The organism is Streptomyces sp. NPDC017993 (assembly GCF_044328065.1).
GTDB lineage: Bacteria > Actinomycetota > Actinomycetes > Streptomycetales > Streptomycetaceae > Streptomyces.
The window spans coordinates 1-461373 of sequence record NZ_JBIRGO010000004.1 but is presented as its reverse complement, the minus strand read 5'-3'; the positions used below and the strand labels follow the sequence as shown (position 1 = coordinate 461373).

General features: G+C 72.2%; 380 protein-coding genes, 3 tRNA genes and 3 pseudogenes (1 of these 386 only partly in view). 209 read left to right on the top strand and 177 right to left on the bottom strand.

The annotated features are described in order from the left end of the window. Positions 1-112, bottom strand: the 5' portion of a protein-coding gene (locus ACH4FH_RS09375) for a glutathione S-transferase family protein (RefSeq protein WP_398555150.1). 926 nt of this gene lie to the left of the window's left edge; 112 of the gene's 1038 nt are visible here — the first part of the coding sequence; it begins with the start codon at positions 110-112; the stop codon falls past the left edge of the window. A 271-nt stretch (positions 113-383) separates the two neighbouring features. On the opposite strand from ACH4FH_RS09375, the gene ACH4FH_RS09370 reads away from it, so the two are divergent. After that, on the top strand, positions 384-1400 hold the full coding sequence (locus ACH4FH_RS09370) for a hypothetical protein (protein ID WP_398555149.1): 1017 nt from the start codon (positions 384-386) through the stop codon (positions 1398-1400). A gap of 84 nt (positions 1401-1484) precedes the next feature. On the opposite strand, the gene ligD is transcribed toward ACH4FH_RS09370, so the two are convergent. The 3 genes from ligD to ACH4FH_RS09355 form a co-directional block, all read right to left on the bottom strand. Further along, positions 1485-2456 carry a non-homologous end-joining DNA ligase gene (gene ligD / locus ACH4FH_RS09365; RefSeq protein ID WP_398555148.1) on the bottom strand — a complete coding sequence of 324 codons (972 nt, stop codon included), beginning with the start codon at positions 2454-2456 and terminating at the stop codon, positions 1485-1487. A gap of 90 nt (positions 2457-2546) precedes the next feature. Then, positions 2547-3482, bottom strand: a complete 936-nt coding sequence (locus ACH4FH_RS09360) for an aldo/keto reductase (protein ID WP_398555147.1) — start codon at positions 3480-3482, stop codon at positions 2547-2549. A 148-nt stretch (positions 3483-3630) separates the two neighbouring features. Further along, entirely contained in the window at positions 3631-5922 is a 2292-nt protein-coding gene (locus ACH4FH_RS09355; protein WP_398555146.1) for an MMPL family transporter, read from the bottom strand. Between the two features lie 391 nt (positions 5923-6313). Between ACH4FH_RS09355 and ACH4FH_RS09350 the strand changes: the two genes are divergently transcribed. After that, positions 6314-7051, top strand: coding sequence for an SDR family NAD(P)-dependent oxidoreductase (locus tag ACH4FH_RS09350; RefSeq protein ID WP_398555145.1), 738 nt, complete (start codon positions 6314-6316; stop codon positions 7049-7051). A gap of 336 nt (positions 7052-7387) precedes the next feature. Here the strand turns inward: ACH4FH_RS09350 and ACH4FH_RS09345 are convergent, their stop codons facing one another. After that, on the bottom strand, positions 7388-7705 hold the full coding sequence (locus ACH4FH_RS09345) for an STAS domain-containing protein (protein ID WP_398555144.1): 318 nt from the start codon (positions 7703-7705) through the stop codon (positions 7388-7390). 201 nt (positions 7706-7906) lie between these two features. After that, complete coding sequence (locus tag ACH4FH_RS09340) at positions 7907-8650, bottom strand: hypothetical protein (RefSeq protein ID WP_398555143.1); 744 nt, start codon at positions 8648-8650, stop codon at positions 7907-7909. 200 nt (positions 8651-8850) lie between these two features. Between ACH4FH_RS09340 and ggt the strand changes: the two genes are divergently transcribed. Beyond that, entirely contained in the window at positions 8851-10683 is a 1833-nt protein-coding gene (ggt, locus tag ACH4FH_RS09335; protein ID WP_398555142.1) for a gamma-glutamyltransferase, read from the top strand. Between the two features lie 147 nt (positions 10684-10830). Continuing rightward, complete coding sequence (locus tag ACH4FH_RS09330) at positions 10831-12309, top strand: amidase (RefSeq protein WP_398555141.1); 1479 nt, start codon at positions 10831-10833, stop codon at positions 12307-12309. Between the two features lie 45 nt (positions 12310-12354). On the opposite strand, the gene ACH4FH_RS09325 is transcribed toward ACH4FH_RS09330, so the two are convergent. Further along, positions 12355-12915 (bottom strand): isochorismatase family protein, encoded by a 561-nt coding sequence (locus ACH4FH_RS09325; protein ID WP_398555140.1) that lies wholly within the window; start codon positions 12913-12915, stop codon positions 12355-12357. Between the two features lie 103 nt (positions 12916-13018). Continuing rightward, positions 13019-13450, bottom strand: coding sequence for a MarR family winged helix-turn-helix transcriptional regulator (locus ACH4FH_RS09320; protein ID WP_398555139.1), 432 nt, complete (start codon positions 13448-13450; stop codon positions 13019-13021). Between the two features lie 159 nt (positions 13451-13609). On the opposite strand from ACH4FH_RS09320, the gene ACH4FH_RS09315 reads away from it, so the two are divergent. The 3 genes from ACH4FH_RS09315 (at position 13610) to ACH4FH_RS09305 (ending at position 17386) form a co-directional block, all read left to right on the top strand. Continuing rightward, a complete protein-coding gene (locus ACH4FH_RS09315; RefSeq protein ID WP_398555138.1) occupies positions 13610-15106 on the top strand; it encodes a hypothetical protein in 1497 nt (498 codons plus the stop codon). 127 nt (positions 15107-15233) lie between these two features. Beyond that, positions 15234-16076 (top strand): nitrilase-related carbon-nitrogen hydrolase, encoded by an 843-nt coding sequence (locus ACH4FH_RS09310; RefSeq protein ID WP_398555137.1) that lies wholly within the window; start codon positions 15234-15236, stop codon positions 16074-16076. Beyond that, complete coding sequence (locus tag ACH4FH_RS09305) at positions 16073-17386, top strand: aspartate aminotransferase family protein (protein ID WP_398555136.1); 1314 nt, start codon at positions 16073-16075, stop codon at positions 17384-17386. Before ACH4FH_RS09310 ends, ACH4FH_RS09305 begins: the two co-directional genes overlap by 4 nt. 158 nt (positions 17387-17544) lie before the next feature. On the opposite strand, the gene ACH4FH_RS09300 is transcribed toward ACH4FH_RS09305, so the two are convergent. Further along, entirely contained in the window at positions 17545-18429 is an 885-nt protein-coding gene (locus ACH4FH_RS09300) for an ABC transporter substrate-binding protein (RefSeq protein WP_398555135.1), read from the bottom strand. A gap of 474 nt (positions 18430-18903) precedes the next feature. Between ACH4FH_RS09300 and hydA the strand changes: the two genes are divergently transcribed. The 3 genes from hydA to ACH4FH_RS09285 all read left to right on the top strand — a co-directional run bounded on the left by hydA (position 18904) and on the right by ACH4FH_RS09285 (position 23051). Then, on the top strand, positions 18904-20340 hold the full coding sequence (gene hydA, locus ACH4FH_RS09295; protein WP_398555134.1) for a dihydropyrimidinase: 1437 nt from the start codon (positions 18904-18906) through the stop codon (positions 20338-20340). Between the two features lie 11 nt (positions 20341-20351). Next, positions 20352-21353 (top strand): TIGR03842 family LLM class F420-dependent oxidoreductase, encoded by a 1002-nt coding sequence (locus ACH4FH_RS09290; RefSeq protein ID WP_398555133.1) that lies wholly within the window; start codon positions 20352-20354, stop codon positions 21351-21353. A 123-nt stretch (positions 21354-21476) separates the two neighbouring features. Then, positions 21477-23051 (top strand): NCS1 family nucleobase:cation symporter-1, encoded by a 1575-nt coding sequence (locus tag ACH4FH_RS09285; RefSeq protein WP_398555132.1) that lies wholly within the window; start codon positions 21477-21479, stop codon positions 23049-23051. A 52-nt stretch (positions 23052-23103) separates the two neighbouring features. Here the strand turns inward: ACH4FH_RS09285 and ACH4FH_RS09280 are convergent, their stop codons facing one another. Next, positions 23104-23874, bottom strand: a complete 771-nt coding sequence (locus ACH4FH_RS09280) for an SIR2 family NAD-dependent protein deacylase (protein ID WP_398555131.1) — start codon at positions 23872-23874, stop codon at positions 23104-23106. A 216-nt stretch (positions 23875-24090) separates the two neighbouring features. On the opposite strand from ACH4FH_RS09280, the gene ACH4FH_RS09275 reads away from it, so the two are divergent. The 5 genes from ACH4FH_RS09275 (at position 24091) to ACH4FH_RS09255 (ending at position 29526) form a co-directional block, all read left to right on the top strand. Further along, a complete protein-coding gene (locus ACH4FH_RS09275; RefSeq protein ID WP_398555130.1) occupies positions 24091-25929 on the top strand; it encodes a gamma-glutamyltransferase family protein in 1839 nt (612 codons plus the stop codon). Between the two features lie 180 nt (positions 25930-26109). Next, on the top strand, positions 26110-27039 hold the full coding sequence (locus tag ACH4FH_RS09270; RefSeq protein WP_398555129.1) for an inositol monophosphatase family protein: 930 nt from the start codon (positions 26110-26112) through the stop codon (positions 27037-27039). 49 nt (positions 27040-27088) lie between these two features. Then, complete coding sequence (locus ACH4FH_RS09265; RefSeq protein WP_398555128.1) at positions 27089-28501, top strand: phytoene desaturase family protein; 1413 nt, start codon at positions 27089-27091, stop codon at positions 28499-28501. 125 nt (positions 28502-28626) lie between these two features. After that, positions 28627-29166 (top strand): O-acetyl-ADP-ribose deacetylase, encoded by a 540-nt coding sequence (locus ACH4FH_RS09260; protein WP_398555127.1) that lies wholly within the window; start codon positions 28627-28629, stop codon positions 29164-29166. 147 nt (positions 29167-29313) lie between these two features. Next, the gene (locus ACH4FH_RS09255; protein ID WP_398555126.1) at positions 29314-29526 is read left to right on the top strand and encodes a hypothetical protein; all 213 of its coding nucleotides are present in this window, start codon (positions 29314-29316) and stop codon (positions 29524-29526) included. 53 nt (positions 29527-29579) lie between these two features. Here the strand turns inward: ACH4FH_RS09255 and ACH4FH_RS09250 are convergent, their stop codons facing one another. The 5 genes from ACH4FH_RS09250 to ACH4FH_RS09230 all read right to left on the bottom strand — a co-directional run bounded on the left by ACH4FH_RS09250 (position 29580) and on the right by ACH4FH_RS09230 (position 35857). Beyond that, positions 29580-32333 carry a fumarate reductase/succinate dehydrogenase flavoprotein subunit gene (locus ACH4FH_RS09250; RefSeq protein ID WP_398555125.1) on the bottom strand — a complete coding sequence of 918 codons (2754 nt, stop codon included), beginning with the start codon at positions 32331-32333 and terminating at the stop codon, positions 29580-29582. A 173-nt stretch (positions 32334-32506) separates the two neighbouring features. Further along, on the bottom strand, positions 32507-33289 hold the full coding sequence (locus ACH4FH_RS09245) for an ABC transporter ATP-binding protein (protein WP_398555124.1): 783 nt from the start codon (positions 33287-33289) through the stop codon (positions 32507-32509). Beyond that, positions 33286-34215, bottom strand: a complete 930-nt coding sequence (locus tag ACH4FH_RS09240) for an ABC transporter permease (RefSeq protein WP_398555123.1) — start codon at positions 34213-34215, stop codon at positions 33286-33288. Before ACH4FH_RS09240 ends, ACH4FH_RS09245 begins: the two co-directional genes overlap by 4 nt. After that, entirely contained in the window at positions 34212-35615 is a 1404-nt protein-coding gene (locus tag ACH4FH_RS09235; protein ID WP_398555122.1) for an ABC transporter substrate-binding protein, read from the bottom strand. The genes ACH4FH_RS09240 and ACH4FH_RS09235 overlap by 4 nt, the downstream gene beginning before the upstream one ends. A 14-nt stretch (positions 35616-35629) precedes the next feature. Then, entirely contained in the window at positions 35630-35857 is a 228-nt protein-coding gene (locus ACH4FH_RS09230; RefSeq protein WP_393891784.1) for a ferredoxin family protein, read from the bottom strand. 689 nt (positions 35858-36546) lie between these two features. Between ACH4FH_RS09230 and pip the strand changes: the two genes are divergently transcribed. The 3 genes from pip (at position 36547) to ACH4FH_RS09215 (ending at position 39664) form a co-directional block, all read left to right on the top strand. Then, the gene (gene pip, locus ACH4FH_RS09225) at positions 36547-37506 is read left to right on the top strand and encodes a prolyl aminopeptidase (protein ID WP_398555121.1); all 960 of its coding nucleotides are present in this window, start codon (positions 36547-36549) and stop codon (positions 37504-37506) included. 110 nt (positions 37507-37616) lie between these two features. Then, complete coding sequence (locus ACH4FH_RS09220; protein WP_398555120.1) at positions 37617-39089, top strand: AlkA N-terminal domain-containing protein; 1473 nt, start codon at positions 37617-37619, stop codon at positions 39087-39089. Between the two features lie 11 nt (positions 39090-39100). Next, positions 39101-39664, top strand: a complete 564-nt coding sequence (locus ACH4FH_RS09215) for a methylated-DNA--[protein]-cysteine S-methyltransferase (protein WP_398555119.1) — start codon at positions 39101-39103, stop codon at positions 39662-39664. Between the two features lie 90 nt (positions 39665-39754). On the opposite strand, the gene ACH4FH_RS09210 is transcribed toward ACH4FH_RS09215, so the two are convergent. Beyond that, complete coding sequence (locus ACH4FH_RS09210) at positions 39755-40258, bottom strand: NUDIX domain-containing protein (RefSeq protein WP_398555225.1); 504 nt, start codon at positions 40256-40258, stop codon at positions 39755-39757. A 193-nt stretch (positions 40259-40451) separates the two neighbouring features. Here ACH4FH_RS09210 and ACH4FH_RS09205 point away from each other — a divergent pair, with 193 nt between their 5' ends. Beyond that, the gene (locus ACH4FH_RS09205) at positions 40452-41576 is read left to right on the top strand and encodes a glycerate kinase (protein ID WP_398555224.1); all 1125 of its coding nucleotides are present in this window, start codon (positions 40452-40454) and stop codon (positions 41574-41576) included. 264 nt (positions 41577-41840) lie between these two features. Here the strand turns inward: ACH4FH_RS09205 and pssA are convergent, their stop codons facing one another. The 9 genes from pssA to ACH4FH_RS09160 all read right to left on the bottom strand — a co-directional run bounded on the left by pssA (position 41841) and on the right by ACH4FH_RS09160 (position 53082). Beyond that, complete coding sequence (pssA, locus tag ACH4FH_RS09200) at positions 41841-42686, bottom strand: CDP-diacylglycerol--serine O-phosphatidyltransferase (RefSeq protein WP_398555118.1); 846 nt, start codon at positions 42684-42686, stop codon at positions 41841-41843. Next, positions 42673-43320 (bottom strand): phosphatidylserine decarboxylase, encoded by a 648-nt coding sequence (locus tag ACH4FH_RS09195; protein WP_042161276.1) that lies wholly within the window; start codon positions 43318-43320, stop codon positions 42673-42675. Before ACH4FH_RS09195 ends, pssA begins: the two co-directional genes overlap by 14 nt. A 170-nt stretch (positions 43321-43490) precedes the next feature. After that, entirely contained in the window at positions 43491-44696 is a 1206-nt protein-coding gene (locus ACH4FH_RS09190; protein ID WP_393891777.1) for an acyl-CoA dehydrogenase family protein, read from the bottom strand. A gap of 2 nt (positions 44697-44698) precedes the next feature. Beyond that, entirely contained in the window at positions 44699-45223 is a 525-nt protein-coding gene (locus ACH4FH_RS09185) for a MaoC family dehydratase (RefSeq protein ID WP_398555117.1), read from the bottom strand. 5 nt (positions 45224-45228) lie between these two features. Continuing rightward, on the bottom strand, positions 45229-46194 hold the full coding sequence (locus tag ACH4FH_RS09180) for an HpcH/HpaI aldolase/citrate lyase family protein (protein WP_398555116.1): 966 nt from the start codon (positions 46192-46194) through the stop codon (positions 45229-45231). Further along, complete coding sequence (locus ACH4FH_RS09175) at positions 46191-48203, bottom strand: protein meaA (protein WP_398555115.1); 2013 nt, start codon at positions 48201-48203, stop codon at positions 46191-46193. Before ACH4FH_RS09175 ends, ACH4FH_RS09180 begins: the two co-directional genes overlap by 4 nt. Before the next feature lie 37 nt (positions 48204-48240). Then, on the bottom strand, positions 48241-49578 hold the full coding sequence (gene ccrA / locus ACH4FH_RS09170) for a crotonyl-CoA carboxylase/reductase (RefSeq protein WP_398555114.1): 1338 nt from the start codon (positions 49576-49578) through the stop codon (positions 48241-48243). A gap of 740 nt (positions 49579-50318) precedes the next feature. After that, positions 50319-51122, bottom strand: a complete 804-nt coding sequence (locus ACH4FH_RS09165) for a TetR family transcriptional regulator (protein WP_398555113.1) — start codon at positions 51120-51122, stop codon at positions 50319-50321. Between the two features lie 139 nt (positions 51123-51261). Further along, positions 51262-53082: a 3-hydroxyacyl-CoA dehydrogenase family protein gene (locus ACH4FH_RS09160; RefSeq protein ID WP_398555112.1), complete on the bottom strand. Its 1821-nt coding sequence runs from the start codon at positions 53080-53082 to the stop codon at positions 51262-51264. A 387-nt stretch (positions 53083-53469) separates the two neighbouring features. Here ACH4FH_RS09160 and ACH4FH_RS09155 point away from each other — a divergent pair, with 387 nt between their 5' ends. Beyond that, entirely contained in the window at positions 53470-54219 is a 750-nt protein-coding gene (locus tag ACH4FH_RS09155) for a HEAT repeat domain-containing protein (protein WP_398555111.1), read from the top strand. On the opposite strand, the gene ACH4FH_RS09150 is transcribed toward ACH4FH_RS09155, so the two are convergent. Next, positions 54132-54725 (bottom strand): GNAT family N-acetyltransferase, encoded by a 594-nt coding sequence (locus tag ACH4FH_RS09150; protein ID WP_398555223.1) that lies wholly within the window; start codon positions 54723-54725, stop codon positions 54132-54134. The genes ACH4FH_RS09155 and ACH4FH_RS09150 overlap by 88 nt on opposite strands. A 164-nt stretch (positions 54726-54889) precedes the next feature. On the opposite strand from ACH4FH_RS09150, the gene ACH4FH_RS09145 reads away from it, so the two are divergent. Together ACH4FH_RS09145 and ACH4FH_RS09140 are read left to right on the top strand one after the other, a co-directional pair. Beyond that, positions 54890-55678 carry an SDR family NAD(P)-dependent oxidoreductase gene (locus ACH4FH_RS09145; protein WP_398555110.1) on the top strand — a complete coding sequence of 263 codons (789 nt, stop codon included), beginning with the start codon at positions 54890-54892 and terminating at the stop codon, positions 55676-55678. 97 nt (positions 55679-55775) lie between these two features. After that, complete coding sequence (locus tag ACH4FH_RS09140; RefSeq protein WP_398555109.1) at positions 55776-56135, top strand: MerR family transcriptional regulator; 360 nt, start codon at positions 55776-55778, stop codon at positions 56133-56135. A gap of 33 nt (positions 56136-56168) precedes the next feature. Here the strand turns inward: ACH4FH_RS09140 and ACH4FH_RS09135 are convergent, their stop codons facing one another. After that, positions 56169-57191: an Rv2578c family radical SAM protein gene (locus ACH4FH_RS09135; RefSeq protein WP_398555108.1), complete on the bottom strand. Its 1023-nt coding sequence runs from the start codon at positions 57189-57191 to the stop codon at positions 56169-56171. Positions 57192-57347: 156 nt separating this feature from the next. Here ACH4FH_RS09135 and ACH4FH_RS09130 point away from each other — a divergent pair, with 156 nt between their 5' ends. Both ACH4FH_RS09130 and ACH4FH_RS09125 read left to right on the top strand, forming a co-directional pair. Beyond that, positions 57348-57791, top strand: a complete 444-nt coding sequence (locus ACH4FH_RS09130; protein ID WP_398555107.1) for an SRPBCC family protein — start codon at positions 57348-57350, stop codon at positions 57789-57791. Positions 57792-58048: 257 nt separating this feature from the next. After that, positions 58049-60667 (top strand): MFS transporter, encoded by a 2619-nt coding sequence (locus ACH4FH_RS09125; RefSeq protein WP_398555106.1) that lies wholly within the window; start codon positions 58049-58051, stop codon positions 60665-60667. A 380-nt stretch (positions 60668-61047) separates the two neighbouring features. On the opposite strand, the gene ACH4FH_RS09120 is transcribed toward ACH4FH_RS09125, so the two are convergent. Then, positions 61048-62226: a cation diffusion facilitator family transporter gene (locus ACH4FH_RS09120; RefSeq protein WP_398555105.1), complete on the bottom strand. Its 1179-nt coding sequence runs from the start codon at positions 62224-62226 to the stop codon at positions 61048-61050. Between the two features lie 72 nt (positions 62227-62298). Between ACH4FH_RS09120 and ACH4FH_RS09115 the strand changes: the two genes are divergently transcribed. Both ACH4FH_RS09115 and ACH4FH_RS09110 read left to right on the top strand, forming a co-directional pair. Beyond that, positions 62299-62655: an ArsR/SmtB family transcription factor gene (locus tag ACH4FH_RS09115; protein ID WP_398555104.1), complete on the top strand. Its 357-nt coding sequence runs from the start codon at positions 62299-62301 to the stop codon at positions 62653-62655. 438 nt (positions 62656-63093) lie between these two features. Beyond that, positions 63094-63984, top strand: coding sequence for a serine hydrolase (locus tag ACH4FH_RS09110; protein ID WP_398555103.1), 891 nt, complete (start codon positions 63094-63096; stop codon positions 63982-63984). A gap of 46 nt (positions 63985-64030) precedes the next feature. Here the strand turns inward: ACH4FH_RS09110 and ACH4FH_RS09105 are convergent, their stop codons facing one another. Together ACH4FH_RS09105 and ACH4FH_RS09100 are read right to left on the bottom strand one after the other, a co-directional pair. After that, positions 64031-65197, bottom strand: a complete 1167-nt coding sequence (locus ACH4FH_RS09105) for an NAD(P)/FAD-dependent oxidoreductase (RefSeq protein WP_398555102.1) — start codon at positions 65195-65197, stop codon at positions 64031-64033. Then, positions 65194-65514 carry a bifunctional 3-phenylpropionate/cinnamic acid dioxygenase ferredoxin subunit gene (locus tag ACH4FH_RS09100; RefSeq protein ID WP_398555101.1) on the bottom strand — a complete coding sequence of 107 codons (321 nt, stop codon included), beginning with the start codon at positions 65512-65514 and terminating at the stop codon, positions 65194-65196. The genes ACH4FH_RS09105 and ACH4FH_RS09100 overlap by 4 nt, the downstream gene beginning before the upstream one ends. Positions 65515-65663: 149 nt before the next feature. Here ACH4FH_RS09100 and ACH4FH_RS09095 point away from each other — a divergent pair, with 149 nt between their 5' ends. From ACH4FH_RS09095 to ACH4FH_RS09055, 9 genes are all read left to right on the top strand, one after another. Then, on the top strand, positions 65664-66467 hold the full coding sequence (locus tag ACH4FH_RS09095) for an IclR family transcriptional regulator (protein ID WP_398555100.1): 804 nt from the start codon (positions 65664-65666) through the stop codon (positions 66465-66467). Between the two features lie 185 nt (positions 66468-66652). Next, complete coding sequence (locus ACH4FH_RS09090; protein WP_398555099.1) at positions 66653-67738, top strand: S-(hydroxymethyl)mycothiol dehydrogenase; 1086 nt, start codon at positions 66653-66655, stop codon at positions 67736-67738. Positions 67739-67749: 11 nt separating this feature from the next. After that, positions 67750-68343, top strand: a complete 594-nt coding sequence (locus ACH4FH_RS09085; RefSeq protein WP_398555098.1) for an MBL fold metallo-hydrolase — start codon at positions 67750-67752, stop codon at positions 68341-68343. 75 nt (positions 68344-68418) lie between these two features. Continuing rightward, positions 68419-70887, top strand: a complete 2469-nt coding sequence (locus tag ACH4FH_RS09080; RefSeq protein WP_398555097.1) for an FAD-dependent oxidoreductase — start codon at positions 68419-68421, stop codon at positions 70885-70887. Between the two features lie 69 nt (positions 70888-70956). Further along, positions 70957-72144 carry an N-methyl-L-tryptophan oxidase gene (solA, locus tag ACH4FH_RS09075; protein ID WP_398555096.1) on the top strand — a complete coding sequence of 396 codons (1188 nt, stop codon included), beginning with the start codon at positions 70957-70959 and terminating at the stop codon, positions 72142-72144. 11 nt (positions 72145-72155) lie between these two features. Next, positions 72156-73343: an aromatic ring-hydroxylating dioxygenase subunit alpha gene (locus ACH4FH_RS09070; protein WP_398555095.1), complete on the top strand. Its 1188-nt coding sequence runs from the start codon at positions 72156-72158 to the stop codon at positions 73341-73343. Next, positions 73336-74802, top strand: coding sequence for an aldehyde dehydrogenase family protein (locus tag ACH4FH_RS09065; protein ID WP_398555094.1), 1467 nt, complete (start codon positions 73336-73338; stop codon positions 74800-74802). Before ACH4FH_RS09070 ends, ACH4FH_RS09065 begins: the two co-directional genes overlap by 8 nt. 147 nt (positions 74803-74949) lie before the next feature. After that, positions 74950-76521: an APC family permease gene (locus ACH4FH_RS09060; RefSeq protein WP_398555093.1), complete on the top strand. Its 1572-nt coding sequence runs from the start codon at positions 74950-74952 to the stop codon at positions 76519-76521. 37 nt (positions 76522-76558) lie between these two features. After that, positions 76559-78118, top strand: coding sequence for a GMC family oxidoreductase (locus ACH4FH_RS09055; protein WP_398555092.1), 1560 nt, complete (start codon positions 76559-76561; stop codon positions 78116-78118). Between the two features lie 103 nt (positions 78119-78221). Here ACH4FH_RS09055 and ACH4FH_RS09050 read toward each other — a convergent pair whose 3' ends face one another. Beyond that, positions 78222-79658, bottom strand: a complete 1437-nt coding sequence (locus tag ACH4FH_RS09050; protein ID WP_398555091.1) for an MFS transporter — start codon at positions 79656-79658, stop codon at positions 78222-78224. Then, positions 79655-80602, bottom strand: a complete 948-nt coding sequence (locus ACH4FH_RS09045) for a nucleoside hydrolase (RefSeq protein WP_398555090.1) — start codon at positions 80600-80602, stop codon at positions 79655-79657. The genes ACH4FH_RS09050 and ACH4FH_RS09045 overlap by 4 nt, the downstream gene beginning before the upstream one ends. Before the next feature lie 514 nt (positions 80603-81116). Here ACH4FH_RS09045 and ACH4FH_RS09040 point away from each other — a divergent pair. Further along, on the top strand, positions 81117-82106 hold the full coding sequence (locus ACH4FH_RS09040; RefSeq protein ID WP_398555089.1) for a LacI family DNA-binding transcriptional regulator: 990 nt from the start codon (positions 81117-81119) through the stop codon (positions 82104-82106). A gap of 93 nt (positions 82107-82199) precedes the next feature. Here the strand turns inward: ACH4FH_RS09040 and ACH4FH_RS09035 are convergent, their stop codons facing one another. From ACH4FH_RS09035 to ACH4FH_RS09015, 5 genes are all read right to left on the bottom strand, one after another. Next, positions 82200-83063, bottom strand: coding sequence for an alpha/beta fold hydrolase (locus ACH4FH_RS09035; RefSeq protein ID WP_398555088.1), 864 nt, complete (start codon positions 83061-83063; stop codon positions 82200-82202). 220 nt (positions 83064-83283) lie between these two features. Further along, the gene (locus ACH4FH_RS09030; protein WP_393891752.1) at positions 83284-83439 is read right to left on the bottom strand and encodes a hypothetical protein; all 156 of its coding nucleotides are present in this window, start codon (positions 83437-83439) and stop codon (positions 83284-83286) included. Positions 83440-83532: 93 nt separating this feature from the next. Further along, entirely contained in the window at positions 83533-84393 is an 861-nt protein-coding gene (locus tag ACH4FH_RS09025) for an RNA polymerase sigma factor SigF (RefSeq protein ID WP_398555222.1), read from the bottom strand. A 265-nt stretch (positions 84394-84658) separates the two neighbouring features. Then, positions 84659-85012, bottom strand: coding sequence for a PRC-barrel domain containing protein (locus ACH4FH_RS09020; protein WP_398555087.1), 354 nt, complete (start codon positions 85010-85012; stop codon positions 84659-84661). A gap of 243 nt (positions 85013-85255) precedes the next feature. Further along, on the bottom strand, positions 85256-85429 hold the full coding sequence (locus tag ACH4FH_RS09015; RefSeq protein ID WP_398555086.1) for a CsbD family protein: 174 nt from the start codon (positions 85427-85429) through the stop codon (positions 85256-85258). Positions 85430-85645: 216 nt separating this feature from the next. On the opposite strand from ACH4FH_RS09015, the gene ACH4FH_RS09010 reads away from it, so the two are divergent. Both ACH4FH_RS09010 and ACH4FH_RS09005 read left to right on the top strand, forming a co-directional pair. After that, a complete protein-coding gene (locus ACH4FH_RS09010) occupies positions 85646-86077 on the top strand; it encodes an ATP-binding protein (protein ID WP_398555085.1) in 432 nt (143 codons plus the stop codon). Positions 86078-86339: 262 nt separating this feature from the next. Beyond that, positions 86340-87584, top strand: a complete 1245-nt coding sequence (locus ACH4FH_RS09005; RefSeq protein WP_398555084.1) for an NAD(P)/FAD-dependent oxidoreductase — start codon at positions 86340-86342, stop codon at positions 87582-87584. Between the two features lie 21 nt (positions 87585-87605). Here ACH4FH_RS09005 and ACH4FH_RS09000 read toward each other — a convergent pair whose 3' ends face one another. The 3 genes from ACH4FH_RS09000 to ACH4FH_RS08990 all read right to left on the bottom strand — a co-directional run bounded on the left by ACH4FH_RS09000 (position 87606) and on the right by ACH4FH_RS08990 (position 92103). Further along, positions 87606-89111, bottom strand: coding sequence for a cryptochrome/photolyase family protein (locus tag ACH4FH_RS09000; protein WP_398555083.1), 1506 nt, complete (start codon positions 89109-89111; stop codon positions 87606-87608). Positions 89112-89121: 10 nt separating this feature from the next. Beyond that, positions 89122-90495: a cryptochrome/photolyase family protein gene (locus ACH4FH_RS08995; RefSeq protein WP_398555082.1), complete on the bottom strand. Its 1374-nt coding sequence runs from the start codon at positions 90493-90495 to the stop codon at positions 89122-89124. Positions 90496-90573: 78 nt separating this feature from the next. Next, positions 90574-92103 (bottom strand): SDR family oxidoreductase, encoded by a 1530-nt coding sequence (locus tag ACH4FH_RS08990; RefSeq protein ID WP_398555081.1) that lies wholly within the window; start codon positions 92101-92103, stop codon positions 90574-90576. Positions 92104-92335: 232 nt separating this feature from the next. Here ACH4FH_RS08990 and ACH4FH_RS08985 point away from each other — a divergent pair, with 232 nt between their 5' ends. From ACH4FH_RS08985 to ACH4FH_RS08965, 5 genes are all read left to right on the top strand, one after another. After that, a complete protein-coding gene (locus ACH4FH_RS08985; protein WP_398555080.1) occupies positions 92336-93169 on the top strand; it encodes a M55 family metallopeptidase in 834 nt (277 codons plus the stop codon). Further along, on the top strand, positions 93162-94496 hold the full coding sequence (locus ACH4FH_RS08980; RefSeq protein ID WP_398555079.1) for a M20/M25/M40 family metallo-hydrolase: 1335 nt from the start codon (positions 93162-93164) through the stop codon (positions 94494-94496). The genes ACH4FH_RS08985 and ACH4FH_RS08980 overlap by 8 nt, the downstream gene beginning before the upstream one ends. A 43-nt stretch (positions 94497-94539) precedes the next feature. Continuing rightward, the gene (locus ACH4FH_RS08975) at positions 94540-96564 is read left to right on the top strand and encodes a prolyl oligopeptidase family serine peptidase (protein WP_398555078.1); all 2025 of its coding nucleotides are present in this window, start codon (positions 94540-94542) and stop codon (positions 96562-96564) included. Continuing rightward, the gene (locus tag ACH4FH_RS08970; protein ID WP_398555077.1) at positions 96561-97493 is read left to right on the top strand and encodes an LD-carboxypeptidase; all 933 of its coding nucleotides are present in this window, start codon (positions 96561-96563) and stop codon (positions 97491-97493) included. Before ACH4FH_RS08975 ends, ACH4FH_RS08970 begins: the two co-directional genes overlap by 4 nt. A 232-nt stretch (positions 97494-97725) precedes the next feature. After that, positions 97726-99540: a CocE/NonD family hydrolase gene (locus ACH4FH_RS08965; protein WP_398555221.1), complete on the top strand. Its 1815-nt coding sequence runs from the start codon at positions 97726-97728 to the stop codon at positions 99538-99540. 9 nt (positions 99541-99549) lie between these two features. Here ACH4FH_RS08965 and ACH4FH_RS08960 read toward each other — a convergent pair whose 3' ends face one another. Further along, positions 99550-99774, bottom strand: a complete 225-nt coding sequence (locus ACH4FH_RS08960; RefSeq protein WP_398555076.1) for a ferredoxin — start codon at positions 99772-99774, stop codon at positions 99550-99552. Positions 99775-99779: 5 nt separating this feature from the next. Continuing rightward, positions 99780-100967, bottom strand: coding sequence for a cytochrome P450 (locus ACH4FH_RS08955; protein WP_398555075.1), 1188 nt, complete (start codon positions 100965-100967; stop codon positions 99780-99782). Positions 100968-101104: 137 nt separating this feature from the next. Between ACH4FH_RS08955 and ACH4FH_RS08950 the strand changes: the two genes are divergently transcribed. The 5 genes from ACH4FH_RS08950 to ACH4FH_RS08930 all read left to right on the top strand — a co-directional run bounded on the left by ACH4FH_RS08950 (position 101105) and on the right by ACH4FH_RS08930 (position 105991). Further along, positions 101105-101695, top strand: a complete 591-nt coding sequence (locus ACH4FH_RS08950; protein WP_398555074.1) for a DUF2867 domain-containing protein — start codon at positions 101105-101107, stop codon at positions 101693-101695. A gap of 81 nt (positions 101696-101776) precedes the next feature. Further along, complete coding sequence (locus ACH4FH_RS08945; protein ID WP_398555073.1) at positions 101777-102346, top strand: GNAT family N-acetyltransferase; 570 nt, start codon at positions 101777-101779, stop codon at positions 102344-102346. 32 nt (positions 102347-102378) lie between these two features. After that, positions 102379-102762, top strand: coding sequence for a glyoxalase superfamily protein (locus tag ACH4FH_RS08940; RefSeq protein WP_398555072.1), 384 nt, complete (start codon positions 102379-102381; stop codon positions 102760-102762). Between the two features lie 181 nt (positions 102763-102943). Continuing rightward, complete coding sequence (locus tag ACH4FH_RS08935) at positions 102944-103849, top strand: arginase family protein (protein WP_398555071.1); 906 nt, start codon at positions 102944-102946, stop codon at positions 103847-103849. 108 nt (positions 103850-103957) lie between these two features. Further along, positions 103958-105991 carry a DUF5107 domain-containing protein gene (locus tag ACH4FH_RS08930; protein WP_398555070.1) on the top strand — a complete coding sequence of 678 codons (2034 nt, stop codon included), beginning with the start codon at positions 103958-103960 and terminating at the stop codon, positions 105989-105991. A 57-nt stretch (positions 105992-106048) separates the two neighbouring features. Here the strand turns inward: ACH4FH_RS08930 and ACH4FH_RS08925 are convergent, their stop codons facing one another. Continuing rightward, complete coding sequence (locus tag ACH4FH_RS08925; protein WP_398555069.1) at positions 106049-107377, bottom strand: aldehyde dehydrogenase family protein; 1329 nt, start codon at positions 107375-107377, stop codon at positions 106049-106051. 64 nt (positions 107378-107441) lie between these two features. On the opposite strand from ACH4FH_RS08925, the gene ACH4FH_RS08920 reads away from it, so the two are divergent. Both ACH4FH_RS08920 and ACH4FH_RS08915 read left to right on the top strand, forming a co-directional pair. Then, positions 107442-108107, top strand: coding sequence for a TetR/AcrR family transcriptional regulator (locus ACH4FH_RS08920; protein WP_398555068.1), 666 nt, complete (start codon positions 107442-107444; stop codon positions 108105-108107). Between the two features lie 102 nt (positions 108108-108209). Beyond that, a complete protein-coding gene (locus ACH4FH_RS08915) occupies positions 108210-109133 on the top strand; it encodes an NADP-dependent oxidoreductase (protein ID WP_398555067.1) in 924 nt (307 codons plus the stop codon). 136 nt (positions 109134-109269) lie between these two features. Here ACH4FH_RS08915 and ACH4FH_RS08910 read toward each other — a convergent pair whose 3' ends face one another. The 4 genes from ACH4FH_RS08910 to ACH4FH_RS08895 form a co-directional block, all read right to left on the bottom strand. Then, positions 109270-109623 carry a VOC family protein gene (locus ACH4FH_RS08910; protein WP_398555066.1) on the bottom strand — a complete coding sequence of 118 codons (354 nt, stop codon included), beginning with the start codon at positions 109621-109623 and terminating at the stop codon, positions 109270-109272. A 37-nt stretch (positions 109624-109660) separates the two neighbouring features. Continuing rightward, positions 109661-110836, bottom strand: a complete 1176-nt coding sequence (locus ACH4FH_RS08905; RefSeq protein WP_398555065.1) for a CapA family protein — start codon at positions 110834-110836, stop codon at positions 109661-109663. A gap of 119 nt (positions 110837-110955) precedes the next feature. Further along, positions 110956-111771 (bottom strand): class I SAM-dependent methyltransferase, encoded by an 816-nt coding sequence (locus ACH4FH_RS08900; protein ID WP_398555064.1) that lies wholly within the window; start codon positions 111769-111771, stop codon positions 110956-110958. Between the two features lie 151 nt (positions 111772-111922). Then, complete coding sequence (locus ACH4FH_RS08895) at positions 111923-113407, bottom strand: bifunctional phosphatase PAP2/diacylglycerol kinase family protein (RefSeq protein ID WP_398555063.1); 1485 nt, start codon at positions 113405-113407, stop codon at positions 111923-111925. A 138-nt stretch (positions 113408-113545) separates the two neighbouring features. Between ACH4FH_RS08895 and ACH4FH_RS08890 the strand changes: the two genes are divergently transcribed. From ACH4FH_RS08890 to ACH4FH_RS08880, 3 genes are all read left to right on the top strand, one after another. Beyond that, positions 113546-114004, top strand: coding sequence for a GNAT family N-acetyltransferase (locus tag ACH4FH_RS08890; RefSeq protein WP_398555062.1), 459 nt, complete (start codon positions 113546-113548; stop codon positions 114002-114004). Positions 114005-114238: 234 nt separating this feature from the next. After that, a complete protein-coding gene (locus ACH4FH_RS08885; protein WP_398555061.1) occupies positions 114239-115444 on the top strand; it encodes an aminotransferase class I/II-fold pyridoxal phosphate-dependent enzyme in 1206 nt (401 codons plus the stop codon). A gap of 457 nt (positions 115445-115901) precedes the next feature. Beyond that, positions 115902-116882, top strand: coding sequence for an MBL fold metallo-hydrolase (locus ACH4FH_RS08880; protein ID WP_398555220.1), 981 nt, complete (start codon positions 115902-115904; stop codon positions 116880-116882). 139 nt (positions 116883-117021) lie between these two features. Here the strand turns inward: ACH4FH_RS08880 and ACH4FH_RS08875 are convergent, their stop codons facing one another. After that, entirely contained in the window at positions 117022-117687 is a 666-nt protein-coding gene (locus tag ACH4FH_RS08875) for a DedA family protein (RefSeq protein WP_398555060.1), read from the bottom strand. Continuing rightward, on the bottom strand, positions 117684-118466 hold the full coding sequence (locus ACH4FH_RS08870; protein WP_398555059.1) for an MBL fold metallo-hydrolase: 783 nt from the start codon (positions 118464-118466) through the stop codon (positions 117684-117686). The genes ACH4FH_RS08875 and ACH4FH_RS08870 overlap by 4 nt, the downstream gene beginning before the upstream one ends. A 273-nt stretch (positions 118467-118739) precedes the next feature. On the opposite strand from ACH4FH_RS08870, the gene ACH4FH_RS08865 reads away from it, so the two are divergent. From ACH4FH_RS08865 to ACH4FH_RS08850, 4 genes are all read left to right on the top strand, one after another. Beyond that, complete coding sequence (locus ACH4FH_RS08865) at positions 118740-120953, top strand: phage holin family protein (protein WP_398555058.1); 2214 nt, start codon at positions 118740-118742, stop codon at positions 120951-120953. Between the two features lie 87 nt (positions 120954-121040). After that, the gene (locus tag ACH4FH_RS08860; protein WP_398555057.1) at positions 121041-122477 is read left to right on the top strand and encodes an amino acid permease; all 1437 of its coding nucleotides are present in this window, start codon (positions 121041-121043) and stop codon (positions 122475-122477) included. A gap of 351 nt (positions 122478-122828) precedes the next feature. After that, complete coding sequence (locus ACH4FH_RS08855; protein WP_398555056.1) at positions 122829-124259, top strand: DUF2252 domain-containing protein; 1431 nt, start codon at positions 122829-122831, stop codon at positions 124257-124259. A 218-nt stretch (positions 124260-124477) separates the two neighbouring features. Continuing rightward, a complete protein-coding gene (locus ACH4FH_RS08850; RefSeq protein ID WP_398555055.1) occupies positions 124478-124900 on the top strand; it encodes a nuclear transport factor 2 family protein in 423 nt (140 codons plus the stop codon). A 43-nt stretch (positions 124901-124943) separates the two neighbouring features. Here the strand turns inward: ACH4FH_RS08850 and ACH4FH_RS08845 are convergent, their stop codons facing one another. Next, complete coding sequence (locus ACH4FH_RS08845) at positions 124944-125756, bottom strand: helix-turn-helix domain-containing protein (RefSeq protein WP_398555054.1); 813 nt, start codon at positions 125754-125756, stop codon at positions 124944-124946. 196 nt (positions 125757-125952) lie between these two features. Between ACH4FH_RS08845 and ACH4FH_RS08840 the strand changes: the two genes are divergently transcribed. After that, a complete protein-coding gene (locus ACH4FH_RS08840; RefSeq protein ID WP_398555053.1) occupies positions 125953-126264 on the top strand; it encodes a 4a-hydroxytetrahydrobiopterin dehydratase in 312 nt (103 codons plus the stop codon). 13 nt (positions 126265-126277) lie between these two features. Here the strand turns inward: ACH4FH_RS08840 and ACH4FH_RS08835 are convergent, their stop codons facing one another. Together ACH4FH_RS08835 and ACH4FH_RS08830 are read right to left on the bottom strand one after the other, a co-directional pair. After that, positions 126278-127204: a YihY/virulence factor BrkB family protein gene (locus ACH4FH_RS08835; protein WP_398555052.1), complete on the bottom strand. Its 927-nt coding sequence runs from the start codon at positions 127202-127204 to the stop codon at positions 126278-126280. Positions 127205-127590: 386 nt separating this feature from the next. Next, the gene (locus ACH4FH_RS08830) at positions 127591-128124 is read right to left on the bottom strand and encodes a DUF6286 domain-containing protein (RefSeq protein WP_398555051.1); all 534 of its coding nucleotides are present in this window, start codon (positions 128122-128124) and stop codon (positions 127591-127593) included. 543 nt (positions 128125-128667) lie between these two features. Here ACH4FH_RS08830 and ACH4FH_RS08825 point away from each other — a divergent pair. From ACH4FH_RS08825 to ACH4FH_RS08810, 4 genes are all read left to right on the top strand, one after another. Beyond that, a complete protein-coding gene (locus ACH4FH_RS08825) occupies positions 128668-130002 on the top strand; it encodes an NAD(P)/FAD-dependent oxidoreductase (RefSeq protein WP_398555050.1) in 1335 nt (444 codons plus the stop codon). A gap of 86 nt (positions 130003-130088) precedes the next feature. Next, entirely contained in the window at positions 130089-130778 is a 690-nt protein-coding gene (locus ACH4FH_RS08820; RefSeq protein ID WP_398555049.1) for a DUF1365 domain-containing protein, read from the top strand. Beyond that, positions 130775-132073 carry a class I SAM-dependent methyltransferase gene (locus ACH4FH_RS08815; RefSeq protein ID WP_398555048.1) on the top strand — a complete coding sequence of 433 codons (1299 nt, stop codon included), beginning with the start codon at positions 130775-130777 and terminating at the stop codon, positions 132071-132073. Before ACH4FH_RS08820 ends, ACH4FH_RS08815 begins: the two co-directional genes overlap by 4 nt. Continuing rightward, complete coding sequence (locus ACH4FH_RS08810; protein ID WP_398555047.1) at positions 132070-132906, top strand: DUF1295 domain-containing protein; 837 nt, start codon at positions 132070-132072, stop codon at positions 132904-132906. Before ACH4FH_RS08815 ends, ACH4FH_RS08810 begins: the two co-directional genes overlap by 4 nt. A 255-nt stretch (positions 132907-133161) precedes the next feature. Here the strand turns inward: ACH4FH_RS08810 and ACH4FH_RS08805 are convergent, their stop codons facing one another. The 3 genes from ACH4FH_RS08805 to ACH4FH_RS08795 form a co-directional block, all read right to left on the bottom strand. After that, positions 133162-133920 (bottom strand): anti-sigma factor domain-containing protein, encoded by a 759-nt coding sequence (locus ACH4FH_RS08805; RefSeq protein WP_398555046.1) that lies wholly within the window; start codon positions 133918-133920, stop codon positions 133162-133164. Further along, positions 133917-134501, bottom strand: a complete 585-nt coding sequence (locus ACH4FH_RS08800) for a sigma-70 family RNA polymerase sigma factor (RefSeq protein WP_398555045.1) — start codon at positions 134499-134501, stop codon at positions 133917-133919. Before ACH4FH_RS08800 ends, ACH4FH_RS08805 begins: the two co-directional genes overlap by 4 nt. A gap of 222 nt (positions 134502-134723) precedes the next feature. Then, the gene (locus ACH4FH_RS08795; RefSeq protein ID WP_398555044.1) at positions 134724-135812 is read right to left on the bottom strand and encodes a DUF1266 domain-containing protein; all 1089 of its coding nucleotides are present in this window, start codon (positions 135810-135812) and stop codon (positions 134724-134726) included. 123 nt (positions 135813-135935) lie between these two features. Between ACH4FH_RS08795 and ACH4FH_RS08790 the strand changes: the two genes are divergently transcribed. After that, positions 135936-136889: a class I SAM-dependent methyltransferase gene (locus ACH4FH_RS08790; protein ID WP_398555043.1), complete on the top strand. Its 954-nt coding sequence runs from the start codon at positions 135936-135938 to the stop codon at positions 136887-136889. A gap of 75 nt (positions 136890-136964) precedes the next feature. On the opposite strand, the gene ACH4FH_RS08785 is transcribed toward ACH4FH_RS08790, so the two are convergent. From ACH4FH_RS08785 to ACH4FH_RS08775, 3 genes are all read right to left on the bottom strand, one after another. Further along, entirely contained in the window at positions 136965-137798 is an 834-nt protein-coding gene (locus tag ACH4FH_RS08785) for an aldo/keto reductase (RefSeq protein WP_398555042.1), read from the bottom strand. Positions 137799-137968: 170 nt separating this feature from the next. Further along, the gene (locus ACH4FH_RS08780) at positions 137969-139795 is read right to left on the bottom strand and encodes an AMP-dependent synthetase/ligase (RefSeq protein WP_398555041.1); all 1827 of its coding nucleotides are present in this window, start codon (positions 139793-139795) and stop codon (positions 137969-137971) included. A gap of 276 nt (positions 139796-140071) precedes the next feature. After that, positions 140072-140935 carry a LysR family transcriptional regulator gene (locus ACH4FH_RS08775; RefSeq protein ID WP_398555040.1) on the bottom strand — a complete coding sequence of 288 codons (864 nt, stop codon included), beginning with the start codon at positions 140933-140935 and terminating at the stop codon, positions 140072-140074. A 199-nt stretch (positions 140936-141134) separates the two neighbouring features. On the opposite strand from ACH4FH_RS08775, the gene ACH4FH_RS08770 reads away from it, so the two are divergent. After that, on the top strand, positions 141135-142217 hold the full coding sequence (locus ACH4FH_RS08770; RefSeq protein WP_398555039.1) for a bile acid:sodium symporter family protein: 1083 nt from the start codon (positions 141135-141137) through the stop codon (positions 142215-142217). 98 nt (positions 142218-142315) lie between these two features. Here the strand turns inward: ACH4FH_RS08770 and ACH4FH_RS08765 are convergent, their stop codons facing one another. From ACH4FH_RS08765 to ACH4FH_RS08750, 4 genes and pseudogenes are all read right to left on the bottom strand, one after another. Further along, complete coding sequence (locus tag ACH4FH_RS08765; protein WP_398555038.1) at positions 142316-144286, bottom strand: exo-alpha-sialidase; 1971 nt, start codon at positions 144284-144286, stop codon at positions 142316-142318. Between the two features lie 371 nt (positions 144287-144657). After that, positions 144658-145536, bottom strand: a complete 879-nt coding sequence (gene fdhD / locus ACH4FH_RS08760) for a formate dehydrogenase accessory sulfurtransferase FdhD (RefSeq protein ID WP_398555037.1) — start codon at positions 145534-145536, stop codon at positions 144658-144660. A gap of 53 nt (positions 145537-145589) precedes the next feature. Further along, positions 145590-145763, bottom strand: a pseudogene (locus tag ACH4FH_RS08755) (Fe-S-binding domain-containing protein); the annotation flags it as partial. A 47-nt stretch (positions 145764-145810) separates the two neighbouring features. Beyond that, on the bottom strand, positions 145811-147088 hold the full coding sequence (locus ACH4FH_RS08750; RefSeq protein WP_398555036.1) for an FAD-dependent monooxygenase: 1278 nt from the start codon (positions 147086-147088) through the stop codon (positions 145811-145813). Between the two features lie 730 nt (positions 147089-147818). On the opposite strand from ACH4FH_RS08750, the gene ACH4FH_RS08745 reads away from it, so the two are divergent. The 19 genes from ACH4FH_RS08745 to ACH4FH_RS08655 all read left to right on the top strand — a co-directional run bounded on the left by ACH4FH_RS08745 (position 147819) and on the right by ACH4FH_RS08655 (position 172408). Further along, positions 147819-149000, top strand: a complete 1182-nt coding sequence (locus ACH4FH_RS08745) for an ROK family transcriptional regulator (RefSeq protein ID WP_398555035.1) — start codon at positions 147819-147821, stop codon at positions 148998-149000. Between the two features lie 391 nt (positions 149001-149391). Further along, a complete protein-coding gene (locus tag ACH4FH_RS08740; protein WP_398555034.1) occupies positions 149392-150978 on the top strand; it encodes a sugar ABC transporter ATP-binding protein in 1587 nt (528 codons plus the stop codon). Positions 150979-151255: 277 nt separating this feature from the next. Next, entirely contained in the window at positions 151256-152281 is a 1026-nt protein-coding gene (locus ACH4FH_RS08735; protein WP_398555219.1) for an ABC transporter permease, read from the top strand. Next, positions 152278-153357, top strand: coding sequence for a substrate-binding domain-containing protein (locus tag ACH4FH_RS08730; RefSeq protein ID WP_398555033.1), 1080 nt, complete (start codon positions 152278-152280; stop codon positions 153355-153357). Before ACH4FH_RS08735 ends, ACH4FH_RS08730 begins: the two co-directional genes overlap by 4 nt. Positions 153358-153467: 110 nt before the next feature. Then, complete coding sequence (locus ACH4FH_RS08725) at positions 153468-154643, top strand: Gfo/Idh/MocA family protein (RefSeq protein WP_398555032.1); 1176 nt, start codon at positions 153468-153470, stop codon at positions 154641-154643. Between the two features lie 91 nt (positions 154644-154734). Then, entirely contained in the window at positions 154735-155739 is a 1005-nt protein-coding gene (locus ACH4FH_RS08720) for a sugar phosphate isomerase/epimerase family protein (RefSeq protein ID WP_393891697.1), read from the top strand. A gap of 366 nt (positions 155740-156105) precedes the next feature. After that, on the top strand, positions 156106-158580 hold the full coding sequence (locus ACH4FH_RS08715; protein WP_398555031.1) for a PQQ-dependent sugar dehydrogenase: 2475 nt from the start codon (positions 156106-156108) through the stop codon (positions 158578-158580). A 161-nt stretch (positions 158581-158741) separates the two neighbouring features. Continuing rightward, on the top strand, positions 158742-160103 hold the full coding sequence (locus ACH4FH_RS08710; RefSeq protein ID WP_398555030.1) for a ThuA domain-containing protein: 1362 nt from the start codon (positions 158742-158744) through the stop codon (positions 160101-160103). Beyond that, a complete protein-coding gene (locus ACH4FH_RS08705) occupies positions 160103-161371 on the top strand; it encodes an inositol-3-phosphate synthase (protein ID WP_398555029.1) in 1269 nt (422 codons plus the stop codon). Before ACH4FH_RS08710 ends, ACH4FH_RS08705 begins: the two co-directional genes overlap by 1 nt. Positions 161372-161664: 293 nt before the next feature. After that, positions 161665-162852, top strand: a complete 1188-nt coding sequence (locus tag ACH4FH_RS08700; protein WP_398555028.1) for an SCO3242 family prenyltransferase — start codon at positions 161665-161667, stop codon at positions 162850-162852. Next, on the top strand, positions 162849-163769 hold the full coding sequence (locus ACH4FH_RS08695; protein WP_398555027.1) for a sugar phosphate isomerase/epimerase family protein: 921 nt from the start codon (positions 162849-162851) through the stop codon (positions 163767-163769). Before ACH4FH_RS08700 ends, ACH4FH_RS08695 begins: the two co-directional genes overlap by 4 nt. Continuing rightward, complete coding sequence (locus ACH4FH_RS08690; protein ID WP_398555026.1) at positions 163763-164545, top strand: EboA domain-containing protein; 783 nt, start codon at positions 163763-163765, stop codon at positions 164543-164545. The genes ACH4FH_RS08695 and ACH4FH_RS08690 overlap by 7 nt, the downstream gene beginning before the upstream one ends. 23 nt (positions 164546-164568) lie before the next feature. Beyond that, positions 164569-165417 carry a TatD family hydrolase gene (locus ACH4FH_RS08685; RefSeq protein WP_398555025.1) on the top strand — a complete coding sequence of 283 codons (849 nt, stop codon included), beginning with the start codon at positions 164569-164571 and terminating at the stop codon, positions 165415-165417. Between the two features lie 13 nt (positions 165418-165430). Next, positions 165431-166672 carry a metabolite traffic protein EboE gene (eboE, locus tag ACH4FH_RS08680; RefSeq protein WP_398555024.1) on the top strand — a complete coding sequence of 414 codons (1242 nt, stop codon included), beginning with the start codon at positions 165431-165433 and terminating at the stop codon, positions 166670-166672. Beyond that, the gene (locus ACH4FH_RS08675; protein WP_398555023.1) at positions 166669-168072 is read left to right on the top strand and encodes a nucleotide pyrophosphatase/phosphodiesterase family protein; all 1404 of its coding nucleotides are present in this window, start codon (positions 166669-166671) and stop codon (positions 168070-168072) included. The genes eboE and ACH4FH_RS08675 overlap by 4 nt, the downstream gene beginning before the upstream one ends. 91 nt (positions 168073-168163) lie before the next feature. Continuing rightward, positions 168164-169213 (top strand): sugar phosphate isomerase/epimerase family protein, encoded by a 1050-nt coding sequence (locus ACH4FH_RS08670; RefSeq protein ID WP_398555022.1) that lies wholly within the window; start codon positions 168164-168166, stop codon positions 169211-169213. A gap of 230 nt (positions 169214-169443) precedes the next feature. Further along, positions 169444-169812: a chorismate mutase gene (locus ACH4FH_RS08665; protein WP_398555218.1), complete on the top strand. Its 369-nt coding sequence runs from the start codon at positions 169444-169446 to the stop codon at positions 169810-169812. A 689-nt stretch (positions 169813-170501) separates the two neighbouring features. Beyond that, the gene (locus tag ACH4FH_RS08660) at positions 170502-172091 is read left to right on the top strand and encodes an aldehyde dehydrogenase family protein (protein WP_398555021.1); all 1590 of its coding nucleotides are present in this window, start codon (positions 170502-170504) and stop codon (positions 172089-172091) included. Positions 172092-172320: 229 nt separating this feature from the next. Continuing rightward, positions 172321-172408 (top strand) — tRNA-Leu (locus ACH4FH_RS08655). An 84-nt stretch (positions 172409-172492) separates the two neighbouring features. Here the strand turns inward: ACH4FH_RS08655 and ACH4FH_RS08650 are convergent. The 4 genes from ACH4FH_RS08650 to ACH4FH_RS08635 form a co-directional block, all read right to left on the bottom strand. Continuing rightward, positions 172493-173206: a nucleotidyltransferase domain-containing protein gene (locus tag ACH4FH_RS08650; protein ID WP_398555020.1), complete on the bottom strand. Its 714-nt coding sequence runs from the start codon at positions 173204-173206 to the stop codon at positions 172493-172495. A gap of 80 nt (positions 173207-173286) precedes the next feature. After that, positions 173287-174861: a GMC family oxidoreductase gene (locus tag ACH4FH_RS08645; protein ID WP_398555019.1), complete on the bottom strand. Its 1575-nt coding sequence runs from the start codon at positions 174859-174861 to the stop codon at positions 173287-173289. 34 nt (positions 174862-174895) lie between these two features. Next, the gene (locus ACH4FH_RS08640) at positions 174896-176464 is read right to left on the bottom strand and encodes an APC family permease (protein WP_398555018.1); all 1569 of its coding nucleotides are present in this window, start codon (positions 176462-176464) and stop codon (positions 174896-174898) included. Further along, entirely contained in the window at positions 176461-177930 is a 1470-nt protein-coding gene (locus tag ACH4FH_RS08635; protein WP_398555017.1) for an aldehyde dehydrogenase family protein, read from the bottom strand. The genes ACH4FH_RS08640 and ACH4FH_RS08635 overlap by 4 nt, the downstream gene beginning before the upstream one ends. Before the next feature lie 260 nt (positions 177931-178190). On the opposite strand from ACH4FH_RS08635, the gene ACH4FH_RS08630 reads away from it, so the two are divergent. After that, positions 178191-178655 (top strand): DUF6314 family protein, encoded by a 465-nt coding sequence (locus tag ACH4FH_RS08630; protein ID WP_398555016.1) that lies wholly within the window; start codon positions 178191-178193, stop codon positions 178653-178655. A gap of 84 nt (positions 178656-178739) precedes the next feature. Here the strand turns inward: ACH4FH_RS08630 and ACH4FH_RS08625 are convergent, their stop codons facing one another. Together ACH4FH_RS08625 and ACH4FH_RS08620 are read right to left on the bottom strand one after the other, a co-directional pair. Then, the gene (locus ACH4FH_RS08625) at positions 178740-179549 is read right to left on the bottom strand and encodes a class I SAM-dependent methyltransferase (protein ID WP_398555217.1); all 810 of its coding nucleotides are present in this window, start codon (positions 179547-179549) and stop codon (positions 178740-178742) included. 245 nt (positions 179550-179794) lie between these two features. Further along, positions 179795-180433 (bottom strand): TetR/AcrR family transcriptional regulator, encoded by a 639-nt coding sequence (locus ACH4FH_RS08620; RefSeq protein ID WP_398555015.1) that lies wholly within the window; start codon positions 180431-180433, stop codon positions 179795-179797. Between the two features lie 85 nt (positions 180434-180518). On the opposite strand from ACH4FH_RS08620, the gene ACH4FH_RS08615 reads away from it, so the two are divergent. Next, positions 180519-180980: an SCP2 sterol-binding domain-containing protein gene (locus tag ACH4FH_RS08615; RefSeq protein WP_398555014.1), complete on the top strand. Its 462-nt coding sequence runs from the start codon at positions 180519-180521 to the stop codon at positions 180978-180980. Between the two features lie 62 nt (positions 180981-181042). Here ACH4FH_RS08615 and ACH4FH_RS08610 read toward each other — a convergent pair whose 3' ends face one another. The 5 genes from ACH4FH_RS08610 to ACH4FH_RS08590 all read right to left on the bottom strand — a co-directional run bounded on the left by ACH4FH_RS08610 (position 181043) and on the right by ACH4FH_RS08590 (position 187841). Next, entirely contained in the window at positions 181043-181270 is a 228-nt protein-coding gene (locus ACH4FH_RS08610; RefSeq protein WP_398555013.1) for a hypothetical protein, read from the bottom strand. 168 nt (positions 181271-181438) lie between these two features. Then, a complete protein-coding gene (locus ACH4FH_RS08605) occupies positions 181439-181687 on the bottom strand; it encodes an SCO4226 family nickel-binding protein (protein ID WP_393891677.1) in 249 nt (82 codons plus the stop codon). 452 nt (positions 181688-182139) lie between these two features. Next, complete coding sequence (locus ACH4FH_RS08600; RefSeq protein ID WP_398555012.1) at positions 182140-182823, bottom strand: ABC transporter ATP-binding protein; 684 nt, start codon at positions 182821-182823, stop codon at positions 182140-182142. A 285-nt stretch (positions 182824-183108) separates the two neighbouring features. After that, positions 183109-185334 (bottom strand): OmpL47-type beta-barrel domain-containing protein, encoded by a 2226-nt coding sequence (locus ACH4FH_RS08595; RefSeq protein ID WP_398555011.1) that lies wholly within the window; start codon positions 185332-185334, stop codon positions 183109-183111. Beyond that, positions 185334-187841: a ThuA domain-containing protein gene (locus ACH4FH_RS08590; protein WP_398555010.1), complete on the bottom strand. Its 2508-nt coding sequence runs from the start codon at positions 187839-187841 to the stop codon at positions 185334-185336. Before ACH4FH_RS08590 ends, ACH4FH_RS08595 begins: the two co-directional genes overlap by 1 nt. Positions 187842-188095: 254 nt before the next feature. On the opposite strand from ACH4FH_RS08590, the gene ACH4FH_RS08585 reads away from it, so the two are divergent. Continuing rightward, on the top strand, positions 188096-189067 hold the full coding sequence (locus ACH4FH_RS08585; RefSeq protein WP_398555216.1) for a multicopper oxidase domain-containing protein: 972 nt from the start codon (positions 188096-188098) through the stop codon (positions 189065-189067). A gap of 207 nt (positions 189068-189274) precedes the next feature. After that, positions 189275-190090: an SAM-dependent methyltransferase gene (locus ACH4FH_RS08580; RefSeq protein ID WP_398555009.1), complete on the top strand. Its 816-nt coding sequence runs from the start codon at positions 189275-189277 to the stop codon at positions 190088-190090. A gap of 137 nt (positions 190091-190227) precedes the next feature. On the opposite strand, the gene ACH4FH_RS08575 is transcribed toward ACH4FH_RS08580, so the two are convergent. Next, the gene (locus ACH4FH_RS08575; RefSeq protein ID WP_398555008.1) at positions 190228-191136 is read right to left on the bottom strand and encodes a helix-turn-helix domain-containing protein; all 909 of its coding nucleotides are present in this window, start codon (positions 191134-191136) and stop codon (positions 190228-190230) included. A 91-nt stretch (positions 191137-191227) separates the two neighbouring features. Then, the gene (locus ACH4FH_RS08570) at positions 191228-191470 is read right to left on the bottom strand and encodes a DUF397 domain-containing protein (RefSeq protein WP_398555007.1); all 243 of its coding nucleotides are present in this window, start codon (positions 191468-191470) and stop codon (positions 191228-191230) included. Between the two features lie 196 nt (positions 191471-191666). On the opposite strand from ACH4FH_RS08570, the gene ACH4FH_RS08565 reads away from it, so the two are divergent. Together ACH4FH_RS08565 and ACH4FH_RS08560 are read left to right on the top strand one after the other, a co-directional pair. Then, positions 191667-192155 (top strand): ATP-binding protein, encoded by a 489-nt coding sequence (locus ACH4FH_RS08565; RefSeq protein WP_398555006.1) that lies wholly within the window; start codon positions 191667-191669, stop codon positions 192153-192155. 209 nt (positions 192156-192364) lie between these two features. Next, positions 192365-192826 carry a DUF6333 family protein gene (locus tag ACH4FH_RS08560; RefSeq protein WP_398555005.1) on the top strand — a complete coding sequence of 154 codons (462 nt, stop codon included), beginning with the start codon at positions 192365-192367 and terminating at the stop codon, positions 192824-192826. Between the two features lie 88 nt (positions 192827-192914). On the opposite strand, the gene ACH4FH_RS08555 is transcribed toward ACH4FH_RS08560, so the two are convergent. From ACH4FH_RS08555 to ACH4FH_RS08535, 5 genes are all read right to left on the bottom strand, one after another. Then, positions 192915-193346 (bottom strand): VOC family protein, encoded by a 432-nt coding sequence (locus ACH4FH_RS08555; RefSeq protein WP_398555004.1) that lies wholly within the window; start codon positions 193344-193346, stop codon positions 192915-192917. Between the two features lie 314 nt (positions 193347-193660). Continuing rightward, positions 193661-194404 (bottom strand): SDR family oxidoreductase, encoded by a 744-nt coding sequence (locus ACH4FH_RS08550; protein WP_398555003.1) that lies wholly within the window; start codon positions 194402-194404, stop codon positions 193661-193663. A gap of 111 nt (positions 194405-194515) precedes the next feature. Next, a complete protein-coding gene (gene meaB / locus ACH4FH_RS08545; RefSeq protein ID WP_398555002.1) occupies positions 194516-195523 on the bottom strand; it encodes a methylmalonyl Co-A mutase-associated GTPase MeaB in 1008 nt (335 codons plus the stop codon). Between the two features lie 13 nt (positions 195524-195536). Beyond that, positions 195537-197780: a methylmalonyl-CoA mutase gene (scpA, locus tag ACH4FH_RS08540; protein ID WP_398555001.1), complete on the bottom strand. Its 2244-nt coding sequence runs from the start codon at positions 197778-197780 to the stop codon at positions 195537-195539. Continuing rightward, entirely contained in the window at positions 197780-199678 is a 1899-nt protein-coding gene (locus ACH4FH_RS08535) for a methylmalonyl-CoA mutase family protein (RefSeq protein WP_398555000.1), read from the bottom strand. The genes scpA and ACH4FH_RS08535 overlap by 1 nt, the downstream gene beginning before the upstream one ends. Positions 199679-200101: 423 nt before the next feature. Here ACH4FH_RS08535 and ACH4FH_RS08530 point away from each other — a divergent pair, with 423 nt between their 5' ends. Beyond that, positions 200102-201382 (top strand): DUF4185 domain-containing protein, encoded by a 1281-nt coding sequence (locus tag ACH4FH_RS08530; RefSeq protein ID WP_398554999.1) that lies wholly within the window; start codon positions 200102-200104, stop codon positions 201380-201382. Positions 201383-201457: 75 nt separating this feature from the next. On the opposite strand, the gene ACH4FH_RS08525 is transcribed toward ACH4FH_RS08530, so the two are convergent. The 7 genes from ACH4FH_RS08525 to ACH4FH_RS08495 form a co-directional block, all read right to left on the bottom strand. Beyond that, positions 201458-201871 (bottom strand): DUF1992 domain-containing protein, encoded by a 414-nt coding sequence (locus ACH4FH_RS08525; protein ID WP_398554998.1) that lies wholly within the window; start codon positions 201869-201871, stop codon positions 201458-201460. Between the two features lie 191 nt (positions 201872-202062). Next, positions 202063-202635, bottom strand: coding sequence for a hypothetical protein (locus tag ACH4FH_RS08520; RefSeq protein ID WP_398554997.1), 573 nt, complete (start codon positions 202633-202635; stop codon positions 202063-202065). After that, complete coding sequence (locus ACH4FH_RS08515) at positions 202632-204245, bottom strand: ATP-binding protein (RefSeq protein ID WP_398555215.1); 1614 nt, start codon at positions 204243-204245, stop codon at positions 202632-202634. Before ACH4FH_RS08515 ends, ACH4FH_RS08520 begins: the two co-directional genes overlap by 4 nt. A 35-nt stretch (positions 204246-204280) precedes the next feature. Beyond that, entirely contained in the window at positions 204281-204985 is a 705-nt protein-coding gene (locus ACH4FH_RS08510; protein WP_398554996.1) for a response regulator, read from the bottom strand. A 178-nt stretch (positions 204986-205163) separates the two neighbouring features. Next, positions 205164-205577: an SsgA family sporulation/cell division regulator gene (locus ACH4FH_RS08505; RefSeq protein WP_398554995.1), complete on the bottom strand. Its 414-nt coding sequence runs from the start codon at positions 205575-205577 to the stop codon at positions 205164-205166. Positions 205578-205778: 201 nt separating this feature from the next. After that, complete coding sequence (locus ACH4FH_RS08500; protein WP_398554994.1) at positions 205779-207320, bottom strand: PH domain-containing protein; 1542 nt, start codon at positions 207318-207320, stop codon at positions 205779-205781. Beyond that, entirely contained in the window at positions 207317-207835 is a 519-nt protein-coding gene (locus ACH4FH_RS08495; protein ID WP_398554993.1) for a PH domain-containing protein, read from the bottom strand. The genes ACH4FH_RS08500 and ACH4FH_RS08495 overlap by 4 nt, the downstream gene beginning before the upstream one ends. A 146-nt stretch (positions 207836-207981) precedes the next feature. Here ACH4FH_RS08495 and ACH4FH_RS08490 point away from each other — a divergent pair, with 146 nt between their 5' ends. The 3 genes from ACH4FH_RS08490 (at position 207982) to ACH4FH_RS08480 (ending at position 211883) form a co-directional block, all read left to right on the top strand. Continuing rightward, on the top strand, positions 207982-208584 hold the full coding sequence (locus ACH4FH_RS08490; protein ID WP_398554992.1) for a TetR/AcrR family transcriptional regulator: 603 nt from the start codon (positions 207982-207984) through the stop codon (positions 208582-208584). 312 nt (positions 208585-208896) lie between these two features. Further along, positions 208897-210513 (top strand): zf-HC2 domain-containing protein, encoded by a 1617-nt coding sequence (locus tag ACH4FH_RS08485; protein WP_398554991.1) that lies wholly within the window; start codon positions 208897-208899, stop codon positions 210511-210513. Between the two features lie 227 nt (positions 210514-210740). Then, a complete protein-coding gene (locus ACH4FH_RS08480) occupies positions 210741-211883 on the top strand; it encodes a WD40/YVTN/BNR-like repeat-containing protein (RefSeq protein ID WP_398554990.1) in 1143 nt (380 codons plus the stop codon). Positions 211884-212332: 449 nt separating this feature from the next. Here ACH4FH_RS08480 and ACH4FH_RS08475 read toward each other — a convergent pair whose 3' ends face one another. From ACH4FH_RS08475 to ACH4FH_RS08460, 4 genes are all read right to left on the bottom strand, one after another. Continuing rightward, on the bottom strand, positions 212333-212839 hold the full coding sequence (locus tag ACH4FH_RS08475; protein ID WP_398554989.1) for a MarR family winged helix-turn-helix transcriptional regulator: 507 nt from the start codon (positions 212837-212839) through the stop codon (positions 212333-212335). 72 nt (positions 212840-212911) lie between these two features. Further along, positions 212912-214777, bottom strand: a complete 1866-nt coding sequence (locus tag ACH4FH_RS08470) for an FUSC family protein (RefSeq protein WP_398554988.1) — start codon at positions 214775-214777, stop codon at positions 212912-212914. Positions 214778-214923: 146 nt separating this feature from the next. Beyond that, entirely contained in the window at positions 214924-215952 is a 1029-nt protein-coding gene (locus tag ACH4FH_RS08465) for an acyl-CoA dehydrogenase family protein (protein WP_398554987.1), read from the bottom strand. A 124-nt stretch (positions 215953-216076) separates the two neighbouring features. Beyond that, positions 216077-217246: an acyl-CoA dehydrogenase family protein gene (locus ACH4FH_RS08460; protein ID WP_398554986.1), complete on the bottom strand. Its 1170-nt coding sequence runs from the start codon at positions 217244-217246 to the stop codon at positions 216077-216079. Positions 217247-217352: 106 nt separating this feature from the next. Here ACH4FH_RS08460 and ACH4FH_RS08455 point away from each other — a divergent pair, with 106 nt between their 5' ends. From ACH4FH_RS08455 to ACH4FH_RS08445, 3 genes are all read left to right on the top strand, one after another. Continuing rightward, on the top strand, positions 217353-218183 hold the full coding sequence (locus ACH4FH_RS08455) for an SDR family oxidoreductase (RefSeq protein WP_398554985.1): 831 nt from the start codon (positions 217353-217355) through the stop codon (positions 218181-218183). 11 nt (positions 218184-218194) lie between these two features. Then, complete coding sequence (locus ACH4FH_RS08450; protein ID WP_398554984.1) at positions 218195-218833, top strand: TetR/AcrR family transcriptional regulator; 639 nt, start codon at positions 218195-218197, stop codon at positions 218831-218833. A 74-nt stretch (positions 218834-218907) separates the two neighbouring features. Continuing rightward, positions 218908-220083, top strand: coding sequence for an acetyl-CoA C-acetyltransferase (locus ACH4FH_RS08445; protein ID WP_398554983.1), 1176 nt, complete (start codon positions 218908-218910; stop codon positions 220081-220083). Between the two features lie 88 nt (positions 220084-220171). On the opposite strand, the gene ACH4FH_RS08440 is transcribed toward ACH4FH_RS08445, so the two are convergent. Further along, positions 220172-220483: a hypothetical protein gene (locus tag ACH4FH_RS08440; protein ID WP_398554982.1), complete on the bottom strand. Its 312-nt coding sequence runs from the start codon at positions 220481-220483 to the stop codon at positions 220172-220174. Between the two features lie 282 nt (positions 220484-220765). On the opposite strand from ACH4FH_RS08440, the gene ACH4FH_RS08435 reads away from it, so the two are divergent. After that, a complete protein-coding gene (locus ACH4FH_RS08435; protein ID WP_398554981.1) occupies positions 220766-221539 on the top strand; it encodes a MerR family transcriptional regulator in 774 nt (257 codons plus the stop codon). Between the two features lie 139 nt (positions 221540-221678). On the opposite strand, the gene ACH4FH_RS08430 is transcribed toward ACH4FH_RS08435, so the two are convergent. The 4 genes and pseudogenes from ACH4FH_RS08430 to ACH4FH_RS08415 form a co-directional block, all read right to left on the bottom strand. Beyond that, complete coding sequence (locus ACH4FH_RS08430; protein ID WP_398555214.1) at positions 221679-222764, bottom strand: NAD(P)H-dependent flavin oxidoreductase; 1086 nt, start codon at positions 222762-222764, stop codon at positions 221679-221681. Between the two features lie 116 nt (positions 222765-222880). Continuing rightward, positions 222881-223666 carry a CoA-transferase subunit beta gene (locus tag ACH4FH_RS08425; RefSeq protein WP_398554980.1) on the bottom strand — a complete coding sequence of 262 codons (786 nt, stop codon included), beginning with the start codon at positions 223664-223666 and terminating at the stop codon, positions 222881-222883. Beyond that, entirely contained in the window at positions 223663-224604 is a 942-nt protein-coding gene (locus tag ACH4FH_RS08420) for a CoA transferase subunit A (protein ID WP_398554979.1), read from the bottom strand. The genes ACH4FH_RS08425 and ACH4FH_RS08420 overlap by 4 nt, the downstream gene beginning before the upstream one ends. Positions 224605-224777: 173 nt before the next feature. Continuing rightward, positions 224778-225542 (bottom strand): annotated as a pseudogene (locus ACH4FH_RS08415) (enoyl-CoA hydratase family protein); the annotation flags it as partial. A gap of 89 nt (positions 225543-225631) precedes the next feature. Here ACH4FH_RS08415 and ACH4FH_RS08410 point away from each other — a divergent pair. Together ACH4FH_RS08410 and ACH4FH_RS08405 are read left to right on the top strand one after the other, a co-directional pair. Then, complete coding sequence (locus ACH4FH_RS08410; protein WP_398554978.1) at positions 225632-226432, top strand: SDR family oxidoreductase; 801 nt, start codon at positions 225632-225634, stop codon at positions 226430-226432. Between the two features lie 160 nt (positions 226433-226592). Beyond that, a complete protein-coding gene (locus ACH4FH_RS08405) occupies positions 226593-227534 on the top strand; it encodes an SDR family oxidoreductase (RefSeq protein WP_398554977.1) in 942 nt (313 codons plus the stop codon). 160 nt (positions 227535-227694) lie between these two features. Here the strand turns inward: ACH4FH_RS08405 and ACH4FH_RS08400 are convergent, their stop codons facing one another. The 3 genes from ACH4FH_RS08400 to ACH4FH_RS08390 form a co-directional block, all read right to left on the bottom strand. After that, a complete protein-coding gene (locus ACH4FH_RS08400) occupies positions 227695-228501 on the bottom strand; it encodes a DeoR/GlpR family DNA-binding transcription regulator (RefSeq protein ID WP_398554976.1) in 807 nt (268 codons plus the stop codon). Between the two features lie 548 nt (positions 228502-229049). Further along, entirely contained in the window at positions 229050-229931 is an 882-nt protein-coding gene (locus ACH4FH_RS08395) for a ketose-bisphosphate aldolase (RefSeq protein WP_398554975.1), read from the bottom strand. 54 nt (positions 229932-229985) lie between these two features. After that, positions 229986-230891, bottom strand: a complete 906-nt coding sequence (locus ACH4FH_RS08390; RefSeq protein WP_398554974.1) for an SIS domain-containing protein — start codon at positions 230889-230891, stop codon at positions 229986-229988. A gap of 318 nt (positions 230892-231209) precedes the next feature. On the opposite strand from ACH4FH_RS08390, the gene ACH4FH_RS08385 reads away from it, so the two are divergent. Beyond that, the gene (locus ACH4FH_RS08385) at positions 231210-232628 is read left to right on the top strand and encodes a sugar porter family MFS transporter (RefSeq protein ID WP_398554973.1); all 1419 of its coding nucleotides are present in this window, start codon (positions 231210-231212) and stop codon (positions 232626-232628) included. Between the two features lie 96 nt (positions 232629-232724). On the opposite strand, the gene ACH4FH_RS08380 is transcribed toward ACH4FH_RS08385, so the two are convergent. The 5 genes from ACH4FH_RS08380 to ACH4FH_RS08360 all read right to left on the bottom strand — a co-directional run bounded on the left by ACH4FH_RS08380 (position 232725) and on the right by ACH4FH_RS08360 (position 237818). Beyond that, positions 232725-233024 carry a YciI family protein gene (locus ACH4FH_RS08380; RefSeq protein ID WP_398554972.1) on the bottom strand — a complete coding sequence of 100 codons (300 nt, stop codon included), beginning with the start codon at positions 233022-233024 and terminating at the stop codon, positions 232725-232727. A 117-nt stretch (positions 233025-233141) separates the two neighbouring features. Further along, positions 233142-234614, bottom strand: coding sequence for a sodium:solute symporter (locus tag ACH4FH_RS08375; protein WP_398554971.1), 1473 nt, complete (start codon positions 234612-234614; stop codon positions 233142-233144). Next, positions 234611-234850 carry a hypothetical protein gene (locus ACH4FH_RS08370; protein WP_398554970.1) on the bottom strand — a complete coding sequence of 80 codons (240 nt, stop codon included), beginning with the start codon at positions 234848-234850 and terminating at the stop codon, positions 234611-234613. Before ACH4FH_RS08370 ends, ACH4FH_RS08375 begins: the two co-directional genes overlap by 4 nt. A 31-nt stretch (positions 234851-234881) precedes the next feature. Then, positions 234882-236303, bottom strand: a complete 1422-nt coding sequence (locus ACH4FH_RS08365; RefSeq protein ID WP_398554969.1) for an amidase — start codon at positions 236301-236303, stop codon at positions 234882-234884. A gap of 495 nt (positions 236304-236798) precedes the next feature. Beyond that, positions 236799-237818, bottom strand: coding sequence for an Lrp/AsnC family transcriptional regulator (locus ACH4FH_RS08360; RefSeq protein ID WP_398554968.1), 1020 nt, complete (start codon positions 237816-237818; stop codon positions 236799-236801). Positions 237819-237926: 108 nt separating this feature from the next. On the opposite strand from ACH4FH_RS08360, the gene ACH4FH_RS08355 reads away from it, so the two are divergent. Beyond that, entirely contained in the window at positions 237927-238655 is a 729-nt protein-coding gene (locus ACH4FH_RS08355) for an endonuclease V (RefSeq protein ID WP_398554967.1), read from the top strand. 19 nt (positions 238656-238674) lie between these two features. Here the strand turns inward: ACH4FH_RS08355 and ACH4FH_RS08350 are convergent, their stop codons facing one another. Then, positions 238675-239862: a saccharopine dehydrogenase family protein gene (locus ACH4FH_RS08350; protein WP_398554966.1), complete on the bottom strand. Its 1188-nt coding sequence runs from the start codon at positions 239860-239862 to the stop codon at positions 238675-238677. Positions 239863-240382: 520 nt separating this feature from the next. Between ACH4FH_RS08350 and ACH4FH_RS08345 the strand changes: the two genes are divergently transcribed. Further along, positions 240383-241906 (top strand): sialate:H+ symport family MFS transporter, encoded by a 1524-nt coding sequence (locus tag ACH4FH_RS08345; RefSeq protein ID WP_398554965.1) that lies wholly within the window; start codon positions 240383-240385, stop codon positions 241904-241906. A gap of 66 nt (positions 241907-241972) precedes the next feature. Here the strand turns inward: ACH4FH_RS08345 and ACH4FH_RS08340 are convergent, their stop codons facing one another. After that, a complete protein-coding gene (locus ACH4FH_RS08340; RefSeq protein WP_398554964.1) occupies positions 241973-242713 on the bottom strand; it encodes an MgtC/SapB family protein in 741 nt (246 codons plus the stop codon). A gap of 178 nt (positions 242714-242891) precedes the next feature. On the opposite strand from ACH4FH_RS08340, the gene ACH4FH_RS08335 reads away from it, so the two are divergent. The 6 genes from ACH4FH_RS08335 to ACH4FH_RS08310 all read left to right on the top strand — a co-directional run bounded on the left by ACH4FH_RS08335 (position 242892) and on the right by ACH4FH_RS08310 (position 250304). After that, a complete protein-coding gene (locus ACH4FH_RS08335) occupies positions 242892-243272 on the top strand; it encodes an MmcQ/YjbR family DNA-binding protein (RefSeq protein ID WP_398554963.1) in 381 nt (126 codons plus the stop codon). A 203-nt stretch (positions 243273-243475) separates the two neighbouring features. Further along, entirely contained in the window at positions 243476-244630 is a 1155-nt protein-coding gene (locus tag ACH4FH_RS08330; RefSeq protein WP_398554962.1) for a CaiB/BaiF CoA transferase family protein, read from the top strand. Further along, positions 244630-245655, top strand: coding sequence for an LLM class F420-dependent oxidoreductase (locus ACH4FH_RS08325; RefSeq protein WP_398554961.1), 1026 nt, complete (start codon positions 244630-244632; stop codon positions 245653-245655). Before ACH4FH_RS08330 ends, ACH4FH_RS08325 begins: the two co-directional genes overlap by 1 nt. Positions 245656-245670: 15 nt before the next feature. Beyond that, a complete protein-coding gene (locus tag ACH4FH_RS08320; protein ID WP_398554960.1) occupies positions 245671-246813 on the top strand; it encodes an acyl-CoA dehydrogenase family protein in 1143 nt (380 codons plus the stop codon). Positions 246814-246874: 61 nt separating this feature from the next. Then, on the top strand, positions 246875-248089 hold the full coding sequence (locus tag ACH4FH_RS08315; protein ID WP_398554959.1) for an acetyl-CoA C-acetyltransferase: 1215 nt from the start codon (positions 246875-246877) through the stop codon (positions 248087-248089). 34 nt (positions 248090-248123) lie between these two features. Then, the gene (locus ACH4FH_RS08310; RefSeq protein WP_398554958.1) at positions 248124-250304 is read left to right on the top strand and encodes a 3-hydroxyacyl-CoA dehydrogenase NAD-binding domain-containing protein; all 2181 of its coding nucleotides are present in this window, start codon (positions 248124-248126) and stop codon (positions 250302-250304) included. 37 nt (positions 250305-250341) lie between these two features. Here the strand turns inward: ACH4FH_RS08310 and ACH4FH_RS08305 are convergent, their stop codons facing one another. Then, entirely contained in the window at positions 250342-251070 is a 729-nt protein-coding gene (locus ACH4FH_RS08305) for a MerR family transcriptional regulator (protein WP_398554957.1), read from the bottom strand. A 372-nt stretch (positions 251071-251442) separates the two neighbouring features. Here ACH4FH_RS08305 and ACH4FH_RS08300 point away from each other — a divergent pair, with 372 nt between their 5' ends. Next, positions 251443-252903, top strand: coding sequence for an amino acid permease (locus ACH4FH_RS08300; RefSeq protein WP_398554956.1), 1461 nt, complete (start codon positions 251443-251445; stop codon positions 252901-252903). A 275-nt stretch (positions 252904-253178) separates the two neighbouring features. On the opposite strand, the gene sph is transcribed toward ACH4FH_RS08300, so the two are convergent. Then, on the bottom strand, positions 253179-254150 hold the full coding sequence (sph, locus tag ACH4FH_RS08295) for a sphingomyelin phosphodiesterase (RefSeq protein ID WP_398554955.1): 972 nt from the start codon (positions 254148-254150) through the stop codon (positions 253179-253181). A gap of 242 nt (positions 254151-254392) precedes the next feature. Between sph and ACH4FH_RS08290 the strand changes: the two genes are divergently transcribed. Beyond that, a complete protein-coding gene (locus ACH4FH_RS08290) occupies positions 254393-255217 on the top strand; it encodes an oxygenase MpaB family protein (RefSeq protein WP_398554954.1) in 825 nt (274 codons plus the stop codon). Between the two features lie 102 nt (positions 255218-255319). Here ACH4FH_RS08290 and ACH4FH_RS08285 read toward each other — a convergent pair whose 3' ends face one another. Beyond that, on the bottom strand, positions 255320-256822 hold the full coding sequence (locus tag ACH4FH_RS08285) for a M1 family metallopeptidase (protein ID WP_398554953.1): 1503 nt from the start codon (positions 256820-256822) through the stop codon (positions 255320-255322). A 216-nt stretch (positions 256823-257038) separates the two neighbouring features. Between ACH4FH_RS08285 and ACH4FH_RS08280 the strand changes: the two genes are divergently transcribed. From ACH4FH_RS08280 to ACH4FH_RS08255, 6 genes are all read left to right on the top strand, one after another. After that, positions 257039-259006, top strand: a complete 1968-nt coding sequence (locus ACH4FH_RS08280; protein WP_398554952.1) for a Xaa-Pro dipeptidyl-peptidase — start codon at positions 257039-257041, stop codon at positions 259004-259006. Positions 259007-259084: 78 nt separating this feature from the next. Beyond that, the gene (locus tag ACH4FH_RS08275; RefSeq protein ID WP_398555213.1) at positions 259085-260425 is read left to right on the top strand and encodes a M14 family metallocarboxypeptidase; all 1341 of its coding nucleotides are present in this window, start codon (positions 259085-259087) and stop codon (positions 260423-260425) included. A 78-nt stretch (positions 260426-260503) separates the two neighbouring features. After that, positions 260504-262222 (top strand): BCCT family transporter, encoded by a 1719-nt coding sequence (locus tag ACH4FH_RS08270; RefSeq protein WP_398555212.1) that lies wholly within the window; start codon positions 260504-260506, stop codon positions 262220-262222. 242 nt (positions 262223-262464) lie between these two features. Further along, a complete protein-coding gene (locus ACH4FH_RS08265; protein ID WP_398554951.1) occupies positions 262465-263565 on the top strand; it encodes an oxidoreductase in 1101 nt (366 codons plus the stop codon). A 322-nt stretch (positions 263566-263887) separates the two neighbouring features. Continuing rightward, entirely contained in the window at positions 263888-264301 is a 414-nt protein-coding gene (locus ACH4FH_RS08260) for a TrmH family RNA methyltransferase (RefSeq protein ID WP_398554950.1), read from the top strand. Between the two features lie 292 nt (positions 264302-264593). After that, positions 264594-266666, top strand: a complete 2073-nt coding sequence (locus ACH4FH_RS08255; RefSeq protein ID WP_398554949.1) for an FUSC family protein — start codon at positions 264594-264596, stop codon at positions 266664-266666. A gap of 193 nt (positions 266667-266859) precedes the next feature. Here ACH4FH_RS08255 and ACH4FH_RS08250 read toward each other — a convergent pair whose 3' ends face one another. Both ACH4FH_RS08250 and ACH4FH_RS08245 read right to left on the bottom strand, forming a co-directional pair. After that, positions 266860-269316 carry a Tex family protein gene (locus ACH4FH_RS08250; RefSeq protein ID WP_398554948.1) on the bottom strand — a complete coding sequence of 819 codons (2457 nt, stop codon included), beginning with the start codon at positions 269314-269316 and terminating at the stop codon, positions 266860-266862. A gap of 128 nt (positions 269317-269444) precedes the next feature. Continuing rightward, positions 269445-270317, bottom strand: coding sequence for a hypothetical protein (locus tag ACH4FH_RS08245; protein ID WP_398554947.1), 873 nt, complete (start codon positions 270315-270317; stop codon positions 269445-269447). A gap of 154 nt (positions 270318-270471) precedes the next feature. Here ACH4FH_RS08245 and ACH4FH_RS08240 point away from each other — a divergent pair, with 154 nt between their 5' ends. After that, positions 270472-271434: a GlxA family transcriptional regulator gene (locus ACH4FH_RS08240; protein ID WP_398554946.1), complete on the top strand. Its 963-nt coding sequence runs from the start codon at positions 270472-270474 to the stop codon at positions 271432-271434. Positions 271435-271499: 65 nt separating this feature from the next. Then, entirely contained in the window at positions 271500-272144 is a 645-nt protein-coding gene (locus ACH4FH_RS08235) for a DJ-1/PfpI family protein (RefSeq protein ID WP_398554945.1), read from the top strand. Between the two features lie 53 nt (positions 272145-272197). Here ACH4FH_RS08235 and ACH4FH_RS08230 read toward each other — a convergent pair whose 3' ends face one another. Further along, the gene (locus ACH4FH_RS08230) at positions 272198-272968 is read right to left on the bottom strand and encodes an enoyl-CoA hydratase/isomerase family protein (RefSeq protein WP_398554944.1); all 771 of its coding nucleotides are present in this window, start codon (positions 272966-272968) and stop codon (positions 272198-272200) included. Between the two features lie 55 nt (positions 272969-273023). Here ACH4FH_RS08230 and ACH4FH_RS08225 point away from each other — a divergent pair, with 55 nt between their 5' ends. The 3 genes from ACH4FH_RS08225 (at position 273024) to ACH4FH_RS08215 (ending at position 275599) form a co-directional block, all read left to right on the top strand. Beyond that, on the top strand, positions 273024-274667 hold the full coding sequence (locus ACH4FH_RS08225) for an ABC-F family ATP-binding cassette domain-containing protein (RefSeq protein WP_398554943.1): 1644 nt from the start codon (positions 273024-273026) through the stop codon (positions 274665-274667). Positions 274668-274778: 111 nt separating this feature from the next. After that, positions 274779-274852 (top strand) — tRNA-Met (locus tag ACH4FH_RS08220). A 255-nt stretch (positions 274853-275107) separates the two neighbouring features. Beyond that, complete coding sequence (locus tag ACH4FH_RS08215; protein WP_398554942.1) at positions 275108-275599, top strand: ATP-binding protein; 492 nt, start codon at positions 275108-275110, stop codon at positions 275597-275599. Here ACH4FH_RS08215 and idi read toward each other — a convergent pair. Then, complete coding sequence (idi, locus tag ACH4FH_RS08210) at positions 275574-276185, bottom strand: isopentenyl-diphosphate Delta-isomerase (RefSeq protein ID WP_398554941.1); 612 nt, start codon at positions 276183-276185, stop codon at positions 275574-275576. The two genes, ACH4FH_RS08215 and idi, sit on opposite strands and share 26 nt — an antisense overlap. A 660-nt stretch (positions 276186-276845) precedes the next feature. Between idi and ACH4FH_RS08205 the strand changes: the two genes are divergently transcribed. The 17 genes from ACH4FH_RS08205 to ACH4FH_RS08125 all read left to right on the top strand — a co-directional run bounded on the left by ACH4FH_RS08205 (position 276846) and on the right by ACH4FH_RS08125 (position 297382). Next, positions 276846-278666, top strand: a complete 1821-nt coding sequence (locus tag ACH4FH_RS08205; protein ID WP_398555211.1) for a DUF5941 domain-containing protein — start codon at positions 276846-276848, stop codon at positions 278664-278666. Continuing rightward, the gene (locus ACH4FH_RS08200; protein WP_398554940.1) at positions 278663-279400 is read left to right on the top strand and encodes a sugar phosphate nucleotidyltransferase; all 738 of its coding nucleotides are present in this window, start codon (positions 278663-278665) and stop codon (positions 279398-279400) included. Before ACH4FH_RS08205 ends, ACH4FH_RS08200 begins: the two co-directional genes overlap by 4 nt. Then, the gene (locus tag ACH4FH_RS08195) at positions 279388-280449 is read left to right on the top strand and encodes an iron-containing alcohol dehydrogenase family protein (protein ID WP_398554939.1); all 1062 of its coding nucleotides are present in this window, start codon (positions 279388-279390) and stop codon (positions 280447-280449) included. The genes ACH4FH_RS08200 and ACH4FH_RS08195 overlap by 13 nt, the downstream gene beginning before the upstream one ends. Beyond that, a complete protein-coding gene (locus tag ACH4FH_RS08190; protein WP_398554938.1) occupies positions 280427-281206 on the top strand; it encodes a CDP-alcohol phosphatidyltransferase family protein in 780 nt (259 codons plus the stop codon). Before ACH4FH_RS08195 ends, ACH4FH_RS08190 begins: the two co-directional genes overlap by 23 nt. Before the next feature lie 14 nt (positions 281207-281220). Beyond that, the gene (locus ACH4FH_RS08185; RefSeq protein WP_398554937.1) at positions 281221-282129 is read left to right on the top strand and encodes a glycosyltransferase family 2 protein; all 909 of its coding nucleotides are present in this window, start codon (positions 281221-281223) and stop codon (positions 282127-282129) included. 78 nt (positions 282130-282207) lie between these two features. Further along, complete coding sequence (locus ACH4FH_RS08180; protein WP_398554936.1) at positions 282208-283146, top strand: ABC transporter permease; 939 nt, start codon at positions 282208-282210, stop codon at positions 283144-283146. Further along, a complete protein-coding gene (locus ACH4FH_RS08175) occupies positions 283139-283942 on the top strand; it encodes an ABC transporter ATP-binding protein (protein ID WP_398554935.1) in 804 nt (267 codons plus the stop codon). Before ACH4FH_RS08180 ends, ACH4FH_RS08175 begins: the two co-directional genes overlap by 8 nt. Before the next feature lie 370 nt (positions 283943-284312). Then, entirely contained in the window at positions 284313-285260 is a 948-nt protein-coding gene (gene hpnC / locus ACH4FH_RS08170) for a squalene synthase HpnC (RefSeq protein ID WP_398554934.1), read from the top strand. After that, positions 285257-286210: a presqualene diphosphate synthase HpnD gene (gene hpnD / locus ACH4FH_RS08165; protein ID WP_398554933.1), complete on the top strand. Its 954-nt coding sequence runs from the start codon at positions 285257-285259 to the stop codon at positions 286208-286210. The genes hpnC and hpnD overlap by 4 nt, the downstream gene beginning before the upstream one ends. A gap of 100 nt (positions 286211-286310) precedes the next feature. Then, positions 286311-287795, top strand: coding sequence for a hydroxysqualene dehydroxylase HpnE (hpnE, locus tag ACH4FH_RS08160; RefSeq protein ID WP_398554932.1), 1485 nt, complete (start codon positions 286311-286313; stop codon positions 287793-287795). 53 nt (positions 287796-287848) lie between these two features. Further along, the gene (locus ACH4FH_RS08155) at positions 287849-288913 is read left to right on the top strand and encodes a polyprenyl synthetase family protein (protein WP_398554931.1); all 1065 of its coding nucleotides are present in this window, start codon (positions 287849-287851) and stop codon (positions 288911-288913) included. Positions 288914-289018: 105 nt separating this feature from the next. Then, on the top strand, positions 289019-291052 hold the full coding sequence (gene shc / locus ACH4FH_RS08150) for a squalene--hopene cyclase (protein ID WP_398554930.1): 2034 nt from the start codon (positions 289019-289021) through the stop codon (positions 291050-291052). Beyond that, positions 291052-291708 (top strand): 1-hydroxy-2-methyl-2-butenyl 4-diphosphate reductase, encoded by a 657-nt coding sequence (locus tag ACH4FH_RS08145; RefSeq protein WP_398554929.1) that lies wholly within the window; start codon positions 291052-291054, stop codon positions 291706-291708. The genes shc and ACH4FH_RS08145 overlap by 1 nt, the downstream gene beginning before the upstream one ends. A 5-nt stretch (positions 291709-291713) precedes the next feature. After that, the gene (hpnH, locus tag ACH4FH_RS08140; RefSeq protein ID WP_398554928.1) at positions 291714-292736 is read left to right on the top strand and encodes an adenosyl-hopene transferase HpnH; all 1023 of its coding nucleotides are present in this window, start codon (positions 291714-291716) and stop codon (positions 292734-292736) included. A 143-nt stretch (positions 292737-292879) separates the two neighbouring features. Next, positions 292880-294787: a 1-deoxy-D-xylulose-5-phosphate synthase gene (gene dxs, locus ACH4FH_RS08135; protein WP_398554927.1), complete on the top strand. Its 1908-nt coding sequence runs from the start codon at positions 292880-292882 to the stop codon at positions 294785-294787. Continuing rightward, positions 294784-296166 carry an aspartate aminotransferase family protein gene (locus tag ACH4FH_RS08130; RefSeq protein WP_398554926.1) on the top strand — a complete coding sequence of 461 codons (1383 nt, stop codon included), beginning with the start codon at positions 294784-294786 and terminating at the stop codon, positions 296164-296166. The genes dxs and ACH4FH_RS08130 overlap by 4 nt, the downstream gene beginning before the upstream one ends. A gap of 19 nt (positions 296167-296185) precedes the next feature. Beyond that, on the top strand, positions 296186-297382 hold the full coding sequence (locus ACH4FH_RS08125; RefSeq protein ID WP_398554925.1) for a serpin family protein: 1197 nt from the start codon (positions 296186-296188) through the stop codon (positions 297380-297382). 72 nt (positions 297383-297454) lie between these two features. Here the strand turns inward: ACH4FH_RS08125 and ACH4FH_RS08120 are convergent, their stop codons facing one another. Then, positions 297455-298264, bottom strand: coding sequence for a tyrosine-protein phosphatase (locus tag ACH4FH_RS08120; RefSeq protein ID WP_398554924.1), 810 nt, complete (start codon positions 298262-298264; stop codon positions 297455-297457). 273 nt (positions 298265-298537) lie between these two features. Between ACH4FH_RS08120 and ACH4FH_RS08115 the strand changes: the two genes are divergently transcribed. After that, positions 298538-299338 (top strand): SGNH/GDSL hydrolase family protein, encoded by an 801-nt coding sequence (locus tag ACH4FH_RS08115; protein ID WP_398554923.1) that lies wholly within the window; start codon positions 298538-298540, stop codon positions 299336-299338. A gap of 386 nt (positions 299339-299724) precedes the next feature. Here the strand turns inward: ACH4FH_RS08115 and ACH4FH_RS08110 are convergent, their stop codons facing one another. Further along, a complete protein-coding gene (locus tag ACH4FH_RS08110; protein WP_398554922.1) occupies positions 299725-300186 on the bottom strand; it encodes an ATP-binding protein in 462 nt (153 codons plus the stop codon). Positions 300187-300322: 136 nt separating this feature from the next. On the opposite strand from ACH4FH_RS08110, the gene ACH4FH_RS08105 reads away from it, so the two are divergent. From ACH4FH_RS08105 to ACH4FH_RS08095, 3 genes are all read left to right on the top strand, one after another. Next, the gene (locus tag ACH4FH_RS08105) at positions 300323-301189 is read left to right on the top strand and encodes a helix-turn-helix domain-containing protein (RefSeq protein ID WP_398554921.1); all 867 of its coding nucleotides are present in this window, start codon (positions 300323-300325) and stop codon (positions 301187-301189) included. A 3-nt stretch (positions 301190-301192) separates the two neighbouring features. Beyond that, positions 301193-301468: a DUF397 domain-containing protein gene (locus ACH4FH_RS08100; protein ID WP_393891583.1), complete on the top strand. Its 276-nt coding sequence runs from the start codon at positions 301193-301195 to the stop codon at positions 301466-301468. A 110-nt stretch (positions 301469-301578) separates the two neighbouring features. Then, on the top strand, positions 301579-302352 hold the full coding sequence (locus ACH4FH_RS08095; RefSeq protein ID WP_398555210.1) for an SAM-dependent methyltransferase: 774 nt from the start codon (positions 301579-301581) through the stop codon (positions 302350-302352). Between the two features lie 68 nt (positions 302353-302420). Here the strand turns inward: ACH4FH_RS08095 and ACH4FH_RS08090 are convergent, their stop codons facing one another. Beyond that, a complete protein-coding gene (locus tag ACH4FH_RS08090; protein WP_398555209.1) occupies positions 302421-303326 on the bottom strand; it encodes a MerR family transcriptional regulator in 906 nt (301 codons plus the stop codon). Between the two features lie 112 nt (positions 303327-303438). On the opposite strand from ACH4FH_RS08090, the gene ACH4FH_RS08085 reads away from it, so the two are divergent. Then, positions 303439-304947, top strand: a complete 1509-nt coding sequence (locus tag ACH4FH_RS08085) for an alpha/beta fold hydrolase (protein ID WP_398554920.1) — start codon at positions 303439-303441, stop codon at positions 304945-304947. A 61-nt stretch (positions 304948-305008) separates the two neighbouring features. On the opposite strand, the gene ACH4FH_RS08080 is transcribed toward ACH4FH_RS08085, so the two are convergent. Further along, complete coding sequence (locus ACH4FH_RS08080; protein ID WP_398554919.1) at positions 305009-305992, bottom strand: carbohydrate kinase family protein; 984 nt, start codon at positions 305990-305992, stop codon at positions 305009-305011. 306 nt (positions 305993-306298) lie between these two features. Between ACH4FH_RS08080 and ACH4FH_RS08075 the strand changes: the two genes are divergently transcribed. The 8 genes from ACH4FH_RS08075 (at position 306299) to ACH4FH_RS08040 (ending at position 314466) form a co-directional block, all read left to right on the top strand. Beyond that, the gene (locus ACH4FH_RS08075; RefSeq protein WP_398554918.1) at positions 306299-307705 is read left to right on the top strand and encodes an NAD(P)/FAD-dependent oxidoreductase; all 1407 of its coding nucleotides are present in this window, start codon (positions 306299-306301) and stop codon (positions 307703-307705) included. Between the two features lie 77 nt (positions 307706-307782). Beyond that, on the top strand, positions 307783-308640 hold the full coding sequence (locus ACH4FH_RS08070) for a GNAT family N-acetyltransferase (RefSeq protein WP_398554917.1): 858 nt from the start codon (positions 307783-307785) through the stop codon (positions 308638-308640). A 337-nt stretch (positions 308641-308977) separates the two neighbouring features. Continuing rightward, positions 308978-310165, top strand: a complete 1188-nt coding sequence (locus ACH4FH_RS08065) for an MBL fold metallo-hydrolase (RefSeq protein ID WP_398554916.1) — start codon at positions 308978-308980, stop codon at positions 310163-310165. 155 nt (positions 310166-310320) lie between these two features. After that, on the top strand, positions 310321-312417 hold the full coding sequence (locus ACH4FH_RS08060; protein ID WP_398554915.1) for a sensor histidine kinase: 2097 nt from the start codon (positions 310321-310323) through the stop codon (positions 312415-312417). Continuing rightward, on the top strand, positions 312407-312859 hold the full coding sequence (locus tag ACH4FH_RS08055; protein ID WP_398554914.1) for a roadblock/LC7 domain-containing protein: 453 nt from the start codon (positions 312407-312409) through the stop codon (positions 312857-312859). Before ACH4FH_RS08060 ends, ACH4FH_RS08055 begins: the two co-directional genes overlap by 11 nt. Before the next feature lie 2 nt (positions 312860-312861). After that, positions 312862-313266: a DUF742 domain-containing protein gene (locus ACH4FH_RS08050; RefSeq protein WP_398554913.1), complete on the top strand. Its 405-nt coding sequence runs from the start codon at positions 312862-312864 to the stop codon at positions 313264-313266. Continuing rightward, a complete protein-coding gene (locus ACH4FH_RS08045; RefSeq protein WP_398554912.1) occupies positions 313244-313864 on the top strand; it encodes a GTP-binding protein in 621 nt (206 codons plus the stop codon). The genes ACH4FH_RS08050 and ACH4FH_RS08045 overlap by 23 nt, the downstream gene beginning before the upstream one ends. Continuing rightward, positions 313861-314466, top strand: coding sequence for a GAF domain-containing protein (locus ACH4FH_RS08040; protein ID WP_398554911.1), 606 nt, complete (start codon positions 313861-313863; stop codon positions 314464-314466). The genes ACH4FH_RS08045 and ACH4FH_RS08040 overlap by 4 nt, the downstream gene beginning before the upstream one ends. 105 nt (positions 314467-314571) lie before the next feature. Here ACH4FH_RS08040 and ACH4FH_RS08035 read toward each other — a convergent pair whose 3' ends face one another. Together ACH4FH_RS08035 and ACH4FH_RS08030 are read right to left on the bottom strand one after the other, a co-directional pair. Next, positions 314572-315852: an acyl-CoA dehydrogenase family protein gene (locus tag ACH4FH_RS08035; protein WP_398554910.1), complete on the bottom strand. Its 1281-nt coding sequence runs from the start codon at positions 315850-315852 to the stop codon at positions 314572-314574. 297 nt (positions 315853-316149) lie between these two features. Continuing rightward, a complete protein-coding gene (locus tag ACH4FH_RS08030) occupies positions 316150-319425 on the bottom strand; it encodes an amidohydrolase family protein (RefSeq protein WP_398554909.1) in 3276 nt (1091 codons plus the stop codon). A gap of 191 nt (positions 319426-319616) precedes the next feature. Between ACH4FH_RS08030 and ACH4FH_RS08025 the strand changes: the two genes are divergently transcribed. After that, a complete protein-coding gene (locus tag ACH4FH_RS08025) occupies positions 319617-320540 on the top strand; it encodes an alpha/beta fold hydrolase (RefSeq protein WP_398554908.1) in 924 nt (307 codons plus the stop codon). 116 nt (positions 320541-320656) lie between these two features. On the opposite strand, the gene ACH4FH_RS08020 is transcribed toward ACH4FH_RS08025, so the two are convergent. Continuing rightward, on the bottom strand, positions 320657-320950 hold the full coding sequence (locus ACH4FH_RS08020; protein ID WP_398554907.1) for a YiaA/YiaB family inner membrane protein: 294 nt from the start codon (positions 320948-320950) through the stop codon (positions 320657-320659). A gap of 164 nt (positions 320951-321114) precedes the next feature. On the opposite strand from ACH4FH_RS08020, the gene ACH4FH_RS08015 reads away from it, so the two are divergent. The 7 genes from ACH4FH_RS08015 (at position 321115) to ACH4FH_RS07985 (ending at position 327881) form a co-directional block, all read left to right on the top strand. After that, a tRNA-Pro gene (locus ACH4FH_RS08015) sits at positions 321115-321188 on the top strand. Between the two features lie 280 nt (positions 321189-321468). Next, positions 321469-321918 carry a hypothetical protein gene (locus ACH4FH_RS08010; RefSeq protein ID WP_398554906.1) on the top strand — a complete coding sequence of 150 codons (450 nt, stop codon included), beginning with the start codon at positions 321469-321471 and terminating at the stop codon, positions 321916-321918. Positions 321919-322472: 554 nt separating this feature from the next. Next, the gene (locus ACH4FH_RS08005) at positions 322473-322961 is read left to right on the top strand and encodes a helix-turn-helix domain-containing protein (RefSeq protein WP_398554905.1); all 489 of its coding nucleotides are present in this window, start codon (positions 322473-322475) and stop codon (positions 322959-322961) included. Further along, positions 322951-323718 carry a hypothetical protein gene (locus ACH4FH_RS08000; protein WP_398554904.1) on the top strand — a complete coding sequence of 256 codons (768 nt, stop codon included), beginning with the start codon at positions 322951-322953 and terminating at the stop codon, positions 323716-323718. The genes ACH4FH_RS08005 and ACH4FH_RS08000 overlap by 11 nt, the downstream gene beginning before the upstream one ends. Continuing rightward, entirely contained in the window at positions 323711-324931 is a 1221-nt protein-coding gene (locus ACH4FH_RS07995) for an MAB_1171c family putative transporter (protein WP_398554903.1), read from the top strand. The genes ACH4FH_RS08000 and ACH4FH_RS07995 overlap by 8 nt, the downstream gene beginning before the upstream one ends. A gap of 315 nt (positions 324932-325246) precedes the next feature. Further along, positions 325247-326506: a cytochrome P450 gene (locus tag ACH4FH_RS07990; protein WP_398554902.1), complete on the top strand. Its 1260-nt coding sequence runs from the start codon at positions 325247-325249 to the stop codon at positions 326504-326506. A gap of 199 nt (positions 326507-326705) precedes the next feature. Then, entirely contained in the window at positions 326706-327881 is a 1176-nt protein-coding gene (locus ACH4FH_RS07985; RefSeq protein WP_398554901.1) for a D-alanyl-D-alanine carboxypeptidase family protein, read from the top strand. Between the two features lie 34 nt (positions 327882-327915). Here the strand turns inward: ACH4FH_RS07985 and ACH4FH_RS07980 are convergent, their stop codons facing one another. From ACH4FH_RS07980 to ACH4FH_RS07940, 9 genes are all read right to left on the bottom strand, one after another. Further along, a complete protein-coding gene (locus ACH4FH_RS07980) occupies positions 327916-328458 on the bottom strand; it encodes a DUF309 domain-containing protein (RefSeq protein WP_398555208.1) in 543 nt (180 codons plus the stop codon). A gap of 308 nt (positions 328459-328766) precedes the next feature. Then, positions 328767-329864, bottom strand: a complete 1098-nt coding sequence (locus ACH4FH_RS07975; protein ID WP_398554900.1) for a TolB family protein — start codon at positions 329862-329864, stop codon at positions 328767-328769. Continuing rightward, positions 329861-331114 carry an MFS transporter gene (locus ACH4FH_RS07970; RefSeq protein WP_398554899.1) on the bottom strand — a complete coding sequence of 418 codons (1254 nt, stop codon included), beginning with the start codon at positions 331112-331114 and terminating at the stop codon, positions 329861-329863. Before ACH4FH_RS07970 ends, ACH4FH_RS07975 begins: the two co-directional genes overlap by 4 nt. Positions 331115-331146: 32 nt before the next feature. Then, entirely contained in the window at positions 331147-332094 is a 948-nt protein-coding gene (locus ACH4FH_RS07965; protein WP_398554898.1) for a metallophosphoesterase family protein, read from the bottom strand. Between the two features lie 124 nt (positions 332095-332218). Continuing rightward, positions 332219-332551: a DUF427 domain-containing protein gene (locus ACH4FH_RS07960; RefSeq protein ID WP_398554897.1), complete on the bottom strand. Its 333-nt coding sequence runs from the start codon at positions 332549-332551 to the stop codon at positions 332219-332221. Positions 332552-332656: 105 nt separating this feature from the next. Beyond that, positions 332657-333115 (bottom strand): thioesterase family protein, encoded by a 459-nt coding sequence (locus tag ACH4FH_RS07955; protein ID WP_398554896.1) that lies wholly within the window; start codon positions 333113-333115, stop codon positions 332657-332659. Next, a complete protein-coding gene (locus ACH4FH_RS07950; RefSeq protein ID WP_398554895.1) occupies positions 333112-334095 on the bottom strand; it encodes a 3-hydroxyacyl-CoA dehydrogenase NAD-binding domain-containing protein in 984 nt (327 codons plus the stop codon). The genes ACH4FH_RS07955 and ACH4FH_RS07950 overlap by 4 nt, the downstream gene beginning before the upstream one ends. Before the next feature lie 47 nt (positions 334096-334142). Then, positions 334143-335030, bottom strand: a complete 888-nt coding sequence (locus ACH4FH_RS07945; RefSeq protein WP_398554894.1) for a 3-keto-5-aminohexanoate cleavage protein — start codon at positions 335028-335030, stop codon at positions 334143-334145. Positions 335031-335123: 93 nt separating this feature from the next. Next, positions 335124-335984 carry a TetR family transcriptional regulator C-terminal domain-containing protein gene (locus ACH4FH_RS07940; RefSeq protein WP_398554893.1) on the bottom strand — a complete coding sequence of 287 codons (861 nt, stop codon included), beginning with the start codon at positions 335982-335984 and terminating at the stop codon, positions 335124-335126. 194 nt (positions 335985-336178) lie between these two features. Between ACH4FH_RS07940 and ACH4FH_RS07935 the strand changes: the two genes are divergently transcribed. The 4 genes from ACH4FH_RS07935 to ACH4FH_RS07920 all read left to right on the top strand — a co-directional run bounded on the left by ACH4FH_RS07935 (position 336179) and on the right by ACH4FH_RS07920 (position 342217). Continuing rightward, the gene (locus tag ACH4FH_RS07935) at positions 336179-338242 is read left to right on the top strand and encodes a SpoIIE family protein phosphatase (protein ID WP_398554892.1); all 2064 of its coding nucleotides are present in this window, start codon (positions 336179-336181) and stop codon (positions 338240-338242) included. Positions 338243-338318: 76 nt separating this feature from the next. Then, on the top strand, positions 338319-339719 hold the full coding sequence (locus ACH4FH_RS07930; RefSeq protein WP_398554891.1) for a glutamine synthetase family protein: 1401 nt from the start codon (positions 338319-338321) through the stop codon (positions 339717-339719). Beyond that, positions 339719-340855, top strand: coding sequence for an amidohydrolase family protein (locus ACH4FH_RS07925; protein WP_398554890.1), 1137 nt, complete (start codon positions 339719-339721; stop codon positions 340853-340855). The genes ACH4FH_RS07930 and ACH4FH_RS07925 overlap by 1 nt, the downstream gene beginning before the upstream one ends. Positions 340856-340933: 78 nt before the next feature. Next, entirely contained in the window at positions 340934-342217 is a 1284-nt protein-coding gene (locus ACH4FH_RS07920) for an MFS transporter (RefSeq protein WP_398554889.1), read from the top strand. A 52-nt stretch (positions 342218-342269) separates the two neighbouring features. Here ACH4FH_RS07920 and ACH4FH_RS07915 read toward each other — a convergent pair whose 3' ends face one another. After that, on the bottom strand, positions 342270-343052 hold the full coding sequence (locus ACH4FH_RS07915) for a L,D-transpeptidase (protein WP_398554888.1): 783 nt from the start codon (positions 343050-343052) through the stop codon (positions 342270-342272). Positions 343053-343548: 496 nt separating this feature from the next. On the opposite strand from ACH4FH_RS07915, the gene ACH4FH_RS07910 reads away from it, so the two are divergent. Then, a complete protein-coding gene (locus ACH4FH_RS07910) occupies positions 343549-344946 on the top strand; it encodes an NADP-dependent succinic semialdehyde dehydrogenase (RefSeq protein WP_398554887.1) in 1398 nt (465 codons plus the stop codon). A gap of 302 nt (positions 344947-345248) precedes the next feature. Here ACH4FH_RS07910 and ACH4FH_RS07905 read toward each other — a convergent pair whose 3' ends face one another. After that, on the bottom strand, positions 345249-347390 hold the full coding sequence (locus ACH4FH_RS07905; protein WP_398554886.1) for a SpoIIE family protein phosphatase: 2142 nt from the start codon (positions 347388-347390) through the stop codon (positions 345249-345251). Between the two features lie 628 nt (positions 347391-348018). Here ACH4FH_RS07905 and ACH4FH_RS07900 point away from each other — a divergent pair. Next, a pseudogene (locus ACH4FH_RS07900) lies at positions 348019-349488 on the top strand (glycoside hydrolase family 30 beta sandwich domain-containing protein); the annotation flags it as partial. 146 nt (positions 349489-349634) lie between these two features. On the opposite strand, the gene ACH4FH_RS07895 reads toward ACH4FH_RS07900, so the two are convergent. From ACH4FH_RS07895 to ACH4FH_RS07885, 3 genes are all read right to left on the bottom strand, one after another. Next, complete coding sequence (locus ACH4FH_RS07895; protein WP_398554885.1) at positions 349635-350858, bottom strand: metallophosphoesterase; 1224 nt, start codon at positions 350856-350858, stop codon at positions 349635-349637. Positions 350859-351005: 147 nt separating this feature from the next. Further along, complete coding sequence (locus tag ACH4FH_RS07890) at positions 351006-351527, bottom strand: DUF1990 family protein (protein WP_398554884.1); 522 nt, start codon at positions 351525-351527, stop codon at positions 351006-351008. Then, positions 351524-352450 (bottom strand): YndJ family protein, encoded by a 927-nt coding sequence (locus ACH4FH_RS07885; protein WP_398554883.1) that lies wholly within the window; start codon positions 352448-352450, stop codon positions 351524-351526. Before ACH4FH_RS07885 ends, ACH4FH_RS07890 begins: the two co-directional genes overlap by 4 nt. A 252-nt stretch (positions 352451-352702) precedes the next feature. On the opposite strand from ACH4FH_RS07885, the gene ACH4FH_RS07880 reads away from it, so the two are divergent. Then, the gene (locus ACH4FH_RS07880) at positions 352703-353860 is read left to right on the top strand and encodes a substrate-binding domain-containing protein (protein WP_398554882.1); all 1158 of its coding nucleotides are present in this window, start codon (positions 352703-352705) and stop codon (positions 353858-353860) included. On the opposite strand, the gene ACH4FH_RS07875 is transcribed toward ACH4FH_RS07880, so the two are convergent. From ACH4FH_RS07875 to ACH4FH_RS07865, 3 genes are all read right to left on the bottom strand, one after another. Continuing rightward, positions 353841-356306 carry a polysaccharide lyase 8 family protein gene (locus tag ACH4FH_RS07875; RefSeq protein WP_398554881.1) on the bottom strand — a complete coding sequence of 822 codons (2466 nt, stop codon included), beginning with the start codon at positions 356304-356306 and terminating at the stop codon, positions 353841-353843. The genes ACH4FH_RS07880 and ACH4FH_RS07875 overlap by 20 nt on opposite strands. Before the next feature lie 215 nt (positions 356307-356521). Further along, a complete protein-coding gene (locus tag ACH4FH_RS07870) occupies positions 356522-357283 on the bottom strand; it encodes a crotonase/enoyl-CoA hydratase family protein (RefSeq protein ID WP_398554880.1) in 762 nt (253 codons plus the stop codon). Continuing rightward, a complete protein-coding gene (locus ACH4FH_RS07865) occupies positions 357283-358953 on the bottom strand; it encodes an acyl-CoA dehydrogenase family protein (protein WP_398554879.1) in 1671 nt (556 codons plus the stop codon). The genes ACH4FH_RS07870 and ACH4FH_RS07865 overlap by 1 nt, the downstream gene beginning before the upstream one ends. A gap of 79 nt (positions 358954-359032) precedes the next feature. Here ACH4FH_RS07865 and ACH4FH_RS07860 point away from each other — a divergent pair, with 79 nt between their 5' ends. Continuing rightward, positions 359033-359860, top strand: coding sequence for a PaaX family transcriptional regulator C-terminal domain-containing protein (locus tag ACH4FH_RS07860; RefSeq protein ID WP_398554878.1), 828 nt, complete (start codon positions 359033-359035; stop codon positions 359858-359860). A gap of 73 nt (positions 359861-359933) precedes the next feature. Here ACH4FH_RS07860 and ACH4FH_RS07855 read toward each other — a convergent pair whose 3' ends face one another. Continuing rightward, the gene (locus ACH4FH_RS07855) at positions 359934-361133 is read right to left on the bottom strand and encodes a lactonase family protein (RefSeq protein WP_398554877.1); all 1200 of its coding nucleotides are present in this window, start codon (positions 361131-361133) and stop codon (positions 359934-359936) included. Between the two features lie 529 nt (positions 361134-361662). Here ACH4FH_RS07855 and ACH4FH_RS07850 point away from each other — a divergent pair. Beyond that, positions 361663-362751: a tetratricopeptide repeat protein gene (locus ACH4FH_RS07850; RefSeq protein WP_398554876.1), complete on the top strand. Its 1089-nt coding sequence runs from the start codon at positions 361663-361665 to the stop codon at positions 362749-362751. Here ACH4FH_RS07850 and ACH4FH_RS07845 read toward each other — a convergent pair. Next, entirely contained in the window at positions 362645-364066 is a 1422-nt protein-coding gene (locus tag ACH4FH_RS07845) for a lipase maturation factor family protein (protein ID WP_398554875.1), read from the bottom strand. The genes ACH4FH_RS07850 and ACH4FH_RS07845 overlap by 107 nt on opposite strands. 574 nt (positions 364067-364640) lie before the next feature. Here ACH4FH_RS07845 and ACH4FH_RS07840 point away from each other — a divergent pair. Beyond that, positions 364641-364811, top strand: a complete 171-nt coding sequence (locus ACH4FH_RS07840) for a hypothetical protein (RefSeq protein ID WP_398554874.1) — start codon at positions 364641-364643, stop codon at positions 364809-364811. Between the two features lie 140 nt (positions 364812-364951). Here the strand turns inward: ACH4FH_RS07840 and ACH4FH_RS07835 are convergent, their stop codons facing one another. Then, the gene (locus tag ACH4FH_RS07835; RefSeq protein ID WP_398554873.1) at positions 364952-365527 is read right to left on the bottom strand and encodes a TIGR03086 family metal-binding protein; all 576 of its coding nucleotides are present in this window, start codon (positions 365525-365527) and stop codon (positions 364952-364954) included. A 261-nt stretch (positions 365528-365788) separates the two neighbouring features. Continuing rightward, on the bottom strand, positions 365789-367618 hold the full coding sequence (locus ACH4FH_RS07830) for an alpha-L-fucosidase (RefSeq protein WP_398554872.1): 1830 nt from the start codon (positions 367616-367618) through the stop codon (positions 365789-365791). Between the two features lie 315 nt (positions 367619-367933). On the opposite strand from ACH4FH_RS07830, the gene ACH4FH_RS07825 reads away from it, so the two are divergent. The 6 genes from ACH4FH_RS07825 (at position 367934) to ACH4FH_RS07800 (ending at position 374842) form a co-directional block, all read left to right on the top strand. Beyond that, entirely contained in the window at positions 367934-369562 is a 1629-nt protein-coding gene (locus ACH4FH_RS07825; RefSeq protein ID WP_398554871.1) for an AMP-binding protein, read from the top strand. A gap of 111 nt (positions 369563-369673) precedes the next feature. Further along, positions 369674-370900, top strand: coding sequence for an ROK family protein (locus tag ACH4FH_RS07820; protein ID WP_398554870.1), 1227 nt, complete (start codon positions 369674-369676; stop codon positions 370898-370900). A 154-nt stretch (positions 370901-371054) separates the two neighbouring features. After that, on the top strand, positions 371055-372209 hold the full coding sequence (locus ACH4FH_RS07815; protein ID WP_398554869.1) for a glycoside hydrolase family 88 protein: 1155 nt from the start codon (positions 371055-371057) through the stop codon (positions 372207-372209). A 286-nt stretch (positions 372210-372495) separates the two neighbouring features. After that, the gene (locus ACH4FH_RS07810; protein ID WP_398554868.1) at positions 372496-373599 is read left to right on the top strand and encodes an LLM class flavin-dependent oxidoreductase; all 1104 of its coding nucleotides are present in this window, start codon (positions 372496-372498) and stop codon (positions 373597-373599) included. A 32-nt stretch (positions 373600-373631) separates the two neighbouring features. Then, on the top strand, positions 373632-374222 hold the full coding sequence (locus ACH4FH_RS07805; protein WP_398554867.1) for a helix-turn-helix domain-containing protein: 591 nt from the start codon (positions 373632-373634) through the stop codon (positions 374220-374222). Positions 374223-374404: 182 nt separating this feature from the next. Continuing rightward, a complete protein-coding gene (locus tag ACH4FH_RS07800) occupies positions 374405-374842 on the top strand; it encodes an ester cyclase (protein WP_398554866.1) in 438 nt (145 codons plus the stop codon). Between the two features lie 22 nt (positions 374843-374864). Here the strand turns inward: ACH4FH_RS07800 and ACH4FH_RS07795 are convergent, their stop codons facing one another. Further along, entirely contained in the window at positions 374865-375650 is a 786-nt protein-coding gene (locus ACH4FH_RS07795) for an alpha/beta fold hydrolase (protein ID WP_398554865.1), read from the bottom strand. A gap of 60 nt (positions 375651-375710) precedes the next feature. Then, positions 375711-376655, bottom strand: a complete 945-nt coding sequence (locus ACH4FH_RS07790; RefSeq protein ID WP_398554864.1) for an aminoglycoside phosphotransferase family protein — start codon at positions 376653-376655, stop codon at positions 375711-375713. 212 nt (positions 376656-376867) lie between these two features. Here ACH4FH_RS07790 and ACH4FH_RS07785 point away from each other — a divergent pair, with 212 nt between their 5' ends. The 6 genes from ACH4FH_RS07785 (at position 376868) to ACH4FH_RS07760 (ending at position 383378) form a co-directional block, all read left to right on the top strand. Then, positions 376868-377488 carry a TetR/AcrR family transcriptional regulator gene (locus ACH4FH_RS07785; protein WP_398554863.1) on the top strand — a complete coding sequence of 207 codons (621 nt, stop codon included), beginning with the start codon at positions 376868-376870 and terminating at the stop codon, positions 377486-377488. Between the two features lie 317 nt (positions 377489-377805). Further along, positions 377806-379068 (top strand): cytochrome P450, encoded by a 1263-nt coding sequence (locus ACH4FH_RS07780; protein WP_398555207.1) that lies wholly within the window; start codon positions 377806-377808, stop codon positions 379066-379068. Positions 379069-379133: 65 nt separating this feature from the next. Then, positions 379134-379328 (top strand): ferredoxin, encoded by a 195-nt coding sequence (locus tag ACH4FH_RS07775; protein ID WP_393891526.1) that lies wholly within the window; start codon positions 379134-379136, stop codon positions 379326-379328. Then, positions 379325-380626: an NAD(P)/FAD-dependent oxidoreductase gene (locus tag ACH4FH_RS07770; protein ID WP_398554862.1), complete on the top strand. Its 1302-nt coding sequence runs from the start codon at positions 379325-379327 to the stop codon at positions 380624-380626. Before ACH4FH_RS07775 ends, ACH4FH_RS07770 begins: the two co-directional genes overlap by 4 nt. 20 nt (positions 380627-380646) lie before the next feature. Next, the gene (uvrA, locus tag ACH4FH_RS07765) at positions 380647-383106 is read left to right on the top strand and encodes an excinuclease ABC subunit UvrA (RefSeq protein ID WP_398554861.1); all 2460 of its coding nucleotides are present in this window, start codon (positions 380647-380649) and stop codon (positions 383104-383106) included. 59 nt (positions 383107-383165) lie between these two features. After that, positions 383166-383378, top strand: coding sequence for an EF-hand domain-containing protein (locus ACH4FH_RS07760; protein ID WP_398554860.1), 213 nt, complete (start codon positions 383166-383168; stop codon positions 383376-383378). Positions 383379-383441: 63 nt separating this feature from the next. Here the strand turns inward: ACH4FH_RS07760 and ACH4FH_RS07755 are convergent, their stop codons facing one another. Together ACH4FH_RS07755 and ACH4FH_RS07750 are read right to left on the bottom strand one after the other, a co-directional pair. After that, complete coding sequence (locus tag ACH4FH_RS07755) at positions 383442-385808, bottom strand: GH92 family glycosyl hydrolase (protein WP_398554859.1); 2367 nt, start codon at positions 385806-385808, stop codon at positions 383442-383444. A gap of 295 nt (positions 385809-386103) precedes the next feature. Then, positions 386104-388683 carry a PA14 domain-containing protein gene (locus tag ACH4FH_RS07750; RefSeq protein WP_398555206.1) on the bottom strand — a complete coding sequence of 860 codons (2580 nt, stop codon included), beginning with the start codon at positions 388681-388683 and terminating at the stop codon, positions 386104-386106. A 295-nt stretch (positions 388684-388978) separates the two neighbouring features. Between ACH4FH_RS07750 and ACH4FH_RS07745 the strand changes: the two genes are divergently transcribed. The 6 genes from ACH4FH_RS07745 (at position 388979) to ACH4FH_RS07720 (ending at position 395807) form a co-directional block, all read left to right on the top strand. Continuing rightward, positions 388979-389989 (top strand): LacI family DNA-binding transcriptional regulator, encoded by a 1011-nt coding sequence (locus ACH4FH_RS07745; protein ID WP_398554858.1) that lies wholly within the window; start codon positions 388979-388981, stop codon positions 389987-389989. 103 nt (positions 389990-390092) lie between these two features. Next, a complete protein-coding gene (locus ACH4FH_RS07740) occupies positions 390093-391178 on the top strand; it encodes an ABC transporter substrate-binding protein (protein WP_398554857.1) in 1086 nt (361 codons plus the stop codon). An 80-nt stretch (positions 391179-391258) separates the two neighbouring features. After that, positions 391259-392944, top strand: coding sequence for a sugar ABC transporter ATP-binding protein (locus ACH4FH_RS07735; protein ID WP_398554856.1), 1686 nt, complete (start codon positions 391259-391261; stop codon positions 392942-392944). Continuing rightward, complete coding sequence (locus tag ACH4FH_RS07730) at positions 392937-393899, top strand: ABC transporter permease (protein WP_398554855.1); 963 nt, start codon at positions 392937-392939, stop codon at positions 393897-393899. The genes ACH4FH_RS07735 and ACH4FH_RS07730 overlap by 8 nt, the downstream gene beginning before the upstream one ends. After that, positions 393896-394915, top strand: coding sequence for an ABC transporter permease (locus tag ACH4FH_RS07725; protein WP_398554854.1), 1020 nt, complete (start codon positions 393896-393898; stop codon positions 394913-394915). Before ACH4FH_RS07730 ends, ACH4FH_RS07725 begins: the two co-directional genes overlap by 4 nt. An 85-nt stretch (positions 394916-395000) precedes the next feature. Further along, entirely contained in the window at positions 395001-395807 is an 807-nt protein-coding gene (locus tag ACH4FH_RS07720; RefSeq protein ID WP_398554853.1) for a hypothetical protein, read from the top strand. A 118-nt stretch (positions 395808-395925) separates the two neighbouring features. Here ACH4FH_RS07720 and ACH4FH_RS07715 read toward each other — a convergent pair whose 3' ends face one another. From ACH4FH_RS07715 to ACH4FH_RS07700, 4 genes are all read right to left on the bottom strand, one after another. Then, positions 395926-397377, bottom strand: coding sequence for an amino acid permease (locus ACH4FH_RS07715; RefSeq protein WP_398554852.1), 1452 nt, complete (start codon positions 397375-397377; stop codon positions 395926-395928). A gap of 124 nt (positions 397378-397501) precedes the next feature. Continuing rightward, entirely contained in the window at positions 397502-397717 is a 216-nt protein-coding gene (locus ACH4FH_RS07710; RefSeq protein ID WP_398554851.1) for a dodecin, read from the bottom strand. Positions 397718-397820: 103 nt separating this feature from the next. Further along, on the bottom strand, positions 397821-398282 hold the full coding sequence (locus ACH4FH_RS07705; protein ID WP_398554850.1) for a universal stress protein: 462 nt from the start codon (positions 398280-398282) through the stop codon (positions 397821-397823). Next, complete coding sequence (locus ACH4FH_RS07700; protein ID WP_398554849.1) at positions 398228-399064, bottom strand: PAS domain-containing protein; 837 nt, start codon at positions 399062-399064, stop codon at positions 398228-398230. The genes ACH4FH_RS07705 and ACH4FH_RS07700 overlap by 55 nt, the downstream gene beginning before the upstream one ends. A gap of 104 nt (positions 399065-399168) precedes the next feature. On the opposite strand from ACH4FH_RS07700, the gene ACH4FH_RS07695 reads away from it, so the two are divergent. Then, on the top strand, positions 399169-402348 hold the full coding sequence (locus ACH4FH_RS07695) for a bifunctional cytochrome P450/NADPH--P450 reductase (protein WP_398554848.1): 3180 nt from the start codon (positions 399169-399171) through the stop codon (positions 402346-402348). A gap of 139 nt (positions 402349-402487) precedes the next feature. After that, positions 402488-403672, top strand: a complete 1185-nt coding sequence (locus ACH4FH_RS07690) for an FAD-dependent monooxygenase (RefSeq protein ID WP_398554847.1) — start codon at positions 402488-402490, stop codon at positions 403670-403672. A 27-nt stretch (positions 403673-403699) separates the two neighbouring features. Here ACH4FH_RS07690 and ACH4FH_RS07685 read toward each other — a convergent pair whose 3' ends face one another. Further along, positions 403700-404224 carry a DUF2165 domain-containing protein gene (locus ACH4FH_RS07685; RefSeq protein WP_398554846.1) on the bottom strand — a complete coding sequence of 175 codons (525 nt, stop codon included), beginning with the start codon at positions 404222-404224 and terminating at the stop codon, positions 403700-403702. A gap of 161 nt (positions 404225-404385) precedes the next feature. Between ACH4FH_RS07685 and ACH4FH_RS07680 the strand changes: the two genes are divergently transcribed. After that, complete coding sequence (locus ACH4FH_RS07680; protein ID WP_398554845.1) at positions 404386-405420, top strand: phosphatidylinositol-specific phospholipase C domain-containing protein; 1035 nt, start codon at positions 404386-404388, stop codon at positions 405418-405420. Here the strand turns inward: ACH4FH_RS07680 and ACH4FH_RS07675 are convergent. The 7 genes from ACH4FH_RS07675 to ACH4FH_RS07645 all read right to left on the bottom strand — a co-directional run bounded on the left by ACH4FH_RS07675 (position 405343) and on the right by ACH4FH_RS07645 (position 413926). Next, positions 405343-406470, bottom strand: coding sequence for a trypsin-like serine peptidase (locus ACH4FH_RS07675; RefSeq protein WP_398554844.1), 1128 nt, complete (start codon positions 406468-406470; stop codon positions 405343-405345). The two genes, ACH4FH_RS07680 and ACH4FH_RS07675, sit on opposite strands and share 78 nt — an antisense overlap. A gap of 266 nt (positions 406471-406736) precedes the next feature. After that, positions 406737-407639, bottom strand: a complete 903-nt coding sequence (locus ACH4FH_RS07670) for a phosphatidylinositol-specific phospholipase C domain-containing protein (protein WP_398554843.1) — start codon at positions 407637-407639, stop codon at positions 406737-406739. A 166-nt stretch (positions 407640-407805) separates the two neighbouring features. Further along, positions 407806-408768 (bottom strand): L-histidine N(alpha)-methyltransferase, encoded by a 963-nt coding sequence (gene egtD, locus ACH4FH_RS07665; RefSeq protein WP_398554842.1) that lies wholly within the window; start codon positions 408766-408768, stop codon positions 407806-407808. Then, entirely contained in the window at positions 408765-409520 is a 756-nt protein-coding gene (gene egtC, locus ACH4FH_RS07660) for an ergothioneine biosynthesis protein EgtC (protein WP_398554841.1), read from the bottom strand. Before egtC ends, egtD begins: the two co-directional genes overlap by 4 nt. 91 nt (positions 409521-409611) lie before the next feature. Next, on the bottom strand, positions 409612-410931 hold the full coding sequence (gene egtB / locus ACH4FH_RS07655) for an ergothioneine biosynthesis protein EgtB (RefSeq protein WP_398554840.1): 1320 nt from the start codon (positions 410929-410931) through the stop codon (positions 409612-409614). Beyond that, a complete protein-coding gene (egtA, locus tag ACH4FH_RS07650) occupies positions 410928-412304 on the bottom strand; it encodes an ergothioneine biosynthesis glutamate--cysteine ligase EgtA (RefSeq protein WP_398554839.1) in 1377 nt (458 codons plus the stop codon). Before egtA ends, egtB begins: the two co-directional genes overlap by 4 nt. Before the next feature lie 410 nt (positions 412305-412714). Next, positions 412715-413926 (bottom strand): pyridoxal phosphate-dependent aminotransferase, encoded by a 1212-nt coding sequence (locus ACH4FH_RS07645; RefSeq protein ID WP_398554838.1) that lies wholly within the window; start codon positions 413924-413926, stop codon positions 412715-412717. A gap of 114 nt (positions 413927-414040) precedes the next feature. Here ACH4FH_RS07645 and ACH4FH_RS07640 point away from each other — a divergent pair, with 114 nt between their 5' ends. The 6 genes from ACH4FH_RS07640 (at position 414041) to ACH4FH_RS07615 (ending at position 420276) form a co-directional block, all read left to right on the top strand. Further along, positions 414041-414700, top strand: a complete 660-nt coding sequence (locus ACH4FH_RS07640) for a winged helix-turn-helix transcriptional regulator (RefSeq protein WP_398554837.1) — start codon at positions 414041-414043, stop codon at positions 414698-414700. A 142-nt stretch (positions 414701-414842) separates the two neighbouring features. Continuing rightward, positions 414843-415325, top strand: a complete 483-nt coding sequence (locus ACH4FH_RS07635; protein WP_398554836.1) for a hypothetical protein — start codon at positions 414843-414845, stop codon at positions 415323-415325. Positions 415326-415524: 199 nt separating this feature from the next. Further along, positions 415525-416625, top strand: coding sequence for a glycosyl hydrolase family 18 protein (locus tag ACH4FH_RS07630; RefSeq protein ID WP_398554835.1), 1101 nt, complete (start codon positions 415525-415527; stop codon positions 416623-416625). A 317-nt stretch (positions 416626-416942) separates the two neighbouring features. Beyond that, a complete protein-coding gene (locus tag ACH4FH_RS07625; protein WP_398554834.1) occupies positions 416943-417941 on the top strand; it encodes an NADPH:quinone oxidoreductase family protein in 999 nt (332 codons plus the stop codon). Further along, entirely contained in the window at positions 417938-419119 is a 1182-nt protein-coding gene (locus ACH4FH_RS07620; protein ID WP_398554833.1) for an acyl-CoA dehydrogenase family protein, read from the top strand. The genes ACH4FH_RS07625 and ACH4FH_RS07620 overlap by 4 nt, the downstream gene beginning before the upstream one ends. Next, the gene (locus ACH4FH_RS07615; protein ID WP_398554832.1) at positions 419116-420276 is read left to right on the top strand and encodes an acyl-CoA dehydrogenase family protein; all 1161 of its coding nucleotides are present in this window, start codon (positions 419116-419118) and stop codon (positions 420274-420276) included. Before ACH4FH_RS07620 ends, ACH4FH_RS07615 begins: the two co-directional genes overlap by 4 nt. Before the next feature lie 120 nt (positions 420277-420396). On the opposite strand, the gene ACH4FH_RS07610 is transcribed toward ACH4FH_RS07615, so the two are convergent. Beyond that, positions 420397-420960 carry a hypothetical protein gene (locus ACH4FH_RS07610; protein ID WP_398554831.1) on the bottom strand — a complete coding sequence of 188 codons (564 nt, stop codon included), beginning with the start codon at positions 420958-420960 and terminating at the stop codon, positions 420397-420399. A 239-nt stretch (positions 420961-421199) separates the two neighbouring features. Here ACH4FH_RS07610 and ACH4FH_RS07605 point away from each other — a divergent pair, with 239 nt between their 5' ends. From ACH4FH_RS07605 to ACH4FH_RS07590, 4 genes are all read left to right on the top strand, one after another. Then, the gene (locus ACH4FH_RS07605) at positions 421200-422564 is read left to right on the top strand and encodes a hypothetical protein (RefSeq protein ID WP_398554830.1); all 1365 of its coding nucleotides are present in this window, start codon (positions 421200-421202) and stop codon (positions 422562-422564) included. Between the two features lie 551 nt (positions 422565-423115). Next, positions 423116-424345: a S1 family peptidase gene (locus ACH4FH_RS07600; protein ID WP_398554829.1), complete on the top strand. Its 1230-nt coding sequence runs from the start codon at positions 423116-423118 to the stop codon at positions 424343-424345. 162 nt (positions 424346-424507) lie between these two features. Continuing rightward, positions 424508-424969, top strand: coding sequence for an acyl-CoA thioesterase (locus ACH4FH_RS07595; RefSeq protein WP_398554828.1), 462 nt, complete (start codon positions 424508-424510; stop codon positions 424967-424969). Positions 424970-425060: 91 nt separating this feature from the next. Beyond that, on the top strand, positions 425061-425567 hold the full coding sequence (locus ACH4FH_RS07590; protein WP_398554827.1) for a hypothetical protein: 507 nt from the start codon (positions 425061-425063) through the stop codon (positions 425565-425567). A 41-nt stretch (positions 425568-425608) separates the two neighbouring features. On the opposite strand, the gene ACH4FH_RS07585 is transcribed toward ACH4FH_RS07590, so the two are convergent. Then, complete coding sequence (locus ACH4FH_RS07585; RefSeq protein WP_398554826.1) at positions 425609-426397, bottom strand: DeoR/GlpR family DNA-binding transcription regulator; 789 nt, start codon at positions 426395-426397, stop codon at positions 425609-425611. Positions 426398-426650: 253 nt separating this feature from the next. Between ACH4FH_RS07585 and ACH4FH_RS07580 the strand changes: the two genes are divergently transcribed. The 5 genes from ACH4FH_RS07580 to ACH4FH_RS07560 are packed head-to-tail and all read left to right on the top strand — an operon-like array spanning position 426651 to position 432845. Beyond that, positions 426651-427976 carry an MFS transporter gene (locus ACH4FH_RS07580; RefSeq protein ID WP_398554825.1) on the top strand — a complete coding sequence of 442 codons (1326 nt, stop codon included), beginning with the start codon at positions 426651-426653 and terminating at the stop codon, positions 427974-427976. 13 nt (positions 427977-427989) lie between these two features. Then, entirely contained in the window at positions 427990-429621 is a 1632-nt protein-coding gene (locus tag ACH4FH_RS07575) for an FGGY-family carbohydrate kinase (protein WP_398554824.1), read from the top strand. Continuing rightward, positions 429614-431128: an FGGY-family carbohydrate kinase gene (locus tag ACH4FH_RS07570; RefSeq protein WP_398554823.1), complete on the top strand. Its 1515-nt coding sequence runs from the start codon at positions 429614-429616 to the stop codon at positions 431126-431128. The genes ACH4FH_RS07575 and ACH4FH_RS07570 overlap by 8 nt, the downstream gene beginning before the upstream one ends. Beyond that, the gene (locus ACH4FH_RS07565; RefSeq protein ID WP_398554822.1) at positions 431125-431751 is read left to right on the top strand and encodes a histidine phosphatase family protein; all 627 of its coding nucleotides are present in this window, start codon (positions 431125-431127) and stop codon (positions 431749-431751) included. Before ACH4FH_RS07570 ends, ACH4FH_RS07565 begins: the two co-directional genes overlap by 4 nt. Before the next feature lie 35 nt (positions 431752-431786). Then, complete coding sequence (locus ACH4FH_RS07560) at positions 431787-432845, top strand: 2-hydroxyacid dehydrogenase (protein ID WP_398554821.1); 1059 nt, start codon at positions 431787-431789, stop codon at positions 432843-432845. A 125-nt stretch (positions 432846-432970) separates the two neighbouring features. Here ACH4FH_RS07560 and lysX read toward each other — a convergent pair whose 3' ends face one another. Then, complete coding sequence (lysX, locus tag ACH4FH_RS07555; protein WP_398554820.1) at positions 432971-436285, bottom strand: bifunctional lysylphosphatidylglycerol synthetase/lysine--tRNA ligase LysX; 3315 nt, start codon at positions 436283-436285, stop codon at positions 432971-432973. 277 nt (positions 436286-436562) lie between these two features. After that, the gene (locus tag ACH4FH_RS07550; protein WP_398554819.1) at positions 436563-437093 is read right to left on the bottom strand and encodes an Ig-like domain-containing protein; all 531 of its coding nucleotides are present in this window, start codon (positions 437091-437093) and stop codon (positions 436563-436565) included. 330 nt (positions 437094-437423) lie between these two features. Here ACH4FH_RS07550 and ACH4FH_RS07545 point away from each other — a divergent pair, with 330 nt between their 5' ends. Next, positions 437424-437618: a hypothetical protein gene (locus ACH4FH_RS07545; RefSeq protein ID WP_398554818.1), complete on the top strand. Its 195-nt coding sequence runs from the start codon at positions 437424-437426 to the stop codon at positions 437616-437618. 291 nt (positions 437619-437909) lie between these two features. Here the strand turns inward: ACH4FH_RS07545 and ACH4FH_RS07540 are convergent, their stop codons facing one another. After that, complete coding sequence (locus tag ACH4FH_RS07540) at positions 437910-439154, bottom strand: phosphodiester glycosidase family protein (protein ID WP_398554817.1); 1245 nt, start codon at positions 439152-439154, stop codon at positions 437910-437912. A 67-nt stretch (positions 439155-439221) separates the two neighbouring features. Here ACH4FH_RS07540 and ACH4FH_RS07535 point away from each other — a divergent pair, with 67 nt between their 5' ends. Then, complete coding sequence (locus tag ACH4FH_RS07535; RefSeq protein ID WP_398554816.1) at positions 439222-440079, top strand: phosphatidylinositol-specific phospholipase C/glycerophosphodiester phosphodiesterase family protein; 858 nt, start codon at positions 439222-439224, stop codon at positions 440077-440079. Positions 440080-440140: 61 nt separating this feature from the next. Here ACH4FH_RS07535 and ACH4FH_RS07530 read toward each other — a convergent pair whose 3' ends face one another. The 5 genes from ACH4FH_RS07530 to xylB all read right to left on the bottom strand — a co-directional run bounded on the left by ACH4FH_RS07530 (position 440141) and on the right by xylB (position 447134). Then, on the bottom strand, positions 440141-440752 hold the full coding sequence (locus tag ACH4FH_RS07530; protein ID WP_398554815.1) for an N-acetylmuramoyl-L-alanine amidase: 612 nt from the start codon (positions 440750-440752) through the stop codon (positions 440141-440143). A 240-nt stretch (positions 440753-440992) separates the two neighbouring features. Next, the gene (locus tag ACH4FH_RS07525; protein ID WP_398554814.1) at positions 440993-442408 is read right to left on the bottom strand and encodes a family 2B encapsulin nanocompartment shell protein; all 1416 of its coding nucleotides are present in this window, start codon (positions 442406-442408) and stop codon (positions 440993-440995) included. A 307-nt stretch (positions 442409-442715) separates the two neighbouring features. Continuing rightward, a complete protein-coding gene (locus ACH4FH_RS07520) occupies positions 442716-444125 on the bottom strand; it encodes a family 2B encapsulin nanocompartment shell protein (protein WP_398554813.1) in 1410 nt (469 codons plus the stop codon). A 159-nt stretch (positions 444126-444284) separates the two neighbouring features. Next, on the bottom strand, positions 444285-445604 hold the full coding sequence (locus ACH4FH_RS07515) for an ROK family protein (RefSeq protein WP_398554812.1): 1320 nt from the start codon (positions 445602-445604) through the stop codon (positions 444285-444287). A 99-nt stretch (positions 445605-445703) separates the two neighbouring features. Continuing rightward, positions 445704-447134, bottom strand: a complete 1431-nt coding sequence (gene xylB, locus ACH4FH_RS07510) for a xylulokinase (RefSeq protein WP_398554811.1) — start codon at positions 447132-447134, stop codon at positions 445704-445706. Positions 447135-447263: 129 nt separating this feature from the next. Here xylB and xylA point away from each other — a divergent pair, with 129 nt between their 5' ends. Then, a complete protein-coding gene (gene xylA / locus ACH4FH_RS07505) occupies positions 447264-448427 on the top strand; it encodes a xylose isomerase (RefSeq protein ID WP_398554810.1) in 1164 nt (387 codons plus the stop codon). A gap of 23 nt (positions 448428-448450) precedes the next feature. On the opposite strand, the gene ACH4FH_RS07500 is transcribed toward xylA, so the two are convergent. Next, complete coding sequence (locus tag ACH4FH_RS07500; RefSeq protein WP_398554809.1) at positions 448451-449416, bottom strand: acetylxylan esterase; 966 nt, start codon at positions 449414-449416, stop codon at positions 448451-448453. A gap of 135 nt (positions 449417-449551) precedes the next feature. On the opposite strand from ACH4FH_RS07500, the gene ACH4FH_RS07495 reads away from it, so the two are divergent. Next, positions 449552-450391, top strand: coding sequence for a hypothetical protein (locus tag ACH4FH_RS07495; protein WP_398554808.1), 840 nt, complete (start codon positions 449552-449554; stop codon positions 450389-450391). Positions 450392-450541: 150 nt separating this feature from the next. Here ACH4FH_RS07495 and ACH4FH_RS07490 read toward each other — a convergent pair whose 3' ends face one another. From ACH4FH_RS07490 to ssuE, 9 genes are all read right to left on the bottom strand, one after another. Further along, a complete protein-coding gene (locus ACH4FH_RS07490; RefSeq protein ID WP_398554807.1) occupies positions 450542-451015 on the bottom strand; it encodes a hypothetical protein in 474 nt (157 codons plus the stop codon). A gap of 293 nt (positions 451016-451308) precedes the next feature. After that, complete coding sequence (locus tag ACH4FH_RS07485) at positions 451309-452139, bottom strand: amino acid ABC transporter ATP-binding protein (protein WP_398554806.1); 831 nt, start codon at positions 452137-452139, stop codon at positions 451309-451311. Between the two features lie 5 nt (positions 452140-452144). Further along, positions 452145-452930, bottom strand: a complete 786-nt coding sequence (locus ACH4FH_RS07480) for an amino acid ABC transporter permease (RefSeq protein WP_398554805.1) — start codon at positions 452928-452930, stop codon at positions 452145-452147. A gap of 36 nt (positions 452931-452966) precedes the next feature. Beyond that, positions 452967-453761, bottom strand: a complete 795-nt coding sequence (locus ACH4FH_RS07475) for an ABC transporter substrate-binding protein (protein ID WP_398554804.1) — start codon at positions 453759-453761, stop codon at positions 452967-452969. Positions 453762-453922: 161 nt separating this feature from the next. Continuing rightward, the gene (gene mmuM, locus ACH4FH_RS07470) at positions 453923-454843 is read right to left on the bottom strand and encodes a homocysteine S-methyltransferase (RefSeq protein WP_398554803.1); all 921 of its coding nucleotides are present in this window, start codon (positions 454841-454843) and stop codon (positions 453923-453925) included. Positions 454844-454988: 145 nt separating this feature from the next. Next, entirely contained in the window at positions 454989-457985 is a 2997-nt protein-coding gene (locus ACH4FH_RS07465) for a glycoside hydrolase family 2 TIM barrel-domain containing protein (RefSeq protein WP_398555205.1), read from the bottom strand. Between the two features lie 203 nt (positions 457986-458188). Further along, entirely contained in the window at positions 458189-459346 is a 1158-nt protein-coding gene (locus ACH4FH_RS07460; RefSeq protein WP_398554802.1) for an LLM class flavin-dependent oxidoreductase, read from the bottom strand. 61 nt (positions 459347-459407) lie between these two features. Then, a complete protein-coding gene (locus tag ACH4FH_RS07455; RefSeq protein WP_398554801.1) occupies positions 459408-460613 on the bottom strand; it encodes an SfnB family sulfur acquisition oxidoreductase in 1206 nt (401 codons plus the stop codon). Positions 460614-460669: 56 nt separating this feature from the next. Further along, a complete protein-coding gene (ssuE, locus tag ACH4FH_RS07450) occupies positions 460670-461224 on the bottom strand; it encodes an NADPH-dependent FMN reductase (protein ID WP_398554800.1) in 555 nt (184 codons plus the stop codon). Positions 461225-461373 lie beyond the last annotated feature (149 nt).

Below are 461373 nucleotides of genomic sequence, written 5' to 3'. Positions count from 1 at the left end.
GGCCGTCAGCGGTGATGCGGTCCGCGAAGTGGCTCTTGGACCGCTTGAACGGCCTCCGGCCGTACTCCGTGTTGCCGTCCGTCCTGGTGTCGCTGTCGGTGGGCTGGGCCATCGCCCGCTCCTTCCCGTGCGCGGATGCTCGACGTGTGCTGCGCTACCTGTTTCCCTCTGAGGCTTCCCGTTCACTGTGAGCCTTCCCGGAGATGTGGGGGTATGCCACCTGGCCCGGTGGCAAGGTTCGGCTCCGCGGGGACGGGCAATTCGCCCGGAGCGCGGGATATGGTCGCGGCATTTCTCGGAGTCGTGCGTGCCGGACGCGATTCTTTACGAAGGTAATAATCGGCACCGGCCGGTAACCGGGCCGGCGGCCCTACAATCGATCGATGATCAAGAAAGTATTCGGTGCGGCCCTCGCCGGCGCCGCGCTCCTCATACCGGCCGTCAGCGATACGGCAACCGCCGGCCCCGCACCCTCCGGTATTCCGGCATCCGGAATTCCGTCAGCCGAAAGTCCGGGCCGATCGAAGGCGGCCTCGCGGGACGAGGAATGGCGGCGCGTGGGTGACGGGATCACCGCGGGAATCAGCGGCCTGGCGGCAGCCGGCAGGCACGGCGGCACCGCCGACGCCCTCGCCGTGCGCGACAACAAGAAGCCCGGCGAGAACCGGCTGGTGGCCGTCTGGTACAGCCCGGACGCGAAGCCGCGTGCGCACGAGGTGACCTGGCGCGGGGAGCAGCCGGTGGACCTGGAGGCGATCGACGCCGTGCCGGGCCGGGACGGCACGTATGTGGCCGTGTCCAGCAGCGGTACGGCATATCTCATCCAACGGGAAATCCAAGGAGAGGCGCAAGAGGAAACCCAAGGAGAAGGTGACACGGTGCGCGTGCTGCGCACCACCCGTCTGCCCGGCGTCTCCGCGGACGACAATTACGAGGGATTCGCCCTGATCGCCGTACAGGGCACCATTGCCGCGGTCTGGGCGGATCGCGGACAGGATGACCGCCCCGGTAAACTCACGGCGGCCGAATGGAATCCGCGTACCCACACATTCGGGCAGCGGGATTCCAAGGAATTCCGGGTGCCCTACCCCACCCGGGACGTGCGGCATATTTCCGATGTGAAGGTCGCCGCCTCGGGCGCGCTGACGGTCTCGTCGGCTTCCGACCCGGGCGACGACGGGCCGTACGACTCCGCGCTCTACGACGCCGGCCGGGTCCTGGTCGGCCGTGACGGGGACGTCCGCCTGTCGCTGCCCGCGAAGCCGCACCGGCTCGCCACCTTCCCCGGGCACAAGATCGAGGCGTTGCTCTGCCTGCCCCGGTCCCGTGAGGGGATTCTCGGCACGGACGACGAGAACGACGGCGGATCGCTCACCGCCGCGGCGCTCTGCCGCCCGTGAGCTGAGGCAGCCGAGGGGCAGCCGTCCCTGCCTCGCGGCTGCGGTGGGCGAGCCGCGGCCCGCCCGCGCACATGCCGGTCCGTATCAGCCGAGACGGGTCAGATCGGGGCGCAGCCGGTGCCAGACCGGGTGGCGCAGCCGGCCCGCCGAGGTCCAGCCCGACAGGGTGATCTCGGCGACGAGCCGGGGCTCGACCCAGTGCGCGTCCGGGAGGTCCACGGGGTTGGCGAAGGGGGAGCGGGGGCGTGCGAGCACGCCCAGATAGTCCGCGAGGTCCCGGCGTTCCCGGTCCGACAGCCCAGAACCGACGGACCCCACGAAGCGCAGCCCGGTCGGCTCCTCGACGCCGACCAGTACGGCGCCCGGCAGCCCGCCGAGGCCGCCGTGGCCTTCCACCCAGCCGCCGATGACCACATCGAGCGTCACCACATGCTTGGTCTTGCGCCACTCGGGTGAGCGGACCCCCGGCGTGTAGAGGGACGTCAGCCGTTTCGCCACCACGCCCTCGATGCCGCCCCGCAGCGACGCCTCCCAGGCATCCTGCCCATGCCCCACGACGTGGGCGGGCACCGACCAGTTCTTGCCGCGGAGGCCCAGACCGGACAGCACGGCGCGGCGCTCGTGGTACGGCGTGCCGAGCAGCGACTCGCCCAGGTACATGAGATCGAACAGCACCAGATGGACGGGGTGTTCCATCGCCAGCCGGGCGGTGCGGCGCGGGTTCACCACGCCCATCCGGCGCTGCAGCAGCCCGAAGTCCGGGCGGCCCCGGGCGTCCAGCACCACCACCTCGCCGTCGAGCACCGCGGGGCGCCCGCGCAGCTGTGCGCCGAGGGGCCCCAGTTCGGGATAGGTCGAGGTCGCGTCGTTGCCGGCCCGGGTGATCAGCCGCACGGAGCCGTCACCCGCGGTGTTGACGACGCAGCGGGCGCCGTCCCATTTGGCCTCGAACGCCCAGTCCGCCTCCTCGTACCCGGCCGGCAGCGGCGCGATGGTGGCCAGCATGGGCCGGATCACGGGGTAGGGGGCAAAACCACCCGCGGCGGTCGGATCCATATTTCCATGATCGGGTGCGGTGCGGGCATGCGCAGTTCGACGGGAGGGCGCCCGCCCGGGAGGCTCCCGGAGCCCTCCGGCGTGTCTCTCTCAGCTGTTCCCCTCAGCCGTCCACCCGGCGTGCGCAGGGCCGACGTCGAGCAGCGCCAGTTCCTCGCCGTCCAGGCGGAGGTCGGCGGCGGCGATGTTCTCCTCCAGATGGGACACGCGTGTCGTACCGGGGATGGGGGAGACCGCGACGCCCCAGACGTCCGCGCGGTGCTGCACCCACGCCAGCGCGACCTGGCCGGGGCGTACCCCACGGCGCCGCGCGAGCGCCCGCAGCCGGCCGGGCAACTCTTCGTAACCGGGGGCGGCTTCGGCGAGCCGCTTCCGCGCGGTGTCCGCGTCCCCGCTGAGCAGACCGGCGCCGTGCGGGCAGTACGGCACCACCCCCACCCCCAGCTCGGCGGCAACCGGCACCATCTCCTCGATCCGCCGGCCGCACAGCGACCACTCGGACTGCACCGCCGCGATCGGGTGGACCGCGTGGGCGGCCCGCAGCTCCTCGCCGGTCACATTCGACAGCCCGAGGTGGCGCACCTTGCCCGCCGTGACCAGCTCCGCCATGGCGCCGACGGACTCCTCGACCGGCACGGCGGGATCGGGCTGGTGCAGGTAGTAGAGATCGATGAAGTCGGTGCCCAGGCGGCGCAGGCTGGCCTCACAGGCGACCCGCACGTATGCGGCGTCGCCACGCAGCGACCATTCGTCCCCGGTGCCGCGGACGACTCCGAACTTGGTGCACAGCACGGCATCGTCGCGGCGGTGGCGCAGTGCCCGTCCGACGAGTTCCTCGTTGGCGCCCTTGCCGTACATGTCGGCGGTGTCCAGGAACGTGGCGCCGAGATCCAGTGCCCGGTGGATGACGGCCTCCGGGTCGCTTCTGCCCCCGGAGTCGTGCGCCGACCGCGCGGCCAGCCGCATACAGCCGAACCCCTGCACGGGTACGGTCAGCCCGGTCGTGCCCATCGGTACGGTGCGCATCGTTCCCCCTCGTGTCCCCGCCCAGCAGTCGTACGGTGTTCCGTCGCGCGGCCGGGGCGATGGCGAGCACGCTAGCGGCCCGGGCTCCACACGCGATCGCTTTCCGGAACACTCCGGGGCGGGCGGAGGGGCCGGAGAGCCCCGCGGCTCACCGCTCGCCGGAGTGCTTCTTGGCCTCCGGCGCCTTCTCCTCGTCGCCCTCGGTGTCGATGTGCGGCAGGATCCGGTCCAGCGGGCGGGGAGTCCACCACGCCGCCCGGCCGAGCAGCGTCATCACCGCGGGGACCAGCAGCAGCCGGACCACGGTGGCGTCGATCAGCACGCTCACGGCCAGGCCCAGGCCGAGCATCTTCACCACGATGTTGTCGCTGATGATGAAGGCCGCGAAGACGCTCACCATGATCAGGGCGGCACAGGTGATGACCCGCGCGGTGATCTCCAGGGCATGGGCCACGCTCGCCTTCGCGTCGGCGGTACGCAGCCACGCCTCGTGCACCCGCGACAGCAGGAAGATCTCGTAGTCCATGCTCAGCCCGAAGACGATCGCGAACATCATCATCGGGACGTAGCTCTCGATCGGCACGGTCCCGGAGACCCCGAGTTCGGGTCCGCCCCAGCCCCACTGGAAGACGGCCACGACCACCCCGTAGGAGGCGGCGATCGACAGGACGTTGAGCACCGCCGCCTTCAAGGCGACCAGCAGACCGCGGAAGACGATCAGGATGATGAGGAAGGCGAGGGCGACGACCACGGCGATGATCAGCGGGAGTCTGCTGGAGACGATGTCCAGGAAGTCCACCTGGGCCGCGGTCGTGCCGGTCACATAGCCGTGCGCGGCGGTGCCCCGCACGGCCTGCGGCAGTACGTCGTCGACCAGGTGGTTGGTCAGGCGCGTGGTCGTCTCGTCCTGCGGTGCCTGGGTGGAGTACGCGGTGCCGACGAGCGCGTCGCCGTCCGGGGTGGCCTTGAGCGGGGTGATGGTGGCCGCCCCGGGCACATTCGTGAGCGCCTTTCCGGCCTGCGCCGCCAGCGCGGCGCGGTCCGCCTGCGGAACCCCGGACTGGTCGATGACCAGTGTCAGCGGCCCGTTGGAGCCGGGACCGAACGCGGACGACATCAGGTCGAAGGCGCGGCGGTCGGTGAACGACTTCGGATCGGCGCCGTCGCCGATATGGCCAAGCTGGATGGAGAAGACCGGAATGGCCAGGACGGCCACGACGGCCACCCCGCCCGCCAGGAACCACCAGGGGCGCCGCTCCACCCGCTGCGCGTACCGGTGCCAGGTGCCGCTCTCGGGGGCGCCCGGCTCGGTCTCCGTCTCCGCGACGGGCCTGCGGACCCGGAGGCGGTCGAGGTGCCGGCCGATCAGCCCCAGGAACGCCGGCACCAGGGTGAGCGCGCCGAGCACCGCGGAGATCACGGTGACGGCCGCCGCCACACCCAGCTTGGAGATGAAGCTGACACCGGAGACTGAGAGACCGGCGAGCGCGACGATGACCGTGCAGCCGGAGACGAGGACGGCCCGGCCGCTGGTGGAGACGGCCCGTCCGGCGGCGCCGACCGGATCGGCGCCGTCGATGAGGTGCTGCCGGTGCCGGGTGATCAGGAACAGCGCGTAGTCGATGCCCACGCCGAGGCCGATCATGGTGGCCAGGGTCGGGGAGACGGTGGCGAAGGTGAACGCGGCGGCCAGCAGTCCCAGCGCCCCCAGCCCGCAGACGACGCTGAGCAGCGCGGTCACCAGTGGCACCGCGGCGGCGAGGACGCTGCCGAAGCCGATCAGCAGTACCAGGATCGCCACCGCGAAGCCGATCAGCTCGCTGATCCGGTCGTTGGCCTTCGGGCGGGCCAGTTCGCCCAGCGTTCCGCCGTACTCCACGTCGACACCGGCGGAGCGCAGCGGCTGCACGGCCTTGTCGACGCCGTCGAGGTAGCCGGAGCCCAGGGTGGAGGGCTGTTTGTCGAAGCGGATCGTGATGTAGCCGGTTCTGCCGTCCGAGGAGAGTGGGCCGACGTTCGGCGTGCCGGGCGGCGGCGCCTGCGGCTTGGAGCCGGGCGGGGGCAGTGGGCTCTGCGCCGACAGGACGTCCGGCAGTTTCCCCAAGGAGGCGACGGCGCCGGAGATCTGGCCGCTGAAGGCGGCGAGCGGCTGGGAGCTGTCGTGCAGCACCACCTGGCTGTTGTAGCCGCCGGCCTTGGGGTCGTGCGCCTGGAGTACGTCCAGGCCCTTCTCCGATTGGCTGCCGGGGAGGGTGAAGTTGTCGGAGTAGCCACCGCCGTAGGCGTGCTGGAGAACCTGTAGCCCGGCGAGGGCCGCCAGCCACAGCGCGATGACGACCACGCAGTGCCGCGCACACCACTCACCCAGGCGCCGCAGTCGGCCTTTGGAGCGCGCGCCGCCGGGCGGGGTGGGGCTGGTCGGAGTCTTCGGCAACGGCATGGGAGCTCCCGACGAGGACCGGCGCTCGACGGGCCGCCGCGGTCTGGTGGTGCTCGTGCGGGCGCTTCCCGGGAGGGAGCGTCCGGCGTGAGCGCATCGGACACTCTGCATTCAAAGCCCGTTCGACGACCGTGGCACGCCCACGCGGTGAGACGGGTGGTGGTGCGCCGACCGGGGGCGCGGCCCGGCTCCTCGCCGCCCCGTTTCCTTGCACCGGACCTCGGTAGCCGCGCCCTCCCGACGACTTCTTACGATCATGGAGGCCGCCTCGGGGCCGGAGCCATGCGGCTCGCCCGCGACATGAGGCGGTATCGGACGATCTGACGCGACGTGAGGCAGGCATATTCGTGAGGTATCAACACGCTTCGTACGGCGGGCCGGAGGCTGTCCTGTGAGCCGGGCGGTGCTGGTGACGGGTGCCTCGCGGGGCATCGGACGGGCCGTCGCGGAGAGGTTCGCCGCGCACGGCGACCGGGTCGCGCTGCACTACGCCTCCCGCCGGGAGGCGGCGGAGGAGGCCATCGCCGCGCTGGAGGGGAGCGGACACGTTCTGATCCAGGGCGATGTGGGCACCCCGGACGGCGCGGCGGCCGTCGTCGAGGCGGCCGTGACCGGTCTGGGCGGGGTGGACGTGCTGGTCAACAATGCCGCCACGAATGTGGCGCACCCCTTGGACGGGACGTCGTTCGAGGACTGGCACCACGCCTGGCGGCAGATCGTGGACGTCAACCTGCTGGGCGCGGCTCATGTGAGCTACGGGGCGGCCCGGAACATGATCGAGCGCGCGGTCGAGGGCCGGATCATCCACATCGGGTCGCGCGGTGCCTACCGTGGCGAGCCGGATCACCCGGCCTACGGTGCGACCAAGGCGGCGCTGCACGCCATGGGGCAGTCGCTGGCGGTCCATCTCGCGCCGCACGGCATCGCGGTCGCGTCGGTCGCCCCCGGGTTCGTCGCGACGGAGCGGGTGGCGGATCGCCTCACGGACGGGGTCCGGCAGCAGAGCCCGTTCGGGCGGGTCGCCTCCCCCGAGGACGTGGCAGCCGCCGTGCACTATCTCGCCTCGCCCGAGGCGGTCTGGTCCTCCGGGGCGGTCCTCGATGTCAACGGGGCGTCCCACCTGAGGTGACGGTGGCCTGGGCGCACGGCGCGCAGCGCGCGGGGGCGCAAGGGAAAGGGGAAGCCCCGGCCGAACGGGGGAATTCGGCCGGGGCGGCTCTGAGGGGTGCGGGTGCTGACGCGGGGGCCTCGCTGGAGGCCCGGCGGGCGGTCGTTCCGAGGAGGATACGGCGCGGCCCGTAGGTACCGGTGGAACGGCACCCGCTTCCAATTGAACGATAAACCATCGGGTCGCGTTCCGGCGAAGCGGGTGACCACCCTCACGCAGGGGCGGGTCGGCGGGAGAACCCGCGGGCCCCGCGGCGGCTGCGTCACCCCTCCCGGGGTGCCCGTCCCGCGCCCGCTGTCAGGCCTGGGCCGGTGAGCTGACCTGGCGGAAGAGGGTCTCGACGTGGGTCTGGGCCAGGAGGCTGCGCAGCCGCTGGTCGGTGACGACGAGGGTGACGCTGCCGCCGGTCGTCAGCAGCCTGCGGGCGGTCGTGACCAGCGGGTCAAGGCCGGTGGTGTCCATGAAGGTCACGTTGCGCAGGTCGACCAGGATCCGGTCCCGGGTGGCGGCGGCCGCGGTGAGCAGTGCCGAGACGCGCGGGGCGGTGAGGACGTCCTGCTCCCCCTCCAGCGTGACGATGGCCTGGCCGTCGTGGTTCACGGTGGTGGAGGTCAAGGGAGGTGTCCTTCCGTACTGATCCGGGCTCTGCGGGAAGTGGTGCCGTTGGATCGCCAGCCTAGAGCGGCTGAACGGACAGAAGGAAGTAAATCAGGCCAAAAGAGACATAGGTGACATTCGCGCTGGGGTGGGTGGGGTGGGGGAGCGCGCCCGGCCGGCCGACGCGTCGCCGGCTCCCCGACTCGCTGCCCGCGCGCCTCAGGCCCCCGCCCGGTGGCCCTTCGCCTCCACCGCCGTGATCGCGGCCTTGGTGACGTCCGCGACGAGCTCGACGACATCGGGCCCGTACGCCTGGGAGTTGACCACCTTCAGCAGCAGGCAGAACTGGCCGTCGGCACCGTGCTTGCGCGCCAGCCGGGCACGGTTGCGCACGAGGTGGCGGACCGCGGCCCGGTGGGTGACCGGGCGCTGTCCGGCCGCCAGGAACACCGGCCGGTCCCCCTCGCCCGCCCTCAGCCGCGCCAGCAGGACGTATTCGACCGCGCCGGGCTCCATCCGGTACGTCGTGCCGCCGATGGTGAAGGTGCCGCGTTCCGCGCCGGACTCCTCGCCCGGCTGCACCGCGACGCCCGGCAGCAGATTCGCGATATGGGCCGCCAGCCGGCGGTGCGCCGTCGGATCCCCGACGCAGAACTCGGTGCGCGCGCCGAAGCCCTGCAGCCCGGTGTCGTGCGGGGCGACCTCCGGGTGCGCACCGCAGTTCTCGATGACCGCGGCCAGGCCGAGCAGCGCCAGCGCGTCGTGCCGGGGGATGCTCCAGTGGGCCGAGGTGCTGTCCCGGTGGGTGACCAGCACGCACTCCGAGCCGGCCGGCAGTCCGAAGAAGCTCTGCTCGCGGGTCAGCTTCCGGCGGGCCGCCGCCGCTTGCGCGGCCCAGCCGGCCGCGAGGCCCACGATGAGGGCCACGCCGGCCGCGGTCAGGAGCAGCAGGGTGTCGTCCATGGCGGGGGAGCGTAGCGGCTGTACGGGTGTGTGTTCGAGGGTGGGGCGGTGCGCTGGGCTGCCTTGTCCCGATCCGTACAGGCATATCCGTACGCGCATACAGGACGGGTGGCGCCATGCCCTCTGTCGTCGCGCGGTTCCCGCGAGTAGGCTCCGGCCCCCTGCCGCCCCCGCGTGCGCTCCTTGGAGGACATTCCGGTATGTCGAAAGCCCGTCGTCTCACCGTCCTCGGAGCCGCCGCCGCGCTGGCGGGCTCCCTGGTGGCGGTCCCGGCCAGTGCCCGGTCCGTGTCCCCGCACCCGGGCCCCTCGGCCAAGGACCGCCCCACCACCGCCACACCGGCGAAGACCCCGGTCGCCGTCGGCCACGGCGGAGCGGTGTCCAGCGTCGACCCGGACGCCTCCGCCGCCGGCATCGAGGTGCTCAAGAAGGGCGGCAACGCCGTGGACGCGGCGGTCGCCACCGCGGCTGCCCTGGGCGTCACCGAGCCCTACTCCGCGGGCATCGGCGGCGGTGGCTACTTCGTCCACTACGACGCGAGATCGCGGAGCGTACGGACCCTCGACGGGCGGGAGACCGCGCCGCGCTCGGCGGGCAAGGACCTCTTCCTGGAGAACGGCAAGCCCATACCGTTCAACGACGCCGTCACCAGCGGTCTGGGCGTCGGCACGCCCGGCACCCCCGCCACCTGGGACACCGCCTTGGACAAGTGGGGCAGCCGCTCCCTCGGGCAGGTGCTGCGGCCCGCGCAGAAACTGGCCCGGCAGGGCTTCACGGTCGATGAGACCTTCCGCCGGCAGACCGCGGACAACGAGGACCGCTTCCGCGACTTCCCGGCCAGCGTCGGCCTCTTCCTCCCCGGCGGCAAGCTGCCGGTGGTCGGCTCGACCCTCAAGAATCCCGACCTTGCCCGCACCTACGGGCAGTTGGCGCACCAGGGCGTCGAAGCGCTCTACGACGGAGAACTCGGCAAGGACGTCGTACGGACCGTCCGGAAGCCTCCAGTGCGGGACGGCGCCGAGCGCACGGTACGGCCCGGCGACCTGACCGCGAACGACCTGCGGACCTACGAGGCACTCAGCCAGGCGCCGACCCGCACCGCCTACCGCGGCCTGGACGTATACGGCATCGCGCCGTCCTCCTCGGGCGGCACCAGCGTCGCCGAGGCGCTCAACATCCTGGAGAGGAGCGACGTTTCACGGCTGAGCGAGAAGCGGTACCTGCACCGGTACATCGAGGCCGGCCGGATCGCCTTCGCCGACCGCGGCCGCTGGGTCGGCGACCCGGCGCACGAGGACGTGCCGACCAAGGGCCTCACCGCGCAGCGGTTCGCCGACTCGCGGGAGTGCCTTATCGACGACGACAAGGCGCTGACCAGCCCGCTCGCGCCCGGCGACCCGCGCCACCCCGAGCGTTGCGGCAGCGTGGGCAAGGCGGCCCCGACGACGTACGAGGGGGAGAACACCACTCATCTGACCGTCGCCGACAAGTGGGGCAACGTCGTCGCCTACACCCTGACCATCGAGCAGACCGGCGGCAGCGGCATCGTCGTACCGGGCCGTGGCTTCCTGCTCAACAACGAGCTCACGGACTTCTCCTTCGCGCCGGCGAGCCCCGCCGTGCACGACCCGAATCTGCCCGGCCCCGGCAAGCGGCCCCGCTCGTCGATCTCGCCGACGATCGTGCTGCGCGACGGCCGGCCGGTGGTGGCCCTCGGCTCACCGGGCGGCGCGACCATCATCACGACGGTGCTGCAGACCCTCCTCAACCACCTGGACCGCGGAATGCCGCTGGTCGACGCCATCGCCGCGCCGCGCGCCAGCCAGCGCAACGCCGCGACCACCGAACTCGAACCCGGCCTGTGGAACAGCAAGCTGCGCGGCCAACTCGAAGCGCTCGGGCACGCGTTCAAGCAGAACCCGGAGATCGGCGCGGCGACCGGGGTGCAGCGGCTGCCGGACGGCCGCTGGCTCGCGGCGGCCGAGAAGGTACGCCGCGGCGGCGGATCGGCCATGGTGGTCCGCGGGTCGTAGCCGGACGGCAGTTGCCGCGCACCGTGTGCGGCGTCCGTGTGTCGTCGATGTACCCGCCGCGCGGCGTCATTGCTGGCCCCCACCCCGGCGACTAGCCTCCTGGGACCGTTCGTTCGAACAGGGACGGTCCCAGGGAGGGCACGCACCGTGAGCGTTGACGACAGCCGTGAAAGCAAGGCCGGAGCAGCGTCGGCGGGTTCACCGCGCGAGGCGGCAGGGAAGTACGAGGGCCTCGCCGAGCAGGCGCGGGCACTGGCCGACGGACGGGTGAGCTCGACCGCGCTGGTCCTGCGGTCACTGGACCGCATCGAGGCAACCCAGGGCAGCGTCAACGCCTTCCGGCGGGTACGGGCCGAGGCGGCGATGGCGGAGGCCGAGGAGGCCGACCGCCGGCTCGCGGCCGGTGAGCGGCTGCCGCTGCTCGGCGTGCCGGTCGCGGTCAAGGACGACACCGATGTGGCGGGTGAGCCGACCGCGTTCGGCTGCGCCGGGGAGTTCCCGCCGAAGCGGCGGGACGCCGAGGTGGTCCGGCGGCTGCGGGCCGCCGGGGCGGTCATCGTCGGCAAGACCAACGCCTGCGAGCTGGGCCAGTGGCCGTTCACCGAGGGCCCGGCCTTCGGTGAGACGCGCAACCCGTGGAACCTCGGCCACACGCCCGGAGGTTCGTCCGGTGGCTCGGCAGCCGCGGTCGCCGCGGGGCTGGTGCCCGCCGCGCTGGGCACCGACGGGGCGGGCTCGGTCCGTATCCCCGCCGCCTGGTCCCATCTGGTCGGCATCAAGCCGCAGCGTGGCCGCATCTCCACCTGGCCGGACGCGGAGGCGTTCCAAGGCATCACCGGCATCGGCCCGCTGGCCCGCACGGTCGAGGACGCGGCCCTGCTGCTGGACGTGGCGAGCGGTAACCACGACGGCGATCTGCACCGGCCGCCCGAGGTCGCGGCCCGCGAGGCCGCCGGCCGGGACCCGGGGCGGCTGCGCATCGCGCTGTCCTGGAAGCCGGCCTTCACCGGAACACCCAAACCGCTGCACCCCGACGTCCGGGCGGCGGTCACCGCGCTGGCCCGCAACCTGGCCCGGCTCGGCCACTTCGTCGAGGAGGCCGAACCGGACTACGGCCTGGTGGGGCTGGCGTTCGTCCCGCGCGCCACGGTGGGCGTGGGGGAGTGGGCGGCCCGGGTCCCCGACCGGTCCCTGCTGGACCGCCGCACCCGCGGGGCGGCGCGGCTGGGGCGGCTGCTCGGCGGGCCCGTGCTGCGCCGGGCACGGGCCGTGGAGGAGCGTCAACAGCAGCGCATCGGCGCCCTGTTCGGGCCGTACGACGTGCTGCTGACCCCGACCACCGCCACGCCGCCGCCGCGCATCGGCACGCTCGCCAAGCTCAGCGGCTGGCGCACGGATCAGGCCATGATCGCGGCTTGCCCGTACGCCTGGCCATGGAACGTTCTCGGCTGGCCGGGCGTGAGCGTGCCCGCCGGGTTCAGCGCGGACGGACTGCCGCTGGGGGCCCAACTGCTCGGTCCGGCCGACGGCGAGCCGCAGCTGATCTCCCTGGCCGCGCAGCTCCAGGACGACCTGCGCTGGCACGAGCGCCGTCCGGCGGTGCACCCGGCGCGGGCCGCCACCTGAGCGATCCGAACAGCGGTCTTCGGTTGCTCAGCCCTCTCAGGTGCCTCAGCGGTCGCCGTCGAGGAAGGTGAGGATCGCGTCCGTCGTGTCGGTCTCGCCCAGCCGGGGGAAGATCTTCTCCAGGGTGTGGCGGTGTGCGTCCGCGTCCAGGTCGGTGACCGCGTCCGTGGCGATGGTGACGTGGTAGCCGTGCTCGTGGGCGGCACGGGCGCTGGACTCCACGCCGATGCTGGTGGCGATGCCGGCGAACACCACCTGCGTCACGCCGCGGCGGCGCAGCTCCAGGTCGAGGTTGGTGCCGTGGAAGGCGCCCCACTGCTGCTTGGTGACCAGGATGTCCTCGGGCCGACGGTCGAGTGCGTCGACCAGCTCGGCCCAGTCGGCAGGCGGCGTGCCGCCGCGTGCCGCGGTCTCCGTGCGGCCCGGAGCGCCGCCCGTGACGTTCACCAGGACGACGGGCAGCCCGTGCGCGCGGAAGGCGGCGGCCAGCCGCGCGCCGCGCGCGATGACCTCGTCGGCGGGGTGGACGGTGGGCAGTGCGGCGATGCCCTTCTGCAGGTCGATCAGGACCAGCGCGGACGTGGCATCGAGCGTGGTGGCGGGCATGACGGCTCCTCGTGGGGTGGTGGGGCGGTGTGCGCAACGGTCCGCGACGGTCAGCCGCAGGCCGGGGCCGGTGGCTCCGCGGGGTGCGGGCGACGAGGGCCGGTCAGTCCTGTGTCAGCCGGCGCATCAGCTCGGTCGCCGTGGCCAGGGTGCGGCGTTCCTCGGGGGTCAGCCGCTCGGCGATGGCCACGGTCAGCCAGTCGTGCTTGGCCCGCCGCAGGGCGGCGAGCGTCCCGCGGCCCTCCTCGGTGAGCGAGAAGACGACCTGGCGCCCGTCGGTCGGATGCGGGCTACGGGTGAGAACCCCGCGCTCCTCCAGCGCGGCGAGGGTCACCCGCATCGACTGCGGGCGGACCAGCTCCGCACGGGCCAGCGCCGCGGTGGTGGCCGGCCCCCGGGTGTCGATCCGGGACAGGACCGAGCGCTGGGTGGGCGTGAACTCGCCCTGGGGGGACGCCGCGCGAAGGTGCCGCATCAGCTGCGCCACGGTGGCGCCCAGGTCGGCGGCAAGTCCTTCCGGCTCTCTTTCCGGCATGACGCCAGCCTAGAAGTTCGACAGAGAAACTTGCAAGTTTGGCTGTGGTGTGCGGCGGAGGAAAACTCCCTGTAGCACGACGGTCACCCTCCCGGAAACATCGCTGGTGTCGAATGCGGGCGGGATGGCGGAGTCCGGTCGCAGGGGAGAGGTGCAGGTATGTCGGAGACACAACTCCGCCACCCGGTAGCGGAGTTCGCACATTTCCTGACCGACCTCGTGCACCGGCTCGACCCGACGGCCGGGTGGTACGGGGTCTTCGTGCACCGCGACCCCGAGGGTCTGCGCGCATGCCTGGAGGGGCGCGACGTGCCCCCGTGGGACGTGGTGGAGTCGATGCTGCACGACCTCGCGGGGCTGCTCGGCGACCAGCCCCTGCACGCCGTGGGGCCGAGGGCCCGGCAACTGCACGCACGGGCGGTCGCGGATCACGACGCCGGGCCGGGCGGTCGGCACGCGCTGTGCGAGCGTCTGGAGGTCATGCGGCGCGAACACCAGCAGGCGGCGCTCCGCGCCCGCGAACTCCAGGGCGCGGTGTGGGCGGCGACGGGTGCGCCGGAAGCGGAGCGGCTGGCCGAGGAGCTGGCCTGGGCCGAGGACGACTACACCCGCGCGGGCGTGCGCGTGCGTGAGCTGGGTGCCCGGCTGGAGGCGCTCGGCGGAGCCGAGGCGGCGGCGATGGCCGGCGCGGCCGTAGCGGCGGAGCCCCCGGCGCCACCGCGGACGGCGGGGCAGGTCGCGGCCGCGGAACCCGTGGTGGAGGCTGTCGCGGGCGCCGTCGTGGAGGCCGTACCGCAGCAGGCGCCGGAGCGGGGCGCGCGGACCAAGGCGAAGGCGAAGGGGAAGAAGCCCAAGAGCAAGGGTGCCGGACGGCCTCGTGGCGCGCGCTTCGCGGGGCTGGAGCCGGCGGAGGAGGGCGTTGGGGCCGAGGACTCCGCGCCGCTGCTCCCGGAGATCGGACCATCCGCCACGCCGGCCACGGCGCCGGACGGTCGGCCGCCCACGGAGGACGACCGGCAGGGCCTGCCCGCTGCGGGCCTGTCCCCGCGCGGAGCCCGGTTCGCCGGCGCGTACGACGAAGTCCCACCGGCCGAGGACGCCGCTCCCATCGCCGTCGATGCCGGGGCGCACCGGGCCGCCGCCGACGCCGTGGCGCGGCTCGCGCAGCTGCGCGCGGCCGGCGACGGCGGTCTCGCGCACGCCGAACTCTGCGCCGCGGCCAACCGCCCGGCACCCGAACTCCCCCTCCTCATCGGCGCGTTGGATCAGGCCGGGCTCGGCTCCGACGTGCCCACCCTGCTCTGGGAAGTGGCCTGCCTGCCGCCCGACGGGCTCGCCGCCGCCGCCGACGCGCTGGCCGGCGCGGGCCGCACGCAGGACAGCGCGACACTGCTCCGGCAAGGCGTGGCCCGCCCCGTCGTCGAGGTGGGCCGGGTCGCGCTGGAACTGCTGGAGCGGGGCCGCACGGCACAGGCCCGCGAACTGCTCGCCGCCCTCGTCCGGGCCCGTACGCCCGAGGAGTCCGCCGCCCTGGCCGCGCTCGCCCCCGACACGCTGGGTCCCCTGCTCCTGGACGCGGCCACCGATGTCTCCCCGCACCGGCACAGCGATATCGCGCACGCGCTGCGCGCCGCGGGCCACGACGCCACCGTCTGACCGCGCCACCGCGGACGCGCCGCAGCGAGAGATGGTCTTGCCACCGTGCGTGACGGGGCTTACGGTCACCTCCACACGCGTAGACCCGCGTGGCCTGCAGGCTGACGCACCGACAAAGGAGCAGCTCATGGCCGATGTTGTGCGTGCCGCACTGGTCCAGGCGACCTGGACCGGCGACACCGAATCGATGATCGCGAAGCACGAGGAGTACGCCCGGGCGGCGGCCGCGCAGGGCGCGAAGGTGATCGGCTTCCAAGAGGTCTTCAACGCTCCGTACTTCTGCCAGGTACAGGATCCGGAGCACTACCGCTGGGCCGAGCCGGTGCCGGACGGGCCGACCGTACGCAGGATGCAGGACCTCGCCCGGGAGACCGGCATGGTGATCGTGGTCCCGGTCTTCGAGGTCGAGCAATCCGGTTTCTACTACAACACCGCGGCTGTCATCGACGCCGACGGCTCCTTCCTCGGGGCGTACCGCAAACACCACATCCCGCAGGTCAAGGGCTTCTGGGAGAAGTTCTACTTCAAGCCGGGGAACGCCGGCTGGCCGGTCTTCGACACCGCCGTCGGCAAGGTCGGCGTCTACATCTGCTACGACCGCCATTTCCCGGAAGGCTGGCGGCAGTTGGGCCTCAACGGCGCCCAGCTCGTCTACAACCCCTCCGCCACCTCCCGCGGCCTGTCCGCCTATCTGTGGCAGCTGGAGCAGCCCGCCGCCGCGGTCGCCAACGAATACTTCATCGCGGCGATCAACCGGGTCGGTGTGGAGGAGTACGGCGACAACGACTTCTACGGGACCAGCTACTTCGTCGACCCGCGTGGCCAGTTCGTCGGCGAGGTGGCCAGCGACTCCAAGGAGGAGCTGATCGTCCGCGACCTCGACTTCGCGCTGATCGACGAGGTGCGCCAACAATGGGCGTTCTACCGCGATCGCCGCCCCGACGCGTACGAGGGGCTGGTGCAGCCGTGACGCACGACTCCCCGAGCCTGCACAGCCGGCACCGCGCCGTGCTGCCCTCCTGGCTCAGCCTCTACTACGAGCGGCCCCTGGAGATCACCCACGGCGAGGGCCGCTACGTCTGGGACGCCGAGGGCAACCGCTACCTCGACTTCTTCGGCGGCATCCTCACCACCATGACGGCGCACGGACTGCCCGAGGTGGCCAAGGCGGTCAGCGAACAGGCCGGCCGCATCATCCACACCTCGACGCTCTACCTCTCGCGCCCCATGGTGGATCTGGCGGAGCGGATCGTCGCGCTCTCCGGCATCCCCGACGCCCGCGTCTTCTTCACCACCTCCGGCACGGAGGCCAACGACGCGGCACTGCTGCTGGCCACCACGCACCGCCGTTCCAACCAGATCCTGGCGATGCGCAACAGCTACCACGGCAGGTCGTTCTCCTCCATCGGCGTCACCGGCAACGCCAGTTGGTCCCCGACCAGCCTCTCGCCGCTGCAGACGCTCTACGTCCACGGCGGGGTGCGCAGCCGTGGCCCGTACGCGCACCTGGGCGACGGCGAGTACATCGCGGCCTGCGTCGCGGACCTGGAGGACATGCTCCAGCAGACCGCGGGCGGCGTGGCCGCGCTGATCGCCGAACCGATCCAGGGGGTCGGCGGGTTCACCGCGCCGCCGGACGGCCTCTACGCGGCGTTCCGCGAGGTCCTCGCCCGGCACGGCATCCTCTGGATCAGCGACGAGGTGCAGACCGGCTGGGGCCGCACCGGCGAGCACTTCTGGGGCTGGCAGGCGCACGCCGAGAACGGCCCGCCCGACCTGCTGACCTTCGCCAAGGGCATCGGCAACGGCATGTCCATCGGCGGTGTGGTGGCCCGCGCCGAGGTGATGGACGCGCTCAGCGCGAACTCCATCTCGACGTTCGGCGGCAGCCCGGTCACCATGGCCGCCGGTCTCGCCAACCTCAACTACCTCCTGGAACACGACCTGCAGGGCAACGCCCGGCGCGTCGGCGGCCTGCTCATCGAAAGGCTGCGGGCCATCACGGCCCGGCTCGATGTCGTACGGGAGGTGCGCGGCCGCGGTTTGATGATCGGCATCGAGCTGGTCCGGCCGGGCACCGACGAGCGCTCGCCCGAGGCGGCGAGCCTGGTGCTTGAGGCCGCCAGGGAACGCGGCCTGCTCATCGGCAAGGGCGGTCAGGGCGGCGCGTCGCTGCGGATCGCGCCCCCGATGTCGCTGACCGTCGCCGAGGCGGAGGAGGGCGCGGACCTGCTGGCCGAGGCGTTGCAGGAGGCGCAGGTGAAGACGGCCGCGTCGTAGCGGCGCGGGCGTGACCGCGGCCGGGGCGAGGGCGTCGCGCCGGCCGCGGGAGCGACGTGCGGCGTGTGCGGGGAGGGTGGGCGCGGGCGCGGCGGGCGGAACAGGCGCCACGACCGCCACGACCGTCGACGAACGGCCCCGCGGATCCGCCGGCGGCCTTACGCCGGTGTGCCCGCTTCCCGCACCGTGTCCGCCACCAGGGTGAAGAACCGGGTGTGGGCGCGCCGGCTGCACGGGGCCTCGGGGTTCCACGGCAGCACCCGGGCCCTGGCCTCGATCGCCCGCCAGTGGGCGTCGGTCCGCAGCCGCTCGGGGCGGGCGGCGTTGACCCGGACGTCCATCAGCACGATGTCGGGATCCATCGCCGCGGCCTCCGCCCAGCCGACCGTGGACCAGTTCGCGCCCGATCCGGCGGCCGGTTCCAGCAGGCCGACGCCTTGCTCGGTCAGCGCCCGCAGATCCGGCCAGGCCCCGGGCCTGGCCAGGTGCACCCGGTCCGGGCCGGCGGGTGACAGTGCCACCACCCGGGGCCGCACCGGGCCGCCGCATACCTGCCGCAGGCCGTCCTCCGCCGCATCCAACTCCCGTGCCACCGACATCGGTTCGCCCTGCCCCAGAGATCCGGCGAGTGCGGCGAACCGCTCGCGCACCTCCGCGAGTCCGCGCCCCGGGCCCACCGCGACGCAGGCCACCGGGACATGCGCCTCCAGCTCCAGCGCGGTCTTCTGCTCCAGCCCGTAGACCTGTTCGCCGTCGTAGGTGACGGCCACCACGAGGTCGGGCTCCGTCTCCAGCAGCGTGTCCGGGTGCAGCGCGCCACCGGATCCGAGGTAGGCGATCTCCGCCAGCGGCAGCTCTCCGCCCTTGGCGGCGTCGGGGGCGGCGCCGTCGTGCTGGGACCCGAACAGCCCCACGGGGCGGATGCCGTGGTCCCACAGCGTCGCCCCCGCCTGTATGTACGCAACGATCCGTAACGGTCGCTCCCCGGCCACCGCCAGGCGCCCGCGGTCGTCGGAGAACTCCCACGGTGTGCTCTGCTCCATGACGTGTCGCCTTTCTGACGTCCTGTGGTCCGCGTCCCGAAGACCTCCCGGCGCCGTCGGCCGGCTCGGTCCGTGCTGCCGGCGCCGGGCCCCGTAGCGCGGCAGTGGGCCCGGTGGTGCGGCGCCACTCGCGCCCGCCGGTGCCGTCCGTCGATCCCCGCTCCCGTCGAGGGCTCGGCCGGCTTCGGCGATTACCTGCCCAGTGCGACGCCCCCGCACCCCTCCGCGGACGGCCCGGGGGCGCCCGGCCGGGCCGCCCCGCCCCGCACGCGGTTCAACCGTCCAGCCGATCATCCGGGCAACACGAACGTCTCCGCTGATTAGCGGTCACGGTATTGCCACCGTGGGTGACATGCTTCTACGGTCTCCTTCTCGACCGGAATCTACGGGTGTAGACCGGTCGTGGCGCGGCGTCAGCGGAGCAGGCATGCCGAGGGGATGGTGCGCGTCGAGCTTCGCCTCCCGGTGCCGCCGATGTTGTTCGTGTGGAAGGGAGCAGGGATTGTGAGCCGTACGGTCATCAGCGGTGGTCTGGTCATCACCGCCGCCGACGAAATCCACGCCGACGTCCTGGTGGAGGACGGCCGGATCGCCGCCCTCGCGGCCGAGGGCGGTCCGGCCGCCGAGAGCTGGCGGGAGTCCGCGGACCGCCACATCGACGCCACCGGCAAGTACGTCATCCCGGGCGGCGTCGACGCGCACACCCATCTGGACTTCCCGTTCGGCGGGACGTTCTCGTCCGACAACTTCGAGAGCGGCACCCGGGCCGCGGCGTGGGGCGGTACGACCACCCTCGTCGACTTCGCCGTCCAGTCCCGGGGCCAGGCGCTGCGCGCGGGCCTTGACCTCTGGCACGCCAAGTCCGACTCCCAGTGCGCCATCGACTACGGCTTCCACATGATCCTCTCCGACGTGAACGAGCACTCGCTCAAGGAGATGGACCTGCTCGTCGCCGAGGGCGTCACGTCCTTCAAGCTGTTCACCGCCTACCCCGGCGTCTTCTACAGCGACGACGGTCAGATTCTGCGTGCGATGCAACGCGCCGCGGACAACGGTGGGTTGGTGATGATGCACGCCGAGAACGGCATCGCCATCGACGTACTCGTCGAGCAGGCGCTGGCCGAGGGCAGGACCGACCCGCGCTATCACGGCGAGGTCCGGCGCGTCCTGCTCGAAGCCGAGGCCACCCATCGCACGATCCAGCTGGCGCGGGTCGCCGGCGCGCCGCTCTACGTCGTGCACGTCTCCGCCGAGGAAGCCGTCGCGGAGATCGCCCAGGCCCGGGACAAGGGGCTGAACGTCTTCGGCGAGACCTGCCCGCAGTATCTGTTCCTGTCCACGGACAATCTCGCCGAGCCGGATTTCGAGGGCGCCAAGTACGTGTGCAGCACGCCGTTGCGCCCCCGGGAGCACCAGGCGGCGCTGTGGCAGGGGCTGCGGACGAACGACCTCCAGGTCGTCTCCACCGACCACTGCCCCTTCTGCTTCCAGGGGCAGAAGGAACTCGGCCGCGGCGACTTCTCCAAGATCCCCAACGGCATGCCCGGTGTGGAGCACCGCATGGACCTCCTCCACCAGGGCGTCGTGGAGGGACGGATCAGCCGCCGCCGCTGGATCGAGATCGCCTGCGCCACCCCGGCCCGGATGTTCGGCCTCTACCCGAAGAAGGGCACCATCGCCCCCGGCACCGACGCCGACATCGTCATCTACGACCCCGCGGCCGAACAGACCCTCTCCGTCGAGACCCACCACATGAACGTCGACTACTCGGCCTACGAGGGCAAGCAGCTCACCGGACAGGTCGAGACGGTCCTCTCGCGCGGTGAACTCGTCATCGACCGCCGGGAGTTCGCCGGGCGCGCGGGGCACGGCCAGTACATCCCGCGCGGCACCTGCCAGTACCTCATCTAAGGAGCGCCGCCGTGGACTTCGGAGTTGTCCTGCAGGCCGACCCGCCCGCATCCGCTGTCGTCTCCCTGATGCGCCGCGCCGAGCGCAACGGCTTCCGTTACGGCTGGACCTTCGACTCGGTGGTGCTGTGGCAGGAGCCGTTCGTCATCTACAGCCGCATCCTGGAACACACCGAGCGTCTGATCGTCGGCCCCATGGTCACCAACCCCTCCACCCGTGCCCCGGAGGTCACGGCCTCGACCTTCGCCACGCTCAACGAGATGTACGGCAACCGCACCGTCTGCGGCATCGGGCGTGGCGACTCCGCGATGCGAGTGGCCGGCCGGCCGCCGAACACCCTCGCCCGGCTGGGCGAGGCGATCGGCGTCATCCGCGATCTGGCCGAGGGCCGGGAGGCGGAGGTGGGCGGGCACCGGATCCGGATCCCCTGGATCAAGGACGGCAAACTCCCGGTCTGGATGGGCGCCTACGGCCCCAAGGCCCTGGCCATGACCGGCGAGCTGGCGGACGGCTTCATCCTCCAGCTCGCCGACCCCTTCCTCACCGAATGGATGATCAAAGCGGTCCGCAAGGCCGCGGTGGACGCCGGACGCGACCCGGCCGACGTCACGATCTGCGTGGCCGCGCCCGCCTACGTCGGCGACGACCTCGCGCACGCCCGCGAGCAGTGCCGCTGGTTCGGCGGGATGGTCGGCAACCACGTCGCCGATCTCGTCAGCCGCTACGGCGAGCACTCCGGCATGGTGCCCGACGAACTGACCGACTACATCAAGGCCCGCGCGGGCTACGACTACTCCCACCACGGCAGGGCGGGCAACCCGGACACCGCATTCGTCCCGGACGCGATCATCGACCGCTTCTGTCTGCTGGGGCCGCCCGAGGCGCACATCGACAAGCTGCGACAGCTCAAGGAACTGGGCGTGGACCAGTTCGCGGTCTACGCCATGCACGACGCCAAGGAATCCACCCTCGACGCCTACGGAGAGCGGATCATTCCCGCACTCGCCGACTGAACAGGCGCTGGTACGGGGGGAGTTACGGCCCCGCGTCGCGGCGACCGGGGGAACCCGGGGCACCGCGCGCCGGCCGCCGCGCCCCGGCGGCCGGCGACCCGTGTCCGGACGAAAGGTCTCCGCATGACCGCCACCTCGCCACCCGTGCCGCCGGACGTTCCCGAGCCGCCCGCGGACCGCCGTACCGCCGACGGGCGCGTGGAGCCGGCCCCCGGCGCGATCGAGTCGCACGGCCGGTACGTCAACGCCGACCTGCGTCCGGTCCCCCTGGCCGAACGCCGCTGGACCACCTACAACTTCGCCGCGCTCTGGGTCGGCATGGCCCACAACATCCCGTCCTGGACGCTCGCCTCCGGCCTCGTCGCACTCGGCATGGACTGGAAACAGGCCGTGTTCACCATCGCGCTGGCCAATGTCGTCGTCCTCGGGCCGATGCTGCTCACCGGCCACGCCGGGCCGAAGTACGGCATACCCTTCCCCGTTCTGGCCCGCGCCTCCTTCGGACTGCGCGGCGCCAACCTCCCGGCACTGATCCGGGCGGCGGTCGCCTGCTGCTGGTTCGGCATCCAGACGTGGATCGGCGGCCAGGGCATCTACATCCTGCTCGGCAAGATAACCGGCGGAAGCTGGGCCGACGCGGCGGTCATCGGTGGTTATCCGTGGACGCTGTGGCTCTGCTTCCTCGCCTTCTGGGCCCTCGAACTCGCCATCATCCACCGGGGGATGGAGACACTCCGGCGCTTCGAGAACTGGGCGGCGCCCTTCGTCCTCATCGGCGCCGTGGTGCTGCTGATCTGGATGGCCGGCAAGGCCGGCGGCCTCGGCCCGCTCCTCGACCAGCCCGGCACCCTCGGCTGGGACGCCGACTTCTGGCCGGTCTTCTTCCCCTCCCTGATGGGCATGATCGGCTTCTGGGCCACGCTCTCCCTCAACATCCCGGACTTCACCCGCTTCGGCGCCGGGCAGCGGGCCCAGATCTGGGGCCAGACGCTCGGCCTGCCCACCACCATGACCGCGTTCGCGCTGCTGTCGGTCTTCGTCACCTCCGGCTCGCAGGCCGTCTACGCCGCCCCGATCTGGGACCCGGTCGCCCTGGCCGGCAAGACGGACAACGTCTTCGGCCTGGTCTTCGCGCTGGTGACCGTCCTCATCGCGACCATCTCGGTGAACATCGCGGCCAACGTCGTCTCACCCGCCTACGACCTCGCCCATCTCGCCCCCCGGTTCCTCACCTTCCGCCGGGGCGCCCTGATCACGGGCGTCGTCGGCGTCCTCATCCTCCCGTGGAAGCTCACCGCCACCCCCGAGCTGTACATCTTCCTGTGGCTCGGCGTGGTCGGCGGTCTGCTCGGCGCCGTCGCCGGCATCCTCATCGCCGACTACTGGATCGTCCGCCGCACCCTGCTCGACCTCGCGGACCTCTACCGGCCCGACGGCCGCTACTGGTACGCGCGCGGCTGGAACTGGCGGGCGGTGGCCGCCTTCGGCACCGGCGGCCTGCTCGCCGTCGGAGGCTCCTACTCCCAGCCGGGAAAGGGGCCCTTCCCCGCCGACGGCCTCATTCCCGCCCTCAAGCCGCTCGCCGACTATGGCTGGGCCGTGGGGCTGACCACCTCGCTGCTCCTCTACACGCTGCTGATGCTGCCCACGGCGCGCGCCCACCGCAGGGCGGCCGCGGAGGCCGCCGCGCCGCACTGAGCACGCCCGGCGCGCACGCGGGAGCAGCCGGGCTCCGGCCGGGCACGCCGCGTCAGGCGAGGTCCGCGAGCAGTCCCGGCAGTGCGCTGCCGATCGGCTCGCGGATCACCTCGTCGGCGAGTTCGTCGTACGGCGTCGGCTCGGCGTTGATGATGACGAGCCGGGCGCCGTGCTCGGCCGCCACCCCGGCGAGGGAGGCCGCGGGCTGCACCTGGAGCGTCGTGCCGACCGCCAGGAAGACCTCGGCAGCCTTCGCCACGCCCAGCGCCGTGCCCAGCACCTGCGGGTCGAGCCGCTCACCGAACATCACCGTCGCCGACTTCAGGATGCCGCCGCACACCAGGCACGCGGGGTCGGGATCGCCCGCCGCCACCCGAGCCAGCGCCTCCTCCATCGAGGACCGGGCATGGCAGCGGGTGCAGGTCACGGCGCGGATGGTGCCGTGCAGCTCCAGGACCTTGCGCGGGGGCACTCCGGCGAGCTGGTGCAGCCCGTCGACGTTCTGGGTGATGACGCGCACCGGCGTACCGGACCGCTCCAACCGGGCTACGGCCTCATGGGCGGCGTTCGGCCGCGCCCGGAACGCCGGGCTGTCCTGCCGCATCCGCCAGGAGCGGCGGCGGATCTCCGGATCGGCCATGTACGAGTCGTAGGTGACGAGCTTCTCCGCCTCCGGGTCGCGCCGCCACACCCCGTTCGGGCCGCGGTAGTCGGGGATCCCGGAGTCGGTGGAGATACCCGCTCCGCTCATGATCGCCACCAGCGGGCGGTGGGACGGCTGCGGGGGCGACGGCTGGTCGGGAGTCGGGTCGGTGCCGGTCATGCCGCGAGCGTACGCAGCCGGTGGGGCTGTCGTCCTGTCGCTTTTCCTCACTGCTCGGTGCCGGCATCGGCGACTCGTAGCGGTGCATACGATCCGGCCGGCCGGGGAGACCCTCCCCACGAGCACCACCGCCCACAGTGACTGCCGGATTCGCAGTGACTGTCCGCCCCGCCCCGCCCGCACGGAACGACCCGCCCGCACCGAACGAGGAGCCCCGTGTTCACCACTCGCCCCACCCTCCAAGGCACCTTCGGGATGGCCTCCACCACGCACTGGCTGGCGTCGCAGTCCGCGATGGCCATCCTGGAGGACGGCGGCAACGCCTACGACGCGGCGGTCGCGGCGGGTTTCGTGCTGCACGTGGTGGAGCCGCACCTGAACGGGCCGGCGGGCGAGGTACCGATCATCCTGGCGCCCGCGGACGGACCGGTGCGGGTGCTGTGCGGCCAGGGCCCGGCCCCGGCCGGGGCGAGCGTGGCGCACTACACGGCGCTCGGCCTGGACCTCGTCCCCGGCACCGGGCCGCTCGCCGCCGCCGTGCCCGGCGCCTTCGACGCCTGGATGCTGCTGCTGCGCGACCACGGCACCAAGACCCTCGCCGAGGTGCTGCGGTACGCGATCGGCTACGCCGAGCACGGACACCCCGCCGTCGAACGCATCGGTGAGACCGTCGAGACGGTCCGCGAGCTCTTCGAGACCGAGTGGACCACCTCCGCGGAGATCTACCTCCCGGGCGGCAGGTCCGTCGCCCCCGGCGGCCTGCTGAGGAACCGGCCGATGGCCGCTACCTGGCGCCGGCTGATCGCCGAGGCCGAGGCGGCGTCGGCCGGCCGTGGGGCGCAGATCGACGCCGCCCGCCGGGTATGGCGTGAGGGCTTCATCGGCGAGGCCCTCGCCGACTTCGCCGCCCGGCCGGCCAAGGACACCTCGGGGGAACGCCACGCGGGCACCCTCTCCGGCGACGACCTGGCCGCCTTCTCCGCCACCTACGAGGAGCCCGTCACCCAGGACTGGAACGGCTGGACCGTGGCCAAGGCCGGCGGCTGGTCCCAGGGCCCGGCCTTCCTCCAGCAACTCGCCCTGCTGCCTGATGAGTTGCCCGCCTACGGCACCCCCGAGTACGTCCATCTCCTCATCGAGGGCACCAAGCTCGCGATGGCCGACCGCGAGGCCTGGTACGGCGATGCCGACGAGGTGCCGCTGGACACGCTGCTCAGTGCCGACTACAACGCCGCCCGCCGGGCCCTGATCGGCGAGCGCGCCTCGTACGCGCTGCGGCCCGGCAGCCCCGACGGCCGTACCCCGCGGCTGAGCAAGCACGCGCTGGCGGTCGCGGCGGGCGAGGGCGCGTGCGACGCGACGGGAGTCTCCGGCAGCGGTGCGGGGGAGCCGACGGTCGCCCGCGGCGTGCCCTCCGAGGTCGCCCCCGAGATCGACCGGAACGGCGCCACGCGGGGTGACACCTGCCACATCGACATCGTGGACCGCTGGGGCAACCTCGTCTCCGCGACGCCCTCCGGCGGCTGGCTCCAGTCCAACCCGGTGATTCCGGCCCTCGGCTTCCCGCTCGGCACCCGGTTGCAGATGGCCTGGCTGGAGGACGGGCTGCCGAACTCCCTCACCCCTGGGCGCCGCCCCCGCACCACCCTCACCCCCTCCCTCGCACTGCGTGACGGGATCCCGGTCATGGCCTTCGGTACGCCCGGCGGCGACCAGCAGGACCAGTGGCAGGTGCACTTCCTCCTCGCCGCCGTACTCCGCCCGGCGGTCCGCGGTGGCCTCGACCTGCAGGGCGCCATCGACGCCCCGAACTGGCACAACGACTCCTTCCCCGGTTCCTTCTTCCCCCGCGCCATGCGGCCAGGCAGCGTCACCGTGGAGTCCCGGATCGGCACGCCGGTCATCGAGGAGCTGCGCCGGCGTGGTCACCACGTCACGGTCGGTGACGCCTGGTCGGAAGGGCGGCTGTGCGCCGTGCTGAGGGACCCGGAGACGGGCGTGCTCTCCGCGGCGGCGAATCCGCGGGGGATGCAGGGGTACGCGGTGGGGCGCTGAACCGGCGGAGGAGCGGAGAGGCGGAGAGGGGGCCGCTCCGGGGCGGGGCGGCGGGGCGGCTCCCCGCCGCCCCGCCCGGCGGCCCCGGGAGCCGGGCGGCGCGGGGCCGTGCCTCTCGCGGCATCGGGAGTTCACCTGCCGTCCAGCCCTCGTGTCAGTGGGGCGTGGTTCGATGGATACATGATCGATGCACTTCGTACCCAACCCTCGGGAGATACCGCGAATACCACCGATGTGGCCGCCGTCACCCCGACCGCCACCACTCCCGCCGTTCCCCGGTCCGCCGCCCCCGACCTGTCGGCGCTCGATTTCGCCGCCGTGGAGACCGCGATCCGCCGGGCCGCGGCCGACGAGATCATGCCGCGTTTCCGGCGGCTCGCCGCCGACGACATCATCGAGAAGAACGGCCCGCACGACCTCGTCACGAGCGCCGACCGGCTGGCGGAGGAGCACCTCACCGCCGCGCTGACCGCCCTGCTCCCCGGTTCCCTCGTCGTCGGCGAGGAGTCGGTGCACGCCGACCCGACCGTTCTGCGGGCGCTGCACGGCGACGCCCCGGTCTGGATCGTCGACCCGGTCGACGGCACCCGCCAGTTCGTCCACGGCGACCCCGGCTTCGCGACGCTTGTCGCGCTCGCCCACCGCGGCGAGGTGCTGGCCTCGTGGACGTACGCCCCCGCACTGGAGTTGATGGCCGTCGCCCGCCTCGGCGCCGGCGCCGAGCTGAACGGCGTCCCGCTGCGCACCGGCAGCGCCGCCTCCGGCGCGGTCCTCGATGTGGCCATCTCCCACTACGACTTCACCGACGACGACCAGAAGCGGGTGCTCGCCGCCCTGGACACCGGCGGCATCGCCCCGCGCCCCTGCGGCTCGGCGGGCCTGGAGTATCTGCACGTCGCCCGCGGCGAGATCGACGCCACCGCGTTCAGCTGGGAGAACTGCTGGGACCACGCCGCCGGGCTGCTCCTGGTGCACGAGGCGGGCGGCGCGAGCGGCACCGTTGCCGGGGAGCCGTTCCGCATCGAGGGCGACAACGCGCTGCCCTTCACCGCGGCGCGGGACGCGGAGACGGCGCGGCGTATCCTCGGACTGCTGGCAGCCGCCAACTGACCCTCGACGGCGAGGGCCGGACGTGAGGGGAGTGGCGCAGGTGCCGAGGATGCTCGATGCCGTGGTGATCGGGGCGGGACCCAACGGTCTGACGGCGGCCGTCGAACTGGCTCGCCGGGGCATGTCCGTCGAAGTCTTCGAGGCCCGCGACACCATCGGCGGCGGAGCCCGCACCGAGGAGCTGACCCTCCCCGGTTTCCGCCACGACCCCTGCTCGGCCGTGCACCCGCTCGGCCTGGGCTCGCCCGCCTTCGCCACCATGCCGCTGGAGCGGTTCGGCCTGGAGTGGCTCCAGCCCGACCTCCCGATGGCCCATCCCTTCCCGGACGGCACGGCCGCCATACTGAGCCGCTCCGTGGGCGAGACCGCGATGTCCTTCGGCCCGCGCGACGCCGGGACGTACCGCAGGCTCGTCGCGCCGTTCATCGGCAAGTGGGACGCCATGGCGCGCGACTTCCTCCGCACCCAGTGGCTCGGCCTCCCCGGCGACCCGCTGACCTACGCCCGCTTCGGGCTCTCCGCGATCCAGCCGGTCACCCTCCTCAACCGCCGCTTCCATGACGAGAAGGCGCGCGCGCTCCTGGCCGGCCTCGCGGCGCACTCCATGGCGTCGCTCGGCGGCCTCGGTACCTCCGGCATCGCCCTGATGTTCGCGCTCGCCGCGCACTCCCACGGCTGGCCGATTCCGCGCGGCGGATCCCAGGCCATCTCCGACGCCCTCGCCGGCCTGCTGCGCGCCCACGGCGGAGCGGTGCACACCGACTTCGAGGTCAAGCGTCTCGACGATCTGCCGCCGGCCCGCGCCTATGTCTTCGACACCTCACCGACCGCCCTCGCCAGGATCGCCGGCCTGGGCAACGCCTACCGCGACGTGCGGTACGGCCCCAGCGTCTTCAAGGTCGACTACGCGCTGTCGGGCCCCGTGCCGTGGGCGGCGAAGGAGGCCCACCGGGCCGGCACCGTCCACATCGGCCCCACCAGCGGGGAGATCGGCGCCGCGCTGGACGCCGCAGCCCAGGGCCGGGACCCGTCCGTGCCGTTCCTGATCACCGCCCAGCCCAGCCTGATCGACGCCACCCGCGCCCCCGAGGGCAAGCACACCTTCTGGGCGTACGGGCATGTGCCCAACGGCTGGGAAGGCGACGCCACGGCCGTGGTCGAGCGGCAGATCGAGCGCTTCGCCCCCGGCTTCCGCGACCTCGTCCTGGCCCGCGCGGTCGCCGGGCCGCCCCAACTCGCCTCCCGCAACGCCAATTACGTCGGCGGCGACACCGCCACCGGCTCCGCGGCCGGCCTGCGCCTGCTCGTTCGGCCCAAGCTGACCCGGGTCCCCTACGAGACCGCCCACCCCGCCGTGTTCCTCTGCTCCCAGGCCGCCCCGCCCGGCCCCGGTGTCCACGGCATGTCAGGGCACCACGCCGCCAAGGCGGTGTGGCGCCGCCTGCGCGCGACAAACCGGTAGGGAGAGCGCCCCCGGGGCGTCGGCCCGGCCCACTCGTCGCCGCTTCAGGGCACTCGCCCGCTACCGGCCAACGCGCGGCGGCCGACCGCCCTGAGGCGCGCCGGACATTGCCTAGGATCGGCACCATGAGCGCCTCCGACTCCGGTCATGACTCCGCCGTCACCCTCACCCTTGTCCAGGGCGACATCACCGAACAGACCGTGGACGCCGTGGTCAACGCCGCCAACTCCTCCCTCCTGGGCGGCGGGGGAGTGGACGGCGCGATCCACCGCCACGGCGGCCCCGAGATCCTCGCCGCCTGCCGTGCCCTGCGCGCCTCCCATTACGGCCGTGGCCTGGCCACCGGCGCGGCCGTCGCCACCACCGCGGGCCGGCTCCCGGCCCGCTGGGTGATCCACACCGTCGGCCCGGTGTACGCGGAGTCCGAGGACCGCAGCGACCTGCTGGCCTCCTGCTACCGCGAGTCCCTACGGGTCGCCGACAAGCTGAGCGCCCGCACCGTCGCCTTCCCCGCCATCTCCGCCGGCATCTACGGCTGGCCTCTGGAGGACGCCGCCCGGATCGCGGTGGAAACGGTGCGGGACACCAACACGGCGGTGGAAGAGGTGCGCTTCGTCCTCTTCGACGAGCGTGCGTATGCGGCCTTCACCGCGCAGGTGCACTGACGCCAGGCGCTGCCCCGCGCCGGCCCGGTCCGCGGCGGGCCGGATCCAAGGGAGGGCGCCCGGCGCGGTTCCGTGGCCCGAGGGGTGGGCAGAGGTGACGCAGAAGATCCGCAACGGGCCGACGATCCGCAACGGCAGGAGAGCGACATGTCCGAACAGCACTGGAGCGCGGAAACCAGCGAGTTGCTCGACGACGCGAAGGAACTGGCGGCCAAGATCACGGACCCCGGTGCGAAGGCGGCGGCGTTGACGCAGATCGCCCAGGCGCTCCACCAGCGGGAGGTCCTGCGCGAGCTGACGGGTATTCGAGCCCAGCTGGAGACCATCAGCAGCAACCTGGGGGACCGCGCGGGCCGGTGACGGGGCGTAGGTAAAGCCCCCGCCCCGCCCCGCCCCGCCCCGCTCCGCATCCGTCAGCCGGCCGCCCGCAGCGCGTAGGCGCGGACGTCCGCGTCCGGGTCGGACGCCATCCCCGCGAGAGCCTCGCGGACGCCCGCCCGGCCGGCGTGGGCCGCCAGCGCGCGTACGGCCGCCTTGCGTACGTCGGCGTGCCGGTCGTCCAGGGCCGACAGCAGTGCGGGGACGGCCGGTCCGGCGGCGGCCGACAGGGCGGTGGCCGCACCCGTGCGGACCTGCCAGGCCGTATCGCCGATCGCGGTGACCGCCGCCGCGTCGAAGGGCGGCGGGCAGCCGGTGGTCGCCAGTGCGGTGAGGGCCGCCGCCCGTACGAGGATGTCGCTGTCGTTCACCAGGTCCTTCAGCCCCTCCGGCCCGCCCACGGTGCCCAGGCCGTGGGCCACGGCCACCCGTACCTCGCGTGCGGGGTCCGTGGCGGCGCGGGCCAGGGCGTCGGCCGCGTCGACGGAGACCAGGGCGCGCACGGCCTGGACGCGCACCTCCACGGCGGGGTCGTCGAGCGCGGCCGTGAAGAGGGCCGCGTCGCCGAGGCGCAGGGCGCGCAGCACTTCCAGGGCCGCCGAGCTGACGCGCGGGTCGTCCCGGCGGAGCGCGGCGGCGAGCGGTTCGCGCAGTGCGGGCTCCGCCGGCAGCACCTCCACGAGTTCCCGCAGTGACGCGGCGGCGGTGGCGCGGACAGCCGGGTCGGCGTCGGCGAGCAGTGCGGCGAGCGCCGGTCCTGTGCCGTCCGGGAGGCTCTCGGTGAGTGTGTCGACGGCGGCGCGGCGGACCGCAGGGTCGGCGTCGTCGAGGTAGGTGCGCAGCGCCGCGAGACCGGGCTGCTCCTCGGTGAGGGCGAGCAGCTCCAGGATGCGAGGAGAGCGGCCGGGGACGTTCGCGGCCCCGCTGTCCCGGCCTGCGCCGATCGAGAGGTCCGCGTCTCCGCCCGGTGCCCCGGTGCCGGAATCGCCCGAGGTCTGCCCACCGGACCCCACTGGGGGGACGTCACGGCGGCCGGCCGTGGCGACCTGTTCGGGGTGGACCTCGCCGATGAAGCGGGCGGCGCCGCCCACCGGTGTGTACTCCTCGACCGGGACGAGGTAGGGATCGACCGGCCGGGCGGTGAACTCCATCGCTCCCGACGCCGACTTGCGCAGGTCCAGGTGGTGCAGCCAGTCGGTGTCGTCGCTTTGCGGGTGGTCGGTGCGCTCGTGGTAGAGGCCCCAGCGGGACTCGGTGCGGGCCAGGGAGGACCGGGCGGCCATCTCGGCGCAGTCGCGGATGAAGCTGACCTCGGCGCACCGCATCAGCTCGTGCGGCGTGCGGGCGCCCATGCCGTCGATGTCGTCCCGCATCCGCTCGAAGTGCTCGACGGCGAGCGAGAGCCGGGCGCCGCTCTTGGGAGGCGCGACGTAGTCGTTGACGAAGCGGCGGAGCTTGTATTCGACCTGCGGCTGCGGCGGGCCTTCGGGGTGGCGCAGCGGACGGTAGATCAGCTCGTGGGCGTCGCGCAGCTGGGTGGCGGGCAACTCGCCTTCGTACGGCGTGCACCGGGCCGCGTCGGCACCCGCCAGGTCACCGAAGACGAAGGCGCCGATCATGTAGTTGTGCGGCACGCAGGCCAGGTCGCCGGCCGCGTACAGGCCGGGCACGGTGGTGCGGGCGTGCTCGTCGACACGCACGCCGGAGGCCGAGTGCCCGCCGCACAGCCCGATCTCGGAGATGTGCATCTCGATGTCGTGGGTGCGGTAGTCGTGCCCCCGCCCGGCGTGGAAGGTGCCGCGGGTGGGGCGTTCGGTGGTGTGCAGGATCCCTTCGAGGGCCGCGACGGACTCCTCCGGGAGGTGGCTGAGCTTGAGGTAGACCGGGCCGCGTTCGGAGGCGACCTCGGCGGCGAACTCGGCCATCATCCGGCCCGACCAGTAGTCGGAGTCGACGAACCGCTCGCCGTGCCGGTTGACCTGGTAGCCGCCGAAGGGGTTGGCGACATAGGCGCAGGCCGGGCCGTTGTAGTCCTTGATCAGCGGGTTGATCTGGAAGCACTCGATACCGGTGAGTTCGGCTCCCGCGTGGTAGGCCATGGCGTAGCCGTCGCCGGCGTTCGTGGGGTTCTCGTAGGTGCCGTAGAGGTATCCGCTGGCGGGCAGGCCGAGCCGTCCGCAGGCGCCGGTCGCGAGGATCACCCCGCCCGCGCGGACGGTGACGAACTGCCCGGTGCGGGTGTTGAACCCCGCCGCGCCCACCGCCCGGCCGCCGGCGGTCAGCACCCGCACCGGCATGACGCGGTTCTCGATGCGGATCCGCTCGCGCATCTCGCGGCGGCGCAGCTGCCGGTAGAGGACCTTCTTGACGTCCTTGCCCTCGGGCATGGGCAGGACGTACGAGCCGGAGCGGTGCACCTGGCGCACCGCGTACTCGCCGTGCTCGTCCTTCTCGAACTTCACGCCGTACGACTCCAGTCGCTGGACCATCGCGAAGCCGCGGGTCGCGGTCTGGCGGACGGTGGACTGGTCGACGATGCCGTCGTTGGCGCGGGTGATCTCCGCGACGTAGTCGTCGGGCTCGGCGCGGCCGGGGATGACCGCGTTGTTGACGCCGTCCATGCCCATGGCCAGCGCGCCGGAGTGGCGGACGTGCGCCTTCTCCAACAGCAGGACGGACGCGCCGTGTTCGGCGGCGGTGAGGGCCGCCATGGTGCCGGCGGTGCCGCCGCCGATGACGAGGACGTCACAGGACAGTTCCTCGGCGCTTTCGAGGGCGGGGATCTCCATGGCGGTGCCTTTCAGTTGCCGTGTCACGCCGGTCGGGGGAGTGACGAGCCGGCCCGTTGACGGGCGCGGGAGCCGGGTGGCGGGGGTGGTGAGCCGGTGACGTGGCCGGTCGGGGCCCGTGCCGACGGGAGTGCCGGTGCGGGCGCGTGTGGGGCGCCGGTCGGGGGCGTCGTTCAGTCGGTCGTGCGCTCGCCGAGCGATGCGAGGATCTCGCGGCGCAGCGCCACCGTCGCGGCGTCACGGTGCGCGGCGCGCTCCCGTGGCCGGGGGACCGTCCGCACCCGCCCGGTGCCGAGCAGCGCGACCCGGTCGCCGAGGAACAGCGCCTCGTCCACGTCATGGGTGACGAAGACGACGGTGGAGTGCGTGCCTTGCAGCACCGTCACCAGCAACTCCTGCATTCCGGCGCGGGTTTGTGCGTCGAGCGCGCCGAACGGCTCGTCCATGAGGACGGCGCGCGGCTCCCCCGCCAGGGCGCGGGCGAGCTGCGCGCGCTGCCGCTGACCACCGGAGACATGGTGCGGCAGCCGGGCGGCGTGCTCGGTGAGACCGACCCGCGCCAGCCAGTCGTCCGCCCGCGCGCGGCGCTCCGCGCGCGGCACGCCCCGGATGGCCAGCGGCAGGACGACGTTGGCGCGCAGGCTGCGCCAGGGCAGCAGGGCGTCTTCCTGGAAGACCAGCGCCCGGTCGGCGGCGGGCCCGTCGATCGATTCGCCTGCCTGCCCGACCTGCCCGCCGAGGGGCGGCAGCAGACCGGCGAGGGTCCGCAGCAGGGTGGACTTGCCGCAGCCGGACGGTCCGACGACGGTCAGGATCTCGCCGGGGGCGACATCGAGGTCCAGGCTGCGCAGTACGGGACTGCCGGGGCGTCCGAGCACGGCGTCACGGAGCGTCAGCCGCACGCCGCGGCCCGGCGCCTGGGAGGGGACGGATGTGGTGACGTCGGTACTGGTCACGACGGTGCTCGCTCTCCACGGTCAGGGGCGGACCGGCCGGCCCGCCACCGGATGCGGCCGGTGGACGGCTCGGGGCGGCCGGAGGCGGTGCGCGGCAGCCAGCGGGTCACCCGGCGGCCCAGCAGCTCCACCGCCGTGGACGTGAGCCAGCCGAGCAGCCCGATGGTGGCCATGCCGACGAAGACGCCCGGATAGTCGACGATCGTGTAGTCCTGCCAGGTCCGGTAGCCCACGCCGTACTCGCCGGAGATCATCTCGGCGGAGATCACGCAGATCCAGGCGACGCCGATACCCACCGACAGCCCGCCGAGGATGCCGGGCAGCGCCCCCGGGAGCACCACCGACCACAGGACGCGCCACCGTCCGCCGCCCATGGTGCGCACCGCTTCCTCCCAGACCGGCGTCAGTGCCCGTACGGCGTGCCGGGTGGAGACGGTGACCGGGAAGAACGCGGCGGCGAAGGTGATGAAGACGATGCCCTGCTCATTGCCGGGGAACAGCAGGATCGCGACCGGAACCAGCGCGATCGCCGGTATGGGGCGCAGGACTTCGAGCAGCGGGCCGAGCAGATCGGCGGCGAGCGGCGACCTGGCGACGGCGGTGCCGACGGCGATGCCGAGGACCGCCGCGAGGGCGAAGCCGCTGAGGATCCGCGTGAGGCTGTCGGTGAGGTCCTGCCAGTAGGTGGCACGGGCGAGCCGCAGGCCGAACTCGTGGGCGGTCTCGGTGACGGTCGGCAGCTGCGAGAAGCGCAGCCACCCGTTGACACGGAAGTGCGTCAGCAGCTGCCACAGCGCCAGCGCGGTCAGGAGCGAGGCGGCGCGCCGCGCGTGGCGGGCCCAGGTCCGGCGGCCCCCGGTCCTGGCCGGGGCACCGGCCTTCGGTGCCCCGGCCAGGGGTGACACCTGCTCGACGGGTGCGCTCACCTGGCACGCTCCAGCGCGGCGGCATAACGGATGGTGCGGGCGCCCGGATGGTCGTCCACCCAGCCCTGGGCGGTCGCCGCGGTGGCGAAGGGCAGGAGCCGCTCGCCGTCGCGGACCCAGACCGAGCGGTTCGCGTACCAGCGGGTGCCGGTCGTCGCATCGGCCACGTACGCGGCCCGGACCCGGCCGGGGTGCGCGGCGGCGAACCGCAGCAGGGCCGACGGTTCGGCGAAGGAGTGGGTGCGGTCCTCGCCGCGCAGCCACACCTCGTGCGCCGACGGATGGGCGGTGGAGCGCCGCGCCTTGGCGTAGCCGCCGCCGTACGACTGCTTGACGTAGTGGTCGTCGACGAACGCGTCCACATCGACAGGACCGGTCAGCTTCGCCGAGCGGAGCACCGCGACGTCCTTCTTCAGGGCCGCGACGAGGGCCGGCTTGAGCGTGGGATCGAAGGTCGCGATGCCGCCCGCGCCGTTGTAGAGGTAGACCACCTCGGGCGGCAGCCCGGTGGACCTCGCCACCCGCTGGGCGGCGTCGACGGGATGGTCCTTCAGGTAGCGCGTCGCGTCACGCTGCGCCGCCAGGAACGCCTTGACCACGGCCGGCCGCCGGTCGGCGAACGCGTCGCGCACCGTGACGCCGTGGAAGGTGGGCAGGTTCAGCGCGCCACCGTCGTAGAGCGCCTTCGCCTTGCCCTGGAAGGCGAGCAGCCCTGGCCAGGCCACGAACTGCGAGAGGGCGTCCGCGCTGCCCGACTGCAGGGCCGAAGCACCCACCGCCGGCTGCTGGTTGAGTTTGCGGATGCCGCGCTCGGGGTCGATCCCGGCCTGCTGGAGGGCCCGTACGAGGGTGCCGTCGGCGGCCGAACCGACGCTGGTGGAGACCTTCTTGCCGCGCAGATCCGCCAGCGAGCGCAGCCGGGAGCCGGGTGCGGTGACGACGGTGTTGAGCGCGCCGCGCAGGTTGTAGCCGGTGGTGGAGATCAGCCGGGTGGGGGCGTCCAGCTGCTTGCCGCGGGCCGCGTTGAGCAGCAGCGGGAAGTCGCCCATCGAGCCGATGTCGACCTTCCCCGCGACCATCTGAGCGGTGATCGGCGCACCGGTGGCGTAGTCCTGCCACACGACCTTGTACGTCTTGCCGTCGCGGCGGCCCTGGGCGCGCAGCTCGCGCTCGAAGGAGCCGAGCGAGCGCAGCAGGGTGCCGGCGGTGACGGTGTTGATGGTCTTGGACTGGTAGCCGACGGTCACGGTCACCGTGTTGCCGTCCGCGGCGTCCGCGTCGGTGCCGCAGGCGGTGAGCGAGGAAAGCAGGGCCGTGGACAGGGCGGCGGCGAGCGCGGCACGGCGGGCCGGGCGGCCGGCCGGCGCGGACGCGGCCGGCGCGGACGGGGGCGGCAGCATGAGCGGGGAACCTTTCATCGCAACAGATAGGGCATGTTGACCGTGACCGCGCCGGTCGGGCAGCGGGCAGCGCACGGGCCGCAGTACCAGCACTCGTCGACGTGCATGTACGCCTTGTCGCTGGCCGGGTCGATGGCGAGCGAGTCGAGCGGACACATGTCGACACAGAGCGTGCAGCCGTCGATGCACTTGGACTCGTCGATGGTCACGGGCACGTCGGCACGTTGGGGCGCAAGAGGCATGGCGGTCTCCAGAACACGGTGCGAGCAGGCAGGGCAGGGCAGGGGCGGGGCGGGTGTGGCGAAGGGGGATGGGCGGGCGCCGGGAGAGGGCGCGGACAGGTCAAAGAACAGCGAGCTGACCACCGTCGGCGGGTGCGGGCTCCCGTCGGCAGGGCTCGGGCGGGCGATGGCAGGCCCGGATGGTGAGGCGGTCCCCGCGCCGGGGACCCTTCATTCCTTGTGCCCTTGCTCCCTGAGGCGTGTCCGCCCTAGGACCTTGGGGGAGTACGGAGTTCGGGCCGGCGGGGAGGCCGGCCAGGTGACTGATGCGTGCCCGCATCAGAACAGCCGCACCGCGCGGGGCTTCCCGTACAGCCGGCCCGGGCGCGGTCGGCGCGGAGCCCGCCGCGGCGGGTGGCCGCGACCGGACTCGTGTGCTGGCGGATACGTTCGGCTGGCATGCGGTGGACCATACCGACGCGACGGCGCACATGGTGTTGCTGAAGTGTTGCGCCACCTGACGCTCCCTAGGCACCCCTTTGACCTGCTGTTTTGTCGCGGCAACGGCAAGATCTGCCACTTGCGCGCACAGCGGGTACCGCCGCGTGGCCCTCCCGCGGGCAGCGGCGCCCCTCGGGCGTAACGTCGCGCGGCCGGCCGGTGCGTGGCAGGGTGGGCGGTTCGTCAACTGCGCGGAAGGAGACCAGGAGTTGGCCGAGCGATATCCGGCGATCGAGCCGTACGACACGGGGATGCTCGACGTCGGCGACGGCAACCTCGTGTACTGGGAGGTCTGCGGCAACCCCGACGGCAAGCCCGCCCTGGTCGTCCACGGCGGACCGGGGTCGGGCTGCACGGCCGGCGCGCGCCGGCACTTCGACCCCGACCGCTACCGCACCGTCCTGTTCGACCAACGAGGCTGCGGCCGGAGCACCCCGCACGCGAGCGACCCGGCCACCGACATGCGGCACAACACGACCGGGCATCTGCTCGCCGACATGGAGCGGCTGCGGGAGCACCTGGGCATCGACCGCTGGCTGCTCTTCGGCGGATCGTGGGGTTCGACGCTGCTCCTGGCGTACGCGCAGCGCCACCCGCACCGCGTGTCGGAGATCGTCATCCCCGGCGTCACCACGACCCGGCGCTCGGAGATCGACTGGCTCTACCGGGGCGTCGGCCGGTTCTTCCCCGAGGAGTGGGAGCGCTTCGCCGCCGGCGCCCGCGGCGCGCCCCGTGACGGCGACCTCGTCGGGGCGTACGCCCGTCTGATGGCGGACCCCGACCCCGCCGTCCGGGAGCGGGCGACCGCCGACTGGTGCGCCTGGGAGGACACGGTCCTCTCCCTGGAGCCGTCCGGCAGTGCCCATCCCTACGGCGACCGGCCCTCCGCAGCCCGGGTGGCGCTGGTCCGGATCTGCTCGCACTACTTCTCCCACGGCGCGTGGCTGGAGGAGGGCGCCCTGCTGCGCGACGCCGGGCGACTCGCCGGCATCCCCGGGGTGCTCATCCACGGGCGCCAGGACATGGCGGGCCCAGTCGGCACCGCGTGGGAGCTGTCCCGGGCCTGGCCCGACGCCCGGCTGATCGTCCTCGACGACGCCGGGCACAAGGGGAGCGACGCCACGCAGGCCCAGGTGATCGCGGCGCTCGACCGGTACGCGGGTACCTGACCCGCCGGGCGCCCAGGGGTGCCGGCGGGTCGGGCGGCCCGCCCGGGGGCCGCGACCTTGATGTCGGATTCTCGCCAGCCGGGGTCGGGGGACTGAGGAATCCTGAGGTCATGCACACCGACATCGAGCGCTGTCTGCGGGCCGTGCAGTCCAAGGACGCCCGCTTCGACGGCTGGTTCTACACCGCCGTGCTCACGACCCGAATCTACTGCCGCCCCAGCTGCCCGGTAGTGCCGCCCAAGCCGGAGAACATGCGCTTCTACCCGAGCGCCGCCGCCGCTCAGCAGGCCGGGTTCCGGGCCTGCAAGCGCTGCCGCCCGGACGCCAGCCCCGGCTCGCCGCAGTGGGACGAGCGGGCCGACCTGGTCGCCCGCGCCATGCGGCTGATCGCGGACGGCGTCGTCGACCGCGAGGGAGTCCCGGGGCTCGCCGGCCGCCTCGGTTACAGCACCCGCCAGACAGAGCGCCAGCTCCTGGCCGAACTCGGCGCGGGGCCGCTCGCCCTGGCCCGCGCCCAACGCGCCCAGACCGCCCGGCTGCTGGTGGAGACCACCGCGTTGCCGATGGCCGATGTCGCCTTCGCCGCCGGCTTCGCCAGCATCCGTACCTTCAACGAGACCGTCCGGGAGGTCTTCGCGCTCGCCCCGACCGAGCTGCGCGAGCGCGCCAGGCCCGGCCCGCGCACCGCCGCCCCCGGCACCCTCACGCTGCGGCTCCCCTTCCGGCAGCCGCTGAACCCCGACAACCTCTTCGGCCACCTCGCGGCCACCGCCGTCCCGGGCGTCGAGGAGTGGCGGGACGGCGCCTATCGCCGCACCCTCACGCTGCCCTACGGCCACGGCATCGTCGCCCTCTCCCCGCGCCCCGATCACATCGACTGCCGGCTCGCCCTCACCGATCTGCGCGACCTCGCGGGTGCCATCGCCCGCTGCCGCCGGATGCTCGACCTCGACGCGGACCCGGAGGCCGTCGACGGGCTGCTGCGGGAGGATCCGCAGCTGGCCCCGCTCGTCGACAAGGCGCCGGGCCGCCGCGTCCCGCGCACCGTCGACGCCGACGAGTTCGCGGTCCGCGCGGTGCTCGGCCAGCAGGTCTCCACCGCCGCGGCCCGCACCCACGCGGGGCGGCTGGTCCTCGCGCACGGCGAGCCGATCGACGACCCGGGCGGCGGCCTCAGCCACCTCTTCCCGTCCGCCGCGGCACTCGCCACGCTGGATCCGGAGTCCCTGGCCATGCCCCGCACCCGCCGCGCCACGCTCACCGGCGTCATCGCCGCCCTCGCCTCCGGGGGCCTGCACCTCGGCGTGGGCAGTGACCGGGAGGAGGCCCGCGCGCGGCTCGCGGAGCTGCCGGGCGTCGGCCCGTGGACCGTCGAATGCATCGCGATGCGCGCCCTCGGCGATCCCGACGCCTTCACCCCCACCGACCTCGGACTGCGCCGCGCCGCCGCACGGCTCGGTCTGCCCGACACGCCCGCGGCTCTCGTCAAGCGCTCCGCGATCTGGCGTCCCTGGCGTGCCTACGCCGTCCAGTACCTCTGGGCGACGGACGACCACCCCATCAACCGTCTCCCCACGAACTGAGTCCCGCTGCCATGACCGCTCCCATGCCCCAGCACCCCCACCACACCGCGGACGCGCAGGCCCGCACCCACACCGTCCTGGACGGCACCCCGGTCGGCCCGCTGACCCTCGTCGCCGAAGGCGCCGCCCTCACCGGCCTCTACATGACCGACCAGCGCCACCGCCCGCCCCAGGAGACCTTCGGCCTCCCCGCGGACCCCCGTGAGGCCCCCTTCGCCGCGACCATCGCCCAGCTCCAGGCGTATTTCCGCGGCGAGTTGACCACCTTCGACCTCCCGCTGGCGCTGCGCGGCACGCCCTTCCAACGACGGGTCTGGGCAGCCCTGTGCACCATTCCGTACGGCCGGACACTCAGCTACGGCCGGCTGGCCGAACGTCTCGGCGCACCGTCGGCGGCCCGCGCGGTAGGGCTGGCCAACGGACGCAACCCGGTCGGGATCGTCGTCCCCTGTCACCGAGTCGTCGGCGCCAACGGCAGCCTCACCGGCTACGGCGGCGGCCTGGACCGCAAGCGCCAACTGCTCGCCTTCGAGCGCGAGGACAGCGCCCTGTTCCCGGCGGAAACCTGGGGCTGAGGCACCGCGGCCAGGGGGTGAAGCCGCGCTACGCCCCCTGGCACGCGGGCGGCGGGGCCGCTGCCGGAAGCCGCCGCGCGGCGGCGCACATCACGCCGACACGCCGGCAGCGCCCGCAGGCGGCACGCCGTCCTCCAGTTCCGCGGGGCCGCCGCCCTCCGCGAGGACCTTGAGGGCGGCGCCGAGGCGCAGGGCCATCTGCGCGCTCACCAGGGTCCGCGCCTCGTCGAGGTGAACCAGCCGCCAGGACAGCAGCTCCTCCTCCTGGAGCCGGATGGCGGCGAGCCGATCCGGCTCCAGCACCCCGCCGTCGAAGAGGTACGACACCAGCGGCGGCCGCCCCTCCCCGCGCACCCAGTCGACGGTGAGCAGCGCGCCCAGCTCGACGTCCAGGCCGATCTCCTCGGCGGTCTCGCGGCGGGCGGCCTGCCGGGGCGACTCGCCGGCGTCCGACTCGACGGTCCCGCCCGGCACCAGCCAGGTGTCGCGATAGTTGGGCTCCACCAGCAGGATGCGGCCGTCCGCATCCCGGAAGACGGCACCCGCTCCCGCGAGCACACGGGGCAGTCCGGCGAGGTAAGTGGCGTAATCCATGGTCGTCACGGCGCGAGCCTAGAGCGTGTCCGGCGGATCTTCGAGCCCGCGCAAAGGCGCGTTCGACCGCGCCTGCGACCGGTCGGCCCTGTTCGCCGGGCCGCTCGCCGGATAAGGTCACAGCGGCGCGACTGCCAGTTCGAAAGCAAGGGGAAACACGGTGGCGGACGCAGCAAGGACAAACACAGCACATGTGCTGATCGCCGCGGATAAGTTCAAGGGTTCGCTCACGGCCGTCGAGGTCGCCGAGCACGTCACGGCCGGTCTGCGACGCGTGATCCCCACGTTGGACGTGGCGGCCATACCGGTCGCGGACGGCGGTGACGGCACGGTCGCCGCGGCGCTCGCGGCCGGCTTCACCCGGCACCAGGCCCGGGTCACCGGCCCCACCGGCAGTCCGGTGACGGCCACCTTCGCGCTGCGCGCCGACGGCACCGCGGTCGTGGAGATGGCGGAGGCATCCGGCCTGCAACACCTCCCGGAGGGCGTCTTCGCACCTCTCACGGCGACCACGTACGGCACCGGCGAGCTGCTCCTCGCGGCGCTCGACGCGGGCGCGACCTCGATCGTCTTCGGTGTCGGCGGCAGCGCCACGACCGACGGCGGCGCGGGGATGCTCGCGGCGCTCGGCGCCCGGTTCCTCGACGCGGACGGCGAGCCGGTGGCGCCCGGCGGCGGCCCGCTCCAGGCTCTCGCCACGGCTGATCTGTCGGGCCTCGACCCCCGGCTGGCGCACACCGACATCGTGCTCGCCAGCGACGTCGACAACCCGCTCACGGGCCCGAAGGGCGCGCCCGCGGTCTACGGCCCGCAGAAGGGCGCGAGCGAGGAGGACGTCGCGACGCTGGACGCCGCCCTCGCGCACTACGCCGAGGTGCTGGAGCGCACCGTCGGCGCCAAGGCCGCGGAGCACGCCCTGGCGCCCGGAGCGGGCGCCGCGGGCGGCATCGGCTACGGCGCGCTGGTCGGCCTCGACGCGGCGTTCCGGCCCGGCATCGACGTCATGCTCGATGTGCTGGGCTTCGCACCCGCCCTGGCCCGCGCCACCTTCGTCATCACCGGCGAGGGCTCGCTCGATCAGCAGACGCTGCACGGCAAGGCGCCCGCGGGGGTGGCCGCCGCCGCGCGGGCCGCGGGCATCGACGTGGTCGCGGTCTGCGGCCGGCTCGCGCTGCCGCAGGACGCGCTGGTCGCGGCCGGCATCCGGCGCGCCTACGCGCTGACGGAGCTGGAGCCGGACCCGGCGCGTTGCATGGCCGAGGCGGGCCCGCTGCTGGAGCGGGCGGCCGAGAGCCTGGCCCGCGACTTCCTGGTCTGAGCCGGCGGCAGGGAGGGCCGGCACCGGGCGACCTCAGCCCGCTGCCGGCCCTCCCTGCCCCCTTGCGGGCGTAAGAGCCCGGCAGCGGCTTCTCCCAGCCCTCACCCCGGAGAAAGTCTCCAGCGGCGTACAGAGGCCCACAGAGCCCCCACAGGCCCTTCTCCGACACCTCACGGTTCCACGGGCGCTCCGGGTCCCCCGAAAACGCGAGAGCCCCGAGCGCAGGATGCGCTCGGGGCTCTCGGCGTTGTGGGTGCGGGTGGGCTACGGGTGCTGCGCGGCGCGCGCCTCGCGGCGGTTGTCGCGGAAGGTGTTGACCCTCCGGGCCGTCGCGAACAGCGGGATCATCGCGCCCATGACCACCTGCAGGGCGCAGCCGGTCTGCAGCAGCAGCTGGCCACCGGGGGCGTCCAGCGCCCAGGCCGCGAGCATGCCCATGCTGAGCACGATCCAGCTGAGCATCGCCACCGCGAGCCGACCCCGCGGCTTGGGGTACTCGACCCGGCTCACCATCAGCCAGGCCACCCCGATGATCGCCAGCAGCGTCGGCAGGAACGGCAGCTCCAGCAGCACGATCGCGACGACGGTCAGGGCGCCGAACGGACTCGGCATGCCCTGGAAAATTCCGTCGCGCAGCGTGACGCAGGAGAACCGCGCGAGCCGCAGCACCACCGCGAGCAGCACCACGACCGCCGCTACCAGCGACACCCGCTGATGCGCGTCCTGGGCGACCATGCCCCAGGTCACGACGAAGTAGGCGGGTGCCAGGCCGAAGCTGATCAGGTCGGAGAGGTTGTCCAGCTCGGCCCCCATCGCGGAGCTGCGCAGCTTGCGGGCCACCAGTCCGTCGAAGAGGTCGAACACCGACGCGAGCAGCATCAGGATCACGGCCATGGCCGCGCTGTGCCGGGCCATACCGCCGTCCTCGGTCCCCGTCAGGTGCGGGATGAGGACGCCGGTGGTCGTGAAGTACACGGCCATGAAGCCACAGATCGCGTTGCCGAGGGTGAGGGTGTCCGCTATTGACAGCCGCGTGGACAGCGGCATGTCGTCCTCTTCCTCGGTCTCGGGTGCCCAGCCCGCCTGCGTCTCGGGATCAATCACGGTCAAGACGAGTCACCCCCGCGGTGGTGGCCTGGCCGACCTCGACCGCTGCCTCGACGCCCTCCGGGAGGTAGACGTCGACCCGCGAGCCGAAGCGGATCAAGCCGATGCGTTCACCCTGCTCGACCTTGGTGCCCTGGGGCACGTACGGGACGATGCGCCGAGCCACCGCGCCGGCGATCTGCACCATCTCGATGTCGCCGAGCTCGGTGTCGAAGTGCCAGACGACCCGCTCGTTGTTCTCGCTCTCCTTGTTGAACGCCGGAACGAATCCACCGGGGATGTGCTCCACGGACGTCACCGTGCCGGCCAGCGGCGCGCGGTTGACGTGTACGTTCAGCGGGCTCATGAAGATCGCGACGCGGGTGCGCCCGTCCTTCCACGGCATGATGCTCTGCACCACGCCGTCGGCCGGGGAGATGACGCGGCCCTGAGCGATCTCCCGCTCCGGGTCGCGGAAGAACCACAGCATGCCCGCCGCCAGTGCGGTGGTGGGCACGGCGACAGCAGCCCAGCGGCCCGACCGGCGGGACCGGGCGAGGCTGACCGCTGCCGTGGCGACGGTCGGCAGGAGCCACGGCGACGCTCCGCGCGCGAGGCGGACACGACCGCGTTGTGCAGAGGATTGGCTGTGGGGCATGGATGACCTTCGTAGCGGAGGATGCCGCGTATGGGTACGGGGGACGGCGGCTTTCCGGGGATGCTATCGGTTGCGGGCGGCAACTGGCCAAGAGCCAGAGCCAATCCATGGCCGAAGAACGATGACGGGGTGTGATCTTCGTCAAGACGAAAGCGCCCCAAACAGGGCGTTCACCCCTGGATTCGGTACTCCTCCAGTAGCCGGCGACCAATGATCATTTTCTGGATCTCGGCGGTACCTTCACCGATCAGGAGCATCGGGGCCTCGCGGTAGAGACGCTCGATCTCGTACTCCTTGGAGAAGCCGTAGCCGCCGTGGATGCGGAAGGCGTCTTCGACGACCTCCTTGCAGTACTCGGAGGCCAGGTACTTCGCCATGCCCGCCTCGAGGTCGTTGCGCTGACCCGAGTCCTTCTTGCGAGCGGCGTTCACCATCATTGCATGGGCCGCTTCGACCTTTGTGGCCATTTCGGCCAGTTTGAACTGGATGGCCTGATGCTGGGCGATGGGCTTGCCGAAGGTGTGTCGCTGCTGGGCGTAGGAAACCCCCAGCTCGAAGGCTCGCTGAGCGACACCGCAGCCGCGCGCGGCCACATTGACGCGGCCGACCTCGACGCCGTCCATCATGTGATAGAAGCCACGTCCGGTCTCGCCGCCGAGCACCCGGTCGGCCGGGATCCGCAGGCCGTCCATGATCAGCTCGGTGGTGTCGACCCCCTTGTAGCCCATCTTGTCGATCTTGCCCGGAATGGTCAGGCCGGGCCGCACCTCGCCGAAGCCCGGCTCCTTCTCCACCAGGAAGGTCGTCATCGACTTGTGCGGCGCGGTGCCCTCCGGGTGGCCCTCGTCGGTCTTGCACAGCACCGCGACGAGGGTGGAGGTACCACCATTGGTGAGCCACATCTTCTGGCCGTTGAGGACGTACTCGTCGCCGTCCCGCACGCCCTTGGAGGAAATGGCCGACACGTCGGAGCCCAGCGCCGGCTCCGACATCGAGAAGGCGCCGCGGATCTCGCCCGCCGCCATCTTCGGCAGGAAGTGGTCCTTCTGCTCCTGCGTGCCGTGCTGCTTGAGCATGTACGCCACGATGAAGTGGGTGTTGATGATGCCCGAGACGCTCATCCAGCCGCGCGCGATCTCCTCGACCGTCAGCGCGTAGGTGAGAAGGGACTCCCCGAGGCCGCCGTACTCCTCGGGGATCATCAGGCCGAAAACGCCGAGTTCCTTGAGGCCCTCGACGATCTGCGTGGGGTACTCGTCCCGGTGCTCCAGCTCCGTGGCGACCGGAATGATCTCCTTGTCCACGAAATCGCGGACGGTGGAGAGAATTTCCCGCTGAATGTCTGTCAGGCCCTCGGTCTGCGAAAGGCGACTCATCGCTACTTCTCCTTCTTTGCCGGAGGGGCCTGCAGCTCGGGGCGGCCGGGCTGCTCGCCGCCGCGCTCCTTGATGTAGGTCTCGGTGGGGACCATCACCTTGCGCCGGAAGACGCAGACCAGGGTGCCGTCCTGCTTGTAGCCCTTGGTCTCGACGTACACGATGCCGCGGTCCGTCTTGGACTTCGACGGCGTCTTGTCCAGCACCGTCGTCTCGCCGTAGAGCGTGTCGCCGTGGAAGGTCGGCGCGACGTGCTTGAGGGACTCGATCTCCAGGTTGGCGATGGCCTTCCCGGAGACGTCCGGCACCGACATGCCCAGCAGCAGGGAGTAGATGTAATTGCCGACCACGACATTCTTCCCGAAGTCGGTGGTCTTCTCCGCGTAGTTGCTGTCCATGTGCAGCGGGTGATGATTCATCGTGAGCAGACAGAAGAGGTGGTCGTCATATTCCGTGACGGTTTTCCCCGGCCAGTGCTTGTAGACATCGCCGACGGTGAACTCTTCGTAGGTACGGCCGAACTGCATCGCGCTTACGCCTCCGGGGCCTCGAACTTGGACGTACGGGTCATGCCGGCGGCCCGGCCCTTGCCGGAGATGACCAGCGCCATCTTGCGGCTCGCCTCGTCGATCATCTCGTCGCCGAGCATCGCCGAACCCTTGGCGCCGCCCGCCTCGGAGGTGTGCCACTCGTAGGCGTCCAGGATGAGCTCGGCGTGGTCGTAGTCGTCCTGCGAGGGGGAGAAGACCTCGTTCGCGGCGTCGACCTGGCCGGGGTGCAGCACCCACTTGCCGTCGAAGCCGAGCGCGGCGGCGCGGCCGGCGACCTCGCGGTACCCGTCAACATTCTTGATCTGAAGGTAGGGGCCGTCGATCGCCTGCAGATCGTAGGTGCGGGCCGCCATCAGAATGCGCATCAGAATGTAGTGGTAGGCGTCGGCGCCGTAGCCGGGCGGCTGCTCACCGACCACCAGCGACTTCATGTTGATGGAGGCCATGAAGTCGGCCGGGCCGAAGATGATGGTCTCCAGGCGCGGCGAGGCGCCGGCGATCGCGTCGACGTTCACCAGGCCCTTGGCGTTCTCGATCTGCGCCTCGATGCCGATCTTGCCGACCTCGAAGCCCATGGTCTTCTCGATCTGCGTCAGCAGCAGGTCGAGCGCGACGATCTGCTGGGCGTCCTGGACCTTCGGCAGCATGATGCAGTCGAGGTTGGGGCCCGCGCCCTCGACGACCGTGATGACGTCCCGGTACGTCCAGTGCGTGGTCCAGTCGTTGACCCGCACGACCCGCGTCTTGCCGGTCCAGTCACCGTTGTTCAGCGCGTCCACGATGGTGTGGCGGGCGCCTTCCTTGGCGAGCGGCGCGCAGGCGTCCTCCAGGTCCAGGAAGACCTGGTCGGCCGGCAGGCCCTGGGCCTTCTCCAGAAAACGGGGGTTGCTGCCGGGGACCGCGAGGCAGGAGCGGCGCGGGCGCAGACGGTTGACGGGGGTGCTCATGCGGGGACCTCCAGGGGGTCGAGCTTGTTCGCCTTCCGGATCTCGTCGACGATACGGCCGATGATCTCCGTGATACCGAAGTCCTTGGGTGTGAATACCGCCGCGACTCCGGCTTCGCGGAGGGCGGCGGCGTCGGCGGACGGGATGATCCCGCCGACGATGACCGGCATGTCATCCACGCCGGTGCGGTGCAGTCGGGCCAGTACGTCCGGCACCAGCTCGGCGTGCGAACCGGAGAGGATCGACAGCCCCACGCAGTGCACGTCCTCGGCGACCGCCGCCGAGACGATCTGCTCCGGGGTGAGCCGGATGCCTTGGTAGACCACCTCGAAGCCCGCGTCCCGGGCCCGTACGGCGATCTGCTCGGCGCCGTTGCTGTGCCCGTCCAGGCCGGGCTTGCCGACCAGCAGGCGCAGCTTGCCGCTGCCGAGTTCCTCGGCGGTCCTGGCGACCTTCTCGCGGACGGCCGCGAGCGGGGTGCCCGCCTCGGCGGCGACCGCCACCGGGGCGCTGGAGACGCCCGTGGGAGCCCGGAACTCGCCGAAGACGTCCCGCAGGGCCCAGGCCCACTCGCCGGTCGTGACGCCGGCGCGGGCGCACTCCAGGGTGGCCGCGAAGAGGTTGCTGTCGCCCGCCGCGGTCTTCTTCAGGACCGACAGCGACTCCTGGGCGCGTGCCTCGTCGCGGTTGTCCCGCCAGTCGTGCAGGGCCTTGACGACGCGCGCCTCGTTGGCGGGGTCGACGGTCATGATCGCGGTGTCGAGGTCCGCGGTGAGCGGGTTGGGCTCGGTCGACTCGTAGCAGTTGACGCCGACGATCTTCTCCTCGCCGGCCTCGATCCGGGCCCGCCGCTCGGCGTGCGCGGAGACCAGCTGCGACTTGAGGTAGCCGGACTCCACCGCGGCCATCGCGCCGCCCATCTCCTGGATCCGGTCGATCTCGGTCAGGCACTCGGTGACCAGGGAGTCGACCTTGGCCTCGATGACATGCGAGCCGGCGAAGATGTCCTCGTACTCCAGCAGGTCACTCTCGTGCGCCAGCACCTGCTGGATGCGCAGCGACCACTGCTGGTCCCACGGCCGCGGCAGTCCCAGCGCCTCGTTCCAGGCGGGGAGCTGGACGGCGCGGGCGCGGGCGTCCTTGGAGAGCGTGACGGCGAGCATCTCCAGCACGATGCGCTGGACGTTGTTCTCCGGCTGCGCCTCGGTCAGACCGAGCGAGTTGACCTGCACGCCGTAGCGGAAGCGCCGCTGCTTGTCGTTCTCGATGCCGTAGCGCTCACGGGTGATGCGGTCCCAGATGCGGCCGAAGGCGCGCATCTTGCACATCTCCTCGACGAAGCGGACGCCGGCGTTGACGAAGAACGAGATCCGGGCGACGACATCGCCGAACTTCTCCGCCGGCACCTGCCCGGAGTCGCGTACGGCGTCCAGCACCGCGATGGCGGTACTCATCGCGTAGGCGATCTCCTGGACCGGCGTGGCGCCCGCTTCCTGCAGGTGGTAGCTGCAGATGTTGATCGGGTTCCACTTGGGGATGTTGGCCACCGTGTACGTGATCATGTCGGTGGTCAGGCGCAGGCTGGGCCCCGGCGGGAAGACGTGCGTCCCCCGCGACAGGTACTCCTTGACGATGTCGTTCTGCGTCGTCCCCGACAGCTTGGTGATGTCGGCGCCCTGCTCCTCGGCCACCACCTCGTACATCGCCAGCAGCCACATGGCCGTGGCGTTGATGGTCATCGAGGTGTTCATCTGGTCCAGCGGGATGTCCTGGAACAGCCGTCGCATGTCACCGAGATGGGACACGGGGACCCCGACCCGGCCGACCTCGCCGCGGGCGAGGATGTGGTCGGGGTCGTAACCGGTCTGCGTCGGAAGATCGAACGCGACCGACAGACCGGTCTGGCCCTTGGCGAGGTTGCGCCGGTACAGCTCGTTGGACGCCTCAGCGGTGGAGTGCCCGGCGTACGTCCGCATCAGCCACGGACGATCCTTCTGACGCTCAGTCATTTGCGACCCGTATCTTCGTGGTTCCGACGTCCGACGCTCAGACGTTCCGGAACCGGTTGATGGCGTCCAGATGCTTCGCGCGCATCTCCTCGTCGCGCACACCCATGCCCTCCTCGGGCGCCAGCGCCAGCACGCCGACCTTGCCCTGGTGGAGGTTGCGGTGCACGTCGTAGGCGGCCTGACCGGTCTCTTCGAGAGTGTACGTACGCGACAGGGTCGGGTGGATCTTGCCCTTGGCGATCAGACGGTTGGCCTCCCACGCCTCGCGGTAGTTGGCGAAGTGCGAGCCGACGATCCGCTTGAGCGACATCCACAGGTAGCGGTTGTCGTATTCGTGGTTGTAGCCGGAGGTGGAGGCGCAGGTCACGATGGTGCCGCCCTTGCGGGTGACGTACACGGACGCGCCGAAGGTCTCCCGGCCGGGGTGCTCGAAGACGATGTCCACGTCCTCGCCGCCGGTCAGCTCGCGGATGCGCTTGCCGAAGCGCTTCCACTCGCGCGGGTCCTGGTTGTGCTCGTCCTTCCAGAACTTGTAGCCTTCGGCGTTGCGGTCGATGATCGCCTCGGCGCCCATCTTCCGGCAGATCTCCGCCTTCTGGTCGCTGGAGACCACGCAGATCGGGTTGGCGCCGCCGGCCAGTGCGAACTGGGTGGCGTACGAGCCGAGCCCGCCGCTCGCGCCCCAGATCAGGACGTTGTCGCCCTGCTTCATCCCGGCGCCGTTCTGCGAGACGAGCTGGCGGTAGGCGGTCGAGTTGACCAGGCCGGGCGACGCCGCCTCCTCCCAGCTCAGGTGCTTCGGCTTGGGCATCAGCTGGTTCGACTTGACCAGCGCGATCTCCGCCAGGCCGCCGAAGTTGGTCTCGAAGCCCCAGATCCGCTGCTCGGGGTCGAGCATCGTGTCGTTGTGGCCGTCGGAGGACTCCAGCTCCACGGACAGGCAGTGCGCGACGACCTCGTCACCGGGGCCCCAGGCGTTGACACCGGGGCCGGTGCGCAGCACGACACCTGCGAGGTCGGAGCCGATGACGTGGTACGGCAGGTCGTGGCGCTTGGTGAGCGGGGAGAGGCGGCCGTAGCGCTCCAGGAACCCGAACGTCGACACCGGCTCGAAGATCGAGGTCCACACGGAGTTGTAGTTGACGGAGGAGGCCATCACGGCCACCAGCGCCTCACCGGGTCCGAGCTCGGGCACCGGCACGTCTTCGATGTGCAGCGACTTGCGGGGGTCCTTCTCCTTGGACGGCACGTCGGCGAACATCTCGGCCTCGTCCTTGTGCACGGTCACCGCGCGGTAGGACTCGGGGATGGTCAGCGCGGCGAAGTCGTCGCTGGTGGTGTCGGTCGCGAGGATTGCGTCCAGGATTTCGTTCACGGTGTGCCTCCGGCGAGTGGGATCTCCCCTGCTCGCGGGGCCCCTGCTCGACGGGAAGCCGAGAGCGTGGGGCGGGGCCGAGAGCTCGGGGAAGCGTTGAGGGAAACGCTTGGGTTTGAACGTCGGGGGTGGTGCGGAGGTGGTGCCGTCGGTTCGGCCGGGTGGCTCCGTTTCCTCGGCTCCCGCTGTTCTCGCGGGGCGTCGGTCGCGGCGCCTGGCAGCGCTGGTGAGCGCAGTGGTGCCTGGTGACGCAGGCATCCGGGCGAGCAGCCACGGGTGGCTTGCTGGGACAGCCGGCGCACGAAGGTGCACTGCGCGCCGGCCGCCCGGACACACTCAACGTATGACACCGCGTGCCACTCGACAAGACACTGAGTGCCATTAATTTCTCTCAGATGTCATCCGGTGGGCACGCATGAGCAACAGACCCCCCTGGGGGAGGGCCTGGCATCGCTCTTCGTGTGCGAATGAGTGCGCCGGGTGGGCATGGGTGGGTTAGCCCATACGGGTCGCGACGCGGTGGAGTTGCCTCAGCGAGGGGATGCGGGCCCGCGCGTCTCGCCGAAGGAGGTGCGGGAGGGCGTCCTGAGGGTCGTCGCGGGCCTCGTCAGAGGCTGCCGATCGGCAGCGGCCGTGTGGCGGCGGTGCGGCCGTCGTCCGGTCCGCGGCGCTCGCGTTCTTCTCCCTGCCGCGAAGAACGCGAGCGGATCGGGTGCGTCAGCGCGGCACCGGATCAGTGCTCAGTTGCGGTCCTTGATGGCCTTGCGGATGGTGCGCATGACCTCGTCCAGCGGGGCGTCGGTCCGTGCCACCGCGACCAGGACCTCGCCCTCCCGCGAGACGGCCGCCGGAGGGGTCTCACCGGCCGAGCTGCGGCCCGCGCCGATGCCCGAGCCGAACGTCTCCCGGACGATCTCGAAGGCGTGGTCGAGCTGGGCCTCCACATCGCCCTCGGCGCCCGCCCGCAGCCAGCGCCGCAGTACATGGTTGTGCGCGGTGACCACGGCGGACGCGGCGACCTCGGCGAGCAGCGGATCGTCGTCGCCCTCGCGGTGCGCGCCCTCGTCGAAGTGGCCCAGGAGGTAGCGCGTGAACAGTCGCTCGTAGCGGGCCACCGAGGCGATCTCCGCCTCGCGAAGGGTGGGCACCTCGCGGGTGAGGCGGTAGCGGGCCACGGCCACAGTCGGGGAGGCCGCGTACATCCGCATGACTTCCTTGATGCCGCGGCAGACCGTGTCGAGCGGGTGCTCGTGCTGCGGCGCGGCGTCCAGGACTGCCTCGGCGCGTACGAGGGTGTCGTCGTGGTCGGGGAAGATCGCCTCTTCCTTGGAGCGGAAGTGGCGGAAGAAGGTGCGCCGGGCGACGCCCGCGGCCGCCGCGATCTCGTCGACCGTCGTCGCCTCGTAGCCCTTGGTCGCGAACAGTTCCATCGCCGCAGCTGACAATTCGCGGCGCATCTTCAGCCGTTGGGCGGCGGCGCGGCGGGTGCCGGGAGTGCTGGTCTCGGGTGAGTCGGTCGACGGCGTGCGAGCGGGCTGGGACATGTGGGGACGGTACTGCATGTTTACGCGGCCTGCGGCATCGGCTGCCGTCTGCGTCCCCCTGACCTGGGGCGGGCCGCCGGCTGGTGCCAGCAGTCCGCCCCACGTTCCCCCGTCTTTCGACGGGGGATGTCCCCACCCGTCAGCGCCGGGCGTACTCACGGAAGCCGCGGCCGGTCTTGCGGCCGAGGCAGCCCGCGGCGACCAGGTGCTCCAGCAGCGGCGCCGGGGCCAGCCCGGGGTCGCGGAACTCCGCGTGCAGCACCTTCTCGATGGCCAGCGAGACATCGAGTCCGACGACGTCCAGGAGCTCGAAGGGCCCCATCGGGTATCCGCCGCCGAGCTTCATGGCCGCGTCGATGTCGTCCAGCGTCGCGTAGTGCTCCTGGACCATCTTGATCGCGTTGTTCAGGTACGGGAACAGCAGCGCGTTCACGATGAATCCGGCACGGTCGCCGCAGTCCACCGGGTGCTTGCGGACCTTCGTGCAGACCGCCCGCACGGTGGCGTGCACCTCATCGGCCGTCAGGACCGTACGCACGACCTCCACCAGCTTCATCGCCGGCGCCGGGTTGAAGAAGTGCATCCCGATGACGTCCTGCGGCCGCGAGGTGGCGCGGGCACAGGCCACGACGGGCAGCGAGGAGGTGGTGGTGGCCAGGACGGCGCCCGGCTTGCAGACCTTGTCCAGCGTGCCGAACAGCTGCTGCTTGACCTCCAGGTCCTCGGCGACCGCCTCGACGGCGAGATCGACGTCCGCGAAGGCGTCGAGCGAACCGGCCGGGGTGATCGCCGCGAGGGCGGCGTCCCGGGCCTCCGGGGCGAGCCGGCCCTTGTCCACCGAGCGGCCCAGCGACTTGGTGATCCTGGCCTTGGCCTTCTCCGCCTTCTCCAGGCTGCGGGCGGCCAGCACGACCTCGAAGCCCGCCTTCGCGAAGACCTCGGCGATGCCGCTCGCCATCGTCCCTGACCCGGCGACGCCGACGCTGCGCACGCTGCGGCCGGCAGCGGCCTCATCGGCCGCTGCGGGAGTCTCCGCGTCCGGCACCACCTCGCCGCTGCCCGGCTCGGCGTAGCTGTAGAAGCCGCGGCCCGCCTTGCGGCCGGTCAGCCCGGCCTCGGCCAGCTGCCCCAGGATGGGCGCCGGGGCGTGCAGCCGGTCGCGGGAGTCGGCGTACATCGCCTCCAGGACCGTCCTCGCGGTGTCCACGCCGATCAGGTCGAGCAGGGCCAGCGGCCCCATCGGCAGCCCGCAGCCGAGCCGCATCGCGGCATCGATGTCCTCGCGGGTGGCGTACTTGGACTCGTACATCGCGGCGGCCTGGTTGAGGTAGCCGAACAGCAGGCCGTCGGCGACGAATCCCGGGCGGTCGCCGACCGCGATGGGGTTCTTGCCCAGGTCCCGGGCCAGTTCGGTGACGGCGGCGACCGCGGTCGGCGCGGTGAGCACCGAGGACACCACCTCGACCAGCTTCATCGCCGGCGCGGGGTTGAAGAAGTGCACGCCGAGCACCCGCTCGGGGCGTCGGGAGTCGGCGGCCAGCCGGGTCACGGACAGCGCGTTGGTGCCGGTGGCCAGGATGGCCTCCGGCCGCACGATGTCGTCCAGCGCGGTGATCACCTGCCGCTTGAGCTCGTAGTCCTCCGGCACCACCTCGATGACGAGGTCGGCGTCCGCGGCGGCCTGCAGGTCCGAGAAGGTGCGGAAGCGGGCGAGGATGTCCTGCCGCTCCCGCTCGGTGATGCGCTCGCGCTCCACGGCGCGAGCGGTGGAGGCCGCGAGGGAGGCGACGGCGTGCCGGGCCGCGGCTTCGTCGGTGTCGATGCCGACGACCTCGCGGCCGGCCCGGGTGAGCACCTCGGCGATACCGGTGCCCATGGTGCCGAGACCGACGACGGCCACGGTGGAAAGGGACGAGGGGGAGACTTCAGTTGAGAGGTCCGGTGTGGACTGAGTGCCCATCGCGAGACTCCAGAGAGTGTTCCCCTGAGGCAGGGGAGAGGTGACGACTGAGGGTGAGTCCGCGGACGCGGGCAGCAATGCGCAACGGCGGGAGGCGGCGGTGAGCCGCTGGGGGCCGAAGCGCTGCGGGAGCGCCGGCGGGAAGGGAGGCGGGGCGGGCCCTGTCCCGGGGCCGTGCCGTGTTCTCCGTACAGGTGTCGTGCTGTGCGGTGCCGAACCGATGTCACTCATGGCGGCTGCGTCACCAGGCCGCCCGAGCAGGGGTGCCGCTCGTTCCAGCAGGTTAACCGGTGGGTAACCGGAGCGCCAGGGGTAGTCGGGGTCATTAGGCTGTGGCGCAGGCCACGTCGCACGGACCGGGGTGGCCCGGCGGGAGGGGAGCGACAAATGGAAGAGGAATTCCACGAGTTGACGGACCGGGTGCGGGCCGAACTCCGCTCCCCACAGGATCTGGTCGCCTACGAGCGGCTGCTGGGGCTGGCCCGCAAGAACACCCCGGCGGCCCGGGAGGAACTGGCCCGGGTGCTGGTGGCCGTCGAACGCCCCCTGTGGGCCAGGGAGATCGCCGCCTTCGTCCTCGGCTGCGCGGGCGACAAGCGCGCCTTCGAGACGCTGGTGCTGCTGCTGAACTACCGCGACCCGGTGCGCTGCGCCACCGCCGCCCACGCCCTGGGCCGGCTCGGCGACCCCCGTACGGCCCGCGCGGCAGCCGCCCTCGCCACCAATCCGCTGCGCACCGCCTACGCACTGCATCCCGTACGGCTGCTGGCCGAGCTGCGCGCGCCGCAGTCCGTACCGGCTCTGGTCGCGACGCTTGAGCGGCTGCTCACCCCGCACAACCCGTACTGGCGGGTGGCGCTCGCCTGCGTCGAGGGCCTCGGGGCGCTGGGCGACCGGCGGGCCGTCCCCACCCTCGCCGCTGCCGCCGGGCACCCGAGGCTGGCGGCCGCCGCGGCGGCGTCACTGGCCCGGCTGGGGGTCCAGGAGGACGCGGCGACGACCGCGCCGGGCGACGCCGGTGGCGGAGGGGGCGGCGAGGACGGCCGGGTTCACGCACCCCGCCGTGGTGACGGGGAAGCGGTGCACGGCGATCCGGCGGACGGTGGCCCGGCCGCCGAGGCCGACGGGCGCCGGTAGCGCAGCTCGGGGACGCGCTCGCCCCCGACCTCGTACGCCTCCTCCGAACCGTCCGGCAGGAATCCGGCCCGTTCGTAGAACCGCCGGGCGCGAGCATTACCGCGGACCACCCACAGATAAAGGGTGCCGAATCCGGTGGCGCGGGCGCGCTCCGTGGCGGCGGTCAGCAGGGTGCGTCCCACTCCGGTGCCGATCAGGGCGGGCGTGACGTAGAGGGCGAGGAGTTCCCCCGCGCCCGGCCCGCTCCCGGTCAACGCGCCCTCGGGCGGGGCGATATCGGGATCGCGGGCCGGCCCGACGCAGGCCCAGCCGACGACCGCGCCGCCGCGCTCCGCCACCAGGTCGGACATCTCCGGCGGTCGTTGCCCGAACCACGAGCGCCGCCGTTCCGCGTCGGCCCTGACGCTCATCGCGTCCAGATATGCCTGCGGCATCAGCCCGCGATACGCCGCCTGCCAGCCGCGTACCCGGACCGCCGAGACCGCGTCGATGTCCGCCTCGGTCATCTCGCGTATCCGCATCCCGTCCGGCGGCTGCGCCGGCATCCGCTCCACAGACCCCGTCATGTCCCAGAGCGTAGGAGACGGGTCAAGGCGTATTCCGCGCTCCGCCGCTCTGCCGGGAGCGGTATTTGACCTTGCCCCAGGAGACAGGGTTCGACACTCCCGGCATGGACAGCACCTCGCAGGCCGCGCCCGACGCGCCCCGAACCCAGCGCAGAATCGTCATCGTCACCGGTGCCGGCACCGGCATCGGACGAGCCACCGCCCGCGCCTTCGCCGCCCAGGGGGCGTGCGTGTTGGCGGTCGGGCGCCGCGCCGAGCCGCTGGCGGAAACCGCGGCGCACGGCACCGGCGACGGCGAGATCGTTCCGTACGCCGCGGACATCACCGGGGACGGCGCGCCCGAGGAGATCGTGCGTCACGCGGTCGAGATCTACGGCCGGCTGGACGTGCTGGTCAACAACGCCGCGGTGGTGGGCAGCGGGGCTCTTGGCGCCTTCAGCAAGGAGGGGATGGCCCCGCTCCTGGCGACGAACCTCGTCGCGCCGGTCCTGCTGACCCAGGCGGCGGTGCCGCATCTGGAGCGGACCGGCGGAGTGGTGGTGAACATCAGCACCTCGGTCGGTCAGCGTGGCTGGCCCGGCAACTCGGTATACGCCGCGACCAAGACCGGACTCGAACTCCTCACCCGCAGCTGGGCGGTGGAGCTGGCACCGCGCGGTGTACGGGTGGTCGCGGTCGCCCCCGGCGCGATCGAGACCCCCATCGCATTCCACCAGGGATGGTCCGCGGAGCAGCGGGCGGCGGTCCGCAGGTGGCAGATCGAGCACACCCCCATGGGGCGGGTCGGCCGCCCCGAGGAGGTGGCCTGGGCCGTCACCGGGCTGGCCGCGCCGTCCGCGTCGTTCGTGACCGGGGTGATCCTGCCGGTCGACGGGGGAGCGGTGGTCGGCTGAGCGGGCCGCCGCCGCCGACCGGGGCAGGAGGCGGCACCGGGCGCCCCGACCCGCCACCGCCCTGGTAGAAACGGTGCCGGAGGGGGAGGTGGTCCGTTTGCGGATCGGGGAACTGGCCCGGCTCACGGGCGCGTCGCCGCGGGCCCTGCGCCGGTACGAAGTCGACGGCCTGATCCATTCGGAGCGGGCGGCGAACGGCTATCGCGTCTATGACAGCCGTGCGGTCGTCCGCGTGCGGAACATCCGGCACCTTCTGGCAGCCGGACTCACGCTCGCTGACGTCCACTGCTTCGCCACCTGTCTGGACGGCGACATGACCACCGCGCCGCCCTCGGCCGAGGGACTGCGGATCGCCCGGGAGCGGCTCGCTGTCATCGATGCGCGGATCGCCGCCCAGACCGAGGCGCGCGACCGGCTGGCGCGCGCCCTGGACGCGACTGCGTCCGCACCGGCGTAAGACCGGCAGAGGCTCGGAGCGGGCCAACGGCGCTCAGAGCAGGGTCAGTTGGGTGGGCTCCGGCGCGGCCGCATCCTGACCGGCCGGCTCCGGCGGCGGAATGCGGCGGGCCTCACCGGAGCGGGCGGGGCCGATGCCGTATTCCGTGGCGAGTTCGTGGACCTGGCGGGTGATGTGGCGCTGGTACCACTTCGGGGCGTACGAGCCGCCGGCGTACATCGCCTCGTAGCGCGGCACCAGCTGCGGGTGGTGGTGCCCCAGCCATTCCATGAACCACTCCCGGGTGCCGGGCCGCAGATGGAGCACGAGCGGGGTGACGGAGCCGGCGCCGGACTCCGCGACGGCCCGGACCGTGGCGCGCAGCTGGTCCGGCGCGTCGCCGAGGAACGGGATCACCGGTGCCATCAGCACACCGCACGGGATGCCGTGCGCGGTGAGGGTGCGCACCACGTCGAGGCGGCGATCCGGTGCGGGTGTGCCGGGCTCGACCGTGCGCCACAGCTCGCGGTCGAGGAAGCCGACGGAGACCGAGATGCCGACGTCGGTGACCTCGGCGGCCTGCCGCAGCAGCTCCAGGTCGCGCAGGATCAGCGTGCCCTTGGTGAGGATCGAGAAGGGATTGGCGTGGTCGCGCAGCGCGCCGATGATGCCGGGCATCAGGCGGTAGCGGCCCTCGGCGCGCTGGTAGCAGTCGACGTTGGTGCCCATCGCTATGTGCTCGCCGCGCCAGCGGCGCGCGGTCAGCTCGCGGCGCAGCAGATCCGGGGCGTTGACCTTCACCACGATCTGGGAGTCGAAGCCGAGCCCGGTATCCAGGTCGAGGTAGCTGTGCGTCTTGCGGGCGAAGCAGTACACACAGGCGTGACTGCAACCCCGGTAGGGGTTCACGGTCCATTCGAACGGCATCCGGGAGGCGCCCGGCACCCGGTTCACGATCGAGCGGGCCCGCACCTCGTGGAAGGTGATTCCACGGAATTCGGGGCGGTCGATCGTCCGGCTGACGATGTCCGTGCCGAACAGCGCGGACGGGCTTTCGCCCAGATTGTCCCAGCGCATCGGGCCTCCTCCTGAGTGCTGCCGAGCCCCCGTTCCTCATAATAGAACAGGTGTTCCCTTGGTGGCTGTCAACCCCGAATTTGGGCGTGCCGCCCGGTGGTGGTTGGCTTGGCGGCGCACCGCAGGACCGGCAGCCGATACTGGAGGAAGACACACATGGGTCAGGTCGAGGCCACCACGCAGCGCGAGATCGCGGCGGACCCGGAGGACGTGTTCGACGCGCTCGCCGACTACAGCGGCACGCGCCGGCAGCTGCTGCCCGAGCACTTCAGCGAGTACGAGGTCCGCGAGGGTGGCGACGGCAAGGGCACCGTCGTCCACTGGAAGCTCCAGGCGACGAGCAAGCGGGTGCGGGACTGCCTGCTGGAGGTCGACGAGCCGACCGACGGCCAGCTCGTGGAGAAGGACCGCAATTCCTCCATGGTGACCACCTGGGTCGTCACCCCGGCCGGCGAGAAGCGCGCCCAGGTCGTCGTGACCACCACCTGGCAGGGTGCCGGTGGCGTCGGCGGCTTCTTCGAGAGGACGTTCGCGCCCAAGGGTCTTGGCCGGATCTATGACGCGTTTCTCGCCAATCTCGCCACCCACATGGAGAAGTGAGCGTCGCGCCGGCCGCTCCGTAACCCTTTCGGGGCGCCGGCATGCTCACCGGTTCGGGTGGTTTCCGAAGCGCCGGGGTGTCCTGCCCGCGTCAGGCCCGTTCGACAGAAACCCCTGATGGGGGCCCAATAGGCGCCCCGGGCAACGTACTTGGTGCCCGTCCCGCCCCGCACCCTCCGATTCGCCGCGCTTGATCCCTGTTGTCGCCCAATGCGAGAAATGGGCGGCGGCAGCAGGCGTGACGAGGGGAGCAGTACGTGGGCGGGACCACCCTGACCGAGCGGGACGAGCGGGCCGATCCGCCTGCTTCAGGCACTCCGGCCGACCCGGCGCGCGAACGGGACCCCGATAGCGGGGAGATCGCGGCGCGGGCGCCCGTCCCGGTCCGCACCGGCGCCGGGCCGGCCGCGACGGACGACGATTCCACGACGGCGATCCCCGGCGGCGCTCCGGTCCAACTCAGCCCCCGCCGGGTGCGGTTGGTCTTCGTCGGCCTGATGCTGACGCTGCTGCTCGCGGCGCTCGACCAGACCATCGTCGCCACCGCCCTGCCGAAGGTCGTCGGCGAGCTGCACGGTCTGGACAAGATGTCCTGGGCGGTGACGTCCTACCTGCTGGCCTCGACCATCGGCCTGCCCCTCTACGGCAAGCTCGGTGACCTCTTCGGCCGCAAGCCGGTCTTCGTCTTCGCGATCCTCGTCTTCATCGTCGGCTCGGCACTGGCCGGCTGGTCGCGCTCGATGGACGAACTCATCGTCTTTCGCGCCGTCCAGGGCGTCGGCGGCGGCGGTCTCATGATCGGCGTCCAGGCGATCATGGCCGATGTCGTGCCGCCCCGGGAGCGCGGCCGCTACATGGGCCTGATCGGCGCCGCTTTCGGACTGGCCTCCGTCGCCGGGCCGTTGCTCGGCGGCTTCTTCACCGACCACGCCTCCTGGCGCTGGTGCTTCTACATCAACGTTCCGTTCGGCTTCCTGACGCTCCTCGTCATCGCCGTCGTCCTGAAGCTGCCCAAGCCCGTCGGCCGGCCCAAGCTGGACATCGCCGGTGCGCTGCTGCTCGCCGTGTTCTCCACCTGCCTTGTGCTGCTGACCAGTTGGGGAGGTACCGAGTACGCCTGGGGCTCCCGGGTCGTTCTCGGGCTCGGCGCCGGAGCGCTCGTCTCGGCTCTGCTGTTCCTCGTCGTCGAGCGCTTCGCCGCCGAACCGCTCATCCCGCTGCGGCTGTTCCGCGACTCGATCTTCAACCTCACCGGGCTGATCGGCGCCGTCGTCGGCGTGGCGCTCTTCGGGGCCGCCAGCTATCTTCCGACCTTTCTCCAGATGGTCGACGGCGCGACCGCCACCGAGTCGGGGCTGCTGATGCTGCCGATGATGGGCGGCGTGGTGATCGCCTCGATCGTCTCCGGCCAGCTCATCAGCCGTACCGGCCACTACAAGGTCTTCCCCCTCCTGGGCTGCGCGGTGGCCGCCGAGGGCATGTGGCTGCTGTCGCGGATGGAACAGGACACCTCGCGGGGCGTCTACAGCCTCTGGATGGGCATCCTCGGCCTCGGCATCGGCTTCGTCATGCCGGTGCTCGTACTGGCCGTGCAGAACTCCGCACGCCCCGCCGACCTCGGCACCGCGACCAGCGCCAACAACTACTTCCGGCAGATCGGCGGCAGTGTCGGCGCGGCCGTCTTCGGCACCCTCTTCGCCAACCGGCTCGCGGACGGGCTCGGCCGCGAACTGCCGCGCGACGCGCGGCTGCCCGACCCCGAGTCGATCACCCCGCAACTGGTGCACGAACTGCCCGCCGCGCTGCGCGAGGGCTACATCACCGCGTACGCGCAGGCCATGCCGCGGATCTTCCTCTACCTCGTGCCGGTGCTCGTCCTGGGCTTCCTGCTCGCCCTCTTCCTGAAAGAGAAACCCCTGGTGTCCCACGCCCCGCAGACCTCGCAGGCCCCCTACGCCGATCCGGACGCCCCCGCCGTGCCGCAGGCGCGTTCCGCCCCGGGCGCCGACACCGCTCCGGCACCCGCCGGGTACGGCCCCGCGCCGGACTCCTACGGCTCGGCGACCACCTACGCCCACGCCAATGCCTACGCCGCCACCGGGCAGCCCCCGGCGATGGCCGGCATCCCGGTGTGCGGAACCGTCCAGCACCACGACGGCACCATCGTTCCGCGCGCCGCGCTCACCCTCATCGACGTCGCCGGCCGGCAGATCGGCCGCGGCGCCACCGGCGAGGACGGGCGGTACGCGCTGAGCACGCCGGGCGCGGGCGCGTACGTGCTGATCGCCGCGGCGGGTGGGCATCAGCCGCAGGCGGTCAGCGTCACCGTCGGCGAGCGGCCGGTCGACCTGGACGTGGTCCTCGGCGGTGCCGGCCGCCTCGCCGGCACCGTGACCACCGGCGACGGCACACCGGTGCGCGACGCCATGGTCACCCTCACCGATGTGCGTGGCGACGTGGTGGCCAGCACCCGCAGCGGACGTGAAGGCGGTTATGTCATCGGGGAGTTGGTGGCCGGGGAGTACACCCTCGCCTCCAGTGCCCCGGCCTTCCGGCCCGCCGCGCTGCCGGTGACCGTCCAGGCGTCCCGCGAGACCCGTCAGGACATCGAGCTCGCGGGCGGGGCGGTGCTGCGCGGGACGGTACGCGCCGGCGGCGGGCGGCCGGTCGAGGACGCCAGGGTCACGCTGCTGGACGCGGCGGGCAACGTCGTCGACACCGCGACCACGGGCCCCGACGGCCTGTTCCGCTTCGTGGATCTGTCGGCCGGCGAGTACACCGTGATCGCCGCCGGTTACCCACCGGTCGCCACCGTCCTCCAGGTCGCGGGCGGCGGACGCACCGAGCGCGACCTGCAGTTGGGACACGAGGACTGACGTGCCACCCCGGGCGCGGAGGCGCGCCGCGCCCGGGGGAGTGGCCCGACCGGGGGCGCCGGCGCACCACCTCTTGGTGGACTGGGCCCTTGCATCTGCCGGCGGTTCTCACGCACGGCAGCGCGCCCGGCGCGATGAGCGATGCCGAGGTCCCGAGCTGCTGCGGTCCCATGGTCCGCGGGTGGTCGAGCGGGGCAGGCTGCCGCTGATGACCACCGAGTGCCGGGCGGGCGGCACCCGGATCGGGATTCCCACGAACTGGCTGGCGGCGGGGCCGGTCAACCGACCGGCCTCGAAATTCGCCACGTCGAGGCGGAGGCCCGCCCGGCCGGTGAGGGCGCCAACCGGGCGGGCACGGACCGGCGGGGCGGGGCAGGCCGTCAGGTGGTGAAGGCTCGTCCGTGGTGGGCGAGTTCGGCGTGGGGATCGCCGCCGCTGGTGCGGGTGGGATCGGGATGGATGAGTGCCCCGGCCAGTCGTGGGACGGCGTGCAGCAGGGCATGCTCGGCGGCCACGGCGACGTGGTGGGCGGCCGACAGCGGCAGTGTGCCGTCGATGACGACGGCGGCCTCGGCCCGCAGCCGGTGGCCTATCCACCGCATCCGCAACTCGCCCACCGCCAGCACGCCGGGGACCTGACGCAGGGTCTGCTCGGCGGTGTCGACCAGCGCGGGGTCCACCGCGTCCATGAGACGGCGGAAGACCTCCTTGGCCGCGCCGCCGAGAACCAGCAGGATCGCGGCGGTGATCAGCAGGCCGACGACCGGGTCCGCCAGGCGCCAGCCGATGGCGGCCCCGCCCGCGCCCAGCAGCACGGCCAAGGAGGTGAAGCCGTCGGTGCGGGCGTGCAGTCCGTCGGCGACCAGCGCGGCCGAGCCGATCCTGCGGCCGGTACGGATGCGGTAGCGCGCCACCCCTTCGTTGCCGAGGAAGCCGATCACCGCGGCGGCGGCGACGGCCGGGAGGTGGCCGATCTCGCGCGGGTTCAGCAGGCGGTCGATCGCGGTCCAGGCCGTGAACACGGCGGACGCGGCAATGGTGAGGAGGATGACCAGGCCCGCGAGGTCCTCGGCCCGGCCGAATCCGTAGGTGAACCGCCGGGTGGCGGTCCGCCGCCCCAACAGGAACGCGATGCCCAGGGGCACGGCGGTCAGTGCGTCCGCCGCGTTGTGCACGGTGTCGCCCAGCAGCGCCACGGATCCGGACAGCATCACGACCAGGGCCTGTGCCGCGGTGGTCAGGCCCAGGACGACGAGGGAGATCCACAGGGTGCGCATGCCCTCCGCCGAGGTCTCCAGCGCGGTGTCGACCTTGTCGGACGCCTCGTGGCTGTGCGGGGTGATCAGGTGCCGGATCCGGTGCGACCAGCGTGACCAGCGGCGCTGCGCGGGAGGGTGCTCCGCGTGCGGGGCGCCGCCGTGCCCGTGCCGGTGACCGAGGGGCCCATGGGAGTGAGGGGCGGCCCCGCCATGGTGGTGGCCGTCGGTAGGGGTGTGGCCGTGCGCCTCCCCGGACGGGCCCTTCTCCGGTACGTCGTGCAGGTCACTCGCGTCGTTCACTGCAGCTCCCACCTTCCGCTCCAGGGGTGCCGGTGGTGGACACCGGCACGCTCCTCCGACCATTATGTGCGTATGAGCGCACGCATGCACCTATCAGATGCGTACGGTCCGCAGGAGCGAGACGAAGGCGCTCGGCTGGCCGTGGCCGCCGAGGTGCTGGGCCTGCTCGCCGACCGCACCAGGCTGGCCCTTCTACGGCGTCTGGCGGAGGGCGAGGCGGATGTGAGCACCCTCACCGAGGCGTGCGGTGCGGCGCGCCCCTCTGTCAGTCAGCACCTCGGGCGGCTCCGCCTCGCCGGACTGGTCATCCATCGCAAGGAAGGCCGCAGGGTCGTCTACGCCCTGCGGCACGGGCATCTGCGCCGCCTGGTGGAGGAGGCGCTGAGCGTGGCCGACCATCAGCTCGGCCATCTCCCGCCGCACGACTGACCCCACCGGCCGTGCCGCCGTGCGGGCGGCTGGGCAGGGCCTCTCACCTCGGCCTTCCCTCGCCGGGGTTGGTGAATGTCACAGCCCAACGAGGCCGGCAAATCGGACATTTCCACCCAGTTTTCGAGGGTGCTCGCGAAGGGGCCGCGTAGGGTCGTCAGTGGCGATGAACGCAGCCGAGAGCCAGGAACAGATCGAGGCCGGCCCGCGTTCAGCGACTTCCGAGGCCCCGCACAGGCGCCCGGATCGACCGGTACGCCGCACCCCACTTCGCGGAACGACGCGCAACGAGGCGTGATGAAGTGCGGCGGCGAAGGCGGCAGCAGGACAGCAGCCACGGCGCGGAACGCCGGCTCGTCACCGGTCGCGCGAGGTCCGGCACCGGACCTGGCGACACCCAGCGGCACGGAAACGGAACGGTTCATGCACGCATCACGGATGAGCCGCGGCACGCGCCGCGGGCTGGCCGCGCTGGTGGCGGCCGCCGCCTTGCTGGCGGCCCTCGGCACCGTCTTCACCATGACGCGCTCCTCGGCAGCCCCGGCCACGCCGACCACCGCCAGCGCCGCGGTGGGCGGCGCGAAGGTCGAGTGCACCTCGAAGAAGCCGGGCCTGGCGCCCGAGCTGTCCCGGGACATCGCCCACGCGCTGCACGGGCGCCAGGGCGCGGCGGCGCTGGCCGTCTACGACCGGGACACCGGGACGACCTGCGACTACAAGGCCGGTACCGCCTTCGACTCCGCGAGCGTGGTGAAGGTCACGGTGCTCGGTGCGCTGCTCCGGCAGGCCGACGAGGCGCACCGGAAGCTGACGCCCAAGGAGGTGGAGCTGACCACCGCGATGATCACCAAGTCGGACAACGAAGCGACCTCCGCGCTCTGGCGGCAGATCGGGGAAGACGGGATCAAGCAGTTCCTCTCCCTGGCCGGAATGCGGCACACCGTGCCGGGCGCCGACGGCGCCTGGGGCCTCACCCAGGTCACCGCGAGCGACGAACTCAAGCTGATGGAACTGCTGACCCGGAAGAACACGGTGCTCAGCGCGCACGCCCGCGGCTACGCGCTCGACCTCATGGAGCGGGTCGCCCCCGACCAGCGCTGGGGCACACCCGCCGGAGTGCCCGGCGGCACCACGACGCACGTGAAGAACGGCTGGCTGCCACGCGAGAACAACGGCTGGCGGGTGCACAGCGTCGGCGCCTTCACCGGCGGTGGGCACGACTACGGCATGGCCGTCCTCTCGCAGGGCAACCGCACCATGGACTACGGCGTCGACACCGTCGAGGAAGCCGCCGAGGTCATCCACCGGGATCTGGCCGAGGCCGGCTGACCGTCGGCCGTCCGGGCCGGGAGATGTCTTTGCGGTGCGCGCCGGTTCAGGTGGTGGCCGGCTGCGTGGCGCGCGCGAGTTCACGGCGCTGTCGCATGAAGGGACGCGGGCGGTTCAGGGCGAGGACCGCGGTGGTGGACCCGTCGCGCTCGTAACAGGCGAGGAAGCTGCGGTCGTCGGGCGAGCCTTCGAGGATCCGGGGTGTGTCGCCGGGCAGCCGCCGGCCGGCGAACTGGATGCGTACGCCGTACTGGTCGGACCAGAAGTAGGGCAGGCTGCCGTGGGTGGCCACGGTGCTGCCCGCGAGGAGGTTCCTCGCGGCGATGGCGGCCTGTTCCGTCGCACTGGTCCAGTGTTCGGCCCGTGAGCCGCCCACCCGGGCGACATCGCCGACGGCCACGATGTGCGAAACCGCGGTCACGCAGCCCTCGTCGCACAGCACTCCGTCGTCGAGCGGCAGCCCGGACCCTTCCAGCCAGCCGGTGTTGGGTCGCACCCCGATGCCGACGACGACCACATCGGCGAGGAGCATCCGGCCGTCGCGCAGCTCGACGCCGGTGACCCGGTCGGTGCCGCCGCCGTGCAGACCGGCGACGCCGGTGCCGGTGAGGAGGGTGACGCCGTGGTCCGCGTGCAGGGCGGAGCAGATCAGCGCCATCTCGTCGCCGAGTTGGGGGACGAGGGGGAGCGGGGCGGCCTCGACCACGGTGACGTCATGCCCCAGCCTGGCGCAGGACGAGGCCACTTCGGCCCCGATGAAGCCGCCGCCGATCACCACGACCCGGGCCGGGCCACGGGTCAGGTCGTCGCGCAGTGCGTGGGCGTCGTCCAGGGTGCGCAGGGTGTGCACTCCGCTGAGCGCGGGTCCTGGCAGGCGGCGCGGTGTGGCGCCGGTGGCGATGACCACGCCGTCGGTCTCCAGTCGCCGGCCGCTGTGCAGGACCACGGTGCGCCCGTCGGTGTCGAGTCCGGTGGCGCGGGTGCCCAGCAGCCACTCCGCATCGAGTTCGGCGACCTCTTCGGCGTCGGCCAGGGCGAGTTGATCCATGCTCGCGGTGCCCGTGAGGAAGTCCTTGGACAGCGGCGGCCGGTCGTAGGGGCGGTGGTGCTCGTCCCCCACGATCGTCAGGCGCCCGTCGAACCCCTGTGAGCGCAGCGCCCGCGCGGCGTACAGTCCCGCCAGCGAGGCGCCGATGACAGTGATCGCCTTCATGCGGCGGTGCCCTCCTCGGCTGCGTGGTGGATGTAGACCATGCCGTCTTCCACGGTGACGGGATGGGTGCGTACGGCCCGCCGCGCCGGCAGGCAGGTGGGTGCGCCGGTGCGCAGGTCGAACGAAGCGGCGTGCAGCGGGCATTCGACCAGGCATCCCTCCAGCCAGCCGTCGGCGAGCGAGGCGTCCTGGTGGGTGCAGGTGTCGTCGATGGCGTACAGCTCGCCGTCGGCGTTGAAGACGGCGATCGGAGGTGCGGTGTCGATACGAACGGACTCGCCTGCGGGCAGATCAGCGAGGTGGCAGACGGGAATCACAGGAGCCCCCCTGTTACTGTTCGGTATAGTCGAGTTTCCTCATGCGCACGGCGCAGCGCTATGCGCAACAGAATCCAGGCGGGGAGTCCGCGCGTCAAGCGCTCCCCTCAATGTCGGCCCGATCGGGCCGCCAGGTGGTGAGATCGCAGATGACCGACAAGGCGGAGGACGGGGCGGCGGAGAAGCCGTCCAGAGGGCCGGCCGGCGGTGTGCAGTCGGTGGACCGGGCCGTCACCGTGCTGGAAATCCTGGCCCGGCACGGTGATGTCGGGGTGACCGAGGTCGCCGAGGAGCTGGGCGTCCACAAGTCGACCGCGTTCCGGCTGCTGGGTGTGCTGGAGAACCGCGGGCTGGTCGCCCAGGAGCAGGAGCGCGGCAAGTACTACCTCGGAGCGGGGGTGTTGCGCCTGGCCGGCGCGGCCGCCGTGCGGCTGGACATCTCCCAGGAGGGCGCGGCGCTCTGCCGGATGCTCGCCGACGAGCTGGGGGAGACGGTCAACATCGCCGTGCTCGACCGCAATGCCGCGGTCAACATCATGCAGGCGCGCGGCCCGGCCTCGGTCACCGCGCAGAACTGGCTCGGCAGGCGCACTCCGCTGCACGCGACGTCCAGCGGCAAGGCGCTGCTCGCGTTCCAGCCGGACCCGGTCCAGGAAATGGTGCTGGCGCGGAAGCTGCCGCGTCTGACGGAGCGGACGATCACCTCGGCGCCGGCGTTGCGTGAGCAGCTGGCGGAGGTGGTGCGGCAGGGCTACGCGGTGGCTGCCGAGGAGCTCGAACTGGGTCTGCACGCCGTCGCGGCCCCCGTGCGAGCGCACGACGGCGCGGTGATCGGGGCGCTCAGCGTGTCGATCCCGGTGTACCGCCTGGACGAGGAGCGGCTTCCGGAAGTGGCCGGGCGCACCGTCGAGGCGGCCCGGGAGCTCTCGCGGCGGATGGGGTACGCCTGTTGACCTCGGAGTGAGCCGGGAGGCACGCGGGGCCGGAGTGATCCGGCCCCGCTTTTGCGTGTCCGGGGCCCGTAACCGGTGCTTTACCAAGAGCTAACTCCCACCCCTTGACGCTGAGGAGGTGGCGTTCCCAGTATGTCTCTCATCGCGCAACCAGACGTGCAGTGCGCAACACCGAGGGGTAGGGCATGCCACACGAAGTCCGTGCCGTCGTCGCGGCGAAAAAGGGCGCACCTGTCGAGGTGCAGGCGATTTTGGTGCAGGATCCCGGGCCGGGAGAGGTGCTGGTCGCCGTCCAGGCCTGCGGGGTCTGCCACACCGATCTGCACTACCGGGAGGGGGCGATCAGCGAGGACTTCCCCTTCCTGCTGGGGCATGAGGCGGCCGGTGTCGTCGAGGAGGTCGGTCCGGGGGTCGCGGATCTGGCGCCGGGTGACTACGTGGTGCTCGCCTGGCGTGCGCCGTGCGGGAGTTGCCGGTCCTGTCGCCGGGGCCGTCCCTGGTACTGCTTCGACTCCCGCAACGCCACCCAGCCGATGACCCTGCTGGACGGCACTCCGCTGACCACGGCCCTGGGCATCGGCGCGTTCGCGGAGAAGACGCTGGTCGCCGCCGGGCAGGCGGTGAAGGTGGACCCCGCCGCCCGCCCGGAGGCCGCCGGTCTCATCGGCTGCGGGGTGATGGCCGGCTACGGCGCGGCCGTGCACACCGGCGCCGTCGGCAGCGGCGACACCGTCGCCGTGATCGGCTGCGGCGGCGTCGGCAACGCCGCCATCGCCGGCGCCTCGATCGCCGGCGCACGCAGGATCATCGCCGTCGACATCGACGACAGGAAACTGGACGGCGCGACCCGCTTCGGCGCCACCCACACCGTCAACTCGCGTGGTACGGACCCGATCGAGGCGGTTCGCGGCCTCACCGGCGGGCACGGCGCGGACGTGGTGATCGACGCGGTGGGCCGCCCGGAGACCTACCGGCAGGGATTCTTCATGCGCGACCTGGCCGGCACCCTCGTCCAGGTCGGCGTCCCCGACCCCGACATGCGCATCGAACTGCCCCTGATCGAGCTGTTCTCCCGCGGCGGCGCCCTGAAATCCTCCTGGTACGGCGACTGCCTGCCCAGCCGCGACTTCCCCGTCCTCATCGACCGCTACCTCAGCGGGCGGCTCGACCTCGACGGTTTTGTCACCGAGACCATCGCCCTGGACGAGGTGGAGTCCGCCTTCGACAAGATGCGCGACGGCACGGTGCTGCGCTCGGTGGTGGTCCTGTGAGGAGCCAACGGGTGGTCACCTCGGGGACGTTCAGCCTCGACGGGGAGACCTTCGACGTCGACAACAACGTCTGGCTCGTCGGCGACGACACCGAGGTCGCCGTCGTCGACGCCGCCCACGACGCGGCGGCGATCGCCACCGCCGTCAACGGGCGCCACGTGGTCGCCATCGTCTGCACCCACGGCCACGACGACCACATCGACGCCGCCGCCGAACTGGCCGAAGTCACCGGCGCACCGGTGCTGCTGCACCCCGCCGACCAGGAACTGTGGGAGGCGGTGCACCCGGACCGCAAGCCCGACGGGTGGCTCGCCGACGGGCAGCGCATCGACGTCGCGGGCCAGGCCCTGCACGTCCTGCACACCCCCGGCCACACCTGGGGCAGCGTCAGCCTCCACGCGCCCGGCCTGGGCGCCGTGTTCACCGGCGACACCCTCTTCCACGGGGGGCCCGGCGCCACCGGCCGCTCCTACTCCGACGCCACCGTCATCGCCGCCTCCCTCCGCGAGCGGCTGCTCCCGCTGCCCGGCAGCACCGTCGTGCACACCGGCCACGGCCCGGACACCACCATCGCGGCCGAGCGGCCGCACGTCCCCACCGCCTGAAGCGCTCGGCGACAGAGCGCCCCACCGGCCGTACCCACCCGGCTCCCCGCACGCGCCTGAACCCGAAGGAGGGACATGTCCTCAGCATCCGCCACCGACGCCCGTGTGGTCGTCATCGGCGCCGGCATCGTCGGCTGCTCGCTCGCCGATGAGCTCACCGCCCGGGGCTGGAGCGACGTCACCGTCCTGGAGCAGGGGCCGCTGCCGGCCCCCGGCGGCTCCACCTCGCACGCGCCGGGGCTGGTCTTCCGGACCGGCCCGTCCAAGACCATGACCGAGTTCGCGAAGTACACCGTCCAGAAGTTCGGCTCCCTGGAGGTCGACGGGCTGCCCTGCTTCCACCCCGTCGGCGGCCTGGAGATCGCCACCACCGAGGCCCGCTGGGCCGACCTGCACCGCAAGGCCGGACTCGCCGCCTCCTGGGGCGTGCGCGGGGAGCTGCTCACCCCGCAGCAGTGCAAGAGGCTGTGGCCCCTGCTGGACGAGGACACCATCCTCGGCGGCTTCCACACCGCCGAAGACGGCCTGGCCCGGGCCCTGCTCGCCTGCCGCGCCCAGATGGCACGGGCCGAGGGGCGCGGCGCCCGCTTCCTGGAGCGGCACACCGTCACCGGGATCGAGCGGGAGGACGGCCGGGTCACCGGCGTTTTCACCGACCAGGGCACTTTCCCCGCCGACCATGTCGTCTCGGCCGCCGGTTTCTGGGGCCCGGTGATCGGCGCGATGGCCGGGGTGGACGTACCGCTGCTGCCGCTGGCCCACCAGTACGCCACGACCGAACCGCTGCCCGAACTCGACGGGCTCAACGACCCCCGCACCGAAGCCGGCCGCCCGATGCTGCGGTTCCAGGACCGCGACCTGTACTTCCGCGAGCACACCGATGCGGCCGGGAGCCGGCTCGGCATCGGCTCCTACGCCCACCGCCCGATGCCCGTCGACCCCTTCGCCGTCCCCGCCTTCGACGAGGCGCCGGTCATGCCGTCCTCACTGCCCTTCACTGAGGAGGACTTCGCCCCGAGCTGGCAGGACAGCGTCGGCCTGATCCCCGCACTCGGCGCCTCCCGGGTGGCCGACGGCTTCAACGGCGTCTTCTCCTTCACCCCCGACGGGATGCCGGTGCTCGGCGAATCCCGGGACCTGCGCGGCTTCTGGCTCGCCGAGGCCGTCTGGGTCACCCACTCCGCCGGCGTCGCCAAGGCCCTCGCCGAGTGGATGACCGACGGGCGGCCCTCCCTCGACCTCCACGAATGCGACCTCCACCGCTTCGAGGACGCCCAGCGCTCACCCGCCTACATCGAGGACCGCGGCGCCCAGAGCTTCGTCGAGGTCTACGACGTCATCCACCCCCTCCAGCCCATCGAGGCCCCCCGCCCCCTCCGCGTCAGCCCCTTCCACGCCCGCCAGCAGGAACTCGGCGCGTACTTCCTGGAGGGCGGGGGCTGGGAGCGCCCGCACTGGTACGAGGCCAACGCCCCGCTCGCCGACGGGCTCACCCTCCCCGAACGCGACCCCTGGTCGGCCCGCTACTGGTCACCGATCGCCGCCGCCGAAGCCGCGGCGACGCGCGAGAAGGTCGCGCTCTACGACATGACCCCGCTGCGCCGCCTGGAAGTCACCGGCCCCGGCGCGCTCGGCTTCCTCCAGCGGATGACCACCAACCAGCTGGACAAGAAGCCCGGCGCGGTCACCTACACCCTCCTCCTGGACGAGGCCGGCGGCGTCCGCTCCGACCTCACCGTGGCGCGGCTGGCACCCGACCGCTTCCAGGTCGGCGCCAACAGCGGAGCCGACCTGGACTGGCTGCTGCGGCACGCCCCGGCCGGGGTGCAGATCCGCGACATCACCTCCGGCACCTGCTGCATCGGGGTCTGGGGCCCGCTGGCCCGCGACCTCGTCCAGCCGCTCACCCGCGACGACTTCTCCCACCAGGGCTTCGGCTTCTTCAAGGCCAAGCAGACCTACCTCGGCCACGTCCCGGTCACCGCCATGCGGCTGAGCTACGTCGGCGAGCTGGGCTGGGAGCTGTACACCACCGCCGACCTCGGCCTGCGGCTGTGGGACACGCTCTGGGAGGCCGGCCGGGAACACGGGGTGATCGCCGCCGGGCGCAGCGCCTTCAACAGCCTGCGCCTGGAGAAGGGTTACCGCTCCTGGGGCCACGACATGACCACCGAGCACAACCCGTACGAGGCCGGGGTCGGCTTCGCGGTCCGCCCCGCCAAGGGCGAGTTCATCGGCCGCCCCGCCCTCGAAGGACTCAGCGAGCAGAACGTCCGGCGCAAGCTCACCTGCCTCACCCTCGATGACCCCGCTGCCGTCGTCCTCGGCAAGGAGCCGGTGTTCGTCGACGGCGCCCCGGCCGGCTACGTCACCTCCGCCTCCTACGGCTACACCATCGGCCGGTGCATCGCCTACGCCTGGCTGCCGGCCTCGGCCGCGGTCCCCGGCACCGCCGTCCACCTGGAGTACTTCGGCGAGAAGGTCCCCGCCACCGTGGCGGCGGAACCGCTCTTCGACCCGAAGATGACGCGCATCCGCAGGTAGCCGGACGCGCCCCGGCACACCCGTGCCGTCCGCTGACCCGTGCAGTCCGCAGGGAGAAGGAGCAACCGCATGGCTCCCACGTACGACGTCATCGTTCTGGGCCTGGGCGGTATGGGCAGCGCCGCCGCCCACCACCTCGCCGCCCGCGGCGCCCGCGTCCTGGGCCTGGAGAAGTTCGGCCCGATGCACAACCGCGGCTCCAGCCACGGCGGTTCACGCATCACCCGTCAGTCCTACTTCGAGGACCCCGCCTACGTCCCGCTGCTGCTGCGCTCGTACGAGCTGTACGACCAGCTGAAGCGGGACACCGGTCGCCAGGTCACCACCCTGTGCGGGGGCGTGATGGTCGGCCGCCCCGAGAGCCGCACCGTCCGGGGCAGCCTCCTCTCCGCCCAGCAGTGGGACCTGCCGCACGAGATGCTCGACGCGAAGGAGATCCGCCGCCGCTTCCCGACCCTGAACCCCGAGGACGACGAGGTCGCCCTGTACGAGGCGCGGGCCGGGCTGGTCCGGCCGGAGAACACCGTCGCCGCGCACGTCCAGCTCGCCACCCGCCAGGGCGCCGACCTGCACTTCGAGGAGCCCGTCACCCGCTGGGAGGAACTGCCGGGTGGCGCCGGCGTCCGCGTCCACACCCCCGAGAACACCTACACCGCGGGCCACTTGGTGATCTGCCCGGGAGCCTGGGCACCCCGGCTGCTCACTGATCTGCACGTGCCGTTCACCATCGAGCGGCAGGTCATGTACTGGTTCGAGCCCGAGGGCGGCACCGCGCCCTTCGTCCCCGAGCGGCACCCCGTCTACATCTGGGAAGACGCGGCGGGCGTACAGATCTACGGCTTCCCGTCGATCGACGGGCCCGGCAGAGGGGCCAAGGTCGCCTTCTTCCGCAAGGGCACCGTCTGCACCCCGGAGACCATCGAACGCACCGTCCACGACCACGAGGTACGGGCCATGGCCGACCACGTCGCCGCCCGCGTCCCCACCTTGCCGGGCCGGTTCCTGAAAGCCGCCACCTGCATGTACTCCAACACCCCCGACGAGCACTTCGTCATCACCCGGCACCCCGCCCACCCCGGCTCCGTCACCGTCGCCTGCGGCTTCTCCGGACACGGCTTCAAGTTCGTGCCGGTGGTCGGCGAGATCCTCGCCGACCTCGCGCTGACCGGTGCCACCGAGCACCCCATCGAGCTTTTCGACCCTTCCCGTCGCTTCGCCGGGGAGACCCCTAGCCGGCCCGCCGCCGCGGCTGTTTGAGGAGACCGCACATGACGACCACGCCCTGGTCCGCCGCCACCACCCCGGCCGGACCCGACGCCCCGGCGGAACCGGCGCCGACCTCCGCCACGAGCCTGATCACCACCCTCCCCGGCCCCTCCTACACCGACCCCGACGTCTTCCGGCAGGAGCAGGAGAAGATCTTCGAGCGGCTGTGGTTCTGCGCGGTGCGCAGCGCGGACCTGGAGAAGCCGGGCGCCTTCCGTACGGTGCAGGTCGGCCGGGAGAGCGTCCTGATCACCCGGAACCGCGCGGGCCGGCTGCGCGCCTTCCTCAACATCTGCCGCCACCGCGGCGCGCAACTGTGCACCGAGGAGGCCGGAGAGGTCCGCCGCAATCTGCAATGCCCCTACCACGCCTGGACCTACGACCTCGACGGCCGGCTCGTCGCCGCGCCCAACCTCCAGAGGATGCCGGACATCGACCGCACCGAGCGCGGTCTGGTCCACGTCGAGCTGCGCGAGTGGCTCGGCTATGCGTGGGTCTGCCTGGCCGATGAGCCGCCGTCCTTCGAGGAGACGGTGATCGGCGCGGCCGTCGAGCGGCTGGGGGACGCGGCGTCCATCGACCGCTACCGCACCGAGGGCCTCGCTTTGGGCAAGCGCATCACCTACGACGTGCGCGCCAACTGGAAGCTCATCATCGAGAACTTCATGGAGTGCTACCACTGTGCGACGATCCACCCCGAACTGACCGAGGTACTGCCGGAGTTCGCCGACGGATTCGCCGCCCAGTACTACGTCGGTCACGGCGCGCAGTTCGCCGAGGAGGCCGAGGGCTTCACCGTCGACGGCCGCGGCGGCTTCGGCCGGCTCCCGGAGATCGAGGACACCCAGGACCGCCGCTACTACGCGATGACCGTCCGGCCGCAGGTCTTCGTCAACCTCGTCCCCGACCACGTCATCGTCCACCGGATGTTCCCGATGGCCGCCGACCGCACCGTCGTCGAGTGCGACTGGCTCTATCTGCCGGAGGTCGTCGACTCCGGCGCCGATCTGTCCACGTCCGTCGAACTCTTCCACCGGGTCAACGCCCAGGACTTCGACGCCTGCGAGCGCACCCAGCCGGCCATGGACTCCCGCGCCTACCGCAACGGCGGGGTGCTCGTACCCAGCGAGCACCACATCGGCGCCTTCCATCAATGGGTCACCGAATGCCTGGAGGACAAGCATGCCTGACCTGTTCATCGACGGCCGATGGCGGTCCGCGCTGCGGGAGCGGACCCGCGAGATCCGCTGTCCCGCCGACGGCAGCCTCGTCGCGGTCGTCGACGAGGGCGACGGCAAGGACGCGCTGGAGGCGGTCGCCGCCGCCCGCCGCGCCTTCGACGAAGGCCGCTGGCCGAAGCTGCCGGACGCCGAACGCGGCGATCTGCTGCTGCGCGTCGCCGACCTGCTCCTCCGCGACAAGGCGGCGCTGGCCCGCGCCGAATCCCTCGACACCGGCAAACGGCTGGTCGAGAGCGAATACGACATCGACGACATCGCCGCCTGCTTCCGCTACTTCGGCCGTCTCATCGGCACCGAGGACGGCCGGGTGGTCGACGCGGGCAGCCCCTCGGTCGACAGCCGGGTGGTGCACGAGCCGGTCGGGGTCTGCGCCCTGATCACCCCCTGGAACTACCCGCTGCTGCAGACGGCGTGGAAGGTCGCGCCGGCACTGGCCGCGGGCAACACCTTCGTCCTCAAGCCCAGCGAACTCACCCCGCATACGGCCATCGCCCTGATCCGGCTGCTTCAGGAGGCGGGCCTGCCGGACGGTGTGGCCAACCTCGTCCTGGGCACCGGGCCCGAGGCGGGCGCACCGCTGACCGATCACCCGGACGTGGACCTGGTCTCCTTCACCGGCGGGCTGGCCACCGGGCGGCGGATCATGGCGGCCGCCGCCGGCACGGTCAAGCGGGTCGCCCTCGAACTCGGCGGCAAGAACCCCAACATCGTCTTCGCGGACGCCGACTTCGAGACGGCCGTCGATCACGCCCTGACCGCCGTCTTCCTGCACTCCGGCCAGGTCTGCTCGGCCGGCGCCCGGCTGCTGGTGGAGGACGCCCTGCACGACCGCTTCGTCGACGAGGTCGTGCGCCGCGCCCGCCTCATCAGGCTCGGCGGCCCGTTCGACGCGCACGCGCGGACCGGCCCGCTGATCTCGGCCGCCCACCGGGCGAAGGTGGAGAGCTACGTCGCCGACGGCCTGGCCGAAGGCGCGACGCTCCGCTGCGGGGGTGCGCGGCCCGAGGCCCCCGAACTCGCCGGCGGCTTCTACTACTTGCCCACGGTGCTCGACGAGTGCCGGAGCGAGATGAGCGTGGTGCGCGAGGAGTCCTTCGGGCCGGTGCTGACCGTCGAGCGTTTCCACGACGAGGACGAGGCGGTGGCGCTCGCCAACGACACCGTCTACGGGCTGGCCGGTGCGGTGTGGACCACCGACCAGGCCAGGGCCGACCGGGTCGTGTCCGCGCTGCGGCTGGGCACCGTATGGATCAACGACTACCACCCCTACCTGCCGCAGGCGGAATGGGGCGGATTCAAGCAGTCGGGGACCGGCCGGGAGCTCGGTCCCGGCGGCCTGGCGGAATACCGCGAGACCAAGCACATCTGGCGCAACACCGCGCCCACGGCACAGCACTGGTTCGACTAGGACGCACGCCGACGCACCACCCACGCAAGCCCCTTCCCGTCAGCCCGTCAGCCCGTCCGCCCGTCCGATCCCGCGGACCCGGCCTCGTGCACCCCCGATCCCCGACGCGCGCGAGGCGCACACCTCCCCCTGCCCAGGAGGCCGCTCATGGCAGAGACCGACGACGCGTCACCGCGCCAGGACGACGCCGAACTCGCCGAGTTCGGCTACCGCCCCGAACTCAAACGCACCCTCGGCAACTTCCACACCTTCGCTGCCGGCATCAGCTACATCTCCATCCTCACCGGCACCTTCCAGCTCTTCTACTTCGGCTACGGGACCGGCGGTCCGGCCTACTGGTGGTCCTGGCCGATGGTGTTCGTCGGCCAGCTGATGATCGCGCTGTGCTTCGCCGAACTGGCCGCCCGCCACCCCGTGGCCGGCTCCGTCTACAACTGGGCCAAGAGGATCGGCAATCCGCACGTCGGCTGGCTGGCCGGCTGGATGATGCTGGTCGCCTCGATCGTGTCGCTCGCCGCGGTCGCCCTCGCCTACCAGCTGACGCTTCCGCAGATTTCGGCGTCCTTCCAGATCATCGGCGACGGCAGCGGCCCGTACGACATCGCGACCAACGGCGTCCTGCTCGCCGGCGTGCTGATCGTCTTCACCACCCTCGTCAACGCCTTCGGGGTCAAGCTCATGGCCCGGATCAACACCGCGGGCGTCTTCATCGAACTGGTCGCCACCGTCGTGCTGATCGTGCTGTTCGCCGTCCACGTGGTGCGCGGCCCGGACGTGGTGCTGCAGACCCACCACACCGGCGCCGGACAGAACCTCGGCTATCTCGGAGCCTTCCTCACCGCCTCGCTGGCCTCCGCCTACGTCATGTACGGCTTCGACACGGCGGCCTCGCTCAGCGAGGAGTCCCTGGATCCCTCGCGCAACGCGCCGCGGGCGATCCTGCGGGCGCTGGTCGCCTCGTTCGTCATCGGCGGCCTGATCCTGCTGCTCGCGATGATGAGCGTGCGCAGTCTGACCGGAGAGGGACTGACCACCGACGGCCTCCAGTACATCGTCCTGGACGTCCTCGGCGACACGGTCGGCAAGGCCATGCTCTGGTGCGTGCTGATCGCGGTCACCGTGTGCGCCCTCGCCGTGCACACCGCCGCCATCCGGCTCGCGTTCGCCATGGCCCGCGACAACAACCTGCCCGCCGCCTCCCTGCTCGCCAAGGTCAGCCCCCGCTTCCAGACGCCGGTGCTGCCCGCCGTCGTCGTCGGCGTGCTCTCCCTCGGCGTCCTGGTCCTCAACATCCGCCAACCGCAGATCTTCTCGGTGGTCACCAGCATCGGCATCATCATGATCTACGGGGCCTATCTGCTGGTCACCGCGCCGATGCTGGTGGCCAGGCTGCGCGGGAAGTGGACCCCGGCCGGCGGCGGCAGGTTCTCGCTGGGGCGCTGGGGCCTGCCGGTCAACATCCTCGGCGTTCTCTGGGGCGCCGGAATGATCGTCAACCTCGCCTGGCCGCGCGATGCGGTCTACAACGCCACACCGCCCCACCACTGGTACCTGCGCTGGGGCGCCGTGCTCTTCGTCGGCGCGGTCGCGCTGGGCGGCTTCGCCTACTACTGGTGCATCCAGCGCCACCGCACCGGCGTACTGGCCGAGCACGCGGCCGAGGAGCCGCCCGGCCAGGCCGCCCCCGACACCCCCGAGCCGGTCCCGGCCACCGACTGACCGACCGCACTCCCACGCAGAAAGAGGACAACCCACCGTGTCCACTGAAGAGTTCGACTACGTGATCGTGGGCGGCGGCACCGCGGGAAACGTCGTGGCCGCCCGGCTCAGCGAAGACCCCTCGGTCACCGTGTGCGTCCTGGAGGCAGGACCCTCCGACGTCGGCGACGACAACGTGCTGCGCCTGGAGCGCTGGATGAGCCTCCTGGAGTCCGGCTACGACTGGGACTACCCGGTCGAACCGCAGGAGAACGGCAACATCCACATGCGTCACGCCCGCGCCAGGGTGCTGGGCGGCTGCTCGTCGCACAACTCCTGTATCGCCTTCTGGGCGCCGGCCGAGGACCTCAACTCCTGGGAGGCACAAGGGTGTACGGGCTGGGGCGCCCGGGACACCTTCCCCCTCTACCGGCGGCTGGAGAACAACGACGCGCCGGGCGACCACCACGGCCGCTCCGGCCCGGTCACCCTGCGCACCATCAAGAGCGGCGACCCCTGTGGAGCGGCGCTGCTCCAGGCGTGCGCCCAGAACGGCATCCCCACCACCGACTTCAACACCGGCAGCACGGTCGTCCGGGGCGCCAACTGGTTCCAGATCAACTCCGACGAGAGCAACGTCCGGCAGTCCTCGTCCGTCGCCTATCTCCATCCCGTCATGGGCAGGCGGCCCAACCTGGTGGTGCGCACCGGGGTACGCGCCAAGCGCCTGCTGATCGACGCCGATCGGCGCTGCACCGGCGCGGAATACCTCGACCCGGACCTGATCCGCACCCGTACGGTCCGCGCCCGCCGCGAAGTCATCGTCTCCTGCGGCTCGATCGACACCCCCAAGCTGCTGATGCTCTCGGGCATCGGCCCGGCGGAGCAGCTGCGCGAGGTCGGCGTGGACGTCGTCGTCCATTCCCCGGGCGTCGGCGAGAACCTCCAGGACCACCCGGAGGGCGTGATCATGTGGGACGCGAAGCGGCCCATGGTCAGCTCCTCCACCCAGTGGTGGGAGATCGGCATCTTCGCCGACACCGAGCCCGGCCTGGACCGGCCGGACCTGATGTTCCACTACGGCTCCGTGCCCTTCGACATGCACACCGCCCGGCACGGCTACCCGACGTCCGAGAACGCCTTCTGCCTCACCCCGAACGTCACCCGTGCCCGCTCCCGTGGCACGGTCCGGCTGCGGACCCGCGATTTCCGCGACAAGCCCAAGGTCGACCCTCGCTACTTCACCGACGAACACGACGTCCGCGTGATGACCTACGGCCTGCGGCTCGCCCGCGAGATCGTCGCCCGGCCGCCGATGGCGGACTGGGCCGGCGCCGAGCTGGCCCCCGGCCCCGACGTACGCTCTGACACCGAACTCCTCGACTACATCCGCACCACCCACAACACCGTCTACCACCCCGCCTCGACGGTGAAGATGGGAGCGGCCGACGACGCCATGGCGCCCGTCGATCCCCGGCTGCGGGTCAAGGGCATCGCCGGGCTGCGGGTCGCCGACGGTTCGGTGATGCCGCAGCTGGTCACCGTCAATCCGTGCATCACCACGATGATGATCGGCGAGAAGTGCGCCGACATGCTCAAGGAGGACGCGGCCGGCTAGGCACGCGGTGCGGCGCGGGTGAAGGTCCGGCGACGCAGACGAGTCCGCCCGCCGACCGGAGCGATGTCCGGTCGGCGGGCGGCACGTGCGGCGTGGGTTGCGCTCAGCTCTGGGCTTCGGCGGCTACCGGCTTCGGGATCAGGAAGGACGCCGCGAAGGCGGCGGCCAGGATGACGACACCGGCGATCATGCCGGCGGCGTAACCGGCGGGCGAGGTGGGATCCGTGGGCAGGGCCGCGGTCTGCACCGCGTAGAGCAGCGCGAAGCTGAGCCCCGCGCCGAGGTTGAACGCACCCGCGTTCAGGCCCGGAAGGAAGCCCGGGTTCTCGCTCGGGGAGAGCACGATGCCGAGCCCGTTGAGCACGATGTTCGCCACACCCGCGTAGGCGACGCCCACCAGGAGGGAGGTCACCAGCATCAGCACATGCGACTGGCTGTGGACCGTCCAGAGCATCAGCACGACGGTCGCCGCGGAACCGGCCAGGCCGAGCCGCAGGATGCGGCCGTAGCCGAAGGTGGCGGCCAGGCGCCCGGCCAGCGGCCCCATCGCCAGGCCGGCGAGGGCGTACGGCGTCAGCGTCCACCACGCGGCCTGCTGCGCGGACATGCCGAGTCCCGCCTCGGCGTCCTGGGCGAACGCCGGGATCAGGCCGTTCATGACGGCGAACACACCCGTCATGGTGAGCACCGTGGTCAGCAGGGTCGCCCATGTCGCGCGCCGCTTGAGGTGCCGGGTGGCGACCAGCGGATGCCCGCTGCGGTTCTCGGTGCGCCAGAACAGCGCGAAGGCGACCGCGGCCAGGACCACAAGACCGGCGATGAGCGGCCAGTTGGCGGCGGCCAGCTTCCCCGCCTCGTTCAGCGCGATCAGCAACGAGCCGACCGACACGACGAGCAGGGCGACGCCGGGCCAGTCCATCCGGGTCGCGACGCCGGCCGTGGACTCGGGGGTGAGCGTGGCGACCAAGGCGGTGGCCACCGCCGCGACGCCGGCCATCGCCCAGAAGACGGACGCGAAACCGTGGTTGTCGGCGAGATAGCCGCCCGCGAGGGAGTCGACACCGGCGATGCCGCCGTTGACGGCGGTGATCACACCCAGCAGGGTGCCGTACCGCTTCGGCTCCTTCACCTCGACCCGCAGCATGATCAGGCACAGCGGGACGACCGGACCGCTCACACCCTGGATGACGCGGCCGACGAACAGCATCGGCACGCTCGTCGCCAGGGCGGCGACCACACAGCCGAGGACCATCAGGGCCAGCATCCCGGTCAGCACCCGGCGGCGCCCGATGACATCGCCCAGCCTCGGCAGGAAGAGCGAGAACAGCGCCGCCGAGGTGAAGAAGGCGGTCTGGGTCAGACCGATCTCCGCCGAGTCCGCGCCCAGGGTGTCCTGGATGCTCTTCAGCGCCGGGCTGAGCATGCTGGCGTTGAGCTGGAAGGCGAAGCACGCCGCGAGCAGCGCGGTGAGCAGTACGCCGACCCGCACGCGGGATCCGTCCGCCGCCCCGGTGGGGCGACTGCTGGTGGAAACACTCATGGCGTGATGTCACCGATCCGTTCGAGGGCGTCGACCACGAGGTTCCAGAACCGCTCGTGGTCGAGCTGCACCGCGACCTGGGTGGTGCAGTCGGCCGGCGCGGGCGCCCGGAAGTCGGTCACCGTCATGCCGCGGGTCAGCCCGCCGGTCAGCTCGATGTCCACCGGGGCCTTGCGCACCGTCATCACGTCCGGATCGATGACGTACGCGACCGCGCACGGGTCGTGCACCGGCGGGTGGTCGAAGCCCTGGTTCTCGCGGTAGGCCTCGCGGAAGAAGTCCAGCAGCTCGCCGACGAACACGGCGGGGCGGGTGCCGACCGCGGCGATCTTCGCGGCGACCTCGGGGGTCGCCAGCGCCTGGTGGGTGAGGTCCAGGCCGACCATGGTGACCGGCCAGCTCTCGTTGAAGACGATGTGCGCGGCCTCGGGGTCGATGATGATGTTGAACTCGGCGACCGCGCTCCAGTTGCCCTCGTGGTAGCCGCCGCCCATCAGCACGACCTCACGCACACGCTGCGCGATCCGCGGCTCCTTGCGTACGGCCATCGCGATGTTCGTCAGCCCCGCCGTGGGAACGATGGTGATCTCGCCGGGCTCGTGGGCCATCACCGTGTCGATGATCAGGTCGACGGCGTGCCGGCGGTCCAGTTCGAGGGTCGGCTCGGGCAGCACCGGGCCGTCCAGGCCGCTCTCGCCGTGGATCTCCACGGCCGTCTCGACGGTCCGCACCAGGGGCCGCGGGCAGCCGGCCGCGAACGGCACACCGGTGATGCCGGCGATGCGCGCCACGGACAGGGCGTTGCGGGTCACCTTCTCCAGCGTCTGGTTCCCGACCACGGTGGTGACGGCGAGCAGGTCGATCTCGGGATTGCCGTGGGCCAGGAGCATGGCGATCGCGTCGTCATGCCCCGGGTCGCAGTCGAGGATGATCTTTCTGGCCAACGGAAGAGCCCCTTTGCTCTGCTGTGCTGTGGATCGGGTGAGGTGGGACCGGCGCGCGACGCACCGCCTACGGTCCGGCGGACCGCGCCCGGCGCCGCGCGCACCGATGACGGGCCCGGGCACGGGGGAGCCGGGGCCCGCGAGGCGGGCGGGGCGGATGTCACGGTGGTGACGGGCCGGGTGCGGCGGCGGTGGTCTCTACTGCGCGGTCACGGCGCCCACGGGCCGGCGCGGCCGTGGCCGCAGGCCGGTGCGAAGGCCACCGCCCACCTCCCTTGGTACACATCTTGGAAAACGTTCTCCGGAAACTTCGCCCACAGAACCGGCCGTTGTCAATGGTTCGATTCCCGGCCTTCCCCGCGTAACCGGCGCCTCACATCGGTTCACCGGCCCGGAGTGACCACCGTGAAGGGACAACGTTTACCGCGCATTTGCCGGGGCGTATGCTCCCTCCGGCGCAGCCGAGCCGAACGAAGGGGGCTGGGAGACGGTGGCAGAAGTCACGTTGCGAGAGGTGGCCCGCGCATCGGGCTGTTCCATCGCCACGGTGTCCCGCGTCCTGGCCGGCACCCGACCCGTCGGCGCCGAGACCGCGCGCACGGTGCGGGAGGCCGCCGCGCGCCTGGGCTACCGGCCCAACCAGGTGGCCCGCGCCCTGCGCAGCCGCTCCACCGGCACCGTCGGCCTGGTCCTCCCGCAGATCACCAACCCCTTCTTCCCCTCCCTCGTACGCGAGCTGGAACACGCGCTGCACGCCGAGGGGCGGGCCGTGCTGCTGGCCGACTGCGACGACGACCCGGTGACCGAGGCGGCCCGCATCAGCGCGCTCCTCGACCGCCAGATCGACGCCCTGCTGCTGATACCGGTGGACGAACACCGCAGCAGGGACGCGGTGGCCGGCGCGGCCGCCCGGGTGCCGCTGGTCCTGCTGGACCGCGGGTGCGGACCCGGCGTCGCCGACTCGGTCGCCGTCGACAACGGAGCCGGTATGGCCCTCGTGCTGGCTCATCTGGCCGCGGAGGGCCGCCGTCGGCCGTGCTTCGTCGGGGCGGCCGGTACCGCGTCGGCGGCGGTGGAGCGCCGCGCGGCCTACGAGGCCGGGGCGGGCCGCCTGGACCCGGCGGCACCCGGGCGCGTCGAACTCGGCGACTTCTCGGTGGAGTGGGGGCGTGCCGCCGTGGACCGCCTCTGGCCTTCGCGGCCGGACGCCTTCGTCTGTGCCAACGACCTCATCGCGGTCGGTGCGCTGCAACGGCTGCGCCAGTTGGGCGCGGACGTCCCCGGCGAGGTCGCCGTCACCGGCTTCGACGACATCCCGCTCGCGGGTCTCGCCGACCCGGCCCTGACCACCGTCCGGCAGCCCGTCGCCGAACTCGCCGCCGAGGCCGCCCGGTTGCTCGCCCGGCCGCCCGCCCCGCACCCCGGCGCCCGGCACTCGGTCCGTCTCGCACCTGAACTCGTCGTCCGTGCCTCCAGCACACGCGGCGCGGCGCTGCCCCGCTGAACTCCGGGCGCACGTCCCGCCGCATGACCGCCGACGCAGCAGCAGCCTGCCCGTGGTCGTCCCACGTCGCCCGCGCCCGCCGGACCCGATGCGTCAGCCGGCCGACGCGACCCGTTCCCCGGTGAGGAACGCCGCGACGGACTGGCGGAAGCGAGGGGCATCGTCGAGCCAGGGGAAGTGGCCGGCGCCTGGTTGGACGGTCAGTTCGGCATCGGGAAACAGCTCCGCGATCCCGGCGGCGACGCGGGGGAGCGGGCCGCTGTCCACCTCTCCCGCGAGGATCAGGACACGGGCGTCCCAGTCGGCGAGGGCGGCGCGGGCCGCGGCCGGGTCGAAGGCGCCGGCCGACGCGTAGTGGTCCGCGGCCTCGGCATTGCTCTGGGCCACGTCGGATGCGGCATGGGCCTGCGCGGCGGCGTCCCAACGGCCGTAGAAGAACGGGGCGATGGCGTCCCAGTCGGCGTCGCTCTCGGAGCCGGCCCAGACCCTTTCGTAGGCGGCATGCGCGGCCGGGAACCACGGCGCGGCCGTGCGGAGCGCGGCGGCCTCCCGGCGGTGTTCCTCGGTGAAGTCGACGCCCAGGGCGCGCGCACGCGCCGCGATCAGCGTGAGGGTACGGATGCGCCCCGGGTGGCGGGCCGCGTACAGGAGGGCGAGGTCACCGCCCGCCGAGTGGGCGAGGACATCGACGCGGTCCAGGCCGAGGTGCTCGCGGAGGGCTTCCAGGTCGGCGACCTGCCGGTCGCAGCGGTACGAGGCCGGGTCTGCGGGTACGGCGGAGTCTCCGGTGCCACGCAGATCGAGCATGATCAGCCGGCGTTGCCGTGCCAGTCCACCGAGGTCGCCGAGGTAGGCGGAGGCCCGCATGGGCCCGCCGGGCACACAGAGCAGTGGCTCGCCCTCGCCCATGAGGCGATACGCGAGTTGCGTCCCGTCGGGAGCGGTGAAGGTAGGCATGGGCGCCATCCTCGTCACCGCCCGGCCTCCGCGGCAAGCGGTTTGGGCTCCTGCCGACCAGCCTCCGGCTGGTACGGGCCGGTCCGCATCGGGTGCATGCACGCAGCGTCCGGCGTGACGAGGGCAATGGGCGCGGGGCGCCTTCACCCACGCCGCCCGCCGAAGGGGTCCGGCCCCCGATGGAGGCGTTCCCGCCGCGCCTCCACCCGAGGGCCCGCCGTTACTCCTCGGACCGGTACGGCCGAAGACTGCTCCAGTCCAGCGCGTCTTCCGCTTCCCGGCGGGTGTGGTCTGCGGCCTCGCGGGCCTGCGAGACGACATCGCCGTGCTCTTGTATCAGCTGGTCGTAGATCGGTGGGTTCGAGGTGGTGTTCATGTCTTTCGCTAACGTGAGGCGGTGGGTTGCCGAGTGTCGCTGACGGCCGCGGGGGGCGACTGAGGGTACCTCGGCCTGCGGCGACGAGCGGGATCAGGCGTTGCTGAGCAGCCCGGTGCGCAGCTTGGCCAGGGTGCGCGACAGCAGCCGGGACACGTGCATCTGCGAGATGCCGAGTTCGGCGCCGATCTGCGACTGGGTCAGCTCCTCGCCGAAGCGCATGGCGATGATGCGGCGCTCGCGCTCGTCGAGCTGCTCCAGCAGCGGCGCGAGGGAATGCAGATTCTCGACGGCCTCCATCGCGGGGTCCGGCTCGCCCAGGACCTCGGCGTAGCTGCGGCCGCTGTGGCCGGACTGGCCGTCGTCTGCCGGGTCGGTGGGCATGTCGAGGGAGCCCGCGGTGTATCCGTTGGACGCGACGATGCCCTCGATGACCTCCTCCTCGCTCAGCCGGAGGTGGGCGGCCAGTTCACGGACCGTCGGTTCGCGCTCGGACGCGCAGGCGAAGTGCTCCTTGGCCTTGGCGATCTCCACCCGCAGTTCCTGGAGGCGCCGCGGCACGTGCACGGCCCAGCTGGTGTCGCGGAAGAAGCGCTTGATCTCCCCCAGGATGTAGGGGACCGCGAAGGTGGCGAACTCCACTTCGCGTGACAGCTCGAATCGGTCGATCGCCTTGATGAGCCCGATGGTGCCGACCTGGATGATGTCTTCCCGCTCCTCGACGCCGCGGTGCCGGAAGCGGTTCGCGGCGAACCGCACGAGGGAGAGGTTCAACTCGACCAGCGTGTTGCGGGCGTACTGGTAGGCGTGGGTGCCCTCTTCCAGAGTCCGGAGCCGCTCGAAGAACATCCGCGACAGCTCGCGGGCGTCCTTCGGCGCGACCTTCGTCGCGTCCTCCAGCAGCGGCAGGTTCTCCGCCGTGACCGGCGCGCATACGCCGGTCGGCTGCGCCATCCCGTGCTGCTCCACACCGGTGGTCCGTGCGATCAACCCCGCCATGACTTCACCCTCCCCAGGTAACGATGCCAGGAAGCGCGCCTTCCCCCGAACCGGCCACTCATGCCTGCGGGGGTCGCAAAAACACCTGAACGGGAAGATGAGATGGATCACAGCGCCGCGCGTGGCGGGCACTCGAATCGCTGCCCGCCACGCGCGCGCAAGCCGGTCCTGACGACGTGGCAGCGGCTCGAACGCGGCAGCACCTCATATGCACGGCGCCTCAAATGAGGGGAAAGCCCTCGTAGTACGCGCCGACCTGCTGCCGGGACCCCGCGCTGTCGTCGGCTGCGGAGGTGCTGAACTCGGGGGCGTCCTTGATCTCGGCCTTGGTGCGGTTCACCTGGACCGTCTGTGCCGCCCTGTCGATCCGCGTGATGGTGCCGGCGGGCAGCAGGACCTCCTTGCCGAAGATCCACACTCCGGTGTCGACGACGAGATGGGCCGCGTCGACCTCGTCGGAGTGTTTGTCAACCTTGCCGATATGCCCGTCCGTTGCCTCCACCGCGAACCCGACAAGGTTCGCGCCCGCCGCGTCGCCGACCGACGGCCGGTAATCCCAGATGCTGCCACTCATTGCTGCCCCACTTCCTGTGCTTCGGTGCCACAACGCTTCCTCCGCCGTATTCGCCGTGCTCCGCAAGGAATGCGGAAGCCCGGGAACGGAGCCTCGGGAACGGAATGCTCGAAGTGAAATACTCCGGAGTGAAAGGGAGAGCGGCCGGAATGACGTGCCCAAGGGCTGCTCGCCCCTCGGTGCGGCACGTCACACCGGCCGGATGTCCCCTGATGACTCCTGTCGCTTCCGCGCGAGGCGCGGTCAGCGTCGGAAAGCTTCCCGGGTCTTGTGCCCGGCCTCACGCATGTCGGCCTTGGCGCGCTGGGCCCGGCCCTCCGCGGTCATCCGCTCGTTACCGACCGCGCGGCCCACGGTTTCCTTCACCGCACCCGTGAGCTGCTCGGCCTTGGCGGACATCTTCTTGTCCGAGGTCATGGTCGCGCTCCCTTACTGTTGAGCCGTTTCCTTGACGAGAGAGCGCGTGCCCGACGGTATCGGCGACAAACCGGCGGACATGCGCTCGGCGAGAAAACCCGGCCGGCATCCGCCGATGTGTATCCGCCGATGGACATTCGCCTTTTCGGCCGGTGAACACCGGGTAAGCGAGGAGTGGAATGACAAGCCGACGCGAGATCTGACGGGGTGAACAGCATGGACCACGGGGTGAAGGAAACCGGCCGCCCGTCGGGGGCGGGCCGGGGTAACGGCAACCCGGACGCGTACTCCGTTCAGCCACGGCAGGCCGCCGACGCACGCCACGCGGTAGCCGCGTTCCTCTCCGGGCTCCAGCCCCCGGCCTCCTCGGAGACCGCGCAGAACGTGCTCCTCGTCGTCTCCGAACTGGTGACGAACGCCCTGCGGTACGCCGGCGAGGTCACCGCGCTGCGGCTGACGGTGGAGGACGACGCGTTGCGGGTGGCTGTCGAGGACCCCAGCCCCGTCCGGCCGCGGGAGCGCAGCCCCGACCTGACCGGCCGCACCGGAGGCTTCGGCCTGTCCATGGTGCAGAGCCTGGCCCGTACGGTGACCGTCCGGCCGCACCCGCACGGCGGCAAGGCCGTCATCGCGACCCTGGCCCGCTGACCGCACCGGCCGAGGGCCTGACCGCACCGGCAGAAGAGAGCGGGCCCGCGCCCCGCACCGTCACCCGTCTGTCCCCTCGCCGACGCGCCGGATCGGACCGCCGCTCGCCCAGCTCCACGGCCGCGGAGCGCGGTGCGCGGCGCCGGCGCCGAGCGGTCCGCGACATCCGGCGGGCCGGGCCAACCGGAAGGATGAGGCGACGGCTCATCAGCCGCGTCCGCGAGCCGGTGCGGGCGCTCCCGAACGAAAGGGCGGTGCCCCGATGGCCCCGGACCGTGGCGCGGTCGACGTCGTGGTGATCGGTGCGGGCGCGGCGGGTCTCGCCTGCGCGCAGGACCTGCTGGCGGCCGGGCTGACAGTCGCCGTCGCGGAGGCTTCCGACGCGGTCGGCGGCCGGATGCGCACCGACCGGGTGGACGGATTCGTCATCGACCGCGGGTTCCAGGTCTTCAACACCTCCTATCCGCAGGTGCGAAAGCGCCTGGACCTGCGTGCGCTGCGGCTGCGTCCGTTCACACCGGGCGTGCTGGTGCACACCGACGACGGACGGCTGCGCTTCACCGACCCGAGCCGCGAGCCCCGCAGGGCGGCCGACCTGCTGCCGGGCCGGCTGGCGCGCCCCCGCGACCTGCTCGCGCTCGGCGTCCTGTCCGCCCGCGACATGCTGGCCCCGGCGCGGCTGCTCACCCGCGGCGCGGACCGCACCACGCGGACGGCGCTCGCCGCGGCCGGCGTGTCCGAGGAGTTCGTGGAGCGGTTCTTCCGGCCGTTCCTGTCGGGCGTGTTCCTGGAGGACGAACTGGAGACCTCCAGCCGGGTCTTCCACCTCGTCTGGCGCAGCATGCTGCGCGGCACGCTCTGCCTGCCGGGCGAGGGCATCGGCGCCGTGCCACGACAGCTCGCGGACCGGCTGCCCGACGGCACCGTGCGGCTCGGCTGTCCCGTCGACCGGCTCACCGACGACGGCGTCCTGCTGTCGGAAGGTGGCGGCACCCTCAGGGCCCGCACCGTCGTCGTGGCCACCGGCGCCGCCGCTGCCCGCTCGCTGCTGCCCGGCCTCCGGGTGCCGCCGCATCGCACCGTCACGACCTACTACCACGCGGCCCCGGCGTCCCCGCTGGCCGAGCCGACGCTGCTCACCGACTCGCGGCGGCGATTTTTGAACTCCTGCGTGCTGAGCGAAGTGGTGCCCGGCTACGCACCCGCCGGTACCGCACTGGTGGCCACCTCGGCCCTCGGTGCGGACCGCCCGGGACGGGAGAGCTCCCTGCGTGCCGCGCTGTCCGAGGCGTACGCCGCGGACACCTCGGGGTGGGAGGTGGTGACGGTCCAGGCCATCCGGGACGCGCTGCCTGCCATGCCGCCGCCGCACCCGCTGAGCAGGCCGTCCCGGATCGGGCCTGGCCGCTACGTCTGCGGCGACCACCGGGCGACCGGGTCCGTACAGGGCGCGCTGGCCTCCGGCGCCCGGGCCGCCCGTGAAGTGCTCCGCGACCTGGGTCGGTAGCCCCGTCGTCCCCGCCCGCCCTCAGGGCGGCCCGTCCCCGCGGTGCTCCTCCTGGCGTAGCAACTCCGCCAAGTCCGCCAGGCGGTCCAGGCCCCGCACGGCGCGCCGCATCCGGTGGTTGCCCTCCAGCCGCGCCCGATGCCGGTCGAGGAAGGCCCAGTAGCCGGCCGTGTAAGGGCAGGCGCGTTCCCCGACACGTTCGGTCGGCCGGTAGGCGCACGAGCCGCACAGGTCGCTCATACGGTGCAGATACGCGCCCCCGGAGGTGTACGGCTTGGTGGTCATCAGGCCCCCGTCGGCGTACTGCGACATGCCGACGACGTTCGGGAGCATGACCCAGTCGTAGCCGTCGACGAAGGACCGGTGGAACCAGTCGGTGACGTCCGCCGGGTCCCAGCCGCGCTGGAGGGCGTAGCTGCCGAGGATCATCAGGCGGGGGATGTGGTGGGTCCAGCCGGTGTCGCGCACCTGCCGCAGCACGGTGGCCAGGCAGCGCGCGGTGACCGCGTCGGCGTCCAGTTCCACGAACCAGCCGGGCAGCGGCGCGTGGTGGCGCAGCGCGTTGCGCCGCCGGTAGTCCGCGCCGAAGTGCCAGTACAGCTGCCAGACGTACTCGCGCCAGCCGGCGATCTGCCGGACGAACCCTTCGACACTGTTCAGCGGCGCCTCGCCCGCCCGCCAGGCGGCCTCCGCGCGCTCCACGCACTCGGCGGGATCCAGCAGGCCGAGGTTGAGCGAAGAGGAGAGCAGGCTGTGGCTCATGACCGGGTCGTGGGCCAGCACGGCGTCCTCGTACGGCCCGAAGGCGGCGAGCCGGTGCGCGAGGAAGCGGCGCAGCGCGGCGAGGGCCTCGCGGCGGCTCGCGGGAAAGCGCCGGGGGCCGTCGCGGCCGACGAACGTGACGTCCCCGTCGCGCTCCCAGCGGTCGAGGTCCCGCCGCACCTCCTCGTCGATCGCGTCCTCACGCGGCCGGTACGGCGCGGGGACGTCCAGGGCGCGGGCGCCCCGGGGCGGTGGTTCGCGGTTGTCGTGGTCGAGGTTCCAGCGGCCGCCGGCCGGCCGGTCCCCGTCCATGAGGAGGTCGTGGCCCTGCCTGACCCAGCGGTAGAAGTCCTCCTGGCGCAGGGTGTCCGTGCTCCGGGCCTCGGCCCAGGCCCGGAAGTCCTCCTGCGGCACGAGGAAGCCGCGGGCCGGCAGCACGGTGACGTTGCCGAGTGAGCCGGTCAGCGCCAGTGCCGCGCGGGACGTGGGGTGATGCACCGTCATCTCGCCGTCCCCGACGGCCTCCCGCAGACCCTCCCGGTAGGTGTCGGCACGGACGTAGCGCACCCGGTCGCCGAGTTCGGCGGCGCGGTGGCGCATCGCGCTGAGCACGAGGTGTGCCTTGGCGCGGTGGAAGCGGCGGCGCCGGAAGACCGAGCGGGCCTCGATCATCACCAGCGGCGTGTCGCGCCCGGGGCCGCTGTCCCCCGGGGCGGTGAAGTGCGGGCCGAGCTGGTCGCCGAACAGCCAGTGCGAGGTGCCCATGGCCGTTGCCTCAGTCCTTGCCGCGGGCCCGTTTGAAGCGGGCCAGGCCATCGGAGAGCTCGATGAGCGGCTCGGGATAGTCGAACGCGGCGCGCTCGGCGTCCGGCAGTTTCCACGGCTCGTGCACCGCGCGCCCCTCGACGTCCCGCAGCTCGGGCACCCAGCGGCGGACGTAGGTCCCGTCCGGGTCGAACCGCTTGCCCTGGGTCACGGGGTTGAGGACCCGGTTGGGCCGGGTGTCGGTGCCGGTCCCGGCCACCCACTGCCAGTTGAGCTGGTTGTTGGCGAGATCGCCGTCCACCAGGAGTTCCAGGAAGTGCCGGGCGCCGATCCGCCAGTCCACGTACAGCGTCTTGGCAAGGAAGCTCGCGGTCAGCAGCCTGCCGCGGTTGTGCATCCAGCCCTCGTGCGCCAGCTGCCGCATGGCCGCGTCGACCACCGGATAGCCCGTACGGCCCTCCTTCCACGCCGCGATCTCCTCGGCGGCCGACCGCTCGTCACGCCAACGGTCGTGGTGGGTGCGGTAGTCGACGGCGGCCGCGGTGGGCCTGGCGGCGAGCACCTGGTGATGGAAGTCGCGCCAGCACACCTGCCGGACGAAGGACTCGGCGCCTGGGCCGCCGCTCCTGCGTGCCCGGTGCACGGTCTCGACCGCAGAGACGGTGCCGAAGTGCAGATGCGGGGAGAGCCGGGAGGTCGCGTCGCCCGGCAGGTCGTCGTGCCGCTCCTCGTAGTCCGCGAGTCCGCCGCGCTGCCAGGCCGAGAGCAGCGCCCGGCCCTCCTTCTCGCCTCCCGCGGCGAGCCCCGCCGAGACCCCCGAAACGTCCTTACGGGACGGCACCGGCTCCGAGGAGACGCGGTCCGGTACCCGCACGGTGCGGGGAGCGCCCAGCGGACCGCGCAGACGTTCTCGCGACCAGTGCCGGAAGTACGGCGTGAACACCGCGAAGTGGTCCGATGAGGCCGGTGTCAGGGCGCCGGGCGGGACGGCTGTGACGACGGCGTCGTGGACGCGCAGACGCCGGCCGTCGGCCTCCAGTGCCGCACGCAGCCGCTCCTCCCTGCGGTGCGCGTAGCCGCTGACGCCGGCCGCCAGGTGCACCTCGTCGGCCTCGGTCTCCGCGGCCACCTCGCAGACCTGCTCCACCACGTCCCCGGACCGCACGACCAGCCTTCCGCCGCGCTCACGCAGCCCCGCGTCGAGGTCGGTGAGGCAGTCGGCGAGGAACGCCTGGCGGTTGGGCGCGGCGAAGCCACCGGAAGCGATGACCTCGTCGCGCACGAACAGCGGCACCACCCGGTCGGCCGCGTGCAGGGCCGCGCGCAGCGGGGGGTGGTCGTGCAGGCGCAGATCGGAGGTGAACAGGACGACAGCGACAGTCATGGCGTCACTCCAGGGCGAACGGTGACGTGTTCGGCGGGGGCGGCCCGGTCCGCTCGCGGTGTCCGGGAGGCAGCTCTCTCACGGCGGCGCGGGCTGCCGCTGCGGGCGGGCGGCCTCTTCCTCGGCGGCGGTCCTGGCGATGTTACGGGCCATGCCGCCGAAGACGACGGCGTGGAACGGCGAAACGCTCCACCAGTACAGATGTCCCAGCAGCCCGTGCGGATGGAAGATCGCCCGCTGCCGGTAGCGGGTCCTTCCCGAGCCGTCCCGGTCGGCGTACATCTCCAGCCACGCAAGGCCCGGGATCCGCATCTCGGCACGCAACCGCAGCAGCCTGCCGGGTTCGATCTCCTCGACGCGCCAGAAGTCGAGGGAGTCCCCGGTCCGCAGGTGCGCGGCGTCGCGGCGGCCGCGCCGCAGCCCCACCCCGCCCACCAGCCTGTCCAGCCGGCCGCGAATCGCCCACGCGAGCGGGAAGGAGTACCAGCCGTTGTCCCCGCCGATGCCCTCGATGACCCGCCACAGCGCCGACGGCGAGGCATCGACCGGCAGTTCACGCCGGTCGGTGTAGAGGCTGCCGCCGGCCCAGTCGGGGTCGGTGGGCAGCGGGTCGCTCGGCGCGCCCGGCACCGAGGCGGAGGACCACCGGGTGGTGACGTTGGCCTCACGCACCCGCTGGAGCGCCAGCGACAGCGCGGTGGCCAGGTCCACGGGGGACCTCGGCCGGTCGGGTACGTACCGGGCGATGTCGTGCTCGTGGCACACCACCTCGTGGCGCAGCGACTCGGTCAGCGGCCGGGCGATGGCCGGCGGCACGGGTGTGACCAGCCCGATCCAGTGACTGGAGAGCCGGGGCGTGAGCACGGGTACGGGCACGATCAGCCGCCGCGGCAGCCCGGAGATCGCCGCGTACCGCCGCATCATGTCCAGGTAGGTGACCACGTCGGGACCGCCGATGTCGAAGGTCCGGCTCACCTCCTGCGGCAGTTCCGCGCTGCCGACGAGGTAGCGCAGCACGTCGCGGACCGCGATCGGCTGGATGCGGGTACGGACCCAGCTCGGGGTGACCATCACCGGCAACCGCTCGGTGAGGTAGCGCAGCATCTCGAAGGAGGCCGATCCGGAGCCGATGATGACCGCCGCACGCAGGACGGCGGTCGGGACCCCCGACGCCAGCAGGGTTCTGCCCACCTCGGCCCGCGAGCGCAGATGCGGGGAGAGCTCCCGTTCGTCGACGCCCGCCGGGGTGAGCCCGCCCAGGTAGACGACGCGCCGGACGCCGGCGGCGCGCGCCTGCTGACCGAAGATGCGGGCGGACTCGCGATCGGTCCGCTCGAAGCCCGCGCCGGTGCCGAGGGCGTGCACCAGGTAGTAGGCGATGTCGATGCCCCGCATGGCCGCGCCGACGGACGCCGCGTCCGTCACGTCGCCCTGCACCACCTCGGCCCGCCCGGCCCAGGGGTGGTCCCGCAGCTTGCCCGGCGATCTGGCCAGGCACCGCACCCGGTAGCCGGCGTCCAGCAGCTCGGGCACCAGCCGGCCCCCGATGTACCCCGTCGCGCCGGTCACCAGGCAGTGCGGCCCACGTGCCGGGTCCTCGCTGGTCATGGGGGCCTCCACCTCGCATCGTGCCGTTGCGTCCACCTTCTCCCGCCCCTGACGGTTCCGCTTGTCCTCCGCCGCCGACCGCCGCCCGCATGCCCGCGGCCGCGGGCATGCGGGCGGCGCGCGGCCGCGGCAGGGCCGGTCGGGGGACCGATGTAGGCCGTCAGTGGAGTAGACCTCTGTACTTATCCACAGCCCTGTCGGGCACGGGGCGGAACGCGTAACGTGACGCGGCATGAAGATCCTCATCTCGGCCGACATGGAGGGCGCCACCGGCGTGACCTGGCCCGCCGATGTGCTGCCCGGCACGCCGCAGTGGGAGCGGTGCCGCCACATGTTCACCTCCGATGTCAATGCGGCGATCGCCGGATTCTTCGCCGGCGGAGCCGATGAGGTGCTGGTCAACGAAGCGCACTGGACGATGCGCAATCTGCTGCTCGAGCAGCTCGACGAGCGCGCCCAGATGCTCACCGGACGCCACAAGTCGCTGAGCATGGTCGAGGGCGTCCAGCACGGCGACGTGGACGGCATCGCCTTCGTCGGCTACCACACCGGCGCAGGCACCGAAGGCGTCCTCGCGCACACCTACCTCGCCAATTCCCTCACCGGCGTCTGGGTGGACGGCGCCCGCGCGAGCGAGGGCCTGCTGAACTCCCTCGTCGTCGCCGAATACGGCGTGCCCGTGGTCCTGGTCACGGGCGACGACCGCACCTGCCAGGACGCACAGGGGTACGCCCCGCAGGCGCCCGCGGTAGCCGTCAAGGACTACGTCTCGCGCTACGCCGCGGTATGCCGGCCCCCGGCCCGTACGGCGGCCGACATCCGGGCCGCGGCCCGGGAGGCGGCGCCCCTCGCGGTGCGCCACGAACCGGTCCGGGGCGGCCCCTTCCACGTCGAGATGGAGTTCGACGCGGAGCATTTGGTGGGCGCGGCGACCTGCGTACCCGGCGTCGAGCGCGCCGGAGAGCGCCGCGTCGCGTATACCAGTCAGAACATGTACGAAGCCATCCGGTGCTTCAAGGCGGTCACGACCGTCGTCTCGTCCGCCGTGGAGGAACAATATGGCTGACCTCACCGGGCCGGTCGACCAGCAGGCCCTCGACGAGGTCGTGCGGTTCACCTCCGACCTGATCCGCATCGACACCACCAACACCGGCGACGGCACATGCCAGGAGCGCCCCGCCGCCGAGTACGTCGCCGAGCGGCTGGCCGCGGCCGGCATCGAACCGACCCTCCTGGAGCGCACCAAGGGCCGTACGAACGTCGTCGCCCGCATCCCGGGCACCGACCCCGCGGCCGACGCCCTGCTGGTGCACGGCCACCTGGACGTGGTGCCCGCCGAGCCGGCCGACTGGACCGTGCATCCCTTCTCCGGCGAGGTCCGCGACGGCGTGGTCTGGGGCCGCGGCGCCATCGACATGAAGAACATGGACGCGATGGTGCTCGCCGCCGTCCGCCGCTGGGCGCGCACCGGCGTGCGGCCCCGGCGCGACATCGTGCTGGCCTTCACCGCCGACGAGGAGGCCAGCGCCGACGACGGCTCGGGCTTCCTCGCCGACCACCACCGCGACCTCTTCGAGGGCTGCACCGAAGGCATCAGCGAGTCCGGGGCCTACACATTCCACGCGGGCGGCGGGATGCAGCTGTATCCCATCGCGGCGGGGGAGCGCGGCACGGCCTGGCTGAAGCTGTCCGCCCAGGGCCGCGCGGGCCACGGCTCGAAGGTCAACGACGCCAACGCCGTCAGCCGGCTGGCCGCCGCGGTGGCCCGCATCGGCGCGCACGAATGGCCGGTGCGTCTCACCCCGACGGTGCGGGCCGCGCTCCGCGAACTCGCCGTGCTGCACGTCATCGACGTCGACGTCGAGGCCCCCGACTTCGACGTCGACACGCTGCTGAGCAAGCTCGGCCCGTCCGCCGACCTGGTCCGGCCGACCATCCGCAACAGCTCCAACCCGACGATGCTCGAAGCCGGTTACAAGGTCAACGTGATCCCCGGCAGCGCCGTCGCCTACGTGGACGGCCGGGTGGTCCCCGGTGGCGAGGCGGAGTTCCGGACGACGATGGACGAACTCACCGGCCCCGAGGTCAGCTGGGACTTCCACCACGGCGAGGTCGCCCTGCAGGCACCGGTCGACTCCCCGACCTTCGCCGCGATGCGCGACGCCGTCGAGCATTTCGACCCGCAGGGGCACGTCGTCCCCTACTGCATGTCCGGAGGCACGGACGCCAAGCAGTTCTCCCGGCTGGGCATCGCCGGCTACGGCTTCTCACCGCTGAAACTGCCCGAGGGCTTCGACTACCAGGCACTCTTCCACGGCGTCGACGAGCGGGTACCCGTCGAGGCGCTGCACTTCGGTGTCCGGGTGCTGGACCATTTCCTGCGACAGGCATGACGGTACGCCCCGCCGGGCGGCCCGGCAGAGGAGGACTTCCCGCATGGTGACCACCGCCCCCTACGGAGCCTGGCCATCCCCGATAGACGCCCGGACGGTCGCCGCGCACGACGGCCGTCCGGCGTTCATCGGCGGGGTCGGTGACGAGGTCTGGTGGACCGAGCCGCGGCCCGCCGAGCGCGGCCGCCGGGCGCTGGTCCGCAGGCGGCACGACGGCGCCGAGGAGGCGGTACTGCCCGCCCCGTGGGACGTCCGCAGCCGGGTGCTGGAATACGGCGGCCAGCCCTGGACGGCCACGGACACCGGGCGCGGACCGCTGGTCGTCTTCAGCGAGTTCACCGACCAGCGGCTGTACGCCTGCACACCGGACAGCGGCGACGCCCCGCGCCCGCTCACCCCGCTGTCCGCCGTCGGCGGCGGCCTGCGGTGGGTCGACCCGGTGCTGCGCCCGGAGCTGGGGGAGGTGTGGTGCGTCCTGGAGGAGTTCACCGGCGACCGCCCCACCGACGTCCGCCGGGTGCTCGCCGCCGTGCCGCTGGACGGCTCCGCGTCCGAGGACCGCCGCGCCGTCCGGGAGTTGAGCGACGACCGGCACCGCTTCGTCACCGGCCCGCGGCTCTCCCCGGACGGCCGGCGCGTCGCCTGGATCGCCTGGGACCACCCGCAGATGCCCTGGGACGGCACCCTCGTGATGCTCGCCGACATCAGCGCGAAGGGCGAATTCGACAACATCCGGCGGCTAGTCGGCGATCTCGGCCCCACGGCGCCGGGCGGGGGCGAGCGGGGCGAGGCCATCGCGCAGATCGAGTGGGCCGCCGACGGCTCGCTGCTCTTCGTCTCCGACCTCAGCGGCTGGTGGCAGCTGGAGCGCATCGACCTCGCGGCGACGCCCGGCACGGCCGCCCGCCGCGCTCTGTGCCCCGCACGCCAGGAGGAGTTCGGCGGCCCGCTGTGGAACGTCGGCGAGCGCTGGTTCCTGCCGCTGGAGAACGGCACCATCGCGGTCCTGCACGGCCTCGGCCGCACCAGCCTGGGCGTCCTCGACCCGGTCACCGGCGAACTGGTCGACTCGGTGGGCCCGTGGACGGAATGGGCGCCCACCCTCACCGTCCACGGCAGCCGCGCCTTCGGGATCGCCGCCGGACCGCACAGCGCCTACGAGGTCGTCGAACTCGACACCTGCACCGGCCGCTCCCGGGCCATCGCCGCCCGCCACACGGACGTCGTGGACCCCGCCTACTACCCCCGCCCGCGGGTCCGCACCTTCACCGGCCCCGATGGCCGGGACATCCACGCCCACATCTATCCGCCGCACAGCCCCGATCACACCGGCCCCGACGACGAACTGCCGCCGTACGTGGTGTGGGTGCACGGCGGCCCGACCGTCCGCGCCCCCCTGGTCCTGGACCTGGAGATCGCCTACTTCACCTCCCGCGGCATAGGTGTCGCCGAGGTCAACTACGGCGGCTCGACGGGATACGGCCGCGAGTACCGCGAGCGGCTGCGCGGCCAGTGGGGCGTCGTGGACGTCGAGGACTGCGCGGCGGTCGCCCGGGCGCTGGCCGACGAGGGCACCGCAGACGGCGCCCGGCTGGCGATCCGCGGCGGCAGCGCCGGCGGCTGGACCACCGCCGCGTCGCTGACGTCCATGGACCTCTACGCCTGCGGCACCATCAAGTACCCGATCCTGGACCTGGCGGGCTGGGCGACCGACGAGACCCATGACTTCGAGTCGCGGTACCTGGAGTCCCTGGTCGGCCCGCTCGCGGAGGTCCCCGACCGCTACCGCGCACGCTCGCCGCTGCACCGCGCGGACCGTATCGCGGCACCGTTCCTGCTGCTCCAGGGCCTGGACGACGTCATCTGCCCGCCCGTGCAGTGCGAGCGGTTCCTCGCCGAGGTCGCCGGGCGCGGCATTCCGCACGCCTATCTGTCCTTCGCCGGCGAAGGACACGGCTTCCGCCGCGAGGACACCATGGTCCGCGCCGTCGAGGCCGAACTCTCCCTGTACGCCCGTACGTTCTGCTTCATCCGCGACGACGTCCCGGAGCTGGAGCTGCACACATGACGGCGGCGCGGCTGATCCGGCCGCCGCGGCTGCGGCCCGGCGACCGGGTGGCGGTCGTCGCCCCCAGCGGCCCGATCGCCCCGGAGCGGCTGGACTGCGGTCTGGACATCCTGCGCGGCTGGGACCTCGACCCGGTCACCTCGCCCGGCACCCGGGGCTCCCACGACACGCTGAGCTATCTCGCCGCCTCGGACGAGGACCGCGCCCGCGAGCTCCAGGAGGCGTGGTGCGATCCGTCCGTCGCCGCGGTGTTCGCCGCGCGCGGCGGCTACGGCGCCCAGCGGATGGTCGACCTGCTGGACTGGGACGCCCTGCGCGCCGCGGCCCCCAAGCCGCTGATCGGCTTCAGCGATGTCACGGTGCTGCACGAGGCGTTCGCGGTGCGGGCCGGAGTGTCCTCGCTGCACGGACCGGCCGTCGCCGGTGAGGTCTTCCTCAAGGACGACGCCACCCGCGAGCATCTGCGCCGCACCCTCTTCGCGCCGGAGACGGTTCGCACTCTCGACTCCGGGACGTCCCGGCCGCTGGTGCCGGGCCGGGCCCGCGGGGTCACCGTCGGCGGCTGTCTGACGATGCTCGCCGGCGAGGTCGGTACCCCGCAGGCCCGGCGCGATGTCTCGGGCGGTCTGCTGCTCCTGGAGGACGTGGGGGAGCCGCCGTACCGCATCGACCGGGCGCTGACCCAGTTGTCGCGGGCCGGCTGGTTCGACGGCGTCGCAGGGATCGTCCTCGGCTCCTGGGCCCGCTGCGGGCCGTACGCACACGTGCGGGAGGTGCTCAGGGACCGGCTCGGGGGGCTCGGGGTGCCGGTGGCGGAGGAGTTCGGCTTCGGGCACGGCGACTCCGCGCTGACCCTGCCGCTCGGCGTCCCGGCGGAGCTGGACGCGACGGCCGGGACGCTGGCCCTGGAGATCCCGGCGTTGAGCTGACCGCGTGCGCGGACCGTACGCGCCCACTCGGGTGACGCACCGTCATGTCCTGTGAAAAACACGCCGAATGGTGTGAGAGTGAAGGCAAGCGCCGAGGGCGCCTGCTGAACTGACGTCCGAACAGCGACGCGCGTCAGAAGCGTTGACATGCGGGTTACTCGTGTCACAGCATGAGCGCGCCGTTACCGACTGGTTGGTACGACGTGTCCTTGTGGAGGTCTGCGTGCCCAGCGTGTCCCGAGCCGTCTCCCGCCCCGCACTGCGCAGGTCACTCGCCCTGCTGGCCGGGGCAGCCCTCACCGCGCCGCTGGCCCTGACCGCCGCCCCCGCGAGCGCCGCCGCGCCGTATACCGTCACCGCCCTGAAGGTGACCGTCCGCGCGGGCGACCGCAGCTGCACCGTGGATGCGGACCTCTACCGCCCGGCCGGCGTCAGCGCCGCACACCCGGCACCCGCCGTGCTGACCACCAACGGCTTCGGCGGAAGCAAGGCGGACGGTTCGACCGACGTCACCGCCAAGTCCTTCGCCGCCCGTGGCTATGTCGCCATGGCCTACTCGGGTCTGGGCTTCGGCAAGACCGGCTGCCCGATCTCCCTGGACGACCCCCGGATCGACGGGAAGGCGGCCTCCCAGCTCGTCGACGTCCTGGCGGGGGTCCGGGCGGCGGATGACGGCACCCGGGTCGACTACGTCACGAAGGACGGCGCGAAGGACCCGCGGGTCGGCATGATCGGCGGGTCCTACGGCGGTGCCATCCAGATGGCCACCGCCGCCGCCGACCACCGGGTGGACGCGCTGGTGCCGCTCATCACCTGGAACGACCTGTCGTACTCCCTGGCCCCGAACAACGCCGACCGCGGCAGCGGCGCAACCGGCCAGGTGCCCGGCGCGTACAAGTACCAGTGGACGAACGGCTTCTTCCTGATCGGTGAGGCCCAGGGGCTGGCGCACCCCGGCCTGGACCGCTCACGGACCGGCGGCGCGGGCTGTCTGCACTTCGTCGCGTCGGCCTGCCAGACCAAGCGGCTGCTGGACTCCGGAAGCTACCCGGCCCAGGATACCGCGACGATGCTCCGCTACGCCCGCAGCGTCTCCCCGGTCTCGTATCTGAAGTCGGTCACCGCGCCGACGCTGCTCGTCCAGGGCCAGGCCGACAGCCTGTTCAACCTCAACGAGGCCGCCGACACCTACCGCACCCTGGCCGCCCAGGGCACCGAGACCAAGATGATCTGGCAGGCATGGGGGCACAGCGGGGGGATGAAGAAGCCGGTCGCGGGCGAACTCGATCTCAAGCAGGGGAATCTGGAGACCAGCTACGTCGGACGGCGGATCCTCGCGTGGTTCGACCGCTATCTGCACCGCAGGACGGACACCGACACCGGGCCCGCCTTCGCCTACTACCAGGACTGGGCGCCCGAGGGCTCCAGCTACGCGACCGCCTCCGGCTATCCCACGAGCGGCAGTCAGCGGCTGTACCTCTCCGGTGACGGCAAGCTCGTCGACAATCAGACGAAGGTGGCGCGCGGCAGCCGGCACTACCGCAACCTCCCGGTGGCCAGCAGCCACTCGGAGAGTTCGCTGGCCGGGCTGCTCGGTATGCCGGACACCGCGCCGTTCGACGGTGCGGGCACTCACCTGGCATGGACGTCCGAGCCGGTGACGGGCGGGCCGGCGGATCTCGTGGGCGCACCCGAGGTGACGCTCAAGGTCGTCTCGCCGGCGGCCGAGCGGACGCAGAACTCCTCGGACGCGGCCGGCAAGCTGGTGCTGTTCGCCAAGCTCTACGACATCGCGCCGGACGGCCGCAAGACGCTGGTGCACCGGTTGGTGGCCCCGGCCCGGGTGCCGGATGTGACCCGGCGCTTCACCGTGGAACTCCCGGGCATCGTGCACCGCTTCCAGCCGGGGCACCGGCTGCGTTTCGTCGTCGCCGCGAGCGACTCCGCCTACACGGGCAACCGCGGCATCAAGCCCGTGACGGTCACCAGTGCCCCCGGCGACACCGGAGTGCTCGAACTGCCGGTCATGCGGGGGCATGTGGGCTAGCGCTGCCGCTCAGCCGCCCGCGACCTCGATGGCCCGCACCGGGCAGGCGCGGGCGGCCTCCCGCAGCAGCGGGTCGCCCGCGCCGTCCTCCCGGCCGGGCAGCACCGTTCCGAAACCGTCGTCGTCCTGGGTGAAGACCCGCGGCGCGGTCAGGGCGCACTGGCCGGCGCCGATACAGATGTCCTGGTCGACGGTGACCCGCACGCCGGACTCCTTTCCCGATGCTGTCGTCATCCCGCTCACCAGGCCAGGGGCAGTTCGATCATGCCTTGCAGAGTGTCCCCGGGGTTGATGGGGAGGTCGCCGGCCGGAACGGCCAGCCGCAGTCCCGGGATCCTCGTGAAGAGGGAACGCAGGGCGATCTCCATCTCCGCCCGCGCGAGATTCTGGCCCAGGCACTGGTGGATACCGAATCCGAAGGCCACATGGTGACGGGCGGCACGGCCGAGGTCCAGGGTGTCCGGCGCCGGGTACACGGTGCCGTCGCGGTTGATCAGGGAGGCCGGGAAGATCACGCCCTCGCCGGCCCGGATGGTCCGCCCGCCCCACTCGATGTCGTCCTTCGCCACCCGCAGGATGCCGTCGAGAATCGACAGGAAGCGCAGCAGCTCCTCCACCGCGCTGGGCATCAGGTCTTCCCGGGAGCGCAACTGCGCCAGCTGTTCCGGGTGTTCCAGCAGCGTGAGAGTGCTCAGCGAGATCATGTTGGCGGTGGTCTCATGGCCGGCGACCAGCAGGATCATGGCCATTCGGGTCAGTTCGTCGTGCTCCAGCGCGCCGGCTCGCAGCCGGTCCTCGATCAGTTCGTCCAACAGCCCGTCGCCCGGATGCTTCTCCTTCCGGGTGATCAGATCGGCGAAGTAGGACTCCAGGGTCTGGCGGGCGGTCTCCGCCTCCTCGCCGGTACGGCCGCGCAGGATCCGGTGGGACTGCTCCTCGAAGAACTCGTGATCGGCGTACGGCACGCCGAGGAGTGAACAGATCACCATGGAGGGGACCGGCAGCGCGAAGGCGGAGACCAGCTCGGCGGGCGGGCCCTGCGCCAGCATCCGGTCGAGGAGGTCGTCGACGATCCGCTGGATCTCCGGGCGCATCGCGGCGATCCGCTTGACGCCGAAGCTGGGGATCAGCATCCGGCGCTGGGTGTTGTGCACGGGGTCGTCCACGCCCAGGAGCGGCGCCCTGGTCCGCCGGACCGCCGAGAAGCGCTCGCTCGGGATAGGGAAGGCCGGGTCCAGCCGGTCGGAGGACAGCCGCTGGTCGGTGAGCAGCTCGCGTGCCTCGGCGTGGCCGGTCACCGCCCATACCGAGCGGCCGTCAAAGAGGGCGACGCGGGCCAAGGGGCCCTGTGCGCGCAGCGAGTCGTAGCCGGCCGGGGGGTGGTAGGGACAGGTGCGGTCCTGGGGGAAGGAGATGGCTTCGGTCATGGACGCCTCCCGTACGAGGGGCCCGGGTCCCCTGCGCGGCATGTGACGGACAAGCGCGCCCCGTGCGACGCACCCGGTCCCACCTCATGCCTGCGTCCCGGCGGACGTCTACGGGCAGTTCGGCCAACTTCTGCGGGTTGAGCCGGGTTCGGCGGGGTGTCCGTCCGGTCGGCGATGCCGCCGAGGAAGTCTTCGACAACATCGAACGGGCCGTCGTCGGACGGGTGCAGGCGCCTGCCCGCCGGTCGCGCCGGGTCCGGCTGCTCAACCGCCTGTCGTGGCCCCGCCCCCGTGCCGTCGCGCTGCCCACCGGGGCGCGGCCGGCCCAGCAGGCTTTCGCGCGCACCGACTTCCGGGACGCCTGGCAGATGGATCTGCTGCCGGGCATGCCGGAGGAGCCCGCAGCCTGGGAGGGTGTCCTGCGCGGCGCCTCCTTCCCCGTCGCCGGGCGCGCGGGCGGCGAGATCCTGCTCGGCCGGGATGCCCGGCATCTGGATTTCCGCGCCTCGATCCTGGTCGCGGACGGCCGTGTCACCCTCGGCACGGTCGTGCGTCTCCACGGGCTCAACGGGCGGCTCTACTTCGCCGCCGTACGGCGCGTCCACCCCTTCATGGCCCGGACGATGCTGCGCAGGACCCACCGCCGCCTCGCGCTCGCCGCACCCGCAGCGGGGGAGCGGGAGTGGCGGCGGGCGAGGAGCGAAGGGCCGCGCGACCCGGTGCGGTGACGCCGGATCAGCGCGCCCTGCGGGCGGCGCCGTACGGCGCCTGCCTGGCCAGGCGCCGCCCCGCCTCCGTAGGATCTGCCGATGACGATCAACCCTCGCCCGCTTGCGCGCGGACCCCGCGTGGACCTTCGGCCCTTCACCGCCGCCGACCAGCAGGAGTTCACCGCGCTGGCCCGGGAGAGCAGGCCCCTGCACCACCCGTGGCTGTTCCCGCCGGAGACCCCCGCCGCGTACGACAGCTACCTGCGCAGGCTGGAGGAACCGGTGCGCGAGGGCTTCTTGTTCCGTGCGCACGCCGACGGCCGGATCGTGGGGTTCCTGACGATCAACAACATCGTGCACGGCGCCTTTCGATGCGGTGCGATCGGCTACGGAGCCTTCGCGCACGCGGGCGGGCGCGGGCTCATGACCGAGGGGCTCCGGCTGGTCCTGCGCCACGCCTTCGAGGAGATGGGTCTGCACCGGCTGGAGGCCAACATCCAGCCCGCCAACACCCGGTCGATCGCCCTGGTCGAGCGCGCCGGGTTCCGGCTGGAGGGACTCTCACCGGACTTCCTCTTCATCGACGGCGCGTGGCGCGACCACGAGCGCTGGGCGATCACCAGCGAGATGGTGCCCGAGGAAGGGGCGGAGGGGGCCGGGAAGGCGTGATCCTCGCGGTGCCGACCGGGCAGAGTGGGGCCATGGGAATCGACTTCCGCCGCACCGTGCCCGTCTTCCGCATCTTCGATCTGGCCACAGCGCACGCCTTCTATCTCGGCTATCTCGGCTGCACCGTCGACTGGGAGCACCGCTACGAGCCCGGTATGCCGCTCTACACCCAGGTCTCGCGCGACGGCCTGGTCCTGCATCTGTCCGAGCACCACGGCGACGCGACGCCCGGGTCCACCGTCTTCCTGGAGCTGAGCGGAGTACGGGACCTGCACGCCGAGCTGGCGGGCAAGGACTACCCCAACCTGCGGCCCGGCCTGGAGGTGGACGAGACGGGCACGTCGCTCACCCTGACCGACCCGTTCGGCAACCGGCTGCGCTTCCACGAGCGGCACCCGGACGAGCCCGCGTCCTGAACGGCTGACGTGCCGAGCGACCGGCGCTCCGGCCGTCCGGGTGTGCCGGCCGTCCGGCGTCCCGAGCGATCGGTGTCCCGCCCCGGTCGCTGCCCGACCGCCCCGGTGGCCCGCCGGCACCGTTCCGGGCGCCTGGCGGAAACCCAACGGCCGTACGCCCCAGGCCCGTTACGATCCCGGAATGCGCCGCACCGTACTCATCGACGCCCCCTCCAACCTCGGACTGCGCCCGCCCGCGCCCGGCACGGTCCCTGGCTGCTACAAGCTCGCCGGCGCGCTGCGCGACCAGGGGCTGCTACGGCGGCTCGGCGCACAGGACGGCGGGGTGGTGGTGCCCCCGCGCTACGACCGGGGGCAGTGGCAGGAGGGCGACGGCGACTTCCACGCCGACGCCATAGCCGGCTACACCCGCACACTCGCCGAGCGCGTCGAGACGCATGTCCGCGGCGGCGCGTTCCCGGTGCTGCTCGGCGGCGACTGCAGCATCCTGCTCGGCGCCGTCCTCGCGCTGCGCCGGCTGGGGCGGTACGGCGTGGCGTACCTCGACGGCCACGGCGATTTCCGACACCCCGGCAACACGGCGGTGACCGGCCCGGTGGGCGCCGCCGCCGGCGAGGGCGTCGCGCAGATCACCGGGCGCGGACAGCCGGACCTGACGGACATCGACGGACTGCGGCCCTACGTCCGGGACACCGACATCAGTGTCCTCGGCATCCGCGACGCCGACGAGGACCAGCCGGAGCTGACCGGCCTCGGCATCCGCCACGCCCCGGTCGGCGAGATACGCCGGCGCGGACCCGGGACGGTGGCGCGCGAGGCCCTCGGCCGCCTCCAGCACCCCCCGCTCGACGGCTTCTGGCTCCACCTCGACGCCGATGTCCTCGACCCCTCCGTCATGCCCGCCGTCGACAGCCCCGACCCCGACGGCCTGCTCACCGAAGAACTGCGCGGCCTGCTCGGACCCTTGGCCGCCTCACCGCGATGCGTCGGCGTCGATGTCACCATCTACGACCCGGACCGCGATCCCGAAGGAGCCGGTGCAGCGCTGCTCGCCGACCTCCTGGAGAGCGTCTTTGCGCAACCCTGACCTCACCTGTCCGCAACACGCCCTGTGCAGACCGGCCGCGACGATGTTCCATGGTCAACAGGCGGCCACCGCAGCAGAGGTGGCCCGGTCCAACCATGCGAGGCAGCCGTGGCCACGAGTGTGCGACGCACCACCTTGACCCTTCCCGCAGCGCCCATCGGCCCCGACAACCCCTTGCCCGCCCTGCGTGCCTCCGACGACCTGCACCGCATCCGGATTCCCGAGGACGCCGGCCTGCCCGCCGACATGGCGCGCCAGATCCACTACCAGCCGCTGCGCACGATCCTGCCCACGCCGAGGCGCGACGGCTACGGACGCCACCGCGAGCGCACCGAGGTCGAGGCGGTCGTCATCGAGAACGACCGGCTGCGCGCCACCGTCCTGCCGGGCCTCGGCGGCCGGGTGTACTCCCTGCACCACAAGCCCACCGACCGCGAACTGCTCTACCGCAACCCCGTCCTTCAGCCCGCCAACTTCGCCCTCAACGGCGCCTGGTTCTCCGGCGGCATCGAGTGGAACATCGGCGCCACGGGCCACACCACCCTCGCCTGTGCCCCGCTGCACGCCGCCCGGGTCCCCGCACCCGACGGCGGCGAAATGCTCCGGCTGTGGGAGTGGGAACGACTGCGTGACCTGCCCTTCCAGGTGGACCTCTGGCTGCCCGAGGGCTCGGATTTCCTGTACGTCGGCGTCCGCATCCGCAATCCGCACCACCACACCGCGCCGGTCTACTGGTGGTCCAACATCGCCGTCCCCGAAGCCGAGGGCACCCGCGTCGTCGCCCCTGCCGACGAGGCATGGCACTTCGGCTACGAGCACACCCTGCGCCGGGTCCCGGCCCCCGAGTCCGACGGCGCCGACCGCAGCTACCCGCTGCGCAGCGACGTCCCCGCCGACTACTTCTACGAGGTCCCCGACGGCGCCCGCCGCTGGATCACCTCCCTCGACGAGGGCGGCCGCGGCCTGGTGCAGACCTCCACCGACACACTGCGCGGCCGCAAGCTCTTCGTCTGGGGTGCCCAGCGGGCCGGGCGGCGCTGGCAGCGCTGGCTCACCGAGCCGGGAACCGGCGGCTACGCCGAGATCCAGGCGGGTCTGGCCCGTACCCAGCTGGAGCATGTGGAGCTCGACGGCGGAGGCGAGTTCAGCTGGCTGGAGGCGTACGGGCCGCTGGCCGCAGACCCGGCGGTGGTGCACGGCGACGACTGGAGCGCGGCCCGCGATGAGGTCGCCGCCCGGCTGGAGGCGGCCCTTCCACGGGCGGACGTCGACGCCGCCTACGCCGCCTGGCGGCCCTACGCCGACACCGAACCGAAGGAGCCGCTCGCCACCGGCTCCGGCTGGGGCGCGCTCGAAGCCGCGCGGGCCGGTCACGAACTGCCCGGCACGCCGTTCGACGCGGCCACCCTGGGCGAGGAACAGCAGCCGTGGCTGACCCTCCTCACCACCGGCGATCTGCCCGCCGACGCTCCGGTGCCCGGTGCCACGCAGGTCGCCCCTGCCTGGCGCGATCTGCTGGAGTCCGCCCGGCCCGGCCCGGCGACCGACTACCACCTCGGCCTCGCCCAGTGGCACGCCGGTGACCGTGCGCAGGCCGTCCGCAGTTGGGAGCGTGCGCTGTCGCACGGCGCCGGCTGTCTGCCGTTGTACTGCCTGGCGGTGGCCGAGTGGGAGGCGGGCGACGCGACGCGGGCCGCCGACCGCTTCGCGGAGGCGTTCGCCTGCGCCGACCGGGCCGCGCACTCCGCCCCGCCCGGCCCGTCCGCCCGTGTCTGGCGGGCGGCGCTGCCGGCCCTCGTCCGGGAGGCGGTCCCGGTCCTGCTCGCGGCGAGGCGGAGCGAGGAGGCGGCGGAACTGCTCGGGCGGCTGCCCGAGGGCGCGTCGGCCGACGGACGGTTCCGGCTGCTGACCGCCCAGGTGCTGCTCGACCGGGGTCGGACCGCCGAGGCCCGCGAGATCTTCGACGCGGGCTTCGAGATCGCCGATCTGCGGGAGGGCGACGAGACGTTGAGCGACACCTGGTACGCCGTCGCGGAACGCCTGGTGGCGGGCGAGGGCCCCGTCACCGACGAGGTACGCGCCACGGCCCGTGCCGAGCACCCGCTGCCGGAGCGGTACGAGTACCGGATGCGGCCCGTGTGACGGGTGCGGCCGGCGGAGTGGAGCCGGCTGGGACCGCGCGTCCCGGCCGGCGCTCCGTCAGGCCAGCGGCTTGTCCAGCACGGCCTTGCTGTGGCTGAAGGTGTCGAGGGAGTACTCGCCGTGGTAGCGGCCCATCCCGCTCTCGCCGACCCCGCCGAACGGCAGGTCCGGCGCGGTGAGATGGGCGACCGGCAGCCCGAAGGTGAGGGCGCCGGAGGAGGTCTCGGTCAGCAGCCGGTGCTTGGTGTCGTCGGACGCGGTGAACGCGTACAGCGCGAGCGGCTTGTCGCGCTCGTTGATGAACGCGATCGCCGCGTCCAGGTCGGGCACCCGCACGATCGGCAGGATCGGGCCGAAGATCTCCTCCCGCATCACCGGGGCGTCGGGGGCGACATCGGCGAGCACGGTGGGCGCCAGGTAGCGCGTGGCGCGGTCGTGGGTACCGCCGATGACCGTGCGGCCGCTGCCGATGAGCGCGGTCAGCCGGTCGAAGTGCCGCTCGTTGACGATCCGTCCGTACTCCGGGGCGGCGGCCGGGTCGGCCCCGAAGCGTTCGCGCACGGCCTCGGCGAGCTGCTGCTCCAGGCCCTCCGCGGTGTCGCCGACGGCCAGGACGTAGTCGGGCGCGACGCAGGTCTGTCCGGCGTTGAGGAACTTGCCCGTCACGATCCGCGCTGCCGCCGCGGCCAGATCGGTGCCCAGGTCGACGACGGCCGGGCTCTTGCCGCCGAGTTCGAGTGTGACCGGCGTCAGGTGCTTGGCGGCGGCCGCCATCACGATCCGGCCGACGGTGCCGTTGCCGGTGTAGAAGAGGTGGTCGAAGCGCTGCTCCAGCAGTGCGGTGGTCTCCGGGACGGCGCCCTCGACGACGGCCACCGCCTCGTCGTCCAGATGGCGCGGCAGCAGCCGTGCCAGCGCGGCGGAGGTGGCGGGGGCGAGTTCGCTGGGCTTGACGACGGCGCAGTTGCCCGCGGCCAGCGCCCCGACCAGCGGGGCGAGCGCCAGTTGCAGCGGGTAGTTCCAGGGGGCGATCACCAGGACGACGCCGAGGGGTTCGCGGACGACATGGCCGGTTGCCGGGAGCAGCCGCTCGGGGAGGTCCGCGGGCCGGGAGGCCAGCCAGTCGTCGAGATGGGCGAGGGTGTGGTCGATCTCGTTGATCGTGAAGCCGACCTCGGTGCGGTATGCCTCCTTGGGGCCCTTGCCCAGGTCGGCGTGGAGCGCCGCGACGAGGTCGTCGGTGTGCTCGGTGAGCAGGGTGCGCAGTGCCTCCAGCTGTCCGCGCCGCCAGGCCGTCGACCTGGTGCGGTGGGTGGCGAAGGTCGCGCGGAGCCGGTCCACGACGGCGGCGGCGTCCAGAGGCGTGGTGGGGGTGTGAGAAGCCATGCTCCCGAGGCTACATGAAACGAAAGTGTTTCGTTTCGTATTGAGTGGCGGCTAGACTCCCGGTGTGGCCGAACGCACCGAGAGCAACGAGACCGCGACCGCCGAGCGGCAGCCCGCCCGCGGCCGGCCTCGCGACGCCGGACGCGACCGGGCCCTGCTGGAGGCCACCGTGCAGGTCCTTCAGGAAAGCGGGTACGGCGGGCTGACCACCGCGGCGGTGGCCAAACGGGCCGGGGTGTCCACCGCGACGCTCTATCGCCGCTGGCGCTCCAAGGAAGACCTGGTCGTGGGCACCGCCGTCCGCTGGGCGGCCGACCTCGGCCCGCAGCCGGACACCGGCGGTCTCGAAGGCGACCTCGCCGCGCTGCTGCGGGACAAGGCCCACACCCTGGAAGGGCCGGGCGGCCGGCTGCTGCACGTGCTGATCGGGGAGGCCGCGCACAACGAGGCGCTGGCCCGGGTCCTGGACACCGCCATCGTCCAGCCCGTCCGCGATCGTGCGGCCACCGTGGTCCGGCGTGCGGTCGCCCGCGGCGACATCCCGCCGCTTGACGACGCGCACGTCCTCGCCGACCTCGTCGTCGGCTCGATGGTCAGCCGGCTCTTCCTCACTCCCGACACTCAGCCTCCGGCATCCCGCACCCCCTCGTCCGGGGAGGCGATGGCACGGGAGCTGCTCCCGTTCCTGCTGCGCGCGCTGGGCGCGTCCACCGCTGCCGACGGGGGATGAACTCCAACGCGCCCGCCCTGCCGCCGTGCTGACGCGTACGCCATTCGGTGACCGTCCCGGCCGTGAGGGAATGATCCCGGCCCGTCACTCGTTGTCACGATCATGAAGGCGATCATCACCAACAGCTATGGCGGACCCGAGGTCCTCGAATACACCGACCAGCCGGACCCGAAGGTGGCTCCCGACGCGGTCCTGGTCCGGGTGAAGGCGGCCGGCGTCAATCCCGTGGACTGGAAGATCGTCGCGGGCTATCTGGACGCGTTGATGCACATGCACTTCCCCCTCATCCCCGGCTGGGACGTCGCGGGCGTGGTCGAGGCGGTCGGTGTGGACGCTACCGAGTACGCGGTCGGCGACGAGGTGATGGGCTACGTCCGCAAGGACGAGGTCCAGCACGGCACCTTCGCGGAACTGGTCTCCGCGCCGGTCCGCACCCTCGCGCGCAAGCCGGCCTCGCTCAACTGGCAGCAGGCGGCGGGACTGCCGCTCGCCGGGCTCACCGCCTATCAGGCGCTCAAGCGGGTCGGCACCCGGCAGGGCGAGACGGTCCTGGTGCACGCCGCCGCGGGCGGCGTCGGATCGCTCGCCGTGCAGATCGCGGTGGCCCAGGGGGCCCGCGTCATCGGCACGGCGAGCGAGCGCAACCACGAGTTCCTGCGGTCCCTCGGCGCCGAGCCGGTGAGTTACGGCGACGGTCTCGCCGACCGGGTGCGGGAGCTGGCCCCCGAAGGGGTGGACGTGGCGGTCGACTTCGTCGGCGGCGGCGCCGTGGACGTCTCGCAGGAGGTCCTCAAGGACCGGACCCGGGTGGTGTCCGTCGCGGACGCCGAGGTCACCGCGAAAGGCGGTCACATGGTGTGGGTGCGCCCCGACAGCGCGGATCTGACCGCCCTCGGCGACCTCGCGGAGGCCGGCAAGCTCACCGTGCCGGTCGACGCGACGTTCCCCCTGTCCGAGGCGGCGGAGGCATTCCGCCGCAGTATGGCGGGCCGCACCCGCGGCAAGATCGTCCTGGACGTTTCCTGACCAGGGGCCCGTGGGGCCACGGTTGCCGAGAGGCAGGCGACGCAGGCGACTCGGCCGCTTGAGGAGAGCGGCCGAGTCGCCCGGCGATCCACTGCGCCCGGCCTCGGCACGGTGGGTGCGCCGCCGGGGGAGTTGTTCAGGCGTCCTGCCGCCGGTCGACGTACTCGAAGACCGAGCCGTCCGGGTGGCGGGCCACCAGGTTGCGGCCGATAGGCGTGGACAGCGGGCCCGCGATGATGTCCGCACCGACCGCCGACAGATCGGCGACGGCCTCGTCCACGTCCTTGACGGCGAGCGTCGCCGTGATCTTCCGCAGTACCGACAACTCCGCCTCGGGGCCGCTCATCAGGAAGAAGCACCCGACGGCCGCGACCGCGACGCCGCCGCGCTGGAAGCGGACCGCCTCGGCGCCGGTCAGTCGTTCGTAGACGCCGACCGCGGCCTCGAGATCGCTGACGCACACCCGCAATGAGGTCCCCAGAATGTCCATGCGGGCAAGCCTAGTTGGCGTGCCTCGGGGTGCGCGATCACTTGGACATGATCAGACCGTCCTTCGCCGCGCCCCGGGACAGCACGATGTTCCGGATGCTGTCGCGGGCCGCGGTGTAGTCGGTGCGGCCGGGCTCCCGGGCCAGGGCGTCGGCGAGGTTCACCACCCGGAAGCGGTCCTTCAGATCGGTGAGCTGGGGTATGAACTCGGCCTTGTCGACGGGCCAGCGGTCACCGGGCCGGGCCGGGCGGGCGAAGGTGAAGCGGGCCATCGAACTCTGGTTGCCGCGCCCGTCGACCACGTCCGGCGGGTTGTACATGTAGCCCGCCAGCTGGTCGCCCATGCCGTAGACGACCCAGGTGCCGTTGACCTTCTCGTAGGCCTGCGGGACATGCGCGTGGGTGCCCAGGATCAGGTCGATGTCGGGCCGTCCCGCGGTGCGCGAGGCGGTCAGGGCGTGCGCCAGGGTGCGCTGCTGCTCGTCGGGCTCCTGCTGCCACTCCGTGCCCCAGTGGACGCTGACCACGACGACATCCGCACCGGCTTCGCGGGCGGACCGGGCGTCGGCGATGATCTTCTTCCGGTCGATCAGATTGACCGCCCACGGCTGTCCTTGGGGCAGCGGTATGCCATTGGTGGCGTAGGTGTAGGAAAGCTGCGCGACCTTGGCGGGGCCGGCCTGCATCAGGGATATTCGGCCGGCTTCGGCGGCGGAGCGGGCCGCGCCGGCGTGACGCAGCCCCGCGGCGTCCATCGCACCGAGCGTGCGCCGCACTCCGTCCGCGCCGTCGTCGAGGGTGTGGTTGGAGGCGGTGGAGCAGGAGTCGTAGCCGGTGTGCTTGAGGGCGGCGGCGACCTGCGGCGGAGACTTGAAGGCGGGGTAGCCGGAGAACGGCCCGCCGTCCTTGCCGTACACCGTCTCCATGTGGCATATCGCCAGGTCGGCGCGGCTGACCACGGGTCTGACCCCGGCAAGCATGGGGCGGAAGTCATGGCCGCGGCCGCCGGCGTCCGTATGGGACTGCTTGATTATCTCCGTGTGCGGGAGGACGTCCCCGGTGGCCAGGAGGGTGAATCCGGGCCCCCGCGCGGCCCGGGCGACATGCGGCGGGGCCGGGTCCGAGGAGCGTGCGGGACCAGCGGGCTGCTGGGTTCCGCAGCCCGCCGCGAGCAGGGTGAGTGCCGCCACGGCGGCCAGTCGCTGTTGAGTCACGACTGACCTATACCGGGATAAATAGGATTATATGCCGGACGGGGGAGAGGGTTGCGCCGTCAGTTGGACAGCGCACCCCCTTCCGTCCGGAAGTGGCTACGGCGGTGGCCGCAGCGCTGTCAGACGCGGCACAGGATTTCGCCGTGCAGAACCGCGAACCAGCCGTCCTCCTCGGCGGCCCACTCGCGCCAGGCGCGGGCGATACGGTCCAGCTCGCCCGCCGTGGCGTGCCCGCCGTCCACCGCCATCCGCGCGTATGCCGAGGCGACCGTGCGGTCCGCCCACAGCTCGCCCCACCAGGACCGTTCCTCGGGGGTGCGGTAGCACCAGGTGCCGGTGGTCGCGGTGACCGCGGCCGGGTCGAAGCCGGCTTGGCGGGCCCAAGCGTGCAGCCGGCGTCCGGCGTCCGGTTCGCCGCCGTTGGCGCGGGCCACCCGCAGGTACAGCTGCTGCCAGTCGGCCAGCCCGTCGACCTCCGGATACCAGGTCATGGCCGAGTAGTCCGCATCGCGGACAGCCACGATTCCGCCGGGCCTGGTGACGCGGCGCATCTCGCGCAGCGCCTGCACCGGGTCGCCCACGTGCTGCAGAACCTGGTGGGCATGCGTCACGCAGAAGGAGTTGTCCGGGTAGTCCAGTGCGTGGACGTCCCCGACCGCGAAGCGGACATTGTCGAGCCCGCGCGCGGCGGCGGTGGCACGCGCCTGCTCCAGCACGGCCGGCGCGTGCTCCAGGCCGGTGACCTGTCCGTCCGGTACCCGTGCGGCCAGGTCGGCGGTGATGGTGCCGGGGCCGCAGCCGATGTCCAGGATCTGCATGTGCGGCAGGAGCGAATCCAGCAGGTATCCGGCCGAGTTGGCTGCGGTGCGCCAGGTGTGTGAGCGCAGTACGGACTCGTGGTGGCCGTGTGTGTAGACGGCGGACTCCTGCGGCATGGCCGGCTCCTTCGCGTTCCCGGGAGGGCGGCCGGTGGCGCAACGACACGCCCACCGACCGCCACTCGGCGTGCGCGGGGGCCTACCGGGCACGCCTTTCGGTGTGGTGGTCACACCGTACGCGGGGATCTCGCATCATGAGAGCTATATCTCACCATTCGGGCAGGAGGCGGTAGACCGTCAACGCCTCGTTCTGCTTTTCCAGGGTCAACTGGCGTGGTGCCGCAGCCACCTCACCGTCGAAGGCGAGGTCCGTGCCCGGCGGCAGGCCCTCGATCCGCAGCCCGCGCAGCCTGGCCTCGCTGAGGACCGGCGAGTGCCGCGGGGTGCCCATCAGCGCCGCCGTCAGCAGGCGGGTGCGGGCCAGCCGGCCACCGTGCACCACCCGGACGTCGAGCACCCCGTCCGCCAGGTCGTGCCGGCGCACCGGAGCGAGGCCCAGTCCCCGGTACTGGCAGTTGCCGACGAACAGCATCCACACGGCCCGCCGCTTGCCGTTCACGTGCACCGTCAGCGGCTCCGCGGTGCGCAGCACCTCCCAGGCGGCGAGCACGCCGGCCGGCCAGGCGCCGATGCGGCCCGCCCACTTCTCCCGGATCCGCACCAGTTCCGGATAGGCGCCGACCGAGAAGGTGTTGAGAAAGACCTGCGCCTCACGATGCGGGCCGGCGCGGAACCGCGCCACGTCCACCGCGACCGCCTCGCCGCTCTCCACGGCGCGCGCCGCATCCCCGTAGGTCTCGATCCCCAGGTCGTAGGCGAAATGGTTGTGGGTGCCGCCCGGCAGTACCGCCAGCGGCAGGCCGTGCCGCAGCGCGACCGCCGCCGCGGCGTTGATGGTGCCGTCGCCACCGAGCACGCCCAGGGCGCCGTTCAGCTGCCTGGCCCGCTCCGCGGCGTCCTCCAGGAGCTTGTCCAGCGGCTGCGCGTCCGGCCCGCCGCACTCGCGCACCTCGGCCTGCGGGAGCACCCCGTGCACCTCCTGGGCGCGGTCGGGGCGCGGCCCACCACGCTGCCCCGAGCCCGAGTTCGCCACCACGACCAGACCGCGCCCACCGGGCAGTGCCGGCGCGTCCGCCCGTGGCCGGGCGGGCGGCGCCAGCTGCGCACGGGTGGGGGCGACACCGCGCACCGCCAACGCCGCACCGGCCCCCAGCGCAGCGCCGGCCAGCACATCGCCCGGATAGTGGACGCCCGTGTAGATGCGCGAGAACGCCACCGACGCGGCGACCGGTGCCAGTGCCAGGCCCCACCACCTGTTCTCGAAGGCGACACCGGTGGCGAAGGCCACCGCCGACGCCGCGTGCCCGGACGGGAAGGAGGAGGTGAAGGGCTGGCGGCCGAGCTGCCGTATGACGGGCACCGTGTCCAGCAGCGGGCGGTCGCGCCGTACGGAGCGCTTGCCGAAGGTGTTCACCGTCGCCGACGCCACCGCCAGTGAGGCCACCCCGCGCAAGGCGGCCCGGCGGGCGGGCCGGCCGCCGAGCGCGGCCGCGCCGGCCGCGATGCCGAACCACAGGAGTCCGTGGTTGGCGCTGCGGGTCAGCCTGGGCAGCACCCGCTGGGCGCCGGGCCACTCGCGAGAGGCGACCCGTTCGAAGGTCCGCCGGTCGAGGTTGGTCAGAAGCGTTCGCATGCGCCACCTTGTACCCCAGCCGTGGCGCCGCAGGCCACCATGGCGCCGCTCGCGGCGTCGGCTGTCTCACACCGCGGCCGCGCCCGGCCTGCGTCGAAACCGGGTGACGGGCACCGCCGGGTGTGCTTGCATGCCCCGGTGATCAGGAGACGTGCCGACGGCGACCTCGATGCCCTGGTGGCCGTCCTGGCGGAGGTGCACACCCACAGCGGCTACCCGCACCACTGGCCCGCCGAGCCGGCGAGCTGGCTGACTCCGGGAGACCTGACCGCCGCCTGGGTCGCCGAGGCGGACGGCGCGATCGTCGGCCACGCGGCGCTCTGCGGACGGGAGATCAGCCGGCTGTACGTCGCCCCGGCCGCCCGGGGGCGGGGCCTCGGTGGGAGCCTGCTGCGCGGCGTCGAACGGGAGGCGGCGGCGCGCGGGCTGCGGCCCGTCCTGGAGGTGAAGGCCACCGACACCTCGGCCATCGCCCTCTACGAGCGGCAGGGCTGGGTCCGCCGGGCCACCGAGCGGCAGGACTGGGGCGCGGGCGAGACCGTCGAGGTCCACCGCTACGAGGCGCCGCACCGCGCGGCCCCGGCCGCGGACGACTGACCCCGGTGGGCCTCCGAGGCTCCCCGGCGCCGGGGAAACGGCGCCCACCCCTGTCGTACGCGCGAGCGAACGGTTGCCCCATACGGCCCCGACCCCCCGCCGCGGTGCCCGGCACCACCCCCGGCTGACGTGTCGCCCCCCACCGCCACGGCCCCGATCTGCAAAGGTGGACGGGGCCCGTCCCTCATGTGAGGGCCCACGATCGACCTGCCGTCGTGGAGTGTGGAGGTACGGATGCAGCGGACCGTCCATGATCCGCAGCGGGAGCCGGACCCGGACCCGCCGGTGGGCCTGCCGGTCCTTCCGGACCTCGCCGCGCACCTCTCCGCTGCCGCCGGCCGCACCGAACCCGAGCCCCCCGGCGGCTCCCTGCCGCTGCGCGCCGCCGGCTGCGGCTACTGGGAACGCCGCGGCCTGGTCACCGACCCCGACCGGGTGCTCGCCGCCCCGGGGACACCGACCCTGCTCCTCGCGCTGTACGCCGCGGCAGGCGGCGCCGTGGTGCTGCCGCGCCCCTGCTCGCAGTGGTACGCGCCGCCCGCCCGGCTGCTGGGCCGGCCGGTGCACCTCGTACCCGTGCCCGCCGAATCCGGCGGCGTGCCCGACCCGTTCGCGCTGCTGGAGACCGTCCGGCGGGCCCGGATGCACGGCGAGGCCCCCCGCGTCCTGGTGCTCTCCGTCGCCGACGATCCGACCGGCACCTGCCCGCCGCCCGAGCAGCTGCACGAGGTCTGTGAGGCGGCGGCCGAGGAGGGGCTGTGGGTCATCAGCGACGAGTCGCGCCGCGACCTGCTGCACGATCCGCACGACACGGTGGTGCTCAGCCCCGCCGAGATGCTGCCCGACGAGGTCGTGGTGGTGTCCGATCTGCGGGCCACCCTGGTGCCCGCGTCCTGGCCCGTGGCGCTCGCCCGGTTCCCGGCCACCGACAGCGGCGCCGCACTGCGGGCCGCGGCGCACCAAGCGCTGGCCGGCCTCGGCGGCCCGCTGCCCGGCCCGATCGCCTGCGCCGTCACCCACGCGCTCGGCGAACCCGACGCCGTACGCAGGAGGACAGCCACCGCCGCCCGGGTGTACGGCACGCTGACCTCGGCACTCCATCGAGCCTTCGCCGACGCCGGTGCCGTGTGCCGCCCTCCGCACGCCGGCAGCCATGTGTACGCCGACCTCGACCCGCTGCGCCGCCCCCTGGCCGCTCGCGGCATCACCGATTCCGTCGCGCTGGAGCGGGAGTTGGCACCCTGGGCGGGTCGTGGCGGCCACCGGTTCGGAGACGACCCGGGCGCCCTGCGGGTGCGGCTGGGCGCAGAGGCGCTTCTCGGTGCGGACATGGAGTTGCGGCAACGTGCGCTGGACGCGGTCGATCCTCTCCAACTACCGCATGTCGACGAGACGTTGATCGCCCTGTCCCGCGCGCTGGCCGGGCTCGCGGCCCCGTAGGGCTGAGCGCCGGCGTCCGCCGCGCTCTGCCTCAGCAAGCAACTGCCCCAACTGTTCCGCATCCGCCCTGGTGGTGCCCACCGAATGGAGCCCGTCGATGACCGAACAGACCGAGCGCTCCGGCGCCGGGTCCGCACCGGGCGAGCGACGCCCGGCCGTCGAACGGAGCGCCCTGACAGGACCTCCTGAGGCAACGCGGGTGACGGCCGCGATGCCGTCGGCCGAAACGGCGGTCCAGGCCGACGGCGGGACGGGCGTGGACGGCGCGGACGGCGCGGACGGTGAGGCCATCGCGACGGCCGTCGGCGTCGAGGGCGCGCGGCCCCGGGGTGGGCAGGTGCATGTCGTCGAGCCCGCCCTCCCCGCCGAGGGCGCGGCAGGTCCGGTGGCCGACCGTCCGGCGTACCCACCCGCGGGGCCCGACGCTCCTGTCCTCCCGCCCACCACCCAGCCACCGCTGTCCGAGCCCCGTCCGCTGGGCGAACCTCGCAGCTGGCCGCGCGACTTCACCGACCGGCTGACGGCACCGCTGCCAGGCGTCCGCGCGCTCGCCAGGATCGCCCGGGAGGGCAAGCTGCGGCCGGTGCCCGAAGCGCTCCGTCAAATCGCCGAACTCCCTTTCGCGCCCGGTTCGTTGCCGACTGCGGGCCCCACGACCGTCGCCCTCACCTGGGCCGGGCACGCCAGTTGGGTCATCCGGATCGGCGGCCTGACCGTACTGACCGACCCGGTCTGGTCCCGCAAGATCCTCGGCACTCCGGCCAGGGTCACCCCGGTCGGCGTCCGCTGGGAGGACCTGCCCCGCGTCGACGCGGTCGTCATCAGCCACAACCACTACGACCATCTCGACGCCCCGACGCTGAAACGCCTGCCGCGCGAGACCACGCTCCTGCTCCCCGCCGGAATGGCCCCTTGGGCCAGGCGCCGCGGCTTCACCCAGGTCACCGACCTCGACTGGTGGGAGGGCGTCGAACTGCCCGCCCCCGGCGGCGCCGTACGCGTCGACTTCGTCCCGGCCCACCACTGGAGCAAGCGGACACTCACCGACACCTGCCGCTCCCTCTGGGGCGGTTGGGTGCTCACCGCGCCCGACGGGAGGCGGATCCACTTCGCCGGGGACACCGGCTACGGTCACTGGTTCGAGGAGATCGGCCGCCGCTACCGTGGCATCGATCTGGCCCTGCTGCCCATCGGCGCCTACGACCCGCGCTGGATGCTGCGCCCGGTGCACACCGACCCGGAGGAAGCCGTCCGGGCCTGCCAGGACCTCGGTGCCCGGAGCCTGGTGCCGATGCACTGGTCGACGTTCCTGCTCTCCGCCGAGCCGCCCCTGGAGCCGTTGCACCGCGTCCGGGCCGCCTGGGCCGCCACCGGCCGCGCCAGGGAAGACCTCTGGGACCTGCCGGTCGGCGGGTCGCGGGTTCTCGCCGAGGTCTGAGGGCGTCGGGGCTGGGTGCCAAGGTGCCCTGGGTGCTCGGGGGCTGGCTCGTCGAGGCCCCCGACGTCGGCAGGCCGGTCCTCCGCCTCTCCGCATCTCCGCTTCTCCGCAGGATTAGGGAAACAGGCCGCACACCCCGTCAGCCTGACGTGTCGTCACCGTTGTGCCCACTGCGCCTGCTCGCTCCGTCGGACGGCCTGACGCGTCGCCAGAGCACCGGTGCCGCGCCGAGCGCGAGCGTGAGGCCGACAGCCGCGGCCACGCCCTCCCACGGCTCGCTGAACAGTGAGCCGCCCACCAGGCCGATGAGCTGGTACGTCGCGGCCCAGGCCAGACAGGCCGGGATGTCGCCCCGGACGAACCGCCGCAGGGGCATCGCGGACAGCAGACACGCGAGCATGATCGGAATCCGCCCCGCCGGGACCAGCCGCGACAGCACCAGCACCAGCACGCCGTGCTCGTCCAGCTTGTGCCGCGCCTGGGCGAGCCGCTCCGGCGCGGCCCGGGCGCGTAGCCGCTCCAGCCAGCGGGAGCCGTTGGAGGAGTGGACGCCACGCTGTCCGAGCCAGTACAGCCCGATGTCGCCGAGCAGCGCGGCGCTCGCCGCCACACCGAAGACGATCAGCAGCGAGAACGGCGAGGTGTGATGGAAGGCCACCACCGCCGCCGAACTGACCAGCGCACCGGTCGGCACCACCGGCACCAACGACCCGAGCACCACCAGCAGAAACAGCGAGGGATAGGTCACCGCCTGCTGTGTCGACTCCGGCGGCACACTCCGCGCCAGGTCGCCGAGGAGCGTCATCGGGCGACCACCGGCCGTACGCACTCGCCCTGTCCGAGCCGGTGCACCCGCACCTCCGGCGCGACGAGCGCGCTCTGCCGCTCGAACTCCTGGCCGGGCGAGTGGAATTCGTGCGGCCGTACCGCGTCCATCCCGATCGGCCAGTACGTGCCGTAGTGCACCGGTACGGCGCTGCACGGCGCCAGCCGGGCCGCCGCCTCGGCCGCGCGCCGCGCGTTCAGATGGCCGTGCCCGAGGAACGGGCCCCAGCCTCCCACCGGCAGCAGCGCCACCTCGCACGCCCCGACCTCGTCGGCCATCTCGTCGAACAGCCCGGTGTCCCCGGCGAAGTAGGTCCGGGCCGCGCCCTGCACGACATAGCCGAGCGCGGGCACCCGCTGCGGTCCGTAGGGCAGCCGCCGCCCGTCGTGCGCCGCGTGCACCGCCCGCACCGTCACCGGGCCGACCGCGACCTCCTCACCGGGCAGCACCTCGGTGACCCGCAGTCGCCGCTCGGCGGCCACCCGCCGCAGACCCGCCACGGCCGCCATCGCCCCGCGCGGCACCAGCAGCCGGGTACCGGGGGAGAGGCGGGCGAGCGACGCCGGATGCAGATGGTCGGCATGCAGATGAGAGACCACGACGAGATCGGCCCTTGCGGCCTCCGGTGGGGGCAGGGCGCCACGCCGGCGCCGCAGATGCGCCAGCCGGCGCACGAACAGCGGGTCGGTCAGCACCCGCACCCCGGAGTCCTCGACCGTCACAGTGGCGTGCCCCCACCAGGTGACCTCCACCGCCATCGATGGCCTCCCGTCTCGTCGCCCACTTCCGATCCTCCACCATCCACCCTGAAACGGGTCGCCGGGAACCGAACCCGTCCGCGGAACCAGGGCGGTGGTCGGTCAGCCGGCCCGTGCCACGCTGTCAGGTGCGGGGCATCGGATGCGGCCCGGATGATCCCGCGACCCCGTCCCCGCGTCCCCCGGCGCGCCCCTCTAGCGTCCGACGGTCTGTGACACGCTGGCCGCACGCCCGCGCAGCCGGCGCGGGCCGAGCGTGTGAGGCGGTAAGGCGTGCGGACGGCGAGGTGGCGAAGCCTGAGCGGCGCGCTGCTGCGCGTGCTCACCGTCTGGGCGGTGTCCAGCCTCACCCTGCTCGCCCTCGCCGCGCTGCTGCCCGACTTCCGGTTGCAGTCCCCGAGTGGCGACAGCGTCACCCGCACCGCCGTCACCGCCGCTCTCGGTGCCGGCGCGTTCGGCCTGCTCAGCGCGCTGGTCTGGCCCCTGCTCGTACGTGCCCTGCTGCTGGTGCCCGCCCTCGTGCTCGGTCTGCTGGTCTTCTTCCTCAACGGCTCCCTGCTGCTGCTCGCCCTGGGCCTGATCCCCGAGGGGCGCGGGCAGGCCGCGCCGGAGACCGCCGTGATCGTCGCGGCCGTGATGTCCGCGACCTCCTCGGCGACGTCCGCCTTCCTCGCGGTACGCAACGACGAGGCGTACCGCCGACGGCTGGTGCGGCTCGCCGGGCGCCGCGGCCGCCGGGCCGGCACGGCCCACCCCCCGCGGACCCCCGGCACGGTCTTCCTCCAGCTCGACGGCCTGGGCCACGACCTGCTCCGCGAGGCCGTCAGCGGCGACCGGCCGCTGATGGAGACCGTCGCCCGCTGGGCCGGCAGCAGTCACCGCCTCACCCCGTGGCGCACCGACTGGTCCAGCCAGACCGGCGCCAGCCAGCTCGCCATCCTGCACGGCAGCAACGACGACCTGCCCGCCTTCCGCTGGTACGAGAAGGAGACCGGCGAACTCCTGGTCTGCAACCGGCCCAGCGGCGCCGCCGAACTCCAGCGGCGCGCCGTCGAGCGCACCGGGTACGGCGGCCTGCTCGCCTATGACGGAGCCAGCCGCGGCAATCTCTTCAGCGGCGGCGCCGACCAGGTCGCCCTGGTGATGTCGGTGGCGGCCCGCCGGGGCAGGCACAATCGCTCCCGGGCCGGCTACTTCGCGTACTTCTCCGACCCGGCCAACGCCACCCGCACCGCCGTCTCCTTCGTCGCCGAGGTGGTCCGCGAGATCGTCCAGTCGCTGCGCACCCGCTTCCGCCACGAGCTGCCCAGGGTCAAACGCGGCGGCCTCTACCCCGTCATCCGGGCCTTCGCGACCGTCGTCGAACGCGATGTGGTGGTGGCCGCCGTCGTCGGTGACATGCTCGCCGGCCGCAGCGCCGTCTACGCCGACCTCGTGGCCTACGACGAGGTCGCGCACCACTCCGGGCCCGGCCACCGCGACACCCACCAGGTCCTGCGCGGCCTCGACCGGTCGATCGCGCTGATCGGCGCGGCCGCCCGGTACGCCCCGCGCCCGTACCGCGTCGTGCTGCTCTCCGACCACGGCCAGAGTCACGGCGCGACCTTCCTGGAGTGCTACGGGCTGAGCCTGGGCGATCTCGTACGCGCCGGGTGCGGGCTGCCGGTGTCACGGCGCGTGGGGCGGACCCCCAGCGGCGCCGAGGCCAGGGAGGCGGCGCGCGCCGCCCTGCACCGTCCGGAGGAGACCGAGGGGCACAGCTCCTCCCGCCCGATCGTGCTGGCCTCCGGGAACTTGGGGCTGGTGTCCTTCCCGGCCGTGCCCGGCCGGATCACCCGGGAGGAGCTGGACCGCCGCCACCCCGCGCTGCTCGCCACCCTCGCCAACCACCCCGGGATCGGCTTCGTGCTCGTGCGTTCCGCGGAGCACGGAGCCGTGGTGCTCGGCCCCGCCCACACCGAGCACCACCTCGACACCGGGCACATCGTCGGCGCCGATCCGCTGGCGCCGTTCGGGGAGGGCGCGGCCGACGCGGTGCGCCGCACCGACCGTTTCCCGCACACCGCCGACCTCATGATCAACTCCGCCTACGACCCGGTGACCGGCTCGGTGCACGCCTTCGAGGAGCAGATCGGCTCGCACGGCGGACTGGGCGGCCCCCAGAGCCACCCCTTCCTGCTGTGGCCGCGGGAGCTGACCGCACCGACCGCCGACAGCGAGTCGCTGATCGGCGCGGAGCACGTGCACCGGGTGCTGCGGCGTTGGCTGGTGGAGGCCGACGGGCCGCAGCTGCCGGTCACGGCGGGTACGGGCGCGCCACAGCCGGGCACGGCGGCAGCCGCGGACGGCCCGCGGCCACCCGTCACGCAAGGGGCCGACGGGCCGCAGCCACCGGTCACGGCGGGTGAGGACGAACTGCGGCGCGCGGTGGCCCCACCCGAAGGTTTTTCACCCAAGGGCCACACTCCGCAGGACAAAACCCGCTGATTTTGGCCGGCGCCCGCCGTTCGCCGACGATAATCAACCGCCCGGCAATCCCGGGTGCACCGCGCACGACGAGAGGCCCACCACGCCATGCACGACCGGCACACCCGCCGTTTCGGTCTCGGAACCGCCACCGCCCTGGTGATGGGCAACATCATCGGCGGCGGCATCTTCCTGCTGCCCGCCTCGGTGGCCCCCTTCGGCACCGTCAGCCTGGTCGCCTTCGGCGTGCTGACGATCGGCGCCCTCGCTCTCGCGCTGGTCTTCGGACGGCTCGCCGAGCGCCACCCGGACACCGGAGGGCCCTACGTCTACGCGCGCGAGGCGTTCGGCGACTTCGCCGGCTTCCTCTCCGCCTGGTCGTACTGGACCATGACCTGGGTCAGCAACGCGGCGCTCGCGGTCGCCGTGGTCGGCTACGTCCATGTCCTCGTCCCCGGGCACGAGTCCGGCGGCGTCGACCTCGCGGTGGCGCTGTGCGCCCTGTGGCTGCCGGCGCTCGCCAACTTCGCGGGCACCCGCTACATCGGCGTCGTCCAGATGGTGTCCACCGTCCTGAAGTTCGTGCCGCTGCTCTTCATCGCCGTGGTCGGCCTGTTCTTCTTCGACCCGGACAACCTCGGCTCGTTCCACGAGGGCGGCGGCAGCGCGGTCGGCGGGATGTCCGCGGCGGCCGCGATACTGCTCTACAGCTACGTCGGGGTGGAGTCCGCCGCGATGAGCGCGGGCGAGGTCCGCGACCCGGAGCGGAACGTCGGCCGCGCCACCGTCCTGGGCACCGTCGGCGCCGCCGTCGTCTACCTGCTGGGCACAATCGCGGTGTTCGGCACCGTCTCCCACGACAAGCTGGTGGAGTCCAAGGCGCCGTTCTCGGACGCCGTGAACGCGATGTTCGGCGGGCAGTGGGGCGGCACCGTCGTCGCCGGCGCGGCGGTGATCTCGATCATCGGCGCACTCAACGGCTGGACACTGATGAGCGCCCAGTCGCCGTACGCCGCGGCCAAGGACGGCCTGTTCCCGGCCCCCTTCCTGACCAAGCGGCGCGGCGTGCCGACCTTCGGTGTCCTGACGGCCGCCCTGCTGGCCACCGCCCTGACGGTGATCAACTACCTGATCGGCACCGGTGGCGTCTTCGAAATACTGGTGCTGATCACCACCTTCTCGGCGACCGTCCCGTACCTGCTCGCCGCGGGCGCCCAGATCTACTTCCTGCTGACCGGCCGCCGCGACCGGGTCCGCCCGGCCCGCTTCGCCCGCGACCTGACCCTCGCGCTGGCCGCGTTCGCCTTCACCTTCTGGCTCGTCGCGGGCGCCGGCTACGCCGCCATCTACCAGGGCGTGCTGTTCCTCTTCGCCGGAATCCTGGTCTACGCGTGGATGGCGGCCCGACGCACCGGCCGGCAGGAGGCGTCGCAGGCGACGACCGAGGCGCAGAAGACCGCCGACGAGACCGCCGACGAGACCGGCCGGGCGGAGCAGCCCGCGACGCCGACCGCCGCGGCGGCTGCGGGGACGGACGCTCAGTAGGAGCTGCCGCCTCCGGGGCGCTCGGGCGGAGAGCGCGCGCCGCGCCGGTGTCCCGGCCGGGGGCCGTTGCGCACCCACGTGCCATGCGCGAGGCGCGGATGGGTTCTACGGTTGAGAGGAACCCCGACGCTCGCGGACAATCGGACATCACATCGGACATCCGTTCCGTGCGCCGCGCTTTCCCATTCGGGCTCGGACACACACCAGGAGGGCATGCAGGCGACATGTCCACCGCATCTGAACCCGCCCTGGACACCCTCGCCGCCTGACGGCCGATGCCGCCACGGCAGCCTTGTCGGCCGGCGTGCCCTCCGGATGCGACGGCCGCAGGGCCAGGCAGGAGGGCCTTCGATGCCCCGGAACGCGACCACGGCGATGCGCGCGGCAGCCCTCGCCACGCCCCAGGAACGTGCTGCGCTCGGCAAGGAGGCCCGTCGCCACACGCCGCGATCGAGCCACGCCGAGTACGAGCCCGCCCCCCACAGGCCGGACCCGCTATCGATCCTGGAAGCGCAGTCCGCCGCACGGGTGCCTGAACTCGTCCCGATCCGCTACGGCCGGATGACGGAGTCCCCGTTCCGCTTCTACCGGGGCGCCGCCGCCATCATGGCCGCCGACCTGGCCGACACCCCGCGCTCGGGAATCACGGCCCAGCTGTGCGGGGACGCGCACCTGCTGAACTTCCGTCTGCTCGCCTCCCCGGAGCGGCAGTTGATGTTCGACATCAACGACTTCGACGAAACGCTGCCGGGCCCCTGGGAGTGGGACGTCAAGCGGCTGGCAGCGAGTCTTGTCATCGCCGGCAGGGCGAACGACTTCGACGACGCCGAGCGCGCCCGCATCGTGAGCTCCACGGTCCGTGCGTACCGCGAGGCGATGATCCGCTTCGCGGCGGAGGGCAACCTCGACGTCTGGTACGCCAAGATCGACGCGGACCAGCTGGCGGCCCTGGCCTCGGGCAAGCTCCACAAGCGCGGCCGGAGGAACCTGGCACGCGCCATGGCCAAGGCCCGCACCCGCGACAGCCTGCAAACCTTCGCCAAGGTCGCGGAAAGGGTCGACGGCAGGACCAGGATCGCCGCGGACCCCCCTCTGCTCGTCCCGATCAGCCACCTGCTGCCGGACGTCGAGCGCAGCGCGCTCGAAAGCCGGTTCCGCAGCCTGATCGAACGGTACGGCCGTACGCTGCCGTCCGACCGGCGCACGCTCCTGGAGGACTACCGGCTGGCGGACGTCGCCCGGAAGGTGGTCGGCGTCGGAAGTGTCGGCACCCGGTGCTGGATCTTCCTGCTCCTCGGCCGGGACGACCAGGACCCGCTCTTCCTCCAGGCCAAGGAGGCCGACACCTCCGTGCTCGCCGAACACGTCGGCGCGAGCCAGTACCGCAACCAGGGCGAGCGGGTGGTCTCGGGGCAGCGGTTGATGCAGGCCACGAGCGACATCTTCCTCGGCTGGGAACGGGTGGACGGGATCGACGGCAGGCAACGAGACTTCTACGTCCGCCAGCTGCGTGACTGGAAGGGCATCGCCATGCCGGAGAGGATGCGGCCGAAGGACATGCGGGCGTTCGGCGAACTGTGCGGGGTCACGCTGGCTCGTGCGCACGCGCGGTCCGGCGACCGGATCGCGATCGCCGCGTACCTGGGCAAGGGCGACCCCTTCGACCGGGCACTCGCGACCTTCGCGGAGGCATACGCCGACCAGAACGAGCACGACCACCAGGCCCTGGTCGACGCGGTGCGCGCGGGGAGGCTGCCCGCGGAGGAGCTGCCGACTTCCTGACACGGGGAGGGGGCCCTGGGGATCGGGAATCGTCGGCCTCCTGCACCGCTCACCACGCTCCTGGTGGCCACGCAGATCAGCTGCTTCATTACCTCGCACGTAATCGACCACCGCTCCCCGCCCCGGCAGGGTGAGGGCATCGGTTCACGGGCCGGCGCACTCCGGCTCGTGGATCGGTATCCGTCAGCCGTGCCATCCGGACATCCAAGGAGCGTGTCATGACGCAGAACGAGCAGCAGGCCACCCGGCCGTCCGCCGAACCGTCCCCCGGGAGCCAGGTCTACGCGGACGCCGTCGCGCGGTATTTCGAGGCGTGGAACGCGGCCGGTCAGGAGGCTCTCGGCAAGGCGGTCGCCGGGGCGTTCACCGAGGAGGGGCGGTATACCGATCCGCTGGCCGACGTGACCGGCCACGAGGGGATCGCGGCGGTGATCACGGGGGCGCACGCGCAGTTCCCGGGGTGGGTGTTCCGGCCGCTGGGGGACGTCGAGGGGCATCACGACATCGCGCGCTTCGGATGGGAACTGGTCAATGCCGCGGACGGCACGGCGCCCGTCGCGGGTTTCGATGTGGTGCGACTGGCGGAGGACGGTCGCATCAGCGCCGTTCTCGGGTTCCTCGACCGGGTACCGGCAGTCTGAGCAGGACGGGCCGCCAGAAAGCGGGAGAGCCGCCCACCGCTCCCTACAGCGACCAGGTACGGATTGCGGCGGCGGTCTGCGGATCGGCCGGGAGGAAGGTTTCCACCGCGAGTTCGGAGACCGTGACATCCATGGGGGTGTTGAAGGTCGCGAGGGTGGAGATGAAGGAGAGCACCGCGCCCCCGTGCTCGATCCTCAGGGGGAGCGCGAACGGCGGGTGCTCACCGAGAGCCGCCGTCTCCCGGCCGCCGTCGGGCAGTGGATAGCCGCGCACCTCGTCGTGGAGCGCCCGCAGCGGTGCGGAGCGCAGCAGGGCCAGCTGCCGCTCCATCTGGGTGAAGAGGTGGGCGCGCCACTCCAGGAAATTGCGGATACGCGGTGCCAGCCCTCGCGGGTGGAGGGTGATCCGCATGGCGTTCAGCGGTGGACTCAGCAAGGACGCGTCGACGCCCTCCAGGAGCACGGCGATCCCTCGATTCGCGGCCTGCACGTCGTACGTGCCGTCCATCACCAGCGCGGGGAACGGCTCGTAAGCGGTCAGCATCCGCTCCATGCCCGTGCGCAGGGCCTCCATCGACGGGTCGTCCATGGGGGTCTCGGGGAACATCGGCGCGTAACCGGCCGCGACCAGCAGGGCGTTGCGCTCGCGTACCGGGACATCCAGGTGTTCGGCGAGCCGCAGCACCAGTTCGGCGCTGGGGCGGGAGCGGCCCGTCTCGATGAAGCTGATGTGCCGCGCGGAGGAGCCGGCGCGCAGTGCCAGCTCCAGCTGGCTGATCCGGCGGCGATCGCGCCAAGCGCGCAACAGGGCCCCCACGCCCGAGGACTTCGTCGAGAGGGCCGCGGCAGTCGTCATGGGAGGGACCGTAGCGGACCGGGCCGGCGCCGGCGGGCGGGTGTGGCCCGGTCCCTGCGCCGGGGCGTCGGTGCAGGGGACGTCGGTGCGGGTGTCGCCCCTCGTGTCCCGCCTGCGGTGGGCCTGCCGGCGTGCCAGGCTGAAGCTGCCGCAGCAGCTGCGGCAGTCACCCGCCCACCGTGGAGAGGCGAACGCCATGACTGCTCAAGGACAAGCGCTCGGCGACGAGGAGATCCAGGAGCGGCTGGCGCAGCTGCCGGGCTGGTCCGTGGAGGACGACCTGCTGCGCCGCAGCTACTCCTTCGACGACAACTTCGCGGCGGCCGCGGCGGTGCTCCATGTCGCGGCGATCCAGGAGGCGCTGGGCCATCACGCCGTCCTCACGCTCGGCTACAAGCAGCTCCGCGTCGCGGTGAACACGCACAGCGTGGGCGGGCGGGTCACCGACCTCGACTTCGACCTCGCACGCCGCGTCGAGGAGGTCGCCCCGGGCCACGGCGCGCACTGACCGCGAGCCGGTGTCAGCGGTGCTCGGGGCGTTCCACCGGCCGCCGCGCGCGGGCGAGTTCGGCGTTGAACTGGGCGCCGGACAGCAGCGACAGGTGGGAGAACCACAGCCAGATCAGGAAGACCACCGGGCCCGCGAGCGAACCGTAGAGCCGGTTGAAGGTGCCCACGTACGAGGCGTAGATCGCGAAGCCCGCCGAGGACACCAGCCACATCAGCACGGAGACCAGTCCGCCGGGCGCCGCCCGCCGCACCCCGCGGGAACGGGGTGGCCCGGACCGGAAGAGCACCATCACCAGCACGATGGCGAGCAGCAGCAACAGGGGCCACTTGAGAATGTTCCAGGTGGCCTCGCCCGCCGCGCCGAGTCCGAGCGCCTGGCCGAGGGCGCTCGCGATCGGCCCGCTCACCAGCAGCGCCACCGCACTGATGATCAGCAGCGCCAGGAGCAGCAGCGCCGTCGCCAGGATGCGCGGCGCCTTGCGCCACGGCGGACGGTCGTCCTTCGTCCGGTGCATGGCGTGCAGGGCCCGGCGGAACACCGCGAGATAGCTGCACGACGACCACAGGGCGCTGATCATCGCGCCACCGACCACCACCCACGCGGCGGCGCGCTGATGCGCCATGGTCACCAGCGCGCGGCGCACGGTCGGGCCGGAGTCGGCCGGGGCGAGGGAGGTGAGGTGGTTGATGAGTTGCTCGGTGGCCGGGGGATCGGCCAGCCCGATCAGGGACACCGTGACGATCAGCGCGGGCAGCAGCGCCAGGACCGAGTAGTAGGTCAGGCTCGCCGCCCAGTCCGTCACATCGTCGTTCCAGACGGACACCGGCGTACGGCGCAGCGCGGTGCGGCACTGGGCCCAGGTGGGCAGGGTGGAGGGTGCCGCGGGGGGCTCGTCGGGCTGCTCGGGTCCGCCGGGCCCGGTGGCGTCAGCGGGCACGGTGGTCTCCCGGAGTGAGGGCGCGCGGTCGCGGCTCCTCGCTCGGCCGGTTCGGCGCGGAGCCGCGCCGCGTCCTGGCCGACGGGCGCGCCGGCAAGCCGGGCGAGGGCAGGCAGCCCGTCCTCGCCGGTCCCGCCGGAGCCGGCCGTGTCCGGTCCGGCCCGCGGCGCACACCGCTCCCACCCATGTCCTCTACGTCCTCTCCTACGAGCCGGTTACCGCACCCGGCCCTTTTTCCGCGCACCCTCGGGTGGCGTGCCCTGCGCCCTGTGGTGTCGGCGCGGTACGGCGTGTGCCGTCAGGCCATCGCTGCCGGCCGTCGGGCCGGGACCGCCATCATCCCTTGCGGCGCCGCTCCGCCCGCACACCCCTCCCGTGCCCGTGACTCACGGCGTGTGGCACACGAGGGGCGCGATGCGTACGACCAACCGCGGTGGGCGGGTGAGGCCGAGCCGGTCCCGGTGGGCCGCGAGGGCGGCGAGCAGAGTCTCGCGGGCCTCGGAGGGGTCACCGAAGGCCAGTACCGCCCGCACGACGGCACGCCGCCGGTGGACGCGCACGCGTACGCCGGCGACCCCTGGTACCCGTAGGGCCGTGTCCCGCAGCAGACTGCCGACGCCACGCCGGTCCAGCGACGCGCGGACCCCCGGCATCAGCGGGCCCCTCGTCCGCTCCTGGCGTGTGCCGGGCAGGAGAGCGGTGACCACCATGGCCGCCCCGGCCAGCGCGAGGGCCGCGCCGCCGCCGATCGCCCAACCGTCCGTGGCCCGCAGCGCGAGGTGTCCGGTCAACGCGCTGATCCAGATGGGCAGCTCACGCGACAGCAGACGGGCCACGGCGGGTCCGAGCAGCACGGCACAGCCCAGCAGTCCGAGGCCCACCGGCCACGCCACGGAGCGGTGGTGCTCCACCCCTCGCATGCCGGCCTCCGTCTGCCCCCTGCTCCTACGCCACATCGCCGCCCGCCTCCCTCGTCGTCTTTCTCGCCAACTGCCGGTTCGCGCGTCCACCGTCCCACGTCCCGGCGCATCGCCGACCGCGATTCCGGGACCGGGCACGGTGCGCCCGGCCGCATGATGCCGGATGGTATGCCGTGGCCGCGCCAGGACCGGCGCGGCGGGGGAGTCAGGAGCACGGTCGGACAGCCGAAGCCGTGCGCTCGCGACGCCGCAGGCCGACCGGAGTACCTGCCCACGCACCGCCCCGGTAAACGACATCGGCCACTTCCCCGCACGCCGTCCTCCAGGGCTCCCGCCGCAGCGCCGGGTGGCGGACCGCCGGCAAGCCGCTCGCGGTGTGCGCGGTCGCGTCCCCCACTTGGCCGGTTCGCCCTTTCTGTCCGGCGGGGGCAGTGGTCGGAGGGCGATCTTCCGGAGCCGGCCAATCCGTTCGGCCGTCGGCTCCGAATAGCCGGGGAAGGGCGGCGCACCCGGCGCCGCTCACCGGCGTGAGGAGAGCCAGGGATGCGGCAGCGCAGCGTCGCGGTGATCGGCAGTGGAGTGGCGGGACTGACCGCCGCGTACGTCCTGAGTACCGCACGCGACGTCACGCTCTACGAGGCGGACGGCCGGCTCGGCGGACACGCCCACACCCATGACGTCCCCACCCCCGACGGCCGGGTGGTGCCCGTCGACAGCGGCTTCATCGTGCACAACCGTCGCACCTACCCCCATCTGCTGCGCCTCTTCGACGAGTTGGACGTGCCGACGCAGGAGTCGGAGATGAGCATGTCCGTGCGGTGCGAGGGCTGCGGGCTGGAATACGCGGGCGCCCGCGGCCTCGCCGGGCTGTTCGCCCGGCCGGACAACGCGCTGCGCCCGCGCTATCTGCGGATGCTGACCGAGATCGTGGCCTTCCGCCGTGCGGCCCGCGCCCTGCTGGCCACGGGGGCCGCCGACGCCCCTTCCGGCACGGGCGGCCGTGACGCTGCCTCCGAGCCGCACGAGGACCCCGAACCCACCCTCGGCGCGTTCCTGCGGCGCGGCCGGTTCTCCCCGTACTTCACCGCCCACTTCATGACGCCGCTGGTCTCCGCGGTCTGGTCCTGCGGCCCGTCCACCGCCCTGCGCTACCCCGCCCGGTACCTGTTCCGCTTCCTCGACCACCACGGCATGCTGGCCGTCGGCGGCTCGCCCACCTGGCGCACCGTCACCGGCGGCTCGCGCACGTACGTCGACCGGGTCGCCAAGCAGCTGCACGCCGTCCGGACGGGCACACCCGTACGGGCCGTGCGCCGGGTGGCCGCCGACGGGGGCGGCGCGGCCGGTGTCGAGGTCACCGCGGAGAACGGCAGCGTCGACCGTCACGAGGCGGTCGTGATCGCCGTTCACCCCGATCAGGCGCTGCGGCTGCTGGCCGACGCCACCGACGCCGAGCGCGAGGCCCTCGGCGCCTTCACCTACTCCCGCAACCCCACGCTCCTGCACACCGACACCGCGCCCCTGCCGCGCCGTCGGGGCGCCGCGGCCTCCTGGAACTACCTGATGCCGTCGTGTTCCGCCGACGCCGGTCAGGTGCTGGTCAGTTACCACATGAACCGATTGCAGCGGCTGGAGGCGGCCGAGGAGTACGTCGTCACCCTCAACGCCGCCGAGCGGGTGGACCCGGCGAAGGTGCTGGCCCGCATGGTCTACGAACACCCCGTGTTCACCCCGCAATCGGTGGCCGCCCAGGCGCGCCTTCCGGCCCTCGACGACACCGTCACCGCCTTCGCCGGCGCGTATCACGGCTGGGGCTTCCACGAGGACGGCGCCCGCTCCGGGGTGTCGGCGGCGGCCAGGCTGGGCGTGCGGTGGTGAGCCCCGGGACGACCAGGACTCCCGTGCGCGCCCGGAGCCGCCGGGGCCTTCGGGGCGCGTCGCTGTACGCCTGCGAGGTGACCCATGTGCGCACGGCTCCCCTGCGCCACGCCTTCCGCCATCGCACCTACCTCTGGCTGATCGACCTCGACCACACGCCTCGACTCCCTCTTCCGCTGCGGTGGTTGGCGCACTTCGACCCACGGGACCACTTCGCCGGGACCGCCCCCACCCTGCGGGCCGGACTGGAGCGCTGGCTGGCCGCCCGGGACATCGAGCTGGACGGCGGCCGGGTCCGCATGCTCGCGCACGCCCGCGTGCTGGGGCACGTCTTCAACCCACTCACCCTCTACTGGTGCCACGACCGGGACGGCACCCTGCGCTGCGTGGTCGCCGAAGTGCACAACACCTACGGCGAGCGGCACTGCTACCTGATGCACCCCGACCCCGACGGCACCGCCCGTGCCACCAAGGAGTTCTACGTCTCGCCGTTCTTCCCCGTCGACGGCGACTACCGGATGCGGCTGCCCGAGCCGACCGACCGGCTGAACCTGACCGTCCGGTTGGAGCGGGCGCGGGGCCGGCCGTTCACCGCGACCGTGCGGGGCGTACGACGCCCGGCCGCCCTGCGCACCCTGTGCGCCGCGGCCGCCCGCCACCCGTGGTCCACCGCCGTCGTCTCGGCCCGTATCCGCACCCAGGGCATCCGACTGTTCCTGCGCGGTCTGCCCGTGCAGCCGCGTCCCCGACACCGACCCCAGGAAGGTATGGAGTGAGCACCTCCGTTTCCCGCCCCGCCGCCGTGTCCCCCGCTCCCGAGGTGGTGGACGCCGCCCGATGGCCGGATGTGGCGGCGGTTCCCCGATGCTCCGCACCGCGCGCCGCAGCGGCCGAGGGGATCCTGCGGCACGCCCTGGCGCGGCTGCCGCTGAGTGTCCGGCTGCCGTCCGGCCGGATACTCGGCGCAGGTGGCCCGCTGCTCGAACTGCGGGCGCCCGAGGACTTCCACCGCCGCATCGGCGCGGACGGGCTGATCGGATTCGGTGAGTCGTACATGGCGCGCGAGTGGGAGGCCGAGGACCTGGTGGGCGTGCTGACGGTGCTCGCCGAGCACGCCGCCACCCTCGTCCCCGCACCCCTCCAACGGCTGCGGGGCGCCTGGGCGCGCCGGCAGCCCGACGAAGGGCGTAACACCCCCGGCAACTCGCGGACCAACATCGCGCACCACTACGACCTGTCCAACGACCTCTTCGCTCTCTTCCTCGACGAAACGCTCAGCTACTCCTCGGCGCTCTTTCCCCAACTGCCCGCCCATCAGAGGGACTTCACGGCCGGGCAATATCGGAAGATCGACCGGTTGCTGGACCTGGCCGCGGTCGGCGCCGGCACCCGGCTGCTGGAGATCGGCACCGGCTGGGGCGAACTCGCGCTGCGGGCCGCCCGCCGCGGCGCCCAGGTCGTGACGGTCACCCTCTCCGAGGAACAGCGCGCTCTTGCCGAGCAGCGCGTCCTGCGGGCCGGCCTACAGGACCGGATCACCGTCCAGCTGCGCGACTACCGGCAGATCGAGGGCCGCTACGACGCCGTCGTCAGCGTCGAGATGATCGAAGCCGTCGGAGCCGACTACTGGCCGGCGTACTTCGCCACCCTGGAACGGCTGCTCGCCCCCGGCGGCCGGATCGCGCTCCAGGCGATCACCATGCCGCACGACCGGATGCTGGCTACCCGCCACACCTACACCTGGATCCAGAAGTACATCTTCCCCGGCGGCTTCCTCCCCTCCGTCACCGCGATCGAGGACTGCGTCCGGGAGCACACCACGCTCCGCGTCACCGACCGCGCCGGCTTCGGCGCGCACTACGCGGAGACCCTGCGACTGTGGCGCGACCGCTTCACCCAACACGCCCACGAGGTCGACCGGTTGGGGTTCGACGCGACCTTCCGCCGGATGTGGACCTTCTATCTCGCGTACTCCGAGGCGGGCTTCCGGGCCCGCTATCTCGACGTCCACCAGCTGCTCCTCCAGCGGAACGAGGCAGCGGCGGCCGCCGCACCGAACGGCACCTCGTGAACGGCTTCCTGTGGGGCGCCTTCGCGGTCAACCTCGCCGTGGCCGCAGGGGCGGCGCTCGCCGTCATGCTGGTGACCTTCGCGGCGGCCCGGTCACGGGGCGTGCACCGGATCGTGGATGTGGCCTGGGGGATCGGCTTCTGCGTCGTGGCGTCGGTCTCCTACGGGCTGTCCGGCGCAGCCGACGGGCCGGACGCCGGACGGCGCGCGCTCGTGGTCGTTCTGACGCTGCTCTGGGGACTGCGGCTCGCCGGGCACATCGCCCGGCGCGGCCGCGGACACGGCGAGGACCCGCGCTACGCTCGGATGCTGGCCCGTGCACCCGGAAACCCCGCCTGGTACGCGCTGCGCAAGATCTACCTCCTGCAAGGGGCCCTGGTTTGGCTGGTCTCGCTGCCCGTCCAGGCCGCCTGTTACGTCACCGGCGAACCGGGCCCACTCACCCTGGCCGGCGTGGCGCTCTGGCTGCTCGGCTTCGGCTGCGAAGCGGTCGGCGACCACCAGCTCGCGCGCTTCAAGGCCGACCCGGCGAACAAGGGCAGGATCATGGACCGCGGCCTGTGGGCCTGGACCCGGCACCCCAACTACTTCGGTGACTTCTGTGTCTGGTGGGGGCTCTATCTGCTCGCCTGCGAACAGTGGCAGGCCGCGGCGGTCGCCGCCGTCGCACCGCTGGTGATGACCGCCCTGCTGACCGTCGGCAGCGGAAAGCGCCTGCTGGAGGCCCATATGGCCGACCGTCCGGGCTTCGCCGCGTACCGGGCCCGCACCAGCGGCTTCTTCCCGCTGCCGCCACGGAAGGGCGGCGGGGGAGGACTGCGACGCCTGCCGTGACGGTCCCCCGCGCGGACAGGTGGAGCAGTTGTTCACCGGCCCCGGCCAGGCCCTGCATTCGACGACCGTGTTCGGTATCGCAGTCCTGGTTGGTCGGTGTGGGGGGCGTGGTCTTCGGTGGTGCGCTGGTGGGCCGGATCCTGGACGAGGAAGCCCCCCCGCATGGGACGCGCTCGGAGGCGACGAAGGCGAGATGCCGCCCCCGCCGGGGGCGGAGAGGGAGCGGAACCTCCCGAGCCCTCTCCTCGCCCCGCCCTACACCCCGGTGAAACTCATCAGGGCGATCGGCTTCGTCGTGGGTTGCGGCGACCCGCCGGCGGGCTCGACGGTGACGCCCATCCCCGAGGCTCGGTCGATGCCACCGTCCATCAGCACCGCCGCGTCCGCACGGCCGGGGTCGAGCAGGCCGGCGGGCCGCATCGTGCCCCCGTCGTTGAACCACAGCTGGTAGACCGTGCCCTCCGCAGGGCGCGGCAGCCCGGACACCAGGAACGCGGCCCGGTTGCGGCTCCGGGAGACCACCACCGTGCCGGTGCCGGCATCGCCGACCTTCCCGTTCGTCACCCGTGCGTCCGGGGCCGTCAGCACCCGGGCCACCGACTCGGCGCGCTGTTCGGTGCGTTGGGCCTGGTCGCGGGCGTCCACCGCCTGGCCGTGCTGCCACACGGCGACACCGCCGAACGCCGCCGCCGCGGCCAGGCACGCCGCGAGGGCCCACCGCGGCAGGCGGCGCGCACGGCGCGTCGGGCCGGCGGCCCGACGGCCCCCACGGGCCACCCTCGGCGGCTCCTGGCGCACCGTGGAGACCCTGCGCAGCACCCGCTCCTTCATCTCGGGCGGCGGCACCACCGCCATCGCGCGCCCCAGTCGCTCCGCGGTCGCGGCGAGTTCCCGCACCTCCTGTGCGCAGCCCTCGCAGTCCGACAGATGCCGCTCGAACTCCCGGGCCTCGGCCTCGGGCAGCGCGTTGACGGCGTACGCGCCCGTCAGCGTGTGGAGATCGGCGCTGGTCATACGCTCACCCCCAGGCAGTCACGGAGCCGGATCAAGCCGTCCCGCAGCCGCGTCTTGATCGTGCCGAGCGGCACGGTCAGCAGTTCCGCCACCTCGCGGTAGGTCAGGCCCTGGTAGTACGCCAGCGTGACGGACTGGCGCTGGAGTTCGGTGAGCGTGCGCAGACAGCGGCGCACCTGCTCACGCTCCAGCCGGTTCTCCACCTGCTCGGTCACCTCGTCGAACGCGGGGGAGTGGTCCAGCAGCGCCGCCCGGTGCTCGCGGTTGGCCGCCGCCTGCGCCGAACGCACCCGGTCGACCGCCCTGCGGTGAGCCAGCGTCAGGACCCAGTTGGTCGCCGAGCCCCGCTCGGGGCGGAAGCGCGCGGCGGTGCGCCACACCTCCACCAGGACCTCCTGCGCCACCTCCTCCGACTGCGCCGGATCCCGCAGGACCGACCGCACCAGGCCGAGCACCGGCCCGGCCAGCGCGTCGTACACGGGCCCGAAGGCCCCCTGGTCGCCGCGGGCCACCTGCCCCAGCAGCTCCTCCAGGTCGGGCCCGCGCTGTGCCGGGCCACCGATCCATACGGGTTCTCTCACCGGGCCGTCCTCCTGGATGCCATGTGCCGTCGGTCCCTCCGCGTGCGGGGTGACGCCGCCGAGGTCCCTGCCATGATTCGGAGCCGGCAGGTGGGTGGATGGGCCGGTTGCCGGGTTTTCTCTCCAGAGGCACAAAGATTGGTGAAGGAGGGGCCGCCGCCGAGGGCCCGCGGCCCCTCCGCGACGCGGGTGGGCCGGCCGAAGGCCGCGGGGCCACGGGCGTCAGGCGAAGGGCAGGCAGCGCCACGGGGAGCCGGGGTCCTGGGTGAGGACGCGGTGGATGTGCACGGTCTCGGCGTACTGCGGCCCGAACCAGCCGTTGTCGAACGCCAGCATCCGCCCCAGCGCGTAGCCCGCGGCGAACTCCTCCCACGAGGCATACACCTCCCTGGCCTGCGCGCCGGCCCGCTGCACGGCCTGCTCGGCCCGCGGCGGGTCGCACAGCCGCGCGCTCAGCCCCCAGCGGACGAGATTCACCGCGTGCGCGTGATCCAGCGCGACGAGCGAGACCACCGTGCCGTCGGCCGGCAGCAACCCGTCGGTGCGGAACCGCTCCTCGTACCGGCTCACCAGCTCGGGGACCTCCGGCGAGGCGGCCTCGCCGGACGTGGCTGCCGCCTCCTCACCCTGGCTTCCGGCGTCGGCGGCCTCGCCGGCCGGACGCCGTCCGCCGGCACGGGCACGCAGCGCGGCCTCGGTCTCCCGGGGGACGAACTCGCCGCCGAGCAGCTGGTCCAGCCGCTGCTGCCAACTTGCCGGATCGGTCACCGACCACTGCGCGCGCAGGGTCTCCGCGTCCGTGGCATGGTCGAGGAATGCCGTACCGAGCTCGTTCCACGGCACGCTGTGGTGCACCGCGAGGGGCGCGCCGCAGGCCAGCCCCTGCGCGGTCGGACCGTGCAGGGGGCCGGCGAAGTGGGTGGCGAGCAGCCCGCCGGGCCGCACGCCGACCTGCCCGCGGATGCGCATCCAGGCGGCGCGGTGGGCTGCCGACGCGGCCAGATAGGCGGCACACGGCGTGCCCGGGTTGACCGCCAGCTGCCACTTGTCGTTGGGCCAGTCCTGCGCCAGGTCCTCGACCGACACCCGGTCGAAAAACTGCTGTGGCTGCCAGGCCGGCAGCATGCCGCGCGTCAGGACGGGAATGCACTTACCGCCTGTCGCGGGGTCGTCGTAGACGGGCAGCGGGTCCTGACCCTGCTGCGGTACCGCCAGATAGAGATCCTCACCGGCGATCGCCGCGACCTGTCCGTCCCAGTCACCACGCGCCGTCGCTTCGCACAGCCGCCGTTCCGTATCGGTCGGCGGCATCCATCCCGGAGTACCCACAGCCAGACCCTACGGTGAGCCGGCAGCCCGGCGGGATCCGGGGGGATGTTGCCGAAACGGCAAGAAAGCTTGCCGGAGAACGACCCGCATCGGAGGCTCGGTCCCATGAGCAATCACCCCCACCCCGGACACGGGCAGGTCGCCGCACCCCTCGCGCACACCCACCGCCCGTCGGCACATGTGCACACCTCCGAAGACGTGCTGGTGGACTGGGAGACCCTCGGTCCCTTCCTCGAACGCGGCGCCGAGCTGCACACACCGCTCTACGAGCAGGCGGCGGCCTGGCTGCGTGAGCTGCTCACCGCCGCCGGTGGCACCGGCCCCGACGCCGTGCGGCGGGTCCTCGACGTGGGCAGCGGGCCGGGGGTCGTGGCCTGTCTCCTGGCGCGGGCCTTCCCCGACGCCGAGATCGTCGCGGTGGACGCCGCCGAGGGGCTCCTGGAACGTGCCCGGGCCCGCGCCGACCGCCTCGGGCTGGCCGACCGGGTGCGTACCCATCTCGCCGAGGTCCCGGACGGGCTCGACGCACTCGGCGGGGCGGATCTCATCTGGTCCAGCAAGGCCCTGCACCACGTCGGTGACCAGCGGGCCGCGGTGGCCGCCCTCGCCGGGCATCTGCGGCCCGGCGGTCTGCTGGCCGTCGCCGAGGGCGGTCTGGCCCCGCGTTTCCTGCCGCGCGACATCGGCATCGGCCGCCCGGGGCTTCAGGCACGCCTCGACGCCGTCGGCGAGGAGTGGTTCGCGCAGATGCGGGCGGAGCTGCCCGACGCCGCAGCGGACGTCGAGGACTGGCCGGCCTTCCTCGCGGACGCGGGACTGCGTGCGCCGCGAACCCGCAGCTTCCTGCTGGACCTGCCGGCGCCGCTCTCCGACGACGCACGGCAGTTCATTTCGGCCAATCTCACCCGCAGCAGCGAGGCGTTCGCCGACCGGCTGGAAGCGGACGACCTCATGAACCTCGCCCGGCTGACCGACCCGGAGGACCCGGCGGGCGTCACCCGTCGCCCCGACGTCTTCCTCCTGGCCGCCCAGACCGTGCACACGGCGCGGGCACAGTAACGGCACGGCCCCGGCGGGGTCCGGACACGCCACAGCGCCGCCCGGCACGGCCGGGCGGCGCTGTGGTCGTGGGGGTCAGGCCACGTCGAAGGTGGCCGGGTCCGGGCCCAGCCGGTTGCCGGCGTCGAGGCCGGCGACGACGGCGACGTCCGCGTCGTCCAGCTCGAAGTCGAAGACGTCGAGGTTCTCCTTGATCCGGGACGGGGTCACGGACTTGGGGATGACGACGTTGCCCAGCTGGAGGTGCCAGCGCAGGACGACCTGGGCGGGGGTCTTGCCGTGCTTCGCGGCGAGCTCGGCGATCTTCGGGTCCTCCAGCAGACCCTTGCCCTGACCCAGCGGCGACCAGGCTTCGGTCGCGATGTCGTGCCGCGCGTGGAAGGCGCGGGACTCGGCCTGCTGGAACTGCGGGTGCAGCTCGATCTGGTTCACGGCCGGGACGACGGACGTCTCGCCCAGCAGCCGCTCCAGGTGGGCGGGCTGGAAGTTGGAGACACCGATGGACTTCGCACGGCCGTCCGCGAGGATCTTCTCGAACGCCTTGTACGTGTCGACGTACGCGTCCTTGGAGGGCAGTGGCCAGTGGATCAGATACAGATCCACGTACTCCAGGCCCAGCTTGCCCAGGGAGGTGTCGAAGGCGCGCAGGGTGGAGTCATAGCCCTGTTCCGCGTTCCACAGCTTCGTCGTGACGAAGAGTTCGTCACGGGCGACGCCGGAAGCGGCGAGAGCCTTCCCCGTGCCCTCTTCGTTGCCGTAGATCGCCGCGGTGTCGATGCTGCGGTAACCGGCCTCCAGGGCATGGCCGACGGCGGTGAACGCCTCGTCGTCGGGGATCTGCCAGACGCCGAAACCGAGCTGCGGCATCGCGATGCCGTTGTTGAGCGTGATGGAGGGGACCTTGCTCACGGGGGATTCGATCCTTACGTCGACTTTCCTGTTCCCCCTCGTCAACGATCATCAACCGTGGCGCATTCCCGCGCATCTCGATGGGATACGGAAATCCGGGCGTTCGTATCCGTGTGCGAATGTCCCGGTCCGCGGCGGCCGGCGAGGGCGAGCCCCGCCGCGCCCCGCCCTCAGGACCGGTACAGCGCGTCCACCTCGGCCGAGTACGCCGTCTCGATCGCCTTGCGCTTGAGCTTCAGGGACGGCGTCAGCAGTCCGTGTTCCTCGCTGAACTGGTGAGCCAGTATCCGGAAGGTGCGGATCGACTCCGCCTGGGAGACCAGCGTGTTGGCGGCGACCACGGCGCGCCGGATCTCGGTCTCCAGATCCGGATCGCGCACCAGGTCGGTCGGCGGCAGCTCCGGCTTGCCGCGCATGGCCAGCCAGTGGGCGACCGCCTCGGGGTCCAGGGTCACCAGCGCGGCGACGAACGGCCGGTCGTTGCCGACGACGATGCACTGCGCGACCAGCGGATGCGCCCGTACCCGCTCCTCCAGGCCCACCGGCGAGACGGATTTGCCGCCGGAGGTCACCAGGATCTCCTTCTTCCGGCCGGTGATCGTCAGATAGCCGTCCTCGTCGAGGGCGCCCAGGTCACCGGTGGCGAACCAGCCGTCGTGCAGCACCGCGTCGGTCGCCTTGGGGTCGTTGTGGTAGCCCTGGAAGACCTGGCCGCCGTACAGCCAGATCTCCGTGTCCTCCGCGATGTGCACCGTGGTGCCGGGGACGGGCGTGCCGACGGTGCCGAAGCGGGTCCGCTCGGGCGGGTTGGCGGTGGCGGCCGCGGTGCTCTCCGTCAGGCCGTAGCCCTCGAAAATCCGCACTCCGGCGCCGGCGAAGAACAGCCCGAGGCGGCGCTCCATCGCCGAGCCGCCGGACATCGCATGCCGCACCCGGCCGCCCATCGCCGTACGGACCTTGCTGTAGACGAGCTTGTCGAAGAGCTGATGCTGCATCCGCAGAGCGGCGCCGGGGCCGGGGCCGGTACCGAACGCCTTGTTCTCCTGCGCCTCGGCGTACCGCACCGCGACCTCGACGGCCTTGTCGAACGGACCTTCCTTGCCCTCCGCCTCCGCCTTGCGCCGGGACGCCGCGAAGACCTTCTCGAAGATGTACGGCACCGCGAGGATGAAGGTGGGCTGGAAGCTCTGCAGGTCCGGCAGGAGAGCGCGGGCGGCCAGTTCCGGCTGGTGGGCCAGTTTCACCCGCCCACGGATGGCGGAGACCTGGACCATCCGCCCGAAGACATGCGCCAGCGGGAGGAAGAGCAGCGTCGCCGCCTCGTCGCCCGGCTTCGAGGTGAAGACCGTCTCGTAGCGCATGACCATGTTGTCGGCCTCGGCCATGAAGTTGGCGTGCGTGATGACGCAGCCCTTGGGACGGCCGGTGGTGCCGGACGTGTAGATGATCGTCGCGACCGCGTCCGGGGTGACGGCCAGCCGGTGCCGGTGCACCACGTCGTCGTCGATGTGCGCCCCCGCGGCGGTCAACTCCGCCACCGGGTCGGCGTCCAGCTGCCACAGTTTGCGCAGATGGGGAAGCCGGTCGATGACCGAGCCGATGGTCATCGCGTGGTCCTCGTGCTCGACCAGGCAGGCAGAGACGTCGGCGTCGTACAGCATCCAGCAGACCTGCTCGGCCGACGACGTCGGATACAGCGGTACGGACTGGGCGCCCACGGACCACAGGGCGAAGTCGAACAGGGTCCACTCGTAGCGGGTGCGCGACATGATGCCGACGCGGTCGCCGAACCGGACGCCCTGCGCGAGCAGGCCCTTGGCAAGGGCGAGAACCTCGTCCCGGAACTGTGCCGAGCTGACGTTCTGCCAGTTGCCGTCGTCGTCCTTACGGGCGAGTGCGACACGTTCGGGTTCGGAGTCGGCGTGATCGAAGACGGCGTCCGCAAGCCCGCCGACCCGGGGCGCGGTCGCCAAAGGCGGGACGGTGAACTCGCGCAATGACCCAGCTCCTCGTGGTGCTCCTCACAAGGCCGCGACGGTACCCCACGGTGGCCGCCGGCGGGAGTCCCGTACCACGTGGCGAACGAGCGGGAGCGGGAAGTGGCCAACCGGCTAAATCGGGCTACTTCGGAGAAGCGTGGACATGATCCGGCCCGGTGGGCCCCGAACGATCACGGCATCGGGACGGTATCTGCACGAAATCTCTGCACGCGCCCGCCACGGACGGGTGACCTGCGACGAGGGGGCCGTGGCCGCGTCCGCCCGGGTCGTGCCCTAGGGGAGGTGCAGCCGGTCGCCGCCGGCCAGGATCGCGTCGGCCAGCGCCTCCGCCGGGCCCCGTGCCGCGGCGTCGCGGCGCCCGTGGAGCAGGACGAAGTCCACCCCGCCGAGGTCCGGCAGCCCCGCTCGCGGCGGGATCCGCAGCAGGCCGGGCGGGATCATGCCGAGCGTGTGGGCCATCACGCCCAGCCCCGCGCGGGTCGCGGCGATCAGCCCGTTCAGGCTTCCGCTGGTGCAGGCGATCCGCCACTCCCGGCCCTGGCGCTCCAGGGCTTCCAGCGCGCGGGCGCGGGTCAGCGCAGGTGGCGGATAAACGACCAGAGGAACCGGCTGCTGCGGATCGAGGCGCAGCCGTTCGGTGCCCACCCAGACCAGCCGGTCGTGCCAGACCAGCCGGCCGCGCGACTCCTGGGGGCGGCGTTTGGCGAGAACCAGATCCAGTCGGCCGGCCGCCAGCAGCTCGTGCAGCGTCCCCGACAGCTCGACCGTCAGCTCAAGATCGACTTCGGGATGCTCGCGCCGGAACCCTTCGAGCACCTCCGGCATCCGGGTCAGGACGAAGTCCTCCGAGGCGCCGAACCGCAGCCTGCCGCGCAGCCGGGTGCCGGCGAAGAAACCGGCCGCCCGCTCGTTCGCCTCCAGGATCGTGCGCGCGAAGCCGAGCATCGCCTCGCCGTCCTCGGTCAGCTCCACTGCGTGGGTGTCCCGGGCGAACAGCCGCCGCCCGGCCGCCTCCTCCAGCTTCCGTACGTGCTGGCTCACCGTCGACTGGCGCAGTCCCAGCCGGTGTGCGGCCTGCGTGAAGCTCAGGGTCTGCGCCACGGTGAGGAAAGTGCGCAGCTGCGAGGGTTCGAACACGGGGCTCACCTCAAGGCGTGCGGGCACGGCGACCCGGGTCCGCGAGTGCGTTCCCGAGGGGCATCCCCGGGTCCATCACGATAGGGAATAACAGTCACCACGGTAAGAGGGGTTCCCGATTGCCGGTGTGCACGGCACGCTGGGCCCGGCACCGTCCATGCCATCGCCCAAGAGCCGCCGAACGACCCGAAGAGAGACCATGCACCGCCCTTCGCTCCGTCTGCCCTCCTGGTTGCCCGTGGACGGCTACATCCTTGCGCTGGCGGGGACCGTCGCCCTGGCGGCCGCACTGCCCGCGAGCGGACCGGCCGCGACCGCCGCGGAGGGCACCTCGACGGGCGCCGTCGCGCTGCTGTTCTTCCTCTACGGCGCCCGGCTCTCCACCCGCGAGGCGATGGCGGGGCTGCGCCACTGGCGGCTGCACCTGACCGTCCTGGCCTGCACGTTCGTGATCTTCCCGCTGCTCGGCCTGGCGGCCAGGGGGCTCGTCCCGTACGTCCTGCCGCCCGCCCTCTACACCGGGCTGCTGTTCCTGTGCCTGGTGCCCTCCACCATCCAGTCCTCGATCGCGTTCACCTCGCTGGCGCGCGGCAACGTCGCGGCGGCGATCTGCGCCGGCTCGTTCTCCAGCATCGTCGGCATCGTGGCGACCCCGCTGCTGGCAGCGCTCGTCCTGCGCAGCGGAGGCGCCGGGTTCTCGGCCGGCGCGCTGCTCTCGATCGGCGGCCAGCTCCTGCTGCCGTTCGTGGCCGGCCAACTGCTGCGGCGCTGGATCGGCGGCTTTCTCACCCGGCACAAGAAGGTCCTCGGCCATGTCGACCGCGGCTCGATCCTGCTCGTCGTCTACACCGCGTTCAGCGCCGGCATGGTCCAGGGCATCTGGCACCAGGTCTCGCCACTGCGCCTGCTGTGCCTGCTGGGCGTGGAGGCCGTGCTGCTCGGGGTGATGCTGACCGGCACCTCGTACGGCGCGAAGAAGCTCGGCTTCGCCCGCGAGGACCGGGTCGCCATCACCTTCGCCGGTTCCAAGAAGAGCCTGGCGGCCGGCCTGCCGATGGCCAGCGTGCTCTTCGGCGCGCACGCCGGACTTGCGGTGCTGCCGCTGATGTTGTTCCACCAGATGCAGTTGATGGTCTGCGCGGTCCTGGCGAAGCGGTACGCGCGGTCCGCCGCGGAGGCCGTCGGCGAGACCGGGGCGGCGGAGGGCCACGACGCTCGCGCGGCTGCCGGCGAGGAGGCGGACACGGAGGCCGGTGCCGTCGTGGGCGGTGCCCGGCGATGACGGCCGGTGCGAGGACAGCGTGCAGAGCCCGATGACGTGCCGTGACGGGTGCTCCTACGGCGCCGGTGCTGCTGTCCTCGCCGGATGTCCCGCTCAGGTCAGTTCCGCTCCCCTCCGCGCACTCTGTCCAGCGCCAGCCGGAGCACCGGGGGAGCCGAAAGGGGGCCGTTGCCCGCGCGTACGCCGGACAGTTCGGCGTCGGTCAGTGCTCGTCGATAGACGCCCACCTCGTCCAGGGCGCCGGTGAACCGGGCGCGACTGTCGGCCCGCTGGCCCAGGTGCACGCCGAAGACCGAGCCTCGGCTGACCGTCCCCGGGACGTCGGGGGCGGCGACGGGCGGCCGGGCGTCCACCGTGAGGAGAAGCCGGCCCCCGGTGCGGCGCAGCGCCAGATGGTGCCAGCGGCCGTCGTTGTACGCCTCGTTGGTCGCGACCTCGGCGGTGGCGGCCGGCTTGGCGCCGTCAACGGCGGTGACCCGCGCGGTGATCCGGCCGCCCGCGGGATCGGCGCTCAGGGCGACCTGTGGTGACCGGCTGCCCACCCCGCCCATCCACAGCAGTGGCTGTTCGCCGGTCGCGGCGTCGTAACGGAACCACAGGGTGGTGGTGAAGTCGTGGGTGCCGAGAGGGAGTGAGTCACGGTAGGGGAGGCGGACGGCGTCGTCCGTGCCGTCGAAGGCCAGTGCACGGCCGAAGACACCGTCGATGGTACGGGCGCCGCCCAGCACGAGGGCCGGCCGGGCGCGCCGGGCGTCGTCCCGCGTCGTCGGGTCCGGGGCGCGGCGCGGGCCCAGCCAGTCCTCGGTGAAGCGGGCGAAGCGGATCTCGTCGCGGGCGTCGACCGCGCCGCCTTCGTAGAGCAGGCCGGTGACCTCCGGGGAGACGGCGACCAGGTCGGAGTAGCCGGCCCAGTCGGTGGACACCCGGGCGCCCCGGTCGACGCCTTCCCAGGTGCGGCCCTCGTCGTAGGAGGAGCGGATGGTCATCGTCCGGCGCCGGTCGGGATCGGCGGGTGCGGCGAGCAGGGTGCGGCTGCGTCCGTCGGCGGCCGGGGAGGCGGGCAGACGCAGCGCCGAGCCCTGCACCATGGGGGTGTAGAGGTCGGGGATCGCGCGGAACGGCGCGGTGAAGGAAGCGCCGCCGTCGCGGCTGACGGCGTGGTCGCGGTGCCCCAGGTCCGTACCGTCCTGCTCGCGGCCGTTGACGTAGATCGAGCCGTCGGAGCGTTCCAGGAGCGTCATCTCGGACGGCTTCTGGCGGAAGGTGCCGTCCGCGGCGATCGGCCAGCTGTCCAGGGCGCCGACCCGCCAGCTGCGGCCTCCGTCGTCGCTGTGCACCAGGGCCGCGTGGTTGGCGGTGACGCGGCCGCCCGCGTAGCTCTCGGCGTTGATGCCGAAGACCAGGCGGCCGGCGTGCCGGCCCCGGGCGAGCTGGATGCCGTGCACGGGCCCCGTCGCGTACCAGGAGTTCCACTGCGGGGGCCGGATGGTGGGGGTCAGGTCCCGGGGCGCGGACCAGGTCGCGCCGTCGTCGTCGCTGTACTGCAGGTGCGGGGTCCGGTCACAGGGGACGTCGCAGCTGCGGCCGTCGTCGCGGCCCTTGTTGTAGGTCTCGGCGAGGACGATGCGTCCGGTGCGGCGGTCCACGATGGGGGCAGGATTGCCGTGGGTGTCGCCGTCGCCGTGGTTGATGATCTGGAGCGGCCCCCAGGTGCGGCCGCCGTCGGTGGAGCGCTTGAGGACGAGGTCGATATCGCCCGAGTCGCCGCAGTCGTGCGTCCGGCCCTCGGCGAACGCGAGGAGGGTGCCGCGTACGGACTTCACGATCGCGGGTATACGGAAGCAGGCGTAACCCGGATCCTGAGCGGCCTTGAAGAGGACCTGCTGATCGAATCCGCCCGCCGGGGAGGGCGCGGCGGACGCTGCGGCCCCTTCCGACGCCACGTCAGGCGCGGCCTGTGCGGGGGTGGTCGGGAGGAGGGCCAGGGTCGCGGCGGCAAGGGCGACCGCGGCGCGGTTTCGCCCGGGTCTGCTGCGGGGGCTGGGGTGTGCGCGGAGAACTGACGTCATGTCCGGCCTGCCCTTCGAGGCATTGGCGTCGGGTCATCAGGACATCCCACGTCCTAGGTGCGGTGCGACGGAACGTACTGCTGCACGGAGGGCGCGACAAGGAGCGTGCGCCGGTTCTCCGCGCCGGGGCCGGAATTCACTCACCCGGCTCGCAGCCTCTGTGCCGTATGCGCTGCGCGAGCCGGCGGTGCACGGTGCGGCGCACGCTGCGCATGGGCCGTGTGCGGCGCCTGCCACGTCTGTGACATCACACGGAACGGTGAGCGTTCCGGGGGTGTTCGGCCGCTCACCGGACTGACCGCCCGGGACCGGCCCCGGCCACGCGGGGACCCCGTCCGCCGGTCCGCCGGCCCGTGTGACGGGCGGGCGGCTCAGCCCGTGCCGGGTTCTGCCGGCAGCACCAGCCGGTGCTCGCCCGCGTACACGTTCATGGAGGTGCCGCGCAGGAACCCGACGAGTGTCAGGCCGGTCTCCGCGGCCAGGTCCACGGCCAGCGAGGAGGGGGCGGAGACGGCGGCGAGGGCCGGGATGCCCGCCATCACGGCCTTCTGGGCAAGCTCGAACGACGCCCGGCCGGAGACCATCAAGACGCATGACGACAGCGGCAGCAGCCCCTGTTGCAGCGCACGTCCGACGATCTTGTCGACCGCGTTGTGCCGCCCCACGTCCTCGCGGATGTCCAGCAGTTCACCGTCCATGGTGAACAGGGCGGCGGCGTGCAGCCCGCCGGTCCGGTCGAAGACCCGCTGGGCGGCCCGGAGCCGGTCGGGGAGGGCGGCCAGTGTCGCCGGTTCGATGCGGACGGGGGTGTCGGGGGAGCGGTCCAGGGTGAAGCGCGCGGTGGTGCGGACCGCGTCCAGACTGGCCTTGCCGCACAGCCCGCAGGATGACGTCGTGTAGACGTTGCGCTCCAGCGAGATGTCCGGGACGGGGACGCCCTCCGCGAGCCGGACGTCGACGATGTTGTAGGTGTTGGCGCCCCTCCCGCTTCCGGCCTCGCCGGTGCCCTCGGTGGCACCGGCGCAGTAGACGATGTTCGCCAGCTCGTCGGCGCTCGCCAGGACGCCCTCGCTGACGAGGAAGCCCGCGGCGAGGGCGAAGTCGTCCCCCGGTGTGCGCATGGTGATCGCCAGCGGCTTGCCGCCGAGGCGGATCTCCAGCGGCTCCTCGACGACGAGGGTGTCCGGGCGGGTGCTGACCGCCCCGTCGCGGATACGGATGACGCGGCGTCGCTCGGTGACCCGTCCCATGTCTGATCAGTCCCGTCCTTACCGGTCGCGCTCAGCCCCGGTTCTGTAAGCGTCTGTATGTGTGGGTGGCCGAAGCGGCCCTTGATGCAGAGATTGCCGCGGGTCACCGGGTTGTCGTGCGGAGAGATGACCTTGACGATCTCATTCTCCTGCACCCGCGGTGTGAGGTTGCAGCCCCCACCGCGGTACGCGCACACCGCCCTCGTCCCGGTCCGTGCGGACTCGTCCCGGGCGGCGCGGTCGGGGTGCGGGCGGAGGGCCGGACGGCGTCAGGTCAGTCGCGCAGCACCCGGCCGCCGAAGGCGCCCTTGCCGTCCGCCGTGGCCCAGGCCGTCTCCAGCTCTGCCTGGGTCGACGCCCGCCAGTCAGGGGTGTCCTGGACGAAGGCGCGGCCGAGGCGGCGGCCCAGTTCGACCATCTCCCGACCGGCCGCGCCCCGCTCCGCGCCGTACGACGCCAGCGCCTCGGGCCGCTTCGGCAGCGCCCGCAGCGCGGATTCCAGCGCGACCGCGTCCTGGAGGGCCTTGACCGCGCCGGCGCCGGTGTGCGGGCGGGCGACGGTCGCCGCATCGCCGAGCAGGACCAGTCGCCCGTGGCTGTAGCGCGGCGCCGTGACGTCGTAGATCGGCTGAATGAAGCGCTCCTGCGCCGGGGTCAGCCGGATCAGTCCGCCCCAGTAGGGCGGCAGCAGCTCGTCCGCGACCTGCCGGAAGCGGGCGTGCAGGGGTTCGGTGAGGGTGCCGGGTGGCAGGCTGCTGGGGCTGTCCAGCCGCAGTTCGAGGCCGGCGGGCGGCGCGGTGTAGAGGACCCAGTTGGCCCGGTGGCCGCCCTGGCCGTCCGGAATGCGGTAGATGACGACGTGGCCGCCGGGGAACGCGCCGTAGACGCAGTCCTCCTGCGCCCAGGGGTCTTTCGGCAGGCCCGGGAGGTCGAGCGTGGTCAGCCGGTCGGCGGACACGGTGCCGCGCCAGGCGAGATAGCCGGCGTAACCGGGCCGGACGTCGGGGAAGGCGGCGTCGCGGACCACCGAGCGGTAGCCGTCGGCGCCGATCACCAGATCGAAGCGCGCGATGCCCTTGGTGCCACCGCCTGCGCCGGCATCCGCACCGCCGTCGTGGTGCAGCGTGGCGCCGTCCGCGGACCCGGTGACGCTGCGGACCGTCACCCCCGCGCGAAAGCCGACGGTTGACGGCAGTCTGTCGCGGAGTGCGTGCCAGAGCGGGCCCCACGCGTACGAACGGAACGGGAAGGGCTGGACGGCGATCTGACGGCCGAGCGGCGCGGCGCCGTCGCGGACGTACCAGCGGCGGGTGGTCAACTGCACCCAGGGCATGGACGCGTTCAGATATCCGGCGGCCGACAGCTCGGCGTATCTGTCGTTGTGCACGGCGAGGCCGACGCCGCGCTCCGCGAGGCGGCCGGCGGCGCGTTCGTGAACGGTGATCCGGCCCGCACCCGCCCGGTGTGCGGCGAGCGCCGCGGCGCAGCCGGCGATACTGCCGCCCACCACGGCGACATCGGCCCCCGCGAGCGCCAAGCTGTGCATGCGCATACGATCCGCCCCTGTTCCGGCGTCGGGTCCGCGTCCGCCGGTTGCTCTTCCCCCCGCTGCTGCCGCCGGTCGGTCGGCGCCGGAGCGAACACGCCCAGTGTCGCAGGAGTTGAGGCAGGCGGCGAGTGGATCCGTGGTGCGGGCGGGTGCCCGAGGTACGGGTGCCCCTGGTCTCCGGGCTCGCGCGGACCGTCGCTGTCTGCGCCACATCCTCATACGCCTCCGCAGGGGCCTCGGTACTGTCCACAGGGCTACCGCCGGGAGCCGTGCCGAAGCTCGAACGGCCCGACCCGGCCTGCCCCGGCCCGCTGCGCGAGCGTGTCAGCGGCCGTGCGCCAAGGGTGAGCCGGCCGGCGGGTGCGCTGGAACCACGCGCCGGTGGCCGGGCAGCGCGGCAAGCAGCGGTGGATCGAGGAGCTGATCGCGGCCATCTCCGACCGGCCATGAGGCGCGCGCCCCCCGGTCATGCGCGCACCGAGCACACCCGCTGCTCCTACTACGAGCGCGAGGACGCCTGACCCGCCCCTGGCGAACTGCCCGTTCCGACCGTGCCGTCTCATGCTTTGTCCTCGGACAGGAGAAAGTCGGTATGGATTCTGTCCGTAGTTCTTCCCCGTGAGGACAAGCGCTGCTACGTTCCCCTCGAAAGCCCGGAGTTGACGCCGCACGGAAGCGTCGGCGACACCGGTCCGTCGATGCCGAGTACGGCTGGAGGGGTGGCGTGAGGCGCATGACGGCCAGGCCCGCGAACGCGCACCAGGCGCGGCTGCTCCGCCTGTTGCGTGACGACGGTCCCAACTCCCGTGCGCAACTGGGCGATCAGGTCGATCTTTCCCGATCCAAGCTGGCGGTGGAGGTCGACCGGCTGCTGGAGACCGGACTCGTGGTCGCCGACGGACTCGCCGCCTCGCGCGGCGGCCGCCGCTCCCACAACATCCGGCTCGCCCCCACGCTGCGCTTTCTCGGCGTGGACATCGGTGCCACCTCGGTCGACGTGGCCGTCACCAACGCCGAGCTGGAGGTGCTCGGACATCTGACCCAGCCCATGGACGTACGGGAGGGGCCGGTCGCGGTCTTCGAGCAAGTCCTGGCGCTGGCGGCCAAGTTGCAGGCCAGTGGGGTCGCGGAGGGGTTCGACGGCGCCGGGATCGGCGTCCCCGGTCCGGTCCGCTTCCCCGAAGGGGTGCCGGTCGCCCCACCGATCATGCCCGGCTGGGACGGCTTTCCCGTCCGCGAGGCACTCAGCCAGGAACTGGGCTGCCCGGTCATGGTCGACAACGACGTGAACCTGATGGCGATGGGAGAACAGCACGCGGGTGTCGCCCGCACCTCGCAGGACTTCCTCTTCGTCAAGATCGGCACCGGGATCGGCTGCGGGATCGTCGTCGGCGGGGAGGTCTACCGCGGTACGACGGGCAGCGCCGGCGACATCGGTCACATCCAGGTCGAGCCGGACGGCCGACCGTGCGCCTGCGGCAACCGAGGCTGCCTGGAGGCGTACTTCGGCGGCGCCGCGCTCGCCCGGGACGCGACGGACGCCGCCCGCGACGGCACGTCCGCGGAACTCGCCGCACGGCTGGAGGCGGGCGGCCCGCTCACCGCTTCCGACGTGGCCGCCGCGGCGGCCTCCGGCGATGGCTCCGCACTGGAGCTGATCCGGTCCGGTGGCACCCGCACCGGCCAGGTCATCGCCGGCCTGGTCAGCTTCTTCAACCCCGGGCTCGTGGTCATCGGCGGCGGGGTCACCGGCCTCGGCCACACCCTGCTCGCCGCCATCCGCACCCAGGTCTACCGCCAGTCGCTGCCGCTGGCGACCGGCAACCTGCCGATCGTCCTCGGGGAGTTGGGGCAGGCCGCCGGGGTGACCGGCGCCGCCCGTCTGATCAGCGATCACCTGTTCTCACCCGCCTGACCCGCACCGCACGCCCATGCCCCGGGCGTACCGCAGGCGCGGTCCAACCGTGGCACCCCGAGCGCACCCGCACCTGACCTGGGCACCGCCAGGACGCAGACCGCACGCACCACGAGAGTTCAGCGCAGCGAAGTCGCAGCATCGCGACAGTTCGACGCCCGACAGTTCGACGCCGCGACAGCACAGCACCACGCACCGCACGAGCCAGTACCGCCCGCGCACATCCCGCTGTTCCGTACGCACCGCCCGCTGTACGCACCGCACGGCACCGTCCGCGCCGCACCCGTACCGAGCCCGCCCGCGCACCGCCGCATCACCGTCCCGCCGCGCAGCGCTTCGCCCTGCCCGTTTGCCCTGCCCGCTCACCGGCGTCCCGCCGAGGAGGCCCGCCATGGCACCAGAGCACCGCCCCGAACGACCCGCCGGCCCGCCCGGCCGGCCCGCACCCCTGCTCACCATGGGAGGCATCACCAAGTCCTTTCCGGGCGTCCGGGCCCTGGACGGCGTGGATCTCGATGTCGCCGCCGGGGAAGTGCACTGCCTCCTCGGCCAGAACGGCGCCGGGAAGTCCACCCTGATCAAGGTGCTGGCCGGTGCGCACCAGCCGGACGGCGGGGAGATCCGCTGGCAGGGCGAGCCGGTCACGCTCAAGTCGCCGATCGCCGCCATGCGCCTGGGCATCGCCACCATCTACCAGGAACTCGACCTGGTGGAGCATCTGTCCGTCGCGGAGAACGTCTTCCTCGGCCATGAGGTCGCCACCGGCGGATTCGTCCGCTCCGGCGAGGCCAGGGCGCGTACGGCCGCGCTCCTCGCCCGCCTCGGTCACCCGGAGATCGCCCCCGGCGCGCTCGTCGGCAGTCTCTCCGCCGCCGGGCAGCAGATCGCGTCGATGGCGCGTGCGTTGTCCCACGACGTCCGGCTGATCGTGATGGACGAACCCTCCGCCGCACTGGACCCGGACGAGGTCGACAACCTCTTCCGCATCGTCGCCGACCTGACCGCCGCGGGGGTCGCCGTCGTCTACATCTCGCATCGCCTGGAGGAGATCCGGCGGATCGGAGACCGCGTCACCGTTCTCAAGGACGGCCGGGCCGCCGCCCGCGGACTCGACGCCCGCGCGACGCCCACCCGCGACATCGTCGCCCTGATGACCGGCCGGACCGTCGAGCACGCCTTCCCGCGGCGACCACCACCCGTCGCGCCCGTGCACGCGCCGGTGCTGACCGTCCAAGGGCTGGCCCGCGAGGGCGAGTTCGCGCCCCTGGACCTCGTCCTGCACCCCGGCGAGATCCTCGGCCTCGCCGGGCTCGTCGGATCGGGCCGTTCGGAAATCCTGGAGACCGTATTCGGGGCCCGCCGGCCCACCGCAGGGCGCGTCCTCGTCGACGGGCGGCCGCTGCGGCCCGGCAGCGTGCCGGCCGCGGTACGCGCCGGCCTCGGCCTCGCCCCCGAGGAGCGCAAGTCCCAGGCGCTGCTGCTCCTGGAATCGGTCAACCGCAATGTCTCGGTCTCCTCCCTGGCGCGGTTCGCCCGCGCGGGCTGGCTGAACCGCACGGCGGAGAAGGCCGCGACGCGGGCCGCCACCCGCAACCTCAGCCTGCGGCCCGACGATCCGGACCGCCCCGTCCGCACACTCTCCGGCGGCAACCAGCAGAAGGCGGTGCTGGCCCGCTGGCTGCTGCGCGGCTGCCGGGTGCTGCTGCTGGACGAGCCGACGCGGGGCGTGGACGTCGGCGCACGGGCCGAGCTGTACGCGGTGATCCGGCGGCTGGCCGACGAGGGCGTCGCGGTGCTGCTGGTCTCCAGCGAGGTGCCGGAAGTGCTCGGCCTCGCCGACCGGGTGCTGGTTCTGCGCGAGGGGCGGGTGGTCCACGAGGCCGCCGCCGCCTCGCTGGACGAGCACCGGGTGCTGGACCTGGTCATGTCCGGTGGCGGCCCGAAGCGGCCCGGGGCACGGACCGGGGGCCGGTCATGAGGGCGGGCCGTGGCAGGGGATGGTCCCCTCGACGCGCGCCGCTCGCCCCGCACGCGCCGGACACCCGGAGCGCCGCCCCCGCGCGGTGCGCCGCGCACGCCCCGTACCCGTGCCCTTCGGCCCCCGCGCCGCAGCGGGCGGCCGCCCCGTCCCGCGATCCGCGACCCGTACGGCCGGCCGCGCCGTCGCCGACACTGCGAGGAGATCGACCGTGAACACCTCCGAAGGGCAAGTCCCCCTCGCCAAGAGCTCCCGCGGCGACGCGGCAGGGCCGGGCGTGCCGCAGGGCGATACGGCACCCGGCGCGTCCGACCCGCACAAGGAGCGGCCGACGCGGCACGCTTCGGCCCGGCCGGGCCGCCACCTCGGTGCCCGCCTCGACCTGCGCAACCTGTCGCTGCTCGGGGTGCTCGGCGCACTCGTCGTGGTCGGCGCGCTCACGAAACCCGACCAGTTCCTGAGCGTGCAGAACCTCCAACTCGTGCTCACCCAGGCCTCGGTCATCGGTGTGGTCACCGTCGGCGTCACCTTCGTCATCATCGGCGGCGGCATCGACCTGTCCGTCGGCGCCATGGTCGCCCTGGCCACCGTCTGGGCGACGACCCTGGCCACCCAGGAGTACGGGGCGGCCGGCATCCTCTTCTGCGCCCTGGCCGTCGGCCTGGCCTGCGGACTCGTCAACGGCCTGCTGGTCAGCTTCGGCAGCATGGTGCCGTTCATCGCCACCCTCGCCATGCTCGCCTCGGCCCGCGGCCTCGCCCTGCAGATCAGCGAGGGCCGCACCCAGATCGTTTCCGTCGAGCCGGTGCTCGAACTCGGCCAGCGGGACGCCTACGTGCTCGGTGTGCCACCGATCGTGCTGGTCTTCGCGGCCGTCACCGTCATCGGCTGGCTGGTGCTGAACCGCACCACCTTCGGCCGCCGCACCGTCGCCGTCGGCGGCAACCCCGAGGCCGCCCGGCTCGCCGGGATCGACGTCCGGCGCCAACGGCTGATGCTGTACCTGCTGTCCGGCCTGTGCTGCGGCATCGCCGCCTTCCTGCTCATCGTGCTCACCGGCTCCGGCCAGAACACCAACGGAAACCTCTACGAACTCGACGCCATCGCCGCCGCGATCATCGGCGGGACCCTGCTCAGCGGCGGCCGCGGCACCATCACCGGCTCCGTGCTCGGCGTCCTCGTCTTCACCACCATCACCAACCTGTTCGCGCTGAACAACCTGGAGACCGCAGTCCAGCAGATCGCCAAGGGCGCGATCATCGTCGCCGCCGTACTGATCCAGAGGAAGGGCCGCACCTCATGACGGAGCACACCGAGCACACACCGGGCACCGGGCAACGCACCAGCCGCAGAGGAATGCTCTTCGGCGCCGCCGCGGTGTCCGCGGGTGCCTTCCTCACCGCCTGCACCAGCAACGAGAACAACGCCAAGGCGGCGGGGAGCAGCGAACAGCAGCAGGCGGGAGGCATCGACGACAAGCCGGGCCGGCACGTCACCCTCGGCTTCGCCGGGCCGCAGGCCGACCACGGCTGGCTCAACGCCATCAACGAGAACGCCAAATCCCGGGCGGCGCGCTACAAGGACGTCACCCTGGAGATCACCGAGGGGTCCAACGACACCGCCCAGCAGATCGGGCAGATCGAGACCCTCATCAACAAGAAGGTCGACGTCCTGGTGATCCTGCCGGCCGACGGCAAGGCCCTCACCCAGGTCGGCCTCAAGGCCATGCGGGCGGGCATCCCCGTCGTCAACCTCGACCGGGTCTTCGCCTCGCCGCAGGCCTACCGCTGCTGGATCGGCGGCGACAACTACGGCATGGGCCTCAACGCCGGCCGCTACATCGGCGAACAGCTCAAGGGCAAGAAGCGCGCCAAGGTCGTCGAGCTGGCCGGGATCGACAATCTGGAGCTGACCCGGCAGCGCACCAAGGGCTTCGACGACGCCCTGAAGAACTACCCCAACATCGAGAAGGTCGGCCGGCAGGCGGCGGACTTCACCGTCGAGTCCGGCCAGTCGAAGATGGCGGGCCTCCTGCAGGCGCACCCCGACTTCGACGCGCTGTGGAACCACGACGACGACCAGGGAGTCGGCGCGGAGCGCGCCATCAAGCAGGCCGGCCGCGACGGCTTCCTGATGGTCGGCGGCGCCGGGTCCCGCAAGGTCATGGACACCATCAAGGCCGGTGACTCCGTGCTGAAGGCGACCGTGCTCTACCCGCCGACGATGTCCGCCTCCGCCATCGACCTGGCCCGCGCCCTCGCCCAGGGCAAGGGCATCGGCGGCATGGCCGAGCTGGAGATCCCGGCCTCCCTCACCCTCTACTCCGCCGTCGTCACCAAGGACAACGTCGACGACTACCTCTCCACCGGCTTCAACTGACCGGCCGGTGAGCGGCCGCCGCCCGGCCGGTCCCGCCGCGCACCGGCGTCGACCGCCCGGCCACGCGCCGCAGGAGAGCGACCTCCCACCGTCGACAGACGAGGTGATTCATGGAAGACAACGCGCAGGACTCCCGTCAGGCGCCCGCACTCGGCGTCGGCATGGTCGGATACGCCTTCATGGGCGCCGCCCACTCCCAGGGGTGGCGCACCGCGGGACGCGTCTTCGACCTGCCGCTGCGCCCGGCGATGAACGCCGTCTGCGGGCGGGACCCGGCCGCCGTACGCGCCGCCGCCGACAAGCTGGGCTGGGCCGCCACCGAGACCGACTGGCGGCAGTTGATCGCCCGCGACGACGTGCAGCTGGTCGACATCTGTACACCCGGAGACAGTCACGCCGAGATCGCCGTCGCCGCCCTGGAGGCGGGCAAACACGTGCTGTGCGAGAAGCCGCTCGCCAACTCGGTCGCCGAGGCGGAGGCGATGACCGCCGCCGCCGAGGCTGCCCGCGGCCGCGGCCAGATCGCCATGGTGGGCTTCAACTACCGCCGTACGCCCGCTCTGGCGCTGGCCCGCCGGATGGTCACGGCCGGCCGTATCGGCAGGTTGCGTCACGTCCGTGCGGCCTATCTCCAGGACTGGCTGGTGGACCCGGCGGCGCCGATGGGCTGGCGGCTGCGGCGCGAGCACGCCGGGTCCGGCGCGCTCGGCGACCTCGGCGCGCATATCGTCGATCTCGCCCAGCATCTGGCGGGGGAGTGGCTGACCGGTGTCTCCGCCCTCACCGAGACGTTCGTCCCCGAGCGGCCGCTGCCCGGCGGCGGGCGCGGCCGGGTCACCGTGGACGACGCGGCGCTGTTCACCGGCCGCTTCGCCTCCGGCGCGCTGGCCTCGTTCGAGGCCAGCCGGGTCGCGGCCGGCCGCAAGAACTCCCTGCGCATCGAACTCAACGGTGAGCACGGCTCGTTGGCGTTCGACCTGGAGCGGCTCAACGAGCTGTCCTTCCACGACCAGACCGAACCGGCCGACGCCGCCGGGTTCCGCCGCATCCTGGTCACCGAGCCCGAACACCCCTACCTGAAGGCATGGTGGCCGCCAGGCCACGGCCTCGGCTACGAGCACACCTTCGTCCACCAGGCGCGTGACCTCGTGCACGCCATCGCCACCGGTCAGCCGCCGGAGCCGTCCTTCGCGGACGGGCTGCAGGTCCAGCGGGTGCTGGCGGCGGTGGAGGACAGCGCGGCGAAGAACTGCGCGTTCACCTCGGTGGTGCCGGTGCCGGTCTGAGTCCCCTGGACCTCCCGCACTCCCCGCACTCGTTGTACCCGCTGCGCTCCCGTGCTCCCCGCATGTGTCCGACCGCTCCAAGGAGGCTCGAATGCCGAGACCGTTCACGCTCTTCACCGGGCAGTGGGCAGACCTGCCGCTGGAAGAGGTCTGCCGCCTGGCCCGCGACTTCGGCTACGAAGGACTGGAACTCGCCTGCTGGGGCGACCACTTCGAGGTCGACCGGGCGCTCGCCGAGCCGGGATATCTCGCCGGCAGACATCAGCTCCTGGAGAAGTACGGCCTCACCTGCTGGGCGATCTCCAACCACCTGGTGGGACAGGCGGTCTGCGACGCGCTGATCGACGAACGCCACCAGGCCATCCTGCCCGCCCGGATCTGGGGCGACGGTGAGCCCGAAGGGGTACGGCGGCGAGCGGCGGCCGAGATCGCCGACACCGCGCGGGCCGCCGCGGCCTTCGGCGTGCGTACCGTCATCGGCTTCACCGGCTCGGCCATCTGGCATCTGGTCGCGATGTTCCCCCCGGTGCCGCCCGGCATGATCGAGCGCGGCTACCAGGACTTCGCCGACCGCTGGAATCCGATCCTGGACGTCTTCGACGCCGAGGGCGTGCGGTTCGCCCACGAGGTGCACCCGGGCGAGATCGCCTACGACTACTGGACCACGCACCGGGCCCTGGAGGCGGTCGGCCACCGCCCGGCCTTCGGCCTCAACTTCGACCCCAGCCACTTCGTCTGGCAGGACCTGGACCCGGTGGGCTTTCTCTACGACTTCCGCGACCGGATCTACCACGTGGACTGCAAGGAGGCCAGGCGCCGGCTGGACGGCCGCAACGGGCGGCTCGGCTCCCATCTGCCCTGGGGCGACCCGCGCCGCGGCTGGGACTTCGTCTCCGCCGGGCACGGTGACGTGCCGTGGGAGGACGTCTTCCGGATGCTGCGCTCGATCGGCTACGACGGGCCGGTGTCGGTGGAGTGGGAGGACGCCGGGATGGACCGGTTGCAGGGCGCGCCCGAGGCGCTGGCCCGGCTGCGGGCGTACGACTTCGAGCCGCCCACCGCCTCCTTCGACGCCGCGTTCGGCGGTGGCGACTAGTCCGACCGCCCAAGTCTTTGTCCTTTCCGAAGAAAAAGACGATGTAGTTGCTGTGTGAAGGCTTCCCGGATCCGGCGAATGGGGCTACCGTCCCAGACGATGTCCACACGTGTCGTGGGCATGACAGTGATACAACGTCAGGTCGTCGACACGAGGTGACGGACCGGCATATTTGGCGCCATGTCACCGTCCGTCTCCGCGCACCGCTTGACGCACCGTCACGACGTCACACCGGCACAGATGTACCGCCGGCGCAGCGACAACGCCGGCCCCGCTGCCGCGGAACCCGCACTCCAAGCGCAGCGCAGTGAGATCAGCGCAACACAGCGAACTCCCCCCATCGACAACCCGCACGGGAGGCACCGCGTGTACCGCAAACGGCACCGACTTCGCAGAATCCGTCCGGCCCTCGCCCTCTTCGCCGGCGGCCTGCTGGCAGCCGGATCGCTCTCCCTGACCGGGGTGACGGCCGCCGGCGCCGCTCCGGCCGGCGACCAGGCCGCAACCAAGGCGGCCGCCGAGGACTTCCAGCAGGTCACCCTCGCCAAGGGCGAGACCGAGATGGGCGAGCCCATGACGCTCGCCGTCCTGCCCGACCGCTCCGTGCTGCACACCGCACGCGACGGCACACTGCGGCTGACCGGCTCCGGCGGCGACACCGCCGTGGCCGGCAAAATTCCCGTCTACTCCCATGACGAAGAGGGCCTGCAGGGCGTCGGCGTCGACCCCGGATTCACCGAGAACCGCTTCATCTACCTTTACTACGCACCCCAGTTGGACACTCCCGCGGGCGATGCCCCCAACGAAGGGACGGCCGCCGACTTCGCGAAGTTCGACGGCGTCAACCGCCTCTCCCGCTTCGTGCTGAAGACCGACGGCACCCTGGACACCGCCAGCGAGAAGAAGATCCTCGACGTCCCCGCCAGCCGCGGCATCTGCTGCCACGTCGGCGGTGACATCGACTTCGACGCGCAGGGCAACCTCTATCTCTCGACCGGCGACGACTCCAACCCGTTCGCCTCCGACGGCTTCACCCCCATCGACGAACGCGCCGGCCGCAACCCCGCGTACGACGCGCGGCGCAGCGCAGGCAACACCAATGACCTGCGCGGCAAGATCCTGCGCATCAAGGTGGCCGACGACGGCTCGTATACCGTCCCGGACGGCAACCTCTTCCCGCAGGGGACCGAGAAGACACGGCCCGAGATCTACGCCATGGGCTTCCGCAACCCGTTCCGGATGAGCGTCGACAAGCCCACCGGCACCGTCTACGTCGGCGACTACGGCCCGGACGCCGGCGCCGCCGACCCCAAGCGCGGCCCGGCAGGGCAGGTCGAGTTCGCCCGCATCACCAAGCCCGGCAACTTCGGCTGGCCGTTCTGCACCGGCAAGAACGACGCGTACATCGACTACGACTTCGCCACCCAGACCTCGGGAGCGGCCTTCGACTGCGCCGCCCCCAAGAACACCTCCGCGCTCAACACCGGCCTCACCGACCTGCCGGCCGCGCAGCCCGCCTGGATCCCCTACGACGGCGGCTCGGTGCCCGAATTCGGCACCGGCTCGGAATCGCCCATGGGCGGCCCGGTCTACCACTACGACGCCGCGTCCGACTCCAAGGTGAAGTTCCCCGAGTCCTACGACAACAACTTCTTCGCCGGGGAGTTCGGCCGCGCCTGGATCAAGCGGATCGATCAGACCGACGACGGCACCGTGTCGTCCATCAACGCCTTCCCCTGGGCCGGCACGCAGGTCATGGACATGGCCTTCGGCCCCGACGGCGCGCTGTACGTCCTGGACTACGGCACGGGCTACTTCAACGGCGACGAGAACTCCGCGCTCTACCGCATCGAGAACGCCACCGACGGCCACTCCCCGGTCGCCCAGGCCAAGGTCGACAAGACCTCGGGGCAGGCGCCGCTGGCCGCGAAGTTCACCGCCTCGGCCACCGACGCGGACGGCGGAGCCATCGGCTACAGCTGGGACTTCGGGGACGGCGACACCGCCACCGAGCAGAACCCGTCGCACACGTACACCAAGAACGGGACCTACACCGCGACCGTCACCGCCAAGGACAGCACCGGCCGCACCGGGTCGGCCAGTGTGCACCTGACCGTCGGCAACACCGCGCCGAAGGTGACCCTGGAGCTCCCCGGTGACGGGCAGCTGTTCACCTTCGGCGACAAGGTGCCCTTCAAGGTGAAGGTCAGTGACCCCGAGGACGGCACGATCGACTGCAGCAAGGTCAAGGTGACCCATGTCCTCGGTCACGACAGCCACGGGCACCCCGTCACCTCGGCCAACGGCTGCGAAGGCACCCTCCAGACGCTGGCGGACGGCGAGCACGACCCCAACGCCAACATCTTCGGGGTCTTCGACGCCGAGTACACCGACAAGGGCGCGGGCGGCCAGCCCGCGCTGACCACGCACGACCAGAACGTCGTCCAGCCCAAGCACCGGCAGGCCGAGCACTTCGACACCTCCGAGGGCGTCAAGATCGTCTCGCACACCCCGGCGCACGGCGGCAGGACCGTCGGTGAGATCCACAACGGTGACTGGATCGCCTTCACGCCGTACATCGTCGGCAACGCCAAGAAGATCACCGCGCGGATCGCCTCGGCGGGCACCGGCGGCACCCTGGAGATCCGTACCGGCTCCGCCGACGGCAAGCTCATCGGCTCCGCCGAGGTCCCGGTGACCGGCGGCTGGGAGACCTATGCCGACGTCAGCGCCGATCTCAAGGCGCCGGGTAGTGGCACCACGACGCTCTACCTCGTCTTCAAGGGCAGTGGCAGCGAGGCCCTCTACGACGTGGACGACTTCACCTTCACCACCGGCTGAGGTCCACGGCGCCGCCCCCGCCCCGCAGCACGGCTGACCCGCACCACCGCCGACAGCCGTCCCACGGCTGACACTCGCCGACCGGGGCGTACGGACCGGACCACCCGCCGCACCCGGCGGGCGGACCGGGCCGTACGCCCCGCCCGGAGGAAGGACACCCGATGCACCCCTCCGCACGCCTGGGCGTCACGGCCGCCGCGGCCGCCACCCTCCTCGCCGCCATGGCCCTGCCCGGCGCCGCCGCACCCGCCCCCCGCGACAACGGAAGCCGCGTCCTGGTCTTCTCCAAGACCGCCGGTTTCCGCCACGACTCCATTTCCGACGGGATCGCCGCCGTCAAGGAGCTCGGCGAGCAGAACGGCTTCGCCGTCGACGCCACCGAGGACGCCGCGACCTTCAACGACACCGATCTCGCGCGCTACGACGCCATCGTCTTCCTCTCCACCACCGGCGACGTCCTCGACAACGGCCAGCAGGGCGCCTTCGAGCGCTACATAGCCGACGGGGGAGGGTACGTCGGGGTGCACGCCGCCGCCGACACCGAATACGACTGGCCCTTCTACGGCGGCCTGGCCGGCGCCTACTTCGACTCCCACCCGGCCATCCAGCCCGCCACCGTCCGCGTCGAGGACCGCGCCCACCCCGCCACCGCCCACCTCGACGGCGCCTGGAACCGCACGGACGAGTGGTACAACTACCGCACCAACCCGCGTGAGCGCGCCCATGTCCTCGCCACCCTCGACGAATCGTCGTACAGCGGCGGGAACATGAATGGCGACCACCCGCTCTCCTGGTGCCAGGAATACCAAGGCGGACGTGCCTTCTACACCGGCGCGGGTCACACCAAGGAGTCCTACGCGGAACCGGCGTTCCGCACCCACCTGCTCGGCGGCATCCGCTACGCCACCGGCGCCGCCCAGGCCGACTGCCGCCCCGAACAGGGCTACCGCCCGCTCTTCGACGGCACCTCGACGGACGGCTGGAAACAGGCCGGGCCCGGATCCTTCACCCTCAGCGACGGCACCCTGACGTCCTCCGGCGGCATGGGCCTCCTCTGGTACGAGGCGAAGGAGTTCGGCGCGTACTCCCTCAAGCTCGACTGGAGGATGACCGGGGACGACAACTCCGGGATCTTCCTGGGCTTCCCGCCCTCCGACGACCCCTGGACCGCCGTCGACAACGGCTATGAGATCCAGATCGACGCCACCGACGCCCCCGACCGGACCACCGGCTCCGTCTACACCTTCCAGGCCGCCGACATCGAGGCCCGCGACGCCGCGCTGAACCCGCCTGGCTCCTGGAACACCTACGAGATCCGTGTGCAGGGCGAACGCCTGCAGATCTGGCTCAACGGCCGCAAGATCAACGACTTCACCAACACCGACCCCGCCCGCAGCCTGCGCCAGGGACACATCGGCATCCAGAACCACGGTGCCGACGACGAGGTGTCCTTCCGCAACATCCGGGTGAAGGAACTGCCGGACACTCCGGCGGGCGGGACGCGGGGGAAGGGTGGCAAGTGATGACCCGACGCCAGTGTGACGGGACGCCCGCGGAGCAGGCCGCCCCGGACGCCGTGGCAGCGGCCGGGGACACTGCCCGGCACGTCCGAGCGGAAGGGACCGCGCCGGAGCGGGGCACGCGGCACGAGGAGGCGGGCGGGCCGCCCGGCCGCACCGGCGTCTGGCTCATCGGCGCCCGCGGCTCCGTCGCGACGACCGTGATCGCCGGCTGCGCCGCGCTCACCGCGGGCCTGCACCCGCCCACCGGCATGGTCACCGAGACCACCCCCTTCACCGACCCGCCCGTCCCGGCCCTGCCGCCGCTGGCCTCCCTCGTCTTCGGTGGCCACGACATCGCCTCCTGCCCGCTCCCCAAGCGCGCCGAGGAGCTGGCCGCGGGCGGTGTCCTGCCGCCCGGCCTGCCGCGCGCGGTGCACGCAGAACTCGCCGCGGCGGACGCCGCGATCCGCCCCGGCGGCCCACAGAACGGCGACACCCGCGACGACGCCGAACTGGTCGCGGCCTTCGCCGCCGACCTGCGCGCGTTCCGCCGCGACCACGACCTCGACCGCACCGTCGTGATCAACGTCGCCGCCACCGAGCCGGTCCCCGAGGACCCCCGCACGGACCGGCTGCCGACCAGCTCGCTCTACGCGCACGCCGCGCTGCGCGCAGGCTGCCCGTACCTCAACTTCACCCCCTCCACCGGCCTGCACCACCCCCTCCTCCAGGAGATGGCCGCCGTCAGCGGGCTGCCGTACGCGGGCCGCGACGGCAAGACGGGCCAGACCCTGCTGCGCAGTGTGCTCGCCCCGATGTTCAGCCAGCGGGTGCTTGCCGTACGCGCCTGGTCCGGCACCAACCTTCTCGGTGGCGGCGACGGCGCGGCCCTCCAGGAGCCGGGCGCCGCGGCCGCGAAGAACGCGGGGAAGGCCCGCGTGCTCGCCGACACCCTCGGTGAACTCCCCGCGGGTGAGGTGCACATCGACAACGTTCCGGCGCTCGGCGACTGGAAGACCGCCTGGGACCACATCGCCTTCGACGGGTTCCTCGGCAACCGGATGATCCTGCAGACCATCTGGCAGGGCTGCGACTCGGCGCTCGCCGCGCCCCTCGTCCTGGACCTGGCCCGGCTGCTGGCCGCCGCCCACGCCGTCGGCCTGTCCGGGCCACAACCCGCTCTCGGCTTCTACTTCAAGGACCCGGACGGCGGCCCGTCCGCCCTCTCCGACCAGTACGCGGATCTCGTCGCCTTCGCCGACCGGCTGCGCGCGGGGCGGCGCCCGTGAGCGGGGGAGGCGGCGACGACGCGGAGTCCGGTGCACCCACATATGGGCGTGGGACAGAAGGGGTTGGTGAGGTGGCAGATAGGCGAGCGGCGAATGGGTCGGACGCGGGGCGAGGGGCACGGGAGGCGGGTATGACGAACGCGTCGCAAGGAGCCGACCGTCGGAGGCATGAATCGACGGAGCGAGGGGAAGCCGCAGACAGGCAGGGCGCCCGCCCGGGTGGCCTACCGGTCGGCTCGGGCAGTACGGCGTCCTGGGGCGGCGTGCAGACGCCGCCCGCCATGAGCGGCCCGGTGGCGGGATCTGTGGGGGATTCCGTCACCGGGCGTACGGGCGCGGCCGGGCCTCTGGAAGAGGGCCCGGCCCGCACCGCCCGCCGGCCCGGCGCTGCCCCCGCTCCCGTTCCCGGAAGACCCGTCCCGCTCCGCGCGAGGGGGCGCGCCTGGGCCGAACTCCTGCGCGTATCCGCCCTCTTCACCGTCCCCGGCGACCTGCTGGCGGGTGCCGCGGCCGGCGGCCACCGGCCCGACCACCGCACGCTCCTCGCCACCTGCTCGTCGCTCTGCCTCTACGAGGCCGGTATGGCGCTCAACGACTGGGCCGACCGCGGCATCGACGCCGTCGAACGCCCCGGCCGGCCGCTCCCGTCCGGCCGGATCGGTCCGGCCGCCGCGTTCGCCGCGGCCTGCGGACTGACCGCCGCCGGCCTCGCCATCGCCGCGGCGGCGGGCCGCCCCGCCCTGCTCACCGGCACCGCCCTCGCCTCCACGGTCTGGGCCTACGACCTGTACCTCAAGAACACTCCCGCGGGACCCGCGGCGATGGCCTGCGCCCGTGCGCTGGACCTCCTCCAGGGCGCCGTCGCCACGGGCCCGAGGCGGGCGGCGGGGGCGTCGACCACGGCGGGGCCCGTCCGGCAGGGGACCGGGGCACGGCAGCGAGCCGTCGCGGCCCTGCCCTCCGCGGCGCTGCTCGGGGCCCACACCTTCGCCGTCACCACCGTCTCGCGCCGGGAGGCGCAAGGCAGTTCCGCCGGTCTGCCGCTCACCGGCCTGGCCGCCGTCGCTGCCGTGGCGCGGGCCGGTGCCCGCCGGAGCAGGCCCGCCGGGCCGCCGCCGACGCCCGTTCCCGCGCCCACCGGAGCCGTCCTCGCCACTTCGCACCCCGCCGGGGCCGTGCGCCGCCTCTCCCTGGCCGTGTCGGCCGCCGTGCCCCGCGCCGTCCGCGACACACCCGCGACCACCGCCGTCACCGCCGCACTGGTCGCCGGCTATGCCGCCACGGCCGCCCGCCCGCTCCTCCAGGCAGCCCTCAACCCCTCGCCGTACTTCCTCCAACGCGCCGTCGGCGGCGGCATCCGCGCCATGATCCCGCTCCAGGCGGCGCTCACCGCACGCGCCGGAGCACCCGGTACCGGCGCCGCGCTGCTGGCGCTCATCCCCGCCGCCCGGCGGCTGTCGAGGAAGGTCAGCCCGACATGACGACGACGCCCGCCCTGCGGCTGGCCTACGGAACCAACGGCCTCACCGACCTTCGCCTCACCGACGCCCTCGCCCTCCTCGCCGACCTCGGATACGACGGCGTCTCGCTGACCCTCGACCACATGCACCTCGACCCCCTCGCCCCTGACCTGCCGGCCCGTACCGCCCATATCGCCCGCAGACTCGAAGCGTTGGGGCTCTCCGTGGCCATCGAGACCGGCGCGCGCTACGTCCTGGACCCGTACCGCAAACACCACCCCACGCTCCTCGATCCCGACCCGGACGCCCGCGCGCGACGCATCGGGCTGCTGCGCACCGCGGTACGCGTCGCCGCGGACCTGGGCACCACGGCGGTCCACTGCTTCAGTGGCGTCCGGCCGGAGGAGACCCCCGAGGACGCGGCCCGCCGCCGCCTCGTCGACGGCATGGGACCCGTCCTCGACGCGGCAGCGGAGGCCGGGGTGCCGCTCGCCGTCGAACCCGAACCCGGCCATCTCCTCGGTGACCTCGCCGGGTTCCACACGCTCCGCGCCGCCCTCGGCGACCCGCCAGCCGCACTCCTCGGCCTGACCCTCGACATCGGCCACTGCCAGTGCCTGGAGCCCGAGCCGCCCGCCGCATGTGTACGGGCCGCGGCCCCCTGGCTGCGGCACGTCCAGATCGAGGACATGCGGCGGGGCGTGCACGAGCATCTGCCGTTCGGCGCGGGCGAGATCGACTTCCCACCGGTCCTCCAGGCACTCCAGGACATCGGCTACCAGGGCCTGGTGGGGGTCGAACTGCCCCGCCACTCCCACGCCGGCCCCCAGCTCGCCGCGTCCTCGCTGCGCTTCCTCCGGGCGGCCACAGCCGGCCTCGGCACCGCACCCGAAGCCACCGCCCTTCTCGCCGGCCCCGCGGGAGCCCCCTCATGCTGACGACCGCAGACGACTGGATTCCCCGGCTGTACACCGCCCTGCACACCCGTCTGCACGCCGCCGCCCGTGCCTGGCTCACCGACTCGCTGGCCGAAGCGGCCCACGCCGTCACGTCCGCCCACCCGGCCGCTGACACCGACCACCCCACCGGCCCCGCGCCCGCCCTCCCGGTGTCCGAGCCGCCCGCCGGACCAACCCCCGCCTGGGAGACACGGTTCGCCGAGGCGGGGCGGTACTGCACCCGGCGGGAGCCGCCGCACGGCGCGGACCCCGAAGCGGCCGAGGCCGCCCGCGTCCTCATCCTGTGCGCCGCCCACGCCGACGTCCCGACGGTGACCCGGCTGTACGCGCACGGCACGGCCGCCGAGCGCCGCGCCGTCCTCGGCGCCCTGCCCCACCTCGGACTCGGCCCGGGAGCCCGGCCGCTCGTCGAGGACGCCCTGCGCACCAACGACACCCGGCTGGTCGCGGCGGCCGTCGGGCCGTACGCCGCGCGCCACCTCGACGCCCACGCCTGGCGGCACGCCATCCTGAAGTGCCTGTTCACCGGCGTCCCGGTGCGAGCCGTCGCCGGGCTCGCGCAGCGGGCCCGGGGCGACACCGAACTGGCCCGGATGCTCGGTGACTACGCCCGCGAACGCACCGCCGCGGGCCGCGCCGTACCCGACGACCTCCACCACGTCCTTGCCCTCACCGGCCCGGCCCGCACCGCCGACCGGCCCGCCCCGTCCACCGAGCCGCCCCGGCTCCCCGCCGAACCACCGGCAACGGCCTGACCCCCACCACGCGAGGAGTCCCGATGCGCATCTTCGACCCGCACATCCACATGACCTCCCGCACCACCGACGACTACGAGTCCATGCACGCAGCCGGCGTCCGGGCCGTCGTCGAGCCGTCCTTCTGGCTGGGGCAGCCCCGCACCTCGGCCGCCGCCTTCTTCGACTACTTCGACTCCCTCCTCGGCTGGGAGCCCTTCCGCGCCGCCCAGTACGGCATCGCCCACCACTGCACCCTGGCCCTGAACCCCAAAGAGGCCAACGACCCGCGCTGCACGCCCGTCCTCGACGCCCTGCCCCGCTATCTGGTGAAGGACTCCGTCGTCGCCGTCGGCGAGATCGGCTACGACTCCATGACCCCGGCCGAGGACACCGCCCTCGCCGCCCAGCTCCAGCTCGCCGCCGAACACGACCTGCCGGCGCTCGTCCACACCCCGCACCGGGACAAGGCCGCCGGGCTGCGCCGGACCCTCGACGTGCTGCGCGAATCCGACCTCGCCCCCGAGCGGGTGGTGCTCGACCACCTCAACGAGACCACCGTGGGCGAGGCCGCCGACAGCGGCTGCTGGCTGGGCTTCTCCCTCTACCCCGACACCAAGATGGACGCCGACCGGATGGTGCGGATCCTGCGTCTGCACGGCACCGAACGGATCATGGTCAACTCCGCGGCGGACTGGGGCCGCAGCGACCCGCTCACCACCCGGCAGGCCGGTGACGCCATGCTCGGGGCCGGCTTCACCGAGGACGACGTCGACAAGGTGCTGTGGCGCAACCCCGCCGCCTTCTACGGACAGAGCGGCCGCCTGGACCTGCACGCCGCACCACCCGGCGCACTGTACGAAGGCAACTCCATCCTGCGCGGCGGGGAATGAGGAGGGCACCGGTATGCGCTTCCGCCACCCCGACGGCTCCACCGTCCACCTCGCCTACTGCACCAACGTCCACCCCGCCGAGACCCTCGACGGCGTCCTCACCCAGCTCCGCGACCACTGCGAACCGGTCCGCAAGCGCCTGGGCCGCGACCGCCTGGGCATCGGGCTCTGGCTCGCCCGGGACGCCGCCCGCGCGCTGACCGCCGACCCCGCAGCGCTGCGCCGGCTCCGCCGTGAGCTGGACAGCCGCGGCCTCGAAGTGGTCACCCTCAACGGCTTCCCCTACCAGGGCTTCGGCGACCAGCACGTCAAATACCGTGTCTACCGGCCCGATTGGACCGAGCCCGAACGACTTGACCACACCACCGACCTGGCGCGGCTGCTGACCGCCCTGCTCCCCGACGACGCCACCGAAGGCACCATCTCCACCCTCCCGCTCGGCTGGCGCACCGACTTCGACCAGGCCCGGGGCGCCATCGAACGGCAGGACGCCGCCCTCGACGCGCTCCGCCTCCTCGCCGAGCGGCTGGACGCCCTGCACGACCTCACCGGCCGCTCCGTCCGCGTCGGCCTGGAGCCCGAGCCCGGCTGCACCGTCGAGACCACCGCGGACGCCATCGATCCCCTCGCCGCAGTCAACCGGGACCGCGCCGACGGCCGGCCCCGCACGGCGGGGCAGCCCCCCGCCCCGCAACCCCGTATCGGCATCTGCGTCGACACCTGCCACCTCGCCACCTCCTTCGAGGACCCGGCACACGCCCTCGACGCGCTGCACCGGGCGGGCGTGCCCATCGTCAAATCCCAGCTGTCCGCCGCGCTGCACGCCGAACACCCCGACCGGCCCGAAGTGCGCGCGTCCCTCGGGGCGTTCGCCGAGCCACGGTTCCTGCACCAGACACGGACCCGTACTCCGCAGGGCACGCTGCGGGCCACCGACGACCTCGACGAAGCCCTCGCCGACGGTGGCGGCCTGCCCACCACCGCCCCCTGGCGCGCCCACTTCCACGTGCCGCTGCACGCCCCGCCCGAGCCGCCGCTCACCTCCACCATGGCCGTCCTCCAGGACACCCTCGCCCTCCTGGTCGGCGGACCGGTGCCGCGCACGCACCACCTGGAGGTCGAGACATACACCTGGCAGGCGCTGCCACCCGCGCTGCGCCCCCGCAGCCGCGCCCGGCTGATCGACGGCATCGCCGCCGAACTGTCCCTGGCCCGCGACCTGTTGACCGACCTCGGCCTCAAGGAGCTGCCGTGACCGACCCCACCGCGCCCGACACCGGCGGCGTGCAGCGGCTGCTCGTCCTCGACGTCGTCGGCCTCACCCCGCGCCTCCTGTGCCACATGCCGCATCTGTCCGCCCTCGCCGGGGCCGGCGCGCAGCGTCCCTTGAACACCGTCCTGCCCGCCGTCACCTGCAGCGTCCAGTCGACCTTCCTCACCGGCACGACCCCCGCCGAGCACGGCATCGTCGGCAACGGCTGGTACTTCCGCGACGTCGGCGAGGTCCACCTCTGGCGGCAGCACAACGCCCTCGTCGGCGGCGACAAGGTCTGGGACGCCGCCCGCCGCGCGCACCCCGGCTACACCGTCGCCAACGTCTGCTGGTGGTACGCCATGGGAGCCGACACCGACTGGACCGTCACCCCGCGCCCCATCTACTACGCCGACGGCCGCAAGGAACCCGACTGCTACACCCGGCCGCCCGCCCTGCACGACGAACTGACCGACCTGCTCGGCCCGTTCCCCCTCTTCACCTACTGGGGCCCGACCGCCTCGCTCGCCTCCTCGCAGTGGATCACCGACGCCACCCGGCACCTCCACCGCACCCGCCGCCCCGACCTCACCCTCGCCTACCTGCCGCACCTGGACTACGACCTCCAGCGCTACGGTCCCGACGACCCCCGCGCGCACGCCGCGGCGACCGCGCTGGACACCGTCCTCGCGCCCCTCCTCGACGACGCGCGCAACGCCGGCACCACCGTCGTCGCCCTCTCCGAATACGGCATCACGCGGGTGCGCCGCCCGGTCGACATCAACCGCGCGCTGCGCACGGCCGGCCTGCTGGAGGTGCACACCCAGGACGGCATGGAGTACCTCGACCCCACCGCGTCCCGCGCCTTCGCCGTGGCCGACCACCAGATCGCGCACGTCTACGTCCGCCGCCCCGAGGACCTCGCCGCAACCCGCGCGGCGCTCGCCGACCTCCCCGGCCTCGACCGGCTCCTGGACGACGAGGGCAAGAAGGAGTACGGCATCGACCACCCGCGCGCCGGCGAACTCGTCGCCCTGGCCGAGCGGGACGCCTGGTTCACGTACTACTACTGGCTCGACGACGCCCGCGCGCCCGACTTCGCCCGGCTCGTCGAGATCCACCGCAAGCCGGGCTACGACCCGGCGGAACTCTTCATGGACCCGCGGGACCCGTACGTCCGCCTGCGCGCCGCGACGGCGCTGGCCCGCAAGAAGACCGGGATGCGCTACCGCATGGCTGTCGTCCCGCTCGACCCCGAGCCGGTCCGCGGCAGCCACGGTCTGCTGCCCGCCGACGCCGCCGACGGCCCGGTCCTCATCTGCTCGCAGCCGGACACCCTGCCGGCCGCCCCCGGGGCCACCGACATCAAGCCCCTGCTGCTCCGCCTCGCCCGACTCACCTGACCGGTCCCCCCGCCGAGCCAGGTCGCCGGCCACCCGTACCTCCGCCGCGCCGGCAGCCCACCGCACGCCACCCACTCATCAGGAGCCGACCATGACGCACGACCCCGAGCGCACCCGAGACCTCGCCCGCACCCTCGCCCGGCGCAGATTCCTCGGCGTCGCCGCCGGCACCACGGCCGCCGCCCTCCTCGGCGCCCGGACCGCCACCGCGGCCGTCCCCGCGGCAGCTCCGGCGCTCGGCCGCCGCAGGCTGCTGCCGCCCGGCCGTCTCGGCATCCAGCTCTACACCCTGCGCGACCAGACCGGCTCGCTGGGCTTCGCCCGGGTCTTCGAGGAGCTCGCCCGCTATCAGTACGACGAGGTCGAGTTCGCGGGCTACACACAGGGCAGCGCGGGCCCCATCAACCTCGCGCAGCTCAAGCGCCTGCTGCGGGACAACGGCCTGCGGGGCGTCGGCAGCCATGTTGGCTACGCCTCCACCGACCCCAAGGCGTACACCTTCGCCACCAACCTCACCCAGGTCCTCGACGACGCGGAGGCGCTCGGCCTGCCGTACGTCGGGACCCCCTCCAGCCCCAACCGCTACGGCGACACCGTCGACGCCTGGAAGCGCGCCGCCGAGGAGTTCAACGCCTACGGGGCCGCCGCCAAGGCCCGCGGGCTGCGCTTCTACCACCACAACCACGCCGAGGAATTCTCCTTCGCCACCGACGACCCACGCGTACGGCTCTACGACGTGTTGCTCGCCGAGACCGACCCCGACCTGGTCTTCCTCGAAATGGACATCTACTGGGCCTACGTCGCGCAGTACCGCTTCTCCCGGCGGCCCGACGGCACTCCGGCACCCTTCGAGCCCCTGGACTACGTGCTGAAGGCCCCGAACCGCTACCCGCTCTTCCACGTCAAGGACGGCGAACACGACACCGCGGAACAGGACGGCTACCGCATGGCCGACGTCGGCGACGGCGACATCGACTACCGGCGCTTCCTGGCCACCGTGAACCGGCGCAAGGGGTGCGACTCCCGCGACCACCACTGGATCGTCGAACGCGACGACGCCGTCGACCCGGCCGCCAACCCGGCCGGCTCGCTGTCCACCGCGGCCCGCTCCGCCCGCCACCTCCGGATCCTGCGCGGCTAGGGCGTGTCCGCGAAGCCGTCGGGGCGTCAGGCCGCAGCGGGGATCGCAGGGGCGCCGACGCCCCTGCGATCCCCGCGGCGCCACGCCGTCGTCGCCCGCGCTGCCCGCGCCGTGCCGCGGTCCTCCGGCCGGATCCGGTCCGATCCGCGAGACCAGGCCGAGGGGAAGCCCCGGCTCCGGGTAATGTGCAGGCGATCACGCACCACCCGATGACGAATGGCGAGACGCACATGAGCGAGGGGACAGCACCGGCGGCCGGCGACACGGCCACCGTCGCCGACGAGGCGGCCCGCGAGCAGTTGAGCTATCTGCGCAGCAGCATCGACAACCTCGACGCCGCCCTGGTGCACCTGCTCGCCGAGCGCTTCAAGTGCACCCAGCAGGTCGGCGAACTCAAGGCCCGGCACAGCCTGCCGCCCGCCGACCCGGCCCGCGAGGCCGCACAGATCGCGCGGCTGCGCACGCTGGCCGCGGACGCCCGGCTCGACCCGGCGTTCGCCGAGAAGTTCCTGAACTTCATCATCGACGAGGTCGTCCGCCACCACCGCGCGATCGCCGACCGGACCCTTGAGGAGCCGGGCCGGCCGTCCGCCGGCTGACCTTCCGCGACACCACGAGGGTGGGCGGTGCCGTCACGGCACCGCCCACCCTCGTTCCGTCCGCTCGCCGGTTGCTGCCCCCGGTCGGACGGTCCGAGTAGCCGACTCCCAGCCGCCAACTCCCCGTGTGCCAGGCGATGTTGGTCGCTCAGCTCGACCCTGCCCGCTGCCCGCTGCCGGTGGTTGTGCGCCGGTCGCCGGCGGCGGACGGTCTTCGCCGCCGGTCGTCGACATCGAGCCGCCGCCGAGGGGCTTACCGACCCGTTCCCGCGCGTCGCCGTTCGCCTTCATGCCGAGGCGAGCGGGCCCAGCCGTCCGTCCCCGACCGCAATCGGGTCCCTCGGTCACCACCGCCCCGACGGAAGGTCCCGGGCCACGCCGGCGTGATCGCCTCCGGGGCCGCCGTCACGGTGCAGGCGAAGGAAGGAAGCCCTGGAAGCGGCGGGGTGCGCGCGCCGGCCGTACGCCCACCGAGACGGCGCGCCCCGTCAGGGAGACCCGGCCCGCCGACCGCTCCTCCCGGGTGGTCGCGCCGACCGGCCCGAGTGACACTCGCCATATCTGACGCCGGACCACCCCACAGCGCCGTCACGGACCACTACCGTCCGGTAACACACGGTTCCACCGGGGAGCCGACCGAGCGCCACCACCCTGCCCCTCCGGCCGTGCACCGAGAGCGGAGACGAACGATGGCACCCACCCGCAGTACGACCCCCGACCCGCAGACGACCCCGTCCGCGGACCCACCCCGCAGCCTGAAACCCGGCACTTCCTGGCGGGACGCCTGGGAGCGCAGCCTCGCCGCCGCCCCCGAGGCATTCGGCGACGACCATGTCCGCAACCTCTGGGACGGGCAATGGCAGCCGGACGGCCACCCGTTGCCCGCCGCCAGTCCCGTGGACGGCACCCCCATCGCCGGCCCGCCCCGCCTCGACGCGGACGCCGCGCTGCGCGCCGTCCGCGCCTCCCTCGACCAGCACCGGGCCTGGCGCCACATCCTGCTCGCCGAACGCAAGGCGCGCATCTCCGCGACCCTCGACGCCCTCACCGAACACCGCGAACTGCTCGCCCTCCTCCTCGTCTGGGAGATCGGCAAGCCCTGGAAGCTGGCGCAGGCCGATGTCGACCGCGCCATCGACGGTGTCCGCTGGTACGTGTCCGAGATCGACCGGATGCTCACCGGCCGCACCCCGCTGCCGGGCCCGGTCAGCAACATCGCCAGCTGGAACTACCCGATGTCAGTCCTTATCCACGCGATGCTCATCCAGGCACTGGCCGGCAACGCCGTGATCGCCAAGACCCCCACCGACGGCGGCGTGTCCTGCCTGACCCTGGCCTGCGCGCTGGCCGCCCGCGAGGGCGTCCCGGCCACCCTCGTCAGCGGCAGCGGTCGGGAGCTGTCCCCGGCCCTGGTCCGCTCGCCGGAGATCGGCTGCGTCTCCTTCGTCGGCGGCCGCGACACCGGCGCCCGCGTCGCCACCGCCGTCGCCGACCTGGGCAAGCGCCACATCCTCGAACAAGAGGGCCTCAACACCTGGGGTATCTGGAACTACACCGACTGGGCCGCCCTGACCCCCCTGATCCGCAAGACGTTCGACTACGCCAAGCAGCGCTGCACCGCCTACCCCCGTTTCGTCGTCCAGCGCGCCGCCTTCGCCGATTTCCTCACCGCTTACCTCCCGGCGGTACGCAGCGTCCGCTTCGGCCACCCGCTGGCCGTGGCCGCCCCCGACGATCCGCTTCCCGAACTCGACTTCGGCCCGCTGATCAACGCCACCAAGGCCAAGGAACTCGCCGACCTCACCACCGAGGCGATCTCCCGCGGCGCCGTCCCCCTCCACCGGGGCAGCCTTGCCGAAGGGCGCTTCCTGCCCTCGCAGGACACCTCCGCCTACTTCCCGCCGACCACCCTGCTGGCCCCGCCGTCGGCTTCCCCCCTGCACCACGCCGAGCCTTTCGGCCCCGTCGACACCATCGTTCTCGTCGATACCGAGGCCGAACTCCTCGCCGCCATGAACGCCAGCAACGGCGCCCTGGTGGCCAGCCTGTCCTGCGACGATCAGGAGACCTACGAGCGCCTCGCCCCGCAGATCCGCGCCTTCAAGGTCGGTCACGGCAAGCCCCGCTCCCGAGGTGACCGCGAGGAGCTCTTCGGCGGCTTCGGCAACTCCTGGAGCGGCGCCTTCGTCGGCGGTGAACTCCTGGTCAAGGCGGTGACGGAGGGGCCGGAGACCGAACGGCTGCCGGGCAACTTCCCCGACTACCACCTCATGCCGTAGCGGACCCGGCCCGCGCCGGTGCGGCACCGGACCGAGCAGCAGCCGCCCGTCGACCCCGGCGAGCGGCTGCCGCCCCCCTGCCCGCGGGCGCGGGGCGGCGTATACTTTGCCCCCTATCGCCCATAAAACATGGTTATGTGGCGCGCGGATACGCAGGTGAAGGGCACTCCGAAACCTTGGTATTGTTGTCCATGTCGCCGCGGGGAACGCCCCGCGTCGATGACACCTAGTCCGGGTGGCGGAATGGCAGACGCGCTAGCTTGAGGTGCTAGTGCCCTTTATCGGGCGTGGGGGTTCAAGTCCCCCCTCGGACACCAGCGAGAACCCCAGTTGATCTGGGGTTTTTCTGTTTTTTGGCGACGGCATCGGAAGAGCGGCACGCGTTCCGCGCGGCCGGCCGTTCATGGCGTTCCCTGCCGGTGATAGCCCTCCCGGAGACGTCCGCCGACCGGCCGGAGCGCCTCGTCGACCAGCGCGACGAGGGGGCCGGATCCGCCGTCCAGGGCGGCGCGGACCGCGGAGCGCAGACGCTCCGGAAAGCCGGGATCGACGTCCTCCAGCCGACGGGCCAGCCATTTGCCGCCGCTGAGCCACGCGCCGTGCCGTAGCAGCACGAGTTCGCCGGTACGGCGGGCGAGCTCGGTGACGACGAAGAGCCGCTCGATGTCCGCCGCGCAGCCTGCGAGGTCGTCGAGGAGGTCGGTGAGGGCGTAGCGGCGGTCGTCCAGCTCCGCGGCGGTCACCGGGGGTGGACCGGCCGCGGCCCGGGCCCGCGCTTCCTCGGCCAGGCGCTCGCCGATGCCGTCCCCGTCGTGGAGCAGCACGCCCGCCGCGCACATCCACAGCAGTGGCGAGCGGCGTGCGGCGGTCTCGCGCTCGATGAACGCGCGCCAGGTCCGCTCCGTGTGCGCGAACAGCTCGACCGGCCATCCGGCGTGCCGGAAGCTGTGCCGGGACGGGGCCGGGTCGCCGCCCAGCACGACGACGATGTCGAGGTCGGACGTGTGCGTACGGCGCGCGGTGGGCGCGCTGCCGCCGAGGAACGCGGCGCGGGCGTGCGGATGATGCGCCCGTACGACGTCGCGGGCCGCGGCCACCGGATCGGCGATCCTCATGTCCGGGTGGATGAGGGGGAGTTGGCCATGGGCGAATGATAGATGCCACGGCCGTGCCGGAGAGGTGGTGCCGGTGGTCGTCAGGCGCCGCGGATGAGGTCCGCGCACTTCTCGCCGATCATCATCGTGGTGATGCACGGGTTCACCGCCGGCAGGAACGGCATCACCGAACCGTCGGCGACTCGCAGGCCGCTGACGCCCTTGACCCGCAGATGAGGGTCGAGCGGGACTCCCAAGTCGTCCGCGGCACCCATCCGGACGGTGCAGGCGGGGTGGTAGACGGTGTTGTGGGTGGTGCGGATGTAGTCGAGGAGTTCGGCGTCGGAGCGTACGTCGGGGCCGGGGGCCAGCTCGGCGCCGGCCCAGTCCGCCATCGGGGACTGGGCGACGATCTCGCGGGCGAGCCGCAGGCCGTAGGTCATCACGCGGACGTCGTGTTCGTCGGTGAAGTAGCGGGGGTCGACCTTGGGCTTGTCGCGGAAGTCGCGGGTCCGCAGCCGGACCGTGCCCAGCGAGCGGGCGCGGGTGACGTTCGGCGTGAGGCAGAAGGCGTTCTCCGAGGTGGGGTAGCCCCGGCGGTAGGTGTTCATGTCGAAGGGCACCGAGCCGTAGTGGAACATCAGGTCCGGCCGGTCCAGGCCGGGCTCGGTGTCGGCGAAGATGCCGATCTCCCACCACTGGGTGGAGGAGCTGACCATGGGCTGCTTCGCGTCCCACATGATCACGCCCTCCGGGTGGTCCTGGAGGTAGGAGCCGACACCGGGGGAGTCGACCAGCGTCTCGATGCCGACCTCCCGCAGATGCCCGGCCGGGCCGATGCCCGAGAGCATCAGCAGCTTGGGGGTGTCGATGGCGCCGCAGGAGACGATGACCTCGCGGCGGGCGCCGATCCGGCGCGTGTGGACCAGGTCGGGCGCGAGGTAGTCGACGCCGGTGCAGCGCAGGTCGTCGTCGAACACCAGCTGCTTCGCCTGGAGTCCGGTGCGTACGTCCAGGTTCGGCCGGCTGCCCATGACGGGGTGCAGATAGGAGACGGACGCGGACGAGCGGGTGCCGTCGGGGCGGCAGTTGATCTGGAACCAGTTGGCGCCGCGAATGACGGTTCGGCCGGTGTTGAAGGGCGTGGTCGGAATGTCGGTCGCCGCGCACGCCTCCAGGAGGGCGACGCCGCACGGGTCGCGGGGCGGGACGCTGCGCAGCGTCACCGGGCCGGTGCGGCCGTGGTGATCGCCCGGGGCGTCGTTGGTCTCCAGGCGTTGGTAGAGCGGGAAGCAGTCGGCCGCGCTCCAGCCCGTACAGCCGGACGCGGCCCACTCGTCGAGGTCCTCGGCCGGCGCCCAGAAGGCGATGCAGGAGTTGTGCGACGAGCAGCCGCCCAGCACCTTGGCGCGGGCGTGCCGCATGAAGCTGTTGCCGTTGGCCTGCGGTTCGACCGGGTAGTCCCAGTCGTAGCCCGATTCGAGCAGCCCCATCCACTTGTCGAGACGCAGGATGTTGTCGTCGTCGACGTCGGACGGGCCGGCTTCCAGCAGGCAGACGGTGACGGAGGGGTCCTCGCTGAGCCGTGCCGCCACGACGGCGCCTGCCGTACCGCCGCCGACGACGACGTAGTCGAACGTGTCCAGCGGTGCGTTGTCCGAACGGGTGTCGTCCACGGGGGGCCTCTCGGGGCTTGGTGCTGTCGCCAGCTCAGGGCTTCTTGGGGGTGGTGGGGTCGGGGATGTCGGCGGCGTGGCCGGCCAGCACTCCCGTGCGCTTGCGCTGGACGAACCAGTAGTAGGCGAATCCGCCGAGGCCCACGACGCCGATGAAGAGGAAGGCGCCCCAGCGCAGGTACCAGTGCTGCGGGCCGGTCGCGTTGTAGACGGTGGCGCGCGGCCAGGCGAGGTTGAGGGACATCGCGGCGCCCCACAGCACGGCCAGGATGTTCACCGGGAGCCCGAACTTGCCGAGGGAGAAATTCCCTTCGACCGGGGTCCAGTTGCCGCGCAGCCGCTGGTACAGCATCGGAAGAGTGACCAGCAGATACGCCAGGTAGATCATGATGATCGCGATGCTGGTGATGACAGAGAAGATCTGCGGCTGGTTGATGTTGATGACGAGGATGCCGACCGCCACCAGGCCGATGACGACGGCGGGCAGCACCGGCGTCTGGAAGCGGGGGCTGACCTTGGCGAGCAGGGACGCCGCGGGAAGGTTGTTGTCCCGTGCCATCGCGAACGCCAGCCGGATGCCGGCGGTGTGCACCGCGAGCTCGCACACGGTGATGGCGATGACCACGCACCACAGCACGATCTGTCCGATCGTCGAGCCGAGCGTGGAGAGCACCACGTACTGCAGGCCGTCCACCGACAGTTGCTTGGCTTGCAGATCGGGCACCGCCAGCAGCGCGAAGAGCAGGATGAGGCCGCCGATGATGAAGGAGGCGATCAACGCGCGCAGGATCGCCCGCGGCGCGTTGCGGCCCGGGTTCTTGGACTCCTCACCGAGCGACGAGGCCGTGTCGAAGCCGTACATGACGTAGGCGGAGGCCAGGGCGGCGGTCAGGAAGGCACCGAAGTAGCCCAGCTGGTCGCCCTTGCCCAGGCCGTTGGTCTCGAGAAGCGCGCTGGGGCCGCGGGTGACGTGCGCGGCGAGGAGAATGATCAGGATGACGGCGGCGATCAGCTCGATCGCCACGCCCGCCGAGTTGATCCGCGCCATCAATTTCACACCGAACGCGTTGACCAGCGTGGTGAACGCGACGAGCACGGAGCCCAGCAGTACGGCGTTGGCCGCGGCGTCGGTCTTGCCGGTGCCGTCGCCGATGAACTGGAACCACGACGAGATCTGCGGCAGCGTCACCTGGTAGGCGAGGGCGACGGCGGACAACGAGACCATGGTGGCGGTCAGCATCATCCAGCCGCCGAGCCAGCCGATGTGCGGCCCGCCCAGCTTCTTGGACCAGTTGTAGATCGACCCGGCCACCGGGTACCGGGCGGCCAGCTCGCAGAAGCACAGGGCCACCATCAGCTGGCCGACGAAGACCATCGGCCACGACCACCAGTACGCCGGGCCGCCGAAGCTCACGCCGAAGTAGAACAGCTGGAAGGTGCCGGTGAGGATCGAGATGTAGCTGATCCCCGCGGCGAAGGTGTGGAAGTTGCCGAGGGTGCGCTTGAGTTCGGGCTTGTAGCCGAGTTCGGCGAGCGAGTCGTCGTCGTGTGTCCCGTCCGCCCGGGTGCCCGGGCGGACGGGTTCGGAACCTGGGTCGGTCACTCGAACCACCTCTGCGGCTGCGGCGCGGTGTTGCGCCAGACGTGCTTGGCTTCCTGATACTCCGCCAGGCCCGCCGGACCCAGCTCGCGTCCTACGCCGGACTGCTTCATGCCGCCCCATTCGGCCTGCGGAACGTACGGGTGGAAGTCGTTGATCCACACCGTTCCGGCGCGCAGCCGGGAGGCGACCCGCCGGGCGCGCCCGCTGTCCTGCGTCCAGACGGCGCCGGCCAGGCCGTAGATGGTGTCGTTGGCGAGGGAGATCGCCTCCTCCTCGTCGCGGAACCGCTCGACGGTCAGCACCGGGCCGAACGATTCATCGCGCACGACGGACATGTCCGGGGTGCACTCGTCGAGCACGGTCGGCAGGTAGTAGAACCCGTCCGCCAATGACGGGTCGTCGGGTGCCGAGCCGCCGCACAGCAGTACGGCGCCCTCGTCCAGGCCCGCGGCCACATACGCCTCGATCTTCTCCCGGTGCGCGGCGGAGATCAGCGGGCCGGTCCGCGCGTGCTCGTCGAACGGCCCGCCCAGCCGGATGCGCCGGGCCCGGGAGACCAGCTCGTCGACGAACGCGTCGTGCAGCTCGTCCTGCACGAGCAGCCTGGCCCCCGCCGAGCAGACCTGCCCGGAATGCAGGAAGACCGCCATCAGCGCGTAGTCGAGGGCGGTCTCGAACTCGGCGTCGGCGAAGACGATGTTGGGGTTCTTGCCGCCCAGTTCGAGGGCGATCTTCTTCACGGTCGGCGCCGCGGCGGCCATGATGCGCCGGCCGGTGAGCAGACCGCCGGTGAAGGACACCATGTCCACCAGCGGGTCGGTGGTGAGCGGGGCGCCCACGACGGGGCCCGTGCCGAGCACCAGGTTGGCGGCGCCGTCCGGCAGCCCCGCCTCGGCCAGCAGGCGCATGAGGTGGATGGACGTGTGGGGCGTCAGCTCGCTGGGCTTGAGGATGATGGTGTTGCCGGCGGCGAGGGCCGGAGCCACCTTCCAGGCGGTCTGGAGCAACGGATAGTTCCACGGCGTGATCAGCGAGCAGACGCCGACCGGCTCGTGCCGCACCGTGCTCTCGACCTCCCCGATGCCCGTGTCCACGACCCGGTCGGTACCGCCGGCCGCGGCGAGATTGCCGAAGTGGCGGAAGCAGTTGGCGATGTCGTCCATGTCGTATTCGCTCTCGACCAGGCGCTTCCCGGTGTCCAGCGACTCTTCCCTGGCCAGAGCGGCCTTGTCACGCTCCAGCAGGTCCGCGACGCGCAGTACAAGCCGGCCGCGCTCGGCGACCGGTGTCCGTGGCCAGGGCCCGTCGTCGAAGGCCGTACGGGCGGCGGTGATCGCTGCTGCGGCGTCTTTCGGCCCGCCCTCGTCGATGGTCGCGACCAGCGTGCCGTCCGCCGGGCAGCGGATCTCGCGCACCTGCCCGTCGGCGGCAGCGGTCCACTGACCGCCGATGAACAGCTCCGGCATGTGATGCCTCCGGTCTCCGGTCTCGTAGGTGCCTGCGGCCTGCGCGGTACCCGACGGGCGACGCACGGCCGCCGGGACGCCGGCCGGCCCGGCGGGGCGGACCTCGGTGACGATCTCTGCACCGAGAGTAAGGCCGGTCCCGCAAGGCCGCACGATACGAAGGGCCGGGCGGGGTCCGAACCGGTGGTGCCTCCCGGCGTCACCGCCGGTCGCCGCGGGGGGCTGTGAGACGTAGCTGCCCGGCCGGGACAATGGAAGGCATGTCCACCGCGCCCGGCCCCGGCCCCGTCCTCCCGGTCCCCGACGCCGCGGCCTACCTCGCAGGCCGCTGGCGCATCGAACGCGCCGTGTACGACCTGCGTGGGGGCACCGAGGGCAGCTTTCGCGGCACGGCCGAGTTCCGCCCCGGTCCCGCGGGTGAAGCATTGCTGCACCTGGAGGAAGGCGAGCTGACCTGGGGCGGTGTGGTGCATCCGGCGAGCCGGACCCTCCGGCTGCGCCCCCTGCCGGACGGCACCGCGGAGGTCGACTTCGCCGACGGGCGGCCCTTCCACGACCTGGACCTGCGCACCGGCCGGTGGACCGCCGCCCACCCCTGCGCCGCGGACCGGTACGAGGGGACGTTCACCGTTGTCGCACCGGACGAGTGGCACCTGCAGTGGCGGGTCGGGGGCCCGGCCAAGGATCAGCTGCTGCGGTCGGTCTACCGGCGGGCAGGGGACTGAAGCACCGGCGCGACGACGCGTCGCGTAGCGGCGCCCCGCGCATCCCCTCAGGTGTGCGGGCGGGGCGCGGGGGCGCTGGTGCGGTCACCCCTTCACCGCGCGCACCGCGTACAGCAGCGGAATGATCGGCTCCGACGGTGGCAGGCGCCACCAGCCGTTGTCCGACGGGACCATCGAGGGGAAACGCTTCCAGGGCAGCAGCTCGGTCTCCCGTACCACCTGAACGGTCAGACCCGCGCCGACCACGGCCGAGACGACCTCGCCGATGCCGTGCCGCCACTCGTAGCTCGTCGTCGCGCCCGTCACGGGTGGGCCGTCGGTGTAGGTGCACGGTGAGTCGCTCCTGAGGGGACCGCGTCCGCCCAAGTAGTCGTGACGCAGCAGGAGATCTTGCCGTTCCGCGCCCGGGGTCGGGCCCAGGGCGTCCAGCAGCGGGTGGAACTCCACGAGGTAGAAGGTCCCGCCCGGCCGCAGGAGGGAGCTGACGACGCCGGCCCAGGCGGTCAGATCCGGCAGGTAGCACAGCGCGCCCTTACCGGTGTAGATCACGTCGAACCGGCGGTCCCCGAGGGCGTCGGCCGCCCGGTGCACGTCGGACCGGACGAACTCCACGTCCCGGCCCGCCTCGTCGGCGAGCCGCCGCGCCTCCGCGACCGCCGCCGCGGAGAAGTCCAGACCCACGGTGCGCGCGCCCCGCTCCGCGAACGCCGCGGTCTCGGTGCCCAGATGGCATTGCAGGTGCAGGACGTCCCGTCCGGACAGGTCGCCCAGATCGGTCCACTCGAATGGCGCGAACCAGTCGTCGGCGGTCCTGGAGCCGTCCAGGCCGTAGAACTCGCTGGCCACGTGGACGGGGGTGCGGGCGTCCCAGTTGGCCTGATTGGCCCGCAGCATGCCCTCCGTGGTCGGCGACTGCGCGGCGGTCGGTGCCGTACGCGTCTGGGGGCCGTTCTCGGGAGCCGTACCGGTTGCGGGCGTCGCCGCACCCCCCGGCGCGGCCCCGGTCAACGGCTCACTCTTCTCTGTGGTCATCCTCCCTTCTACCGGCCCCCCGGCCGCGCCCACCAGACCGCAGGGCCGTCAGCGGGGAGGTCCCGGCAACCGCGGAGCCAGGCGGGGCCCACCGTCACCACGCCGGTCTAGCCCTCCGCCGGGGTCCAGACCTCGCCGTCGAGCACATTGCGCATCCCGACCCACACCATGTTCATCAGGCGCAGAGTGATCCGCTCTGGGGACTCCTCGGGGTGCCGCGCCATCCAGTCGGTGAGGGTGTCCGCGGCGCCGACCAGGGCGTGGGCCACGAAGTCGGCCTCCTCGGCGGCCGGTCGGGCCGCGCTGTCCGCGACGCCGTCCTGGACCAGCCCGGCGACCTCCGCCATGACCGCCCGCCGCCCGCACGCCACCTCAGCCGCGATGGCCGGGCTCAGCTCCGCGGCCTGGCGGTGCAGTATCACCCAACTGCCGCGGTGCTCGGTGACGAAGGTGAAGAAGGCCAGCAGGCCGGCCCGCAGGCGGAGTTCGGGGGAGTGGGCCTCACCCGCCGCGGCCTGGAACGCGGCCACCAGGCGGCCCGCCTCGCGCCGCAGGCAGGCGAGGAACAGTCCTTCCTTGGAGTCGAGGTAGAGGTAGACCATCGGCTTGGAGATGCCGGCCAGCTCGGCGATCTCGTCGACCGCGGCGGCGTGGTAGCCGCGTTTGGCGAAGACCTGGATCGCCGCGTCGATGATCTGCTGTTCCCGGACCGGCCGGGGGATGCGTCGCCTGCGTGTATCGCTCATCCTTGCCAGCCTATCCACCACCCGCGTAAACTTACTCTTTAGTAAGTTTACGGCTCGGTAGGGCCGGTTGGGTAAGGAGAGTTCCGTGGCCGACGATGTGCGCGCGCAGCTGGCCGCGCTCGACTTCGCGAGCGTCACCCCGCAGGAGTTCGCGCGCATCGTGAAGGGGCTGACCACCCGCCAGATCTCCGAGCTGGCCAAGGGCGAGCTGCGTACGCGGGTGCTCGCGGAGGTCTTCGGCCGGATGAGCCGTCAGTTCCGGCCGGAGGCAGCCGGGACGGTGACGGCCGTCATCCGCTGGCAGATCACCGGCGAGTCCCGGGTGGTCTACGAGACCACCCTCGCGGACGGCGAGTGCGCCGTGCGCAAGGGGCGTACGGACACCGAGCCGCGGCTGACGCTGACCATGGCGGACGTCGAGTTCCTCAAGCTCGTCTCCGGCAACGGCAACCCGATGACGATGCTCCTCACCCGCAGGCTCAAGGTGTCCGGTGACCTCGCCCTGGCCGCCGCACTGAACCGCTACTTCGACATCCCGAAAGCCTGAGGGGCGGCGCGGGGCGGGACGCGGGTACGGCCAGGCGCGGCGGGCGATGCGGCCCGCTGCGATCACCGGGGGCCGGACGCTCGCCCGTACTCGTGGGCAGGCCCGTCCCGCCACTCCACCCACAGCGGATCGTCGAGGATCTCCCCGGGTTCGGCCACCCCTGCCCGGCGCAGGAACTCGATCAGGTCCTGGTCGTCATGGGCGAGGCCGAGGATCTGTTCACGCACAGTGACCCGCCGCCCGCCGGTGGGGGAAGGGCGGTGGACCACGATCGGAGCTTGGCCGCGCATGCCCCCAGCCTGCTCGGTAGCCGCCCGCGCCGCAGCCGGACGCACGGATCCGGCCACAGGAGCTGTTCCGGGCCACCCGTGTCGTGCCGCCCCGTACCGCCGGACGGGCCGGACGCCGCGCCGTTGCTCGGGCCGTACGGGATTGCGCTCTTCGCCGGCCGGACAGGCTCAGATCATGAGCGGCACCGCGTGAATCTCGTCCGCCGCGTGGCCGGTGCGGGTGTGGATGCGCTGCACCGCTTCTGCCGAGGGAGCCTCGGACAGGCAGAAGACGTCGCCGGACGTCGGGTCGGCCCAGGCGTGCTCGAAGTGGACGTTCTCCTCGTTCTCGATGGCGAGATCGGCCTCGTGCGCCTCTTTGAGCTGCGCGGCCGTGATGTCCTTCATCCCGCGGTGGATGTCCATGAATTTGGCCATCGGTCTCACTCCTCCGACTGACAGACGCGGCCACCCCTCCTTCCATGGTGCATCCGATTGCGCCGGAGGGGGATGTTCGCCCCGCGGGGCCCGGCCCCGCGGGTACCTTCCCGAAGGGCGCCTCGACGGTCCGTACAGGGCCGGGTACGCACTCCGGCCGCGCCGATACACGCCGATTCGCGCTGCCGCCTCGGCGTGCGGTCGCGGAGGGCGCCCCGAGCGGCAAGGTGTAAAGCGAGGCGGACGTGGTAGGCGAACCGAAACAACGCTCCGCTCCGCCAAGGGTGTTGGTCGGGTGACCACGGTCCGGAGGCGGCACGGGAGCGGCCCACTACCTCTCGGTGGGCCGGGCCCGTTCCCGCGGTGCGTGCCCGGCGCCGGGTGTCGCCGGGGACGGAACGGGCCGCCGCCCCTGAGTGGCGAGGTGGCGGCCCGTACCGGCCCGGAGTGCCTCATCCGGCGCAGCGGGCGATCGCGGTCACCCGCCCGTGGACCATTGTCGCGAGCCGGGGCGCCCGCCGGGCGAGCGCGTCGTCCTCGGTGACCACGACGCACGTCAGCCGGTGCTCGTCCCACAGCCCTTCGAGCAGGGCGGCCAGGCCGTCGCGGTCCGCAGCTCCCAGGCCGGCCGTCGGCTGATCCGCCAGCAGCACGGCCGGACGCTTCACCAGGGCCCGCGCCAACGCCACACGCCGCCGGTCCCCTTCACCCAACTCCGATGGCAGGCTGTGACGTCGAGTGCCGAGGCCCACCTTCTCCAAAACCTCGTCGGCCAGTTCCCCGCGGTCCGCGGGACGCAGCCGCAGCGGCACCAGGGCGCCCGCCACGTTCTCCCGGGCGGAGAGGCCCGGCGCGAGACCGCCGTCGTGCGGCACGGTCCCGATGGACTCGGCGCGGATCCGGGCCAGCCGCGCCTCGGTCACCGTGGCAAGGTCCGTGCCGTTCAGTTCGACGCTGCCGCGGGTGGGCCTTTCCACCCCGCCCAGAACGCGCAGCAGGGTCGATTTGCCCGCCCCTGCCGGCCCCTGGACCACCAGCGTGTCCCCGTCCTCGATCCAGAGCCCGACCCCGTCCAGCGCCCGTACGGGGCCCTGCGCGCTCCGATAGCACTTGGTCACGCCGGTCAGGTGGTACACGGGTCTCCTCTGGCTGCCGCCGGCCGGGTGGGCCCAGCGGCGGTGGTACGGGGTCGCGGTCGGGTGCCGGCTGGGGAGAACCGGGCGGACCGGGGGCGTGGGACGACCGTACGGAGGGGGTGTGACGGCTCGCTGAGGGCCGGGTGAGAGCCCGATGAGAAAGCGCGACCGGGCGGGGCGTGGGTCCTGCTCCCCCACCCGGTCGCTACGGATCGCGCCGCAGGCCGGGCTGCGGATGAGGCAGCCCGGCCTGCGGCGCGGTCGTCGTGATGTCGGGGCCGGGGGCTATAGCTCCTGGATGCGGATGTTGCGGTAGGAGATGACGTCGGTTTCGCTGTGGACCTGGAGTCCGATGTAGCCGGAGGCGTAGCGGCGGCCGTCGGTTCCGGGGTCGTCGCCTCGCGGGGGACTGAATTCCTGGCCGCCGGTGTTGTCGAACTCGTTGAGCAGCACGCCGTTGCGGTAGACGGCGTAGTGCTGGCCGGTCACGCGGATCTCGTAGTCGTTCCAGGTGCCCTTGGGCGTGACGCCGGCGCCCCCGAGGCCCACGCGGTCGAAGCCGTAGACCGACCCCGTCTTGTACATGTCGCCGTCGGGGCGGTCGAGGATCTGGATCTCATGGCCGTATTTGATGGCGACCCACTCCGGCCGGGACTCCTCGGGGTGGTCGTGCACGTTCGGGAAGCGCACGAACACTCCGCTGTTGGCGTTCCCGGTGCCGGGCGCGTCGTCCCGGAACTGGAGCTTGAGCGAGAAGTCGTCGTAGGTGCGCTGCGGGAACCACAGCATGCCCATGCCGGGAACGGAGGAGGAACTGGTCATGGTGCCGTCCTCGCCGAGCGAGAAGGAGCCGCCGCCGACCTGCTGCCACCGGTCGAAGGACTCCCGGGTGCCGTCGAAGAGGTCGCGGTAGCCGGTGTGCTGCCCGGGGGTGCCGATACCGGACTGCTTGGCGGCCCGGTTGACGGTCTTGCACTCACGGTCGTCGAGGACCCCGTCGGCGCGCAGACGGTCGGTGACTGCGCGGACGTGCTTGAGGAAGAGGGCCTGGGAGGACCAGTCCTTCTCGTCCTCGATCAGCTCGTTGACGGTGCATCGGTTGCCGGTCATGCGGTTGGGGATGCCGGTGTTGACGGTGCCGACGATGACGGTCAGCCGCTCGTCCCATTCCGGGCAGTTGGGCGCGGGCACGCCGCCGCCCGGGGCGATCGTGAACGCCACCGTCCGGGCCTCCGAGGTGTTGCCGGCCTCGTCGGTGGCGCGGTGGGCGACGGTGTGCCGGCCGGCCCGGTCCACCACGACCCGCGCCGTGTAGGCCAGGAAGGGGCCGCCGTCCAGGGCGTATTCGGTCTTCGCCACGCCGGACTCGCCGTCGGTGGCGGTGAGGGTGACGGTGGCCCGGTCGAGATAGTTGCCGTCGGAGTTCTTGTCGCCGGTGACCTCGGCGGTCGTCTCGGGCGGTGTGGTGTCCTCGGCGGGCGGGGTGACGACGGTGAAGGCGGTGGACTTCTCCGGTGCGGCGTTGCCGGCCTTGTCGGTGGCGCGGTAGCGGAGGGTGTGGGCGCCGGCGTCGTGGACCATGACCGGGGTGGTGTACGGCTGGTAGGCGGCGTCGTCCAGGGCGTACTCGATGGTGTTGACGCCGGAGCCGGTGTCGGAGGCCGAGACGGTGGCCGTCGCGCTCCCGATGTAGGCGCCGTCCGCGTCCTGTTCGCCGTCGAGCTTCACCGACGTCTCGGGCGGAGTGGTGTCATCCGTCGGCGGTGAGGCCACGCTGAAGGCGGTGGACTTCTCCGCTGCGGCGTTGCCGGCCTTGTCGGTGGCGCGGTAGCGAAGGGTGTGGGCGCCGATCTCGTCGATCACGACGGGCGCGGTGTACGGCTGGTAGGCGCCGTCGTCCAGGGCGTACTCCACGGTGTCGACGCCGGAGCCGGCGTCGGACGCCGTGACCGTGGCGGTAGCGCTGCCGATGTACGCACCGTCGGCGTTCTGCTGCCCGTCGAGCTTCACCGATGTCTCGGGTGCCGTGGTGTCCGAGCCCCCGCCGTCGGTGACGACGAGCACGCCCTGCATTCCCTCATGACCCGGAATGGTGCAGTGGTATCGGTACTTGCCCGGCGTGAGGGTGACTTCGGCGGTGTGCTTGCCGCCCTCCGCGTCGCCCGGATTGGCGAGGATATTGAGGCTGACGTCCTGGTTGTACTCGGAATCAGAGGTGACGAAGGTCAGCGTGTGCGGCATCCCCATCGTGTTGCCGGTGGCCGCGCTGTTCTCGAAGACGATGGTTGCCTTGCCTGCCACCGCCGTGGCGGGCGCGGAGGCGTACTTCGTGATGTCGTCCCCCGCGGTCCAGGTCAGGATCTGCTCGGCCTGCTGCGGGGCGGGCTGACCGTACGCGGTCGCCGAGGCCAGGCCGAGGACGAGGGCGAGGGCGGACAGCAGTGCTGTCCATGTTCTCCGGTACTTCCCGTACGTGCGGTACTCCCGGTATCTCCTGTGTCCCCGGTTCATCAGGATGCCTTCCTGGCCAGATGCTGCGGCAACGGGGTGGGCTCGCCGCCCTTGTACGTGATGCGCCAGAGCGCGGACTTGGGGTCGGAGGTGAAGAAGCCGCGCCCGTAGTCCAGGACGTAGAGCGCTCCGTCGGGCCCGAAGGTCCAGCCCATGAGGTTGCGGATGCCGTCCGCGCCCACCGGGATGATCTTGTCGAGGCTCTCCGCGTGCGCCGGCAGACCGCCGTTGCCCGCGGTCTTCGGATCCATCACGACCGCGTGCCGAGGCTGCTCGCCGTCGTAGAAGTCGCCGACGAACCACTTGCCGTCCCAGTAGGCGGGCCAGGCGTCCTTGCTCGCGCTGTCCGGGTCATGGCGGTAGACCGGGCCGTCCATCGCGGCCTGCCCGCCGCCCTTGAGCCAGGGGAGCAGCAGCTTCTGCTGGGACAGTTCGTAGCTGGGGATGCCGTCGGCGTCGCGCGGGAAGTCGGGGCCGCCACCCTGCGGCGAGTACCAGATGTTGTTGGACTCGGCGGGCGGGATGTTGACCAGGCCGTCGTTGTGCGGCGACTCGTTCTTCAGGTGGTCGCAGTCGTACCAGCCCAGCGGCTTGGAGGGGTCGGGCAGGTTGCGGTCACGGTAGGGCTGCTCGTTGCCCATGCAGAACGGCCAGCCGCGGTTGGAGGCGTGGGTGATGACGGCGAAGGTGTCGTACTTCGCCGGACCCCAGGTCGGGCTCGGTGTACCGGCGTCCGGGCCGACCCACCCCGCGTACAGGGTGTCGGTCTTCTTGTCGACGGAGATCCGGGAGGGGTTGCGTACGCCCATCACGTAGATCTCGCCGCGGGTCTTACCGCCCCCCTCGTCGGTCTCCTTGCCGGAGAAGAGGTTGCCTTCGGGCAGGGTGTAGGTGCCGTCCTGCTCGGGGTGGATCCGCAGGATCTTGCCATTGAGGTTGTTGGTGTTGCCCGCGGTGCGCCGGGCATCGGCGAACGCGACGTCCTTGTAGGTGGGCTCCGGGTTGTTTCCGGAGTAACCATCGCTGAACTGCGAGGAGTTGTTGTCACCGGTGGCGATGTAGAGGTTGCGTGCGGAGTCCCACGCCATGCCGCCGCCGGCGTGGCAACAACTGTGGATCTGCACGGGCCACTTGAGGAGAACCTTCTCCGAGGAGAGGTCCAGTCTGTTCGTGGCCGGGTTCACGGTGAAGCGGGAGACCCGGCGTTCGGCCATCTGCGTGTCGCGGTCGATGCGGGAGTGCGGGGTGTAGTGGAGATAGATCCAGCCGTTGGAGAGGAAGTCCGGATCGAGTTCGATGCCGAGCAACCCCTCCTCGTTCTTGACCAGTTCATCGCCGCCGCCCTTGTTCCCGAAGACGGTCACCGAGCCCGCGAGGGTCACCTTCCCGGTCTTCGGGTCCCAGCTGTGGACGGTGCCCTCGCCCTTGCCGACCTCGGGGTTGTTCCAGTCGGTGACCACCGGCGTGCTCGCGTCGCCGCCGCCACGGCCGATGTAGAACACCCGCCCGTCCTTGGCCGTCACCAGCCCGTGCGGCTCCCCGATCTGGTCGGAGCTGCCCGGCTTGTTGGGTGACGTGACCCGCTCCGCCTTGTAGTTGGTGGTGATGGTCGCCTGGCAGTCGGCACGTGCGAGCCGGGTGGTCCACAGCAGGGCGCCCCGCAGGTGGCTGCGGAAGTCCGCCTCCTGGAAGCTGTCGGCCGTACCGCCCATGGCGGTGTAGAAGGAGCGGCCGCCGTCGTAGTCGCGGCACCAGGACACGGGGTGGTCCCAGCCGTTGGCGCCGGTGCCCGGCTGGTAGGTGTTCTCCCGCACCCGGGCCACCGTGTGCACCGTGCCGCTGGGGTTGGTCGTCCAGTTGAGCCAGCGGTCGGGGCGCTTCCACTGGACGGGCAGGTCCTTGGTGGCGGGGTTGGCGCGGTCGCCGACCTCGACGGTGGCGCGTTGCGCCGCGGCCGGGCCGGAGCCGGTGGGCCGGGCGCCGATCAGCCCGGTGAACCAGTCCGAGTACGGCTCCGCGCGCGCCGCGTCATGGATGCCGAGGAAGCCGCCGCCGGCCTCCATGTAGCGCTCCAGGCCGGCCTCCTGGTCGGGGTCGAGTACGTCGCCGCCGCCGGTGAGGAACACGACGGCGTTGAACTTGCCCAGCCGCGGCTTGGTGAAGACCGAGGCGTCCGCGGTCGCCTCGATGGTGAAGTGCTCTGCGGCCGACCCCTGTTGGCCGATCTTCTCGATGGCCGCGATGCCGGCGTCCACCGTGGGCGGCTCGTCGCCGGCCGAGGCGTGGAAGACCAGGACGCGTACGTTCTCGCCGCCCGGTGGGGACGGCAGGCTCAGCCGGGCGGCGGACCGCTCGGGGGCGGTCCCGGCCACGGCGGGCGAACCGCCGAGCAGGGCCGCGGTGACGGCTGTGGCGATCATCCCGGCCGCCCAGCCATATCGGGACTTCGGTCTGCCGGTGCTCAACCCTCTTCGGTGCGAGGGTTCCTGACGCGGTGTGCGTCGCATGGTCCACCCATCCCTCATCGGTCACACAACAGCCGATGAAGCTAGACCTCTTTTGGCGACTCGCCAAGAGCTATGACCGCGAGACAACGAACTTTGTCCTGAGTGTGGATAAACCGAGAGCCTGCGGCTACCGTCCAGACAGCTCACTTCGCGCCACTTCACTCCCACATCCCTCGCCCCTTGCACCCCTGTGCCGCGCACTCGCCGATGGGAGCACGATGACCGAGGCAGTCGAGCCCACCCCACCTCCCGCCCTGCCGAGACGACTCTTCAACCGCCGCTTCCTGGCCGGCGGCGCTGCCGTCGCGGCGCTCGGCTCCACCGCCGCGGCCGCCGGACCCGCCTCCGGCGCAGCGGCCGCCGACGCGCGCGCGACAGCTGCGGGCACGGTGAAGCGCATGAAGCTGTACGCCGAGAAGCTGCCCGACGGGAAGCGCGGCTACGGCTTGGAGAAGGGCAAGGCGTCGGTCCCCGGCCCGCTGATCGAGCTCGTCGAAGGGGACACCCTGCACATCGAGTTCGAGAACACCATGGAGGTCGAGACGGGCCTGCACGTCCACGGCCTCGACTACGACCTGGCCAACGACGGCACCAAGATGAGCCACAGCACCGTCGAGCCCGGTGGCACCCGCACCTACACCTGGCGTACGCACGCTCCGGGCAGGCGCAAGGACGGCAGCTGGCGGCCTGGCAGCGCGGGCTACTGGCACTACCACGACCATGCCGTGGGCACCGAGCACGGCACCGGAGGCATCCGGGCCGGGATGTACGGGCCGGTGGTGGTGCGCCGCGCCGGAGACACCCTGCCGGACAAGCAGTTCACCATCGTCTTCAACGACATGACCATCAACAACCTGAAGACCGGCCCCGACTTCAAGGCAACCGTGGGCGAACGCGTCGAGATCATCATGATCACGCACGGCGAGTACTACCACACCTTCCATGTGCACGGTCATCGCTGGGCGGACAACCGCACCGGGCTCCTCCAGGGCCCGGACGACCCCAGCCGGATCATCGACAACAAGATCACCGGCCCGGCGGACTCCTTCGGCTTTCAGATCATCTCGGGGGAGGGCGTCGGTGCCGGCGCCTGGATGTACCACTGCCATGTGCAGAGCCACTCGGACATGGGGATGGCGGGCCACCTTCTGATCGCCAAAGCCGATGGGTCGATTCCCGGCCATGGTGGCCACGAGGAACACGCGTCCCACGACGGAGCGGGCTGAACACCCCTTATTGGAGCGGGTGTTCGAGGGGGTGCGTGAAGTCGGCGGCCAGGCCCTCGAACTGAGCAATTGACTGTGCCGCCCGCCTGCAACAACCGCCATTCGGTGGGTATGTTGGGGGCTGCACCGGAGGAGCCGCAGCCCCCGTCGTGGCGCGGCAGGCGGCTGCCTCAAGGCGGTGGAGTCGAAGCGACGGGAATGTGTCGAATGAGCCAAGAAACCCAACCGCAGTCCAGTACCGTCGATGTCAGCGTCCCGAGCGTGGCGCGGATGTACGACTACTACCTCGGCGGCAAGGACAACTACGCGGTTGACCGCGAGGCCTGCGAAGAGCTGAACAAGGTGGTGCCGAGCACCCAGGTGCTGGCCATCAACAACCGGCGATTCCTGCAACGCGTGGTGCGCTGGCTGGCCCGCGAACACGGTATCCGGCAGTTCATCGACCACGGATCAGGTCTGCCGACCCAGGACAATGTCCACCAGGTGGCGCAGCAGATCGATCCGCAGTCCCGCGTGGTGTACGTCGACAACGACCCCATCGTGCTGGCTCACGGCCGTGCGCTGCTGGAGGAGAACGCCAACACCGCGGTCATCCAGGCCGATATGCGGGACACCGACGGCATCTTCGACAGCCCCGAGGTCCGACGGCTGATCGACTTCGACGAGCCCGTCGCCGCGCTGTTCGTCTCCGTCCTGCACTGCATCTCCGACGCCGACGACCCGGCCGGCCTCATAAAACGTGTCGCCGACCGGCTCGCCCCCGGCAGCTTCCTGGTGGTGTGTCAGCTGGTCAGTGAGGACGCGGCGACCCGCGACTTCGTCACGGAGTTCATGCGCGTCAGCACCGAGGGCAGGTGGGGCCGGGTGCGCCAGGCGCACGAGCTGGCCGGTTTCCTCGACGGCCTGGAGATCGTGGAGCCGGGCCTGGTGGAGGTCTCCACCTGGAGGCCGGACGCGGACCTCGGCCCCAAGCAGGTCACCAAGGAGTGGATCGAGTTCGGCGGCGTCGCCCGCAAGTCGTAGCGACCCCGGCGGCGGACCGGGACGAAAGCGAGCGCGTAAAAGAAGAGGCGGGCCCCCTCAGGGGCCCGCCTCTCTTTCGTCCGCGATGTCCCTTCGGGCTCTTCCCACCCGCATCACGCTGCCTGCCGGCGCGCGACTCAGGTGTCCTGCTTCAGCAACCGCTCCAGCATCGCCATCGACTCGCGGGGCGACTCGGCCTGCGCGCTGAGCCGGTCCATCACGGCGAGGTAGTGATCTACGTCGTCCCGCTTGTCCAGGTAGAGCGCGCTGGTCAGCTGCTCCAGATAGACGATGTCCGGCAGATCCGGCTCCAGGAACCGCAGGATGGTGATCGGCCCACCGGCGGCCGCGAGGCCGCCGAGGCTGAACGGGGCGATCTGCAGCGTGACGTTCGGCAGCTCCGCCATCGCCATCAGATGCCGCAGCTGTCCCTCCATCACCTCCGGCCCACCGAGCGGGCGGCGGAGCGACGCCTCGTCGATCACGGCCCACACGCGGGGCGCGTCGGGGATGGTCAGCAGGGCCTGCCGCTGGACGCGCAGCGCGACCCGACGCTCGATCTCCTCAGCGGAGGCGCGCGGATGACCAAGCTTCGTCACCGCACGGGCGTAGTCCTCCGTCTGCAACAGGCCCGGCACGAACTGCACTTCATATGTACGGATGACGGAGGCGGCCTCTTCGAGGCCGATGTGGGTCTCGAACCAGGTGGGCAGCACATCGCCGTACTGGTGCCACCAGCCGGGTGTACTGGTCCGGCGGGCGAGCGTGAGGAAGACCTCGCGGTCGGACTCGTCCGTGACGTGGTAGAGCGTCAGCAGGTCGGCGACATCCCGCTCCTTGCAACCCACCCGTCCCAGTTCGAGACGGCTGATCTTCGCGTGTGAGCCGCGGATGGCGTCACCGGCGGCCTCGCGGGTGATGCCGGCCGATTCACGCAGCCTGCGCAGCTGCGTGCCCAGCACGATGCGCAGGACGGTCGGGCCGCCCCGCGGGTGCTCAAGGTAGCGGCGCAGAGACGGTTCGCTGCTCGGCTGCGCGGCGATCATGCAGACTCCCCTGAGTGGTCGGGCGAACGCCCAGTGTCCCATCGCCCGGTGCGTACGTACAGCCGTGCTGACTATCCGGTCGACATATGCGTCAGTCCCGGGGGACGAGGTCGTCGAAGTCGCCGTCCTTGGCGCCCTGGACGAAGGCCGCCATCTCGTCGCGCGTGTAGATCAGGGCCGGCCCCGAAGCGAACCGCGAGTTGCGCACCGCGACCCCGCCATCCGAAAGAACCGCCAGCTCAACGCAGTTGCCGCTGGGGTTGCTACGGCGGCTCTTGCGCCACACGGCGCGCTCGATGCTGGTCGCCTGCATGCCGTTGGTCACCGGCTTCATAACAGCTTCTCCTTGCTGGAGGACGGGCCCCCGCCCCTGTTCCGGGCTCGCGATCACGGTGGCGTGAACAAGCCCCTGTGCGACCGTCCTTACCGATGTAATTGCAGATGCACTTGCAGCGGGGGACGACTGACGAGGATATTAGCCCTCCAGGGCAATCCAGCCCAGCCCCGAATGCCCCTTCGCGGAGATCGTGATGACGACACATCCGGCAGAGACCGTGCACGACGCCCTTCGGGAGGAACCGTGTGAGGACGCCTGGTGGATGCCGGGCCCCGACGGCTTCGCCGCCTGCGCCTTGAGCAGTTCCGCCCGTACCGTGGCGGAGGCCCGCCGCTTCACCCGGGCGACGCTCGAAAGCTGGAGACTGTGTTCTTCGGTCGCCGAGGACGCGGCCCTGGTCGTCTCCGAACTCGTCAGCAACGCCCTGCGGTACGGCGCCGGCGTGGGCGGGCCGGCTGCGGTGTGTCCGGCCTGGCTCGCGCTGACGCGGCAGGACAGCACCGTGCTGTGTGCGGTCTCCGACGCCGGCACCACTGCGCCGGTCGTCAAGGTGCCCGACCATCTCGCCGAGTCGGGCCGGGGCCTGCACATCGTCGACCAGCTGAGCGATGCCTGGGGCTGGACACCGCCGGACCGGTCGGGGAAGACGGTGTGGGCCACGGTGTCCTCGGTGCGCGGCTGACGGTACGTAGGAAGAAGGTGCGGTGGTCCTTCCGTGAGGCCCGCACCTGAGGGACTGCTCAAATAGGCTTCTGGGACCGAGAGTTGGTCAGCATTTTTGCTGGGCCGCGTCGAAGTTACTGTCACGGGTATGACGGAAACTTCTCTCCGGTACGTCCCCGCGTACATGGACGCCGGCCCGCGCGCGGAGCTGGAACTGGTCCGGGTCGGATGCTGGGGAACGTCACCGAGATCACCGACCCCGGCCTCGTGCACTGCAACGGCATCTATCCGGTCGAGGAGGAAGCGGAGTCCCTCGCCGAGCGCTTCCCCGAAGCCGTGATCATCGCCTCCTGCACCATCGACTACCACATGACCTACGGCGCCTGGAAGATCGTCCATCCCGACGGGACGCGCCTGTTCGCCGCCGGTTGGCACGGAGAGGACGACTGGGACTTCGCGGGATCCCCGACCGATGTGGCCGCCGCCTTCGGTATCACCGCGGAGGAACTGTCCGAGGGGGGCATCGACATGAACGACGACGTCAACGTCTTCGCCTGGGGCGGCTTCTCCGCCCTTGCCCTCAGGAAGGTCGTCCCCTTCACGCACACCGGCCGTGCCGTGTCCGTCTTTCGCGTGAGGCACACCGAGGACGCCATCGGCAGCATGGAAGAGATCTGGCTGGAGGCGTAATCGCCTGGGGCGGCCCAGGCCCTGACTCTCCGCACCACCTCCGAGGGCGGAGTCGTCGAGGGCGACCGGGTCATCCCGTCGGACGTCCCTAGGGGCGGACGTAGGGCCGGGTCAGGATTTCCATGTTGTGGCCGTTCGGATCGGCGAAGTAGGCGCCACGACCGCCGAACAGGCGGTTGATCTGCCCGGGTTCGGTGTGGTTGGGGTCGGCGTGGTACGTGACCCCGACCATTTCCAGGCGGGCGATCATGTGGTCGAACTGCTCGTCGGGCACGAGGAACGCGTAGTGCTGCGACTGGATCGGCTCGTCACGCTTCTCGTAATAGTCGAGCGTCACGCCGTTGCCGAGATCGACGGGAAGGAACGGCCCGAAGGGCGCGCCGACCGGCAGCCCCAGGATGGCGGCCAGGAACTCGGCTGACAGCTGCCGGTCCTTGGCGTGGACGACGGTGTGGTCCAACTGAACTGATGTCGTGGGCAGTTCGGATGCGTGCTGGGGGTCATGCAGTTCGTTCGGCATGTGTGGTGTCTCTCCGGGTCTTGAGATCCGCTGGGATGGGCGCCGCCTGCGGGCGCCGGGCAGAAGGACTCGGAAAGGGGGGCGGGGCTCTTGCCCGCCGCGCGCTCACGCCGGGGCCGGGAACCTCACTCGTGCATGGCCCATGGCCGACCCGGTAGTCACCCGGCCGACTGTAGTGATCAGTACGGGCGGCGGCCAAGCGGTTTTTCGGACTCGCCCCTCAGCAGTGACGCGTCTTTGGTGGTCAGGCCGCCACGGGCGTGGTCGAGGGCGTCGTCGGCCTTCGGATCGAGCCGTGATCCAGCAGACGCGCCCTAGTTCGGCTGGCCGATCGGCCGGACCACCAGTGTGTTCACGTCCACGCCGCGCGGCTGGGAGATCGCCCACACGACGGTGTCCACCAGATGCTCGGCGGAGATCATCGGGCCCGCCGCGTCGGCTCCGCCGGGGCGGTCGTCCCAGAACGGCGTCCGCACCCGGCCCGGCGCGATCAGTGTTGTGCCGACCCCGTACCCGGTCGTCAGCATGCGGACGTTCTCCGCCAGCCCGGTCACCGCGAACTTCGTCATCGAGTACAGGTTGCCGGGCGTGTTCTTGAACCCCGCGACACTCCCGATCAGCACGATCCGGCCCTGCGACGCCTTCAGCGCCGGGAGCGCCGCCCGCACCAGCAGTGCGGGACCCAGGACGTTGGTGAGCACCATGCCCCGCCACTCCTCGGGGTCGCCGGTCTCGACGTTGCCGCTGGTCGAATACCCGGCGTTGGCGATCGCGTGGTCCAGCCGCCCGAAGACGCGCACGGTCTCCTCGACCGCCGACGACACCTGCCCCCAGTCCGCCGCATCCCCCTCGAACGTCAGCAGCCGGTCGCCCGCGCCCGCCTCCGCCGCGGCCTCGGCCAGCTCGGTCAGCTTCTTCGTGCTGCGCCCGGTCGCCGCGACCCGGTGGCCGAGGCCCAGCAGGCGGCGCACGGTCTCCGCCCCGATCCCGCTCGACCCGCCCGTGAGGAAAGTGACGGGCGCTTCGGTGCTCTCGCTGGACGCGTTCGCGTTGGACATGGTCTCCCCGTGTGCCGGTGCGGTGCGCGCGGAAGTGCGGCGCCGTCGCTGATCCGACGCTAGATCGTCCCGGCCCGCGCGTCCACGCCGTTGCCGATCACGGACACGCCCTTAGGCCCCGTCCGGCGCGGCGTCCGGCAGCCCGAAGGCGGACAGGAGCTGCTCGGCGGCGAGGGTCGCGGTGAGGCGGCCTTCGCGTACCTCGTGCTCGACGCCGGGGCCGACGCGGCGTACCTCCGGGTGGTCCTGGAGGCGGTCGATCAGGCGCTCACGGACCATCGACCAGGTCCAGTCGACCTGCTGCGCTCGTCGGCGTTCGGCGAGCGCGCCGGTGGACTCCAGCAGCGTGCGGTGCTGCTCGATCCGTTCCCACAGCGCCTTCAGGCCGGTGCCCTCGCGGGCGCTGCAGGTCAGGACGGGGGGCGTCCAGGCGGCGTCCGGTGGCTGCAACAGCCGCAGGGCGCCGGAGAGTTCACGGGCCGCCGAGCGTGCGTCCCGTTCGTGCGGGCCGTCCGCCTTGTTGACCGACACCAGATCCGCGAGCTCCAGCACGCCCTTCTTGATGCCCTGCAGCTGGTCTCCGGTGCGGGCCAGGGTCAGCAGCAGGAAGGTGTCGACCATGTTGGCGACGGTGGTCTCGGACTGCCCGACGCCCACCGTCTCGACCAGGACGACGTCGTAGCCCGCCGCCTCCATCACCACTATGGATTCACGGGTCGCCCGCGCCACCCCGCCCAGCGTCCCGGACGTGGGCGAGGGGCGGACGAACGCCGCCGGGTCGGTCGCCAGCCGCTCCATCCGGGTCTTGTCGCCCAGGATGGAGCCGCCGGTGCGGCTGGACGACGGGTCGACGGCGAGCACCGCCACCCGGTGCCCCTGCCCGGTCAGCAGGGACCCCAACGCGTCGATGAACGTCGACTTGCCGACACCGGGCACACCGCTGATGCCCACGCGGCGCGCCGCACCGGAGTGCGGCAGCAGCTCGATCAGCAGCCGCTGGGCCGCCGCCCGGTGGTCGGCGCGGGTGGACTCCACCAGGGTGACGGCGCGGGCGATCCAGGCCCTGGAGCCCGCGCGGACACCCTCGGCATAGCGTTCGACATCGATCCTCGCAGGCATCAACGGCACCGGCTCACAGTTCGTGGCCGAGGACCGACGCCAGGTCCTTCACCAGGTCGTGGGCGGCATCAGGGATGACCGTGCCGGGCGGGAAGACCGCGGCGGCGCCCATGTCGCGCAACGTCTGCACGTCCTGCGGCGGGATCACGCCGCCGACCACGACGGTGATGTCCTCGCGGTCCTCCGCGGCCAGCGCCTCGCGCAGCGCGGGCACCAGCGTCAGATGGCCGGCCGCGAGCGAGGACACGCCCACGATGTGCACGTCCGCCTCCACCGCCTGGCGGGCGACCTCGGCCGGTGTCTGGAACAGCGGGCCGACATCGACGTCGAAGCCCAGGTCGGCGAAGGCCGTGGCGATCACCTTCTGGCCGCGGTCATGGCCGTCCTGGCCCATCTTGGCCACCAGGATGCGCGGCCTGCGCCCCTCGGCGCGCTCGAACTCGGCCACCAGCGCCCGGGTGCGCTCCACACCGGAGGAGGGGCCCGCTTCGTCTCGATACACACCCGAGATCGTACGGATCTGGCCGGAGTGCCGCCCGTATACCGACTCCAGTGCGTCCGAGATCTCACCGACGGTCGCCATCGCACGGGCGGCGTTCACGGCCAGGGCGAGGAGATTGCCCTCCAGGCCCTCCCCGGGGCCCGACTTCGCCGCCTCGGTCAGCGCCCGCAGCGCGTCCTGGCAGGCGCTCTCGTCGCGCTCGGCGCGCAGCCGCTTCAGCTTCTCGACCTGCTGCGTGCGCACCGATGAGTTGTCGACCTTGAGGACGTCGATCTCCTCATCGGTCTCCACGCGGTACTTGTTGACACCGATCAGCGCCTGCCGCCCCGAGTCGATACGGGCCTGGGTGCGGGCCGCGGCCTCCTCGACGCGCAGCTTCGGGATGCCCGCGTCGATCGCCTTGGCCATACCGCCGGCCGCCTCGACCTCCTCGATGTGCTGCCAGGCCCGCTGTGCCAGATCGTGGGTGAGCTTCTCGACGTACGCGCTGCCGCCCCACGGGTCGATGACCCGGCAGGTACCCGACTCCTGCTGGAGGAACAGCTGGGTGTTGCGGGCGATACGGGCGGAGAAGTCGGTGGGCAGGGCCAGCGCCTCGTCGAGGGCGTTGGTGTGCAGCGACTGGGTGTGGCCCTGGGTGGCGGCCATCGCCTCGACGCAGGTACGGGTGACGTTGTTGAACACGTCCTGCGCGGTCAGCGACCAGCCCGAGGTCTGCGAATGGGTGCGCAGCGAAAGGGACTTGGGGTTCTTCGGCTCGAACTGCTGCACAAGGCGCGCCCACAGCAGGCGGGCCGCGCGCAGCTTGGCGATCTCCATGAAGAAGTTCATGCCGATGGCCCAGAAGAAGGACAGGCGCGGGGCGAAGGAGTCCACATCCATGCCGGCCGCCATGCCCGCGCGCAGATACTCCACCCCGTCGGCGAGGGTGTACGCCAGCTCCAAGTCGGCCGTCGCGCCCGCCTCTTGGATGTGGTAGCCGGAGATCGAGATGGAGTTGTAGCGCGGCATCTTCTGCGAGGTGTACGCGAAGATGTCGGAGATGATCCGCATCGAGGGCTGCGGCGGATAGATGTAGGTGTTGCGGACCATGAACTCCTTGAGGATGTCGTTCTGGATGGTCCCGGCCAGCTTCTCGGGCGGTACGCCCTGCTCCTCGGCCGCCACGATGTAGAGGGCGAGCACGGGCAGCACCGCGCCGTTCATCGTCATCGACACGGTCATCTTGTCGAGCGGGATGCCCTCGAAGAGCTGCCGCATGTCGTAGATCGAGTCGATCGCCACGCCCGCCATACCGACATCGCCGGTCACCCGCGGGTGGTCGCTGTCGTAGCCGCGGTGCGTCGGCAGGTCGAAGGCGACCGAGAGGCCCTTCTGGCCGGCCGCCAGGTTGCGGCGGTAGAAGGCGTTGGACTCCTCCGCGGTGGAGAAGCCTGCGTACTGCCGGATGGTCCACGGCTGGTTGACGTACATCGTCGGGTACGGGCCGCGCAGATACGGGGTGATGCCCGGGTAGGTGCCCAGGAAGTCCACGTTCGCCAGGTCCGCCTCGGTGTAGAGCGGCTTGACGTCGATGCCCTCCGGCGTCTCCCACGTCAGGTCCTCGACGCCCTTACCGGTGGCCTCCTCGACGGCCGCCGCCCACTGCCCGGTGTCGCCCCCGCCCGGGGCGCCGGCAGCGCCCTCGGCCGTGTCCGACAGCTCGATCGTGCTGAAGTCCGGGATGGCGCCCGCCTGTTGCGTCGCGTCGTCCATCACGCCACCTCCATGACATCCAGGGCCGAGGACAGCACCTCGACCGCGTCGCAGCCCGCGAAGACGAAGGCGTCCACACCGGCTTCCACGAATTCCTCCCGGCGCTCGCCCGGCTTGCCCGCCAGGTGCACCCGCAGCGCTCCCGCCGACTTCAGCGCGGCTGCCACCGCGCCGGCCTGCTCGGCGTACACCGCGTCACTCGAACACACGCACGCGATCCGTGCCCCACTGCGCCGGAACGCCTCGGCCACCGACTCCGCGTCGACCGAGGCGGGTTCCTGCACCGTCTCGATGCCGCCCGCCTGGAAGAGATTGGCGGCGAAGGCCACGCGCGCGGTGTGCACCGCGGCCGGCCCCAGCGCGGCGAGGAAGACCTTCGGGCGGGTGCCGGTGGCCGCCAGACGCGCGTCCGACCGGGACCGCAGGGTCTCGTACGCGTCGTCCCTGCGCACCCGCGGCAGTCCGCCGCCCACCGGAGCGGGGGCGGGCTCGCGGTGCACCGCGGGCTCCGCGAGATGCGGGAACTCGCTGACGCCGGTGATCGGTTCGCGGCGGCGAGCGAGGTTGTCGGAGCGCTGCTGCCAGGTGTGCGCCAGCCGATCGGCGACCATTCCGGAGCGCAGCGCCGCGGTCTGGCCGCCGGCGCTCTCGATCTCCTGGAAGAACGCCCAGGCGGCGGCGGCCAGTTCGTCGGTGAGGCTCTCCACGTACCAGGAGCCGCCCGCCGGGTCGATCACCTTCGACAGGTGCGACTCCTCCAGCAGTACGGACTGGGTGTTTCGGGCGATGCGGCGGGCGAACGCGTCGGACAGGCCAAGCACCGAGTCGAACGGCAGCACCGTCACCGCGTCCGCGCCGCCGACGCCGGCGGAGAGGCCGGCCACCGTCGTGCGCAGCATGTTCACCCAGGGGTCCCGGCGGGTCATCATCACCGTGGAGGTGACCGCGTGCTGGCGCTGCGCCGACGCGTCGGGCGACGCGCCGCACACCTCGGCGACCCGGGCCCACAGCCGGCGGGCCGCGCGCAGCTTGGCGATCGTCAGGAACTGGTCGGCCGTGGCGGCGTAGCGGAACTCCAGCTGCCGGCAGGCCGTGTCGATGTCCAGTCCGGCCGCGGTCAGCTCCCGCAGGTAGGCGACACCGGTGGCGAGCGAGGCGCCCAGCTCCTCGGCGGTCGAGCCGCCGGCCTCGTGGTACGGCAGGGCGTCCACGGCCAGGGCCCGCAGGCCCGGCGCGTCCGCGGCGCAGCGCGCGGCCAGCTTGGCGGCCGCGTCGAGGTGCGTGCGCAGGGCGCTGTCGTCGCCCGTGCGGGCCAGCAGGCCCAGCGGGTCGGCGCCGAGATTGCCGGACGCCGCACCGAGGGGCACACCTGCCGCGGTGTAGAGCCTCAGCAACTCCTCGGCGGCCGCCTCGAAGTCGGCGCCGGCGTCCAGTACGACGGCCGCCAGGTCCAGGTAGACGCCCTGTAGCGCCTCGGAGAGGCCCGCGACCGGCACACCGCCGTCCCCGACGGTCAGCCAGAGGGAGGTGACGCCGTTCTCCAGATCGGCGAGGACGGTTTCGTTCGCGCGGCGCGGGTCGGTGTGCTCGTGGCGCTGGCGTACGTCCCAGCCGGCGACGGATGTGCCCTCGGGGCGCCCGGCCCGTACGAACGGAGGGAAGCCGGGGAGGCCCACGGCGGCCGTCTGCTCGGCGGAACCGGAGGGCTCGGCGGTGTACAGCGGGCGGATGCGGATCCCGTCCTGGAGCTCGGTGGCGAGCGCGTCCTCGGCGGCGTCGCCCGCGGCATCGGTGACGCCCGATTTGCGCAGCACGCCTTCGACGAGGCGCTGCCACTGTTCTCGGTCCGCGTCCGGGAATGCTGCGGCCAGGGGGAGTTCGGGGGACTCGGCGGTCATGGCAGCAGGCTAGGCGAACGACCGTTAGCTGGAGCAGGGGCTCCAGCTGTGACCTTGCACTCTTTGACCTCGCGCTTGTCCGTATTCGGGTGGACATTCGTGCCGGCGCCAACGGGGGAGCGGCCGTGGCGACCCGATCGGGGCGCGGGTACGGCCGTCCTCCGGGGCGGTCGGAGGGGGCTGCCGGGCGGTCGGGGCCGGTTCCACGGTGGCTGGTGCGCGCCCGAGAGTACGGACAAAGTGCCGCTTAATGCGCATATCGCTTCATGCGGTCACCCGCCGGCCGCGCTGATCTCCTGGAGCTGACCGGTGGCCGCCCGCCCGCGAAGGCGCCACCGGCCCGCGCCGAGCGCTCGGCGTGCGTACCGGGTGGGGGACCGGCCGGTTCAGTACGGTGGGCGCGGCACCCGACGGAGGAGCGGTATGTCCAGGCCGATCGCCCGCCCCGTGGCCGCCGCCGCGCTCCTGACCCTGCTCGTGGCGTCTGCCGTGGTGTGGGCCCTGCCGGACGCCGCCTCGGACCGCGGCCCGGCGTGCACCGGACGCGCGGTGGCGTCCTGGTCGACGGATTCCGCGCACACCACCGCCTTCTCCCGTTACGGCGACGACAACACCCGGGTGGACGACTGGACGGGCGGCGACGGCACCCACTCCGTACGGCTCCCCGACGGCCGGACCCTCTGGCTGTTCTCCGACACCTTCCTCGACCGGGTCCAGCCACCGCCCAACCCCCAGGGCCTGCCGCACCGTTGGCGCACCGCCGACCACGGCGGCACACCCTTCCTCCGGCACAACTCCGCCGTGCTGATGTCGCGTTCCGGCCGGCTGGAGCGCACCCTGACCGGTGGCAGCGGTGCCGCCGCGGGGCCCCTCTTCCCCGATCCGCCGGGCGGCTGGCGGTGGCCGGTCCGCGCGAGCGTGGAGCCACGGGCACCCGGCGCGCACGAGAAGGTCGTCCGCGTCCTGCTGTGGAACCGCGCCCCGGGTTCCGGCCCCTGGATCTTCGGCGTACCGCGCGGCACCGAGGTCGCCACCCTCTCCCTGCCGGGACTGCGCCTGGAGAGCATCACCGAGGCCGTGGACCAGACGTCCGTCACCGACCCGGGCCGGCGCGTCCTGTACGGCGCGGCGTCGGTACGCGACGGCGCCTGGCGCTACGTTCTCGGCAGCGACGACCCGCAGGCGTCACCGGCCTCCAGCGCCTACCTCGCCCGGGTCCCGGCCGGGCGGCTCGCCGAGCGCGACCGCTGGCGATTCTGGGACGGCGCCCGCTGGCAGCGGCAGGCCGCGCGCGCCGCGCCGGTGCTGCGGGCCGGCGGCCGGCGCGGCGTGGGCAGCTCCTTCACCGTCGTCCGCGACGGCCCGACCTGGGTGCTGTTCACCATGGACACCGGCAGCGGGGGCGCCGCCGGTCTGGCCTCGCTCACCAGCTACTGGTCCTGCTCGCCTCAGGGCCCCTGGCACGGCCCGCAGCGCCGCGTCACACCGCCGCGCCCGTCCGCAGATGCCCCGGACGGTGGCGATGTCGCCGTCTACAACCCGCAAGTCCACCCGGAGTTCACGGCCTCGGGCCGGCTCCTGCTCAGCTACGACATCAATGTGCTCGGCCCGCCCGGCGTTCCGACCGACTCCCGGCTGAACGGCGACGTCGACCTCTACCGGCCGAGGTTCCTCCGCGTGCGGCTGGGGCCTGCCGGGCCATGAACCGCGGCGGCTCCGCTACCGGGCTCCGACCGGCCCGATGGCCGGGCGGCCAATCCGATGACCTGGCGCCCGGGATCAGCCGGAACTCTGCCGCCCGTGCCGCTCCCGCCAGGCGCGGGCCACCTCGTCGATGTCGAACGGGGTGAGATTCAGCGGCGGGCCTTCGAGGGGGGTGCGCAGTGCCGCGCGGATCCGCTCGTTGACGGTGGTCAGGATGCGGCGCAGCGCGGCCTCGGTGGGTGCTGTGGACGCCGCCTCCAGCGCGTCCTCGGCCTCCTTGCGCAGGACGAGGGTCGGCGGCAGGTACGAGAGGTTCTCGCGGCTCATCTTGTCCTTGACCCACCACAGCTCGTCGTAAGGCCGGTCGAGCTGGGGCAGCGGCTTTCCCGCGCCGGGCAGGTCGGCGAACTCGCCCCGCTCCGTCGCCTCGCGGATCTGCCTGTCGACCCAGGTCTCGAAGTCGACGCCGGGGGGTTTGCGCTCGGTCATCGCGTGATTCTCCCGAGGTCCAGGGCCGTCCGATCCTCTTGGCCCGCGGGTGCCTGCCTTCACCGTAGCGCGGGGCGGGCGGTTTTGCCGGTGCCGGTGAATGTGAAGGGGGAGCTGCCGCGTGCCCATCCCCGGCTGCCCTGGATCGTCGCAGGCCCCTCTCGGCTCCGGGCCTCAGCCGCGGGTCTCGTTCATTTGGTCCGCGTGTCCGTCGGGGTCGGCTGGACGACGGGGAAGGCGTTGTTGCCGCCGCACACCATGGGGCCGACGCGGACACCCGCGCCCACCAGCGTCACCGTGACCTGGCCGGACGGCTTGTCCCCGGGGACGCGGGCATTGGCAGCCGTGCACACCAGCTGATTGAGGGAAGCGGAGTCCAGCAGCTTTGCGTTCATGGGCAGCGTGATCTCGACCGTGCCCTGGCGGGTGCCGGCGGTCAGCCGCCCCGGGAACTCCGGCAGCACGCTGGACAGGCCACGCTGCCGCTCGGCATGGTTCGGCCCGTCCAGCAACAACCGGATCGCCTCCTCCGGGTCGGCCGGTGCCTTCGCCGGACGGGTCGCGGAACGCAGCCCGGACAGCCCGTAGAAGAACAACTGGACGTCCGCCTCGGGCTGGCCCGGATCCTTGACACCGACCGCGGGCGCACCCGCGTCGATGACGTCGGTGGTCGCCACCCCGCAGCCCGACAGCGCGGCACCCAGCAGCCCGCTGAGCACGATCCGCCGCGCCCTCACAGACATCAGGGCGTCAAGGGCGTTCATCCGTCGCTCTCCTTCCCGGCCGAGGGGCGTACGGCATCCCGGTCGCCCTCCACGGCGCTGCCGGCAGCCGCCGCGGGGCCGTCACCGGCAGGCAGGGCGGCGGGCCCGGCCTCGCCCTCCGCCGCGATCTCCTGTGCTTCTGCCGGGTGACGGGAGGGCTCGCCATTTCCCGTGTCATGGCGCAGCGGCAGGTCCACCGTGAACACCGCACCGCCCTCAGGGGAGTTGGCGGCACGGACCGAACCGCCGTGCAGCCGTACGTTCTCCAGCGCGATGGCCAGACCCAGGCCGCTCCCCTCCGAGCGGGCACGCGCGGAATCCGCCTTGTAGAAGCGGTCGAAGACATGCGGCAGCACCTCGGGGTCGATGCCGGGACCACTGTCGCGGATCTCGATGAGCAGCCGGTCGGCACCCGCCTCCGGCGTACGCAGCAGCACCCGCACCGGCTCGCCGCCGTGGTGCAGGGCGTTGCCCACCAGGTTGGCGACCACCACATCCAGCCGGCGCGGGTCCAGCCGCGCCCGTACCCCGTCCGGCAGGTCCGCGGCCACCCGCTGCTGCCAGGCCCTGGCCTGCAGTGTCTTACGGATCGTCTCGGCGACATCCACCTCGTCGAGGTGCAGCGACGCGGCCCCGGCGTCAAAACGTGAGACCTCCATGAGGTCCTCCACCATCCGCGCCAGCTTGCCGGTCTCCTGGCTGATCAGCCGGACCGCGGAGGCGGTGTCCGGGTCCAGGGAGTCCGCGTCCTCATCGAGGACATCGGTCACCGCGGACATCGCCGCAAGCGGCGTCCGCAACTCGTGCGACACATCCGCCGCGAACCGCCGGGCGTTGGCCTCCAGCCGCCGCAGCTCCGCCATGTTCTCCTCCAGCCGCGCGGCCATGTCGTTGAACGACCGTGAAAGGTCGGCGAGTTCGTCGGCCCCCTTCACCTCCAGCCGGGTGTCCAGCTTGCCCTCGGCGAGCCGCCCGGCGGCCTGCCGCAGGCCCCGTACGGGCCGCAGCACGCCGCGCGCCGCGAACAGCGCGGGGATCACCGCGAGCGCAAGCACCGGCAGCGCGCCCCGCTGCGCCGCGCTCACCAACGCCTCGACGTTGGACTCCTCGGCATTCAGCGGGAGTTGGGCGTAGACCGACAGGGCGGAGGCGTCGCCGTCGGACTGCCGGACCGGCATCCCGATCAGCAGCCACGGCGCGCCGTCACGCTCGACCCGCTGAAAAGCCGGGACATGGCGCTTCTCGACCGACTCCTTGAGCTCGGCCGGCACCACCACGCCCCGTCGCAGGCCCCCTCCGCCGCTGTCCGGCACACCGCTGTAGTGGACGGAGATGTCCCAGTCCCGGGACTTGCCCGAGCGCTCCAGCTGGACGCGGAAGAAGTCCAGGTCCGACTGCGACGGCGGTACCGGCAGCTCGGGCGCCAGCGAATTGATCTGCTCCCGCAGGTCGTTGACGGCGATGTCCTGCGAGCGTTGGAGGATGGCGTTGCGTGCCTCGCGGTAGGTCAGCCCCGCGGTGGTCAGCGCGCTGACGGCCGCCACCAGCAGAAAGGCGACCACGAGCCGGGCCCGCAGCCCCCGCAGGAACTGGGGACCGCCCCGCCGCAGACGGGGGAGGGCCGGCACCAGGCGGCCGACGTGGCTCACAGCGGTCCGAAGCGGTAGCCGAAGCCCCGCACGGTCTGGACGTACCGGGGGCTGCGAGGTGTGTCCTCTATCTTCGTGCGAAGCCGCATCACACACGCGTCGACCAGCCGGGCGTCGCCGTGGTAGCTGTGCTCCCAGACGTGTTCGAGAAGTTGCTGGCGGCTGAAGACCTGGCCGGGCGTGGCGGACAGGAACAGCAGCAGCTTCATCTCCGAGGGGGCCAGCGCCAGGTCCTGGCCCGCCTTGGCGACGACCAGGCCGGCCCGGTCGATGGCCAGTTCGCCGTACGTCTCGATCGGGGCGGGCCCCGGTTCGGTGGCCGGGCCGCCGTCGGCGGGCAGCGCCGTGCGGCGCAGCACCGCGCGGATCCGCGCCTCCAGGACCTCGCCGCGGGCGGGCTTGACGATGTAGTCGTCGGCGCCGGCCTCCAGGCCGAGCACCACATCGAGGTCGTCGCCGCGGGCGGTGAGCATGATGATCGGCAACTGCCGGTCGGCACGGATCAGCCGGCAGATCTCGAAGCCGTCCTTGCCGGGCAGCATCAGGTCCAGCAGGACGATGTCGGGGCGGAAGCCCGGCAGGACCTCCAGCCCCTCCTCGCCGCTGGCCGCGGCAGCCACGTCATGGCCGCGCCGGCGGAGCGCGAGGCTCACACCGTCCCGTACGGCAGCGTCATCCTCGATCAGAAGTACCCGTGGCATGGGACAAGTATCGAAGAGAGAGATGATGGATCCGTAACAGGGGCGGAATGGCCGGAATTTCGCGCTTCTGTCCGGGCATGCGACGGCGCCCGGAGGGAAGGGTACGTCGACGGGCCCAGGACCGATCGACGGGCCCGGGTCCAGCGGATCCCGCGCGTCCCCGTCACGCCGGTCCTGGTCACGCCGCGCCGAACAGCTCCGCCAGGCCGCGATCGACATCGAGCTGCATCTGCTCGGATCCCTCGGGGACGGCCTCGTAGGAGCGGGCCAGGAACCGCCGGATGTCCGCCGTCCGCATCTGGACCATGGCGACGCCTTCCTCGGCGTGGAACTCCATCACCGTGCGCTCCTGATCGGACGGCCGTACCCGCACGTCACCCCGCCCGGCCGGGCCTCTCAGCCCCTCGGCGAGCAACTCGCGGGCGAACGCCCAGTTCACCGCCGCGCCGTCGAGTGAGATCTCCGGCGGGAAGGACATCCGCACCGCGAGCGGATCGGACGGCTCGTAGCGCAGTACCGCGGGCACCGCGTGCGGACCTGGCGCGGTCGCGATGAGACGGACCTGGACGGCTTGGTCGATAGCACTGGGCATCGCGGCTGCTCCCTCACGGCTGTCGGGTCTTGGGCGTGGCACATCCAGTAGGACGCAGTGCCCGCTCTCGCCGTGCACGCGACGGGTGTGTGATCTATGTCATGTCAGGAATCCCCGGCCCGATCCTGGGTAGCGCACCGGGCCGGCCGACGGCCGGGGCCCCGCCGCCGGACGGACTTCGGTGCCCTCGCCGGGCACCGGTCAAGGCGTGGGGTGCTCAAGGAACTCCTCCAGGATTCCTGGGGCGGCCGCCGCCGCGAAGCCCGGTGCTTCGGTGGCCGCGAGGTCCGGAATGCGGTAGCCGTCCTCGCCGGCCGCGACCGCCGCGGTGAGCGCGACGAGGCCGGCCCGGCGAGTGGCGGGCGAAGTGGTGAACGTCCACGCCACGACGGCCTTGCGCTGAAGGGCGAGGGTGTCCCGGCTGAAGGTGCCGGACCGGGTCACCAGGAAGCTGCCGCGTATCCCATGGCCCAGATTGCGGTACGCGTCCCGGGCCAGCCACAGCGCGAACGGCGTGCTGAGCGCCGCGTAGATCCACGCGCAGTGCAGCAGGACGGGAGTGAAGGCCACCCCTGTACCCGCGAGGAGGATCGTGCCGGGCAGCACCGCGTACAGCACGCCACGCACCCGGCGTCGGCGCAGCGCGATACGCGGGTGCGGCGTCAGCGGGCCCGGTGACGTCAACTCCGTGTCGGGGAACGGCATGCGCAGGGCGTCGCGTGCCACGCGCAGCGCCTGGGGCCGGGGCGCGGGCGGCAGCACCCCGCTGCGTCGGCGGTTCTCCTCACGGTTGCCGAGCCCACCCGCGACGGCGCGGACCGTCGCGCCACCACCGGCGCGCAGCAGCAGCGGCTCGCGGAGCAGCACCCCGCGCAGCCGGTCCTGCTCGATGGTGACGGAGCGAGTGGTGAACAGGCCCCGGTGCACGCGCAGCGTGCGGGCATCGGCCCACTCCAGGCGGTAGTTCCACCAGTTCTCGACGTAGAGGGCGACCGCGCCGACCGAACCGAGCGCGATGACGCCGAGCAGCGCGGCGGGAACGGTCAGCCACAGCATGCCGGCGCCGAATTCGCTGAACGCCCGCTGGACGAAGCCGATTTTCCACGGCTCGACACCCATGCCGTCGAGCGCCCGGTAGAGGGAGCCGACCGCGACGAACACGCCGCCGATGACCCAGAAGGTCAACGGCGCGTACCGCAGCCAGCGCGCGCTGATGCGGGCCAGCACCGGATCCTCGGCGCCCGCCCCGGTATCGGTGCGTGCCAGCAACTCCGCTTGTAGACGACGGGCCTGATCGACCGTCAGTGAGTCGAGTCGCAACTCGCCGCCGGTGTCACCCGAGCCCGCCGTGCCCGCGCGCAGCACCGTCACGCCCAGCAGGCGGTGCAGCGGTGAGGCCGTCAGGTCGACGGTGCGGATGCGCTGGAGCGGCACGCTGCGCAGGCGCCGGGTCAGCAGCCCGGTGCCGACCTCGAAGGCGTCAGGCGTCACACGGAAGGTCGTGCGGGCCCAGCGCACCAGGCCGATTGCGGTGATCACGGCGAAGGACGCGGCGATGGCGGCCAGGCTGATCCAGGTCCTGGTGCTGATCCGCCCACCGGTCGCCAGGGCCGTCAGCGCCAGTGAGCCGAGCGGTGCGGCCATCCAGCCGCAGTGCACCAGGAGTGTGCGCGGGTCCAGCCGTCGCCACCGCGGCGCGGCGGGGCAAGCGGTGCGGCCGGGGGCGTTCGTCGGGGCGCTCATGCCGCGTCACCCGCTACCTCCTGGGCGGCCTCGCCGATCCGCCGGGCCAGCTCCTCGGCGTCGGCGTCGCAGAGCCCGGCGATCTTTATGTCGCCGGCGGTGGAGGCGGTGGTGACGGTGACGGTCGCCAGGCCGTAGCGCCGCTGCACGGGGCCGCGCAGGGTGTCCACGGTCTGCACCCGCGACAGCGGCGCGATCCGCCGCTTCTGCCAGAGCCAGCCGCCGGCCGCGTAGACCGCGCGGTCACCCAGCTCCCAGGCGTGCACCGCGTAGCGCCGGCGCGGCATGACTGCGAGGTACCAGGCCGCCGGCAGCACGAGGGAGACCACCAGCAGCGGTCCGAGCCAGGGCATCGCGCCGGGGAAGAATAGCAGGCTCAGGACGGCCAGGGCGAGCGCCGTCAGCAGCATCGGGCCGCTGAGCGTCAGCAACGCCTGGACGGTCCACCAGTGGCGGGCGTGCGGGTCGACGCGGTGGCGGGGTGGGCGCAGGCGCGGGGCGGCGCACTCGGGCATCAGGGATCACTCCGGTTTTCAAGTCAACTGTATTGCGTCCCGGTACGCTATAACGATACGAGTGACTTGTAAAAGGTGCGGGTCACCGCTCGCTCACTCGCACGGAGCGCGTCAGCGACGAGCCGGCAGCGGAGGAAGGGGCCTGCGTGCCCAAGAAGGTGGATCACGAAGCCAGGCGGCAGGAGATCTCGGAGGCGCTCTGGCGCATCGCGAGCACCCGGGGTCTGGACGGCGTGAGCCTGCGCGATGTCGCCGCCGAGGCCGGCATCTCCCTCGGCCGGCTGCAGCACTACTTCCGCACCAAGGACGAGATGCTCCTCTTCGCCCTCCGCCACATCGACCAGCTGGCCGAGCGGCGCATCCGCGAGCGCATCGAGGAGCTTCCCGGGGAGCCGTCGCCCCGTACGGTGCTGCGCGCCTGCCTGGCGGGCATGCTGCCGCTCGACGAGAAGAGCAGGATCGGCAGCCTGGTCGGCGCCGCCTACTTCGCCCGCGCCGTCCACGACGAGTCCCTCCGGGCGGAGGCCAGGGAGGGCACCCCCAAGCTCCGCGCCTTCTTCGCAGACCAGCTGCGCCGGGCCGCGGCCCGTGGCGAACTGCCGTCGGAGCGGGCCACCGAGGACGAGGCGATGCTGCTGATCAGCGTGGCCGACGGCCTCGCCACGTACGTCCTGCTGGACGTGCACGGTCCCGAGCAGGCGCTGCGACTGCTGGACCGGCACCTGGAAAACCTCTTCGGGTGCCCCTAGCCGGGGTGCGTGGGAGCACCGGCGGAGTGCACCGACTCCTGCCTCCGTGCGCCGCCCGTGTTGCCTCCGTGCGTCGCCCGTGCCGGATGATCTCGTGGTCCGTGCGCCGACCGGCGATGGCCGAAGATCGACACCGGTTCGCCGTCGCGTCGCAGGCGCCGCACACCGCCGTGACCTCTGTCACGAAACTTTGAGCGAACGTTGCGTCCTCCTTACCCTTGCCGTTCAAGCCATGCCCCCGCCGGCCGCGACGGATCACTGGGTAGCGCGGAGCCGCCGCCGGGGTGCGCACTACGTCAGGGGCCGTACTCCATGTCAGATGACTTCGCGATGTCCGAGAAGTCGGCGGTGGACGCCTACACCGCGCTCCACGCGCGGGAGTACCCGCACCTGATCGGCTACGCCCGGCTCCAGACCCCCGACCCCGCCCTCGCCGCCGACCTCGTCGCCGAGGCGCACTTCCACGTCTGGAAGCGCATCCACGGCGGCGCCCGGATCGACGACGTACGCGCGTACCTGCGGACCACCATTCGCGACCTCGCGGCGACGGCCGAGGCGGACCCCGCACGCCGGATCCCGCGCGCCCCTCAGGACGGCCGGCCGCGCCCCGGGACCCGATCGTCCGCAGACGGCGCCGAGGCGTCGGAGCCCGGCGGCTACGTCGATCTGCTCGCCCGGATCCTGAACCGGCTGCCGCAGCGCTGGGTGCAGGCACTGTGGCTCGCCGAGGCCGAGAACCAGCCGCCGGCCGCGGTCGCCAAGGCCGTGGGCGGCAAGCAGGACACGACGACCGTGCTGCTGAACCGGGCCCGTGGCGGGCTGCGGCAGGCATTCCTCAGCGAGATACCCGGCGCGCCCGGTGATCCGTTGTGCTTCGCGTACTGGGAGCGGATGCCCGCGGTCATCCGGGGCGAGGCGACCGGCGACCAGGCGCGCGAGGTCGAAGGCCATCTGCCGCACTGCCAGGACTGCCAGGACCGGATGGCCCTGCTGACCCGCTCCGACGACCGGCTGTCCGCGCTCATCGGCCCGGCGCTGCTGGTGTTCCTGGCGGGCGGATCGGCGACGTTCCTGCTGCCGTTGGTCGGCGTCGGCGCCGTCGGCACCGGGGCGGACGCCGGCTCGCCCGAGCCGACGCCGTCACCGCTGCGGAGACTCCTGAGCGGCCGGGTGGGCATGACCGGGCCGGTCGCCGCGACGGCAGCGGGCGTGGCCGCCGCCGCGGTGGCCGGGGCGGCGGTTGCCGCCGGGTTCGTACTGGCCGGCGACGACTCCGCGGCATCCCCGCACCAGGTCGAGGCGGCCTCGAAGACCGAGGGCAGGACGCCGGAGCAGAGCGTGCCGCAGGGCGGTGCGCCGACCGACGAGGCACCCACCGGGACCGGCGGCGCGAGCGGCACGAGCCCCGCCACCGGATCGACCTCACCATCCAGCAGCGGGGCCCCGGCTCCGGGGACGACCGCGGGGTCCACGCCCGGTCAGCCGGTGTCGCCGCGCTCGGCCACCTCGATCTCCGCGCCGCCCTCGTCGTCCCTGCCGGGTACGGGGCCCGCGTCCGGGACTCCGGCGCCCGGCACCTCCGCGCCGCCGCCCACGTTCACGGGGTCCCCGACTCCCGGCTCGCCCACCCCGCCCCCGCCGGCCACCGGCTCCCCGACGCCGCCGCCGTCCAGCGCTCCGCCGTCCAGTCCGCCGCCGTCGAGCCCGGCGCCCTCCAGCCCCCCGCCGTCCAGTCCCAGCACCGGGCCCACGTCGCCGACGGCCGAGCCGAGCAGCGGATCCCCCTCGCCTTCGACGACCGCGCCCGGCTCGACCCCGCCCCCGTCGGACAGCTCCGCCCCTTCCTCCGAGCCGGGCACCAGCTCCGCCTCCGCGCAGCCGACGGAGCCCACGCCCACCCCGACGGAGCCCGAGCGCCGGTACCGGTGACGGCCCACCGCGGCCTGGACGGAGCCCGCCTGCTGGGCTAACTTCCAGCGGACGAGGGCCCGGAGGGACCTGAGGCCCGTGGGGAACACGATCGGGGTGGGACGCGGATGCGGCGTTCGGGACGCAGGTCGTACGGCGGGCACGGCACGGGCACAGCCCGAACCGGCACGGGCACGGGGACAGGGCAGCGCCCCCGCGGCGGGCGCCCGGCGCGCCGGCTCGCACTGGTGACGGCCGGCGCGGCGCTGCTGGTCACGATCACCGCGGCCGCAGGGCCGGTGTCCGCCGCGCAGCCGACGATCGCCGACCGGCCGCTGTCGGGATCCTCCGCCGGGGAGGCGACCGCAGCGAAAGCGAAGCTGCCGGAGTCGGACACCACGCCCCGCCCCGCAGCCACGCGTGTCGGCTGGCAGCTCAAGGACAGTGGCAGCAGCGCCCGTTTCCGCGGCTTGGCGGCCGTCAGCGGGTCGACGGCGTGGGTGGCCGGCAGCGCGGGCACCGTGCTCCGGACGCACGACGGCGGGCAGCGGTGGAGCGATGTCTCGCCGCCGGGCGCGGGTGCGCTGGAGTTCCGCGATATCGAGGCGTTCGACGCGCGCCGTGCGGTGGTTCTCGCGATCGGCGAAGGGGACGCCTCACGCGTCCTGCGCACCGACGACGGCGGGGCCACCTGGACCGAGGGCTTCCGCAACACCGACCCGCGGGCCTTCTACGACTGCCTGACCTTCTTCGACCGGCGGCACGGCATCGCACTCAGCGACCCCGTCGACGGCAAGTACCGCATCCTGTCCACCGACGACGGAGGCCGCAGTTGGCGCGTGCTGCCGCCGGACGGGATGCCGCAGGCCCAGCAGGGCGAGGCCGCGTTCGCCGCCAGTGGCCAGTGCCTGGTGTCCTCCGGCAGCCGCGACGCGTGGATCGCCACCGGCGGTGCGGCCACCGCCCGTGTGCTGCACACCGCCGACCGCGGGCGTACCTGGACGGTCACCGATGCACCCGTCCCCGCCGGTGACCCGGCCCGCGGGGTGTTCGCGCTCGCGTTCCGCGACCGCACGCACGGCCTCGCGGTCGGCGGCGACTACCGTCCCGACCAGCCCTCGCCACAGGCCGCCGCGGTCAGCGCCGACGGCGGCGCCACCTGGACCGGGGCGGCCGAGCCGCCGAGCGCGTACCGCTCCGGAGCGGTCTGGCTCCCGCATTCGCGGCGTATCGCCGTCACCGTGGGCCCAACCGGCAGCGACGTGACGTTCGATGCCGGCCGCACCTGGCGGGCCTTCGACAACGGCTCGTACGACACCGTCGACTGCGCCCCGGACCTCGGCTGCTGGGCCGCCGGGGAGAAGGGACGCATCGCCCGCCTCGCACACTGAGGCGCGCCGGGGGCGGACCCGCCTTCGCTGCCCGCATGTGGAGAGAGCGCCCGTCAGACGTTTCCCGAGGTCGGGTTTCAGCGAGCCCGTTGATCCCGCGATGGTGAGCGCCGCTGAGCGGCGCCCGGGATGTTCGATGCCGTCCGCGCTCGCGGGCCTGTTTCGGGAGACGGACGGCATCGTGGGCCACGACGGAGTGGATGCGGTCCGGCCGCTGCATCAGATCGTCGGGCAGAACCTTCAGTTCCGGTCCGACGGCACCTTCGCCGACCGCCGTATACCGTTCGAGCCGCGCTCCGACCGACAGCGGAGACGAGTGATACCCATAGGCGATCGTGTGCCACATTCGCAGACGGTGTGCGGCGCGGCCGGCACGGAACGCGGCAGAGCCGGGCGCCCGAGACCGACACCGGCCCCGATGTCTTCGGCCCGGCCCCGTCCCCCCGCTCTCAGTCCATCAAGCTGCCGAGCCGTCCCTCCAGGACGACCAGCAACTCGGCCAACCCGTCGGAGAGTTCCTCCTGCCGCTCGTCGCCGATGCCGTCGAGCAGTGCCGCCTCGTAACGCAGCTGTTCCGGCAGCAGCTGGTCGATGGTGTCGCGGCCCTCTTCGGTGAGCGAGAGGTGGGTGACGCGGCGGTCCCGCTCGTCGGGCCGGCGGGAGATCAGCCCACGGTCCTCCAGTTGCCGCACGCGTTTGGTCACCGCGGCCCCGGAAGCGAACGTCTCGCGGGCGATCCGCCCAGGGGTCAGCTCGCGGTCCATCCGGCGCAGCGTGCCCAGGATGTCGAACTCGGGGCGGGTGAGTCCGGCCCGCCGCAGAGGCGCGTCAGCCGCCTGCTGCAACAGTGCGGAGCAGCGGTTGAGCCGCCCGATCACCGCCATCGGGCCGGTATCCAGCCCGGGGTGCACCTGCTGCCACTGGCGCAGCACCCCCGCGACGATGTCCTCGGTCACCCGCACTCCTCTCGGCCACACTGCCGTACAAGCCCTAATTGTGCCTGCCGCCGGGACCCGCGGACGCACCGGTCAGGCGGCAGGCACGGGTGCCGGGAGCCGGCGGACGAGCACCGCCAGTACGCGGTGGCCCTGCTGCTCGGCCAGGGCGATGCGCTCCTGCGGCACGGGCCGCTGCCACCACTCGCCGGCCGCGACATCGACGGCCTCACGCAGCTCGATCAGGCACCCCGCGAGCCGGTCCCGGGCCCAGCCGGCCTCGGGAGTGTCGTCCCGCCCCGGCAGCCCGCGCGCCGCGAGCACCCGGTGTGCCGCGGCCTCCGCGGCAGCCAGCCGCTCCAGGGCGATATCGATACGGTCGGCGGCCCGCCGGTTGGTGACGAGCACGCAGCAGGCCAGGCCCACGGCCGCACCCACCACGGTGTCGATCCAGCGGTCGGTGATGAGCACTCTCGCCGGCAGATGGCTGCCGAACTCGGTCAGCAGTAGTGCCATGGGCGTCACGCACACGGAGCCGAGCCAGTAGTTGCGGGTGATGCACGCCTCGGCGCCGAGCTGGAACGTCAGCGCGAGCGCGATCATCGCGACCTGCCCTGTGTGGATGAGCGGCAGCAGCGCGGTGAAGAGCAACAGGCCCAGCAGATTGCCCAAGGTGCGCTGGAGCGCGCGCTGCCAGGAGAGCGTGGTGTTGGCCTGGTAGATCGAGGCCGCAGTGACCACGGCCCAGTACGGGTGCCCGACGCCGACGGCCATCGAGGCCCACCCCGCGAGCACGCAGCCGGCGGCGACGCGCGCGCCTATGGGCAGCAGCGGCGACCCGGGCGCGAGACGCGCCACCACCGCCCGCAGCCCGCGCGGGCGGCCAGGCGCGGGATGCCGCAGCACGAGCGGACGGGAGCCGTCGTCGTCCGGACCGTGGCTCTTCGCCGGATCCTCCGGTGGCACCGCCGCTGTCGTCTCCGCCGCGACGCCGGCGAGTTCCACGGCCTGTGCCGCGGAGAGCGGGACTTCGGGCAGGGGCCGCCCACTTCGCAGCTCACGCGCCCATCCGCCCAGCCGGTCCGCCTCCGCTGCCGCGCCCCGCCCGGTGGAGAGCGCGCCGGCAGGATCGCGGTCCCCGAGCGCCGACTCCGCGCGTACCAGGAGCCGTTCGAGGCGGGCGCGGGCCGAGGTGGCGCCCGGGGTGCGGACGGGGACGAGGAAGACGGCGTGCCACGCGGCGTTCACGGCGGCCGCGGTGGCGTGCCGGGCGTGCGCCACCCCGGCCGGGTCCGCGCCGCCGCCTGTCTCCGGGCGCGTGCGCAGCAGCCCCGCCGCGGCCTCCAGCGCACGGGCGGTGGCGATCCGCTCGGGACCCTGCGGCCGGACCAGCGCAGGTGCCATGCACACCAGCCAGGCGACGGCGCCCGCACCGAGCGCCAGGGCCGTGTGCAGCGGCACCTGCTCCAGCCGCTGCGGCACGAAGAACGCCGAAGCGGCGATGAACGTCAGGATGAGATTCCCCGGCGGACCGATACGCGTCGCGTCGCACACCACCTTGTGCACCGCGGCGACCAGCGAGGCGAACACCACGAGCAGTGCGGTCGAGGTGGTCAGCGACGCGGCGGTCAGCGCGACGGCGAGGCTCGCGACCATGCCGAGCACCAGCCAGGGAAGTGTGCGGGCACGGGCCGCATACGGCAGACCGTGTGCGTACAGCGCGCACATCGCCCCGGCGGAGGTGTAGAGGATCAGGTCCAGCCGCCCGAAGGCGAGCAGTGTGAGATCGGGGATGGCGAGCGCCACGACCGCGCTGAGCGCCGGCTTGTGCCAGATGTCGACGGGGCGGCGCAACCGCACGGTGCTCCTGATGGGCAGCGCGCGCGGCGGACGGGCGCGCACCCCGCTCTTTGGCGTGGTGCGCGCGTGGTCCTCAGGCGGCTTGGCGTGCTTCCCCATACTTGAAGGTTAGCAGGTGTTTTACTTGTGAATAATCTGCTGGGGCTGGGGCTGGGGCTGGGGCTGGGGCTGGGGCTGGGGTAGGCGGTGGCGGGGGAGAGGCGCGGGGTGGGTGGCAGGACGTGGTTTCAGCTCGCTCCTTCCGCTCACGCCGTCCCGGACAGCACGCGCGCCCGGCATTGTGACGGCGTCCCCCAGGCGCTCCGCAGCGCGCGCGCCTTGCGGATCCATAGCGACAGGTCCAGCTCCTCGGTGTAGCCGATCGCGCCGTGCAGCTGAAGCGCGGCCCGTGCCGCCCCGTATGCCGCTTCGCCCGCAGCCACCTTCGCCGCGGCCGCGTCCCGCCGGGCCGCGACCTCGGAAGCCGCCCCGGGCCCGCCTCGCTCGTCGCCCTGCCCCGCCATCGCCACCGCCGCCGCGAACACCAGCGGCTGCGCGAATTCCAGTGCCAGCAGTGCGTCGGCCAGCCGGTGCTTCACGGCCTGGAACGTGCCGATGGCCACGCCGAACTGCCGGCGTCGCTGCACGTACGTCACGGTGTCCGCCAGCAGTCGACGTCCGACGCCGAGCGTCTGGGCGGCCGTGAGCAGCGCCGCGACATCGCCGGCGTACGCGGCGGCCGCCAGGACCGCCGGTCCGCTCGCCACCGTTTCGCCGTCCGCGGCGGGGCGGGCGAGTCGCCGCGCCGGGTCGATCGAGGGCTGGACCGGCCCGCCCCCGGTCGTGCGCAGCAACTGATCTCCGTCGGCGGCGAACGTCGCATCGGCGGTGGCGGCGTCCAGCGCGTACGGCCCGTATGCCGTGTCCGCGTACGACACGATCAGCCCCTCCGCCGCGATCCCCGGCAGCCACCGCGCGCAGAGTACGGGGTCGCCCAGCCGTCGCAGCAGGGCGGCCGTGGCGACCGTCTCCACCACCGGTCCGGGAACCGCGTGACGCCCCAACTCGACGAAAGCTATGCAGAGTTCGACGGGCCTAAAGCCCATTCCGCCGTGCTCCTCCGGCACCGCCAACGCGAACAAGCCCATATCCGTGAGCCGTTGCCATATCTTCCGGCCGGGTGCGGTGTCGTCCGCCGCCCACGCCCGTACGGCACCAGCGCTGTCCGCCGCGCCCAGCATCCGGTCGAGGGTCCGGCCGAACTCGCGCTGCTCGTCGTCAAGAAGGAAAGTCACCGGGTTGCGTCCTCTCGTCGTGGCCCGGCAGAGCCGCCGCGCGCCGCCCCGAGGAGCGGTCGACCCGTGCCGACCCGCCCCAGACCGCCGTGACCCCGCACGAACCTCGCGGCCCTCACCGCCGTCACCGCCTGCCCCTTGGCAGGCCCAGCAGCCGCTCGGCGATGATGTCGCGTTGGATCTCGTTGGTGCCCGCGTAGATCGGGCCGGCCAGTGAGAAGGTCCAGCCCTCGGCCCAACTGCCGTGCTCCGGCGCCTCATCGGCGTGATCGGCGAGCTCGCCCCCGGCGCCGAGGAGGTCGAGCGCGGTCTCGTGCAGGGCGATGTCCAGCTCCGACCAGTAGACCTTGTTGAGGCTGGACTCGGCGCCCAACTGCTCACCCGCCGCGAGCCGTGCCGCGTTGGCGCGGGTGAAGAGGTGGTAGGCACGGGCGCCGATCACGGTGTCGGCGACACGGTCGCGCAGCGCCGTATCGGCCGGATCGGCGCGCTGCCGCCACAGGGCGGCCAGACGGTCCGCGGCCGCCGTGAAACGGCCGGGACTGCGCAGCGTGAGGCCGCGCTCGTTGCCGGCCGTGCTCATCGCGACCCGCCATCCCTGGCCCGGCTCGCCGATGACGTCCTCGTCGGCCACGAAGACATCATCGAGGAAGAGTTCGGCGAAGGCCGGCTTGCCGTCCAGCCGCCCGATGGGCCGCACCGCCACGCCCGGAGCGGCGAGGTCGAACATGAGATAGGTCAGCCCGCGGTGCGGGCGGTCCGCGTCGGGATGGCTGCGGAACAGGCCGAACGCGCGATCGGCGAAGGCGGCTCGCGAGGACCAGGTCTTCTGCCCGTTGAGCAGCCAGCCACCGTCGACCCGCACGGCCGTCGAGCGCAGCGACGCGAGGTCGGAGCCCGCCTCCGGCTCGGACCAGGCCTGCGCCCAGACCAGCTCGCCACTCGCCATCGGCGGTAGCAGGCGGGCGAGTTGGGCGGGGGAGCCGTGCTCGAAGAGCGTCGGGGCGAGGAGGCTGATGCCGTTCTGGGAGACCCGGCCGGGCGCGCCTGCGGCGTAATACTCCTCCTCGAAGATCAGCCAGCGCTGCACGGAAGCCCCCCGGCCGCCGAACTCCTCGGGCCAGGAGACCACCGACCAGCGGTCCGCGGCCAGCGTGCGCTCCCACTCGCGGTGGGCGGCGAACCCGTCCTCGGTCTCCAGGGAGGGGAGGGGGACGGCAGGTACGTGCGCGGTGAGCCAGGCGCGAGCCGCTCTCCTGAACTCCTCGTCCTCCGGCGTGTGCGCGAGATCCATCGGCGAGCGGCCTCATTCCTGACGCGGCCGGAGTTCTCCGGGCCTGGGACTTCGTGGTGCCGTCCGACTGTTCCCTAACAAGTGTTTGGTAGGTTAACGTACGGCCATGACGCTCGAGAAGCCTTCGTACGTCCCCGGACACGGGCTGCTGACCGGCCGGAGCGCCGTCGTCACGGCCGCCGCGGGCGCGGGCATCGGTGGTGCCACCGCCCGCAAACTGCTGGAGGAGGGTGCCGACGTCGTCCTCTCCGACGCCCATGCGCGCCGGCTCAAGCAGTCCGCGGAGCTGCTCGCCGAAGAATTCGGGTCCCGACGGGTCACCGCCCTGCCCTGTGACGTCACCGACGACGAGCAGGTCGGAGCGCTCTTCGACCTCGTCGAACAGCGGCACGGCCGACTCGACATCGTCATCAACAACGCCGGCCTCGGCGGCACCGCCGACCTCGTCGACATGACCGACGAGCAGTGGGACAAGGTCCTCGACGTCACCCTGGGCGGCACCTTTCGCTGCACCCGCGCCGCACTGCGCCGGATGCGTGCCGCCCCGGGAGAGCCCCGAACCGGAACCGCGCACGGGGCCGCCCACTCCGCGGGCGGCGTCATCGTCAACAACGCCTCCGTCGTCGGCTGGCGGGCCCAGCGCGGACAAGCCCACTACGCCGCCGCCAAAGCCGGCGTCATGGCACTGACCCGCTGCGCCGCGGTCGAGGCCGCCGCATACGGAGTCCGGGTCAACGCCGTCTCCCCGAGCCTCGCCATGCACCCCCACCTCGCCAAGGTCACCACCGACGAGCTGCTGAGAGAACTCACTTCCCGAGAGGCGTTCGGGCGCTACGCCGAGCCCTGGGAAGTCGCCAACGTCATCGTCTTCCTGGCCAGCGACTACTCCTCCTACATGACCGGCGAGGTCGTCCCGGTCAGCAGCCAGCACGCCTGAGACCCGGGCCGATGCGGAGCGACAATGGCCAGGTGCCAACCGCCAAGAAGAAGACGACGACCGTGAGCGCGTCCCCGGAGCGCCGCCGCGAACTGCTCGACACCGCGGCGGAGGTCTTCGCCGCCCAGGGCTACAACGCCACGACCGTCCGCCGCATCGCGGACGAGGCCGGCATGCTCGCCGGCAGCCTCTACTACCACTTCGACTCCAAGGAATCGATGGTGGACGAGATCCTCTCCACCTTCCTGACCGAGCTGTGGGACGGCTACGACGCCGTACTCGCCGCCGGCCTCGGGCCCCGGGAGACCATCGAAGCCCTCGTCACCGAGTCCTTCCGGGAGATCGACCGGCACCGCGCAGCCGTCGCCATCTACCAGAAGGAGTCCCCACACCTCGCCGTCCAACCCCGCTTCGGCTACCTCACCGACTCCCAGCAGAAGTTCGAAAGGGCCTGGCTGGGCACGCTGGAGCGAGGCGTGAGCGACGGCGTCTTCCGCGCCGACCTCGACATCCGGCTCACCTACCGCTTCGTCCGCGACACCGTCTGGGTGGCGGCGAGCTGGTACCGGCCGGGAGGTCACCACAGCCCCGAGGAGATCGCCCGCCAGTACCTGTCGATGGTCCTGGACGGAATCGCCCTACGGGAATGAGACCGCCCCACCGGGAGGGACCCGCTCCAGCTCCGGCCCCGGGAACCACCCACCAACGACCCGAAGGAGCCGTCATGACCGCGCCCTACGAGCGACGTGAGTCCTACATCGTCGACGCGCTGCGCACCCCGGTCGGCAAACGCAACGGCGGACTCGCCACCGTGCACCCGGCCGACCTCGGCGCGCATGTCCTCAAGGCACTGATGGACCGGACCGACGTGGACCCGGCCGCTGTCGAGGATGTCGTCTTCGGCTGCCTGGACACCGTCGGACCGCAAGCCGGTGACATCGCCCGCACAGCCTGGCTCGCGGCCGGGCTGCCCGAGGAGGTGCCCGGCGTCACCGTCGACCGGCAGTGCGGCTCCTCGCAGCAGGCCGTGCACTTCGCGGCACAGGGCGTGCTGTCCGGCACCCAGGACCTGGTCGTCGCAGGCGGCACCCAGAACATGTCGATGATCCCGATCGCCTTCGCCAGTCGGCAGGCCGCCGAGCCACTCGGCCTGACCGACGGCCCGTTCGCCGGCAGCGAGGGGTGGCGCGCCCGCTACGGCGACCGCCCGGTGAACCAGTTCCACGGCGCCGAACTCATCGCCGAGAAGTGGGGCATCTCGCGCCGCGACATGGAGGAGTACGCGCTGCGCTCCCACCGGCGGGCGATCCGCGCCCTCGACGAGGGCCGCTTCACCCGCGAGATCGTCCCCTACGGAGACGTCGCCCTGGACGAGGGCCCGCGCCGCGACACCTCCCTGGAGAAGATGGCGGCCCTCAAGCCACTCGTCGAGGGGGGCCGGCTGACTGCCGGTGTCTCCTCGCAGGTCTCCGACGGCGCCGCCGCGATGCTGCTGGCCAGTGAACGCGCGGTCCGCGAACACGGCCTCACCCCCCGCGCCCGCATCCACCACCTGTCCGTCCGCGGCGAGGACCCGATCAGGATGCTCTCCGCGCCCATCCCCGCCACCGCGCACGCCCTGAAGAAGACCGGCCTCACCCTCGACGCGATCGACCTGATCGAGATCAACGAAGCGTTCGCCCCGGTGGTCCTGGCCTGGATCGAGGAAACCGGCGCGGACCCGGACAAGGTCAACGTCAACGGCGGCGCCATCGCCCTCGGCCACCCCCTCGGCGCGACCGGCGTCAAACTGATGACCACGCTCCTGCACGAACTGGAACGCACCGACGGCCGCTATGGCCTGCAGACCATGTGCGAGGGCGGCGGCCAGGCCAACGTCACGATCATCGAACGCCTCTGAGACGGCCGTGCCGCCCGTCTCGGAGACGGGCGGCACGACCGGTCGGCCACGGAAGGCCGCCGCGGGTGGGCGGCCGGCGCGGCGACGTTCAGCAGTGGGTGTTCTTGACGTACAGGGCACGTGACCCCGACGTCGTGCCGTAGCGAACGTCCTTGGTCGCGCCCTTCGCGAGGCGGCCGTGCGGGTCCCGCTGATGCGGGATGACGATGGTGAAGCAGGACGTCCGCTTCGTGCACAGATTGGTCAGCCGCACATAACGGACATCGCCCTTGTCGAAGTACTTGCGGACCTTGACGCACTGCGGCGACCGGCCGGCGGCCGCCGCTTCCGAGCCCGTGGCCAGCGTCAATGAAGCGCCGCACGCCACTGCTGCCATCACTATGGCCATGATCTTCCGCACGTGATCTCTCCCCCGGTGGGAAACTCCCCCTGCGAATGCCGTCCCGGCATTCGCACGTTCATGCCCCATTCTCCATACGGGCCCGAGAAAATTCAGCCCCGGGGCACCCCGCAGCCGCGCCATGGCGATCGTTCAAGATCACGGCCCCGGCCGTCTCCGCGGCCGTTTCCGGCGGAAGCCGCAGGTGGGCGCGGGTGGCGCGGGTGGGCGCACGCAGACGCTGGGGGCGGATGGCGCCAAGGGCTTGAACCTGCCGCGACGGGAGGTTCTAGCGTTGCGAACATGATCGGGAAGCACGACGACGGCCGTCGGTGGAGCATCGGCGAGGTGGCGCAGGCGAGCGGGATGACCGTGCGCGCACTGCACCACTACGACGAGATCGGCCTGCTACGCGCAAGCGAACGCACCGCATCGGGGCACCGCCGCTACACCGAAAGCGATGTGCGGCGCCTGTACCGGGTGCGGGCCCTGCGCTCGCTCGGGCTGTCACTGGAGGAGATCGCCGGCGCCCTGAAGGACTCCGCCGACGACCTGGGGGCCATGCGCGACCTGCTGAGCGCCCAGCTCCGCGGGCTGGAGGCACACGCCGGACGGATCCAGCAGCTCACACACCAGATCCGCGGGTTGGTGGGGCAGCTGGACAAGGCATCGACGCCCGACCCGGACCAGTTCATGACGACTTTGGAGATGATGTCGGTGTTCGAGGCTACTTTCACGCCGGAGCAGCGCGAACAGCTCGCCCAGCGCAGAGCGGAACTCGGCCCCGAAGCCATCGAGGCAGCCAAGACCGAATGGGCCGGACTCGTCGAGGAACTTCTGCGGCACACACAGGACCGCACCCCCTTCGATGACCCCCGGGTCCAGGACCTCGCCCGCCGTTGGGACGCGCTGGCGGACCGCTTTCACGCCGAAGGCGCCGACGGTGAGCAGACCAAAGCCGCAGCGCAGCGAATGTGGGACGAGAACAGCGAAGAGATCGGCAACACGCTGCCCTGGCCCGCCGACCGGATGCGCGACCTGGTCCGCTATCTGGAGCGAGCCCGGGAAGCCCGATAGCTACCGCAGCCACCCGCAGCCGGCACAGCCGAGGGGCGGGGTGCCCGTGGCGTCAGAACGACATCACGGTGCCGCCCCTGCGGTCGTCCGCCGGAGAGTGCGGCCCGCGCTCACCGCCGCGATCGGGCACAACACCGACTCAATCACCCGGTGTGCCGACGGCCGGTCGCCCCGGCCCCCCGGCCACGGGAAGGCCGGCCAGCGTCCCGTACGCCTCCGCCATGATCCGGTCCACCAGTTCCGCGCACGACGGCAGATCCTCGATCAGCCCGGCGATCTGGCCCGAGGCCATCACCCCGAGGTCCGGCCTGCCCTCCACCATCGCGGCCCGCAGCATCATCGGCGTGTTGGCCGCCAGCAGAACCTGACCCCAGGTCAGCGCCTTGCCACGCTTCATGGCGAGCGCGTCGCGCAGCAACTGCGACCAACTCATTCCCGACTGCTCCCGGAAGGCCACGGCATGCCGGACGGCTCGTAGCAGCCCCGCCGAACGCCCGCCACGCTCAAGGGAGTTGACGAGATCCGTGCGCAGCATCCGGTGCGGGAGACCGTCCACCTTCGTGGTGACGGTGATGTCCTTGACCGACGCCGCCAGGTAGCGCTCCTTGACCGCGTAGGGGACCGTACTGTCCGACGTGAGCAGAAACCGGGTGCCCATGGCGACCCCGGACGCGCCGAAAGCCAGCGCGGCAATCAGCCCCCGGCCGTCGCGAAAGCCACCCGCCGCGATCACGGGAATGCCGACCGCGTCCACAACCTGCGGCAGCAGCACACTTGTGGCCACCTCACCGGTGTGCCCACCGCCCTCGCCGCCCTGCACGAGTACGGCGTCGGCACCCCACGCCGCCACCTTCTCGGCATGCCGGCGCGCCCCGATCGACGGCATCACGACGACGCCGGCCCCCTTGAGCCGCGTGATCAGCTCGCGCGACGGAGCCAGCGCGAACGAGGCCACCCGCACCCCCTCCTCGATCATCACGCGCACCCGCTCCTCGGCATCGCCCGCATCCGCCCGCAGATTCACACCGAACGGTGCGTCGGTGCGGGACGCGACCTTGCGGATGGCCGCCCGTAGCTCCGGGACGGTCATCGTGGCGGACGCCAGGATCCCCAGCGCCCCGGCGTTCGCGGTGGCCGACACCAGCCGCGGCCCGGCCACCCAGCCCATTCCGGTCTGGACGAGCGGATGCCGCACACCGACAAGATCGGTGAACGCGGTCCGCAGGGACGGCGACGGCCCAGGGACGCCCGGCCCGGTCCGCGCGGAGGAGGTGGGGGGTGCGGAGGAGGCGGAGGGGGCGGGCGAGGTGAGGGGAGCGCCGGTGTCGCCCCCGTCGGCCGTCATGCGCGCACCTCGCGGTCACGCAGCCCACGGGGGTCGATCACCTCGCGGATCAGCCGCAGCTCCTGCGCCGTCGGCTCACGGGTGAGCGGCACGTCAGCCGGCACCGTCAGCGCGAACCCGGTGGCCTCCCGCACCTGCTCGACGGTCACACCGCGATGCAGGGACCGCAGCCGCATGGAACGGTCCGGCGTGGCGAAGTCGAACACGCCCAGATCGCTGATGACTTCAGGGATGCGGTGATACCGGGTCGCGGAGGGCCCGGCCGACGCGGCCCGGTCGTAGCCGACACCGCAGACCATGTCGACCTGCTCGACGAACGTCCTGGGGGAGTGCCGTGGAACCCAGTAACTCGTCGGATTGTTCAGGGTGTTGGCGGGCGCGCCGCGAACCCCGAGCAACTGGCGGTCCGGCCGGGACCACTCTCCGATGCAGGAGATGTTCTGATTGCCGAACCGGTCGATCTGACTCGCGCCCATCATGACGTGCCGGCGACCCGTGGCCACCAAGGCCAGATGCTGCCGGTACGGCAGCCAGCCCTCGACGACCTCGGCGGTGGCGTCGATCGCCGGGACATCGCCGATCAGCAGCGCGGCCCCATCGGTCAGCAACAGGTCGGGGGAGAAGGTCAGGCGGGCGAGCCGGGCGCCGATGGACGGGACGGTGCCCATCGGACTGGCGAGCACCTCGCCGTCGTCCCGCCAGGCCTCCGCGCAGGCCAGTACGCAGTACTCGGCGCGAGTGACAGCAGACCCCGCTGCCTCCGGGAGTGCAGGGGCGTTCATGCGCTTTCCCCCTTCCTGTTCCCGATCCCGTTCCCGTTCCCGTTCCTCCGCCGTCTCGTCTCCGATTTCGCTTCGTCGTTCTCTTCACCGTGGAAGGCGGCGACCGCGGCCTGGTACGCACGCTCGTCACCGTCGAGGAAGCGCTTCGCGAACGCCGCCCACCGCTCGGGGTCTGCGGCCTCCGACGCGTACGCCTTCTGGAACGCCTCGTCCCGCCCGTAATCGGGATCGCACGCGGTGAAGTGCGCGCCGTTCGGCGCGGCCACGACCCCGGTGACGAACGGCCGCTTGACCAGCAACGTCTGGGGACCGCCCGCGGACATCAACTCGTCCGCCCCCACCACCCGTTCGCATGAGACATACGCGGCGTCCGCGGCCTCGCAGAACAGATCGTCGAAGTACGGATCGGGCCCCAGATACTGGCCGTTGCCCCGGACGTCCGCCCGGTGCATGTGAACCAGCGCCGCGTCCAGCCGAAGGGCGGGGACGGCCACCAGCTCCTCCCCGTCCTCGTACGGCGAAGTCACGGTGCGAAGTCCGGGGTTGACCCGCAGCACGTCCGAGCCGAGCCCGGCGCGGACCGGCAGGAACGGCAGTCGCTGGCCCGCCGCGATCAGGCCCCACATGAACATCGCCTCGTCGAGTTCGGTCAGTTGCAGGGTGGCGTTCTGGCGGGCGGTACGGAAGTGCGGTTCGAGAGGGATGGAGTCGAGGGTCGCGAAGGGGGCGATCAGGCGCCTGATCTTTCCCGCGGCAGCCAGCAGCCCCACGTCCGGGCCGCCGTACGCGACGACCGTCAGGTCCGTCAGCTCGGACCGCAGCAGAGCCCGCACCAGCGCCATCGGCTTACGGCGGGACCCCCAGCCGCCGATCCCGATCGTCATGCCGCTCGCCAGCTGCCCGACAACTGCGTCGGCGGTCATGGTCTTGTCGCTCAACTTTCCTCCAGCGGAACGGTGTTGGCGGACGGCGTCTGGCGGCCGAGGTGGGCAGGCCCGCACGGGTCCGCCTGCGGAGTCCCGTTCGACTCCGGAGGCGCGTACGGCTGCGACGGCGCCCGCGGCTGCGGTGGCCGTGCGCCGTCCTCAAGCCCCTCGGGCGTACGGGAGGCCCCGCGGGCGAATGCTTCGCGGTGCCGCTCGGCGATACCGCTCAGGTTCGCCTCGAAGGTGAAGCCCTGCTCGAAGCGGTAACTGCGCCGTACGTCGACCGGATCGATCCCGTTGATCGCGGCCTTCGCCAGCCGGATCAGCTGCCCGTCCTTCGCGGCGATCTCCCCGGCGAGGGCCAGTGCCGCGTCCCGCACGTTCGCCCGCGGCACCACCTCCCACACCGCCCCGTGGTGCAGGAGCTCGCGCGCGGTGACGGTGCGCGAGGTGTAGTAGAGGGTGCGCATCAGATGCGGCGGCACGAGCCGGGCGAGATGGGTGGCCGCACCCAACGCACCACGGTCCAGCTCCGGCAGCCCGAACGTCGCATCGTCGCTCGCCACGATCGCGTCCGCGTTGCCCACCAGCCCGATACCACCGCCCAGACAGAAGCCGTGTACCGCTGCCACGACCGGCACCTCGCAGTCGTAGACCGCCGCGAACGCCTCGTAGCAACCACGATTGGCGCCGATCAACGCCGAGTGACCCTCCGTCCGTTGCATCTCCTTGATATCGACACCGGCGTTGAATCCGCGCCCGGCGGCGGCGAGCACCACGCACCGGATCGCGGCGTCCCGCCCGGCTGCCCGCACGGCCTCGGCCAGGTCGTACCACCCCTGCACCGGAAGGGCGTTGACCGGCGGATAGTCGACCGTGACGAGTGCGATGCCGGTCGCGATGCCGCCTTCGCCCGAGGGGCGGGCGGGGTGAGAGGTGGAGACACCCATCAGCAGATCAGCTACCTTTCCACCAAACGTTTGTTAGGTGCTGTCCATGGAGAAGGTAGCAGCGCAGTGCGCGCTGCGGGAGGTGTCGTATGGCGCTCTCGATCGACCTGTCGGGCCGCGTCGCGGTCGTCACGGGCGGCACGCGTGGTGTCGGCGCAGGCATCACCACCACCCTGCTCGCGGCCGGCGCGCAGGTCATCGCCTGTGCACGCAGGCCCCCCGACCGGCCGCTGCAGGCCGCGGGCCGGACTGCGGACTACGCGGAACTGGACCTGCGCGACGCCGACGCGGTCACCGCATTCTTCCGGCAGCTACGCGACGAACGCGGCCGCCTGGACGTCCTCGTCAACAACGCCGGCGGCACGCCGTACCGCCCCCTCGCCCGGTCGACACCCCAACAAGCCGCCAGAACAATCGAGTTGAACCTCATCACGCCGATGACCGCCTCACTGGCGGCACGCGAGGTGATGGCGGACCAGCAGAGCGGCGGTTCCATCATCATGATCGGCAGCGTCAGCGGGTCCCGCCCTTCGCCCGGCACCGCCGCATACGGTGCGGCCAAGGCCGGCCTGGACCACCTCGCCCGTTCCATGGCCGTCGAATGGGCGCCGGCAATCCGCGTCAACACCCTCGTACTCGGCATGGTCCGTACCGAACTCTCCCACCTCCACTACGGCGACGACGCGGGCCTCGCCGCCGTGGCCCGCACCGTGCCGCTGGGCAGGCTCGCCCAACCGGCCGAGGTCGGGGAGGCGTGCGCGTTCCTCGCCTCCGACCTGTCCCGCTATGTCAGCGGCGCGAGCCTGCTCGTCCACGGGGGCGGTGAACGCCCGGCATTCCTCGACGCCGCGCAGACCCACCAGCCTCCGGCCGCCCCCGGCATCATCTGACCTCGCCCGCTACCTTCCGGGTCCTACTCCCGACTGTTTCATGCAGGCCCTGATCCCGCCCGATCCCGCCTGCTCCTGCCTGTTCTTCCGGTCCCTTGCCCGCCCCACCTTCACCACTTCTCACTGTCTCCCTCGTCAACTACCCACAAGGAGAGCCGAGATGAGCCGAACAATCGGTAGCGGTATCTGCGACGGGCGCGTCGTGGTCGTCACAGGCGCCGGGCGGGGGCTGGGCCGCGCACACGCCCTCGCCTTCGCCGCTGAGGGCGCCCGAGTGGTGGTCAACGACCTCGGAGTGGGGCTGGACGGCACGCGAGGCGACGACACGCCGGCCGCCCGCGTCGTCGCGGAGATCCGTGCCGCGGGCGGCGACGCCGTCGCGCACGGCGGCGATATCGCCACGAGCCGAGGCGCGGCATCCCTCATCTCCACCGCACTCGGCGCCTACGGACGCGTGGACACGCTGGTCAACAACGCCGGCTTCCTACGTGACCGCATGCTCGTCAACCTGGAGGAGGACGAGTGGGACGCCGTGCTGAGAGTCCACCTCAAGGGCCACTTCCTTCCCCTGAAGCATGCCTCGGCGCACTGGCGGTCGGAGGCGAAGGAGGGCCGGATGCCGCAGGCCAGAGTCATTAACACCAGCTCAGGCGCGGGCTTGTCCGGCAGCGTGGGGCAGGGCAACTACTCCGCGGCCAAGTCCGGAATCCTCGGCCTGACACTGGTTGCCGCAGCCGAGCTGGGCCGCTACGGCATCCAGGTCAACGCCATCGCTCCCGCCGCTCGCACCCGTATGACCGAGCAAGCCTTCGCCGAGACCATGGCCGCACCGGAGACGGGTGCCTTCGACGCGATGGCCCCCGAGAATGTCTCGCCCCTGGTGGTATGGCTGGGGTCGGCCGCTTCCCAGGGCGTGACGGGCCAGGTCTTCGAGGCGGAGGGCGGCCGGATCACCGTGATGGAGGGCTGGCGGCCGGGCCCGACCCTCGACAAGGGCGACCGCTGGACCCCGGCCCAGGCAGGCCGAGCCGCCCGCGAGCTCATCGCCGACACCCGCCCTTCACAGCCGGTCTACGGGGCCCAGCCGACCGAAGGGGGGTGACGGGTCCGGGAGGGAAGTGGGGCGCGGGAGGTGGAAGGCGCGGGATGTGGAGGGGGCGGGAGGTGGAGGGTGCGGGGCGCCCGCGCTTCGACGTGGTTGTCGCGAGGGGTAATCCGAGATCTGCGACTGCGCGATCCGAAGTGGGCCTCGCCCGCTCAGGTCACTCGTCGGCGCCGGCCGGGCGTGCCGTCACGACCTTCAGCCCACGGTCCGCGAACTCGCGGCGGGTTGCCTCCTTCGCGCCGTTGTCCGTGATGAAGGTATCGAAGACGTCCGCGTCACCGACCCGGGCGAAGCAACGCTCGCCGATCTTCGAGGAGTCGGCGACGACCACGGCTCGCCGGGCGCGTTCCGCCATGAGGCGGTTGACCCGGGCTTCGGCCTCGTCATGCACCGTCGCGCCCATCACGGGGTCCATGCCGTTGGCGCCGATGAAGGCGGTATCGATGGAGATCTGCTGCAGCACCAACTCGCTGAACGGTCCGACCAGTTCGAACGACCGCGAGTGCGCCACACCGCCGGTGAGCACGATCTTGATCTGTGGCCGCACAGCCAGCTCGTTGGCGATGTTGAGGGAGTTGGTGACGATCGTCAGATGCGGCTGAGGGCCTGCCTCCGCGAAATCCGGGCGGGTGGCGAGCGCCCGGGCGATGGCCGTGGTCGTCGTGCCGCCGCTCAGCCCGACCACGTCGCCGCGCTCGACCAACTTGGACGCAGCCTGCGCCACGGCCTCCTTCTCGCCGGACCGATGCGCGTGCTTGTAGCGAATCGGCAGGTCGTACGCCACCGAGCTGAGCACCGCCCCACCCCGGGTGCGGGTCAGCAACTGCTGTTCGGCCAGGGCGTCCATGTCGCGCCGCATCGTCGCGGCCGAGACCTCCAGCTCGGTCGCTGCCTCCTCGACATCCACCCGGCCCCTGTCCCCGAGCAGCTCGAGCAGTGCGTTCATCCGTTCATGGCGCTTCATGCCGCGAGCCTAATTCGTCCCGGCCGGACGCGGGGGCGCCGGTGGGCTTCGACCGCCTGGGCTTCATCCGCCCCCGTCCCTCCCTGGGGGGCCTCCCCCCACCCCCTCCACCATCTCCGGGAGGACCCACACGCCCGGCCCCTCCCCCCCCCGCAACGGCAGGCTCCGGCCCTAGGGAGTCCGAAACACCCCGAACCCGCCCAGCCCGCAGCCGCCCAGCTGCCCCCGCGGCCTTCCCGCCCGACAGCGCCCCTCTCCACGTTCCATAGCCGGCACCCCGCCCGACAGCCCCACACAGGCCCGCCGTCAGCCACGCGCCCGGCAGGGGGCCGATAGGCCCGTCGCGCGGCAGGGCCCGATAGGTCTGTCGCCGACTACGCGACCGACAGGCACCCAAACGCACCCCCGGCCACGCGCCCGACAGTGCCCCCTCTCCACGCGTCCCGCCGTCAGCCAGGCGCCAGCAGCTTCCTCGCCGCACCCTCCGCTGTCGCCCGCCCGGCAGCTCCTTCGTCGCACGCGCGCCCCAGGCGTAGGGCGACGCCGTCCTACCCCCGGGCCGGAGCCTGGGCGGCGAGCTGGTCCGGGACCGGCGCCGGGGTGGTGAGTACGCCCAGGAGCCGCGCCGCCTCCTCGGCCACCGCCTCTCGGGCCGGCTTGACGTACTTCCGGGAGTCGACGAGCGCGGGGTTCGCCGTCAACGTCTCTCTGATGGAGTGAGTGAACACCGAGACCAGATGCGTCGAGATGTTGATCTTCGTCATGCCGGCGGCGATCGCGCGGCGCAGCTCGTCGTCCGGCACCCCCGAGGAGCCGTGCAGCACCAGGGGCACCGGCAGCGTTGCCCGTAGTGCCGCGATCAGGTCCTTGTCCAGTACGGCGGTGCGCCGGTGCATGGCGTGCGAGGAGCCGACGGCCACGGCGAGAGCGTCCACTCCTGTCGAGCGGACGAAGGCGAGCGCCTCGTCCGGGTCCGTGCGCACTCCTGGCGCGTGCACGCCGTCCTTGCCGCCGACCTCGCCGAGTTCCGCCTCCACATAGACCTCCCGCTCATGACACCAGGCCGTGAGTTCGGCGGTGGCAGCGACGTTCTCCGTGTAGGGGAGGGCGGAGGCGTCGACCATGACCGAACCCACTCCGGCGGCGACGCCCTGGCGCACGAGCGTGGCATCGGTGATGTGGTCGAGATGGACGGCGATCGGGGCGGTGGAGGTCTCGGCCAGGGCCAGTGTGGCCCGGGTGATGGGCAGCAGGCTGCCGTGGTAGCGGATGCAGTTCTCGCTGAGCTGCAGAATCAGTGGAGTGTCCGTGCGCTCAGCGGCGGTGACCAGCGCCTCGGCGGTTTCCAGATGGATGACGTTGAAAGCCGCGGCACCGATTTGCGCCTCACGCGCGGCATCGACGATCGATGAGGTCGAAACGAGGGGCATGGGGTCCTGACTCCCTTGCGAGCGGGGCGGGTTGACGTAGGGGGAGCGGGCGCCTCACGTCCCGGCCGGCTCCTTGAGCATCACCGAGCGGGTCAGGCTGCGAGGGTTGTCCGGGTCGAGGCCACGGGCACGGGCCCGCTCCAGAGCCACCCGCTGCACCAGCACCAGATCGGCCAGCGGGTCGCGCGCATGGCACACGAAGCGCGCGCCGGTCCGCGCCACGTCGGCCTCCAGCCCCTCAGGCGCCGGTCCGAACACCCACGTCACCCGGCCCGGTGCCGCTATCGCGATCGGGCCGTGGCGGTACTCCATCGCGGGATAGGACTCCGTCCAACTCTGCGACGCCTCCCGCATTTTGAGTGCCGCCTCATTGGCCAGCCCGAACGTCCAGCCCGTGCCGAGGAAGGAGAACTGCTCCGCCTCCACCCATTCCGGTGCCACCTCCGCCGACAGTGCCTCCTGTGCGTCCTGTACCGACCGGGAGATGTCCTCGCCCAGGTGCGCGCGCAGCAGTGTCAGGGCCGTCGTCGCGAACCGCGTCTGCACCACCGACTTCTCGTCGGCGAACGGCAGCGCCACCGTCTCGTCCGAGAGCCCGACCGCAGGTGTCTCGGGATCACCGATGATCGTCACGGTCGGGATGCGCCCCTTGACCGCGTCCAGTACCCGCAGCACCTCGGTCGTGGTGCCGGAACGGGTGATCGCCAGGACCGCGTCGTAGCCCCGGTCGCTGCCCAGGAACGCCTCGGAGGCGGCGAACGGGTCCGTCACGCCGAGGCCGGCGCCCTCGCGCAGTGCCGCATACGACTGGGCCATGAACCACGAGGTGCCGCAGCCGACGACGGCCACGCGCGCCCCGGCCTTGGGCAGCGGTCCGCCCGCGGCCCCGATCCGGGCCGCCTCCTGCCAGGTCTCCGGCTGACTGTGCAGCTCCTGCTCCATGTATGAGGTCCCGGTCATGGCACACCCTCCCGTGAGGCGTCACTCCGATGCGCGGGCCCGACGCCTGGGTGGCCGGGTGCGCTAACTGTTCTGCGTGCATCTGCAAGATTGAGCTTCGTTACATGCGACTCTACGCAGTTTCGCGCAGCGTATCCATCCCTCGTGAGGGTGGATGCGGCAGAGGGGAGGGGCGGTGGAGACGCGTTGGGCCGTCCGGGGGAGGGGATTCCGGTGGCCGGGTGGAGTGCAAGGAAACTGTTGACACTTGCGTGAAAGAGGCCGAATACTCGCAAGATCAGTCATGAAGCAAGGCCGCTCGCCGCACAAAGGACCCCCATGTCCATTGCCACGCTCTCCACGACTCCCCCCACACCGCCGTCCAAGACGTCACGCCGGACCGGCAAGCTGTTCGCGCTCACCGGCGCCGTGGTCGGCGTCATCTATGGCTACGACACCGGCAGCATCTCCGGTGCGCTGGTCTTCCTGAGCCAGGACTTCCACCTCACCGAGGCCGAAAAGGGCCTGGTCAACAGCATTCTGGTGGGCGGTTCCATCCTCGGCGCGCTGATCGGCGGCAAGCTCGCGGACGCGCTCGGACGCAAGGCGGCGATGCTGATCGTCGCCGCTTCCTACGCCGTCTTCGTCGCGCTGTCCGCGCTCGCACCCAACATCGTGGTGCTCGATGCCGTCAGATTCCTGCTCGGCGTCGCCATCGGCATCTCGATCGTCGCCGCGCCGCTCTACATCGCCGAATCGACTCCGGCGCGCATCCGCGGCGCCTCCGTCGCCGCCTATCAGGTGGCCACGGTCGCTGGCATCGTCCTGACCTACTTCGTCAACTGGGGCCTGTCGGACGGCGGCCACTGGCGCTGGATGCTGGGCCTCTCGGCGATTCCCGCCGCCCTCGTCCTGATCCCGCTGTTCCGCCTTCCGGACACGCCCCGTTGGTACGTCCTGAAGGGCCGTACGGAACGAGCCGTCGAGGTCATGGCGCTGACCGACCCGGATGTCGATCCGCGTGCGGAGGTCGCGGCCGTGAGCGCCGCGCTGGCCGAGGAGAGCGGGGGCTCGAGCCGCTCGCTGCTGCACAAGCCCTACGTCCGCGCCACGCTCTTCGTCGTCGGCCTGGGCTTCTTCTGCCAGATCACCGGCATCAACGCGGTGACGTACTACAGCCCGCAGATCTTCGAGGAAATGGGCTTCACCGGGGACGGGCAGAACTTCCTGCTGCCGTCCTTCGTCCAACTGGCCTCACTGGCCGCGACCGTGCTCGCCATTTTGATCATCGACCGGCTCGGGCGGCGTGCCGTCCTGCTCTCCGGCATCGGCACGATGGTGGTGATGCTCGCCGTCCTGACCGTCGTCTTCGGCAGGGGCAACCTGAGTGGCACCACCATCTGGGTGGGCTTCGGCGCGATCCTGCTGTTCACCGCGGCCTTCAACTTCGGCTTCGGCTCACTGATCTGGGTCTACGCCAGCGAGGCGTTCCCCGCCCAGCTGCGCTCCACGGGGGCCTCGGTGATGCTCACCGCCGACCTCGTCGCGAATCTGCTGATCGCCCAGTTCTTCCCCTCCCTGATGGCCTGGGCGGGTGCCGCCTGGACATTCGCGGGACTCGGAGTCCTCGCGCTCGGCGCCCTGGTCTTCGCCTCCCTCACGGCGCCCGAGACCAAGGGCCGCCACCTGGAAGAGATCCAGGGCTACTGGAGCAACGGGGGCCGCTGGCCCACCCCGGCACCGGAGTCCGCCCCCTAGCCGCACGCCGACGGAGCACGAGACCGCCGGGCCCGGCCGCCCGTGGCAGCGGCCCGGACCGCCGGATCACGGCGGCCCGGGCCGAGCGATGCCGCTTCAGGACTGCAGCGTCTCCCGATACGTCTCCAGCGCCGGCGCGGTCGTGGTGGCCGCGAATTCGGTGATGCGGTAGGTACACACCCCCGCCACGCTGAAGGGGTCCTCGGCCACGAGCTGTTCGACGGCCGCCCGGTCCGTACCGGTTGCCAGGATCACTCCGCCGTCCCGCGGCACCTTGCGGCCGGCGGCGATGAAACGCCCCGCGGCGAATTCCTTTTTCAGCCACGCCACGTGCTCCTGCAGGGCGGCATCGACGCGTTCAAGGGGCGCGGTGTAGGTCAGCTCAAGTACGAACATATAGGCAATATAGAGGAGCCTGCGGTGGCGGTCCGTTCGCCGTGGCGCCGGGGACCGCAGGTCAGAGCGGCGGGAGGCCCTATGGCGGCCGATGCTCCGCGCACAGGGCCGGACTTGTCATCCGACGGCGCGATCCGCCGGGAGACCTGGTTCCGCCCTCTGTCGCGTTGCCTCCGCCGGCGCCCGCCGGCGGCGCATGTGCAGCACGGTCTGCGCGCCGAAGGTGACCAGGAGGTTGGGGATCAGGGCGATGAGCCCCGTATCGACGGTGCCGACGTCCGGACCGCCGAAGGTCAGCCAGGCGAGCGCGGCGACCCCTGTCAGGATGCCGAGCAGCGCCGGACCGGCGGCGAGGCGGTTGCGTGCGGCGAGCGCCATCACCGTCGCCGGGGCCAGTTGCGACAGGCCCCCGTAGGTGAGCAGCAGCAGATTGGCGAGGATGTCGGGGCGGGCCAGGCCGAGGACGAGCGCCAGCCCCGAGGCGAACACGACGCACGCATGGTTCACCCGCAGCCGGGCGCGCTCCCCCTCGGCCGGTACGAGATTGTGGGAGACGAGGGTCGAGATCCCCATGACGATCGCCGCGGACGGCACCATCGCCGCCGCCGCGGCGGCGACCGCCACCAGACCCACGAGCCAGCCGGGAAGAGTGTGGTGGGCGAGGGTGAGCAGCACGCTGTTCCCGGCGGCGCCGGGGGAGAGGGCGAGAACTCCGGCGAATCCGACGATGATCGGTACCGCGAGCGCCACCTGGTACAGCGGCAGCCAGACATAGTTCGAACGCAACGCCCGGCTGCCGCGCGCGGACAGGACCGCCGGCCACAGGTGCGGCATGGTGTTGAAGCCCGCGCCGATCCCGCTGATGAGCATGGCGGTGGTGAACCACGTCCGGTCGAACTCACCGTGGTGAAGCGTCAGCAGGTCCGGGTGGAGGTCCTGGACGACGCTGAAGAGATGGCCGATGCCACCACCCGCGGCGGCCGGCACCGCGATGAGCAGCACGATCAGGGCGAGCACCATCAGGACGTCCTTGAGGTAGGCGGCGCGGGCGATGCCGCGGATGCCGGACCACAGGACGAACGCGACGGTCAGCGCGGTCGCCAGGATCATGCTCAGGTCGGCGCCGGCGCTGCTCCCGGTGGCGAGCTGGACGATCAGCCCCAGGCCGGTGATCTGCAACTGCAGATAGGGAAGGAGGAACACCGCGCCGATCACCGCCACCACCTTCCCGAGCAGGGGGCTGCCGAAGCGGTGCGCGAACATGTCGGCCTGCGTCAGATAGCCGTGGTCCCGGCCCAGCCGCCAGATCCGCGGCCCGGTGAAGTACTGGCCGATCAGGGACAGCGCCAGGTAGCCGAGTGCGTAGGTGGCGCCGACGCCGCCGCTGAAGGCGAGCCCCGCGAGCCCGAGGAAGCTGAAGGTGGTGAAGGCCTCGCCCGCCTGCAGGAACCAGGAGGTGGCGGCGGAGAAGCGCCGCTCGCCCACGGTCCACTCGCCGAGTTCGGCGCGGGAGTGCCGACGGCGGCCGCTGATGCCGACGCCCGCCACGGTGAGCATGCCGAGCAGCGTGATGAGCATGGTGGTGGTCATCGGGCCTCCTCCTCGGATTCGTCGTGGTGGGGGGCCAGGCGCTCCACGGCGGCCAGCGCGGCGGTGGTGCCGACCGTCCACAGCACGGTCCAGACCAGGACGGACGGCAGCCCGAACCACAGATGCGGGCCGTTGACGAACGGCAGGAAGGGCGTCGAGAGGAATCCGGCCACCGGCAGGGCGGCCCATGCCGTGTGACATGTGCGCGGGGAGCGCGGGGCTCTGATGAGGCTCATGGGTGCTCCGGTCGTGGGACGGTCGGCGAGGTCAGGACGTCGGAACGTCCGGGCGGCGCCGCCCGTGACGCGTGGCGGCCTCGTAGACGTGACCGGCCTGGAGGACGGCGAGATCCGCCCGCGGCGCCCCGATGATCTGCAGTCCCACCGGCAGGCCCCCCGCGGTGAAACCCGCGGGCACCGAGAGAGCGGGCACGCCGAGGACGGACAGGAGGTAGGCGGAGCGCATCCAGTCGAGATACGTCCGGGTGGGCTGCCCGGCGACCGACTGCGGGTACTCCAACTCCGCGTCGAACGGCGTGACCTGGCTGACCGGCGCGAGGAGGAGGTCGTAGCGGGAGAAGTAGTCGAGCGAGGCGAGATGGAGTCGACCGCGTGCCGTGGTGGCCCTGTGGAGGTCGTCGGTGGTCAGCCGGCGGCCCTGCTCGACGTTCCACACGAGGCTGGGCTTGAGGGCCTCGCGGTCGGTCTCCAGCAGATCGCCGAAGGCCAGGTCGAAGCTGTGCGCCCGCAGGGTACGGAAGGCTTCGTCAGCCCCCGTGAGGTCCGGGCAGGCCGCCTCGACGTGGCAGCCGAGCTCCTCGAAGACCTTCAGCTGGGGCTCCAGAACAGCCGTCACGTCCGCGTCGGCCGGGGCATGACCGGCCAGGTCGGGCGCCCAGCCGATGCGGAGTCCGCGCAGGTCGCGGTCGAGCGGCACCCGGAACGCGGCGCCCGGGGTCTCCAGGCTGACGGGGCAGCGGGGGTCCGGTCCGGCCATCGCCGACAGCAACAGCGCGGTGTCGGCGACAGTGCGCCCCATGGGCCCCGGTACGGACAGCGTGTCCCACAGGTTGCCGGCGACAGGCGCGGGGACGCGTCCGGGAGTCGGCCGCAGCCCGACCACATTGCAGAACGACGCGGGATTGCGCAGCGAGCCGCCCATGTCGCTGCCGTCGGCGAGGGGTTGCATCCCGGCCGCGAGCGATGCGGCGGCTCCGCCGCTGCTGCCGCCCGCCGAGCGCGCGGTGTCGTACGGATTGCGCGTGGTGCCGAAGACGGTGTTGAAGGTGTGCGAACCGGCGGCGAACTCGGGGACGTTGGTCTTGCCGATGCGGATGGCACCGGCCTTCTGCATGCGGTCGACCAGCAGGTCGTCCTCGCCGGGGATGTGGTCGGCGTAGAGCGGTGAGCCATGGGTGGTGCGCATGCCGCGGGTGAGGTGGGTGTCCTTGAAGGCCATCGGCAAGCCGTGCAGCGGGGGGACGTCGGCGCCCCGGGCGAGGCGTGCGTCGGCGCGCGCGGCGTCGGCGAGCGCGCCCTCGGGGTCGAGGGTGACGATGGCGTTGAGGGCCGGATTGACCTGTTCGATGCGGTCCAGGTGGGCTTGCACCACCTCCCTCGCGGAGATCTCGCGGGTGCGCAGTCGGGCCGCGAGATCGGTGGCGTCGAGCTGATGGAGGGCGTCGGTCATGAAGGGCCTCGGATGATGTCAGGGGGTTCGGGCGGGCCTCATCCTGCGGTCGCTGACGAAAGGCGTCAAGGGTGACGCTTGAGCTGACGGAAGTGGACATAGTTTCGTGCGCTGCTGACAAGTGGGCTGATCTGGGCTTTTGCTTTGACGGAAAAGTTTGATGCTTCTGAGATGTAGACGGATATGCGTCTGGCGTGCTTGCCTGATGACGGATTCGGTCAGCCGGGGCGCGTGGAGCGTCGTATCGGGGAAGGGGTACACCCGGATCGGTTCCGTCGGCGGGGTACGTCGTACGGGAGCTGTCGCGCCCGTGGGCGGGCGCACGCCGGGATGACGCGCGGCGACCTCGGAGCGCAAGTGATCAAGATCGAGGCGTCCGGTCGCGGCGAGGACACCCGCTGCGGCGACGCTCGCGGTCACCGGGCGAGCGACGGGCGGGCGGCGATGGGCGGGCGGTGACCAGGCGGGCGACGGCGCCCGAGCGCGCGCCGTCGCTCAGACCGCCGGGTCCAACTCGCCGCCGTCGGTCCCCTGCTCATCGAGAAGTTCACGCAGCACCGGGGTCGCGGCGGCGCTCCGCTTGAGCGCCTCGACGACGAGGTGGGACTGGACCGCCTCCGCGCGCGCCACCCACGCCGAGGACGTCAAGAACGTGTGCAGCGCGTCCTTGGACGGCTGGGTGACATCGACCAGCAGCTGATACTCACCCATCACCACCGCCACATACCGCACCAGCGGCGACTCCAGCAGCAGTCGCCCGACCTCTTCGACCTCATCGGGCCTGGTCCTGATCCACAGCAGTGCCTCCACCGGGAGCCCGAGAACCGCGGGCTCCACGGAGGCGCGGATGCTGACCATCCCCGACCGCGACAGGGCATCGACCCGCCGGCGGGCGGTCGCCTCCGACACCCCGGCGATGGCGGCCAACTCCTCATGCGTGCGCCGGCCGTCCTCGGCCAGCGCCTGCAGAATGCTCTGCTCCTCGGGCCCCAACTCGGTCTCCGGCGCCGCAACGGGCCCGACCGGAGCGGGAAAACGGTCCAGCGCGGCGGTCTCCTCCGCGTCCAGGATGCCCGGATGCCACTCGTGCACCGTGCGGAAGTACCGCAACACCGGCGACACATGCTGCGAGACCACCCCCGGCAGCGCCGGCAGCTCCTCCAGCATCAACGACGCCAGCCGCTCCGGCGGGCACTGCACCTCGGCCACCACATCGAGCGGCCCCGCCAGGACATAGCTGAAGACCGCGTGCTCCAACCGGGCCACCGCCGCCGCCGTCCTGCGGACCATCTTCGGCTCGCACCGCAGCCGCACGATCACCGTGTCCCCGCGCGCCACCAGGCCCGTCACCGTGACCAGTCCGCTGCCGAGCAGCCGCTGCGCCCGACGCGCGACCGTACGCTCCCGCTCCCCGAGCACCGACGCGATCCGACGCCACGAAGCGCGCCCGTCGACCTGGAGGGCGGCGATAATGCGGCGGTCGAGAGCGTCCACGTCAACAGCGGCTGGATTCACGCCCCCACCGTACCGAGTGCCACCGACAGCCACCGGAGCACCGAACCCGGGCCGGGCCCGGCCACGGGCGGACCGTCCGCTCAGGGGTTCGGTAGCGTGGCGCGCACCATGGACACTCCCACGACCATCTCCCGCGACGACGAACTGCGGCACTGGCCCGCCGACGAAGCCCAGGCCCGTGCCGTCCAGGACCGGTTGCGGCCCCACGTACGCCTCGACGAGCCCGGCCCGGAGCCGGGCTTCGACGGCACCGTCGTGGGCGTGGACGTCGCCTACGACGACGAGCGGGACGTCGTCGCCGCGGCCGCCGTCGCCCTGGACGCCCGCACGCTCGTCGTCGTCGACGAAGCCACCGCCGTCGGCAGGGTTTCCTTCCCGTACGTGCCCGGCCTGCTCGCCTTCCGGGAGATACCGACCGTCCTGGACGCCCTCGCACGCCTCACACGCACCCCCGGCCTCATCGTCTGCGACGGCTACGGGCTCGCGCATCCGCGGCGCTTCGGGCTCGCCAGCCACCTGGGGGTGCTCACCGGCCTGCCCTCCATCGGCGTCGCCAAGAACCCCTTCACCTTCCGCCACACGGCCCCGGGCGCGGAGCGCGGCGCGACCTCCCCGCTCCTGGACGACACCGGAGCGGCCGCGCCGGGCGCCGGCGAGGAGGTGGGACGCGCCCTGCGCACCCAGAAGGGCGTCAAACCGGTCTTCGTCTCCGTGGGCCATCGCGTCGACCTCGACCGGGCCTGCGCGCACACCCTCCACCTGGCGCCTCGCTTCCGCCTCCCGGAGACGACCCGGGCCGCCGACGCGCTGTGCCGCAGGGCGCTCGCGGCCGCCTGAGCGTCCCCGGGGCGGGGGGCTACTCCCCGACCACCCGGAAGGACATGCCCGCCTTCTGCAGACGTGCGGTCAGAGCGTCGCCCATCGCTACCGCGGTCGTCAGCTGGCCCGCCCGCTCCGGCAGGTCGTCGAAGGCCAGACTCAACGCCGACTCGGCGAGCATCTTCGCCGTCTCGTCGTATCCGGGATCACCGCCCGACACCTCGGTGATCAGCTTCTTGCCGCCCCCCGTGGCCACGAAGCGCACCGAGAACCAGCTCCTTGCCCGCCGCTCCGGGCTCGGCCCGTCACCCGGCTCCAGCCGCCCCGCCAGCCAGCGGCGAGCAGGCGGCACCTGGGCGATCGCGGACAGAGCCCCCGCCCCCAACGCCCCGCCCACCGCGACCGGCAGCCACCGCACCCCCGCGAAATGGCGGTAGCGGAAGTCCGGACCGTAGCGGTCCAGCGCGGCGGCCGAGCGGGCGACGACCTGCGGATCGAGGGTCGGCAGCGGCACTCCCCACGCGTGCGTCTCCGCACTCCTGACGGGCGGCCCGAACGGCGCCCGCACCGTACGCCCGGCCGGCCCCGGCTCGGCCCGCCGCCGCTCGCGGGCGGCCCGCGCCATGGCCACCGGACGCGACGCGACGGTCAGCGCGGACGCCAGAGTGCCGCCGGAGAACGTCGCGTTGGTCCGTACGAAACCGTCGATGCGCAGCGGCACGTCCGAGGGCAGCAGCCCCACGGTGAAGTGCACACCCAGGTCGGGCGGGACGGCGTCGAAACCGCAGGCGTGCACCAGGCGCGCGCCCGAGGCCCGGGCCTTGGCGTCGTACCGCAGGAACATGCGGTCGATGAACTCCGGCTCGCCGGTCAGATCGACGTAGTCCGTTCCCGCGGCGGCGCAGGCGGCGACCAGCGGCTCACCATGGAGCAGATACGGGCCGACGGTCGTGGCCAGCACACGGGTGTCCGCGGCCAGGGCGCGCAGCGACTCCGCGTCGTCGCTGTCCACCCGCAGCAGCGGGAGGTCCGCGCAGGCCGGATCGATCGCGGCCAGCCGGTCGCGCAGCCGCTGCAGTTTCTCGGTGCTGCGGCCCGCCAGCGCCCAGCGGCAGTCCGCGGGGGCGTGCCGGGCCAGATACTCGGCGGTGAGCGCCCCGGCGAAGCCGGTGGCGCCGTAGAGGACGAGGTCATGAGCTCGTCCTGAGGTGTCCTGCCGTCGCATTACGCGTCCTCTCGACCTGGAGTCGGGACCCTAGGCAGTGACTGTCGCCCCGTCAATGACGGAACCGACATGCCGGTTGGCGGCAGCGGCTCGGCAGACACCCTTGACGCCGCGTCGGTGCGGCGCCACATTCACCGAAGACATAGGACGTCCAATGTCCGGATTGCCGGGCCGACTGCCCCCTGGGCGCGGTCCCGCACGGCAGAAAGCCGGCCCGCATGCCCCTTCCCACGCGGCTCCCCACGCGGCTCCCCACGCGGCTCCCCACGCGGCTCCCCGCGCCCCTCACCGGAGTCCCTTCCCCGCTGTGCGCCCGCACCGTCCGAAGCCCTGGCGCCCTCCGGCACGGGCACCGGCGACGCGGCAATGGCCGGGCGCGGTTCCGCCGCCCTGGGGCCTTCGAATCCGCGCTGCTCATGCTCGGCGTCATCGGATCACCGGCCGGCGCTGCCCCGCAGCAGCCCCTGGACGACGCCGCGCGCCGCACCGTAAGCCGACTGCTCGAGGAGGCAGGACCGCTGTGACGACACGCCCCACGGCCACCCCCGTCAAAGCGACCCCCTGGTACCGGGAGGCGACACCGCGCCAGTGGAAGGCCATGTTCGCCGCCTGGATCGGCTACCTCCTGGACGGCTTCGACTTCGTCCTGATCACCCTGGTCCTCACCGAGATCGCCGATGAATTCCGGCTCGACACCGCCACCGCCGCCTCGCTCATCTCGGGCGCCTTCATCACCCGCTGGCTGGGTGGCGCGGTCCTGGGCGCCCTGGGCGACCGCTACGGCCGCAAGGCCGCCATGATCACCAGCATCCTGCTGTACTCGCTGGGCACCTTCGCCTGCGGATTCGCCTGGGGCTACAGCAGCCTGTTCGTCGCCCGCCTGGTGATCGGCCTGGGCATGGCGGGGGAGTACAGCGCCAGCGTGACGTATGTGCTGGAGAGCTGGCCCACCCGGCTGCGCAACCGCGCCTCGGGATTCCTGATCTCCGGCTACGCGGGCGGCACCGTCCTCGCGGCCGAGCTCTACAAGTGGGTGGTCCCGCACTGGGGCTGGCGATGGATGTTCTGGATCGGAGTGCTGCCCGTGCTGGTCGCCCTCTGGGTGCGCAGGGCGCTGCCGGAAGCCGGCGACTGGCAGGCCGAGATCGGTGCCGCCGCGGCCGGCGGCACGGCACAACGCCCGCATCCCTTCCGCCCCTTGTTCACCGGCCGCCTCCGCCCCTGGCTCAACGCCGTCCTCGCCGCGGCCGCCTCGGCCGCCCTGTTCTGCGTCTTCACCCCGGTCGGCGCGGGCCACGTCCCCTGGCTGTCGGCCGCCGCGGCGCTGTGCCTGACCGCCTTCGCCGTACAACTCGGCGGCCGCCGCGGATGGCTGTTGTACGTGTCCCTGATGGTCACGGTGTTCTGCGCCTTCCTCTACAGCTGGCCCATCCAGGCCCTGCTGCCCACCTACCTCAAGACCGAGCTGGGCTACGCGCCCGCGCAGGTCACCGACGTGATGTTCTACGCGGGTTTCGGCACCATGGCGGGCTGCTGGCTGGCGGGATTCGTCGGCGACCGGTTCGGTACCCGCCGCGCCTACGCCTGCACCCTGCTGGCCTCGCTGGCCTTCGTCTTCCCCGTCTTCGCCGTCCGGGACAACCTGGTCGGTCTCGGGGTGCTGCTCTTCGGGCTGCTGGCACTCGGCCAGGGCATCTCCGGCATCCTGCCGAAGTACATCGCGAGCCACTTCCCGACCGCGACCCGCGCCGCCTCCCTGGGGTTCGTCTACAACGTAGGGGCACTCGGCGGTGCCGTGGCCCCGGTCCTCGGCGCCCGGCTGGCCGAGGGGATGCCCTTGGGACGGGCGCTGGCCGTCCTCACCTTCGGCCTGACGCTGCTCGTCATCCTCCTGGTGGGTGGCGACGTCCCGCGGCGGCTGGCGCGGCTCCTCGACCCCGAGGCGCCGGACGACCACCTCGTGCCCGCGGCCGAAGGACCCGGCAGGACGGGGCCACCGGCCACCGGGTCACGGGCCGCCGCCGGAGAGCCGCCGGGCTCGTGAGGAAGCCTTTCCCTCGATGGCCGGGGGCGCCTCGGGGCGGTGCGCCCCCGGCCGTGCCGCCGGCGCTCACTCGGTCATGTCGTCGTGCCGCCCCAGGGACACTCCGCGCACGCCGTCCAGCTCCGTCAGCGCCTCGACCAAGGGGTGCGCCGAACCGGCCCCTTCCAGGCGGAGCAGAACCTCCGCCGAGAGCTGCTGCTCGCCCCCGCCCGTCTGCACCTGCACATCGGTCACCCGGAAGCCGCTGCCGGTGCACATCTGCAATATGCGCCCCAGCAGTCCGTGTTGGGCGCGGTAGGTCAGGCGCAGTTCCACTTCCGTGAAGGACGGCACCACCGACATCCGCTCCGACACCTTCGAGAAGCCGCGGACGATCAGGAAGTGCACCGCCGTCGCGCCGGCCGCGAGCAGCGGCAGACCGCCGCCGCAGGCCATGCCGATGGCGCAGGTCAGCCAGATGGTGGCGGCCGTGGTCAGCCCCCGGACGGCGTCCTTCTTGACGAAGATCAGGCCGCCGCCGATGAAGCCGATGCCCGACACCACCTGCGCGGCGACGCGGGACGGGTCGAGGGAGACGTCGTCCATGCCCATCAGCGCGCCGAACCCGTGGATCGACACCTCCATGAACAGCGCGCTGCCCACCCCGACGAGCGTGTGGGTGCGCAGCCCCGCACTCTTCTGCCGGGCCTCGCGCTCCAGCCCGATGAGCGAGGACAGCAGCAGCGCGATCCCCAGCTCGGTGAACTGACGCACTCCCTGACCGTGCTGGAAATCGAACAGTGCGGCGGCGAGTTGCGGCGGTGACATGGGCGCATTGTCCCTCCGTCGGACCGGTATCCGGCGCTGCGGGGGCCGTTGTCGGTGGTCGCCGTTAGCGTGGGATGCGAGGGAGCCGGTGCGAGGGAGCCGGTGCGAGGCGAGCAGGCCGCGGCGCACGGTGGCACCGCGGACGGTGCCGTACGGGGGAACGGACGTGGAGGAGCGCATGGCGAAGGCAACGGGTCCGGTGGCGGTGCGCAAGCGCGTGCGGACGTTCGCGCTGGGACTTCCAGGTGCCACGGAGGAGTTCCCTTGGGGCGAGAGCGTCATCAAGGTCAACAAAAAGGTCTTCGTGTTCCTCGGTGTCGATGACGGCAGCTATCCGCTGGGGATCACCATGAAACTCGTGAGCCCGGAGGCGCACGCCCATGCGCTGTCCTCCCCCGGTGCCGAGCCGGCGGGGTACGGCCTGGGCAGGTCGGGGTGGGTGCGGATTCCGCTGGAGGTGGCGCAGGCCCCGCGGGCTGACCTGCTCTGCGACTGGGCCGAGGAGTCCTATCGCGTCATAGCCCCGAAGAAGCTCGTCGCCGAACTCGACGGGAGGTAGGGCGCCCCGGGAGGACGCCCGCAGACGCACCGGCGCGAGGTGCGTGAAGGCCCGTGACGGCGATGGCAGTTGCACATCGCCGTCACGGGCCTTTTCCGGTGGTCGTCACTTGGCGAGGGGGGCTTGTGGAAAGTGGAACACGTTTCTTAACATCACGAGTGTTACATCAGAAGTGTCACAGTGCGGCGACCGCAGGGGGCGCGATGGCAGAGTCAGGGAACGGCCCGCTGAGCGGTGTGCGCGTCGTGGAGCTCGCGGGGATCGGCCCCGGCCCCTTCGCCGCCATGCTGCTGGCCGATCTCGGCGCCGATGTCGTCCGCGTCGACCGGCCGGGAGGCGCCGGTCTGGGCATCGATCCGGACCACGACGTCACCAACCGCAACAAGCGTTCGGTGCTGGTGGATCTCAAGAGCCCCCACGGCGTGGCGCAGGTCCTCGCGCTGGTCGAGCGGGCCGATGTGCTGATCGAGGGGTATCGGCCTGGTGTGGCAGAACGGCTCGGCGTCGGCCCCGAGGAGTGCCTGGCGCGCAACCCCCGGCTGGTCTACGGCCGGATGACCGGCTGGGGCCAGCAAGGGCCGCTCGCCGACACCGCGGGACACGACATCGGCTACATCGCCATCACGGGCGCGCTCGGCATGATCGGCCCGGCGGACGGCCCGCCCGCCATCCCCGCCAACCTCCTCGGCGACTACGCCGGCGGCTCGCTGTACCTCGTCATCGGCGTCCTCGCCGCGCTCCAGCACGCCCGCACCGACGGCGGCAGAGGCCAGGTGGTGGACGCCGCCATCGTCGACGGCACGGCCCATCTGACGGCGATGATCCACGGCATGCTGTCGGCCGGCGGCTGGCAGGACCGGCGCGGCGCGAACCTCCTGGACGGCGGCACGCCGTTCTACGGCACCTACGAGACCGCCGACGGCGGCCATATGGCGGTCGGCGCACTGGAGCAGCGGTTCTACGCCGAGTTCATCCGGCTCCTCGGCATCGCTGACGAGGTCCCCGGCCGCGACGACCTCGGCTCCTGGAGCGACCTGCGCGCCGCCATCGCCGCCCGCTTCAAGACCCGTACCCGCGAGGAGTGGACGGCGGTCTTCCAGGAGTCCGACGCCTGCGTCGCCCCCGTTCTCTCGCTGCGCGAGGCGCCCGCGCATCCGCATCTCGCGGCCCGGGGCACCTTCGTCGACCACGGGGGGATCACCCAGCCCGCCCCGGCGCCCCGCTTCTCGCTCACCCCCGGTGCGGTGCGCAGACCGCCCGCACAGCCGGGCGCCGACACCGCCGAGGTCGCACGCGACTGGCAGGTCCCCGCTCTCACCGCCGAGCCCGACCACCCGCAGAAGGACGCAGGCAGCTGATGGAACTCGCCACGACACTTCAGTACGCGGCGGACCCGCGCGAGGCGGCACTACAGGTGGCGGCCCTGGAAGGGGCCGGCCTGGACGCCATCTGGGTCGCCGAGGCCTATGGCTTCGACTCCCCGACGATCATGGGTTTCCTCGCCGCCCGCACCGAGCACGCCAAGATCGGCTCGGCGATCCTCAACGTCTACTCCCGCACGCCCGCACTGATCGCCCAGACCGCCGCCGGGCTCGACGCGGTGTCCGGCGGCCGGGCCCTGCTGGGCCTGGGCGCGTCCGGCCCGCAGGTGGTCGAGGGCTGGCACGGCAAGCCGTACGACAAACCGCTGGGCCGCACCCGCGAGACCATCGAGCTGTGCCGCCGCATCTGGCGTCGCGAGGTCATCGACCACCACGGCATCACCGACATGCCGCTGCCGGCGGAGAAAGGCGGCCGGCTCGGCAAGCCGCTGAAGATCCTCACCCGGCCGGTGCGCCCCGACATCCCGGTGTACGTCGCCGCGCTAGGGCCCGCCAACGTCCGGATGACGGCCGAGGTCGCCGACGGCTGGCTGCCCACCCTCTTCATTCCGGAGAAGGCCGCCGACGTGTGGGGCGCCCCGCTCGCCGAGGGCGCGGCCCGGCGCGATCCGGCGCTCGGCCCGCTGCAGACCGTCGCCGGCGGTCTGCTGGCCATCGGGGAGGACGCCGCGGCCGCGCGGGACCTCGCCCGCCCGACCATCGCCCTGTACGTAGGTGGCATGGGCGCCAAGGGCAAGAACTTCTACCACGACCTGGCCGCGGCCTACGGCTACGAGCGCGCCGCGGACACCATCCAGGAGCTCTACCTCGCCGGGAAGAAGCGGGAGGCCGAAGCCGCCGTACCGGACGAGCTCTGCGAGCTGATGTCGCTGTGCGGGCCCGAGGGCTACGTCCGCGACCGCATCGCCGCCTTCCGGGAGGCGGGCGTGACGATGCTCAACGTCCACCCCGTCGGGCCCGAGCCCGCGAAGCTGATCGAGACCGTCAAGAACTGGCTCTGAGGAGGGCCCGTACACATGAAGCGCCAGATCTTCACCGAGGACCACGCGGCCTTCCGTGAAACCGTACGCACCTTCCTCGCCAAGGAGGTGACGCCGCACTACGAACAGTGGGAGAAGGACGGCATCGTCAGCCGGGGCGCCTGGCGGGCGGCCGGCCGGCAGGGGCTGCTGGGCCTGGCCGTGCCCGAGGAGTACGGCGGCGGCGGGGAGCGCGACTTCCGCTACAGCGCCGTGCTCGCCGAGGAGTTCACCCGGGCCGGCGCCGCGGGGCTCGCCGTCGGCCTGCACAACGACATCATCGGCCCGTATCTGACGACCCTGGGGACCGAGGAGCAAAAGCGCCGCTGGCTGCCCGGCTTCTGCAGCGGCGAACTCATCACCGCCATCGCGATGACCGAACCGGGCGCCGGCTCCGACCTCCAGGGCATCCGCACGGCCGCCGAGGACCTCGGCGACCACTGGCTGCTCAACGGCTCCAAGACCTTCATCTCCAACGGCATCCTCGCCGACCTCGTCATCGTCGTCGCCAGGACGACGCCGGAGGGCGGGGCCCACGGCCTGAGCCTGCTGGTCGTGGAGCGCGGCATGGAGGGCTTCGAGCGGGGCCGCAACCTCGACAAGATCGGTCAGAAGTCGCAGGACACCGCGGAGCTGTTCTTCCAGGACGTGCGGGTCCCCAAGGAGAACCTGCTCGGTGAGATCAACGGCGCCTTCGTCCATCTGATGACCCATCTCGCGCAGGAGCGGATGGGCATCGCGGTGGCCGCCATCGCCGGCGCGGAGCACCTCCTGGAGATCACCAGCGCTTACGTCAAGGAGCGCGAGGCGTTCGGCCGGCCGCTGGCCAAGCTCCAGCACATACGGTTCGAGATAGCCGAGATGGCCACCGAGTGCGCCGTCACCCGTGCCTTTCTCGACCGCTGCATCGCCGACCACTCCGCCGGCGAACTGGACGCGGTGCACGCCTCGATGGCCAAGTGGTGGGCCACCGAACTGCAAAAGCGCGTCGCCGACCGGTGCCTGCAACTCCACGGCGGCTACGGCTACATGGCCGAGTACCGCGTGGCCAGGGCCTTCACCGACGGCCGCATCCAGACGATCTACGGCGGGACGACCGAGATCATGAAGGAGATCATCGGCCGCTCCCTCCTCGGCTGACCCGCCCAGGCCGGCCCCACCCGCTGCGAATGCCCCACCCTCATGCGAAAGGCTGCTTGACTTGAGTACCGAAGCGTACGTATACGACGCGATCCGCACCCCTCGCGGCCGCGGCAAGGCCAATGGCGCGCTGCACGGCACCAAGCCCGTCGACCTCGTCGTCGGCCTCATCCGCGAACTCCGCCGCCGCTTCCCCGAGCTGGACCCGGCCGCCATCGACGATGTCGTACTCGGCGTGGTCAGCCCGGTCGGGGACCAGGGCTCGGACATCGCCAAGGTCGCCGCGATCGCGGCCGGCCTGCCCGATACTGTCGCCGGCGTCCAGGAGAACCGCTTCTGTGCCTCGGGCCTGGAAGCCGTCAACATGGCCGCCGCCAAGGTCCGTTCCGGCTGGGAGGACCTCGTCCTGGCGGGCGGCGTCGAGTCGATGTCCCGCGTCGCGATGGCCTCCGACGGCGGTGCCTGGGCGATGGACCCGATGACCAACTTCGAGACCAATTTCGTCCCGCAGGGCATCGGCGCCGACCTCATCGCCACCATCGAGGGCTTCTCCCGGCACGACGTGGACTCCTTCGCCGCGCTCTCCCAGGAACGCGCCGTCGAGGCATGGAAGGACAACCGCTTCGAGCGCTCGGTCGTGCCCGTGCGCGACCGCAACGGTCTGGTCGTCCTCGACCGCGACGAGCACATCCGGCCCGGCACCACCGCAGAATCGCTGGCCGGCCTCAAGCCGTCCTTCGCGATGATCGGCGAGGCCGGCGGCTTCGACGCGGTCGCCCTGCAGAAGTACCACTGGGTCGAGAAGATCGACCACGTCCACCACGCGGGCAACTCCTCCGGCATCGTGGACGGTTCCGCCCTCGTCGCCATCGGCAACGCCGAGGTCGGCAAGCGCTACGGCCTCGCCCCCCGGGCCAGGATCGCCGCGGCCGCCGTCTCCGGCTCCGACCCGACGATCATGCTCACCGGGCCCGCACCGGCCGCCCGCAAGGCCCTCGCCAAGGCCGGCCTGACCATCGACGACATCGACCTGGTCGAGATCAACGAAGCCTTCGCGGCGGTCGTGCTGCGCTTCGCCAAGGACATGGGGCTCCCGCTCGACAAGATCAACGTCAACGGTGGCGCCATCGCCATGGGCCACCCCCTCGGCGCCACCGGCGCGATGATCCTCGGCACCCTCATCGACGAGCTGGAGCGGCAGGACAAGCGCTACGGCCTGGCCACCCTCTGCGTCGGCGGCGGCATGGGTATCGCCACCGTCATCGAGCGCCTCTGACCGCCCCGCCCCACCCCCTTACGGAGAAGCCACAGTGAGCGAGCCCACTGCACCGTCGACCATTCGCTGGGAACAGGACGAGACCGGCGTCGTCACCCTGGTCCTGGACGACCCCGACCAGTCCGCCAACACCATGAACAGCGCCTTCAAGGCCTCCCTCACCGCGGTCGCCGACCGCCTGGAGGCCGAGAAGGACAGCGTCCGCGGCGTCATCTTCACCTCCGCCAAGAAGACCTTCTTCGCCGGCGGCGACCTGCGCGACCTCATCGCCGTCACCCCCGCCCAGGCCCAGCAGGTCTTCGAGGCGGGCAACGGCATCAAGCGCGACCTGCGCCGCATCGAAACCCTCGGCGTGCCCGTCGTCGCCGCCATCAACGGCGCGGCGCTGGGCGGCGGTTACGAGATCGCGCTGGCCTGTCACCACCGCGTCGCCCTCGACACCCCCGCCACCAAGATCGGCCTGCCCGAGGTCACCCTCGGGTTGCTGCCCGCGAGCGGCGGCGTCACCCGTACCGTCCGGCTGCTGGGCATCGCCGACGCGCTGCTGAAGGTGCTCCTCCAGGGCACTCAGTACAACGCCACCCGCGCCAAGGACGCCGGCCTCGTCCACGAGGTCGCGGCCACCCCGGAGGAGTTGCTCGCCAAGGCCCGCGCCTTCGTCGACGAGCACCCCGAGTCCCAGCAGCCCTGGGACGTCAAGGGCTACCGCATCCCGGGCGGCACCCCCGCCCAGCCGAAGTTCGCGGCCAACCTCCCGGCGTTCCCCGCCAACCTCAAGAAGCAGGTCAACGGCGCGCCGTATCCCGCGCCGCGCAACATCCTCGCCGCGGCCGTCGAGGGCTCCCAGGTCGACTTCGAGAACGCCCAGATCATCGAGGCGCGGTACTTCGTCGAGCTGGTGACCGGCCAGATCTCCAAGAACATGATCCAGGCGTTCTTCTTCGACCTCCAGGCGGTCAACTCCGGGGCCAATCGCCCCAAGGACATCGAGCCCCGCCCGGTCGAGAAGGTCGCCGTCCTCGGCGCAGGCATGATGGGCGCGGGCATCGCCTACTCCTGCGCCAAGGCCGGCATGCAGGTCGTCCTCAAGGACGTCACCGCCGAGGCGGCGCAGAAGGGCAAGGCGTATTCGGAGGGCATCCTCGCCAAGGCACTGGCCCGGGGACGCACGACCGAGCAGAAGCGTGACGAGCTGCTGGCGCGCATCACTCCCACCGCCGACCCGCAGGACCTCGCGGGCTGCGACGCCGTCATCGAGGCGGTCTTCGAGGACGTCTCACTCAAGCACAAGGTGTTCCAGGAGATCGAGCAGATCGTCGCCCCCGACGCCCTGCTGTGCTCCAACACCTCCACCCTGCCCATCACCGCGCTCGCCGAGGGGGTCGAGCGCCAAGAGGACTTCATCGGGCTGCACTTCTTCTCGCCGGTCGACAAGATGCCGCTGGTGGAGATCATCAAGGGGGAGCGGACCGAAGACGCGGCGCTGGCCCGCGCCTTCGACCTGGTCCGCCAGATCCGCAAGACGCCGATCGTCGTCAATGACTCGCGCGGCTTCTTCACCTCCCGCGTCATCGGCCACTTCATCAACGAAGGCGTGGCGATGATCGGCGAGGGCCTCGACCCGGTCTCCGTCGAGCAGGCCGCGGCCCAGGCCGGCTACCCGGCAAAGGTGCTGTCCCTGATGGACGAGCTCACCCTCACCCTGCCGCGCAAGATCCGCCGGGAGAGCCGGCGGGCGGTCGAGGAGGCCGGCGGCAGCTGGCAGGAGCATCCGGCCGACGCCGTCATCGACCGGATGGTGGACGAGTTCGAGCGCACCGGCCGCAGCGGCGGCGCCGGGTTCTACGAGTACGACGAGGACGGCAAGCGGGCCCGCCTGTGGCCGGGCCTGCGCGAGCACTTCACCCGGCCCGACGCCACCATCCCGTTCCGCGACATGCAGGAGCGGATGCTGTTCTCCGAGGCACTGGACACCGTCCGCTGCTTCGAGGAGGGCGTCCTCACGTCCGTCGCCGACGCCAACATCGGCTCCATCTTCGGCATCGGCTTCCCTGGCTGGACCGGCGGCGTGATCCAGTACATCAACGGCTACGAAGGCGGGCTGCCCGGCTTCGTCGCGCGCGCCCGTGAGCTGCAGGCGGCCTACGGTGACCGCTTCGCGCCGTCCGCGCTGCTGGTGGCCAAGGCCGAGAAGGGCGAGAAGTTCAGCGACTGACCGTGTGCGGGGGCGGTCCGTCGCGGCCCGCCCCCGCTCACCCTTCACCGGCGCCGAACCACTCCCGCAGCTCCTCCTTCATCGAGCGCTGGAACGCCGTGACCAGCGCCTGCACCACCATCGGCTGCATATGGGCGGAGAGCGACTTCATCCGCGCCCTCTCCTCCGCGGCCGGGGCACCGTCACGGGACGGCTCCCACACCTCGTCCTTGAAGAGCCGGCCCAGCTCGCGCGCCGCGGAGCGGGTGTGCTCGATGACGACGGTGCGCGCGGCGAGGATCGTCTCCAGCGCGATGGGCACGTCGAGCAGCCGCGTCCCCAGATGCAGCAGCCCCGGATCGACCTGGAAGACCCGCGGGTCATCGGTCCGTACGAGCACGCTCATGGCCGCCAGCCGGTCCACGTCCTCCTCGGTCAGCTCCCGGCCGACCCGCCGCTCCAACTGCTCCCGGGTGACGTCCTCCGCCGTGTCCGGGATCCAGCCGGCCACCAGGGCGCGGTGAATGGCCAGGTCCTGCGCGCTCAGATCGGGCGGCAGCTGCTGCAGGTAGCGCTCGATCGCGGAGAGCGTCATGCCCTGGTGCTGGAGTTCCTCGATGAGCGCCAGCCGGGAGAGGTGGTCGGGGCCGTAGCGGCCGACGCGTCGCGGGCCGATCTCGGGCGGCGGCAGCAGCCCGCGCGTGCTGTAGAAGCGGATGGTGCGGACGGTGACTCCGGCGCGGGCGGCCAGTTCGTCGACCGTCAGGTCGGTGGCGGACTCCATCATGTTCAACAGTATTGCTGTCTCACCACTGCTGTGAAACCTTCCGCGCTGCTCGGCTCCGGACTTCGATGCGCCGATCGCGCCGCCGGGCGGACTCGGCGCCCCCGGACGCACGTCGAGCCGGACCCGGCGACACGCCTCAGCGAGGACGAGTCGCGCTGTCCGGATATGCAGCGATCTTTCCGGCAACCGACGCCGATCTGCGGATCAAATACGGACAAATGTACTCAGCTCACAGCGCGGAGACGCGCCCTGTGATCTTGCCCACAGACGGGGGAGCGCTCTTCGGGGAAGGTGTGCCGTCGGCCGACTTCGCGCGATCCGCGGAAACCGGTCCTGGCACCAGCGCCTGTCCGAAAGCGAGATGAACCAGCAGTGAGCACAGAAACCCTCACGGAGGAAGCCCACAGGCCACCGGACGGGGGGAACGGGTCGCAGCAGGATGCCGGCGACGCGGGCTACAGCAAGGGCCTCAAGGGTCGGCACGTCAACATGATCGCCATCGGCGGTGCCATCGGAACCGGCCTGTTCCTGGGCGCCGGCGGCCGTCTGCACTCCGCAGGACCGGCGCTGGCCGTCGCCTACGCGGTCTGCGGCCTCTTCGCCTTCTTCGTCGTGCGGGCCCTGGGCGAGCTGGTCCTGCACCGCCCGTCCTCCGGATCCTTCGTCTCCTACGCCCGCGAGTTCCTGGGGGAGAAGGGCGCCTACGTCGCCGGCTGGATGTACGTGGTGAACTGGTCGACCACCGGTATCGCCGACATCACCGCGATCGCGCTCTATACGCACTACTGGAGTCTGTTCACCGACATCCCGCAGTGGGTGATGGCGCTGATCGCCCTGGCGGTGGTGCTCACGGTGAACCTGATCTCGGTGAAGATCTTCGGTGAGCTGGAGTTCTGGTTCGCGATCATCAAGGTCGCGGCGCTGGTCGTCTTCATGTTCATCGGCATCTTCCTGCTGGCGACCCAGCACCCCGTGGACGGACACACGCCGGGACTGGATCTGCTGACCGACAACGGCGGCCTCTTCCCGACCGGTCTGCTGCCGGTGGTGATCGTGCTCCAAGGCGTGGTCTTCGCCTACTCCGCCGTCGAGCTGGTCGGTGTGACCGCGGGCGAGACCAGCGAGCCGGAGAAGGTCGTGCCGAAGGCCGTCAACTCCATCATGTGGCGGGTGGGCGTCTTCTACGTCGGCTCGGTGATTCTGCTGACGCTGCTGCTGCCGTGGAACAAGTACGTCGACGGCGAGAGCCCCTTCGTCACCGTGCTGTCCAATGTCGGTGTGCCGGCGGCGGGCGACGTGATGAACCTCGTCGTGCTGACCGCGGCGATGTCGAGCCTGAACTCGGGCCTGTACTCGACCGGCCGCATTCTGCGCTCCATGTCCATGGCGGGCTCGGCTCCCAAGTTCGCCGGACTGATGAACCGCAGCCAGGTGCCGTACGGCGGCATCATGCTCACCTCCGCGGTGTGTGTGCTGGGTGTCGGGCTCAACTACGTCGTCCCGGGCAAGGCGTTCGAGATCGTCCTGAACATCGCGGCGCTGGGCATCATCAGCACCTGGTGCACGATCATGATCTGTCACATGGTCTTCGTGCGACGCTCGAAGGAGGGCAAGGTCCAACGGCCGCGCTTCCGCCTTCCGGGCACCCCGGTCACCGATATCGCCACCATCGCGTTCCTGCTGGGCGTGATCGTGCTGATGTGGTTCGACGACGGTGTCGGGCGGCAGACCGTGCTGCTGATCCCGGTCATTGGGCTGGCGCTGATCGGCGGCTGGTTCGCGGTGCGCGGCCGGGTGAACCGCATCGCCGAGGAACGCCGTCTGACGAAGTAGCCGCCCAGCGGCGGACCTGAGGTATCAGGGCGGCCGCGGATGCCCACCGAGGCGTCCGCGGCCGCCCTTTCGTACGCCGGTCTGCTCATCCCCGGCGACAGTCGCCGGTGAGCCCCCGTGCCGAAGAACGGCTTGCAGTGCGTCGGCCGCGCAGGAAGCGACGAGCGGCTGATGGACTGGGCCCAGGCCATCGGACAGTTGGCTGTGCGGGCCCAGGGTCCGCCGCCGGCGCCGCGCGCGCCCGGACGGTGGGGCGCGCGTGGCTCAGCGGCTGGTCAGCCGCCGATCAGCGGGTAGTGGTCGGACAGGTTGGTGTAGGTGTAGTCCTTGCCCCAGCTGGAGACCGTCCAGGGCGCGGATTCCTCCTTGACCACGTCGTTCTGCCACGAGGCGGGCCGGGCATGGCCGTTGCGGTGCAGGACGTAGTCCAGGTCTTCGCGAGGGTCCGTCGGGTAGCGGTCCTTCGCGATCGAGTTGTCCTGGGTGTCGAAGGAGTACGGGTGGCCCGTGCGGGTGTCGGCCGGAGCCAGGTCGGCATTGGCGAGCAGCGCGTCGTACTCGCCGCTGTGGGAGTCGATGTTCAGGTCGCCGGCGACCATGACCTCCTCGTCGGCCGGGATGTTCTTGGCGTCCAGGAAGGCGTCCACCTCCTTGAGCTGCTTGGCGCGGTCCGCGGCCGCCTCGCCCGTCGCGCACCCCGAGTCGGTGGACTGGGTGTGCGTGCCGACCACGTGCACCTTGGCGCCGCCCACGTCCAACACGGCATACACGAAGCCCTTGTTGGAGTAGGAGTCCGAGCCGCAGGCGTCCTTGTAGATGTACTGCTCCTTGCGGAGGACCGGCCACTTGCTCAGCAGAGTCACCCCGCCGTCCTCGGGGGTGAGGGCGGAGTAGGCGCCGCCGGTGGCGTCCCAGCCGTCCTTGCTCCGGCCCACCACCGGAGTCTGGTGGGGGTACTGCGCCGCGGCGCGGGACTTCAGTGCCTCGGAGGAGGAGTTGTCGAACGCCTCCTGGAGTACGACGACGTCCTTGCCCTGGAAGAAGTCCGCAGCGGGAATCGCCTGCGCGCGGTGGTCCTGGCCCCAGTTGGGGTAAAGGTTCTTGCTCATGAGGAAGGCGTTGTACGTCAGCACCTTCATGTGGGGGGCCGTGGCGGCCGACGCGGTGGGGCACCCGGCGAGGGTGACGGCGGCGAGGGCTGCGGCTATCCCGGCGGCCCGGGTCGTGCGCGACGCGGAGAGCGACACTGAATCTCCCGATGGGGGTTGGGGTGTGATCCGGCGACGCTCATCAAACCAGCTGCGGTTACCTCGGGGTAACCATGGGGTGGAGGCGGGATGGACCGCGCGACCCCCGCGCACCGTTACCGCCCCGCCCGGGCGCGCTGCCCGGCCTGGGAAGGGGCCGTATCATTGCTCATACCATGAAAGCGGTGCAAAGCGGGCCGATATCCCGGCCCCCCGGACCGGTTCCCCCGCCGCCAGGCGGCGTGCTCTGGTCCCTGGTCGGGGACATCCGCGTCCTGCTGACCCTGCCCGCCGCGCTGACGATGCAGGTCGCCCATCCCGCGGTGAGCGCGGGCGTGGACGAGCACTCCGTGTTCCGCACGGACCCGTGGGGTCGCGGCGAGCGCTCGCTGCTCTCGCTCCAGCTGTGGGTGTACGGCGGGCCGGGAGCCATGGAGGAGGGACGTCGACTGCGGCGGCTGCACAAGACGATCCAGGGGACCGACGCGCACGGCAGGAAGTACCACGCGCTCACCCCGGACCACTACGCCTGGGTCCACGCCACCGGCTACCCGGTCTTCCGGCACGCGCAGAACTACCTGGGCCGCCCCTTCACCCAGGCCCAGGAGCGGCAGCTGTACGCGGAGTGGCTCCGGGTCGGCCGGGTCCTCGGGATTCACGACCGTGACATGCCGCAGACGATCGAGGCGTTCTGGCCGTACTACCGCGGCGTCCTGGACAACGAACTCGAAAAGACGGTCGTGGTGCGGGAGTTGATCGCCACCGACCTGCCGCTGCCGGTCCCGGACCGCGGCCCCGTGGCGCTGCGGACGCTGCTCCGGCTGAGCTGGCCGGCGCTCCTGCCGCTGCTGGTCCGCTTCCGGCGCTTCGTCACGATCGGCCTGATGCCGCCGGACGCACGCGACGCGATCGGCCTGGAGTGGACCGAGAGTCAGGAACGCCTGCTGCGTCGCTTCGGCCGGGTCGTCCGTGTCGTGGTCCCCGTACTGCCGGAGCGGCTACGGTTCCTGCCCACGGCGCGCCGGGCCCGCCGGGCGGCGCGGCGGGAGCGCGCCGCCGCCCGATGACCGCCGCCCGATGACCGCCGCACGACGACCGCCGCCGCGAAGGAGAGCGTCCTCCGCGGCGGCGGGTGGGCAATGCGGCGGCGCCGCGCGCCGGCTACCGGGTCAGTGGCCGTGGATGTCGTGCGTGGCCGCGATCTTCCGCCAGGACGCGGGCTCCGCGACATGCTTCGCCTGCGTGCCGAACGCCTGCTTCGCCGCCCCCGCGGACGGCTTGGACGGCTGGAACAGCCAGGTGTCGAAGAACGCGGTCAGAGACGTGCCGGACTTCTTCTCCGCGAACCGCACGAAGTCGGCAACCGAGGCGTTGCCGTACTTGTTCTCGGTCGGCCAGGACTTCAGGAGGTCGAAGAAGACCTGGTCGCCGACCTTGTTGCGGAGCGCCTGGAGCGTCAGCGCGCCACGGTCGTAGACCGCGCCGTCGAACTGGTTCTCCGCCCCCGGGTCGCCCGGCTTGACCGTCCAGAAGGCGTCATCGGCCGGGTGCTGGGCGTAGACGTAGTCGGCGAGTTCCTGAGCGGTGCCCTCGCCCTCCTTCTCCGACCACAGCCACTGGCTGTAGGCGGCGAAGCCCTCGTTGATCCAGATGTCCTTCCAGTCCTTGAGGGACACGCTGTCGCCGTACCACTGGTGCGCCAGCTCGTGGACCACGACGGAGACGTTCGTGCCCCGGTCGAAGGCCTTCTTCCCGTAGAAGGGGCGGGTCTGGGTCTCCAGGGCGTACCCCGCCGGCACGTTCGGCACATAGCCGCCCACCGCGTTGAACGGGTAGGCGCCGAAGACACTCTCCAGCCACTCGGTGATCTCGGTGGTGCGCTCGATGCTCGCCCACGCCGATCCCGTATTGGCGCCCAGGTCCTTGCTGACGGCGTTGATCACCGGCAGGCCGTTCGCGGTCTTGTCGGTGGTGACGTCGAACTTGCCGACCGCGAGCGTGGTCAGGTACGTCGCCTGCGGCTTGTCGGAGCGCCAGTTGTAGCGCGTCCAGCCGAGCTTGGAGGACTGCGAGGCCAGCACGCCGTTGCTGAGCGCCTGGGTGCCGTCGGGGACGGCGACCGAGATGTCGTACGTCGCCTTGTCGGTGGGGTGGTCGTTGCTGGGGAACCACCACACGGCGGCGTCCGGCTCCTGCGCCACCACGCCGCCGTCCGGCGTACGGGCCCAGGCGCTGTAGCCGTCGATCTTCAGCTCCGAGGGCTTGCCGGCGTAGCGCACGACGACGCTGATCTGCGCGCCCTTCGCCAGCGGCGTGGCCGGGGTGACCTCCAGCTCGTGCTTGCCGGAGCTGGTGTAGGCCGCCTTCTTGCCGTTGACCCGGATCTCGCTGACCTTCAGGCCGAAGTCCAGGTTGAAGCGGGAGAGGTCCTGGGTGGTCCGGGCGAGCAGCGTCGCCGTGCCCTCCAGCAGGTCCGTCTTCGGCTGGTACTTCAGACGCAGGTCGTAGTGGGAAACGTCGTATCCGCCGTTTCCGCTCTCGGGGTAGTAGGAGTCGCCCACACCCGGAGCGCCGGGCGTGCTGTGCAGATCAGCATGGCCGGCCGCCGATGCCGGGATCGCCAGCATCAGGCTGAGCGCGGCCGCGCCCGGGACGAGGAGTCTGTGACGCACGAGTCCTCCAACTCGTAGGGGAGATGGATCGCTTCAGACCCTATGTACTCAGTGGGTCACCGTCATGCACATGGCCACATCTGACACATGACCGACATGAAGCGTCTGCCGTCGCCGGCGCCCCTTCCGTCCCACCTCTGACCTCTGTCACCGACTGCACATTCCTCGTCACACGCACCCTTACGCGCGGGAGTTGAGCCGCGCTACCGTCCGCCAGTGACGATTCGTGCGCGGGTCCCCCGCATCCCCTGGAAGGCCCTCGCGGTGGCGGCCGTCGTCGCCCTGCTGTCCGCTCTGATCGGCCCGACCGCCGCGCAGGCCGCACCCGGCGAAAGTACGCCGGTCTACTCCTACGACGGCGCGATACGCGAGTCGGTCTGGGTGGACACACGGCTCGACGGCGACGCGGACGGGAGGACCGACCGGGTCGCCGTCGACATCGTGCGCCCGGCCGAACCCGCGCAGCAGGGCCGCAAAGTACCCGTGATCATGGACGCCAGCCCCTATTACTCCTGCTGTGGGCGCGGCAACGAGAGCCAGAAGAAGACCTACGACGACCGGGGCAGGCCGGTCGGGTTCCCGCTCTACTACGACAACTACTTCGTGCCGCGCGGCTATGCAACGGTCCTCGTCGACCTGGCGGGCACCAACCGCTCGGACGGCTGTGTCGACGTCGGGGGCCGCTCCGACATCCGCTCGGCGAAGGCCGTCATCGACTGGCTGAACGGCAGGGCCCGCGCCTACGACGCACGCACCGCCGGACATCCCGTCGCCGCCGACTGGTCCAACGGCCGTACCGGCATGATCGGCAAGAGCTGGGACGCCACCATCGCCAACGGCGTCGCCGCCACCGGCGTGAAAGGGCTCAAAACCATCGTCCCCATCGCCGGCATCTCCTCCTGGTACGACTACTACTTCGCCAAGGGAGCCCCGCTCTACGACTCCGGCCCGGACGGTCTGGCGGACTACGTCGACAGCCCCGAGGCGCGCGAACGCTGCGCCGCCGTACAGCAGCGGCTCGCCGACGGCGCACCGCGCAGCGGCGACTGGACCGGCCTGTGGACCGAGCGCGACTACGTTCCCGACGCGGGCAAGGTGCGCGCGAGCGTGTTCCTCGTCCACGGGATGCAGGACCTCAACGTGCGCACCCGGCACGCCGGCCGGTGGTGGGACGCCCTCGCCCGGCACGGCGTCGAGCGCAAGATCTGGCTCTCCCAGACCGGGCACGTCGACCCCTTCGACTTCCGCCGTACGGACTGGGTGCGCGCCCTGCACCAGTGGTTCGACCACTACCTGATGGGCTACGACAACGGCATCGACCGCGCCCCGATGGCGGACATCGAACGCGCCCCCGGCCGCTGGACCACCGATGCGCGGTGGCCCGCGGCGGGCACCACGGCCACCACCCTGCGGCCGCGCAACGGCACCTCGCCCGGCGTCGGTGTCCTGGGCACCGAGCCCGCGCCGCAGGGGTCGACCGCGGTGTTCACCGACGACCCGGAACTGAGCGAGGCCGACTGGGCGGCCCATATCGATGAGTCGACACCTGCCAAGGCCGGGTTCGCCACCGGCCCGCTGAGCGCACCCCTGCGACTGTCCGGCGCCGGCAAGGTCACGGTGACCGCCACCCCCAGCACCTCGACCGCCCACCTCTCGGCCGTCCTGGTGGACGTCGGTCCCGACACCATCCGCGACTACGCCGCCGACGGTGAGGGCATCACGACCCTCGGCACGCGTACCTGTTGGGGCGCCGGCACCACCGGCGACACCGGCTGCTTCAAGGAGACCGAGGCCGACACCAGGAAGGTGGCGCACACCGTCTTCAGCCGTGGCTGGGCCGACCTCGGCAATTACGCCGACGACCACAAGGGCCGGCCGCTCACCCCCGGCAAGCCCTACACGATCACCCTGGACCTGGCCGCGAGCGACCACGTCGTGCCCGCGGGGCACCGTCTCGCGCTCATCGTGGCCGGCACCGACGCGGGTCTGATCGATCCGCCGGCTTCCCGGCCGCGGCTCACCCTCGACCTGTCCCGCACCACCGCCGAACTGCCGCTCACCGGCGGGGTGCCCGCCCTCGCACGGGCCACGGCCGGTGCCCCGCACCCGGCCCCGGAGCCGGCAGCACCGCTCCGGGGAATCGCCCCGCCGCGCACGGCCACCCCGGTGCCGTCCGCCCGATGACCGGCCGGGCCGCCCCGCCCCGTGGGCCGGCCCGGAACGTCCCCCCACCGCTCCACGCAAGGGAGGCACCACCCCGTGATATTCCGCTCCCGAAGCCTCGCCCTCGGCGCTCTGGCCGTCGGCCTGACGGCCACGCTCGCCGCCACGCTGCCGGCCTCGCCCGCCGACGCGACCGGGTCCCACCCACCGCGCACCGGATTTGAGGAAAGCCACGGCGCCCGCTGGACCACCCAGCCGGAGGAGCAACGCTTCCTCGCCGCCGTCGACCGCGCGGGACCGCGGGCAGAGGTCGACCGGATCGGCACCACGGAGCAGGGCCGCCCCGTGCAGCTGGTACGCCTCGGCGCACCGGCCCCGGAGCGGTCCCGGGACATCCGCCGCGGCAACTCCGTCCTGTTGATCTGCTCGCAGCACGGCGACGAGCCCTCCGGCCGCGAGGCGTGCCTGACCACCGTCCGCGACCTCGCCTTCGCCGAGGACAGGGCGACCGAGCGTTTCCTGGAGCGCACCAGCGTGCTGGTCGTCCCGACCGCCAACCCCGACGGCCGGGCAGCGGACACCCGCGGCAACTCCGACGGCGTGGACATCAACCGCGACCATCTCGCCCTGAAGACCGCTGAAGGCCGTGCGATGGCCGCCGTCATCCGCGACTACCGCCCCGACACCATCTACGACCTGCACGAGTACGGCCCCACCGTGCCGTACTACATGAAGGACGTGCTCTCGCTCTGGCCGCGCAACCTCAACACGGCGGACGCGGTGCACCGCGAAGCCACCGTACTGTCCGAGGACTTCGTCGAGCCCGCCGTGCAGCGGGCCGGCTTCAGCACCGGCGTCTACGGCATCTGGACCGACCCCGAGACCGGTGAGCCCCTCAAGCAGGTCGCGGGCGACGGCCAGGAGCGCATACTGCGCAACACCGCCGGTGTCAAGGGTTCTGTCGGTCTGCTCGTCGAAACCCGTGTCGACGCGCTCACCGACGCGGAGAAGACCGACCCGGCCCTCAACAACCGGCGCCGGGTGACATCGCAGCTGGCCGGCCTGGACGGGGCGTTCTCCTTCCTCGACCGGCACCGCGGCCGTGTGGAGGCGGCCACCGCCGCGGCCCGGCTGGCCGGATACGCCGACCGTGGCCCGGTTTATCTCGGTGGTGCGGACAACGACCCGGCCACCGACGCGCAGACCCTGGCCGACCCGCCCTGCGCCTACCGCCTCGACGCGGCACAGTTCGCACAGGTCAAGGATGAATTGGCGCTGCACGGAGTGAATTGGCGGAAGCTGGGTAGCGGGGCCGTCGTACCTTTGCGCCAGCCGTTGCGGGGGCTCGTTCCGCTCCTGCTTGACGAAAGGGCCGATTATCACCTTACGGTCGCGGCACACATGAATGCCTGCCGCGGTGTGGTAGGGGGTAACCCGTAGGGAAAATATGCCCAATTGAAAGGTCGACTCGTGTCGGACAGAGACAAAGAAGAGGGAGACGGGGGCGGTACGCCACTCCTGGCGGATCTCCCCGGCGATCCGCACCGCACCGGCCCCCCGCAGACGGACCGCGTGGTCTTCGGTGTGACCGCGCTGCTCACCCTGGCGTTCATCGCCTGGGGAGCAGGTAGTACCGACTCGCTCAAGAGCGTTTCGACGTCGATGCTGAACTGGGTGATCGACAACCTCGGCTGGGCCTTCGTGCTCTCCGCCTCCGCGTTCGTGATCTTCGCGATCTGGCTGGCGGTCAGCAAGTACGGCCGCATCACCCTCGGCAAGGAGGGCGAGGAGCCCGAATTCCGGACGGTGTCATGGGTCGCGATGATGTTCAGCGCGGGCATGGGCATCGGCCTGATGTTCTACGGCGTCAGTGAGCCGCTGGGGCACTTCATGTCGCCGCCGCCGGGCACCGACCCCAAGGACGCGGCGCAGGCGATGGACACGGCGATGGCCACCACGCTGTTCCACTGGACCCTGCACCCCTGGGCCATCTACGCGGTGGTGGGCCTGGCCATTGCCTACAGTTGCTTCCGGCGGGGGAGGCGGCAAACGATCAGCGCGGTGTTCACGCCTTTGATCGGCAAGCGGCGGGCCAACGGCTGGGGCGGTCGGGTCATCGACATCCTGGCCATCTTCGCCACCCTCTTCGGTTCCGCGGCGTCGCTCGGCCTCGGGGCGCTGCAGATCGGCAGCGGCATCAAGGTGCTGGGCTGGATGGACAGCGTCAGCACCACGCTGCTGGTCCTTGTCATCACCGTACTGACCATCGCGTTCATCCTGTCCGCGGTGTCCGGTATCGCCAAGGGCGTCCAGATGCTGTCCAACATCAACATGGTGCTGGCGCTGATTCTGGCGGTCTTCGTCTTCGTGGTGGGGCCGACCATCCTCATCCTCGACCTGATCCCGACCTCCATCGGGTCCTACATCGGGGAGCTGCCGCAGCTGGCCGGCCGGACGGAGGCCAGCAGTGGTGACGACCTCGGCAGTTGGCTGCGCAGCTGGACGGTCTTCTACTGGGCGTGGTGGATCTCCTGGACGCCCTTCGTCGGCATGTTCATCGCCCGCATCAGCCGTGGTCGCACGATCCGTCAGTTCATCGGCGGCGTCATGCTCGTCCCGAGCGTGGTCAGCCTGGTGTGGTTCGCGGTGTTCGGCGGCTCGGCCATGAAGCTGCAGGACTCCAAGAAGCTCAGCGGCTCCAGCACTCCGGAGGGGCAGCTCTTCGACGTGCTGCACCAGTACCCGCTGGCGACCGTCACCAGCGTGCTGGTCATGGTCCTGGTCGGCATCTTCTTCGTCTCCGGCGCCGATGCCGCGTCCATCGTCATGGGCACCCTGTCGCAGAAGGGATCCTTCGAGCCGAGCCGGCCCGTGGTCATCTTCTGGGGTGTGGTGACCGGCGCGGTGGCCGCCATCATGCTGCTGATCGGAGGCGGTTCGGGCGACGCCCTGACCGGATTGCAGAATCTGACGATTCTGGTCGCGGTGCCCTTCCTGATCGTCATGATCGCCATGTGTTGGGCTCTCATGCGGGACCTGCGCAGCGACCCGCTGATCGTGCGCGGTCAGCGCGGCGAGGAAGCCGTCGAGATGGCCGTCATCGCCGGGCACGAGCAGTACGACGGCGAATTCGAGTTCCGTATCGGCCCCGCTGACGCCGAGAGTTCGGGCGCCACCGCCGAGGGTAGCGGTCCCGAGGACACCGCGGCCGGGAAGCGCGGTGACTCGGCCGACTGAGGGACCGGACAGCCGAAGAATCACGCCGCGGAGGGCCGGAGCCACCGGCCCTCCGCGGCGTGTTTTCCGCTCCTCGGTCAGCCGCCACCTCGGGCCGGATGGCACCGGAGCCCGCGGAACCACACGTTCCTTCACACCGCACCGAAGCGGACCGATCCGACGAGCCGACATCGACTTCCTTTTCGCCGCCGTTGCGAACAAGTGAACGTTCCACCGGGCGGCTATGTGGGGATACTCGGGATATGTCTGCGGATCCCGCGCCCTACGTGTCCTTCGGGTTGGCCCCCGCCATGCGTCCCGGTGGCGTGCTGAACGACGGCGCGTATCAACAGCACCGGGAATTCCTGGACTTCAGCATCGACGGCAGGCCGCTGCTGCTCCGCCTGGCCGATCTCGACGCGGTCTCACCCCTCGCGGCCGATGTGGGTCCTTCCCTCTTCGCGGCACGGGTGCGGCGCCTGCTCCTGGAGGCCGAACCGCCGCTCGGCGGCGGGCGGCGGATCATCTACGGCTGCCCCGAGTGCGAGGGGCTGGGCTGCGGAGCGGTCACCGCGTTCATCGCGCGCGACGGAGCCGACTTCATCTGGCGCGATTTCGCCTGGCAGACGGACGAGACCGTGGATCTCGGGCTCAGCGGCTATCCCGGCATCGGGCCGTTCCGGTTCGAGGGCACGCAGTACCGCGCGGTACTGGGACGGCTGCTGGCGTCCGACGCCCGGCCCGCGGAGCCGCCCGGCCGCCGGGTCCTGCTCATCGGGCGGCGGGCCGCCGCTCTGGCGAAACCGGCCGCGACGCTGCGCGGCATCGGCCTCGGTGTGGACGTCGCCCGCGATGCGTCCGCTGCCGTGCCCGGTGAGCTGCGCTCCTACGGCGTCGTGGTGGTCGGGCGGGCGCTCGGTGAAGGAGAACGTGCGGCCGTGCGGCGGGCCTTCGCGGAAGCCGGGTCCGGGGCGGTCTTCGTCGACGCCCCGGCGCCCACCGTCCCGCTGCTCGTCGCGCAGATCGAACAGGCGCTGGACCGCAGCCCGCAGGGCGAGCGCCGGCTGCTGCGCCTCGCGGCGGAGGGCGGCGCGGTCACCCTCGCCGTCGCCCATCCCTGCCGCGTCCGGCTGACCGGATACTGCGTCGACCGGCTCCGCCGTACCCGCACCGCCGTGCTCCATGACGGGCAACTCACCCCGGGTACGCACACGTTGCGCATGGACACGGCGATGGAGGCGGGGGAGACGTTCGTGGTGGCGCGGACGACGGGCGGGGTGCTGGTGACGCGGATGGCGCGGCCGGGCAGGCGCGGCGGGCGCGGAAAAGGTGACGACGGCAAGCCGGGCGACGTCCTAGCATGAGGTGGCCGCGCCCGGACCGGGCGACGGCGCCGCACAACGATGGCCCGGCGCGCCGCGAAGCGCCACCGATGATGCAGAAGACCTTCAGTACCGGCAGCACCCTTCGGAGGGTCGCCTCCGCCCGCCGGTGAGCCGCCGCGCGCGGCAGCCCCGCCCGGCGGCTCCGGACCCCACCGCAGGTGGCCCGCCCCCAAGCACCCCGCGGCCCGGCCGGGGGCCCGCTCCCGCTTTCCGCACCCGCACCCGCGACGAACTCCGCCGCTCCCGGCGGCCACGCGCCCACTCGTGCTGGGACCACCTCTACGCCGCTCCGCTGTGGCCCTTGCACGGCGCCAACCTCGGCACGCTGCTGCGCACCTGCGACGCGGTCGGCGCCTGTCTGACCGTGCCGCGATTCTCCTGGGTGCCCGAGGCGCTGGAGCGCGGCAATACGCTCCGCAGACCCGCCTGCGTGCACTGGACCGGCGACCCGGTGGGCTGGCTGGAGCGGCAACGGGAACGCGGGCTGCGGGTGGTGGGCGTGGAACTCGCCGACGAAGCCGTCCGGCTGGCCGACCTGCCGGCGGCCCGCACACCGACGGTGATGGTCCTCGGCCACGAACAACACGGCATCCCGCCCGAGGCACTGGACCTGCTGGACGAGGTGGTGGAGATCCCGATGGTCGGCACCGGCGCCAGCCTCAACGTCGCGGTCGCGGGGTCCCTGGCGCTGTACAAGCTCGCCGGGCTGTTGTGAGGCGCGCCCGGAGGAGCCGGCGGCGGTCGGCGCGGGCCGGGCTGCGGGCTGCGGGCGGCGGGAGGGTGGCGACACCGGCCCGGACGGGCTCGTGGCCGCCCTCCCGCCGCAGGACGGATCCCGGCCGCTGTTTCCAGCGAGGGCCGCCCTCCCGCTGTCTTCGTGTGATCCTCGCGTAACCCTCACGCAGCCACCCGGACAAACCCGGAGCTTAGGCTGGAGGCAGCTCCGTCGGCCGATGACGCCCCTCGGATGTCCCACAATCCGCTTCAGCCGTCGCCCGAGGAGGCTCATGCCCCGCGCGCCGCGCGCCGTGCCCGCCTGGCTCGCCCACCCCTTCCGCTGGCAGCGTCTGCCCGTCCCGTGGGCGGGCGTCGCCCGCGGCGCGCTCTGCGCGGGACCGCTGCTCGGCGCGGGGATCGCCATCGGGCACCCCGAGGCCGGCGTCCTCGCGGGCCTCGGTTCGATGCTGGCGGGGGTCAACGACCGTCCGGGCACCCGCCGCACCGGCATCGTCCACATCGGTCTGCCCGCCCTCGGCTCCGCCCTGGGCATGCTGATGGGCGCCTCGCTGCAGACCGCAGGCCCGGGGTGGTGGCTGGTCCCGGCGCTCTTCGCCGTCGGCTTCGTCTCCGGCGCGGGCAGTGTCGCGGGCCCGGTCCGCTCCAGCGCCGGCATGCAGATGCTGGCCACCACCATCCTCGGCGCGGGGATGCCGCTGCCCGGCGTGCCCGGGGTGAAGGCGCTCTACGTCCTCGCCGGTTGCCTGTGGCTCCTGCTGCTGCGCCTCGCGCTGCGTCCACCGCGTCCCGCGGGTGGTGCGCTCGGCGGTGAGCGGGCGGCGGTGGCCAGGGTCTTCGACGCGCTCGCCGACGCCTTGGGCGCGGCCGGCGGGCCCGGCGCCGAGCCGGCCAGGCGCCGGCTCACCGCGGCCCTCGACCGCGCCGACGAGGCCCTGCGGCTGCGGCGCCTGACCGGCAGGCTGCTGTTCCGCCGCACCCGTACCGAAGAGCTGCTGCTGGCCGAGCGGTTCGGGGCGGCGACCGCCCTGTGCGAAGCCAGCGTGGCATTGCTGTGGGAGGCACGGCCGCTGCCGTCACGGGTCGCGGCGAGCCCCCGGCAGTTCGCCGACACGTTGCGCACCGGGCGACCGCCGGGGCGGCTGTCGGCCCCGGAGTCCAGTTCGGCCGCGCGCGGCGCCTTCGACCGTGCGCTGCTCGACGCCGCGGTCACCTTCGCCCGTCCCCAGCCGCTGTCGCAGCCGTCGCCGGCAACCGCACCGGCAACGGGCTTTTCGGGCGGGAGCCCGGCCGAGGACGCGGAGACCACCGGTCGCGACCGCACCTCCGGGGCCGAGGCACCGGCCGCGGTAGGCGGTCCCCAGGGTGGGACCGCGGCGCGTCGGGCGCTGGGCATCATCGGCCGGCGGACGCGGCGGGGCCGCAGCCTCCTCGGGCCCGCCGGGCGCGACTACGGGCTGCGGGTCGCGGTCTGCATCGCGGCGAGCACCGCGGTGGCCCTGCTGCTGAACCCCCACCACTGGTACTGGCTCCCGGTGACCGTCACCTTCCTCGTCAAGCCCGACCTGGGCCCGCTCTTCTCCCGCACGGTGAACCGCTTCGCCGGCACGGTCGCCGGCGTCCTGGTCTTCGCCGGGGCGGGCCTGCTGTTGAGCGGCTGGACGTGGCCCTTGCTGATGGCCGGCCTCGGCGGGACGCTGCTGCCCTTCGCCACCCGTCACTTCGCGCTGCAGACAGGCGCCATCACCCTCATGGTGCTGTCCTTCGTGTACGTCGGCGGCGACCCGCGGGCGGCCGGCGAGCGGATCGTCGACACCTCCATCGCCTGCGGCATCGTCCTCGTCGTCGGACATCTGCCGCGCCTCGCGGACCCACGCCGCCGGGTCGGCCAGCGGGTCACCTCCGCGCTGCGCGCCACCGAGCGCTTCCTCGGACACGTCCTGGCGTCGGAACCGGGGCAGGGCACCGGCGAGCGGCTGGCGCTGCGCCGGGCCGCCTACCGTGCGCTGGGCGAGGCCCGCGCGGCGGCGGAGACCGCCGCGGCCGAACTCCTCGCCGCACGCGACCGCAACCCCGACTGGCTGACCGTGGTGTTGGCCGCCGAACGCATCGTGGACGCCGCGACGGCCTGTGCGGTACGCCTTGACCACGGTGCCCGCCGCCCGAGCGCCGACGAGGCGGCGCGGCTGTGCCAGGCGCTGTCCGCGATGGCCGACGCGCTTGAGGACCCGAGCGACAGTCCCCGCACACCGGCTCCGCCACCACGGCCGGTTCCTGACTGCGCCACGCTCACGGACGTGGCCGCCGAACTGGAGCATCTGCGCGGGTACGCGGGCGCGGTCTGAGGCGGGACGCCAACAGGGCCGGGCCAGCCGGGGGAGCGGCCGCACGCCCGGAAAGCCCGTCCCGCGGTCGCGCGGCCACAACCCGCCCGGGGGCCGGGCCCGCGCGCAAACGGAATCCGGCGGACGAACGGCTACGGGGGCAGCGGGCGTTGGCCCGCTGCCCCCGGAATGGCGTCAGCCGTCGAGCGAGCCGTCAGCGGCCGCCGCGCTCCTTGCCCAGGAGTCCGGCACGCCGCAGGGCGTCGGCCATCGCGTCGTTGGCCGGTGCGGCATCGCGGCCGCCCCGGCGCTCCCCGCCACGAGGGGCACCGCCCTGTCGCGGCCGAGGCGTACCGCCACGGCCGCCGGGGCGCTGTCCTTCGCCGCCGCCGCCGCCGCCGCCGCCGCGCCGCTCGCCGCCCGCGCCGCCCCGGCGCTCGCCGCCGCCTGCCGTCGCGCCCTTGCCGTGCTCGTCGTCCAGCCGCAGCGTCAGCGAGATCCGCTTGCGCGGAATGTCCACATCGAGCACCTTGACGCGCACGATGTCGCCCGGCTTCACCACGTCCCGCGGGTCCTTGACGAAGGTCTTCGACATCGCCGACACATGGACCAGACCGTCCTGGTGGACGCCCACGTCCACGAACGCCCCGAAGGCGGCGACATTCGTCACCACGCCCTCCAGCAGCATCCCCGGCTGCAGATCGCCGATCTTCTCCACGCCCTCCTTGAAGGTCGCGGTCTTGAAGACCGGACGCGGGTCACGGCCCGGCTTCTCCAGCTCCTGGAGGATGTCGGTGACCGTCGGCAGACCGAAGGAGTCGTCGACGAAGTCCTCGGCCCGCAGCGAGCGCAGGACCGTGCCGTTGCCGATCAGCGTGGCCACCTCACTGCCCGCGGACGCGCCCATCCGGCGCACCACCGGGTAGGCCTCCGGGTGCACGCTGGAGGCGTCCAGCGGGTCGTCGCCGCCCCGGATCCGCAGGAAGCCCGCGCACTGTTCGTACGCCTTCGGGCCGAGCCGCGCCACGTCCTTGAGGGCCTTGCGGGACCGGAAGGGGCCGTTGTTGTCGCGGTGCGTGACGATGTTCTCCGCCAGCCCGGAACCGATGCCCGAGACCCGCGAGAGCAGCGGCGCGGAGGCGGTGTTGACGTCCACGCCGACGCCGTTCACGCAGTCCTCGACCACCGCGTCCAGGGAGCGCGACAGCTTCACCTCGGACAGGTCGTGCTGGTACTGGCCCACCCCGATCGACTTCGGGTCGATCTTGACCAGCTCGGCCAGCGGGTCCTGCAGCCGCCGTGCGATGGACACCGCGCCGCGCAGCGACACGTCCAGCTCGGGCAGCTCCTGCGAGGCGAACGCGGAGGCGGAGTACACCGAGGCACCGGCCTCGGACACCATCACCTTCGTCAGCTTCAGCTCCGGCTGAGCGGCGATCAGATCGGCCGCCAGCTTGTCGGTCTCGCGGGAGGCGGTGCCGTTGCCGATCGCGATCAGCTCGACGTCGTGCTCGCGCGCCAGCCGGGCCAGCGTCGCCAGCGAGGCGTCCCACTTCTGCTGCGGGACGTGCGGGTAGATCGTCTCCGTGGCGGCCACCTTGCCCGTCGAGTCCACGACCGCGACCTTCACACCCGTACGGAAACCGGGGTCCAGGCCCATCGTCGCGCGCGTCCCGGCCGGCGCCGCCAGCAGCAGGTCGCGCAGGTTCGACGCGAAGACCCGCACCGCCTCGTCCTCGGCCGCCTGCCGCAGCCGCAGCCGCAGATCGATCCCGAGGTGCACCTGCACCCGGGTCCGCCACGCCCAACGGACGGTGTCCTGAAGCCACTTGTCGCCGGGCCTGCCGCGGTCGGCGATGCCGAAGCGGTGCGCGATCGCCTGCTCGTAGGCGCTCGGCCCCTCGGTCACCGACGACGGGTCCTCCGGCTCCAGCGCGAGGTCGAGGATCTCCTCCTTCTCGCCGCGGAACATCGCCAGCACCCGGTGCGAGGGCAGCTCGGTGAACGGCTCGGCGAAGGCGAAGTAGTCGGCGAACTTGGCGCCGGCCTCCTCCTTGCCCTCGCGCACCTTCGCCGCGACGCGCCCGCGCGACCACATCCGCTCGCGCAGCTCGCCGATCAGGTCCGCGTCCTCCCCGAACCGCTCGGTGAGGATCGCCCGCGCGCCCTCCAGAGCGGCGGCCGGGTCGGCGACCCCCTTGTCCGCGTCCACGAACGCGGCGGCTGCCACGGCCGGCTCCGCCGAGGGATCGCCCAGCAGACCCTCGGCCAGCGGCTCAAGGCCCGCCTCCCGGGCGATCTGGGCCTTGGTACGGCGCTTGGGCTTGTAGGGGAGGTAGATGTCCTCCAGCCGGGCCTTGGAGTCAGCGCCGCGGATCTGCGCCTCCAGCGCCGCGTCCAGCTTCCCCTGGGACCGTACGGACTCCAGGATCGAGGTCCGCCGCTCCTCCAGCTCCCGCAGATAGCGCAGCCGTTCCTCGAGCGCGCGCAGCTGCGCGTCGTCGAGGGTCTCGGTGGCTTCCTTGCGGTAGCGCGCGATGAAGGGCACCGTCGAGCCGCCGTCGAGCAGTTCGACCGCGGCTTTCACCTGCCGCTCCCTGACGCCGAGCTCCTCGGCGATCCTCGCTTCGAGGGACCCGAGAGACCCGGTGGACACAGTGGATGCCGTCACGTTGATCCTGACCCGCCTTCCAGCGCTTGCTTGAGCTTTGCATTGTGCCGGGTGGCGGGCCGGGCTGTCGCGCCGCCCAGCCGGGGCGCCGGGGTGTGAGCAGGCGCACCCACACCCCGGCGGAAGGCTCAGCCCTTGCCGAACATCGCCGCGGGGAAGGCCCCGGCGTTCATCGCGGTGGTGGCGAAACCGGCCGCAAGGTCGGTCAGCCGGGCCACGCCCTCGGCGCCCAGGTGCTCGTAGGGGGCGCGGTCCAGGCGGTCGGTGGCGTACTCCAGGTCCTTGCGCAGCTGCACGCCGGACTCGGTCAACTCGCCCTCGGCGTCCAGGAGTCCGCGCGTACGCAGCCGCTCCTGCGCCTGCGTCCACTCCTCCTGCGACCAGCCGCGGGTCTGCATGACGCCCTTGTAGCTCATACCGCGGCCGCTGGCGTTGTGGGTGACCAGCGCTTCGAGGCCGTCCAGTTCGGCGTCCAGCAGCGCCATCAGGTGACCGTCGCCGCGGTGCTCACGCAGCAGCGTGGCGGCGTGCCAGTAGGCGAGGTGCGGGGCGTCCGGCACCGGCAGATCGGCGTGCGAGGCGAACAGCGGCCGGGCGTGGCGGCTGCCCGCCTCGGCGGCGCGCAGTGCCAGCTTCGCGGCCTCGGCCATCTCGGGGGACTCCAGGGCCTCCGCGCCGAGGAGCCGGCGCAGTGTGCTGTCGGCCGCGCGCAGCCGGGCCTCCAGCACGGCCTCCGGGGAGGCCGCCGCCCAGACCTGCGGGACGTGCTGCGCGACGAGCTCGTGCTTGAAGTTGTAGAAGGTCGCCGTGATGGTGCCGGGGCCCACCGCGCCCATGGCCGCGCCGCGCGCGGCGAAGTAGCCGGCACTGCGGTTGTCGATCCCGATCTTGGCAAGTTCGGCGGGCAGGTCCGGCGCGAAGTAGTGGGTGGAGTGCAGCGGGTTGATGACGTTGTGACAGTGACGGCCGGCGTGCTCGGGCAGTGCGCTCAAGGAGGTCATGCCAGCAGGTTACCGACCCGTCGGTATGGCGGGTATGTGAGGTCGCGCACCGCCTGATTCCGGGCCCGTTCCCCGCCGTCCACGCCGGGGCCGTGGCAGGAAAGGTGGGTTATTCGTCATTGCCGCCATGGCGGTCACTGCCCAGGATGGAGACATGGAACAGCGCGATGTGCTGGTCGTCCTCTTCGACGGCCTCCAGAGTCTTGACGTCAGCGGACCTGTCGAGGTCTTCGCCGGCGCGAGCCGCGGTGTCCCCGGCGCCTACCGGATCCGCACGGCCGGGCTCGACGGCCGCCCCGTCCGCACCTCGAGCGGTCTGACGCTCACCCCCGACCTGCCGCTCGACGGCACCGAGGCGCCGCACACTCTCCTCGTCCCCGGTGGCGAGGGAACCCGCGCCCCCGACCCGCGGCTGATCGACTGGCTGCGCACGCACGCGCCGCGAGCCCGCCGGAAGGTGTCGGTGTGCAGCGGGGCACTGCTGCTTGCCGAGGCCGGGCTGCTGGACGGACGCCGGGCGACGACCCACTGGGCGCTGTGCGGCACCCTCGCCCAACGCTTCCCCGCCGTGCGGGTCGAGCCGGACCCGATCTACGTACGCGACGGTGACCTGGCGACCTCCGCAGGCGTCACGGCCGGGATCGACCTCGCGCTCGCCCTGGTGGAGGAGGACCTCGGCCGGGACCTCGCACTGACCGTGGCCCGGCATCTGGTCGTCTTCCTGCGCCGTCCGGGCAACCAGACGCAGTTCAGCGCCCAGCTCGCCGCCCAGACTGCCGAGCGGCGGCCGCTGCGCGACGTCCAGCAGTGGATCACCGAGAATCCGGCCGCGGACCTGTCCGTCGAAGCCCTCGCGGGCCGCGCGCGGCTCTCGGCCCGGCACTTCGCCCGGGCCTTCCGCGACGAGGTCGGCATGACGCCCGGACGCTATGTCGACCGGGTCCGCCTCGAAGCCGCGCGCCGGCGACTCGAGGACACCGCCGACGGCATCGAGCAGGTCGCCCGCCACTGCGGCTACGGCACCCCCGAGGCGATGCGCCGCGCCTTCCTGCGCGTCCTCGGCGCGTCCCCGGCCGAGTACCGCCGCCGCTTCCAGCCCGTCCACCAGGCCCGGTGAACGGCTCACGAGCCGACACCCCGGGCCACCACGCACCCGTACCGCACGCCCGACAGGAGCACGCCATGCAGATCGCGATCCTTCTCTACGACCGCTTCACCGCCCTCGACGCCGTCGGCCCCTACGAGACCCTCGGCCGGCTGCCGGGCGCGCAGGCGCTGTTCGTCGGCGAGCGCACCGGCCCCTACCGCAACGACTCCGGCTCCCTCGCGCTCGTGGCGGACGCCGAGCTGAGCGACGTACCCGCCCCCGACGTCCTCGTCGTGCCGGGCGGCCCCGGCCAGATCGCCCTCATGGAGAACGGCCCGCTGCACGAGTGGATCCGCGCGGTGGACGCCGGCACGACCTGGACCACCTCGGTGTGCACCGGCTCGCTGATCCTCGCCGCCGCCGGCCTCCTCAAGGGCCGCCGGGCCACATCCCACTGGCTCGCCCTGGACCAGCTCCCCGCGCTCGGCGCCGAGCCGACGGGGGAGCGGGTGGTCTTCGACGGCAAGTACGTCACCGCGGCCGGCGTCTCCTCCGGCATCGACATGGGGCTGGCCCTGGCCGGCCGGATGGCCGGGGACACGGTGGCCCAGGCCATCCAGCTCGGCGTGGAGTACGACCCGCAGCCGCCCTACGACGCGGGCTCCCCGGACAAGGCACCGGCCGAGGTCACCGCGCTGCTGCGCGAGCGCAGCCGCTTCGTGCTGACGGGGGAGGAGTAGGAGCGGGCCGGGGGCCGTCCGGCGCGTGCGCCCGACGGCCCCCGGCAGCGGCGTCAGCTCGCGGGCCAGGTGAAACGCGGGGCCCGCCGCTCCAGGAAGGCGGCGGCACCCTCCGCGGCGTCGCCGCTCCCGCGGCCTTGCTCGACCCAGTACGCCCCCCGCGCCTCCGCCTCCGACGGCGGCACGTCCCACGTCCCGTCGGCCAGCTCCTTCGCCGCGGTCTGGGTCAGCAGCGACCGGCTCGCCAGCACCGCCGTGAAGTCCGCGACCCGCCCGTCCAGCTCGCCCTCGGCGAGGACCTCGTCCACCAGACCGGTGCGCAGAGCCCGCGCACAGTCGATCAACTCCCCGGAGAACAGCAGGTACTTCGCCGCCGACGGGCCGACCAGCCGGACCAGCCGCCGGGTCGAGGACGCCGCATAGACCAGGGCCAGCTTCGCGGGCGTCACACCGAACAGCGTGCCCTCCTCCGCGAACCGCAGATCACACGCGGCCGCCAACTGGCAGCCGCCGCCCACGCAGTACCCGCGTATCGCCGCCAGCGTGGGCCCGGGGAACGCCGACAGCGCCTCCTCGGCCGCCACCGCGAGACCCTGCGACTCCGCCGCCCCGGCCCGCAGCGACCCGATGTCGGCGCCGGCGCAGAAGGTGCTGCCCTCGCCGGTCAGGACCAGCGAACGCACCGAGCGGTCCGCCGCCAGCCGTTCCAGCAGCGGCGGCAGGTCCCGCCACATCTGCACGGTCATCGCGTTCCGCTTGCTGGGGTTGCTGATGGTGACGGTCGCTGTGCCGTCGCTGACGTGCGTCTTCAGGGCCGGTTCCATGCCCCGGATATTAGAGCGACCGCCATCGGGACCGCCCGATACGATCGGCGGCCTGATGTCAGCCACACTTGTCGCCAAAGACCTCGCCGCCGGCCACGGCGAGCGCGTCCTGTTCTCCGGCCTCGATCTGGTCGTCGCCCCCGGGGATGTGATCGGCCTCGTCGGCGCCAACGGCGCGGGCAAATCCACCCTGCTGCGCCTGCTGGCCGGCCTCGACACCCCCGAGGAGGGCAAGCTCGCGCTCAGCCCGCCCACCGCGACCGTCGGTCACCTTCCCCAGGAGCCCGACCGGCGCCCCGGCGAGTCCGTACGCGCCTTCCTCGCCCGCCGCACGGGCGTCGCCGACGCCCAGCTCGCCCTGGACGCCACCACCCAGGCGCTGGTCGACGAGCGGCCCGGCGCGGATGACGCGTACGCCACCGCCCTGGAGCGCTGGCTCGCCCTGGGCGCCGCCGACCTCGACGAGCGCGCCGAGGAGACCGCCGCCCAGCTCGGCCTGACCATCGGCCTCGACCAGCCGATGACGTCGCTGTCCGGCGGCCAGGCGGCCCGCGCCTCGCTCGCCTCACTGCTGCTCTCCCGCTACGACGTCTTCCTGCTGGACGAGCCGACCAACGACCTCGACCTGGACGGTCTGCACCGGCTGGAGGCCTTCGTCACCGGCCTGCGCGCCGGCACGGTCCTGGTCAGCCACGACCGCGAGTTCCTGACCCGCACGGTCAACCGCGTCGTCGAACTCGACCTCGCCCAGCAGCAGGTCAACGCCTTCGGCGGCGGCTACGCGTCCTACCTGGAGGAGCGTGAGCGGGCCCGCCGGCACGCCCGCGAGGAGTTCGAGGAGTACGCCGACACCAAGGCCGCCCTGGAGAGCCGCGGCCACATGCAGCGCAACTGGATGGAGAAGGGCGTCAAGAACGCCCGCCGCAAGGCGCCCGACAACGACAAGATCGGCCGCAAGGCGCGGGTCGAGTCGACCGAGAAGCAGGCCGCCAAGGCCAAGCAGACGCAGCGCCTCATCGAGCGTCTCGACGTCGTCGAGGAACCCCGCAAGGAGTGGGAGCTGCGGATGGAGATCGCCGCGGCGCCCCGGGCCGGCGCGGTGGTGGCGACCCTCCGCGGCGCGGAGGTACGCCGCGGCGATTTCCGCTTCGGGCCGGTGGACCTTCAGATCGACTGGGCGGACCGGGTCGCCATCACCGGCCCCAACGGCTCCGGCAAGTCCACCCTGCTCGCCGCCCTCCTGGGCCGGCTGCCGCTGGACGCCGGGCAGGTCTCGCTCGGGCCCGGCGTGGTCGTCGGCGAGGTCGACCAGGCGCGCGGCCTGTTCGTCGGCGACGAGCCGCTGATGGACGCCTTCCGGGCGTCCGTACCGGATCTGTCGCCCGCCGATGTGCGGACGTTGCTGGCGAAGTTCGGCCTGAAGGCGGCGCATGTGCTGCGCCCGGCGAGCACCCTGTCGCCGGGGGAGCGGACCCGCGCCGCGCTGGCGCTCCTGCAGGGGCGCGGCGTCAACCTCCTCGTCCTGGACGAGCCCACCAACCACCTCGACCTGCCGGCCATCGAGCAGCTGGAGTCCGCGCTCGCCTCGTACGCGGGCACGCTGCTGCTGGTCACGCACGACCGCCGGATGCTGGACGCGGTCCACACCACGCGCCGTATCGAGGTCGACGGCGGACGGATCGCCGACCGGGCGGTGTGAGGGCCGGGAGCCCCGGGCCCGCGGAGTAGGAGCTGCTGCGGGGCCCGCGGGCCGCGGCGAGGAAAGCGATTTGGCTCCGGCGCGGGTGACCCGTAGTGTGGGGTTCACCGACGCGGGGTGGAGCAGCTCGGTAGCTCGCTGGGCTCATAACCCAGAGGTCGCAGGTTCAAATCCTGTCCCCGCTACTCTCACAGCAGGCCCGGTGCCCCAGGCACCGGGCCTGCTGCTGTGCGGGTGCCTGCCCGGCCGCCGGAACGGAGAATGGCGTGGACCGTACGGTGCCCTCTTCCTCGAAGTCCGCGAACCAGGAACAAAAGGAAAAAGACCGATCGCCAGGCTGATCAGGCGTCGCTAAATCGTTCAAAAGACGTCGATAGGCGCTGACTTGTGTTCAGCGGGCCGGTCCGGACCAGTACATTCTCAACACTCTTCCTGTGAGGATGCCTTCCGGACCCCCCGCAGAACCCCCCGAGGAGCTGACCTCCCCGCTCGCGTACGAAGGTGTGTGGCGGTTCACCGCCCCGGCACTGGAGTCGGCGGTGCCGCAGGCGCGCCACGCGGTCCGGGATCTGCTCGACGAACAGCGCGTGCCCGTGGCCGCCGCCATCATGGACGGCCTGCTCCTGATCGTCTCCGAACTGGTCACCAACGCCGTGCAGCACGCCGCCCTGCTCTCGCCGCAGATCGCCGTGCAGGTCACCATCGGCGCGAACTGGCTTCGGGTCGCGGTCGAGGACAATCATCCCTACCGTCCCAAAGCGCTGGTGGCGGACGAGAGTGACCTCGGCGGCCGCGGCCTGTGGCTGGTCAAGGTGCTCACCGCGGAAGCGGGCGGCAAATGCGATGTCGAGCACATCGCGAGCGGCGGCAAGGCCATCTGGGCCGAGCTGCCGCTCGCCCCGCTCGCTACCAGCCCGCCGCGTTCCCTGTGAGTTCCCGCACCGCCGGGCGCGCCGCGTCCAGCACGGTCATGAACCACGCCGAGAACGGCGCCTGCGCGTGCCGCTCGGCCAGCTCCTGCGCCGTGACGAACGAGGTCTCGGCGATCTCCTCGGCGTCCGGCGCGGGCTTCGCCCGCACCAGCCCGACGAACAGGTGGTTGAACTCCTGCTCCACGAGGCCGGAGGCCGGGTCGGGGTGGTTGTAGCGCACGGTGCCCGCCTCGGCCAGCAGCGCGGGCGCGAGGCCCAGCTCCTCGGCGGTGCGGCGGGCCGCCGCGGCGAACGGCGTCTCGCCCGGGTAGGGGTGGCCGCAACAGGTGTTGGACCACACACCGGGGGAGTGGTACTTCGACAGTGCCCGGCGCTGGAGCAGCAGCCGCCCCGTCTCGTCGAAGAGGAAGACCGAGAAGGCCCGGTGCAGTTGCCCCGGGGGCTGATGGGCCGCGAGCTTCTCCGCGGTGCCGATCGTCGTACCGTCCTCGTCGACCAGCTCCAGCATGATCGGCTCGGCGGCGCCGTCCGGTGTGCTCACCGCCGAGAGCCCGGCGGTCTGTCCGTTGGCAGGTGTGATCGGCATGCCCATCCTTGTCGTCGGTCTTCGACGCCAAGTCTGCCCTAGCCGGGTGCGCATCAGTCGCAGAGCGGTGCAAGGTGGTGCGCGGCGTTGCTGTGTTCGATAGCGAAACGATCAGCGCGCCACGTGAGTCCGTCGGGTAACCGCGCGCACCGTCCGTAACCGCACGAACACCCGGGCCGCCCGACCTCCGGCCGCTCGTCGCCGTGCTCCACAGCATCCGGTCCGTGAGATGGTCCACACCTCCTGCCGTCCGGAGTCCCCGCGCCGGGGCGGTGGCGGGACCGAAGGACCGGGCCCGCAGCGGACGAAGCAGCGGTTGCCGGGACCCGCCGAACGGATCTCGCCACAACGGCCCCGGGCGCAACCCACCCCACCTGTGACCAGCCCTCTCATAACCGGCACCGGATCGGCCACGGTGGCCCGCGCCAGTTGTTCATGGGCCGTCCGATCGACCATGATGATCGCGGCAGGCGCAGCCGGCGGTCACTCGATCGTGCGGTGAATGCGCGGTGAACGGCCGCATCCGGCGATCCGATAGCCTCTGCCGACGTGCCACCCACCCCTCCCGGGGGCCAGGTGTGCCACGCCCGCTGCCCGGGTAGTTCGTATCGAATGCGGACGGCCTGCGCTGCCTTGTCAGCATCCAAGGAGTGAGTTCGTCTGTCGACCGCCATCCTCACCGGTCCGCCGGTCGCCGGGTCGCCGCTCGAAGGCGACCTGCGCACACTGGGCTTCGACGTGCGCACGGCCCATGACGCCGCGTCGACGGCCGAGCTGATCGCCGCGGTCCCCGCCCAGGAGCGGGTGGCCGTCGTGGACCCCCGATTCGTCGGACACCTGCACAGCCTGCGGCTGGCACTGACCGATCCCCGCTTCCCGGCCGCGGCCGTCCCCGGGGCGCTCACCGCCAAGCCCGAGGCGCGGCCCGCGCTCGCCCGCGCGGCCGCCTCGATCCCGGTCGGGGCGGGCACCGCCCACCTCACCGACGTGCTGACGGACACCCTGACCGATTTCCTCGACCGCGAGGACATCGGCCTGCACCGCGTCGAGCTGGGCACCCTCGTCGCCACCATCCCGCTGACCCCCGCCCGGCGCGAGGACGCGCAGGACGCCGTCGCGGCCGTCGACGATGAGGCCGTCCGGCTGCGTACCGCCGTGAAGTCCCGCGACGGCTTCTTCACGACGTACTGCATCAGCCCGTACTCGCGCTACCTCGCCCGCTGGTGCGCGCGCCGGGGGCTCACGCCCAACCAGGTCACCACCGCGTCCCTGCTCACCGCGCTCATCGCGGCCGGCTGCGCGGCCACCGGCACCCGGGGCGGCTTCATCGCCGCCGGCGCGCTGCTGCTGTTCTCCTTCGTTCTGGACTGCACCGACGGGCAGCTCGCCCGGTACTCCCTGCAGTACTCGACGATGGGTGCCTGGCTCGACGCGACCTTCGACCGGGCCAAGGAGTACGCCTACTACGCGGGCCTCGCCGTGGGGGCGTCACGAGGCGGCGGCACCGACGACGTCTGGGCGCTGGCGCTCGGCGCGATGGTGCTGCAGACCTGCCGCCACATCGTCGACTTCTCCTTCAACGAGGCGAACCACGACGCGACCGCGAACACCAGCCCCACCGCGGCGCTCTCCGACAAGCTCGACAGCGTCGGCTGGACGGTCTGGGTACGCCGGATGATCGTGCTGCCGATCGGCGAGCGCTGGGCCCTGATCGCGGTCCTCACCGCCTTCACCACCCCGCGGATCGTCTTTTACGTCCTGCTCATCGGCTGCGCGCTCGCCGCCTGCTACACCACGGCCGGCCGGGTACTGCGCTCGCTGACCCGCCGCGCGCGGCGCACCGACCGTGCCGCCCGGGCGCTGGCCGACCTGGCCGACTCCGGCCCGCTCGCCGAGCTGATCGCCGGCACCGCGCACGGACGCAGCCGCGCCGGGTCCTTCCTGGCCCCGGTCATGGCGTTCCTGTCCGCCGCCGTACTGCTGGTCTGGGTGATCTTCCAGGACGACCCCGCGTCGTGGCTGACGGTCGGTGTCGCCGCCTGTTCCGCGCTGCTGTCCGGCGCGGCCGTGGCCCGCCCGCTCAAGGGTGTGCTCGACTGGCTGGTGCCGCCCCTCTTCCGGGCCGGCGAATACACCACGATCCTGGTTCTGGCGGCTCGCACCGACGACGCCGGTGCGCTGCCCGCGGCATTCGGGCTGGTCGCGGCAGTCGCCTACCATCACTACGACACGGTCTACCGCATCCGCGGTGGCACCGGAGCCCCTCCGCGGTGGCTCGTCCGGGCGGCCGGCGGACATGAAGGACGGATCCTCGTGATCACAGTCCTCGCCGCCCTGTTGTCGCCCGCAGGTTTCACAATCGCGCTGACGGCCCTTGCCGGGGCCCTGGCGCTGCTGGTGCTCATCGAGAGCATCCGCTTCTGGGTGACCGCCCATAACCAAGGGGCACCCGCCGTACACGATGAAGGAGAACCCGCATGATCGGCCTCGTGCTGGCAGCCGGCGCCGGACGGCGTCTGCGCCCCTACACCGACACCCTGCCCAAGGCTCTGGTGCCGGTCGATGGGGACACGACCATCCTGGACCTGACCCTCGGCAACTTCGCTGAGATCGGCCTGACCGAGGTCGCGATCATCGTCGGCTACCGCAAGGAAGCCGTGTACGAGCGCAAGGCCGCCCTTGAGCAGAAGTACGGCCTCAAGCTCACGCTGATCGACAACGACAAGGCCGAGGAGTGGAACAACGCCTACTCCCTGTGGTGCGGCCGCGACGCGATCAAGCACACCGTGATCCTCGCCAACGGCGACACCGTGCACCCGGTCTCCGTCGAGAAGACGCTGCTCGCCGCCCGCGGCGACGGCAAGAAGATCATCCTCGCCCTCGACACGGTGAAGAACCTCGCCGACGAGGAGATGAAGGTCATCGTCGACGCCGACAAGGGCGTTCAGAAGATCACCAAGCTGATGGACCCGGAGTCCGCCACCGGTGAGTACATCGGTGTCACGCTCATCGAGGGCGAGGCCGCCGACGAGCTGGCCGACGCCCTGAAGACCACCTTCGAGCGGGACCCCGACCTCTACTACGAGGACGGCTACCAGGAGCTGGTCAACCGCGGCTTCCAGGTGGACGTGGCTCCGATCGGCGACGTCAAGTGGGTCGAGATCGACAACCACGACGACCTCGCGAAGGGCCGTGACATCGCATGCCAGTACTGACCCGCCTCATCCCGTCCCCGGTCGTCGTCGACATCAACGCCGGCGCCCTGGACGACTTGGCGGGCCTGCTGGCCGATCAGCGCATCTCCGCGTCCGGCAAGCTCGCCATCGCGATCAGCGGTGGCTCGGGGGCACGGCTGCGCGAGCGGCTGTCCCCCGCGCTGCCCGGCGCCGACTGGTACGAGGTCGGCGGCGGCACCCTGGACGACGCGATCAAGCTCGGTGACGCCATGAAGAAGGGGCACTACGACGCGGTCGTGGGCCTCGGCGGTGGCAAGATCATCGACTGTGCGAAGTACGCCGCCGCGCGCATCGGGCTGCCGCTCGTCGCCGTCGCGACGAACCTCTCGCACGACGGCCTGTGCTCGCCGGTCGCGACCCTCGACAACGACGCGGGCCGCGGCTCCTACGGCGTGCCGAACCCGATCGCCGTGGTGATCGACCTCGACATCATCCGTGAGGCCCCGGTCCGCTTCGTCCGCTCGGGCATCGGTGACGCGATCTCCAACATCTCCGCCGTCGCGGACTGGGAGCTCTCGCACCGCGAGCGGGGCGAGGACATCGACGGGCTGGCAGCCGCCATGGCCCGCCAGGCCGGCGAGGCCGTGCTGCGTCACCCCGGTGGCGTGGGCGACGACGCCTTCCTGCAGGTGCTGGCCGAGGGCCTGGTCCTCACCGGCATCTCGATGTCGGTCGCGGGCGACAGCCGCCCGGCCTCCGGCGCCTGCCACGAGATCAACCACGCCTTCGACATCCTCTTCCCCAAGCGGGCGGCGAGCCATGGCGAGCAGTGCGGCCTCGGCGCCGCCTTCGCCACGCATCTGCGCGGGGACAAGGAGATGTCCGCGCTGATGGTCAAGGTGCTCCAGCGGCACGGACTGCCGGTCACACCGGGTGAGATCGGCTTCACGGACGAGGAGTTCGTGCAGGTCGTCGAGTTCGCCCCGAAGACCCGCCCCGGTCGCTACACGATCCTGGAGCACCTGGACCTGTCCGCCGACGAGATCAGGGACGCATACGCTGACTATGCCAAAACCATCGGTAGCTGAACTCCGCCCGGTCGTTCACCCCGAGGGCGTGAAGGACCGGCGCAGCGGTGAGCACTGGGCCGGTCGCCTCTACATGCGGGAAATCTCGCTGCGCTGCGACAGGTACCTGGTGAACACCAGGATCACGCCCAACCAGCTCACGTACCTGATGACCGTCGCGGGTGTCCTGGCCGCCCCGGCCCTCCTGGTGCCGGGGATCTGGGGCGCCGTCCTCGGTGTGGTGATGGTTCAGCTCTACCTGCTGTTGGACTGCGTCGACGGGGAGATCGCCCGCTGGCGGCAGCAGTTCTCGCTCGGCGGCGTGTACCTGGACCGTGTCGGCGCCTACCTGTGCGACGCCGCGGTCCTGGTCGGTTTCGGTCTGCGCGCGGCCGACCTGTGGGGCACCGGGCGGATCGACTGGCTGTGGGCCTTCCTCGGTACGCTCGCCGCGCTCGGCGCCATCCTGATCAAGGCGGAGACCGATCTCGTCGGCGTCGCCCGTCACCAGGGTGGGCTGCCGCCGGTCAAGGAAGCGGCGTCCGAGCCGCGCTCGTCCGGTGTGGCGCTGGCCCGCAAGGCCGCCGCGGCCCTGAAGTTCCACCGGCTGGTCCTCGGGATCGAGGCGTCCCTGCTGATCCTGGTCCTGGCGATCCTCGACCAGATCCGGGGCGACCTCTTCTTCACCCGCCTGGGCGTCGCCGTGCTCGCCGGCATCGCGATCCTCCAGACGCTTCTCCACCTCGTGTCCATCCTCGCCTCCAGCAGGCTCAAGTGACGGGGGCGCCCGGCATGCAGCAGTCTCCCGCGGGGCGAGCCCCGTACCCCGGCAAGGTCGGCGCGGTTGTCCTGACCATGGGCAACCGCCCCGAGGAGCTGCGCGCGCTGCTCGACTCGGTCGCCAAGCAGGACGGCGACCGGGTCGAGGTGGCCGTCGTCGGCAACGGCTCGCCGCTGCCCGAGCTCCCCGAGGGCGTGCGGACCGTCGAGCTGCCGGAGAACGTCGGCATCCCGGCGGGCCGCAACGTCGGCATCGAGGCGTTCGGGCCCGGCGGCCGCGAGGTCGACATCCTGCTCTTCCTCGACGACGACGGTCTGCTGGCCACGGAGGACACCGCCGAGCTCTGCCGCGAGGCGTTCGCGAAGGACCCCGAGCTGGGCATCATCAGTTTCCGGATCGCCGACCCGGACACCGGTGAGACCCAGCGTCGGCACGTGCCGCGGCTGCGCGCCGCGGACCCGATGCGGTCGTCCCGGGTCACGACCTTCCTCGGCGGTGCCAACGCGGTCCGCACCAAGGTGCTCGAAGAGGTCGGCGGGCTGCCCGACGACTTCTTCTACGCCCACGAGGAGACGGACCTGGCCTGGCGGGCCCTGGATGCGGGCTGGATGATCGACTACCGGTCGGACATGCTGCTGCTGCACCCGACCATGGCCCCCAGCCGCCACGCGGTCTACCACCGCATGGTGGCCCGCAACCGGGTCTGGCTGGCGCGCCGCAACCTCCCCGCGCCGCTGGTTCCGGTCTATCTCGGTGTCTGGTTCCTGCTCACCCTCGCCCGGCGCCCCTCGTGGCCCGCGCTGCGCGTCTGGCTGGGCGGCTTCAAGGAGGGCTGGGCCACACCCTGCGGTCCCAGGCGCCCCATGAAGTGGGCTACCGTTTGGCGACTGACCCGACTGGGCCGCCCTCCCGTCATCTGACAAGCTCGTATCTGAGAGCATCAGCCGCGAACCGGGGCGTGGCCCCGGCAGCGCACCTTGAGGACGAAAGTGTCAACTGTGAGCGAGACCACGCACGACAGTGCGGTCGCCATGAGTGCCCCGCCAGCTTCCGACGAGGGGCTCACCCCTGCTCAGCGGGCCCAGAAGTACGGGCTCTCGCAGAGCGGTGCCCGCCCCAGCCTCCCGCAGTACATCCGGGAGCTGTGGGACCGGCGGCATTTCATCTCCGCCTTCTCCAGCGCCAAGATGACGGCGCAGTACAGCCAGGCGAAGCTGGGCCAGGTCTGGCAGGTGGCGACGCCGCTGCTGAACGCGCTCGTCTACTACCTCATCTTCGGTCTGCTGATCGGCACCCGTAACGGCGTCCCGGACTTCGTCCCGTTCCTGGTCACCGGCGTCTTCATCTTCACCTTCACGCAGAGCTCGGTGATGGCGGGCACGAAGTCGATCTCGGGCAACCTCGGGCTGGTGCGCGCGCTGCACTTCCCGCGCGCCTGCCTGCCGATCTCCTTCTGCCTGATGCAGTTGCAGCAGCTGGTGTTCTCCATGGGTGTGCTGCTGGTCATCCTGCTCGGGTTCGGGCAGATGCCCACCTGGTCGTGGCTGCTGGTCATCCCGGCACTGCTGCTGCAGTTCACGTTCAACACCGGCCTTGCGATGGTCATGGCCCGGCTCGGCAGCAAGACCCCCGACCTGGCGCAGCTGATGCCGTTCATCATGCGGACGTGGATGTACGCGTCCGGCGTGATGTTCAGCATCGACGTGATCCTCAAGGGCAAGGACGTCCCCGGCTTCGTGGAGTGGCTGCTCAACGCCAATCCGGCCGCCATCTACATCGACCTGATGCGGTTCGCGCTGATCGAAAGCTTCACGGAGAACAAGCTCCCGCACGATGTGTGGGTCACCTGGGCCTGGGCCGGTGGCTGGGCGCTGGTGATGGGCGTCGTCGGCTTTGTGTACTTCTGGAAGGCTGAGGAGCGGTACGGACGTGGCTGAGGAAAAGAACGGCGTCCAGCCGACAAAGGCGGCGGAGGCCCGTATCCCGACCGTGATCGCGGACGATCTGCACATCGTCTATCGCGTGTACGGCACCGGTGCGGGCAAGGGCGGCGCCACAGCGGCCCTGAACCGCATCATCCGGCGCAAGCCGTCGGCCGGTGTGCGCGAGGTGCATGCGGTCAAGGGCGTCTCCTTCACCGCCTACCGAGGCGAGTCGATCGGCCTGATCGGTTCGAACGGCTCCGGCAAGTCGACGCTGCTCAAGGCGGTCGCCGGCCTGCTCCCGGCAGAGCGCGGCAAGGTCTACACGCACGGCCAGCCCTCCCTGCTGGGCGTCAACGCGGCCCTGATGAACGACCTGACCGGCGAGCGGAACGTCATCCTCGGCGGCCTGGCGATGGGCATGTCCCGTGAACAGGTGCGCGAGCGCTACGACGGCATCGTCGACTTCTCCGGTATCAACGAGAAGGGCGACTTCATCTCGCTGCCGATGCGGACCTACTCCTCCGGGATGGCGGCCCGTCTGCGGTTCTCCATCGCGGCGGCCAAGGACCACGACGTGCTGATGATCGACGAGGCGCTGGCCACCGGTGACCGCAGCTTCCAGAAGCGCTCCGAGGCCCGCATCCGGGAGCTGCGCAAGGAGGCCGGTACGGTCTTCCTGGTCAGCCACAACAACAAGTCGATCAGAGACACCTGCGACCGTGTGCTGTGGCTGGAGCGGGGCGAACTCCTGATGGATGGCCCGACGGACGAAGTGATCAAGGCTTACGAGAAGGAGACGGGCAAGTAGTCCCGCGCCCTTTTCCGAAGGCCTCCGCGAGTCCGCCTCGCGGGGGCCTTCGACTGTGCGGGACAGGCCAACTCCTCGGGTGTGCACAACAGTTGAACACCGCTCACAATTGACCGGAAGTTTGCTCGCCTGCCTCGGTACCCCCTCGTACGAGGGTGAGCTGTACGGCGTAAGCTGTACGGGTACTGAACAGCACAAGTGGTATAAGTCGGGCAAAAGTTACCTTATGGGTGCGTGTGGCTCGATCGGGCGTGTCGCGTGCTGCGGCGTGTCCGAAATGGGATGTTTTGACTTGGCGGTGTAGAACGGGAGACGTGACGGCAATGGCTACTGGTTCGCTCCGGCTCCCCAACGCGCCGGGCAGCCCCCGATGAGTGAACGGGGGGCGACGCGCAGCGTCAAACCGCGGACGGTGGCCTCCGGCGGGCCGGCCGACGCGCAGTCGCGCACCGTCCTCGACCAGGCCGCGCACGAGAACTTCCCGGTGGCGCCGTTCTTCCTGCCCCGCGCCTGGCGCGCCGACCTGATGGCCGTCTACGGCTTCGCCCGGCTCGTGGACGACATCGGCGACGGCGACCTCGCCCCCGGCGGCGGTGACGCCGTACTCCTCGGCCTCGACCGCGAGCAGAGCGACGACCGCCCCGCGATGCTGGACGCACTCCAGGCGGACCTCGACCGCGTCTTCAGCGACCGGGCCCCCGGGCCCCGCCATCCGCTGATGCGGCGGCTCGGCCCGACGGTCCGCCGCTGCGATCTGACCCCCGAGCCCTTCCTCGGGCTGATCGAGGCGAACCGGCAGGACCAGCGGGTGACCCGCTACGGCACCTACGACGATCTGCTCGCCTACTGCGAACTGTCCGCCAACACCGTCGGCCGGCTCGTCCTCGGCATCACCGGCACCACCACCCCCGAACGTGTCCGGTGGTCGGACGCCATCTGCACCGCCCTGCAGATCGTCGAACACCTCCAGGACGTCGCCGAGGACCTCGGGCGCGACCGCATCTACCTCCCCGCCGAGGACATGAAACGCTTTGCCGTCACGGAAGACGATCTGCGGGCCTCCCGAGGGGGCGCATCGGTGCGCGCACTGATCGCCTACGAAGCCGAACGCGCCCGTGACCTGCTGAATGAAGGCGCACCGCTGGTGGGTAGCGTCCACGGCAGACTCAAGCTGCTGCTGGCCGGTTTCGTGGCCGGCGGGCGCGCCGCACTCCGGGCGGTCGCCGCCGCCGACCACGACGTACTCCCTGGACCACCCAAGCCGACCAAGCTCAGCCTGCTGCGCGAGGTGGGGGCGACATTGCGAAGAGAGGGGTGAGCCGGACCGTGGAGGCAACCGCACACGCGTCCGCGCCGGTGCTCGCTGCATACCGCTACTGCGAGACCGTCACCGGGCAGCAGGCACGAAACTTCGCTTACGGCATCCGGCTCCTGCCGACCGACAAGCGACAGGCGATGTCGGCGCTCTACGCCTTTTCGCGACGGGTCGACGACATCGGCGACGGCACCCTGGAGCCGGCCGCCAAGCAGCAGCGGCTGGCGGACACCCGGGCCCTGCTGTCGCGCGTCAAGGACGGCCGGGTCGACGAGGACGACACCGACCCGGTGGCCGTCGCGCTCGCCGACGCCGCCCGCCGCTTCCCGCTGCCGCTGGAAGGTCTCGACGAACTCATCGACGGCGTCCTGATGGACGTTCACGGCCAGACCTACGAGACCTGGGACGACCTCAAGGACTACTGCCGCTGCGTCGCCGGGGCCATCGGCCGGCTCTCGCTGGGCGTGTTCGGCACCGTGCCCGGAGCGCAGGACGCCGACCGCGCCGCCGAGTACGCCGACACCCTGGGGCTCGCCCTGCAACTGACCAATATTCTCAGGGACGTTCGCGAGGACGCCGGCAACGGCCGCACCTACCTCCCCGCCGAGGATCTCGCCAAGTTCGGCTGCGCGGAAGGGTTTCACGGACCGGTCCCGCCGCCCGGCGCCGACTTCACCGGCCTGGTGCACTTCGAGGTCAACCGCGCCCGCGCCCTGTTCGCCGACGGCTTCCAGCTGCTGCCGATGCTCGACCGGCGCAGCGGCGCCTGCGTGGCCGCGATGGCGGGCATCTACCACCGGCTGCTGTCGCGGATCGCCGCCGACCCCGAGGCGGTGCTGCGGGGCCGGGTCTCGCTGCCCGGCCGGGAGAAGGCGTTCGTCGCGGTGCGGGGTCTGTCCGGGCTCGACGCCCGCGCCATCGGGCGCCGGCAGGCGGTCAGGAGGCGCGGATGACGTGCCGGGCCACCAACGAGAGCGGCGACCCCGCGTCAGCGCGGTGCGCAACCCTTCCCGGGGCGGCTGCGTCCCTGGCAGGTGTGAGGGGGGAGTACGCATGACATCGGGAGCCACGCATTCCGACCTGCGCCGCGTCCGGCCGTCAGACGGTTCCGGGCGGACCGCGGTGGTCGTCGGGGGCGGCCTGGCAGGTACCACGGCGGCGCTCGCGCTGGCCGACGCCGGGCTGCGGGTCACCCTCGTGGAGGGTAGGCCCAGGCTGGGCGGGCTGGTGTTCTCCTTCCGCCGGAACTCCGCCGCGGGCGAGCTGAGCGTCGACAACGGCCAGCACGTCTACCTGCGCTGCTGCACCGCCTACCGCAGCTTCCTGGAACGGCTCGACGCCGACCACCTGGTCCCCCTCCAGAACCGCATGGACGTCCCGGTCCTCGACCCCGGCAGCACCACCGGGTCGAAGCGCGGCGGAGGGATGCGGCTCGGCCGGCTGCGGCGTACCGCGCTGCCGGTGCCGCTGCATCTGGCCGCGAGCCTGGCCGGCTACCGGCACCTCTCGCCCGCCGAGCGGGCCGGCGTGGTGCGCGCCACCCTCGCCCTGAAGGGTCTTGACCCGGCCGACCCCGCCCTGGACGGCGTGGACTTCGGCAGCTGGCTGCGCCGGCACGGCCAGTCCGCCCGGACGATCGAGGCCCTGTGGGACCTCGTCGGCGTCGCCACTCTCAACGCCACCGCCGAGGCAGTCTCGATGGGGCTCGCCGCCAAGGTCTTCAAGACCGGGCTGCTCTCCGCTCCCGGCGCCGCCGACATCGGCTGGTCCCGTGTGCCGCTCGGCGACGTCCACGACACCCTCGCCCGCACCGCACTGGACAAGGCCGGGGTGCGCGTCGCGCTGCGCACCCGCGTCGGCGCCGTGAACCGCACGGACGCCGGCGGCTGGCAGGTCACGGTGGAGAACGGTCCGCACGGCCGCGAGCAGCTCGCCGCGGACACCGTCGTCCTGGCCGTACCGCAGCGCGAGACGCACGCGCTGCTCCCGGACGGAGCCCTGGCCGACAAGGACCGGCTGCTGGGGATCGGCACCGCGCCGATCCTCAACCTCCATGTCGTCTACGACCGCAAGGTGCTGCGCCGCCCCTTCTTCGCCGCCGTCAGCTCACCGGTCCAGTGGGTCTTCGACCGTACGGACACCTCGGGGCTGGCGCGCATCCCCGGCGGTGAGGGAAGCCAGTATCTCGCCGTCTCGCAGTCCGCCGCGCAGGAGGAGATCGACCAGCCGGTCGCCGCACTCCGCGCCCGCTATCTGCCCGAGCTGGAGCGGCTGCTGCCCGCCGCTCGCGGAGCGGGCATCCGCGACTTCTTCGTCACCCGCGAGCGCACCGCGACCTTCGCGCCCGCACCGGGCGTCGGCAGGCTCCGCCCCGCCGCCCGCACTCAAGCCCCCGGCCTGTTCCTGGCCGGTGCGTGGACCGCCACCGGGTGGCCCGCGACCATGGAAAGCGCTGTTCGCAGCGGCACTGCCGCCGCTCGCGAGGCACTCAACGAACTCGGCTTGCCTCAGGGCCGGTTGCCCAAGGAGGCGGCATGACCACGAGTACGAGCGCTCGCACGAGCACGAGTATCGGAAACAGAGGAGAAACCGTGAATCCGGCTTCCCCAGCGATCGACACCGAGAGCGTCACCGCGCTGCTGGAGCGTGGGCGGACGCTTGCCACTCCCGTGCTGCGTGCCGCCGTGGACCGGCTCGCTCCCCCCATGAACACCGTCGCCGCCTACCACTTCGGCTGGATCGACGCCGAGGGCCGCCCCACCACGGGCGACAGCGGCAAGGCCGTACGGCCCGCGCTCGCCCTGCTGTCCGCGGAGGCCGCGGGCCGGGCCCCCGAGGTCGGTATCCCGGGCGCGGTGGCCGTCGAGCTGGTGCACAACTTCTCGCTGCTGCACGACGACCTGATGGACGGTGACGAGCAGCGCAGGCACCGCGACACCGTCTGGAAGGTGCACGGCCCCGCGCAGGCCATCCTCGTCGGCGACGCGCTGTTCGCTCTCGCCAACGAAATCCTGCTGGAGCTCGGTACGGTCGAGGCCGGCCGGGCGACCCGCCGACTCACCCTGGCCACCCGCAAGCTGATCGACGGTCAGGCCCAGGACATCTCCTACGAGCACCGCGAGCGGGTCACCGTCGAGGAGTGCCTGGAGATGGAGGGCAACAAGACGGGCGCGCTGCTCGCCTGCGCCGTCTCCATCGGTGCGGTCCTCGGCGGCGCCGACGACCACACCGCCGACGTCCTGGAGAAGTACGGCTACCACCTCGGTCTCGCCTTCCAGGCCATCGACGACCTGCTGGGCATCTGGGGCGACCCGGAGGCCACCGGCAAGCAGACGTGGAGCGATCTGCGGCAGCGCAAGAAGTCGCTGCCGGTCGTCGCCGCCCTGGCCGCGGGCGGCACCGCCTCCGAACGCCTCGCTCAGATCCTCGCGGCGGACGCCAAGAAGAGCGAGACCGAGATCGCGGACTTCACCGAGGAGGAGTTCGCCTCCCGCGCCGCCCTGATCGAGCAGGCCGGCGGCCGGGACTGGACCTCCCAGGAGGCCCGCCGCCAGCACGCCACCGCCATCGCCGCACTGGACGAGGTCGAGATGCCCGAACGCATCCGCGCGCAGCTCGTCGCCCTCGCGGACTTCGTCGTCGTACGAGAGAGATGATCATCATCGTGACGTATTAGATCGCAGTCGCCGGCCGGTGCCAGCCGGGCGCCGGCCGACGCTATCCCTGAGCACGCTTCACAGTTCACTGCAGAAGGGGAAGCCATGACAGCGACGACCGACGGAAGCACCGGGGCGTTGCCGCCCCGGCCACCCTCGGCCAGCGATGCCACCGCTGAGACAACCGAACACCTCCTGGGCGCCGCGGCGCACGACACGGCCTTACGCGACGCGGCGGCCGCCGCCCGGCGCGCGACCGCCCGCGCCACCGAGTTCCTGCTCTCCCAGCAGGATTCCGCCGGATGGTGGAAGGGCGACCTCGACACCAATGTGACGATGGACGCCGAGGACCTGCTGCTCCGTCAGTTCCTGGGTATCCAGGACCCCGAGCTCACCGAGGCGGCGGCCCGCTTCATCCGCGGCGAGCAGCGCGCGGACGGCACCTGGGCCACCTTCTACGGCGGGCCCGGCGAACTCTCCACGACCATCGAGGCCTACGTGGCCCTGCGGCTCGCGGGGGACGCACCGGACGCACCGCACATGGCCCGAGCCTCGGCCTGGGTGCGCGAGCGCGGCGGGATCGCCGCCGCCCGGGTCTTCACCCGCATCTGGCTGGCCCTCTTCGGCTGGTGGCGGTGGGACGACCTCCCCGAGCTCCCGCCCGAACTGATCTATTTCCCCAAGTGGTTCCCGCTCAACATCTACGACTTCGGGTGCTGGGCGCGGCAGACGATCGTGCCCCTGACCATCGTCTCGGCCAAGCGCCCGGTGCGCCCGGCACCGTTCGCCCTCGACGAGCTGCACACCGACCCGCGCCGCCCCAACCCGCCGCAGCCGCTCGCCCCGGCGTCCAGCTGGGACGGCGTCTTCCAGCGCCTGGACAAGGCGCTGCACCTCTACCGCAAGGTCGCGGTGCGCAAGCTGCGCGGCGCCGCGATGCGCGCCGCCGCCCGCTGGATCATCGAACGGCAGGAGAACGACGGCTGCTGGGGCGGCATCCAGCCACCCGCCGTCTACTCCGTCATCGCCCTGCACCTCCTGGGCTACGACCTCGACCACCCCGTGCTGCGCACCGGCCTGCAGTCTCTGGACCGCTTCACCGTCTGGCGCAAGGACGACTCGGGCGCGCCCGTACGGATGATCGAGGCATGCCAGTCCCCGGTCTGGGACACCTGCCTGGCCACCATCGCGCTCGCCGACGCCGGACTGCCGCCCGACCACCCGCAGTTGGTCAAGGCCGCCGACTGGATACTGGCCGAGGAGATCGACCGCCCCGGTGACTGGCAGGTACGCCGTCCTCACCTCCGTCCCGGGGGCTGGGCGTTCGAGTTCGAGAACGACAACTATCCGGACATCGACGACACCGCCGAGGTGGTGCTGGCGCTGCGCCGCGTCGCGCATCCCGACCCCCGGCGCGTCGAGGCCGCGGTCCGTCGATCGGTGCGCTGGACCTTCGGCATGCAGTCCAGGAACGGAGCCTGGGGCGCCTTCGACGCCGACAACACCAGCCCGTTGCCCGACCGCCTGCCGTTCTGCGACTTCGGGGAGGTCATCGACCCGCCGTCGGCCGATGTCACCGCCCATGTCGTCGAGATGTTCGCCGACGTCGGAAGGGCGCACGACCCGCGCACCCAGCGGGGGATCACCTGGCTGCTGGCCGAGCAGGAGCCCAGCGGCGCCTGGTTCGGCCGCTGGGGCACCAACTACCTCTACGGCACGGGATCGGTACTGCCGGCCCTCGCCGCGGCCGGCCTCCCCGGCTCGCACCCCGCGATCCGGCGGGCCGTCGGCTGGCTCCGGCGCGTCCAGAACGACGACGGCGGATGGGGCGAGGACCAGCGGTCCTACCAGGACAAGGAGTGGGCGGGGCGCGGCGCCTCGACCGCCTCGCAGACCGGGTGGGCGCTGATGGCGCTGCTCGCGGCCGGCGAGCGGGACAGCGACGCCGTACGGCGCGGGGTGCGCTGGCTGGCCGACACCCAGCGCGAGGACGGCTCATGGGACGAGCCGTACTTCACCGGCACCGGCTTCCCCTGGGACTTCTCCATCAACTATCACCTGTACCGCCAGGTCTTCCCGCTGACGGCCCTGGGCCGCTACGTCAACGGCGGACCGGCCGGTGCGCCCTTGGGGGCCTGATGCGGGGACGCCCCCCGACGGCCGCGGACGCCCCGCTGCTGGTCGCCTGCGCGCTCGGCATCGAGCGGTTCGCGCTGCGGGGCGGCGATCGCGGCGGCGCGAGCCCGCAACTGGTCACGCTCCGCACCGGCATGGGGCCCCAGGCGGCGGAGCGCGCCGTCACGAAGGCGCTCCGCGACGGCGCCGCCACCGCGCACTCACCGGTCGTCGCCAGCGGGTTCTGCGCCGGTCTTGCCCCCGGCATGCGGCCCGGAGACGTCGTCGTCGCCGGGTCCACCCGCGACCACCGGCCGGACGCCCCGGAGGTGCTCTGCCGCGACAACGGTCCGCTGCTCGATGCGCTGCGGCAGCGTGGGCTGACCGTGCACACCGGACTGCTGCGCGGCTCCGACCACGTCGTCCGCGGCGCCGAGCGGGCCGCGCTGCACGCCGCGGGAGCCGTCGCGGTGGACATGGAATCCGCCGCCACGCTCCGCGCGGCGGTGCGCTCCGGGATCCGTCCGGTTGCGGCCGTCCGGGTGGTCGTGGACGCTCCAGAACATGAACTCATGCGTATCGGCACCGTGCGCGGTGGAATATCGGCCTTCCGTGTGCTGCGCTCCGTTCTTCCTGTTCTCTTCGAATGGCACCGTTCTTTGCTGCTCCCCAGGAGGTGAGCTAGATGGCTATGCCGCTCCGCCAGACCATCCGGGTCGGGACCTACCTTTTTGAACAGAAAGTGCTCAGGAAGCGCGAGAAGTTTCCGCTCATCGTCGAACTCGAACCACTCTTCGCGTGCAACCTCGCCTGCGAGGGCTGTGGGAAGATCCAGCACCCGGCGGGGGTGCTGAAGCAGCGCATGCCGGTGGCGCAGGCGGTCGGCGCGGTGCTGGAATCCGGCGCCCCGATGGTGTCCATCGCCGGTGGCGAACCGCTGATGCACCCGCAGATCGACGAGATCGTCCGCCAGCTGGTCGCCAAGCGGAAATATGTCTTCCTGTGCACCAACGCGATGCTGCTGCGCAAGAAGATGGAGAAGTTCACGCCGTCGCCGTATTTCGCATTCGCGGTGCACATCGACGGAATGCGTGAGCGGCACGACGAATCCGTCGCGAAGGAAGGCGTCTTCGACGAGGCGGTGGCGGCGATCAAGGAAGCCAAGCGGCGTGGATTCCGGGTCACCACGAACTCCACCTTCTTCAACACCGACACCCCGCAGACCATCATCGAGGTCCTCAACTTCCTCAATGACGATCTCCAGGTCGACGAAATGATGCTGTCGCCCGCCTACGCCTACGAGAAGGCCCCCGACCAGGAACACTTCCTGGGCGTCGAGCAGACCCGGGAGCTGTTCAAGAAGGCGTTCGCCGGCGGCAACCGGCGCCGCTGGCGGCTCAACCACAGCCCGCTGTTCCTCGACTTCCTGGAGGGCAAGGCGGACTTCCCGTGCACGGCCTGGGCGATTCCCAACTACTCGCTCTTCGGCTGGCAGCGCCCCTGCTACCTGATGAGCGACGGGTACGTCCCGACGTACAAGGAACTCATCGAGGAGACGGACTGGAGCAAGTACGGCCGCGGCAAGGACCCCCGCTGCGCCAACTGCATGGCGCACTGCGGCTACGAGCCCACCGCCGTCCTGGCCACGATGGGTTCCCTGAAGGAGTCCCTGCGGGCCGCCCGGGACACCGTCGGGGGAAACCGCTGATGAGGTGAGCAGCGAGGTGGGCCCGGTGGCGCCGGGCACACCGGCGTCCCGGCCCGGCCGGTGGCGGCGCGGCGGCGACCGCCCTCGCCACCGGCCGTGCGGGGACGCCGCCGTCAGCTGAACCAGTAGAGGGGGAGTGATCCATGACGATGCTGGAGCACATCCGGCAGCCGCGTGACCTCAAGGCGCTCGCGGCGGACCGGCTGGACGAACTGGCCCACGAGATCCGCACGTTCCTGGTGCACGCCGTCGCGCGTACCGGCGGCCATCTGGGCCCCAACCTGGGTGTGGTCGAGCTGACCATCGCCCTGCACCGGGTCTTCGACTCGCCCGCCGACCGCATTCTCTTCGACACCGGCCACCAGTCGTACGTGCACAAGCTGCTCACGGGGCGTCAGGACTTCTCGAAGCTGCGGGCGAAGGGCGGTCTTTCCGGCTACCCGTCGCGGGCGGAGTCCGAGCACGACGTCATCGAGAACAGCCATGCCTCGACGGTGCTGGGCTGGGCCGACGGTCTGGCCAAGGCCAATCAGGTGCGGGGCAAGGACGACCATGTCGTCGCGGTGATCGGTGACGGTGCGCTGACCGGCGGGATGGCCTGGGAGGCGCTGAACAACATCGCCGTCGCCAAGGACCGCCCGCTCGTCATCGTCGTCAACGACAACGAGCGCTCCTACGCGCCGACCATCGGCGGCCTCGCCGACCACCTCGCCACGCTGCGCACCACCGACGGCTACGAGCGATTCCTGGCCCGCGGGAAGGACATCCTGGAGCGCACCCCGGTCGTCGGCAAGCCGCTCTACGGAAGCCTGCACGGCGCCAAGAAGGGGCTGAAGGACTTCATCGCCCCGCAGGGCATGTTCGAGGACCTCGGCCTGAAGTACATCGGCCCGATCGACGGCCACGACATCGCCGCCGTCGAGTCGGCGCTGCACCGCGCGGCCGGCTTCCACGGCCCGGTGCTGGTGCACTGCCTGACCGAGAAGGGCCGCGGCTACCGCCCGGCCCTGGAGGACGAGGCGGACCGCTTCCACACCGTCGGCAAGATGGACCCGCTGACCTGCGAGCCCGTCGCGCCGCCCGCGGCACCTACCTGGACCTCCGTCTTCGGTGAAGAGATGGTCCGTATCGGTGCCGAGCGTGCGGACGTCGTCGCACTGACGGCCGCGATGCTGCAGCCGGTCGGACTGGGGAAGTTCGCCGCGGCGTATCCGGACCGGGTGTGGGACGTCGGTATCGCCGAACAGCACGCCGCGGTGTCCGCGGCGGGGCTGGCCACCGGCGGGCTGCACCCGGTCGTCGCGGTCTACGCCACCTTCCTCAACCGCGCCTTCGACCAGGTCCTGATGGACGTCGCGCTGCACCGGTGCGGCGTCACCTTCGTCCTGGACCGGGCCGGGGTCACCGGCACCGACGGCGCCTCCCACAACGGCATGTGGGACATGTCGATGCTCGGCGTCGTCCCCGGGCTGCGGATCGCCGCACCCCGTGACGCCGAGCAACTCCGCGCCGAGCTGCGGGAATCCCTGGACATCGACGACGCGCCGACCGTCATCCGGTTCCCCAAGGAGTCGGTGGGCGAGCCCATCGCGGCGGTGGAGCGGATCGGCGGTGTCGATGTCCTGCGCCGCGCCGACCGGCCGGACGTGCTGCTGGTCGCCGTCGGCGTGATGGCGCCGGTCTGCCTCGACGTCGCCGAACTGCTGGCGGCGCGCGGCATCGGCGCGACGGTCATCGACCCGCGCTGGGTCAAGCCGGTGGACCCCGCGATCCCCCAACTCGCCGCCGCGCACACCATGGTGGCCGTCGTGGAGGACAACAGCCGCAACGGCGGCGTGGGTTCAGCCGTCGGCAGTGCGCTGCGCGACGCCGAGCTGGATGTGCCGCTGCGCACCTTCGGCATCCCCGAGCAGTTCCTTGCGCACGGCAAGCGCGGCGAACTGCTGGCCGACATCGGGCTGACCCCGGCCGAGATCGCCGCCCGGATCGGCGCCGTACCGGCCCTGAACCGGATGAGCGTCGTGCCGGCCCCTAAGGAGAAACAGCCGTGACCGGATTCGACCTCGCGGAGCTGCTCGCCGCGCGCGGCGGCGAGCGCTACGACCTGCATGCCCGCCACCTCAACCACCAACTGCCCCGCATGCTGCACACCATCGGCTTCGACAAGGTCTACGAGCGGGGCGAGGGCGCCTACTTCTGGGACACCGACGGCCAGGACTACCTCGACATGCTCGCGGGCTTCGGCGTGATGGGCCTGGGGCGGCACCACCCGGTCGTCCGGCAGGCCCTGCACGATGTGCTGGACGCCGGCCTGGCCGACCTCACCCGCTTCGACTGCCAGCCGCTGCCCGGCCTGCTCGCCGAGAAGCTGCTGTCCTACGCGCCCCACCTCGACCGGGTCTTCTTCGGCAACAGCGGGACCGAAGCGGTGGAGACCGCCCTGAAGTTCGCCCGCTTCGCGACGGGCAGACCGCGCGTTCTGTACTGCACCCACGCCTTCCACGGCCTGACCACCGGCTCGCTCTCCGTCAACGGCGAGGACGGCTTCCGCGACGGCTTCGCACCGCTGCTGCCCGACACCGCCGTGGAGATGGGTGACCTGGAGGCGTTGGAGCGGGAGATCAAGCGCGGCGATGTGGCGGCGCTGATCGTCGAGCCGATCCAGGGCAAGGGCGTGCTGCCCGCGCCGCCCGGATACCTGCGCGCCGCCCAGGAGCTGCTGCACCGGTACAAGGGCCTGCTGATCGCCGACGAGGTGCAGACCGGCCTCGGCCGCACCGGCGACTTCTTCGCCTACCAGCACGAGGACGGGGTCGAACCGGACCTGGTGTGCGTGGCGAAGGCGCTGTCCGGTGGCTACGTCCCGGTCAGCGCGACGCTCGGCAAGGACTGGATCTTCAAGAAGGTCTACTCGTCCATGGACCGGGTCCTGGTGCACTCCGCCAGCTTCGGCTCCAACGCCCAGGCGATGGCGGCCGGTCTCGCGGTGCTCAGCGTCATGGAGGACGAGGAGATCGTCGCCAACGCCCGGCACACCGGCGACCTGCTGCGCACCCGCCTGGCGGCCCTCACCGACACGTACGAGCTGCTGCACGATGTCCGAGGCCGCGGCCTGATGGTCGGCATCGAGTTCGGCCGGCCCTCCTCGCTGGGCCTGCGCAGCCGCTGGACGATGCTGCAGGCGGCCCGCAAGGGCCTGTTCGCGCAGATGGTCGTGGTGCCGCTGCTCCAGCGGCACCGCATCCTGACCCAGGTCTCCGGAGACCATCTGGAGGTCATTAAGCTGATCCCGCCGCTGACCATCGGTGAGCGTGAAGTGGACCGGTTCGTCGAGGCGTTCACCGCCGTCATGGACGACGCCCACGGTGGCGGCGGCCTGATGTGGGACTTCGGGCGGACGCTGGTCAAGCAGGCGGTCGCCAACCGGTGACGAGGCTGCGGGGGAACGGATGGTCGCCGCGACGACGGCGCGCGCCGTCAACGACATCACGGGGCGCTGGGCGCGAGCGGCGGTGGGGGAGCGCGGCACCGTTCTGACGGCGACCGGAGTGTGGCCGTTGCAGGCCCTGCTCGCGGGAGCGGCGGCCGGACCGGCCCGCGCCGAACTCGCCGCCGCGCTCGGCATCGACGCCGAGCACGCCGTACGCGAAGGCCGCGACCTGCTGGCCGCGTGTCAGGAGGCGGAGGGCGTCAACGCCGCGGTGGGGCTCTGGACCCGACGGTCGATGGTGCTGCGCCCGGAATGGCGGGCCGGACTGCCGCCGGGCTCGCACGGCGAGCTGACCGGGGATGCCGGCGCGGACGCGGAAGCGATGCACGCGTGGGCGCGGCGGCACACCGGCGGGCTGATCGAGCGGATGCCGGTCCGCGTCGAACCGGACACGCTGCTGGTGCTGGCGAGCGCGCTGCTGGTGCGGACGACCTGGCAGGAGCCGTTCGGCGCGTATCCGCTCCGGGTGGCCGAAGGGCCGTGGGCAGGGCGGGAGTTGACGGGCCTGAGCCGTTCCGGCACGAACGCCGGGCAGGTGCGCGTCCACAGCACGCCGGCCGGCCCGCTGACCGCGGCGGAGGTCGCGGGGGACAACGGTCTGGACGTGCATCTCCTGCTCGGGCCCCAGGACATGCCGGGCGGTGCGGTCCTGTCCCATGGTGTGGCAGCGCTGGCCGGGTCGTATCCGACGGTGTCCGGGGCGAGGCTGACCGAAGGGGCCGGGCCGGGGCTGAGCGTGCGGACCGTACCGAGCGAGAACGGCGAGGCGCGGGTGCAGCTGACCGCCGCCCGCTTCACCGTCGACGCGGAACACGATCTGCTGCAGCGGGCGGGGCTCTTCGGGCTCGGCGCCGCCTCCGACACCTCCCGGGGACACTTCCCCGGGATCAGCGAGCAGCCGCTGGCGGTGTCGGCCGCACGGCAGACCGCGACGGCGACCTTCGGCCCGCTCGGCTTCCGGGCGGCGGCCGTCACGGTGCTGCCCGCAGCCGCGGGGTCGGTGCCGCGGACTCCGCCGTACCGGGCGCTGCACGTGTCGGCCCGCTACGACAGACCCTTCGGTTTCCTCGCGGTGCACCGGGCGTCAGGGCTGGTGCTCGTCGCGGGATGGGTGACGGACCCCGACCCGTGGCTGTGGCGCGCGGCTACAGGGTGACGGGCCGGACTCCCTCGTCCCCCCGGCCCTCGGCGCGCAGCTCAGCGGTCAGGAGGTCACCGGGGCACCGGGTCAGTCGGTCAGCAGCTGGGCACGCAGCCGGTCGCGCGTCGTGGTCGTCAGCTTCAGACCGTCGGTGAGGTACTTCTCCGTGGAGCCCCAGGTCTGGTGGATCGCGTCGAAGGCGGCCGCCAGGTAGTCGGTGTGCGCCCCGAAGAGCGGCGAGAGCAGCTCCATGACCTCCGGGGACATCCCGACCGCGGAGGAGTCGGATCGACGGATCTTGTAGCGGCGGTGGGGGTCGTTGGACTTGAGGTAGTCCGCCTCGATGGCGTCCCGCTCCACGCCGACCGCCAGCAGCGTCACGGCGACCGACAGGCCGGCGCGGTCCTTGCCGGCGGCGCAGTGCATCAGGGCCGGCACGCTGTCCTCGGAGAGGGAGTGCAGCAGCCGACTGTGGTCCTCGGTGCGGGTGGTGATGATGTGGCGGTAGGTCTGCGCCATGCGCGCCGCGGCCTTGCCGTCACCTAGCGCGGTCCGCAGCTGGTCCAGCTCGCCGTCGCGCACCATCGTCCAGAATTCGGCGCCGTCGGCGGGATCCGTCAGCGGAATGTTCACGTTTCGCACGCCGGGGAGGGCGACGTCCGGGCCCTCCAGCTTGATGTCCGCGGCGTTGCGGAAGTCGAAGACGGTGTGCAGCCCGAGGCCGGCGAGAAACGCGGCGTCCTCCTGCGTGGCGTGTGCGAGGTGGCCGCTGCGGAACAGCCGGCCCTCGCGGATGCGACGCCCGTCCTTGGTCGGGAGCCCGCCCACGTCGCGGAAGTTGCGCACCTCCGTGAGTTCGGTCTCGGTCGACGGGACCTGCGGCGTCTGCTGCGTCACGGGCGCTCCTCGGGGTCGGCCGCCGACGCTGCTCGTCGACGAGGCGGGGCAACTTCGACGATACGACATTCATGCAATAGGCAATCAGGACACCATGCGCGCGAAATGCGACGCGTCGTCGCGGCACGACAGATTTCAGCCCGATCGATGGGCACCCACTGATCGATCGATATTCCGACTTGAGGAGAATTTGACCGGGTGGTATTAATCACCCCACGTCAACCCCTGGTTACGGTGGCGTAAGTCACTTCTTTGGGTGAAGTATGTCCTGACGTGGCAGACGATTCGAAGAACATGAGCAACGGCGCGTACGGCGCCATCGGGTCGTACGCAGCCGTCGGGGACAGCTTTACCGAGGGGGTCGGGGATCCCGGGCCTGACGGGGCGTACATCGGTTGGGCGGACCGGCTCGCGGTCCTGCTGTCGGACCAGCGGAACGAGGGGGACTTCCGCTATGCGAACCTCGCCGTCCGGGGGCGGCTCCTCGACCAGATCGTCGAGGAGCAGGTGCCCCGGGCGAAGGAGCTGGCTCCCGCCCTGGTGACGTTCTGTGCCGGCGGCAATGACATCCTGCGGCCCGGTTCGGACCCCGACGCGGTGGCCGAGCGCTATGAGGCGGCGGTCGCCGATCTGCGGGAGACGGTCGGCACGGTGCTGCTGTGCACCGGCTTCGACACCCGCGACATCCCCGTGCTCAAGCATCTGCGGGGCAAGATCGCGACCTATACGGCACATGTCCGCGCGATCGCGGACCGTCACGACAGTCCGGTCCTCGACCTGTGGTCGCTGAAGTCCGTCCAGGACCGGCGGGCGTGGAGCGGTGACCGGCTGCACCTGTCCGCCGACGGTCACACCCGGGTCGCCCTGCGTGCGGGGCAGGTGCTCGGCCTGCAGGTGCCCGCCGACCCGGACCAGCCCTGGCCCCCGGAGGCGGAGCGGTCGCCCGCAGCGGCACGGCGCGACAACATCCACTGGGCGCGGGAGTGCCTCGTGCCGTGGATCGGGCGGCGGCTTCGTGGCGTGTCCTCCGGCGATCATGTGGAGCCCAAGCGGCCCGATCTGCTGCCGCTGTAACGCCGCCACGGCCGATGAGGCCGTGACCCCATGACGGAGGCCCCGACTTCCGCGACGGCGCCTTGCCGGCGGTCGTCGCAACCCGTGCTCTCCGACGTGGCAGGAGAAGCCGGCAGCCGCTCGGCCGCGCTCACACAGCCGAGCGGCTGCAGCGCGTTCCGGGCCTTTCCTGCGGACTCTTGGGCGGACCTGTTCGGCAAAGACTTCGTGCCGCGCTTCGACGGGATCGTCGCAGGGTTCGGATGGACCAAGGCGGACCCGGGGGTCCGGAGCCGGTCCTGAGCCGTGAGGCGTTCCGGCTCGTGCCGGGCGTGACTGCTGCTGCGCCTGGCGGCGTCGGCTTGTGGCGGGGGCGTTCTCCGGCGCAAGCTCGGCGCGGTGGGGCCTCAGTGTGCTGCGGAGGTGTACGGCAGGTCGGCCCAGACGACCCGGCCGGGTCCGGCCGCGTCGTGCCGGGTGCCCCAGCTGTCGGACAGTGCGCCGACGAGGAAGAGGCCGCGCCCGCACTCCTTGTCCACGCTGCCGGGCTGGGCATGCGGCGCCGACGCCTGCGCGCCGCCCTGGTCTGTGATCTCTATGCGTATGTGCGCGCCGGCCAGCCTCAGTTCACATCCGACCTTCTCGCTGTCGGTGTGCCGTATCGCGTTGGTGAACAGCTCCGACACCACCAACTCCACGTCGTCACGGACCTGTTGGCAGGCGCCCCAGGCGCGCAGCAGGGCCGTGACGCGTCTGCGCGCCTCGGGTACGGACGTGCGTCGCGCCGGGAGATGGAACGCGTCCTGGGGGTGCTCGGCGACGGAGCCGCCACAGCGCCCTAACGAAGAAGCGTTGTTGGAGGAAGCCACTCCGCAACTATGTGCGATGTTGGTCGCCGATGGCAAGGATCATTCTGCAATTTGCAGAATCGTAAATGCAGTCTGTCGCCGCTGCTGACGACATGACACACTGCTGTTTCCTGAAGCTGGTTGGAGGAGATCGGACGTGGCGGATCCACGGTCGGCGGGTGCGCCGACCGTCCTGCGGGTGGTGCTCGGGAAGCGACTGCAGGACCTGCGCGAAAAGGCGGGGCTGTCCTTCGAACGGGCCGCGGAGGCACTCGATGTCACCCACGCCACGATTCGGCGCATGGAGAAGGCCGAGGTAGGCCTCAAGCTTCCGTACGTCGAGAAGCTGTTGGCGACCTACGGCGTCCGCGACCAGGACGAGATCGAGGGTTTCCTGTCCCTCGCGCGGGAGGCCAACCGCCCCGGCTGGTGGCACAACTTCCGGGACGTCCTGCCCGAGTGGTTCAGCGCGTTCGTCAGCCTGGAGAGCGAAGCCAATCTCATCCGGGCCTACCAACCCCACTACGTACCGGGCCTGTTGCAGACCGAGGACTACGCCGCCGCCGTGCTGCGGGCCGGCATGCCGCACGCTCCCGCCGCGGACATCGACCGCATCGTGGCGCTGCGCCTGGAGCGGCAGGCCCTGCTCACCCGCGAGAACGCGCCGATGCTGTGGGTGGTCATGGACGAGACCGTCCTGCGGCGCCCCATCGGCGGCTCCTCGGTGATGCGCGACCAGATCACCCGGCTGATGGAGGCCACGGCCCTGCCCAACGTCCGGCTGCAGATCGTGCCGTTCGCCGCAGGCCCGCACCCCGCCATGTACGGGCCCTTCCACCTCTTCCGTTTCCCGATCCCGGAGCTCCCGGACATCGCGTACGCGGAAAGCCTCGTCGGGGCCGTGTACTTCGACCAGCGCAACGACGTCTCGCAGTTTCTGGAGGCCCTGGACCGGATGTGTGCGCAGGCCGCGCCGGCACACACCACCGAGGCCCTTCTGGGTGGCTTTCGCAAGGAGATCTGAACCATGGATCGCATACGCATCTACAACGGCATGCCCGCCAAGGAACTGGGCAACGACGGCTGGCACAAGCCGTGGAGCGGGGGGAACGGCGGCGAGTGCGTCGAGGCCATGAGACTGGGTGACGGCCGGGTGGCGCTGCGGCAGTCGACCGACCCGGACGGTCCGGCGCTGATCTACACCCACCGCGAAATCGTGAGTTTCATCGAGGGCGCGAAGGCCGGAGAAGCCGACTTCCTGCTCTCCGCGCCGTGTCGGCGCCCCGAACGGAGGACGGCGTGAGCGAACAGGACATAGCCCCCGAGGCGCGCGGCCCGCAGGGCTCGCCGGAACCGGAGCACTCGGGGTTCTCCGCGGAGGACATCGACACCAGCCGGCCGCACCCGGCCCGGATGTACGACTACTACCTCGGCGGCTGGGACAACTACGAGGTCGACCGGGTGGCCGCTGAGCGCGTCATCGAGGTCCACCCCCAGATACGGCTCAGCGCCCGCGCCAACCGCGCCTTCCTTCAGCGGGCCGTGCGTGCCCTGGTCGGCGGCGGCATCCGCCAGATCATCGACATCGGCACCGGCATCCCGACCTCGCCCAACACCCATGAGGTGGCCCGCGAGGTCGCGCCCGACACCTGCGTGGTCTACGTCGACAACGACCCGATCGTCGCCACCCACGCCGGGGCGCGGCTCACCAACACCGAACGCACCGGATTCGTGCTCGGTGACGTCCGCGACCCGAAGGCGATCCTCGACCACCCGGTCGTCCGCGAACTGATCGACTTCGATCAGCCGGTGGTGCTGCTGCTGGTCGCCGTCCTGCACTTCATCCGGGACGACGAAGACCCCGTCGCCATCGTCGCCACCCTCGCCGACGCCCTCCCCGCGGGCAGCCACATCGTCCTGTCGCACGCCACCGGCGAGCCCTACGAGAACTACGCCCCGGGGCGGACCGACGTTCAGGCGCGCGACGGCGTGGTGAACGTCTACCGCAGCGCCACCGCCACCCTCAACCTGCGGTCGAAGGCCGAGATCGAGCCGCTCCTCGACCCGTTCACGGTGCTGGATCCGGGGGTCGTACGGGTACCGCTGTGGCGGCCGGACGGCGAGGTGCCCGGCGCGAAGGAACTCAACGACACCATCTTCTACGGCGCGGTGGGCCGCAAGGACTGACCGGCCGCCGACGGGGCGGCCGCGACGGACGGCGGCAACGGCCGGCCATGGCCCGAAGCCGCACCGGCTCAGACGGCAGGCTCGGTGACATGGGCGTCCAGGGCCGCGCAGAGCCAGTCGTGGGCGGCGCCGGCGGTCGGCTGCGACGGGTCGGACAGTTCGGCGGCGAGGTGCCAGTAGCGGTCGATACGCGGGTCCGCGGCGAGCACCCCGCTGAGCCGGCGGCGGAACGCCGGGGTGTCGCGCGTGCCGGCTGAGTGGGCGTAGGCGGAGACGAAGCAGTCGAGCGCCTCGCCCTCGTGCGGCGGCCGCTGCGTGCGCAGTGGGGGCGAGGCCAGCGCGTACGCCTCGATGAGGCCGTCGTAGAGCACGGCCGGGCGGTAGCCCTCGTCGCGCCGGTGCGCCGCGGGCTGGTGCTGCCCGCCGCCGCTGTGGCAGGGACCGGAGACCAAGGCGTGCAGTTGGGCGAAGGTCAACACCTGGGCCGGGGTCGGGTCCGCGGGGGGCTGGGGCACCGCGTGCTCGATGATCGTGGAGGCCAGCCGGGCCGGGAGTCGCGGGGGCAGCCACTGCCTCCAGAAGCGCGCCAGCGCGGCCGTGCTGGGGGGAGTGGACATGCCGCCGATGAGGCGCAGCCGGTCGGTGCGCTCCTCGGGTGCGCAGTCCTGGAGGAGGTGCAGGGCGGCCTCCCGCCACCGCAGGGCCGCCATCCGCGTGCCGAGTTCCCGCAGTTGCCCCGCGATGGCGTCTTCCAGCGCGCCTTCCTGGTCGAGGATGCGACCCACGTCCGGGACGGGCAGGTCGAGGGTCCGCAGGGAGCGGATCATGCGGAGTCGGTCGAGTGCCTCGGGGCCGTACCTGCGGTGGCCACCGGCGCTGCGGGCGGCTTCGGGCAGCAGACCGCGGTCGGAGTAGAAACGGACCGTCTTGACGGTGACACCCGCCTGCTCGGCGAGTTCCCCGATGCTCCACATGCGGTCAACGGACACGACTTGAACCTCCCTCCGGGGGAGTTCCTAGCGTAGCGGCGAGCGCGGAGGGCCGGTGCGGCCGGACCCGCGGACCACGGCGTGCGAGGAGAGCTACATGACGGCATTCGTATTGGTGGCGGGGGCCCACACCGGCGGCTGGGTATGGCGGGAAGTGGCTGCCAGGCTGCGGGAGTCGGGGGCCGAGGCGTATCCGGTGACGCTCTCCGGCATGGGTGAAGGCGGTGGCCCGGCGGGGCCGGACGCGGACCTGGAGACGCATATCGCGGATCTGGTGCGGCTGATCGACGAGCTGGAGGCGCCGGAGGTGGTGCTCGTCGGGCACTGCTACGGCATCCACCCGGTGCTCGGCGCCGCCGACCGGCGCCCGCAGCGGATTGCCCGGGTCGTCCATCTGGATGTGGGGGTGCCGCAGGACGGCGACCCGGCCCTGAGGCTGGTGCCCGATCAGGAACTCCGCGACCGGCTGCAGGCGCCGGACCGGCCGGCCGGGGAGAGCCGGCGAATTCCCCCGCCGTCGCTCGACGAGTGGGAGCGCTGGGGCAGCACCGCCGGCGTCCCGGCAGAGGCCCTGGCGGAGCTGGCCCACCGTGCCGTGCCGCAGCCGCTGGCGACGTTCACCCAGCCGCTCCAACTCTCGTGCGCAGCAGCGGAGTTCCTGGTGACCGGTGTGCTCTGCACCGCCAACGGGTCGAGCATCGCCCTGGTCCAGACCCTGGTGGGACTGGGCGACCCGCGCCTGAAGGCGCTCACCGACCCCCGGGTGAGCTTCTTCGATCTCCCCACCGGGCATTGGCCAATGCTCTCCGCCCCTGACGAACTGGCCGACGTACTGCTGCGGGCCGCCGCAGGAGAGGGGCACCACCTGTCCGCGGCGGCGAGCGAGCAGCCCGGGCACCTGCGGCCCTTCCTCATGGATGTCCCGGAGCGGCCCCGTGAGCGGGTGGGGCGGGTCGATCTCTACCTGCCGGACGCCGACCGGCCCCGTCCGGCGGTGGTGTTCGTCCATGGCGGCCCGGTTCCCGCCGGCGTGCGGCCGACGCCGCGGGACTGGCCGGCCTTCACCGCCTACGGCCGGTACCTGGCGCACCAGGGGGTGGTCGGCGTGACGCTGGACCACCGGCTGCACGACCTCGCCGACTACGGGCGCGCCGCCGAGGACCTCGCCGAAGCGGTCGAGCGCGTACGAGCCGATCCGCGCGTCGACGAAGAACGCGTCGCGCTCTGGTTCTTCTCCGCCGGCGGCCTGTTGTCGGCGGACTGGCTCGCGGCTCCCCCGCCCTGGCTGCGCTGCGTGGCGGCGACGTATCCCATCCTGGCGCCGCTGCCCAACTGGGGGCTTTCCGCGTCCCGTTTCCGCCCGGCGGTTGCGGTGCGTAGCGCGGGACGGCTGCCGATCGTGTTGACCCGGGTGGGGCTGGAGCTCGCCGAAATCGCGGCGACCGTCAAGGAGTTCCTGACCGAGGCCGAGAAATGCCGAGCCGATGTCGAGGTGATCGATCTGCCGCTCGGCCACCACGGTTTCGAAACGATCGACCACACCGAGGACGCGCGCCATGCCGTCCAGCAGGCGGTGCGATCCGTCCTCGCGCAGCTGCGCGGCTGAGCCGTCCCGCGGCCGCCCGCCCCGGGGGAGCGGGCGGCCGGGGTGACCCGAAGGGCACGGCCTAGGCCCCGGCGTGGGAGACCTCGGCGTCCGAGGGGCCGGAAAGGGCTTCGGCGGGTGTTTTGTTGACGGCCGGGTGGAGGGGGCGGAGCATTTCCGGGTCGGCGAGGGCGGTGTGTGTGCCAGGTGAGGTGCAGGCGTACGCGCCCGCCACGGCGCCAAGACGCGCGCACTCCTCCAGATCCAGGCCGGCTCGCCGGCCATAGAGGAACCCGCTGGTGAAGGCGTCGCCCGCGCCGTTGCTGTCGACGACGGGGCCGGGCGGGACCGCGGCCGGGACGTGCCGGGGAGTGCGGTCGTCGGGAGTGAGGAGGTAGGCGCCGCCCGCGCCCGCCGTCGCGATGACCACCTCGGCCCGGCCTTCCCGGAGGATCTCCCGCATGACGGGGCCGATCCGTTCGCCCGCCCCGGCCGTGCTGAGGAACACCAGGTCCGAGCGGAGCGCGAAGTCCCGGTGGTGGCCGGTCAGGCCGTCCCAGTCGTGCAGGTCCGTGGAGACGGGGATGCCGAGGGCCTCGATGTCGTCGTACAGAAATCGCGCGAAGTGCGTGATCGACAGGTGGACGTGGCGGGCGCGGCGCAGTGCCGGGAGGTAGTGCTCGGGCGGCATGCGAAGGTCGAGAGGGTCGCGGCCGTCGTAGAAGGACGTCCGGCGGCCGTCGGGGGAGACGAGGTTGACGGCCCGTCGGGTGCCGTGCGGAGAGATCAGCGGCCGGAAGTCGACGCCGGTAGGGGCGAGCCGCTCCCGGACCAGGGTGCCTTGGTGGTCGTCGCCGATGAAGTCCACGAATCCGGTGGTGAGTCCGAGTGCCGCGCAGCCGAGCGCGACCCCGGTCCCGGTGTGCCCCGCGCCTTCGCGGATGGGCGGCACCGTGTACGCGTCGGCGGCCGGCACGGGGAGCGCGCCGACCTGCACGGTGGTGTCCACGCCCGATCCGCCGATCACGAGGACGTCGTACGGCTCAGTTACCTGCTGGAATGTCACAAGCGTCCTTGAATCCCTTGCTGGTGAGACCGTTTGCGGACGTTTCCCGTCCGCTGCCGGGAGTCTAGACGCAGGCCCACCACATAACGGGATGTCAGGGACTGCCGTGACGTGCGGGAGGAAACAGCAGCTGAGAAGCGGTTTCGGGGCGACTCGGGCGACGTCGCCACCCCTCGGTGGGGGGTGGCGACGGCCGTGAACCGGCGTGCCGGGACGGGCGTTGACATCGCTGTGCGTGCACTGAAGTCTGGGCGCCAGTGATCAGGTTGGCGCGCGCAGTGCGTGCCGGGTGGGGAGCGGGTACGGATGACAGCGCACGCCGGGAGCGGGCACCACGCGATCGTGATCGGTGGAGGGCTCGCCGGGATGCTCGCCGTCACCGCCCTGCTGGGGCACGTCGAGACCGTCACCGTCATCGAACGCGACCGGTACCCCGCAGGCCCGGCCTTCCGCAAGGGCGTCCCGCAGGCCCGTCACCTGCACATCCTCCTCAGCGGCGGCCAACGCGCACTGGAGGACCTGCTGCCGGGCACGGTCGGGGCGCTCGCCGACGCGGGGGCCCGCAGCCTGTATCTCCCGCGCGATCTGCTGACCCGCACGCCCACCGGGTGGCAGCGCCGCTTCGACGAGCGCCGGCATCCGACGCTGTGCGTCACCCGGCCGCTGCTCGACGCGGTCGTACGGGAGCGCACGCTCCTGGGGGCAACGGCTTCGCCCACCCGCGTCGAGGTGCTGGAGGCCACCGAGGCGGTGGGCCTGACCGGTGACGCGGGGCGGGTGACCGGGGTTCGCGTGCGGTCCCGGGGCGGCGAGCCGGCCGACCGGGCCGAGCGCGCCCTGTCCGCCACGCTGGTCGTGGACGCGTCCGGCCGCGGTTCCCGGGCTCCCCAGTGGTACGCCGACCTCGGCCGGCCAGCGCCGCACGAGGTGACCGTCGACGCCGGAATCGCCTACGCCACCCGGGAGTACCGGCCCAGCGACCCGGACTCCGCGCCGGACGTGGGGGTGAACATCCCCGGCTGGCCGCAGTGCCCGCGAGGCGGCGCGTACGTGCCGGTCGAGGACGGCAAGTGGCTGCTGACGCTGTCCGGCGTCCGCGGACACCATCCGCCCACCGACGCGCAGGGGTTCCTCGGCTTCAGCGCCACCCTCGGCGACCCGTACGTCCATGAACTCCTCGCCCGCGCCGAGCCGGTCTCCCCGGTGCACGGTTTCCGCGACACCTGCAACCGCCGTCGGCACTTCGAACGCCCCGACGCGGCACCCGACGGCTTCCTCGCCCTCGGGGACGCCCACTGCACCTTCAACCCCGTCTACGGGCAGGGCATGTCGGTCGCCGCGCTCGGCGCGGTCGCCGTGCGCCGCACTCTGGAGACCGCCGGCGGCCCGGTCCCGGGATTCACCGCCGAGGCCCAGCGGGCGGTGTCCCGCGCCGTGGATCCGGCATGGCTGGCGGCCGTCGGCGCGGACCGCCCGTACACGACCGACGGGGACGCCGGAGCGGGCCCCGGTGAGCGGCTGGCCACCTGGTACTTCGGCCGCCTGGCCGCCCGCGCCGCCATTGACCCCGTCGTCGGCGCGGCCTACCGGGACGTCTTCTGCCTGACCGCACCGCTGTCCCGGCTCGTCGCGCCGCGCATCGTCCTGCGCACCGTCTTCCTGCCGCGCCGACCGGGCCTTGCCGCCCCGCCGGACGCCGTCGAGACGGTGTGACACGCGGCCGGGGCCCCTCCGGCACCCGGCCGCGGAAATCGGATGCGTCCGCCGGATCCCGCACGGGAGAGTGGGGCATGACGTGGACGCTGAGAGACGAGATCGACCGCTTCGAGGAGGCCGCCGGGGCGTTTTTGCGGGCGCGGCCGGCGGAGCACACCGTGCTGCTGTCCGTCACGGCCTCTCTGCGGGCCATCGGACCTGACGCGTACGGCGACCGAGCCCCGTGGTTCGGGTGGTGGCAGCGGGCGGGGCGGTCGGTGGAGGCCGCCCTGGTGTGGACCCCGCCGCGCCCCGCTCTGCTCTCGCCGATGGGTGACGACGCCGCGGCGGCGCTGGTGGACGCGCTGGCACGCCTACGGCTCGGGGTGCCCGGGGTGAACACCTGCCGGGCCGCGGCCGAGGCGGTCGGCGCGGCCTGGCGGCGCCACGGCGGCACCGTCGAGATCGCTGACCGCAACCGCCTCTACCGCCTCGGCACGCTGACCCCGCCGGAGCCCGCGCCGCCGGGCGCGGCCCGCCTCGCCACTTTCGCCGACCGGGACCTGCTGCTCGCGTGGTTCGCCGCCTTCGCCGCGGATATCGGCAGCTCGCCGCCCCGGGACGCCCGCGCGGTCGACGACCGGCTCGGCCACGGCCGCTGCACCCTGTGGGAGGTCGACGGGCGTCCCGTCTCGCTCGCCGGGATCACCCGCACGGTCGCCGGCTCGGCCCGGGTGGCCCCCGTCTACACCCCGCCCGAGCTGCGCGGACGCGGCTACGCGGCGGGAGTGACCAGCGCCGTCTCGCAGGCCGCACGGGACTCCGGCGCCCGGGAGGTGCTGCTCTTCGCCGACCTCGCGAACCCCACCAGCAACGCCCTCTACCGGCGACTCGGCTATCGGCCGGTCGATGACCATCTCGTGCTGGAGCTCCTCCCCGCCGGGCGGGGCTGACCCGAGCCCGGCGGTCGGAGCAGTCCGCACCCGCCGCCACGGGCCGGACCTGCCGTGGTGGCCGGAAACGACCGCACCGGACCCGCTGCCGCATCCCGATCACCGGCCGGCCGGTGATCGGGCAGCCGGGCCCGCGGCGGTGACCGCGGCTCATCGGGAACGTCACACCGCCACCCGGAATGGCACGGCCGGTCGCGCGGTTTGTGTCTGCGGGTGATGGTGTTCACGTCAGGGTGTCGTGGTGCCGCAGCAGGACGGCGCCGCGAGGCCCGGTGCGCCGGAACCTGCCGCTCGCGCGGCCCGTTCACTTCGCGACTGCCCCGACCCTGGAGGTACCGTGACCGGTTCCCGACCCCGCCGCGCTGGCCTCAGCGCGCTACGCCCCGCGAGTTTCGGCGCTGAGCCCACCGGGGAGCGGCTGGCCAGAATGCGCAGGTCGCCGCAGTTCGTGGACGGTCAGTTCCGCAATCCGATAGAGACCAGACAACTGCTCAACGGCTCCGCGCTGCCCATGGCCCGGACGCAGCTGAGCCGTGACGGGCGGCTGCGCCGCGCGCCGGTGGGCCGGATCCCGGTGCACCGCCCCACCACCGAGGAGTGGGGCGGGCCGCCGGCCTCCGGGCTGCGGCTCACCTGGATGGGGCATTCGAGCGTGCTCGCCGAGATCGACGGTCGGCGGGTGCTCTTCGACCCGGTCTGGGGTGAGCGCTGCTCGCCGTTCACCTGGGTGGGTCCCAAGCGGATGCACCCGGTGCCGGTGGAGCTGGCGGAGCTGGCGCCGGTCGATGTCGTGGTGATCTCACACGATCACTACGACCACTTGGACATGGGGACGATCCAGGGCCTGATCGGCTCCGGCGCCGCCTTCGTCGTGCCGCTGGGAATCGGCGCCGACCTGGAGTTCTGGGGCGTACCCGAGGAGCGGATCACCGAGCTGGACTGGCACGAGTCCACCCGCATCGGGGGCCTGACGCTCACCGCCACCCCCGCCCAGCACTTCTGCGGACGCGGGCTGCGCGGCCCGCAGCACACCCTGTGGGCGTCCTGGGTGGTCGCGGGGCCGGAGCACCGGGTCTTCCACAGCGGCGACACCGGGTACTTCGCCGGCTTCGCGGAGATCGGCGCGGAGCACGGCCCGTTCGACGCGACGATGATCCAGATCGGCGCGTACAGCGAGTTCTGGCCGGACATCCACATGACGCCGGAGGAGGGGATGCAGGCCCACACCGACCTCTCCGGGGGCAGCCCCGCCGGTGCCATGCTGCCGATCCACTGGGGCACCTTCAACCTCGCGCCGCACCCCTGGGCCGACCCCGTGGAGCGTACGGTCGCGGCGGCGCGCGAGGCGGGGGCGACGGTGGTGGCGCCGCTGCCGGGCAAGCCGTTCGAGCCCTCGGCGGAGCCGGTTCTGGAACCGTGGTGGCGGGCGGTCGCGGTGCCGCCGGTGCACGGCTGGCCGAGCTGGCCGCCGGTGCGCGTCACCCTGCCGAGCGCGGTGGAAGAGGCGTCAACTCCCTCCGTGTGAACGGGGGTTCGGATTGACTCGTACGGCAGTGCGGGTGGCGCCCACCTAAGGAGGTGGCGAGGGGTAGCGAAACCTCGAAGTGGGTCCGAATACCACCCTGGCAACAACTAGCGTGCGTGCTCCGCGACTGCCAACGGCCGATCCGGAGGGCGCCGATGCCTACCGCATATCCCCAGGGGACCCAGCTCTCCCAGGAGACTCAGAGGTCCCACGGGGCTCAGGGTTCCCCGGGGGCCGCCCCCGTACCCACCTCGCCGCGGCGACGGGAGCGTGAAGGCGGACGGCACGGACGGGCGTCCTTCCCCGAGTCGGCCGCCGACTCGGCGATACGGTCCCGCCTCATCCGGCTCGCCGCCGTCCCCGGCCTCCTGGTCGCCGCCACCTGCACCGCCGTCACCGCCTTCGTCGTGCAGGCCGGCGGTGCCACGCTCACCAGCCGGGAGTGGGTGGTGCTGTTCGGCGGCATGGGGATGATCTGCGTCATCGTGCTCACCGCCGGCGCCGCCGCCAACTCCGAGGCACGCGCGACCGTCGCGCGCTATGCCCGGCTGCGGCAGGTCTGCGCCCGCAGCCAGGCCGACCTCTACGACCTCCTGGACCGCGTACGCCAGGGCGAGTGGCTCCAGCACCGCGAACCGGACCCGGTGCCCGCGCCCACCGGCGACACCCTCGACCTGCTCGCACACGAAGTGGCCGCCGCGGGCCGTGCGGCCGAGTCCGCCGTCATCGACGCCGTCGCCATCGCGCGCAGCAACGCCAGCGGCAGCGAACAGAAGGTCGAGGTCTTCGTGAACCTCGCCCGGCGGCTGCAGTCCCTCGTGCACCGCGAGATCGAGCTGCTGGACGAACTGGAGAACCAGGTCGAGGACCCCGACCTGCTCAAGGGCCTCTTCCACGTCGACCACCTGGCCACCCGCATCCGCCGGCACGCGGAGAACCTCGCGGTCCTGGGCGGCGCCATCTCCCGGCGCCAGTGGAGCCGCCCGGTCACCCTGACCGAGGTGCTGCGCTCCTCGATCGCCGAGGTCGAGCAGTACCCGCGGATCAAGCTCGTGCCGCCGATCGAGGGCACCCTGCGCGGGCACGCCGTCGCCGACGTCATCCACCTGCTCGCCGAACTCGTCGAGAACGCCTCCCTCTACTCCGCCCCGCAGACCCCCGTACTGCTGCGCGCGCAACTGGTCACCGCCGGCCTCGCGGTAGAGGTCGAGGATCGTGGCCTGGGCATGTCCGCGGAGGAGCAGACGCGGATGAACGCGCTGCTCGCCGACCCCGAACACGTCGATGTCGCCGAGCTGTTGAGCGACGGGCGGATCGGGCTCTTCGTGGTCTCCTCCCTCGCCCGCCGGCACGGCATCGTGGTGCGCCTGCAGAGCAACATCTACGGTGGCGTGCAGGCTGTGCTGGTCCTGCCCAAGGGGCTGCTCGGCGCGGAATCGGGGGAGCAGGAGGCCGCCCTTGCGGGGGCCCCGGACGCCGCCCCGGCCCATGAGCACGACGGTGGGTACCAGGACGCGTACGACCTCCGTCACGAGGCGAGCCGGGAGCGGGACGCGCTCTCCGGTCCGACCCCCGACCTGGCGGTCGAAGCGGCGCGGCGCGACTTCGGCGACCGTGCGACCGGGGCCCCCGCCGACATCGAGCCAGACAGTGCGCCGACCCGGCGCCGGCTGGTCCACGCGACCTCCCCTTCCGGGGCCCCCGCCCCGTCGGCCGAACCGGCCCCCGATCGGCACGGTTTCGAACAGCCGCTGCCGCCCTTGCCCACCCGTTCCGCGGGCCACGCCAGGACAGCCGCCGCACAGCACCAGGAGCCGTACCTCCGCGATGCCGCCGAAGCCGTCGCCGGCGCCCCCGCCTACCCGGCGGCGAGCGCCGCTCACCCCGTCCAGGAGGACCGCCCCGCCGACCCCGGCCCGGTCCTGCTCCCGCCCGCGCCCCCGGCGGACAACGCGGCCCGGCCGCGGCTGCCTCGCCGGCGCAAGCAGGAGCACCTCGTCCCGGAGCTGCGCGGTGAGCCGATCCTGCCGTCCACGGAGCGCCGCACGGGGCCGGAGCCCGAACACGACCCCGGTCTGATGGCCGCCTTCCGGCGCGGCGTCAGCCTCGCCGACGAAACCTACGAATCCGGAAACACCACAGGTCAGGGCGTTGATTTCAGCAGCCTTGGCGGCAATGACCTGCTCTATGACCGTGACCGAGACGCCCCGATGGCCCGCCCACGAGGAGACGACCACAACCATGGTGAGTGATGTGCACACGCAGCCCCAAGCGACGCAGCTGCCGGGAAGCCAGCACACGGACCTGTCCTGGCTGCTGACCGGACTCGTGCAGCGCGTGCCGCATGCCCGCAGCGCGCTCCTGCTGTCCTCCGACGGCCTGGTCAAGGCCGCCCATGGCTTCGACCCGGACAGCGCCGACCACATGGCGGCCCTCTCCTCCGGCCTGTACTCCCTCGCCCGCAGCGCCGGAGCGCGCTTCGGGGAGGGCGACGACGTCCTGCAGGTCGTCGTCGAGCTGGAGACGACGTTCCTGTTCGTCTCCACCGCGGGCTCGGGCGCCTGCCTTGCCGTGCTCGCCGGGCGGGACGCCGACGTGGCGGTACTGGGCTACGAGATGGGAATGCTCGTCAAGAGCGTCCGGCCGTATCTGTCCACCCCCGCACGCCACCAGGCACCGGCGGGCGGTCGCTGACCATGGCGTTGCGTCGCCGGCGGCGGCAGGGCGGCCAGGAGTCACCGTGGTACGACGACGCGGCGGGCCGACTGGTCCGCCCGTACACCATCAGCATGGGCCGGACCCGCCCCACGGCGCACTTCGACCTGCTGACCATGGTGATGGCCACCGGGCGACGGCCCGCCTCCTGCCAGGGGCCGGACTACGCACAGGTGTTGGGCCTGTGCGGCGGTCCGGTCTCGGTGGCCGAGATCGCCGCACACATACGGCTGCCCGCCGTGGTCACCAAGGTGCTCCTCGCCGACCTCGTCGACTGCGGAGCGCTCACCGCGCGGGCTCCCGCAGCCGTTTCGGCAGGGCCCGCGTCCCGGACCGACCGAGCCCTCCTGGAGGCGGTGCTGAATGGACTTCGCAAACGACTGTGACCCCGGAGCTCCGGGGAACACCTCGCACGACCCGTTCCCGACCGCGCTCAAGATCCTCATCGCGGGCGGCTTCGGGGTCGGCAAGACCACCTTCGTCGGAGCGGTGAGCGAGATCGAACCGCTCAGCACGGAGGAACTCCTCACCCAGATCAGCGTCGGCACCGACGATCTGGCGGGTATCGAGGACAAGAACACCACGACCGTCGCCATGGACTTCGGACGGATCACCCTCAGCCCCGCGCATGTCCTCTACCTCTTCGGGACGCCGGGACAGGAACGCTTCTGGTTCATGTGGGACGAGCTGTCCAACGGCGCGCTCGGTGCGGTCATCCTCGCCGACACCCGCCGCCTGGACCAGTGCTTCGCGGCCGTCGACTTCTTCGAGCGCCGCGGCATCCAATTCATCGTCGCGGTCAACGAGTTCGACGGCTCCTACCACTACGAGCCCGACGAGGTCCGCACCGCCATGGATCTCTCGCCGGACGTCCCCGTCGTGATCTGTGACGCCCGCCAGTGCAGCTCGGCCACGCACATCCTGGTCTCACTCGTCCAGCATCTGCTCACTCCCGTCCTCGCCGCGACCCCGGAGCTGCCATGAACCACCCCGCCTCCCGTGTCCCGTACACCGCCTACGACCCGACGCGCCATCTGCTGCTGACGCCGCAGGACGACGAGGCACCGGCGCGCGTGGCGCGGCTGCGCTCGCTGGGGATCGGTGAGTCGCCGCTGCCCGCGTTCGACGAGTTCGCGCGCAAGCTGGCGCGTACCACCGGAGCGCCGTACTCCATGGTCAACTTCATCGACGAGGAGCGGCAGTACTTCGCCGGGCTCTACACGCCGGCGCAGGACCAGGCCGTCGAACTGGGTCCGGCGCCCGCCAGTGCGCAGCCGGGCCGGGTGATGGCCCGCGACCACGGCTACTGCCCGCATGTCGTCGTCCGGCGCAAGGCGCTGGTGCTGGAGGACGTCTGCGACTACCCGCGGTTCGCGGGCAACCCCGTCGTGGACGAGATCGGTATCCGCTCCTACCTGGGCGCCCCGCTCATCGACCGTACGGGCATGGCGCTGGGCACCGTCTGCGTCGTGGACCTCGAACCGCGCCCGTGGGGGCGGGAGGGGCTGGAGACCATCAAGTCGATGGCCGCCGAACTCGTCGAGCAGATCCATCACATGGAGCGTCAGCAGGCCGACGCGCCGTGACGGTACGGCCCGCGCCGCGAGTGCGCGGACCCGGGCCGAGTGACCACGCCCCGCAGGCCGCCGGCTCGGTGCCGGCGGCCTGCGGGCTGTTCCGGGCCGGTTCGCTCACCTCAGGCGGGCGAACCAGGAACTCTTCTGCGTCGGCGCGGTGCGCTGGCCGGGCACCGTCGCGGTGGGCTCCTCCTCGGGGCGCTCCGACGGTTCCAGGCGCAGCACATCCGCCAGGCGGCTCGACCACTCGCCCTTCGCACGGCCCAGGGCCAGTTCGCCCAGCCGCAGCAGCTGGATGTCGGAGGTACCGGCCGGCGCGAAGATGTGGTGCGCGTCGCGAAGGAAGCGCTCCACGGGCCGGTCGATGAACAGCCCGCACGCGGCATGGATGTCCATCGCGTCCCGGGCCGACTCCAGCGCCGACTCCACATTGACCAGCTTGGCGTTCATCAACTCGGCGTCGCACGGCTCGCCCCGGTCCAGCAGATGGACCGCGTGGTAAGCGGCGAGGCGGGCGAGCAGCAGCCGGGACTGGATACGCCCGAGCTTGAGCTTGATCGTGCCGAGGTCGGCGAGCGGCTTGTCGTAGCGCTGCCGCTCGGTGCAGAACCGCGTGGTCTCCTCCAGCACCGCCTGATGGATCCCCAGCGACACGGCGGTCAGGTTCGGCCGGCCGTACAGCACGCTGGAGGAATAGGCGACGGAGAGACCGTCACCCTCCCGGCCCAGCAGATTGGCCGCGGGGACACGGCAGTTGTCGAAGAACAGCTCACCGAAGCTGAAGCCGTGCAGCCCCATCGCCGGCTGCTGTTCCCCGACGCGGAAGCCCGGCCTGTCGGACTCCACGAGGAAGGCCGACAGGCCCTTGGAACCCTCGCCGGTGCGGACGACCACGCCGTGCAGATCGCCGACATGGCTGTTGCCGACGTAGATCTTGCGGCCGTTGAGGAGGTAGTCGTCGCCGTCCCGGACCGCGGTGCTCGCCATGCCCAGCACATGGCCGCCGGACTGCGGTTCGGTCACGGCTATGGTCGGCAGGCAGTCACCGGACGCTATGGCCGGCAGCCAGGTCTTCTTCTGCTCCTCGCTCCCGAAGTGGACGATCTTGGCGACGCCCAGCTGGGACGCCTGCACCATGGCGCCCATGGCGGCGCTGACCCGCGAGATCTCCTCGATGATGAGGGTCTTGGCGACATGACCGGCACCCATCCCGCCGTAGGCACGGTGCACGGTCGCGCCGATCCACCCCTGACGGGCGATGCGGCGCGAAAGGTCATGGCAGACGGTTCGGCTCGCCTCCATCTCCGCAATCCGGGGGCGGACCTCGCTCTCGGCGAAGTCCCTCACCCGCTGCCGGAGTGCTTCATGCCGCTGGTCGGTGAAATAGCGATGCAAGACGAGCCCTCCTCCGCGTTCTTCGCGCGCCGGTCGCTCGCCGCCTCGGGACGGCACCACAGTGGTGCCGCCCGCCACCCTTCCGTTCTGTGATCCGGTGCTTACCGCGCGCAATACCCGTTGGCATACCTACTGCGGGGCGCACAAAACATCAACTGGTGGCATTTATACGCAGAGTTGAAGTGTGAAGCTTCTGCGCGCTCCCCCCCCAGCTCTGCGAGGGTGCGAAGCGCTTTCGGAGGGCCCGAAAATGCGCCACCCCACGCCTCCCTGGCGCTCCACGGAGCGCCCCCGCGGTCAGTGTGCGGCGTCGCAGCAGGTCTCGCGGCGCTGCTGCCTGCCCACCTCCAGCCAGTCGACGGACCTGTCCGTACGCCGGGCCGCCCTGGTGGACCGTGGTGTCGCCCGGCGATCGGCGGGCGTGGGGAAGGAGTCGACCAACTCCCGCTGCGTGAAGAGCCGTCCGCCCCGCAGCACCGCCGAGGTGCGCACCAGCGAGTCGAAGTCGGTGAACGGATCGCCGTCGACCAGCGTCATGTCCCCGAGCTTGCCGACCTCCAGCGTGCCGAGATCACCTTCCGCACCGAACATCCTGGCAGGCAGCGCGGTCGCGGTACGCAGCGTCGCCGGCACGCTGAGGCCGCCCCGGTGCAGCGCCCGCAGGCACAGGTGCAGCCCCAGGCCCACCGGCGCCAGCGGCTGGTCCGTGCCGAGCGCGACCAGCCCGCCGCCGGAGAGCACCCGACGGTAGGCGGCCACCTCCGTGGCGATGTCGGCCAGTTGCGCGGGGGTCGGCCGGTGCCCGGCGCCCTCCTTCACGAAGGCGGTGTCCCAGGGCGGCATCAGGGTCCCCACCCGGTCGTCGTCGGCCAGCGCCGGGTCGTCGCCGAGCAGGGCGGCAGCAGAGAACGGCGTGGCGATCAGAGTGAAGTCGGTGGCCGTGTAGACCTCCTCCACGTCCTGATAGGCGCGCCCCGAAGAGGACACCGCGTGTCCGAACTCCGCTCGCTGCGTCGCCTGTAGATGAGTCGTCAGGTCCTGCCCCAACTGGACGCCCGGGGTGAGCAGATGACTGCCCGCCCGCACCCCCAGCCGCTCGTGGGCGAAGCGGGCGGCCTCCTCCATCACCCAGCCCGGAGCCCTGACGTAGGTCTTGACGAAGTCCCAGTCCAGCGCCGCGCCACGCTCCAGCGAACGCCGCAGTCCGGCGCGGGTGCGGTGCGCCCGCCCCATGCTGTACGCGACCCGCCCGCCGTCCAGCAGCTCCCCGCAGGTCAGCAGGCGCGGCCCGGCGAGCGCGCCGGCCGCCACGGCCTCGCGGATGCGGGCCTGTTCGTAGGAGAAGCCGCCGCAGGAGACCGCGGTGGTGATGCCGTAGGCCAGTTGCAGGGCGGTCTGCCGCCCGCCGTAGGTCGTCTGCCACGGGTGGGTGTGCGCGTCCCACAGGCCGGGCAGCACGGTCTGCCCGGAGGCGTCCACCCGGCGGGCCGTCCCGGCGCCTGACCGGCCCGCCCGGTGCGGGGTGACGGCGGTGATCCGCCCTTCCCGCACCACCACGTCGACATCCTCGCGCACCGTGTCGCCGGTGCCGTCCCAGAACCGTCCGGCGTGGACGACGGTGTCCCGGGCGCGGGTCCCGCGGTGCTCCAGGGCCACCGGCACGGTCCGTGCCGCGCCGTCGGACAGCTCGATCAGCCGCAGCTTCCCGGCCGAGAGGTACAGCAGCGTCCGGGAGTCGCCCGACCAGGACGGATGGTCGGCGCTCTCGTCGGTCAGCCGGCGCGGCGTGCCGTCCGGTGTGCCGTCGGGCCGCACCGGCAGCACCCACAGCGCGGACTCGGCGATCACCGCCATCCAGCGGCCGTCGGGCGACCAGACGGGCCCGGAGTCGTAGCGGTCGGCTAGCGAGACATGCTCGGCGAGCGGGTGCAGCCGGCTCTTGCCGGTCTGGCCGTCCACGACCCGGATGACGTTGTAGCCCTCGCGGAAGCGGCGGTTGAGGCGGTTGCGGTCGCAGTACGCGAGATGGCGGCCGTCCGGTGACCAGCTGGGGCGGCCCGGCAGGCCGCCGCCGCCCAGCGGCGTGGCCAGTACCTTCTCCGTGCCTTCGGCCAGGTTCCGCACGACGAGATTGCCCGACATGTCGAGCGCGGCCAGCCGCCCGCCGTCGGGCGACAGCGCCGGCTGCACCCGGCCGCCGGTGGCCAGTACGGTCTCCTCGCCCGAGGCCAGGTCGCGGCGGCGTACCGCGAACAGGCCGTCCCGGTCGTCCGCGAACAGCAGCGACCGGCCGTCGCGTGACCAGCTCGGCGCGAGGACATAGCGGGTGGCGTCGGCCCGGACGATCCTGCGTGGCGCACCGCCGCCCGAAGTGGATTGCACCCAGAGGGAGTTGAGCGCCGCGAAGGCTACCGTGCGGCCGTCCGGGGAGAGTGCCGGCAGATGCACACCGCGCACCGGCCGGACCGCCGTGCCCTCGAAACCGTAGTCCTTGACGCGGTACCGGGGGCGGTCCAGCGGCAGCCGGGCCGTGAACGGGATGGTCTCGGTCCTCTCCGGCGCGTCCACCCGCACCACCGAGAACTGTCCGCCGACCGTCAGCAGCAGCGCGTCCCGGGACACCCAGCGCGGCGGCACCGGCTCCACGTCGCCGTCGACCGCGACGCGCTCACCATCCACCACGAGGGTGCAGGTGGGGCTCGGGTAGTCAGTGGTGCGCAGATAGGCGAGCCGCCCGGTGGGGGAGAGGGCGGGCGCCATCACCTGGGCGGCGGCCGCCTCGGTGTGCTCGATGCGCACCGGGCCCCCGCCGCCGGCGGGCACGGACGCGACGGTCCGCGAGACCAGCGGCGCGGCTGCGGCGGTTGCCGTTTTTACGACGGCTGCGGCGGTCGCGTCGGGTGCCTTTCCCCTGACGAAGGTGATGCGGGTGCCGTCCGGCGACCAGCAGGGGTCGAAGTCCTCCCAGGCGCCGTCCTGGTGGGGCCCCACCTGGCCGGGCAGCCCGGTCACCCGCGTCAGCCGCGCGGTCCGCAGCTCCAGTACCCAGATCCGGTACGGGCTGCCGGCCACCGCGTCACCACCCCGTTCGGAGGCGAACGCGATGCGGGTGCCGTCGGGCGACCACGCGGGCCCTCGGTCGTCCCACGGGCCGTCGGTCCACTGCCGGAGCCCGGAGCCGTCGGGGTGCAGCGTCCACAGGTGGAAGCCGCCCCCGCGATAGGCGCAGACGGCGATCCGGCGGCCGTCGGGGGAGTGCACCGGACGGGTGGGCTCCAGATCGGGCGGGGTGAGGGCCACCGCCTCGCCGCCGGTACGCGGCACCGACCACAGCACGTTCTGTATCTCCGCGACCAGCCGGTCACCCGCCGGGGAGAGCGACCCGGCGCCGTTGGTGGCCGCGGTGAAGGAGAGGACGCCGCCGTGCGGCCCGGCGGGCTGCGCGGACGCGGTGGGGGCGGCGATACCCCCCAGTCCCGCGGCGGCCGCGGCCGAGGCGGTGCCTTGCAGGAAACCGCGGCGGGACAGCGGCGACGGGATGCGTGAGGAGTGGGAGCGGTCCGTGGTGTCCAACGATCCTCCTGTGACAGGGGGTTGTGGCATGGGCGCCAGGGGTGAGCGGCCCGATCGTGTCATGTCGGGCGCGGGCGCGGGAGACATCGCCGCGCGCGCCCCTTGGCGCACCGTCACCAGGAGGGAGAGAGTGGGCGCGGACCGCATTCGACGACCAGTCAGCCACGCCCGGCAGTCAGGAGACCGACGCCATGCAGGCCATGCAGCAGGACTTCCACGAGGCCCCGGACGGCGCCAGAATCGCCACCTACACCTGGCTCCCGGAATCCGGCCGGCCGCGCGCCCTGGTGCAGATCGCCCACGGCGCCGCGGAACACGGCAGGCGCTACGACCGCTTCGCGCGCTTCCTGGCCGGCCACGGCTACGGCGTGGTCGCCTCCGACCACCGGGGCCACGGTGGCACCGCGGCGTCCACCGGGGGCCGCGGCGTGGTCGGCGCGGACGCCTGGCGCGCGATCGTCGCCGACCTCAAGGCGATCGGCGACCACGCGGCCGCCGCCCACCCCGGCGTGCCGCTCGTCCTCCTCGGCCACAGCATGGGATCGATGCTGGCCCGCGACTACGCGCAGGAGTACGGCGCCGACCTCGCCGGACTCATCCTCACCGGCACGTTCCGCACGCTGCCCGGCACGGAGCTCGACACGGCTGTCGCCGAGCTGGAGACGGAGATCGCCGACCAGGGGCGCACCGCCCTGTCCGGCTTCATCCCGCGCACCTTCAGCTCCTTCAACGACGCCTTCCCCTACCGCACCGGCTTCGAATGGCTCTCCCGCGATCCGGCCGAGGTGGACCGCTACGCCGCGGACGACGACTGCGGCTTCCCGTTCTGTGCGGGCCTGGTCATCGACTGGGTACGCGCCATCCGCAAGCTGAACGATCCCGCCCACCTCGCCCGCATCCCCCGCGGCCTGCCCGTCCACATCGCCGTCGGCGAACAGGACCCCTGCCACCAGGGGATGACCCTGGTCTACGAACTGCTGGAGGACTTCCGCTACCTCGGCACCCGCGACCTGACCTGGAAGGGCTACCCGGAGGCCCGCCACGAGATCCTCAACGAGATCAACCGCGACGAGGTCCAGGAGGACCTGCGCGCCTGGCTCGACAAGCACGTCTGAGCCACGGCCGTACGGCTGCCGTCTTCGGGGGCCGGCCGGGTCGGGGCCGGGCGGGACCTCGCGGCCACGGCCCGGTGGGCCGTGGCCGGGGCGCCGGGCTTCCCCGCCCGCCGCGGTCAGATGTGGCCCGGCTTGAAGACGTCCTGCTCGATGAGGATCTTGTCGATCCGGGCCTTGTCCACCCGGTTCGTCACCTCCTCGACCTCCTGCCGGTCGCGTACGCACTTGGCCAGCGTGAACGCCGAGGACACCACGAAGACCAGGCCCAGCGCGAGAAACCCGCGCTCCCAGGGCCCCACCGGAAGTTTCATGATCCCGATCATCAGGGCCGCCAGCGACAGCCCGAAGGAGACCGCGGCCTGGACGAAGAAGGCCGTGGTCGTCGGCCGCTGAATCGATGGAGTAGTCATGCGCGTAGCGTGGCGGGACGGTGACTCCGCCGCATGAGTACAGGTACTCATCCTCACCGGCCCGCTCGCCGCGCTCCGTCCGGATATGGCAGCACCCACCCTCTGACATGCGGTATTGTTCTCGTGCGCGGTCGGTCCGGGAATTACCGGGCCAAAGCGGGCAACGGGACGTGGCGCAGCTTGGTAGCGCACTTGACTGGGGGTCAAGGGGTCGCAGGTTCAAATCCTGTCGTCCCGACGTTGCTTTGTAGGTCAGAGGCCGTTTCCGATCATCGGAAGCGGCCTTTGTCGTACGTTGATTGCTCCCGGTCGGGAGTGCTTGTGCTCCGGGCCTCGAGGTGTCCTTCGCGCCGATTCGCCCGTCACCCGAACCTGTCGACGTTGCTGACCGTCCCACCACCCGCTTCCTTCTGTCGACGCTGCGCCCGGGCTCAGGGTCCTTGCGTCACCAGGGGGGCGGCTCCTGTTAACGTGCCGTGATCATGACAAATCGAGTGGTTCGGCGGGGTGGGTCTGTGGTGCAACGACGTCTGAAGCTGTTGGCGGTCATCGCGGTTGTCCTGGTGTCACTGACCGGGTTCAGCGGCAAGAGGGGTAGTGGTCACCGCAGCCATGACTACGACGGGGACTACGGAGGCGGCTGCAGCACCAGTTCCACACGGGATGACAACGAGTGGGACGCTGATGCGCCCGAGCCGCACGCGAAGGTGGTCGAGTGCGCCACCGCCGACCACGCCGCCGCGACCGTGCGGGTTGTCGCAGCCGGCAGAGTCAAGGGATCCACTCCGTACTACGTCGACGTGGACTTCCTGGACTCGAAGGGAGACACCGTGGACACCGGGCGCGGCAGGGTGACCCAGGACAGCTCCGCGGCGAAGGGTGCGCCTCTGGGGGAGGTCGTCGTCACCATGGAGCACCCGGAGAAGGTGGGCAGCGTGAAGTCCTGCAAGGTGGTCGACGTCTACTGAGCGGACGACGTCACCGGAACCGGTGGCCCCGCACCCTCTGACCCGGCGCGCAGCTCCCGCGTCCGGGTCGTGAACAACTTCGACAGCGGCGACTTGCCCTCGGAGGCGAAGAGCGCTGCGCTCAAGGCCGGACGGCAGGTCTTGCCGAGCTGCCCGCAGAGGTGGTGATCCGGAACGAGGCACGGCTCCTCTCCGGCGCGAGGGCGAGTCCGAAAGTGGCGTTCCGCCGTGTGGTGTCTCCGAGGCTGCGCGAAGGCGGCGCGACGGCAGGAGCAGTGGCCCTCGTCCGCCGGGGCGGATTTCGTCAACTGTTGGCCGCTGTTGAGCTGTGCGGACGTCCGCCCGGGCGCTCAACTCCCGGTTAAGTCCCCTTTCTCTCACTGTCCGTATGTGGACTGGTGCAGCGCGTTCGTCGCATGAAAGGATGAGTGCGGCGGTTCCGGTTGCCTTAACTGCGTGTTGGGCACGACCGACGGGACCGTCGTCCGGCAGGTGCCCTGGGGACCAGGGGTGCCGCGTCGGTTCGACGCGTGGGAGTCCGAGGGACGGTGGGCATGACAGTGGGGGGCGAGGGCGGGCCCGAGAAGACGGGCAGCGCGCTCGCGGAACGGCTCAATCACCTCTTCGCGAATATGCACCCGCCCGGCGCGCCGTACACCAACGCCTTTGTGGCCGAGGAGATCAGCGGGGGGACGCAGGAGTACGGCGGGGCGAAGGTGACCGAGCAGTATCTGTCGATGCTGCGCAACGGCAGGCGGGCGAACCCGAGTCCGGAGCTGCTGCGCGCGCTGGCCAAGTTCTTTGCGGTACCGGTCGGTTATCTGCTCGGGGACCTCTCGCAGCCGCAGGCCGCCCGGGTGGAGGAGGAGGTCCGCTTCCTCGCCGCCATGCGGGACTCGCGGGTGCGCGCCATCGCGCTGCGCTCGGTCGGGCTGCCGCCGGAGGTGCAGGACAGTCTGACGACGATCATCTCCCAGTTCCGGCAGCAGATGAACCTGCCGGCCGAGCTCCCGGAGCACGGTGGTGATCAGCATGGCGAGTGAGTTGGTGGGTACCGCCGAGCGCGATCAGATCTTCTCTTCGTGGCGGCGGACCGGAGACGAGGGCGGAACGAGCATGCGAGTGGGGCAGATACGCAGGCGGTGCAAGCAGCTCATCAAGGAGCTGGAGCTGCCCGCCTCGACCGATCTGCGGGGGATGTGCGACATCGTCGCCACGCGGGTCGAACGGCCCGTCCACATGGTGCCGATGAGTCTCGGCGGCGTGGTCTCCGGTATGACGGCGGTAACCGACGACGCCTACTGGGTCTTCTTCGAACTGCGGACCTCTCCGTGGCATCAGGCGCACATCGTGCTGCACGAGTTGGGTCACCTCCTGCTCGGACACGGCCAGGACCCGGCCGTCACCGAGGACGCGCTGCGGATGTGGACGCCGTCGGTCGATGTCGCCACCGCGATGCGGCGGATGGGCCTGACCATGGGCTTCGCCCGCCACCACGGCTACGACAAGCTCGCCGAGCGGGAGACCGAGGTGCTGGGCACCCTGCTGATGGAGCGGGTGGTGCCGTCGGCCGGGGAAGGCGAACTCCTCCTGGAGGGGCAGGCGGCCGAGCTGGCGGCCGCCCTGGGGCCCGCGTTGCAGCACATCCGGCGCCGGCAGGACGGCCCGGACGGGACCGCCGGGGACGTGGACGGCAGGGGCAACGCGGTGGACACCGACGACGCGACGGGCCCCGCCGTGGAGGAGGGCACCGGCAGCGCCGACGCCGGCCCGGTCGGGGACGGGGGCCCGCGTGTTTGACCTCATCTATCTGAGCTTCGGGGCGGCCGCCTGGGCGATCGTCGCGTACAAGGCCGTCGCGTGGTTCAAGGACCGCAGCAACACCGACCTCGGGCTCGCCTGTGTGATGACCGGCGGCGTGGCGACGGTCTTCCTGTTCTCCGCGCCCAGCCTCTACCGCGGGTTCGACCGGCTGGCCGGCGTGGCCAACCTCGCCATGGTCTTCCTCTACTCCTCCGTCGTGGTGTTCGCCGCCGGAGCCCTGGTACTGCTGCTGCGCTGGACGGCCGGCGACGGCGAGGCCGCGCTCGCCCGTGCCCGCTCCCGGGCGCGCGCCGCCGTCGGCGGGGTCGCCGTCCTGTGGGCCGTGGCCGTCACCGGCTTCGCGGTCGGCCGGCCGGACGCTGTCGAACACCCCCGCGACTTCAGCACCGCCTACACCGACTCACCCGGAGTCATGCTCTTCCTGGTGCTGTATCTGGCCATCTTCGGCTCCAGTCTTGCCGGCCTGGGCACCCTCTGCCCGCGCTACGCCGCCCGGCTCGGCGGTTCGTGGCTGGCACGCGGCCTGCGGATCCTCGCCGCGGGCTGCTGGCTCGGCCTGGCCTACTGCGCCTTCAAGGTGATCGGTTTCGGGCTGTCCTGGGCGGGCCACGAAGCGCTCTGGCTCTCCAACGGGGTGGCCCCGCTGAGTGCCTCGGTCGCCGCGCTCCTGGTCCTCGCCGGATTCGCGCTGCCGGCGGCCGGGCCCCGGGTCGCCGCCTGGCGACGGCTGCGCCGTCTCTCCCCGCTCTGGCGGACCGTCACCTCCGAGAGCCCCGAGGTCACCATGGAGAGCTCGGCGTGGTCGGTGCGGTGGCCGTTCGCCGATCTGGAGTGGCGGGCGAACCGGCAGATGGCGGAGATCCGCGACGTCCAGCGCGGCATCCGCAGCTTCGTGGAGTCCGACGCCGTCGACATCGCCCGGGAGCGTGCTCGCACGGTCTCGCTGGACGACCGGCAGCTGGTGGCCGTCGCGGAGGCCGCCGCGCTGCGGCGTGGTCTGGAGAACCGCTCGGTGGGCCATGTGCCGGCCCTCGGCGCCGACAGCGTGGTCGTCGACAAGGGCGGCGACCCGGCCGAACTGAGCGAGGAGTACGAGCACTTGGCGCTCGTTGCGGACGTCTATCACTCTCCGCTGGTGGAGACGGTGCTCACCGAGCTGCGGCAGCGCAGCGCCATGGTCCGCGGCTGAACAGCCGCCGCAGAGACGGGGTGGCCCGGCACGGGGGTCCGGGCCACCCGCCCTTTCCGGGGCGGGGGGGGGCCCCCCCGGGGGGGGGCCCCCCCCCCCCCCAAACCCACCCCCCCGCGGGGGGGCGCGGGGGGCCCCCCCCCCCCCGGGGGGGGGGGGGGCGGGGGGGGGGGGGGCGCCCCCCCCCCGGGGGGGGGGGGGCCCCCCCCCCCCGGGGCCCCCCCCCGCCCCACCCTGAAAGCCCTTCCCCGCACCGGTTCGGGGTCCGGCCCCGCGCACCCGGGGCGGTGTGTGGCGCGTCTAGAGTCGGTCCTCATGCAGAACACCGCCGAGTCCGGCCCCGACGCCCCCATCGACGTGACGCCCCTCCTCGACGATCCCCACACGGCGTACGCGGCGCTCCGCGAGGCCGGCGCCGTCCACCGCATCACCGGCCCCGACGGGCAGCCCGCCTGGCTGGTCACCCGCTACGACGATGTCCGCAGCGCTCTCGCGGACCCGCGGCTCTCGCTGGACAAGCGGCATGCGACGCAAGGGAGTTATCGCGGCTTCTCCCTGCCGCCCGCGCTGGAGGCCAACCTGCTGAACATGGACCCGCCCGACCACACCCGGGTACGGCGCCTGGTGGCAAGGGCCTTCACGACGAGGCGGGTGGAGGCGCTGCGCGAGCCGATCGGGCGGACCGCCGAAGAGCTGCTTGACGCCATGGAGGCGCGGGGCCGCGCCGATGTGATCGCCGCTTACGCGGGGCCGCTGCCGATCGTGGTGATCTGCGATCTGCTCGGTGTCCCGGAGGGTGCCCGGCGCGACTTCCGGGCCTGGACGGACGCCCTCATCTCCCCGGACCCCACCCGGCCGCACCTGATGAAGGAGGCGATCGGGGCCATGCTGGCGTTCTTCACCGCACTGATCGCCACCAAGCGCGCGGAGCCGGGCGATGACCTGCTCTCCGAGCTGATCGCGGTGCGTGAGGAGGCGGCAGCGGAGGGGGAGGGGTTGGATCAAGACGTCTCCGGCGCGGACCGGCCCGGTGACCGGCTGACCGAGGACGAGCTGACCTCCCTGGCGTTCCTCATCCTGTTCGCGGGATACGAGAACACCGTGCACCTCATCGGCACCGCCACGCTCGCGCTGCTCGACCACCCGGCGCAATGCGACCGGTTGCGCCGCGAGCCGGGCGAACTCCCTTCCGCTGTCGATGAGTTCATGCGCCACGAAAGCCCGGGGCCGCTGGCCATCCGGCGCTTCCCCACGGAGGATCTGACCATCGGCGGCGTACGCATCCCGGCCGGGGATGCCGTGCTGCTTTCGATCGCTTCCGCGAACCGTGACCCGGAGCGCTTCCCCGAACCGGGGACCCTGGACCCCGACCGGGACCTCTCCGGGCACCTCGCGCTCGGGCACGGCATCCACCGCTGCCTGGGTGCCGCGCTGGCCAGGATGGAGACCGAGATCGCGCTCGGCGCTCTCATCAGCAGGTTCCCCGGCCTGCGGCTGGACGTCCCACGGGCGGATCTGCGGCACCGTCGGACCCTGCGCGCGCGTGGCCTGATTTCGCTCCCCGTGACCTGGTAATCGGAAAGCGAACAAAGATTTGAGGCATAACCGTTCCCTCATGCGGTAGAAAGGTCTTAGAGGCCCGCCCGGTGTGCATCCCCCGTCGCACCGGGCGGGTCCTTCTTTGCAGTCGCGACACGCCGGGGCGGAGCGAGGTTCTTCCTCCGTCTGGCGCACCTGCGCTGCGGGCGGCGGTGGCCCTTCTTAGCGTGACGGCATGGCAATTGACGCTCTCTCGTCCAAGAAGGCCGGTGCGCTCGCCCTGATCGCCACCGCCGCTGTCTCCCTGACCTCCATACCAGCCGTGGCCCATCCGGAAGGGCAGGCGGACCCTCAGTCCGCCCCGGTCCGGGCCGGGGTGCAGATCACACCCGACGCGCCCAAGCTGCCCCAGGGCCTGTCCGCCCGGGCGTGGACCGTGGCCGACGCCGACAGCGGCGACGTGCTGGCCGCCAAGGACGCGCACCGCAAGCTGGCCCCCGCCAGCACCCTCAAAACCCTGTTCGCCGTCACCGTGCTGCCGAAGTTCTCCGCCGGCGCGGTCCGTCAGGTCAGCGCGGGAGACCTGGAGGGCGTCGGCGCGGGCAGCAGCCTGGTCGGCATCCGCAAGGGCAAGCGGTACAAGGTCGCCGACCTGTGGCAGGGGGTCTTCCTGCGCTCAGGCAACGACGCGGTGCACGTGCTGGCCTCGATGAACGGCGGCTGGGACGCCACCGCCCGGGAAATGCAGCAGACCGCCCGCAAGCTGGGCGCACGGGACACCACGGTGAAGTCGCCGGACGGCTACGACGCTCCGGGCCAGGTGTCCTCGGCGCACGACCTGACGATCTTCGCCCGCGCCGGGCTCGCCGACGAGGACTTCGCCCGCTACTGCTCGACCGCCCGTGCCCAGTTCCCCGGCCCGAAGGGCACCACTGAGATCGAGAACACCAACCGTCTGCTGGTCGGCTCCCACGGGCTGTCCCGCTACCCCGGCATCATCGGTGTCAAGAACGGCTACACCACCAACGCCGGCAACACGCTGATCGCGGCCGCCCGCAGGGGCGACCGCACGCTGGTGGTCACCGTGCTGAACCCGCAGTCCAATGCACTCAACGCCGTCTACACCGAAGCCCGTTCGCTGCTCGACTGGGGCTTCAGCAGCGCGAAGAAGGCCCGTCCCGTCGACTCGCTGCACATCGTGCACGCCCAGCATGCCGCCTACGCCCACGGTGCCGGGCCCGGCGCCGTGAACGCCGGGGCCACCGACATCGGCGGCCGGGGCGGCTCCTGGTACTCCGCTGTCGCGCCGTGGGCCTACGGCGCGGGCTCCGCGGCCCTCGCGGCGGGCATCGTGCTCGTCCTGCGGCTACGCGGGCGTGGCCGCACCACACCACCGGGAGGAACCTCTTAGGCGGAGGGCTCCGCGGGCCGCGCGGAGCCGGACGTCACCCGCGGGCGTCGGGGCCGGAGCCGGCCTCGCCGTCCGCGGCGCGCAGCCGCGGTGCCGTCTCGGCCGCCGGTACCGGACCGCTCAGGCTCCCGGTCAACTCCCGTGACCAGGCGGCCAGTTCGGTGACGCCGATGCCGTGCGGCATGGCCTCCGCGTAGGGGGCGATGGCCGACGCGCCCCGATCGAGCAGCGCCACGGCGCCGGAGACATTGCCGCGCGCCGCATGGGTCAGGCCCACCGCCAGCTGCGCGAGCCCGCGCCACAGCTCGCGCTCTTCCTCGGGCGCCGCCTTCCAGGCGTCCTCCAGCACCTCGTGTGCGTGGAACGGCATCCCCGCGTCGAGCAGCCGCTGCGCCTCGGTGAGCGATTCCCCGGGCGTACGCGACACACCCTCCGGCTGCCGTGCCACGCCGGGGGTGCCGTACGGCAGTGGGCGGCCGAGTCCGTCGCGCGGACGGGCGTTGCGGGCCCGCCCCTCCTCGTCACGGTCCCTGCGGACGGCGGGGCGGCCGGGGCCGCTGCGGGTGGGAGAGGACACGGGCCCGTCCTCCGCGTCGGGGGCCGCGGCGGCGCCCGTCCCGTCGGTGCCGACCGCGCCGCAGTGCTCGCACACCTCGCTGCCGGGCCGCTCGCGGATCTTGCCGCAGGCATCGCACACCTGGTCCAGCCAGCAGGCCGGATCGCCGCCCTCCTCCCGGCCCGGCTCCGCCGGGGCGCGCTGCGTGTCGTGCGCCGATGCGTCGTGCGCACCGGCCTGGCCCTGGGCTTCCTCCGCGTCGTTCACCCTTCGATTGTGCGCCGCGCGGCGTACCCGCGTCGCAAGGGGGACGTCTTCGGCCTGTTCGGCTACGGGAGGCGGACCGGGGAGGAGGCGTCCGGGACACGCAGGGACGGGGCTCCGCCGCCGTCCGCCGGGACGGCCCAGATGTCGGAGGCCGTGCCGTCGCGCCCCGGCAGGGCATAGGCGAGGGTGCGGTCGTCCAGCCAGGCCGCCTGGTCGTCGACGCTGCGGGTCTCGGCGAGCGGACGCTCGCGCAGGGTGCGCAGGTCCAGGACGTACAGCCGCCAGGGAGCGGTGGTGCCGCCGCGGACCCGCTTCTTGAACGCGAGGCGGGTGTTGTCGGGGGAGAGGGACGGGCATTCGACGTTCTCGCGGACGGTGTGCGCCGACCAGGTCCGCATATCGCCCTGGACGAGATAGGTCTTCCCCTTCGTGGAGACGGTCGCGTAGAAGCGGTTGTCGTCGCGGGCGAAGGTGACGCCCCAGTAATTGACGTCCGGGGAGTGGTAGCGCCTGCCGCCGAGGGTGAGCGGGATCTCCTCCATGTTCTTGATGAGGTAGCCGGTGCGGGTGTCCAGGATCGAGGTGCGGGTGGAGAAGGCGGTGGTGGCGTAGGAGTCGCCGGTGGCGAACATGGTCCAGGACAGCATCCGGCCGGTGGCCGAGACCCGGGCCCGGTTGGGGATGCCGGTGAGGGCGATGCGCCGCTTCTCGCGAAGCCGCCGGTCCAGGACGACGGCGTACGACTTCGGCGGGATGCCGGGGCGGCGCTGCAGGCACAGCCCGGTGCCGGCCGCCGCGTGGAAGCGCTCGCAGACCGGGCCGCCGGTGGTCCGGCGCCCGGTCCCGGGGGCGGCGGGCACATGGGCTGCGCCGGCCGGTGCGGGCAGTCGCGCCACCCTGCCGGCGCCGGTGCTGCGGAAGTACAGCGTCCCGTGGTCGAGTCCGAAGGCCGAGGCGGAGTCGACCGGCTCGGCCTCCCGGGCGGCGCGCACGGTGTAGCCGACGGCGACGGTGGTGAGGACCGCGGCGGCGGCCGCCACGGCGATGATCCGGGCGCGCAGCGACAGCCCGGCGAGCCGGGATGCGCGGGGCGGGCCGGGCGCCTCGTCCTGTGGCGTCGGCGCATGGGGGGCGGGGTGAGCCGGTTCGGTCGGATTCATCCGCGGGTGGGCTGCCTTTCCGGGCGGGGGAGCAGGACGACGGCGGCGGTCAGCGCCGCGGCCAGTGCGACGACGGCCGCGATCAGCGCGGTGCGGGTGCCCCAGAGCGTCCAGGCGGCACCGAAGCCGGCGGCTGCCGGCAACCGGCACAGGGCCTGGCCCGTCTGGAGCAGCGCCATGCCGCTCGCGCGCCGTGCGGCGGGCAGTACGGGCCCGGCGAGCGCCATCAGGACGCCGTCGGTGGCCGCGTAGAACACTCCGAGCAACACCAGGACGCCCACCAGAAGGACGGGGCCCGTCCCGGTCGCCGCCAGCAGGAGGTAGGCGGTCAGCAGGGCGGCGTGCCCGCACAGGAAGGGCACCCGGCGGCCGATGCGGTCACCCAGACGCCCGGCGGGCACCGCGAGCAGCAGATAGACCGCGGCGGCGCCCAGCGGCAGCAGCGGAAACCAGCTCACCGCGAAGTCCAGCCGGCGTTGCAGCAGCAGATAGAGGAAGGCGTCGCCGATGGTCGCCGCGCCGAGCAGCGCCGCCGCCGTGAAGATGCGGCGGAACGCGGGGTCGCGCAGCGGCGCGAGCAACCGCACTCGCGGGCCGGGTGCGGGCGGTATCGGCGGGAGCAGGGGGAGCGCGGACCGGCCGGGTACGAAGGCGATCAGCAGCAGTACGCCGAGTAGTCCGACGCAGAAGCTCACGACGAACACCGCGTCGTAGGCGTCCGCGGTCAGCCACAACAGCGCGAACGCGGCGAGCGGCCCGAGAAGGGCGCCCGTGGTGTCCATCGCGCGGTGCACACCGAAGGCCCGGCCGAGTGCGTCCGGTGGGGCGCTGAGCGAGATGAGCGCGTCGCGCGGGGCGGTGCGCACGCCCTTGCCGATGCGGTCCGCGGCGAGCGAGGCGCCGATGCCGACGGTGCCGCCGCCGGCGAGCAGCAGGCCGAGGCGGGACAGTGCGGAGAGCGCGTAGCCGGATCCGGCGACGAGCTTGTGCCGTCCGCCGCGGTCCGCCGCATGCCCGCCCAGCAGCCGTACCAGCGCGGTGACGCCGTTGTAGAGACCGTCGAGAAAGCCGAACTGGAGTGGTGAGAGGCCGAGTTGGAGGACGAAATAGAGCGGCAGCACGGCGGTGACCATCTCCGAGGAGATGTCGGTGACGAGGCTGACCGCGCCGAGGGCCAGTACCGGCCCCCCGACGCGGCCGCGCGTCACCCGTGTCGCCGTCGCGGCCGCGTCCGTGGTCGCGAGATACATCGGTCAGGTCCGTGGGTTCCGGTCCGCCGCGCTCAGTGGCACTCGTAGGACGGGCTGCTGTCCTTCGTGCTGCCGTCGGTGCCCACCAGGTCCCAGGAGAAGCCGGTGTCGGTGAAGTTCAGCTTCACCACGCCGAAGGTGTCGTTCAGCCGTTTCTCGCTGTGCGGCTGGACCTCTTCGATGTCGTAGGGGTTGGCGCCGCCCGTGCCGCCGAGGAGTTCGACCAGCCCGGTGGGGTCGGCGTTGCCGTCCGGGTCCTGCGGCGCGAAGCGCTCGTAGTGGTGGTCGTGGCCGTTGAGGACCAGCTCGGCCCCGGCGTCGTGCAGGAGCTTCCAGGCCGGGCGGCTGACGGGGTCGTTGCCGTGCTCGCCCGAGGAGAACAGGGGATGGTGCCAGTAGGCGGCCACGCACTTCTCGGAGTTGGCGGCGAGGTCGGCCTTGAGCCAGCCGAGCTGTGTGCTGTCCAGGGAGTTGGAGTCCAGCGCGACGAAGTGCCAGTTGTCCTTGTCGAAGCTGTAGTAGCTCTTGCCGTCGGGGTAGGCGACGGAGCCGAAGTACGCCTTGTAGCCCGCGAGTTCGCCGGCCGGGTCGTAGGTCTCGTGGTTGCCCGCGACGGGGCGCGTCTTGCTCTTGAAGGCGCCCCAGCTCTTGTCGTAGTACTTCGTGAAGTCCTTGAGCCGGGCGTTGTCGTACTGGTTGTCGCCCATGGTCAGCACGAACGCCGGGTTGATCTGCCGCACCAGCGCGGCCGTCCTGGGGTGTTCGCAGCCGCTGTCGTCGGCGGTGCACCGCTCGGCGATGTCGCCCGCGGCCACGACGGTGAAACCGGCGCTCCGCGCGCGGTCGGGGGCGGCGTCCGCGCGCCCGGCCGGCGACCAGAGCAGCGCGCCGCCGACGAGCGCGAGGGCCGCGCCCGCGGCGGCGGGTATGCGTAAGCGGGGGTTGAGCAGAGCCTTCTTGGCGCGGGGGATGGGCGTCATATCCGTCTCCTGGGTCGGCGTGGGGAGCCGTCCCGAGGAATCCTGTCGAGGGATCATGTACGCGTCAAGAACGTCCCGGCATTGTAGTTAGGAAACCTTCCTACTCTGTCGCGCTGCCGGGCTTCTACGCCTCCGGGCCGCCGTAGAAGCAGAAGTGATCCTTGATCTGCGCCACCTCGGGACGCGGCTCAGGGTAGGCCCACACGATGTCCTGCGGGCCACCGGCGAGTGACCAGTAGGAGGCGGTGCCCTTGAAGGGGCAGAACGTGTGCTTCTCGGACGGCGTCAGCAGCTCGGTCCGTACGTCCTCCGGCGGCAGGTAGTACCGCACCGGATAGCCGGTCTCGGCCAGCAGGAGCGGGCGAGAGCTCTCCGCGAGCAGCCGGCCGTCGATCTCGATGCGGATGTGGTCGGTGCCTTGCGTGATCTCGATGCGGTGTCCTCGGTCGGCTGCCACGATCGTCTCTCCTCGCTGGGCGGTGAAGGCTCGCTCCCCAGGATCGCACCGGACGGGCCGGGCGGCGTCGCCGAACCTCCGGTCCTCACCCGGGGCGCGCTGCCGCTACACCTCGCGAATGCCGCGCCCGGCCCACTCCGGCGCGGGAGCGAGCAGGGCCGTGAGGTGCTCGCGCGTCGCGTCCGGCAGCGGGGCCGCGCGCCCCGTGCCCTGGTCGACGTGCAGGGTGAAGAGCTCCTCGGTCGCGACCGGGTCCCCGGACGGCTCGCCGACGAACATCTCGTGGAGGAAGCGGAGCTTCTTCCCGTCCACCCCCAACACCGTGGTGCGGACGGTGAGTTCGCTGTCCCGGGCGACCTCGCGGAGATAGCGGACGTGTGCCTCGACCGTGTAGAGGGAGCAGCCGGTGCGTGCGCGGTAGGCGGCGTCGAGGCCCGCGCCGTCCATCAGGGCGTCCGTCGCGAAGCCGAAGATCAGGACGTAGTAGGCCTCACTGAGGTGGCCGTTGTAGTCGATCCAGGCGTCCTGGACGGTCTGTCGGAAGAGGGGGAGAGGGGCGCTCATCGGCGGTTGTCCCCCAGCCGGCCGGTGGCCCGCAGGACGTCGATGACGCCTCGGTCGCGTTCGGCGACCAGATCCGCGTAACTGCGGTCGCCCGCGGCCTCCGCGCAGCCGTCGACCATCGCGTCGCGCAGCTCACGGTCCAGCTCGGGTGCTTCCAGCCGGGTCCACGGGGACTTCAGCGAGGGGCCGAAGTGGTCGAGCATATGGGCCATGCCGCCCTCGCCGCCGGCCAGTGCGAAGGTCAGGCACGGGCCCATGAACGCCCAGCGCAGGCCCGGGCCCTCGGTTATCGAGGCGTCGATGTCCTCGACCGATGCCTCGCCGTTGGCGACCATGTGCAGCGCCTCGCGCCACAGCGCCTCCTGGAGGCGGTTGGCGATGAAGCCGGGCAGCTCGCGGTCCATGGTGATCACGGACTTGCCCGCCACGTCGTAGAAGCGGGAGGCCCACTCGACGGCCGCGCGGTCGGTCCGCTCGCCGCCGACGACCTCGACGAGGGGAATGAGGTACGGCGGGTTGAAGGGGTGGCCGACCACCAGCCGGCCGGCGTCCTCGGCGTCGGTCTGCATATCGGTCATGGGGTAGCCGGAGGTGGAGGAGGCGATGACCACGCCCGGACGGGTCGCCGCGGCGAGTTCGGCGAGCAGCGAGCGCTTCAACTCCAGCTTCTCCGGGGCGCTTTCCTGGACGAAGTCGGCCTCGGCGACGGCTGCCGCGAGGGTGGGCGCGACGGTGAGGCGGTCGGGGGAGGCGCCCTCGGCGAGGCCGATCCGCTCCAGTGCCGGCCAGGCCGCGGCGACCAGGCGGCGGAGCTTGTCCTCGGCGTCGGCTGCCGGGTCCCAGGCGGTGACGTCGTAGCCGCGGGCCAGGAAGTGGGCGACCCAGCCACCGCCGATCACGCCCGCGCCGATGCAGGCGACACGGCGCACGGTCTCGGGCGAACAGGGAGCGGGGGTGTGGGCAGGGGAGGTTTCCGTCATGAGGGTGCGGCTCCAAGGAGAGGGCGGGCGAGGGAAGTTGCGGCAGTTCAGCCGCGCGGCTTGATGCCCAGGCGGGCGCGCGCCTGCGCGGGGGTGGCGACGGAGGCACCGAGCAACTCGGTGATCTGGACGGCGCGTTCGACGAGCTGGGCGTTGGTGGCCTTGACGCCCTTGCTGAGGTAGAGGTTGTCCTCCAGGCCGACCCGCACATTTCCGCCGAGCAGGATCGACTGGGCGACCCAGGGCATCTGCATCCGGCCGAGCGCGAAGCTCGCCCACTGCGCGCCCTCGGGCAGCATGTTCACCATCGACTGCAGTACGCCGGGGTCGGCCGGCGCGCCCCACGGGACGCCCATGCACAGCTGGAAGATCGTCGGGTCGTCCAGCAGGCCCTCGGCGAGCAGCTGCTTGGCGAACCACAGCTGACCGGTGTCGAAGATCTCCAGCTCCGGACGGACGCCGAGTTCCTGGATGCGCTTGGCGCCCACCCGCAGCATGTCGGGGGTGGAGACGTAGAGGTTGGACCCGTCGCCGAAGTTGAGCGAGCCGCAGTCCAGGGTGCAGATGTCGGGCAGCAGTTCCTCGACGTGCGGCAGCCGTTCCAGGCCGCTGACCAGGTCCGTGCCGGGCAGGCTGCGCAGCGGGTTCTCCGGGTCGATCACCAGGTCGCCGCCCATGCCGGCGGTGAGGTTGATGACGACGTCGGTACCGGTCTCCTTGACCCGCTCGACCACCTCGGCGTACAGCCGCGGGTCGCGCGAGGGGGCGCCGGTCTCGGGGTCGCGCACGTGGATGTGGACCACCGCGGCGCCGGCCGACGCCGCCTCGACGGCCGACGCGGCGATCTGCTCGGGGGTGACGGGGACGTGGGGGGAGCGGCCCACGGTGTCGCCGGCGCCGGTCAGCGCGCAGGTGATGATGACCTCGTTGTTCATGGTGATCCCTTCGATGAGGCAGGGCGGGGGGAGGGCAAAGGGGAGTGGGGGCGGAGGGGAGCGGGGCGCGGGCGGGCCGTCGGGCCGCGGTCCTCAGCCGGCGGTGAGCTCGCCCGCCACGAAGGCCAGCAAGGCGGCATGCATCGTGTCGGGGGTGGTGCTGTCGGGTGCGGTGGCGAGCACCTGGGTGGCCAGGCCGTCGATGAGCGCGGTCAGCCGCAGCGCGGTGAACTCGGGGTCCACCGGACGGAACACGCCCTGCTCGACGCCGCGCCGCAGGACGTCGGCGACGGTGGTGCGCCACTGCCGGTAGTAGTGCTCGTGCAGCCGCCCGACGGCGGTGGAGCGGGCGGCCTGCGCCCACAGGTCCAGCCAGACCAGCCACTGCCGGCGCTGCTGCGCGGTGCGCGGGGTCTGCAGCGCGATCAGGTGCAGCAGCTCCTCGCGGGCGTCGGACGCCTCGGCCAGGCCCGCGGCCCGGCGGTCGGTGTCCTCGTCCATGCACCAGCGGACTGCCGCCTCAAGCAGCTCGTCACGGCCGGGGAAGTGGTAGTGCACCGCGGCGGTGCTCGTGCCGCAGGCCGCCGCGATGTCCGCGACGCGGACGCCGTGGAAGCCGTGCTCGGCGATGAGCCGGACGGTTTCCCGCACGATCTGCAGCGGCCGGCCGCCCTCGGGCACCGGGACCGGTGCGCGGTCCGCCGGCGGCGCGGGCCGCTCCGGGGAGCCGAGCAGCCGGCCCACCTCCACGCCGCCGATATCGGCGATGCGCACGATCTCGGCCAACGTGAAGCGCCGGGTGCCGCCCAGTGACCTGGACAGCTTCGAGGGGTCCATCACGATGCGGCGGGCGAACTCCCGGTGGCTGCAGCCGAGCCGGTCGATCACCTCGCGGACTCGGTCCGTGACCTCGCCCGCGTCGTCGCCCACCCGGGCTCCGGGGTCTTCCTTCATGGTCCGGGACCGTAACAGCGTGTTGAGAACATCGCAACGACCTCGGCGGCCTGGGATGTGAGGAAGGCCAGTTCCTGTGGGGTGAGTGATGAGATGTTGAGCGACAACTGATGATGGAGTCAGTGCTGTGGGAGGTGGGGTCCAAGAAATGCCTCCATCCGCCGTAATCCGGGTGAATGTGGCAAAGTGACGGCATGGCTGACCGGGGACCGAAGCGGCCCACCGTGTCGGTGCCGGACGATTGGCCCGCCCACCCGGACCTGACCCTGGCACTCAACGGCATGGGCGGCTTCGACTGGGACCTCGACAGCGGGCTGATGCACATGGACCCGCCCGCCCTCGAGGTCTTCGACATGCCGCTCGCCGAGTACGACAACCGCCCCGAGACCCTCGGCTGCCGTGTGCCGCCCACCGAGTCGGCCCGCCTGGACGCCGTGGTCGCCGCCGCCCTGAAGGACGGCAGCCACTCCTACGGCGCCTACTTCCGGATCCGGCTGCGCGACGGCGGGCTGCGCTGGACGCACACCCAGGGCAGCATCCGCCGCGATGAGACCGGCAGGCCCCGCCGGATCATCGGCGTCGTCCGGGACGCCAGCGACGAGTACACCCAGGCAGCCGAGCGGGTCGCGGTCGACGAGGAACGCCGCCGGCACACCACCGTCGTCGAGCGCACCACCGCGGCCCTGGCGCACGCCAGAACGGTGCGCGACGTGATCGCCGTGCTCGCCGATGAACAGGGGCTGAGCCGGCTGGGCGCGGAGAACGTCATCCTCGGTCTGGTCGAGGCCGGACGTATCCGCCTGGTCTCCGAGGGGAAGGCCGGTAGCTTCGTCGCCGATCACGAGCTGACCCGGGTCGGCGACGAATTCCCGATGAGTGAGGTCGTGCGCACCCTCACCCCGCGCTACCTCCGCAGCCGCGCCGAGTTCGCCCGCGACTACCCCCGCCTCTGGCCGGCCATCGAGCCGCTGGACGTCGGCTCCGCCGCGTATCTGCCGCTGATCGCCCAGGGCCGGCCGATCGGCGTGATCGGGCTGTTCTACCGACGGGAGAGCGAATTCCGCGACCAGGAGCGCAACCTGCTGGTCGCGCTCGGCAGCAGCATCGCCCAGAGCCTGGCCCGCGCCATGCTCTACGACCAGGAACACGACCTCGCCGCGGGCCTGCAGCAGGCCATGCTGCCGCGCCGGATCCCCGGCGTCCCCGACGCCCAGGTCGCGGTCCGCTACCGCTCCGCCCGGCTCGGCGGAGACATCGGCGGCGACTGGTACGACGTGATCCCGCTACCCAACGGCAGGGTGGCCGCCGTCGTCGGTGACGTCCAGGGCCACGACACCCAGGCCGCGGCACTGATGGGCCAGCTGCGGATCGTGCTGCGCGCCTACGCGGCCGAAGGGCACACGCCCGCCACGGTCATGGCCCGCGCCTCGGCCTTCCTGAACGAACTCGAAACCGACCGCTTCGCCACCTGCGTCTACGTCGACGCGGACCTGAGCACCGGCGCTGCCCGGTTCGTCCGCGCCGGACACATCGACCCGCTGCTGCGGCACGCCGAGGGCATCTGCCGCCGGCTGCCGGTGGCCGGTGGCCTCCCGCTGGGGATCTCCTCCGAGTTCAAGCTCCTGGACTACCCCGTCACCACCATCCACCTCGCCGCCGGCGACACCCTGGTGCTGTGCACCGACGGGCTCGTCGAGCAGCCGGGCGCCGACCTCGACGACGGCATGCGCCTGCTGGCCCGCGAGGTCCGCGAGGGCCCCCAGGACGTCCAGCAACTCGCCGACCGGCTCTGCGAGTCGGCGGCCGAGCGTAGCGGCGAGGACGACATGGCGTTGCTGCTGCTGCGCCGCCTCGGCGCCCCGGAGCACGACATCGCGGGACAGTTCCGGCAGCACATCGCACCCGCCGACCCCCAAGGACTCTCCGCCGCCCGGCACATGATCCGGGCAGCCGTCCGGGCCTGGGGAGCGCGCGAGCGCTCCGAGGAGATCGAGCTGGTGGCCGACGAGCTGATCACCAACGCCCTGCTGCACACCGACGGTGAGGCGGTGGTCAACATCCGGATGCCGCACAGCGTCCAGCGGCGCCTGCGACTGGAGGTCGAGGACAGCTCCAGCAGCCTGCCGCGGCGCCGCGAGCCGGGCGAGGCGGGGGTCTCCGGGCGCGGTCTGCTGCTGGTGGACCGGCTGGCCGATGTCTGGGGTGTGGAACCGCGCGGTGGCGGAAAGTGCGTATGGTGCGAGTTCAACTGCCCCTGACCGGGACGGGCCTGTGCCCGCCACCGGCGACGGGGGGATCGGGCGCCGAGGGATCGGCACGGAGTGAGGACGGCATATGGCATCGCGGCCTGCGGAACAGCGCGGGGACGCCCGCCAGTTGGCGGCGCGACTGGACGCCGAAGGCGTCCGGAACGTAGCCCTGACCTGGGTGGACAATGCGGGCATCGCGCGCGTCAAGGCTATTCCGGCACAGCGCCTCGTGCAGGCCGCTGAGCGCGGCGTCGGCATGTCGCCGGTCTTCGACGTCTTCACCTCCGAGGACCAGATCTCCGTATCCGAGCATCTCGGCGGGCCCGACGGCGACCTGCGGCTCTTCCCCGACCTCGACCGGGTCACCACCCTCGCCGCCCAGCCCGGCTGGGCCTGGGCCCCGGCGGACCGCTACGACCAGCTGGGCGTGCCGCACCCCGCCTGCCAGCGGCAGTTCGCCCGCCGGATGACCGAGCGGGCCGCCGCGGCCGGGCTCGACCTGCGGGCGGGCTTCGAGACCGAGTGGGTGGTCACCCGCGCCCCGGCCGGCCCGCCCCCGGCAGCGGCCGACGCCTACGAAGCACTCGACTACCCCTGCGCCGGACCGGCGTACGGCATGACCCGCGTCGTCGAACTCTCCGACTACCTCCGCGATGTCTCCGAAGCGCTGGCCGTCCAGGGCGTCGAGGTGCTCCAGCTCCATCCCGAATACGCCCCGGGCCAGTTCGAGGTGACCACCGCGCCGGGCGACCCGGTGCGCGCCGCCGACGACGTGGTGCTGGTCCGCGAGACCATCCGTGCCATCTCCCAACGGCACGGGCTGCGCGCCTCGTTCGCCCCTTCGGTCGTCGCCGGAGAGGTCGGCAACGGCTGCCACCTCCACCTCAGCCTGCACCGCGAGGGCGAGAGCCTGCACCGAGCAGCGGACGCCGAATGGGGCCTGGCGCCCGAAGCGCAGGCCTTCCTCGCCGGCATCCTGGGCGCCCTGCCCGCCCTCCTCGCCATCGGCTGCCCTTCCCCCGCCAGTTACCTGCGGCTGCAGCCCTCCCACTGGGCGGGCGTCTACCAGTGCTGGGGAGTGGAGAACCGCGAGGCGGCGCTGCGCCTGATCACCGGCGCCCCCGACGACCCGGACGGCGGCCACGCCGAGGTCAAGACCTTCGACGCCGCCGCCAACCCCTACCTCGCCGTCGGCACGGTCATCGCCGCCGGACTGCACGGCATCGAGACCGGCGCCTCGCTCCCCGCGCCGACGGTCGGTGACCCGGGCGTCCTCGGCGTCCGCGAGCGCGCCCGGCGCGGCATCATCCGGCTGCCGTCCACCCTCGGCGAGGCCACCGACCGGCTGGAGAAGTCGGCGCCGCTGTCCGAGGCGCTCGGCGAGGTGCTGTTCGGCGCGGTGCTCGCGGTCCGGCGCGCCGAGGACGCCCGGTTCGCCGAGAGCGACGCCGAGGAGATCGCCGCCGCCACCCGCTGGCGCTGGTGATGACCGCGGACGCCCCGGGGCCCGGCGAAGGCGTGGGCCTGCCGCCGCTGGTGGACCACCACTGCCACGGCGTGCTCCGGCACGAACCCGACCCCGGGACGTTCGCGGCGCTCCTCACCGAATCGGACCGGCCCGCCGCGGCCGGCACCACCTTCTTCGACACCCAGACCGGCTTCGCGGTACGCCGCTGGTGCCCGCCGCTGCTGGATCTGCCCGCCCACTGCCCACCCGACCGCTATCTGGCGCGACGCGCCGAACTCGGCCCGGACGAGACCCGCCGCCGGCTGTTGGGCGCCACCGGCATCGGCGCCTACCTCCTCGACACCGGGCTGCCCGGCGACCTCACCGGGCCGGAGGAGACCGCCGCGGCCGGCGGCGGCACCGGCCACGAGATCGTCCGGCTGGAAACTTTGGCCGAGCGCCTCGGGGCCGCCACCCGCGACGCCGAGGAGTTCCTGCACGCCCTGGAGCACGCCGTACGGGACGCGGCGCGCACCGCCGTCGGCTTCAAAACGGTCGCCGCCTACCGGCACGGCCTCGCCCTCGACCCCCGTCCACCCGCCCCCGAGGCACTGCACGGCGCCGCCCGCCGCTGGACGGCCGGCGCGGCCACCCGCCTCACCGACCCGGTGCTGCTGCGCCATCTCGTCCAACTGGCCGTCGCCACCGGCCGCCCCCTGCAGCTGCACACCGGCTTCGGCGACCCCGACCTGCGCCTGAACGACGCCGACCCGGCGCTGCTCACCGACTTCGTCCGGGCCACCGCCGACACCGGAACCGACCTGGTACTCCTGCACTGCTACCCCTACCACCGGCAGGCCGCCTACCTCGCGAGCGTCTTCCCGCACGTCTACGCCGACTTCGGGCTGACCCTGACGCACACCGGGACACGCGCCACGGCCGTACTCGCCGAATTCCTGGAGCTCGCCCCCTTCGGCAAACTGCTCTTCTCCACCGACGCCTACGGCCTCCCGGAGCTGTACACCGTCGGCAGCGCCCTGTTCCGTACCGCCCTCGCCTCGGTGCTCGGCGACTGGACCGCCTCCGGGGCCTGGTCGGAGGCGGACGCCCGACGGGTCGGCGCGATGATCGCGGCGGACAACGCGCGGCGGGTGTACGGCCTCCCCGGAGGCTGAGCGCTGCCCGGCAGCCGCCCCCCCCGGCCCGTACCGCCCTGCCGTATCCGGATTCCGGCCGCCGTGCTTTACTTCCGCGTGCCTCCTGCAACTACTTCGAAAACCGGTGACATACCGCTGCGCTCCCGGATATTCGCCGACCTCACCCCCTTGCGCAGCTCCGCGGACTACCGCCGGCTGTGGTGCGGTAACACCATCTCCTGGATGGGCCAGCAGATGACCGCGCTGGCGGTCTCGCTCCAGGTCTACGCCATCACCGGCTCCACCTTCTCGGTCGGCCTGGTCGGCCTGTGTTCCCTGGTGCCACTGGTCGTCTTCGGGCTCTACGGCGGTGCCATCGCCGACACCGTCGACCGGCGCAAACTGGGCCTGTTCAGTGCCGCGGGCGCGACCGTGATGTCCGTCGTGCTGGCCACCGCGGCCCTGGCCGGCTACCACCGGGTCTGGCTGCTCTACGGCGTCGTCGCACTCCAGGCCGTCTGCTTCGCGATGAACTCGCCGGCCCGCTCGTCGATGATCCCCCGGCTGCTGCCCACCGAGCAGCTGCCGGCAGCCAACGCCCTCAACTCGCTTACCAGCAACCTCGGCTTGATGGGCGGGCCGATGCTGGGCGGCGTCATCGTCGGCCTGTGGGGCTACCAGGCCGCGTATCTGATCGACGTCGTGGCGTTCAGCGGCTCGCTCTACGCGATGTGGCGGCTGCCCTCGATGCGACCCGAGCGGGGCGAAGGACGCACCGATGGCAGTCGCCGGGCCTCCGTCCTGGACGGGCTGCGCTTCCTGGCCACCCGGCCCAACCTGCGGATGACGTTCTTCTCCGACCTCGCGGCCATGGTGCTCGCGCAGCCCCGGGCGCTGTTCCCCGCGATCGCCGTGCTGTGGTTCGGCGGGGACGCCAAGACCGTCGGCCTGCTGGTCGCCGCGCCCGCGGTGGGCGCCGTCCTGGGCGGGCTGTTCTCCGGCTGGCTCGGCGGGATCCGCCGGCACGGGCTGGCCATCCTGCTCGCGGTGGCCTCCTGGGGCGCCGCGATCGCCTGCTTCGGGCTCTCCCGGAACCTGTGGCTCGGGCTGTTCTTCCTGGCCGTCGCGGGCTGCGCGGACACCATCTCGATGGTCTTCCGCAGCACCATGCTGCAAGCCGCGACTCCCGACCGGATGCGGGGGCGGCTGCAGGGCGTCTTCATCGTGGTGGTCGCGGGCGGGCCACGCCTCGGCGACTTCCTCGCGGGTTCCGCGGCCGACCTGACCTCACCGGCCACCGCGGTGATCGGCGGCGGCCTCGCCTGCGTCCTGGTGGTGACCGGCCTCGGCCTCGGGCGCCGCGCCTTCGCCCGCTACGACGCACGCGACCCGCAGCCGTGAGCTCCGGCGGTCCGGTCGGGACCGGTGGGCCGTCGCCGGCGCCCGGGCCGGGTCAGTAGCGGGTGACGGCCGTGGGCCCGTGCGTCGTGCCGATGGCGATGTGCGGGTGCCGGGACGGCCGCACCCAGGCCAGGATCCGTGCCATCGCCCCTGCCGGTACGGACACACAACCTGACGTCGCCCCCTTGCCGTTGACATGCAGGAAGATGCCGGCGCCGCGGCCGCGCACCGGGTGGCGGTAGTTGAACCCGATCACCAGCGCCCGGCCGTACTGAACCGGATAGCCGGCGAGCCGCTCGGCCTCGGCGGCCGCACAGTCCCGTGGCCGGGGATCCACCCAGCGGTTGTAGGACGTGGAGGCGTTGTCCTGGCACCACCAGGAGCCCGTGCCGACCCGGCGGTAAGGGCTCCTTGTGCCGGCCGGCGCGGGCTTCGTCCCGAACGCGAACGGCAGGTCGTACAGCCCGGTCGGGGTGGTCGACGTGCCCTGTACCCGGGTACGGCCCTCGGCCAGGCCGCCGGAGCCGAAGCGGGCCGGTGCGGAACCGGCCCGCCGCCAGCCGCCGTTGCGCCGCTGCCACCAGGTCACGGTGCCGGTCGTGGCGCGGGTGCCGGAGGCGACGGCGGTGATGAGCTGTTCGCCGCCCCCGGTGTCGGCCATCCGCCGGGGGAGCGGGACGGGCGCGGCCGACGCCGCTGCCGGAGCCGGTGCGGCGAGCGCGAGCAGGGTCGCGCAGACCGCCGACGCCAGGAGGGCCGTCCGGGAACCGGGGCCGCCGGCGAACCTTCCGGGACTGCTGCCGGCCGCGGATGTGGGGGTACGCGTCAGGGGCATGCCCGCAATGTAGAGCGGGGCGGGGCGGCCCGGCGTCGTCCGAACAGGTCATTCACCGAGGCCGCGGTGCCGTCCTGCGGCAATCCGCGCTGCGTCCGGGCCATGGACGGGCAAGACTCGGGTACGGGCATCCATGTGCCCGAAGCCGTCCGATTCTGGAGGCCAGCAGTGCAGCGGCAACCGACGACGCAGCGGGTCCGCACCTCGGACCGCGATCCTGATCCCGTGCCGCCTCCGGAGCCCGGCCCCGGCCCTGTGCCGCCCCCGGAGCCCGGCCCCGGTCCCGTACCGGAGCCACCCCCCGTACCCCCGGCCCCGCCAGGACCCCCCGGGCCGCCGGACCCCGTACCGCCGTCCCCTGTGCCACGACCGCCCGGCCCCGATCCGGACCCGGTCCCCGAGCCGTCCCCGGCGCCCTCTCCGCTTTCGTAGGGGCGCCGCGGACCACCACCCCGTACGCGCATCACCGTTCCGTACCCCCAAGGAGGTGCTGATCATGGCCATCGCCACGGTCAACCCGGCCACCGGCGAGACGCTGAAGACCTTCGACGCGCTCAACGCGGGCGAGATCGAGGACTGCCTGGTCAGGGCCGAGCGGGCCTTCCAGGAGCACCGCCTGACGTCGTTCGCCCACCGGGCGGAGCGGATGCTCAAGGCGGCCGATCTGCTCGACGCCGACCAGGACTCCGTCGCCCGCACGATGACCACCGAGATGGGCAAGCCGCTGGCCCAGGCGCGCGCCGAGGCCGCCAAATGCGCCAAGACGATGCGCTGGTACGCCACGCACGCCGAGGAACTCCTCGCCGACGAGCACCCCGACCCGGCCGACGTCCACGACTCCGGCGCGGCGCGCGCGGTCGTGCGCTACCGCCCGCTGGGCACGGTCCTCGCGGTCATGCCGTGGAACTTCCCGCTCTGGCAGGTCGTCCGGTTCGCCGCGCCCGCCCTGATGGCGGGCAACACCGGGCTGCTCAAGCACGCGTCGAACGTCCCGCAGACCGCCCTCTACCTGGCGGAGCTGTTTCGCAGGGCGGGCTTCGCCGAGGGCTGCTTCCAGACCCTGCTGATCGGGTCCGGCGCCGTCGAGGACCTCCTGCGGGACCCGCGGGTCGCCGCCGCGACGCTGACCGGCAGTGAGCCCGCCGGCCGTTCGGTCGCCGCCATCGCCGGTGACGAGGTCAAGAAGACGGTCCTCGAACTCGGCGGCAGCGACCCGTACCTCGTCATGCCGTCGGCCGACCTCGACAAGGCCGTCCGCACCGCCGTCACCGCGCGGGTGCAGAACAACGGGCAGTCCTGCATCGCGGCCAAGCGGTTCATCGTGCACACCGACGTCTACGACACGTTCGCTGCGCGGTTCACCGAGCGGATGGCCGGGCTGACGGTCGGCGACCCGATGGAGGAGCACACCGATGTCGGGCCGCTCTCCAGTGAGCAGGGCCGCTCGGACCTGGAGGAGCTGGTCGACGACGCGGTGCACCGGGGAGCGACCGCGCTGTGCGGCGGCCGGCGTCCGCCGGAGCACCGGGCGGGCTGGTACTACGAGCCGACCGTGCTGTCCGGCATCACTCCCGGCATGCGGATCCACCAGGAGGAGGCGTTCGGCCCGGTCGCCACGCTCTACCGCGTCGAGGACCTGGACGAGGCGATCGCGCTGGCCAACGACTCTCCGTTCGGTCTCGGTTCCAACGCCTGGACCCGGGATGCGGACGAACAGGGCCGGCTGGCCCGGGACTTGCAGGCGGGTGGCGTCTTCTTCAACGGCATGACCGCCTCGCACCCGGGCCTGCCGTTCGGCGGTGCCAAACGCTCCGGCTACGGCCGGGAGCTCTCCGGGCACGGCATGCGCGAGTTCTGCAACATGACGACGGTCTGGTACGGGCCCGAGGACTGAGCCCCGCCAGGGGGCCGGCCGGTCCCGCGCCGCGGTCGCCGCGCCGCCCCGTACGGCCCGGTTCCGGCTCCCTGAGAGGGCCTGCCGGGCGGCGGGCGAACGCCGTCCACGGAGCCCCGGCAGGCGCGTGCGCCGGAGCAGTTTTCGTCGGCGGTGTGAGGGTGTACGTTCCGATCAGGTCGAGTCGGCCAACGGCCAGGTTGGCCGGCTCGGCCATGACGGCTGCTCCGGGGCGCCGGAGGCCGGCGAGTGGCTGCCGGGCCCACCCACGGGACGTCACCGCACCGATGCGACGCGGACCTTCAGTAGACCGAGCCGATGGTGTCCGGCAGGACGAAGTCGCACCACAGCGCCTTGCCGGAGCCCCGCGGCTCCGCACCCCACCGGTGCGCGAGGGCCTCCACGAGCATCAGCCCCCGACCGGAGGTCGCGGTCTCGCCGGGGCTGCGCCGCCGCGGCCACTGGCTGGAGCGGTCCTCGACCTCCAGCCGGATCCGCTGCGGCGATCCGGGCAGCAGCTCCATGGTGATCAGGGCGCCGCTCTCGGTATGGGTGAGGGCGTTGGCGATCAGCTCGGAGGCGGCGACCTCGACGTCGTGCGAGACACTTCCGGCCCGCCACTGGTCCAGGGTCCGGCGCAGCGCCGAGCGGACCTCCGCGGCCCCCGACGGGTCCGCCTGATGGACGTGCAGCCGCAGCCGCGGCGTGAGGTCGCCCGCCGTGCCTGGCAGCCGGTGCAGCAGCAGGAGCGCCATGTCGTCCTCCGGGCCGGGGCTGGCCCACAGCTGGTCCGCGAGCTGGTCGGCGAGCGTCTCCAGGTCCCCCGGCCCGGCGCGGACCGCCGCGGACAGCTCCTCGATGCCCCTGGCGATGTCCCGGCCCGGCTGTTCCACCAGACCGTCGGTGCACAGCAGCAGTGTGGATCCGGGCTCCAGGAACAGCTGGGTCTCCGGGAAGTGGTCGTGCCCGAAGGACGTGGCGAGGCCGAGGGGCAGCCCGCCGCGGATCTCCGGCCAGTCGATGTGCCGGGAGCTGTCGCAGATCAGCGGGCCGAGGTGGCCGGCGCGGGCCACCCGCAGCGCCCCGGACTCCAGGTCGGCCTGGACGTACGTACAGGTCGCGAACCGCTCGGTCTCCAGCTCCGACAGAAAGCGGGAGGCCCGCACCAGCACGGTCTCCGGTGAGTGTCCCTCGCTGGCGTAGGCGCGCAGGGCGATGCGCAACTGGCCCATCACCGCGGCCGCGTGGGTGTCGTGTCCCTGTACGTCTCCCACCACGAGGCCGGTTCGCCCCTGGGGCAGCGGGACCACGTCGTACCAGTCGCCGCCGATGTCCCGCCCGACGCTCGCCGGGTGGTAGCGGACGGCCACCTCGCCGCCGGGGATGGGCGGGACCCGGCGCGGCAGCATCGTCGCCTGGAGTCCGGTCGCGAACTCCCGCTCCTGGTCGAAGAGGGTGGCGCGCTGCAGCGACTGGGCGACGACGCTCGCCAGCGCCAGGGCCAGGTTCCGCGACTCGGTCGACTGCACCGACGGCTCGGCGTTGAGCAGGCCCAGGGCACCGATGACGGTGTCCTGGGCGATCAGCGGCAGGAAGGCCGCGCTGCCGGTCGGCAGCATCTCGGTGTAGGGACGCAGCCGGGGATAGCGGGCGATCAGCTCGCCGCGGGTGCCCAGAAAGCTGGGCCGCCGCGAGCGCACCGTGTCCGACAGCGGCAGGGTGTCGTCCAGCGGCGCGTTCATCAGCTCCTGGGGAACCTCGCCGGTCAGCCCGGTGGCGGCGATCACCTCGAAGGTCTCGCCGTCGACCAGCCCGAGGACCAGCGCGTCCGCGCCGAAGCGGAGGGCGCCGCCCGTCCCGGTGAGCACCCGGGTCACATCCGCGACGGACAGGGCACGGGACAACGCGGTCGTGGTCTGCTGCACCATGATTGTCTGCCGCTGCCGCTCCCGCTGGAGGGAGCGCACCAGCGCCGAGTCGGCCAGCTCGCCGGACGCCTCCCGGACGATGCCGATGACCCGGTAGGGGAGCCCTTCCGCGTCGTGCAGGATCCGGCCCTGGGAGTGCGTCCAGCGCGGGCTCCCGTCGCGGCACCGGATGCGGAAGTACGCGCCGTAGGAGGGGTTGCCGTGCTGGAGGGCCTCGGACAGCGCGGTGTCCAGCCGCAGGCCGTCGTCCGGCGGCACCCGGGTGGCCAGGGACAGGGGATCCCCGTCGTATTCGTCGGCGCGCAGGTCGAACACGTCGAGCGCGCCGCCGTCCAGGTTCATGAAGCCGCTGTCGAGGTCCCAGTCGAAGGTGCCCATGCGATTGAGCGCGAGCCGTCCGCGCAGGCCGATGGGCTCGTGGTGCGACACACCGGGCACGTCCTCCTCGACACGCCGCGGGGACCGGTCGGCACGGGGGTCGTAACCCTCGCGCCGCGGCCCTTTCCGGCTCGTCATGGCGGTGGCGCCTCCGCCCCTTCGAGGGCGCCCGCGGCCCGCCGCGCGCGCCGGGGCCCGCCACCGGGCAGCGGGACGGCCGCCCGTGACGCCGGGGCACGCACGCCCCGGGCCCTCGGTCGCGGGCCGCTGACCGGGGCCGATCTCCACCGGAACGCGGCCATGCGCTCACCCTATGAGTGAGTCGGAAGTCGCGCCTGCTGGGAGGCCCTGCGGGCGGACGGCGCGACTGCGACTCACCCCTCCGGGCCGGGCTCCCATCGCCCGCACTCCCGGTGCCGCAGGTGTCGCCGGGCGTTACGGAAGTCGGGTGACGCCCGGCGGACGCGCAGCCCGGCCCGCGCAAGGAGGGGCGCGGCCGACCACGGCACCCCTCCGCACGCCCATGTTCACGTAGTGAACGCTCGACGCGACGCCGGACCGGTCAACTCCCTTTTCTCCGCAACTCTTGACGCGGAACGTTCAACTCCCGAACCATGTGGCCGAGCCGTCGGCCGTGACCACACCGGCCGGAAGCAGCAGAAGGGCCGTGACCACACCGGCCCGCCGGGCAGCCCGGGCGTGCGCGCCTGCCTGCCCTGCCACAGGAAGGCACCCCCCCATGAGATCCCGCAGATTCCGCCGTGCCATGATCGGCGCGGTCGGGGCGACCGCGGCCGCCCTCGTACCGGTGTGTGTGGCCGCCGGGGCACAGGCCGCCCCCGACCCGGCCGCCCGGACGCAGGTCCAGGTCCACCTCACCACCACCTCCGACCCCGGCGGCCGACAGGTCGCCAAGGGACTGGAGAAGCAGGACCCGGTGGCCTTCGTCCCCGGCGGCGGAGGAAACATCACCGTCGACGAGTCGACGACCTACCAGGCGTTCGAAGGCGGTGGCGCGTCCTTCACCGACACGGCCGGCTGGCTGCTGAAGAGCAGCGGCGCGCTCAGCGAGGCCACCCGCAACGCGACCATGAAGAAGCTCTTCGACCCCGTCGAGGGCATCGGCCTCGGCTTCGTCCGCAACCCGATGGGCGCCTCCGACCTCGCCCGCTTCGGCTACACCTACGACGACCTGCCCGCCGGGCGGACCGACCCCGCCCTCGACGCCTTCTCCATCGAGCACGACCTCGCCGACGTACTGCCGCTGACCGCCCAGGCGCGTGCGCTCAACCCGGCCGTCAAGGTGATGGCCTCGCCGTGGACCGCGCCCGCCTGGATGAAGGACAACGACAAGCTCGACCAGGGCTGGCTGGAGGCGCAGTACTACGGGTCCTACGCGCAGTACTTCGTGAAGTATCTCCAGGCGTACCGCGACAAGGGCGTGCCCGTCGACTACGTGTCCGTCCAGAACGAGCCGACCTGCTGCTCCGGCTACCCCTCCATGCAGTGGAACGGCTCCGGCCTCGCCTACTTCACCAAGAACAACCTGCTGCCCGCCCTGAAGGACGCCGGCCTGTCCACCAAGGTCCTGGCGCTCGACTGGAACTGGGACAAGTACGCCGACTTCGCCGCGCCCACCCTCGACGACGAGGCGGTGCGCAACCACCCCAACTTCGGCGGCATGGCCTGGCACGGCTACGGCGGCGACGTCACCGAGCAGACCCGGGTGCACGACCGCTACCCCGGCCTCGTCGCCTACGACACCGAGCACTCCGGCGGTCAGTGGATCGCCAACCAGCAGAAGGAGGACATGCACAACCTGATCGACTACACCCGCAACTGGGGCAGCAGCTGGGTCAAGTGGTCCCTCGCGGTGGACCAGAACGGCGGTCCGCACTACGGCGGATGCGGCACCTGCACCGGACTGGTCACGGTGCACAACGGCGACGGACAGCACGGCACCGTCGACTACACCGTCGAGTACTACACGATGGGGCACCTCACCAAGTTCGTGCGGCCCGGCGCCCGGCGCATCGCCTCCACCGCCTCCGCCACGGTCCCCAACGTGGCCTGGAAGAACCCCGACGGCTCCAAGGCGCTGATCGCCTACAACGACACGGACGCCACCCGGACGGCGGACATCAACTGGGGCGGCGAGCACGTCACCTACGACCTGCCGGCCGGCGCCTCGGCCACCTTCACCTGGGACGGCAGCCCCTCCGGCGGCGCCAGGACCGCCGACCGCGGCCCCGTCACCGCCGCCTACCAGCGAGAGCGGGAGTGAGCGCGACGAGCGGACCGCGCCCGCCGCGCTGAGTTCTCCGCGGTGAGGCGGCGGTGAGTCGTCCCCCGGTGCCCGCCGCCGGGGGACGACTCACGCCGTCAGGCGTGCACCCGCGCCCGTGCGGCGACCGGCGCCGTGGTCCGCGTCCGGTGTGCCAGGGTGGCCTTCCGCGTGGCCACGTCGACGGTGTAGGCGTCGATGGTCAGCCGCGCCCCGGACACCTTCAGCACCATGAAGCCGTGGTCGGCGAAGTTCTGCCAGGCCGCCGGGTGCCCGAAGTGGGCCTTGCCGTCCTCGGTCTTGGCCGACGCGCCGCACACCACCTGACGGGTGCCGCCCGTACGGGCCGTCGGCTCCAGCACCTGGAGCGTGTGATCGTGACCGGACAGGATCAGATCGGCCCGCCCGCACACCACCTCCTCGTACATCTCCTTGAGGTGGATGCCGCTGGTGTAGTTCCCGATCTCGAACCCGTCGTAGGAACCGGCGCTGCCGTGCTTGCCGTTGTTGAGGTACGGATGGTGGCTGATCACCACCTTCCAGCGGGCCCGCGACGCGCTCAGCGCATCGTCCAGCCACTGCCGCTGCTCGCGCATGTACGGGCCGTTCCACCAGTAGTGCGGGTCGAGCTGCGCGACGTACGACGACCACGGAATGGTGTCGATCGCGAAGAACTCCACCAGGGGATCCCCGGCCGGCAGCGGCACGCTGTAGTAGCGGTCGGGCATGTGCCAGCGCCGCGAGGTGGCGGCGTAGGCCACCTCGCGGTCACCGCGCGACGGGTCGCCCCCGCTGCCGGGGATCAGACCCGAGCAGTCGTGATTGCCCAGCACCATCAGCCAGGGCACGTCGATGCCGTTGTTCGGCTTCTCGAACTTGTCCTGGAACTCCGTGTCGTGGTCGGACTCCGGCCCGTTCTCGTAGATGTTGTCGCCGAGGCCGACGGCCAGACCGACCCCCTCCGCCCGGCAGACGTCGCGCGCGGCGGCGGCCACCGCGTACTGCGCCTCGTCGCCGGTGCCCGCGTCACCGGTGACCAGCACGGCGAACTCACCGTTGCCGTTGGGGTGTTCGGGGAAGGGGAAGGCGCCGGCGGCGCCGGTGCGCGACCTGGCGGACGCGGACGACTGCGCGCCTGTGGGGAGTACGGCGAGCGCCGCGCCGGCCACCGCCCCGCCCAGCAGCGTCCGACGGTTCACGAACTGCGGGACGCGCCCCGTCGTCCGCATCGGCGGCCCCCCGGCCGCGGCGTCCGAGCCGGTGCGCAGCCACTGGCTCTCGGTCATGTCCGCCTGCGGCGGGATCAGTTCGTCTTCACACATGCCTGGTTTCTCTCACGCGCGCCGGGGGTGGTGGTGACGAATTGATGAACGCGGAGTGGATGTATGTGGATTCCGGCGCGTCGCGGTGGCGGAATGTGCTCCCCCGGTTCTTTCCTTCGGACGCCGGGGCCCGTGGGCCCCGGTGGTTCAGATGCGGTCGCGGGGCTGGTTCGCCAGGCGGCGCAGGGTCCGGCCGAGGCGCCGGCCGTACAGGCGCTGGAAGACGGGGACCACTGGCCCCGCGAGGCGGCTGTACAGTCGGCCCGGCCGGCTGAAGGCGGTCACGGTGAACCACACCGAGCCGTCCGCGCGCAGCTCCGCGACGAACGCCTCCTCCCCGCACTCCGGGTGGCCGTCCCGGGTGCCGTACGCGAACCCGATGCGGTCCTCCTCCTCCGCCGTCCACACCACGCGGCAGGGCGCCCGCAGCCACAGCGGGCCGATGCAGAGCGCGACCTCGACGGCCACTCCGGGGGCGGCGCGCGGGGCGTCGGCGTGGACCTGGGCGCCCGACGCGCGGTGCATCCGGAAGGTGGTGATCGCCTCGCCCGCCGCCGCCAGCACCTCCTGGCCGTGGCCGATCTTCTCCTCCACGTGGAGGTGGTGGTAGCCGGGCGGCAGCGGGCTGCGCCGGGTGCCGCCCTGCTCGGGGTAGTTGAGGTCGCTCATGCGGTGCGCTCCTTCAGCGTGCGGATGTCGGGTGCGGTCGTGGTGCCGTGGCTCTGCGCAAAGGCGTCTGCCGGGGCCGGTGCCCGGGCCGGTGCCGGTTCGGGTGCCGGTGCGGCGCGCAGCCGACGCTGGGCGAGGAGGGCGCAGAGGGCGAATCCGAGGGCGTTGCCCAGGCCGTGCGTGGCGGCCATCCAGGCGAGCGAGGGGTGTGGCAGGCCCGTCGCCTCACCGAGCGCCCAGCTCAGGGCCAGGAGCATGGTGGCCACGAGCACCGCCGCGGAGCAGGCGAGCAGCGCCCGCGTCGTCCGGTCGGGGCCTTTCGTTCTGAGGTCGCGCCAGGTCAGCAGGCCCACCAGCCACATACCGGCCGTCAGGACCAGGGCGCCGGCCAGCTCCGCCCAGTCGTCGACGAAGTACCCGGCGAGCACCAGCAGGGTGCCCACCGGGACGCTGAGCGCGGCGGCCCGGGCCGCCCGGCCGCCGCCCGTGCCGCGGCACACCAGGCCCGAGATCAGCGCCGCGGCGAATCCGGCGAAGTGGAAGTGCGGCACGGTCAGCGCCAGGATGTCGAGGTCGAAGCCGAACAGCCGGTACCCGGCGCGCTCGGCGACCAGGGCGGCACCCGCGACGGCCGGGGTCGCCAGCGCGGTCAGCACGGCGACCTCGAACACCGCCAGGGAACGGGTGCGGACGAGCCGCCGCGGGGCCTGGAGGGCGAGCGCGAGGGTGGCCGCGGCGTAACCGGCGGCGCAGCCGGTGGCGACCGGGCCGCGCGGCAGCCAGAGGGCGGCCGAGCCCGCCGCGGCGGCGAGCGGCCACCAGCGGCGGAGGAGGCCCAGGCCCGGCCCGTCGATGAGCGACATCCCCAGCGGGATCACCACGAACATTCCGAGCATGACGATGAAGTGGACCAACACGGTCACCACGTCCCCCTTTCGTGACCTGACTGTCCGGTACGGCGCCGACAGTACGCGCAGAATTGAACGTGTTCAAGAATGGCGCGGACGGCGGGCTTCCCGAGTCCCGCCCGTCCGGCAGGCGCGCCGGGAGGCCGCGCACGTGGCCGTCGCGGGACGGTGGAGCACCCGCGCGTCGCTCGCCCCGACCGCTGCGTACACTCCCTGACCAGGACGGCAGCGGTGAAAGAACCGGAACGGGCGAGCCCTGGGGGCACCATGCGGATGCATGTCGACCGGCGTCATGAGCGGGTGCTCGCGCTGGTCCAGGAGCGCGGCAGCCTGCGGGTGACGGACCTGGCGGGCGAGCTGGGAGTGTCCGTTGTCACGGTGCGGCGGGATGTCGAGGCGCTGTCCGGGCAGGGCAGGTTGGTGCGCCGGCACGGCGCGGTGCTGTGGCCCGGCGCCACGTCGCGCGGTGGTGTGCAGGATGCGGGCCGGGCCGGGGGCGCGCCGGAGAGGCCGGCGCCGGTCGTCGGCATGGTGGTACCGACCGTCGACCGCTTCTTCGGTGACATGGTGCGCGGCGCCCGCGAGGCGGTGGAGGCACAAGGCGGCCGGCTGCTGCTGGGGCTGACGTCCTATCAGCCCGAGGAGGACGCGGCGCAGATCGGGCGACTGCTGGACGGCGGCGCCAACGGGCTTTTGCTTGCCCCCAGTTGGCAGGACGGCTTGCCCCCGGCCGACCGGCAGCAGCGGCTGCGGGAGAGCGTCGCGCCGGTGGTGCTCGTCGAGCGATGGGCGCCTCCGGGCAGCCCGGCGGCGGAGCTGGACCGGGTGCGTACGGACCGGGCGCACGGCGCGGCGATGGCGGTCCGGCATCTCGCGGACCTCGGGCACCGGAGAATCGCGCTCGCGGTCCAGGAGAGCGTGCACGCGGGCCCCATCCGCGACGGTTTCGACGCCGCGGTGCGGTCGTCGGGACGCACGCCCGTAGCGGTGCCACCCTCGGACGAACCCGCGCCGACCGGCGCGCGGAGGCTGGAGCGGACCCTGGAGTGTCTGGCCGCCGCGGTGGCCGAGGACGGGGTCACGGCCGCCCTGGTGCACAGCGATGCGGACGCCATCACGCTGGTGGCCCGGCTGCGCGAGCGCGGCGTACGGGTGCCCGAGGATCTGGCGGTGGTGGCGTACGACGACGAGGTGGCCTCGCTCGCGGAGGTGCCGCTGACCGCCGTGGCCCCTCCCAAGCGCGCGGTCGGGGCGATGGCGGCGCAGTTGCTGCTGACCAGGATCGCCGAAAACGCCGACCGCGAGCGGGAGGTGCTGCCCCGCCAACACCTGGACCTGCTACCGGAGTTGCACGTGCGGGCCTCGTGCGGTGGTGGCGTCGGCCGGACGGCGGGCCCGGACTCCCTCACCCCACCCGCACCGTGACCTTCTGACTGACTCCGCCTGTCCCCGTCAGGTCGCCGAAGGTCAGCGTCAAAGACGCTCCCGTGGTGGCCGCGGTGACCGTCGAGGGCTTGGACAGGACCGCGCTGACCCGTCGACGCCAGGTCAGCTTCAACGAGGTGCGGGCACGCATCGGGTCACTGACGCCGATGACGGCGGTGCCGTCGGACCGCTCGTGCACCGTCACGCTCGCCGGCGCGTCGGCGGTCAGCGGGCCGGCCGTGCCGCCGAACCAGAAGTTGGCGCCGAGGAACCCGAGCGAGGGCACCGCGATCGCCTGGAGATCGTCGGTGTTGGCGAGGACGCGCAGCCAGGCGGTGTCCGCGGCCCGGGCCGCGGTACGTGCCGCGGAGGCGCCGGGCAGCAGGACGTAGGAGTAGTGGGCGCCGGACGGATCGGTGCCGTGATCGGTGAGCAGCGTGAGGTAGCGGCGCTCCACCGGGGTCGGTGAGCCGCCCGCGTTGATGTCCTTCCACGCTCCGGAGCGTGCCTCGCGCAGGGCCTTGAGCGTCGTGCCGCCGGGGAAGACGTAACCGGCGTGGCCGGCGAGGTGCGCCCAGCGGGCGCCGGTCAGGGTCGCCGACCAGGGGTACGAGGTGGGCTGCGGCCGGCCGTCCACGGTGAGCGCGGAGCCGCCCGTGGGCCCCAGATTGCGGTTATCGACGATCGTTTCGATCGTTTGGCCGTCCCGCGCGGTGATGCCCGCCCCGAGGCAGACCACCGCGTCATCGAGGAAGAACCAGGACTTCTTCGCCAGGAGGGTGGAGGCCAGTCCCTTGAGGTACTGGCCGGCCGCGGCGTAGGGCCCGGCCTCGCTGCCACCCACCCATGACACCTCGGGACGCGCCGCGCCCCACACGCCGCCCTCCCCGTCGGCGAGCTTCTTGCGGGACGCGGTGGTGCCGGGCAGCCGCATCGGATCGACGGTGGGCCAGAAAGCGTCGCTGTACTGACCGTTGCCGTAGGTGTCGCCCCACCAATAGAGCATGCCGGAGCCGGTGTGCCAGCCTCGGACGTTCTCGCCGTTGCCGTTCTCGTAGTAGGTGATGCGTCGGGAGGCCATGGACAGCGAAGCGGCCCAGCCCGGGCGGCGGTGCACCGCGCGGTCCATGCCCGGGAACTGCCGGTGTCCGGTCGGCTCGGGGACGGGCGTCACCGCGCTGTCGTCCAGGACCGCCTTGAGCCGGGAGAGCGCACCGATCGACAGGCTCGGATCGCTCATCGCGGGGGAGTAGTAGTCGCGACGGCACCAGCCCTTGGCCAGACCACGCCAGCGGGCCCGCTCGGCGGCGCTCGCCCCCTCCCCGAGCAGGAGGATCGACGCGATCACGGGATGGCCCCGCAGATGGTCGTCGGCCTGTGTCCCCGTCGCGTCGCCGGCGGCCACCCCGCGGCTGATCGCGCGACCCGAAACGCCGTCCATCATCAGCCCGTTGAAGAGGAACGGCGCGTAGGCATGCTCGACCGCGTCGAGGAACAGCTGCCGCTTCGGATCGACCACCGCCCAGGGGGAGTCGCCGAGCAGCGCGAAGAGCTTGCTGAGACCGTCGATCAGCACCGCGCCGTAGGAGCCGGTGTACGGCACCCAGGTGTGCTGGACGACCGAGCCGTCGGCATAGATGCCGTCGCCCGAGGTGACATAGGGAAAGACCGGGGTGAGGGCGTCCCGGGCCAGCGCGATCTTGGCGGCGTCCCCACCGACGATGCCGCGCAGCGCCAGCACCCGGCACAGGTCAACCCGGTTGGCTCCGGTACTGGTGCCCGTGTACGAGCCGACCGCCGTATCCGGAACGAAGTGGTCGACCGCGGCGAGGTAGCGCGCTCTGCGCTCGTCGGACAGCCGGTCATGGAGCAGGACACAGATGTCCAACAGTGGCTGCGGGGCGCCGATCTGCCAGCTGTACCAGTTGCCGTAGCGGGTGGTCCGCTCGTTGTAGACCTGCTCGTGGAGGTGGTCGAGGCCGGTCTGCAGGGCAGCGGCGAGGTCCTGGTCGCCGGTGATGCCCGTGCCGGGCTGCGCGAAGGCCTGCGCCATCGTCTGCAGGCGCGTGTAGCTGGTCTGGATCTGGCCCGAGAAGCCGTACGACTCGGGGTCGGTGTCGGGCTCGGGGTCGGCGAAGACCGCGTCCGGCCACAGCGAGCCGTCGGCCGGCGCCATCGTCGAGAGCAGCTTCCTCGCGGTGGCGCCGAGGGTGGCGAGCCGGTCCTTGAACGGCTGCGCGGTGGGGCTGAAGCCGGTACCGAGCAGCAGGTCGCGCCATGTCGCGCGCAGCGCCGCGAAGTCCTCGGCGGAGACCACGGAGCGACCCGCCGCGGCGCCATGGGCACTGCCGGGCCGGGCCATGGCGGAGGCGCCGGTCAGCCCGGCGGTGAGCGAGGCACCGCCCGCCGTGCGGAGCAGGGAACGGCGGGTCCATGGGTGCGTCATGGGGTCTCCGTAGCCGGGAGGGCGGGGGCGTCAGCGGTGCGGCGTGCCCGTATGAAACACGAGCGGCACTGAACGCTCAAGAGGTTCACCGCAAACGATCCAAACGATCGTTCGCTCGCGGGTGTTCGCCTCCCGCCCTGCCCTACGGTCTCCCCACCCGGCGACCGCGCGCCCTCATCGCCGCCGCCGACGGGGAGCGACCTGAGCCGCGCGGCCTAGCCGTCCGGCTCGCCGTGCCGTCCCGCCCCCGCCGCGAACCGGGCAGCCCCCTCAACTCCCTCTGCCAACACCGCCTGCCCATGGAGCAGTTCGCGGGCCATCGCGTCCGCTTCCGGCTCGCCCTCCTGGTCGAGCAGCGAGGCACGGTCGCTGCGCAGGCACGCCTGCGGCAGACCCGCGATCTCCGCTGCCAGGCTCTCCGCCGCCGTGCGCGCCGTCCCGGTGGGCACGAGCCGGTGGACCAGGCCGATGTCCAGCGCCTCCACGGCCGCTACCGGGCGGCCCGTCAGCACCAGGTCCCTCGCGCGGCTCGCCCCGATCAGCCGCGGCAGCCGCACCGTACCGCCGTCGATCAGCGGCACGCCCCAGCGCCGGCAGAACACTCCGAAGACCGCGTCCTCCTCCGCGATCCGCAGGTCGCACCAGAGCGCCAGCTCCAGCCCACCGGCGACCGCGTGGCCGGCGACCGCCGCGATCACCGGCTTACTCAGCCGCATCCGGGTCGGCCCCATCGGCCCGTCGCCGTCCGGCGCGACGCGGTTGCCCTGCTCGGTGCCGACCGCCTTGAGGTCGGCACCGGAGCAGAACGTACCGTCCTCGCCCCAGAGCACCGCGACATGCGCCCCGTCATCGGCCTCGAACTCACGGAAGGCATCGGCCAGTTGGATTGCCGTGGCACCGTCCACGGCGTTACGGGACGCAGGTCGCGACAGCACCACCGTCGTGACCGGGCCCGTGCGCTCCACCCGTACGGACATCAGGCCGCGCCCGGTGCCGTGTCGCCGGCCGGGGCCTCGGGGCGGGCGCGCTCCAGGATCGCGGCCAGATCGACGCCGGCGGGCAGCGTGCCGAAGGCGTTGCCCCACTCGCCCTCCAGACGCGACGCGCAGAACGCGTCGGCGACCGCGGGGTGACTGAACCGGACCAGCAGCGACCCCTGGAGCACCAGCGCCATCCGCTCGGCGAGTGAACGGGCCATCAGCTGCGCGCGCTCCGGGTCGGCCAGGCCGCCGAGCATCTTGCGGACCCCGGCCACCGCGGCGTCCAGCCGCCGGTCGGCGCCCGCGGCCGACTCCACCTCGGCGAGAAACGCGTCCAGCGCGGCCGGTTCCTTGCCCAGCGCCCGCAGGACGTCGAGCGCCGCCACATTCCCCGAGCCCTCCCAGATCGACAGCAGCGGCGCTTCCCGGTAGAGCCGCGGCATGCCGGATTCCTCGACGTAGCCATTGCCGCCCAGGCACTCCAGGGCCTCCGCCGCGTGCGTGCTGCCGCGCTTGCAGACCCAGTACTTGCCGGCCGCCAGCGCCAGCCGGCGCAGCGCGCCCTCCGTGCTGTCCCCGGCCTGGGACCGGTCCACCGCCGCGGCGAGCCGCATGCCCAGCAGCGTCGCGGCCTCCGACTCGACGGCGAGGTCGGCCAGCACCGACCGCATCAGCGGCTGCCGGTCCAACTCCCGCCCGAACGCCCGCCGGTGGGAGGTGTGGTGCAGTGCCTGTCGCAGCCCCGCCCGCATCCCCGCCGCGGAGCCGAGTACGCAGTCCAGCCGGGTCATGTTCACCATCTCGACGATGGTGCGCACCCCGCGGCCCGGCTCGCCGACCGGCCACGCCACCGCCTGGTCGTACTCGATCTCCGAGGACGCGTTGGAGCGGTTGCCGAGCTTGTCCTTGAGCCGCATCAGCCGCATCCCGTTCAGGGAGCCGTCCGGCAGTACCCGCGGCAGCAGGAAGCAGCTCAGCCCCTCCTCGGTCTGCGCCAGCGCCAGGAACACATCGCTCATGGGAGCCGAGGTGAACCACTTGTGGCCGGTGATGCGGTAGGTGCCGTCACCTGCCGGCACCGCGCGCGTGGTGTTGGCCCGTACGTCGCTGCCGCCCTGCTTCTCCGTCATCGACATGCCGGCGATCAGCCCGGCCTTGGTCAGCGGTGCGCGCAGCCCGAAGTCGTAGGTGCGGGAGGCCAGCAGCGGTTCGTATCGGGCGGCGAGGTCCGGGGCGGCACGCAGCGCCGGCACGGCGGCGTACGTCATCGAGATCGGGCAGCCGTGTCCGGCCTCGGCCTGCGACCAGACGTAGAACTTCGCCGCACGCACCAGATGCGCTCCGGGACGGTCGTCGGACCAGGGGGCGGCATGCAGGCCGTGCTCCACCGCGACGGTCATCAGCTGATGCCAGGCCGGGTGGAACTCCACCTCGTCGACGCGGTGACCGAAGCGGTCGTGGGTGCGCAGCCGGGGCGGCTGCTCCTCCGCCCACCGGGCCTGGTCCTGCACGGCTGCCGAGCCGGCCAGCGCGCCCAGCTCGGCGACCTCCGGCTCGCCCCACCCGGCGCCCTCGCGGCGCAGGGCCTCCAGCAGAGCCGGTTCGTCGGCCGTACTGAAACCGGTCAGTGGCGGGGCCTGATTCACGACTTCATGGGTGACGGTCATGCCTCGACGTTACAGAATCCGAACAGCCGTGAGAAGACTGTAATGCCCACGATCGGCGGCGCTAGAATTCCCCGCACTCATGAACGACACCCGGCCCCGCCACGATCACGCCCCGCAGCGGCCCGTCGAGCGCACCGCAAGCGCCGAGGGTGCCCTCGCGCTGCGGCCGCTCACGGCCCGCTCGATCGTGCTGAGCACCCTCCTCGGCCACCATCCGCCCGAGCTGCCCGCGCGCGCCCTGGTGCGGGTCGGTGAGCTCTTCGGTATCGCCGAAGGCACCGTCCGGGTCGCGCTCTCCCGGATGGTGGCCGCCGGTGACCTGCGGCAGAGTGACGGCTCGTACGGCCTCACCGCCCGGTTGCTGGAGCGCCAGGCACGGCAGGACGAGAGCCGGTCGCCCAGGAACCGGCCCTGGCGGGGGGACTGGGAGATCGCCGTCGTCACCACGGCCGAACGCCGGCCCGCCGCGGAGCGCACCGCGCTGCGCCAGGCCATGTCCGGGCTCCGCCTGGCCGAACTCCGCGAGGGCAGCTGGCTGCGCCCCGCCAACCTCGACCGGCCCCGCCCCTCCGTCGCCACCGCACAGTGCACCTGGCTCACCGGCACCCCCGACGGCGACCCGGCGGCACTCGCCGGCCGCCTCTGGGACCTGACCGGCTGGGCCGACGAGGCCCGCGCCCTGATGGCCGCGCTGGACCGCGCCGACACCCTCGCCGACCGCTTCACGGTCGCGGCCGCCGCGCTGCGCCATCTGCTGTCGGACCCGCTGCTGCCCGACGCGCTGCTGCCGCCCGACTGGCCCGGTGGTGAACTCCGGCTGCGCTACGACGCGTTCGCGGCCGAACTGCGCGAACTGCTCCGTCAGTACCTGTCGCCGAATGCCGCCCGCGGGGGCGCGGTCCGCTGAACGCCTCGTCGTAGGTGCAGGTGACGGCGCCCGACGCCGCGGACCGCCCTCCGCAGCCGGACGCTCGCGCAGGTCACAGCGGCAGTACGCAGACCGGGACGGGAGCCGCGAACGGCTCGCCCGTGCGGATCAGCCCGCCACTCCCGGCGTCCACCGAGAACACCGTCACCGTGCCCGACTTCTGGTTCGCCGCGAACAGCAGCCGCTCGTCGGGGGAGAAGGCGAGATGCCGGGGAAAGTCCCCGCCCACCGGCACGGTGTCCAGCAGCCGCAGTCGCGCACCGCCGCCCTCCACGGCATAGCGGGTGAGGCTGTTGTGGCCGCGATTGGCGAGGTAGGCGAAGCCGCCGTCCCGGGTGACCAGCAGCTGCGCGGGGTAGCTGGTGCCTGCCCCGGTCCCGGTGGACTGCGGTGTGCCGGGCGTCAGCCGGCCGCCGGCGGCGTCGTACCCGCAGACCACGACGGTGTTGTCGACCTCGTTGGCGAGGTAGGCGAAGCGGCCGGACGGATGGAAGGTCAGATGCCGCGGGCCGGCGCCGGGGCGCAGCGCCGCCCGCGACACCTCCGTGAGCTTCCCTGCGGTCTCGTCCAGCCGGTAGGTGTAGACGGTGTCGTTGCCGAGGTCCACGGCGAGTACGTGCCGGCCGTCCGGTGCGGTGAGGATCTGGTGGGCGTGCGGCCCGTCCTGGCCGGGGCCGGGCGCCGGGCTGTCGTGGGTGACGAGGTCGGTCCGCTCGCCCAGGGCGCCGCTGTCCGGCGCGATGGGATGGACGGCCACATTGCCGGAGAGGTAGTTGGCGCTGAGCAGCCAGCGGCCGCCGGGGTGCACCGACAGGTGGCAGGGCCCGGCGCCGCCGGTGGACCGGGTGCCCAGCACCTTCGACGCGCCGCCCGCCGGCAGCGCGATGGCGGTCACGCCGCCCTGCTGCCGCTCGTTGACCGCGTAGAGGGTGCGCCCATCCGGCGCGAGCGCCAGATACGAAGGATCCGCGACATCCGCGACCACCCCGGTGGCGGAGATCCGGCCGCCGGGGTCGTAAGTGCCCAGACCGATGCCGGTGCCGCCGCCCTCCGTGGACGTGTAGGTCCCCAGGAAGAGCGGCCGGTCGGCCCGCGGCCGCCGCTCCGCGCGGTGCCGGGCCTGCGCGGGACCGGTGTCCTTGACGCTCAGCGCCACGGCTCCGGCAGTCGCGGCCAGCCCCGCGACCGTGCCGACGAACCTCCGGCGGGCGAGGCCGCTTCCCGTCCTGGTGCCTGACCGTGCTGAACTCATGTCACACCTCGGCGTTCGGTGATCTGTGGGGGTGATCTGCGTGCCGTGCTGCGTGCGGTGATCCCGGATACGGCAGCCAGGGTGACCCGCTGCCGCACCTCTCGGCAAGGGCCGCAACCCGAATTGCGTAGTGTGCAACGCCTCTTCGGGGGACGTGCGTGCCGCTCAACGTGCCGTAGTCGCACGCCTCTTGGGGAGGCGTCGTCCCGCCGTCGGTTCCAGGGCGCCCCCGGTACCCGGTACGGGCACCGAGCGGGACCATCGAGGCCCGCGCCGATGACGAGCAGGTGGACGGGCACGGTCTCTCAGGGTTCGGGTCAGGGTCGGGGCGCGGCACGTTTGCGCAGGTCAACGACGCTGAGCCGGATCCGCTACCCCGACGTGTCCGTACATCCCGGTGATGACCACCAGTCCCACCCGTAGCACTCGAGTCGTACGGCACAACACATACGCGGACTGATTCGCAGCCCCCCGTCCGGCTCGTAGTTTCTTGATCAAGGCACGGAGATGATCGAGAGGCCACGGATATATGTACGGCAAGGCATTCGCCCCGGAATACCAGGGTGAGCTGGGCTCGGCGCTGGGCGTGAACTCCTCCTACGAGGAGGTGCTGGAGACCGCGAGCCTGGCCCGCTCCCGCGCGAGCAGCGCTCTGGAGCGGGCACGCGCCGCGCTCGCGGTCGCGGAGGCCAACCGGCGCCTCGGCCGGGTGACGGACGCCGGCGCCGCCTGGCGCGAGAGCTACCGCAGCGGGCGCACCGCGGGCGACGCCGGCGCCATGGCCTGGGCGCTGTGGAGCGGAGGCACGCTCGCCCGCCAGTGCGGGACGCTGCCGCTCGCCCGCCGGTTGCTCACCCACGCCGTGACGCTGGCCGCCGGAAGCGGGGACCGTCTCGCCCACGGCTACTCTCTCGCCGGGCTCGCCGAGACCGGCCGCATCCAGGGCGACTACGCCGCGGTCGCCGAACTCCACGAGCAACTGCTCGAACAGGGCAGGGCGCACGGCGAGGCCCGGCACATGGTCTGGGCGATGTCCGGCATCGCGCAGATGCACCGCAACACCGGCGACCACGCCAAGGCCCTGGAGCTGTTCGAGGAGTCCGTCCGAATAGCCACCGAGGCCGATGACGCGCGGGGGCGCGCCTGGTCGCTGCGCGGCGTCGCCGACGTCCTCTCGGTCCAGGGCGAACCGGACCGTGCGCTTGCGCTGCTGTCCGAGGCCGAAGTCATCTGCCGGGCCATGGATCTGGCGAGCGCGCTCGCCTACAACCACAAGATGCGGGGGAACGTGCTCTACCGCGCGGGGCGCCACGCCGCGGCCCGCGACACCTACCTCGTGGCGCTCCGCGAATTCCGCGCCATGCACGAGCCCCGCGGCATCGCCCTCTCCCGTCTGGGGCTGGTCAAGTCCCGCGCCCACCTGGGCCGCGACCACCAGGAGACGCTCGACGAACTCGCCGAGCTGGAACGGGACTTCACCCGGATCGGCCTGCGGCACGCCCGCGCTGCGGTCATCGCCTTCCGGGACGGGACGAGCGAGTCATCGGCGCCAGGAAGTCCCGCTCCTCATCGCGATGCCACCACGCACCGGTCTGCCGTAGTTCCCGCCACGTCGTGAAGCGGTACCGGAAGACCCGCGCCCGCACCCGCGCGGGCGGCAGGTCCGGGAACGGATTGACGCGCAGCAGCCGCAGCGTGTCGCGGTCGTTCTCCAGCAACCGCTCCACGAACGGGACGAACCACGCCCGCGCATAGGCCGGCGAGAGCGCCGCGAACCACATCAGCCAGTCCAGGCGCAGGTGGTAAGGGGCGAACTGGCGCGCCAGGCGTCGCACGTCCCCCGGCTTGCCGTGGAACTCGTACGCCAGCCAGGTCGTGTCCGGCCCGTTCACCGCGTCCGCCGTGCCCTCGACGACGATCTCCCGGCGGACCCGGGTGATGCTGCCGAACGCACCGTAGGAATTGACCAGGTGCAGCGAGTCGTAGGAGGTGTTCATGCGCTGCTGCCGGGCCAGGAGGTTGCGGACCGGCCCGTGGCTGAGCACGAGGACGAGCGCGGTCATGGCGATGACCAGGACCTCGAACCAGACCGGGGGAGCGGGCAGGGCCGAGGGAGGGTGGGCCCAGGAGGGCACGGCTGACAGGGCCAGCGCGATGGTCACCCAGTTCAGCCAGGCGAAATTGCCGGACAGCACCAGCCACAGCTGGGTGACCGCCATCCCGACGGCGGCCCACCCCGCGATCGGCTGCGGGGTGAACAGCAGCACGGGCAGCAGGAGTTGCGCCACATGGTTGCCGGCCACCTCCGCCCGGTGCAGCGGCTTGGGCAGATGGTGGAAGAACCAGCTCAGCGGGCCCGGCATCGGCTGGGTCTCGTGGTGGTAGTACAGACAGGTCAGATCCCGCCAGCAGCTGTCGCCGCGCATCTTGATCAGCCCGGCCCCGAACTCCACCCGGAACAGCAGCCAGCGCAGCAACCACATCACCAGCACCGGGGGAGCGGTCCGGTCGTTGCCGAGGAAGACGGCGAGCAGGCCGGCCTCCAGCAGCAGCGACTCCCAGCCGAAGCCGTACCAGGTCTGCCCCACGTTCACGATGGACAGATACATCGCCCACAGCACGGCCCACATCACCATCGCCACCCACAGCGGAACCGCGTCCGCGGCGCCCGCCGCGACGGCCGCCGCCAGCAGTGCCCCGCACCACGACCAGGCCGCGAAGAACCGGTCGGAGTAGTGCAGCTGGAAGACCGACGGCGCGTCGCGGAACGGCATCCGCGCCACGAACGCGGGGATCGGCAGCATGCCGCGTGCCCCGATGAGCGCCCGGAACTGCCGGGCCGCGGCGACGAAGGCGATCACGTAGAGGACGGCCAGCATCCGCTGGTAGATGAGTCGGCCGAGCCAGAGGCCGGAATCCGAGAACCATTCCACCCGCCCATGGGTAGCACTCCGGCCGTGCGCCCGGCGGGGAGGCGCGCGGCCGGAGTGCTGCCCATGAGCGGTCGTCGATCTCCCGCCCGGTGGCACGCGGGCCGGGCATCCGCAGGCGGCGTCCGGGGTGCGGCACGCCGAAGGGCCGGTGCGGACACCGGCCCTTTCGGCATGCTGGTGAGCGGGGATCGCCCGCCGGGAGCTGCGGCCCCGTGAAGCAGGAGGCCGGAAGGCGGCGCATGCTCCTCCCACCCGCTTGCTTTCCAGGGTACGGGCGCCGCGGCCACCGGCAACCGGAGCACTGTTCGAGCCGACGCACCGCCCCCGGCCGCGTGGTTTCCTCCGTGCGAGCGGGCCGGAATCCCGGCCTTCCGGTGACATGCCGATTTCACCGCAAAAAGTCGAGCGCGCCGCGAGTGACATCGTTACGCTGGAGCACGACGGACGACCTTTTTTGGGAAGACGCCAACACCATTGGCCCGTCGCGGGAACCGCCACAAACCCTGGCCGAACTCCCGGTTTGTGAACGAGGCGCCACCGCGTCGGAACCAATACCTCGATGAAGGAGTGCGTGGTGGCATTGCACAAGGCTCAGTACGAGCAGCCTCGCCCGCAGCAGGGCGACCGGCCGGGCCGTATCAAGGAAGTCCGCAATCTGGAGGTCTGGGATCGCTGTGCTCCGGTGCGCCTCGCCGGATGCGACGACGACCCCGCCGAGTCGAACATCTTCCGCGGCATCGACTGACCGGACCACCCGGCGCCGGGCGGTCCGGTCAGTCGATCCCCGTCGAAGCGCGCCCCCGCGCCGACCCGACCGACGGGAGCGGCTGCCCCCGGCAGTCGCTCCCGTCGGTCGGCGAGGCCGGCGCGGGCGAGGCCGACCGGTCAGGGCCGGCGCCCGAGCAGGCAGAGCAGCCGGATGAGATCGTCGGCGCCGGCCGGGGGATCCACGGGCTCGGCGAACAGCCCCGACGCACCGAGCTCCGAGGCATACGGCTCGACCTCGCGCAGCGCTGCCGTCGCCAGGTGTCCCGGCAGCCGTTCCTCCGCGCCGATGGCCCGGGAGAGGTCCCAGGCGTGGACCACCGCGTCGGCCATCATCTGCGTGCAGTAGGCAGCGGCGCCGCTCGTGCCGTAGGACAGGTGCACGATGCGCGCCGGCGCGCCCGGTTCGCTGAACGCCGCGACGGCGGCCACCGCCGCACGGTCCCAGACCGCGGCGGGATTCTCGCCCAGCCGGTCGCCGTCGAAGTCCGAACCCACCTCCGCGACCGTCGCGCCGTCCCGCACCAGGCGGGGCACCCACAACTGCTCGACGGTGAGGTGATTGACCAGATCGCGCACCGACCACTGCGTGCACGGCGTCGGGGCGTCCCACTGGTCGTCGCGGACGGCATGGACCCGGGTCCCGAAGAGCTCGATCGCCTCGCCGTGGGTTCGCAGGATCTCGTCGTTGTCCATGGTTCCCGAGGATAGAAGCGGCCACTGACAACGGCCCTTCGGCGCACGGCGATCGGGCGGGGGACCGCCGTCCGCCGACCCCGTCACCTTCCGCCTCCGGCCCGGTGCCGCCCCGCCGCTCCCCGATGACCCGATCGGCCCAGCCCGGCCGGGAAAATTTTCCGGACCGGGAGCAGCGCGAAGGAGGGTACGAGGAGCGGCGCGGACGGCGGTGCCGCCCGGTCGGGGAAGCCGCCGGCCGGGCGCGCGGCGGGCGCGTGATCAGTCGGCGTACAACCGGCTCTGCGGCACGATCCGGAGGCTCTGGTCCGGCCCGGCCCACAGGAGTTTCATGTGCGCCTCGCCCGTGCCCTCCGTGTAGTCGACGCGGATGCTGTGCCGGTGCCCGGCGGTGAGCGTGACGGTCCCCTTGTCGGTCTTCGGCCCGTGCGGTGTGCTGCTGTCGATCACCGGTTCGCCGTCGATCCACAGGCGCACGGTGTCGTCGGAGACGGTGGTGAAGGTGTACGTCCCGCCGGATCGCGGTTGGATGCTCCCCGTCCACCGGGTGCTGAAGTGGTCCGCGGGAATGCGCGGATCGGGAGACCCGTCGAAGCGGTAGGACTTGTTCACGGTGGGGTCGACGGTGGTCACGGCCGGCGGGCCGGTGAAGGAGTCATTGGCCCAGCTCCGCGCGGTCAGCCCCTTCCCGGTGCCGGGCGGGGACGCCGCCGGAGGCTCGATGGCGAGCCGGATGACGCTCGCGACGGGGCCGGTGGCGGCGCCCGAGGGGGTGAGGTCGAAGCCGTCGCCCGACGGTGTGACCCGCATCCGCTGCGAGCTGCCCAGGACCCTGGCGGAGGTGACCTTGAAGGCATCCTTCGCCGTGAGGTGCAGTGGGCTGCCGGCCGCGGGCCAGGACGTCACGGAGGCGTACAGGGTGTCGCCCCGGCGGGAGACCGCGCCCCAGGACGGGTCCGCGACGAGTCCGGTGTGCCCGGCCCCGTACACCGCGTCGCCCTGGCCGTGCGCGCCGAGCCACCGGCCGGCCTCGCGGAGCCGGTCCACGGACGGCTGCGGGATACGGCCGCGCCGGTCCGGTCCGACGTTCAGCAAGTAGTTGCCGCCGCGGCTCGCGACGTCCAGGAGATTGCGGACGACGGTCGCCGACGACTTCCAGTGGGTGTCGTACTTCGCGAAGCCCCAGTGGTCGTTGAGGGTCATACAGCTCTCCCACAGCTGTCCGTCGACCGGTTCGGTGGGGATCTCCTGCTCAGGTGTGCCGAAGTCGCCGTCGACCACCTCGCGCTTGCCGACCCGGTTGTTGACGATCAGGCCGGGGTCCAGGTCGTGCAGATACGCCTGGAGGTCGGCGCCATCGCGGCGTGACCAGTTGTTGGTGGGGTTGTCGGTATCCCACTCGCCGTCGAACCACAGCAGCGCCGGGTCGTAGCCGTCCACCAGTTCCTTGAGCTGGGCATACATCCGCTTCTTGTAGCGCGGGAACGTCGCGGGGTCGGCGAAGTCGGGGTCGTGCCAGTCCCAGATCGAGTAGTAGAAGCCCAGCTTGATCCCGGCGGCGTCCGCGGCCTTCTTCAGCTCGGCGAGGAGGTCGCGGCGGGGGTCGAAGGACGAATGGTCGCGCAGGTTCCAGGAGTTCTGCTTCGTCGGCCACATCGCGTACCCGTCGTGGTGCTTGGACGTGATGACGATGTAGCGCTGGCCGGCGTCCTTGGCGGCCTTGACGACCGCCTCGGCGTCGAAGTCCGCCGGGTTGAAGGTCGCGGCCTGCTTCTCGTAATCCGCGGTGGGGATGGCGCACTCGCGCTTGATCCACTCGGCATTGCGGCAGACGGTCCCGTCGGGCCGGGTGTACTCGCCCTCCAGGTTGGAGTAGGCGCCGAAGTGGATGAACATCCCGAAGCGGTCCTGGCGCCACCAGGAGGTGCGCTCCGAGGTGAAGGGGTCGTCGATCGCGTGGTTGGTGCCGGGGCCCGCGGTGACGCGTGGCGGGGGCTTCGCGGACGCCGCGGGACTGCCGCCGGTCAGCAGCAGGGCTCCCAGCAGCCCCAGAACTCCCAGCGCCCTGGCCGGTCGTGTGCCTCTGCGCATGGCTCGCTCCTCCGGTCGGTTCGTGCCGACGGTCCTTCTGTGCCACCCCGCATGGTGCAGCGCCCGGTGCCCGACCGGAAGACGTCGGACACGATAAACATCGGAGGACAGTCGTCAACTGGACAAGGAAATAGCGGAGTTGATGGCATCTACCTCGATAGACGTCCGATCTAAGACGGGCGGAGGGAGGGGAGGGGGACGGCGTGGCGAGGCGCACCGAACGGAGCGCGGCGTGCGCCGAGTGCTCATCAGCGCTCTGGCGAACCCGGGGAGGGGGCTGTTCAATGGGCGCGGGCCGCACTCATTGGAGGCACCATGAACGCCGTCGCCCCATCCGCCGCCAACGGCACCGCATCCGCCGATCCGTCCGCCGTCGCGCGCAGCGGCGGCCCCGCCGGGGTGTCACGCCCCGCGCCCGCCCTCCGCGCCGCGGGACACGAACGGAGCTATCCCGACTTCCTCGACCGGGCCGCACGCATCGCAACCGGCTTATCCGATACGGGAGTCGGTGCCGGCGATCGGATCGCCGTCGTCATGCGCAACGAACCCGCCCACTTGGAGATCACCGCCGCGGCCGCCCAGCTCGGCGCCTGCGCGGTGCCGGTCAACTGGCACTTCAAACACGACGAGCTGCGGCATGTGCTCACCGACAGCGGCAGCAAGGTCGTCTTCGCGCACACGGACCTGCTGGACGCGGTGAGCGCCGCGCTCCCCGACGGCGTACGGATCATCGAGGTGCCCGTGCCCGCCGGGGTGGCGGCCGCCTGCGGCTTCGCCGCGCCGCCCGCCACCGGCGAACACCCCCTCCTGGACAGCTGGCTGGCCGGCTACGCCCCGCTGGCGCGGGCAGCCGAGGAACGCCCGCCCACCGTCATCTACAGCTCAGGAACGACCGGGCGCCCCAAGGGAGTTCTGCGCGACCCGGTTCCCCAGGACCGGCTGGAGGAAGGGGTGCCGTCCTTCCTCGAATACTTCGCCGTGGAGCCCGGCGGCCGGACCCTGATCCCCGCCCCGCTCTACCACGCCTCGCCCAGCCAGCACGCCGTCCTCGCCCTCGCCGCGGGCCTGGACATCACCTTGATGCCGCACTTCGACGCCGAGGAGTTCCTGCGGCTGATCGAGCGCCACCGCATCGAGCAGGTGCAGGTGGTGCCCACGATGTTCGTCCGGCTGCTGCGGCTGCCGAAGTACGTGCGCGAGGGCTACGACCTGTCGTCGCTCACCTCGGTCGTACACGCCGCTGCGCCCTGCCCGCCGCACATCAAGCACGCCATGATCGACTGGTTGGGGCCGGTGCTGCGCGAGTACTACGGGGGAAGCGAAACCGGCGCCGTGACCTGGTGCGACAGCGCGGAATGGCTCGCCCACCCCGGCACGGTCGGACGGGCGGAGGGGACCTGCGGCGTCGCGGTCCTCGGGCCCGGCGGGGAGGTGCTGCCGACCGGCGCCACCGGCGAGATCTACCTCAAACCCTCCGACAACTGGCCGCAGTTCACCTACCTCGGCGACGCCGCCAAACGCGCCGCGATGGAGGCGCCCGGCCTGCCCGGCTACGTCACCATCGGTGACATCGGCCATCTCGACGCGGACGGCTATCTCTACCTCAGCGACCGCCGCAACGACATGGTCATCTCGGGCGGCGTCAACATCTACCCGGCGGAGATCGAGGGCTGCCTGCTCTCCCTCGAAGGGGTACGGGACGCGGCGGTGTTCGGGATACCCCACGAGGAGTTCGGCGAGGTGCTGGCGGCCCACGTGCAGACGGAGCCGGGCGTGCTGCTGCGCGCCGAGGCGGTGCGCTCCCATGTCGCGGAGCGGCTGGCCGGGTACAAGGTGCCCAGGGCCGTGGTCTTCGAGGAGCTGCTGCCGCGCGACGAGTCGGGCAAGCTCTTCAAGCGGCGGCTGCGGGACCCCTATTGGGCCGGGCGGGACGGCGCGATCTGAGCGCGGGTCCGGATGCGGTTGCGCCGCATCCGGACCCCGCCGCACTACTTGACATGCTTATAACAAGTCTCGAATTATGTGGCGCCGGGGACCGAGGCACAGGAGGCGCCCATGGCGGCCCAGCGGCGTACCACGACCCGGGACATGCGGCGCGGGAACCGTTCCGTGCTGCTGTGGACCCTGTACTTCGACGGGCCGCTCAGCCGCCAGGATCTCAGCGCCCGTACGGGCCTGAGCGTCACCACCGTCTCCACGGTCGTCGGCGAACTCCTCGGTGAGGGCGTCGTGGTGGAGGCCGGCGCGGTCGACTCCGACGGCGGGCGGCCGCGGATCCTGCTGCGCGTCGATCCGGGCCGGCGCTTTGCCGTCGGCGTGGACGTGGGGGAGACCCGGGTGCGGGTCGAGCTGTACGACCTGGCCATGAACGAGCGGGCGAGGGCCGACCACCCGCTGGAGAGCGGCCGGCACGACGTCGGACCGGTGGTCGAGCGGATCCTCGCGGGTCTGCGGGAGGTCATCGCGGCCGCCGCCGTCGACCGCGCCGACATCCTCGGCGTCGGCGTCGCCGTCTCCGGGATCGTCGAGCAGGCGGGTGCGGGCGGCGCACTGGTGCACGGCCAGACCTTCGACTGGGACGCGGTGCCGCTCGGCCGTCTGCTGCGCTCCGGCACCGCGGCGTACCCGGGCACCGACCTGCCGCTGTACATCGAGAACGGCGCCAGGACCCTGGGCCAGGCGGAGATGTGGTTCGGCGCGGGGCGCGGCGCCGATCACGCCGTGATCGCGCTGATCGGGTCCGGCGTCGGTGCCGCCGTCGTCGCCAACGGCAGCTTCTACCACGGCGCCACCAGCAGCGCGGGGGAGTGGGGGCACACCATCGTGCAGGTCGGCGGTCGACGCTGCCGGTGCGGTGCGCGGGGGTGCCTTGAGGCGTACGTGGGCGCCGAGGCGATCCTGGACCGCTACCACCAGGCCCGCCGAGGCCGCCCCGCGCCCGGCGCAGACGAGGAGTCCGCCCTGGCCGCGTTGATCGCCGGCGCCGACAGTTCCCCCGCGGCCCGCCGGGTCCTGGACGAGACCTGCGTCTATCTCGGTGCGGGCATCGCCAACCTGGTGAACCTCTTCAACCCGCGCCGGATCGTCCTCGGTGGCTGGGCCGGGCTGATGCTCGGCGACCGGCTGCTGCCGCAGATCCGCGAGGCGGTGGCCGGGCCGGCGCTGCGGCATCCGTACGAGCGCAGCACCGTCGAGCTGTGCCGGCTCGGCCCGGACGCGGTGGCGCTCGGCGCGGCGACGCTGCCCGTCGAGCGCTTCCTGGCGAACGGCGGCACCGCCTGAGGAAGGCGTACGAGACCGTCGTCCGATCTCTGAACTCCCCTTCCCAGGCGCCGGGTCGGCTGCCACGATGGCCCACGATGCTCGTCACATGAAAGAACTTTGTTCACGTACCTGACCCTGCATGCCTGAACTTCCGTACCGGAGAGGTGTGTTCATGGAACGTCGGCAATTTCTCGCCACGGGCGCCGCATTGGCGGCCGGCACCGCACTGCCCGCCCTCACGGCCGGCGCCGCCCGCGCCGCCGCGGGCGCCCGCCCCGCCGACCGGCTGCCGCCGCGCGCCGAGATCGTCGCCGTACTGCGCCGGGTCGCCGACCACTGGATCGGCGCGCACGCCGACCCGGGGGACAATCAGTGGGCCCGCGCCACCTTCTTCAGCGGGCTGATGGCGCTGCACCGCCTCACCCGCGAGCCGCGCTACCTCGCATACGCCCGCGGCTGGGCGGAGAAGCACGCCTACGGGCTGCACAACGGCGTCACCACCCGGCACGCCGACGACCACTGCGCGGGGCAGACCTACCTCGACCTGCACGCACTGGACGCCACGCCCGACCCGGCGAAGATCGCCGCCATCGAGGACTCCTTGCAGCGCATGGTCCGGTCCTCGGCCGAGAAGCACGACGACTGGTGGTGGGACGACGCGCTGCACATGGCGATGCCGCCGTTCGCCCGGCTCGGCGCCCTGCGGCAGGACCCCGCCTACTGGGACGCGATGCACGCCCTCTACGCCCACACCAAGAGCGCGGAGGGCGGGCCGGGGCTGTATGACCCCGCCGTCGGCCTCTGGTACCGCGACAAGCGGTTCCTGCCCGGCGGTATCGCCTCGCCCAACGGCCGGCCCGTGCTCTGGTCGCGCGGCAACGGCTGGGTCGCCGCCGCCCACACCAAGGTGCTCGGCCTCCTGCCGCCCTCGCATCCGCACGTCCCCGAATACCGCGCCGCACTCGTCGCTGAACTCGCGGCGCTGCGCGCCGTCCAGCGCGCCGACGGGTTCTGGAATGTGAACCTCGCCGATCCGGAGCACCTGCCGGGCCCGGAGACCAGCGGCACCGCCTTCTTCGCGTACGGCACGGCGTACGCGCTGCGCGCCGGGCTGGTTCCGCAGGACACCTTCCGGCCGGTCGCCGCCCGCGCCTGGAACGGGATGGTCGCCACCGCGGTGCACCCCGACGGCTTCCTGGGCCATGTGCAGAACGTGGGTGACCGCCCGGAGTCCAGTCAGCCGGTCGGCTACGGCACCACGGCGGACTTCGGTGTCGGCGGCTTCCTGATGGCGGGCGCGGAGCTGGCGAAGGCGGCCGGCGCCTGACGTCGAGACCACCGCGGGCCCGGCGCCGCCTCCGTCGTGAGCGGGCCGGGCCCGCGCGCCCGGGTACTGACCACCGGGGGGTGAGGTTGGCGCGAGCGGCAGTGCGGATCTCGGTGGGCGACCCTCTCGGTTCGCGGGTGTCCACCGGTGCAGGGAAGCAGCGAAGTGCGACGAGGCCGAGAAGGCTGCTCGGTGGAGCGGCGAAGGGATGATGTAGTTTAGGGTTCAACAAATAGGGTGGTTCACGGTCAGGGTTCGGGTCAGCCGGAATCCGGAGGAGGCGCGCATGCAGTTCGGGATCTTCACGGTCGGCGATGTCACGCCCGACCCGACCAACGGCACCACCCCCACCGAGCGGGAGCGGATCAAGGCGATGGTCGCCATCGCGCTCAAGGCCGAGGAGGTGGGTCTGGATGTCTTCGCCACCGGTGAGCACCACAATCCGCCCTTCGTGCCCTCGTCGCCGACGACCCTGCTCGGCCACATCGCGGCCCGCACCGAGCGGCTGATCCTGTCCACCGCCACCACGCTGATCACGACCAACGACCCGGTGAAGATCGCGGAGGACTACGCGATGCTCCAGCACCTGGCCGACGGCCGGGTCGACCTGATGATGGGACGCGGCAACACCGGGCCGGTTTACCCCTGGTTCGGCCAGGACATCCGCCAGGGCATCCCACTCGCCATCGAGAACTACGCACTGCTGCACCAGCTGTGGCGCCAGGACGTGGTGGACTTCAAGGGCCGCTTCCGCACCCCGCTGGAAGGCTTCACCGCGACGCCCCGCCCGCTGGACGGCGTACCGCCCTTCGTCTGGCACGGTTCCATCCGCAGCCCGGAAATCGCCGAGCAGGCCGCGTATTACGGCGACGGCTTCTTCGCGAACAACATCTTCTGGCCCAAGGACCACTTCAAGCGGCTGATCGGCCTGTATCGCGAACGCTTCGCCTTCCACGGCCACGGCACCCCCGAGCAGGCCGTCGTCGGCCTCGGCGGGCAGGTCTTCCTGCGGCCCAACTCCCAGGACGCGGTGCGGGAGTTCCGCCCCTACTTCGACAACGCGCCCGTCTATGGGCACGGCCCGTCGCTGGAGGAGTTCACCGAGCAGACCCCGCTCACCGTCGGCAGTCCGCAGGAAGCCATCGACAAGACCCTCACCTTCCGTGAGTCCTTCGGCGACTACCAGCGCCAGCTATTTCTGATCGACCACGCGGGTCTGCCGCTGAAGACCGTCCTGGAACAGCTCGACATCCTCGGCGAGGAGGTCGTCCCCGTGCTGCGCAAGGAGTTCGCCGCGCGCCGCGCCGCCGGGGTGGCGGACGCGCCGACGCACCAGTCGCGGGTGGCGGCAGCCGCCGGGGGCAAAAAGGCCCCGGCGCCGCGTGCTTGACAAAGCGTCTTGCCGGGTCGGCAATGGGACAGATGGCTGACGACGACTTCGCGCACGTACTGACCGCTGTGGGCCCGCGACTGAGGGCGCTGCGCCGGGAGCGCGGCACGACCCTGGCCCAACTGAGCGAGACCACCGGGATCTCCCTCAGCACCCTCTCGCGCCTGGAGTCCGGCCTGCGCAAACCCACCCTGGAACTGCTGCTGCCCCTGGCCAAGGCGTACGCCGTGCAACTGGACGAACTGGTGGATGCCCCGGCCACCGGCGACCCGCGCCTGCATCCCCGTCCCTTCACCCGCGACGGCGTGACGTTCATCCCGCTGACCCGGCACCTCGGCGGGCTGCACGCCTACAAGCAGGTGGTGCCCGGCGCGCAGCCGGGGGCCGGGGATCCGGAGCAGCGGGCGCACGAGGGCTATGAGTGGCTCTACGTGCTGGCCGGCCGGCTGCGGCTGCTGCTGGGTGAGCACGATGTCGAGCTCACCGCCGGGGAGGTCGCCGAGTTCGACACCCGCACCCCGCACGGGTGGTCGAGTGCCGGCCCGGAGCCGGTCGAATTCCTCAGCCTGTTCGGGGCGCAGGGAGAGCGCCTTCACGTGCGGGCCCGGCCCGCTCGCAAGTGACCCGCGCGGCCGGGGCCGGGCCGCCGGCCGCCCCGCCTGTGGGTCGCATCCGGGCGAATGCGCGCTCCGGCCCGGCGTGCCGTGTGGGGCGCGGCCACCGCGGCCGGTAACGCTTCCGGTCACATACCGGCCCGCCGACGTCCGCCGGCTCGGTGCCCGAGCGATCACGACCTGGGGGTGCGATGTCGACGGAGGACAACAAGAGGCTGGTGCGCCGCTTCTACGAGGAGATCGACCGGGGCAACCTGGACGCCATGGACGAGATGGTCGCCGAGGACTACAAGGACCACTCGCCGCCGCCCTTCCCGGGGTTCGCGGAGGGGCGCGAGGGGCTCAAGCAGGTCTTCCAGTTGTTCTGGGACGCGACTCCGGGTACGCACGACATCGAGGACCAGGTCGCCGAGGGCGACAAGGTCGTCACCCGGCTGACCGCCCGAGGCGTTCACGAGGGCGGCCTGCCGGGCATCCCCGCCACCGAGAACACACTCACGATGACGGGGACGGTGATCCACCGCATCGAGAACGGCAAGCTCGCCGAGAAGTGGTCGGACAAGGACCTCCATGGCCTGCTGACGCAGCTCGGCGTCCTCCCGCCGCTCGGGGCGGAGGCGGACGGGTAGGGGGCGGTGGGGGGCGGTGGGGTCAGCTCTGCCACATCCGGGTGAGCACTGCGTTGACCGCGTCCGGGCGGTCCTGGTGCGGGGTGTGGTCGGCGCCCGGCACCCGTACATGGCGTGCGCCGATCACGTCGGCTAGGTACTCGCCGCAGGCGGCCAGCGCCGCTCCGGTGAAGTCGCGGTAGTCGGGGTGGGCGTCCTCCCACGACCCGTTGATGACGACCTTGGGCATCGCGGCATTGGCCAGCGGCCCGAGCGGGATCTGCGCGTCCCAGGCGGGCCGTTCGCGCATCGCGGACCGCGCCGCGCGCAGCAGCCGCGGAGTCGGCCGGGGAACGGGCAGGCCGTAGGGCTCGGTGGCCCGCCGCAGGAAGTCCGCCGGGCTCAACTCCTCGGCGTCGCCCCCGAAAGCGGCGCGGATCCGCTCCAGCGCCGCCGCCACGACGGGGTTGCCGGCCGCGGTGCGCAGCGGTGACGGCTCGATGAGGGTGAGCGAGTGGACGGCCTGAGGGCGGTCGGACGCGGCCAGCATGGCCGCCACCGCGCCGTAGGAGTGGCCGACCAAATGCGCGCCGTGCCCCAGCAGTTGGCGGACATCCTCGGCGTCGACGGTGTAGTCGCTGCGCTCGATGTCCGGGCTGTCGCCGAAGCCGCGCCGGTCGACCAGCTCCAGGCGGAACATTTCGGCCAGCGGACGCTGCCCGGAGAAGCACTCCGTGCCCCAGCTCATCGTGCCGTGTACCAGCACCGCCCGCGGCGCGCCGGGCGTCGCCTCGTCCCACACCGTCACATGAAGTGGTTCACGGTTCATACGCCCCCACCCTAGGGCGTGGGTGACCCGTAAGGAGCACGCAGCGCGCCCCGTGGAAGGTCACAATCCGGCCAGCTCCGCCAGCACCCGTGCCTCCGTCAACTCGGTTGCCCCGCCCGCGACATCGTCATGATCGGCGCTCCACAGCGCGCTCTCGACGGCACGCGCCACCGACCAGGCGAGCAGCCGCGCCGGGTCCTCGCCCAGCGCCTCGCCGACCAGTGCGTAGCGCTCCCGCAGCACCGGCCGCGGGTCCGGGTGCGTGAAGGGATCGTCGACCTGCGTCAGCAGCGGCCACGGGTCGTACGCCGGGTCACCGACCATCGGTTTGGGGTCGATGGCCAGCCAGGGCAGGCGCCCCGCGGCCAGCACGTTGCCCGGGTTGAAGTCGCCGTGCACCACGACCTCACGCGCGGCCGTCGTCGGCAGCTTGCGCAGCAGGTCGGCGCCGAGCGCCACCAGGCCCGGGTCGTAGCCCGGCCGCAGCCGGAACATCCGCTCCTGGAGTACGTCCGCCCACTCCGCGCACACCGCGTCGACCCGCTCCAGGGTGCCGTCGGGCGGTGTGGGAGCGGCCCACAGGTCGCGCAGCAGACCGGCGGCGAGGGTGAGCCGCTCGGCGGGCGGCAGCGGGGAGTCGTCGAGCGAGGTGCCGGGGGTGCAGCGCTCGATCAGCAGCGCGCCACGGTCGCGGTCCCAACGCTGAAGCCGGACCGCGCCGTTGCCGTCCCACGCGTGCAGTCCCGGCGCCTCGCCGTCGGCCTCGCGGTGCGGCCAGGTCACCTTGAGCACCGCGGGCGCACCGTCGGGCCGTTCCGCGGGCGCCACCCAGGAGCAGCTGCCGCCGTGGAACGGGGCGTCCAGTCGCAGCTCCCACCGCTCCTCGATCTCCCGGACGATGTCCGGCAGCCGGTCGAGCCAGGCCCGCCCGGAGGGTGTGCGCGCCATCCGCGTGACCACGGGCAGGTCGGCGGGAAAGCGGTCGGTGTGCGGGGTGTGCGCCATCCCGGCAGCCTAGGCGGTGCGAGGAGGGCCGTGGGCGGCCTCCGGCCATCGCGCGACGCGCCGGACGGCACGCCGGGGGCCGAAGGGCCGACCGCGGGACGGTGAGAAGGGTCGCCCGCCGCCCGCCGCGCGGCACTCCCGTACGCCGTGGCGGGACGATGTGAAACCCTGGTCGCACCACATCGGCGAGGCCAGGGAAGGACCGGAGGGCAGTGAGCGAGAGTGCGGCCGTCCGGCCCCGTAACCCGCGCGGTCAGGGCGAGCGGCTGCGCGAGGAGCTGCTGCGTGCCACCGAACGCCTCCTGGAGGAGGTCGGCAGCGAGGACGCCCTGTCGCTGCGCGCCGTCGCCCGCGAGGCCGGTGTCGCCGCCCCCAGCATCTACCGTCACTTCGCCGACAAGACCGAGCTGGTCTGGGCGACCATGGAGGTCAGCTACGAACGGCTGGCACGCGCGATGGGCGACGCCGCCGCGAAGGCGGACGGCGACGATCCGGTCGCCCGGCTGCGTGCCCAGCTGCGGGCCTACTGCCGGTACGCCATCGGCCACCCGGCCTCCTACCGGCTGCTCTACGAGACCCGGCAGACCCCCGTCGGCCCCGAGCGGCTGGCCGGGCATCCGGCCGGCCTGCTGGTGCGCAGCTGGCACGACGCGCTGACGGCGTGCGAGGAGGCAGGCTGGCGGGTGCGCTGCTCGCGCTCCGAGGCGCCGTACGTGCTGTGGTCGTCCGTGCACGGCCGGGTCATGCTCTGGCAGGTCATGCCGAGCCGCAAGGACGCCCGCCGGCTGGACCGTTTCGTGGACGAGATCCTTCAGCTGCTGCTCGAACGCTGAGCGTGCCCGCCGACGGGCGGCACCGGTGGTCCGTACTGAGGGCGCGTGCGCAGCGGGACGCCTGCTCAGCAGGGTCGAGGCGCCCTCGCGCGGCCCTCACCGCTTCCCGCCGCCGTGCCTCGTCCTGCCGTCGCGGCCCCTGGCGTAGCCGTCGCCGTTGACCGTGCGTCCGTCGCCCCACCCCTGAGTCCTCGTCACTTCCGGTACCCCGGTGCGTTTACGTGGCCATTACACATGTAAGTTTACGGGCGTTAGGTGAACGTTCGACTCTGGCGCACGCCCCTGCCGGTGTGCGCGCGAGAAGCGAGATGAGCGAGATGACACTTTCCAGCGCCCCGGCCTCCCCGACCACCCGGCAATCGCCGAGCGGCTGCCCCTTCGACCCGCCCCCGCTCTCGGATCTCCTCGACCAGGGAGACGACCCGCACGCCGCCCTCGCCGCCCTCCGCGCGACGGAGTCGCTCTCCAAGGTCGCCCTCCCGGACGGCAGTTGGGCCTGGCTGGCCACCCGCTACGCCGACATCCGCGCCATCCTCGGAGACACCCGCTTCAGCTCCGACACCACCGTCCCCGGCTACCCCCTCAGCGGCATGACCGGCGGCACCAACACCGACAACCGCGGCTTCATCCGCATGGACCCGCCCGAGCACACCCGGCTGCGCCGGATGGTCACCCGGGAGTTCATGGTCAAGCGGATCGAGGCGCTGCGCCCGGAGATCCAGCGCATCACCGACGAGCTGTGCGACGCCATGGAGCGGGCAGAGGGGCGCGAGAACGGGGGAGTGGACCTCGTCGAGGCGCTCGCGCTGCCCGTGCCCTCGCTGGTCATCAGCCTGCTCCTCGGCGTCCCCTACGACGACCACGACGTCTTCCAGCGGCTCACCGGCAAGCTGCTCTCCCGTGTCGTCCCCGACGACGAGCGGGAGGTCGCCCGCATCGAACTGCGCGACTACCTCGACCGGTTGGTCACCATGAAGGAGGCCGACCCGGGCGACGACATCCTCGGCCGCCTCATCGTCGAGCAGCAGCGCACCGGCGAGATCACCCACGACGAGGTGGCCGCCTTCGCCGCCCTGCTCCTGATCGCCGGGCACGAGACCACGGCCAACATGATCGGCCTCAGCGCGCTCACCCTGATGCGCGACCAGGAGGCCGCCGACCGGCTGCGTGCGGAGCCCTCGCTGATCCGCGGCGCCGTCGAGGAACTGCTGCGCTTCCACAGCATCATCCGCAACGGCCCGCGCCGGGTCGCCACCGCCGACATCGAGATCGGCGGGCAGCTGATCCGGGCCGGTGAGGGCGTCGTGGTGGCCGTACCCTCCGCCAACCGCGATGAGGACGTCTTCGCCGACGCCGACCGGCTTGACGTGTGCCGTCCCAACGCCCAGCACCACGTCGCCTTCGGCTACGGCATTCACCAGTGCCTGGGTCAGGCACTGGCCCGCGTCGAACTCCAGGTGGTCATCGGCACGCTGCTGCGCCGCTTCCCCACCCTGCGCCCCGCCGTACCGGTCGAGGACATCCCCTTCCGCAGCGACATGGCCATCTACGGCTGCCACGCACTGCCCGTCACCTGGTGAACCGGGCGGCCGTCGTCCGCCGCACCCCAGCCCCCATGCACCCCTCACCCCCCCGGAGTTTCGCCATGAAGATCACCCTTGACGCCGACAAGTGCTGCGCCGCCGGTCAGTGCGTACTGATCGCCCCCGAGGTCTTCGACCAGCGCGACGAGGACGGCGTGGTCGTCCTGCTCGACGCCGCGCCGCCCGCCGAGCAGCACGACGCGGTCCGTGAGGCCGCCGCCATCTGCCCGGCAGCCGTCATCGAGGTCCACGCGTGACCGCCCGGCCGATCGCCGTCGTCGGTGCCTCCGCGGCGGGCCTCGCCGCCGCGGAGGCGCTGCGCCGGTTCGGCTGGACCGGACCGCTCACCCTCATCGGCGACGAACACCACCTGCCGTACGACCGTCCGCCGCTGTCCAAGCAGTTGCTGCACGGCACCTGGGAGCCCGAGCGGCTGCTGCTGCGCACCGCCGAACAACTGGACCCGCTCGGTCTCGACCTGCGTCTCGGCACCCGGGCCACCGGCCTCGACGCGACCACCCGGACGCTCACGCTGGACGAAAGCGAACAGCTCACCTGCGCCGGCGTCATCATCGCGACCGGCGTCACCGCCCGCGCGCTGCCCGGGGCCGAGCACCTTGCCGGAGTCCACACCCTGCGCACCCTCGACGACGCTCTCGCGCTGCGCTCCCGGCTGACCGGCACCGAGCGGCGCCTGGTGATCGTCGGCAACGGTGTCCTGGGCTGCGAAGCGGCCGCGGTGGCACGCGAACTGGGCCACGACGTCACCCTCGTCGGCCGGGACCCGGTACCGATGGCACGGGCTCTGGGCGCCGAGGTCGGCACGCTGCTCGCCGAGGAGCACCGCGCCCACGGGGTACGGCTGGTCACCGCCGACGTGGACGGGTTCGAGACGGGGGCCGCGTCCGCCGGGGCCGAGGCCGCACAGGTCACCGCCCTGCGACTGGCCGACGGGACGCGTATCCCCGCCGACACCGTGCTGCTCGCCATCGGCTCGGAGCCCGCCGTGCAGTGGCTGGACGACCCGGCCCTGGACACCGGCGACGGGCTGCGCTGCGACGAGTACTGCGCCGCCGCCCCCGGCATCTACGCCGCGGGCGACGTGGCCCGCTGGGACCATCCGGTCCACGGCCGTCCGCTGCGCTTCGAGCACCGGACGAACGCCACCGAGCAGGGCATGGCCGCCGCCCGCAACCTCCTGGCGGAGCTGGCCGCCGACGCCGCCGGGGCCGAGCCGTCGGCCCCGGCGGCCGACGGCGCCCCGGCACAGCAGCGCCGCCCGTTCGCCCCCGTGCCGTACTTCTGGTCCGACCAGTACGACATCAAGATCCAGGCGTACGGGCTGACCGCGGACGCCGACCGGGCGGAGACCACCGTCCTGGACCACGGCACACGCCGCACCGTCACCCTCTACGGCCGTGACGGCACCGCCACCGGCGTCGTCGCGACCGGGCTGCCGCCCCGGCAGGTACGGGCACTGCGCGCGGTCATCGCCACACCCCTTCCCTGGGAGGAGGCGCACGAGCGCGTCGGCGCCGCCACCGCCACCGGCTGACCGTGCCCGATCATGGAGGGATGACCGACTCGTACGTACGGGTGCGCGGCGCCCGTGAGCACAACCTCCGCACCGTCGATGTGGACATCCCGAGGGACGCGCTCGTCGCGTTCACCGGGGTGTCCGGATCGGGCAAGTCCTCGCTGGCGTTCGGCACCCTCTACGCCGAGGCCCAGCGACGCTACTTCGAGTCGGTCGCCCCCTACGCGCGGCGGCTGATCCACCAGGTCGGCGCCCCGAAGGTCGAGGACATCACCGGCCTGCCACCCGCGATCGCCCTGGAACAACGGCGCTCCGCGCCCACCTCGCGCTCCTCGGTCGGCACCGTCACGACGCTCTCCAACACCCTGCGGATGCTGTTCTCGCGCGCCGGTGACTACCCGGCGGGCGCCGAGCGGCTCGACTCCGACGCCTTCTCGCCCAACACGGCCGTCGGCGCCTGCCCCGAGTGCCACGGCCTGGGCCGGGTCCACCGGGTCACCGAGGAGTCCCTCGTCCCCGACGCCGCGCTGTCCATCCGCGACGGTGCCATCGCCGCCTGGCCCGGCGCCTGGCAGGGCAAGAACCTCCGCGACATCCTCGACGCCCTGGGCCACGACGTCGACCGGCCCTGGGGCGAACTGCCGCAGGCCGACCGCGACTGGATCCTGTTCACCGACGAACAGCCGGTCGTCACCGTCCACCCGGTGCGCGACGTCGGGCGCATCCAGCGCCCCTACCAGGGCCAGTACATGAGCGCCAAGCGTTACGTCCTGCACACCTTCGCCGACTCCAAGAGCGAGACGCTGCGCAAGCGCGTCCAGGGCTTCATGGTCGCCGAGCCCTGCCCGGTGTGCGCCGGACGCCGGCTGCGCCCCGAAGCGCTGGCCGTCACCTTCGCCGGCCATGACATCGCCACCCTCGCGGGCCTGCCGCTGAGCGGCCTGGCCGAGCTGCTGCGCCCCACCGCGGAAGGGCTCGACGAGGGCGTGGCACCGACCCTGGCCCGCGACCTGGTGACCCGCATCGAGATCCTCACCGAACTCGGCCTCGGCTATCTGAGCACCGACCGGCCCGCACCGACCCTCTCCGCGGGCGAACTCCAGCGGCTGAGGCTCGCCACCCAGCTGCGCTCCGGCCTCTTCGGCGTCGTCTACGTCCTCGACGAGCCGTCCGCCGGACTCCACCCCGCCGACACGGAGTCCCTGCTCACCGTGCTGGGCCGGCTCAAGGAAGCCGGCAACTCACTGTTCGTCGTCGAGCACGACATGGATGTGGTGCGGCGGGCCGACTGGATCGTGGACGTCGGTCCGCGGGCCGGGGAGCACGGCGGGCAGGTGCTGCACAGCGGGCCGGTCGGCGCGCTCGCCGACGTCACCGGCTCCGCCACCCGCCGGTTCCTCTTCGACACCGAGCCGCCCGCCCCGCGCACGCCCCGCAGCCCCTCCGGCACGCTGACCCTGCGAGGCGTCACCCTGCACAACCTCCGCGGGGTGGACGCCGTCTTCCCGCTCGGAGTCTTCACCGCCGTCACCGGCGTCTCCGGATCCGGCAAGTCGACGCTGGTGACCCGCGTCCTCGCGGAAGCGGTGCGCGAGCACCTCGGCGCGGTGCAGGGCCGGCCGGACTCCGGTGACCCGGCCGAGCCGGACGCCGGGCCGATGGCCACCGCCCAACTCACCTCCGTCCACGGCCTGGAGGCGATCGGCCGGCTGGTGCGCGTCGACCAGAAGCCGATCGGCCGTACCCCCCGGTCCAATCTCGCCACCTACACCGGGATGTTCGACGCCGTCCGCAAGGTGTTCGCCGCCACCGACGAGGCCCGCGCACACGGATACACCGCCGGACGGTTCTCCTTCAACGTCACAGGCGGCCGGTGCGAGACCTGCCAGGGCGAGGGGTTCGTCGCCGTCGAACTGCTCTTCCTGCCCGGCACCTACGCGCCCTGCACCGACTGCCACGGCGCCCGCTACAACCCCGAGACGCTCCGGATCACCTACCGCGGCCGCAACGTCGCCGACATCCTGGCGATGACCGTCGACACCGCCGCGGACTTCCTCGCCGACATCCCCGCGGCCGCCCGCAGCCTGCGCACCCTCCAGGACGTGGGGCTGGGCTACCTCCGGCTGGGTCAGCCGGCGACGGAACTGTCCGGGGGCGAGGCCCAGCGCATCAAGCTCGCCGCCGAACTCCAGCGCGCCCGGCGCGGCCACACCCTCTACCTCCTGGACGAACCCACCACCGGCCTCCACCCGGCCGACACCGAGGTCCTGCTGCGGCAGCTGCACGGCCTGGTGGACGCGGGGAACTCGGTGGTCGTCGTCGAGCACGACATGGCGGTCGTCGCGGGCGCCGACCACGTCATCGACCTGGGGCCGGGCGGCGGGGGCGAGGGCGGCAGGATCGTCGCCGCGGGCACGCCCGAGGAGGTGGCGGCCGCGCCGGGCAGCCGCACCGCGCCCTATCTCGCCCGGGACAGGGCCCGGCCGGGGCGTTCCTGACGGTCGGATAATCTACGCAGGTCACATCACCGTGCAACAAGACGAAGGGGGCACCTCTCGTGGCAGACATCGAGAAGGCCAGGGCGGAGTTCGACCGGTTCGACGCGGACAAGGACGGTCTGATCACCGCGGACGAGTTCAAGCGGGCGATGGCCGAGATGGGTGACCCGTTCGTCACCGGCCCGGTCGCCGAGGCAGTCATCAAGTCGAAGGACTCCAACAGCGACGGCCGGCTGTCCTTCGACGAGTTCTGGCAGGCCCTGCAGTCCTGACCTGCCGGTCGCCCGTCCGCGGCTCAGGCTTCCCGGGCCGACAGTGGCCGGCCCGGGGCCTCGCTACTTCTCCGCGCCGCCCACCGGCGGCGGCGCCGCGTCCTCGTCGGTGCCCCAGTCGGACGGCTTCGCCCCCAGGGTGAAGGCCAGTTCACGGCCCGAGCGCAGATCGTCGGTGGTCAGATACGTCTGCCCCCGCTCGGCACCGTCGAGGCGAACCGACCGCACATAGCGCTGGTCGGACGAGGTGCCGGGCGCCTTGACGGTGAAGTGGCCGGCGGGGTGGTAGCGCCGGTCCAGCGTCAGGTCGACCCGGTCGAAGACCGGTGTGCTCAGCCCCCAGGTGTCGGTGCCCGGCTGCACGGGGAAGATCCCGATCGACGAGAGCACCATCCACGCCGACATGGTCCCCAGGTCGTCGTTCCCGGTCATACCGCTCGGTGTGTCGGTGAAGAGGGTCAGCGCGGCGTGCACCACATCCGTGGTCTTCCAGGGGCGGCCGGTGGAGAGGTAGGTGTAGGGCGCGATCAGATCGGGCTCGTTCTGCGGGTTGTACTTGTCCGCGTTGTAGTAGTCGTACGGGCCGTTGACCCACACCTCGCGCGCCGTCTTCGCCGGGTCCTTCAGCAGGTCCTGGTAGGCGAAGAAGGAGTCGAGCCGCTGGTCGGCCTTCTCCTTGCCGCCGATCAGGGTCAGCATCCCCGGCAGATCCTGCGGCACCAGCCACTGGTACTGCCAGGACGTGCCCTCGTGGAAGCCCTCGCTCTTGGCCGGGTCCGCGGGACCGGTGAAGGCGCCCTTCCCGTCGCGGGCCCGGAAGAAGCCGGTCGAGGCGTCGAAGATCCTGCGGTAGTTCTGGGCGCGGGCGGCATACCGGTCGGCGTCGGCATCGTGCCCGAGGTCGCGCGCCATCTCGGCCAGCATGGCGTCCGACAGCGCGTATTCGAGGGTCGCCGAGGCGCCGTGGTCGAAGTCGGAGTCGCCGGGCTTGGCGTGCTCGCGGCCCTTGAGGTACGGCACGAAACCGTCCTTGAGATATTCCGCGTTGGCCTCGCGGCCGAGGGCGGGCGAGTCGGCCGGTGGCACGCCGTCCGCGTTCTTCTTCAGGGCCGCGTACGCCTCTTCCTCATGCCCCTTCAACAGCCCCTGCTGGTAGGCGTTGGTGAGGAACGGTGTGACCGGATCGCCCGTCATGATGTTCGTTTCGACCGTTCCGTAGCCCCACTTGGGGAGCCAGCCGCTCTCCTTGTCGATCCGCAGGACCGACAGCGCCATGTCGCGGGACTCGCGCGGCGCCAGCAGCGCCAGCAGTTGCGCCTGGGTGCGGTAGGTGTCCCACAGCGACCAGTTCTGGTAGTAGGTGAAACCTCCGTCCTCGGTGGCGCGGTGGGTCTTGCGGTCCCATCCGGTATAGCGGCCGTCCACGTCGCTGCCGATGTTCGGCGCGAGGAACGACCGGTAGAGCGAGGAGTAGAAGGTGCGGCGCAGTGCCGTATCGCCTCCCTGGGCCCGGACCAGGCCGAGCCGCTGCTCCCACTCGGCGTTCGCCGCGGCCTTCGTCCGGTCGAAGGAACGGCCGCCCTCGGCCCCGAGGTTGCGGGCCGCGCCCGGGGCGTCGACATAGCTGATGGCGGTGGTCGCCTCGACGGTGCGGTCCGTGCGGGTGTCGAAGCGCGCGTAGGCGCCGTGCCGGCCGGCGGCCGTCGAGTCCCGGGAGCCGGCCGTCACCTTGTCGCCTTCCCAGGTCCCGTACGACGTGAACGGCCGGTCGAATCGGGTGAGGGTGTGCAGGGTGTACGGCTCGGTGTCCTGGCAGAAGCCGCGGCCGGTGATGCTGGTGCGGATGGTGCGCGAGTCGAGCACTTCGACGCGGGTGGAGACGGTGCTGTGCAGCGACTGGCCCGTGTTGAGCAGCACATTGGCCTTGTCGGTGGCCGGGAAGGTGTAGCGCTGCTTGCCGGTTCGCGCGGTGGCGGTCAGCTCGGCGGTGATCCCGCCGTACGACTTCAGGCCGACGCGGTAGTAGCCGGGGCGGGCCGTTTCGTCGTCGTGGGTGTAGGAGGCGGCGTACTTGGCGTAGTCGGTCTCGGTGATGTCGCCCGTGGTCGGCAGCACCGGCAGATCACCGCCGAGGCCGCAGCCGACGCCGGAGATGTGCACCGAACTGAAGCCGCGGATGTGGTCGTCGTCGTAGCCGTAGCCGGTGGTGTGGCCGGTGTCGGGGGAGAGCTGCACCATGCCGAACGGTACGGCGGCGCCCGGGTAGGTGTTGCCGTCGTGTCGGCTGCCGATGAAGGGATTGACCAGGTCGGTGAGCGGGCCGGCGGGCGGCTCCGCGCTCGCGGCGGGGGCCGCGAGCGCGCCCCCGATGAGCGCGGCCGCCAGCACGGCGCCGGCGGTGCGCAGCCGGGTGCGACTGAGCCATGGCATGGGTCGGACCTCCGGGGATCGTGGCCGCGTGGCCGGCCGGGCGGTCAGCGAGCCCGGTCGGCCGACAACGTTGTCAGAGCGCGCTCATTCTTGGTGCCGACCCGGTGCGCGTCAAGGGTCGGCGTCGAACTCCGGCGTGTCCGGGCCGCCGCGAGGGCGGGCGGCCCGGACAGTTGAAGGGGTGCCGCAGGAGCGGCCGTTCAGGGGATGGCGCGCGCCGGTACGCGGGATGCCGGAGCGGTGCACTCGGCGACGCCGCAACCCCGAACCTCACGGGCCGGCGCGGCCCCCGCCGTCACGACGTGCCGCAGGGCATCGAGGCCGGGTCGGACGCGTCCGAGATCAGCGCGCGATGAGCCGCCGCCAGCCGCTTCACGTCCGGCTTGATCACCTTGCGGTCGTACGTCAGCAGCCCGTTCAACTCGCCCTCCACATCGCTGATCTGGGTGTAGACGGCGCCGTTGCCGCCCTGGCAGGCCAGCTTGCGGACATGCGCGAGTTCCGCGAGATAGTCGTCCGTGTACGCGGCCTGGTCCACCCCGACATAGGTGTGCTGCACCGGCCAGGCGTGGCCCGGTACGGCCAGGCCGAGGCCGCCGTACTCGCCGCTGACCAGGGCGCGTCTGCCGTCCGGGGCGGGCAGTTGGGCCCGGGGATAGCCATGGGCGTCCGCCACGTCGCCGTTTCCGCCGTCCTGGGCGCCGCAGCAGTTGAGTCCGCTCATGTTGTTCACCAGCCGGGTCGGGTCCCAGGCCTTGGCCTGGTCGGCGATGCGGGCCTGGTCGTACTGCCCCCAGCCCTCGTTGAAGGTGACCCACATGATGACCGAGGGACTGCTGATGTGCTCGTCGATCATCTGCTTCATCTCGCGCTCGTACTGCGCGCGGGCCGGCTGGGACGGCTCGACGGTGTTCATCGCCGGCATGTCCTGCCACACCATCAGGCCCAGCTTGTCCGCCCAGTAGAACCAGCGGTCCGGCTCGACCTTGATGTGCTTGCGCACCGAGTTGAAGCCCATGGCCTTGTGCATCCTCAGGTCGTACGCCAGCGCCTCGTCGGTCGGCGCGGTGTGCAGTCCGTCCGGCCAGAAGCCCTGGTCCAGGGTGGCCATCGAGAAGACGGGCTTGCCGTTGAGGACGGTCCGCGGGACCCCGTCGACCTTCTCGACGCCGATCGAGCGCATCCCGAAGTAGCTGCCGATCCGGTCGGCGCGGGAGCCGGAGCCGACGGTCACCCTCAGGTCGTACAGGTGCGGGTCGTCCGGCGACCACAGGTGTGCCTCGGGGACCGGCACCTTGATCGGGCCGTCGCCGGTGCCGCTCGCCCGGCCGACCTCGCGCTTGCCGTCGTAGGCGACCGCGGTCACCGGGACGCCGTCGCGCACCCCGTGGGCCTCGACGGACACCGTGCCGCCGGAGACGTCGGGGGTGAGTTCGAGGCTGTCGGCGTGGTCGGCGGCGACCGGTTCCATCCAGACCGTCTGCCAGATGCCGGAGGAGGCGGTGTACCAGATGCCGCTGGGGTCCAGCCGCTGCTTGCCGATGGGCGGGCTCTCGCCGTCCTTGGCGTCGGTCGGGTCGTAGACGCCGACGATCAGCTCCTGCGCGCGGCCGGGCCGCAGCGCGTCGGTGATGTCCACGGAGAACCGGTCGTAGCCGCCCTTGTGCGCGGTGACCTTCCTGCCGTTGACGTACACCTCGGCCTGCCAGTCCACCGCGCCGAAGTTGAGGTCGAGCCGCCGCGAGCTGCCGACCTTCCAGTCCGCGGGAACGGTGAAGGTCCTGCGGTACCACATCCGGTCCTCGTGCCGTTCGATCCCGGAGAGCTGCGACTCCACCGGGTAGGGGACCAGGATCTTCTCCGCCAGCTGCTTGCCGACGGGCGGTGCGTCACCCTCGTCCGCCGCCGCGAACTGCCACTCACCGTTGAGGTTGCGCCACTTGTCGCGGGTGAGCTGCGGGCGCGGGTACTCCGGGAGGGCGTTGTCCTTGCCGACGTCGTCGGCCCACTCGGTGCGCAGCTGGTAGGTCGACTCGTTGGTGCCACTGGCCAAGTAGGGGGCGATGTCCTCGCCCTGCGCGGTGGCGAGGCCGCCCTCGCCGTCGTAATGCAGATCGGCCAGGCCACCCCGGCCGACGACCGGTTCCTCCAGGGCGATCAGCAGCCTGGACGGGTCGGCGGGGTCCAGCCTGGCCTTGCCGAGCGGCCAAGGGGCGCCGCCGATCACCGCGTCGAGATGGTCGGTGAAGGCTGCCGGGGGAGCGGCGAGATCCTGGGGGAATGCGAGGCTGAGGGTGCGGCCGTCGGGCCGCACGGAGGCGGCGGTCGGGCCGTCGTAGTCGAAGCCGTCGGGGAGGGTGAAGGCGCTCTGCGGGACCGGGGTCTTCTTGCCGCCGGGCGGAATCCAGTTCAGGTGGAGCTGGGAGCCGCCGAAGTGCTCGAAGTACTCGATCTTGATGTCGTAGGCGTGGCCGGCTTCCAGGTCCACGGCGGGCGAGGTCTGCTCCTTGTCCCAGTCGTCGACCCAGTGGTTGATGGCCGGTTTGCCGTCGATCCAAAGTCGGAAGCCGTTGTCACCGGTCATCGCGAAGGTGTGCGCGCCGCTGGTGGCGGGCGTGAGCTTGCCGGTCCAGCGGACCGTGGCGTCGTCGGCCCGGCCGGTGGCCTGCTCCAGCCGCGATTCCAGGCTCGCGAAGTCGATCAGGGGGTCGACGGCGGTCGCCTTGAGCTCGTCGAAGTCGAAGGCGCCCGGGGCGGATTGGGTGAAGTAGTCGCCCTTCAGGCCGTGGACGACGGCGGGGGCGTCCTCCGCGGCGGACGCGTCGGCGCCGCCGGGCGTGAGGGTGAGGAGCGCCGCGGCGAGGGTGGCCGCCAGGGCGGCGCCGAGGGGGCGGTGGCCGCCTTTTCCAAGGCTTCCACGGTTTCCAAGGCTTCTGCGGGATCCACCGCTGCCACGTCTTCCACGGGCGCGGTCGGGACGGGTGGGCAGGAACGGAGAACGCACAGGACCTCCGAGGTCGGGTTCCTTCCGGCTCTGCCCCTTGCTTCCGCCATCTTGTATAACGTTGGAAACAAGGGCAGTTGGCATGACAGCACGCCGTCTGCACTCTGTCCAGGCCCACGACAACGGCCGGTTCCGGAGCGCCGGATCGGCACGGGAGGAAGTGCCGATGAGGGTCAGCCTCAAGGATGTGGCGCAACGCGCCGGCGTCTCGATCAAGACCGTGTCGAACGTCGTGAACAACTATCAGCACGTCACCCCCGCGATGCGGGCCCGCGTCCAACAGGCCATCGACGAGCTCGGCTACCGCCCCAACCTCACCGCCCGCCACCTGCGCAAGGGGCGCACCGGCATCATCGCCCTGGCGCTGCCGGAGCTGGGCAACCCCTACTTCGCCGAACTGGCCGGCGCGGTCATCGACGCGGCGGCCCGGCACGACTACACGGTCCTGCTCGACCACACCGGTGGGTTGCGCGAACGCGAGATCCTGGTCAGCCAGGGCTTCAGTGCCCGGGTCATCGACGGGCTGATCCTCAGCCCCATCGAGCTGGAGACCGAGGACCTGCGGGCGCGCAGCGACGACGCCCCGCTGGTCCTGCTCGGCGAGCGGCGCTACGACCTGCCGCACGACCACATCGCCATCGACAACATCGCCGGAGCGCGGGCCGCCGTGCGTCATCTGCTCGACCTCGGCCGTCGCCGGATCGCCTTCCTCGGCGCCCGCAGGGACCGTACGCACCAGCCCGCCCATCTGCGGCAACTGGGCTGGCAGGCGGAGTTGGCGGCATCCGGCGTCGCCGAGGACGCGAGTCTGGTCGGGCCCACGCAGGGCTGGGAGCGGTCGGACGGCGCCGGTGCGATGGCGGCGCTGCTGGACTCCGGACAGCGGCCGGACGCGGTGTTCGCCTACAACGATCTGATCGCGATCGGGGCGATGCGGGTGCTGTTCGAGCGGGGGCTGCGGGTGCCGGAGGACGTGGCGGTGGTGGGCTTCGACGACATCACCGAGGGGCGGTTCGGCGCGGTCACGCTGACCACCATCGCACCGGACAAGCAGGCCATCGCCCGGCTGGCGGTGGAGTCGATCATCGCGAGCCTGGCGGGCGAGGAGAGCCGACCGCGTCAACTCCAGCCGGAATTCGCCCTGGTGGCGCGGGAGAGCACGGTCGGCCGGGGGTGAGTCGCGGCGTACGAGTCCGTGCGCGAAGGGTTTACAGAGCTCTTCCAACGTTATAAATATCGCTGCGGACAACGGACTTGATCGCCCGAGATGGGGTTCTGCCATGCATCCGTACGCTCGTCGACACCGTTCCGCCCTGGTCGCGGGGCTCGCCCTGAGCCTGGCCCTGACCGTCACCTCCTGCGCCAAGTCCGAGGACGACGGCGCGAAACCGGCCGGTGGGGCCGGCTCCGGCGGCGAGCAGGCGGTCGAGGGACCGTCCGCGGGCAGCAGGGCCGGCTGCACCCTCGACGCCTACGGCGCCGGGAAACTCGACCTGAGGAACGCCACGGTCGGCTTCTCCCAGTCGGAGAAGGAAGCCAACCCGTTCCGGATCGCCGAGACCGCCTCGATCAAGGCCGAGGCCAAGAAGCGCGGCATCCGGCTGCTCGCCGCCAACGCCCAGTCACAGTTCTCCAAGCAGATCAGCGACGTCCAGGACCTGATCGCCAAGGGCGTGGACCTGCTGGTCATCGCGCCGCTGAACTCCGACGGATGGGACCCGGTGCTCAGCGCGGCCGCCGCCCGGCACATCCCCGTCGTCACCATCGACCGCAAGATCAACGCCAAGCCCTGCAAGGACTACGTCAGCTTCATCGGCTCCGACTTCGTCGCACAGGGCAAGCGGGCCGCCGACCGGATGATCGAGGCGACCGGCGGCAAGGGGGAGATCGCCATCCTGCTCGGCGCGGCAGGCAACAACGTCACCACCGAGCGCACCAAGGGCTTCAAGGACCGTATCGAGGCCAAGGCCCCGCAGCTGAAGGTGGTCTTCCAGCAGACCGGCGACTTCGCCCGCGAAAAGGGCCAGCAGGTCACCGAGCAGCTCATCCAGTCCCGTCCCGGTATCGACGGCATCTACGCCGAGAACGACGAGATGGGCCTGGGAGCGGTGAACGCGCTCAAGGGGGCGGGCAAGAAGCCCGGCGCGGTGAAGATCGTCACCGTCGACGGCACCCGGAGCGCCGTTCAGGGCATCATCGACGGCTGGATCGACGGCGTCATCGAGTCCAACCCCCGCTTCGGCCCGCTCGCCTTCGCGACACTGGACGCCTTCACCCAGGGCAAGAAGGTCTCCCAGGACATCGTCATCCGCGACAGCGCCTACACCGATGCCAACGCCGAGTCCGACCTCGGCAAGGCATTCTGACGATGCGTGTGCCACGGCCCGCGCGTCCGGACCGCACAGCGCCGCCCCCTGGTGAGCCGGACGGGCCGCAGCCGCCGCACATGCCCGGCGGTGGCCCGGCGGCCCGCACACCGGGCGCATCGCCCGCCGGACGCGCGGCCGAGGTGCTCGCCGTACACAGCCTGACCAAGAGCTTTCCCGGCGTACTGGCCCTGGACGGCGTGGACTTCGCGGTGCGCGCCGGTGAGGTGCACGCCCTGGTGGGCGAGAACGGCGCCGGGAAATCCACCCTCATCAAGGTCCTCACCGGCGTCCACCAGCCCGACTCCGGCGAGCTGCGCCACCACGGCCGGCCGGTCCGCTTCCAGACGCCGCTGCACGCCCAGCACGCGGGCATCTCCACCATCTACCAAGAGGTCAACCTCATTCCCCTGATGAGCGTGGCCCGCAATCTGTTCCTGGGCCGGGAGCCGCGCACCCGCCTCGGTCTGATCGACTTCGGCCGGATGCACCGCGAGGCCGAGGCCGCCCTGGCGGACCTCGGCGTCCGCGTCGACGTGCGCCGGCCCCTGCGCGAACTGGGCGTCGGCGCCCAGCAGATGGTGGCGCTGGCCCGCGCGCGATCGGTGGACGCCCGCGTGGTCATCATGGACGAGCCGACCTCCTCGCTCGAACCGCGCGAGGTGGCGACCCTCTTCGGCGTCATCCGCGCGCTGCGGGAGCGGGGCGTCGCGGTCGTGTACGTCAGCCACCGCCTCGACGAGCTGTACGCCGTCTGCGACGCCGTCACCGTGCTCCGCGACGGCCGGAGCGTGCACACCGGACAGCTCGCCGGCCTCGACCGGCTGCGCCTGATCTCCCTGATGCTGGGCCGCGAGATGGGGGAGGTGCGCCGCGAAGGCGTCACCCGGTTCAGCGGTACGCACGACGCCGCCGGATCCGAACCCGTGCTGACAGCACAGGAGTTGACCATCTCGCGCCGGTTGCACGGTGTCTCGCTTTCGGTCCGCCCCGGCGAGGTCGTGGGACTCGGCGGGCTGCTCGGCTCCGGGCGCAGCGAGACCGCCAAGGCCATCGCCGGCGCGCTTCCTGCCGGCGGACGTGTCACCGTCGCCGGGCTCCCGGTACGCACCGGCTCCACCGCCGCCGCCCTGCGCGCCGGGATCAGCCTGCTGCCCGAGGACCGCAAGGCCGAGGGCATCCTGCCCGGGCTCTCGGTACGCGAGAACATCGCGTTGGCCGCACTGCCCGGGCTCACCCGCTTCGGTCTGGTCTCCCGCCCGCGGGTCGACCGCGTCGTGGACACCTTCGTGCGGCGTCTGAACATCAAGGCGTCCGGCCCCGACCAGAAGGTCGGCGAACTCTCCGGCGGCAACCAGCAGAAGGTGCTGCTGGCCCGCTGGCTCGCCATGCACCCCAAGGTGCTGCTGCTGGACGAGCCGACCCGGGGCATCGACATCGGCGCGAAGGCGGAGGTGCAGCGGCTGATCGACGAGCTCGCCGAGGACGGACTCGGCGTGCTGCTGATCTCCTCGGACGTGGAGGAGCTGATCGAGGGTTCCGACCGGGTGGTGGTGCTCAAGGACGGTGCGGTGGTGGGGGAGCTGACCGGCGACGACGTCACCGAGGACGACCTGATGCGTGCCATCGCCGAAGCCGCGGAGGACCGGCGGGCGAGGGACGCGCCGGTTTCGCGGCGCAGCCCCGCAGAACCCGAGGGGGCCCCGCCCCGGGCACCCGCAGAGCCCGCACCGCCGTCCGCCGAGGAGGCCGCCGACCATGGCTGATCTGGCGCTGCGGCGCCTGCCCACCGACCGTGCCGCCGTGCTGCGCGGCCTGCAGGACTACGGCGTCCATGCCGGCGTCGCCGTCCTGGTGTTGGTCAACATCCTCGTCACCCCGCATTTCCTGACCGGCGAGAACTTCCGCACCCAGGCCGTCCAGGTCGCCCCCGTCATCATCGCCGCGCTGGGCATGGCGCTGGCCATCGGCAGCGAGGGCATCGACCTGTCCGTCGGGTCCGTGATGGCGCTGGCCACCTCGCTGGTCTCGCTCTATCTCGGCTACGGGCCGTGGATCGCCCTGCTCGTCGCGGTCCTCGGCGGGGCCGCCGTCGGCGTCGCCAACGGCGCACTGGTCGCCTGGGTCGGCGTGCAGCCCATCGTCGCCACCCTCGCCCTGATGGTCGGGGCCCGTGGGCTGGCGCTGGTGCTGCTGCCGCAGCTCAAGGACGTCCGCGATCCGGGCATGGCCGCCCTCGGCTCCGGCACCCTGGCCGGCATCCCCTACCTGGTGCTGATCGCCGCGGGACTGGCCCTGCTGGTCGGCCTCGTCGTACGGCACACGCTCTTCGGCCGGCGGCTGCTGGCCATCGGCGACAGTCGACCCGCCGCGGCGCTTGCCGGGCTTCCCGTCCGGCGAATACTGCTGCTGGTCTACGTCGGCTCGGGTGCACTCGCGGCCCTCGCCGGGGTGCTCGCCACGGCCCGACTCACCGCGAGCGACCCGACCTCCCTCGGCACCCTCATGGAACTGTCCGCGATCACCGCGGTGGTGGTCGGCGGCACCCCGCTCAGCGGCGGCCGGGTGCGGATCGGCGGCACGGTCGCCGGCGCCGTCCTGATCCAGCTGCTGACCGCCACCCTGATCAAACACGATCTGCCACCGTCCTGGACCCAGATCGCGCAGGCGGTCGTCATCGTGCTCGCGGTCTACGCGGCACGGGAGCGGGGGAAGCGATGACGTCACTGCGCACACCCGCGCCGCCGGCGGCGAAGGCGCCGCCCGCCGCGCGGCGCGGACGGACCCGCGGCGAGCGGCTGAGCGCCCTCGCCCAGCAACACGGCGCCCTCGCCGCCCTGGTCGTCATCGGCCTGGTGGCCGCGCTCTCCTTCGACTCCTTCGCCACCCCCGACAACCTGCGGAACATGGCGGTCTCCTCGGCCTTCCTCGCGGTGATCGCGCTCGGCATGACCTTCGTGATCATCACCGGCGGCATCGACCTGTCCGTCGGCTCGCTGTTCGCCCTCGGCGGTGTCCTGGCGGCCTGGGGCTCACGGCACGGCACCCTCGTCGCGCTGCTGCTGCCGCTCGTCGTCTGCGCACTGATCGGCCTGGTCAACGGCCTGCTCATCGCCCGCTCCCGGCTGGCGCCCTTCATCGTGACGCTGGCCGCCATGCTCGCCGCCCGCGGCCTGCTCCTCGCCGTCACCGACGAGGGGGCCACGACCTACCTCGTCGCCGAGGACTCCGTCCTCGCCCGGCTCGGGCAGGGCACCCTGCTTGGCCTCGGCGTCCCGGCGTGGATCACCCTGGCACTGTTCCTCGCGGGCGCCGTGCTGCTCCGCCGCACCCGCTTCGGCCAGCAGGTCTACGCGGTCGGCGGCAACGAGGACGCGGCCGCGCTGATGGGCACTCCGGTGGCCCGCACCAAAATCCTCGTCTACACGATGTCTGGGGTGCTCGCCGGTCTCGCCGGCGCCCTGAACGCCGCCTGGCTCGCCTCCGGCGTCACCATCCTGGGCACCGGCATGGAACTGGAGGCGATCTCGGCCGTCGTGATCGGCGGGACCCTGCTCACCGGTGGCTTCGGCTTCGTCAGCGGCTCCCTGGTCGGCGTGCTGCTGCTGAAGGTCATCCAGAACGTCATCAACCAGATCGGCTCGCTGGACTCGGCCTACCAACAGGTCGTCAGCGGCGGTTTCCTGGTGCTGGTGGTGGTCGCCCAGACCTGGCTGGGACGGCGGTCGCGACGATAGCGCCACCGAGGTGTGGCGGGCCGACGAGCGCGGCGGCATGGCCCCGGGCAGCCACTCCGCCGGTCCTGCTCGGTAGGCTCCCGACGTGCCCCCGGACGAGTCACCCGCCCCGCCCCACCGCCTCCCGGCCGAGTTCGTCCGGTACGCCGTGGTTCTGGAGGCGGCGGAACTCGCCTGGGGATACGTGCACGGCCGGGTGACCGCCGAGGACGCCGTCCGGCTCGCCTTCCTGCGCACCTGCGACCTCGGTCCGCCCGCAGCGGGCTTCGCCCGGATCCACCGGCAAGGGCCGGACGCCGCTGCGCTCGGCGCCGTGTGCCGGGAGCTCCTCGACGACGAGGCGGAGCGCGCGGACGCCGCCCGGCGGATCTGGGACCACCTCGCGGCGGCCCGACCGGAGATCGGCCCACCGCCCGATGCTGCCCAACTCGCCCTGGGGCGGCGGGAATTCCTGCTCGATCGCGCCGCGTCCGGCCGGGGCATGAACTGGCGGAGCAGCTCCGCGCTGCTGGGTACCGACCGCCCCGAGGAGATCGACGCCGCGTTCGAGCGGGGCGAGGAACTGGTGGGCGTCGCCGTCATCGGGCTCGCCCTCACCCACCCCGACGCGGCGGCGATCCTGCCCCGTGTCGCGCGGGCGTTGGAGCGCGCCAGGGACACGGCGGACACCGGGCTCCGCCACCAGGGCATCGTCGCCCTCGCCCACACCGCCCGGCTGCACGGCACCGTCGACCGCCGCTGCCTGGACCTGCTGCGCGGCTGCCCCCGCGATAACGAGGCCGACATGGACATCTGGGCCTATGTGGCGCACCGGCGGCTACCGCTGTGGATGTGGCGCCATGGACTCGGCCGGCGGGTGCGGTGGCTGGTGCGCGACAGGTGGCGCGGGTAGGGCGAGGGCCGGTGGGCGGACGTCGTACGCACACTGACGGCTCTTCAGCGGCAAAACGGGGCCGCCGGAGAGCACTCCCCGACGGCCCCGGGCCTCCCGGCCGCTCAGCGGCCGACGCTCACGAGGGGTCCTTGCCGCCCGATGCGGCGGGACCCGTGTGCTCCGTCTTGGCCAGTTCCGAACGCTTGTAGGAGTAGGCGAAGTAGACGATCAGGCCGACCAGCAGCCACACGGCGAACCGCACCCAGGTGTGCCACTCCAGGAAGGTGATCAGCCAGATCGAGAAGGCCACCCCGAGCGCCGGCACCACCGGCATTCCCGGTGTACGGAACGTCCGCGGCAGGTCGGGGCGCTTGTAGCGGAGCACGATCACCGCGCTGCACACGACCACGAACGCCAGCAGGATGCCGATGTTGGTCAGTTCGGCGGCCTCACCGATCGGCACGAAACCCGCGATGGCCGCGGAGGCGACCCCCACGATCCAGGTCACCCGGGTCGGCACATGGTGCTTGGGGCTGGTCTTCGCGAACCACTTCGGCAGCAGTCCGTCCCGGCTCATCGAGAACCACACCCGGGTCACACCGAGCATGAAGGTGAACATCACCGTCAGGATGCCGATGATCGCGCCGACCGCGATCACATCCGCGAGGCCGCTCAGGCCCACCGACTTGAACGCCGTCGAGAACCCGCTCTCCGGGTCGATGTCCGTGTAGTTCTGCATACCCGTCAGCACCAGGCAGGCCAGCACGTACAGCACCATCGAGATCGCCAGCGAATACATGATGGCCTTCGGCATGTGGCGCTGCGAGTCCTTCGACTCCTCCGCCGCGGTGCTCATCGCGTCATAGCCGAAGACCGCGAAGAAGACGGTCGCCGCGCCCGTGAACGCGCCGCCCACACCGAACGGGAAGAACGGCTCGTAGTTCCCCGTCTCGATGTGGAAGAAGCCGACCCCGATCACCAGCAGGACCACCAGGACCTTCAGGCCCACCACGATGGTCTCGAACCGGGCGGCGTTCTTGATGCCCAGTGTCAGCAGATAGGCGATCAGCAGGCACAGCACCGCCGCGAACAGGTCCACGCGGTGCCCCTCGCCGGTTCCCGGCGCGCCCAGCATCCAGGTGGGCAGCTCCGCGCCCGTCTCCCCCAGCAGAAAGCTGAAGTAGCCCGAGATGCCGATGGCGACCACCGCCACGATCGCGGTGTACTCCAGCAGCAGGTCCCAGCCGATGAACCAGCCCGCCAACTCGCCCAGCACCGCGTAGCCGTAGGTGTAGGCCGAGCCCGCCTTCGGGATCAGCCCGGCGAATTCGGCGTACGAGAAGGCGGCCGCCGCGCTGGCCACGCCCGCGACGAGGAAGGAGATCAGGACCGCCGGCCCCGCCTTCCCGTTCGCGACGGTTCCGGCGAGGGTGAAGATTCCCGCGCCGATGATGCCGCCGACGCCGATGGCCGTCAGCTGCCACAGGCCCAGCGCCCGGGTGAGTTGCTGGCCGGAACCGCCTTCCGCCTCCGTGATGTGGTCGATCGGTTTGCGGCGCAATACGCCCTGTCCCGCGCGCAGCCCCATGCGTGATCCTCCGTACGCTCCGTCGTGGTCCGACGGCGGATCATCATGGTCCCTCAGCGGCCTCTACGGAAGGCGACTCCCGCGTTCTTCCGATTCTTCCCGGCAGAGATACACGGGAGAGGTGTCAGTCGGCCTCTTCCAGCCGGAATCCGACCTTCAGGCCGACCTGATAATGATCGATCTCGCCGTCGACGAGATGACCACGGACCTGGGTGATCTCGAACCAGTCCAGATTGCGCAGGGTCCCGGAGGCGCGCTTGATGCCATTGCGGATCGCGGCGTCCACGCTCTCCTGGGACGTGCCCACGATCTCGGTCACGCGATAGGTGCGGTCGGTCACGGTGGCCTCCCTCGTCGGGGCGGCGCTCCGCCCGTCCATCTTCCACCGTGCCTCAGCCCGGCCCACCTCACCAGCGGAGCGGGCCGGGGCCCCGCGGCACGGCCTAGGGCACGACGGTGACCGGCCAGCGCCCGGCCTTGACCAGGCGGACCGCGACCGACCCCATGATGCGGTGCCCGGCCGACTCCGAGGCGCCGACCACCACCGCGTCCGCCTTCAGCTCATCGGCCATCTGCACCATGCCGTTGTACGGATCCCCGCGCAGTGTGTGGAACTCCCAGCGGACGTTGTATATCCCCTGCAGCCGGTCCGTCGCCTTGCGGATCTCGGCCATCAGCTCCTCGGCCACCTCGTTCGTGGCGTCGACGACCGGGGCGCCCATCACCGCACCCGCCGGCATCACCGGCTGGACGTAGACCAGGACCAGCTTCGACAGCTGGCGCCGCGCCAGCCCGGCCGCGTACGCGGCGGCGTGCCATGACGAGTCGGAGCCGTCGACACCGACGACGATCACCTTCGGGCCGTCCGTTCCGCGCTCGAAAGGCGCGGGAGTGTTCTCCTCCACACCCGGGAGGTTATCCGCACAAGCGTGCTGCCGGGACCGGGGGCCGCGCTCCGCGCGCCGTACTCCTCCGGGCGGCTCAGCCGGCGGCCGGCGGCCGGCGGCCAGCTGTCCGCGGACAGGACGCCCAGCACGTACGCCTTGGCGACGAGCGCGGTACGCCCCTGTACCCGCCAGCGCCGGGAGAGCCTGGTGAGGTGGTAGTTGACGCCGTCCACGGTCAGCCCCAGCGTCGTGCCGATCGACGCGGTGGTGGCGCCGCCCGCCGCAAGCGCCAGGATGCGGGCCTCCACCGGGCTCGCAGAACCGCGCGGCCGGGGCGGCGGGCTCGTGTCGCGGACCCGCAGCAGCGCCAGCAGCGCGGGCGGCCGGACGGACGGGTCGCCGACTGGATCGACCGTCAGTTCCCCTTCCCGCGACGCGCCCTCGGCGCCGGCCTGCCAGTGCACCTCCACCGGGTAACGCGACCGGTGGCCCAGCCGCAGCGCCTCCGCCAGCCGGTCGAGCTGCGCCTTCGCCCGGGGCCGGAACAGGTCCAGCAGATTGCGGCCACGCAGCTGCCCCGGGGCCGCACCCCACTCCGCGGCCATCGCCGGATTGGCGATCAGCACCTCGCCGTCGGCGTGACACACCGCGATCGGGGTGGGGATACGGTCCAGCAGGATCAGGAAATAGTTGCGCCAGGGCCCGGCCGCGTACGGGCCGGCCGGGTCGAGCGACCCGCCCGTGCCGCGCGGTCCGATCGCGCCCTCGCCCGCCGGGCCGTCGGCTGTCCCGTTGTCCATTGCCTCTTCTCCGTCCGCCCGCAAGAGCGGGCAGCAAAAAACCACTGCACAATCATGCAGTTGCCCGGTCATGTCCCGCACACCGGGCGGGTCACGCTGGAGACATGACCGACACCATCGCGCTGCACACCGACGAACGCGCCGCCGCCGACGACGGCATCCCGGTCGCCGACCTCTCGGCGGCGGGCCTCACCAGCATGCCCATCCAGCAGGCCATGGACCTCGCCCGGATCCACGGCCCGGCCTTCAAGCGCAAGCTCGGCGACCGCGAAACGCTGTTCATCTCCTCGCTGGACCTGGTCACCGAGGTCGCCGACGAGAGCCGCTTCGCCAAGGGCGTGTCGGTCGTCCTGGAGGACGTCAGAGAGTTCGCCGGGGACGGTCTGTTCACCGCCTACAACGACGAGCCGAACTGGGCCAAGGCACACGAGGTCCTGATGCCGGCTTTCGCGCTCGGTTCGATGCGCACCTACCACCCCGCGATGCTCAAGGTCGCCCGACGGGTGATGGACAGCTGGGATCGGCGGGTGGCCGACGGCAGCCCCGTCGACGTCGCCGACGACATGACCCGGATGACGCTGGACACCATCGGGCTCGCCGGCTTCGGCTTCGACTTCGCCTCGTTCTCCCGCGACACTCCGCACCCCTTCGTCGAGTCGATGGTGCGCTGCCTGCAGTGGAGCATGACCAAGTTCGCCCGCAAGCCCGGCACCGACCACACCGAGGAGGACGCGGCGTTCCGCGCCGACGCGGACTATCTCGCGTCCGTCGTCGACGAGGTCATCGCCGCCCGCACCGCGAGCGGCGAGAGCGGCGACGACGATCTGCTCGGCCTGATGCTCGGCGCCACCGGCGAGGGGGAGGACGGCCCCCGTCTCGACCTCGCCAACATCCGCAACCAGGTCATCACGTTCCTGATCGCCGGCCACGAGACCACCTCGGGCGCCCTCTCCTTCGCCCTGCACCACCTGCTGAAGGACCCGGTCGCGCTGCGCCTGGCCCAGCGCGAGGCCGACGAGCTGTGGGGCGACGAGACGGACCCGGACCCCTCCTTCGAGGACATCGGCCGGCTGCCGTTCACCCGGCAGATCCTCAACGAGGCGCTCCGGCTGTGGCCGACCGCCGCCGCCTTCAGCCGCCAGGCCCGCGAGGACACCCTGATCGGCGGCCGCTACCCGGTGCGGGCGGGCGAGCTGGTCACCGTCCTCACCCCGATGCTGCACCGCGACCCGGTCTGGGGCGACAACCCCGAGCTGTTCGACCCCGCCCGCTTCAGCCCCGAGGCCGAGGCGGCGCGCTCGCCGCACGCCTACAAGCCGTTCGGCACCGGTGAACGCGCATGCATCGGGCGGCAGTTCGCGCTGCACGAGGCGACCATGCTGCTCGCCCTCCTGGTGCACCGCTACCGCCTGGTCGACCACGCCGACTACCGGTTGCGCATCAAGGAGACCCTGACCCTCAAGCCCGACGGGTTCACGCTGACCCTGGCGGCCCGTACGCCCCAGGACCGGGCAGCGGTCCGCAGCGCGCTCGCGGTGCTGCCCGGCGCCGCCGTCACGGCCGCGGACGACGCGGCAGCCGCTCGCGCGGAGGGACTGCCCACCCGCGTCCCCCAGGGCACCGGACTGCTGCTTCTGCACGGCACCAACTACGGCACCTGCCGGGAGTTCGCCGAGCGGCTCGCCGACGAGGCCACCGCACTCGGCTTCGGCGCCGACGTGGCGCCGCTGGACGCGTACGCCGGCGCGCTGCCCGCCGACCGGCCCGTCGTCATCGTCGCCGCCTCCTACAACGGCCAGCCCACCGACGACGCCGCCGACTTCGTCCGCCGGCTCGACGCCGCCCCCGACGGCGCCGCCACGGGCGTGCCCTACGCCGTTCTGGGCGTCGGCGACCGCAACTGGGCCGCGACCTACCAGCACGTGCCGATGCGCCTGGACGACCGGCTGGCCGCGCTCGGCGGCGAGCGGCTGCTGCCGCGTGCCGAGGCCGACGCCTCGGGCGATCTCGGCGGCGCCGTCAAGGAGTTCACCGCGGAGCTGCGCACCCGGCTGCTGGCCCGGTACGGCGATCCGGCGAGCGTCGGCGCGGGCGCACCGGCCGCCGAGGACGCCGGTTACACCGTCACCGAGATCACCGGCGGTCCGCTGGACGCACTCGCCGCCCGGCACGACGTCGTGGCGATGACCGTCACGGAGGCCCACGACCTCACCGCCGAGGGCTGGCCGCGGCCCAAGCGGTTCCTGCGCGTCGCACTGCCCGACGGCGTGAGCTACCGCACCGCCGACCACCTCGCCGTGCTGCCGGTCAACGCACCGGCCGTGGTCGAGAGGGCCGCGCGCGCCCTCGGCGTCGACCCGGAGGCCGTCCTCGCCCTGCACGCGGGGCGCCCCGGCCGCGACACCCTCCCCGTCGACCGGCCGCTGACCGTGCGTCAACTGCTTACGCACCACCTGGAATTGGGCGCCCGCCCGACGCCGGGTCAGGCCGCTCTGCTCGCCTCCCACAACCCGTGCCCGCCCGAGCGCGCGGCGCTGGAGGCCCTCGCCGAGGACGACTCGCGCACCCTGATCGAGCTGATCGAGGCACACCCCGCGTTGCGCGGCGCACTGCCGTGGCCCGCGATCCTGGAGCTGCTGCCGCCGCTGCGCACCCGGCACTACTCCCTGTCGTCCTCGCCCGCGGTCGACCCCCGGCACGCCGACCTGATGGTCTCGTTGCTGCCCGGTGGCACCGGCTCGACGTACCTGCACACCCTGCGGCCCGGGGACACCGTCCTGGCCCGCGTGCAGCCCTGCCGTGAGGCATTCCGCCTCGACCCGGCCGACGCCACCCCCGTCGTCATGATCGCCGCCGGTACCGGGCTGGCGCCCTTCCGTGGCGCCGTCGCCGACCGTGTCGCGGCGGGCCGGACCGCCCCGGCCCGGCTCTACTTCGGCTGCGACGACCCCGACGCGGACTTCCTGCACGCCGCGGAATTCGCCGCCGCGCAGGAGGCCGGAGCGGTGTCCGTACGCCCGGTGTTCAGCGCCCGGCCCGAGAACGGGCACCGCTTCGTCCAGCACCGGATAGCCGCCGAGGCCGACGAGGTGTGGCAGCTGCTGGAGGCCGGCGCGCGGGTGTACGTCTGCGGTGACGGCAGCCGTATGGCACCAGGGGTCCGGGCCGCCTTCCGCGATCTGCACGGTGCCCGTACCGGCGCCTCGGCACAGGAATCCGAGGCGTGGCTGCGGGAACTGACCGCCTCGGGACGCTACATCGAGGACGTGTACGAGGCCGGCTGAGGAACTCCTCGCCCCCCGGCGGGCACACGGACTGGATCTCGTGGCCCGCCGGGGCCAGGGTGGGGGGTGCGGCCCTTCGGGGCCGCGCCGTTCGACGGCCGCGGGGTGCGGCCGACGGCCAGACCGGGGGGACTGCGGTATGACCAAAGCTCTGATCATCGGAGGCGGCATCGCGGGGGCGGTGACCGCGATGGCCCTGCACAAGGCGGGCATCGAAGCGGAGATCTTCGAGTCCTACCCGACCGGCGCGGACGACGCCGGGGCCTTCCTCGTCGTCTTCGCCAACGGGCTCGAAGCGCTCCGGGTGATCGACGCCCAAGGCCCCGTCCTGGAGCATTCCTTCCCCGCCCGGCAGGTGCAGCTCATCAGCGACCGCGGTGACCTGCTGGGGGAGCGGCCGATCGCCGGCACAGGACAGGGCCCCGGCCCGCGCACCCTGCGGCGTGCCACGCTCTATCGCGTGCTGCACGCCGAGGCCGCCCGCCGCGGAATCGCCGTCCGGCACGGCAAGCGCCTCGTCGCCACCGAGCCGGTGCCCCGCGCGGACGGCACAGGGGTGGCGGCGGTCTTCGCCGACGGCACGCGCGCCGAAGGGGATCTCCTCATCGGCGCGGACGGACTGCACTCCGTCACCCGCTCGCTGATCGACCCGGCCGCGCCACGCCCCCGCTACACCGGACAGAACACCGTCTGCGGCTACTCACGGCACACCCTGGACGCCGACCGACCGCCCCACCCGGAGACCTACACCATGATCTTCGGCAAACAGGCGTTCTTCGGCTGCACCCGCGCCCCCGACGGCGAGGTCTGGTGGTTCGCCAATGTCCCCGGGCCCGAATTCGACCGGGCGGACCCCGGCAGCCCCGCCGGGTGGCGCCGCCGGGTCGCCGGGCTCTTCGAGGAGGACGACACCCCGGCCGCCGCCCTCGTCCACGCCGGCGGCGACCGCGTCATCGCCTCCAACTCCTATGACCTCGCCACCATCCCGACCTGGCACACAGACACCATGGTCGTCATCGGCGACGCCGCCCACGCGGCCGCGCCCAACGCCGCCCAGGGCGCGTCCATGGCCATCGAGGACGGCGTCGTGCTCGCCAAGTGTCTGCGCGACCGGCCGGACCCGCGCAGCGCCTTCACCGCCTACGAGGAGCTGCGCCGGGAGCGGGTGGAGAAGGTCGTCGCGGCCAGCGCCGGGATGGCCCGCCGCACCGCCATGGGCCCGGCCGGACGGCAGCAGCCCGAGCCGGGCACCCCACGCGCGGGCGGCGGTGGCGACGGCGCCGACGGCGACAACTGGCTGACGGACTACCGCATCACGTGGTGAGGCGAGCGGTCCGGCCGGAGCGGCCGCCTACTCCGCGTCGGCGTGCCGCCCCGCGGCGCCCGGCAGATGGATGATCAGCAGCACGATCCCGGCGAGGGTGAGGTTCCGGGTGGCGGCTTCCAGTCCGTTCCAGTCCTTCGACTGCCACATCGCGAACCACTCGCCGCCCACCGCGAGAAAGCCCGCGCCGAACAGCAGGAGCACCATCAGCAGGCCCACCGTGGCCACCCGCCGCGCCCGCTCCGTGCGGCCCCGCCGCAGACCTATCGCCCACAGTGCGGTGGCCGCCAGCAGGACCGCGGCGGCCACCGTCTCCCAGGCGATGATCGCCAGATAGGCGGCGTCCTGCGCGGCCCGGGAGGTGATGGCCCGCCACATCATCTCCGGGTCCCGGAACGTGGTGTCCATCGCCAGGACATGGCGGACGAACTCCCGGTTGGTGTCGAAGTCGGTGATATTGCCGAAGGCGATGAGCGCGATGTGCAGCGCGATCGTCGCCGTGAGCACCGTTGCCGCGAGTGGCAGCGCCGTGGTCTGTTTTCTGTCGGTCATGCACCCTCCATCGATCATTCCCGGACCTCGTACGTTTCCTCGTTCGCCACCCGCCCCTGGCCCTCAGCGCCGTCAACTCCCGTACGCTGCTGCCCATTCGACCGGATGACCGACCGGACGAGTGATCGAACGACCGATGATCTCAGGGGAAAGCGGGGCACATGAACAGGACGCGGTGTGTGGGGACGGTGGCCGTCGCGACGGCGGCGGTACTCGTGGCGGCCGGACCGGCGGGTGCCGGGACGGCCGCCACGACATACGACACCAGCACGTCCGTGGGTGTCCACAACGCCTACGAGAAGGACAAGTACCCCTACTTCGCGGACGCGCTGGACTCCGGGGCCGCGCTCCTCGAACTGGACCTCTGGTCCAACGGCTTCGGCTCCACCTTCCGGGTCTCGCACAGCAACCCGCTCGGCAACAACAACAACTGCGTCAATGCCGCGAACGCCTCGGAACTGCGCACCAAGAGCCGCGACCAGAGCTTCGGCGGCTGCCTGGCCGACATGCGGGCCTGGCACGACGCGAACCCCGGGCACCGCCCGATACTCGTCAAGATCGAGATGAAGGACGGCTTCAACGCCAAGGGCGGCCGCGGACCGGCCGAGTTCGACGCGCTGGTGCGGGACAAGCTCGGCGACGCGGTCTACGGGCCCGGTGACCTGACCGCGGGACACGCGACCCCGGACGAGGCGGTACGGGCCGGCGGCTGGCCCGCGCGCGCCGACCTGGCCGGCAAATTCCTTTTCGAGCTGATCCCCGGCACCGTCGAGGAGGACAATCCGTTCGACAAGCTGTGGACCGACGTCGAGTACGCAACCCACCTCAAGGACCTGGCGGGCCAGGGCGCTCTGGCGAAGTCAACGGCCTTCCCCGCGGTGCACGGCGCCACGGCCGGCGATCCTCGCACGCGGTACGCCGACCCGGCCCTGCGGCCGTGGTTCGTGGTCTTCGACGGTGACGCCTCGACGTACCTCAACGGCAGTATCGACACCGCCTGGTACGACACCCGCCACTATCTTCTCGTCATGACCGACGCCCACAAGGTCGCGCCGGAGATCGATGCCACCAGGCCGACGGAGGCCGAGGCGCAAGGCCGGGTCGGCCAACTCGCCTCGTCACACGCCAGCTTCGCGACCTCCGACTGGTACCCGCTGCCGTCCGTCCTGAAGACCGTGGTCCCGCGCGGGGACTGAGGTCGCCCGCCGGTAGAGCGCGGCGGTGTCCGGCCCGAAGCGACTGCTGTACGAGGTGGCGTCGTCGCCGCCCTCGTCCAGCCCGCCGATCACTCCGATCAGCGCCCCGGTCCCGGTGGCCGGATCGAGGTCGGTGAGCATCGGTCCGCCGCTGGTGCCGTTGGGGAACCCCGGGCAGGGGAAGCGGAGTTGGGACGGCCCCTGGGCCTCCACGGTGTGCCGGCAGCTGACCGGCGTGTCCCAGTTGTCGGGATAGCCGGTCAGCAGCGCCGGCCGGCCGGTCGAGGCGTCGAACCGGATGCGCTCGGCCCCGGTGACGTCCTCGATCCGGCCGCCCGCGGCTCCTGCCCGCCGCACCCGCAGGAACGCCACGTCGTGGTCGGGGTCCCGGTCGCTGATCCAGCGCGGGTGGACGACGATGCGGGTGGGCACCCACAGGCCGTACGGCACGAACCGGCCGTCCAGGCCGGGCGCGAACACCAGCCGGGTACGGAACCCGCCGTCGTGCACGCAGTGCGCGGCGGTGGCGATGAGGTCCCCGGCCGGGGCGTGCACCACGCTCGCGGTGCAGTGGTGGGTGGGGTCGCCGTCGTCGCCGGGCGAGAAGAGTGCGCCGATCGGTGGCAGCGGGGTGGTCGACGCCGCCGCCACCGGCCGGGACGCAGGTCCCGAGCCGGGGACCCCGGCGCGGCGCGCCGTCACCGGTGGGCCGGGCCGTTCGGTGTACGGCCCGGCGAGCACCACGGCGGCGGCCGTGTCCCCGCCCGCCCGGTCCGCGACGTACGACCCCGTGGTGGCGTCCCCGGTCGCCAGGTACGGATCGGTCGGTCCGGAGCGCAGTGCGAGTGCGGTGCCGCCCACGGCGGCCGTCACCAGCATCAGCGCCGACATCACCCGCAGCGGGAGGGCGATGCGAAGGCGCCCGGCGCGGGTGCGGGTGCGGGTGGGGCGGCCCGACCGCTCGGACGGCGCCGAAGTCGTGGCGCCACCTCCCGTCGCGCCACCTCCCGCCGCGTCCGCCGCGGTCGGACCGCCTTCGCTCGTCTCCACCCGTGCCGCCTCGCCGCATCAGCCGCCGACGCCCGGCCGACGACCGGGCGACAGCAGAACCAGACATTTCGCCCAGTTTGCGGCATGCTCGCCCGGCGTCGTCCGATGCCACGGCGGGGCGCCGTCGAGGTCACCGAAACTCCGCCGGACCGGAACCCGATCGGCGGGATGGCGAGGCGGAAGGGGAGGGGGAGGGGTGGACGGTGTGGATGCGCCCGCCGGTGGTCGCTGCGTCCCCGGCGGGCGGCATCGTGGGCACGCCCGCGCTATACCGCCGAATTGCGCCGGATCAGCGTCTCGGCCAGGCCGACCTCGTTCGGGAAGTCCATCGCCACGATGCCAAGGCCCGTCCAGCCGCTCGCCTCCGCACCCGTCAGCAGGCTCTTGACCTGCGGGTTGAGTCGATCGGCGTTGGAGCGTGGCGGTAGCAGCGCGGCGGTACTGACGTAGTTGACGAACAGTTTGCCGGGCTCGGCGACGGCCTTGCGGAACTGCGCCTCGACCTTCGGGTACTTCGCGAACGGCTCCGCCATGTAGTCGTCCTGGATGTCGAACAGCTGCGGGTCGGCGTAGCGGACTCCCGGCAGGCCGTCAGCGTCGGCCAGCAGGACGACCTTGCCCCGGGCCTGCCCCAGCGACGGCAGGTCGCCGTCCAGCCGGAACAGCGACCGGTAGCCCTTGTCGTCGAGGTAGATGTCGAAGATCCGGCGGAACTCCTCGGCCGCGACCTCGGAGTACTCCTGCTTGACGCGCATCAGCACGGTCTCGGACGGGTGCGCCTGGAGGAACGCCCGGCAGGCGTTCAGCACATCGCCGAACATCAGCTCTTGGTAGAAGGCGCCGTGGTGAATCGCGAAGACACCGTCGATGGCACGGCAGCGGACATCCAGGAAGCGGATACCGGAGGCGAGTTGGGCATCGATGGCGGTGTTCTGGCAGGCGACCCAGGGGCCGCCGACCCGGGCGCCGGAGTCGTGGGTGCCCGGGATCGTCAGCCGCTGGAGGGGCGTGCCGTCGCCGAGCGCCGACATCCAGTCCTGCGACGACAGCACGGACGTCCTGCGCTGCGCCGCGGCGGCGGTGAACTGCCCGCTGCCGGCGCCTGCCAGTACGCCCGCAGCGGAGAGCGCCGCCGCACCCCTGAGGAAACCTCGCCGGTCCAGCCCCATCCCGCCACCCCTGCCCCTCGGCCCGGCGTGCCGCCCGGCCACCCCGGTGCGCACGCATGTTCGGGGCATCGAACCATACGAAGCGGAGATGCGGCACCCGGCCGGCGGACCGCGATGGCCCGCCGGCCGAGGATGGCGAAAACCGGACCTGTGCCGGTCGCCGGAGTCAGCCGCGGACGGACAGCGACAGCGCGAAGCGCTCCGCACTGTCCGTCCACCACTGGGTCAACTCAAGCCCTGCCGCCGCGAGTTCGGCGCGCACGCTCTCCTCGCGGAACTTGGCGGAGACCTCCGTCCGCAGTTCCTCGCCCGCGGCGAAGGACACGGCCAGGTCCACGCCGGGGATCTTCGCCGTCAGCTCCTTACGGGCCCGTAGCCGCATCTCGATCCACTCGCGGTCGGGGTTCCACACGGCGACATGGTCGAAGTCGTCCGGGTCGAAGTCGCCGCCCAGCTCGCGATTGATGACATGGAGCACGTTCTTGTTGAACTCGGCCGTCACACCGCGCCCGTCGTCGTAGGCGGCGACGAGCGTGGCCTCGTCCTTGACCAGGTCGGTGCCGAGCAGGAGGGCGTCGCCCGGGGACAGCAGGTCGTGGACGGACCGCAGGAACGCGGACCGCTCCTCGGGCAGCAGGTTGCCGACGGTGCCGCCGAGGAAGGCGAGCAGGCGCGGGCCGGGGGCGTCGGGCAGGGTGAGGCCACGCTGGAAGTCGGCCACCAGCGCGTGCACGGCCAGCCCGGGGTGCTCGGTGAGGAGCGCCTCGCCCGCCGCCGCGAGTGCGGACTCGCTGACGTCGACCGGCACATAGGTGTGCAGGCCGGAGAGCGCGCCGAGCAGATGCCGCGTCTTGTCGGAGGACCCCGAGCCCAGCTCGATGAGGGTGCGGGCCTCGGTGGCGGCGGCGATGTGGTCGGCGCGGGTGAGCAGGATCTCCCGCTCGGCGCGGGTGGGGTAGTACTCCGGAAGTTTGGTGATCTCCTCGAACAGCTCGCTGCCCCGGGCGTCGTAGAACCACTTGGGCGGCAGCTGCTTGGGCGTACTGGTCAGGCCCCGGGCGACATCGGCACGCAGGGCGGCCGCGGTGGCGTCGGCAGGGAGGGTGCGGGTGATGCTGAGGGGGCTCACGCTGCGGGCTCCTTGAGCGGGGAGAGGTGGACGTCGGTTCGGGTGGCGCGGAGCAGGGTGCCTTCGGGGACCTCGGTCCAGTGGGGGGAACGGTCGTAGGGTTCGGAGGCGACGACCGTGCCGCCTCCCGGAAGGGAGTGATGGAAGAGGGTGTCGCCCCAGGTGGTGGCGGCTATGGACAGGCCGTCGGTGAGCAGCAGGTTGAGGCGGGAGCCGGGTGCGGCCCCGGCCACCGCCGTCACGGTGCCGGCCAGCGCCTCGCCCGGATCGTCGCCCTGCGCCAGCCGGTGCTGGACCAGGGCCCACAGGAACGCCGTGTCGCACCGGGCCTGCAGTCGCAACAGCTCCTCCGGCGGCAGCTCGGCGGCCAGCTCGGCCACGGAGCCGGGCCAGCCGACCACCGCGCCGTTATGGCTGAAGAGGTACCGGCCCGCGGCGAACGGCGCGGCCGCGGCTTCGGCGTCCGCGCCCGACTCGGTGGCGTCGCGCACGGCGGCCAGCAGCGCGCCGGTGCGTATCACCCGTCCCAGGTCGGGCAGCAGCTCGTCGGCCCAGATCGGCCCGGCCCTGCGGTAGCGCGCGGGCACCGGGTCGCCGGGCGCGTACCAGCCCACGCCGAAACCGTCCGCGTTGACCGTGCCGTGCACCTGTCGGCGGGGCGCCCACGACTGCCGGTACAGGCCGTCGGGCGGCCTCAGCACCACGTCGGCGAACGGTATCTCGGGGCCCAGATAGGCAAGATGACGGCACATCAGGCACCGCCCCCGGGCGCGGTCGGGTACCTCCGCGCGGCAGGTCGCAGGCGGGGGCGTCCGGTGACCCGCCGCGACGGGGCCGCCGGCCTCACGCGCCCGCCGCCGGGTCGGCGTCCCGGGCGGTACGGAAACCGGAGAAGATCTGCCGCCGCACCGGCAGGTCCCAGTTGCGGAACGTGCCGCGGCAGGCCACCGGGTCGACCGCGAAGGACCCGCCGCGCAGCACCTTGTACGGCCCGCCGAAGAACACCTCCGAATACTCCCGGTAGGGGAAGGCGACGAAGCCCGGATACGGCAGGAAGTCGCTCGACGTCCACTCCCACACATCGCCGATCAACTGCCGTACGCCCAGCGGCGACTGGCCGTCCGGGTAGCTGCCGACCGGGGCGGGGCGCAGATGCCGCTGGCCGAGGTTGGCGTGCGCCGGTGTCGGCTCCTCGTCGCCCCACGGGTAGCGCAGCGCCCGCCCGCCGGCCGGGTCGTGCCGGGCGGCCTTCTCCCACTCGGCCTCCGTCGGCAGCCGGCGCCCCGCCCAGCGCGCATAGGCGTCCGCTTCGTACCAGCTGACGTGCAGCACCGGCTCGTCCGGCGGCACCGGCTCGGTCACACCGAACCGCCGGCGCAGCCACCGGTCGCCTTCCTGCCGCCAGAACAGCGGTGCGCGCAGCCCGTGCTCGCGGACCTGGGCCCAGCCCTCCTCGGCCCACCACCGCGGCTCGTCGTAGCCGCCGTCCTCGATGAACCGCAGGTACGCGCCGTTGCTGACCGGTGTGGTGTCGATGAGGAAGGCCGGCACCAGGCGGCGATGGGCGGGCCGTTCGTTGTCCAGCGCCCACGGCTCGGTGGAGGTGCCCATGGTGAAGGGGCCCCCGGCGACGAGGACCTCGGCGGGCACGATCCCGTCGGAGGTGACCGGCGGCTCCGGCGCGGTGAGCACCGCGGGTCCGCGTCGCAGCTGATGCGTGATGAGCATGGTCTCGTCGTGCTGCTGCTCATGCTGCGCGATCATGCCGAAGGCGAACCCGGAGTCCAGCAGCGGGCCGCCGCGCAGCGGGGTGCGCTCCAGGATGTCCAGCACCCGGCCGCGCACCTCGGAGACATAGCCGTGCGCCTCGGCGGGCGCGAGCAGCGGCAGCGAGGGGCGCTCGGCGCGAGGGTGCTCGAAGGCGTCGTAGACGGAGTCGATGTCGGGGCGCAGCGGATCGCGGCCGCCGACGGCGCGCAGCAGCCACTGCTCCTCCTGGTTGCCTATGTGCGCCAGGTCCCACACCAGCGGGGACATCAGCGGCGAGTGCTGGGCGAGGAGGTCCGGCTCCTCGACGCAGGTGGTCAGCAGGCGGGTGCGGTCGCGGGCGGCGAGCAGCGCCGTGGCCGCGCGCTCCCTGAGCGACTCGGGATCGATGGTCACTGGCTGTCCTTCCCAAGGGTGAGCTCGCCCTCGGCCGCGAAGCCTGTGGGGTCGGTGATGTCCGTGGTGCGGGCGAAGCCTTCGGTCTTCGGGTCCGCGGGGTCCGGTGCGGCGGGCGCGTACGCCGGGTCCGCGGCGTACAGGGCGTCGAGGTGGTCGTCGGCCGGGCAGCGGCCACGCGCGACGTACCGCTCGGTGAAGTCCGCGACGGCCGCGAGCACGCCGGGCGAGGCGCCGAGCCGGGGCAGGGCGTCCTGCGCTGCGGCGAAGCAGGCCACCGCCGCGGCGTGCAGCTCCGGGTCGGTCAGTGCCCCGCGGGCGGCGTGCCGCCAGAGCGGGTTGCGCGGCGCGGGGCGGGCACCGGCCGTCTCCGCGAGGGGTTTGACGACCCGATAGGCGCGCTCCGCGGCCTCCGGGTCGTCGAAGAGAGCGGTGGTGACCGCCAGCGGCACGATCCAGCCGGCGTCGCCCGGCTGCGCGTCGATCATGCGCAGCTCCAGGTGCCCGCGCGGCCGCACGGGCGGGAACAGGGTGGAGACGTGGTAGTCGAGATCCTCCTGGGTGGGAGGTCTGGGCACGCCCGTACGGACCCATTCGCGGAAGGTGAGCCCCTGCGGCGCGTCCCAGGGCCCGTCCTCGGAGCGGATGCACATGACCGGGGCGTCCAGGACGTAACGTGCCCAGCCCGTGCGGGGGTCGGGGTCCTGCGGCGGGGCGAGCGTACGTGCCGGATCGAGCTGGGACCAGACGACCTGGCGGGTGGTGCGGTAGCCCGTCGGGCAGCCCTCGCTGGTCGGTGAGTTCGCGAAGGCCGCGGCCAGCACCGCGCCCATCAGATGCGCCATGAGCCAGCGCCGCCCGAAGCCGAGCGGTCCGGGCTCCTCGTGACCCGCGTCCACACACACCTGCACGGACGCGGTGGAGCACATCATGGACCGGCCGGCCGCGCCCCAGCGGTCGAAGTACGCCTCCATGGCGTTGTAACGCGGTTCGGTCAGCACGCGCTGCGGGGCGTGCCAGGGGTTGTGGCCGTGGCCGGCCATGCCCAGGCCCATGTCCAGCATGGCGGGCCTGACCAGCGCGAGATCAGCCGAGACGGCCTCGATGCAGGCGCTGAGGGAGGTGGCGGGGAGCGAGCTGAGCTCCAGCTGGCCGCCGGGTTCGAAGGTCAGGAGCGAATCGAGGGGCAGCGCGCGCAAGGCCGCTGCCGCGGCGCGCAGCCGGGGCGGTTCGACCGGACATCGGGGGTTGCGGGCGTCGTGAACCAGCCATTCGATCTCGACGCCGACGCGGCGTGGCGGGCCGGTCTTGAAGCATATTCCGCGCAGATGCGCTTCGAGATCCGCCTCGGTCACCGCGGGCCGTACGGGCATCGTTCCCTCTCCCCTCCGGGATGGCGGCAGGTTTGCCGCCCTCCACCTAAGCGGCTGCGGGCGACGGGCTCAAGGGCGCATTTGGGACGCGGCGGCACGGACGGCCCGCCTGCGGACGAGCGGGCGGGCCGGGCACGGGGACCCGGGCCCGGGTCCGCGACGCCCGCTCGGCGGCGGGGACGGCCCTGTGGCCCGCCCCCGCGCCCCCTGACCGGCCCGGCGGCCGGGGGAGAGGCCGTGGAACGCCCGGTCAAGACCGAGGGAGGGGCTACGCCCGTTCGAGTGACGGATGTGGGTGCTGGGGCGCAATGAGGGTGCTGGTGCGAGGGGTGCCTGAGGGTGCGACGAGTGGCGCAAAGTGTCCTGGCGCGGCAGCCGGCCGCGTGCTCCACGGGTGGTGAGCGCCCTGGTCACTGCCGGTAGCCCGCCAGGAAGCGGCCGATCCGGCTGATCGCCGCGTCGAGATCGTCGGCGTGCGGAAGGGTGAGGATGCGGAAGTGGTCGGGGCGCGGCCAGTTGAAGCCGGTGCCCTGGACGACCTGGATCTTCTCCCGCAGCAAGAGGTCGAGGACGAATTTCTCATCGTCGTGGATCTTGTGCACGGCAGGGTCCAGCCGGGGGAACGCGTACAGCGCGCCCTTGGGCTTGACGCAGGAGACGCCCGGGATCTCGTTCAGCCGTTCCCAGGCGACGTCGCGCTGTTCGCGCAGCCGGCCGCCGGGCAGCACAAGATCCTTGATGCTCTGGCGTCCGCCCAGCGCCGCCTGGATCGCGTACTGCGCGGGCGCGTTCGGGCACAGCCGCATGGACGCCAGGATGCCCAGGCCCTCCAGATAGTCGGCGGCGTGCTGCCGGGGGCCGGAGACGACGAGCCAGCCGGAGCGGAAGCCGGCGACGCGGTAGGACTTCGACAGGCCGCTGAAGGTCAGGCACACCAGGTCCGGCGCGAGGACCGCGGCGTGGTGGTGGACCTCGTCGTCGTACAGGATGCGGTCGTAGATCTCGTCGGCGAAGACCATCAGCCCGTGGCGCCGGGCGAGGTCGAGCATGCCCTCCAGCAGTTCCCTCGGGTAGACGGCACCGGTGGGGTTGTTGGGGTTGATGATCACCAGCGCCCGGGTCCGGTCGGTGATCTTCGAGGCGAGGTCGTCGAGGTCCGGCAGCCAGTCCGCGGACTCGTCACAGAGGTAGTGCACCGCCTTGCCGCCGGCCAGGGTGGTGACGGCGGACCAGAGCGGGAAGTCGGGAGCGGGGATGAGCACTTCGTCGCCGTCGTCGAGGAGCGCCTGGACGGCCATGGAGACCAGCTCGGAGACGCCGTTGCCGAGGTAGACGTCATCGACACCGACATCCGCCAGTCCGTTCTGCTGGTAGTGCTGGGCCACCGCGCGGCGGGCGGAGAGGATGCCGCGCGCATCGGTGTAGCCGTGCGCCTGCGAGAGGTTGCGGATCACGTCCTGGAGGATCTCCTCGGGAGCCTCGAAGCCGAAGAGCGCCGGATTGCCGGTGTTCAGCCGCAGGACGCTGTGGCCCGCCTCCTCCAGCGCGTCCGCGTGCCGGATGACCGGCCCCCGGATCTCGTAGCAGACGTCGGCCATCTTGTTCGACTGCTTGAACTGCATGCGGCGGCCTCCCGGTCCTTCGCTCACCGCGCGGCGCGGCAGCATTCGTTCTACCGTACTTGGTTTTACCAAGTAGCGACTTGGAAAGTCCAACCACTTGTCTATGCTGGGGGCATGCCGCGCCGAAGTTATGACCAGTACTGCGCCGTCGCCCGAGCCCTGGACGCCGTGGGCGACCGCTGGACGCTCCTGATCGTCCGGGAGTTGCTGGGCGGATCCCGGCGCTACACCGACCTGCACGCCGACCTGCCGGGTGTCAGCACCGACATGCTCGCCTCCCGACTGAAGGACATGGAGCGCGACGACCTCGTCCTCCGCCGCCGGCTCGCCCCGCCCGGGGCCGCCTTCGTCTACGAACTCACCCCCCGCGGGCATGCCCTGCTCCCGGCGCTCGGTGCGCTCGCCGACTGGGGCGCGCCCGCGCTCGGCGAGCGGCGCCCCACGGACGCGGTTCGGGCCCACTGGTTCGCCGTACCGCTCCTCGCCCGGCTCGCCCATCACTTCACCGACGGCACCGGCGGCACCAACGCCGGACGTGTTGTCGGCGTTGTCGGCATCGCCCTGGACGAAGGCGAGTTCCACGTCACCCTCGGCGCGGACGGGCCCGCCTATGGCGACGGGCCGGCCGAGCGCCCCGACGTCCGTCTGCGCATGGACACCGCCACCTGCGCCGACGTCGCGTACGATCGGCTCTCCCTCGCCGAGGGCATCGCGTCCGGCCGCATCGCCGTCACCCTGCCCGAGGGAATGGCGGACGGGCAGGTCACAGCCTGAATCGCGAGGCGCGGCACCCCGCAGGCCCGCGCCCCCGAACGGCCGCGGCTCCCGCGTACACCCAGGCGGCGGCGCACACGGCGAGACACACAGCGAGACACACAGCGAGACACGCAGCGAGACACACGAGGACGACGACGGTATGACGATGCGGCCCCTGGCGGTCTTCGACCTGGACGGCACCCTCGCCGACGCCCGCCACCGCCAGCATCTGCTGGAGCGCACCCCGCGCGACTGGAAGGGCTTCTTCGCGGCGGCCCCCGAGGATCCGCCGCTCGCCGAAGGCGTGGAGCTGGCGCTGCGCAGTGCCGAGGACTGCGAGGTCGTCTACCTCACGGGCCGCCCCGAGCAGTGCCGGCGGGACACCCTCGCCTGGCTGGCCCGCCACCACCTCCCGGAGGGCCGGCTGTGGATGCGGCCGGGCAACGACCGTCGCCCGGCCCGGCAGACCAAGCTGGAGATCCTGCGCGGGATCGCCCGCGACCGCGAGGTCCGGTGGCTCGTCGACGACGACGAACTGGTCTGTGACGCCTGCGAACAGGCCGGTTTTCCCGTCATACGCGCGCGTTGGGCCATCCCCTCGGAGGCCGTGCGGGACGCCCAGGAGCGCACGGGGCGTACATAGCCACCGGGCGTACGCAGCCGCTGGGCGATCCGGCCGGCCGTGGGGGAGGGGCGTACCGCCGTTCGTGGCACGGGCACCGCAGGCCCCCGTCCGACGCGCCGTCAGGCCCCGTCACCCGTCCGGCAGCACGCCGGGCGCCGTCCCTCCGTTCGGCGGATCAGACGGGGCGGGTCCGGCAATGGCGGGTGAAGCTCGGAAAATGGACCACGCATCAGTTCCCCGAATAAGAGCCGGACTCACCCTTCTGCTGGCCGCGGTGACGCTGGTCGCCGCGGCCCCGGCGGCCGGGGCCACCGCCCCGGTGCCCTCACGCGCCCCCGCGAACGACTCCGCCGACCCGGACAGCACCCGGCGCACCGGCTCCGCCTGGCTCCCCTACTGGGGCGACACCGAGGAAGCCTTCCAGGACGCGTTGCAGCATGCCGACCAGCTGCACACCGTCAGCCCCTTCTGGTACGAGGCGTCCGCGGCCACCGTCAAGAGCCATCCCGGCGCCGGGTCGATCCGTGTGATCGACGGGCTGCACGACGCCGGCATCAAGGTGGTGCCCACGGTGACCGAGACCCTCGCGGCCGATGAGATGGCCGATCTGATGCACGACCCGGAGCGGCGTACCGCGCACATCGATGCCCTGATGGAGCTCGTGCAGAGCCGCGCCTACGACGGGCTCGACCTGGATTACGAGCGGATGGCCGTCACCGGTGACAGTGCGGCTCGCGATCGGGTCAGGACCGGCTACAACGCACTGGCGAGGGATCTGTGCGCGCGGCTGCACGCCCGGGGCAAGCAGTGCGTGCTCACCGTCATGGCCCGCGCCCGCGGCAACGGCAAGGCGTTCGACTACGAGGAGCTCGGCAAGGTCGCCGACCGCATCCGCATCATGGGCTACGACCTGCACTGGGCGGGCGGTGAGTCCGGGCCGCTGTCCGCCACGGACTGGTACGAGGACTTCCTGCGCTACGCCACCGACACCATCCCCAGGGATCGGATCGAGGTCTCCTTCCCCGGCTACGGCTGGGACTGGACCACCGGCGTCAAGGCACGCGCACACCATCTGACCTGGAAGGAAGCCGACGCACTGCGCAGGCAGGAAGGCGTCGGCTACCACTTCGACGACGCGTCGGGCACCCCGTACTTCACCTACCAGAAGGGGGGCCGCGCACACGAGGTCTGGTACCAGGATGCCCGCGGCGTCCGTGCGCACATGCCGTTGCTGGAGAAATACGGCGTGCGAGGCACCGGCCTGTGGGCGCTCGGGTTCGAGGACCCGGACACCTGGGCCGCGCTCCGCGGCGAGTAGCCGAAGCACCGCCTCGGTCGGCGAGCCGGCCGCGGCGGTGCACCGCCTGCCGAACCTCAGCGTTCCTCAGCGACAACTCGCCGATTCTTCCGGTGAGTTGCCGCGCTTCGGCATGCCACCCCGCGGTCGCCGGTCGCGCCGCCGCGTTCCGGCGTCCGGTCGACGGGCGCCGCGTCCGGGCGCCGGCGAGCGGCGGCGGGGACCTCGGACTGCCGGAGACTGTTCCCTCAGGGATACCGACCGCTTAGTATGCCGATGGCGAGAGGGACACCGAGCCCCCACGCCACCCGCATATCCGAGGTCTGTGGAGGCACCAGGTGAAGGCATGGCGCGTACACGCGAACGGCGAGCCGCGTGAGGTGATGCGGCTGGAAGAGGTGCCGGACCCGCAGGCAGGCCCGGGGCAGCTGCTGCTGCGGGTACGGGCCGCCAATATCAACTTCCCGGACGCGCTGCTGTGCCGCGGGCAGTACCAGGTGCGGCCGCCGCTGCCGTTCACCCCGGGTGTGGAGATCTGCGGCGAGGTCCTGGCCGTCGGTGAGGGCGCGGCAGGCGAGGTCGGACAGCGCGTCCTGGCCCAGCCGCCGCTGCCCGACGGCGGATTCGCGGAACTCGCCGTCGTCGACGCGGCCACCGTGCGCCCGGCCCCCGAGGGCCTCGACGACGCGGAGGCCGCCGCCCTGCACATCGGCTACCAGACGGGCTGGTTCGGACTGCACCGCCGGGCCCGGCTCCAGGCCGGGGAGACGCTGCTGGTGCACGCCGCGGCGGGCGGCGTCGGCAGTGCCGCCGTCCAGCTCGGCAAGGCCGCCGGCGCGCAGGTCATCGGCGTGGTCGGCGGCGAGGAGAAGGCCCGCGTCGCCCGCGAACTGGGCTGCGACGTCGTCCTCGACCGGCGCACCGACGACATCATCGCCGGGGTCAAGGAAGCCACCGGCGGCCGTGGCGCCGACGTGGTCTACGACCCGGTCGGCGGCGACGCCTACGCCAAGTCCGTCAAGTGCATCGCCTTCGAGGGCCGCATCGTCGTCGTCGGCTTCGCCGGCGGCGCGATCCCGACGCCCGCCCTCAACCACGCGCTGGTGAAGAACTACGCGATCCTGGGGCTGCACTGGGGCCTGTACAACACCAAGGACCCGGCCGCGATCGACGCCTGCCACGAGGAGCTCACCAAGCTCGCCGCGCAGGGCGTCATCAAGCCGCTCATCGGCGGGCGCGTCCCGCTGGAGGGCGCCGCCGAGGCCGTACAGCGGGTCGCGGACGGCACGTCCACCGGCCGGCTGGTCGTCCTCCCCGGAGCCGGGGAGGCACGATGACCGACGCCGAGGACCTGCGCCGGCGCACCGCGGAACTGCTCGCCGCGCATCCGCCCGCCACCACCGACCGCCTGGACTTCCTGCGTGCCCGGTTCGACGCGGGGCTCGCCTGGGTCCACTTCCCCGAAGGGCTCGGCGGCCTTGACGCGCCCCGCGCCCTGCAGGCCGTCGTGGACGCCGAACTGGACGCCGCCGGCGCCCCCGGCAACGACCCCGGACGCATCGGCATCGGCCTGGGCATGGCCGCGCCGACCATCCTGCGCTTCGGCACCGACGAGCAGAAGCAGCGCTTCCTGCGCCCGCTGTGGACCGGCGAGGAGGTGTGGTGCCAGCTGTTCAGCGAGCCCGGCGCCGGATCCGACCTCGCCGCGCTCGCCACCCGCGCGGTGCGCGACGGTGACCGCTGGGTCGTCGACGGCCAGAAGGTCTGGACCTCCAGCGCACACCTCGCCCGCTGGGCGATCCTGATCGCCCGCACCGACCCCGACCTGCCCAAGCACCGCGGCATCAGCTACTTCGTGTGCGACATGACCGACCCGGGGGTCGAGGTCAGGCCGCTGCGCCAGATCACCGGCGAGGCCGAGTTCAACGAGGTCTTCCTGACCGGCGTCACCCTCCCCGACGCCCACCGCCTGGGCGAGGTGGGCGAGGGCTGGCGGGTCGCCCAGACCACGCTGATGAACGAGCGGGTCGCCATCGGCGGCGCCCGCATGCCCCGCGAGGGCGGCATGATCGGGGTCGCCGCAGACGACTGGCGCACGCATCCCGAACTGCGCACCCACGACCTCCACCAGCGGCTGCTGAAGCTGTGGGTGGAATCCGAGGTCGCCCGGCTCACCGGCGAACGGCTACGCCAGCAGCTCACCAAGGGCCAGCCGGGCCCGGAGGGATCGGGCATGAAGCTCGCCTTCGCCCGGCTCGCCCAGGAGATCAGCGGCTGGGAGGTGGAGTTCCTCGCCGAGGACGGCCTGACCTACGACGACTGGACGCTGCGCCGCCCCGAGGGCGTCGACTTCACCGGCCGGCAGGCCGGCTACCGCTACCTGCGCGCCAAGGGGAACTCCATCGAGGGAGGCACCTCCGAAGTGCTGCTCAACATCGTCGCCGAACGCGTGCTGGGGCTGCCGCCCGAGCCACGCACCGACAAGGACGTCGCGTGGAAGGACCTCCCCCGATGACCGCCTCGACGCCAGGGCCGACCGCTCCGACGCCCGACCCCGACCTCCTCTACTCCGAGGACGAGGACGCACTGCGCGCCGCCGTACGGGCCCTGCTCACGTCCCGCAGCGACGCCCCCTCCGTGATCGCCGGCCTGGAAGGGGACGCCCCGTACGACGCCGCCCTGTGGCGCGCGCTCGCCACGGACATCGGCGCCGCGGGCCTGCTGGTGCCGGAGAAGCTGGGCGGGCAGGGCGCGAGCGCCCGCGAGGCCGCCGTCGTCCTGGAGGAACTGGGCCGCTTCGTCACCCCCGTCCCGTACCTGACCAGCGGCGTCCTCGCGGTGACGGCGCTGCTGGGCTGCGACGCCGCCCAGGAGGACGTGGCGACGCTGCTCGGCGCGCTCGCCGAGGGCCGCACCGTGGGCGTCCTCGCGCTGCCCCTGCCCACCGCCCCCGGCGCGGTGGCGGATGCGACCGTGCGCGCCGACGCGGACGGTGCGCTGACCGGCCGGGTGACCTCGGTCGCGGACGCGGCCGCGGCCGATGTCCTGCTCGTATGGGCACAGGGCCCCGACGGACCCGCCCTCCACGCGGTCGAGGCAGCGGCGGACGGTGTACGCATCGAGCCCGTCACCTCCCTCGACCTCACCCGTCGCCTCGGCCACCTCACCTTCGAGGGCGCTCGCGGGCGGGTGCTGGCCACCGGCGACCGTGCCCGCGCCGCCGTGGAGCGCGCCGTGCTGACCGGCGCGGGGCTGCTCGCCTCGGAGCAGCTCGGCGTCGCCGAGTGGTGCCTGAACGAAACCGTGCGGTACACGGCGGAGCGCACCCAGTTCGGCCGTCCCGTGGGCTCGTTCCAGGCGCTCAAGCACCGGATGGCCGCCCTCTGGCTGGAGGTCGCCTCGGCCCGCGCCGCCGCCCGTAACGCCGCGGACGCGCTGGCCGGTGACAGTCCGGACGCCGCGGTGGCGGTGGCCGTCGCCCAGGCGTACTGCGCGCCGGTGGCCGTTCGGGCCGCCGAGGAATGCGTGCAGCTGCACGGCGGTATCGGCATGACGTGGGAACACCCGGCGCACCTGTTCCTCAAGCGGGCGAAGAGCGACGAGGTCGCTCTCGGGACGCCGGGGCGGCACCGCGATGCCCTGGTGGAACTGGCCGGGCTGAGCGCCCCGTAGGACGACCGTTCCCGCCGCGCGCACGGACGGGTCCCCCGGGCACCGACCCGGGGACCCGTGACCGGTGGGCGTGCGGCGCACGCGTCCGGCCGCACGAGGGGGGCGGCCGGACGCGGCCGGTCAGCCGGTGATGGCGAAGGTGTTGCTGAAGGCGGTCGCCGGGCCGTACGCGGCAGCCACCTCCAGCCGGTAGGAGGGCCCGGCCGGCACCCGAGGCAGCGTCACGATGGCCTCGTCGGTCGGCTTGTTCCCCCCTCGTGGGGCGACCATCACCAGCCGCTCCGGCCGCGACTTGCCACTCTTCGTGTGCAGCCACACATTCACGTTCTCGCCCGTGGTGTTCTTCCAGCTCACGGTGAAACTGCCGTTGACCCGGAAGGTGAGTCCGCGCGGCGGAGCGGTCACCTCGATCCGTCCCGCCTGGGGTGCGGCAGCGGGGAGCGGGGAGGGAACGCCGGTGTGCGGAGGCGGCGCGCCGAGGCCCGTGGTGACGGCGCGGGCCGCGGAGCCCTTCGTCGGGCCCGGGGCGCCCGGCTGCCCGGGCAAGGGGGCGGTGACGGCCGACGGCCCGCCCGTCGGGGCGCCGCCGTCCGGCGGGGTCCGGACGAGCACCAGCAGATAGCCGATCGCACCGGCGGAAACGGCGATGGCCACGGAGGTGGCCATCGAGATGGCCCTGCGCATCGTGTCCTCGATTCCTCGGGGAGGGGACGTGGCGGAACATCCCCGGCCGCTCGATCATCAAAAACGGCACGTGAAGTGATCACCTGGATGGCCATCACCCGAATGCCGTCGCCCGGGGGCCGCGCGGGACCGTCCCACCGTCCGAGCCCCGTGATCCCGACCGGTCCGCCACCGCGAGTCGTAGCCCTTCCCGTCGCCACTTATGTCCCCAAACGTCTGTTCGCGGTAGCGTCGTAGGTATGAAAACCGCAACTCGTCGTGTGCTGATCGGGCCGGTGCTGCTGCTGGTGGCCGCGATGCTGGCGGTGGTCGCCGCGCTGGCATCCGGTGCGCAGGCCGCCGGCGGCCTCGACGAGGCCGCAGGGACCCTGAAGCAGGGCCCCGTCTACGTCGATCCCCGCGCGTCGGGCCAGCTGTCCGCCGCGGACGCCGACACGCTGGAGAAGAAGATCAAGGATTCCGGAAAGCCGATCTTCGTCGCCGTGCTGCCGCAGGCCGCCGAGTACCCGCCCAACACCTTGCTGCAGGACCTGCGGACGAAGGTCGGCATCAGCGGTGTCTACGCGGTGGAACTCGGTGACCGCTTCGACGCCGGGGCAGACGCCCGGGTGATGTCCCGTAACTCGGTCGAAAACCTCGTCGGGTCGGTCAACCGCTCCGACTACCCCACGGTCGAGCAGCGCCTCAACAGCTTCGTCGACGGGGCCGTCGACCAGTCGAACGGCCATGCTCCCACCGCCTGGGGCGGCTCGGACGACGCCGGCATCGGGAGCGGGGCGGCCATCGGTCTCGGCGTGCTGGTCGTGGTCGGGGGCGGCGGCGCGTACGCCATCGCCCGCCGCAACCGCAAGAAGAAGGCCGACGAGGAGCGCGCCGCGCTGGAGACACTGCGGGTCGTCGTCGACGAGGACATCACGGCCTTCGGCGAGGAGCTGGACCGGCTCGACTTCAGCCCCGGCGAACCCAAGGCCGACGACGCGATGCGCGCCGACTACGGCAACGCGCTGGACTCCTACGAGAGCGCCAAGTCGGCGATGGCGAAGGCCGAGCACCCCGGCGATGTGCACGCGGTGACCGAGGCCCTGGAGGACGGCCGCTTCTCACTGGCCGCCCTCGCCGCGCGCCGTGAGGGCGCGCCGCTGCCGGAGCGCAGGCTGCCGTGCTTCTTCGACCCGCGGCACGGCCCGTCCGTCAGCGATGTGCAGTGGGCGCCGGCCGACGGGGCGGAGCGCACGGTGCCGGTCTGCGCGGCGGACAAGGTACGGCTCGACGAGGGCCGGGAGCCGATGTCCCGCACGGTCAGGACCGAAAGCGGTGACCGGCCGTACTGGGAGGCAGGCCCCGTCTACGGGCCCTGGGCCGGCGGCTACTTCGGCGGCGGCGTGCTTCCCGGCCTCCTGGTGGGCACCCTGCTCGGCAACATGATGATGTCCTCGCACGCCTACGGCGCCGACGGCTTCACCGGAGCGGAGGGCGGCGACGGCTCCGGATCGGACTTCGACTCCGGTGACTTCGGTGGCGGCGGTGGTTTCGGAGACGGTGGTGGCTTCGGAGACGGCGGTGGGTTCGGTGGCGGCGGCGACTTCGGTGGCGGCGGCTTCTGAAGCCCGCTGAGCCCGCTGAGCCCGCTGGAGCTGACGGGAGCTGACGGGAGCAGGATCGCTGCCCTGACCTCGCCCGTGCCTGGGGTGTCGCGACGATGCGGCGCCCCAGGCGCCCTGTTTGCCCGCGACGGACAGGACTCGGGCACAACGCGGCCGAGCTGCGAAGAAGGCGTGGCTCCACACGGCCGGGCGGCTGACCTCCGGGCAACAGATGCGGGACTGTGTCGCCGCCACACCGCGTACGCGTAGCGCCCGCAGTTTCGCGCCCTCTGTCAGGCCCGCCGGTTCGGCTCCCGCACTTGGCCGCGGCGGGCGACCGGCATTCGGGTGCCCCCGCTCCCGGATGGCGGGCGGCCGAGCAGGGGACACCTTGGAGCGCCTCCGGGAGCCGGCGGAGGACGTCCGGGCCCGGGGGCCCGGGGACTTGGCCACGGGCGTCGGGCGTCACCGGGTCATCATGCAAGGAATCTCCCTCATGCCGCACGCGGCGAGGTCGAGCAGGCTCAACACGCCGGATCCGACGTGTTCTCGACCCGCGAGGAGACCCTCCGATGCAACGCCGCTTTCGCAAGGCAGCTCTCTGGGGCGTGACCGTGGCCGCCCTCATGGCTGCCGTCGGCCCGTTCCCCCAGGCGCATGCCGCGCCGCAGCCCGACCCGACACCCCAGCCCTCCTCCCGCGGGATGCTCGACGCGATGCGCCGGGACCTGGGGCTGACTCCGGAGCAGGCACGCCGGCGGCTCGCACAGGAGGCCGAGGCGCAGCGCACGGCCGTCGCGGTGCGCCGGGTCCTGACCGCGCCGGCTGCCGGGATGTGGTTCGACAAGGTGACCGGCAAGCTCGTCGTCGCGGTCACCGCCGCGGGCGACGCGGACCGCGTACGGGCGGCCGGAGCGCTGGCCCGGACGGTCAAGCACAGCCGGGCCGAACTCACCGCGCTGGTGGCGCAGATCGACGGGAAGGCCGGCGACGGCGTGCCGGGCGTCACCGGCTGGGGCGTGGACGGGCGCGCCAACGGGGTCGTCGTGCGCGTAGACCGCACGGCCCGCACCGCGCGGACCGATGCCTTCGAGAGCGAGGTGCGCTCCCTCGCCGCCCGCGCCTCGATCCCGGTCCGGATCGAACGCAGCGACCAGTCGCCGCGTCAGCAGGGCGGGAAGATCGTCGGCGGGGAGAAATGGATGCCGGGCAAGGAAGGCATCTGCTCGATCGGCTTCTCGGTGACCGGCCCGGACGGCTACCGGGGCTTCCTGACGGCAGGTCACTGCACCGACGACCCCGACCAGCCCGCCTACGGCAAGGACGACAGCCGCCTGGGCACGTCCAACGAGGACGGCCGGCACAGCGTCAACGGGCCGGACGGCGACTTCGGCCTGGTCGCGGTGGACCGGCCGGGCTGGAGCCTGAGTCCGAACGTGGCCGGGCAGGGTGGTACCCCGGTCGCCGTCACCGGCTCGCAGGAGGGCGTGGAGGGCACCTCGGTCTGCCGTTCCGGGCAGGCCAGCGGCTGGCGGTGCGGCGAGGTCACCCGGGTCGACCAGACCGTGGACTACGGCTCGGTGTCCATCGACGGGCTCTCGTACACCAACGCCTGCTCCGCGCCGGGGGATTCGGGCGGCTCGTACGTCACCCAGCCCGGCGCACCGAAGGCCGTCGGACTGCACTCCGGCGGCGGCAGCGCCACCTGCGACAGCGCGAGTTCCGACACCCTCACCATTTTCCAGCCGGTCGAAGAGGCCCTCGCCGAGTGGGACCTCACTCTGAAAACCGGCACCTCCTGAGCGAGCCCGCCCGTGGGGGAAGGCTTCGCCGGGCGAGCGGCGGGGGCGACCGGCGACATTGCCGCCTCGTCGGTGATCGCCTGTGCCTACGATGGGCCGCCGGAGACCCATTCGGTCCGGCGTGCCCGCCCTGTGGCACGCCCACGGGGAGCGGGAGAGATCGTGGCAGATGTGCCCAGGACCGCGGCGGACGCGGCGCAGCCTTTCGCGGTGCCCGTCACCGTCCGCGGATACGAGACGGACACCCAGGGCCACCTCAACCAGAGCGTGTATCTGCAGTACGCCGAGCACGCCCGATGGTCGCTGCTCCAGGCGAGCGGCATCCGGCAGAGCACCTTGGTCGACCGGCGGGTCGGCCCGGTCACGGTCGAGACGACAATCCGCTACCGCAGGGAGCTGCGGGCCGGTGACGAGGTGGAGGTGAGCTGCGCGTTCGTCTGGGGCGAGGGCAAGACCTTCCGGATCGAGCAGATCGTCCGCAAGGCGGACGGAACGGTGGCCGCCGAGGTGAGCGCCGTCGGCGGACTGCTCGACCTGACCGCGCGCAAGTTGCTCACGGACCCGCGGCAGACCTTCCGCGAACTGGCCACCGACCCCACACTGCTCGGGCTCGCCGCTGATTGACGCACGCCGCGCACCGGCGGGGGACAACCCCACCCACGACCTTCGTGCTGACCCCATCGATCCGGCGCCCGGCGGCTGTGATCGTGGAGACATGGAGCGCACGCAGCAGTCACCCGGCACGCCCGCCCGGGAGTTCGTGGCGAAGACCGTGGGCAGGCCCGGCCTGGCGACGGTCGGGCGGGGAATCACCTTGCTGCCGGTGTCCGCCGGCCGGTTCCTCCGTGAGCTGTCCAGGGGCCGGTTCGCCGACGCGCTGTCGGCTCTGCCGGCCGTCGGCCTCGGGCTCGTGGCCTGGTTCATCGTCCTGATCAGCGCGCAGGCGGCGGTCAACGGCGCGTTGTACCCGCTGGTGGACGCGCACGACTACCGGCATTCCTGGGGCGGACCGACGCTGGCGGGTGCCTGGGCGGCACACGCCGCGCTCGCCGTGCCGGTCGTCGTGGCTGCCGTGTGGCTGCTGCGCGTACTGGTCGCTCTGGGCTCCCACGACCAGCCGGCGTCCGCCGGATCCCCGCCCCGCCGCCGGCACCTGCCGCTGTCCCTCCTGCTGGTCGCGGCCGGGGCGGTGCTGCTCGTGGCGTGGCTCCATCAGCTGTGAGGGGCTGACAGGCCGGGCGGGCGCGGCCGGTCACGCACCCGTCACCCCTGGCCGCGGGACGGCACCACCATCACCTCGGTGCCGCCCGCCCGCACCGCCCGCACCTGGTCGGGCGCCAGCCCGTCGTCCACGATCAGCAGATCGAAGTCGGTCAGCGGCGCCAGCGCGTACAGCCCGTCCTTGGTGAACTTCGTGTGGTCCGCGACCAGCACCCGGCGTGCCGCGCTCTCCATCATCGCCCGCTTGACCTGCACCGTCTCCGGCGAGGTGTGGTAGCAGCGGCCGTTGGTGACGGCGGTGGTGGACAGGAACAGGACATCGGCGCGGAAGGCCCGGACGGCGTCCGCGGTGTGCAGCCCCATGAAGGCGTCGTACGCCGGGAAGTACGCACCGCCGAGGGTGATCAGGGAGATGCCCGGCTCCTTCGCCAGGGTGGTGATGGCCGGCAGCGAGTTGGTGATCACGGTCAGCGGGGTGTGCTCGGCGACCTGGTGCGCCAGCAGCAGGCACGTCGTGCTGTCGTCGAGCAGCACCGTCTGCCCGGGAACCAGCAGCGTCGCGGCGGCCCGCGCCAGCAGCTGTTTGGTCTGCGCCATGGTGGCCATCCGCTCCGCGACGCTGCCGTGGAACTGCGCCGACGGCAGCCCCGTCGCCCCGCCGCGGACCTTGCGCAGCCAGCCCTGCGCCTGCAGGGCGTCCAGATCACGGTGCGCGGTCATCAGGCTGACGGCGAACTCCTCCGCGAGGTCCGCGGTGCGTACGAAGCCGCGTGCGATGACGGCCTCACGCATCCGTCGCCGCCGCTCCTCCTGGGCCTCGACCCGGTCCATGGCACCGCTCCCTCGGGGGTCCGTGCCCCGCGTGTGCGCGGCACGGCGTGTGAATTCGCCGCGTTATGTTCGCACGGATTTAACGTACCGCGGCCCGCCGCCGCGGTCCCCGCGTGCGGCTCCCGGCGGACGCAACACGGCAGGTCGCCGCCGCGATGGGAAGAAATTCCCGGCCATTGACTCCCGTTTCGGCCGAGCTGTTCCCTCGCAGCATCCATCCCTTCGGCCCGCCGCCGCACACACGGGAGATTCGATGAAGAACACCTCTCCGCGTTCATTGATCACACGCCTGGGCATTCCACCTACCCTCGCCTGGGGATACCTCGGGCTGCTCCTCTTCATGATCGGAGACGGTGTCGAGTCCGGCTATCTCTCGCCCTACCTGAGCGACGAGGGCGTCTCGGACTCCCGGGTCGCGCTGCTCTTCACCGTCTACGGGGTCGCGGCCGCCATCGCCGCCTGGCTCTCCGGTGTCCTGTCCGACCTGTGGGGCCCGCGCCGTGTCATGTGGGTCGGCCTGGGCATCTGGGCCGTCTTCCAGCTGCTCTTCCTCACCGCGGCCATCCCCATGGACAGCTATCCGCTGATGATGCTCGGGTACGGCCTGCGCGGCCTGGGGTACCCGCTCTTCGCCTACGGGTTCCTGGTCTGGATCGCCGGAGTGGCGCCGCGGGCCCGCCTCGGTACGGCCATGGGCTGGTTCTGGTTCGCCTTCACCGGCGGTCTGCCCACGCTCGGCTCGCTGGTCGCCAGTGGCCTCATCCCGCACATCGGCGCCTACGCCACCCTGTGGGCCGCGCTGGTGCTGGTGGCGGCGGGCGGACTGATCGCCCTGCTGCTCGTCCGTGACGACCGGGGCGGCAAGCGGCAGCGGGCCGAGGACGAGGGGCCGCTCGCCACCCTCCTGGGCAGTGTCACCATCCTGTGGCGCAACCCGCGGGTCGGGGTGGGCTCGTTCGTGCGGGTCATCAACACGGCCTCGCAGTTCGGCTTCTTCGTGATCATGCCGCTGCACTTCACACGGACCGTCGGCTTCACCCTCACCGAGTGGCTGCACCTGCTCAGCGCGATGTTCGCGACCAACATCTTCGCCAACCTGCTGTTCGGCGTCGTCGGCGACCGGTTCGGCTGGCGCCGCACCATCGGCTGGTTCGGCGGCGCCGGCTGCACCCTCAGCACCCTGCTGCTCTTCTACGTCCCGAACGCGGCCGGCGCCAACTTCCCGCTCGCGCTCGTGGTGGCCGCCTTCTACGGGGCTACGCTGGCAGGATATGTACCGCTTTCGGCTTTGGTGCCCTCGCTGGAGCCGCGGCACAAGGGGCAGGCGCTGGCCGCGCTCAACCTGGGTGCGGGAGCGAGCACCTTCGTCGGCCCCGCCGTCGTCGCCGCCTTCGCCGGCCCGCTCGGCCTCGAAGGGGTCGTCTGGATCTTCGCGGGCATGTACGCGGTGAGCACCGTGCTCTCCTTCGTCCTGAAGCTGCCCGACGAGTCGGGCACGGCGGACGCGGACGGCACCGGCGTCCGGTCCGGCGACGCCCGGCCGGACGGCGATCCCGCCCCCGCCTCGGCCCCGGCGTGAAAGGACCTCACTGATGTCCGTACTGACCATTGACGTCGGCACCTCGATGATCAAGTCGGTCGTCTTCGACGACCGGGGCGCCGAGATCGCGGTCTCCCGCCAGGCCACCGAAGTGCTGCGGCCGCAGCCCGGCTGGGCCGAGCAGGACATGGAAGCCGTCTGGAACGCCGTCGTCTTCACCGTCCGCAGCGTGCTGTCCGACCTGGCGGAGTTGTCCGACCCGGTCTGGCTGGTGTCCTTCACCGCACAGGGCGACGGCGCCTGGCTCGTCGACGACCGGGGCCGCCCCACCGGCCCCGCCATCCTGTGGAACGACGGACGGGCCGGCGAGCTGGTCGCCGGCTGGCAGCGCGACGGCGTCCTGGAAGCGGCCTTCCGCCGCAACGGCTCCCTCACCTGCGCCGGCATGCCCAACGCCCTCTTCAGCTGGCTCGCCGCCCACGACCCGGACCGCCTGGCCCGCTCCAGCACCTCCCTCACCGCCGCGGGCTGGCTCTTCCTGCGCCTGACCGGGGTCCGCGCGAGCGACGAGTCGGATGCCTCCGCGCCGTTCCTCGACCACGCGACCGGCGACTACGACCCGCACATCCTCGACCTCTTCGGCCTCACCGCCTACGAGCGGCTGCTGCCCACCGTGCTGGGGGAGTCGGAGCGGATCGCCGAGATCACCGGCGAGGCGGCGGGCCAACTGGGGCTGCCGGCCGGGCTGCCCGTCGTGATGGCGCCGTACGACATCGCCGCCACCGCCCGCGGTGTCGGTGTGGTCAACCCCGGCCAGGCGTGCAGCATCCTCGGCACCACGCTGTGCACCGAGATCGTCCGCACCGACGTCGACACCGGCGGGGAGCCGTCCGGCATCAACATCGCCTACCGCGGCCGCGAGCGGGTGCTGCGTGCCTTCCCCACACTCAACGGTGCCGAGGTGCTCGGCTGGGCGGCACGCATGCTCGGCCTGTCCGGGCCACCCGAACTGGCGGAGCTGTCCTTCCGGTCCGAGCCGGGCGCCCGCGGACTGCTGTTCCTGCCCTACCTGTCCCCGGCGGGCGAGCGCGCGCCGTTTCTCGACCCGGGCGCCCGCGGATCCTTCTGGGGCCTGTCCCTGGAGCACTCGCGCGCCGACATGGCCCGCGCCGTCTTCGACGGACTCTCGCTGGTCCTGCGTGACTCGCTGGCCGCCGCCCGCACGGACATCAGTGAGCTGCGGCTGTGCGGGGGCGGCGCCAACAGCGACGCCTGGTGCGCGCTGATCGCCGACGCCACGGGAGTGCCCACCGCTCGCTCCGGCGACACCGAACTGGGCGCCAAGGGCGCCTTCCTGACCGGTCTCGTGCGCTCCGGCGCCGAGAGCAGCATGCACCGGGCGGCGGACAAGTACGTCCATATGCAGCGTAGTTGGCAGCCCGATCCGGAACGTGCCGAGTTCTACACCGCCCTCTACGAAGACTTCCTCGACCGGCGGGCGCTGGTCCGGGAGTCCGGCTGGCGCGGCGGCGCGGTGTGGAGGGGTGGCGGGGGAGCGGAGTCCGGAGGGGAGCCGCCGGCGCAGCCCGCCGGCCACCCGCTTCCGGGCGCCGCCCCCGGCACGCCCGCCGCCGGCACTTCGAACCGCCCCACCGGCACCGCTCCCGGAGGCCCCCGTGTCTGACCCCCGCACCACCGGACCCACCCTCGACGGCGTCTGGCTCGGCCTCGACCTCGGCACCCAGAGCGCCCGCTGCGTCGCCGTCGACGGCACCGGCCGGCTCCTCGCCGCCGCCTCCCGGCCGCTCACCAGCCACCGCGAGGGCAAGCGCCACGAGCAGGACCCCGAACAGTGGTGGACCGCGCTGTCCGCCGCCTGCCGCGAGGCCCTGGACGGCATCGACACCCGGCGGATCCGAGGGCTGGCAGTCGACGGCACCTCCGGGACGATCCTCCTCGCGGCCGCGTCCGGCACCCCGCTGACACCCGGCCAGATGTACGACGACGGGCGCGCCGCCGAGCAGGCCGTGGCCGTCAGCGAGGCGGGCGAAGCGGTCTGGCGGGAGCTGGGCTACCGCACCATGCAGCCGTCCTGGGCACTGCCCAAGCTCCGCCGCCTCCTGGACCTCGCCCCCGAGAGCGCCCCGGCGGCCGGCGCGGGCATGCGGCTGCTGCACCAGGTCGACCTGATCACCTGGCGGCTGGCGGGCCACCAGGTCCCGAGCGACGCCAGTCACGCCCTCAAGACCGGCTACCACCTCGTCGAGGAACGCTGGCCGCACCAGGTCATGAAGCAACTCGATATCCCCGAGGGGATGTTGCCGGACGTCGTACGCCCCGGCACGGTCCTCGGCTCCGTGTGCCCCGAGGCCGCGGAGGCCACCGGTATCCCGGCGGGCACCGCCATCGTCGCCGGCATGACCGACGGCTGCGCCGCCCAGATCGGTGCCGGAGCACTCGCCCCCGGCGCCTGGAACGTGGTCCTCGGCACCACCCTCGTCTTCAAGGGAAGCAGCCCGCACCTGATCCGCGACCCGGCGGGGGTGGTCTACTGCCACCGCGGGCCGGACGGCAACTGGCTGCCGGGCGGCGCCTCCAGCAGCGGCGCGGGCGTCCTCTCCCGGCACTTCCCCGGCGAGGACCTCGACGCGCTCACCGAGCAGGCCGCTGCCCTGGACGCGGACGCGGTGGCCTACCCCCTGGTCTCCGCGGGCGGCGAACGCTTTCCCTTCCGCGCCCCCGACGCGGAGCCCTTCGTACTCGGCGACGTACCGACCCGCGCCGCGGAATTCCACGCCCACCTGCTCGGCGTCGCCTGCCTGGAACGCCTCTGCTTCGACTATCTCCACCACCTCGGCGCCCCCGTCGACGGGCCGCTCACCTACACCGGGGGCGGCGCCCGCAACGCCTACTGGTGCCGGCTGCGCGCCGACGTCCTCGGACGACCGGTACGCCTGCCCGCACAGGCCGAGGGCGCCATCGGCATGGCCGTACTCGCCGCCACCTCCTCCGGCATCGGCCTCCAGGACGCGGCCGCCGCCATGGTCCGCATCGGCGAGGAGATCCAGCCGGCACCGGCCCGCACCGCCCGCTACCTGCCCGCCTATCTCCGCTTCATCGACGAACTCACCCGCCGCGGCCATCTCGACGAGGCCGTGGCCGCACACGCCCGCAGGAGGGCCACGCAGTGACCGACTTCATCCTGGTACGCCACGGCGAGACCGTCTGGCATGCGGAGAACCGCTACGCCGGGCGCAGCGACGTACCCCTCACCGCGCACGGCCGCGAGCAGGCGGCGACGCTCGCCGACTGGGCCGGCACCGCCGGCCTCACCGCGATCTGGAGCTCCCCGCTGTCCCGGGCACGACTCACCGCCGAGCCGGCGGCCCACAGCTGCGGCCTTGCCGCGCGCATCGACGAGCGGCTGTGCGAGGTCGACTTCGGCGAGGGCGAGGGGCTGACCAGGGACGAGATGCGCCGGCGTTTCCCGGAGCAGCTCGCGGCCTTCCTCGCCGACCCGGTGGACAGCCACCTGCCTGGTGGTGAACACCCGCGCCTGGCCGCGGAGCGCGCGGCCGCCGCTCTGCACGACATCGCCCGCGAGCAGCCTCACGGCAGGATTCTTCTGGTCGCCCACTCCACCCTCGTACGGCTGCTGCTCTGCCATCTGCTGGGCATCCCGCTCGCCGACTACCGGCGGGTCTTCCCCCAGCTGCACAACGGCGCCCTCACCGAGATCCGGGTCGAGGACGGACGGACCGCGCTGCTGCGCTTCAACGTTCCCGCCATGGCGCAGAGCCCGGCACTCCACTGACCTTCCCCCGCACCGCCACTTCAGGAGAAACACGCATGAGCACCCCCGTCCTCGCCGCCGGCAACCACTTCATCCGCCCGAGCCTGTTCGCCGAGGCCGTGCGCACCGCGGCCGGGGACACGCCACTTGATGTCCGCGAGCTGCAATTCCCCTGGCCGCACACGCCGTTCGGACCGGTCGGCGAGGTCATCGAGGCATCCGGCAGCGAGGACGAGATGATCGAGGCGCTCCAGGGCGTCGAGATCTGCGTCACCGAGCACGGCCCGCTCACCGAGCGCATCCTCGCCAACTGCCCCGACCTGAAGCTGTTCTGCACCAGCCGCGGCGGCCCGGTCAACGCCAACCTCGACGCCGCCACGCGCCACGGTGTCGCGGTCTGCAACGCCCCGGGACGCAACGCCACCGCCACCGCGGAGCACACCCTCACCCTGCTCCTCGCCGCCGCCCGCGGCGTCGGTGACACCCACACCGATCTGCGCCGGGGCACCTGGCGCGGCGACTACTACGACTACGACAACTGCGGCATCGAGATCGACGGTGCCACCGTCGGCCTCATCGGATTCGGCGCCATCGGCAGCCGCGTCGCGAAGGTCCTCACCGCCATGGGCGCCCACGTCCTCGTCCACGACCCCTACGTGCGGCCCGAGGCACTGGCCGGCATCGCCGAGCAGGTCACCCTCGACGACCTGCTCCGCCGCTCCCGCATCGTCTCCCTGCACGCCCGCGTCACCGACGAGACCAAGGGCATGATCGGCCGCGCGCAGATCGCCGCGATGCCGCGCGGCTCCGTTCTGGTCAACTGCGCCCGCGGCGCCCTGCTCGACTACGACGCCGCCTGCGACGCGCTGGAATCCGGACAGCTCTCCGGAGCGGGCTTCGACGTCTTCCCCGAGGAGCCGCTGCCGGCCGGTTCCCGGTTGTTGACCGTCCCCGGGGTGGTCCTCACCCCGCACATCGCGGGCGGCAGCCAGGAAGTCGCGCACAAGGCCGCGCGGATCGTCGCCGGAGAGGTCGGCCGCTATCTGCGCGGCGAGCCGCTGGCGCACTGCGCCAACCCCGAGGTGCTGGACCGGTGGGCGGCCACCACCGACTGACGCCACGTCACCTTCCGCCCGTTGCCGGCCGGAACGCCCCGGCCCCCGCGGCCACCTGCCGCAAACGCCGACCGCCCGCGACCCCGTCTTCGAGGGGCCGCGGGCGGTCGTTCACGGTGTCGCTCTCAGCGGCGCCGCACCAGCGGGAACGGCAGCGTCTCGCGGATCGACAGGCCGGTGAGGAACATGACCAGCCGGTCCACGCCGATCCCCAGACCACCGGTCGGCGGCATCGCGTACTCCAGGGCCTGGAGGAAGTCCTCGTCCAGCTCCATCGCCTCCACGTCACCGCCCGCCGCCAACAGCGACTGCGCGGTAAGCCGCCGCCGCTGCTCCACCGGGTCGGTCAACTCCGAGTAGGCGGTGCCCAGTTCGGTGCCGAACGCGACCAGGTCCCAGCGCTCGGCGAGCCGCGGGTCGACCCGGTGCTGACGCGTCAGCGGGGAGACCTCGGTGGGGAAGTCCTTGTAGAAGGTCGGCAGCGTCGTCCGCTCCTCCACCAGCCGCTCGTACATCTCCAGCACCAGGTCACCGCGGCTCATCTCCGGCTTCACCGGCACCGACGAGGCGTGGCACAGCCGCCGCAGCACCCGCGGGTTGGTGTCCGCGTCGACCTCCTCGCCGAGCGCCTCCGAGATCGCGCCGTAGACGGTCTTCACCGGCCAGATCCCCGAGATGTCGTGCTCGACGAGCCGCCCCTTGTCGTCCGCCTTACGGGCGGTGGCGCTGCCGAACGCCGCGACCGCCGCGCTCTGGATCAGCTCACGGGTCAGATCGAGCATCACGTCGTAGTCGGCGAACGCCTGGTACGCCTCCAGCATCGTGAACTCGGGGTTGTGCTTGTAGGAGATGCCCTCGTTGCGGAACGTCCGCCCCATCTCGAAGACCTTCTCCATACCGCCCACGCACAGCCGCTTGAGATACAGCTCCGGCGCGATGCGCAGATACAGATCCAGGTCGTAGGCATTGATGTGCGTGTGGAACGGCCGGGCGTTGGCACCGCCGTGGATCTGCTGGAGCATCGGCGTCTCGACCTCCAGATAACCGCGGTCGATCAACCCCTGGCGCAGCGCCTGCACGGCCGTGCTGCGGGCCCGCACCGTCTCCCGCGCGTCCGGCGAGACCACCAGGTCCACGTAGCGCTGCCGGACCTTGGCCTCGGGATCGGACAGGCCGCGCCGCTTGTCCGGCAGCGGGCGCAGGCACTTCGCCGTCAGCCGCCACCGCGTCACGAACACCGTCAACTCGCCGCGGTCGCTCGCGCCGACCTCGCCCTCGGCCTCGACATGGTCACCGAGGTCGATATCCGTCCCGAAGCGGTCCAGCAGCTCGCTGCCACTGCCGTCGCGGGTCAGCGCGATCTGCAGATCGCCGGACCAGTCGCGCAGCACCGCGAAGAGCACACCGCCGTGGTCCCGCGCGAGCAACACCCGTCCGGCGACGCTCACCGTCTTGCCGGTACGGTCACCGGCCGCGAGGTCCGGGTGCTCCCCGCGCACCTCGCCGAGCGTGTGCGTACGCTGCACGCCCACCGGATACGGGTCGGTGCCGTCCTCCCGCAGCCGCTCCAGCTTGCGGTGACGCACCCGCACCTGCTCGGGCAGCGCGGCCAGCTCCTGCGCCCGCTGCTCCTCCTCGGTGGCGGGCGTGTGCACCAGGCCCAGTTCGTGCAGCGAGGGCAGACCGGCGGTGCTCGCCGGTGCCAGCATCCGCTTCTTGTGCCCCTTGCCCCACAGCTTGCCCAGGCTCGGTACGGCCACGAAACCCTCGGCGATACCGGAGGCCAGGCCGATCCGGGCGAGCGCACCGGCGTCGGCGTAGCACAGGAACCGTGGATACCACTCGGGGTTGTACTTCGCGTTGGAGCGGTAGAGGGCCTCCAGCTGCCACCACTTGGAGAAGAACAGCAGCAGCTTGCGCCAGAACTTCAGCACCGGACCCGCACCGATCCGGGCGCCCTCCTCGAAGGCGGACCGGAAGACCGCGAAGTTCAGCGAGATGCGCCGCACCCCGAGCTGCCCCGCCTGGCCGCAGAGCCGGGCGACCATGAACTCCATGACGCCGTTGGGCGCGCTGCGGTCGCGGCGCATCACGTCGAGCGAGATGCCGTCGGTGCCCCAGGGCACGAAGGACAGCAGCGCGATCATGTTGCCGTCGCCGTCGAACGCCTCGGCCAGCAGGCAGTCACCGTCCTCCGGGTCGCCCAGCCGGTCCAGCGCCATCGAGAAGCCGCGCTCGGTCTCGGTGTCGCGCCAGGCGTCCGCACGGTGGATGACCTCCTGCATCTCCTCGTCGGAGAGCGCGGAGTGGCGACGCACCCGGAACGTGGCGCCGCTGCGCTCCACGCGGTTCACGGCCTGACGGGTCACCCGCATCTCGCGGCCGTCCAGGTCGAAGCCCGCGACGTGCAGGATCGCCTCGTCCCCGAGCTGGAGCGCGCCCAGACCGCTGCGGGCGAACGCCTTGGCGCCGTCCTCGCTCGCTCCCATCACGGCGGGCTGCCAGCCGTAGCGAACGGCGACCTCCAACCAGGCCTCGATGGCGGGCGTCCACGCCTCCCGGTCACCGACCGGGTCACCGCTGGCCAGGCAGACGCCGGCCTCGACACGGTAGGTGACGGCAGCCTTGCCGCTGGGGGAGAACACCACGGCCTTGTCGCGACGGCTGGCGAAGTAGCCCAGGGAGTCCTGGCTGCCGTAACGGGCCAGCAGCGCCCGGATCCGGGACTCCTCGTCGCCGTGCAGCGCCGCCTCCATGCGCTGCGAACGGAACAGCGCGGCGGCGGCGTTCAGCAGCGCCAGCGCACCGAGCAGACCGAGCACGGTGACGATCCAGTGCGGCGGGTGCCCCTCGATCAGCCGACCGCCGACCAGCCCGCCGCAGACGCGGTTGGCGGCCCACAGCAGGCGGTTCGCGCCGCCGGCTTCCAACGAGCCGGGGGCGAGGGCCACCAGGCCCCAGCCGATCAGTACCGCGGCCACCAGACCGGCGGCCAGCACCAGCGTGGCCCGCAGGAACGCCCCGCGACGGGTGATCGCGTAGAACTCGCGGTGCGAGACGAGCAGCAGCAGGAGCGCTCCGGCGCAGAGCACCAGCGAGAACGCGAACTCCCAGTATCCCGCGGCAAGGAACAGCGCGTCCGCGAGCGAGACCAGCAGCATGTAGGCCACCACGAACCACAGGGCGACCCGTTTACGCGCGGTCATCGCCGCGGCCAGCAGGAAGAGGAACGCCGCGTACGCGAAGTTCGGTGCCACCGGGATGGTAAGGGTGTCCAGCCAGTAGATCACCGGGTGGAGGCCGCGCCGCAGAGGCCCGATCAGCGCCGTCAGGGCGCAGAAGAGCCCCAACACACTGAAGACGATGGCGAAGCCATTGGGGACACGACGCCGGAAGCGCGGCCACCCCGTAAGTTGGTCCTGGTCCTGCACGGTGCTCATTCCGTCACATTAGGCTTTGAAAGCGGTCAGCTGGTCGACGAGAGGGCGCTCTTGCTCTGCCATCGGAACCGGTCGACCATCCAGTCTCCGATCCCGATGGCCGCGCCGGCTTTCCCTCGTACGGAGGATCCGGTGACCCCGTACGGATCACCCACGTGGACTTTGCCATACGGCCGCCCCGCGCCCGCATCGGTCGTGCCGGTGCACCGGCGACGGCCACCGGTGCGACCCGTGGAGTTCACCTCACGGGGCGCCGTGTGCGCTGCCGTCGCGGAGTTCATGGCTCGATCCGCCTCTCGGACTCGGCGGACGGCGGACGGCGGATCGTCCCGGTATGCCGGTCGATGCGCTCCTGGCCGGACGTGCCCTCGCCGCCGGTCATCTGCCTGTTGAGCTTCGCCGCCGCGGCCGTGGTCACCGACTCCTTGGCCTCGCCGGTGTCGCCCCGGTCGTTCCTGGTGCGGGCGACGACGGAGTATTTGGTGGCCGCCGAGGCCCTCGCGTCGGAGGTCCACGCCGTTGCGTGCTCCCCGAGCCGGCCGGCCAGCTGCCGGCCCTTCGGGTCGGTCACCGTCACGTCCGTCAGCACTCCGCCGGCCGCGGTCACCCGGAGCCTGTCCCCGGCCTGCACCGTCCTGGTGCCGTTCGCGGCACCCAGCCCCACCTGCACCGCGTCCCCCGCGGACGCCGACGCCGCACTGCCGCCGCACGCCGTGAGCGCGCCGAGACCGGCCAGCGGTATCAGCGCGAGCGTGGCGCGCAGCCGGGGGGAGGGCCGCGAAGGGCGGAGTGTGGGGAACAAGATCATGGGCGGCTCTCGGTCGGCGGTACGGGTGGGGCGGTGATGTCGATCGCTAAGACGGCCGATCCCGATGCCTCGTTGCAGGGGGTGATGTGATCCACGCCACTTCGGTGCGGGGGTGTGCGGCGGTGGAACGCCGTGGGTCGCATCGACCGAGGGTGCGCGTCCGAGCTGTCGGTGGGCGGTCGGTGGCGGCGGAAATGCGGCCGTCTCCGCTCGGTGACCCGCAGTGATCACCTGATCGGACTACCCGGACTCCAACCGGACATACCCTGAAATACGCCAAACTGGCCGCCCATTGCCGCCCGTTCGGGCGGCGGTCGAGGAGGGTGTGCCATGGCTATTTCCATTTCGGTCGTCGTGCTGCTGGTGATCTTGACTGTGATCTTTCTGCGCAGCGGGAAGCTGAAGTTCTCGCATGCCGTGGTGTGCGGGCTGCTCGGCTTCTACCTGGCGAGCAGCAGCCTCGCGCCCGACATCCACAACGGGCTGTCCGGCGCCGCGGATGTGGTGAGCAGCGTGCGCCCGTGACGGCCGCGGCGTACCGGAACGGCGCGCCGGTCCGCCGCCGTCCGGCACGCTCACGGACGCCGGCAGCGGGGGCGGCGCCCTACCCTTCCCCGAGTGCGCCGCCGGGCGCCGCTGTGCTCGGGGGCGCCGTCGTGCGTCGGGAACGGCGGCGCGTGGCCGCCGTGCACCTGAAGTCCTCGCCGTGCGACCCGGTACGCGTGCGGGCTCCCGCAGTTGACGCCCTCCGTCCGGCAGCCGACCCCGCGGCCCCGCCACTCGGGACCTTCGGACCGCCGCGTCCCCCAGCGGCGGTCAGTCGTCGTGGGAGAAGACCCCGATCGCGTTGGGCACCGGCCGCTCCATGCCTCCCGAGGGATGGTTGCGCACCGTGACCTCCGGGTCGTAAGGCTCGCGGGTGACGAGCGTGGAGGACCCGCCACCGTCCAGGTCCAGCGCGTCCCGCGCCCCCAACCGGGCCATGAGCTCGGCCAGTTCCCGCACCGTCAGGCCGGTCTGACCGCTCGCCCCGTCGAGCGCCATGAGATACAGCACCCGGCCGCCCTCACCTGTGCCCGCGGCGGTGCGCACCGCCACGGTGACCGTGTCCACTCCTGCCACCGGCTGCCCGGACCGGACGATCGGAAAGCCGCCGACCGCGAACCGCAGCGGGCCCGGGCTCCGGCCCACGAGTCGGTGGCTGATGCTCACCGGCTCACCGACGTGCAGCGCACTCAGGCGCCGCGCCCCTTCCTCCCGGCCCACCAGCACCACGCTCCCCGGCTCGACCCCGCCGCCGCCCGGCCGCTCCTCAATGGCCGCCACACGCCCGTGCCGGACCGTGACCTCCGCCGTCCGCGTGCTGCACGGTGCCGCCCGGTCGGTGTCCGTGCCACAGGTCGCCCGCACCCGCGACGCCGGGCCCCACCGCTCCGTATACGCCCCGATACCGTCCACCGGCAGCGCGTACTGGTTGAGCCCGCGCAGCGGCAGTTGTCCCTCGGCGGTCCGCACCGCACCGCGCAGTGCCAACCGGTCCAGCCGCGCGCGGCCGTCGTGGCCCACCCCGATGACGTCCTCGGTGGTGGCCCCGGGCGGCATCGCCGGCCCGAAACGCTGGCCGTCGGGCACCGCGCCCTTGAGCCGCCGCCCGGACGAGACGGCGGGGCCGACCGGGGCGCCGGTCGGTTCGACGCCCGGGTGCTGGGTCTCGGAGATGTGGAAGAAGTCGCCGTTGACCGCGCCCACCGCATCTCGCGCGTCGGCCAGTTCGGACACCGGCGACCGCGCGCCGACCGCCCCCGGATACAGCAGGTCCGTCGAGACCCGCGGATCGGCCAGATCGACCGTCAGCAGATGTCCGTGCACCGTGCCACGCGGCACCGTCATCCGGAATTCTTCGTACTCCACACCGGGCGCCACCGGCACGGCATCCGAACGGCGGAGGGTGTCCGGCGCGGCGGTCGCCGGCCCTCCGCCCGCCACCGCGCCGCCGGCCAGGACACCCCAAGCCACCAGCACTGTCAGTACCGCGCGAACCCGACCGAATCGAAGCTTCACGAGCCCCCCCTGACGTCCTGCCAACTGTCCCATGTGTCTAAGACGTTCACTATGACCCGGAGATGTCATGAATCTGCACACCCGCCGTACGGTCGTCGTGTCGATCGCCTCCGCCCTCGCCGCGGGCCTGACCGCGCCCGCCTCCGCACGTGAGCACGACGCGGGCGCGGCCGTCCCCGCACCGCTGCGGAGCGCCCACGCGCACAACGACTACGAGCACCCCCGCCCCCTGCTGGACGCCCTCGACCACGGCTTCGGCAGCGTGGAGGCGGACATCTGGCTCGTCGGCGGTCGTCTTCTGGTCGCCCACGAGGAGGCGGATCTCGACCCCGCGCGCACCCTGGAGTCGCTCTATCTCGACCCGCTGCGCCGGCGCATTCACGCCAACGGAGGGTCGGTCTACCGGGGACACCGCCTCTCGCTCCAACTGCTGATCGACATCAAGACCGCCGGAGCCCCGACCTACCACGCCCTGGCCCGGGTGTTGCACCGCTACCGCGACCTGCTGAGCGGATGCACCGCCGGTCGGGTCCACGGCGGGCCGGTCACCGCGGTGGTCTCCGGTGACCGCGCCGCCCGCGCCCCCATGGAGGCCGAGCGGGTGCGCCACGCCTTCTACGACGGCCGCCCGGAGGACCTGGGGACCGCGGCTCCCGCCTCCTTCGTCCCGCTGGTCTCCGCGTCCTGGACCGACACCTTCCGCTGGCAGGGCGCCGGGCCGATGCCTCAGAACGAGCGGGCCGCGCTGCGGCAGTTGGCTGCCGCAGCGCACGCCGAGCGCCGCCGGCTGCGCTTCTGGGCGACGCCGGACACGGCCGGTCCCGAGCGCGAGGCGGTGTGGCGGGCGCTGCTGGACGCCGGGGTCGACCACCTCAACTCGGATGATCTGCCGGGCCTGGAGCGCTTCCTACGCGCCACGCGCTGATCCCCTTGCGCCGTCCTGGGCGGGTGCCGCCGCGGTGGCCGGGAAGCCGCCCGGCGTCCGCTCACCGGGCGGCGGTCACGAGCTCCATGTAGTGCGCCCAGTCCCAGAACTGGCCGGGGTCGGTGTGGTCGGCGCCGGGCACCTCGACGTGCCCGATGATGTGCGCGCGGTCCTTGGGGATCTTGAAGCGGTCACAGATGGCGGCGGTCAGCAGCGCGGACTGCTCGTACAGGGCGTCGGTGAACCACGTCGGGTCGTCGACCCAGCCTTCGTGCTCGATGCCGATGCTCCGGGTGTTGTAGTCCCAGTTGCCGGCGTGCCAGGCGACGTCCTTCTCCCGTACGCACTGGCCGATGTAGCCATCGGCGGACCGAACGACGTAGTGCGCGGCAGCCTTGTGGCCGGGGTCCTGGAAGAGCTTGATGGTGTCGGCGTAGGTCTCCTGCGTCACATGCACCACGACGCACTCGATCGAGTACTGCGTCGGGCGGTTGGCGGCGGTGTAGTTGGAGGTGCTGGCCGGGGTCCAGTGGACGGGGGGATAGCCCGCGGTGCCGGACGGGGTGGCGCGGGCGGTGGCCGTCGTGAGCGGGGCGAGCGCGGTGGCGGCGGCGAGCGCGGCGGCGCCGGTGAGCAGGCGCCGGCGGGCCGGGTGATGGCGGTCGGGTTCCATGTGAACTCCTGACAAGGACCGAAGATGGTCGCGTACATGTCACGCACATCGATGCGTTCATGATGCGCAACACGACAGGCCCTGCCAAGGGAATGGTCAGTTTGCCAATGGGCTCGACCAAAGGAGGAACTGTGCAGGTCAGAAATGAAAGACACCTGATCGGGCGTCACCCGGGTACCGCATCCCCCGGCTCGGAAGGCCGAGCGAGGGTCGCGGCACCCGGGTGGGAGCCCGCGCCGGTCAGTGACCGATCTCTACGTCCTCCAGGACGCCGAGCGCGTCCGGTACCAGGACCGCCGCCGAGTAGTAGGCGCTGACCAGATAGTTGATGACCGCCTGCTCGTTGATGCCCATGAAACGCACCGAGAGACCGGGCTGGTACTCGTCCGGGAGGCCGATCTGGTGCAGGCCGACCACGCCCTGGTTTTCCTCGCCGACACGCATCGCGAGAATCGAGCTGGTCTGGTCCGGGTTGATCGGAATCTTGTTGCACGGCAGCAGCGGGATGCCGCGCCACGCGCGGACCGGCGTCCCGTCGACCTCCGCCCCGCTCGGATAGATACCGCGGGCGTTCCACTCCCGCCCGATCGCCGCGATCGTCCGCGGGTGCGCCAGCAGAAACTGCGTCTTGCGGCGCCGGGAGATCAGCTCGTCGAGGTCGTCCGGGGTGGGCGGGCCGCTGTGGGTGTGGAAGCGCTGCTTGAGATCGACGTTGTGCAGCAGTCCGAACTCGCGGTTGTTGATCATCTCGTGTTCCTGGCGCTCGCGCAGCGCCTCCACGGTCAGCCGCAGCTGCTGGTCCAGCTGGTTCATCGGGTCGTTGTAGAGGTCGGCGACCCGCGAGTGGATCTTCAGCACGGTCTGCGCGACGCTGAGTTCGTACTCCCGTGGCGCCCGCTCGTAGTCGACGAAGGTGCCCGGCAGGGACGTCTCGCCGACATGGCCCGCGGCCAGGTCGATGGCCGCCTCGCCGTGCTTGTTCTGCGCCGGCACCAGCGCGGAGCGGTAGTTCTCGAGATGGTCGCGCAGCCCGTCCGAGCGGCCCAGGAGCGCTTCGACCTCACTGCGCGGCAGCGCCAGGGCCGTGCCCCGGGTCACCGCCCGGAGCGAGTGCTCCCACACCCCGTCCCCATTGAGCAGTGCCGCCTCGCCCAGGGCGGCGCCGTCGGCCACCACGCCCAGCACCGTCTCGTCGCCGTACTTGCCGGTGCCGATCCGGTTCAGCTTGCCGTGCGCGATCAGCAGGACGCGGTCCGTCGGCTGCCCCTTCTCGGCGAGGACGTCACCGGGGACGAACTCCACCTGGACGAACCGGTCGGCCAGCGCCTCCAGCGTCGCGGTGTCCTCGAAGCTGTGCAGCGGCGCGATTTCCCGTAGCTCCATGGGGATCACGCGGACCTCGGCGCCGGTGTTGACGAACTCCACCTGCCCGTCGCCGAGTGTGTGGGTGAGGCGGCGGTTGACGCGGTACGTACCGCCGGAGACCTGCGTCCAGGGCAGGACGCGCAGCAGCCAGCGGGACGAGATCCCCTGCATCTGCGGCGGGGTCTTGGTCGTCGTCGCGAGCTTGCGCGCCGCCGCGGTGCCCAGACTGGAACGGTTCTGCTCGATGTCGGAGGCCTGCGGGCCGGACGTCGGGTCCACCGATGTGGTCATGAAGAAGTTCACCTGTTCTTGTCAGTGCTGGAGGTGCTGAAGTGCTGGGTGAGTCAGGGGTGTTGTGGACTCGGCCGGGGCATGCCGGAGTCCGCCCGCGCTCTGGTTGACGCCGCTCTGGTTGCCGGTGCTGCTGTGTTCGGAGGCGGGCCGGGACCGTTCGACAGGAGGGGCTGAGCCCGGTGTCACGGTGGGGTTGAAGCCTTCCCGGCCGGCTTCGGTGCGCGGCGGTGCCGGCGGTGCACCGCCGCGTCCCGATGTCGGGGCGACGGGCGCACGGGGCGCTCTGCCTTCCCGCGCGCTTGGATCAGTGGCCGATTTCCACGTCTTCGAGAACCCCCAGGGCGTCCGGCACCAGCACGGCCGCCGAATAGTAGGCACTGACCAAATATTTTGTGATGGCCCGCTCGTCGATTCCCATGTAACGCACCGAAAGGCTCGGCTCGTATTCATCGGGAATTCCCGCTTGGTGCAGCGCGACCACGCCCTGCTTCTCCTCGCCGGTGCGCATCAGCAGAATGGAGCTCGTCTGGTCCTTCGTCACCGGAATCTTGTTGCACGGGAAGATCGGTACTCCGCGCCACGACGGCAGCGAGTGCCCCATGAAGTCGACCGCCGTCGGGTACAGGCCACGGGCGCTGCACTGCCGGCCGATCGCGGCGATCGCCCTGGGGTGGGCGAGCAGGAACCCCGGGTCCTTCCAGACCGTCGCGAGCAGGTCGTCGAGGTCGTCGGGGGTGGGGGGACCGGAGCGGGTGCGGATGCGCTGCTGGAGATCGGCGTTGCGCAGCAGCCCGAACTCGCGGTTGTTGATCATTTCGTGTTCCTGGCGCTCGCGCAGCGCCTGGATGGTCAGCTTGAGCTGTTCCTCGACCTGGTTCATCGGGTCGTTGTAGAGATCGCCGACCCTGGTGTGGGTGCGCAGCACCGTCTGCGCGACGCTGAGTTCGTACTCGCGGGGGGCCAGGTCGTAGTCGACGAACGTCCCGGGCAGGGAGGTTTCTCCGTGGTGGCCCGAGGCGACGGACACCGCGGATTCCCCGCTGGCGTTCGTCGGCAGCACGGGGCCCTGACCGGCCGTGTCGAGATGCTCGCGCAACTCGGTCGACCGGTCGGCGATCTCCTGCGCGGCCTGTCGGGGCAGGGACATCACGGTCACCCGCGTCACCGCGCGGTAGCTGTACGGCCAGGTGGCGTCCGGGCTGGTGAGTGCCTCGTCACCGAGGTGGTCACCGCCGGCCAGCGCCTCCAGCACGGTGGTGTCGCCGTACTTGCCGGCGCCGATGCGGTCCACCCTGCCGTGGGCGATCAGCACCAGCCGGTCGCCGGCGGCACCGGCCTCGGCGATCAACTCGCCCGGTGCGTACTCCTGCTGGGTGAAGCGTCCGGCGAGTGCGCCGAGCACCTCGGTGTCGGTGAAGTCCCGCAGCGCGGGCAGCTCACGCAGTTCCTCGGGGATGATCGCGACATCGGTGCCGGAGATATCGAAATCGATACGCCCGTCGCCGACGGTGTGGGTGAGCCGGCGGTTGACGCGATAGGTGCCGCCGGAGACCTGAACCCAGGGCAGCAGCCGCAGCAGCCAGCGGGAAGTGACGCCCTGCATCTGCGGCACGGTTTTGGTGGTTGTCGCCAAATTCCGCGCTGCGGTGGTGCTCAGACTCGAATGAGGGGCTTCTTCAGCGCTTCCGGATAACGTCTCTTCGGCAATCGTCACAGTGCTCCGCCTATCTCGTCGAACGGTGCGGGGCAGCCGATACGAAGGCCAATTTCAAGGGTGTTCGCCGACAGCCCGCTCAACCGAAGATAGTGGTGTTCGTTTTATCAACACAATCACTCGATGGAGTGGCATGGAAATCACATTCCGTGGAAAGGTTTAGCGGAATCGGGCGGGGGGAGAGTGTGGCGGGGCGCACGCATTTACCGGATCGTCGAGAACCGCCCGCAGTGCGGTGTGCGCGGCCCCGAGGAGCGGTCCGTCGGCACCCAGCCGGGACACCGCGACCGCGGGGCGGCCGGGCCGGTCGGGAGTCGTCGCGACGGCCGTGCGCAGGGTCAACTCCCGCTCCAGCGAGGGCAGCACCCATGGCGCCAGCCGGGCCAGCGCGCCGCCGAGGACCACCGCACGGGGATCGAGCAGGTTCACCGTCCCGGCGAGCGCGATGCCCAGTGCCGTGCCCGCCTCGGCCAGCGCTCGCACGGTCGCCGCGTCCCCGGCGGTGGCGCGGCGCGCGAGCAGGGCGCTGCGCGCCCCGGGGCCGGGATGTTCGGCCGCCGCCCGCTCCGGGGTGAGCCCCCCGGCCCGCAGCACCGCCTCCTCGCCCGCGTACTGCTCCAGGCAGCCGCGGCCGCCGCAGTCGCACGGCAGGCCGTCCGGGTACACCGGCACATGGCCCAGCTCGCCCGCGAACCCTCGTGCACCGCGAAGGAGTTGGCCGTCGACCACCACCGCGGCACCGATGCCGATCTCGGCCGAGACATGGACGAAGTCCGGCGGTGGGGCAAGCCCGTCCGGGCCGCCGCCCAGTCGTAGTTCCGCCAGCGCGCCGAGGTTCGCCTCGTTCTCGACGCCGAGCGGGACGGACGGGCCGGAGTCGGCAGGAGCCTCGGGGGAGTCGGGTCGTACCGGGGCCGGCGTGAGCGCGGTGGCGAGGGCCGGGGCGAGGTCGACCTCCCGCCAGCCGAGGTTGGGGGCGTGCACGACGGTCGCAGTGCCGCGGGCGACCAGGCCGGGCACCGCCACCGTCAGACCGGCCGGATGCAGCCCCTCGGCGGCGATCTCCGCCGCCACTCCCGCGAGCAGCGCCGACAGTTGGTGCAGCACGGGGCCGGGTGCGCTGTGCCGGTTGGCGGCCTCGGTCGCCGCTCGCGCCCGCACCCTGCCGCGCAGATCGACCGCGCACACGGCCAGGTGGTCCACGCCGATCTCGGCGCCGATACCGGCCGGCCCGCGGTCGCTGACCGCGAGTTCACTGCCCGGTCTGCCCCGTCCGCTCGGCGTCGCCCGGCCGGTCTCCACCAGCAGACCGGCCCGCAGCAGCTCGTCGACGAGCGGCGCGACCCCGGCCCGGGTCACCCCGATGCGCGCCGCGGCGCCCGCCCGGGAGAGCGGCCCCTCGGCCGCCACCGCTTGCAGCACTCTCGCCAGATTGCGCCGGCGTATGCCGTGCTGGGTGTCGCCGCCGGACGCGGTCACGGTGGTCTCCTCGAACGAACGGCGCAGGCGCGGCCTGCGGGGTGGATATCGCGGCCCGTCGGGGTGCGCAGCGGGGTTCTCGGCGGCGGTGAGCCTGGCTCACCGCCGCAGAAGCGCCTCACCGTCGGCGAGGGTGGCGGCCAGCCGGTCGCAGGCGGCGTCGTCGCGCTCCCGCGCCTCGTACTCCGCGCCGCGGGCCGTCCTCCACCGGCGCGCCACCGCCGCAGGGTCCTCGCCCAGCAGCAGGCCGGCCGCCTGCGCCGCGGCGCCGAGCGCGACCAGCTCCTGCGCCTCGGGCACCACCACCGGGCGGCCGGACAGCCGCAGTACGGTCTCCCGCCACGCGCGGCCCTTCGCTCCGCCGCCGATCAGCAGCAGCGGGGTGTCCGCCGCGGCGTCCGCGTCCAGCACCCGGTCCAGAGCCCGCAACAGGGTGAACACCGCGCCGTCGTACGCCGCTTGGAGCAGCTGGCCCGCCGTGGTGTCGTGCCGGAGCCCGTGCAGCAGGCCCGAGGCGCCGGGCAGGTTCGGGGTGCGTTCGCCGTCGAGGAAGGGCAGCATCACGGCGCCGCCGCCGGCCTCGACCGCCTCCCGGTCGAGGCCGAGGAGCGCCGCCACCCGGTCCACGGCGAGCGTGCAGTTCAGGGTGCAGGCCAGCGGCAGCCAGTCGCCGCGCGCGTCGGCGAAGCCCGCGACGGTGCCGGTCGGGTCGGCGGGCCGGTGCGCGGAGACCGCGTAGACCGTGCCCGAGGTGCCCAGGCTCAGCACCGGCTGTCCGGGGCGAAGCCCCAGACCGAGGGCGGCCGCCATGTTGTCGCCGGTACCGGCGGCCACCAGCGCGCCCCGGGGGAGCGGCAGCTCGTCGCTCCGCACGGTGCCGGCGGCCTCGCCGGGGAGCGCGACCCGGGGCAGCGCTCCCGGGGCGAGCCCCACGTGCTCCAGGATCTCCGCGTCGTAGGACTCGGTGGACGACGCCCACCAGCCCGTCCCCGACGCGTCTCCGCGGTCGGTGACACCCTGGCCGGTAAGGCGTTGGGTGAGGTAGTCGTGCGGCAGCCGTACCGCGGCGGTGGCGGCGGCCGCCGCCGGCTCGTTCGCCCGGAGCCAGGCCCATTTGGCGACCGTGAAGGCGGGACCCGGCACGCTCCCGACCCGCTCCGCCCAGGCCTTCGCGCCGCCCAGCTCCTCGATCAGCCGCTCGCTCTGCGGAGCCGGCCGCACGTCGTTCCACAGCAGCGCGGGCCGCACCGGCTCGCCCGCCGCGTCCAGCGCGACCAGGCCGTGCTGCTGGCCGCCGACGGACAGGGCGGAGACCTGACGCGCGGCGTCCCCGCACTGGTCCAGCGCCTCGCCCAGCGCCCGCCACCACTGGTTGGGGTCGCTCTCCTTGCCGTCGCCGCCGCTGACGGTGTGCGGGGCCTGTCCCCGGGCGAGCACCTCCCCGGTTTCCGCGTCGACGACCAGCGTCTTGGTGGACTGGGTGGAGCTGTCCACGCCGACGACGAGCGGTCCCGCTGACTGTGCGCCCATCGCGCTCTCCCTTGTCGGGTGCTGTTCCACGCTCTCGGTCCCAGGGGGTTCCCCGGTGTGCTGTCGCATATTAGTTTGGCCGCGACAGAATTTGTAAAGAGCGTTGACGAAATGACCGAGGGAGCCGCGATGAGTCATCAGCCCGTGCCCGAGGACAAGTTCAGTTTCGGTCTGTGGACGGTCGGCTGGCAGGGCCGGGACCCCTTCGGGGACGCCACCCGCCGCGCCCTCGACCCCGTCGAGTCCGTCCAGCGGCTCGCCGAACTGGGCGCCTACGGCGTGACCTTCCACGACGACGACCTGATCCCGTTCGGCTCCGGCGACATCGACCGCGAGGCGGTGGTCAAGCGCTTCCGGCAGGCGCTGGACGCCACCGGCATGGTCGTGCCGATGGCGACGACCAACCTCTTCACCCACCCGGTCTTCAAGGACGGCGCCTTCACCGCCAACGACCGCGACGTCCGCCGCTACGCCCTGCGCAAGACGATCCGCAACATCGACCTCGCCGTCGAGCTGGGCGCTCGCACCTATGTCGCCTGGGGCGGGCGGGAGGGCTCCGAGTCGGGCGCGGCCAAGGACGTACGGGCCGCCCTGGACCGGATGAAGGAGGCGTTCGACCTCCTCGGCCAGTACGTCGTCGAGCAGGGCTACGACCTGAAGTTCGCCATCGAGCCCAAGCCCAACGAGCCGCGCGGCGACATCCTGCTTCCCACGGTCGGCCACGCCCTGGCGTTCATCGAGCGGTTGGAGCGCCCCGAGCTCTACGGGGTCAACCCCGAGGTCGGGCACGAGCAGATGGCCGGGCTCAACTTCCCGCACGGCATCGCCCAGGCGCTCTGGTCCGGCAAGCTCTTCCACATCGACCTCAACGGCCAGACCGGGATCAAGTACGACCAGGACCTGCGCTTCGGCGCGGGCGACCTCCGGTCCGCGTTCTGGCTCGTCGACCTGCTGGAGACGGCCGGTTACGACGGTCCGCGGCACTTCGACTTCAAGCCGCCGCGCACCGAGGATCTGGACGGCGTCTGGGCCTCGGCGGCCGGCTGCATGCGCAACTACCTGATGCTCAAGGAGCGCGCGGCGGCCTTCCGGGCCGACCCGGCCGTCCAGGACGCGCTGCGCGCCGCGCGCCTGGACGAGCTGAGCCGTCCGACCGCCGCGGACGGGCTGGCCGGGCTGCTCGCGGACGACTCCGCCTACGCGTCCTTCGACGTCGAGGCGGCAGCCGCCCGGGGAATGGCCTTCGAGCATCTGGACCAGCTGGCCCTCGATCACCTGCTGGGAGCCGCCTGAGCCCCTGAGCCCCTGGGGGTCGGTCAGGCGAGCAGTTCGCGCAGGAACTGGATCTCGGCCGCCCGCTGCTGTCCGCCGCCGCTCTCGTGGGCGTTGAACCGCCAGACCCGCAGGTCCTTCTCGCCCGCGTAGTGGTGGTAGGCCGCGAAGCCGGTGGAGGGCGGCACGATCGGGTCGCGCAGCGCCGTCGCGAACAGCGCGGGAGCGCTCGCGCGGGTCGCGAAGTTCAGTCCGTCGAAGTGGTCCAGGGTGTCCAGCGCGGTGTCGATGTGGGTGCGCTCGCCCGCGAAGTAGCGGGCGAGTTCGCCGTAGGGGCCCTCGTCGGTGACGTCGAGCGCGCGCCGGATGTGTGTCAGGAACGGGACATCGATCAGCGCGCCCGCCAGGTCCGGCACCAGGCCCGCCACCGCGAGCGCGGAGGCGCCGCCCTGGCTGCCGCCGGCGACCACGATCCGGCCGGGGTCGACCGCGGCGTGCCCCCGGGCCACCTCGACGGCGCGTACCGCGTCGGTGAACAGGCGCCGGTAGTAGTAGTCGTGGGGATCGAGGAGCCCCTGGGTCATTTTGCCGGGAACACCCGGGTTGGTGGAGCCGACCGGATCGGGGGTGTCACCGGGCCGGTTGGGACCGCTCTGCCCGCGGGTGTCCATGACCAGCGTCGCGTACCCCGCGGAGGGCCACAGCAGCCAGTCGTGCGGCAGCAGCCGGCCACCGCCGTATCCGATGTACTGCACGACGCACGGCAGCGGCTCGGTGGCGTCGCGCGGGAGCAGGAACCAGCCCCGGATGCGGTGGCCACCGAAGCCGGAGAACTCCACGTCGTGGCTGCGCAGCAGAGCGAGCCCCGCATCGACCTCGGTGAACCGCGGGTCCAGGTCGTGGCTTCGGGCCTCGGCGAGTGTCCGCTGCCAGAACGTGTCGAACCCGGCCGGCTCGGGAAGCGGCGGGCGGTAGCGGCGCAGCTCGTCCAGGGGTAGGTCGGTGAACACGAAAAACCTCCGGGCCGTAGTGTTACTTACCGACTGATGCCAACCGTGCCCGTATACCGAATTTTTCGGACGGAGAATGTTCCAGGTTGGTCACTGTGTCTCCCGACTCCCCGTAAAGAAGCGATTATTTCTGCCATGAGCTTTCCTCCGCCCCCGCCGCCGAATCAGCCACCTCACGACAATTCGGGTGGCTTCGGCCCGCCTGCCGGCGGCTACGGCCAGAGCGGTCAGGGTCAGGGCGGCTACGGCCAGGGCGGCTACGGCTCGCCGGCCGGCAATCCGCCCCCCGGGGGCTACGGCCAGGGCGGCGGCTACGGCCCCGGCGGTCCGGCGGGACCCGGAGGCTGGCAGCAGCCGCCCGGCCCGCCCGGCGGTGGCGGCAACGGCAAGACCATCGCGGCGATCATCGGTGCGGGCGTCGTGGTCGTGGCGGCGGTCATCGTCGCCGTGGTGGTCGCCAACAGCGGTGACGACGACAGCAAGAACCGCGCACGGCCCACGGCCGGCACGAGCACCGGTGCCACCCCGTCCGAGAGCGCCAGCAGCTCGCCGTCCGGGTACCCGTCCGCGTCCGCGACGCCGACCGGCACGGACATGGAGAGCCTGATGCCGTCGCCGAGCAACGGCAAGATCCCCTTCTTCCAGCTGAAGGTGGGCGACTGCTTCGACCGCCCTTCGGACGGCGGCGGCAACAACGACGCGGCCTCCTGCAACGGCCCGCACGACGCCGAGGTCGTCAGCACCCATCGGCTGGGCTCCGGCTTCACCACCAGCGCCGCCATCAAGGGGGAGGCGTCGTCGCTGTGCAAGCGCGAGCTGGAGAGCAAGGCGGCCCGCCAGCCCGCCGGGACCGCGGAGGGGACATACGTCCAGTTCCCCAACATCAGCGGTTACAAGCTCGGCATCAAGACCGTCAGCTGCAGCCTGGCGGGCAACAGCACCGCCACGAAGAAGCTCACCAAGCCGCTGTCCTGAGCCGGCGGTTGTCTCCCTCGTCGGTGCCCCGCCAGTCGGTGAGACGGCCCTGACCGTTGAAGGTCAGGGCCGTCCGTCACCGACCTGTCCCGGCGCGACCGCGAGCATCTCGACGCCTCGCCGTACGCGAATGCCGGGTGGGTACGGTCGTTACCGCTTTACATTGCGGTAGGGGCGGACCTGCGGGTCATGGCCGTACTTGACCAGGTATCCGCCGTTGGTCACGTAGGCCATGGCGCGGTAGGTGCCCTGGCCGGTGTACGGGACGTAGACGGTCTTGCCGCACGTCGTGTCAAGGCAGATCCCGGTGGTACCGCCGTACCGCTTGCCGTTGGGGCCCTTCGCGGTGACGGAGAGGTTTCCGTCGGCGCCGCCGACCGCGACGCCCCTGCTGCAGCCCAGCCAGCCCCCGCGGACCCTGACCTTCCACTTGCCCTTGATCTTGACGGGCTTCGCGGCGACATCAGCCTTCAGCATGCACACGGAGCCATCGGCCGTTGCGCTCCACCGCCACTTGAGCGTTTTGCTCGCGGTGCCGGCCTGCGCTGATGTGCTGGTCAGCAGCACCGCAAGCACCGCACCGAAGATCGCTACGGCGGTCAGCCCGTAGGTGTGTTTCGACAAAGTTGTTTTCACCCCGCACGAAAGAACATGAGTACGAACAGGGAGAGTCGATCACGTAGTCGTCCGTCGCGTGCCGGCATTCACCACATCGTCAGATGCTCCACGCGTCCCAGTCACGGCCGACAGTCTCCACCTGCCCCGCCCCTCGCGGTCAGGGCCGCCAACGCAGGGCCGGCGGCGGGCAGCCGACGGTTGGACGGACGGCCGGGGCGCATTACCCGATGTGTCCTTGCTCAATCCGTACAACTCCCGCCGCCTACCCATGTATTGGGACCATGGGATGCGGTTCGGGCTCAGCGGTCGACGCGTTTGCCGGATGCCCCGGGGTCCGCGACCTCGCCCACCTCAGCGGCCGCCGGGTCGAGGACCCGCGCCAGGAACGTTCTGGTCCGCTCGTGCTGGGGATCGCCCACCACCTGCTCGGGGGTGCCCTCCTCGACGATCACTCCGCCGTCCATGAAGACCACCCGGTCGGCGACCTCTCGCGCGAAGCTCATCTCGTGCGTGACGACGAGCATGGTCATGCCCTCGTCCGCCAGCGACCGCATCACCGCCAGCACATCGCCGACCAGCTCCGGGTCCAGCGCCGAGGTCGGCTCGTCGAAGAGCATCAGCTGCGGGTCCATGGACAGCGCACGGGCGATGGCCACCCGCTGCTGCTGACCGCCCGACAGTTGTGCCGGGTAGGACCCTTCCTTGTCGCTCAGTCCCACCCGCGCGAGGTTGGCGCGGGCGACCCGTACCGCCTCCCCCCGGTCGCGCCGCAGCACCCGCCGCTGCGCGATCGTCAGATTCTCCAGCGCGGTCAGGTGCGGGAAGAGGTTGAAGGACTGGAAGACCATGCCGATCCGGCGCCGGACCCGATCGATGTCGACGTCCGGGTCGGTGACGTCGGTGCCGGCCACGGTGACCCGGCCCGCACTCGGCTCCTCCAGCAGATTCACGCACCGCAGCAGCGTCGACTTGCCCGAGCCCGACGGCCCGATGACACACACCACCTCGCCGCGCGCCACCGAGAAGTCGATCCCGCGCAGCACCTCCAGCTCGCCGAAGGACTTGTGCAGTCCTTGCACATCGATGGCCTTCGCGTCGCCGGACTCCTGCGAAACCTTGTCCTGCTTCATGCCGGTCACCTGGCCTTCGCCGTACGGGCCTCGAGCCGCCGGACCAACTGGCCGAGCGGGAGGGTGATCACGAGATAGAGCAGTCCGGCGATCAGGATCGGGGTCAGGCTCTTGTGCTCGGTGAGCGCGTCCCGGCCGAAGTTGGCCAGCTCGAACTGGCCGAGCGAGAGCCCCAGCAGATAGACGAGCGAGGAATCCTTGGTGAGCAGGATCAGCTCGTTGGTCAGCGGCGGCAGGACGATGCGGAACGCCTGCGGAATGACGATCGATATCATCGCCCGGCCGTGCGACATTCCCAGTGAACGGGCCGCCTCCGTCTGGCCCTTGGGCACGGCCTGAATGCCCGCCCGGATGGTCTCCGCCATGTACGCGGCGCCCACCAGACCGAGGGACAGCATGACCGTGACGTTCATGTCGAGCGCCACTTCGAAGGCGAGCGGCACACCGAAGCCGAGTGCGATGAACACCAGCAGACAGGGAATTCCGCGGAAGAACTCGATATAGGTGACGGCGATCCAGCGGTACGGCGGTACGGAGGAGAGCCGCATCAGGGCCAGTACCAGTCCGAGTGCCAGACCGAAGCCGAAGCCGAGCAGGGTGTAAATGACGGTGTTGACCAGGGCGATGGTGATGATCTCAGGGAAGAGCGCCTTGATGACTTCGACGTCGAAGAACGCTTCCCGCAGCTGCTGCCAGTCGGCGAGCAGGGCGAAGACCACTACGACGATGGCCAGGACGCCGTACTGCGCGCCGCGGGTTATCCGCGCGCGCTGTCGTTTGGACAGGGGCATGAGAGCCGACCTTCTCCGATTCGTTGTGCGGCGGTGTCAGCTCTGCGGGGTGGTGCCGAACCACTTCTTGTAGATCCGGTCGTAACTCCCGTCGGACTTGGCCTGCTTGATGACCTCGTTGACCTTCTTGCGGAGCGCGTCGTTTCCGGTGCGCACGCCGATGCCGTAGTGCTCACCGGTGTTGAACTCCGCGGTCACCTCGGTGTCCTGGTTCTTCTTCACATAGTCGAAGAGCACGCCGTTGTCGTTGACACCGGCATCGATCTGACCGGACTTCACGGCCGTCAGCAGCAATCCCAGGTCCTCGAACTCCACCAGCTCGGCGCCCTTGCCGTGCTCCTTGGCGTAGATCTCGCCGGTGGTGGCCTTCTGGTAGCCGAGCTTCTTTCCCTTGAGATCCTCAGCCTTCTTGAAGGGCTTGCCCTTCTTCGTCAGCAGTGCCTGAGTGGCATTGAAATAAGGGTCGGAGAAATCCATGACCTTGTCCCGCGCGGGCGTGATCGTCATGCCCGCGGCGGCCAGATCGCATTTGCGGATGTTGAAGTCCTGGCCGGTCTCGATGCCCTCGAACGGCGTGTTGACGATCTCCTGCTTGACCTTGAGCTCCTTGGCCACCAGGTCCACCAGGTCGACATCGAAGCCGACGACCTTGCCCTCCTTTTTCACCTGGAACGGTGCGTACGGAAGGTGGGTGCAGGTCTTGAGGGTCCCGGAGGAGACCAGCTCCAGGCCGGAACCCTGCTTCCCGTCGGACTTGGTGCTGGTGCATCCCGCCAGTACGACGACGGCCGCGGCGACGGCTATGACAGGCAACGAGGAGCGAGCGGACACGGGTCCTCCAGGGCAGATTCAAGATCCAAAAGCCGTGCGGTGCTGAGAGTTGCGCTGCATCCTGCCACTGGCCAGGGCCTCTGTCGCCGCTGTGCGGGTTGCGTCTGTGTAACGCCTCCGGCCCGCGTCCGCGGACCGCGCCGTTCCGAAAGACCGCGTCCTCAGCGGCCCAGGCCCGCGGCCAGCTCGGCGATCGCGGCCGGTCCGACCCGGCAGCAGCCGCCGATGAGCCGGGCTCCCTCGGCGGCCCACCCGGCGACCCGTTCCGCGCTGAAGGCCGGGCTGCCGCACCAGGCGCGCGCCTGCGCGTCCCAGCTCTCGCCGCTGTTCGGATAGACCACCACCGGCTTTCCGGTGATCCGGGCCGCCGTCGCGACCGCACGGTCCGCGTCCTGCGGCGCACAGCAGTTCACGCCGACCGCGATCACCTCGTCGGCCTCGGCGGCCAGGGCGAATGCCTCCTCCAGCGGCTGCCCGGCCCGGGTGCGGTCACCCGTGACGCTGTACGACAGATAGGCCGGCACGCCGAGGCCGCGCACCGCCCGCAGCAGCGCGCGGGCCTCCTCGGCGTCCGGCACCGTCTCCAGGGCCAGCACATCGGGCCGCGCCTCGGCCAGCACCTCCAGACGGGGACGGTGGAACCGCTCCAGCTCGTCCACCGACAGTCCGTAGCGACCGCGGTATTCGGAGCCGTCCGCCAGCATCGCGCCGTACGGGCCCGCCGACGCGGCGACGTACAGGGGGCCGCTCACGCCGCCGTCCTGGGCCTGCCGGGCGGCCTCGCGCGCCAGTTCCACACTGCGGCCGAGCAGGGCGGTGGCCTCCTGCGCGCCGATGCCACGCTGCGCGAACCCCTCGTACGTCGCCTGGTAGCTGGAGGTGATCGCGACCTGCGCACCCGCCTCGTAGTAGGCACGGTGCGCCGCCACGATGGCTGCCGGCTCCTCGGCGAGCAGCCGGGCCGACCACAGGGCGTCGCTCAGGTCGTGCCCGGCGGACTCCAGCTGGTTGGACAGCCCGCCGTCCAGGACGACCGGTCCCGACGCGAGGGCTTCGGTGAGCGGCCGGGGGGTGCTGGACATGGTGCGGTACCTCTCGTCGCGGTGGGCCGGCCGGGGCGGTCGGCTCCTTCGGATCGTATCGCCGATCGCCGCTGGAGCGTCGGTCGGCAGCTGCCCTGACCTGCGGGAACCCTCCGCGCTGCCGCCTCGGCGCCCACGCGGGCAGTCAGCGCAGCGAGGAGAGGACGAAGGAGAAGCGGGCCGGCGCCGCCTCCAGCCGGTGCTGCGGCAGCACACCCGGCCCGCACGACTGGCTGCCGATGCCGTGCTGCGCGTGATCGAGATGCAGCCACAGCCGTTCGCCGGGTCTGAGGTCCGTGGTGTGCCGGGCCGCGTCCAACTCCTCGACAGACCAGCGACGGGCGGTGAAGAAGAAGTCCGGGTCGCCCTCGATCCGCAGCCCCGAACCGTCGGTGCGGGTCAGCTGCGCCCAGCGGACCCCGGGCCGCGCGCCGTTCTCCTGCGGCCGGACGTACGGCGTCTGGAGGGCGTCCACCGGCAGTGTCCAGCGGCCCACCCGCGCCGCGGCCCGGGTGTCCGGGTAGCCCTCACCCGGTCCGCCACCGAACCACTGCGCGAGCCCGAGGCTGCCGCACACCGCCATCCGCAGGCCCAGTCGGGGCAGCGGAGCGGGCCAGTCGCCCTCCGGGTCGACGGCGGTCTCCAGCCGCAGCCGGCCTTGGTCCGCCGTCCAGCGGTAGACCGTGCGCAGCGCCAGGTCCGTACCGGCCGGTGCGATCCGGCATCGCACCTCCAGGGTGTGCGGGCCGACATCGACCGCGTCGACGCGGTGACGCATCCGGTGCAGTCCGATCCGCCGCCACTCGGTGGCGGGCCGGGGCCCCGGCTGCCAGGGCGCGGCCTCGTCGTTGTCGGTGGGCGCCCGCCACACCTCCAGCCGGGGGCCGCCGATCCGCACACCGTCCAGATAGCAGAGCGCGCCGGTGGTGGCGTCGAAGGTGCCGGGACCGAGGACGATCACATTGCCCTCACCGCGGCGTGGCACCGCGGTGGCCGCCGGGGCGGGCGCGGTGCGGCGCGCAGTGGCGGGCAGCTGGCCCCACGCGACCTCGTGTCCCGCCCGCGCCCATGCGGTGTCCTCGGCCAGGACCGCCCGCACCGTCCAATGGGCTTCCGTGCCGTCGTCGTCCGGCCCGCCGGGCGGTGCGGGGAGCTTCACATCGGCCGATTCGCCGGGCGCCAATACCGGCACGGCGAGCCTGCCGTCCGCGCGCGCCGCGCCCTCCACCTCGTAGGCCCAGGGGAACGCGAGGTGCCCGAGGTCGGTTACGTCGTGGAGGTTGGTGATCCGGACGGTGCCCGGGGGACCGGCTCCGTCGATGCGCACCGGCTCGATGACCTTCTTGAATTCGACCAGGCCCGGCGACGGCGTCCGGTCGGGGAAGACCAGCCCGTCGCAGACGAAGTTGCCGTCGTGCAGCTCCTCGCCGAAGTCGCCGCCGTAGGCGTGGAACACCTCGCCGTCGGGCGTCTGCTGCCGCAGCCCGTGGTCGATCCACTCCCACACGAAGCCGCCCTGGCAGCGCTCGTACGTCTCGAAGAGGCGCTGGTACTCGCTCAGCCCGCCCGGACCGTTGCCCATGGCGTGCGCGTACTCGCAGAGGATGAAGGGGAGGCCACGCCGCCGGGCGTCCAACTCCTTGTCGGCAAGCGGCTCTTCCGCACGCCGGCCGATGCGTTCGACCTCGGCGTGGTCGGCGTACATCCGGGAGTAGACATCGGTGTCGGCGCAACTGGGGTCGCCCTCGTAGTGCAGCGGGCGGGACGGGTCCCGCTCCCGCATCCAGGCGGCCATGGCGGACAGCCCGCGCCCGGTGCCGCACTCGTTGCCCAGGGACCACAGGATGACGGCGGGATGGTTCTTGTCCCGCTCGACCATCCGCCGGGCGCGGTCGAGCAGCGCCGGCTCCCAGCGCTCGTCGTCGACCGGGTTGTCCCGCCAGCCCTGTTGCGTGAAGCCGTGCGTCTCCAGATCGCATTCGTCGATGACCCACAGGCCCAGCTCGTCGCAGAGGTCGAGGAACGCGGGGTGCGGCGGGTAGTGGCTGGTGCGCACCGCGTTGATGTTGTGCTGCTTCATCAGCAGCAGATCGCGGCGCATCGCCTCCGGGCCGAGGGTGCGGCCGTAGCGGGGGTGGAACTCATGGCGGTTGACGCCGCGGAGCAGGATGCGGCGGCCGTTGACCTTGAGGAGGCCGCCCTCGATCCGGACCGTGCGGAACCCGATGCGCAGCGGAATCCGCTCGCCCGCGGTGACCAGTTCCGCGTCGTAGAGGTGGGGCCGCTCCGCGCTCCACGGGCGGACCGGGACCGTGGCGCTGCGGCCGGTCGGCAGGTCGAGGTCCAGGGCCGGGACGGTGATCCGGCCGGCCGGCTCGCAGTCCACGCGGAGCGTGCCGTGGCCGGTGACGTCGTCGAACCCGGCGTGCACGAAGTGGTCCACGACGGAGCCTGCCGGGCGGCGGTGGAGCGAGACGTCGCGGAAGATGCCCGGCAGCCACCACTGGTCCTGGTCCTCCAGATAGCTGCCCGCCGACCACTGGTGGACACGCACGGCGAGGACGTTGCGCCGTGGCCGCAGCAGATGCCCCACCGCGAACTCGTGCGGCAGTCTGCTGCCCTGGAAGTTCCCCAGCTCCTGCCCGTTGAGCCAGACCCTCGCGCAGGACTCCACCCCGCCGAAGTGCAGCACCGCGGGCCCTTCGCCCCACCCGGCGGGCAGGTCGAAGACATGGCGGTGGTCGCCCGTCGGGTTCTCGTCCGGCACCCGCGGGGGATCGACCGGAAAGGGGTAGGCGGTGTTGGTGTACGCGGGCGAGCCGCCGTGCGGCAGCTCCTCCGATGGCCCGTAGGAGCCCTCGGTGGCGAAGGGGCCCTTGAGCACCCAGTGGCCCGGCACCCGCAGGTCATGCCAGCAGGAATCGTCGAAGTCGGGGCGGGCGAAGGAATCGTCGTGGGCCGTGGCGGTGGGCGAGAGCCGGAAGCGCCAGGTGCCGTGCAGCGAGAGCTGCGCGGCATCGGACCCGGCGTACCACGCGCGCGGCGGCAGACACCCGCTCCCCGGCGAACGGTCCTCGTAGTACGCCGGGAGGCCCGGTGCGGGCTCATCGGCGGCATCCTGCGGGGCCTGCCCGTCCGACATGTGGTGCGGCCTGTGCGGTGACGTGCCGGTCACTGGTCCTCCTCGCTGCGGGGCAACGGCCATGCGGTGGGGGATCAGCTCAGCGAATCACGACCGGACGCGCACCGCAGCCGGATGCGGAGGATTGGTCCGGCGGCGCGGCGACGCCGTAACCACTTCCCGGCGGCGGCCGGGAAGGCGCCCCGGCCGCCGCACGCGACACGTCAGCGGGCGAGTTCCGCGGCGAACGGGACCGCGGCGGGCGGCTCGCCGACGCCCGCGGCCGTCGGATGCCGCCACAGACCCGAGTCCCGCAGCAGCGGCAGCACGCCCTCACCGAACCAGTACGCCTCCTCGACGTGCGGGTGCCCGGACAGAATGAACTCGTCGATGCCCAGCCGGTGGTACTCGGCGATCCGCTCCGCCACCTCGGTGTGGCTGCCCACCAGTGCGGTACCCGCGCCGCCCCGCACGAGCCCGATACCGGCCCACAGGTTGGGCGCGATCTCCAGCCCGTCGGTGCTGCCGCCGTGCAGCGCCAGCATCCGGCGCTGGCCCTCCGACTCGCTGCGCGCCAGCCCCGCCTGCACGGCGCTGATCGCCTCCGGGGTGAAGCCGTCCAGCAGCCGCCGCGCCTCGGCCCAGGCCGCGTCCGCGGTGTCGCGGGTGATCACATGGAGGCGGATGCCGAACCGCACTGTGCGGCCGGCGCGCTCCGCCAGCTCCCGGATCCAGGCGATCTTCCGCTCGACCTGGGCCGGCGGTTCGCCCCAGGTCAGATAGACATCGGCGGACCGGGCCGCGACCTCGCCGGCGGCGGGGGAGGACCCGCCGAAATACACCTGCGGGACCGGATCGGGCACCCGCGCGAGCCGGGCACCCTCCACCCGCAGCTGCTCGCCGGCGAAATCCACCGTTCCTCCTTGCCACAACTCCCGGACGATGCGCAGGAATTCGCCGGTCCGCGCATACCGGGCGTCCTTGTCCAGGAAGTCCCCGTACGCGCGCTGCTCGTGGCTCTCCCCGCCGGTGACGACGTTCAGCAGCAGCCGCCCGCCGGAGTGCCGCTGGAAGGTGGCCGCCATCTGGGCGGCCAGGGTGGGCGCCACGATGCCGGGCCGGAAGGCGACCAGGAACTTCAGCCGCTCGGTCTCCCGGGCCAGCATGGCGGTGGTCAGCCAGGCGTCCTCGCACCAGGCGCCGGTGGGCGTGAGGGCTCCTTCGAAGCCGAGGTCCTCGGCGGCGCGGGCGATCTGGGTGAGGTAGCCGAGGGTGGCCGGCCGCTCCCCGCCGGCCGCCCCGGCGGGCAGGCCGTGACCGCCGCCGACGACGTGGCGGCTGTCGCCGTAGGTGGGCAGGAACCAGTGGAAGGTGAGGGACATGGGGTACTCCGGGGATGACAGGGGTGACGTAGGGGCTGACCGGCGCGGGGGAGCGTGGGGCTCACAACAGGCCGTGACGCGGCGGCCGGACGCCGTTGAGGACATGGCGGCCGATGTGCTGCACCTTCCAGCGGACCGGATCGTGCAGGGTGTGGGTGCGCGCGTCGCGCCAGTGCCGGTGCAGATTGAGGCCGTCCAGAGCGGCCCTGGTGCCGGCCACCTCGAACAGCGCGCTGCCGGTCTCCACCGCCGCCTCCGCGGCCACCACCTTCGCCGCGGCCACCGCGATCGACGCCTCGGCGGCGGAATCGTCGGTCAGGGCGGCCTGCGCCGAGTCCACCGTCCGCGCCGCCGAGGCCAGCAGTGCCTCCGCGGCCCGCACCCGGACCGCCAGTTCGCCGAACCGCTGGATGAGCAGGGGGTCCTCCGCCGCGGTCTCGAAACCGCTCTCGAACCAGGGCCGGCTCTTGGACCGGACGAACGCCACGGCCTCCGCCAGTGCGCCGGAGGCGATCCCGGTGTCGATCGCGGCATGCAGCAACTGGGCCACCGCACCGTGCAGTTGAGGTCCTCGGAAGGTGAGGTGGTGGGGCAGGACGCGGTCCGCAGGCACCGCGACCTCCGTCAGGCGCACCGTGCCGCTGGCCGTCGTGCGCTGACCCATGCCGTCCCAGTCGTCGACGATCCGGACCCCCGGAGCGTCCCGCGGTACGTACGCCACATGCAGTGCGTCGTCACGGCCCCGTGCCAGCACCGGAATCCAGTCCGCGAACAGTGCCCCCGTCGCATAGTGCTTGACCCCGGTCAGCAGATACGAGCCGTCGGCCGCGGGCAGCAGCCGGGTGCGGATGTCCTGGACGTGCCGGGTGCCTGCCTCCGACTGCGCGTTGCCGAACCGCCGCCCCGCCAGAACCTCACCGAGGAAGAACTTCCGCTGCGCCGCGTCTCCCTGACGGAGCAACACATTGACGTACACGAAATGGCTCTGCGGGATCTGCGACAGGCTGGCGTCCGCCGACGCCAGCAGCCGGAAGACCTCGGCCAGCGTCGTCGTCCGCACCTGCGCACCGCCGTGGCCGCGCGGCACGGTGATGCCCAGGAGCCCGCTCGTCGAGAGCCGCTCCACTTCGGCGTGCGGCAGCTGCCGTCCGGCATCGCGCCCGGCCGCACCGGCGCGGAACTCCTCGGCCAGTTCCGCGGCGACCGCCAGGGCCTCGGCGTCGTCGGTGATCACATGGGCGGGGACGGGCCGCGCGGGAGCGGTCACGGTGCTGCCTCCTGAGGGCGTGGGCGGACGAGAAGAGGGAGGGGGCAGGTCGGCGGTCAGCCGGCGACGGACAGCAGCGGGCTCCCTCCGAGCGCGCCGGAGAACTGGTGCAGGACCTGGTGGAGCCCTTCCTGCGCGGCGGGGTCGACGGTCAGCGAGCCGTCCTCGCGTACCGCCAGATGACGGTCGAGGACGAACCAGCCCTGGACGATGTGCCCGGCGCCCATCGACGACAGCACCGGCCGCAGTGCGTAGTCGATCGCCAGGACGTGTGCGGTGCTGCCGCCCGTCGCCAGCGGCAGGACGGTCTTGTCCCGCAGCGCGTACTGCGGCAGCAGGTCCAGCAGTGACTTGAGCAGTCCGGAGTAGGCGGCCTTGTAGACCGGGGTGCCGATGATGATGCCGTCCGCCTGCGCGAACAGCTCGGTGGCCTCGACGATCGCCGGGTGGCCGAAGTCGGCGCCCAGCAGGTCCTGGGCGGGCAGCGTACGGACGTCCAGCGGGACGACGTGGTGTCCCTCGGCGGTGAGCCGGGCGTCCAGATGACGCAGCAGGCGGGCGGTCCGCGAGGTCGCGGAGGGACTGCCGGAGACGGACAGGACGGTGGCCATGCACGATCACCTCGAAGTGTGGTGGCGAGGAGGACGAAGGAGGGGGGCCGGGGTGGGGGGCGCGGGGGGGGGCCGCGCCCCCCCCGCCGGCAACCCGGAGGTCCTCCCCCGGTGGTTCCCGGCCACCACCGGCGGCCCCGACCGCCCCC

What these genes read in the sequence shown, in the direction of transcription:
- ACH4FH_RS07930 (WP_398554891.1), top strand. Translation starts at nt 338,319, where the DNA reads ATGGCATCGCGGCCTGCGGAACAGCGCGGGGACGCCCGCCAGTTGGCG.
- ACH4FH_RS09310 (WP_398555137.1), top strand. Translation starts at nt 15,234, where the DNA reads ATGGCCGATGTTGTGCGTGCCGCACTGGTCCAGGCGACCTGGACCGGC.
- ACH4FH_RS08060 (WP_398554915.1), top strand. Translation starts at nt 310,321, where the DNA reads ATGCCTACCGCATATCCCCAGGGGACCCAGCTCTCCCAGGAGACTCAG.
- ACH4FH_RS08100 (WP_393891583.1), top strand. Translation starts at nt 301,193, where the DNA reads ATGGATCGCATACGCATCTACAACGGCATGCCCGCCAAGGAACTGGGC.
- ACH4FH_RS09030 (WP_393891752.1), bottom strand. Translation starts at nt 83,439, where the DNA reads ATGAACACCACCTCGAACCCACCGATCTACGACCAGCTGATACAAGAG.
- ACH4FH_RS07780 (WP_398555207.1), top strand. Translation starts at nt 377,806, where the DNA reads ATGACACTTTCCAGCGCCCCGGCCTCCCCGACCACCCGGCAATCGCCG.
- ACH4FH_RS08955 (WP_398555075.1), bottom strand. Translation starts at nt 100,967, where the DNA reads ATGACCGAAGCCATCTCCTTCCCCCAGGACCGCACCTGTCCCTACCAC.
- ACH4FH_RS08895 (WP_398555063.1), bottom strand. Translation starts at nt 113,407, where the DNA reads ATGCGAACGCTTCTGACCAACCTCGACCGGCGGACCTTCGAACGGGTC.
- ACH4FH_RS08595 (WP_398555011.1), bottom strand. Translation starts at nt 185,334, where the DNA reads ATGAACCGGGGACACAGGAGATACCGGGAGTACCGCACGTACGGGAAG.
- ACH4FH_RS07580 (WP_398554825.1), top strand. Translation starts at nt 426,651, where the DNA reads ATGAAGAACACCTCTCCGCGTTCATTGATCACACGCCTGGGCATTCCA.
- ACH4FH_RS08565 (WP_398555006.1), top strand. Translation starts at nt 191,667, where the DNA reads ATGACGACACATCCGGCAGAGACCGTGCACGACGCCCTTCGGGAGGAA.
- ACH4FH_RS08550 (WP_398555003.1), bottom strand. Translation starts at nt 194,404, where the DNA reads ATGTCCAACGCGAACGCGTCCAGCGAGAGCACCGAAGCGCCCGTCACT.
- ACH4FH_RS07945 (WP_398554894.1), bottom strand. Translation starts at nt 335,030, where the DNA reads ATGAACAACGAGGTCATCATCACCTGCGCGCTGACCGGCGCCGGCGAC.
- ACH4FH_RS07800 (WP_398554866.1), top strand. Translation starts at nt 374,405, where the DNA reads ATGTCGACGGAGGACAACAAGAGGCTGGTGCGCCGCTTCTACGAGGAG.
- ACH4FH_RS08570 (WP_398555007.1), bottom strand. Translation starts at nt 191,470, where the DNA reads ATGAAGCCGGTGACCAACGGCATGCAGGCGACCAGCATCGAGCGCGCC.
- ACH4FH_RS08190 (WP_398554938.1), top strand. Translation starts at nt 280,427, where the DNA reads ATGCCAAAACCATCGGTAGCTGAACTCCGCCCGGTCGTTCACCCCGAG.
- ACH4FH_RS07530 (WP_398554815.1), bottom strand. Translation starts at nt 440,752, where the DNA reads ATGGAACCCGACCGCCATCACCCGGCCCGCCGGCGCCTGCTCACCGGC.
- ACH4FH_RS09135 (WP_398555108.1), bottom strand. Translation starts at nt 57,191, where the DNA reads ATGCGCTGGGACAATCTGGGCGAAAGCCCGTCCGCGCTGTTCGGCACG.
- ACH4FH_RS07860 (WP_398554878.1), top strand. Translation starts at nt 359,033, where the DNA reads ATGAACGACACCCGGCCCCGCCACGATCACGCCCCGCAGCGGCCCGTC.
- ACH4FH_RS07790 (WP_398554864.1), bottom strand. Translation starts at nt 376,655, where the DNA reads ATGGCGCACACCCCGCACACCGACCGCTTTCCCGCCGACCTGCCCGTG.
- ACH4FH_RS08945 (WP_398555073.1), top strand. Translation starts at nt 101,777, where the DNA reads ATGACGATCAACCCTCGCCCGCTTGCGCGCGGACCCCGCGTGGACCTT.
- scpA (WP_398555001.1), bottom strand. Translation starts at nt 197,780, where the DNA reads ATGGACGACGCGACGCAACAGGCGGGCGCCATCCCGGACTTCAGCACG.
- hydA (WP_398555134.1), top strand. Translation starts at nt 18,904, where the DNA reads ATGTTGTTCGTGTGGAAGGGAGCAGGGATTGTGAGCCGTACGGTCATC.
- ACH4FH_RS08580 (WP_398555009.1), top strand. Translation starts at nt 189,275, where the DNA reads ATGAGCCAAGAAACCCAACCGCAGTCCAGTACCGTCGATGTCAGCGTC.
- ACH4FH_RS07715 (WP_398554852.1), bottom strand. Translation starts at nt 397,377, where the DNA reads ATGGGGCTGCGCGCGGGACAGGGCGTATTGCGCCGCAAACCGATCGAC.
- ACH4FH_RS09175 (WP_398555115.1), bottom strand. Translation starts at nt 48,203, where the DNA reads ATGACTGAGCGTCAGAAGGATCGTCCGTGGCTGATGCGGACGTACGCC.
- ACH4FH_RS09325 (WP_398555140.1), bottom strand. Translation starts at nt 12,915, where the DNA reads ATGCCCGCCACCACGCTCGATGCCACGTCCGCGCTGGTCCTGATCGAC.
- ACH4FH_RS09210 (WP_398555225.1), bottom strand. Translation starts at nt 40,258, where the DNA reads ATGGATTACGCCACTTACCTCGCCGGACTGCCCCGTGTGCTCGCGGGA.
- ACH4FH_RS08875 (WP_398555060.1), bottom strand. Translation starts at nt 117,687, where the DNA reads ATGACGCTCCTCGGCGACCTGGCGCGGAGTGTGCCGCCGGAGTCGACA.
- ACH4FH_RS08195 (WP_398554939.1), top strand. Translation starts at nt 279,388, where the DNA reads ATGCCAGTACTGACCCGCCTCATCCCGTCCCCGGTCGTCGTCGACATC.
- solA (WP_398555096.1), top strand. Translation starts at nt 70,957, where the DNA reads ATGGCTCCCACGTACGACGTCATCGTTCTGGGCCTGGGCGGTATGGGC.
- ACH4FH_RS08255 (WP_398554949.1), top strand. Translation starts at nt 264,594, where the DNA reads ATGCCCCGCGCGCCGCGCGCCGTGCCCGCCTGGCTCGCCCACCCCTTC.
- ACH4FH_RS08495 (WP_398554993.1), bottom strand. Translation starts at nt 207,835, where the DNA reads ATGCCCGAGTGCGCCGCCCCGCGCCTGCGCCCACCCCGCCACCGCGTC.
- ACH4FH_RS07805 (WP_398554867.1), top strand. Translation starts at nt 373,632, where the DNA reads ATGGCTGACGACGACTTCGCGCACGTACTGACCGCTGTGGGCCCGCGA.
- ACH4FH_RS09020 (WP_398555087.1), bottom strand. Translation starts at nt 85,012, where the DNA reads ATGAGTGGCAGCATCTGGGATTACCGGCCGTCGGTCGGCGACGCGGCG.
- fdhD (WP_398555037.1), bottom strand. Translation starts at nt 145,536, where the DNA reads ATGGGACGGGTCACCGAGCGACGCCGCGTCATCCGTATCCGCGACGGG.
- ACH4FH_RS08450 (WP_398554984.1), top strand. Translation starts at nt 218,195, where the DNA reads ATGCGGAGCGACAATGGCCAGGTGCCAACCGCCAAGAAGAAGACGACG.
- ACH4FH_RS08740 (WP_398555034.1), top strand. Translation starts at nt 149,392, where the DNA reads ATGGCACCAGAGCACCGCCCCGAACGACCCGCCGGCCCGCCCGGCCGG.
- ACH4FH_RS08485 (WP_398554991.1), top strand. Translation starts at nt 208,897, where the DNA reads ATGTCAGATGACTTCGCGATGTCCGAGAAGTCGGCGGTGGACGCCTAC.
- ACH4FH_RS09355 (WP_398555146.1), bottom strand. Translation starts at nt 5,922, where the DNA reads ATGCCGTTGCCGAAGACTCCGACCAGCCCCACCCCGCCCGGCGGCGCG.
- ACH4FH_RS07615 (WP_398554832.1), top strand. Translation starts at nt 419,116, where the DNA reads ATGACCGCCTCGACGCCAGGGCCGACCGCTCCGACGCCCGACCCCGAC.
- eboE (WP_398555024.1), top strand. Translation starts at nt 165,431, where the DNA reads ATGCGCTTCCGCCACCCCGACGGCTCCACCGTCCACCTCGCCTACTGC.
- ACH4FH_RS07545 (WP_398554818.1), top strand. Translation starts at nt 437,424, where the DNA reads ATGGCTATTTCCATTTCGGTCGTCGTGCTGCTGGTGATCTTGACTGTG.
- ACH4FH_RS07865 (WP_398554879.1), bottom strand. Translation starts at nt 358,953, where the DNA reads ATGACCGTCACCCATGAAGTCGTGAATCAGGCCCCGCCACTGACCGGT.
- ACH4FH_RS08705 (WP_398555029.1), top strand. Translation starts at nt 160,103, where the DNA reads ATGACCCGACGCCAGTGTGACGGGACGCCCGCGGAGCAGGCCGCCCCG.
- ACH4FH_RS08805 (WP_398555046.1), bottom strand. Translation starts at nt 133,920, where the DNA reads ATGACCAGCGCCGATCTCCACACGCTGACGGGCGCGTACGCCGTCAAC.
- ACH4FH_RS08425 (WP_398554980.1), bottom strand. Translation starts at nt 223,666, where the DNA reads ATGAACGCCCCTGCACTCCCGGAGGCAGCGGGGTCTGCTGTCACTCGC.
- ACH4FH_RS07495 (WP_398554808.1), top strand. Translation starts at nt 449,552, where the DNA reads ATGAGCTTTCCTCCGCCCCCGCCGCCGAATCAGCCACCTCACGACAAT.
- hpnH (WP_398554928.1), top strand. Translation starts at nt 291,714, where the DNA reads ATGGCTATGCCGCTCCGCCAGACCATCCGGGTCGGGACCTACCTTTTT.
- ACH4FH_RS09300 (WP_398555135.1), bottom strand. Translation starts at nt 18,429, where the DNA reads ATGGAGCAGAGCACACCGTGGGAGTTCTCCGACGACCGCGGGCGCCTG.
- ACH4FH_RS08385 (WP_398554973.1), top strand. Translation starts at nt 231,210, where the DNA reads ATGTCCATTGCCACGCTCTCCACGACTCCCCCCACACCGCCGTCCAAG.
- ACH4FH_RS07910 (WP_398554887.1), top strand. Translation starts at nt 343,549, where the DNA reads ATGGCCATCGCCACGGTCAACCCGGCCACCGGCGAGACGCTGAAGACC.
- ACH4FH_RS07895 (WP_398554885.1), bottom strand. Translation starts at nt 350,858, where the DNA reads ATGTGTGAAGACGAACTGATCCCGCCGCAGGCGGACATGACCGAGAGC.
- ACH4FH_RS08215 (WP_398554942.1), top strand. Translation starts at nt 275,108, where the DNA reads ATGCCTTCCGGACCCCCCGCAGAACCCCCCGAGGAGCTGACCTCCCCG.
- ACH4FH_RS07575 (WP_398554824.1), top strand. Translation starts at nt 427,990, where the DNA reads ATGTCCGTACTGACCATTGACGTCGGCACCTCGATGATCAAGTCGGTC.
- ACH4FH_RS08915 (WP_398555067.1), top strand. Translation starts at nt 108,210, where the DNA reads ATGAAGGCGATCATCACCAACAGCTATGGCGGACCCGAGGTCCTCGAA.
- ACH4FH_RS09035 (WP_398555088.1), bottom strand. Translation starts at nt 83,063, where the DNA reads ATGCCTACCTTCACCGCTCCCGACGGGACGCAACTCGCGTATCGCCTC.
- ACH4FH_RS08245 (WP_398554947.1), bottom strand. Translation starts at nt 270,317, where the DNA reads ATGACCTCCTTGAGCGCACTGCCCGAGCACGCCGGCCGTCACTGTCAC.
- ACH4FH_RS08235 (WP_398554945.1), top strand. Translation starts at nt 271,500, where the DNA reads ATGCAGATCGCGATCCTTCTCTACGACCGCTTCACCGCCCTCGACGCC.
- ACH4FH_RS09180 (WP_398555116.1), bottom strand. Translation starts at nt 46,194, where the DNA reads ATGAGCACCCCCGTCAACCGTCTGCGCCCGCGCCGCTCCTGCCTCGCG.
- ACH4FH_RS08185 (WP_398554937.1), top strand. Translation starts at nt 281,221, where the DNA reads ATGCAGCAGTCTCCCGCGGGGCGAGCCCCGTACCCCGGCAAGGTCGGC.
- ACH4FH_RS08000 (WP_398554904.1), top strand. Translation starts at nt 322,951, where the DNA reads ATGGCGAGTGAGTTGGTGGGTACCGCCGAGCGCGATCAGATCTTCTCT.
- ACH4FH_RS07990 (WP_398554902.1), top strand. Translation starts at nt 325,247, where the DNA reads ATGCAGAACACCGCCGAGTCCGGCCCCGACGCCCCCATCGACGTGACG.
- ACH4FH_RS07620 (WP_398554833.1), top strand. Translation starts at nt 417,938, where the DNA reads ATGACCGACGCCGAGGACCTGCGCCGGCGCACCGCGGAACTGCTCGCC.
- ACH4FH_RS08855 (WP_398555056.1), top strand. Translation starts at nt 122,829, where the DNA reads ATGCCCCGGAACGCGACCACGGCGATGCGCGCGGCAGCCCTCGCCACG.
- ACH4FH_RS09265 (WP_398555128.1), top strand. Translation starts at nt 27,089, where the DNA reads ATGCTCGATGCCGTGGTGATCGGGGCGGGACCCAACGGTCTGACGGCG.
- ACH4FH_RS08380 (WP_398554972.1), bottom strand. Translation starts at nt 233,024, where the DNA reads ATGTTCGTACTTGAGCTGACCTACACCGCGCCCCTTGAACGCGTCGAT.
- ACH4FH_RS08265 (WP_398554951.1), top strand. Translation starts at nt 262,465, where the DNA reads ATGTCTGCGGATCCCGCGCCCTACGTGTCCTTCGGGTTGGCCCCCGCC.
- ACH4FH_RS07850 (WP_398554876.1), top strand. Translation starts at nt 361,663, where the DNA reads ATGTACGGCAAGGCATTCGCCCCGGAATACCAGGGTGAGCTGGGCTCG.
- ACH4FH_RS07965 (WP_398554898.1), bottom strand. Translation starts at nt 332,094, where the DNA reads ATGACGCCCATCCCCCGCGCCAAGAAGGCTCTGCTCAACCCCCGCTTA.
- ACH4FH_RS08230 (WP_398554944.1), bottom strand. Translation starts at nt 272,968, where the DNA reads ATGGAACCGGCCCTGAAGACGCACGTCAGCGACGGCACAGCGACCGTC.
- ssuE (WP_398554800.1), bottom strand. Translation starts at nt 461,224, where the DNA reads ATGGCCACCGTCCTGTCCGTCTCCGGCAGTCCCTCCGCGACCTCGCGG.
- uvrA (WP_398554861.1), top strand. Translation starts at nt 380,647, where the DNA reads ATGACCGACTCGTACGTACGGGTGCGCGGCGCCCGTGAGCACAACCTC.
- ACH4FH_RS08435 (WP_398554981.1), top strand. Translation starts at nt 220,766, where the DNA reads ATGATCGGGAAGCACGACGACGGCCGTCGGTGGAGCATCGGCGAGGTG.
- ACH4FH_RS09215 (WP_398555119.1), top strand. Translation starts at nt 39,101, where the DNA reads ATGACCGCTCCCATGCCCCAGCACCCCCACCACACCGCGGACGCGCAG.
- ACH4FH_RS08660 (WP_398555021.1), top strand. Translation starts at nt 170,502, where the DNA reads ATGGCACCCACCCGCAGTACGACCCCCGACCCGCAGACGACCCCGTCC.
- ACH4FH_RS08005 (WP_398554905.1), top strand. Translation starts at nt 322,473, where the DNA reads ATGACAGTGGGGGGCGAGGGCGGGCCCGAGAAGACGGGCAGCGCGCTC.
- ACH4FH_RS07590 (WP_398554827.1), top strand. Translation starts at nt 425,061, where the DNA reads ATGGAGCGCACGCAGCAGTCACCCGGCACGCCCGCCCGGGAGTTCGTG.
- ACH4FH_RS08355 (WP_398554967.1), top strand. Translation starts at nt 237,927, where the DNA reads ATGGACACTCCCACGACCATCTCCCGCGACGACGAACTGCGGCACTGG.
- ACH4FH_RS08630 (WP_398555016.1), top strand. Translation starts at nt 178,191, where the DNA reads ATGTCCACCGCGCCCGGCCCCGGCCCCGTCCTCCCGGTCCCCGACGCC.
- ACH4FH_RS07685 (WP_398554846.1), bottom strand. Translation starts at nt 404,224, where the DNA reads ATGACCGACAGAAAACAGACCACGGCGCTGCCACTCGCGGCAACGGTG.
- xylA (WP_398554810.1), top strand. Translation starts at nt 447,264, where the DNA reads ATGAGTCATCAGCCCGTGCCCGAGGACAAGTTCAGTTTCGGTCTGTGG.
- ACH4FH_RS08900 (WP_398555064.1), bottom strand. Translation starts at nt 111,771, where the DNA reads ATGCCGCAGGAGTCCGCCGTCTACACACACGGCCACCACGAGTCCGTA.
- egtC (WP_398554841.1), bottom strand. Translation starts at nt 409,520, where the DNA reads ATGTGCCGTCATCTTGCCTATCTGGGCCCCGAGATACCGTTCGCCGAC.
- ACH4FH_RS08320 (WP_398554960.1), top strand. Translation starts at nt 245,671, where the DNA reads ATGAAGCGCCAGATCTTCACCGAGGACCACGCGGCCTTCCGTGAAACC.
- ACH4FH_RS08530 (WP_398554999.1), top strand. Translation starts at nt 200,102, where the DNA reads ATGTCCAGGCCGATCGCCCGCCCCGTGGCCGCCGCCGCGCTCCTGACC.
- ACH4FH_RS08925 (WP_398555069.1), bottom strand. Translation starts at nt 107,377, where the DNA reads ATGGCTTCTCACACCCCCACCACGCCTCTGGACGCCGCCGCCGTCGTG.
- ACH4FH_RS08690 (WP_398555026.1), top strand. Translation starts at nt 163,763, where the DNA reads ATGCTGACGACCGCAGACGACTGGATTCCCCGGCTGTACACCGCCCTG.
- ACH4FH_RS09360 (WP_398555147.1), bottom strand. Translation starts at nt 3,482, where the DNA reads ATGCGCACCGTACCGATGGGCACGACCGGGCTGACCGTACCCGTGCAG.
- ACH4FH_RS08790 (WP_398555043.1), top strand. Translation starts at nt 135,936, where the DNA reads ATGAGCAATCACCCCCACCCCGGACACGGGCAGGTCGCCGCACCCCTC.
- ACH4FH_RS08590 (WP_398555010.1), bottom strand. Translation starts at nt 187,841, where the DNA reads ATGCGACGCACACCGCGTCAGGAACCCTCGCACCGAAGAGGGTTGAGC.
- ACH4FH_RS09150 (WP_398555223.1), bottom strand. Translation starts at nt 54,725, where the DNA reads ATGACCGAGGCGGACATCGACGCGGTCTCGGCGGTCCGGGTACGCGGC.
- ACH4FH_RS09195 (WP_042161276.1), bottom strand. Translation starts at nt 43,320, where the DNA reads ATGCCCCACAGCCAATCCTCTGCACAACGCGGTCGTGTCCGCCTCGCG.
- ACH4FH_RS07745 (WP_398554858.1), top strand. Translation starts at nt 388,979, where the DNA reads ATGAGGGTCAGCCTCAAGGATGTGGCGCAACGCGCCGGCGTCTCGATC.
- ACH4FH_RS08070 (WP_398554917.1), top strand. Translation starts at nt 307,783, where the DNA reads ATGACGTGGACGCTGAGAGACGAGATCGACCGCTTCGAGGAGGCCGCC.
- ACH4FH_RS07810 (WP_398554868.1), top strand. Translation starts at nt 372,496, where the DNA reads ATGCAGTTCGGGATCTTCACGGTCGGCGATGTCACGCCCGACCCGACC.
- ACH4FH_RS08685 (WP_398555025.1), top strand. Translation starts at nt 164,569, where the DNA reads ATGCGCATCTTCGACCCGCACATCCACATGACCTCCCGCACCACCGAC.
- ACH4FH_RS07695 (WP_398554848.1), top strand. Translation starts at nt 399,169, where the DNA reads ATGACCGACACCATCGCGCTGCACACCGACGAACGCGCCGCCGCCGAC.
- ACH4FH_RS08980 (WP_398555079.1), top strand. Translation starts at nt 93,162, where the DNA reads ATGGCTGACCTCACCGGGCCGGTCGACCAGCAGGCCCTCGACGAGGTC.
- egtA (WP_398554839.1), bottom strand. Translation starts at nt 412,304, where the DNA reads ATGCCCGTACGGCCCGCGGTGACCGAGGCGGATCTCGAAGCGCATCTG.
- ACH4FH_RS09060 (WP_398555093.1), top strand. Translation starts at nt 74,950, where the DNA reads ATGGCAGAGACCGACGACGCGTCACCGCGCCAGGACGACGCCGAACTC.
- ACH4FH_RS07915 (WP_398554888.1), bottom strand. Translation starts at nt 343,052, where the DNA reads ATGCCCCTGACGCGTACCCCCACATCCGCGGCCGGCAGCAGTCCCGGA.
- ACH4FH_RS07855 (WP_398554877.1), bottom strand. Translation starts at nt 361,133, where the DNA reads ATGAGTTCAGCACGGTCAGGCACCAGGACGGGAAGCGGCCTCGCCCGC.
- ACH4FH_RS08225 (WP_398554943.1), top strand. Translation starts at nt 273,024, where the DNA reads ATGTCAGCCACACTTGTCGCCAAAGACCTCGCCGCCGGCCACGGCGAG.
- ACH4FH_RS08695 (WP_398555027.1), top strand. Translation starts at nt 162,849, where the DNA reads ATGACGACGACGCCCGCCCTGCGGCTGGCCTACGGAACCAACGGCCTC.
- idi (WP_398554941.1), bottom strand. Translation starts at nt 276,185, where the DNA reads ATGCCGATCACACCTGCCAACGGACAGACCGCCGGGCTCTCGGCGGTG.
- ACH4FH_RS08620 (WP_398555015.1), bottom strand. Translation starts at nt 180,433, where the DNA reads ATGAGCGATACACGCAGGCGACGCATCCCCCGGCCGGTCCGGGAACAG.
- ACH4FH_RS07725 (WP_398554854.1), top strand. Translation starts at nt 393,896, where the DNA reads ATGACGTCACTGCGCACACCCGCGCCGCCGGCGGCGAAGGCGCCGCCC.
- ACH4FH_RS08335 (WP_398554963.1), top strand. Translation starts at nt 242,892, where the DNA reads ATGGCGAAGGCAACGGGTCCGGTGGCGGTGCGCAAGCGCGTGCGGACG.
- shc (WP_398554930.1), top strand. Translation starts at nt 289,019, where the DNA reads ATGACAGCGACGACCGACGGAAGCACCGGGGCGTTGCCGCCCCGGCCA.
- ACH4FH_RS09185 (WP_398555117.1), bottom strand. Translation starts at nt 45,223, where the DNA reads ATGCAGTTCGGCCGTACCTACGAAGAGTTCACCGTCGGCGATGTCTAC.
- ACH4FH_RS07875 (WP_398554881.1), bottom strand. Translation starts at nt 356,306, where the DNA reads ATGACGCACCCATGGACCCGCCGTTCCCTGCTCCGCACGGCGGGCGGT.
- ACH4FH_RS08770 (WP_398555039.1), top strand. Translation starts at nt 141,135, where the DNA reads ATGCACCGCCCTTCGCTCCGTCTGCCCTCCTGGTTGCCCGTGGACGGC.
- ACH4FH_RS08045 (WP_398554912.1), top strand. Translation starts at nt 313,244, where the DNA reads ATGGACTTCGCAAACGACTGTGACCCCGGAGCTCCGGGGAACACCTCG.
- ACH4FH_RS09250 (WP_398555125.1), bottom strand. Translation starts at nt 32,333, where the DNA reads ATGGAGATCCCCGCCCTCGAAAGCGCCGAGGAACTGTCCTGTGACGTC.
- ACH4FH_RS09340 (WP_398555143.1), bottom strand. Translation starts at nt 8,650, where the DNA reads ATGGACGACACCCTGCTGCTCCTGACCGCGGCCGGCGTGGCCCTCATC.
- ACH4FH_RS07630 (WP_398554835.1), top strand. Translation starts at nt 415,525, where the DNA reads ATGGACCACGCATCAGTTCCCCGAATAAGAGCCGGACTCACCCTTCTG.
- ACH4FH_RS08795 (WP_398555044.1), bottom strand. Translation starts at nt 135,812, where the DNA reads ATGCCGCCGACCGATACGGAACGGCGGCTGTGCGAAGCGACGGCGCGT.
- ACH4FH_RS09095 (WP_398555100.1), top strand. Translation starts at nt 65,664, where the DNA reads ATGACCGACAAGGCGGAGGACGGGGCGGCGGAGAAGCCGTCCAGAGGG.
- ACH4FH_RS09090 (WP_398555099.1), top strand. Translation starts at nt 66,653, where the DNA reads ATGCCACACGAAGTCCGTGCCGTCGTCGCGGCGAAAAAGGGCGCACCT.
- ACH4FH_RS09370 (WP_398555149.1), top strand. Translation starts at nt 384, where the DNA reads ATGATCAAGAAAGTATTCGGTGCGGCCCTCGCCGGCGCCGCGCTCCTC.
- ACH4FH_RS07690 (WP_398554847.1), top strand. Translation starts at nt 402,488, where the DNA reads ATGACCAAAGCTCTGATCATCGGAGGCGGCATCGCGGGGGCGGTGACC.
- ACH4FH_RS08765 (WP_398555038.1), bottom strand. Translation starts at nt 144,286, where the DNA reads ATGACGTCAGTTCTCCGCGCACACCCCAGCCCCCGCAGCAGACCCGGG.
- lysX (WP_398554820.1), bottom strand. Translation starts at nt 436,285, where the DNA reads ATGAGCACCGTGCAGGACCAGGACCAACTTACGGGGTGGCCGCGCTTC.
- ACH4FH_RS07975 (WP_398554900.1), bottom strand. Translation starts at nt 329,864, where the DNA reads ATGAATCCGACCGAACCGGCTCACCCCGCCCCCCATGCGCCGACGCCA.
- ACH4FH_RS09165 (WP_398555113.1), bottom strand. Translation starts at nt 51,122, where the DNA reads ATGTCCCAGCCCGCTCGCACGCCGTCGACCGACTCACCCGAGACCAGC.
- ACH4FH_RS07795 (WP_398554865.1), bottom strand. Translation starts at nt 375,650, where the DNA reads ATGAACCGTGAACCACTTCATGTGACGGTGTGGGACGAGGCGACGCCC.
- ACH4FH_RS08975 (WP_398555078.1), top strand. Translation starts at nt 94,540, where the DNA reads ATGGTGACCACCGCCCCCTACGGAGCCTGGCCATCCCCGATAGACGCC.
- ACH4FH_RS09255 (WP_398555126.1), top strand. Translation starts at nt 29,314, where the DNA reads ATGTCCGAACAGCACTGGAGCGCGGAAACCAGCGAGTTGCTCGACGAC.
- ACH4FH_RS08610 (WP_398555013.1), bottom strand. Translation starts at nt 181,270, where the DNA reads ATGCGCGGCCAAGCTCCGATCGTGGTCCACCGCCCTTCCCCCACCGGC.
- ACH4FH_RS07480 (WP_398554805.1), bottom strand. Translation starts at nt 452,930, where the DNA reads ATGCCCCTGTCCAAACGACAGCGCGCGCGGATAACCCGCGGCGCGCAG.
- ACH4FH_RS09025 (WP_398555222.1), bottom strand. Translation starts at nt 84,393, where the DNA reads ATGGCGCAGCCGACCGGCGTATGCGCGCCGGTCACGGCGGAGAACCTG.
- ACH4FH_RS08240 (WP_398554946.1), top strand. Translation starts at nt 270,472, where the DNA reads ATGGAACAGCGCGATGTGCTGGTCGTCCTCTTCGACGGCCTCCAGAGT.
- ACH4FH_RS08650 (WP_398555020.1), bottom strand. Translation starts at nt 173,206, where the DNA reads ATGAGGATCGCCGATCCGGTGGCCGCGGCCCGCGACGTCGTACGGGCG.
- ACH4FH_RS07820 (WP_398554870.1), top strand. Translation starts at nt 369,674, where the DNA reads ATGGCGGCCCAGCGGCGTACCACGACCCGGGACATGCGGCGCGGGAAC.
- ACH4FH_RS08350 (WP_398554966.1), bottom strand. Translation starts at nt 239,862, where the DNA reads ATGCGACGGCAGGACACCTCAGGACGAGCTCATGACCTCGTCCTCTAC.
- ACH4FH_RS08840 (WP_398555053.1), top strand. Translation starts at nt 125,953, where the DNA reads ATGACTGCTCAAGGACAAGCGCTCGGCGACGAGGAGATCCAGGAGCGG.
- ACH4FH_RS09320 (WP_398555139.1), bottom strand. Translation starts at nt 13,450, where the DNA reads ATGCCGGAAAGAGAGCCGGAAGGACTTGCCGCCGACCTGGGCGCCACC.
- meaB (WP_398555002.1), bottom strand. Translation starts at nt 195,523, where the DNA reads ATGCCTGCGAGGATCGATGTCGAACGCTATGCCGAGGGTGTCCGCGCG.
- ACH4FH_RS07485 (WP_398554806.1), bottom strand. Translation starts at nt 452,139, where the DNA reads ATGAAGCAGGACAAGGTTTCGCAGGAGTCCGGCGACGCGAAGGCCATC.
- ACH4FH_RS07525 (WP_398554814.1), bottom strand. Translation starts at nt 442,408, where the DNA reads ATGACCACATCGGTGGACCCGACGTCCGGCCCGCAGGCCTCCGACATC.
- ACH4FH_RS08860 (WP_398555057.1), top strand. Translation starts at nt 121,041, where the DNA reads ATGCACGACCGGCACACCCGCCGTTTCGGTCTCGGAACCGCCACCGCC.
- ACH4FH_RS07465 (WP_398555205.1), bottom strand. Translation starts at nt 457,985, where the DNA reads ATGTCGGACGGGCAGGCCCCGCAGGATGCCGCCGATGAGCCCGCACCG.
- ACH4FH_RS08455 (WP_398554985.1), top strand. Translation starts at nt 217,353, where the DNA reads ATGACGCTCGAGAAGCCTTCGTACGTCCCCGGACACGGGCTGCTGACC.
- ACH4FH_RS09050 (WP_398555091.1), bottom strand. Translation starts at nt 79,658, where the DNA reads ATGAGTGTTTCCACCAGCAGTCGCCCCACCGGGGCGGCGGACGGATCC.
- ACH4FH_RS08330 (WP_398554962.1), top strand. Translation starts at nt 243,476, where the DNA reads ATGGCAGAGTCAGGGAACGGCCCGCTGAGCGGTGTGCGCGTCGTGGAG.
- ACH4FH_RS07680 (WP_398554845.1), top strand. Translation starts at nt 404,386, where the DNA reads ATGAACAGGACGCGGTGTGTGGGGACGGTGGCCGTCGCGACGGCGGCG.
- ACH4FH_RS08970 (WP_398555077.1), top strand. Translation starts at nt 96,561, where the DNA reads ATGACGGCGGCGCGGCTGATCCGGCCGCCGCGGCTGCGGCCCGGCGAC.
- ACH4FH_RS07610 (WP_398554831.1), bottom strand. Translation starts at nt 420,960, where the DNA reads ATGCGCAGGGCCATCTCGATGGCCACCTCCGTGGCCATCGCCGTTTCC.
- ACH4FH_RS08025 (WP_398554908.1), top strand. Translation starts at nt 319,617, where the DNA reads ATGCAGGCCATGCAGCAGGACTTCCACGAGGCCCCGGACGGCGCCAGA.
- ACH4FH_RS08535 (WP_398555000.1), bottom strand. Translation starts at nt 199,678, where the DNA reads ATGACCGCCGAGTCCCCCGAACTCCCCCTGGCCGCAGCATTCCCGGAC.
- ACH4FH_RS09230 (WP_393891784.1), bottom strand. Translation starts at nt 35,857, where the DNA reads ATGCCTCTTGCGCCCCAACGTGCCGACGTGCCCGTGACCATCGACGAG.
- ACH4FH_RS08340 (WP_398554964.1), bottom strand. Translation starts at nt 242,713, where the DNA reads ATGTCACCGCCGCAACTCGCCGCCGCACTGTTCGATTTCCAGCACGGT.
- ACH4FH_RS08605 (WP_393891677.1), bottom strand. Translation starts at nt 181,687, where the DNA reads ATGGCCAAATTCATGGACATCCACCGCGGGATGAAGGACATCACGGCC.
- ACH4FH_RS07585 (WP_398554826.1), bottom strand. Translation starts at nt 426,397, where the DNA reads ATGGACCGGGTCGAGGCCCAGGAGGAGCGGCGGCGACGGATGCGTGAG.
- ACH4FH_RS08020 (WP_398554907.1), bottom strand. Translation starts at nt 320,950, where the DNA reads ATGACTACTCCATCGATTCAGCGGCCGACGACCACGGCCTTCTTCGTC.
- ACH4FH_RS07700 (WP_398554849.1), bottom strand. Translation starts at nt 399,064, where the DNA reads ATGGACAACGGGACAGCCGACGGCCCGGCGGGCGAGGGCGCGATCGGA.
- ACH4FH_RS08560 (WP_398555005.1), top strand. Translation starts at nt 192,365, where the DNA reads ATGCTGGGGAACGTCACCGAGATCACCGACCCCGGCCTCGTGCACTGC.
- ACH4FH_RS09010 (WP_398555085.1), top strand. Translation starts at nt 85,646, where the DNA reads ATGGACCACGGGGTGAAGGAAACCGGCCGCCCGTCGGGGGCGGGCCGG.
- ACH4FH_RS07640 (WP_398554837.1), top strand. Translation starts at nt 414,041, where the DNA reads ATGCCGCGCCGAAGTTATGACCAGTACTGCGCCGTCGCCCGAGCCCTG.
- ACH4FH_RS07670 (WP_398554843.1), bottom strand. Translation starts at nt 407,639, where the DNA reads ATGGGGCTGGACCGGCGAGGTTTCCTCAGGGGTGCGGCGGCGCTCTCC.
- ACH4FH_RS07605 (WP_398554830.1), top strand. Translation starts at nt 421,200, where the DNA reads ATGAAAACCGCAACTCGTCGTGTGCTGATCGGGCCGGTGCTGCTGCTG.
- ACH4FH_RS07870 (WP_398554880.1), bottom strand. Translation starts at nt 357,283, where the DNA reads ATGTCCGTACGGGTGGAGCGCACGGGCCCGGTCACGACGGTGGTGCTG.
- ACH4FH_RS07955 (WP_398554896.1), bottom strand. Translation starts at nt 333,115, where the DNA reads ATGAGCGCCCCTCTCCCCCTCTTCCGACAGACCGTCCAGGACGCCTGG.
- ACH4FH_RS08730 (WP_398555033.1), top strand. Translation starts at nt 152,278, where the DNA reads ATGACGGAGCACACCGAGCACACACCGGGCACCGGGCAACGCACCAGC.
- ACH4FH_RS08505 (WP_398554995.1), bottom strand. Translation starts at nt 205,577, where the DNA reads ATGCCCAGTGCTATCGACCAAGCCGTCCAGGTCCGTCTCATCGCGACC.
- ACH4FH_RS08470 (WP_398554988.1), bottom strand. Translation starts at nt 214,777, where the DNA reads ATGGGGAAGCACGCCAAGCCGCCTGAGGACCACGCGCGCACCACGCCA.
- ACH4FH_RS07600 (WP_398554829.1), top strand. Translation starts at nt 423,116, where the DNA reads ATGCAACGCCGCTTTCGCAAGGCAGCTCTCTGGGGCGTGACCGTGGCC.
- ACH4FH_RS08375 (WP_398554971.1), bottom strand. Translation starts at nt 234,614, where the DNA reads ATGACCACCACCATGCTCATCACGCTGCTCGGCATGCTCACCGTGGCG.
- ACH4FH_RS08370 (WP_398554970.1), bottom strand. Translation starts at nt 234,850, where the DNA reads ATGAGCCTCATCAGAGCCCCGCGCTCCCCGCGCACATGTCACACGGCA.
- hpnE (WP_398554932.1), top strand. Translation starts at nt 286,311, where the DNA reads ATGACATCGGGAGCCACGCATTCCGACCTGCGCCGCGTCCGGCCGTCA.
- ACH4FH_RS08365 (WP_398554969.1), bottom strand. Translation starts at nt 236,303, where the DNA reads ATGACCGACGCCCTCCATCAGCTCGACGCCACCGATCTCGCGGCCCGA.
- ACH4FH_RS09285 (WP_398555132.1), top strand. Translation starts at nt 21,477, where the DNA reads ATGACCGCCACCTCGCCACCCGTGCCGCCGGACGTTCCCGAGCCGCCC.
- ACH4FH_RS08625 (WP_398555217.1), bottom strand. Translation starts at nt 179,549, where the DNA reads ATGCTGCGGGCCAATCAGGCCAACTGGGACGCCCGCACCCCCGTCCAC.
- ACH4FH_RS08040 (WP_398554911.1), top strand. Translation starts at nt 313,861, where the DNA reads ATGAACCACCCCGCCTCCCGTGTCCCGTACACCGCCTACGACCCGACG.
- ACH4FH_RS07880 (WP_398554882.1), top strand. Translation starts at nt 352,703, where the DNA reads ATGCGGATGCATGTCGACCGGCGTCATGAGCGGGTGCTCGCGCTGGTC.
- ACH4FH_RS08985 (WP_398555080.1), top strand. Translation starts at nt 92,336, where the DNA reads ATGAAGATCCTCATCTCGGCCGACATGGAGGGCGCCACCGGCGTGACC.
- mmuM (WP_398554803.1), bottom strand. Translation starts at nt 454,843, where the DNA reads ATGTCCAGCACCCCCCGGCCGCTCACCGAAGCCCTCGCGTCGGGACCG.
- ACH4FH_RS09105 (WP_398555102.1), bottom strand. Translation starts at nt 65,197, where the DNA reads ATGAAGGCGATCACTGTCATCGGCGCCTCGCTGGCGGGACTGTACGCC.
- ACH4FH_RS08050 (WP_398554913.1), top strand. Translation starts at nt 312,862, where the DNA reads ATGGCGTTGCGTCGCCGGCGGCGGCAGGGCGGCCAGGAGTCACCGTGG.
- ACH4FH_RS08395 (WP_398554975.1), bottom strand. Translation starts at nt 229,931, where the DNA reads ATGCCCCTCGTTTCGACCTCATCGATCGTCGATGCCGCGCGTGAGGCG.
- ACH4FH_RS09160 (WP_398555112.1), bottom strand. Translation starts at nt 53,082, where the DNA reads ATGGGCACTCAGTCCACACCGGACCTCTCAACTGAAGTCTCCCCCTCG.
- ACH4FH_RS07460 (WP_398554802.1), bottom strand. Translation starts at nt 459,346, where the DNA reads ATGTCCCTCACCTTCCACTGGTTCCTGCCCACCTACGGCGACAGCCGC.
- ACH4FH_RS07825 (WP_398554871.1), top strand. Translation starts at nt 367,934, where the DNA reads ATGAACGCCGTCGCCCCATCCGCCGCCAACGGCACCGCATCCGCCGAT.
- ACH4FH_RS07740 (WP_398554857.1), top strand. Translation starts at nt 390,093, where the DNA reads ATGCATCCGTACGCTCGTCGACACCGTTCCGCCCTGGTCGCGGGGCTC.
- ACH4FH_RS09220 (WP_398555120.1), top strand. Translation starts at nt 37,617, where the DNA reads ATGCACACCGACATCGAGCGCTGTCTGCGGGCCGTGCAGTCCAAGGAC.
- ACH4FH_RS08525 (WP_398554998.1), bottom strand. Translation starts at nt 201,871, where the DNA reads ATGACCGAGCGCAAACCCCCCGGCGTCGACTTCGAGACCTGGGTCGAC.
- ACH4FH_RS09070 (WP_398555095.1), top strand. Translation starts at nt 72,156, where the DNA reads ATGACGACCACGCCCTGGTCCGCCGCCACCACCCCGGCCGGACCCGAC.
- ACH4FH_RS08555 (WP_398555004.1), bottom strand. Translation starts at nt 193,346, where the DNA reads ATGCCGAACGAACTGCATGACCCCCAGCACGCATCCGAACTGCCCACG.
- ACH4FH_RS08410 (WP_398554978.1), top strand. Translation starts at nt 225,632, where the DNA reads ATGGCGCTCTCGATCGACCTGTCGGGCCGCGTCGCGGTCGTCACGGGC.
- hpnC (WP_398554934.1), top strand. Translation starts at nt 284,313, where the DNA reads ATGAGTGAACGGGGGGCGACGCGCAGCGTCAAACCGCGGACGGTGGCC.
- ACH4FH_RS08745 (WP_398555035.1), top strand. Translation starts at nt 147,819, where the DNA reads ATGACGGCCAGGCCCGCGAACGCGCACCAGGCGCGGCTGCTCCGCCTG.
- ACH4FH_RS07815 (WP_398554869.1), top strand. Translation starts at nt 371,055, where the DNA reads ATGGAACGTCGGCAATTTCTCGCCACGGGCGCCGCATTGGCGGCCGGC.
- ACH4FH_RS08090 (WP_398555209.1), bottom strand. Translation starts at nt 303,326, where the DNA reads ATGTGGAGCATCGGGGAACTCGCCGAGCAGGCGGGTGTCACCGTCAAG.
- ACH4FH_RS08390 (WP_398554974.1), bottom strand. Translation starts at nt 230,891, where the DNA reads ATGACCGGGACCTCATACATGGAGCAGGAGCTGCACAGTCAGCCGGAG.
- ACH4FH_RS08830 (WP_398555051.1), bottom strand. Translation starts at nt 128,124, where the DNA reads ATGCGAGGGGTGGAGCACCACCGCTCCGTGGCGTGGCCGGTGGGCCTC.
- ACH4FH_RS07925 (WP_398554890.1), top strand. Translation starts at nt 339,719, where the DNA reads ATGACCGCGGACGCCCCGGGGCCCGGCGAAGGCGTGGGCCTGCCGCCG.
- ACH4FH_RS08725 (WP_398555032.1), top strand. Translation starts at nt 153,468, where the DNA reads ATGGAAGACAACGCGCAGGACTCCCGTCAGGCGCCCGCACTCGGCGTC.
- ACH4FH_RS09130 (WP_398555107.1), top strand. Translation starts at nt 57,348, where the DNA reads ATGGGTCAGGTCGAGGCCACCACGCAGCGCGAGATCGCGGCGGACCCG.
- dxs (WP_398554927.1), top strand. Translation starts at nt 292,880, where the DNA reads ATGACGATGCTGGAGCACATCCGGCAGCCGCGTGACCTCAAGGCGCTC.
- ACH4FH_RS08075 (WP_398554918.1), top strand. Translation starts at nt 306,299, where the DNA reads ATGACAGCGCACGCCGGGAGCGGGCACCACGCGATCGTGATCGGTGGA.
- ACH4FH_RS08845 (WP_398555054.1), bottom strand. Translation starts at nt 125,756, where the DNA reads ATGACGACTGCCGCGGCCCTCTCGACGAAGTCCTCGGGCGTGGGGGCC.
- ACH4FH_RS08635 (WP_398555017.1), bottom strand. Translation starts at nt 177,930, where the DNA reads ATGCCGGAGCTGTTCATCGGCGGTCAGTGGACCGCTGCCGCCGACGGG.
- ACH4FH_RS08995 (WP_398555082.1), bottom strand. Translation starts at nt 90,495, where the DNA reads ATGACTGTCGCTGTCGTCCTGTTCACCTCCGATCTGCGCCTGCACGAC.
- ggt (WP_398555142.1), top strand. Translation starts at nt 8,851, where the DNA reads ATGTCGAAAGCCCGTCGTCTCACCGTCCTCGGAGCCGCCGCCGCGCTG.
- ACH4FH_RS09065 (WP_398555094.1), top strand. Translation starts at nt 73,336, where the DNA reads ATGCCTGACCTGTTCATCGACGGCCGATGGCGGTCCGCGCTGCGGGAG.
- ACH4FH_RS08085 (WP_398554920.1), top strand. Translation starts at nt 303,439, where the DNA reads ATGACGGCATTCGTATTGGTGGCGGGGGCCCACACCGGCGGCTGGGTA.
- ACH4FH_RS07635 (WP_398554836.1), top strand. Translation starts at nt 414,843, where the DNA reads ATGACGATGCGGCCCCTGGCGGTCTTCGACCTGGACGGCACCCTCGCC.
- ACH4FH_RS07535 (WP_398554816.1), top strand. Translation starts at nt 439,222, where the DNA reads ATGAATCTGCACACCCGCCGTACGGTCGTCGTGTCGATCGCCTCCGCC.
- ACH4FH_RS08445 (WP_398554983.1), top strand. Translation starts at nt 218,908, where the DNA reads ATGACCGCGCCCTACGAGCGACGTGAGTCCTACATCGTCGACGCGCTG.
- ACH4FH_RS09315 (WP_398555138.1), top strand. Translation starts at nt 13,610, where the DNA reads ATGTCGGAGACACAACTCCGCCACCCGGTAGCGGAGTTCGCACATTTC.
- xylB (WP_398554811.1), bottom strand. Translation starts at nt 447,134, where the DNA reads ATGGGCGCACAGTCAGCGGGACCGCTCGTCGTCGGCGTGGACAGCTCC.
- ACH4FH_RS07550 (WP_398554819.1), bottom strand. Translation starts at nt 437,093, where the DNA reads ATGATCTTGTTCCCCACACTCCGCCCTTCGCGGCCCTCCCCCCGGCTG.
- ACH4FH_RS09235 (WP_398555122.1), bottom strand. Translation starts at nt 35,615, where the DNA reads ATGCTGCCGCCCCCGTCCGCGCCGGCCGCGTCCGCGCCGGCCGGCCGC.
- ACH4FH_RS07970 (WP_398554899.1), bottom strand. Translation starts at nt 331,114, where the DNA reads ATGTATCTCGCGACCACGGACGCGGCCGCGACGGCGACACGGGTGACG.
- ACH4FH_RS09110 (WP_398555103.1), top strand. Translation starts at nt 63,094, where the DNA reads ATGAGCCGCGGCACGCGCCGCGGGCTGGCCGCGCTGGTGGCGGCCGCC.
- ACH4FH_RS08125 (WP_398554925.1), top strand. Translation starts at nt 296,186, where the DNA reads ATGGTCGCCGCGACGACGGCGCGCGCCGTCAACGACATCACGGGGCGC.
- ACH4FH_RS08885 (WP_398555061.1), top strand. Translation starts at nt 114,239, where the DNA reads ATGCAGCGGACCGTCCATGATCCGCAGCGGGAGCCGGACCCGGACCCG.
- ACH4FH_RS07735 (WP_398554856.1), top strand. Translation starts at nt 391,259, where the DNA reads ATGCCCGGCGGTGGCCCGGCGGCCCGCACACCGGGCGCATCGCCCGCC.
- ACH4FH_RS08670 (WP_398555022.1), top strand. Translation starts at nt 168,164, where the DNA reads ATGACGCACGACCCCGAGCGCACCCGAGACCTCGCCCGCACCCTCGCC.
- ACH4FH_RS08460 (WP_398554986.1), bottom strand. Translation starts at nt 217,246, where the DNA reads ATGGATCTCGCGCACACGCCGGAGGACGAGGAGTTCAGGAGAGCGGCT.
- ACH4FH_RS08500 (WP_398554994.1), bottom strand. Translation starts at nt 207,320, where the DNA reads ATGAGCGCCCCGACGAACGCCCCCGGCCGCACCGCTTGCCCCGCCGCG.
- ACH4FH_RS08200 (WP_398554940.1), top strand. Translation starts at nt 278,663, where the DNA reads ATGATCGGCCTCGTGCTGGCAGCCGGCGCCGGACGGCGTCTGCGCCCC.
- ACH4FH_RS08325 (WP_398554961.1), top strand. Translation starts at nt 244,630, where the DNA reads ATGGAACTCGCCACGACACTTCAGTACGCGGCGGACCCGCGCGAGGCG.
- ACH4FH_RS08940 (WP_398555072.1), top strand. Translation starts at nt 102,379, where the DNA reads ATGGGAATCGACTTCCGCCGCACCGTGCCCGTCTTCCGCATCTTCGAT.
- ACH4FH_RS09115 (WP_398555104.1), top strand. Translation starts at nt 62,299, where the DNA reads ATGAGCGCACGCATGCACCTATCAGATGCGTACGGTCCGCAGGAGCGA.
- ACH4FH_RS07835 (WP_398554873.1), bottom strand. Translation starts at nt 365,527, where the DNA reads ATGGACAACGACGAGATCCTGCGAACCCACGGCGAGGCGATCGAGCTC.
- ACH4FH_RS08665 (WP_398555218.1), top strand. Translation starts at nt 169,444, where the DNA reads ATGAGCGAGGGGACAGCACCGGCGGCCGGCGACACGGCCACCGTCGCC.
- ACH4FH_RS08825 (WP_398555050.1), top strand. Translation starts at nt 128,668, where the DNA reads ATGCGGCAGCGCAGCGTCGCGGTGATCGGCAGTGGAGTGGCGGGACTG.
- ACH4FH_RS09190 (WP_393891777.1), bottom strand. Translation starts at nt 44,696, where the DNA reads ATGAGTCGCCTTTCGCAGACCGAGGGCCTGACAGACATTCAGCGGGAA.
- ACH4FH_RS08750 (WP_398555036.1), bottom strand. Translation starts at nt 147,088, where the DNA reads ATGCGCATGCACAGCTTGGCGCTCGCGGGGGCCGATGTCGCCGTGGTG.
- ACH4FH_RS07985 (WP_398554901.1), top strand. Translation starts at nt 326,706, where the DNA reads ATGGCAATTGACGCTCTCTCGTCCAAGAAGGCCGGTGCGCTCGCCCTG.
- ACH4FH_RS07730 (WP_398554855.1), top strand. Translation starts at nt 392,937, where the DNA reads ATGGCTGATCTGGCGCTGCGGCGCCTGCCCACCGACCGTGCCGCCGTG.
- ACH4FH_RS07830 (WP_398554872.1), bottom strand. Translation starts at nt 367,618, where the DNA reads ATGCGCAGAGGCACACGACCGGCCAGGGCGCTGGGAGTTCTGGGGCTG.
- ACH4FH_RS08510 (WP_398554996.1), bottom strand. Translation starts at nt 204,985, where the DNA reads ATGCCACGGGTACTTCTGATCGAGGATGACGCTGCCGTACGGGACGGT.
- ACH4FH_RS08405 (WP_398554977.1), top strand. Translation starts at nt 226,593, where the DNA reads ATGAGCCGAACAATCGGTAGCGGTATCTGCGACGGGCGCGTCGTGGTC.
- ACH4FH_RS09145 (WP_398555110.1), top strand. Translation starts at nt 54,890, where the DNA reads ATGGACAGCACCTCGCAGGCCGCGCCCGACGCGCCCCGAACCCAGCGC.
- ACH4FH_RS08910 (WP_398555066.1), bottom strand. Translation starts at nt 109,623, where the DNA reads ATGGACATTCTGGGGACCTCATTGCGGGTGTGCGTCAGCGATCTCGAG.
- ACH4FH_RS08520 (WP_398554997.1), bottom strand. Translation starts at nt 202,635, where the DNA reads ATGAACGCCCTTGACGCCCTGATGTCTGTGAGGGCGCGGCGGATCGTG.
- ACH4FH_RS08305 (WP_398554957.1), bottom strand. Translation starts at nt 251,070, where the DNA reads ATGATGGAGTCCGCCACCGACCTGACGGTCGACGAACTGGCCGCCCGC.
- ACH4FH_RS07755 (WP_398554859.1), bottom strand. Translation starts at nt 385,808, where the DNA reads ATGCCATGGCTCAGTCGCACCCGGCTGCGCACCGCCGGCGCCGTGCTG.
- ACH4FH_RS08935 (WP_398555071.1), top strand. Translation starts at nt 102,944, where the DNA reads ATGCGCCGCACCGTACTCATCGACGCCCCCTCCAACCTCGGACTGCGC.
- ACH4FH_RS08055 (WP_398554914.1), top strand. Translation starts at nt 312,407, where the DNA reads ATGGTGAGTGATGTGCACACGCAGCCCCAAGCGACGCAGCTGCCGGGA.
- ACH4FH_RS08850 (WP_398555055.1), top strand. Translation starts at nt 124,478, where the DNA reads ATGACGCAGAACGAGCAGCAGGCCACCCGGCCGTCCGCCGAACCGTCC.
- ACH4FH_RS07950 (WP_398554895.1), bottom strand. Translation starts at nt 334,095, where the DNA reads ATGACGGAAACCTCCCCTGCCCACACCCCCGCTCCCTGTTCGCCCGAG.
- ACH4FH_RS09005 (WP_398555084.1), top strand. Translation starts at nt 86,340, where the DNA reads ATGGCCCCGGACCGTGGCGCGGTCGACGTCGTGGTGATCGGTGCGGGC.
- ACH4FH_RS07645 (WP_398554838.1), bottom strand. Translation starts at nt 413,926, where the DNA reads ATGCAGTTCAAGCAGTCGAACAAGATGGCCGACGTCTGCTACGAGATC.
- ACH4FH_RS09270 (WP_398555129.1), top strand. Translation starts at nt 26,110, where the DNA reads ATGATCGATGCACTTCGTACCCAACCCTCGGGAGATACCGCGAATACC.
- ACH4FH_RS09080 (WP_398555097.1), top strand. Translation starts at nt 68,419, where the DNA reads ATGTCCTCAGCATCCGCCACCGACGCCCGTGTGGTCGTCATCGGCGCC.
- ACH4FH_RS09260 (WP_398555127.1), top strand. Translation starts at nt 28,627, where the DNA reads ATGAGCGCCTCCGACTCCGGTCATGACTCCGCCGTCACCCTCACCCTT.
- ligD (WP_398555148.1), bottom strand. Translation starts at nt 2,456, where the DNA reads ATGGATCCGACCGCCGCGGGTGGTTTTGCCCCCTACCCCGTGATCCGG.
- ACH4FH_RS07935 (WP_398554892.1), top strand. Translation starts at nt 336,179, where the DNA reads ATGGCTGACCGGGGACCGAAGCGGCCCACCGTGTCGGTGCCGGACGAT.
- ACH4FH_RS07560 (WP_398554821.1), top strand. Translation starts at nt 431,787, where the DNA reads ATGAGCACCCCCGTCCTCGCCGCCGGCAACCACTTCATCCGCCCGAGC.
- ACH4FH_RS08095 (WP_398555210.1), top strand. Translation starts at nt 301,579, where the DNA reads ATGTACGACTACTACCTCGGCGGCTGGGACAACTACGAGGTCGACCGG.
- ACH4FH_RS08575 (WP_398555008.1), bottom strand. Translation starts at nt 191,136, where the DNA reads ATGATCGCCGCGCAGCCGAGCAGCGAACCGTCTCTGCGCCGCTACCTT.
- ACH4FH_RS07905 (WP_398554886.1), bottom strand. Translation starts at nt 347,390, where the DNA reads ATGACGAGCCGGAAAGGGCCGCGGCGCGAGGGTTACGACCCCCGTGCC.
- ACH4FH_RS08145 (WP_398554929.1), top strand. Translation starts at nt 291,052, where the DNA reads ATGCGGGGACGCCCCCCGACGGCCGCGGACGCCCCGCTGCTGGTCGCC.
- ACH4FH_RS08720 (WP_393891697.1), top strand. Translation starts at nt 154,735, where the DNA reads ATGCCGAGACCGTTCACGCTCTTCACCGGGCAGTGGGCAGACCTGCCG.
- ACH4FH_RS09280 (WP_398555131.1), bottom strand. Translation starts at nt 23,874, where the DNA reads ATGACCGGCACCGACCCGACTCCCGACCAGCCGTCGCCCCCGCAGCCG.
- ACH4FH_RS08400 (WP_398554976.1), bottom strand. Translation starts at nt 228,501, where the DNA reads ATGAAGCGCCATGAACGGATGAACGCACTGCTCGAGCTGCTCGGGGAC.
- ACH4FH_RS08710 (WP_398555030.1), top strand. Translation starts at nt 158,742, where the DNA reads ATGCACCCCTCCGCACGCCTGGGCGTCACGGCCGCCGCGGCCGCCACC.
- ACH4FH_RS09155 (WP_398555111.1), top strand. Translation starts at nt 53,470, where the DNA reads ATGGAAGAGGAATTCCACGAGTTGACGGACCGGGTGCGGGCCGAACTC.
- ACH4FH_RS07890 (WP_398554884.1), bottom strand. Translation starts at nt 351,527, where the DNA reads ATGAGCGACCTCAACTACCCCGAGCAGGGCGGCACCCGGCGCAGCCCG.
- ACH4FH_RS07775 (WP_393891526.1), top strand. Translation starts at nt 379,134, where the DNA reads ATGAAGATCACCCTTGACGCCGACAAGTGCTGCGCCGCCGGTCAGTGC.
- ACH4FH_RS07940 (WP_398554893.1), bottom strand. Translation starts at nt 335,984, where the DNA reads ATGAAGGAAGACCCCGGAGCCCGGGTGGGCGACGACGCGGGCGAGGTC.
- ACH4FH_RS08960 (WP_398555076.1), bottom strand. Translation starts at nt 99,774, where the DNA reads ATGACGACAGCATCGGGAAAGGAGTCCGGCGTGCGGGTCACCGTCGAC.
- ACH4FH_RS09015 (WP_398555086.1), bottom strand. Translation starts at nt 85,429, where the DNA reads ATGACCTCGGACAAGAAGATGTCCGCCAAGGCCGAGCAGCTCACGGGT.
- ACH4FH_RS08870 (WP_398555059.1), bottom strand. Translation starts at nt 118,466, where the DNA reads ATGGCGGTGGAGGTCACCTGGTGGGGGCACGCCACTGTGACGGTCGAG.
- ACH4FH_RS08990 (WP_398555081.1), bottom strand. Translation starts at nt 92,103, where the DNA reads ATGACCAGCGAGGACCCGGCACGTGGGCCGCACTGCCTGGTGACCGGC.
- ACH4FH_RS09000 (WP_398555083.1), bottom strand. Translation starts at nt 89,111, where the DNA reads ATGGGCACCTCGCACTGGCTGTTCGGCGACCAGCTCGGCCCGCACTTC.